Source organism: Variovorax sp. UC122_21 (assembly GCF_044056785.1).
Taxonomy (GTDB): Bacteria; Pseudomonadota; Gammaproteobacteria; order Burkholderiales; family Burkholderiaceae_C; genus Variovorax.
The window spans coordinates 5,054,180-5,508,265 of sequence record NZ_CP172004.1; the positions used below are offsets into that span (position 1 = coordinate 5,054,180).

Sequence of the window (454,086 nt, forward strand, 5' to 3'; positions counted from 1 at the left end):
GCTGGATCTCGTGCGCCTGGCGCACCAGCGTGTACCAGAGCAGGAAGCCGACCGCCGCGCTCACCACCAGCATCACGAAGGCGCCGAGCGCGCGCGTGCGGTAGTGCTCTTCGTAGTAGAGATAGAACGCGGCCGTGAGCCAGCAGAACAGCACGAACACCTCGTAGAGGTTGCTCACCGGGATGTGGCCGATGTCGGGGCCGAGCTGATGGCTTTCGTACCAGCGCACCATGGTGCCGATCAGCGCCATGGTGATGGCGGCCCAGGCCAGCCGCGAACCGATCGCCTCGAGCGCGTCGCCCTGCTTGCCGCCGAAGAAGCCAAGCCAGTAGAACAGCGTGCTCATGAAGAACAGCACGCTCATCCAGAGGATGGCCGACTGGCTCGAGAGGAAGTACTTGAGCCAGAACACGGTGTCGGCACGCGCCAGGTCGCCCTGGTAGGACGCGATGGCCAGCAGCGAGGCCGCCGCCACCACGATCGCCAGCACCCGCAGCGGGCGCCAGAACCAGCCCATGGCGATCACGCAGATCAGAGCGCCCACCAGGATCGGCTTCTCGTAGGAATCCATCGAGCCCGCATGGCGCGCGAAGGCGAACAGGCCGCCCGCGAGCACCAGCGCCGCGAACACCCAGTCGAACAGGTTGCGCCGCGAGAGCCAGCTTTCGTTGAGCGTGAGGGTGGTGGTGTTCATGGTGAGGCGGGCTCTTCTTTCTTCAGGGCGAGCAGCTTGTGCTTCAGGTGCTCGAACTCCCGATCGCTGTCGATGGTCTTGCGATTGACCGAGAACGCCATCGTCGCGGCGGTTTCGGTGGTGTTGTCTCCCGGGGCGCCGGCGGGTGTCAGCCACACCCAGAGCCGGCGCTCGCGCACGTACAGCATGGCAAAAATCCCGACGATCAGCAACAGACAGCCCAGATAGACGACGTTCTTGCCAGGGGCGCGCGCCACCTGGAACACGCTGGCCTGCACCTGGGTGAAGTCGGTCATCATCATCGCGACCGGGGCCGGGTAGAAGTGGGCGTCGCTCAGCGCGATCACCGCCTGCGTGAGGAAGGCCTGCGACTTCTCGTCGCCCGGCAGCGCCGCGAGGCCCGCGCCTTCGCGGCTGAGGTTCAGCACCTCGTACAGCACGTCGTTGAGGATGCGCACCAGCACCGCGCCCGCGCGCTCGCGCTCGGCCTCGGGCACGTTGCTCTCCATGAACTCGGCGATCGCCTGCCAGCCGCCCGCGGAGGCAGCGGCATCGGCGCGCGCGGGCTCGCTGCCCGCGAACAGCGCCAGCGCGCGCGTGGCCGACACCCGCAGCTGGTCGGCCATCTCGGGGCGCTGCGGATCGCTGGCCTTCGCGATGTAGCGCTCGATGGCGCGCGCGCGCATCGCCGGGTCCTCGAGCGTGGCGCGCATGCGCACGAAACCGTCCATCGAGCCCTGCTCGTCGGCCGGCACGCGCAGGTAGCGGAACGGCTCCTCGGGCTTCTCGCGCATGCCCAGCAGGAACACCGGCTGGCCGTCGCCGGTGTCGACCGGCACCATGTAGTTCTGGTATTCGCGCGCCTGGCCGGCCGCGTCGCGCAGCTTGTAGCCGATGCTCGGGCCGATGTTGCGCAGCACCTTGGGCTTGTTGGTCTTGTTGGCCGCGCCCAGGCGCGACTCGATGTCGTGGCGCAGGTCGACCTTGCGCACGTCGGCGCCGCTGCCCATGGCGCCGCCGTCGGCGAAGTTCTCGACGTTGATCACGCGCAGCGCGGCGAATTCCAGCGTGAGCTTCTCCTTGCCGTTGGTGATCTCGCTGCTCGGGCCGCCGATCACGCCCTCGACTTCGAAGGGTTTGGCCGCGGCCGCCATCGGCACCGCCTTGAGCTTCACCGTCGAGCCGCCGTCGTCGAAGCTCGACTGGTAGATCTCCACGCCCTTGTAGCTGGCCGGATGGTTGACCTCGATGCGCGCGGGCACCTGCGCGCCGGTCTCGCGGTCGTGCAGCACCACCTCGCTCGCGAACAGCTTGGGCATGCCGGTCGAGTAGTAGTCGACGATGAACTTCTTGAGCTCGATCGAGAACGGCAGCTCCTGCAGCAGCACGCCATCGGCCTGGTTGAGGATCGCCACGCTGCCCTGCCCGCCCTCGGGCACCAGGATGTTGCCGCGGAAGGTCGGGTTGCCGGCCGACAGCCGGTGCTGCGGCGGCACGTCGGCGATCATGCCGCCGCCGGTGAACACGCTCTTGCCGTTGAACCAGGTCTGCGCGCGCACCACCAGGTCGCCGTCGAGCAGGCCGCCGATGCACACCAGCACGATCGCGCTGTGCGCCGCGATGTAGCCGAGCTTGTGCGCGCCGCCGGCACGCGCGGCGACCATCCAGCCGGCCGGCGTCTTGCCGTCGCCCGTGGCCTCGCGCTGCTGCAGCTTGACCTTCCAGCCGCCGCTCACGAGCAGCTGGCCGATGCGGTTGGCCGCCACGTCGGGCGTTTCGCCGAGCTGCGTCTGCGCGCGCTGGCCGAAGGCCTTGAGGCTCTGGGTGCGGATGTCTTCCTTGAAGGTGCGCAGCTCGACCACGATGCGCGGCGTGTTGCGCACAATGCACAGCGTGGTGCTGATCACCAGGAACAGCAGGATCAGCAGGAACCACCAGGCGCTGTAGATCGAGTCGAGCCGGGCGGCGCGGAACACCTCGGCCCAAAACGGCCCGAACTGGTTGATGTAGTTGTTGATCGGCTCGTGCTGCTTGAGCACCGTGCCGATGATCGAGGCGATGCAGATGATCGTGAGCAGCGCGATCGCGAAGCGCATCGACGACAGCAGTTCCACCGCCGCGCGAACCGCTTGCGGGCCGCGATGGACGCGAAGGCCATGAGTGGAGACTGACATCGATTGCTGGAGAAGGGAAGAGAGGAAAAAAGCGTCCGGAAGAAGCGAAACGCAAAAGGGCGGGCCATCCTGCTGGATCGGCCCGCCCTCTTTTGGGGTTGTTGTCGGCGGTTAGTTCACGCTCGCGCGTGCGGGATCAACGCAGACCGGCGATGTAGTCGGCCACGGCCTTGATTTCGCGGTCGTTGAGCTTGGCGGCCACGCCGGTCATCACGGCGTTGTTGGCGCGCACCGTGGCACCGTCGCCGCGGAAGGCCGTGAGCTGGGCCGCCGTGTAGTCGGCATGCTGGCCGCCCAGGCGCGGGTACTGCGCGGGCATGCCGGCGCCGTTCGGGCTGTGGCAGCCGGCACAGGCCGGGACCTGACGGTCGGCGATGCCGCCGCGGTAGATCCGCTCGCCCAGGGCGATGGTGTCCTTGTCCTTCGAGAAGCCGGGCTTGACCTTCTTCGAGCCGACGAACCAGGCGATGTTGCGCATGTCCTCCTCGGACAGCGCCGAGGCCAGCGGCTTCATGATCGCGCTCTTGCGCTTGCCGGACTTGAAGTCCTCGAGCTGCTTGAGGATGTATTCGGGGTGCTGCTGCGCCAGCTTGGGGTTGGCCGGGATCGCCGAGTTGCCGTCCGCGTTGTGGCAGGAGGCGCAGCTCTGGCTGTTGGCCGGGGTTGCATTGAAGATGGTGTCGCCCTTGGCCGGGTCGGGCTTGGCCTTGACCGGTGTGGTCGGTGCGGCTGCCGTCTCCTCGGCAAAAGCACCTGTGCTGACTGCGGTACCAGCGATCCCCACGAGGGCCGCAAGCAGAAAATTGGCAAACAACTTCATATCGGGGGCTCGAATTTATTGGCGCAAAACCCCGCGATTCTACAATGGCGCCCCGTTCCGAAAGCCCATTGATGACCACGCCGTCGCGCAAGAGCACCGCATTTCCTTCCCGCGCGGCCCCCGCCCAAGACCCCGAGACCGTCGAACGCGAACGTGCCGCGCTGGGCTGGCTGCACACCGCGCACTTCCTGACCAGCGCCCCGCAGCTCGAGCACCTGCCGCCCTTCGACCTGCCCGAGATCGCCTTCGTCGGCCGCTCCAACGCCGGCAAGTCCACCGCCATCAACACGCTCACGCAGCAGACGCGGCTGGCCTTCGCCTCGAAGACGCCGGGCCGCACGCAGCACATCAACCTGTTCGGCATCGGCCGGCAGAAGGTCGACGACGCGGTGCTCGCCGACCTGCCCGGCTACGGCTACGCGGCCGTGCCGCGCGAAGCCAAGCTGCGCTGGCAGCGCGTGATGGGCAACTACCTGATGACGCGCGAGAACCTGCGCGGCGTGGTGCTGATGTGCGATCCGCGCCACGGCCTGACCGAGCTCGACGAGATCCTGCTCGAGGTGATCCGCCCGCGCGTCGAGCAGGGCCTCAAGTTCCTGGTGCTGCTGACCAAGGCCGACAAGCTCACCCGCTCCGAGGGCGCGAAGGTGCTGTCCATCGTGCGACTGCAGGCCGGCGGCGGCGAGGTCAAACTGTTCTCGGCACTGAAGAAGCAGGGCGTGGGCGAGGCGGCGGAGCTGCTGTCGCGCTGGGTCCACACGGCCGAGCCGGCCGCCGACCCCGCGCCTGAACCCGAGCCCGAGCCGCCCGAAGAGTCCTGAGGCAGACCCGGCTGCAGCGGCCGTCCCTTCTGCCTGATTCACTATTGAAACGATAGCAAAGAGGAGACAGACGCATGATCGAGACCTTCCAACGCAGCCTGCCCAACGGCATCACCCTGAGCTGCCGCGCCGCCGGCGAACCCGGCCGCCCGCTGATGGTGTTCCTGCACGGCTTTCCCGAGGCCGCGTTCATCTGGGACGAGCTGCTCGCCTACTTCGCCGACCCCGCGCATGGCGGCTACCGCTGCGTGGCGCCGAACCTGCGCGGCTTCGAGAAGTCGAGTTCGCCCACCGAGGTGGCCGAGTACAAGGCCCACCTGCTGATCCAGGACATCCAGCAGCTGGTGGCCACCGAGAGCCAGGACGGCACCATGGCCGCGCTGGTCGCGCACGACTGGGGCGGCGCCTTCGGCTGGGGCTATGCCAACGCGTTCCCGCAGCAGGTCGGCAAGCTGGTGATCATCAACTCGCCGCATCCCGGCACCTTCACGCGCGAGCTGCGCAACAGCCCGGCGCAGCAGCAGGCCAGCGCCTACATGAACTTCCTCGCGCGGCCCGATGCCGAGGCCCTGCTCGCGGCCGACGACTTCAAGCGCATGTGGCCCTTCTTCCTGCTGATGAAGGCCGGCCCCGACGGCTTCGGCTGGCTCACCGAGGAAGTGAAGCAGCAGTACCGCGAGGTCTGGAGCGCCGGCCTCACGGGTGCCTGCAACCTCTACCGCGTGACACCGATGAAGCCGCCGCTGCCGGGCCAGACCATCGACGGCATTCCGGTGCTGCCGCGCGAGCGGCTGGTGGTGAACGTGCCCACCTTCGTGTTCTGGGCGCTCGACGATGCCGCGCTGCTGCCGGGCCTGCTCGAGGGGCTCGACGAGTACGTGCCCGATCTCGTGGTCAAGAAGGTGCCGGGCGCCACCCACTGGATCGTGCACGAGCAGCCGCGGCTCGTGGCGGGCGAGATCGAGGCCTTCCTCAATAAATAGGAGGGTCGCCTTCGGGACGCGTCTTGAAGCGCCGGTGCACCCAGTAGTACTGGGCCGGCATCGGATCGATGTAGCCCTGCAGCCGCGTGTTCATCAGCGCGGTGTCGGCCTCGACGTCGTCGGTCGGGAAGTTCCGCCAGGTCTCGAGCACCTCGATCTCGTAGCCGCCGCGCGTGAGCTTCGCGACGATCGGCACCACCTTCGCCTTGCCCAGCCGCGCGAAGCGCGAGAGCGAGGGCACGGTGGCGGCCTGCACGCCGTAGAAGGGCACGAAGATGGTCTGGTCGCGGCCGAAGTCCATGTCGGGCAGCAGGTACAAGAGCCCGCCCTTGCGCAGCCCCGCGAGCACCGGCTTGATGCCGTCGACCCGGTTGAGCGCCGCCACGTCGCCGAAGCGCGTGCGGCCTTCGCGGATCCAGGCATCGACCATCGGGTCGCGCTGGGTCGTGTAGATGGTGGCCGAGGGCCGCGCCGTGTGCATCGTGAGCGCGGTGGCCGCGGCATCGAGGCCGTAGAAGTGCGGCGCGAACAGGATCATCGGCGCGCTGCCCTCGGCGATCTCGCGGATCTCCGACGCCGCGCCCACGATCTTCAGCCGGCTCGCCACCACCTTCTCGGGCGCATGCCAGAGCCAGCTGCGGTCGAGCCACGACTGCGCCACGTAGACGAAGCTCTGCTTCGCGATCGCGCGCCGCTCGGCCTCGGACTTCTCGGGGAAGCAGACCGCGAGGTTGGTGTCGACCACGCGCCGGCGCGGCAGCGCGATCGTGTGCAGCACGCGGCCCAGGAAGGCACCGAAGCCGCGCACCAGCGGCAGCGGCAGCGGCGCGATCGCGCGCATGAAGCCGATGCCCAGACGGGAACCCAGGCTCATCGCGCCGCCCCCCCGGCCTCGGCCACCACGGGCGCATCGCCGCGCGGCTCCTTGTAGCGCGCGTAGTCCCACACGTACTGGCCCGGCAGGCTGCGGATCAGCCGGCCGATGGCCTCGTTCATGGCCGCGGCCGCATCCTCGAGCGAGGCCTTCGGGTCGGTCAGCGCGGTGCCCACGATCGGCTCGAAGCGGATCACGTAGCCCGCGCCGCGCGGCAGCCGTTCGCAGACGCTGAGGAAGCAGGCCGCGCCGGTCTGCTGCGCGAGCCGCGGCAGCAGGCTCATGGTGTAGGCGGGCCGGCCCAGAAACGGCGCCCACACGCCCTGCCCCAACGGCGGCACCTGGTCGGGCAGGATGCCGGTGTAGCCGCCGCTGCGCAGCGTGCGCATCAGGCCGCGCACGCCGGTGATGCTGGTCGGCAGGGTCTGCAGGCCGGGCCGGTCGCGCGAGCCGGCGGCGATGAGCTCGGCCATCCACTTCTTGCGCGCGGGACGGAACAGCGCGGTGATCGGGCCATAGCGTTCATGGAAACGCTCGCCGATCGCCTGGCCGCACATCTCCCAGCTGCCCAGGTGGGGCGCGACCAGGATCACGCCCTTCTTCGCCTGCAGCGCGGCCTCGAAGGCCTCGACGCCCTCCCAGCGCAGCACGCGCGGCAGCACCGTCTCGCCATGGGGACGCAGCCAGAGCCAGGGCAGCTCGGAGGCCATCTTGCCGGCCGCGGCGATGGCCGGGCGATAGGCGTCGGGACCGAAGCCTGCGCTCTGCGCATCGGCCCGGAAGCGCCTTCGGTAGTCGGGCGCCAGGGCCCAGACCAGCCATCCGAGCCCCGCGCCGAACCAATGCATCACGGGCATCGGTACGCGGGCGAGCAATCGGAAGAGAGCGATCATGGACAGGTCGGGAATGGGGTCAAGGACGCGCGCGCACGGTTTGGCGCGGCTCGAATAGAATCGAAATTGTCGCCGAGTTACGGAACAACTTGCAGGGCGACAAGCACAGGCGCCGCATGGCGATTGTGCCCGCCGATGGCTCATCGGCAATCTGCTAAAGCGTTCGCCAGGGCTCCGCAGAGTTGGCAACGCGCCAAACCACTTCAAGGAGCTTTGAACAAATGGCGAACGACTTCCTCTTCACTTCCGAATCCGTCTCCGAAGGTCACCCCGACAAGGTGGCCGACCAGATCTCGGACGCCATCCTGGACGCGATCTTCGAGCAGGACCCACGCAGCCGCGTGGCCGCCGAGACGCTGACCAACACCGGCCTCGTGGTGCTCGCCGGCGAGATCACGACCAACGCGCACGTCGACTACATCCAGGTCGCGCGCGACACCATCAAGCGCATCGGCTACGACAACACCGACTACGGCATCGACTACAAGGGCTGCGCGGTCATGGTCTGCTACGACAAGCAGTCCAACGACATCGCCCAGGGCGTCGACCACGCATCGGACGACCACCTGAACACCGGCGCCGGCGACCAGGGCCTGATGTTCGGCTACGCCTGCGACGAAACGCCCGAGCTGATGCCCGCGCCGATCTACTACGCGCACCGCCTGGTCGAACGCCAGGCCCAGCTGCGCAAGGACGGCCGCCTGCCCTTCCTGCGTCCCGACGCCAAGAGCCAGGTGACGATGCGCTACGTCGACGGCAAGCCGCACAGCATCGACACCGTGGTGCTCTCGACCCAGCACAGCCCCGACCAGAGCGAGTCGCCGACCAAGATGAAGGCCTCGTTCAACGAAGCCATCATCGAGGAGATCATCAAGCCCGTGCTGCCCAAGGAATGGCTGCAGAACACGCGCTACCTGATCAACCCGACCGGCCGCTTCGTCATCGGCGGCCCGCAGGGCGACTGCGGCCTCACCGGCCGCAAGATCATCGTCGACACCTACGGCGGCGCCTGCCCGCACGGCGGCGGCGCGTTCTCGGGCAAGGACCCGTCGAAGGTCGACCGCTCGGCCGCCTATGCCGCGCGCTACGTGGCCAAGAACATCGTGGCCGCCGGCCTGGCGCGCCAGTGCCAGATCCAGGTGGCCTACGCCATCGGCGTGGCCCAGCCGATGAACATCACGGTCTACACCGAAGGCACCGGCGTGATCCCCGACGAGAAGATCGCCGAGCTCGTGCGCGAGCACTTCGACCTGCGTCCGAAGGGCATCATCCAGATGCTCGACCTGCTGCGCCCGATCTACCAGAAGACCGCCGCCTATGGCCACTTCGGCCGCGAGGAGCCCGAGTTCACCTGGGAAGCGACCACGCAGGCCGCGGCCCTGCGCGCGGCCGCCGGCCTCTGAGGCCTAACCCGTCTACCCCGCGTTCTCCGCCGGCCCCGCCGGCGGAAAACGCGCCGTGACCAGCAGCCCGCTCGCCTCGCGCGGGTTGGCTGCCAGGTCCACGTCGGCATCGAAGGCCCGCGCGATCTCGCGCACGATGGCCAGCCCCAGCCCCGTTCCCTCGCTGTCCTGCGCCACCCGGTAGAAGCGCTCGAACACGCGTTCGCGCGCCTCGGCGGGAATGCCGGGGCCGTTGTCCTCCACGCTCAGCACGACCGCGTCCGCGGTCTCGCGCACGCCGAGCGTCACCCGGCCGCCCTCCTGCGTGTAGCGCAGTGCGTTGTCGAGCAGGTTGGTGACCAGCGCATCGAGCAGCGCCGGCTGCGCCCGCACGAAGGCCGCGTCGGGCGCCTCCAATCCCAGGTCGATGCGGCGCCGATCCGCCAGCGCCGCGAGCTGCTCCACGCAGCGCAGCGCCACCGCCGCCAGGTCGACCCGCTCGAGCCGCGTGTGCGCATCGCCGTGCTCGGCCTGCGCGAGCAGCAGCAGCTTGTTGGTGACGTCGACCAGCCGCCGGTTGCTGGTCTGCATCGCAAGCCACATCGCATCCATGTCGGCGCGGCGCGTGTCCCATTCGCCGCGGTGCTGGCGCGTGTAGCGCGCGTACTCGATCTGCGAGGCCTGCATCGCCAGCGGCGTGCGCAGCTGGTGCGCCGCGTCGGCGATGAAGCGCCGCTGCGCCTCCGAGTGCGCGCGCAGCTGCGCGACGAAGCGGTTGATGGTGTCGGCCACCGGCCGCAGTTCGGAATGCAGCGCGCCGGGATCCACCACCAGGTCCAGATGCAGCGGGTCGCGCTGCGCGAGCTGCTGGCTCAGCCGCACGATGGGCCGCAGCTCCAGCGTCAGCGCCGCCACGGCGAGCGCGATGGCCAGCGCGAGCGCGATCAGCAGGTACTCCATCGACGGCCACCACAGCGTGCGCAGCATGTGGTCGCGGCTGCGCTCGGTCTTGCCGACGGCGATGGTGATGTCGCGCGCGCCGCCGATCTCGTACATCGAGCGCGTGGTGACGACCGCGCGCAGCGGCAGGCCCGCGAATTCCGTGTCGTACCACTGGGCGCGGTCGACGCCTTCGGGCTTGCGCCGCGCGGGCAGCGGGAAGTCGGCCGAGCCGGCCAGCACTTCGCCGTTGGCGCCCGTCACGCTGAGGAACACGCGGTCGTGCTCGGGCGAGACGAACAGGCTCAGCGCCGACGGCGGCACGCTGGCCTGCACGTCGTTGTCCTCCCAGATCAGGCGGTCGGACAGCACCTTGGCCGAGGACAGCAGGTCGTGGTCCTGCACGTAGTCGGCCACCTCCGCCGCGTTGCGCCAGTTGAGCCAGCCGCAGACCGCGACGAACAGCGACAGCGGCAGCAGCAGCCACAGCGCGAGACGCAGCCGCAGGCTGGAGCGCTTCTTCATTCTTCCTGGCGCGTGCGCAGCAAATAACCCACGCCGCGCAGCGTGATGATCGTCGCCTGGCTGGCCTCGAGCTTCTTGCGCAGGCGGTGGATGTAGATGTCCACCGCATCGGCGCTGGGCTCGTCGTCGAGGCCGAAGATGGCGTCGATCAGCGCCTGCTTCGACACCGTGCTGCCGGCCTTGAGCATCAGCGTCTCGAGCAGCGTGCGCTCGCGCGGCGGCAGCGCCAACTCGTCGCCGGCCAGCGCGAACTGGCGCGTGCGCAGGTCGTAGCGCAGGTCGCCGCAGGCGATGTCGTTGGCCTTGCCCGGCATCTGCCGGCGCACCAGCACCTTGATGCGCGCCACCAGCTCGCGGATCTCGAAGGGCTTCACCAGGTAGTCGTCGGCGCCGATCTCCAGGCACAGCACCTTCTGGTCGAGCGAGGCGGTGGCCGTGAGGATGATCACCGGCACCGTGTCGCCGCGCTCGCGCAGCCGGCGCAGCACGGCCTTGCCCGGCAGGCCCGGGATGTTGAGGTCGAGCAGCACCACGTCGTAGCCGGCCTGCGCCAGTTGCAGGTCGGCGGCCTCGCCGTTGGCGACGTGGTCGACCACGAAGTCCTGTTCGCGCAGCAGGCTGGAAAGCCAGTGCGCGAGTTGCGGGTTGTCTTCGATCAGCAGCAGCTTCATGCGGTCGGCGGGAGTGGCCGTGGATTCTAGGAAGGGTGGTGGCCACCGCACGGGCCTAGGGATAACCATGAGGAATCGCGCGCGGCGCCGAAAGCTGGCCGAAGGATGGCGATTCCTAGACTGGCCCGACCGAACAACCTCGACCGGAGACACCCGACCCCATGTCCGCCACCCGCCGCACCCTGCTCGCCGCCGCCCTCTGCGCCGCCTTCGCCACGCCTTTCGCCCAGGCCGCCGACGCGCCCATCACCATCATGGTGGGCGGCATCAACAAGATCATCTACCTGCCGGCCAAGCTCACCGAGGCGCTGGGCTACTTCAAGGACGAGGGCCTGAACGTCGAGCTGCAGTCGCAGCCCGCGGGCGTCGACGCCGAGAACCAGCTGATCGCCGGCGCCGTGCAGGGCGTGGTCGGCTTCTACGACCACACCATCGACCTGCAGAGCAAGGGCAAGGAGATCCAGGCGATCGCCGTCTTCTGCAAGGTGCCGGGCGAGGTCGAGCTGGTCAGCACCAAGGCCGACGCGGCCGGCTTCAAGGGCATGGCCGACGCCAAGGGCGGCAAGACCCTGGGCGTGACCGGCCTGGGCTCGTCGACCGACTTCCTCACGCGCTACCTCGCGGACCGCGCGGGCGTGGCCTCGAAGGACTACTCGCTGCTGCCCGTGGGCGCGGGCAACACCTTCATCGCCGCGATGAAGCAGGACCGCATCCAGGCCGGCATGACGACCGAGCCCACGGTGTCGCAGATGGTCAAGAGCGGCGACGCGCAGGTGCTGGTCGACCTGCGCACCGAGGCCGACACGGTGAAGGCGCTCGGCGGCCTCTATCCGGCCGCCAGCCTCTACGTGCAGAACACCTGGGCCGAGTCGCACAAGGCCGAGGCCGGCAAGCTGGCGCGTGCCTTCGCGCGCACCATGCAGTACATCCAGTCGCACAGCGCCGAGGAGATCGCCGAGAAGGTGCCGCGCGACTACTACGGCAACGACAAGGCGCTCTACGTGCAGGCGCTCAAGGCCTCGCTGCCGATGTTCACCGCCGACGCGAAGATGCCCGCGGGCGGCCCCGAGACCGTGCTCAAGGTGCTGGCCACCTACAAGCCGCTGGTCAAGAGCAAGAACATCGACCTGTCGAAGACCTACAGCAACGCCTACCTCGCGGCGGCGAAATGACCATGCGCCACGGCACTCCCTCCTCCGGCGGCGGCCACGTCGCGGCCACCTCCGCGATCGACTTCGACGACGTGTCGCTGCGCTTCATCTCGCAGGACGGCAATGCCACGGTCGCGCTGCGCAACTTCAGCATGTCGGTGGCGCGCGGCGAGTTCGTCGCCATCGTCGGGCCCACGGGCTGCGGCAAGTCGACCACGCTCAACATGATCACCGGCCTGCTCAAGCCCACCGTCGGCAACGTGCGCGTGATGGGTCAGCCGGTGACCGGCGTCGATCCGCGCATCGGCTTCGTGTTCCAGGCCGACGCGGTGTTCCCCTGGCGCAGCGTGGAGGACAACGTGGCGGCCGGCCCGATCTTCCGCGGCAAGCCGAAGAAGGAAGCGATGGAGCTGGCGCAGCAGTGGATCCACCGCGTGGGCCTGGCCAAGTTCGGCAAGCACTACCCGCACCAGCTCTCGGGCGGCATGCGCAAGCGCGTGGCGCTGGCCCAGACCTTCATCAACGACCCCGAGATCCTGCTGATGGACGAGCCCTTCTCCGCGCTCGACATGCAGACCCGCACGCTGATGCAGGACGAGCTGCTGCAGCTGTGGTCGAACAACGGCGGCAGCGTGGTCTTCGTGACGCACGACCTCGAGGAGGCGATCGCGCTGGCCGACCGCGTGTTCGTGCTGTCGGCGCGGCCCGCCACGCTCAAGCGCGTCTACGAGATCGACCTGCCGCGCCCGCGCGTGATGGCGCAGGTGCGCTACGACGCGCAGTTCATCGAACTGTCCAAACACATCTGGGACGACCTGCGCGAAGAGGTCGTCATCCAATGAACAACGCTGTCACCCCCTCCCGCACCGCCATGAGCACATCCGCCACCACGCCTGCCGCCGCGCAGCTTCCCTCGGCCCTCAGCGACGCCGCGCTCGCGCGCGAATCCGAGATCGCGCAGGCGGCCATCCGCGGCCGGCGCCGCATGATCATCGCGCTGCGGCTGGTCGTGCTGGTGGTCGCGCTCGGCGGCTGGGAGATCGCGGCGCGCCTGAAGTGGATCGACCCCTTCTTCTATTCGATGCCCACCATGATCTACGACCAGCTCGTGGAATGGATGCGCGACGGCACGGCCCAGGGGTCGCTGTGGATGCAGGTCGCGGTGACTCTCGAGGAGACGGTGATCGGCTTCCTGATCGGCTCCATCGCCGGCGTGATCTGCGGCATCGTGCTCGGGCGCAACAAGCTGCTGTCGGACGTGTTCAGCCTCTACATCCAGATCGCCAACTCGATCCCGCGCGTGGTGCTCGGCTCGATCTTCGTGATCGCGCTCGGCCTGGGCATGGCCTCGAAGGTGGCGCTCGCGGTGGTGATGGTGTTCTTCGTGGTCTTCGGCAATGCCTTCCAGGGCGTGCGCGAAGCCGACAAGTACATGATCGCGAACGCGCAGATCCTCGGCGCCTCGCCGCGCCAGCTCACGATGGCGGTGGTGATTCCCTCGGCGATGTCGTGGATCCTCGCGAGCCTGCACGTGAGCTTCGGCTTCGCGCTGGTCGGCGCGGTGGTCGGCGAGTTCCTCGGCGCCAAGGAAGGCATCGGCCTCCTGATCTCGACCGCGCAGGGCGCCTTCAATGCCAGCGGCGTGTTCGCGGCGATGATCGTGCTCGCGGTGGTCGCGCTGGCGGCCGACTTCCTGCTGAGTTCGCTCGAGAAGCGGCTGCTGAAGTGGCGGCCCGCGGCCTTCTGAAGCTTTCGGAGCTCCATCGCGACGGCGGGCAATGCCCGCCGTTTTTCATGGCGACCCGCAGGCTCAGAAGCGGTACGAACCGCTCATGCCCACCGTCCAGTTGCGCCCCGGCGCGGGCTCGAAATAGCGCGCATTGCCTTCATTGACGATGACCGAGCCGGCATAGCGGCGGTCGAACAGGTTGTCCACGCGCGCGAAGGCGTTGAACTCCCAGCGCTCCCACTTCTTGAGGTAGCCGGCATAGGCCGCCGCGACCGCGTAGCCGGGCGCGCTCGCGCTGTTGAGGTCGTTGGCCTGGATGCGGCCCAGCGCGCGCATCTCCACGCCCGCGCGCCAGCCCTCGGGCGGCACCCAGCCCAAGGAGGCGAACAGCGACTGCCGCGCGATGCCCGGGATGCGGTTGCCCGCGGCCACCGTGTTGGCGGCCGCGCACGGCGAGGGCGAGCAGAAGGCGTCGCGGTAGGTGGCATCGAGCCAGGTGTAGGCGAGCTGCGTGCGCCAGTGGTTCTCGGTTTCGTGCTGCCAGGCCAGCTCGAAGCCGTTGCGCCGCGTGCGGCCCGCGTTCTGGAAGGTGGCGCGGCCGCCGAGGTTGGTGTCGGTCACGATCTCGTCGCGCGTGCGGGTGCGAAACAGCGCCGCGGTCAGCAACCCGCCGCCGAGCCGCGCCTTGGCGCCGAGCTCGAGGCTGTCGTTGACCGAGGGCCGCAGCGCGAAGTTGAGCCCGCTCGCGCCGCCCGCGCGGTACGACAGCTCGTTGAGCGTCGGCGTCTCGAAGCCGCGGCCGATGGAGCCGTAGAGCGCGATGTCGCGCGTGGCCTGGAAGCGCAGCGAGGCCGCGGGCAGCGTCTTGGCATAGCGCGCGCTGCCGCTGTCGTCACGGTTGCTGCCGACGATGTAGCGGTCGCCCGAGTCGAAGTGCACGCTGCTGCGCCGCAGGCCGGCCTCGAGCGTCCAGCGCTCGGCGAAGCGCCAGGTGGCCTGCGCATAGGGGTCGAGGTTCCAGACCTCGTTGCGCTCGTAGCGCCGCAGCCGGCCCTGCACGCCGAGGATCTGCGCCGCGCCGCTGCCGAGGTAGTTCTCGTAGCCGCGGCGCCATTCGCGCAGGCTGTCGTAGCCCAGGCCCGCCACCAGTTCGAACGGACGGTCCGCCAGCGTGAAGGCGCCGGTCCAGCGCAGGTCGAGGCCGCCGTATTGGCGTGTGAGGTCGATCACTCCGCCCGCATGCAGCGGGTTCTGCTGCGCCGAGGGCGGGATCGACTGGTATTGCGTGGTCTTGCGCTCGCCGCCGTAGACCATCAGGCGCAGCTGCTGCGCCTGGCTCAGGCGGCGTTCGTAGAGCAGCCCGGCCTGGGTCTGCTCGACGGTCTTGCGGGTGTCGTACTGCACGGCCAGCGGCGCGAGCCGCGGCGCCAGCGCGTACTGGTCGGCCGTGAGGCCCAGCGGGTCCTGCGCATCGATGCGCACGCTGTTGACGACCAGCGTGAGCCGGTCGCCGTTGTCGAGCGCGATGCCGAGCTTGCCGTTGACGATGTCGCGCCGCGCGGCGCTGTGCTCGCGCCAGCCGTCGGTCTGGAAGCGGCTGGCGCCGAGCAGGTAGTCGACGGCGCCCTGCGAGCCGCTGGCCTGCAGCGACTGGCGCCAGGTGCCGTTGCTGCCGGCGGCGGCCGAATAGGCCAGCTTCGGCCGGCCTTCGCCCGAAGCGGTGAAGGCCTGCAGCACGCCGCCCGAGGAGTTGCCGTAGAGCGCCGAGAACGGCCCGCGCAGGATCTCGACGCGGTCGAGCGAGCCGATGTCGATGTTCGAGGTCTGGCCCTGGCCGTCGGGCAGGGTGGCGGGAATGCCGTCGACATAGAGCCGCACGCCGCGCACGCCGAAGGTCGAGCGCGCGCCGAAGCCGCGGACCGAGAGCTGCAGGTCCTGCGCATAGTTGAGGCGGTTCTGCACCTGCAGCCCGGGCACCGCGCCCAGGCTCTCTGAGAGGTTCACGCCGAGGCGGCCGTCGCGCATGGACTCGCCGTCGACGCGATCGACCGAGCCCGGCACGTTGAAGGGCGCGACCTCGCCGCGCGGCGTGGAGACGGTGATCTCGCGCAACGAAGCGCCCGCGAACGGCGACGGTGTTTCGGTCCCGGACTGCGCGCGCGAGGCCGTGGAGAGATCGAGCAGGAGACAGGCGACGGCGGCGGCGGCAACGGGTTTCATGCCGCCGATTCTGCGGTGTCGCGCGGCGGCCGGGCCTCGGGGTTTCTCACCGTGGCGCGCGGAACGCGCGCACCGGCACGAAGAGGCGAGCTACTCGCTGGCCGGACGCGGACGGCGCCAGCCGTACCACGCGCCCACCACGACCGGAATGCCGAGCGTGATCCAGGCCAGCACGTCGCCCAGGCCGCCGTCGCTGAACAGCGCCGAGATCAGGCCGAAGGTGGTGAGCAGGCCGAGGGCGATCGGCCAGCCCCAGAGGCGCCAGAAGCCGTGGTGCTGCGGATGCTTTGCTGCGGTCATGGGCTCAGGCCTTCAATGCGGGCGCGGGATCGGCCTGCGGTGCGCCGCCCTCCTCGCGCCGCGGACGTTCGGCGGCCGCCCTGGAAGCCGCCGCGGGCACGGTGTTGCCGCGCTTGAGCCACAGGTACAGGCCGCTGCCCAGCACGATGATGGTCGCGATGTCGAGCAGCGCCCAGAGGATCTGCATCGGCATGCCGCCGTAGTCGCCGAAGTGCAGCGGCTGCGACACCAGCAGCGCCGTGAGATACCAGGGCAGCTTCGGCGCCGCCGTGACCTGCGCGGTCTTCGCATCGACCAGCACCGGCTGCAGCAGCTTCGAGGTGAAGGGCTCCTTGCCCTGCAGGAAGAAGGTGGTGTGGTGCGGGCTCGAGAACGCGGTGCCCGGGAAGGCGATGAACGACAGCCGGTTGCCCGGCGCGTGCTGCATCGCCACCTCGTAGGAGCGCTGCACCGAGCCACGTTCGCTCACGGCGACCACGGGCTCGTTCTTGTAGGGGGCCAGCAGCGTGGTGAGCTGGTCGTACTGCCAGTACTTGATCACCAGGTCGGCCCAGGTGTTGATCATGCCGGTGGCGCCGACCACGAACAGCCACACCAGCGTGACGATGCCCAGCAGGTTGTGCAGGTCGAGCCACTTGAGGCGCGGCCGCTTCTCGCGGCGCACGGTGCCGAAGTCGAGCTTGCGCATGAACGGCGAATACAGCACCACGCCCGAGACGATCGCGACCAGCAGCAGGAAGCCCATGAAGCCGAGGAACAGCTTGCCCGGCAGGCCCGCGAACAGGTCGACGTGCAGCTTGAACATCACGTACATGAAGCCCTCGTCGAACTTCGGCTGCGCGAGGATGACGCCGGTGCGCGCATCGACCGCGACCGACTTGAAGTCGTCGGTGGGCGCGGGCGTGGGCGTGAGCGTGACGAACCACAGGCCGTCGTCGTCCTCGGGCTGCGAGGCGAACTGCACCACGCGGTCGGGGTGCTGCGCGCGCGCCACCTCGAGCACGCGGTCGAGGCTCACGCGCGGCGTGCCCGCGGGCATCTTCGGCGCCTCGACCTCGGTGCCCAGCAGGTGGCCGATCTCGTGGTGGAAGATCAGCGGCAATCCCGTCAGGCACAGCAGCAGCATGAAGACCGTGCACACGAGGCTGCTCCACTTGTGCACCCAGGCCCAGGTCTTGATCTTTCGGCTGTTCATCGACATGGCGGAATTGTCCCCGAGGCTCGGTGTGGCGGCGGCTCGAAAAGCCTCAGAACTTGTAGGTCGCGGTGGCGACCACGTTGCGGCGCGTGCCGTACCAGCAGTCGCCGCGGGCCAGGCAGGTGCTGAAGTAGACCTTGTCGGTCACGTTGTTGATGTTGAGCGCATAGCGCCACTTGTCCGACTCGTAGGCCAGCATCAGGTCGAGCAGCGCGACCGACGGCACGCGCGGGCCCGCGCCCGTGCTTTCGATGTCTCGGAAGCCGCTCATGTAGCGCACGCCGGCGCCGGCCGAGAAGCCCGTGATGCCGCCGACGGCGAAGCGGTACTTGCCCCAGACCGAGAACTGGTTGCGCGGCGTGTCGGTGAGCTTGGGATCGACCTCGATGTAGGTGTAGTTGGCGATCAGGTCGAGGTCGCGCGCGAGCGTGGTCTTGAGCTCGAGCTCGAGCCCCTTGTTCTTGCTCGAATCGACCTGGCGGCCGTAGTTCGGGTTGGTGCTGTCGGAGACGGTGCGGTTCTTTTCCTTGAGCGAGAAGACCGAGGCCGTGAAGCTGGTCGGCGAACCCGCGGGCTGGTACTTGACGCCGGCCTCGACCTGCTCGCCGCGCAGCGGCTTGAACAGCCGGCCATCGACGTCGGTGCCGGCCTGCGGCGTGAACGACTGGTGTAGCTCAGGTAGGGCGCCCAGCCCGAGGCCAGCGTGTACATCACGCCGAGCCGGCGCGAGGTGGCGGTGGTGGTCTCCGAGGCACTGCCTTCGGTCCCGGCCGTGCTGCGGTCGTAGCGCAGGCCCGCGACGAAGATCCAGTTGTCGAGCTTCATCTGGTCCTGCAGGTACACGCCGGCATTGCGCTGCGTGGTGCGGGGCTTCCAGCTCAGGTCGGTCACCGGCACATAGCCCAGGCCGTAGACCGGGGTGTAGGCGTCGATGGCGCTGTAGGCCGAGCCTTCGTACTTGTCCTGGCGCTGGCGCGAGTACTCGGCGCCCACCAGCAGCGTGTGGCGCAGGGCGCCGGTGTCGAAGTGGCCTTCGACATGGTTGTCGATGCCCGTCATGCGGGTCCAGGTCAGCGACTTGTCATTGATGCGGCCGATCACGCGCTGGCCGATCGGGTCCATGCCCCAGCCGCCGGGGATGCTGAAGAAATCGGCGTAGTGGTAGTGCGAGTCGTTGTAGGTGCGCGACATCCGGAAGTTCTGCCGGAACGTCCAGTTGTCGTTGAACTGGTGCTCGAACAGCCAGCCGAAGGTCTTGCGCTCGGTGTCGTAGCCGTCGCCGGGCTCGCCGATGAAGCGGCTTACGGGCAGCTTGCCGTTGGGGTTCGGCAGGATCGTGCCCTGCCACGGCAGGAACTGCGAGGTGCTGCCGGTCTTGTCCTTCTGGTAGAGCCCCTGCAGGGTCAGCGAGGTGGCGGCGCTCGGACGCCAGGTCAGCGAAGGCATGACCAGCGTGCGGTCGTCGGGCACGTAGTCGACCTGGGTGTCGGCCTTGCGCTGCAGCGCCACCAGGCGGTACGACCAGTCGCCATCGGCCGTCAGCGCACCGGTCAGGTCGGCCTGGATCTGCTTGCGGCCCCAGGAGCCGAACTGCACGCCCACTTCGCGCGCGGCCTGCGTCTGCGGGCGCTTGCTGACCATGTTGATCACGCCGCCCGCCGTGCCGGCACCGAACAGCATGCCCGACGGGCCGCGCAGCACCTCGAGGCGCTCGAGCGTGTAGGGATCGGGCCGCGCGGTCGCGGTGTACCAGCCCGCGGAGAAGAGCTGCAGCCCGTCGAGGTAGACCGAGGCATCGCTGCCGCGCACCTGGAAGTTGTCGGAGCGCGAGTCCAGACCGTAGGCATCGGAGCGCACGCCGGCCGCGTAAGTGAGCGCATCCTGCAGGTTGGTGGCGCCCTGGTCGAGGATCTGGTCGCGGGTCACGACCGTCACCGACTGCGGCGTCTCGGCCAGCGGCGTGTCGGTCTTGGTGGCGGTGGCCGCATTCCTCGCGCGGTAGCCGTTCACGGGCGTGGTCGCCGTTTCGGCCGGCGCCTCGACGCGGATTTCGGGCAGTGCCGTCGTGGCGGCCGTTTGCGCCAGCACCTGCTGGTTTGCGTAAATTGCCAGACACCCCATCAGCGCCAAGGCATTGCGCTGCGTCAACAAGACCGCCATTCCGACTCCACTCCTCATAGATATTAAGAACCATTCTCATTCTAAAACGGAGTAATTCACATTTCCGCCAAATCCGGGTGGGTTCGAGGGGTGCCGCCTGATCGTGCGCCTCGTGGTTTTGGCGCAACACAGCTAGCATCGGCGCGCGCCAGGCGCGGGATAGTCCCGTCAAGCTTCGCTTGCCGCCCCTGCAACATTCGCGCGCCCGCCGTCATGCACACCTCCCTCGCCTCCCGCTTCCCCGCCCTGCGCGGTGCCGCGGCATGGCTGTTCGCGCTGGCGGCCGCCTTCGTGCTCGCGGGCTGCGCGGGCCTGCCGCCGCGGGCCGCCGACACGCCGGTGCTCGCCATTCCGGCCTCCAATGCCACCCTGCTCGGCCGCGCCGCCGCCCATCTCGATGCGCCGCGCGACGGGCTGTCGAGCGTGCGACCGCTGATCGAGGCCGCGTTCGCGCTCGATGCGCGGCTCGAGCTGATCCGCCGGGCCCAGAGTTCGCTCGACGTCCAGACCTACCAGCTCGGCAACGACAAGACCGGCCGCCTGCTGCTGCGCGAACTGCGCGATGCCGCGCGCCGCGGCGTGCGCGTGCGGCTCCTGCTCGACGACTTCTATACGGCGGGCATGGACCCGCTGCTGCTCGGCCTGGCCGCCGAGTCGAATGTGTCGGTGCGGCTGTTCAACCCCTTCGTGAATGCGCGCGACCACTCGGCCACGCGCTGGATGGAGTTCCTCGGCGACTTCCGGCGGCTCAACCACCGCATGCACAACAAGCTGTTCGTGGCCGACGGCGCCATCGCCATCGCGGGCGGGCGCAACCTCGCCGACGAATACTTCCTGCGCAGCGAGGTCGCCAACTTCATCGACTTCGAACTGCTGATGGCCGGCCCGGTGGTGGCCGAATCGGCCGCGGTCTTCGACACCTACTGGAACAGCGACGTCGTCTACCCGATCGAGACGGTGGCCATCAACCACCGCACGCTGGCCGTGCTGAAGGCCGACTTCGAAACCGCCACCTCGCTGCGCTTCGCGCCCTGGCCCGATCCGCCGGGCGACAGCGACGTGCTCGGCGATCCGCCGCTGGGCCTGCAGCTGCTGAACATCCCCACCCTGCAATGGATGCGCGCCGACGCGCACGCCAGCGCCGACAGCCCGAACAAGGCGCTCGGCGTGATGCGGCACCCCACCGAATCGGTGGCGCAGCGCTTCCACGAACTGGCGGCCACCGCGCGCTCGAGCGTGCTCGTGATCTCGCCCTATTTCATTCCGGGCGACGAAGGCATGGCGCGCATCCGCGAAGGCCGGCGGCGCGGCGTGCAGGTCAGCGTGATCACCAACTCGCTGGCCGACAGCGACGAGCCGCTGGTCAACATCAACTACAACCGCTACCGCGTCGACATGCTCAAGCTCGGCGTCGAGCTCTACGAGGTCAGCACCCAGCAGCTCAAGCGCAGCGGCCAGTTCCGCGACCTGCTGAAGAAGGCGCGCGGCCGGCTGCACGCCAAGCTCGCGCTGATCGACCGCGAATGGGTGATGTTGGGCTCGATGAACCTCGACCCGCGCTCGGCCCTGCTCAACACCGAGTTCGGCGTGCGCGTGCGCAGCTTCGACCTGACCCAGGCCCTGCTCTATGCCTACCAGCTCGACGACATCGAGGGCGTCTACCGCGTCGTGCTCAAGCCCGATGGCGAGAACGTGCAGTGGATCGGCACGGGGGACGTCAACAACGAGGTGCTCGACAGCGAGCCCGATTCGAGCATGCTGACGCGGTTTCAGCTGCTGCTGTTCTCGTGGTTCGTACCGACGGATCAGCTGTGAGCGCGGGCGCTATTGGTAGGTGAGCGTGAAGGTCGCCATGCCGTTCGCCTGGCCCGGCGTCACCTTGTCGGCGGTCTGGATGTAGCTCGCGGAGAAAGGCACGTCGTAGATGGTGCTCACTGCGGGACCGACCTGCATGCTCTCGCCGAACTTGACGAGCTCGTTGCGCTGTTCGTTCTTGAGCCGGATGCCCACGCCGCCGGCGACCCCGACGCCCGGGGTGATCTTGAGCACGCCGTCGCCGCCGGCCGGATCCCGGGCGCCATCCATGCGCAGGCTCACCATCTTGTTCTCGCTCACGCCAGCCTCGCAATCGAGCTTGATCGTGAACTTGCGCTCCTCGGCCGTGGTCCCCCGCCCGCTGAAGCTGCTCATGGGCACCTTGCCGAAAACCACGGGGATATTCTGCGATCCGGCGTCCACGGTACAACTCGGCGTCACGACCGTGATCCCATTGGCCTCCACGTAGATATTGATGAGGGATACCTGGTCGTCCCCGAAATATCTCGAGTAGAGGCCCGGGGCGATCGGACCACTGCCCGTCCTCGGCTGGAATTTCTTGATCTGAACGCGCACCGTCATGTTGGGATCGAAAAAACCCACGATCGGACTGGTGCCACTCGGATCGCTGCCGGAGAAGGAATACGGATAAGGAACATCTCGGTAGTTCCCGCTCCCCCCGCCGTCTCTGTCCTGTCGCGAGAGCCGCATCGCGACGCCGGGGATGTTCGTCGAGTACCAGGAGTCTCCGAGCGCCGTTATTCCTGTCTTGTCGATGGTGCCCGTCAGTAGCGCCGTATATTGGCAAAGAAACGGCCGAATATTTCCCGGAATATTCATGGGAAATGTTTGATCGACATACACCTTGTTGATCGGATCGCTCGCACGCATCACGATGGTCTGGCCCACCTTCAGGTACACGTTGTTGATGGGGAAATCGGGATTCCGGCGGCAGGCAGCCTCGGCGTCTTTCGCCATCAGAAGAAAAATCGCCGCCAGAAGAAGCGGGGGGCTGCACGCCGAGCGGCGCGCAACGGTTGTGCCCGGCCTGCGCATCGGCCATCCGGAATCTGGGTGGGGTTCACATTCAATCCTTCATCATTTCCGGCGCAGGGCGAGCGAGTCGCCCTTCACCGTTGCTTCATTCACAAGTCGCCGCCGCTTCGCGAATCGGCGGCGCGCCGACCTCCTCAGGCAGGCTGTAGCCAAAGGTGCAGCGATCCTCGTCGCGCCGTCCCCAGCGCACCGTGAAGCGCCCGCTCGGTGGCGCGCCGGTCACGAAGGCCTGGCCATCGGGGCCCACGATGCCCATTTCCTGGCCCGCCTCGTTCTCGACCATGGATCCGAAGGGCAGCGGCTCGCCCTTGCGGCCCTTCAAGGTCAGCATCAGCCGATAGCCCACGGCCGTGTCGAACTTCGCCACCACCACCGCGCCGCGCGTGGGCACGACCTCGGTCACCGCGTTCTTGATCTCCACGTTGTCGCCCAGGTCCTGCGTGCGCACGGCCAGGCGGTTCTCGCGATAGGGGCTGACGTTGGCGACCACCGCATTGCCGGCCCAGTCGGTGGCCAGGCCGGGCCGCGATTCGATGCCCACGCCCGAAGCCTCGGGCACCTGCACCAGCGCGATCGTGTCGCCCAGCGGTTGCGACAGCGTCACGCCGCCGCCGTGCGCCAGCAAGCCGCCGGCCATGCCGACGCTGGTCTGCCGGTAGCCCGAGCCCTGCGAATGGCTGAAGTCGAAACGCCCCACGGGCGACATGTAGCTGGCACTGGCGCCGCCGGTGGAGCCCTGGTCCCCGGCATGGCTGGCCGACACGCTGTAGCTCAGGCGCGAATCATCGAGCGCGGTGCCGGAGATGCTGGCCTGCTGGCTGGTGCGACCGTTGCGCTCGTGCATCACCGAGTAGTGGGCGTTGGCGCCGGAGGCGCCCAACGGAATGCTCAGCGTGAACATGATCTGGTTGGTCGGCGCCCGGTTGTAGAGGTTGCTGCTGCGGTTGTAGTAGATGCCGTAGCCGAACTGCTTGTAGCTGCCCGAGTAGCCGATCTGCACCAGGCTGTCCTTGGCGCCGGTGCCCCGAGTAGCTCTGCTGGCGCGCCGACGCGGTCACCGCGCCCCAGTCGCCGAGCGACTGGGAAAGCTCCAGCCGCAGCTCGTTGCGACGGTTGTGGAGGCGTTCCCGCGGATCGAGCCCCTGCATGTCCGCGGCTTCCTGGAAGGTGCGGTAGCCGCTGGTGGAATAGCGGTAGCCGGCCACGCGCACGGTGGTCCCCGCGTCGAAGGCCTTCGAGTACAGGAAGCGCACCGACTGGCCGTTGTAGGTTCGATCGATCAGCAGCGGCTGCGACACCACGGCGCGCGCGGCCGAGAGGTCGGCGGAGATGGCGCCGAGCGCTTGCATGTTCTTGCCCACGCCGGCCATCACCGACTGGTAACGCCCCGAGGCGATGAGCCCGCCATAGACGCTGTAGTCGTTGCTCAGGCCGTGCGCCACCGTGCCCTGCACGAAGGCCGGCTCGGCCCGCGATCGCCGCGGCCAGGCCCAGGGCGCAAGGCCGCCATACCCCCAGCCGTAGGAGGACTGGATGAACTCGTCGCCGGGCGCGCGGCGGTACTTGCCGATCGTGGCCGAATAGCGCCAGGTTCCTTCGCGCAACAGCGTCGGCACGGCCGAGAACGCCTGGATGAACTTGGTTTCGCGTCCGTCGGCCTCGGTGACGATCACTTCTAGGTCGCCGCTCGCCGCCGTGGGATAGAGATCGTCGATCACGAAGGCACCAGGTGCCACGAAGGTGCTGTAGATGGCGTAGCCGTTCTGCCGCACGGTGACGCGCGCATTGGTCCGCGCAATGCCGCGGATGGTGGGCGCATAGCCCTGCTGGCTGTCGGGCAGCATCGACTCGTCGGTGGCGATCTGCACGCCACGGAACGGCACGCTGTCGAACAGGTTGCCGGGGGTGTTGCCGTCGCCGATCATCACCTGGGACTTGAGCGAGACCAGGTCGCGCTGCGCATAGGTGTTGACCGCCTGCCAGCGGCCTCGCCCATCGGAACCGCGGCTGTAGGTCGAGAAGTGGCGAAAGCGCCAGTCGCCGTGGTTGAAGCCGGCACGAATGCCCGCGAACAGGCTGTCGCGCCGGGGCTCCCGGTAGCGCTCGCCGAACGGGTTGCCGTCGAACGCGCTGCGCGGCACCGCGAAGGGGTCGGGCCCGCGGGGGGCGTTGTCGCCGCCATGGCGCGCGAAGTTGACCTGGTAGTCGAGCATCCCGGCCGTGATGCCCTTGTCCCACCTGTCGGAATCCACGGCACCGCGCGCCGAGCGCTTCATCGCCGCCTGCGGGATGCTGACCGCGAGGCGCAGCTTGTCGGGTCGTAGCTGGAGGACGCATCGGGAATGGCCGCAGCCAGATCCACGCAGGCGTCGTCCGCCAGCGCCGCCAGCGTTGGAAACACCGCCACGTTGAGACCCCACCCGTCGAGCATGCCGCGCGTGAGGCAAGGCTGGGCGTCGCTCTTGCCGTCCTTGGCATCGAAGCGGATCACGGCCTGGCCCGCGCTTCGCTTGTTGACCGACACGTCGACGGTGTACGAACCGGGCAGCACGCGATTGCCGAAGGCGAACAGCGACAGGTTGGCACTCTGCTGGTCACCGCCGACGCCGAGAAAGCCCTCGTTGAAGCTCGATGCGACGAACTGCTGCGCGACGACCGGCGCACCGAGGGCGCCGAGCACGGCGGCGCACAGGCTGAGGCGGAACGGCACGCCTGCGCGCGCCTGCGGGGGGTACGTACGTCGCATCGGCTTAACGCGGCGCGCCGCTGCGGGTGGCGGAAACGGAAGGAGCTTCGGGAATGGGTGCCGGCTCGGCCTTCAAGGCCACGGGTTCGGCACCCTCGGGCACCTTGACGAATTCCTCGGGTGTTTCGCTGCCGTAGTCGCTGACGGTCGTGAAATTGATCTGGATGGCCTGCGGGACCTTGAGGGTCTTGAACGGAAAGCTCAACTCGCCGAACGGCGGGACCATACCCGCATCGAGCTCTTCCTGGTCCTTCCCGTCCGGCCCCTGCCCCTTGTTGACCGTCAGTTTCAGCAGGGTGATGTGATAGGCGCTCGCATTGCCGACCTTGAGCACGGCGCCCTGGCCTTGCGGCCCCGCGCTCACCGACCATTTGAGCAGGGTGCGCGACTCCGATGCACTGCCCGGCAGGCCCGCGGGCCGGTAGAACAGCTTGAGCCGGTTGCGGATCGCGACCTGCAGCACATTGTCCTGGTTCGACAGCTGGGGAATCTCCTTGACGTTGAGCCAGAACACGGACTCGCGATCGGCCGGCAGGTCACCGGCGACGCGCATCACGCGCAGAAGGTTCTCCTTGCCCGGATCGAGCCGCGACAGCGGCGGCGTGACGATCAACGGGGTCTTGTTCTTGCCCTCGCCGGCATCGACCCAGGCCTGGATCACGTAGGGCGATGTGCCGTAATTCTTCATCGGCAGGGAGGTTTCACGGTCCTTCTCGCGCAGGATCACGCGCGTGCCGGAAAGCATCACGCTGGCGCTCGCCAGGCACTGGAATCCAAGCATCACCAGAATGCCGAAGACCCACCGAATTCGTTTGTTGCTGTACATATGTATTCCTCGGTGCGAACCGCATCCATGACGCGCGCACACGCGCACTCCGACGCGCCGATGGCGACGCCTCAAAGGAAAAAATCGATCAACTGGAGACGAACGCAAGAACTGCGCGGCCTTGCGCCGCCGATGCGCGCCTCAGAACGACGCGAGATCGCGAAGACCTCGCGCCGTCATGCTCAATTAGTTGTAGGCAACCGTGAATTGCGCCGAGCCGGTGGCCGAGCCGGGCGTGAGCGCAGGGCCGTTCGGAGTAGCGGGCGTCACCGGCAGGGTCGAAACGTAGCGTGCAAAGAACTTCAGGTCGTTGTCGCCTTCAGCAATGATGTAATCGCGCGAGGCTTGGCCCAGCGGAATCTTCACCTTGCCCCAGTCGCTGATTTCGATAGCGACACCCTTGGCCGTCGGGTCACCAGTGCCATTCACGCGATCGATCGCCAGCAGTTCCGCGTTGAGCGTGTCTGCCGTGCCCTGGAAGGTCACCTTGGCCTTGGTGGCGGTCGCGGGGCAGTCCCGCAGACCAAGCTCGAAGTTCTTGTAGTCGAAGCCCGAACCAACCGTCGGGAAAGCACCCTTGTTCGGCCTGCCCAGGTCCACCGTCTGATTGACACTGTTGGGGGCGATGCCGCAGATGCTGTCGGTGACTTCACCCACGAAATTGACCTTTCCATCCTGGGCCAGGGCAGCTTGCGACATGGCGCCGACGGCGGCGATCACTGCGATCTTGATAAATGCGTTCTTAAGCATTGGTTTCCTTGGTAAAAGTAATGTGAATTACAAGTCCGACATCAATCGGACCAACGCAATGGTAGTTACCAAAAACAAATAAACGCTACTCTCGATTCAATATTCAATGCAATTGTGATTAAATCTCTTTAAGGTTTCTTACGAACGCGATGTGTCTAATTGAACAATGAAAAATTCATTTTCAATAAGATAATAATAAATAAACAATTGGGGTTTGAAGAGGGCTTGAGCCTCCGATCGACCGGGCCGCCCGAAGCGGCGAGCGCCGGGGTGCGGCCGCATCACGCCGCGACTGGCCTGCTGATGCGCAAGGGTGAAGGTGGGGATGCCGTTAAGAATACGCGGCTGAAGCTGCGCTCCGGTCGACATAGCACGCGCGACGTGCATCCGTCGATGCCATGGACATGTCGCGGCTCGACATGCCCTGATTCGGGACGGTGAAATGCGCGCGACGCCTCGGTCAGCGCGCGACGGCCGCACGACCGCACCGCCCTCACGGGGGTGCGCCGGCCGTCCTGCTTACTTGTAGGAAAGCGTCAACGTGACCATGCCGTCGGCCTGACCGGGGATGATGTCCTTGGCCGTCTGGTAGTAGCGCGCCTTGAACGGCATGTCGATCGTGCCAGCCGCGGAATTGCCGATCGCGACGGGCTCGCCGAATTTGACCGGCGTGTTGGTCTTGCCGTCGAGTATCTGGATACCCACGCCGACGGCGACCTTGTCGGCATCGGAAGAAAGCTGGAGCACGCCGGGCTTGTTCGATGGATCCGCCGCTCCCTCGAGGATCAGAGACACCGCATTGCCCTGCTGCTTCTCCGACACATCGCAAGCCACGCCGATATTGAACGTCTTCTCCGCCGCCGTGCTGCTCACCCCCGAGAAGCGATTCATGCGCACTTCGCCCAGCGAGACCGTCTGGTTCTTCGTCGCCGTGGTGATCTGGCAGGTGGGCGCGAGGATTTGCACCGAGTTGATGTCCGCGGTGAACCACTGCTGGGCAGGGTTGCCCACCATGTGAAAGCGGGCGTAGGCGCCGGGCGTGATCGCGCCATTTCCCACGACGGGCGCCGTCTTGACCAGCTCGATCACCACCGCTCGCCAGTCGATATAGACGGGCGAGAAGTTATTGCCATGTTGTTCATGGCGACTGCCCAATTGATTGACCTTGCCCGGCGTGATTCGCACCCTGTAGCCGATGCCATCGATATTGGTCGAATAGGTGGTCGGTGACATCCCCTCGACCTGCGTTCCCATCAGGGGACTGAGGATGGCGTAGACGCCGGTGCCGGAAGAGGAGCCCTGACAGATCCAGAAGGGGCCGCCACCGAAACTGAGGTTGTCGCTGCTCGCAATGACACTACCGATGCCAGCCGTCCGCGGCACGATGATCGTGCTGGGCGCATTGAATATACGGGCGCCTTTGTTCATCCTCGAGCTGTATGCACACTCCGCGAACGCACTGCCCGAAGCGATGCTCGCCCCCACCAGAATTCCCGACACCAGAAAGCATCGATGCAGCGCGCTCATCGGCAGATCTCCTTCATTTCGTGGATGGGCGCCGCAACGTCCTGAGCGGGTACGCGATAGCTGACCTGGCATTGCGCGCCGGCACGGTCGCCCCAGATGACTTTCAAGGTGCCCGTTTCACCCGCGCCGGTCACATAGGCCTGGCCCTCGGGTCCGACCACCCCCACTTCCTGGCCCGCCTCGTTGTCGATGCGCGCGCCGAAGGGGAGCGGCCGTCCTTGCGGATTGGTCAGCGTCAACATCAGCCGATAGCCGACCGAGGTCTCGTACGGCGCCAGCACCACGGCGCCGCGCGTCGGCACGACCTCGCGCGCGGCATGCTTGACTTCGACCTTGTCGTCCAGGTCCTGCGTCAGCAATGCAAGGCGGTTGTTTCTGTAGGGCGTGAGGTTGGGCACGACGGCATGGCCCGTGGCGTCGGTGCTCACGCCGGACTGCGACTCGATGCCCACGCCCGAGGCCTTGGGAACGCGCACGAGCGCGATGGTTTCGCCCAGCGGCTGCGACAAGGTCACGCCTTCGCCATGCGCCACCAGGCCGCCCGCCACGCTGATGTTGGTCTGGCCATAGCCCTGGCCCTGGCTGCGGCTCAGGTTCACCTGGCCGCTGCGTCCCTTGTAGGTCAGGTTCGCGCTGCCATTCGATCCGTCCTCGTTGGAGCGGTCCACCGTCAGGCCGTAGGTCAGGCGATAGTCGTCCCATGCGCTGCCGGAGACACCGGCCTGATGGGTGACACGGCCCTGGTTGTTGCGCGAGACGGCGTAACTTGCATTGACGTTCGATCCGAGCGGAATCGACAGCGTCAGCATGACCTGGCGATTGGCCGGTCCCCGGAAGTTGGAAACCTGGCTGTAGAAGATGTTGTAGCCCACCCGCCCGTAACTGCCGGAATAGCCGACCTGCACGAGCTTGTCCTTGCGGTCGCTGCCCCAGTAGCTCTGCTGTCGGGCCGACGCGTAGAGCGAGCCCCAATCGCCCAATGGCTGCGCCAGGTCCAGTCGCACCTCGCTGCGGCGATTGAAGAAGGGCAACAGGTTCTCCGCGGCATAGCGCATCTCGACCGATTCGGAAAAGGTCCGGAAGCCGCTCGTCGAATAACGGTAGCCGGCCATGCGGAAGGTGGTGCCCGTGTCATCGATCGTCTTGGAATACAGGGCCCGCAGCGACTGGCCGCTGAGCGTCTGGTCGCCCTGCCCCTCGGTTCGGGCATGCGTGAGGTCCAGTGACACCGCGCCGAAGCCATACATGTTCTTGCCCATGCCCATCATCCCGGCCTGATAGCCGCGCGACAGCGTGGCGCCGCCATAGACGGAAAAATCCTTCGGCAAGCCTCGCGCCAGCGTGCCCTGGACGAAATAGGGACGCTCGGCGTTGCCTCTGTAGCGCTCGTCACCGCTGCGGAACTGGCCCGCGGTGGCGCTGTAGCGCCACGTGCCTTCGCGCAGCAGCGTGGGCACCGCGGCGAAGGCCTGGATGTAGCGCGTCTCGCGGCCATCGGCCTCGGTGATCGTCACTTCCAGGTCACCACCCGATGAAGTCGGGTACAGGTCGTCCAGCGCGAACGGGCCGGGCGCGACATAGGTGTTGTAGATGATGTAGCCGTTCTGTTTCACCGTGACGCGCGCATTGGTCTGCGCCACGCCCCGGATGGTGGGCGCATAGCCTTGCAGGCTGTCCGGCAGCATGGCGGTGTCCGAGGCCACCTGCACGCCCCGGAACTGGAAGCCGTCGAACAGTTCGGCCGATGTGAAGCCATCGCCGATCAGCAGTTGGCCGCCGATCGAAGGAAGATCGCGCTGCGCGTACGTCTGGACGGCCTGCCAGCGCCCTTTGGCATCGAAGCCGCGGTCGTAGTTGGAGCGGTGGCGAAAACGCCAATCGCCGACGTTGAACCCTCCCAGCACCGAGGCATAGAACGTGTTGCGCTCGACCTTCTCGCCGCCGAAGGCGCCGGTCGAGGTCGGCCCTCGATAGGAGAGGCTGTTCGATCCATGGCTGCGCGACACGCTGAGCTGATAGTCCAGCATGGCGGCACTGATGCCATGGTCCCATTTCGACGGCTCGACCGCGCCCCGGGCCGAACGCTTCAGGGCCGCCTGGGGAATGCTCAGCAGCAGCCGCTGCTGGCCTGCGTCGTAGGTGGCCGTGGCCTCCGGCACCGCGGCATTCAGGTCGACGCAGCTTTCGGGCGGCAGCGTCGACAGGCTGGAGAAAACCTCCACGTTCACGCCCGAGCTGCGCAGCAGGTCCACCGTGAGGCAAGGCACGGCATCGCGCTTTCCTTCCACCGCATCGAAGCGGACCTCCACCTTGCTCAGCGGGGCACCATTGCGGATGATTTCGACCATGTAGACGCCGGGCATCACCTGGTTGCCGAACGAGAACATCGAAAGATCGGCGTTCGCCTGGTCGCCGTTGATGGTCAGGAATTTCTCGTTGAAGATGCTTTCCTTCGGCTTCTGCGCATGGCTGGCGTGTGCCACGAGCGCGAGCGCAATGGCCGAAAGCGCGTGCTTTCGAACATTTCGAGGGTGGGCGGAGGCACTCACGACATTCATCTCCGTGACGTCATGGCCGCTTGTCGGTCGCCGCGGCTTGAGGCTGGAGTTCCACGGGCTCGTTCGACGCGGGAACGCGGACGCTTTCCTGAGGGGTCTGCCCGCCGAAGTCGTTGATCGTGGTGAACTTCACGGAAACAGCCTGTGGCTCCGTGATGCTGTTCAGCGGATAGATGCGCTCCTCCATCGGCGGCAACATGTCGGGATTGATCTCCTGCTGATTTCCATTGACATGGAGATAGGTGAAGGTGACGTGATAGGGCGTCGGGTTGACGATCTTCAATGCGGCGCCCTTGCCGTCCTGCCCCGCCACGATGGCCCACTTCAACCGGTTCCGGGCGGCCGCCGGATCGCTATCCCGCAGGGCCGTGGGCCGATAGAACAGCTTGATGCGCGTGCGCACCGCGATCTGCAGCACGTTGTCTTCCTGCGCCTTCTCGGGAATCTCCTTCACGTTGAGCCAGAACGCCGATTCGCGGTCGGCGGGAAGATCCTTGGATGTGCGCAGTACGCGCAGAATGTTTTCCACGCCGGGGTCCAGCCGCGAGAGAGGCGGCGTGACCAGGAAAGGTGTCTTGTTCTTGCCCTCGCCGGCGTCGATCCAGGCTTGCACGACGTACGGCGAACCGCTTTCGTTCTTCATCGAGATCGATGCTTCGCGGTCTTTCTCGTGGAGGATGACGCGGGTACCACCGAGCATGACGGCGGCATCGGCCGGCGCGATATGTGCACCCAGCAAGCCGACCACCATCAACGTGACACCTGCCGAGCGCAGCGCGTTTTTGAAAAGCATGGAGTTCCCCGATGCGCGGCTCAGGCGGAGCGTGACGCGCCTCATGTGCGCGGCGAGCCGGTCCGGCGCCAAGAAGAAGAAGAAAGAAGAAGAGGGAGAAAAAATGGCCCGTGAATGGACGGGCCGTATCCGTTTGAAATACCCCATCCGACTGTGGCCGGACGGGTTGCCGGATTTACTTGTAGGCGATCGTGAAGTTCGCGACGGCGTTGCCCGAACCGCTCGTGACCTTGTCCTTCTTGGTCGTCACGTAGCCGGCCTTGAAGCGCAACGAGAAGTCGCCCTTGCCCAGCTGGTAGTTGGCGGACGCCGCGTTGTTCGCGATCCGGGTGCCGGCGGAATCGAGCACTTCGATGCCGACGCCGCCTGCCGCGTTGACTTCGCCCAGGCCAACGGCCAGAAGCGCGGAGTCATCGGCATGGGGCGGTGCGCTGAACGTCACCGTGGCGCCGGTGGCCGTTTCGCCGCAGTTCATCAGCTTGATCACGAACGGCACCGGCGTGGACTTGGTGCCGTCCGCGGCGGCCATGTGGGCGCTGGAGATGGTGCCCAGTTCCACGTTCTGGTTCTGGCTCTCGCCAGCGATGGAGCAAGGCGCGTCGATGATCTTCCCGTTGAAGTTGACGTTGCCATCGATCGCGAAAGCGCTCTGGGCGGCGACACCCAACGCGGCGACAGCGACGATCTTTGCGATCGTGAATTGATTCATTTGTATTTCCTAGGAAATTAGATTAATAAATTAAGAGACCAGTGCCGAGATGGCGGAGCGAAGTCTATTCAGGAAAAACAAGTCAAAAATTGAACTTTGACAATTGTTCAATATTGCAACTAAGGTGTGACTCGCACCTCGGACTCCGATCGATCGCCACTCGATGTCACGATGCGCACCAGCCGGAACCCCTGCGCATAGACGCTTGCCAATTGCGCGCCGTTCTCGGGTTGCAGTTTCAGCTTGACGCGCAATCGATAGATGTGCGTATCGAGCGTCTTGGAATCGATGCCGAGTTCCCGACCCCATATGGCCTTTTCGAGCATGGTTCGGGTGACCAGTTTTCCGACATTGCGAAACAGGTACAGCGCCAGATCGAACTCTCGACGCGACAACTTGACCGGCTGGCCATACAGGCAGAGATGGCGGGCCGGAAGGTCGATGGCATAGACACCCACGCGCAGCACATCGCTGGGGAGTTCGAGATGCGGATAGGCACGCCGGGCCAGCGCCTGGATGCGCGCCGCGAACACGGAGCGATGCGCGGGCCTCGGCAGTACATCGTCGGCGCCGGCCGCATACAAGGTAGCGATCACGTCTTCGCGAAGTTCCGTGCTCAACAGCAGAACGGGCGGCAAGACGCCAGCTCGCGCTCGTATCCGCTCGATCAGCAGGCAGGCTTTCTCGGCGGAGAAACGGTGCAGGTCGAGGACGAACAGGCCGGCATTTCCCGTGTCGTCCTTCTCGACGGAATGAACGTCGAGCGCCATGGTGCGAATCGAATAGCCGAGGTCCACGAGCAACCTGGCGAGCACCTCGGCCTGGACTGGGTCGTCACCAGCAGCGCAATCTGCAACGGCTGCTCGGCACAGCGCTCTTCTTCGGAGTCCATCTCGATGCGGTGCGTCGAAACACTCCATTTGTCGCTCTGGGGCACTTCGGCCGTGCGCGACATCGCGCGCGCATGGCTGCCGTGAAAACCACGAGAGATGGAACCCTGCCAAAACATACTGTCTCCTGCATCTGCAATACACGAACACCGTCACCCCGAGCGCATTTCCGACGGTGGATTCAGCGCCACCAGGCGGTAACCGACGCCATAGATCGTCAACAAGCGCACCCCCTTCTCCGGGCCCCAGCGAAAGCTTTCTCCGCACGCGGGTCACGTGCACGTCGAGCACGCGGGAGCCCGGACTGGCGGGCCGGTCGAAAAGCTGCGCCTCGATCTCCGCGCGGCCAATGACCTTGCCGAGGTTCTGGAACAGGATCAGCGCCACCTCGAACTCGCGCGGCTGCAGGCGGACCTCCACGCCATCGACCAGCACCACGCGCGCCTGCCGCTTGAAATGGAAGCTGCCCCCAGATCAGGTCTTCCTCGACCGGCTGCGCGTTGGCGCCGTTCCTGCGCGAATGCAGCAGGCGCAGGCGCATGGCCAGTTCCGCGCCGTCCACCGGTGCCGTGGCGAACTCGATCCGTTCGCCGTTGATCGATTCGTCGTCGAAGGTGGACGCGAGCTCCAGCGCATCGCGCGAGACGACCACGAGGATCGGCAGCTTCACCATACTGCGCAGATTCACCCATCGTCGCGGGCTCCACGCCTTGTCGGCACAGGCGATCAGCGCGTCGTAGCGGCGGCCCGAGGACAGCGAGTCCCACAGGGTCTGCACCGAATCGAAGGCCGCCGAGGCGAAGCCCTGCGAATCGAGGGCATCGCGCAACGCGCCGCGGTTGCGGTCGTCGCCGAAGACGAGGGCCAGCGAGGAGATGGATCCCGGGTTCGAGATCCGGCATGGGTCGTCGGGCTCATGGCGCGAACCCTCCGGACGACCGCGCCGCCGATTCGAAGCCCGGGACCACTTCGGCCACGAAGCGCTGGACGCTTTCGCGGACCACGTCGAGCTCCATGTCCGGCTCACGCGCCGCGCGCAGCACCACGCCTTCGACGAAACATTGCAATGCAAACACCCGGCCGCGAATCTCCGCCTCGGGCAAGAAACGGTGGACTTCCCGCAAGTGGGCCTGCAACAGCATGACCAGCGCCTGGCGTTCCTGAACCACGGCCTGCATGCTGGCGCCGGCCACGCGCGCCCGGGCGCGCCCCCCTCCGCGACCGCTTCCAGCATGAAGGCGGCGTTCGCCGCACCCGTGGCGCGCCAGCAGCGCATCCGGTCCACACGAAGTCCGCCACCGTCTCGGGGGTGAGCGCCGTCAGGCTGCCAAGCCCCAGCCCCTGCAGGCGCTCGAGCAAGGCCAGCACGATGTCGTCCTTGGTCGCGAAGTGCCGACGAATCTCGTCAGGACTCGCTTCCGCCGCATCGCAGATGCAGACCATCGACACGGCCCGGATGCCGCGCTGCGCGAAGCATGTGGCCGCCACCGAAAGAATGCGGTTGCGCGCTGGCTCTTCATCGCGTGCGCCGACTGCTTGCTTCATCCCTGTTTCCTGTATCACTTGAATCCTTTCGACGGATGCCGAACAGACAGAATCTGTTGCATTGAAGAGAGTGAATATTCATTTTTTCTTAGGTTAACCTACTCCCTCCTTTCAGAGAACCCAGTCCACCGGATTCCTAGGGGAAAGCAACAACATTCACGCAAAAATACGGAACTAGTTCTCGATACATGGGGGCTGTTGCCACCAAGTTGTCGACAACGCCCCTCTTGGTGAAAGATCGACCAGCGCCACACAGCGAGGGCCGCGGCGCCCTTCCGCCGGCTCCCGTCATCACTCAAAACATGAATGAATGTTTATACTTTCAGGACGTTCATGAACGTCGTCACCAGCCTCCCATGCCACCCCACCCACGAGGAATTCCCGAGTGAATAGCACTACCAAGCGCTCGTCCCCCAAGAGCGAACTGCGGGCGGAGTCGCAGCGGCAACGGATCCTGAAGGCCGCGACGGAATGCTTCATCCAGGACGGGCTGCATGCGGGCACCATCGCCCGCATCAGCGAAGCGGCGCAGATGAGCCCGGGGCTGATCTATCGCTACTTCTCGAGCAAGGAAGAGATCGTTCTCGCGCTCATGCACCGGCAGATCAGCACCGGCAATGGCGCGGGACTGCTGGGACTGCCGCCGAAGGTCGTGACGACGCGCATCTGCGAATACCTGCGCCGCTGGCTGGCCGGCGACCCCGACGTGCCGAGCGCCACGCTGATCCTCGAGATGAGCGCCGAGAGCACGCGCAACGAAGCGATCTCGCGACAGATCCTGAAGGTGGACGGAGAAGCCAAGACGTCGCTGACGGCCTGGCTCGGCGATCTGCTCGCCAAGTCCGGCGCGGCCCTGAGCGAGCACGAGATCGCGATTCGCGTCCTCACGCTCGAATGCTTCGTCGAGGGCCTGTTGATTCGCGCGGTCCGCGAGCCGACCCTCGACATGGAACTCGTCGAGAAGAGCATGGACAACCTCATGGCCACCCTGGTGCCCTTGCCGGCCGGCAACGCAACTTGATGGCAGTTGAGCCGCGGACGGTGCTCCTTCACCCGGCAGTGCCTGTGATAGAGTGCCTCCAGCGCATCTGCCGCGCTCGCCTTTGGGGACGACTCCAAAACGCGATCACCGTTCGGGGACGACCCTGCGCTTCTGCTGAAGTTCAACCATGGTCACTCCCCGCAACCCGCCGCCTTCGGGCACTGCCCCCAAGCCTTCCGTTCCACCCTCGACCTGGCTGCTGCTGATCGCCGCCTGGGGCGTCGTCGGCGCGTTCACCGTCTTCGGTGCCGAATGGCTCGGCCCCTCGATGACGCCCGTCACGGCGGGTGTCGCCTTCGCGGCGCTGTTCGTCACGATCCTGGCCGCGTCCTTCGGCGTGGTGAAGGAGGCCGACCATCTCGCGCATGCGCTCGGAGAGCCCTACGGCACCCTGATCCTGACGCTGTCGATCGTGCTGATCGAGGTGGTGCTGATCGCCTCGGTGCTGCTGGGCCCGGGCGACTTCCCCACCATCGGCCGCGACTCGATCTTCGCCGTCATGATGATCATCATGAACCTCGTGATGGGCCTGTGCCTGATCGCGGGCCACAGCCGCAACGGCCATCAGGCCTACAACGCGCAAGGCACGGCTTCGTACCTGGCGATGGTGGTGCTGCTCGCCAGCATCGCACTGGTGCTGCCGAAGTACCTGAGCGGCGCGGGCGAGTTCACGACCTTCCAGGCCCTCGGCATCACGGCGGTGACGGCCGTGGTCTACGCAGTCTTCCTCGGCATGCAGATGCGAAGCCACCGCAAGCTCTACATGGAGCCCGCGCCAGCCGTCGATGCCGAGCCGCCGCCCCGCCATGCCGTCGGCCTGCTGCCCCAGCCCGCGCGGACGGACACGCGCTTCCTCCTGCTGCGCTCGGCGCTGCTGATCGCGCTGATCCTGCCGATCGTGCTGCTGGCCCACCATCTCGCGGTGGTCACCGACTACGGCATCGCGGCGGCGGGCGCGCCCACCGCCCTGGGCGGCGTCCTGATCGCCATCATCGTGTTCACGCCCGAGTCCATCACGGCCGTGAAGGCCGCGATGAACAACGAGATGCAGCGCGCCATCAATCTGTGCCTGGGCGCCTTCGTCTCCACGGTGGACTGACGGTGCCGGCCGTGCTCGTCATCGGCCTCGTGACCGGCAAGCAGGTGATCATGGGGATCTCGAACGCGGAGACGGTGCTCTACATCGCCACCGTGGCGCTGAGCATGCTCACGTTCAACGGCCAGAAGACCTCGGCGGTCCAGGGCTGGATGCACCTCGCACTGTTCGCGATCTTCGGGCTGCTCCTCTTCAGTCCCTGAGCCGAGATACCCGCTCAGTAGCTCCGGTTCGGCACGCCCGACATCGACAGCGCCCACTGCGCGATCCGGTCCTTTCGTTCGAAGGCCACGCCCGGGTGCTTGTTCGCATAGGCCAGGAACTCGCCCAGCGCCTTCACGCGCGCGGGCGTGCCGCCGATGCGGTCGTGGGTGGAGATCGACATCATCCGCCGGCGGCCGGCCGCCTCGGCATAGAGCTGGTCGAACTCGTCCTTGAGCTCCTGACCGAAGGCCGCGGCCGTGAGCGGCCCCTCCGCACCGAAGCGGGCGATGTCGTTCATGCGCAGCGTGTAGGGCACGACCGCGAAGGGCTTGCCGTTGACCTGCGTCGTCATCGGCTCGTCGGCCGAGAGGTCGTCGATGTGGTACGTGAAGCCCAGTTCCTGCAGGATGCCGAGCGTGCGCGGCGTGCCGCGCAGCCAGAACGCGTTGTAGCCCGCAGGACGGGTGCCGGTGGCCGTGACCAGCGCATCGATGTTGGCCTGGTAGGAGGCGCGCTCCTGTTCGGGTGAGATGTCCCAGTGCGGGGTCCAGGTCTGGCCATGCGCGGCGGCTTCGTGGCCGCGCTGCACGATCTCGCGCGCGAGCTGCGGGTTGCGCTCCACGGCCTGGCCAGTCATGTGCGAAGTCACCTTCACACCATGCCGGTCCCACAGGTCGAGCAGCCGTGGGATGCCTTCGCGCACCCCGTATTCGAACCAGGTACGCGCCGGCAGGTCCGGGTACTTCGCACCCATCGGCGGAAACGGCGAACCGTTGTCGTGCTCGCTCTGCGCGCCCGACTCGAACTGCATCGACACCGAGATCACGAGCCGCGCGCCGTTCGGCCAGTAGCGGCCGGTACCGGACGTGGCTGCGGCCTTCGGCCGCGCCTGGGCCCGCGCTTCGCCGGCCGCGAGGCCGGACAGCGCGGCGGCCGCCACCGTGCCCGCGCCGCCGCGCAGGATGTTGCGGCGCTCGAGGCTGCCGAGGGAGGGGTTGGCGTTCATCTGGAGGATCCCTTTCATGAATGGTGGGGGTTCGACGGCGGATTCCACTGCTGCTTCCAGTAGTTCGCCTTGGGGTGTTCGCGCAGGAACACGCAGCACTGCACCCATTGGCCGGGCGACAGTGCCTCGACCGCGCGGGACAGCACCGTGAACGCGGTGTCGGCCATCCGCTGACTCACCTCGCTCGCGCGCGGATTCGTGAGCACCAGCGTGGCGATCAGTTGCTGCGCGCCGGGCTCGTCGCCGCAGAGCTCGGCGACGATGGGTTGCACGCGCGACTTCAGATCACCGAGCGCGGCCGATCCACTGTCGGCGAGCGCGCGGTGCAGCGTGCGCAGGGTCTGCGGCCAATCGATGGCTGCGAGCAAAGAGGGCGACGCCTCGACGACGATGTGGGGCATGGCGCGCGACCTCAATCCAGCTTGATGCCGGCCTCGCGGATCAACTGCTGCCAGCGGATGCGCTCGCTGGCCATCATCCGCGCGAAGGCCTGCGGCGAGCTGTCGACCGTGATCGATCCCAGCTCCGCGAGCTTGTCGCGCGTGTTCTTCTGCGCCAGCGCGCGGCGCATGTGGTCGACCAGCCAGGCCTGCCGTTCGCTCGGCGTGGCCGCGGGTGCGACGAAGCCGTACCAGCCGCCGATCTGCGCATCGACGCCGCTCTCCTTGAGCGTCGGGACCTCGGGCAGCGCGGGGATGCGCGCGGGGCTGGTCACGGCGAGCGCCTTGAGCCGGCCCGACACGATGTGCTGCAGCACCGCCGGCGTGGCCTCGAACAGCAGTTGCACCGTGCCGCCCATGAGATCGTTGAGCGCCGGCGCCGAGCCGCGGTACGGCACGTGCAGGATCGACACCTGCGCCTCGCGCTTGAAGAGTTCGGCCGCCAGGTGCTGCGGCGTGCCGTTGCCCGCCGAGGCGTAGGAGTAGCGGCCCGGCGCCTTGCGCAGCACCTCGAGCGCCGCGCGCAGATTCGGCGCGGGGAACGAGGGATGCGCCACCATCACCAGCGGCACCGACGCGGCCCAGGCCAGCGGCGCGAAGTCCTTGGCCGGGTCGTAGTTGAGCTTGGGATAGAGCGCGGCATTGGCCGCCATCGGGCCGAGCGCCGCAAGCAGCAGCGTGTGGCCGTCGGCCTCGCCGCGCGCCACGGCTTCGGTGCCGATGTTGCCGCCCGCGCCGCCGCGGTTGTCCACCAACACCGTGGCACCGCTCTCGGTCTGCAGCGCATGCGCCATCAGGCGCGAGATCGCGTCGGTGGTGGCGCCAGCCGGGTACGGGCAGACGATGCGGGATCGGCTTGGCGGGAAAGGCCTGTGCGTGCGATGCGCCGGCCAGGCCAGGGACGGCCAGGGCCGCGCTGGCCTGAAGGAAATTTCGTCGCTTCATGAATCGGTGCTTTCGGATGTCTCTTGTCTGGCGAAGCAGTTTCGGAGCACGCGCCGGCCGCGGCAAATCGCATTTTTCGGCGTACCCCATCGGATAATCCGATCGCCATGAACGCACGCCCCAGCAGCCTCGCCGCACGCGCACGCGATCCCCTCGAACTCGTTTCGCTGCGGCAGCTGCGCTACTTCAGCGCCGCGATGCGCGCGCCCAGCTTCAACGAGGCGGCGCGCGAATGCTCGATCTCGCAGCCCGCGTTGTCGGAACAGATCGCGCTGCTCGAGCAGGTGCTGGGCGTGCCGCTCTTCGACCGCACCGGCGGCCGAGCGGTCCCCACACTGTCGGGGCACGAGCTCGAACGCCGCATCGCAGGCGGCCTGCTCGAGTTGCAGTCGGCCCTGCGCGAGGTGCCCGAGCGGGCCGACACCATCTCGGGCCTGGTGCGCGTGGGACTCGTGCAGTCCTACGGCGCCTGCTGGGTGGTGCCGGTGATGCGCGCGGCGCAGGCGCGCTGGCCCGCGCTGTCCGTGGCGCTGCGGCGGCGCACCGCGCACGCGCTTGAGGAAGGCGTGCTGCGCGGCGACTTCGAGTTCGCGGTGAGTTTCGATCCGCACCCGCACGCCGACCTCGAGATCGCGCAATGCTTCGTCGAGCGGGCCGTCGCCGTCGGCGCTCCGCAGCGGCGCGCGCGGCGGCTCACGCTGGCGCAGCTCGCGACCTGCGGGCTCGCGCTGCTGCCGAGCGAATACACGATGCGCCGCGAGCTCGACGCGGCCTTTGCCGCGCAGGGCCTCAAGCCGCGGGTGCGGCTCGAATCGGATGTATTCGAAGACCTGGTGGCCGCCGCGCGCGAGAGCGGCATGGTCGCGATCCTCAACGCCGCGGCCGCATCGAGCCTGGCGGTGCACGACGCGGTGCCCATCGATTGCGTCGAGCTGCAGCGCAAGGCCTGCCTCGTGCGTTCACGCACGCGCCATCACACGAACGCGTCGCGCCATCTCTGGGATGCGCTGATCGCGGGCGCGCCGGACCTGCCATCGGGCTGGACCGCGCCCGACAAGGCACGGCGCTAGATGCTGCGCAGGTTCACGCGCCGCGACAAGGCCTCGGCGCTCTCGCGCCGCTCGCTGTAGCGGTCGACCAGATGCCCGGCGCAATCGCGCGTCAGCAGCGTGAACTTGACCAGTTCCTCCATGACGTCGACGACGCGTTCGTAATAGGGCGAGGGCTTCATGCGCCCCGCTTCGTCGAACTCGAGATAGGCCTTGGCGACCGAGGACTGGTTCGGGATGGTGATCATGCGCATCCAGCGCCCGAGCACGCGCAGCTGGTTCACCGCATTGAAGGACTGCGAGCCGCCCGAGACCTCCATGACGGCCAGCGTCTTGCCCTGGGTCGGCCGCACGGAGCCGACCGACAGCGGGATCCAGTCGAGCTGCGCCTTCATGATGCCGGTCATCGCGCCATGGCGTTCCGGCGAGCACCAGACCATGCCTTCGGACCACTGCGCGAGCGCACGCAGCTCCTGCACCTTCGGATGGTCCTCGGGTTCGCTGTCGGGCAGCGGCAGGCCGCGCGGATCGAAGACGCGGGTCTGCGCGCCCAGCGCGCGCAGCAGCCGCTCGGCCTCTTCGGTCAGCAGGCGGCTGTACGAACGCTCGCGGACCGAGCCATAGAGCAGCAGGATGCGCGGCGCGTGCGTCGAACGCTCGACGGGCCACAGGTGCCGTGGGTCCGGCAGCCGGAAGGCCTCCGCATCCAGGTTCGGCAGGTCAGGGCTTGACGACACGCTGGCCTTTCGCATCGATGACGGGCTCGCCGTCTTCCTTCGAGAACGCGCCGCGCTGGGCTTGCGGCAGCAGGTCGAGCACGGCCTCCGACGGCCGGCACAGGCGCGTGCCCAACGGCGTGACGACGATCGGGCGGTTGATGAGGGTCGGGTGCGCGAGCATGAAGCCGATCAGCTCCGCGTCGCTCCACTTCGCATCGGCAAGCCCGAGCTCGTCGTGGGGCGTGCCCTTCTGGCGCAGCAGGTCGCGCACGCCGATGCCCATGTCGGCGACCAATTGCTCGAGCGTTGCGCGGCTCGGCGGATGCTTGAGGTACTCGATGACGGTCGGCTCCTCGCCGCTGTTGCGGATCAGCGCGAGCACGTTGCGCGAGGTGCCGCAGTCGGGGTTGTGATAGATCGTGATGTCGCTCATGGAAGGGAGGGATGTCGCTGGTGAGAAAGCAGATCAGCCGAGGCTCAGGCGCAGTGCGAGCGCGGCGAGGGTCAGGGCGAGCACGGGCACCGTCATGACGACGCCTACCTTGAAGTAGCAGCCCCAGCCGATGGTGGTGCCCTTCTTCGCGAGCACGTGCAGCCACAGCAAGGTGGCGAGGCTGCCGATCGGCGTGATCTTCGGGCCCAGGTCGCAGCCGATGACGTTGGCGTAGACCATCGCCTCCTTCACCACACCGGTGGCGCCCGAGGCATCGATGGAGAGCGCGCCGATCAGCACCATCGGCATGTTGTTCATGACGGAAGACAGCGCGGCCGCCAGGAAGCCCGTGCCCAGGGCCGCGCCCCAGATACCGCCTTGCGCGAACACGTCGAGCAGCGTCGAGATCTGCTCGGTCAGGCCGGCATTGCGCAGGCCGTAGACCACCAGGTACATGCCCAGCGAGAACACGACGATCTGCCAGGGCGCGCCGCGCAGCACCTTGCGCGTGGCGATGACCTCGCCACGCGCGGCCACGGCCAGCAGCAGCAGCGCGCTGACGGCCGCGACGGCGCTGACCGGCACGCCCAGCGGCTCGAGGCCGAAGAAGCCGACGAGCAGCAGCGCCAGCACGACCCAGCCCGCGCGGAAGGTGGCCGGGTCGCGAATGGCATCGGCCGGGCGCTTCAAGCGGCTGGCGTCGTAGCGCGCGGGGAATGTCGCGACGGAAAATAAAGCAGCAAGGCCAGCAGGCTGGCCGCCACTGCCGCGAGATTGACCGGCACCATCACCGCCGCATAGGCGTTGAAGCCGATCCCGAAGAAGTCGGCCGAGACGATGTTGACGAGGTTCGAGACGATCAGCGGCAGGCTCGCGGTGTCGGCGATGAAGCCCGCCGCCATCACGAAGGCCAAGGTGGTGGCCGGCGTGAAGCCCAGCGCCACCAGCATGGCCATCACGATCGGCGTGAGGATCAGCGCGGCGCCATCGTTGGCGAACAGCGCCGAGACGGCCGCGCCGAGCAGCACGATGAAGGCGAACAGCCGGCCGCCGCTGCCGCCACCCCAGCGCGCGACGTGCAGCGCGGCCCATTCGAAGAAGCCGGCCTCGTCGAGCAGCAGGCTGATGACGATCACGGCGATGAAGGTGGCTGTGGCGTTCCAGACGATCTGCCAGACCCGCACGACGTCGTCCAGATGCACCACGCCGAGCGCCAGGGCCACCAGCGCGCCCAATGCGGCGCTCCATCCGATGCCGAGGCCGCGCGGCTGCCAGATCACGAGCACCAGGGTCGCGAGAAAGATGAGACCAGCCGAGAGCATGAGGATGGCGCCGACCGTCAGCAATCGCAGGACGCGCCTGGCGCATCGACCGCGCAAGGCTGCCCCTGGCAGCAGTTCTCGCTCAGATAGGCCAGCAGCCCGTTCATCTGGTCGAACGAGGCGCGGTAGATCAGGTGGCGCCCCTGCCGCTCCTGCGACACCAGGCCCGCGCGGCCCAGCTCCTTGAGATGGAACGACAGGCCCGTGGCCGGAACGCCCAGCGCTTCGGTCAGCGCGCCAGGCGTCATGCCCTGCGGGCCGGCCACGACCAGCGCGCGAAACACACGCAGGCGCACGCTCTGTGCGAGGGCCATGAGGGCGCGGATGACGGCTTCTTCCTCCATACTTCAATCATCGTTGAAATATTGAATCGTGGCAACCGACTTCCCGCGCAACCCGCCCCGGCGCTTGAAACCCCGGCGATTGCCCTTATGATTAGCACTCGCTGTGGTTGAGTGCTAACAAGCCTCGCCTCCAGTCGACGGGCAACCGGTCCTGCGGGATGGGCGCCCACAAAAACCACCACCCAGTTTCTTATCCAGGAGATGCAATGAAACTTCGTCCTTTGGCCGATCGCGTGATCGTCAAGCGTGTTGACAGCGAAACCAAGACTGCCTCGGGCATCGTCATCCCCGACGCCGCCGCCGAAAAGCCCGATCAGGGTGAAGTCCTGGCCGTGGGCCCGGGCAAGCGCAACGACAAGGGCGAACTGGCCGCACTGACCGTCAAGGTCGGCGACCGCGTCCTGTTCGGCAAGTACAGCGGCCAGACCGTCAAGGTCGGCGGCGACGAACTGCTGGTCATGAAGGAAGACGACCTGTTCGCGGTCGTCGAGAAGTAATCCACCCATCCCCTATTCGGAGTAATACAACATGGCAGCAAAAGACGTCGTCTTCGGCGGAGAAGCCCGCGCACGCATGGTCGAGGGTGTGAACATCCTGGCCAACGCGGTCAAGGTCACCCTGGGCCCCAAGGGCCGCAACGTGGTGCTCGAGCGTTCGTTCGGCGCCCCCACCGTGACCAAGGACGGTGTGTCGGTCGCGAAGGAAATCGAACTCAAGGACAAGCTCCAGAACATGGGCGCCCAGCTCGTGAAGGAAGTGGCTTCCAAGACTTCGGACAACGCCGGTGACGGCACCACCACCGCGACCGTGCTGGCACAAGCCATCGTGCGCGAAGGCTTCAAGTACGTGGCCGCCGGCATCAACCCGATGGACCTGAAGCGCGGCATCGACAAGGCCGTGACGGCCCTGGTCGAAGAGCTGAAGAAGGCTTCGAAGCCCACCACCACCTCGAAGGAAATCGCGCAAGTCGGCTCGATCTCGGCCAACAGCGACGAAACCATCGGCAAGCTCATCGCCGACGCGATGGACAAGGTCGGCAAGGAAGGCGTGATCACCGTCGAAGACGGCAAGTCGCTCGAGAGCGAACTGGACGTCGTCGAAGGCATGCAATTCGACCGCGGCTACCTGTCGCCCTACTTCATCAACAACCCCGAGAAGCAATCGGCGCTGCTCGACAACCCCTTCGTGCTGCTGTTCGACAAGAAGATCAGCAACATCCGTGACCTGCTCCCCACGCTGGAACAAGTCGCCAAGGCCGGTCGTCCGCTGCTGATCATTGCCGAAGAAGTCGAAGGCGAAGCCCTGGCGACGCTGGTCGTGAACACGATCCGCGGCATCCTGAAGGTCGTGGCCGTCAAGGCGCCTGGCTTCGGCGACCGCCGCAAGGCCATGCTCGAAGACATCGCCATCCTGACGGGCGGCAAGGTCATCGCCGAAGAAGTCGGCCTGACCCTCGAGAAGGTGACGCTGGCCGACCTGGGCCAGGCCAAGCGCATCGAAGTGGGCAAGGAAAACACCATCATCATCGACGGCGCCGGCGCTGCTGCCGACATCGAAGCCCGCGTGAAGCAAGTGCGCGTGCAGATCGAGGAAGCCACGAGCGACTACGACCGTGAAAAGCTGCAAGAGCGCGTGGCCAAGCTGGCCGGCGGTGTTGCCGTGATCAAGGTCGGCGCCGCCACCGAAGTCGAAATGAAGGAAAAGAAGGCTCGCGTCGAAGACGCCCTGCACGCCACCCGCGCTGCAGTGGAAGAAGGCGTGGTTGCCGGTGGTGGCGTGGCCCTGCTGCGCGCCAAGCAAGCCGTGGGCGACCGCGTGAAGGGCGACAACGCCGACCAGGACGCCGGCGTGAAGCTGGTCCTGAAGGCCATCGAAGCTCCCCTGCGCGAAATCGTGAACAACGCCGGCGGCGAAGCCTCGGTGGTGGTCAACGCGGTTCTGGCCGGCAAGGGCAACTACGGCTTCAATGCCGCCAACGACTCGTACGGCGACATGCTCGAGCTGGGCATCCTGGACCCGACCAAGGTGACCCGCACCGCGCTGCAGAACGCCGCTTCGGTGGCCTCGCTGCTGCTGACGACCGAAGCCATGGTGGCTGACGCTCCGAAGGACGACGCTCCTGCCGGCGGCGGCATGCCCGACATGGGCGGCATGGGTGGCATGGGCGGCATGGGCATGTAATTGCCTCTCGCCCGGCGAGCGCTTCGGCGTTCGACGGGCGGGTCGTTCAGACACGAAGAAGGCCGGGGTTCGCCCCGGCCTTTTTCTTTGGGCGCGCCGCTTCAGTCAGCCGCGCGCCCTGCGCCTAGGCCCCGCCGCGGTCGACGCCATGTCGATCGGCAGCGGCGCATCGGCCTTGACCTCGCGCAGCACGATCGCCGAGCGCACGTGCGTCACGCCGGCCTGCTCGAACAGCGTGGTGTGCAGGAACTGCTCGTAGTGCTTGATGTCGGGCACCAGCACCGTGAGGATGTAGTCGGCCGGGCCGGTGGCCGAGGCGCAGCGCACCACCTGCGGACTCGCGGCCACGGCGCGCTCGAAGTCGCGCACCTTGGCCTCGCTGTGGCGGTCGAGGTTCACCTCGGTCACGGCCGCGAGGTTCAGCCCCACCTTCTCGCGGTCGACGATCACCGTGTAGCCGCGGATCACGCCGCTGGCCTCCATGTCCTTGATGCGGCGCCAGCACGGCGTGGGCGACAGCCCCACCGCGTCGGCGATCTGCTGCACCGTCTGGCGCGCGTCGCGCTGCAGTTCGTCGAGGATGCGCAGCGAATGATGGTCGAGAGGAATGAATTCGTCGTTCATGGCGATTTTCGAGATGGATATTCCTGATTCCAGGGTCACCCTGTAGTGATTCAAGAGAATATTCCTCCTGAGCGAGAACAACAATCTCGCAATGAATTCGAATGACTTATCTTCGGCCGCAGCCCCCACCCGCGCCGCCGAAACCGCCGCCACGACCACCCTCGCCCGTCCGGGCTACCAGCTCGCCGACAACCTCTGGGCGAGCGCGGGCGTGGTCTTCCTCACCGGCACGCAGGCGCTGGTGCGCCTCTTGTGCATGCAGCGCCAGCGCGATGCCGCGCGCGGCCTCGACAGCCGCGGCTTCGTCAGCGGCTACCGCGGCTCGCCGCTCGGCATGGTCGACCAGGCGATCTGGAAGGCCGGCAGCCGCTTCGAGCAGGAGGGCGTGCGCTTCGTGCCCGCCATCAACGAGGAACTGGCCGCCACCCAGGTGCTCGGCACCCAGCGCGTGGAGTCCGACCCCGAGCGCGAGGTCGATGCCGTGTTCGGCATGTGGTACGGCAAGGGCCCGGGCGTGGACCGCGCGGGCGACGCCATCAAGCACGGCAACGCCTACGGCGCCTCGCCCAACGGCGGCGTGCTGGTGGTGGCGGGCGACGACCACGGCTGCGTGTCCTCGTCGATGCCGCACCAGTCCGACCAGGCCTTCGCGGCCTGGAGCATGCCGGTGGTGCAGCCGGCCAACGTGGCCGAACTGGTGGAGTTCGGCCTCTACGGCTACGCGCTCTCGCGCTACTCGGGCACCTGGGTCGGCATGCCGGCGCTGTCGGAGGTGGTCGAGAGCTCGAGCACGGTCGACCTCGACCTGATCCTCGCGCGCAGCGCCGCCTGGCTCGATGCCGACGGCGTGCGCGAGGCCACCGGCCACCATGCGCCGGCCGACGGCCTGCACTACCGCTGGCCCGACCTGCCCTCGCTGCGCATCGAGTCGCGGCTGGCCGACAAGCACGAGGCGGTGGCCGCGTTCGCGCGCGTCAACAGCATCGACCGCGTCGCGGTCGAGAGCCCCGAGGCCCGCGTCGGCATCGTGACCTGCGGCAAGGCCCACTACGACCTGATGGAGGTGCTGCGCCGCCTCGAGATCCCGACCGAGCGCCTGGCCGCGGCCGGCGTGCGCATCTACAAGGTGGGCCTGAGCTTCCCGCTCGAGCAGACCCGCATGCGCGCCTTCACCGCGGGCCTGGCCGAGGTGCTGGTGATCGAGGAGAAAGGCGCCTTCGTCGAGAGCCAGCTGCGCGACATGTTCTACAACGCGCCGGCCGACGCACGCCCGGCGCTGGTCGGCAAGCACGACCGCGACGGTCGCCCCTTCATCTCGGCGCTCGGCGAGCTGCGGCCCTCGCGGCTGATCGAGCGCGTGGCCGAATGGCTCGAGCGCCACGTCGGCGGCGCCGACGGCATCGGCCGCCCGACCGAGCGCGTGCGCGACTTCACGCCGCCCGACCTGCTGGCCAACGCCAGCGATGCCGTGAAGCGCCTGCCCTACTTTTGCGCCGGCTGCCCGCACAACACCAGCACCAAGGTGCCCGAGGGCTCGACCGCGCGCGCCGGCATCGGCTGCCACTTCATGGCCAGCTGGATGGAGCGCGGCACCGCGGGCCTGGTGCAGATGGGCGGCGAGGGCGTGGACTGGATCTCGCATTCCAAGTTCACGCGCGTGCCGCACGTGTTCCAGAACCTCGGCGACGGCACCTACTACCACTCGGGCTACCTGGCGATCCGCCAGGCGGTGGCGGCCAAGGCCACCATGACCTACAAGATCCTGTTCAACGACGCGGTCGCGATGACCGGCGGCCAGCCGGTGGACGGCGTCATCACCGTCGACGCGATCGCGCGCCAGGTGGAGTCGGAAGGCGTGGCGCGCGTGGTGGTGGTCAGCGACGACATCCGCAAGTACGACGGCCAGAAGGACCGCTTCCCGGCCGGCACCGGCTTCCACGACCGCAGCCTGCTCGACACGGTGCAGCGCGAACTGCGCGAGGTGGCGGGCGTCACCGTGCTGATCTACGAACAGACCTGCGCCGCCGAGAAGCGCCGCCGGCGCAAGAAGGGTGAGCTCGCCGATCCGCCCAAGCGCCTGTTCATCAACCAGGCGGTGTGCGAGGGCTGCGGCGACTGCACGGTGCAGAGCAACTGCGTGGCGGTGGTGCCGCACGAGACGCCGCTGGGCCGCAAGCGCCAGATCGACCAGACCCACTGCAACAAGGACTATTCGTGCGCCCAGGGCTTCTGCCCGAGCTTCGTGGGCGTGACCGGCGCCTCGCTGCGCCGCAAGGCCGGCGCGCTGCAGCGCGAGAAGGATGCCGTGCTGGCGCGTGCCGCCGCGCTGCCGCAGCCTCCGGGCCACGACTGGGACAACGCGCCCTACGACCTGCTGGTCACCGGCGTTGGCGGCACCGGCGTGGTGACCGTGGGCGCGCTGGTCGCGATGGCCGCGCACCTCGAGGGCAAGGCCGCGAGCGTGCTCGACTTCATGGGCTTCGCGCAGAAGGGCGGCTCGGTGCTGAGCTTCGTGCGCATGGCGAGCCATCCCGAGCGCCTGAACCAGGCCCGCATCGACACCCAGCAGGCCGATGCCGTGCTAGCCTGCGACCTCGTCGTCGGCGCTTCGCCCGAGGCGCTGCAGGCGGTGCGCCACGGCCGCACGCGCATCCTCGCGAACCTGCACGAGATCCCGGTCGCCGAGTCGCTGCGCAATCCCGACGCCGAGCTGCACATCGACCTGCTGCTCGAGAAGCTGCAGTTCGCGGCCGGCGAGGAGCAGGTGAAGACCTTCGACGCGCAGGCGCTGGCCGAGGAGTTCATCGGCGACACGCTGGCCGCCAACATCCTCGCCGTGGGCTACGCGTGGCAGCTCGGCCTGGTGCCGCTGGGCTTCGAGGCGCTGATGCGCGCCATCGAGCTCAACGGCGTGGCGGTCGCCGCCAACCGCCTGGCCTTCGCGCTGGGTCGCATGGCCGCGGCCGATCCCGAAGGGCTCAAGCGCCTGGGCGACACGCTGCAGCCGGCGTCGGCGATGGACCTCGCGAACGCGGCCGACGGCAACGACCTCGAGGCCATCGTCGCGCGCGGCGTGGCCCATCTCTCGGGCTACCAGAACGCCGCCTGGGCGCGGCGCTTCGAGACCCGCATCCGCGCACTGCAGCAGCGCGAGTCGGCGCTCGGCGGCGATGCCTCGCTGCCCTTCACGCGCAACGCGGCGCGCAGCCTGCTCAAGCTCATGAGCTACAAGGACGAGTACGAGGTCGCGCGCCTGTACACCGACGGCAGCTTCCAGCGCAGCCTGATGGAGCAGTTCGAGGGCGAGAAGATCAAGCTCGAGTTCCACATGGCGCCGCCCTTCCTCGCGCCGCCGAAGAACGGCCAGGCACCGCGCAAGATCCGTTTCGGTGCCTGGATGCTGCCGGCGATGCGCGTGCTCGCGCGCGGCAAGGCGCTGCGCCACACGCCCTTCGACCCCTTCGGCCGTACGCAGGAGCGGCGGCTGGAGCGCGAGCTGATCGCCCACTTCGAGGCCCGGCTCGACGAACTGGCGCAGGACATGGCGGCCGCCGACCAGAAGCTGCTGGCCGACATCGCCGCGCTGCCGATGACGATCCGCGGCTACGGCCACGTGAAGATCGGCAACCTCGCACTGGCGCGTGCGCGCGAAGCCGAACTGCTGCACCGGCTGCGGCCTCAGCGCTATGCGGCGCCGGCCTCGACCAAGGCCGCGGGGCAGATCAAGGGCATCGCGATCGTCGCGGCGCACTGAGGCGCCGGCCCCTCTCCCCCATGGGGAGGGTCAGGCCTCGAACGACGCGCGCAGTAGCGGATAGAGCTTGCGAAAGCGCGCATGCCGCGCGCGATGTCCCGCCGCGGCCCCGGCCTTCGGATCGAAGCGCTGCCGCACCGCCGGCGCGGTGCACACCGCGGCGATCGCGCCGCCATCGGCCAGCCAGGCCAGCCGCGCGGCGCCCAGTGCGCCGCCGGCCTCGCCGCCCTCGGCCAGCGTCAGCGGCACCTCGAGGATGTCGGCCAGCAGCTGCGCCCACCAGGCGCTGCGCGCACCGCCGCCCACCAGCGCCAGCGCGCCCGCGGGCCGCGCCAGCGTGTCGAGCCCGTCGCGCAGGCCGAAGCTCACGCCCTCGACCACCGCATAGGCGATGTCGTCGGCGCCATGCGCCTGCGTGAGCCCGAACAGCACGCCCTGCGCGTTCGCGTTGTTGTGCGGTGACCGTTCGCCCGACAGGTAGGGCAGGAAGATCGGCGCGCGCGCACGCGCCGCGTCGTCGAGCCGCGCGGCCGCCGCCAGCAGCGTGGCCTCGTCGCCGAAGCCCAGGTGCCGCGAGGCCCAGCTCACGGCGCTCGCGGCCGAGAGCATCACCGACATCTGGTGCCAGCGGCCCGGCAACGCATGGCAGAAGGCATGCACCGCCTGCGCGGGATTCGGTTCGAAGCGGCTCGAGGCCACGAAGATCACGCCCGAGGTGCCGAGCGAGACGAAGCCCTGCCCCGGCTCCACGATGCCCATGCCGACCGCGCTGGCGGCGTTGTCGCCCGCGCCGCCGGCGATCTTCACGTCCGCAGCCAAGCCCCAGCGTTCGGCGAGCTGGGCTTTGAGCGTGGCCGAGACCTCGCTGCCCTCCACCAGCCGCGGCATCTGCGCACGCGTGAGGCCGGTGGCCGCGAGCAGCTCGTCGGACCAGTCGCGCGCGCCGACGTCGAGCCACAGCGTGCCGGCCGCATCGGACATCTCGCCGACCGCCTCGCCGCTGAGCATGAAGCGCAGCCAGTCCTTGGGCAGCAGCACGCGCGCCACGCGCGCGAAGAGCTCGGGCTCGTGCTCGCGCACCCACTGCAGCTTGGGCGCGGTGAAGCCCGGCATCGCGAGGTTGCCCGCGATCTCGCCCAGGCGCGGCACCGCGCGCGTCAGCGCCTCGCACTGCGCGCCGCTGCGGCCGTCGTTCCAGAGGATGGCCGGGCGCAGCACCTCGCCGGCCGCGTCGAGCAAGGTGGCGCCATGCATCTGGCCCGACAGCCCGATGGCGCGCACCTGCGCGAGCGCCGCCGGCTGGTCGGCGCGCAGCTGCGCCATCACCTGCTCGAGCGCCTGCCACCATTGCGCGGGCGATTGTTCGGACCACAGCGGATGCGGCCGGTCCACGGTCAGCGATGCGCGCGCCACGCCGACGATGCGGTGATCGTCGGCGAGCAGCAGCGCCTTGAACTCGGACGTGCCGAGGTCGAGTCCCAGATACAAGAGAAGCTCCCGGTGGGTTTGGATGAAAGGCGGCGTTCAGGCCATGCCGTTGCCGAAGCGGGTGTCGGCCTGGCGGCGGAACTCGCTGGGCGTCATGCCCTTGATCTCGAGGAAGCGCCGGTTGAAGTTCGCCACGTTGTTGAAGCCGACCTGGTAGCAGATGTCGGTCACGTAGTGGTCGGTCTGCATCAGCAGGTGGCAAGCGCTGTTGATGCGCACGCGGTTGACGAAGTCGGTGAAGCTGTTGCCGGTGGAGCGGCGGAAGAAGCGGCTGAAGCGGCTCTCGCTCATGCCGAGCTCGGCGGCCAGGTCGGCCATCGAGAGCTGCTCGGTCATGTTGTTGGTGATGCGGTTGACGATGCCGTTGATCTGGTCGACCTGCGCGTCGCCGTCGGCGCCCTGCGCGCCCTGCATCTGCACGCTCGACAGCAGCCGGTAGTCGGTGCACTGCGCGAGGTCGGCCAGGAAGCCCAGGAACAGCCCGAGCCGGCGCACGCCGCGCGCGGCCTTGATGTCGTCCCAGTGCCGCTGCGCCTGCTGCGACAGGCCGAAGAACTCGATGCCGTGGCGCGCGCGCTCGAGCAGCTGCATGACCTCGCGCAGCTCGGGGATCTGCGCCGCGGCCTGCTCGATCGGCTCGTGGCGGAACTGGATCACGCGGTCGCGCCCGGCGGCGCCGCCCTCGGGCACGTCGAGCGAGATCCAGTTGTGCGGCAGCCGCGGGCCGCACAGCACCAGGTGGCCGGGCTGGAACGGCCCGATCCAGTCGCCGATGAAGGCCTTGCCCGAGGTCTCGGTGATCAGGTGCAGCTCGTAGTCCTCGTGGAAGTGCCAGCGCACCAGTGGACTCGGGAAGCCGTGCGCCAGGCATCGCACCAGGCCGGTCTCCTCGGGCGCCTCGTAGCCCAGCGAGGGCGAGCGCGCGAAGTCGCGCTCCAGCTCGGGCTGGCGCTGGCGGGGAATCGAACGCTTGCGGGTGGTGGTGGTCATGGCTGCATGCTCGCTGGCGGGCCGCGCCCGCTGCCAGAACGACTAGCGATTGTCTCCCTGCGCCAGCGCCGCCTGCACGGCCGCCAGCACCGGTGGATCGGCACCCTCGCGGGTGCAGTTCAGGGCCGCGGCGGTGGCGGCGAAGCGCATCACCGCGCGCCAGCCATCGTCGCCGAGCGCCGCGAGCTGGTCGCGGTGCTCCACGCCCTGGTCGAGCAGCGCGACCGACAGTCCGGCCGTGAAGGTGTCGCCGGCACCGATGGTGTCGACCACCTGCACACGCGGCGCGGCCACCGACAGCGGCGCCTTGCCCGCGCGCCAGAGCGTGGCGCCCTCGCCGCCGCGCGTGACGATGACGGCGCGCGCGCCCGCGGCCAGGATCTCGGCGGCCAGCGCCTCGACCGGGCGGTCCGGCGCGAGCAGCGCCGCGTCCTCGTCGCTGAGCTTGACCAGGTCGGCCATCGCGAACCAGTTGGCGACACGCAGGCGGTAGGCCGCGAGGTCGGGGATCAGGCTGGGCCGCACATTGGGATCGAACACGATCACGCAGCGGCCCGCGTTCGCGCTCACCAGGTCGGCGATGCGCGTCGCGGCCGGCTCCTGCAGCAGCGAGATCGAGCCGAAGTGCAGGAAGCGGCAGTCGGCCGGCAGCTGCGGCAGCGGCTCGGGCGCCCAGGTCGCGTCGGCGCTGCCGTGCGTGTAGAAGGCATAGCGGTTGGTCTGCGGCGTGCGCTCGACGAAGGCCAGGGTCGAGGGCGCGCTGCTGCGCAGGATGAAGCCGGTGTCGACGCCATTGCGTTCGAGGAAGGCCATCAGCCGCTCGCCGAACAGGTCGGTGGAGAGCTGCGTGAAGAAGCCGGTGTGCTGGCCCAGCCGCGCGCAGGCCACGGCCGTGTTGAGCGGCGAACCGCCCTCGTGGCCGAGGAAGGCCAGGGCGCCGGCCTCGCTGGCGGTGAAATCGATCAGGGCTTCGCCCGTGAGTGCAATGCGCATGGTGAGGACAGGATTTTCTTCGGTCAGTTCAGGGCGCGGGCGTCGTCCAGGAAGCCGCGTTCGGCGGCCAGGGTGGCGGGATGGTCGAGCAGTTCGGCGAACAGGCGCGGCGGGATCGTGATGGCGCCGACGCCCAGCGCGAGCAGCGACAGGTAGGCCTCGCGCGAGCGGATGCTCGCCACCAAGAGCCGCGTGGCCGACGCGGGCCGTTGCGCGACCAGCGACTGCATGCGCGCGATCAGCGCGAGGCCGTCCTCGCCCGCATCCTCGAGCCGCCCGAGGGTAGGGCGCCGCGTAGGCCGCGCCGAGCTGCGCCGCGAAGTGCGCCTGCTCGGGCGCGTAGACGGCGGTCCAGGTCACGGGCACGCCCTGCGCGATCAGCCGCGCGCCGGCCACCAGGCCCTGGCGCGTGGCGGGAATCTTGATGACGAGCTGGCCGGCGTCGAACTTCGGCAGCAGCGCCTGCGCGTCCTCGAGCATGCCGTCGACCTCGCTCGAATACACCTGCGCCTGCACCTGGCGCGCGCCCAGTTCGATGCAGCGCTGCAGCAGGCCCGGCACTTCGGCACGGCCGACACCGGCGCGCTGGAGCAAGGTCGGGTTGGTCGTCACGCCATGGACGACCGGATGCGGCAGGCAGGCCCGCAGCTGCGCGAGGTCGGCGCTGTCGAGGTAGAGATGGAAGTCGTCGTGCATGAAGGGTTCGAAACAGAGGACGGCTATCTTCTCACCGGGCGGCCCGCGCTTCACCGCGCACGACGGAAGCGTTCCGATACTTTCCTGACTTCAATGCGGCGTGCATCGCCATCTCAGCTCATGACGTTGCCGCCATCGACGTTGAGCGTCTGCGCCGTGATGTAGCGCGCCTCGTCGCTGGCCAGGAACACGGCCGCACCCGCGATGTCGCCCGGCAGGCCCATGCGGCCCAGCGGCACCTCGAGCCCCACGCGCCGCTTCTTCTCGCCGAGGGCCAGCCCCTCGGCCCTGGCGAACAGGCTGTCGACCTGGTCCCACATCGGCGTGTCGACCACGCCGGGCGCGATGCCGTTGACGCGGATGCCATGCGGCGCCATCGCGAGCGCCGCGCTCTGGGTGTAGCTGATCACGGCCGCCTTGGTCGCGCAGTAGTGCGACACCAGCGCCTCGCCGCGCCGCCCCGCCTGCGAGGCCATGTTGATGACCGAGGCGCCGCGGGTGCCGGCCTCGACCATGTGGCGCAGCACGGCCTGCATGACGAAGAACATGCCCTTCACGTTGACGGCGAACAGGCGGTCGAACGAGGCCTCGTCGCTGTCGAGCAGCGGCGCGAGATCGAACACGGCGGCGTTGTTGAACAGCACGTGGATCGGCCCGAAGGCCACCTGCGCCTCGACCAGCAGGCGCGCGATGGCCTGCATGTCGGTCACGTCGGCCGCGATGTAGGCCAGGCGATCGGGATGGCGCTGCTGCAGTGCGCGCACCGCCTCGGAAGGGGCTGCAGCGCGGTCAACCACGCTGCAGCGCGCGCCCTCGGCGATGCAGGCCTCGGCGACCGCCAGGCCGATGCCGCCGCCGGCGCCGGTCAGCAGCACATGGCGATCCTGCAGCCGCGTGCTCATGCCTTCGCGCTCACGAAGTCCGCGACACGCCCGCTCGCGCGGCGCACCGCATCGACCAGCCGCGCATCGCCCGCGATCGGCCCCCACAGGCCCGCGTCCGCGCACAGCGCCGCGACCGGGTCGGCCGCGTCGCAGATGGCATGCGCCACGGCTTCGTCCATGCCCTGGTCCTGGTAGGCATAGGGCAAGGCACCGCGATGCCAGCGCCGCAGGAAGGCCAGGAACAGCGCGGGCAGCATCGCCACGCTGTCGATGGGCTGGCCCGCGGCCAGCCGCTCGCGCACGGTGGGTGCGATGAAGCCCGGGATCTTCGAGAAGCCGTCCGCGGCCACGCGCTGGTTGGTGTCGCGGATGGCGGGATTGCCGAAGCGATCGAGCACCACGTCGCGGTAGGCCGCGAGGTCGATCGGGCTCGGGGTCAGGCAGGGAATGACGTCGTCGCTCACGTAGTCGAAGGCCATCTTTCGGATGGCGGCGTCGTGCGTGCCCTCGTGGATGAAGCCGAGCCCCACCAGCGTGCCGGCCCAGGCGATGCAGCTGTGGGTGGCATTGAGGATGCGGATCTTGGCCTCCTCGTAGGGCTGCACCGAGTCCACCAGTTCGACGCCCACGCGCGCCCAGTCGGGGCGGCCGGCCGCGAAGTCGTCCTCGATGACCCACTGAATGAAGCTCTCGCCGGTGATCGCGGCCGCGTCGTCGCGGCCGGTGGCGGCCTTGACGCGCGCGCGCAGCTCGGGGCGGCGGGCGCGGCGTGATGCGGTCGACCATGGCATTGGGGCAGCGCGTGTTGGCCTGCGTCCAGGCCAGCAGCTCGGCATCGCCCGCGCGCTCGATGAACTCGAGCAGGCCGGCGCGAAAGCGCTCGCCGTTGTGGCGCAGGTTGTCGCAGTTCAGCAGCGTGAGCGGGCCCGCGTCGGCGGCCTTGCGCGCGCGCAGGATCGCGCAGACGGCGCCGTAGATGGTCACGCCCTCGCCGCCCGCCTCGCCCTTCGCGGCACGCGCGATGTCGGTGGCGAGGTCGGCGAAGGACAGGTCGAGCCGGCCCTTGGTGTCGAGGTAGTAGCCGGCCTCGGTGACGGTGAAGGAGACGATGCGCGTGGACGGCGCGGCGCCGCGCGCGATCGGGCCGGCGAGCGAGGGCTCGTAGGGCAGCACCTCGCGGATGGCCTCGATCTGCTCGTAGCGGTATTCGCCCGCGGGCGACACGGTCTCGAGCGTGTAGCTGCCGCCCTGCGCACGCAGCGCCTCGACGACCTCGGCCATGTCGGGCCGGATGTCGGCGCCCGAGATCGACCAGCGCGTGTCGCCCGCGTCGATCAGCCGCTGCAGGTAGACCGCCTGGTGCGCCCGGTGGAAGGACCCGAGGCCGAGGTGGAGCACCGTGAACTCCGAGGGAGCGGGTGGAAGGGGTGCTGCTGCGAGAGTCACGAAGAATGTCCCGGAAGAGGAAGAGTGAAACGAGGGAAGGGATTCAGGCCGCGACCGCGCGCCCGTCGCGCGTGAACAGGTGCAGCACCGAGGGATCGAGCTCGACCGCCACGTCGTCGCCGGCCTGCAGCGGCGTGCGGTCGTTCTGGCGCGCCACCAGCGGCACGCCGCCCACGTCGACGTGGATCAGCGTGTCGGCGCCCAGCGCCTCGATCAGCTCGACGCGGCCCTGCACGTCCGACACCGGCGCACCGGCCTTCGGATGCACGCGCAGGCCCTCGGGCCGCACGCCGAGGAAGCCGTCGCTCGGCAGCCGGCCGCCGGTGGCCGCCGAGAAGCTCGGGATGGCGCTGGCCGCCACCATGTTCATCGAGGGCATGCCGATGAACTGCGCGACGAACTGGTTGGCCGGGCGGTCGTAGAGCTCGAGCGGCGTGCCGACCTGCTCGATCAGTCCGTCCTTGAGCACCACCACGCGGTCGGCCAGGGTCATGGCCTCGACCTGGTCGTGCGTGACATAGATGGTGGTCGCGCCGAGTGCGCGGTGCAGCTTGTGGATCTCCACCCGCGTGTTGCCGCGCAGCGCCGCGTCGAGGTTCGACAGCGGCTCGTCGAACAGGAACACCTTGGGCGCGCGCACGATGGCGCGGCCGATGGCCACGCGCTGGCGCTGGCCGCCCGAGAGATCCTTGGGCAGTCGGTCGAGGTACTGCGTGAGGTTCAGCGTCTTCGCCGCATGCTCGACCTTGGTCTTGATCTCGGACTTGTTCGTGCCGGCGAGCTTGAGCGCGAAGGACATGTTGTCGTACACGCTCATGTGCGGATAGAGCGCGTAGCTCTGGAACACCATCGCGAGGTCGCGCTTGCCCGAGGGGGCCCAGGTGATGTCCTTGCCGTCGAGCAGCAGGTTGCCGCTGCTGATCGGTTCGAGCCCCGCGATCAATCGCAGCAGGGTCGACTTGCCGCAGCCCGAGGGACCGACGAAGACGATGAACTCGCCCTTCTGGATCTCGAGGTCGACGCCCTTGATGATGTCGACTTCGCCGAAGCTCTTCTTGATGTTCTTCAGTTGGAGGTAGGCCATGGGGTGTCTCCCTTTCTTTACTTGACGGCGCCGAAGGTCAGGCCCTGGACGAGCTGCTTCTGGCTGAACCAGCCGAACACCACGATGGGCGCGATGGCCATCAGCGAGGCCGCCGACAACTTGGCCCAGAACAGGCCCTCGGGGCTGGAGTAGGAAGCGATCAGCGTGGCCAGCGTGCCGGCCTTGGCGGAGGTGAGGTTGAGTGCCCAGAAGGCCTCGTTCCAGCTCAGCACCAGGCACAGCAGGCCGGTGGAAGCCAGGCCGCCGACCGACAGCGGCAGCACGACATGGCGGAACTCGGTCCACAGGCTCGCGCCGTCCATGCGCGCGGCCTCGAGGATCTCGTTCGGGATGTCCTTGTAGGCGCTGTAGAGCATCCACACCATGATCGGCAGGTTCGACAGCGTGAACACGATGGTCAGCGCGCTCAGCGAATCCAGCAGGCCCGCGGTCTGCGCGAGCACGTAGATCGGCACCAGCGCGCCCACGGCCGGCATCATCTTGGTCGAGAGCATCCACATCAGGATGTCGCGCGTCTTCTTCGTGCGGAAGAAGGCCATCGAGTACGCGGCCGGCGCCGCGATCAACAGGCCGAGGATGGTCGAGCCCAGGCTGGTGATCAGCGAGTTGCGCGCGTACAGCAGGTAGTCGCTGCGCCGCTGCACCTCGCCGAAGTTGTCGAGCGTGGGCTCGAAGATGAACAGCGGCGGCACGTGGATCGCCTGCAGCTCGGTCTTGAAGGCCGTGAGGAACAGCCAGCCGAGCGGGAAGAACAGCAGCAGCGCGACGGCCCAGGCACCGACGGTGCGCAGCAGTTGCGGCAGGAAATTGCTGGGAGCTTGTTGTTGCATGGTTCAGCTACTCCATCGTGCGGTGGGCAAGACACGGCCCATTCCAGGAACACCACGGAACCGGCTTTGCCGGGCCGTTGGTGTTGCCCCCTGCAAGGGGGTTGGCGAAGCGACACGAAGTGCGCGAAGACTGGGGGTGTGCAACATGACTAATCCAGGTTCTTGCCGATGATGCGGATCAGGAACACGGCCACGATGTTGGCCAGCACCACCGCGAACAGCGCGCCGGCCGAGGCCACGCCCACGTCGAAGTTCATGAGCGACTGCTTGAAGATCATGTAGGTCATGTTCGTGCTCTCGTTGCCCGGGCCGCCGTTGGTGGTGATGGCGATCTCGGCGAACACGCTGAGCAGGAAGATCATCTCGATCATGATCACCACCGCCATCGGGCGCGCGAGGTGCGGCACGGTGAGGTAGAAGAAGCGCTGGAACGCGCTCGCGCCGTCCATGCGCGCGGCCTCCATCTGCTCGCGGTCGAGCGACTGCAGCGAGGTGATGAAGATCAGGCAGGCAAACGGCAGCCATTGCCAGGCCACCATGATGATCACCGACAGCAGCGGCACGTCGGTGAGCCAGTCGATCGGCTGGGCGCCGAACATGCGCCACACGTCGGCCAGGATGCCGTAGATCGGGTTCATCATCATGTGCTTCCACAGCAGCGCGTTGACCGCGGGCATGACGAAGAAGGGCGAGATCAAGAGCACGCGCACGATGCCGCGGCCCGGGAAGGGCTCGTTGACCAGCAGCGCGAGCAGCACGCCGAGCACCACGGTGATGCCGATCACGCTGCCGATCAAGAGCAGCGTGTTCCAGGTCGCGGGCCAGAAGTCCGGGTCGGTGACGAAGTACTCGAAGTTGGCGAGGCCCGCGAAGGGATGGTCGCCGGGCTGCATGAGGTTGTAGTTCACGAACGAGAAGTACAACGTCATCGCGAGCGGCACGATCATCCAGAGGAAGAGCGTGAGCACGGCCGGCGCCATGAGTGCGCGGGGCAGGAGTCTTTTCATTGTGTGTTCCTCTCTGGCTGTGGCCCCCTCTCCCGCTTGCGGGAGAGGGTGGGGGTGAGGGCATGCGGCGCCCGCGGCGAGCACCCCCTCACCCTGCCCTCTCCCCACGGGGAGAGGGAAGACGCAGCAGGGCTTACTTGTAGTAGCCGGCCTTCTTCATCTCACGCTCGGCCGTGGTCTGCGAGGTCTTCAGCGCCTGGTCGACCGTGACCTTGCCCGCGAGCGCCGCGCTCATCTGCTGGCCCACTGCCACGCCGATGGCCTGGAACTCGGGAATGGCCGCGTACTGCACGCCGACGTAGGGCGACTTCGGCAGCGTGCTGTCGCTGAGGTTGGCGCTGTCGATGGCCTTCTTCTCCGCGGCGGCGAACTTCGCGACCTTCTGGAACTCGGCGTTCGCGTAGGTCGACTTGCGCGTGCCGGTGGGCACCGCGCCCCAGCCCTGCTCCTTGGCGACCAGGTTGATGTAGTCCTTGGAGGTGGCCCACTTCACGAAGGTCTGGGCGGCGGCGGCCTTGGTCGAGCTGGCGGGGATCGCCAGGTTCCAGGTCCACAGCCAGTTGGCGCCCTTGGGCGTGACGGCCACCGGTGCCTGCGCGAACGCCACCTTGTCGGCCACCTTCGATTGCTTGGGATCGCTGATGAACGAGGCTGCGATGGTCGCGTCGACCCACATGCCGCACTTGCCTTCATTGAAGAGCGCGAGGTTTTCGTTGAAGCTGTTGGCCGAGGCGCCTGGCGGGCCGTAGGCCTTCATCAGGTCGACGTAGAAGCCGATCGCGTCCTTCCAGGGCTTGGTGTCGATCTGCGGCTTCCACTGCATGTCGAACCACTGGCCGCCGTTGGTGTTGACCAGCGTGGTCAGGAAGGCCATGTTGTCGCCCCAGCCCGGCTTGCCGCGCAGGCACATGCCGTAGACGCCGGCCTTGGGGTCGTGGATCTTGCCGGCCAGTTCCTTCACCTGGGCCCAGGTCGGCTGCTCGGGCATCTGGAAGCCGACCTTGTCGGCCAGGTCCTTGCGGTACATGAGCATCGAGCTCTCGCCGTAGAAGGGCGCGGCGTAGAGCTTGCCCTGGTACGACAGGCCGTCGCGGATCGCGGGCAGCAGGTCGTCGGCGTCGTAGGCGGCGTCGGTGGCGATGGGCTGCAGCCAGCCCTTCTTCGACCAGATCGGCGCTTCGTACAGGCCGATGGTCATCACGTCGAACTGGCCGCCCTTGGTGGCGATGTCGGTGGTCACGCGCTGGCGCAGCGTGCCCTCTTCCAGCGTGACCCACTTGAGCTTGATGTCGGGATTGGCCTTCTCGAAGAAGGGCGTGAGCTTCTGCATCTCGATCATGTGGCCGTTGTTGACGGTCGCGATCACGAGTTCGGTGGCGGCCTGGGCGACGAGCCCGGTGCCGGCGAGTGCGAGGACGAGGCCCGCTTTCAGAAAACGCTGCATGTTGTCTCCTAGAGGGTGAGCGACGCCCCCTCGGGTCGCCGTGCCCGGATTCTGGATAAACACGCTTGCGGTTTTGGTACTTCGAATGTCAACGACAGTACTTTCATGCACCGATTGGCTAGTGAATTCCCTAGTCAACGCAATACAGCATGTGCCGCAGGCAATCCAAAGCGTTCAACCGGTGCCCAGCAGCTGCCGCCGGAACTGGGCCGCCGCGGGCGAGAGCGCCCGGTCCTCGCGCGTGACCAGGCAGATCGGCGGCACGCGCACCGGCAGCTCGATCGGCACCACCCGCAGCAGGCCCAGCCGCGCGTAGTGCCGGGCCTGCGAGGCGGGCATGACGGCCGCCATGTCGGAGCTCTCGAGCAGCGCCGTGATGGCGATCGGCGAGGCGGTCTCGAGGATGTCGAGCCGCGCCTGCACGCCGGCCTCGCGCATCGCGGCCTCGAAGCGCCCGCGCTGCGGCGAACCCGGCGGCTGCAGCACCCATTGCCAGGCCGCCAGGTCGGCCAGCGTGAGTCCCTCGCGCTCGAAGGCCGGATGGCCGCCGCGCACCACCACCACCTGAGATTCGCCCAGCAGCGGCACGCTGGCGTAGCGCGACTCGTCGTGCCCGTCGGTGAGCCGGCCCAGCACCAGGTCGACCTCGCCCTGCTCGAGCTGGGCCTGCATCACGTCGCTGGTCTCGACCACCACCGACACCGCCACCTGCGGATGGCGCCGACGGTATTCGACCAGCGCCGGCGCCAGCAACTCGGGCACCGCGCCCGGCACGCTGCCCACGCGCAGCGCGCCGCTGAGGCCGGAGCGCAGCGCCAGCATCTCCTCGCGCGCGCTGCCGAAGTCGCTGACCACGCGGTGGGCGTAGCGCACCAGGATCTCGCCGTAGGGCGTGGGCTCCATGCCGCGCGCCAGCCGCTCGAACAGCTTCTCTCCGAGCGAATCCTCGAGCTGCTGCAGCAGCTTGGTGGCCGCGGGCTGGCTGATGTTCATGGCCTCGGCCGCGCGGCCCAGGTGGCGGTGGGCGTCGAGGCGCACCAGCAGCAGCAATTGGCGCGGGCGCACCTGCAGCATCAACGAGGCATCGGGGGAAGCTTTCTGGACGGTCATCACCAAAAGTATATGGAGACCCCGCCAATTTCGATTGGATCGCGAGGAGCGAACGGCCTAACCTGCAGCCTCGCCATGCATGGAAAGCAATGGCGTCCAAGACCAACAAGCAGGAGACAACCCCGATGCGCCCCTTTTCCCCGGCCTTCCGGCAGCGCTGCGCCGGCGCCTTCGCCGCCACGCTCGTGCTGGCCTGCGGCCTCGCCGCCGCCCAGACCGCGCCCGCCTACCCCGACAAGCCGCTGCGCATCATGGTCGGCGCCTCGCCGGGCGGCGGCACCGACATCCTCGCGCGCGTGCTGGCCGACAAGCTCTCGCCCGCGCTCAAGCAGCCGGTGGTGGTCGAGAACCGGCCCGGTGCCTCCAACACCATCGCGGGCGAGCTCACGGCACGCGCGCCGGCCGACGGCGCCACGCTGCTCCTGGCCACCAACACCGCGCAGGCGGTGGCGCCCCACATCCTCAAGCTCAAGTACGACCCGCTGAAAGACCTGCAGCCGCTGGGCCTGGTGGCCGTGATGCCCAACGTGCTGGTGGTGTCGGCCAGCTCGCCCTATAGATCGGTGAAGGATCTGCTGGCCGCGATGGCGGCCAAGCCCGGCGGTTTCAAGTACGCCTCCTCGGGCATCGGCAGCACCCAGCACGTGGGCGGCGAGGCCTTCAACCTGGCCACCGGCATGAAGTCGGTGCACGTGCCCTACAAGGGCAGCTCGCAGGCGCACATCGACATCATCGCGGGCGAGGTCGAGATGATGTTCGACAGCACCTCCTCGGCCATGGGCCAGATCAAGGCCGGTAAGTTCCGCGCGCTGGCCGTGAGCGCGCCGCAGCGCTCGCCCGAGCTGCCCGACGTGCCCACGCTGGCCGAGCAGGGCGTCAAGGGCGCCGACGTCTCGACCTGGTACGGCCTCTACGTGACGGCCGGCACGCCACGCCCCGCCGTCGAGCGCCTGAGCGCCGAGCTCGCGCGCAGCCTGCAGCTGCCCGACGTGCAGGCCCGCATCAAGGCCCTGGGCGGCGAGCCCGGCAGCCTGATCGGCGAGCCCTTCGCGGCCATGAACCGGCAGGAGTTCGAGCACTACGGCCAGCTCGTGCGCGCCGCCAACATCAAGGCCGAATGAGGCCGTCCCCCCCTTTTTCTCCACCGACGATCGCCATGTCCACTCCTTCGAAGATTCCGACCGTGACCTCCGCCAAGCCCCGCATCGCCGTGCTGCTCGGCGACCCCAGCGGGGTCGGCCCCGAGATGGCGGTCAAGCTGCTCGCGCGCCAGCGCAACCTCGACGCCGCGCGCGTGCTGCTGATCGCCGACCCGGTGGTGCTGGCCGCGGGCGAGCGCATCGCCGGCGCGAAGCTCGATCCGCTCGCGGCCGAGAGCCTCGACACGCTGCGCTTCGAGGACGGCCGGCCCTCGCTGCTGGCCTGCGACTGGATGGAGGGCGCCGAGCCGGTGCTCGGCGAATCGAACGAGGCCTCGGGCCGCGCCTCCTTCGAAGCGCTCGAGCTCGCGACCGCGGCCGTGCGCCGCGGCCAGGTCGACGCGATCCTGTTCGCGCCGCTCAACAAGCATTCGCTGCGCCTGGGCGGCCTGGTGCACGAGGACGAGCTGCGCTACATGCAGGCGCGCTTCGCGGTGCCGGGCTTCGTCTGCGAGTTCAACCTCACGGGCGCGCTGTGGACCTCGCGCGTGACCTCGCACATTCCGCTGAAGGACGTGGCGAGCCACATCACCGGCGAAGGCGTGCGCGACGCGGTGAAGATCATCGCCGCGGCGCTGCGCCAGTCGGGCGTGGCGCAGCCGCGCATCGCGGTCTCGGGGCTCAACCCGCATGCCGGCGACGGCGGCTCGATCGGCATGGAGGAGATCGAGATCATCGGCCCGGCCATCGAGCAACTGCGCGCCGAGGGCTACGACGCGCGCGGCCCGTTCTCACCCGACACGGTGTTCATCGGCGCGCGGCGCGGCGACGTCGACGCGGTGGTCTCGATGTACCACGACCAGGGCCAGATCGCGATGAAGCTCATGGGCTTCGAGCAGGGCGTGACCCTGCACGGCGGCCTGCCCGTGCCCGTGGCCACCTCGGCCAGCGGCAGCGCCTTCGACATCGCGGGCAAGGGCATCGCGCAGATCGAGGGCCTGCAGCAGGCCTTCGACCTGTGCCTGCGCATGGCCAGCGGTGCGCCGGTGCGCGCGGCCGCGACGGCCGAGGCCTGAGTCGGCCGCCATAAAAAGGGCCGCATGCGCGGCCTTGTCGAATCGTTGTTCTGCGTGTCCCGGGGTCTTCAGGCACCCGGCGGCTGGCCGTAGGCGTTGGCCTCGGGCTGACTGGGCTGCACGAAGAAATAGATCAGCACGAGGTTGATCAGCGGAATGATCATCAGCAGCTGGAACCAGCCGCTCTTGCCGATGTCGTGCAGGCGGCGCGAGCCCGCGGCCAGCACGGGCAGCAGGAAGCCCAGCGCGGCGACCAGGTAGACGATCTGGTGGATGAGGCTGGCGACGATCAGCACGACCACCTCGGCCAATATGAACCACCAGAACTCGGAGCGCGAGGCGCGCCCACTGAAATCCGTGTACTTCTGAAAGCAGGTCTTGACCGCTGTTTGAAAATCCATTTTGCTCGGCTCCTCTTGAGGTCCCCGGGAAATTTCCCGGGGCCATCATATCGGCGCCTTCTGCAACGGCAATGGCAACGAATGGCGTACTTCGAACGGCCAAGCGCTCACTGCGCGAGCGGACTCAGGCGCTGCAGCAGCCCCGCGGTCGAGGCATCGAGCCCCGTGATGTCGCCCGAGGAAAGCCGCGGCTCGATGTCCCGCGCGAGCACCTTGCCGAGCTCCACGCCCCACTGGTCGAAGCTGTTGATGCCCCACAGCGCGCCGCTGGTGAACACGCGGTGTTCGTACAGCGCGATGAAGGCGCCGAGCGCCTCGGGCGTGAGCTTCTCGAACACGAAGAAGCTGCTGGGCCGGTTGCCCGGGAAGTTCTTGTGCCCGCCCGCGTCGAGCTTGCCCACCATCAGCGCCTGTGCCTGCGCGAGCGCGTTGGCCAGCAGCTTCGGGTGGTGGCCCTCGAGCTCGTGCGAGGCATCGCGCACCGCGAGGAACTCCAGCGGGATCACGTCGGTGCCCTGGTGCAGCATCTGGAAGTAGGCATGCTGGCCGTTGGTGCCCGGCTCGCCCACAGCACGGGCGAAGTGCCCAGGCCCGGCGGCAGCGCGGCACCGGTCGCGTCGACCTGCTTGCCGTTGCTCTCCATCTCGAGCTGCTGCAGGTAGGCCGGCAGCCGCTTCAGTGCGCTGTGATACGGCGCGATGCAGCGGCTCGTGAAGCGGTGGAAGTTGCGATACCAGACGTCGAGCAGGCCCAGGCGCATCGGCAGGTTCTTCGCGAGCGGCGCGGTGCGGAAGTGCTCGTCCATCGCATGCGCGCCCGCGAGCAGCCGACGGAAGCCCTCGGCGCCGATGGCCAGCGCGATCGGCAGGCCGATGGCCGACCACAGCGAATAGCGCCCGCCCACCCAGTCCCAGAAGCCGAACGTGGTCTCGATGCCGAACTTGTTGGCCGCTTCCACGTTGGTGGTGAGCGCAGCGAAGTGGCCCGCGATGTCGTTGCCGCCCGACTGCTCGTACCAGCGCTTCGCGGACTGCGCGTTGGTCATCGTCTCGGCCGTGGTGAAGGTCTTCGAGGCGATCAGGAACAGCGTGTGCTCGGGCGCGAGGCCCTCGAGCACGCCGTCGAGCTCGTGGCCGTCGACGTTCGAGACGAAGTGGAAATGCTTGCCCGGCGCCGCGAACTCCGCGAGCGCCAGCACCGCCATCTGCGGACCGAGGTCGGAGCCGCCGATGCCGATGTTGACCACGTCGGTGATGGTGTGGTCGCCGCGCACCTTCTCGGCGTAGGCGAGCATGGCGTCGAGCGTTTCGTGCACCTCGCGCAGCTGCGTAGCGGTCTTGCCGGCCTTGGCATCGGCCGGCGCGCGCAGCAGCGTGTGCAGCACCGCGCGGTCTTCGGTGTTGTTGATGTGCTCGCCCGCGAACATCGCATCGCGGTGCGCCTCGAGGCCGCACTCGCGCGCGAGCGCGAACAGCAGCTCCTCCACGCGCGTGTCGAGCAGGTTCTTCGACAGGTCGGCGAACAGGTGCGGCGCCTCCTGGCTGAAGCGCGCGAAGCGCCCGGCGTCGTCGACGAAGGCATGGCGCAGGTCGAACTGGCGGCCCGCGGTCTCGAAATAGGACTGCAGCTGCGCCCAGGCCGGCGCGCGGTCGCAGCGAAGCGGGGTCGCCATGATCAGCGGCCGCTTTCCTGCATCAGCTTCTCGAGCTTGATCGCGTCGGCCGCGAAGGCGCGGATGCCCTCGGCGAGCTTCTCGGTGGCCATCGCGTCCTCGTTGAGCGCGAAGCGGAAGCCGGCCTCGTCGTAGGCGATCTTCTCGGCCTTGCCCTGGGCGGCGGCCTTGGCGTCGAGCGCGTGCTCGAGCGGCTCGTTGCTCGCGGCCAGTTCGGCCAGCAGCTCGGGGCTGATGGTCAGCAGGTCGCAGCCGGCGAGCGCCTTGATCTGGCCCACGTTGCGGAAGCTCGCGCCCATCACCTCGGTCTTGATGCCGTTGGCCTTGTAGTACTCGAAGATCTGGCGCACCGACTTCACGCCGGGGTCGTTGGCGCCGGCATTGGCGGCCTCGTCCCACTTGGCGCCCTCCGACTTCTTGTACCAGTCGTAGATGCGGCCGACGAAGGGCGAGATCAGCTGCACGCCGGCCGCGCCGCAGGCCACGGCCTGCGCGAACGAGAACAGCAGCGTGAGGTTGGTGCGGATGCCCTTGCTCTCGAGCTGGCGCGCGGCCTCGATGCCTTCCCAGGTGGAGGCGACCTTGATCAGCAGGCGCTTCTCGGTGTCGATGCCCTCGGCCTTGTAGAGCGCCGTGATGCGCTCGCCGCGCGCCACGGTGGCGGCGGTGTCGAAGGACAGACGCGCATCGACCTCGGTGGAGACGCGACCCGGGATGATCGAGAGGATCTCGGTGCCGAAGCGCACCAGCAGCCGGTCGATGACTTCGTCGAGCGGCTTGCCCGCATGCTTCTTCACGCCCTCGTCGAGCAGCGGCCGGTACTCGGCCTTCTGCACCGCCTTGAGGATCAGCGACGGATTGGTGGTCGCGTCCTGCGGCTTGGAGGCGCTGAGCTGCTCTGAAGTCGCCGGTGTCGGCGACCACGGTGGTCCATTGACGGAGTGCATCGAGTTGGTTCATGGCAATGATTATGTTGCGGTGATGGCGACAGGGCCTGCACGCTGGTGCATGCGGGCCGATGCTTTCATGCGCACCGTAGCACGGCTTGGCACCCGGTTCCATGATGGCGCGAACAACATGCGGCCAGCAGGGTTTCGGCCCCATGCCGCCCTACAGGCGCTGTGGTCCACGGCTGACGGCGAGCACCCGCGAGCGCGCCTAGGCTGCGGAGTCCTTCCTTCGCGAATCGTAGGATTCGCCGTCCCGTCCCGACCCAGGAGCCCCCTACATGCAGCGCAGACTTCCTCCCGCAGCCTCCACCGACCTCGCCCCCCTTCGACGACCGCCGCACCAGCGCCGCCATCGGCACCCTGGCCACGGCCTTCGTGATCGGCGGCGCGGCGGCCTGGCTCGCGCTGGATGCCGCGCGCCGCTCGCGCGTGCGGCTGGCCGGCCCGGCCGACGGCGCCCCGCTGATGCGCGCGCCGCTGCAGGTGGTGGCACCCGTGGACCTGCACCGCTACGCCGGCCTGTGGCATGAACAGGCGCGGCTGCCGGAACCGCTTCCAGAAATCCTGCGCCGGCCCGGTCACGGCCCAGTACACGCCGCGACCCGACGGCACGATCGAAGTGCTCAACCGCTGCGAACGCGCCGACGGCAATTTCGAGGAATCGCTGGGCACCGCGCGCGTGGTGCCGGTGGCGGGCCAGCCCGGCGCGGGCCGGCTCGAGGTGCGCTTCGCGCCCTCGTGGCTGGCCTGGCTGCCGGTGGTGTGGGGCGACTACTGGATCCTGAAGCTGGACCGCGACTACCAGGTGGCGCTGGTCGGCACGCCGAACCGCGAGTACCTGTGGGTGCTGTCGCGCGCGCCCTGCCTGGACGACGCGACCCTGCAGGCCGAGCTCGACTACGCGGGCAGCCTGGGCTTCGACATCGACAAGGTCGAGCGCACCGGCAGGTAGCGCGAGAGCTGGGTCGCGAGCGTGGCCGGCGCGGTGCAGTGGATCGCGTGCCAGCCGAAGGCGCGCGCGGCTTCCACGTTGGGCGCCGAATCGTCGATGAACACCGTCTGCTCCGCCGCCAGCGCATGGCGCACCGCGAGCAGTTCGTAAATCTCGCGATGGGGCTTCAGGAACTTCACGTCGCCCGAGAACACGCCGCCGTCGAAACGCCGCATGAAGCCATGGCGCGCCACGATCGCGCGCGCATAGGACGCGGGCATGTTCGAGAGGTAGTAGAGCTTCAGCGGCTCGCCGGCCTCGCGGCGCTCGAACAGCTCCTCGAGCAGCGCCACCGTGACATCGATCGGCGCCAGGCGTTCGCCCAGTCCGTCGAGCATGGCCAGCAGGCGGTCGGCCGGCAGCGCGAGACGCGCCGCCATGCGCGCGACGGATTCCTCGAGCGTGCGGGTGCCGCAATCGAAGCTGGTCCAGTCGTCATGATGGAAAAGCGCGCGGCCCAGGGCCGCGGCGGCGGATTCAGTGGGCGCATGCTCCGCCAGATGGGCCTGGACCAGCCGGGTGGGCTCCCAGGTGAAGAGCACGGCGCCAAGATCGAAAACCACGTTCATGGCGCCATTGTTCCATGCGCGCGCTACACCACGCTGACGCCATGCGCCCCCAGCGAGAGCCGGGTCTGCGCACCCGCGGCCAGCGGGTTCGACAGGTCGGTCGAGACCACGAAGACCGCGCCCAGCGGCGTGTCGAAACCGTACTCGTAGAAGCTGCCGAGGTAGGCCACCTTCTTCAGCGTGGCCGGCAGGCCGGTGTCGGCCGCCGAGGCCTCGCCGATGCGCCAGGCCTCGGGCCGCACCGCGACCTTGACCGCGCCCGGCGCCACCGCATGGCGCGGCCGCAGCCGCAGCGGCCCGAGCGTGACGTCGCCGTCGGCACCGGCCACGGCCGGGAACACCATCGCCTCGCCCATGAAGCCCGCGACGAACTCGCTCTCGGGCCGGCCGTAGAGCTGCTCGGGCGTGCCGCGCTGGGCGATCACGCCGTGGTCCATCACGATGATCTGGTCGCTCACGGCCAGCGCCTCGCTCTGGTCGTGGGTGACGTAGGCCACCGTGAGCTTGAGACGCTGCTGCAGCGAGCGGATCTCCTCGCGCATCTCGCGCCGCAGCCGCGCGTCGAGGTTCGACAGCGGCTCGTCGAACAGCAGCACCGCGGGCTCGAGCACCAGCGCGCGCGCCAGCGCCACGCGCTGCTGCTGGCCGCCCGAAAGCTCGCTCGGCAGCCGCTGGTCGAAGCCCACCAGGCCCACGCCACGCAGCGCCTCGCGCGCACGCGCCATGGCCTCGTCCTTCTTCACGCCGCTCATGCGCAGGCCGTAGCCCACGTTGCCGATCACGTCCATGTGCGGGAACAGCGCATAGCTCTGGAACATCATGCTGACGTTGCGCTCGGCCGGCCCGAGCGTGGTGACGTCGCGCCCGCCCATGAAGATCGCGCCCGAGGTCGGAGACTCGAGCCCCGCGATCATGCGCAAGGTGGTGGTCTTGCCGCAGCCCGAGGGGCCGAGGATGGTGGTCAGCGTGCCCTCGGGCACCTCGAAGCTGATGCCCTTGACCGCGAGCGGCCCGTTCCTGTCGGCGCCGTAGCGCTTGGTGACGTCGCGAAACTCGATCCCAGTACTCATGCTCGTCATGCCCGTCATGCCAGCCCCTCCATCTTGTGATGCCCCTGGTGCCCGGGTGCCGTGCCGCGCCGTCCCAGCCTGCGTTCGCCCACCACCCATTGCACCAGCGCGATCGCAAGCGACATCAGGATCATCAGCACCGTGCAGTAGGCCAGCGCGATGCCGTAGTCGCCGTTGCCGACGCGGCCGATGATGTAGGTGGTGGCGAGTTCGTTCTCGGCCGTGACCAGGAAGATCACGGCGCTCACGGTCGTCATCGCGCGCACGAAGCTGTAGACCAGCGCCGCCACCAGCGCCGGCTTGAGCAGCGGCAGCACCACCTTGAACAGCGTCTGCGAGGTCGAGGCGCGCAGCATCAGCGAGGCCTCGTCGAGCGAGCGGTCGAGTTGCTTGAAGGCCGCGGTGCCCGCGCGCACGCCCACCGGCAAATTGCGGAACATGAAGCACAGCACGATGATGAGCCCGGTGCCCGTGAGCTCGAACGGCGGCACGTTGAAGGCCAGGATGTAGCTCACGCCGAGCACCGTACCCGGGATCGCGAAGGCCAGCAGCGCGCCGAACTCGAACGCGCCCTGCCCCTTGAACTCGTTGCGCGCCAGCAGCCAGGCGATCAAAAGGCCCAGCGCCGCGGTGATCGGCGCCGAGATGCCGGCCAGCTTGAGCGTGGTCAGCAGCGAGTTCCACGCGGTGCCGGCCCAAACCAGCCCGAACTGCCCCCATTCGAGCGCGAACGCGGTCTTGAAATGCTGCAGCGTGAAGCTGTAGTCGCGCCCCCAGGTCTGCACGAAGCCGCCCGCGAAGGCGAACAGGTAGACCACGGCGGTGAAGGCGATCCACGGCAGCGCGATGCAGTGGATGGTGCGGCGCACGCCGTCGGGCAACGCCATCGGGATGCCGGCGTCGCCCTTGCCGCTGACGGTGGTGTAGTTCTGCTTGCCGAGCAGGCCACGCTGCAGCGCGAACACGCCGAGCGCGAACAGGGTGAGCACCCAGGCCAGCGAGGCCGCGCGGCCCTGGTCGTACTGCGCGCCGACGATGGCGAAGAAGATGTCGGTGGACAGCACCGAGAACTGGCCGCCGACCACCACCGGATTGCCGAAGTCGGCAATGCTCTCGATGAAGCCCACCAGGAAGGCATTGGCAAGCCCGGGCTTGAGCAGCGGCAGCGTGATGGTGAAGAAGGCGCGGCGCCGGTCGGCGCGCAGCATCTGCGCGGCTTCCTCGAGGCTGGGCGCGATGCCCTGCACCACGCCGCGCATGATCATGAAGGCGATCGGCGTGAAGGCGAACAGCTGCGCCACCAGCACGCCGGGCATGCCGTAGAACCAGCGCGTGGGTTCGATGCCGAACACGCTCTCGAGCACCTGGTTGACGATGCCCGCGCGGCCGAACAGCAGGATCAGCCCGAGGCCCACCACGAACGGCGGCGTGATGATCGGCAGCAGCGCCAGCACCCGCAGCGCGCCCTGCCCGCGCCGGCTGCCGCGCTCGGCCATCAGCGCCATCAGCGTGCCCAGGAAGGTGGTGCCCGCGGCCGTGAGCAGCGCCAGCACCAGCGTGTTCCAGGCCACGCCGCAGCGCACGCCGCCCGCGAGGCAGCCCAGGCCCCAGATGCGTTCGGTGAAGACGCGCGCGAGGAAGGCGGCCATCGATACGCGGCCGTCCTCGTCGAGGAAGGCGCCCGACAGCGCGCGGCTCACGGGGTAGGCGATGAACAGCGCCATCAGCACGCCGCAGCCCAGCACCGAGGCGGCCACGAACAGGTCGCCCTTGAAGCGGCCGAGCCGCGCGATGCCGAAAGCCGCGAGCAGCACCAGCGCGCACAGCGCCACGAAACCGCCGGCGCCGATGCCGAACTGGTTGATGCCGAGCTCGCCGAAGCGCGCCTCGAGCGCCGCGAAAGCCCAGCCACGCGCGCCGATCGCGAAGCCCGCGAGCGCGAGCCCGAGGGCACCGCCCGCGCCGCCGGCCAAAAGCCAGCGGCCCTGCGCGCGGCCCGGCGGCAACCACGCGCCGACGGCGCAGACGGCGAGGCCCGCCAGCCCGACGAACAGCCAGACGCGCCCCTGCAAGGCGGCCTGCATCAGGCCATTGGCGCCCTCGGCACCGCCGAAGACCTGCGGAATGACCTCGTACCAGGTCGCGTCCTGGATCGCATACCAGGGCAGCAGCAGGTAGGCCGCGAAGCCCAGCAGCACCCAGGCGCGGATCCAGCGCTGGGTGCGCCGCGCCGCGGCCTCCGACGCCGGATTGCGCGGGGCCGCCGCACGGGGCGAGGCCCCGATGGAATGCGCTTCCACTTAGCGCGGCAGCGAGTTGACGTCCTTCTCCCAGCGCGCGATCAGGCGGCGGCGCTCGGCGCTGGCGCCGTACTTGGCGTAGTCGTAGTCGATGAACTTGATCTTCTTGAAGTCGGGAATGCGCGGGTCGAGCTTCGCGGCGGCGTTGCTCGGCAGCTGGAACTGCTTGTTGGCGGCGCCGAGCTCCTGCGCGGCGGGCGTGAGCGCCCATTCGTAGAACTTCTTCGCGGCCTCGAGATTGCGCGCGCCCTTGATGATGCTCATCGAGCCGATCTCGGCGCCGGTGCCGTCGCTCGGCGTGATGGTCTCGACCGGGAAGCCCTGCATCTTCTCGCCCGGGCCGTCGTGCACGAAGCTGATCGACACCGCGGTCTCGCCGCGCGCCACGGCCTTGATCGGGCCGGTGCCCGAGCGCGTGTACTGGCCGACGTTCCGGTGCAGCGCCTTGAGGTACTCGAAGGCCTTGTCCTCGCCCATGAGCTGCACCAGCGTCGCGATCATGGTGTAGGCCGTGCCGCTTGAGGCGGGGTTGGCCACCTGGATGTCGCCCTTGTACTCGGGCTTGAGCAGGTCGGCCCAGGTCTTGGGCACGGGCAGCTTCTTCTTGGCCAGCAGTTCGGGGTTGTAGCCGAAGCCCAGGCGGGCCCGAGTAGATGCCCACGGTCTTGTAGCCCGACTGCTTCGCCTGCTGCTGCGCCCAGGGATGCAGCTGCGGCAGCGAGGGCGACTTGTACTCGAGCGTCAGGCCCTGCTCGGCCGCCTGCAGGTGCGGGTCGCCGGTGCCGCCGAACCAGACGTCGGTCTTGGGGTTGTCCTTCTCGGCGATGAGCTGGGCCAGCGCTTCGCCCGAGCCCTTGAGCGCCATGTTGATGCGCGTGCCCGTGGTGCGCGCGTACACGGTCGAGATCACGCTGCACCACTCGGCCTGCACCGAGCAGATCACGTTGACCGTGCCCTGGGCCGATGCCATGGCCGATCCACCCAGCAGCGCCGCCGCAACAAAAAGCTTCTTCATGGAGTTCTCCGCTTTGTCCAATAAAAAAAGGCCTCCCGGCCGTGGGTGCAGCGTAGCTTTAGTACAAGTGCGTGGAATCGGTACAAGTACCATCGCGATTAGGCGGACCGGCGCATTGCCTGCTATCGCCCCTCAGACCCAAGGAAAGTGTTCCCCATGAGCTTCGATCTCGTTCTGTTCGGCGGCACCGGCGATCTCGCATGGCGCAAGCTGATGCCCGCTCTGTTCCAGGCCTTCCGGCACGGGAGTCTTCCGAAGGACGGGCGCATCGTCGGCGTGGCGCGGGACAACCTGTCGGACGACCAGTACCGCGAGCTGATCCAGTCGCGCTTCAATGCCGTCGAGGGCGCCAAGCGGCCCTCGCCCGAGGAGTTCCAGAAGTTCGCCTCGATGCTGCACTACCTGCGCATGGACCTGTCGAAGCCCGACGACTATGCGCGCCTGTCCGAGCTGCTCAAGCAGCGCGATGCCGAAACGGTCGTGATGTATGTCGCCACCGCGCCGGGCCTGTTCACGCAGGTGGTCGAGCAGATCGCGGCCGCCGGCCTCAACGGCGCGCGCACCCGCATCGTGCTCGAGAAGCCGCTGGGACACGACCTGGCCTCCAACCGCGCGATCAACGCCGCGGTGGGCAAGGTGCTCGAGGAGAAGCAGGTCTTCCGCATCGACCACTACCTCGGCAAGCCCTCGGTGCAGAACCTGTTCGCGATGCGCTTCGGCAATGCGCTGTTCGAGCCCATCTGGCGCCGCGAGCACATCGCCAACATCCAGATCACGATCGCGGAAGACCTCGGCGTGGAGAAGCGCGGCGCCTTCTACGACCAGACCGGCGCGCTGCGCGACATGGTGCAGAACCATGCGCTGCAGCTGCTGTGCGCCATCGGCATGGAGCCGCCGATCAACTCGCGTGCCGACGCGATCCGCGACGAGAAGCTCAAGGTGCTGCGCGCCCTCAAGCCCTGGACGCCCGAGACGCTGGGCCTGCACACGGTGCGCGGCCAGTACACGGCCGGCACGGCCTACGGCGAGCGCGTGCAGGGCTATCGCGACGAACCGGGCGTCGACCGCGAGAGCCGCACCGAGACCTTCGTCGCGCTGCGCACCGAGATCGCCAACTGGCGCTGGGCCGGCGTGCCCTTCTACATCCGCACCGGCAAGCGGCTGGCCTCGCGCGACGCGCGCATCGAGGTCAACTTCCGCCCCACGCCGCACGCGATCTTCCGCGCGCCGGCCGGCAGCGCGAACAAGTTCGTGATCAACCTGCAGCCCAAGGACGGGCTCGAGCTGCACATGCTCGCGCAGGCGCAGGACAACCGCCGCAGCAACGGCCGCCAGGACAGCGCGGCGCAGCTCGCGCCGGTGCAGCTCGACCTCGACTTCGACAAGCGTTTCGGTTCCGAGCGCGTGGGCGCCTACGAGCGGCTGCTGCTCGATGTGATCGACGGCCGGCTCAACCTGTTCGTGCGCAGCGACGAGCAGGAGGAGGCATGGCGCTGGGTCGAGCCGCTGATCGACAGCTGGGCCAACGACGGCGGGCCGCGCCCCTACGCGGCTGGCACCTGGGGCCCGAGCGCGTCGAGCGCGATGATCGCGCGCGACGGCTTCTCGTGGGGCGAGGAGCAGTAGCTCAGCCGAACTGCACGCAGCGCATGCCGAGCGTGCCCGACTGGAAGCCTTCGTAGACCGTCTTCGCGCGCTCGCCCGCGCCCGCGGCGCCGAGCGCGTAGAGAAACGGGAAGTAATGATCGGGCGTGGCCACCGCGGTCGACGCGCCCGCGAGCCGCTCGTAGCCGATCAGCGCGCGGTCGTCGCGCCCGGCCAGCGCGGCCTTCACCGCATCGTCGAAGGACTGGGCCCAGGGCCGGCTCGCCGCCGGGCCGTCGGGCGTGCCGCGGTCGGTGGCGCGCAGGTTGTGCACCACGTTGCCGCTGCCCATCACCAGCACGCCCTTGTCGCGCAGCGCGGGCGAGATCGCGGCCCACCGCGTAGTGGAAGGCCGCGGGCTTGTCGTAGTCGATGCTGAGCTGGAACACCGGCACATCGGCCTTCGGATAGAGATGCCTGAGCACGGTCCAGGTGCCGTGGTCCAGGCCCCGATTGCTCGGTGGCGACCACGGGCGACTGCTTCACCGCCGCGGCCGCGTCGCGCGCGAGCGCGGGATGGCCGGGCGCCGGATAGTCGATGTCGTGCAGCGCCTGCGGAAAGCCGCCGAAATCGTGGATGGTGCGGGGCCGGGCCTGCACGCCGACGCCGGTCGCGCCGCTGCTGAGCCAGTGCGCCGAAACGCTGAGGATGGCCGTGGGCCGCGGCAGTTCACGGCCCCAGGCGGCGAGCCGGCGCGTGAACGCGTTGTCGGCCAGCGCATTCATCGGCGAGCCGTGGCCGATGAAGATCACCGGCATGCGCCGCGCGGGCGCGTCGCCGGCGGCCGACGCCGCCTGCGAGACCGAGGCCAGCGCGCCCAGCACGGCGGTCGCGCCGAGCGCCGAGCCCATGAGGAAGCCACGGCGGCCGAGCGCGCTCAGCGCGCCGGCGTCGGAAGGAAGAGGGGTCATCGGAAGGGGCATGGCGCGGTGCGGAAAGGGCCGCGCCACTGTGCCGCGATGCGGCGCGCCGCGCTGTGCCTTTGCGCACATCTTTGCGCGCCGGACGCGATCCTCAGATCCGCCCCTCCTCCGCCGCATGGCAGGCCACCTGCACGCCGCGGATGCTCTGGAGCTTCGGCCGCTCGGCCGAGCAGCGCGCATTCGCGTGCGGGCAGCGCGGATGGAAGGCGCAGCCCGCGGGCGGATTGAGCGGGTTCGGCACCTCGCCCTGCACCGGCGTGCGCGCGCGCCCCGTGTGCTTCATCTGCGGGATCGCGTCGAGCAGCATGCGCGTGTACGGATGCTGCGGCGTCGCGAACAGCTTCTGCTTGTCCGCCACCTCCACCAGCCGCCCCAGGTACATCACGCCCACCTGGTCGGCCACGTGGGCGCACCACCGCGAGGTTGTGCGAGATGAACAGGTAGGTCAGGCCCTGCTCGCGCTGCAGGTCCTTCATGATGTTGAGCACCTGCGCCTGCACGCTCACGTCGAGCGCCGAGGTGGGCTCGTCGCAGACCAGGAACTCGGGCTGCGTGGCCAGCGCGCGCGCGATCGAGATGCGCTGGCGCTGGCCGCCCGAGAACTGGTGCGGGTACTTGCTCATGTCCAGCGGCGACAGGCCCACCGACTGCAGCAGCTGGCCCACGCGCTCGCGCAGCTGGGCCTTGTCGCTGAGGATGCCGTGCTCGCGCAGCGGCTCGCCGATGATGTCCTCGACGATCCAGCGCGGGTTGAGGCTCGCGTAGGGGTCCTGGAAGATCATCTGGATGCGCCGGCGCAGCTTGCGGCCCTCGGCGGTCTTGAAGGCCGCGTGCGCGTCCTGGCCGTCGAACTGCAGTCCGCCGCGCGTGGGCGCGTACAAGCCCACGAGCAGCCGCGCGACCGTGCTCTTGCCGCAGCCCGATTCGCCGACCAGCGCGAGCGTCTTGCCGCGCTCGATCGAGAAGCTCACGCCGTCGACCGCATGCAGCAGCACGCGCGGCTTGCGCTCGAGCACGCGGTTGAGCCAGGGTGGCGAGACGTCGAAGGTGCGCGCGAGGTCGTGGGCGACCACGAGCGGCTCGCCGCCGCCGGCCTTGCCGGGTTCGATCACGGCGCTCATCGCGTCACCTCCACGATCGGTTCGGCCGCCTCGGGCGTGGCGCGTTCGCCGGCCGCGAGCGCGTCGTGATGCTTCGCCGCGATCTCGGCCTGGCCGGTGTGCGGATCGGTCGCGTCGTGCAGCCAGCAGGCGGCACGCGTGGCGCCCGCGTGCATCAGCTCGGGCCGCTCCTCGAGGCAGCGCGCGAAGGTGCGCGGGCAGCGCGGGTTGTAGGCGCAGCCCTTGGGGATCGCATTGAGCCGCGGCATCGCGCCGTCGATCTGGTTCAGCCGCTCGCGGTCGCTCGCCATGTCGGGGATCGAGGCCATCAGGCCCGCGGTGTAGGGATGCGCCGCCTGGTGGATCACCTCGTGCACCGGGCCGATCTCGGCGATGCGGCCCGCATACATCACGGCCACGCGGTCGCAGGTCTCGGCGATCACGCCCATGTCGTGCGTGATCAGCATCACGGCCGCGCCGCGGTCCTTGCAGATGCGCTTGAGCAACTGGATGATCTGCGCCTGGATCGACACGTCGAGCGCGGTGGTCGGTTCGTCGGCCACGATCAGCTTGGGCTCGGCCGCGAGCGCGAGCGCGATCACCACGCGCTGGCGCATGCCGCCCGAGAACTGGTGCGGGAAGTGGTCGATGCGTTGCTCGGCGGCGGGAATGCCGGTGTCCTGCAGCAGGCCGATGGCGCGCTTGCGCGCTTCCGACTCGGTCACGGGCAGGTGGGTGCGGATGGTCTCGATGAGCTGCCGGCCCACCGTGTAGAGCGGGTTCAGCGAGGTCAGCGGGTCCTGGAAGATCGCGCCGATCTTGCGGCCGCGGATCGGCCGCATGGCGTCGAAGCCGAGGTTGTCGATGCGCTGGCCCTCGAGCAGGATCTGGCCGCCGGCCACGCGGCCCGGCGGCTCGAGCAGGCCGATGATCGAGGCACCCGTGAGCGACTTGCCCGCGCCCGATTCGCCGACCACGCCGAGGATCTCGCCCGGCGCGATGTCGAAGGAGATGTCGTCGAGCGCGCGCAGGGTGCCGCGACGGTTCGGGAATTCGACGACGAGGTTCTTGACCTGTAGCAGTGTCATGGCGTGTCTCCCGCTTCTTCAGCGCAGCCGCGGGTTGAGCGCATCGCGCAGCCAGTCGCCCAGCAGGTTCACGCTGAGCGCGATCAGCACCAGCATCGCGCCGGGGAACACGGTGATCCACCATTCGCCCGAGAACAGGTACTGGTTGCCGATGCTGATGAGCGTGCCCAGCGAGGGCGAGGTCGGCGGCACGCCGACGCCGAGGAAGGACAACGTGGCCTCGGTGATGATCGCGGTCGCGACCTGGATCGTGGCCAGCACCATCACCGGCCCGAGCACGTTGGGCAGCACGTGGCGCAGCATGATGCGGATCGGCGCGACGCCGGTGACGCGCGCGGCCTGCACGTACTCCTTGCTGCGCTCCACCAGCGTGGAGCCGCGCACGGTGCGCGCGTACTGCACCCAGCCGGTCAGCGAGATGGAGATGATGAGCACGCCGAAGGCCAGCGAATCGTTGGCATGCGGGAACAGCGCGCGGCCCACGCCGGCGATCAGCAGCGCGACCAGGATCGGCGGGAACGACAGCATCACGTCGCACAGCCGCATGAGGAAGGTGTCGAGCCAGCCGCCGAAGAAGCCGGCCAAGAGGCCCAGCACGACGCCGACGAGGACCGACAGCACCACCGACACCACGCCGACGATCAGCGAGATGCGCGCGCCGTAGATCACGGCCGAGAGGATGTCGCGGCCCTGGTCGTCGGTGCCCAGCAGGTACTTGGCCGAACCGTCGGTGGTCCAGGCCGGCGGCAGGCGCGCGTCGCCGAGTTCGAGCGACGCGAGATCGAAGGGGTTGTGCGGCGACACCCAGCCGGCGAACACCGCGCAGAACAGGCAGGTCAGCGCGATCAGCGCCGCGACGATCGCCACCGGCGAGGTGCGGAAGCTGTAGCCGACGTCGCTGTCGAACCAGCGAGCAATGGTTTTTTTCATCGTGGAAGCAAAAGGAATGGGCCCGCAAGAAGCGGGCCCATGGGGTCAGGCCGCAGGAGCAGCCAAGGGCCGCGTCAGGGCTTGACGCTCATCCACTTGAAATACATGAAGTTGTCGGCCAGCTGCACCAGCTCGACCTTCTTGCTCACGCCCCAGGCCAGCGACTGCTGATGCAGTGGCAGCGTGCCGACGTCGTCCGCATGGATCTTGAAGGCTTCCTTGATCAGCTCGTTGCGCTTGGTCTTGTCGCTCTCGGACTGGATCTTCTTCGTGATCTCGTCGAGCTTCGGATTGCAGTAGGCGCCCAGGTTGAACTGGCCCGTGCCCTTGTCGTCGGGGCAGGAGGTCAGCGAGCTCAGCGCGTTGTGCGAGTCGTAGGTGGTCGGGGTCCAGCCCAGCATGTAGAAGCTGGTGTCGCGGCGCAGGATCTTCGGGAAGTAGGTGCCCTTGGTCTCGGCCACGAGGTTGATCTTGACGCCGATCTTCGCGAGGTTGGCGGCCACGCTCTGGCAGATCTGGCCGTCGTTGACGTAGCGGTCGTTCGGGCAGTTGAGCGAGACCTCGAAGCCGTTCGGATAGCCGGCCTCGGTCAGCAGCTTCTTGGCGGCCTCGACGTCGAAGGGCAGGCGCTTGTCCTGCTCGGCGGTCCAGCCGTTGATGCCGGGGCCGACCAGCAGGCCGGTGGGCCGCGAGGCGCCGCGCATCACGGTGCGCTGGATGCCGGCGATGTCGATGGCCTGGTAGAAGGCCTGGCGAACGCGCTTGTCCTTGAACGGGTTCTTGCCCTTGATGTTCGAGTACTGCAGCTCGTCACGCTTCTGGTCCATGCCCAGGAAGATGGTGCGCAGTTCGGGGCCGGTGATGACGCGTGCGTTGGGCGCGGCGTTGATGCGCGCGATGTCCTGCACGGGCACCGGCTCCATCACGTCGACCTCGCCCGAGACCAGCGCGGCCACGCGGGTGGCGGGGTTGGCGATCGGCGTGAAGACGATCTCCTGCGCGTTGCCGTCGATCTTGCCCCAGTAGGTGCCGTTGCGCGTGAACACGGTACGCACGTTCGGCTGGCGCTCGCGCACGCGGAACGGGCCGGTGCCGTTGGCCTTGAACGAGGCCGTGTTCTCGATGCCCTTGCGGCGGTCGACCGGCTTGGTGGCCTGGTTCTCCTCGCACCATTTCTTGCTCATGATCATCGTCAGCGAGATCACGTCGGCAGGATCGGGAACGGGCCGTTGGTCTCGATCTCGACGGCGAGATCGCCGACCTTGCGCACGGCCTTGATCTCGCTGAGCGTGGCCTTCATGTCGGAACCGTCGCCCTGCGCGCGCGCGAAGCTGAACACCACGTCGTCGGCGGTGAACGGCGTGCCGTCATGGAACACCACGCCCTTGCGCAGCTCGAAGCGCCAGACGTCGGGCGAGGTCTGCTTCCAGCTGGTGGCCAACAGCGGCGCGAGGCTCAGGTCCTTGTTGCGGCCCACGAGGGTTTCGTAGACGTTCGCCGTCACGCTGAGCTGCAGCGATTCGTTGAGCGAGTGCGGATCGAGCGACAGCGCGTCGCCCTGGTTGGCGATGCGGATGGTCTGCGCGCCGGCGACCATGCTGACGGCGCCCAGGGCGCACACGACGGCGGCCGCGGCCACATTTCTTCTGAGACTCATGGGGAACACTCCTCGGGTTGGGATCAAAACAATCAAGGCGCCGCGGTGGCGGCAGCTCTCTCCGGCTGCTCGCCGCGGGTCGCGGCAAGCGGCATGCCCCGCTCGATCAGCCCCGCGTGCAGCGCGGCGCCGAGCGGCAGGATCTCGTCATTGAAGTCGTAGCGGCTGTTGTGCAGGAAGGCGCCGCGGCGCGCGTCCTGGCCCAGGCGCAGGTAGGCGCCGGCCTTCTTCTGCAGCATGAACGAGAAGTCTTCGGCGCCCATGCTGGGTTCGAGGCTGCGATCGACGTTGGAGGCACCGACCAGCGACTCGGCCACGTCGGCCGCGAACATGGCCTCGGGCGCGGTGTTGATGGTGGCCGGGTAGATGCGTTCGTACTTCAGCGTGGCGGTGGCGCCGAAGCCCGCGGCCACGGACTTGCAGAGCTCGCCGAGCCGCTGCTCGACCTGCGCCTGCACGCGCGCGCTGAAGGTGCGCACGGTGCCCACGAGCGTGGCCTCGCCCGGCACCACGCTGAAGGCACCGAGATCGCCGGCCTGCATCGCGCAGATGCTGATCACGGCCGCGTCGATGGGCCGCACGTTGCGCGAGACGATGGTCTGCACCGCGGTGATCAGGTGCGCCGCGATGGCCACGGGGTCGACCGTGAGGTAGGCGTGCGCGCCATGGCCGCCCTTGCCCTTGATCTCGATCGTGATGCGGTCGGCCGCGGCCATCATCGCGCCGCGGTTGATGCCGACCGTGCCGGCCGGCATCGCGGGCCAGTTGTGCATGGCATAGACCGACTGCACCGGGAAGCGGTCGAACAGGCCGTCCTCGATCATCACGCGCGCGCCGGCGTAGCCCTCTTCGCCGGGCTGGAAGATCAGCACCGCGGTGCCGTCGAAGTTGCGCGTTTCGGCGAGGTAGCGCGCCGCGCCCACGAGCATGGCCGTGTGGCCGTCGTGGCCGCAGCCGTGCATCAGGCCCTCGGTGCACGAGCGCCAGCCGAAGTCGTTGTCCTCGCGCATCGGCAGCGCGTCCATGTCGGCGCGCAGGCCGATCATGCGGCCGCTGGCGGTGGAACGGCCGCGGATCACGCCGACCACGCCGGTCTTGCCGATGCCGTCGTGGATCTCGTCGACGCCGCAGGCACGCAGCGCCTCGCGCACGCGGCCCGAGGTGTAGACCTCCTCGAAGCCCAGTTCGGGATGCGCGTGCAGGTCGCGCCGGAAGGCCTCGATCTCGGGGTAGAAGCCGCGATGTGGGCGAAGGCGCGGCCGTTGGCCTGCAGGCGCGGGGTGGCCGCGGTGGGGGTGGCGCTCATGTCAGTGTCCTCCCGCCTTGCCGATGCGCAGCCGTGGATCGACCACGAAATACAGCAGGTCCACGATGAGGTTGATGGTGACGAAGATCAGCGCGATCAGGCACAGGTAGGCGGCCATCACGGGAATGTCGGCGAAGGTCACGGCCTGGATGAACAGCAGGCCCATGCCCGGCCACTGGAACACCGACTCGGTAATGATCGCGAAGGCGATGAGGCCGCCGAGCTGCAGGCCGGTGATGGTCATCACGGGCACCAGCGTGTTCTTGAGCGCATGGCCGAAGTGGATGGCGCGGTTCGAGAGGCCGCGAGCGCGCGCGAACTTGATGTAGTCGGTGCGCAGCACCTCGAGCATCTCGGCACGCACCAGCCGCATGATCAGCGTGAGCTGGAAGATCGCGAGCGTGATCGCGGGAAGCACGATGTGCATCCAGCCATCGGACTTGAGCAGGCCGGTGGACCACCAGCCGATCTGCACGGTGTCGCCGCGGCCGAAGCTCGGGAACCAGCCGAGCGTGACGGCGAAGACCAGGATCAGCAGGATGCCGATCAGGAAGGTGGGCAGCGACACGCCGAGCAGCGAGACGGTCATGAAGACCTGGCTCATGAAGGTGCCGCGGCGCAGCGCGGTGTACACGCCCATCGGGATGCCGACCAGCAGCGCGAGCAGCGCGGCGACCAGGGCCAGTTCGAGCGTGGCCGGGAAGCGCTCGCCGATCAGGCGCGAGACCTTGGCGCCCTGGCGCAGGCTCAGGCCGAATTCGCCCTGCGCCGCATTCACCAGGAAATGCCAGAACTGCACGAAGAAGGGACGGTCGAGCCCCAGCGCGGAGCGCATTTCGCGGATCTGCTCAGGCCGGGCGTCCTGGCCCAGCAGGAACACGACCGGGTCGCCCACGTACTGGAAGAGAAGGAAGGCGATGAACGCGACCGCGACCATCACGATCACGGCCTGGATCAGGCGGCGCAGTACGAAGGCAATCATTCAGTTCTGAAAAAGAGCAGGCATGCTAGCAGTGCAAACTGCGTGCCCGCACGGGGGTTCCCCGGGGTGCACGCGCTTGGTGCGCGTGTGCTTTTCGAGAGCGGCGCGAGGCTGACTCGACAGGGCCCGATGCCGATCGAATGCCCATGAAAAAAAGCCGCTCGACTTGCGTCGAGCGGCTTCTTGATCTTTCGATTTGAAGCTGGCTTGCGCCAGCGTCAAATTAGAAAGCGTGACGGATACCGAAGTCGTAGCCGGTAGCGCTCTTCGGAGCGTACGTTTGGCCAGCGATCGTGCCGAAGCCAGGCGAACCACCGGTCGTCAGACCGAGGATGCTGTTGTTCTGGCCGTTCTTGATGCTGATGCGCGACAGCGTAGCGTACAGAGCCGTACGCTTCGACAGGTTGTGCACGTAGCCAACAGCGAACTGGCTGGCGCGAGCGCTGCCGTCGTTGTAGAAGTTGAACGGAACCAGAGCGCTGTCAGGCTTGAACTTGACTTGCGAGTACGAAGCGCGGATCAGGCCAGGACCGACGGGGACCGTAGCACCGATGAGGGCGCCGTTGTACTTGTCCGACAGACCTTGGGTGTAGATGAACGGCAGGCCGAGCAGCGTGACCGATTGGTTACGGTCGTACGAGTCCTTGACTTGCGACAGTTCACCGAACAGCTTGACCGGACCGAAGTCGTACGAAGCGCCCAGGTTGAAGGTCTTCAGCTCGTCCTTCGAGAAGCCAGCAGCGTTGCCCGGCAGGGGAGCGCCGTCCTTGGTGTCGATGCCGTAGGCGACAGCGACGTCCAGGGGGCCGTTGGCGTAGCCGAAGCGGCCGCCGACGTAACGACCGCGCTTGCTCGGGCTGTTCAGGACTTCGTCCGACTTGACGTTCTCATGCAGAGCGTACTGGAACTGGCCGTAGAAACCGCCGAGGTTCGGGGGCAGGAAGTAAGCGATGGCGTTGCTGGTACGAACATAGCTGTCCGAAGCCGCCACGCCAGCCGGCTGACCGCCGTGGGCCGAAGCCAGGTTCACGCTGGTGCGGAAGATCGCGCTGGAGCCGACGCCGTTGGTGCCGAAGGGGTCGAACACGGTGTCGTTCCAGAACGTGGCGGTGTAGTCACGACCCAGACGAATTTCACCGAAACCACCCGACAGGCTCACGGTCGAGCGGCGAGCGAAGTTGGAGATACCACCCTTGCCGTCGTCGTTCGTGATCGGGGCTTCGAGCCAGAAGCTGGCTGCCAGGCCACCACCGAGGTCTTCCGTACCACGGAAGCCGATGCGGCTGGAGTTGTAGCCCGAGTTCGACAGAGCGGTCTGGCTGCGCTTCAGCGAGCCGGGAACGCCGAACGGGGGGATCGCGAACGGGTTGGCGACGATCAGATTGCTCTTGGTCGAATAGCCGCTGACTGCAGCGTCAACCACGCCGAACAGCGTCACGGACGATTGAGCCGAGGCAACACCGGCAACAGCCAGGGCAGCCAGAGCAACTAGAGATTTTTTCATTGCAAGTTTCTCCAAGGTTAAACATAGGGCTCCGGTGCGAAGGGCTCACCGTGACTGGCACTTCTGTGCTCCCACCGGACCCCGGGCCAACCTCCTTTTGGGAAGTTGTCGCTATTGCACCAGAGCCGATGCGGCAGGGCAAAACAATTCGGCCGAAATCTCCTACCCCTGCCGCGTTTCGTTGCAGTGATGCAACAAAGGACTTAGGGCCTTTTGATCTCACGATGCGAAAAAACTTGCCGGGATCGGTGCTTTGGCAAGTTGCGTTCCAATCCTTCCATGACGACTTCGCTCGACCCCCTGCTGACCGCCGCCGATTCCGCGCTCCGGACGCTGTTCGCCCGGCCGCATGCCACCCGCGCCACCCCGGTCCCGTCCCGGCCGCCGGGCGAACTGAGCGATACGGAACGGCGCGAAGCCGGCGCGCTGATGCGCGTCAACCACGTCGGGGAAGTCTGTGCGCAGGCGCTCTACACGGCGCAGGCGGCCGTGGCACGCGATTCCGTGCTGCGCGCGCAGCTGCTCGAGGCGGCGCACGAGGAAACGGACCACCTGGCCTGGACGCGCGAGCGGCTGGACGCGCTCGGCGCCCGTCCCTCGATGCTCAATCCGCTCTGGTACGCGGGCGCATTCGGCCTCGGACTGGTCGCCGGACGGCTCGGCGACCCGCTGAGCCTGGGCTTCGTGGCCGAAACCGAACGCCAGGTCGAGGCGCATCTGGACAGTCACCTGAATCGGCTGCCCCTGGCGGACAGCGCCTCGCGCGCCGTGGTCGAACAGATGAAGGCCGACGAGGCCCGGCATGCCGAAAATGCCGTGGCGGCGGGCGCCGCGGAGCTGCCGCCGCCCGCCAAGGCCCTGATGCGGGTCGCCTCGCGGGTCATGACGACCCTGGCGCACCGGATCTGACCCCGGGAAGGATCAGCTTTCGATCAGGTCGAAGCTGGTCGTGATCTCGGCGGTCTTGGCCAGCATGATGCTGGCGGAGCAGTAGGTCTCGTGGCTGAGAGCGATCGCTCGCTCCACCGCCGAGGCCGGAATTCCCTTGCCGGCCACCGTGAAGTGCATGTGGATCTTGGTGAACACCTTGGGATCCTTCTCGGCCCGCTCGCTGGTCAGCTTGACGCTGCAGCGCTCGACCTGGTGGCGGCCGCGCTTGAGGATCAGCACCACGTCATAGGCCGTGCAGCCGCCGGTGCCGGCCAGCACCGTCTCCATGGGGCGCGCCGCCAGGTTCTGGCCGCCGTTCTCGGGCTTTGCCGCGTCGGGCGCCCCGTCCATCATCAGGACGTGGCCACTGCCCGTCTCGGCCACGAATCCCATGGACGAGCGCGCACCCGCATTGCCGGTCCAACTTACAGTGCATTCCATCTTTTTCTGAACTCCGGTTCCGGATGTCTGGCAAAAATCACGCCCAGCATCGTTATCTGTGTGGGAAAAGCGTCACTCGCTTGTTGCATCGCAACAAACAACCGATATACTTTATTTCATTGCGCACCCCGGTGCGTGCAAGTTGTCTCCTCCACCCTTCCAATTGGTGGATTTAGCCCCGAGCTGCAAGGCTCGGGGCTTTTTCTTGGGCGCCTCGCCAACTCTAGCCAGCCGAAGCCGGCCACTCTAGCCAGCTAGCCCAAAGGGCAGCTGCTCTGGCTGCCCTGGCTGTTGCCGGTGTTGCCTCGGCCCAGTCTTCCGTGACGCTGTTCGGTGTGGTCGATGCCGCAGTCAGCAACTATTCGACGAAGAGCACCTACTACAGCGCGCTCGCCAATCCCTTCCTGGTGGCCCCGATTGGGGTGAAGCAGAGCCAGACCGCGCTGACGAACTCGGGCTACAACACCAGCCGCATCGGCTTTCGCGGCACCGAGGACCTCGGCGGCGGCCTGGCCGCCAGCTTCTGGCTCGAGGCTCCCATCAGCAACGACGATGGCGCCAAGGGTATCGCCGACTTCAGCCGCCGTTCGACCGTGAGCCTGTCGGGTGGCTTCGGTGAAGTCCGCCTCGGCCGCGACTACACCCCCACGTTCTGGAACGACACCGTGTTCGATCCGTTCGGCACCAATGGCGTCGGCACCAACCTCTTCGCCACGATCAACAGCAACCTGTCGACGGCCGTCGGCCCCGGTTCTCCGGTGAGCAAGACCGACAACTACTACCGCGCCAGCAACAGCATCGGGTACTTCCTGCCTCCGAACCTGGGCGGCTTCTACGGCCAGATCCAGTACGCGCTGCACGAGAACACGAAGTCGAGCGGCCTGCCCGAAAGCCCGTCGACCAAGGGTCGATACATCGGCGGCCGCTTCGGCTACGCCAACGGTCCGATCGATGTGGCAGCCGCCTACGGTCAAAGCACCGCGGCCGACAGCGTGACCTTCGACAAGTTCTCGCTCATCACCGGTTCGCAGGATCGCAAGATCAGCACCTTCAACCTCGGCGCTTCGTACGACTTCGGTCCGGTCAAGCTCTTCGGCGAGGTGTCCCGCGTGAAGGACAAGAACGAAACGGGCGCGAGCTCGAGCTTCGTGAACCCCCTCACGCTGCAATCGGTCCCCTACTTCGCCACCACCTCGCAGAGCGACAAGTACAACGGCTACCTGCTGGGCGTGACGGTGCCGGTCGGCCCGGGCCTGATCCGCGCTTCGTACTCGACCGTGAAGTTCAAGAACGGCGCACCGCTCAGCGTCGAAGACGCGCTCCTCGGCGGCAATCGCGATGCCTCGGCGAACAAGCTCGCCATCGGCTATGTGCACAACCTGTCGAAGCGCACGGCGCTGTATGCCACGGTGGCTCGCATCCGCATCAAGGACGGCCAGAACAACCCCGGCGTGATGGGCGCAACCACGGGCGGCTCCCCGGGCTACCTGGATGCCGCCAAGAACCTCGGCTGGGCTCCGCGCACGGCCACCGGCTACGACATCGGCATCCGCCACGCGTTCTAAGCAAGCCTGAAAGAAGCCGATTCCGATGCTGGCTCTCGCCAGATCGAATCCTTCCGATCCAAAGCCGCCCGGTTCACGCCGGGCGGCTTTTTGGTCGTCTGTGCCGAGCGCTCTCTCGGCGCTCTCTCCGAATCCACCTTTGCAGCATCCGCAGCGGCGCCCTCAGGCGTTCGAGGTCGGCGGCGCTACACCAGTGCCCGTCGCCAAACGGGCTCTCCGCGTTTGCTCAGACTGTCCGCCCACGCCTGCTTTGCAGCAGCCCCACATTCATCTCCCCATTGAGCACCGACGCATAGAAGCGCTCGACCATGTTGACGCTCGTACGCGCATTGCGCGCCAAGGTCAGCATGTCGATGCCCTGCCCGTAGAGCAAACGCAACGTGATGGCGGTATGGCGCAGGCAGTAAAGCGTGCGGTCCTGTCCCAGCGGCCCCTTCTCGATGCCCTCGACCTCGAGCACCCAGTGAAAGAGGAAGTTGAGCACCGCGAGCGCGTGCTCGCGGTTCTTGAGCTGCGGCAGGAAGATGTAGTCGTCCGCGCCATCGAAGCCGTGCCGCGCACGATGGGCAACCAGCCGTTCGTAGACGCGCACCGCGGGCTGCAGGCTCACGATCGGCTGACTGTGCCGCTTCGTCTCGGGCAGGTTCATGCGCAGGTAGACATGCTTCGCGCGCACCACCTCGATGTGCTTGTGCTTCATGAGCTTGATGTCGCTCGGCCGCACGAAGGTGTTGACCATCCAGCGGATCAGCCACGGCATCTCCTCGGGCATCACCAGCAGTTCGCGCGCGATCCAGAAGCGGTCGCCTGGCGCGAGTGCATCGAGCACGGATGCGATCGTCCGCGCAGCCTGCGCGCCGCGGCGATCAGCGCGCGGTACTCGGCCACGCTGAAGCTGCCGCGCGGCCGGCTGCGCACCTTCACCTTTGGGAACACCGGCGCCTCGCGCAACACGCCGATGTGCACGCCATGCATCACGACCTTGCGCAGCAGCACGAGGTACTGCGCGATCGTCGTGCTCGTGAAGCCCTCGTCGCCGAGCCGATCGATGAGCCGTTGTGCATCGCGCGTGGTGAAGGCCTGCGCGGGCAAGTCCCCGAGCAATGGAAGGACATGCGCACGCAATCTGTTGCCCATCACCTGCCAGGTGGGACGTCCGATCTCCCCGCGTTGAACGCGCGCCGCCTCGGCGCGCATGAACTTTTCCGAAAGATCACTGACAGAAATTGATAACAGATTCTGTCCGTCTTTGAACTTTTCGGCGGCCGGTGGGACTGCGGGATAGGTGCGTCCAAAAAAACCGGAATCATTCGCGGCAGGCGCGTTGGGAAAGAGAGTTATGACATTTGTGTCCATGTCGTCTCCCGTATGCAATCCCGATGCCTCTTATCATTCGTTGTTAACAAAATTCTCCCCAGGAACAATCGTGCGCCATGCACCTCCGTCGGCACTGACACCTGCTGACTATCTCCGAAAAATTCTCAACGCCCGCGTGTACGACGTGGCGGTCGAATCGGCGCTCGAAAAAGCGCGCGCGCTGAGCGAGCGAATCGGCAACACCGTGCTGCTCAAGCGCGAGGATCAACAGCCGGTCTTCAGCTTCAAATTGCGCGGGGCCTACAACAAGATGGCGCACCTGAGCGCCGAGCAACTCGCGAACGGCGTGATCTGCGCATCGGCCGGCAACCACGCGCAAGGCGTGGCGCTCGGCGCGCGCAAACTCGGCGCGCGCGCGGTGGTGGTGATGCCGGTGACCACGCCCAAGCTCAAGATCGATGCGGTGCGCGGCTTCGGCGGCGAGGTCGTGCTGCATGGCGACAGCTATTCCGATGCCTACACGCGCGCGCTCGAGCTGCAGGCCGAACAGAACCTGACCTTTGTCCATCCCTTCGACGACCCCGAGGTGATCGCGGGCCAGGGCACGATCGCGATGGAGATCCTGCGGCAGCACCAGGGCCGGCTCGACGCGGTCTTCGTCGCGATCGGCGGCGGTGGCCTGATCTCGGGCGTGGCCAACTACATCAAGGCAGTGCGTCCCGAGATCAAGGTGATCGGCGTGCAGATGAACGACTCCGACGCGATGATGCGATCGGTCGCCGCGCGCCAGCGCGTGACGCTCACCGACGTGGGCCTGTTCGCCGACGGCACCGCGGTCAAGCTGGTGGGCGAGGAAACCTTCCGCGTCGCGAGCGACCTCGTCGACGACTACGTCTCGGTCGACACCGACGCGGTCTGCGCCGCGATCAAGGACGTGTTCGTCGACACGCGCAGCATCGTCGAGCCCTCGGGCGCGCTGGCGGTGGCGGCGATCAAGCAGTACGCCGCGCAGCATGGCCGCCATGGCGAGACCTACGCGGCGATCCTCAGCGGCGCGAACATGAACTTCGACCGCCTGCGCTTCGTGGCCGAACGCGCGGAAGTCGGCGAGGAGCGCGAAGCGCTGTTCGCGGTCACGATCCCCGAGGAGCGCGGCAGCTTCCGCCGGCTGTGCGAGCTGGTCGGCCAGATGCCGATCGGCGACGCCGACACGAACGCGGCTTCGCCGGGCGGTGGCTTGCGCAACGTGACCGAGTTCAACTACCGCATCAGCGACGCGGCCCAGGCCCACGTCTTCGTCGGCCTCACGACCTCGACGCGCGGCGAGTCGGCGGTCATCGCCAAGGCCTTCGGCGAGCACGGCTTCGACGCCCTCGACCTCACGCACGACGAGCTCGCCAAGGAGCACCTGCGCCACCTGGTCGGCGGCCGCACCGGCCTCGCGCACGACGAGCGCCTGCTGCGCTTCATCTTCCCCGAGCGCCCCGGTGCGCTGCTCAAGTTCCTGAGCCTGATGCGGCCGAACTGGAACATCAGCCTGTTCCACTATCGCAACCAGGGTGCGGATTACGGCCGCATCCTGGTCGGGCTGCAGGTGCCGGCCGGCGACGGCGAGGCCTTCGATGCCTTCCTCGAGACGCTGGGCTATCCCTACGTGGAAGAAACCGCGAACCCCGCGTACCGCCTGTTCCTCCAGGCCTGATCCGAAGGCCCGAAGGCGCCGACGGCAGCGCCTCCCCCCAAAAAGAAAACCGGCGCGATGCCGGTTTTTTTCTTCCTGCCGAACGCGCGACGTCGCGAAGGCTACTGCGCGGTCGCCCCGCCCTGCCCGGGCTGCGGCATCGGCGCCCCGCCATCCGGCTGCAACGCGCTGGCGGCCGGCGCCATCGCGGGCATGGTCGCGGGCAGGCCGCCCACGTTCACCGGCGCCTGCATCGCGGGCGCCATGCCGATCGGCGGCGGCACGCTCACGTTGATGGGCGCCTTCACCGGCAGCTGCAGGGTGAACGCGGCCGGCGCATCCATCCGCGCGCCCAGGGTCGCCGAGCGCAGGCCGACCGACTGCAGCACGTAGCCGTCGCCGACGCGCGAACCCACGCGGAAGGGCCGCGGCGGCTTGCCGTCGATCGCGATCAGCGCCGCGCCCTGGCTCGAGGGATCGGCCACCACGCCCGCGAGCGCGAAAGCGGCTGGCCGCCTCGGGCGCCACTGGCGCATTGCTCGAGGCCGGCAGCACGCCGAAGATCCGCGCCACCGCATCGGTGTCGGCCGCCGCGGCGGGCCGTCCGGCGGCAGCGGCCGCGGCGACGGTCTGCACCGGCGATGCCAGCCGCAGGCCCCAGAACACGGCCGCACCGGCCGCGAGCGCCCACAGGCCCGTGGTTGCGAGGGGCGCATGCCAGCGCGCGGCGGTATAGGGACTTGTCATGGGCGCGGATTATCATGCAGCGCGCTTTCCGAACCATGTCACCGAAATCCATGACCAAACTCCTTCGCGCCGCCACCCGTTCCGCCCAGCGCGGCTTCACGCTGATCGAGCTGATGGTGGTGCTCGTCATCATCGGCGTGCTGGCCGCGCTGATCGTGCCGAACGTGATCGAGCGGGCCGATGACGCCCGTGTGACAGCCGCCAAGACCGACATCAACAACCTGATGCAGGCCCTCAAGCTCTACCGCCTCGACAACCAGCGCTACCCCACGGGCGAGCAAGGCCTGCAGGCGCTGCTGGTGCGCCCGACCACCGGCCCGGCGGCGCCGAACTGGAAGCCCTACGTCGAGAAGCTCCCGAACGACCCCTGGGGTCATCCCTACCAGTACATGAACCCGGGCATCAAGGGCGAAATCGACGTGCTCTCGCTCGGCGCCGATGGACAGGCCGGCGGCGAGGGCAAGAATGCCGACATCGGCAGCTGGCAATAGACGCCGCGCCGGTCGCCGGGCCGCGGGCTTCACGCTGATCGAACTGATCGTGGTGATCGCGATCATCGCGATCGCCACGGCCGGCGTGAGCTTCGCGATGCGCGACAGCGGCCAGGCCCGCCTCGACCGCGAAGCCGACCGCCTCGCCGCGCTGCTCGAATCGGCCCGCGCCCAGTCGCGCGCCAGCGGCATCGCGGTGCGTTGGCGCCTGGTCGAAGGCGGCAGCTTCGTGTTCGACGGCCTGCCGCCCGGTACCTTGCCCAACGGCTGGGCCTCGCAGGGCATGACCGCACAGGCCTTCTTCGCCAACGGCATTCCGGTCGCGGCCCTGCTGCTCGGCCCCGATCCGATCATCGCGCCCCAGCAGGTGCTGCTGTCCTCCGACGGCCCGCCCGCGCGCACCCTGCGCATCGCGACCGACGGCCTGCGTCCCTTCTCGGTCAGCAATCCATGAGGCAGCGCGCCCCCCGCGCCGCGGCCGCCGCGCGGCGCCGTCGCGGCTTCACGCTGATCGAGGTGCTGATCGCGCTCGGCATCGTCGCGCTGGCGCTGGCCGCCGGTTCCGAGGCGACGATGGCGCTCACGCGCAACGCGCAGCGCCAGTCCGACCTGCTGCTGGCCGACCTGTGCGCCGAGAACGAGCTGGCCAAGGCCCGGCTCGCGCGCCAGATGCCGGGCGTGGGCATCTCGGGCTCCATCTGCGCCCAGGCCGGCGCGAGCTTCAACGTGACGACCACCGTCTCCGCCACGCTGAACCCCAACTTCAACCGCGTCGACGTGCAGGTGCGCGACGCGGTCGACGCGCCGATCCTGCGCGTCTCGACGGTGGTGGGGCGCTACTGATGGACCGCACGCCCTCCCGCGCCCGGCCCGCGCGCGGCTTCACGCTGATCGAGCTGCTGGTCGCGCTCGCCGTGATGGCGCTGCTCGCGCTGGTCAGCTGGCGCGGGCTCGACGGCATGTCGCGCGCCACCACGCAGAACCAGCTGCGCGCCGACGCGGTGCTCACGCTGCAGACCACGCTGGCGCAATGGAGCGCCGACCTCGACGCGGTGGTCGCGCTCGCGCAGACTCGCCCGATCGACTGGGACGGCCGCGTGCTGCGCCTCACGCGCAGTGGCGGCGACGCCGCCAACCCGAGCGTGCTGGTGGTGGCCTGGACGCTGCGCGCCGGCCCCGACGGCGTGCGCTGGCGCCGCTGGCAGTCGCCGCCCTTCAGCACGCGCGGCGCCTGGCAGCAGGCCTGGACCCAGGCCGCCTCGTGGGCGCAGGAGAACGGTGCAGCGCAGGGCAGCTACGGCGGCCCCAACGGCTTCAGCGACACGGTGCTGATCCCGGTGCAGAACTGGCAGCTTTATTACTTCCGCAACGACGTCTGGGTGCCCGCGGGCGAGCTGCAGGCCACGCCGGCCAATCCGCAGGCCCCGATCGGCTCGATCGTCAGCATGCCCGACGGCGTGCGGCTGGTGCTCACCCTGCCGCCGGGCGACGGCCTCTCGGGCACGCTCACGCGCGACTGGGTGCGGCCCACCGTGGGATCGCAACGCTCATGACGCCACGCCACCGCCAACGCCACCGGCAGGCCGGCGCCGCGCTGCTGGCCGCGATGCTCACCGTGACCCTGGTCGCCACCTTCGCCGCCGCCGCGCTGTGGCAGCAGTGGCGCGCGTCCGAGATCGAATCGGCCGAGCGCGCGCGCGTGCAGGCGGCCTGGGTGCTGGTCGGCGCGCTCGACTGGTCGCGCCTGATCCTGCGCGAGGACGGCCGCGCCGGCGGCCCCGACCACCTGGCCGAGCCCTGGGCCGTGCCGCTCGAGGAAGCGCGGCTCACCAGCTTCCTGGCGGCCGACAAGAACGTCTCGAGCGACCAGCTCGAGGGCCTGCCCGATGCCTTCCTGTCGGGCCGCATCGTCGATGCGCAGTCCAAGCTCAACGTGCTGACGCTGGTGAATGCCGGCAAGCCGGTGCCGGCGGCGCTCGCGGCCTTCACCAAGCTGTTCGGGCTGCTGAACCTGCCGGGCGCGGAGCTCAATGCGATGACCGCCTCGCTGGCGCGCACGCTGGCCACCACCACCGATGCCTCGGCCGGCGCGCCGGCCGACGACGGCGCCAGCGCGCCGCTGATGCCGCAGGAGGTGTCCCAGCTCGTGTGGCTCGGCCTCTCGCCCTCGACCGCGGCCGCGCTCGAACCCTATGTCACCGTGCTGCCGATCCGCACGCCGATCAACGTCAACACCGCCAGCGCCGAAGTCCTCGCCGCCAGCCTGCCGCGGCTGACCATCGCCGACGCCCGCCAGCTCGTGGAGCGCCGCACGCGCTCGTATTTCAAGGACATCGCGGCCGCCAACGCCGGCCTGCCCGACGGCATCCTGTTCAACGCCGAGCAGCACAGCGTCGGCACGCAATTCTTCGAGGTCTACGGCCGCCTGCGCATCGACCGCACCTGGGTCGACGAGCGCTCGCTGCTGCAGCGCGACGGCGTCACCGTCAAGACCCTTTGGCGTACCCGTGGCACCGGCGCCACCTACACCTCGGTCAAACCCTGAGGCCCGTTACATTTTTACGAGCATAAAAGCCTTCCAACGCCCGTCATATCTGTCAGGTACGCTATGAAAAACGTAGTGCGCCTTTGTAAGACGCCCACCTACAATCACCGGCTTTTCCCCACACCCCCATGACCCCGCTGCTGCTCATCGCTCCCCAGCCTCCGGCCGACGCCGCGGGCGAGTACGACTGGGCCCAGGCCGGCGACGACGGCATCGTGCTGCGCGACCATGGCCGCGCGCTGCTCGCGCTGCTGCCCTCGGGCAGCGAGGTCACGCTGGCCGTGCCCTCGACCGCGCTCTCGTGGCACCGCGTCACCCTGCCCAAGGGCAGCATGGGCAGCGCCTCCAAGCTGCGCGCCGTGCTCGACGGCCTGCTCGAGGAACACCTGCTCGACGACCCCGAGGCGCTGCACTTCGCGCTCGAGCCCGAGGCGCGTGCCGGCGAGCCCGTGTGGGTCGCGGCCTGCAACCGCATCTGGCTGCGCTCGGTGGTGCAGGCGCTCGAGGCCAGCGGCCGGCGCGTCACCCGCATCGTTCCCGAGTTCGCGCCGCAGCCGGCCGACGGCCCGCCGCAGCTGCTGATCACCGGCGAGCCCGACGCGCCGCAGCTCACGGTCTGCGACGCCGACGGCGTGGTCTCGCTGCCGCTCGCGGGCGCCGGCCTCGCGCTCTCGGCCAGCCTGCCGGCCGACACCGCCGTGATCTCGGCCGAACCGGCCGTGGCCGCGGCGGCCGAGCGGCTGCTCGAGCAGCGCGTGCCGATCGTGCAGGCGCCGCAGCGCTGGCTGCAGGCCGCGCGCTCGCGCTGGGAGCTCGCGCAGTTCGACCTCGCGGTCACCGGCCGCGCGCGCGCCGGCAAGAAATTCGCATCGGTGCTGCAGACCCTGCGCTACGCGCCCGAATCGGCGCGCCGCGCGCTGGGGCGCGGTGGTGCTGGTGCTGGTGCAGCTCGTCGGCCTCAACGCCTGGGCCTGGAAGGAGCGCAGCGCGCTCGAGGCCAAGCGCGAAGCCGTCAAGGGCGTGCTCACGCAGACCTTCCCCAGCGTCAAGCTGGTGGTCGACGCGCCGGTGCAGATGCAGCGCGAAGTTGCCGCGCTGCAGCTCGCCGTGGGCGACGTGGCCAGCGGCGACTTCGAACCCATGCTCGGCGCGCTCGCCGGCAACCTGCCGCCGGGCCGCGTGCCGAGCGCCATCGACTACGTGGCCGGCCAGTTGCGGCTGCGCGGCCTCGGGCTGCAGCCTTCCGAGGTCTCGCAGCTCACGTCCGCGATGGCGCCGCGCGGCTACGGCGTGCGCACCGAAGGCGATCTGCTGCTGGTACAGGCCGAGGCCACCCGATGAAATTCACCGAAGAACTCAAGGCCCGCTGGGCCGTCCTCGCGATGCGCGAGCGCCGCATGGTGATCGCCGCCGTCTCGCTGGTGGCGCTGGCCCTGCTGTGGTGGATCGCGCTCGCGCCCGCGCTGCGCACCCTCTGGGCCGCGCCGGCCGAGCACGCGAAGCTCGACGCGCAGCTGCAGCAGATGGCGACCCTGCAGAACCGCGCCAAGGCGCTGCAGTCGCAACCGCGGCTGGCGCGCGACGACGCGTTGCGCGCCCTCGAAACCTCGGTGCGCCAGGGCATCGGCGCCAGCGGCCAGCTGATGACCGGCGGTGGCGGCTCCGGCGACGTCGCCACCGTCACGCTGCGCCCCACCGCCGCCGATGCGCTCGCGCAGTGGCTCGCGCAGGCGCGCGGCAATGCCCATGCGGTGCCGCGCGAGGCGCACCTCACGCGCGCCGTCGCCTCTGCGCCGACTCCGCCCACCGGCGCGGCGCAGGCCGCCGCGCGCGACAAGGCCCCCGAGACACCGCAGATCCGCTGGGAGGGCACCCTCGTCATGACGCTGCCGGCCGCGCGATGAGCCGCCCCCTCCACCGGTGCGCCCGGCCATGGTGACGCGCGCCCCGCTGTCTTCTCCCAAGCCGCGCCGCGGCTGGCGCTGGGCCGTGCTCGGCATCGTCGTCGGCGCGCTGGTCGCGCTGGTGCTGTTCGCGCCCGCGCGCTGGCTCGCGGCCGGTCTCTCGAGCTGGAGCGAGGGCCGCCTGCTGCTGGTCAATCCGCGCGGCACGGTCTGGAACGGCGCCGCGGCCGTGGTGTTCGCGAGCGGCGCGGGCGGCGGCGAAGCCGTCTCGCTGCCCGGCACGCTCAACTGGCGCCTGCGGCCGAGCTGGGGCGGCGTGTCGGCCTCGCTCGACCTGCCCTGCTGCGCCGCCCAGCCGCTCGAACTGCGCGCCGGCCCGCGCGCCGGCGGCGTGCAGATCGACTGGAGCGACGGCCGCTCGCGCTGGCCCGCCACCATGCTCAGCGGCCTCGGCGCGCCGTGGAACACGCTCAAGCTCGAAGGCACGCTCGACCTCTCGACGCGCGCCTTCTCGCTGCGCACCGACGGCCCGGTGCTGCGCATCGCGGGCCAGGCCACGCTCGATGCCACCGACGTTTCCTCCAGCCTCTCGACCCTGCGACCGATGGGCAGCTACCGCCTCGCGCTCGAGGGCGGCAACCGCCCCCTCGCTGCTGCTGAGCACGCGCCAGGGCAGCCTCGTGCTCAACGGCAGCGGCAGCTGGAACGGCACCGCATTCCGCTTCAACGGCGAGGCCAGTGCGGCGCCGGGCAGCGAAGACGCTCTCTCCAACTTGTTGAACATCATCGGGCGGCGCGACAACGCGCGCTCGATCATCACCCTGGGTTGACCTGACCATGACGACGCCCCTGTCCTCCTTCCCCCGCGCCTCCCGTGGCCTGGTCGCGCATGCGGTCCGGCTGCTGATCGCCGCCACCTTCCTGCAGGCCGCGCCGCTCGCGCTGATGCCGGCCTTCGCGCAGGGCGAGGCGCCACGCCGCGGCGAGCCGATCACGCTGAACTTCGCCAACGCCGACATCGAGGCCGTGGCGCGCACCATGGCGGTGGTCACGGGGCGCGACGTGGTGGTCGACCCGCGCGTGAAGGGCACGATGAATCTCGTGACCGACCGCGCGATCCCGCCCTCGGCCGCCTTCAACCAGTTCGCCTCGGCACTGCGGCTGCAGGGCTTCGCGGTGGTCGAGGCCGACGGCCTCTACAAGATCGTGCCCGAGGCCGACGCGAAGCTGCAGACCAGCACCGTCACCACCACCACGGGCGGCACCGCCGCGGTGGCGGGCAACCAGATCATCACGCAGATCTTCCGCCTCAACTACGAGTCGCCGAACAACCTGCTGCCGGTGCTGCGGCCGCTGATCCCGCCGAACAACACCATCAACGTGAACCCGGGTAACAACTCGCTCGTGATCACCGACTACGCCGAGAACATGCGCCGCCTCGCGCGCATCATCGCGGCGCTCGACGTGCCCAACGCCTCCGACATCGACGTGATCCCGCTCAAGCACTCGATCGCCACCGACATGGTGCCGCTGATCCAGCGCCTGGTCGATGGCGGCGGCGCCACCGGCCAGCCCGGCGCGGCCGCGGCCGGCGGCGGCACCGACGCCTCGTTCCGCACCACGCTGATGGCCGATCCGCGCAGCAACGCGCTGATCCTGCGCGCGGCCAATCCGGCGCGCGCGGCGCTGGTGCGCACGCTGGTCGACAAGCTCGATCGCCCCGCGCTCGAGAGCAGCAATGGCGCGGCCGGCAACATCTACGTGGTCTACCTCAAGAACGCCGACGCGGTGCGCCTCGCGGCCACGCTGCGCGCGGCGATGGCGGCGGCGCAGACCAACAACCAGGGCCAGCCCGGCGCCGCCGGTGGTGGTGCCGGCGCGGCCGCGGCGCAGTCGCAACCCAACCTGTCGGCCGCGATGCCGGTCAACTTCGGCAACAGCAACTCGCAGGGCGGCAGTTCCCCGCAGGCGAGCGCGCCGCTGAACAACGCCAACCAGCCTTCCACCGGTGGCCAGATCCAGGCCGATCCGTCGACCAACTCGCTGATCATCACCGCGCCCGAGCCGCAGTACCGCCAGATGCGCGCCGTGATCGACAAGCTCGACGGCCGCCGTGCCCAGGTCATGATCGAAGCGCTGGTGGTCGAAGTGAATGCGACCAAGGCCGCGCAGTTCGGCGTGCAATGGCAGAGCGCGCTCGGCAACAACGCGGTGCTCGGCACCAACTCGAGCCTGACCGGCACCAACCTGCTGGCGCTCACGACGGCGATCGCCACGCGCAACCCGCAGGGCATCTCGCTGCCGCAGGGCTTCAACATCGGCATCGGCGGCAAGATCGGCGGCCACTACGTGCTGGGCGCCATCGCCAACTTCTTCGCCAGCGACAACGACACCAACGTGCTGTCCACGCCGAACCTGCTGACGCTGGACAACGAGGAAGCCAAGATCGTGATCGGCCAGAACGTGCCCTTCCCGACCGGCTCCTACTCGAACCCCACCACGGGCGGCCTCAACCCCTTCACCACCGTCGAACGCAAGGACGTCGGCCTCACGCTGCGCGTGCGCCCGACCATCAACGAGAACGGCACGGTGAAGATGAGCATCTTCCAGGAGATCTCGACCGTGCTGCCCGGCAGCCAGACCGACCCGAACGGCCCCACCACCAACAAGCGCTCGCTCGAATCGAGCGTGCTGGTGGAAGACGGCGGCCTCGTCATGCTGGGTGGCCTCTTGTCCGACAACTACGGCAACAAGATCGAGAAGGTGCCGCTGGCCGGCGACATCCCGGTCGTGGGCAACCTGTTCAAGAACGAGACCCGCTCGCGCGAGAAGAACAACCTGATGATGTTCCTGCGCCCGGTCGTGATGCGCGACGCCGCCTCCACCGAGGCCTTCGCCTTCGATCGCTACGACCAGATCCGCGCCCTTCAGGTCCAGGCCCAGCCCGACACCGGCAACCCGATGCTCAACAAGGTCGATGCCGCGCCGATCCTGCCCGACACGCCGCTGACGCGCGCGCCGCGCGCTCCCTCGGGCAGCCTGCGCGAGGAAGGCACGCAGCTGATCCCGCCGCCGATCCCCGCGCCCGACAACCGCAAGCTGCCGGCCAGCCCGCTGCGCGGCGCCCTGCCCCCCACCGCCGACCCGGCCACCCAGCGCGAAATGCCCTGACCCTCCGGCCCTCCCGCAACGCACCGACACGCCCCGCCGACCCGCCCATGCGCTATCCCCTGCCCTACGCCTTCGCCCGCAGCCAGCAACTGCTGCTCGAGGAAGCCGACGACGGCCGCTACACGCTGTGGATGTCGAGCCACCCCGCGCGCAGCGCCGTCGGCGAGGTCACGCGCAAGTACGGCGTGCAGGCCTTCGAGGTGCTGGCCGACGGCCCGCTCGCGCAGCGCATCAGCGCCGCCTACGCGCAGGGCGAATCGAGCGCCGCCGCGGTGGTCAGCGAAGTGCAGAGCGACGCCGACCTCTCGCGCATGATGCAGGAGCTGCCGGCGGTCGAGGACCTGCTGGAGAGCGCGGGCGACGCGCCCATCATCCGCATGCTCAACGCGCTGCTCACGCAGGCCGCGCGCGACGGCGCCAGCGACATCCACATCGAGCCCTACGAGCGCACGTCGTCGGTGCGCTTTCGCATCGACGGCACGCTGCGCGAGGTGGTGCAGCCCAACCGCGCGCTGCATGCCGCGCTGATCTCGCGCCTGAAGATCATGGCCGACCTCGACATCTCCGAGAAGCGGCTGCCGCAGGACGGGCGCATCTCGCTGCGCATCGGCACGCGCGCGGTAGACGTGCGGGTGTCGACCCTGCCGAGCGCGCACGGCGAACGCGCCGTGCTGCGGCTGCTCGACAAGAGCGAGTCGAAGCTCACGCTCGAATCGGTGGGCATGCTGGGCGACACGCTGGAACGCTTCGAGAAGCTGATCACGCAGCCGCACGGCATCATCCTCGTGACCGGCCCCACCGGCTCTGGCAAGACCACCACGCTGTATGCCGCGCTGGCCCGGCTCGATGCGAGCCGCAGCAACATCATGACGGTGGAAGACCCGATCGAGTACGAGCTGCCGGGCGTGGGCCAGACCCAGATCAACGCCAAGATCGAGCTCACCTTCGCCAAGGCCCTGCGCGCCATCCTGCGGCAGGACCCGGACGTGATCATGATCGGCGAAATCCGCGACTTCGAGACCGCGCAGATCGCGATCCAGGCCTCGCTCACCGGCCACCTGGTGCTGGCCACGCTGCACACCAACGACTCGGTCAGCGCCGTCACGCGTCTCACCGACATGGGCGTCGAGCCCTTCCTGCTGAGCTCCTCGCTGCTGGGCGTGCTCGCGCAGCGGCTGGTGCGCAAGGTCTGCACCAGCTGCGGCGGCGCCGGCTGCGAGGCCTGCGGCCAGACCGGCTACCAGGGCCGCACCGGCATCTTCGAGCTGCTGGTGGCCGACGAGACCATCCAGGGCCTGATCCACAGCAAGGCCGCCGAGAGCGAGCTGCTCAAGGCCGGCGCGCGCGGCGGCCTGCGCCTGATGCGCGAGGACGGCGAACGGCTGGTGCAGGCCGGCATCACCTCGCGCGCCGAGCTCCTGCGCGTCACGCGCGACTAGCGCGCGAGTTCCGCCATGCCCGCCTATTCCTTCGAAGCCATCGATGCCGCCGGCCAGTCGCGCGAAGGCGTGCTGGAGGCCGACACCGCGCGCAGCGCGCGCAGCATGCTGCGCGCCCAGGCGCTGATCCCGCTGTCGGTCAAGCCGGTCGGCAGCGACCACGTCAACGGCACCGGCCAGCGCAGCGGCCTCTCGCGCTGGCTCGGCGGCGGCAAGCGGGTCTTCAATTCCACCGGCCTCGCGGTCTGGACGCGCCAGCTCGCGGGCCTGGTGTCCTCGGGCCTGCCGCTCGAGCGCGCCCTCACCGCGCTCACCGACGAGGCCGAATCCGAACAGCAACGCAACCTCGTGGCCTCGCTGCGCGCCGAGGTCAACGCGGGCTCGCCGTTCGCGCGCGCGCGCTGTCGGCGCACTCGCGCGAGTTCTCGCCGATCTACACCGCCGTGATCGGCGCCGGCGAGCAGAGCGGCAACCTCGGCCTGGTGCTCGACCGCCTGGCCGACGACCTCGAGGAACGCCAGGCGCTGCAGCAGAAGCTGGTCGGCGCCGCGCTCTACCCGGCCATCGTCACCCTGGTGGCGATCGTGATCGTGATCTTCCTCGTGAGCTACGTGGTGCCGCAGGTGGCCCAGGTGTTCGCGGGCACCAAGCGCTCGCTGCCCTTCCTCACCACCGTGATGCTCGGCCTGAGCGCCGCGGTGCGCAACTACGGCTGGTGGATGCTCGGCGCCGTGCTGCTGGCCGCCATCGGCGCGCGGCTGGCGCTGGCGCAGGAAGCCTTTCGCCTCAAGTTCGATGCCGCCTGGCTCAAGCTGCCGCTGGTGGGCAAGCTCGCGCGCGGCTACAACGCGGCGCGCTTCGCGAGCACGCTCGCCATGCTGGCCACCGCCGGCGTGCCGATCCTGCGCGCGCTGCAGGCCGCCGCCGAGACCCTGAGCAACCGCGCCATGCGCGCCGACGCGCTCGACGCGCTGGTGCTGGTGCGCGAGGGCGCGCCGCTGGCCTCGGCGCTGGCGCAGAAGAAGCGCTTCCCGGGGCTGGTGTCGATGTTCGCGCGGCTCGGCGAGCAGACCGGCACGCTGCCGCTGATGCTGCAGCGCGCCTCCAACCAGCTCGGCGCCGAAGTGCAGCGCCGCGCCATGCACCTGGCGACCATCCTCGAGCCGCTGCTGATCGTGGCGATGGGTGGCGTGGTGATGCTGATCGTGCTGGCCGTGATGCTGCCGATCATCCAGCTCAACCAGTTCGTGAAGTAGCGCCCGCGGTTCGGCCGCGGGCAAGGAACACACCGATGGCCAATCGAAGCTACCTCTATGCCAGCACCGCCCTGCCCGATGCGCAGGCCGGCACGCCCGCGCTGCGCGGCATCTCCGAATACGGCTACGACGTGCCGCTGGTGTTCCGCCTGCTGGTGTCGTGCGAGACCCGGCCCTGCCACTCGGCGATGTGGAACGATCCCCGGCCGCTCGCGCTGGCCGGGCGCTGCGGCCCGGGCAGCGCGCGCCTGGCCGCCTTCCTCGCGCGCATCGAGCACCCCGCAATCTCGCCGCTGCGCGAGGACGCGCTGCGCTTCCTGGCCGAACGCACGCGGCCCGACGAATGGTTCGTGCTCGAGCCGGCCGAGGTGCTGGGCATGGGCGACGCGCCCGTGGCCGACGAGGTCGAGAAGCTGCGCCTGGGCCTGGGCGAGCTCGACGCCGAGATCGAACGCACGCTCGCCACGCTCGCGCCGCGCCCGAAAAGTTTCTGGCAGCGCCTGCTGCCGCCCGCGCAGCAGGTGGTCGAGACGCCGATCCGCGAGCTCGGCCTGGGCCACTGGTCGGATACGCTCTACTTCTCGTTCGATGCGGCCGACGATGGCCGCGACGACTCCTGACCGCACAACCGCACGCCATGCCCGTCACCCTCGAAGACAAGCTCGTGGTCGCGATCTCCTCGCGCGCCCTGTTCAACCTCGAAGAAGAGAACAAGATCTTCGAAGCGGGCGACGACGCGGGCTACATGAAGCTGCAGCTCGAGCGGCTCGACGTGCCGGCCGCGCCCGGCATCGCCTATTCGCTGATCCGCAAGCTGCTGCGCTTCAACGACGACGGCGTGCAGCGCGTCGAGGTCGTGATCCTCTCGCGCAACGACCCGGTCTCGGGCATGCGCATCTTCCGCTCCAGCGCCGCGGCCGACATCAAGCTGCAGCGCGGCGTGTTCACCCAGGGCCGCCCGCCCTTCGGCTATTTGCGCGCACTGCGCGCGCACCTGTTCCTCTCGGTCAATGCGCAGGACGTGCGCGAGGCGCTGGGTGCCGGCTTTCCGGCCGCGCGCGTGCTGGTCGAGTCGGTGAAGGCCGGCGATGCCTGGCCCAACGAGGTGCGCATCGCCTTCGACGGCGACGCCGTGCTGTTCAGCGACGAGGCCGAGCGCGTGTTCCAGGCCCAGGGCCTCGATGCCTTCCAGGCGCACGAGGCGAGCAAGGTCGACCTGCCGCTGCCCGGCGGCCCGTTCAAGCCGCTGCTGGCCGCGCTGCACCGGCTGCAGATGGCGGGCAATGCGCAGATGCGCATCCGCACCGCGCTCGTCACGGCGCGCAGCGCGCCCGCGCACGAGCGCGCCATCCGCACGCTGATGAACTGGAACATCCGCGTCGACGAGGCCATGTTCCTCGGCGGCCTGCCCAAGGGCGAGTTCCTGCGCGAGTTCGAGCCCGACTTCTTCTTCGACGACCAGACCGGGCATGTGGATGCGGCGGCACGGCATGTGCCGTCGGGGCATGTGTCGAGCGGGATCAGCAACGAGGTTTCGATGCCCGCTGTCGAGGCCGAGAAGACGGCCGGAAAGAAGGCCGTGACGGCGCCTTCGAAGCAACGCGCACCCAAGGCCGCGGCCAAGCCCGCGAAACGCGCGCGATAGGCACGGGCGCCGCTTCGACGCGCGGCGTCAGGCCGAGCGCTTCGGCCACCTCCAACTTCATTCTTTCGCAGTAACTGGCGGTGCGCTGTCACGCGCATGCCTTCGCTTTGTCATGCGCGATTCACTGCTGCGTCACGGGTTCTCCCTAATCTTCGCGGCGTCCGCACACGTGCCCTCCGGGCACTTTTTTTTGCCTCGGGCCGACTGTCACCGGCACTCCGTCCCATCTCCTTCCAGGACTACACGATGCGTCCGAAACTTCACGCACTTCCCGCATTCCGAACACGCGCCGCAACCCGCTGGATGCTGCCGCTGACCGCGGCCATGGCGCTCGCCGCATGTGGCGGCGGTGGCAGCAGCGGCGGCGTGGTCTTCCCACCGGCCGCCCCACCCGCCGACGGTGGCAGCGGCGGCGGCAACACGCCCACCACCAACCAGGGCAAGAGCGGCCCCAAGGCCCTGGTGGTCCAGGTCGACGGCCTCACCCATGCCGCGCTGCGCGATGCGATGGCGCAGAACAAGGTGCCCGCGCTGCAGGGCCTGAAGCTCGCGCCGGCCTGGACCGGCGGCGCCAATGGCGCGCTCACCGAGCAGCGCACCACCGCGAGCCCCGGCTGGGCCACGCTCGTGACGGGCACCTGGGCGCAGCGCCACTCGGTGCAATGGGACACGGCAGACCAGCGCATCGACGCCAAGCTCGCGCCCTCGGTGTTCGCGCTCGCGAAGCAGAAGAAGGACGCCGGCTACCTCACAGGCTCGGTGACGGCCGGCGCCAACTACCGCTCGCTGCTCGCGAACGAGAGCGGCACGCTCGATGCCGCCGTCGACTGCGCGGGCGCGGACGCCTGCGTGACCGAGCGCACCGCGCAGCTCATCGACCAGGGCTACGACCTGCTGGTGGCGCAGTACGGCGCGCCCGCCGCAGCGGCGCCCTCCGGCCTGCGCGGCGAGGCCTACCAGCGCGCCGTGTCCGACACCGCCGCCGCGGTCGGCCAGCTGCTCGCGCGCATCGCGCGGCGCAGCGCCAACGATGCGAAGGAGGACTGGCTCGTGGTGCTCACCACGCCCAACGGCCTCGATGCCTTCGGCAATGCGACCGGCACGCAGAGCGCGCAGACCAAGACGGTCTTCGTCGCGAGCAACAAGACGCTGGCCGCGCTGCCCGCCACCGGCGAAGCCGCGCCCACCGACGTCGCCGCGCTGACGAAGCTGGCCGCCGCGACCGACATCGCACCCACCGTGCTGCGCCACCTCGGCGCGCTGCCCGCGGCCGAGGCCTATCGCTTCAACGGCCAGCCGCTGCAGGCCGCCACCGCATTGCGCGGCCTGCTGGCGAAGACCGGCGCCGACAAGGCCAGCGTCGATCTCTCGTGGACGCTCGCGGGCAACGCGAACGTGCCGGAGAAGGTGCTGCGCGACGGCAAGCTGGTCGCCACGCTCGCGGCCGGCGCCACCGCCTACAACGATCCCGTGGAGGCGGCCAGCGACGGCATCCTGGCCTTCGACTACACCGTGGTCGCGGGGGATGCGAGCCTCGCGCTGCCGGCGCGCGTGACCTACGTGAAGCCCGCCACGCTCGCGCCCACACTGCGCAACGGCCTGGTCAACTACTACCCGCTCGACGCGCTGCCGCCCACCGACCGCAGGAGCGCCTCCACGCTCGCGCCCTGGGCCGCCGGCGCCGATGGCGGCAGCCTGACGGACGACGGCTTCAAGGCCCCGTACAAGGCCAAGGCCCTGCGCGTGGACAGCAGCCTGAAGACCGCCGACGGCACCGCCGGCTATCGCCTGCTGCAGACCGCCGACGTCGCGACCGCGCCCTCGGTCACGGCCTACACCATCGGCTTCTGGCTGCGCACCGACGCGACCTGCAGCGTCGGCGCGGGCGACGGCGCCTCGGTGATCGCCAACAAGAACTACGACAGCGGCAGCAACGCCGGCCTCGCGATCGGCTTGTTCGATGGCTGCGAGTTGCGCTTCAACGTCGGCAAGGGCGGCGGCCGCGCCGACAGCAACGGCTATCGCCTGAGCGCCGGCCAGTGGGCCTACGTGGCGGTCGTGATCGACAAGGCCAACCTCAAGATGACCGGCTTCCTGTTCGACGCGGCGCGCGCGCTGCAGACCGGCAGCGCCGACATGACCGCCGACATCGTGGCCCAGCTCGGCGGTTTGAAGAACGGCCTGAGCCTCAACGAGGACGGCACCGGCCAGTACTACAAGCGCTGGACCAGCTCGCCGCGCGGCCCGCTCGACTTCAACGAGTTCGCGATCTGGAACCGCGCGCTCACGGCCGACGAGCTCGCGAGCATCTTCAAGTCGGGCCAGCCGCTGTCCACGCTCGAACCCTGAGCCTCATCGCATCCCGTTCCCCCGACACACAACGACCCCGAGAGAGAGGATCACCATGCAAGTCCCACGTCCCCTTCACCTGCTTCGCTTCGCGCCCGCCCTGCTGCTGGCCTGCCTGCTGTCCGCCTGCGGCGGCGGCGATGGCGGCGGCGGCTTCCTCGGCGGACTGCCCGGCGCGGGCAACCCTGGCGGCGGCACCCCGAATCCGCCGGCCGCCACCGAGCCCGTGAAGCGCTGCGCACCGTGAGCGTTCGCGCTTTCCAGAACCGGAAGAACGCCAAGGACGACCCCGCGATGACAGACAACGCACGCCGCAAATTCCTCACCGGCACCGCCACCACCGGTGCCGCCGCGCTCGCGCTCTCGGCCTTTCCGCCGAGCATCCGCCGCGCCCTCGCCATTCCCGCCAACAACAAGACCGGCACCATCCAGGACGTCGAGCACATCGTCATCCTGATGCAGGAGAACCGCTCGTTCGACCATTACTTCGGCACGCTGATGGGCGTGCGCGGCTTCGGCGACCGCTTCACGATTCCGCTGCCCAAGGGCATGAACGTCTGGCAGCAGAGCGATGCCAGCGGCAAGGCCATCCTGCCCTATCACCTCGACAGCACCAAGGGCAACGCCCAGCGCGTGAGCGGCACGCCGCACTCGTGGAGCGACGGCCAGAACGCCTGGGACGGTGGGCGCACCTACCAGTGGGCGCGCTACAAGACCAACGCGGCGATGGGCTACTTCAAGGAAGCCGAGGTGCCCTACCAGTTCGCGCTCGCCAACGCCTTCACGCTGTGCGACGAGTACCACTGCAGCATGCACACCGGCACCAACTCGAACCGCATGTTCCACTGGACCGGCACCAACGGCCCGACCGGCGCGGGCGTGGCCACGGTCAACAACGAGTGGGACTCCATCGACGGCTCGGCCAAGGGCTACGAGTGGAAGACCTATCCCGAGCGCCTGCAGGAGGCCAAGGTCAGCTGGATCGTCTACCAGAACATGCCGGAAAACTTCGGCGACAACCCCCTGGCAGGCTTCAAGCAGTACCGCCTGGCCAACGAGGCCTCGGGCAAACCGGTCAGCAACGACGGCCCCTCGCCGGTCTACGATCCGGCGAGCGACGACGCGCGCAACCCGCTCTACAAGGGCATCGCCAACACCATGGGCGACGGCGGCTTCCTCGAGCAGTTCCGCCAGGACATCAAGAACGGCAAGCTGCCGCAGGTGTCGTGGATCGTCGCGCCGGCCACCTACTCCGAGCATCCCGGACCGTCGAGCCCGGTGCAGGGCGGCTGGTACATCCAGGAGACGCTCGATGCGCTGACCGCCGTGCCCGAGGTGTGGAGCAAGACCGTGCTGCTCATCAACTTCGACGAGAACGACGGCTACTTCGACCACTACCCCTCGCCCGCCGCGCCCTCGATCAACCCCGACGGCACGCCCGCGGGCAAGACCACGCTGCCGCTCGATGCGCTCAAGCCCGAGTACTTCAACCATCCGAAGCCGCCGGGCACCACCGGCCAGCCCGCGCCCGACGGCCGCGTCTACGGCCCCGGCGTGCGCGTGCCGATGTACGTGGTGTCGCCGTGGAGCCGCGGCGGCTGGGTCAACTCGCAGGCCTTCGACCACACCTCGGTGCTGCGCTTCATCGAGGCGCGCTTCGGCGTGAAGGAGACCAACATCAGCGCCTTCCGGCGCGCGGTGTGCGGCGACCTCACGAGCGCCTTCAACTTCGCGAACCCGAACAACGAGACGCTGCCCACGCTCGCGGGTCGCACCACGCGCGGCGCGGCCGACCAGCTGCGCAGCGACCAGGAGAAGCTGGCCCAGGTGCCGCTGCCGCTCGACCCGCAGCTGCCGCGCCAGGCCACCGGCACGCGGCCCTCGCGCGCGCTGCCCTACGAGCTGCACACCAGCGCGCGCGCCGATGCCACCGGCGGCAGCGTGCGGCTGATCTTCGCCAACACCGGCAAGGCCGCCGCCGTGTTCCACGTCTACGACCGGCTGCACCTCGACCGCCTGCCGCGCCGCTTCATGGTGGAGCCGGGCAAGACGCTCGACGACGCCTGGAACGCGGTCAGCGACGACAGCGGCTTCTACGACCTCTGGGTGCTTGGGCCGAACGGCTATCACCGCCACTTCAAGGGCGACCTGAGCCGGCTGCGCGCCGGTGGCACCGCCGTGCCCGAGGTGCGCGTGTGCTACGACATCGCCAACGGCAACGTCTACCTCGAGATGCTCAACGCCGGACAGGCCCCCGCGAAGTTCACGGTGCGCGCCAAGGCCTACCGCGACGACGGTCCGTGGAGCGCGAGCGTCGCGGGCGGCGCCAAGGCCGAGCTGCACTGGGATCTCGCGTCGAGCGGCGCCTGGTACGACTTCGTCGTGAGCTGCGATGCCGATGCGAACTGGCAGCGCCGCTTCGCGGGCCGCGTGGAGACCGGCAAGCATTCGGTCAGCGATCCGGCCATGGGCCTGGGCGATCTGTGAAGGAGGCACGCACCATGACCGACAACGCACGCCGCAAGTTCCTCACCGGCAGCGCCACCACCGGCGCCGCCGCGCTCGCGCTCTCGGCCTTTCCGCCGAGCATCCGCCGCGCCCTCGCCATTCCCGCCAACAACAAGACCGGCACCATCCAGGACGTCGAGCACGTCGTCATCCTGATGCAGGAGAACCGTTCGTTCGACCACTACTTCGGCACGCTCGCGGGCGTGCGCGGCTTCGGCGACCGCTTCACGATTCCGCTGCCCAGGGGCATGAATGTCTGGCAGCAGAGCGATGCCAGCGGCAAGGCCATCCTGCCCTACCACCTCGACAGCTCGAAGGGCAATGCGCAGCGCGACGGCGGCACGCCGCACGACTGGGCCGACAGCCAGAACGCCTGGGACGGCGGGCGCATGTACCAGTGGGCGCGCTACAAGACCAGCAAGGCCATGGGCTATCACAAGGAAACGGAGATCCCGTTCCAGTTCGCGCTGGCCAACGCCTTCACGATCTGCGATGCCTACCACTGCGCGATGCACACCGGCACCGACGCCAACCGCTCCTTCCACCTGACCGGCACCAACGGTCCGACCGCGACCAACACCGCCTTCGTGCGCAACGAATGGGACTGGATCGACGGCAAGCCCGGCTCGCTGAACGTGGGCTACACCTGGAAGACCTACGCGGAGCGCCTGGAAGACGCGGGCGTGCGCTGGATCAGCTACCAGAACATGCCCGACGAATGGGGCGACAACATGCTTGGCGCGTTCCGCCAGTTCCGCAAGGCCAACATCGACTCGGGCTATCCGGTCTCCAGCGGCGGCGAGCCCAACAAGCCCTATGCCGACACCGGCCAGGCGCTGCCCTACAAGGCCTACGACCGCGCCACCGACGATGCGAAGAGCCCGCTCTACAAGGGCGTGGCCAACACGCTGCCCGGCACGAAGCCCGAGGACTACCTCGACGCGTTCAAGCGCGACATCCGCGAGGGCAAGCTGCCGCAGGTCTGCTGGATGAACGCACCGTCGATCTACTGCGAGCATCCCGGTCCCTCGAGCCCGATCCAGGGCGCCTGGTTCCTGCAGGAGGTGCTGGACGCGCTCACCGCCGTGCCCGAGGTGTGGAGCAAGACCGTGCTGCTGATCAACTTCGACGAGAACGACGGCTACTTCGACCACCTGCCCTCGCCCTCGGCGCCTTCGCCCAACGGCGACGGCAGCTATGCGGGCAAGACCACGCTGTCGGACTCGGCGATGGGTCCCGAGTACTTCACGCACGCCGCGCCGCTGGGCAGCGGCGGCCAGCCCAAGGCCGACGGCCGCGTCTACGGCCCGGGCCCGCGCGTGCCGCTGTACGTGATCTCGCCATGGAGCCGCGGCGGCTGGGTCAGCTCGCAGGCCTTCGACCACACCTCGGTGCTGCGCTTCCTCGAAACCCGCTTCGGCGTGCAGGAACCCAACATCAGCGCCTTCCGGCGCGCGGTGTGCGGCGACCTCACGAGCGCCTTCAACTTCGCCAACCCCAACGGCGAAGCGCTGCCCACGCTGACCGGCCGCGCCACCCGCGCCGAGGTCGACCAGATCCGGCGCAACCAGGAGGCGCTGTCGCAGGTGCCGCTGCCGCTCGACCCGCAACTGCCGCGCCAGACCACCGGCACGCGGCCCTCGCGCGCCCTGCCCTACGAGCTGCACACCAGCGCGCGCACGGCACCGCTCGACGGCACGGTGCAGCTGCTGTTCGCGAACACCGGCAAGGCGGCCGCGGTGTTCCACGTCTACGACAAGCTCAACCTCGCGCGCCTGCCGCGCCGCTACATGGTCGAGGCCGGCAAGACGCTCGACGACACCTGGATGGCGGGACGCGACAACAGCGGCTTCTACGACCTGTGGGTGCTCGGTCCGAACGGCTACCACCGCCACTTCAAGGGCGATCTCGGCAGCCTGCGCGCGAGCGACGCGCCCGCCCCCGAAGTCCGCGTGTGCTACGACATCGCCAACGGCAACGTCTACCTCGAGCTGCTCAACGGCGGCAAGAAGGCCGCGAAGTTCACGGTGCGCGCCAAGGCCTACCGCGGCGACGGCCCGTGGACCGCGACCGTGCAGCCCGGCGCCAAGGCCGAGCTGCATTGGGATCTTGCGTCGAGCGGCGCCTGGTACGACTTCGTCGTGAGCTGCGATGCCGATCCGACCTTCGCGCGCCGCTTCGCGGGCCGCGTGGAGACCGGCAAGCACACGGTCAGCGATCCCGCGATGGGCATGGCCGACCTCTGAAGCGCATGCATCGCTGAAGGCTTTCGAAGCCTTCCCAACAGGCCGGACACGGTACGCGCGAGCCCTTCGCGCGCGGCCTGTCCGGCTTTGGTATTCATCGCGCGCGCAGGCGCAACGCGCGCTTACACCTCGGCCTCGTTCTTCACTCGACTGTCATTGCCGCTTCCTACCGTGGCAGGGGCGGCGCGCTCCTCGTCGCCTCTTCAAAAGAAAACACACCTGCGAGGATTCCTCATGCATCTCTTCTTCTCGCGCGCACGGCTGCTGCCGGCGCTGATCCTGGCCTGCACCCTCGCCGCCTGCGGTGGCGGCAGCGGCGGCGGCTTCGGCGGATTGCCGGGCACGGGCACCCCCGGCGGCGGCGACGGCGGCACGCAGAACCCGCCCGCCACCACGCAGCCCGTGATGCGCTGCGCGCCTTGATACAACGACCTTCACGAGAAAAAACCAGCACAACAACACCATGACCTCACGCCGCAAATTCCTCACCGGCACCGCCACCACCGGCGCCGCCGCGCTCGCGCTCTCGGCCTTCCCGCCGGCCATCCGCCGCGCGCTCGCGATCCCCGCCAACAACAAGACCGGCACCATCCAGGACGTCGAGCACATCGTGATCCTGATGCAGGAGAACCGTTCGTTCGACCACTACTCGGCACGCTGCAGGGCGTGCGCGGCTTCGGCGACCGCTTCCCGATCCCGCTGCCCAACGGCCTCAACGTGTGGCAGCAGCTCGACGAGAACGGCAAGGTGGTGCTGCCCTACCACCTCGACGGCAGCAAAGGCAACGCGCAGCGCGTGAGCAGCACGCCGCACACCTGGGTCGACTCGCACAACGCCTGGGACGGCGGCCGCCTCTACCAGTGGCCGCGCTACAAGAAGGTCAGCAGCACCGCGCCCTACGTGCAGTCGATGGGCTACCTCGCCGAGGCCGAGCTGCCGTTCCAGTTCGCGCTGGCCAACGCCTTCACGATCTGCGACGACTACCACTGCGCGATGCACACCGGCACGCACGCCAACCGCTCGTTCCACTGGACCGGCACCAACGGCCCCACGGGCGGCAACGTGGCCTACGTCAACAACGTCAATGCCTGGAGCTCGACCGGTCCCTCGACCGAGGGCTACGAATGGAAGACCTATGCCGAGCGGCTGCAGGACGCGGGCGTGAGCTGGATGGTCTACCAGAACATCCCGAACAACTACGGCTGCAATCCGCTGCTGGGCTTCAAGAACTTCCGCAAGGCCAACGAGGCCTCGGCCAAGCCGGTCAGCACCTCGCTGCCGCAGGGTGCATCGCCCGCCTACGCGCCCGGCGACGACGCCGGCAACCCGCTCTACAAGGGCACGGCCAACACGCTGCCGGTGGCCGACCAGGCGGCCTTCGACGCGGGGGCGATCATGGATGCCTTCCGCGCCGACGTGAAGGCCGGCCGGCTGCCGGCGGTGTCGTGGGTGATCCCGCCCGACGTCTACTCCGAGCACCCCGGCCCCTCGAGCCCGGTGCAGGGCGCGTGGTACATCCAGCAGGTGCTGGAGGCGCTCACCGCCGTGCCCGAGGTCTGGAGCAAGACCGTGCTGTTCGTGAACTTCGACGAGAACGACGGCTACTTCGACCACGTGCCCTCGGCCTCGGCACCCTCGCCCATCGCATCGGCGGATCCCTCGGTGAAGGCCTTCGCGGGCAAGACCACGATGTCCGACGCGGACCTGAGCTTCGAGTACTTCAACCATCCCAAGCCGCCGGGCATGACGCAGGCGCAGCCCACACCCGACGGCAACGTCTACGGCCCCGGCATGCGCGTGCCGATGTACGTGATCTCGCCCTGGAGCCGCGGCGGCTGGGTCAACTCGCAGACCTTCGACCACACCTCGGTGCTGCGCTTCGTCGAGGCCCGCTTCGGCGTGAAGGAAAGCAACATCGGCCCGTTCCGCCGCGCGGTCAACGGCGACCTCACGAGCGCCTTCAACTTCGCCAATCCCAACGGCGAGGCGCTGCCCACGCTCGCGGGCCGCCGCACCAAGGCCGAGGCCGACCAGCTGCGCGCCGCGCAGCAGGCGCTGCCGCAGGTCACGCCGCCGGCCAACGGCCTGCTGCCGCGCCAGGCCACGGGCACGCGGCCCTCGCGCGCGCTGCCCTACGAGCTGCACACCAGCGCCCGCGCCGACGCGGCCGGCGGCACGCTGCAACTGCTGTTCGCCAACACCGGCAGCGCGGCCGCCGTGTTCCATGTCTACGACCGGCTCAACCTCGACCGCCTGCCGCGCCGCTACATGGTCGAAGCCGGCAAGTCGCTCGACGACCGCTGGAACGCGACCGCCGACAACGCCGGCCGCTACGACCTCTGGGTGCTCGGCCCCAACGGCTACCACCGCCATTTCCAGGGCGACCTCAACGCATTGCGCGCCGGCGGCGCGGCCGTGCCCGAAGTGCGCGTGTGCTACGACATCGCCAACGGCAACGTCTACCTCGAGATGATGAACGGCGGCCAGGCCGCGGCGAAGTTCAGCGTGCGCGCCAAGGCCTACCGCGACGACGGCCCGTGGACCGCCACGGTGCAGGGCGGCGCCAAGGGCGAGCAGCATTGGGAGCTCGCGGCCAGCGGCCAGTGGTACGACTTCGCCGTCACCTGCGATGCCGATCCGGCCTACTACCGCCGCTTCGCCGGCCGCGTCGAGACCGGCAAGCATTCGGTCAGCGATCCCGCGCTGGGCTTGCCCGACCTCTGACCCCGCATGCATGATCCCCCCCGCGCCCACGGTGGCGCGGGAGATGTCATGCACGCCAAGGTGGTCCGGTACTTCGTCGAGGTGGTTCGCGCGGGTTCGATCCGCAAGGCGGCCGCGCAGCTGCACGTGGTGCCGACGGCGATCAACCGGCAGATCCTCAACCTCGAGGAGGAACTGGGCGCGCCGCTGTTCGAGCGCATCCACAACACGCTCAAGCTCACGCCGGTGGGCGAGCTGGTGCTCGCGCATGCGCGCGGCACGCTGCGCGAGTTCGACGGCGTGCGCCAGCGCATCGAGGCCATGCGCGGGCTGCGCCAGGGCGAGGTCACGCTGGCCACCACCGCCGGCCTCGCCGACGCCTTCCTGCCGGGCGTGGTGCGGCGCTTTCGCGCGGCGCATCCCGGCATCCAGCTCAAGCTGCTGGGCCTGCCGATCGCGGCCGTGCTGCACGGCGTGCGCGAAGGCGATGCCGACCTCGCGCTGGCCTACGACGTGCCGGCCACGGCGGGCTTTCGCACGCTGTTCGCGAGCGAATGGCCGATCGGCGCGGTGGTGCCGCCCGGGCATGCGCTCACTGCCCATGCGAGCACCGTGCTGGCCGAATGCGTGGGCCATCCGCTGCTGCTGCCCGCGCCCTCGCTGTCGATCCGGCCGATCATCGACGCCGCCTTCGAACGCTCGGGCCTGCGCGCCTCGCCCGTGATCGAGACCACCTCCACCGCGCTGATGCGCCGCCTGGTGCGCGAGGGCGAGGGCATCACGCTGCTCAATCGGCTCGACGTGGCCGAGGAGATGCACGACGGCTCGCTGGTCTTCGTGCCGCTGCGCGACGCGACCCTGCCGGCCCAGACGCTCACGCTCGAGACCCGCGCCGCGCAGGCACCGAGCCCCGCGGCCGAGCTGTTCGCGAACCATGTGACGGCCTGCCTCGACGAGCTGCTCGCGCCCTGAACACGGCGCCGGGGGCCGTCCACTTTTTGTGCACGGGGCGCGCCATTTATTGACTTTGCGCGTTCGAAGGCATGGCTCCTAGACTGCCGCGCCGGTCATCGGCCGGAAGGAACAGTCCCATGCTTTCGAACGAAAGAAAAAGACCCCCGCAGGAGACGGCGAAGGGGTCGACCAGAAGCTTCCCCTGGTGCGCTGCGGCGCGCTGAGCCTGCAGCACGTGCTCGTGATGTACGCGGGCACGGTGGCGGTGCCGCTGATCGTGGGCGGCGCGCTCGGCCTCTCGAAGGCCGACATCGCCTTCCTCATCAATGCCGATTTGCTCGCCGCGGGCATCGCCACGCTGGTGCAGGCGCTAGGGTTCTGGCGCTTCGGCATCCGCATGCCCGTGATGATGGGCGTGACCTTCGCGGCCGTGGGCCCGATGATCGCCATCGGCATCGATCCCTCGCTGGGCCTGCCCGCGATCTACGGCGCCACCATCGTGGCGGGGCTGTTCGGCATCGTGCTCGCGCCGCTGATGGGACGCGTGCTCGGCGTGTTCCCGCCGCTGGTGACGGGCACGGTCATCACGCTGATCGGCGTCTCGCTGATGGTGGTGGCGATCCACTGGGCCGCGGGCGGGCAGCCCACCTCGACGCGCAGCATCGAGGGCGTGGCGCATGCGGTGGCCAACCCGGCCTACGGCGAGCCGGTGAACCTCGCCATCGCCGCGGCCGTGCTGGCGGCGATCATCGGGATCACGCGCTTCGGCAAGGGCCTCGTCGCCAACATCGCGGTGCTGCTGGGCATCGTCTTCGGCGTGGGGCTGTCGCTGGCGCTCGGCCGCATGCAGTTCGACGGCCTCGAGGAAGCGAGCTGGATGGCCCTGACCACGCCCTTCCACTTCGGCCTTCCGCGCTTCGAGCTCACGGCCATCGCCTCGATGTGCATCGTGATGCTGATCACCCTGGTCGAATCGACCGGCATGTTCCTCGCGCTCGGCGAGATCACGGGCCGCAAGGTCGACACCGACGCGCTGTCGCGCGGCCTGCGCGCCGACGGCCTGGGCACGGTGATCGGCGGCGTGTTCAACACCTTCCCCTACACCTCGTTCTCGCAGAACGTGGGGCTGGTCACGGTCACGGGCGTGCGCTCGCGCTACGTGGCGGCCGGCGGCGGCGTGCTGCTGATCGCGCTCGCGCTGTTCCCCAAGGTCGCGCACGTGGTGGCCTCGGTGCCCTCCTTCGTGCTCGGCGGCGCGGGCATCGTGATGTTCGGCATGGTCGCCGCGACCGGCATCCGCATCCTCGGCAGCATCGACTACGCGCGCGAGCGCCATGCGCTCTACGTGATCGCGATCTCGGTCGGCCTCGGCCTGATCCCCACGCTGTCGCCGAACTTCTTCCAGCACTTCCCGGCCTGGACCCATCCGCTGACGCACAGCGGCATCGTGCTGGGCACGGTCGCCGCGGTGCTGCTCAATCTCTTCTACAACGGCGTGCAGTCGAGGGAGCGTTCCTTCACACTGGCGGCACGCACCTCGCACGGAACCGAATGACATGACTTCCTCCACCGCTTCCTCGCCCCGGCCGCTGCGCGTGCTGCGCCACGCCGACGTGCTCGTCACCATGGACGCCGAGCGGCGCGAGATCGCCGATGGCGCGCTGGTGATCGACGGGCCGGCCATCGCCTGGGTCGGTGCCACGGCCGAGCTGCCGCCGGTCTACCTCGAGGCGCTGCGCAGCGGCGCCGCCGAGGCCATCGACCTGCACGGCCACGTGCTGATGCCGGGCCTGGTGAACACGCACCACCACATGTACCAGAGCCTCACGCGCGCGGTGCCCGAGGCGCAGGACGCCGAGCTGTTCGGCTGGCTCACCAACCTCTACCTGCTGTGGGCGCGGCTCACGCCCGAGATGATCCGCGTGTCGACCCAGACCGCGATGGCCGAGCTGATGCTCTCGGGCTGCACCACCACCAGCGACCATCTCTACCTGTTCCCCAACGGCGCGCGGCTCGACGATTCGATCGAAGCCGCCACCGCGATGGGCATGCGCTTCCATGCCGCGCGCGGCAGCATGAGCGTGGGCCGCAGCGCCGGCGGCCTGCCGCCCGACGAGGTGGTGGAGAGCGAGGCCGCGATCCTGCGCGACAGCGAGCGGCTGATCGACCGCTGGCACGACGCCTCGCGCCACTCGATGCGGCGCATCGTGCTCGCGCCCTGCTCGCCGTTCTCGGTCTCGCGCGAGCTCATGCGCGACTCGGCGCTGCTCGCGCGCGAGCGCGGCGTGTCGCTGCACACGCACCTGGCCGAGAACGACAACGACGTCGCCTACTCGCGCGAGAAGTTCGGCATGACGCCGGCCGAGTACGCCGAGGACCTGGGCTGGGTCGGCCGCGACGTCTGGCATGCGCACTGCGTGAAGCTCGACCCCGCGGGCATCGCCCTGTTTGGCCGCACCGGCACCGGCGTGGCCCATTGCCCGTGCTCGAACATGCGGCTGGCCTCGGGCATCGCGCCCATCGGCGCCATGCGCCGCGCCGGCGTGCCGGTGGGCCTGGGCGTGGACGGCAGCGCCTCGAACGACGGCGCCCACCTGCTCGGCGAGGCGCGCCAGGCCATGCTGCTGCAGCGCGTGGGCCATGGCCCGGCCGCGATGACGGCGCGCGAGGCGCTCGAGATCGCGACCCTGGGCGGCGCGCGCGTGCTGGGCCGCGACGACATCGGTGCGCTCGCGCCGGGCATGTCGGCCGACGTGGTGGGCTTCGACCTGCGCGGCGTGTCGCACGCGGGCGCATGGCACGACCCGGTGGCGGCGCTGGTGTTCTGCACGCCGGCCTCGGCCGCGCTCAGCATCATCGATGGGCAGGTGCGCATCCGCGAGGGCCGCTTCGTCGATCTCGAACTGCCGCCGCTGCTCGCGCGGCACCGCGAACTCGCGCGCACGCTGTACGAGCGCGCGCGCCATCCGCACACAGCCTGAGATGGCTGCTGAAAGCGGGTTTCCGGACGCAGAGGGCGCGAAGGTTGCGCGAAGGACGCGAAAGAAAACATCAAGAAGTTTCTTTTGACTCTTTCGCGCTCTTCGCGAAACCTTCGCGTCCTCTGCGTACGGCTGTCCGCTCCCGCGTTCAATACTGCGCCACCACCCCGCCAGCACCGCCATCCGCCAAGGTCGCCGGATCCTCCAGCACCGCCGCCACGTCGCCCAGGTACTGCCCCACCACCGGCTCGTGCGTGAGGTTCAGCATGTGGTGGATGCCGTCGGGGTTCTTCACGTAGCCCACGGTCCAGCCGCGCGCGCCGAGGCCGCGGCCGATGGCGCCCATGTCGCGCGCGGGCGAGCCGAAGGCGAAGATCGACAGCTCGGGCCGGCCCAGCGTGGGCAGGCCCAGCGCATCGAGGCCCTGCTGCATCGCGCGCCGCGTCGCGAGCACGCGCTCGGTCACGCGCAGATAGCCCGCATGGCCCAGGTAGTTCATCACCGCCCAGGCCGCGGCGATGGCGCCGCCCGCGCGCGTGCCCACCAGCGTGTGGGTGAAGTACTGGCCGCGCGGCCAGTCGTCGAAGTAGTAGCCCATCAGCGCGAAGACCTCGGGATCGGCGAAGAACAGGGTCGAGGCGCCCTTGGCGGTGTAGCCGTACTTGTGCAGGTCGGCCGAGATCGAGGTCACGCCCTCGACCGCGAAATCGAAATCGGGGATGTCGGCGCCGAGCTCGCGCGCGAACGGCGCGAAGTAGCCGCCCACGCAGGCATCGACATGCATCCAGCAGCCCTGCTCGCGCGCCAGCGCCGCGATCTCGGGAATGGGGTCGACCACGCCATGCGGAAAGGCCGGCGCCGAGCCCACCACCATCGCGGTGTCGGGCGTGAAGGCGGCGCGCATCGCCGCCGGGTCGGCGCGGAAGTCGGCCGCCAGCGGCGTGCGCACCGGCACCAGGCCGAGGAAGTGCGCGGCCTTGTCGAAGGCCGGATGCGCGCTCTGCGGCATCAGGATCTCGGGCTTGGCCATGCCGGGGCGGCGCGCCAGCGCGCGGTCGCGCGCGCACTTGACCGCGAGGAAGATGCTCTCGGTGCCGCCGGTGGTCATGGCACCGCGCGACTCGGCACCGCCATGCAGCAGCGCGAGGCCCATCTCCACCACCTCGCGCTCGAAGGTCGCGAGGCTCGCGAAGGCGCGCGGGCCCAGGCCGTTCTCGGAGAAGTACATCAGGTAGGCCTGTTTGGCCACCTCGAGCACGTCCTCGCCCGCGTAGTGGATGAACATCGGCACGCGGCCGTTGCGCCAGTCGGCGTCGCCGCGGCCGGCCTCCTCGAGCCGCCGCTGCAGCTCGGGCCAGGACGCGCCTTGCTCGGGGAGTGTCAGTGCCATGGTCGCTTCATCCTTCCTTGCCGCCCCAGTGGACGACCTTGTTTTCGAGCGCCCGCGCCAGCAGGTCGAGCAGGTAGCCGAGGATCGCCATGATCAGCGCGCCGACGATCACGACGTTGGTGAGCAGGAAGTCGGAGGCCGACATCGCCATGTAGGCGATGCCCGCGTTGGTGGCGATCATCTCGGCGCCCACCAGCATGGTCACGCCCAGGCCGATGCTGACGCGGACGCCGGTGAAGATGCCCGGCAGGCTGGCCGGGAAGATCACGCGCCGGAAGATCATGGTGCGCGAGGCGCCGAGCGCCATCGCGGCCTGCACCTTGCGCCGGCCCACCGCGCGCACCGCCTGCATGGCGCTGATCGAGAGGATCGGGAACAGCGCGAGCACGATGATCACGATCTTCGAGACCTCGCCGATGCCGAACCAGATGATGAGCAGCGGCAGCAGCGCGAGCTTGGGCATCGGCCGCGTGATCTCGATCGGCGGATCGAGCAGCGCCTTCACGGTCTCGTTCATGCCCATCCACAGCCCCAGCGGCACCGCCACCAGCACCGTGAGCCCGAAGGCCACGCCGAAGCGGAACAGGCTGATGCCCAGGTGGTGCGCGAGCGTCTTGCCCTGGTAGCCGTTCTGCATGAGCTGCAAAAAGGTGTTCCACACCGACATCGGCGAAGGCAGGAACAGCGGCGCGACCAGCGGCTGGTCGCCCACGATCGGCACGGTGATCAGCAGCCACAGCACGAACAGCGCGGCGAAGGAGCCGAGGTTGATCCAGCGCGCGCGGCCGCGCGCGCCGTTCGGCCGATTGGATGCGGCGCTCATCGCTGGGCCTCCTGGTGCTGCGCGGCCAGCGCCTCCTCGCGCAGCAGGCCGAAGATCTCGGCCTTCATGCGCGCGAACTCGGCGCTCGCGACCACGGCCGGGTCGTCGCTCTGCGCGAAGCCCGGGTGGAACTTCGCCTTGATGCGTCCGGGCCGCGCCGACATCACGACGATCTCGGTGGCGAGGAACAGCGCCTCGTCGATGCTGTGGGTGATCCACAGCACGGTCTTGCGCGTCTCGTGCCAGATGCGCTTGATCTCCTCCTGCAGCAGCTCGCGCGTCTGCGCGTCGAGCGCGGCGAAGGGCTCGTCCATCAGCAGGATCTCGGGCGAATTGGCGAGCGCGCGCGCGATGCCCACGCGCTGCTGCATGCCGCCCGAGAGCTCGTAGGGATAGCGCTTCGCAAAGCTCGTGAGGCCGACCATCTCGAGGTACTGCGAGGCGATGCGCATGGCCTCGGCGGACGACTTGCCCGTGGCCAGCGGCCCGAAGGCCACGTTGTCGATCACGCGCATCCAGGTGAACAGCGCGCCCTGCTGGAACACCACGCCACGGCGCGGATCGGGGCCGCGCACCGGCTGGCCGTCCATCAGCACGCGGCCGGCCGTGGGCTGCTCGAAGCCCGCGAGGATGTTCAGCAACGTGCTCTTGCCGCAGCCCGAGGGGCCGAGCAGGCAGGTGAAGGCGCCCTCGGCGATGTCGAGCGTGATCGGCTCCAGCGCTTGTACCGCGTCGGGGCCGTCGCCGAAGCGCTTGGAGACTTCCTCGAAACGGACCTTGGGCGTGCCCGCCTGCTGCGGTGGCAGTCCCATGGCCTCAGGCGGCCATCTTGGCGACGAAGCTCGAATCGACGAGCCCGCTCAGGTCCTTCGGCATGGCCGAGATCTGCGCCGACTCCAGCAGGAACTGCGCCTGCGTCTGCAGGGTCTTGAGCACGCCCGTGTCCTTCTCGCCGGGCTTGCCCATCCAGTGGCTCTGCAGCTGCTCGCGCGCGGGCACCGGGTAGAAGGTGTTGAGCGAGCGCATCACCGCGGCCTCGTCGACGTTGAGGAACTTCGTCATGGTCTCGACCACTTCCTTCGGCTCCTGCTTGAAGGTGCGCGCGATCTGCTCGTAGTCCTTGAGGAAGGCCAGCACCAGGTCGGGCGACTTCTGCTTGAACTCGTCGCGCACCAGCAGGCCGTCGAAGATCAGCAGGTTGTTCTTGTTGAGGTCGCCGGTCTTGAAGATGATCTTGCCGCCGTCGTCGGTCAGGCGCGGCAGCACCGGCACCCAGATGTAGCTGGCATCGATCTCGCGGCGCTGCCAGGCCGAGGCGATCTGGTCGGCGCGCATGTTGATGAGCTGCACGTCCGCCAGCCCGATGCCCGCGGTCTTGAGCGCCGCCACCGCCGCGAAGTGCACCGAGGTGTTGAACGGCAGGCCGATCTTCTTGCCCTTGAGCCCCGCCACCGTGGTGATGCCCGAGTTGCCCTGCACCACCAGGCATTCGCTGTCGACGATGTTCTTGTAGACGTAGACCATCGAGGCCTTCAGCCCGTTGGCGTAGCCGACCATCATCGGGCTGGAGCCGATGTTGCACATGTCGAGGCTGCCGCCGGCCATGGCAGCGATCACCTCGGAGCCCGCGCGCACGGTCACGAAGTCGGCGCTGGTGCCGGCGCCGAAGGTCTTGGCCGCCATGTTCTTCGCGCGGATGTAGTTCTGCGCATCGATGGCGCCGAAGGTGCCGAGCTTGACCGAGCGCGACTGCGCGGCGGCCGGGCCCGAGGCCCCGAGCAGCAGCGAGCCGGCGGAAGAGGCCAGCAGCATGTGGGCGCTGGCCAGGTGGAACTCGCGGCGGGAGAGATTCAGCTTCATGCGACGGCCTTTCTTCGAACAGACGAAGGAACTGGAGCCCCGGCAACGAGGCCTTGGGCCGCACTTTAGGCGATCAGAATATATTCTGTCTACGCAAAAACCCGCGCCGCCCGCTTTTTCAGGGCTTGAGCAGCCGGATCAGGTAGCGCGAGCCGTGCGTGAGGTCGTCGCGCATCGCCTGTCCGAGCGCGTCGCCATCGCGCCGGCGCAGGGCGTCCATGGCCGTCAGATGCGTCTCGTGCCCTGTGAGGCTGCCGCAGTACTGCGGGAACAGCAGGTTCAGCGTGGGGCCGACGCGCAGCCACAGGCTCTCGATGATGCGGATCAGGATGGCCTGGCCCGAGGCTCGATATATCGAGAGATGAAATTCGGTGTTCTCGAGCAGGGTGCGATGCGCGTCGCCGGCCTGGATGGCCGACAGGTGCGCCTGCACCACGCCGTCGAGGCGCTCGATCTCGTCGTTCGAGATGCGCGGCGCGGCCTCCTTGGCGGCCAGGCATTCGAGCTCCATGCGGATCTTGAGGATCTCGCGGTAGGTCTCGACGTCGAGGCGCGGCACGCGGATGGTGCGGCCGTTGACCACCTCGAGCCCGTGCTCCACCACCAGCCGCTGCACCGCCTCGCGCACCGGCGTCAGGCTCACGCCCTGGCTCTCGGCCACGCCGCGCACGGTCAGCACCTGCTCGGGCAGCAGCGCGCCGGTCATCAGCGACTGGCGCAGCCGCTGGTAGACCTGGTCGGTCAGCGTGTCGGCGCGCGCGCCCGGCGCCTCGTCCTTCAGCGCCGGTTCCGCATGGGCGGCACGGCGCGCGCGCGGGCGAACGTCGGGGCGGCGGGCGGTGGGCTTGGAGGCGGGCATCGGGGGTCGGCTCGGTGGGATTGTGGCTTGAATATACTCTGCCGCCTCCAGCCGCCCGGCCGGTGGCTCAGGCCGGCGCGACGCGGCGCCCGCGCCCCATGACGCGGTAGAGCAGGAAGGCCGCGATCGAGACGTTGACCAGGTTCCAGCCGATGCCGTTGAGGAAGGCCGCGTGGTAGCTGCCCGTGAGGTCGAACACCTTGCCCGACATCCAGCCGCCGAGCGCCATGCCGAACAGCGTGAACATCAGCACCGTGCCCACGCGCGCGCCCGCCTCGGAGGCCGGGAAGTGCTCGCGCACGATGATCGCGTACGAGGGCACGATGCCGCCCTGGAACAGGCCGAACAGCGCCGACACCACGTACAGCGGCACCAGCCCGTCGAAGGGCAGGAACAGCAGCAGCGCCACGCACTGCAGCGCGCCGCCGAGCAGCAGCGTGCGCAGCCCGCCGATGCGGTCGCAGATGGCGCCCGACACCAGCCGGCTCACCACGCCGAAGGCCAGCATCAGCGAGAGCATCTGCGCGCCGCGCGCGGCGCCGAAGCCGAGGTCGCTGCAGTAGGCCACGATGTGCACCTGCGGCATCGCCATCGCCACGCAGCAGGCCACGCCCGCCACGCACAGCAGGCCCTGCGCTGCGCCGGTGCTGAAGCCGAAGGGCCGCGCGAGGTTGCGCACCGCGGCGCCGCCGGGGCCGGCCACGGGCGGTGCGGCGACGGCCGCCGGCGGACGCGCGCGGAAGCAGAAGGCCAGCGCCACCATCGTGACGCTGCAGAACAGGCCCATGCCGATGTAGGTCTGGCGCCAGCCCACGGTCTCGATGAAGTGCTGCACGATCGGCGGCCACACCGCGCCGGCCACGTAGTTGCCGCTGGCGCAGATCGCCACCGCGATGCCGCGCCGCTTGACGAACCACAGCGACGTGTCGGCCACCAGCGGCGCGAAGGCCACCGAGCTGCCGAGCAGGCCGACCAGCAGGGTCTGGGCGATGGTGAAGGAGACGATGCCGCCCGCGAGGCCCGAGGCGACGTAGCCGAGCCCGAGGCAGACGGCGCCGCCGAGCAGCGGCCACATGATGCCGAAGCGGTCGGCCAGCTTGCCCATGAGCACGCCGCCGATGCCGAAGCCCAGCATCAGCAGCGTGTAGGGCAGCGAGGCCTGCGCGCGGTCGATGCCGAACTCGGCCTGCACCGAGGGCAGCATCACCGACACCACGTACATGCCGCTGCTGCCGACCGTCATGATCAGCAGCGTGAGGCCGAGCCGCACCATGGCGTAGCGCGAATCGGGCTGGTGGGAGGGGTGGCGTGCGGCGAGCGTCTCCGTCATCGTTCTCTTTCTTGTCCTGCATGCGGCCGTCGGGAAGACGGCGAGGTCGAGCATACAAGGCAAGACGCGATGGCGCACGAGCGCACCGCGCCCGGGCGGCGCGGCAATGCCCGGGGCTTGTCAGCCCACCGACGGCGCGACCAGCGGCTGCGCGGCCGAGGCCTTGGGCATCGGACCGCCCGGCCTGGGCTTGTCGTCGCAGCCGGCGGCCATCAGGCCGAGGCAGCAGCAGAGTGCGAGGAAGAGGTTTCGCATGCGAGGCATGCTAGGACCGCTCGGGGTGCGGTCAAGTCGGACGCTGCGCCGATTGGGATGTCGTCTTGCTCCTTCCCCCTCTGGGGGAAGGTGGGGATGGGGGCAGGCGGCGCATCGTGCGGAGGCTGCGTGCCCCCACCCCGGCCCTCCCCCAGCGGGGGAGGGAGAAAGAGAGAGAGTCAGCGAACCGCGGGACGCTCGCCGGCGGCGAGGCGGCGCTCGATGTCGTCGAACACCGGCATGAGCTCGGCCACGCTGTCGATCACGTAGTGCGCGCCGGCCGCCTTCAGCTGCTCGGTGGCCTGCTCGCGGCGCGCCTGCTGCTCGTCGGCGCCGAGCGCCTGCCATTCGGCCAGGGTCAGCCCCATCACGTTGCCGCTGACCGCGAGGCCCACGGCCCAGGTGCCGGCGTTCAGGCCTTCCTCGAGGCCCACGCCGGTGTCGTCGACCTTCACCACGGTATGGGCCGGCCACACGCCGAGGTCGGCGAAGCAGCGGTACATCATCAGCGGCGAAGGCCGGCCGGCCGCCAGGTCGCCCGCGCACACGATGTTGTCGGGCACGTAGCCGCCCTGCGCGGCGATGGCCGCGACCACTTCCATGATCGGGCGGTTGTAGCCGGTGGTCGAACCGATCTTCAGGCCGCGCGCACGCGCCGCGGCCACGGCGTCGAGCGCGCCCGGGATGAAGTCGGCATGGTCGCGCGCGCTCGCGGCATTCATCGGCGTGAACACCTCGTAGAGCCGGTCGACGTCGGCATCATTGAAGGCATGGCCATGCTTCGCCTCCCACTGCGCGGCGATGCGCGGCTGCGAGCCCAGCGCCTTGATGTGGTCCCACTTGGCCATGCCCATCGGGCCGCGCGCCTCGGCGATGGTGATCTCGATGCCGAACTGCTCGAACAGCTTCACGAACGCGCCCATGGGCGCGCAGGAGCCGAAGTCGAGGATGGTGCCGGCCCAGTCGAAGACGACGGCCTGGAGTTTCGAGGAATGCAGATCGGACATGGCGAAGTTTGGTTCAGGAGAATGGGATGTCACCAGCCGGCGAACACGTCGTGCGCGATGCCGAAGCCGGTGCTGGCGCCGGTGCCGCTGGTGACCAGCACCACGCGGGTCGCGTCGTCGGGCGCGTCGATCACGCAGGGCGTGGTCTTCGAGGAGGGATAGACGCCGTTCCAGCGCTCGACGATCTGCGCGCTCTCGAGGTCGAGCGTGCTGCGCAGGTGGCGCAGGATCAGGCGGTCGACCTCCTCCAGCGCGAAGGGCTCGGGCGCGGCGGCGTAGTGGTGCGAATCGCCGACCACCAGCGAGCCGTCGGCGCTCTGCACCACGATCAGGTGGATGCCGTGCGCGAGCGAAGCCGCTTCTTCCTGCTGCAGGCGCTCGCGCAGCGCGGCCGCCTCGGGCAGCGTGCTGTAGCCCTCGTAGCGCACCAGGCTCAGGTCCATCATCACCGCGCCCGGCAGCCGGAAGCCGGCCTCGGGCTGCACGCGCAGCATCTGCAGCCGGCACAGGGTGAGGTCGTGGGCCGCGATGCGATCGGCGAACAGGCCGTGCAGTTCGCTGTTGGTGCAGACCACCACGCGCTCGGCATGCAGCTCGCCGCGCGAGGTGCGCACGCGCGGCGTCTGCACCTCGAGCACGGCCTCGCCGAAGCGGAAGGTCACGCCATGCGCGCGCGCCAGCCAGGTGGCGAGCCGGGCGATCGCGGTGCGCGATTCCACGCGCAGCTCGTGCGGGCTGAACAGCACCGAGCGCGCCTCGGCCAGGTGCAGCGCGGGCGCCTTGGCCTGGGCCTCGGCGGCATCGATGAGTTGGCAGGCCTCGCCCATGGGCGTGCGCATGAAGGCCTCGAGCACCGCATGCGCCTCGGGCCGGTAGGCCGCGAGCCACAGGTGGCGGTGCACGATGTCGATGTCGGCCTGCGGCGCGATCTCCTGCCACACGTCGCGCGAATGCATAGCGCGGCGCCAGCTGTCGCCCGGCGCCTGGCCGGTCACGGTGATGAAGCCGAAGTTGCGGATCGAGGCGCCGATGCAGGCGGCGTCGCGTTCGACCACGCAGACCCGCAGGCCGCGCTTGGCGGCGGCGTAGGCATGCGCGAGGCCGACGATGCCGGCGCCGACGACGATGACGTCGAACGAGGAGGAGTTGGGAGCGGCGGTCAACGGTGTCTCCAGGCTTGGGTGCGCACGAGCGCCCAGCGGCCGGCCAGCGCGAACAGGCCGCGGCCGGCGGCGGCCGTGAGCATGATCAGCGAGGCCATGGCCGCGGCGGGCGCCACGTCGCCGGCATCGTCCATGTTGAGCACGGCGATGGCGGCCAGCGTGGTCTGCGGCGAATAGAGGAACACGACGGCCGAGACGGTGGTCATCGCATTGACGAAGAAGTAGCCGCCGACGTTGAGCACCGTGGGCAGCGCGACCGGCAGGTGCACGCGCCACAGGGTGCGCCAGAACGGGATGCCCATCGATTCGGAAACCAGCTCGTACTCGCGGTCGAGCTGGCGCAACGCGGTCAACGAGGTGAGATGCGCGACCGAGAAGAAGTGGGCCACGGTGCAGACCACGAGGATGGTCATGCTGCCGTAGATGGCGCGCAGCGGGTTCGAGGGCGAGATGAAGAAGAAGATGTAGCCCACGCCGAGTACCAGGCCCGGCACGGCGAGCGGCAGGTTGGCCAGCAGGTTCAGCAGCTCGCGCAACAGGCCGAAGTGGCGCGGCTTCTCGACCAGGTAGGCCGAGACGAAGGTGAGGAGCGCGCCCGCCACGGCGGCGCAGACCGCGAGCCGCAGCGAGTTGAAGTAGCTGCCCCAGCCGCCGCCGTCCATGTTGCTGAAGTCGTAGTTCTTGAACGAGGGCGCGAGCTGGTAGGGCCAGTAGGTGGCGAGCGAGGCGAACACGGCCATGCCGATCATCAAGAGGATGGCGCAGGCCGTGAGCGCGCAGAACACGAGCAGCGCGCGGTCGCGCGTACGCACGGGCTCGGGCTGGTAGGGCGTGGCACGCGCCGACAGCGCGGCGGCCTGCTTGCGCCGCACATGGCGTTCGACCAGGAAGGACAGCACGGCCGGGATCAGCAGCACGAAGCCCACCACCGCGCCCATCTGGAAGTTCTGCTGTCCGACCACCTGCTTGTAGATGTCGGTCGCGAGCACGCCGGTCTGGCCGCCCACCACCTTGGGCACGCCGAAGTCGGTGATCACCAGCACGAACACCACCATCGCGGCCACGATCAGCCCGTAGCGCGTGGACGGCAAGGTGACGGTGCGGAACATGCGCCAGCGCGAGGCACCGAGGGTCTGCGCGGCCTCGTAGAGGCGACCGTCGGAGGTCGCCATCGCGGTGGTGAGGATCAGCAGCGCATGCGGCAGGGTCCAGAACACCGAGCCCAGCACGATGCCCAGCGGACCGTAGATGGACGCGCCACCGAGCAGGCCCTTGAACAGGCCCTGGTTGCCGAACAGGTAGACCAGGCTGATGGCGGGCAGCAACGAGGGCGCGAGCAGCGGTATCAACGCGACGGCGCGCAGCACGCCCTTGGCCGGCATGCACGAGAGCGTGAGGCCGTAGGCATAGACATAGGCGATGGCGGTGCAGATCACGGCGCTGATCGCGGCCAGCCAGAGGCTGTTGAAGGCGGACTGGACCAGGGCGGGGTTGTCGAGGTAGCGCGCGAAATTGGCGAGGCCCACGAAGCCGCCTTCGCGGTCGAAGAAGCTCTGGCCTACGAGGGCGCTGACGGGGAAGGCGACGATGCCCAGCAGCAGTGCGACGACGAGCAGTACGGCGGCGCCGGTGAGCCAGCGTTCGCGGTCTATGGCGTTGGCGCGTATCTGCGCTACGGGGATTGCTGCAATGGCTTCTTGGGTGCTGCTCATTTTGATTGTCCGGGGCGCGTGCACAGGACAGCGGGTACTTCCCTCCGCGAATGTCCCCCGCCTTCGGCTCCTCCTTTATTTCGCTGCGGGAAGCACCCACTGCCCTGTGCACGTGGGCGCTGCGGTGGTGCCAGCCGGTTCAACCGACCTGCTCCAGACTCACGTCGATGGGGTACTCCCCGCAGCGAAATAAAGGAGGAGGCCGCAGGCCGGGGGACATTCGCGGAGGGGAGTACCCCGTCGGCGTGAGTCCGCCCCGAACCTTGCATCGCCAGACAACACGTCATTCAGTGCGCCAGCACCGACAACGCATGCAAGGGCAACTGGATATGCACCATGCTGCTCGGCACCAGCGGCTCGCCGCCGTTGCCTTGCGCATCGGCCGGCAGCTCGGCCTCGATCTCGATGCCCAGCGGCTCGCAGGCCAGGCGCGCGGCGGTGCGGTTGCCGAAGAACTCGGTGTCGAGCAGACGGGCCGCGAAGCTGTTGGCGCCGAGTTCGGCACCGAAGCGCTTCACCACCACGTGTTCGGGACGGATGCCCACGGTGGCCTGCGAGCCCACGCTGAGGTTGCCGGGGGCGCAGAACAGTTCGGCGTCGCGCACGCGCACCTTGCCGTCGGCCAGCACCGTGGCCGGCAGCATGTTCATGCGGCCGACGAAGCCCGCGACGAAACGCGTGCGCGGCTGGCGGTAGAGCTCGTCGGGCGTGCCAGCCTGTTCGATGCGACCGTCGTGCATCAGCACCACGCGGTCGGCCATCGAGAGTGCCTCTTCCTGGTCGTGCGTGACCATGATGGTGACGATGCCCAGGCGCTTCTGCAGCGCGCGGATCTCGGTGCGCAGGCTCGCGCGCACCTGCGCATCGAGCGCCGACAGCGGCTCGTCGAGCAGCAGCAGCCGCGGATTGGGCGCGAGCGCGCGGGCCAGTGCCACGCGCTGCTGCTGGCCGCCCGAGAGTTGCACCGGGTACTTGTCGGCATGCGCCGCCAGGCCCACCAGGTCGAGCATCTCGCGCGAACGCTTGGCCATCTCGCGCGCCAGCGCACCCGTGGGATGCAGGCCGTAGGCGATGTTCTGCGCCGCCGTCAGGTTGGGGAACAGCGCATACGACTGGAACACCACGCCGAAGCCGCGCGCCGCCGGCGGCAGGCCCGCGATGTCCTGGCCGCCTAGCAGGATCTGCCCGCGGTCCGCGCGCTCGATGCCGCAGACGATGCGCAGCAAGGTCGTCTTGCCGCAGCCCGAGGGGCCGAGCAGGCAGACGAACTCGCCGGGTTCGATGGTGAGATCGATGCCGTCGAGCACGCGCGTCGCGCCGAAGGATTTTTCGATGCCGCGGAGGGACAGGAAGCTGGTCATGTCAATGGTCAAGCTGAAGCAAATACGGGATCGGACTTCCGTACGCGAAGGGCGCGAAGATTTCGCAAAGAACGCGAAAGGAATCCATGAAAGGATTTCTCCTGCATTTTTTGCGTCCTTCGCGAAACCTTCGCGTCCTCTGCGTCCGGCTGCCCGTATTCAGATCACATCGGCTTCTTTTCCGACTTCGATTCGTAGCGCTTGGACCACTCGGCCAGGATGCGGTCGCGGTTCGCGGCGGCCCAGGTGAAGTCGTTCTTGGCCAGCAGCTTCTCCACGTCGCCCGGCACGAATTCCAGCTTTTCCTGGATCCCCGGCAGCGCGAGCACCGCGAAGTTCTTCGCATAGAGCTCGTTGGCCTGCTTCGTCACGGCCCAGTCGGCCAGTGCCTTGGCGGCGTCCTGCTTCTTGCTGGTCTTGATGATGCCGGTGGCTTCCATGTCCCAGCCCAGGCCTTCCTTCGGCAGCACGATGTCGATCGGCGCGCCGTCGCGCTTGGTCTTGTTGGCGCGGTACTCGAAGGACATGCCGAGCGCGAACTCGCCGGCGCCGGCCTGGCGGCAGGGCTTGCTGCCCGACTGGCTGTAGATGCCGATGTTCTGGTGCAGCGCATCCATGTACTTCCAGGCCTTGTGCTCGCCCATCATCTGGATCCAGCCCGAGACCATCAGGTAGCCGGTGCCCGAAGCGGCCGGGTTGGGCATCGTGATCTGGCCCTTGTAGACCGGGTTCGTCAGGTCGGCCCAGCTCGTGGGCTTGGGCAGGTTCTTCTTCGTCGCTTCGGCGGTGTTGAAGCAGATGGCCGAGGACCACACGTCCATGCCGACCCACTTGGGCGGGTTGGCCGGATCGCGCATGGTGGGCTTCACCGCGTCGAGGCCCTTGGGCGCGTAGGGCTGCAGCATGCCTTCCTTGTCGAGCAGCATCAGCGAGGTGGCGGCCAGGCCCCACACCACGTCGGCCTGCGGGTTGGCCTTCTCGGCCAGCAGCTTGGCGGTGACGATGCCGGTGGAGTCGCGCACGAACTTCAGCTCGATGCTCGGGTTCTCCTTCTCGAACGCGGCCTTGTAGGCCTGCACCTGGTCGGCTTCGAGCGCGGTGTAGACCAGCAGCTCGGTGCGGCCCTGGGCGGTGGCGGCGAAGGCCAGCGAAAGCAGGGCGGGCACGGCGGCCCAGCGAAGACAACGACGCAGCATGTGAGATCCCTCGGGAAAGATTGGAGCGAGAAACGGGAGAAAAAACGAAAACGCAACACGGTGGCGTGGGCCTGCCGTGGACGCGGCGATGCTCGCAGCGGCATGTGACAGGCATTTGTCAAACGCATGCGTTGGGGCATGCCAAAACCCTTCCCGCGACCGGGCTCGCGCGGGCAGTCATGGCCTTGTCATCGAGATACGCGAACTTCGGTGTGCTGTCGCATGCGCTCCGTTTCAGAACAATGACACTCGACCTCGCCGAGATCGCCCGCCTTTTTGCCGAACGCGGCGGCGTGGCCTATGCGGGCGAGCCGGTGTCGCAGGCCGAGCACGCGCTGCAATGCGCCTGGCTGGCCGAACAGGCCGAGGCCGGCGATGCGCTGGTCACGGCCGCGCTGCTGCACGACCTGGGCCACCTGCTGATCGCCGAGCACCAGACCCTCGAGCGCTCGCCGACCGAGCTCGGCATCGACGACCGCCACCAGTACATCGCGCTGCCGCTGCTGCGCGGCGCCTTCGGCCTCGAGGTGCGCGAGCCGATCCGGCTGCACGTGGATGCCAAGCGCTACCTCTGCGCGACCCGGCCCGACTACTTCTCGCGACTGTCGCCCGATTCGGTGCGCAGCCTGCAGCTGCAGGGCGGCCCGATGAACGACGCGGCCGCGCGGCGCTTCGCCGACCACCCGTGGTCGGGCGATGCGATCCGGCTGCGGCTGTGGGACGAGGAGGCGAAGGTCGAGGGCCTGAGGACGCCGCCGCTCTCGCACTTCCTGGCGACCGCGGCGCGGGCGATGCTGGACACGTACTAAAGGGCGCGGGACGCGGGTCGCATGCCGTGCCGGCATGTTTCAGCCCGGTTTAAGAAACATTTGTCTACCATGGCCTCCTCACGATGACCGGCGCGCCCGCGCCAGCGAGGAAAGCCAGCATGTCCCCCACCGTCAACGAACGCGCCCAGACCTTCCTGCAGGTGCTGCGCCGCGTCTTCAAGCTCGCGGCGCCCTACTTCCGGTCCGACGAGAAATGGAAGGCGCGGCTCATGTTCGCGACCATCGTCGCGCTCAACCTGGGCTACGTGTACGTGGCGGTGCTCGGCAACCAGTGGTATGGGCGCTTCTACGATGCGCTGCAGAACAAGGATGCGGCGAGCTTCTGGCGCGAGGTCGGCGTGTTCGGCTGGATCGCCTTCTTCAACATCGCGGTGCAGGTGCTCAAGTTCTACGTGACGCAGCTGCTGCAGCTGCGCTGGCGCACCTGGATGACGCGCGAATACATGTCGCGCTGGATGGCCGACCGGACCTTCTACCACCTCGAGCTCGCGCGCTACGCGGGCAAGGAAGGCCAGGCGCCCGACAACCCCGACCAGCGGATCCAGGAAGACGTGCAGATGTTCACCAGCGCCACCATGTCGCTGTCGATGGGCCTGCTGAACGCGGTCGTGACGCTGATGAGCTTCATCGGCCTGCTCTGGGGCCTGTCGGGCAACTTCTCGTTCACCTTCAGCGGCACCACCTACCAGGTGGTGGGCGCGATGGTCTGGATCGCGCTCGCCTATTCCATCGTGGGCACCGCGATCACCCACTTCATCGGCCGCCCGCTGATCGGGATCAACTTCCGCCAGCAGCGCTACGAGGCCGACTTCCGGCACCACCTGATGCGCGTGCGCGAATACAGCGAAGCGGTGGCGCTGGACCACGGCGAGAAGGTCGAGCGCGCCCAGCTCGACACGCGCTTCGGCAACGTGCTGCGCAACTACCTGCTGCTGATCAAGCAGCAGAAGAACCTCGTCACCTTCACCTCCTTCTTCGGCCAGGCGGCCGTGATCTTCCCGTTCCTCGTCGCGGGGCAGCAGTACTTCGGCGGCGCCTTCCAGCTCGGCCACCTGATGCAGATCGGCTCGGCCTTCGGCAAGGTGCAGGAGTCGCTGAGCTGGTTCGTCGACAACTACGACAGCCTGGCCGTCTGGCGCGCCACCGCGGACCGTCTCTCGAGCTTCGACGAGGGCATGACCGCGCACGCCGCGCGCCCGGAAACGCTGGAGCGCGCGCCGGCCGCGGCGCTGAGCACGCAGGACCTGTCGGTCGCGCTGCCCAACGGCACGCCGCTGCTCAGCGGCGCCGCCCTGTCGGTGCAGCCCGGCGACAGCGTGCTGGTGCAGGGCCCCTCGGGCAGTGGCAAGTCCACGCTGTTCCGCGCCTTCGCGGGCATCTGGCCGTTCTCCAAGGGCCGGCTCGAGGTGCCCGAGGACGTGGCCTTCATGCCCCAGCGTCCCTACGTGCCCGACGGCAAGCTGCGCGATGCGCTGACCTATCCCAACCCGTCGACGGATTTCAGCGACGACCAGTTGCGCCAGGCCCTGGCCGATGCGCTGCTGCCCGACCTCGTGGCGCGCCTCGACGACAGCGACGCCTGGGGCCAGAAGCTCTCGGGCGGCGAGCAGCAGCGGCTCGCGATCGCGCGCGTGCTGCTCAAGAAGCCGCGCTGGATCTTCGCCGACGAGATCAGCAGCGCGCTCGACGCGCCGGCCGAGCGCACGCTCTACCAGCGGCTGGCCGGGATGGTGCGCGAGAAAGGCGGCGCGATGGTCTCGATCGCGCACCGCGCCGCGGTCGGCGAGTTCCACACCCAGCGCTGGACGCTGGTGCCCGAGGCCGAGGGCGCGCCCGCGCGCTATCGCGTGGAGGTGGTGCCGGGCACGGCCGGCTCGGCATAGCGCGCCCAGCCCTTGGCGCGCAGCTCGCACGCCGGGCACTCCCCGCACCCATAGCCCCAGGCCTGCCGGTGCGTGCGGTCGCCCAGGTAGCAGGTGTGGGTCTCCTCCACGATCAGGTCCACCAGCGGCTGGCCGCCGAGGCGGTGCGCGAGCTGCCAGGTCTCGGCCTTGTCGATCCACATCAGCGGCGTGTCGATCACCAGCCGGCGCTCCAGCCCCAGCGACAGCGCGAGCTGCATCGCCTTCATGGTGTCGTCGCGGCAGTCGGGGTAGCCCGAGAAGTCGGTCTCGCAGACGCCGGTGACGATCACCTGCAGCCCGCGCCGGTAGGCCAGCGCGCCGGCCAGCGTGAGGAACAGCAGGTTGCGTCCCGGCACGAAGGTGTTGGGCAGGCCGTCGGCCTGCATCTCGAACGCGACCTCCTCGGTCAGCGAGGAACCGCCGAGCTGCGCCAGCGCCGCGAGCGTGAGCACGTGGTCCTGGCCCAGGCGCGGCGCCCAGTCGGGAAAGCGCGCGCGCAGCGAGGCCAGGATGCCGGCGCGCACGTCGAGCTCGACGCGGTGGCGCTGGCCGTAGTCGAAGCCCAGGGTCTCGACGCGCTGGTATTTGGAGAGAGCGTCGGCCAGGCAGGTGGTGGAGTCCTGCCCGCCGGAGAACAGGACGAGGGCGGTGGTGTGCAGGGGCATGGTGGGCTCGGGCAATGGATGGCAGGGCGCGTCGGTGCGCGGGAACGGCGGACCGTGTAGTCCGAACGCGCGATTTTCGCAGCCCGCGCCGCAGCCGCTACCGGCGGCGCGCGGGCCTCGCTACGATGGCCGCGACACCCCACCCACCCATCCGCACCGCCACCATGACCACCAAACACCTCGCCGCCTGGGCCGCCACCTTCCTCGTGATGGCGCTGATCGATTCGCTCTGGCTCGGCGTGATCGCCAAGAGCCTCTACCAGCAGGGGCTGGGCCACCTGATGGCCTCCGAGCCGAAGCTGGGCTTCGCGGCGCTGTTCTACCTGCTGTACCCGGTGGGGCTGGTGTTCTTCGCGGTGCTGCCCGGCGCCGAGGCCGCGAGCCTCGCGCGCACCGCGCTGCTCGGCGCCCTGCTCGGCCTGTTCGCCTATGCCACCTACGACCTCACCAACCTCTCGATCATGAAGGGCTGGCCGCTGGGCCTGTCGCTGCTCGACATGGCCTGGGGCACCTTCGCGAGCGGCGTGGCCGCGACCGCGGGCGGGGCGGCGCTGCGCTGGATGGGCTCTCGCTGACCTAGAGAAAGCGCTCGAGCAGCTTGCGCGACGCCCGGTCGAGCGCCTTCACGTCGGCGATGCGGAACTGCACCCCGTGCGCGCTCGCGATCAGCAGCGCGCCGTGCTCGAGCCGGCGGATGTCCTCCTCGGCCTTGAGCACGAAGCGGGTGTCGCCGCGGTCGGTGCTCACGGTCCAGGTGCTGGGCACGCCGAAGCTCGACACGGCATGCAGCTTGAGCAGCGTGGGCGCGAAGTCGCGCACCGCGAGTTCTTCCTCGAGCAGCACGCGCGCCGCGGGCGGCAGTTGATCGACGCGGTCGATCCACACCAGCTCGCGGCCCTCGCCGCCGACCAGCGAGACGCCCTCGTCCGGCGCGCTGAGCGGAAAGGCCCGCACCGCCGAGATGCCCACGTGGCGCTGGCCCTGCGCATCGGTCAGCACCAACCGGCCGAAGGCATCGCGCTCGAGCGCGAAGTCGGCGGGGGTGGTGGTCGTCGTGGTTTCCATCATGCCTCTCCCGCCGGATGCGCCGCATGGCTCACCGGGATGCCCTGCGCGCCCACGCGCTCGTTGGCCGCGCCTTCGCTGGCGTCGTCGTCGCCCTGGCGCAGCTGCGCCTGGTAGAGGCGCCAGTAGGCGCCCTGCTTGTCCATCAGCGCGTCGTGCGGGCCGACCTCGACGATCTCGCCGCGGTCCATCACCACCAGGCGGTCGGCCTTGCGCAGGGTCGAGAGCCGGTGCGCGATCGCGATCGTGGTGCGGCCCTGCACGAGGTTGTCGAGCGCCTTCTGGATCTCCTTCTCGGTCTCGGTGTCGACCGCCGAGGTGGCCTCGTCGAGGATCAGGATGCGCGGGTCGATCAAGAGCGCGCGCGCGATGCTGATGCGCTGGCGCTCGCCGCCCGACAGGCCCTGGCCGCGCTCGCCCACCAGCGAGTCGTAGCCATGCGGCAGCCGCAGGATGAAGTCGTGCGCATGGGCGGCGCGCGCCGCGGCCACGATCTCCTCGCGCGTGGCGTCGGGCTTGCCGTAGGCGATGTTCTGCGCGATGGTGCCGAAGAACAGGAAGGGCTCCTGCAGCACCAGCCCGACGTGGCGCCGGTAGTCGGCCACGGCGAAGCGGCGGATGTCGGTGCCGTCGACCTCGATCGCGCCCTCGGTGGCGTCGTAGAAGCGGCAGATCAGGTTGACCAGCGTGCTCTTGCCCGAGCCGCTGTGGCCCACCAGGCCGATCATCTCGCCGGGCTCGATGCGCAGGTCGAGGTCGTGGATGACGGCGCGCGAGCCGTAGCGAAAGCCCAGCGCCTTCATCTCGATGGCGCCCTGCACGCGCTCCACCTTCACCGGGTTGACCGGCTCGGGCACGTTGCTCACGTGGTCGAGGATGTCGAAGATGCGCTTGGCGCCGGCCGCGGCCTTCTGCGTCACCGAGACGATGCGGCTCATCGAGTCCATGCGCGTGTAGAAGCGGCCGATGTAGGCGATGAAGGCGGTCAGCACGCCCACCGTGATGCTGCCGCGCGCCACCTGCCAGATGCCGAAGGCCCAGACCACCAGCAGGCCGATCTCGGTCAGCAGCGACACCGTGGGCGTGAACACCGACCAGGTGCGGTTGAGCTTGTCGTTGACCTGCAGGTTGTAGGCGTTGGCGGCGCGGAAACGCTCGGCCTCGCGGCGCTCCTGCGCGAAGGCCTTGACCACGCGGATGCCGGGGATGGTGTCAGCCAGCACGTTGGTGACCTCGGACCAGACGCGGTCGATCTTCTCGAAGCCGGTGCGCAGCCGGTCGCGCACCACGTGGATCATCCAGGCGATGAAGGGCAGCGGCACCAGCGTGACCACGGCCAGCAGCGGATTGATCGAGATCAGGATCGCCGCCGTCATGACGATCATCAGCACGTCGTTGGCGAAATCGAGCGCATGCAGCGACAGGAAGACGTTGATGCGGTCGGTTTCGGAGCCGATGCGCGCCATCAGGTCCCCGGTGCGCTTGCCGCCGAAGTAGTCGAGCGGCAGGGTCAGCAGGTGCTCGTAGGTGGTGGTGCGCAGGTCGGCGCCGATGCGCTCGGACACCAGCGCCAGCAGGTAGGTGCGCGCCCAGCCCAGGCCCCAGCCGACCAGCGCCGCGCCGAGCAGCCCGCTCAGGTAAAGGCCGACGCGCATCGGATCGATCTTCTGCCCGTTCTGGAACGGGATCAGGATGTCGTCCATCAGCGGGATCGTGAGGTACGGAGGCACCAGGGTGGCGGCCGTGGACAGCACGGTGAGGAAGAAGCCGGCGATCAGCTGCTTGCGGTAGGGCCGCGCGAAGCGGCCCAGCCGCAGCAGCACCCAGGTCGAGGGCGGGGTCTGGAGCTCGGTGTCGACCTCGTCGCCATCGGCCTCGGGTGTCGCGCGCGCGACACCCGCCGCGTTGGCACGCTGGCCGAACAGCCGCAACAGACGCAGCGCGGCGACCTGCTGGGCCAGCGTGTAGCGCCAGCGCACCAGCCGGCCACGCCCGTCCACGAGGTCGAGCAGGCCGACCCCGGACTGGTCGCTCAGCTGCAGTTCGAGCGCCGGGTCGGCGAGCGACCACTCACGCCACACGCCTTTGCCACCGGGCTCCAGCGCCAGCAGCCGGCGGTCGGTGAGCGCCACCAGCCCAAAACCGAAACGAAGTTCTTCATCGAGGTCAACCGACAGTGTTGCCAGAACGTTTTCCGCGACTGCGAGCCGGCTTTTCAGAGCCTCTGAAACCGCTTCGTTTTCGCCCTCCTGGGTGCCGACTGGATCGTGATGTTGCATTGTGTTTCTTTGACTCTTGCCCGTCGCGGCCCGTTGGGACCGCGCCATGACGCCCTTCGCGGGGCGCCGATTCTGACCGATCGCCATGGGCGCGCTTGAAGGCGCCGCGGTGCTCGGCCAAAGCACATCGAACGTTTGCATGACCCGTTTCGACGACATTCGCCTGCTGCGCATCAACTATTTGCGCGGCCCGAGCATCTGGACCTACCGCCCGGTGCTCGAAGTCTGGCTGGACCTCGGCCGGCTCGAGGAATTCCCCTCCAACAAGATCGAAGGCTTCGGCGACCGGCTGACGACCCTGCTGCCGGCGCTGATCGAGCACCACTGCGGCGTCGGCGAGCGCGGCGGCTTCATCCAGCGGCTGCGCGAAGGCACCTGGTCGGGCCACGTGCTCGAGCACGTGGTGATCGAGCTCTTGAACCTGGCCGGCATGGCCACCGGTTTCGGCCAGACCCGCGAGACCTCGGTCTCGGGCACCTACCGCATGGTGTTCCGCTCGCGTGACGAGCAGGTGGCGCGGGTGGCGCTGGCCGAGGGCCACCGCATCATGATGGCCGCGATCAACGACGATCCCATCGGCCCGGCCGACGTGCAGGCCGCGATCGAGGCGATCAAGTCGAAGGTCGACGACTGCTACCTCGGCCCGAGCACCGAGGCGATCGTGAATGCCGCGATCGACCGCGACATCCCCTACATGCGCCTGAACAGCGGCAACCTGGTCCAGATGGGCTACGGCGCCAACCAGCAGCGCATCTGGACCGCCGAGACCGACTACACCAGCGCCATCGGCGAATCGATCGCCAGCGACAAGGTGCTGACCAAGTCGCTGCTCGCGGGCTGCGGCATCCCGGTGCCCGGCGGCCAGGCCGTCGCCAGCCCGGCCGAGGCCTGGGAAGTGGCCGAGGAGATGGGCGTGCCGGTGGTGGTCAAGCCCTCCGACGGCAACCACGGCCGCGGCGTGATCCTCGACCTGACGAAGCGCGAGGACATCGAGGCCGCCTTCTCGGTGGCCGAGCGCCACGGCAGCGAAGTGCTGGTCGAGCGCTACATCCGCGGCGAGGAGCACCGCGTGCTGGTGGTCGGCGGCCGCATGGTGGCGGCCGCGCGCGGCGAGACCGTCTGGGTCACGGGCGACGGCAAGTCGAACTGCAGCGAACTCATCGACCTGCAGATCAACAGCGACCCGCGCCGCGGCGACACCGAGGACTTCCCGCTGTCGTTCCTCGGCGCGCGCGACGGCGCGATCCTGTCGGACCTGCGCCGCCAGGGCCTGGCGCCCGAGTCGGTGCCCGAGGCCGGCCGCCGCGTGCTGATCCAGCGCAACGGCAACGTCGCGATCGACTGCACCGACAGCGTCCATCCCGAGGTCGCGCACATGGTCGAGCTGGCCGCGCGCGTGGTCGGCCTGGACATCGCCGGCATCGACCTGGTCTGCGAGGACATCTCGAAGCCGCTCGGCCCGCAGGGCGGCGCCATCGTCGAAGTGAATGCCGGCCCCGGCCTGCTGATGCACCTGAAGCCGGCCGTCGGCTCGCCGCGCCCGGTGGGCCGCGCGATCTGCGACCACCTGTTCCCCGACGACTCGCAAGGCCGCATCCCCGTGGTGGGCGTGGCCGGTTCGCGCGACAACGCGGTGATCGCCCGCCTGGTGGCGTGGCTGGTCGGCCTCGGCGGCCGCCACACCGGCCTGGCCTGCCGCGACGGCCTGTTCCTCGAGCGCCGCCGCGTCGACGCGCGCGACAGCGCCAACTGGGAAGCCGGCCACCGCCTGCTGATGAACCGCCAGGTGCAGGCCGTGGTGATCGAGAACGGCGCGCGCACCATCCTGCAGGACGGCCTGCCCTACGACCGCTGCGAGGTCGGCATCGTGACCGACCTCGGCGGCTTCGAGCAGCTGGGCGACTTCGACATCCGCGAGAGCGACCACATGGTCAAGGTGCTGCGCACCCAGGTCGACGTGGTGCTGCCCGAGGGCACCGCGGTGCTCAACGCCGACGACGAGCGCGTGGCCGGCCTGGCGCCGCTGTGCGACGGCGCCGTGATCCTCTACAGCGTGGACGCGCAGGCCGCGTCGCTGACGGCCCACCAGGCCGCCGGCGGCAAGGCGGTGCTGATCCGCCAGGACCGCGTGGTGCTGGCCAACGGCACCAGCGAATCGTTCCTGCCGGGCCTGGGCCGCCTCACCGTGTGGCGCGCCACCCATGCCGGCGTCAGCCTCGAGAGCCTGCTGGCCGCCGTGGCCGCGGCCTGGGCGCTGGGCATTCCGCTCAACCTCATCGGCGCGGGCATCGAAGCCTTCGAGGCCGACCTGCAGGCGGCACTGGCCTCGTTGCAGCTCTCGCAGAGCCAGCCCTTGCCCCAGCTCCAGCTTGCCTGATCCAGCTCGCCTGATCCATCCGGTCCCCCCGCCTCGGCGCGGGGGCACCCGCCGATACCCCTGAAGAACCGCGCCGCCCCATGAAAGTCACCCGCACCCGCGCCCTTCGCGGCCCCAACCTCTGGAGCCGCCACACCGCCATCGAGGCGGTCGTTGCCTGCGACGGCGACGAGAACGCCATCGGCCGGCTGGCCGGCTTCGAGGACCGCCTGCGCGCGGCCTTCCCAACCATCGGCGAGCTGCACCCGATGGTGCTGGGCCAGCCGCTGGCGCTGGCCCACGTGCTGGAGAACGCGGCCGTGGCGCTGCAGGCCCAGGCCGGCTGCGCGGTCAACTTCGGCCACACCTCGCCGACGCTGGAAGAAGGCGTCTACCAGGTGGTCGTGCAATACACCGAGGAGGCCGTCGGCCGCCGCGCGCTCGAGCTGGCCGAGGCGCTGATCGCCGCGGCGCAGAACGGCACCGCCTTCGACGCCACCGCCGCCATCACCGAGCTGCGCGACCTCGACGAGTCGGAACGCCTGGGCCCGAGCACCGGCTCCATCGTCGACGCCGCCGTCGCGCGCGGCATCCCCTACCGCCGCCTCACCAGCGGCAGCCTGGTGCAGTTCGGCTGGGGCTCGAAGCAGCGCCGCATCCAGGCCGCCGAGGTCGACAGCACCAGCGGCGTGGCCGAGTCGATCGCGCAGGACAAGGAGCTCACCAAGCAGCTGCTCAACGCCGCCGGCGTGCCGGTGCCGCTGGGCCGCCCGGTGTCCGACATGGACGACGCCTGGGCGGCCGCGCAGGAGATCGGCCTGCCGGTGGTGGTGAAGCCGCAGGACGGCAACCAGGGCAAGGGCGTGACCGTCAACATCACCACGCGCGAACAGCTCGATGCGGCCTACGCGGCCGCCGATGCCCACGGCGAGGTGATGGTCGAGAAATTCCTGCCGGGCTTCGACTTCCGCCTGCTGGTGGTGGGCGACCGCCTGGTGGCCGCCTCGCGGCGCGATCCGCCGCACGTGATCGGCGACGGCAGCGCCACCGTGCGCCAGCTGGTCGACACGGTCAACCTCGATCCGCGCCGCGGCGAGGGCCATGCCACCTCGCTGACCAAGATCCGCCTCGACGACATCGCCGTCGGCCGGCTCGAAGCCCAGGGCCTCACGCCCGACAGCGTGCCCGCGCTGGGCCAGCGCGTGGTGCTGCGCAACAACGCCAACCTCTCGACCGGCGGCACCGCCACCGACGTGACCGACACCGTGCATCCCGAGGTGGCGGCGCGCGCGGTCGACGCGGCGCAGATGGTCGGCCTGCACATCTGCGGCGTCGACGTGGTCTGCGAGAGCGTGCTGCGCCCGCTGGAAGAACAGCACGGCGGCATCGTCGAGGTCAATGCCGCGCCCGGCCTGCGCATGCACATCTCGCCCTCGTTCGGCCGCGGCCGCGCGGTCGGCGAGGCGGTGGTCGACGCGCTGTTCGCCCATGGCGACGACGGCCGCATCCCGGTGATCGCGGTCACCGGCACCAACGGCAAGACCACCACCACGCGGCTGATCAACCACATCGTCGCCTCCAGCGGCCTGCGCACCGGCATGACCAACACCGACGGCGTGTACGTCGACGGCCGCCAGACCGACAGCGGCGACTGCAGCGGCCCGAAGAGCGCGCGCAACGTGCTGCTGCATCCCGACGTGGACGCGGCCGTGTTCGAGGTCGCGCGCGGCGGCGTGCTGCGCGAGGGCCTGGGCTTCGACCGCTGCTCGGTGGCCGTGGTCACCAACATCGGCAGCGGCGACCACCTGGGCCTGAACTACATCACCACCGTCGAGGACCTCGCGGTGCTCAAGCGCGTGGTGGTGCGCAACGTGGCGCCCGGCGGCTATGCCGTGCTCAACGCGGCCGACCCCCAACGTCGCCGCGATGGCCACCAACTGCCCGGGCGAGGTGATCTTCTTTGCGGCCGACCGCCAGCATCCGGTGATGGCCACGCACCGCGCGCAGGGCAAGCGCACCGTCTACGTCGACCAAGACACGGTGGTGGCGGCCGAAGGCTCGTGGCGCGAACGCATCTCGCTGCGCGACGTGCCGATCACGCGCGGCGGCAGCATCGGCTTCCAGGTCGACAACGTGATGGCCGCCGTGGCCGCGGCCTGGGCCGTGGGCCTGGACTGGGACACCATCCGCAGCGGCCTCGCGAGCTTCCTCAACGACGCCGCCGGCGTGCCCGGCCGCTTCAACGTGATGGACTACCGCGGTGCCACGGTGATCGCCGACTACGGCCACAACACCGACGCCATGCGCGCGCTGGTCTCGGCCGTGGACACCATGCCCGCGAAGAAGCGCTCGGTGGTCATCAGCGGCGCGGGCGACCGGCGCGATTCCGACATCCGCGACCAGACCGCGATCCTGGGCCAGGCCTTCGACGACGTGATCCTCTATCAGGACGCGGCCCAGCGCGGCCGCGCCGACGGCGAGGTGATGGGCCTGCTGCGCCAGGGCCTGCAGGGCGCGACCCGCACGCGCCAGATCGACGAGATCCGCGGCGAGTTCATCGCCATCGACGCCGCGCTGGCCCGGCTGCAGCCCGGCGACCTCTCGCTGATCCTGGTCGATCAGGTCGAGGAAGCGCTCGCTCACCTCGCCAAGCGCATCGCCGAGGGCTGAGCGCGCGGGCCGGGTCCCGCGGCCTGCGGCCTGCGGGATTCGTCCCACACGCGAGGGCGCGTCCCGCCGGGTCCGCAATCTGTGCCGTCCCACAGGCCGCGCGCGCCGCGCGGCCGGACACTGGGCCTCCAGTCGCGCACTGCCTCGCTCTCGAGGAAGTCGCGTCCTTTCCAGGAGGCACGATGACCCCAACGATCCACGCGGGAACGATCCCGACCCGCCGCGCGACGCGGCCGCTGCGTTCCCTTCGCATCCTCGCGCTCGCGGCCGGCCTGGTCGCGCTCGGCGCGCAGGCCCAGGCGCCCGGCTCCGAGGCCCGCATGCAGAAGGAACGCGCCACCTGCGACGGCGTGCAGCAGGACCGCGCGGCCTGCCTGCGCGAAGCCGGCGCGGCACGGCAGGAAGCCGGCCGCAACGGCCTCACGAACGCCGGCCCCGGCGGCTACGACGCCAATGCGCTCGCGCGCTGCCGCGAACAGCCGGCCGCCGATCGCGCCGACTGCGAAGCACGCATCCGCGGCAGCGCCGGCGCCGGTCGCACCACCACCGAAGGCAGCGTGATGGGCGGCGGCGTGATCCGCGAGACCGTGACGCCGCTGCCCGCGCAGCCGGCACCGGCGCGCTGATCCCCCGTCCTCTTCATCGGCTGATCTCAAGGAGCCCACCATGAACCAGCGTCTTCTCCTCACCCGCGGCGCCGTCGCCGCCCTCGTGGCACTCGGCGCCCTGGCCAGCGCCGGCAGCGCCAGCGCGCAATCGCGCCGCGGCGACGCCACCTACGAACGCGAACTGGCCGTCTGCGGCCACAACCAGCAGGACCGTGCGGCCTGCATCCGCGAAGCCGGCGCGGCGCGCCAGGAAGCGGCACGCGGCGGCCTCACCGCCGCACCCGACTACCGCCGCAATGCGCTGCAACGCTGCGCCTTGCAACCGCCGGGCGACCGCGCCGACTGCGAGGCCCGCGTGCTCGGCGGCGAGGGCAACACCCGCGCCGCGGTCGACGGCAGCGTGATGGGCGGGGGCGTGATCCGCGAGTCGGTCACCACGGTCGTTATGCCGGCGCCCGCACCGTACCCGGTGGCCCCGCCCGCCCCGGTGATGCGCGCGCCCGAGCCCGTGATGGTGCCGCCGGCCGCCTATCCGGCCGCGCCGATGCCCTACCCGGCACCGCAGCCGATTCGCTGATCGCCATCGGCGTCCGGCAGCAAGGCGTCCCGCGGGGCGCCTTTTTCATGCGCCGAATAGCCTGCAGGCCCCGAAATCCGAGTGTTTTCCCTCTTGGCGAGAGCTTGCAAGGCTGCGAATCGATGCCCCGCAATGTCACAGAATTGTCATAAAAGCCCTGGGGGCTGCTAGCTATAGTTCTCGGCTCCTGCCTTACCGAGAAACTTTTCACCCATGAATGCCATCAAGGTCGCTCGCCGATTCATCGAAACGGACCCGGCCAACGAATCGGCCAAGATCCTCGCCCAGCTCGTGCTGGCCCTCGAATCCGAACGCAGCTTCGAACTCGTCACGCTCTACAGCCTCGACTACAAGAGCTTCCAGCTGGCGATGGACATCCTCAAGGAATGGCGCCTCGATCGCTACTACGCCAGCAAGTCCAAGCTGTTCGATCTGTCGCTGCAAGTCAGCGAGCTCGACAAGAGCAGCACCAGCAACTGAGATTCGACGGTTCCGCGCCTTTTCGTTTTCCGCTTTCCTCCCTCCCGCTTCCCGCTTCCCGCTTCCCGCCTCTCCTCTCTCTTCTCCCCGTTCCCCTCGCGTTCGACGCGACCCGCTGCACCGTCGCAGCCGGCTGATCCGCATCCCTTCCGTTTCCTGAACCTGCGCCACGCGACGCGCCTGCCTTTGCGCGGGCGCGCGGCGGGAGCGCGCTCGCGTGGCGCTGGCACGCGCGCGTGTCGCGACCGTGTCTCAGGGTCGCCGATTCGGCCTCCAGCCTTCTAATTTTTGGAAGGCCAAGCGCTGCAACGCACCCGCCCCACTGCCGGCTTCCCTGGAAACACCCGCCGCCGACCCTTCCAATATTGGCAAGCCGGCGTACGTGCCATTCCCGATCCCGGCCCGCCGATCCAGTCCTAGACTTCGACGCGGCAGGCGCACGCCCCGCACGACGGGCGCCCCGCGCCGTCCCTCATCAACCGGGTACTGGATCAAATGCAAGCAAAACACAGGATCGCCGTCATTCCCGGCGACGGCATCGGCGTCGAGGTGATGCCCGAGGGCCTTCGCGTGCTGGACGCCGTGGGCCGCCGCTTCGGCATCGATTTCTCGTTCGACCACTTCGACTGGGGCTCGGACCACTACGTGCGCACCGGCCTGATGATGCCGGCCGACTGGGACGACAAGATCCACGGCCACGACGCGATCTACTTCGGCGCGGTGGGCGCGCCCGACAAGGTGCCCGACCACATCGCGGTGTGGGGCCTCCTGATCAAGATCCGCCGCGAGTTCGACCAGTACGTGAACCTGCGCCCCGGTGCGCCTGATGCCCGGCGTGCCCGGCCCGCTGGCGCACCGCCAGCCCGGCGACATCGACTTCCTGGTGGTGCGTGAGAACACCGAGGGCGAATACACCTCGGTCGGCGGTCGCCTGTTCGAGGGCACGCCGCGCGAGATGGCGATCCAGGAAGCGGTGTTCACGCGCACGGGCGTGGACCGGATCATCGACTACGCGTTCCAGCTGGCGAGCCGCCGCAAGCGCAAGAACCTGGTGGCCGCGACCAAGTCGAACGGGATCTCGATCACGATGCCCTACTGGGACGAGCGCCTGGCCGAGATCGCGAAGCGCTACCCCGACGTGGCGACGAGCAAGTACCACATCGACATCCTGTGCGCGCACTTCGTGCAGCACCCGGACTGGTTCGACGTGGTGGTGGCCTCCAACCTGTTCGGCGACATCCTGTCGGACCTGGGCCCGGCCTGCACCGGCACCATCGGCATCGCGCCTTCGGGCAACCTCAACCCCGAGCGCAAGTTCCCCTCGCTGTTCGAACCCGTGCACGGCTCGGCCCCCGACATCGCGGGCAAGGGCATCGCCAACCCCATCGGCCAGATCTGGTCGGCCGCGCTGATGCTCGACCACCTCGGCGGCGACAACCCGGTCTACGCCGAAGCCTCGGCCGCCGTGCTCTCGGCCATCGAGACCGTGCTCAGCGAAGGTCCGCGCACCCGCGACATGGGTGGCACCGCCAACACCGTCGACGTGGGGCGTGCGATCGCCGAGTGCATCTCGGCATGAGTTCTCGCGCCTGCCGTACGGTTCGTCGCGCCTTGGATGAGGTGCGTGGGTCGGGGCGGGCGCGCGCCGACGGGGTACTCCCCTCCGCGAATGTCCCCCGCCTTCGGCTCCTCCTTTATTTCGCTGCGGGGAGTACCCCATCGACGCGCGCCTGGACGCAGCCGTTGTTGAACCGCCCGCACCACCGCAGCGCCTCCCGTGCACAGGGCAGTGGGTGCTTCCCGCAGCGAAATAAAGGAGGAGGCCGAAGGCCGGGGGACATTCGCGGAGGGAAGTACCCGCTGTCCTGTGCACGCGCCCCGGACAAAAACCACCACGCAAAGCGATGAACACCCAGAGATGAGCCTCTTCCTAATCAAGCGCCTTGCCACGCTGATCGGCACGCTGATCGGCGCCTCCATCATCGTCTTCCTCGTCCTGGAGATCCTGCCCGGCAACGCCGCGCAGATGCTCATGGGCCCGGATGCCGCCCCCGAAGCCGTCGCAGCCCTGGCCACCAAGCTCGGCCTCGACCAACCCGCCTGGACCCGCTACTGGCACTGGATCGCGGGCCTGCTCACCGGCGACCTCGGCGACTCCTACGCCTACAGCTCCCCCGTGCTCGACCTCATCCTCGAGCGCCTCGCCCTCACCGTCCCCCTGGCCCTGCTGGCCATGGCCTTCACCACCGTGCTCGCCCTGCTCGTGGGCGTCACCGCCGCCGCTCGCCACAACAAGCTCGGCGACGTCGGCCTGATGGGCCTCACCCAGGTCGGCATCGCCATCCCCAACTTCTGGTTCGCCATCCTGCTGATCCTCGTCTTCTCCGTGCAGCTGCAGTGGTTCTCCGCCGGCGGCTTCGACGGCTGGGGCGAAGGTGTCTTCGCCGGCTTGAAGTCCCTGCTGCTGCCCGCCCTGTCCCTGGCCGTCGTGCAGGCGGCCATCCTCGCGCGCATCACCCGCTCGGCCGTGCTGGAGGTCATGCGCGAGGACTTCGTGCGCACCGCGCGCGCCAAGGGCGTGACCCAGCGCGCCGTGCTGTGGACCGACGTGCTGCGCAACGCCCTGATCCCCGTCATCACCGTCATGGGCATGCAGTTCTCCGAACTGCTGGCCGGCACCATCGTGGTGGAGAACGTGTTCTACCTGCCGGGCCTGGGCCGCCTGATCTTCCAGGCCATCAGCAACCGCGACCTCATCGTCGTGCGCAACTGCGTCATGCTGCTCGCAGCCATGGTCGTCATCGTCAACTTCGTGGTCGACGTGCTCTATGCCGTCATCGACCCGCGCATCAAGGCGAGCGACATATGAGCGCCATTGCATCCATTCCTCCGAGCGGCGCCGCCCTCAAGCTGCCCGGCTTCTGGCAGCGCGCGCGCCATCACCGCAGCTTCGTCATCGGCGGCGTGCTCGCCGCCCTGCTGCTGCTCGCGGCCCTGGTCTCCTACCTCTGGACGCCCTACTCGCCCTACGCCATGGACATGGCCAACAAGATGCAGGCGCCCTCGGCCAGCCACTGGCTCGGTACCGACGCCTTCGGGCGCGACGTGGCCTCGCTGCTGCTGGTGGGCGCCCGTGCGTCCATCCTGGTGGGCGTCATCGCGGTCGGCATCGGCTTGGTCGTGGGCACCGCCCTGGGCCTGCTGGCCGCGGCGCGCCGGGGCTGGGTCGAAGAAGCGATCATGCGTTTCTCCGACTTCTCGCTGGCCTTCCCCGCCATCCTCTCGGCGATCATGATGACGGCCGTCTTCGGCGCGGGCATCGTCAACGCCATCATCGCCATCGGCATCTACAACATCCCCACCTTCGCGCGCATCACGCGCGCATCGGCCAACGCCATCTGGTCGCGCGAGTACGTGGCAGCGGCGCGTGCCTGCGGCAAGGGATCGTTCGCCATCACCATGCAGCACGTGCTGCCCAACATCTCGGCGGTGCTGATCGTGCAGATCACCATCCGCTTCGCCATCGCGATCCTGGCCGAGGCCGCCCTGTCCTATCTCGGCCTGGGCACGCAGCCGCCCCAGCCCTCCTGGGGCCGCATGCTCAGCGAGGCGCAGACCCTGATGTTCCAGCAGCCGCTGCTGGCCGTCTTCCCGGGCATGGCCATCGCGCTGGCGGTGCTGGGCCTGAACCTGCTGGGCGACGGCCTGCGCGATCTGCTCGATCCGCGCCTGGCGCGGGCTCGGTGAATGGGGTGGGTGATGACTGAATTCGGACAGCCGGACGCAGAGGACGCGAAGGTTACGCGAAGGACGCGAAAGGAATACCAAATGAAGTGGGCTGTTGCCGGGCGAACGCCGCGCCACCTTCGCTCACGCCTTCTCGCCACGGGGCAGGGCTTGCGCACGCGCGCACCCCACCCCTTTCAGGCTGTTCTTTCGCGTCCTTCGCGAATCCTTCGCGTCCTCTGCGTCCGGCTGCCCGCTCCCGCCTTCTGACATGCCCCTCCTCGAAGTCGACAACCTCCACATCGGCCTGCAGACCCAGCGCGGCCCCGCCCAGGCCGTGCGCGGCGTCTCCTTCTCGCTCGAGCGCGGCCAGACCCTCGGCATCGTGGGCGAGTCGGGCTGCGGCAAGTCCATCACGGTCATGTCCCTCATGGGCCTGCTGCCCGCCACCGCCAAGGTCACCGGCAGCATCCGCCTGGACGGCCAGGAGCTCATCGGGCAGCCCGAGTCGGCCATGTGCCAGATCCGCGGCAACCGCATCGGCATGATCTTCCAGGAGCCGATGACGGCCCTGAACCCGGTCCACACCATCGCGCGCCAGGTCGGCGAGCCGCTGCGGCTGCACCGTGGGCTCACCGCCAAGCAGGCCCGCGCCGAGGCGCTGAACCTGCTGCAGCGCGTGGGCATCCCCGACGCGGCCTCGCGCCTGGATGCCTATCCGCACCAGTTCTCGGGCGGCCAGAGGCAGCGCATCGGCATCGCCATGGCGCTGGCCTGCGGGCCCGACCTCTTGATCGCCGACGAACCCACCACGGCCCTGGACGTGACCATCCAGAAGCAGGTGCTCGACCTGATCCAGAACCTGGTGGCCGAGATGGGCATGGCGCTGATCCTGATCTCGCACGACCTGGGCGTGATCGCCAACAGCGTGCAGCGCATGCTGGTGATGTATGGCGGCAGCGTGGTGGAGAGCGGGCCCACGCGGGCGCTCTTCGCGAACCGCGCGCATCCGTACACCAAGGGGCTGTTCGCGGCGCGGCCGGTGATCGGGGCGCCCAAAGGCCAGCGGCTGGCGACCATCCGGGGCAGCGTGCCCGAGCTCGTGGACCTGCCCGCGGGTTGTCCGTTCGCGGGGCGCTGCAGCTACACGGTCGATGCGTGCCAGTCGACGCGGCCGCCGGCGGTGATGCTGCCTGACGACCATGCGGTGCGATGCATCCGGCTTGGAGAGATTGCAGAGATCGAAGCGGAGGCCGTGGCATGAGCACGACCACCACCAACAACACACCGCTGCTGCAAGTCACCGACCTGGTCCGCCACTACGCCCTGCCGCGCGAGAAGCTGCTGGGCCCGCCGCCTACCGTCAAGGCGCTCAACGGCGTGAGCTTCGAGGTGCAGGCCGGGCGCAGTGTGGGGATCGTGGGCGAGTCCGGTTCGGGCAAGTCGACCATCGCACGCCTCGTGATGGCCCTGGACAAGCCCACCTCGGGCAGCGTGAAGCTCGAAGGGCATGAGTTGCACTCCTTGAGCAAAGACGAACTTCGCACCGCCCGGCGCGACTTCCAGATGGTCTTCCAGGACCCCTACGGCTCCCTCGACCCGCGCCAGACCGTCGCGCGCATCGTGGCCGAACCTCTGGAAGCACTGGCCCAGGTCTCGAAGAAGGAGCAGCGCGAGCGCGCCGCCGAATCCCTGGCGGCCGTGGGCCTGCGTCCCACCGACCTCGACAAGTACCCGCACGAGTTCTCGGGCGGCCAGCGCCAGCGCATCGCGATCGCGCGGGCGCTGATCACCCGCCCCAAGCTCATCGTCGCCGACGAGCCGGTGAGCGCCCTGGACGTCTCCGTGCAGGCCCAGGTGCTCAACCTCATGCAGGACCTGCAGCAGCAGTTCGGCATCAGCTACCTGCTCATCAGCCATGACCTCGCCGTCGTCAACCACCTGTGCGACGAAGTGTGCGTGGTCTTCAAGGGGCAGATCGTCGAGCGCGGAACGCCGCAGGCGCTGTTCGCCAACGCGCAGCATCCGTACACGCGAACGCTGCTCGGCGCGGTGCTGCAGGCGCCGGCCCACTGATTTTTTTCTGTTGTCTTTTCCAGGAGCTATCGAAGTATGTTGAAGCGTCGCACCCTCATGACGTCCGCCATGGCCGCGGCCATCCCGGGGCGTCTTCCTGCCGCAGGCGCGCGCGCAGGCCGGCAAGAACACGCTGACCATCGGCATGCCGCTCGAACCGCCGGGCCTGGACCCGACCACGGGCGCGGCCTCGGCCATCGCCGAGATCACGCAGTACAACATCTTCGAAACGCTGACCAAGGTCAACGCCGACGGCTCGGTCACGCCGATGCTGGCCGAGAGCTGGACCTCCTCGCCCGACATGAAGACCTTCGTCTTCAAGCTCAAGCGCGGCGTCAAGTTCCAGAACGGCGAGCCCTTCAACGCGGCGGTCGTGAAGTTCTCCTTCGACCGCGCGGGCAACGCCAAGAGCACCAACAAGGACAAGCGCTTCTTCAGCGAGATCGGCACCGTGGTGCTCGACGAGCACACGGTGGGCGTGAACAGCACGCTGCCCAATCCCGACCTGCCCTTCATGCTGGGCCAGTCCACCGCCTGCCTGGTCGAGCCCAAGAGCGCCGACACCAACGCCACGCAGCCCGTGGGCACCGGCCCCTACAAGCTCGGCGGCTGGCAGCGCGGCGCCTCGTGCACGCTGGTCAAGTCCACCACTTATCGCGATCCCGCGCAGGCCAAGATCGAGCGCTTCGTGTTCCGCTTCATGTCGGACACCGCGGCCCAGACCGCCGCGCTGCTGTCGGGCGACATCGACATCTTCCCGCGCGCGGGCACGCGCTCGGTGAGCCAGTTCAAGGGCAACAACCGCTTCCAGGTGATCGAGGTCGGCACGCGCGGCAAGGTGATCCTCACCATCAACAACCGCAAGAAGCCGCTCGACGACGTGCGCGTGCGCCGCGCGATCCTGGCGGCGATCGACCGCAACGCGATCGTGCAGGGCGCGGCCGACGGCTTCGGCAAGCCCATCGGCAGCCACTACGCGCTGGGCGCGCCGGGCTTCGTCGACACCACCGCGATGAATCCCTTCGACGTCGAGAAGGCGAAGAAGCTGCTGGCCGAGGCCGGCGTGAAGACGCCGCTCGAGCTGCGCCTGCAGCTGCCGCCGCCGTCGTATGCGCGCCAGGGCGGCGAAGTGATCGCCGCGCAGCTCGCGCAGATCGGCATCAACGTGAAGATCCAGAACGTGGAATGGGCCCAGTGGCTCAGCGGCACCTTCGGCGGCGCGCACGACTTCGACCTCACGATGGTCGCGCACGTCGAGCCCTTCGACCTCGTGAAGTACACGGAGACCGACTACTACTGGGGCTACGACTCGAAGAAGTTCCGCGACCTCTACGTCGCGATCCAGAACGAGGAGAACAAGAAGCGCCGCGCCGACCTCCTGGGCGACGCGCAGAAGATGCTCGCGACCGACGCGGTCAACGGCTTCCTCTACCAGGCCGTGTTCCCGACCATCGCGCGCAAGGAAGTCAAGGGCCTGTGGCCCAGCATGCCGATCGTGGTGAACGACCTCGCGGCCATCTCGTGGAGCTGATGCGATGACGACGACGAAGAACCTGTACGACCTCGGCGCGGCCGAGCTCGGCGCCGCCTACGCGCGCCGCGAACTCTCGCCCGTCGAGGTGGCGCGTTCGGTCAATGCGCGCATCGAGGCGCTCGAGCCCAGGCTCTGCGCCACCTGGCTGTTCCGCCCCGAGCTCGCGCTCGAGCAGGCGCGCGCCTCCGAGGCGCGCTGGCTCGCCGGCACGCAGCGCGGCGCGCTCGACGGCGTGCCCGTGACCATCAAGGACAACCTCGCGACCGCGGGCGACCCGATGCCGCTGGGCACCGCCGCCTATCCGCTGGTGCCGATGGCGCAGGACTCGCCGCCCGCCGCGCGCCTCAAGGAGGACGGCACGGTGCTCGTGGCCAAGACCACCATGCCCGACGTGGGCATGCTGTCCTCGGGCCTGTCGACCTTCCACCATCTGTCGCGCAATCCCTGGGACCTGTCGCGCACGCCGGGCGGCTCGAGCGCCGGCGCCGGCTCGGCCGCCGCGGCCGGCTACGGCCCGCTGCACGTGGGCACCGACATCGGCGGCTCGCTGCGCCTGCCCGCGAGCTGGTGCGGCATCTATTCGCTCAAGCCCAGCTTCGGCCGCATCCCGCTGAGCACGCCCTACATGGGCCGCTGCGCCGGCCCGATGACGCGCACCGTGGAGGACTCGGCGCTGATGATGGCCTCGATGGCCCAGCCCGATGCGCGCGACTACTCCGAGCTGCCGCCCGGCGCGATCGACTGGGCCGCGTTCGCGGTCGAGCCCGATTTCATCAAGGGCAAGCGCGTGGGCCTGCTGATGGACGCGGGCTGCGGCCTGCCGCTCGATCCGCAGATCGCCGAGGCGGTGCGCCGCGCCGCGAAGCGCATCGAGGACGCCGGCGCGCACGTCGAGCCGATGCAGCCCTTCATGACGCCGAAGATGCTGCAGGGCATGGACCACTTCTGGCGCATGCGCTCGCTGAGCGACCTGCGCACGATGAGCGCCGAGCAGCGCGCGAAGATGCTGCCCTACATCCTGACCTGGGCCGAGAGCGCGGCCGGGTTCTCGGGCGAGCACATCTACGAGGCCTACAGCCAGTTCATCGCCACGCGCGCCGCGGCGGTGGCGGCCACGGTCGGCTTCGACTTCGTGATCTCGCCGGTGTCGCCCAACATGCCCGCGCCCGCGGAACATGCCTCGCCCACCAACGACCCGCTGCGCTCGCTCGAGCACATCGGCTTCACCGTGCCCTACAACATGTCGGAGCAGCCGGCAGCCTCGATCAACTGCGGCTACTCCGCCGAGGGCCTGCCGATCGGGCTGCAGATCATCGGCCGGCGCTTCGACGACCTCGGCGTGCTGCAGTTCAGCCGCGCCTTCGAGCAGATCCGCGAGCCGCAGAAGCCCTGGCCCGAACTCGGCTGAAGCGCTTGTCCGACACTGGGCGGCGCGCGAGCCTCTCGCGCACCGCCCCCGTTTTTCCCGCGCCGCCCCGCCGGCGCCGCCCGCAAGGAGACACCCCCATGAACCCCACCCACTTCATCGACGGCCGTCGCGTGCCCTCGGAAGGCAACGCCACCATCGACGTGATCGACCCCAGCGACGGCGAGCGCTTCGGCCAGCTCGCGCGCGGCACCGCGGGCGACATCGATGCCGCCGTGAAGGCCGCGCGCCGCGCGGTCGGCGACAACTTCGACGGCCCCTGGGGCGCGCTGAGCGCGCTCGAGCGCGGCCGGCTGATGGCCAAGCTCGGCGCGGCCGTGATCGCCCACCACGAGGAACTGGCCCAGCTCGAGGCGCGCGACACCGGCAAGGCGCTGCGCGTGGCGCGCAACGACGCCACCGCGCTCGCGCGCTACATGGAGTACTACGCCGGCGCCTGCGACAAGCTGCATGGCGACACCCTGCCCTACGAACGCGGCTACACCGTGCTCACCGTGCGCGTGCCGCACGGCGTGACCGGCCACATCATTCCCTGGAACTACCCGATGCAGATCGCGGGCCGCAGCGTGGGCGCCGCGCTGGCCGCGGGCAACGCCTGCGTGGTCAAGCCGGCCGAGGACGCGAGCCTCTCGCTGCTGCGCCTGGCCGAGCTGGCGGCCGAGGTCGGCTTTCCGGCCGGCACGCTCAACGTGGTCACGGGCTACGGCAAGGAAGCCGGCGCGGCGCTGTGCGCGCACCCGGGCATCGACCACATCTCCTTCACCGGCTCCACCGTCACCGGCCGCAGCGTGGGCCTGGCGGCCGCCGAGCGCCACTGCCCCGTGACGCTGGAACTGGGCGGCAAGTCGCCGCAGATCGTGTTCGCCGACGCCGACCTCGACGCGGCCGAGCCGGTGCTGGTCAACGCCATCATCCAGAACGCCGGCCAGACCTGCTCGGCGGGCAGCCGGGTGCTGGTCGAGCAGTCGATCTACGAGGAGGTGGTGCAGCGGCTCGCGAAGCGCTTCTCGGCCGTGCGCGCCGGCCCGCCGGCCGACGACCTCGACATGGGCCCGCTGATCAACGAGAAGCAGTTCCGCCAGGTGCGCGACATGGTCGCCACCGCCGAGGCCCAGGGCCTGAAGGTGGCCGCGCGCGGCAGCGTGGCGCCCAGTGCATCGGCCCAGGGCTTCTACCAGGAGGCCGTGCTGTTCCGCGACGTGCCCGGCGACAGCGACATCGCGCAGCGCGAGATCTTCGGCCCGGTGCTGGCGCTCACGCCCTTCGCCGACGAGGCCGAGGCCGTGCGCCTGGCCAACGGCACCGACTTCGGCCTGGTGGCCGGCATCTGGACGCGCGACGGCGCCCGCCAGTTGCGCATGGCGCACAAGATGCACTGCGGCCAGGTCTTCATCAACAATTACGGCGCGGCCGGCGGCGTGGAACTGCCCTTCGGCGGCGTGAAGTCCTCGGGCTTCGGCCGCGAGAAGGGCTTCGAGGCCCTGCTCGGCTTCACCACCCTCAAGACCATCGCGATCAAGCACGGATAAGCAAGGCGGAACCAAACCATGGCATTGAACGAACAAGAGAAGGCGGCCGCTCCCAAGCGCCGCGTGGGCCTCGTGGGCGTGGGCCTGATGGGCAGCGGCATCGCGCAGAACATCGTGGGCCACGGCCATGCGCTCACGGTGCTCGAGCATCCGGGCAACCAGCCGATCGACGCCCTGCTCGCGGCCGGCGCGAGCTCGACGCCCGACGTGGCGAAGCTCGCGGCCGAGGTCGACGTGCTGATCCTCTGCGTGACCGGCACGCCGCAGGTCGAGGCCGTGATGCTCGGCGAGAAGGGCGCGCTCTCCGCGCTGCGTCCCGGCACCGTGGTGGTCGACTGCTCGACCGCCGTGCCCGAATCCACCTCGCGCGTGGCACGCGCCGTCGAGACCAGGGGCGGCCATTTCCTCGACGCCCCGATGACCCGCACCGCGAAGGAAGCGGCCGAGGGCCGGCTCAACCTGCTGGTGGGCGGCGACGCCGAGGTGCTGGCCTCCTGCCTGCCGCTGCTGCGCGCCTTCGCCGAGAACGTCACGCACGTGGGCGGCATCGGCGCCGGCCATGCGATGAAGCTGCTGCACAACTTCGTCTCGCTGGGCACCGTGGCGCTGCTGTGCGAGGCCGCGGCCTGCGCCGAGCGCGCGGGCGTCAAGCCCGATGTCTTCGTCGACGTGCTCGCCAAGGGCGGCGGCAACGGCGTCGCGCTCGAGCGCGTCAAGCCCAAGCTCCTGACCGGCAGCACCGATTCGCTCAAGTTCTCGATGGCCAACGCGAAGAAGGACCTGGGCTACTACAACGACATGGCCGAGCAGTCCGCGTCCGCGCACGGCATCGCCCAGGCGGTCGACGCGCTGCTCACGCGCGGCGTCGACACCTTCGGCGGCGACCGCATGGTGCTGGACCTGGTCGAGGCGCTCAAGCGCTGAGCACCCGCCCAGGAAACGCCCCCGCGCGGGCGTTTCCTGCGCAGATCCGCGCGACGCCCGCATGACCGCCGGGCCCCGCGCAAACCCATACCCGTTTTTCGAAGTCGCTGAAGCGACAAGGCAAGTTCGGGCAAACCTCAGTCGACGCGGCCACACCGCGCTTCCACGATCCCCGCTGGACCCCGGCGATACCGACCTTCAGAGCCGGTGCGCGGGTGAATGCCTTGACGGCAACTGCGAGGATCGACGTGGAACTGTTCTTTCAGCAACTGCTCAACGGCCTGACCGTGGGCGGTGTCTACAGCCTGGTGGCCCTGGGCCTCACGCTGGTCTACGGCATCCTGCACGTGCCGAACTTCGCGCACGGCGCCTTCTACATGGCCGGGGCCTTCGCGGGCTACTACCTGATGGCGCGGCTGGGCCTCAACTACTGGCTCGCGATGGCCGGCGCGGCGGTGGTGGTCGCGGTGATCGCGATGCTGGCCGAGCGGCTGGTGTTCCATCCGCTGCGCAACGCGCCCGAGCTGCACGACATGATCGCCGCCATCGGCATCCTGCTGTTCATCGAGGCCGGCGCGCAGGCCATCTTCGGCGCCGACTTCCACCGCATGCCCACGCCCTACGGCCAGATCGTCGAGGTGTTCGGGCTCACGGCGCCGCTGCAGCGCCTCCTGATCATCGCGGGCGCCTTCGGGCTGATGGTGCTGCTGCACCTGTTCCTCAACCACACGGTGCTGGGCTCGACCATCATCGCGATGGCGCAGAACCGCGACGGCGCGCGGCGCTGGTGGGCATCGACGCCACGCGCGTCACGCTCTTGGTGTTCGCGATCTCGGGCGCGCTTGCGGCGGTGGCGGCGGTGCTCTACGCGCCGATCAACCTGGTCTACCCGAGCATGGGCAACCTGGTGATCACCAAGGCCTTCGTGATCATCATCCTCGGCGGCATGGGCAGCTTCCCGGGCGCCATCGTCGGGGGCCTGATCATCGGCATGGCCGAGAGCTTCGGCGGCTTCTACTTCTCGACCGACTACAAGGACATCATCGCCTTCGTGCTGCTGGTGGTGATCCTTTCGCTGCGCCCGCAGGGCCTGTTCACGCCGAAGGGAGCGCGCTGATGGGATCGCTGCTGCAAGGCAAGGCCGGCTGGGCCGTGCTCGCGCTGATCGCGCTGGCCTTTCCGCTGTTCGCGCCCAACAACTACCTGATCTCGGTGGCGACGCAGGCCTTCATCATGGCCATCGCCGCGCTGGGCCTGAACCTGATCACCGGCTACACGGCCAGTTCAACCTCGCGCATGGCGCCTTCATGGCGGTGGGCGCCTACACGGTGGGCATCCTCACGGTCGACCACCAGGTGCCGTTCTGGATCGCCTTCGCGCTCGCGGGCGTGGTCACGGGCGTGCTGGGCTTCTTCATCGGCATCCTGTCGCTGCGGCTGAAGGGCCACTACTTCTCGATCTTCACGCTGTGCGTGAGCTACATCATGTTCCTCTTGATCGAGAAGTGGGAGAGCCTCACGCACGGTCCGGTGGGCATCATGGGCATCCCCTCGCCCACGGGCATCGGGCCGCTGCAGTTCGGCACGCCACTGTCGCAGTACTACCTGGTGCTGGCCTTCCTCGCGCTGGGCATCTGGGTCATGGCGCGCATCGTGCGCTCGCTGCTGGGCCGCAGCTTCATGGCGGTGCGCAACAGCGACGAGCTGGCCGAGGCGCTGGGCACCGACCTGATGCGCACCAAGACGCTGTCGTTCGTGCTGTCGGTGATCTACGCCGGCTTCGCCGGCGCGCTCTACGCGGGCCAGGTGCGCTTCCTCGGCCCCGACCTCGCGAGCGAGGCCGTGACCTTCGACCTCGTGATGTTCGTGCTGGTGGGCGGCATCGGCACCCTGCTCGGCCCGCTGGTCGGCACCTTCCTCGTCACCGGCCTCACGCAGAGCCTGCAGTTCCTGCAGGACTACCGCATGGTGGTGTTCGGCCCGGTGCTGATCGCGCTGATCATCTTCCTGCCCGACGGCATCGTCGGCACCTGGCTCAAGCGCCGCGCGCGCCGCGCCGATGCGCGGCGGGCCGCGGCCTCCGGCGCCACCGTGCAGGAGGTGCAGCGCCATGCTTGAGATCGAGGGCCTCACCAAGCAGTTCTTCGGCCTGACCGCGGTCGACAGCGTGAGCACGCGCTTCGAGCGCGGCCAGATCAGCGCCATCATCGGCCCCAACGGCGCCGGCAAGACCACCTTCTTCAACCTGGTGGCGGGCACGCACAAGCCGAGCGCGGGCCGCATCGCCTTCGAGGGCCGCGAGGTCACCGGCATGCGCCCCGACCACGTGGCGCGGCTGGGCATCGCACGCACCTTCCAGACCACGCACCTGTTCGACAACGCCACCGTGCTCGACAACCTGATCGTGGGCCACCGGCTGCGCACCCACTCGGGCCTGTGGGACGTGCTGATCGGCAGCCGTCGCCTGCGCGAGGAAGAGAAGCTGTGCCGCGACAAGGCGCAGGAGGCGCTGGATTTCGTGGGCCTCTCGCACATCGCCAACCGCATCGCGGCCGACATCACGCAGGAGGAGCGCAAGCGCGTGGCCTTCGCGCTCGCGCTGGCGACCGACCCGCAGCTGCTCCTGCTCGACGAACCCGCGGGCGGCGTGAACCCCGAGGAGACCGTGGGCCTGGCGGCGCTGATCCGCAAGCTGGTGGCGCACGGCAAGACCGTGTGCCTGATCGAGCACAAGATGGACATGATCATGCAGCTGGCCGACAAGATCGTCGTGCTCAACAACGGCGCCAAGATCGCCGAGGGAACGCCCGCCGAGATCCGCCGCGATCCGCAGGTGATCGAGGCCTACCTGGGGACCGACCATGCTGCGGTTTGAGGGCGTCGACCTCCACTACGGGAGCTTTCGCGCGCTCAGCGGCGTGAGCCTGCATGCCGACCCGGGCGAGCTGGTGGTGCTGCTGGGCGCCAACGGCGCGGGCAAGACCTCGATCTTCATGGCCGCCAGCGGCATCCGCCGCCCGAGCGCGGGCCGCATCCGCCTGGGCGACGGCGACATCACGGGCCAGCGCCCCGCGCAGATCGTGGCCTCGGGCCTGGTGCACTGCCCCGAGGGCCGCAAGCTGTTCCCGATGATGACGGTGCGCAAGAACCTCACGCTGGGCGCCTACGTGCACCGCGGCGACAAGGCCGGCATCCAGCGCTCGCTCGACGAGGTGTTCTCGCTGTTCCCGATCCTCGCGGCCAAGCAGAACGATCCCGCGGGGTCGCTGTCGGGCGGCCAGCAGCAGATGGTGGCGATCGGCCGCGCGATGCTCGGGCGGCCCAGGGTGCTGCTGCTCGACGAGCCCTCGCTGGGCCTGGCGCCGCTGATCGTGAAGCAGGTGTTCGAGGTGATCCAGCGCATCAACCAGCAGGGCACCACGGTGCTGCTGGCCGAGCAGAACGCCTACTCGGCGCTGGCCATCGCGCACCGCGCCTACGTCATCGAGCGCGGCCGCATCGCGCTCGAGGGCGACCGCGAGTCGCTGCTGCACAACGAGGCGGTGCGCGCCGCCTACATCGGCGCCTGAGCCGCGCGCCGGCCGCCCGCTTTTTTTCTCGCCCCCTAACTACAGGAGACAACGCCATGACATCCACCACGCCCCTTCGCACCCGCCGCCGTTTTGCCGCGCTGCCCGTGGCCGCCGCGCTGGCCGCCGCCTTCGGTGCCGGTGCCGCCTTCGCGCAGGACACGGTGAAGATCGGCTTCACCGGCCCGCTGAGCGGCGGTGCCGCGCTCTACGGCAAGAACGTGGTCAACGGCATGGAGATGGCGATCAAGGAAGTGAATGCCGCGGGCCTCGAGGTCGGCGGCAAGAAGTACAAGTTCGAGCTGGTCGCGCTCGACGACAAGTACTCGCCGGCCGATGCCGCCATCAACGCGCGCCGGCTGGTGCAGCAGCACCAGTCGCCGGCGGTGTTCGTGCCGCACTCGGGCGGCATCTACGCGCTGCAGGCCTTCAACGAGCAGGAGAAGTTCATCGTGATGGCGTACTCGAGCACGCCGAAGATCACCGAGACCGGCAACAAGCTCACGATCCGCATCCCGCCGACCTTCAACTCCTACATCGAGCCCTTCACGCGCTACGAGATGAAGAAGTTCGGCAAGCGCGTCGGCATGCTGCCGGGCGACCACGAGTACGCGAAGAACTGGAGCCAGCTGTTCGGCCCGGCCTGGGAGAAGGCCGGCGGCACCATCGCCTCGAACAACCCCATGTCGTACAACCGCTCGGCCGACTTCTACAGCGGCGTGAGCCGCGTGCTGGCCGAGAAGCCCGACGTGCTGTTCGTCGGCGGCCCCTCGGAGCCCACCGCGCTGGTGGCCAAGCAGGCGCGCGAGCTCGGCTTCAAGGGCGGCTTCCTGGTGATGGACCAGGCCAAGTTCGACGAGATGGCCAAGGTCACGGGCGGCCTCGGCGCGCTCGAGGGCTCGATCGGCGTGCTGCCGGTGTCCTACGACGAGCGCGTGGGCCCGAAGAGCTTCGCCGAGGCCTACCGCAAGGCCTACGGCGCCGACAAGGACGCGACCACCGAGTCTTCCTACAACTACACGCTGGTGCACGCGCTGGCCGCCGCGATGAAGCTCGCGGGCACCACCAGCGACGCGACGGCGATCCGCGCCAAGCTCGGCGACGCGCTCAAGGCGCTGCCCGAGAAGATCAATGCCGGCAGCTTCAAGGGCGTGGACGGCGTGGGCGGCACCATCGTCGACCCGCTGGTGGCGACGGTGGAAGGCGGCAAGATCAAGCCGGTGAACCTGAGCGACCTGATGAAGTAAGAGCTCGACGGTCCATCCTCATCCCCGTTCGGGCTGAGCTTGGCCTGTCCTGAGGCGCTCGAAGGGCGAAGCCTCGCGCGGCGCTTCGACAGGCTCAGCGTGAACGGTTCTGGGGTGTCGCGTGGCTCAGGGCACGCTGCGCGCCAGCAGGTGGTCCACCAGCCGGCGCTGCGGAAAGCCCAGCGTCTCCTGCCGCGTGCAGATGTACATGCGGCGCGAGGCCCAGGCGTCGGTGAGGTTCAGGAAGCGCAGCCCCATCTCCTTGCGGTAGGTGGCGGCCGCGCCCTCGGGCAGGATGCCCACGCCCATGCCGGCCTCGATCATCCGGCACACGGCCTCGAAGCTCTTGACCTGCACGCGCAGCCGCAGCACCTTGCGCGCCAGCGCGGCGGCGTCCTCGATGGTGCGCGCGATCGCGGAGTCGCTCTCGAGGCCGACGAAGTCGAAATCGAGCAGCTGCTCGAACGAGACCTCGCGGCCGCGGTGCGGATGCCGCCGGTGCACCACGGCCACCAGCCGATCCATGCGGTAGGGGATGAAGTTGAGGCTGGCGTCCGAGGTCTCGCCGGTGATCACGCCGACGTCGGCCTGGCGCTCGCGGATCGCCTGCACGATCCACACGCTGCGATGCTCCTCCACGTCGACGCGGATCTCGGGATAGCCGCGCCGGAAGCTCGCCACGTCGTCGGGCAGGAACTGCCCCATCGCCGAGGCATTGGCCTGCAGCCGCACGCGGCCGGTGGCGCCCTGCGCGTAGTCGGAGAGGTCGGCGCGCATGCGGTCGACGTCGCGCAGGATCAGCCGCGCATGCACCGCGAGCGATTCGCCGGCGCCGGTCACGGTCACGCCGCGCGAGCTGCGCTGGAACAGGGTCACGCCGAACTGGCTCTCGAGCATCGCGATGCGGCGGCTCGCGGCCGACAGCACCATGTGGCTCTCGGCGGCGGCCTTCGAGAGGCTGCCGCATTCGACGGCGCGCAGGAACAGCGCAAGGGAATCCAGGTCGGGTCTCATGGGGGCGGGGGTCGGTCGGCCACTATCATTGCACGCCGCCGCGCGCCCACTGCCGCGGCCGGACCCTTCGACCGACAATCCTCGCCATGACCGACGCCACCGAACGCCCGCCCCTGCCCGACCGCCTCTCGACCGACGCACGCAGCCCCTTCCACCTGCCCACGGCCTTCGAGCACGAGATCGGCATCCGCTTCAACGGCAAGGAACGCCTCGACGTCGAGGAGTACTGCATCAGCGAAGGCTGGATCAAGGTGCCGGCCGGCAAGACGGTGGACCGCAAGGGCCATCCGCTGCTGCTCAAGCTCAAGGGCGCGGTCGAGGTCTACTACCGCTGACCCTCGCTGAGGCGGCAGTAGTTCTTCAGCGCCCCCAGCGCAGCACCAGCGGATCGAGCCGCCGCGCGGTCTCGATCAGTCCCGCGCGCGTCTCGGGATGCAGCGCCGGCAGCGGATGCCGCGGCGCCTCGCAGGCGATGACGCCGCCCTCCTTCATCAGCGCCTTGCAGGCCAAAAGGCCGGCCTGGCGGTTCTCGTAGTTGATCAGCGGCAGCCACTGCTGGTAGCGCGCGAAGGCCTCCTCGCGCCGGCCCTCGCGGTGCGCCACCAGGATCGGGCGCAGGCCGTCGGGATAGCCGCCGCCGGTCATCGAGCCGGTGGCGCCGGCATCGAGATCGGGCATCAGCGTGATCGCCTCCTCGCCGTCCCACGGGCCCTCGACCGCGTCGCCGCCCAGGCGGATCAGCTCGCGCAGCTTGGCGGCCGCGCCCGCGGTCTCGATCTTGAAATAGGCCAGGTGCTCGATCTCGCGCGCCATGCGCGCGAGGAACGGCGCCGACAGCACGGTGCCGCTGGCCGGCGCGTCCTGCACCATGATCGGAATGCCCACGGCGTCCGACAGCCGCGCATAGAACGCGAAGATCTGTTCCTCGGGCACGCGGAAGGTGGCGCCGTGGTACGGCGGCATCACCATCAGCATCGCGGCGCCCATGTCCTGCGCGCGCCGGCTGCGTTCGGCGCACACCCGGGTGCTGTAGTGGGTGGTGGTCACGATCACCGGCACGCGGCCCTTCACGTGCTCGAGCACGGTGCGCGTGAGCACCTCGCGCTCCTCGTCCGACAGCACGAACTGCTCGGAGAAGTTGGCCAGGATGCACAGGCCGTCGGAGCCGGCGTCGATCATGAAGTCGACGCAGCGCTTCTGGCTCTCGAGGTCGAGCGCGCCCTGTTCGTCGAAGGTGGTGGGCACCACCGGGAAGATGCCGCGGTATCGGGGGGTCATGGAATGGCTCGGGCTTTCAATGGGAATGACGCGGCACGGCCGCGCCGCGGCAGCCGACCAGGAAATCGAAGTCGCAGCCCTCGTCGGCCTGCAGCACGTGGTTCACGTAGAGCTTCTGGTAGCCGCCGCCACGCGTGCTCATGGGCTGCGCGTCGGAGGGCCCGAGCGCGGCCAGCCGGGCGGCGAGTTCCTCGTCGCCGATGTCCAGGTGCAGCCGGCCGGCATCGCAGTCGAGCTCGATCCAGTCGCCGTCGCGCACCGCCGCCAGCGGGCCGCCGTCGGCCGCCTCGGGCGCGACGTGCAGCACCACGGTGCCGTAGGCGGTGCCGCTCATGCGCGCGTCGGAGATGCGCACCATGTCCTTGATGCCCTGGCGCAGCAGCTTGGGCGGCAGGCCCATGTTGCCGACCTCGGCCATGCCGGGATAGCCCTTGGGGCCGCAGTTCTTCAGCACGAGGACGGAGCTGGCGTCGACCTCGAGCGACTCGTCGACGATGCGCTCCTTGTAGTGCTCGAGGTTCTCGAACACCACGGCGCGGCCGCGGTGCTTGAGCAGCTCGGGCGTGGCCGCCGAGGGCTTGAGCACGGCGCCGCGCGGCGAGAGGTTGCCGCGCAGGATGCGGATGCCGCCGTCGGCGATCAGCGGCTTGTCGAGCGGGCGGATCACCTCGTCGTCGAGGCTCGGCGCGTCGCGCACGTTGTCCCACAGCGAGCGACCGTTGACGGTGAGCGCGCCCGGGTGCGGCAGCAGGCCGTTCTCGCCGAGCCGGCGCAGCACCGCGGGCAGGCCGCCCGCGTGATAAACTCCTCCATCAGGAAGCGACCCGAGGGCATCAGGTCGACGATGGTCGGCGTGTGGCTGCCGATGCGGGTCCAGTCCTCGAGCTCGAGTTCGACGCCGATGCGCCCCGCGATCGCCTTCAGGTGGATCACGGCATTGGTCGAGCCGCCGATGGCGGCATTGACGCGGATGGCGTTCTCGAAGGCCTCGCGCGTGAGCACCTTCGAGAGCGTCAGGCCCTCCTTCGCCATCTCGACCGCGCGCATGCCCGACATCTGCGCCAGCACGTAGCGCCGCGCGTCGACCGCGGGAATGGCCGCGTTGTGCGGCAGCGAGGTGCCGAGCGCCTCGGCCATGCAGGCCATGGTGGAGGCCGTGCCCATGGTGTTGCAGGTGCCGGCCGAGCGCGACATGCCGCCTTCGGCCGAGAGGAACTGGTGCAGGTCGATCTCGCCGGCCTTGAGCGATTCGTGCAGCTGCCACACGGCCGTGCCCGAGCCGATGTTGCGGCCGTCGAGCTTGCCGTTGAGCATCGGCCCGCCCGTGACCACGATGGCCGGGATGTCGCAGCTCGCGGCGCCCATCAGCAGCGCGGGCGTGGTCTTGTCGCAGCCGGTCAGCAGCACCACGGCATCGACCGGGTTGCCGCGGATGGCTTCCTCGACGTCCATGCTCGCGAGGTTGCGCGTGAGCATGGCGGTGGGCCGCAGGTTCGATTCGCCGTTGGAGAACACCGGGAACTCGACCGGGAAGCCGCCGGCCTCCGAGATGCCGCGCTTGACGTGCTCGGCGATCTTGCGAAAGTGGGCGTTGCAGGGCGTGAGCTCCGACCAGGTGTTGCAGATGCCGACGATCGGCCGACCATCGAACTCGTGGTCGGGGATGCCCTGGTTCTTCATCCAGCTGCGGTACATGAAGCCGTTCTTGTCGGCCGTGCCGAACCATTCGGCGGAGCGCAATTTCTTGGGGGTCATGGGGCGGTCGATCAGCGGCGCGGGGCACGCGAGGTGAAGAAGCGTTGCAGCAGGCAGAACACGAACAGCAGCGCACCGACGACGATGCGCGTCCACCACGAGCTCAGCGTGCCGTCGAAGGAGATCAGGGTCTGGATGATCCCGAGCATCAGCACGCCGAACAGCGTGCCGGCCACATAGCCCACGCCGCCCGTGAGCAGGGTGCCGCCGATGACCACCGCCGCGATGGCGTCGAGCTCGAGGCCCACGGCGTGCAGGCCGTAGCCCGAGAGCATGTAGAAGGTGAAGATGACGCCGGCCAGCGCCGAGCAGAAGCCCGAGAGGGTGTAGACGCCGATCAGCGTGCGGCGCACCGGCAGGCCCATCAGCATGGCCGAATGCTCGCTGCCGCCGATGGCGTAGACGGCGCGGCCGAAGGGCGTGCAGTGGGCGACGAAGACCGCGGCCAGCAGCACGCCGAAGGCGATCGCCGCGCTCAGCGAGATCGAGGCCTCGCCCCAGATCGGAATGCGGATCTGCGAGACCTCGGTGTAGAACTCGTTGGTGATGCTGATCGAATCGATGCTGATCAGGTAGCACAGGCCGCGCGCGAGGAACATGCCGGCCAGCGTGACGATGAAGGGCTGCAGCCGGTAGCGTTCGATCAGGAGGCCCATGAAGGCGCCGAAGGCGGTGCCCATGGCGAGCACGAGCGGAATCACCACCGCCGGGCTCCAGCCGTGCTTCTCGACCAGCGCGGCCGACACCATGGTGGTGAGCGCGATCACCGAGCCCACCGAGAGATCGATGCCGCCCGAGAGGATCACGAAGGTCATGCCGACGGCGACGACGATCAGGAAGGCGTTGTCGATCAGCAGGTTGAGGAAGACCTGGGCCGAGAAGAAGCCGTCGTAGAACACCGAGCCCAGCGTGGCGACGAGCACGAACAGCGAGATGGTCGCGGCCAGCGGCAGGTACTTGGGATCGAGCCGCTTGCCCCCTTTCCCGCCTGCGGGAGAGGGCCGGGCTGAGGGTGCGGTTTCGATCACGGTGCTCATGCCTTGGCTCCGTCATGCGCCGGCCGCTGCACCAGCGCCCGGAGCTCCGCCCTGAACTCGGGCGACTGCAGCAGCATCACCGCGAACACCACGCCGGCCTTCACCACGAGGTTGATCTCGGGCGGCACGCCGAGCGAATAGATCGCATAGGTCAGGGTCTGGATGATCAGCGCGCCGATCACGCTGCCCACGAGGCTGAAGCGCCCGCCGGTCAGCGCGGTGCCGCCGAGGGTCACGGCGAGGATCGCGTCGAGTTCGATCAGCTGGCCGGCGTTGTTGCCGTCCGCGCTCTTGACGTTGGAGCTGATCAAAAGGCCCGCCACGCCCGCGCAGGCACCGCAGAAGGCATAGGCCCCGACGATCAACCGCCGCGCCTGCACGCCCGCCACGCGCGCGGCCGTCGGGTTGATTCCCACGGCCTGGATGAACAGGCCCAGCGCGGTGCGCGTGATGGCGAGATACAGCAGCACGAACACGGTGGCCACGATGAACAGCGAGAACGGCAGGCCCAGCAGGTAGCCGCTGCCGAGGAAGAAGAAGGGCTTGTAGTAGATGGTGATGATCTGGCCGTCGGCGATGAGCTGCGCGATGCCGCGCCCGGCCACCATGAGGATCAGCGTGGCGATGATCGGCTGCATGCCAACCTTGGCGACCAGCAGGCCGTTCCACAGGCCGCACAGCAGCGCGATGCCGATGGCCGCCACGATGGCCAGGCTCATGGGGAAGCGACTCACGTCGCTGGCCACTGAGCCGCCGATCATCCAGGCCGCGAGCGCCGCCGCGATGGCCACGACGGCACCGACCGAGATGTCGATGCCGCGCGTGGCGATGACCAGGGTCATGCCCAGCGACACCAGCACCAGGGGGGCGGCGCGGTTGAGGATGTCGATGAGGCTGCCGTAGAGATGGCCCTCTCTCCATTCGAGGTGGAGGAAGCTGGGGTTGAAGGCTGTGTTGATGGCCAGCAGGAGGAACAGCGTGACCAGGGGCCAGGTCAGGCGGTGGTGCATGGCTTTGTGCGCTCGGCTTTTTGTTGTTGTCATCGGGGGGTTCTCTGCTTGAGGGCTGAGGCGCGTGCACAGGACAGCGGGTACTTCCCTCCGCTAATGTCCCCCGGCCTTCGGCCTCCTCCTTGATTTCGCTGCGGAAGCACCCACTGCCCTGTGCACGGGGGGCGCTGCGGTGGTGCCGGCGGTTCAACAACGGCTGCGTCCAGGCGCGCGTCGATGGGGTACTCCCCGCAGCGAAATAAAGGAGGAGCCGAAGGCGGGGGACATTCGCGGAGGGGAGTACCCCATCGGCGCGCGCCCGCCCCGAACGAACAAAGCAAGACAAGCGCTTCATGCCGCAGCAATCATGTCGTACACCTCGTCCTCCGTAGCCCCGCCCGGCAACTCCCCCCACCTTCTTGCGGTCACGCAGAACAACGATGCGATGCGCAACCCGCACCACCTCGCTCATCTCGGAAGAAATGAAGATCACCGCCATCCCCGCACGCGCGAGCCGCAGGATCTCTTCCATGATCTCCTGCTTGGCCGCAACGTCGATGCCGCGCGTGGGTTCGTCGAGGATCAGGATGCGTGGCTCGGTCGCGAGCCAGCGCGCGATCATCGCCTTTTGCTGGTTGCCGCCCGAGAGCAGGCCGATGGGGGTTTCGACACTCGCCGTTTTGATGCCCAGCGAGGCCACGAAGCGCTCGGCCATCGCCGTCTGTTCGGCATGCGAGAGGAACTTGCGCGTGCCCAGGCGTGCCTGCAGCGCGAGCGCGATGTTCTCGCGCACCGACAGCTCGGCCACGATGCCGTCGGTCTTGCGTTCCTCGGGGCACAGCGCCAGGCCCTCGCGGATCGCATCGGCCGGGTTCGAGAAGCTCAGCGTGCGGCCCTCGATCTTCAGCACGCCGCGGTCGGGCATCTCGAGCCCGAACAGCAGCCGCGCCAGTTCCGTGCGGCCCGCGCCCAGCAGGCCCGCAATGCCGACCACTTCGCCGGCACGCACGCGCAGGTCGGTCGGTTGCAGCTGGCCGGCCTGTGCCAATCCCTCGATCTGCAGCAGCGCGGGGGCCGCCTCATCGAAGGCCGGCAATGCCGCGGGCGTACCGACTGCGCCGCCAGCTCGCGCCCGAGCATCGCCGCGATCAGCGCCTGCGGTCCCAGGTCCGCCGCCTTCCCATTCGCCCACCCAGTGGCCGTTGCGCAGCACCGTGATGCGATCGGACACCGCATACATCTGGTTGAGGAAGTGCGTCACGAAGACGATCGCCATGCCCTCCGCGCGCAGCCGCCGCAGCACCTCGAACAGCTTCTCGACCTCGTCGTCGTCCAGGCTCGAGGTCGGCTCGTCGAGGATCAGCACCTTCGACGACACCCCGAGCGCGCGCGCGATCGCCACCATCTGCTGCACCGCCACCGAATAGCTCGACAGCAGCCGCGTCACGTCGATCTCGAGCCCGATGCGCGCGAGCAATTCTTCCGCGCGGCGGTTCACCGCGCGCCAGTCGATGCGAAAGCCCTGCAGCGCGCCGCGGCGCGGATAGCGGCCCGCGAACACGTTCTCGGCCACCGACAGGTTCGGGCACAGGTTCACTTCCTGGTAGACCGTGCTGATCCCGAGCTTCTGCGCATCGAGCGGCGAGGCCGGATGGATCGCCTGTCCGTCGAGGAACATCTCGCCACCGCTCGACGGCAGCACGCCCGTCAGCACCTTGATCAGCGTCGACTTGCCCGCGCCGTTCTGCCCCATCAGCGCATGCACCTCGCCCGGGTACAGCTCCAGCTGCACGTCGTCGAGCACGGCGATGCCGCCGAACTGCTTGCGGATGCCGCGCAGCGCGAGCACGGGCAGGGGCGCGGAGGTTGCCGAGTCGGTCATGGAGGACTACTTGTTCTCGTTGTAGACGTCGATGAACACCGCCGCCAGCAGCACCAGCCCCTTGATCACCTGCTGGTAATCGATGCCGATGCCGAGGATCGACATGCCGTTGTTCATCACGCCCATGATGAAGGCGCCGATCACCGCGCCCATCACCTTGCCCACGCCGCCCGAGGCCGAGGCACCGCCGATGAAGCAGGCCGCGATCACGTCGAGCTCGAAGCCCAGGCCGGCCTTGGGCGTGGCGGTGTTGAGCCGGGCCGCGAACACCAGGCCCGCGAGCGCGGCCAGCGCGCCCATGTTCACGAAGGTCAGGAAGGCCAGGCGCTGCGTCTTCACGCCCGACAGCCGCGCCGCCTTCTCGTTGCCGCCCAGCGCATAGATGCGCCGGCCGATGGTGGTGCGGTTGGTGACGAAGTCGTAGGCCACGATCAGCACCGCCATCACGATCAGCACGTTGGGCAGGCCCTTGTAGGTGGCCAGCAGGTAGCTGAAGAACAGGATGATGGCCGCGAAGAACAGGTTCTTCACGAGGAAGAAGGCATAGGGCTCCTGCGCCATGCCGTGCGCGGCGAGCTTGGCGCGGCCGCGCAGCTTGAAGAACACCAGCGCCGCGGCCGCCAGCGCGCCCACGACCAGCGAGGTGGTGCGCAGCGCCGCGCCGCCGATCGGGTCGGGGATGAAGCCCGAGCTCAGGCGCTGGAAGGCCTCGGGAAACGGCCCCACCGACTGGCCGGCGAGCAGCGCCAGCGTGAGCCCCTTGAACACCAGCATGCCCGCGAGCGTGACGATGAACGAGGGGATCTTGCGGAAGGCCACGAACCAGCCCTGCGCCGCGCCGATGAGCGCGCCCGCGAGGATGCTCACGATGGCGGTCGGCACGAAATGCCATTCGTACTCCACCATCAGCACCGCCGCCAGCGCGCCGATGAAGCCGCAGACCGAACCCACCGACAGGTCGATGTGGCCGGCCACGATCACCAGCAGCATGCCCAGCGCCATGATCACCACGTAGCTGTTCTGCAGCAGCAGGTTCGTGAGGTTCAGCGGCCGCAGCAGGGTGCCGTCGGTCAGCACCTGGAACAGCACCATGATCGCGACCAGCGAGATCAGCATGCCGTATTCGCGCAGGTTGTTCTTGAGGAAGCCCGCGTGCAGGCCCCCGGGCTCGGCGGCCACGGCGGCGGTCACCGCCTGCGCTTCAGGCTGCGACATGGACCGTGCTCCCCGCGCGCACGATGGCGTGCATGATGCGTTCCTGCGTGGCCTCGGCGGCCGTGAATTCGGCGACGAAGCGCCCCTCGTTCATCACGTAAATGCGGTCGCACATGCCGAGCAGCTCCGGCAGTTCGGAAGAGATCATGAGAATGCCTTTGCCCTCGCGCGCGAGCCGGTCGATGATGGTGTAGATCTCGTACTTGGCGCCCACGTCGATGCCGCGCGTGGGCTCGTCGAGGATCAAGAGCTCGGGCTGCGTGAAGAGCCACTTGCTCAGCACCACCTTCTGCTGGTTGCCGCCCGAGAGGTTGACCACGGGCTGCTCGATGCCCGCGCAGCGGATGTTGAGCGCCTTGCGGTACTCGTTCGCCACCTGGAACTCGCGGCCCGGATCGATCACCAGGCCGTCGGCCACCGCGTCGAGGTTCGCGAGGCTCACGTTCTTGCGGATCTCCTCCTCGAGCACCAGGCCCAGGCCCTTGCGGTCCTCGGTCACGTAGGCGATGCCGTGGTCGATGGCCTTGCGCACCGTGCTCACGTCGACCGCCTTGCCGTGCATCAGCACCTCGCCGCTGATGCGCTGGCCATAGGAGCGGCCGAACACGCTCATCGCGAGCTCGGTGCGGCCCGCGCCCATCAGGCCCGCGATGCCGACGATCTCGCCCTGGCGCACGCGCAGGCTCACGCCGTGGATCTGCTCGCGGTCGGCATGCTGCGCATGGTGCACACGCCAGTCACGCAGCTCGAACACCGTCTCGCCGATCTTCGGCTCGCGCGGCGGATAGCGGTGCGCCATGTCGCGCCCCACCATGCCGCGCACGATGCGGTCCTCGCTAATCGGCTGGGCGCGGCAGTCCATGGTCTCGACCGTGGCGCCGTCGCGCAGCACCGTGATCGCATCGGCCACCTTGGCGATCTCGTTGAGCTTGTGCGAGATCAGGATCGAGGCGATGCCCTGGCGCTTGAGCTCGAGCAGCAGCCGCAGCAGCGCGTCGCTGTCGGTCTCGTTGAGGCTCGCGGTGGGCTCGTCGAGGATCAGCAGGCGCACCTCCTTCGCGAGCGCCTTGGCGATCTCCACCAGCTGCTGCTTGCCCACGCCGAGGTCGGTCACCAGCGTGGTCGGCGCTTCCTTCAGGCCGACCTTGGCGAGCAGCTCGCGCGTCCTCGCATAGGCCGCGAACCAGTCGACCACGCCGCCGCGCGCGATCTCGTTGCCGAGGAAGATGTTCTCGGCGATCGACAGCAGCGGCACCAGCGCCGAGCTCCTGGTGGATGATGATGATGCCGAGCTTCTCGCTGTCGGCGATGCCCCGGAAGCGGCGCGGCTCGCCCTCGAACAGGATCTCGCCGTCGTACGAGTCGCGGGGTAGACGCCGCTGAGCACCTTCATCAGCGTGGACTTGCCGGCGCCGTTCTCGCCCACCACCGCATGGATCTCGCCCGCGCGCACCGCGAGGTTGACGTTGCTCAGCGCCTTCACGCCCGGGAAGGTCTTGGTGATCCCGCGCATCTCGAGGATCGTGCCGCCGCCGAGGGCGTCGCGCTCGTTCACTTGACCTGGCTTTCCTTGTAGTAGCCGCTGTCGACCAGCACCTGCTTCCAGTTGCTGCCGTCGACGCTGACCGGCTTGAGCAGGTACGAAGGCACGACCTTGACGCCGTTGTTGTAGGTCTTGGTGTCGTTGACCTCGGGCGTCTTGCCCGAGAGCATGGCGTCGACCATCGCCACCGTGACCTTGGCGAGCTCGCGCGTGTCCTTGAACACGGTCGAGCTCTGTTCCTTGCGCAGGATCGATTTCACCGAGGGGATCTCGGCGTCCTGCCCCGACACCACCGGCATCGGCTGCGAGCCCGAGCCGTAGCCCACGCCCTTGAGCGAGGACAGGATGCCGATCGACAGGCCGTCGTAGGGCGAGAGCACCGCGTCGACGCGCTCCTTGGTATAGAAGGCCGACAGCAGGTTGTCCATGCGCGCCTGTGCCACCGCGCCGTCCCAGCGCAGGGTGCCGACCTTGTCCATCCCCATCTGCTTGCTGCGCACCACCAGCTTGCCGCTCTTGATGTAGGGCTCGAGCACCGACATCGCGCCGTTGTAGAAGAAGAAGGCGTTGTTGTCGTCGGGCGAGCCGCCGAACAGCTCGATGTTGAACGGCCCCTTGCCGGCCTTGAGGTCGAGCGCCTTCTCGATCGACTGCGCCTGCAGCACGCCGACCTGGAAGTTGTCGAAGGTGGCGTAGTAGTCGACGTTCTTCGAGCCCTTGATGAGCCGGTCGTAGGCGATCACCTTCACGCCCTTGTCGGCAGCCTTCTGCAGCACGTCGGACAGCGTGGTGCCGTCGATGGCCGCGATCACCAGCACCTTCGAGCCCTTCGTCACCATGTTCTCGACCTGCGCGAGCTGGTTCGGAATGTCGTCGTCGGCGTACTGCAGGTCGGTCTTGTACCCCTTCTCCTTGAAGTACTTGACCATGTTGGCGCCGTCGGCGATCCAGCGTGCCGAGGACTTGGTGGGCATCGAGATCGCGATCAGGCCCTTGTCCTGCGCCCGGGCCAGCGGCGCGATGCCGGCGGCGGCGAGCGCGAGGCCCGCGACGGCGGCCTTGAGGAAGTTGCTGCGCTTCATGGGCCGTCCTCAGTACTTGCGGCTCGGGAATTCCTGGCGGCCACTTCCATCGGGAAGATGCCCTCCTCGGTCACGATGCGCTTGGGCAGCGTCTTGCCGGCCTTGATGTCCTTCACCGCCTGCATCAGCTGCGGGCCCAGCAGCGGGCTGCATTCGACCGAGACGTTGAGCTTGCCGGCGATCATGGCCTCGAAGGCGCCCTTCACGCCGTCGATGGAGATGATCACGATGTCCTTCGCGGGCTTGAGTCCGGCCTCCTCGATGGCCTGGATGGCGCCGATCGCCATGTCGTCGTTGTGCGCGTAGAGCACGTTGATCTTCTTGCCCTCGGCCTTGAGGAAGGCTTCCATCACCTCCTTGCCCTTGGCGCGCGTGAAGTCGCCGGTCTGCGAGCGCACGATCTTGAACTTCGGGTCGGCCTTGATGATTTCCTCGAAGCCCTTCTTGCGGTCGATGGCGGGCGCCGAGCCCACCGTGCCCTGCAGCTCGACGATGTTGACCTCGCCCTTCTGGTCCTTCATCTTCTCGACCAGCCAGCGGCCGGCCTTGCGGCCCTCCTCAACGAAGTCCGAGCCCATGAAGGTCACGTAGAGCGTGTCGTCCTTGCTGTTGACGGAGCGGTCGGTCAGCACCACCGGGATCTTCGCGGCCTTCGCCTCGCGCAGCACCGTGTCCCAGCCCGACTCGACCACGGGCGAGAAGGCGATCACGTCGACCTTCTGCGCGATGTACGAGCGGATCGCCTTGATCTGGTTCTCCTGCTTCTGCTGCGCGTCGGAGAACTTGAGTTCGATGCCGGCCTCCTTGGCCGAGGCCTTGATCGACTCGGTGTTGGCGGTGCGCCATTCGCTTTCGGCGCCGACCTGCGCGAAGCCCAGCACGAGCTTCTTCTGCGCGAGGACGGAAGCCGGCAGCAGACCGCCGAGGGCGGCGGCGGCGAGCGCGGCGTTGAGGGTGCGGCGGTTCATGGTCATGGGTCGTCTCCTGTTGTGGATGGGGGCTGCTTGTCGGAAACCGGGGGACCTGGGTGCGGGTCAGGCCAGCATGTAGCCGGTCTTGACCTGCGTGTAGAACTCGGCGGCATGGCGTCCCTGCTCGCGCGGGCCGTAGCCCGAGCCCTTGCGGCCGCCGAAGGGCACGTGGAAGTCCACGCCCGCGGTCGGCAGGTTGACCATGGTCATGCCTACCTCGGCATGGCGCCTGAAATGCATCGCGTGCTTCAGCGAGTTGGTGCAGATGCCGGCGCACAGGCCGAAGGGCGTGTCGTTGCACAGTGCGAGCGCATGCTCGTAGTCGGTGGCGCGCAGCACGCAGGCGAGCGGGCCGAAGATCTCCTCGCGCGCGATGCGGTGGCCGGGCTCGGCCAGGAACAGCGCCGGGCTCATGTAGTGGCCGGTGGTGGCGCGCTCGAGCGCTTCGCCGCCCCACACATGTTCGGCGCCCTCGGCACGCGCGATCTCGACCCAGGCGAGGTGGCCCGCGAGCCGCTCGGCGTCGGCCACCGGGCCGATCTCCACGCCGCGCTCGAGCGCATGGCCCACGCGCAGCGCCTTGAGCCGCTCGCGCAGCCGCGCCACGAAGGCGTCGTGCACCGCGGCCTCGACGATCAGCCGGCTCGAGGCGGTGCAGCGCTGGCCGGCCGAGAAGTAGGCGCCCTGCACCGCGCAGTCGACCGCGCGCTCGAGATCGGCATCGGCCAGCACCACCAGCGCGTTCTTGCCGCCCATCTCGAGCTGCACCCGGGCCCGGCGCGCGGTGGCGCCGCGCAGCACGCGCTCGCCGACGGCGGCCGAGCCGGTGAAGCTCAGCGCGTCGACGTGCGGGCTGTCGACCAGCGCCTGGCCGACCTCGCGGCCGCTGCCCATCACGAGGTTGAACACGCCCGCGGGCAGCGCGGCGCGGCTGATGATCTCGGCCAGCGCCCAGCCGCAGGCCGGCACCCGCTCGGCCGGCTTGAACACCACGCTGTTGCCGTGCGCGAGCGCGGGCGCGATCTTCCAGGCCGGCACCGCGAAGGGCGCGTTCCACGGCGCGATCAGGCCGACCACGCCGAGCGGCTCGCGCGTGACGTCGACCTGCACGCCCGCGCGCGCCGAGGCGAGGCTCTCGCCACCGCCGGCGCCCGCGCCGCCGCGGAAGGCCTCGCCCGCGAAGAACTTGAACACCTGGCCCGCGCGCGCCACTTCGGCCACGGCCTCGGGCAGCACCTTGCCCTCCTCGCGCGCCAGCAGCAGGCCCAGCTCGTCCTTGCGCGCCAGCAGCTCGGCGCCGATGCGGTCGAGCACGTCGGCGCGGCGCTGCGGCGTGCTGTGGCTCCAGTGGGGGAAGGCGTCGGAGGCGGCGCGGATCGCCGCGTCGGTCTGGCGGCGGTCGGCCCGTGCGTACTCGGCCACCACTTCGCTGGTGTCGGAGGGATTGGTGCTCACACCGGTGGTCGCGCTGGTTTCCCAGCGGCCGTTGATGTACTGCCGCACGTTCTGATGGATCTCGCCGTGGAACACCGTGGCGCCGACCTTGTCTCTGTTGTTGTAGGGGTGGGCGGCAGTCTAGGAATGAAACGGATATCGATCCAATCATTTTTTCGACAAAATGAATATCGATCGAGACATTCTGGAAAACCCGGCGAACCGAGGTTCTCAACCTTCATGACGAACTACACCCATTGGTTTATCCGCGCGCGGCTCAAGACGCGCCAGCTGCTGCTTTTGGTGGCGCTGGCCGAGGAAGGCAACATCCACCGCGCCGCGCAGGTGCTCAACATGACGCAGCCGGCGGCCTCCAAGCTGCTCAAGGACCTGGAGGACGTGCTCGAGGTGCCGCTGTTCGAACGGCTGCCGCGCGGCATGCGGCCCACCTGGTACGGCGAGACCATGATCCGCCACGCGCGGGTCGCCCTCGCGAGCCTGAACCAGGCGCACGACGAGCTCACCGCGCTCAAGGCCGGCCGCTTCGGCCAGGTGAACGTGGGCGCGATCACCGCGCCCGGCCTCACGCTGCTGCCGCCCGCGGTGGCGATGGTCAAGCGCGAGCAGCCCCAGCTGCGGGTCTCGCTCGAGATCGAGACCAGCCCGGTGCTGATCGAGCGGCTCGAGCAGGGCAAGCTCGACATCCTGGTGGCGCGGCTGTTCGCCGAGCACGACAAGTCGCAGCTGCGCTACGAGGCGCTGACCGAGGAGCCGGTGTGCGCGCTGGTGCGCCCTGGCCATCCGCTGCTGGGCGTGAGCGGCCTCACGCTGCGCGACGTGGTCGGCGAGGGCTGGATCGTGCCGCCGGCCGGCAGCGTGCTGCGGCACCGCTTCGAGCTGATGTTCCAGGAGGAGGGACTGCAGCCGCCGATCAACACCATCGAGAGCTCGGCGCTGCTGTTCATCACGCGCATGCTGCAGCAGAGCGACATGGTGGCGGTGCTGGCGACCGACGTGGCGCGCTACTACGCATCGCACGGCATCGTGTCGCTGCTGCCGCTGGACATGCCCTGCCACATGGACGCCTTCGGCATCATCACGCGCACCGACCGGCTGCTGTCGCCGGCGGCCAAGGTGATGATGAAGGCGCTGAAGACGGCGAGCCTGAGCGTCTACGGGCGCAAGCTGGAGATCGACTGAATTCGGGAGCGGGCAGCCGGACGCGAAGAACGCGAAGGTTTCGCGAAGTACGCAAAAGAGACCTCAAAAAATTTGGTATTCCTTTCGCGCCCTTCGCGAAACCTTCGCGTCCTCTGCGTCCGGCTGTTCGGCTGTCTCTCAGGTCCACCCAGCATCCACGGTGAACTCCTGCGCCGTGCACATCCGCGCATCGTCCGAGGCCAGGAACAGCACCATGCGCGCGATGTCCTCGGGCATGAGCTTGTCGGGCAGGCACTGGTTGCGCTTGAGGGCCTGCTCGCCCTCGGCGTCGAGCCACAGCGCGACCTGGCGCTCGGTCATCACCCAGCCGGGCGAGACGGTGTTGATGCGGATGCGGTCGCGGCCCAGCTCCACCGCGAGGCCGCGCGTGAGGCCGTTGACCGAGGACTTGGCGATCGCGTAGCAGGGATAGCCCGAGCCCTTGGTCTGCCAGCCGGTGGAGCCGAGATTGACGATCGAGCCCGCGCCCAGGCGCTTCATGCCCGGCACCACCGACTGGATCGCGAACAGCGCGGGGCGCTCGTTGATCGCCATGCGGTTGTCGTAGTAGTCGGGCGTGACCGACTCGAGCGTGTGGCGGTCGTCGCTCGCGACGTTGTTGACCAGCACCGCGAAGTCGCCGAGCTCGGTGGCCGCGTCGGCGATGGCGGCCTGCAGCGCGCCGATGTCGCGCACGTCGCAGGCGCGCCACCAGGGCGCCGTGTGGCCGGCCTGCGCGATGCGCTGCGCGAGCTCGGCGCTGGCGGCTTCGGCGATGTCGACGAAGGCCACCCGGGCCCCCTGCGCGGCGAAGGCCGACACGATGGCCGCGCCGATGCCGCTGCCGCCGCCCGTGACGAACACGGTGCGGCCCGAGAGGCTGGGGTGGATGGCGAGGGAGGAGGAAGCGGTCAAGGAGGTCTCCGGACGGGGTGGTCTTGATGCATTGCAAATTGCATATCAATGCATGCACATATTTTTAATTTCCGTTATCAATATGCCTTGATACGATCCGCGGCGTCAAGAAGACCCGCCACGAGGCACACAAGAAAGAAGGCACGCGCCATGACCGCCGCAGAGACAAGCCCCCTCCCCGCGCCGACGATCCTCGGCACGCCCGAATGCATCTGGGATGCCGGCGCCAACCTCGGCGAAGGCACGCTGTGGTCGCCGCGCGAGCAGGCGCTCTACTGGATCGACATCCTCACGCCGCGGCTGTTCCGCTTCGACCCCGCGAGCGGCGAGCGCCGGACCTGGCGCTTCGCCGAGGAGATCACCGCGATCGCCGAGCGCGCCGCCGCCCCGGGCCTGGTGATCACGCTGCGCCGCGGCTTCGCCTTCTTCGATCCCGCGACGGCACCCGAGAGCGAGACCGCCGCGCCCGCCTACCTGCACCAGCCCGAGCCCGAGCGCGCGGGCAACCGCTTCAACGACGGCAAGTGCGATGCGCGCGGCCGCTTCTGGGGCGGCAGCATGGACTTCGACTGCCGGGCGCCCACCGGCGCGCTCTACCGCTTCGACGGCGACGGCCGCTGCAGCCGGCACGACGACGGCTTCGAGGTCACGAACGGGCCGACCTGGTCGGCCGACGGACGCACCCTGTACTTCAACAACACGGTGCTCAACCACCTCTACGCCTACGACTTCGACATGGACGCCGGCACGGTGGCGAACCGTCGCCTCTGGCACCGCTTCCCCGCGACCGACGGCCTGCCCGACGGCATGACCACCGACGCGGCCGGCCGGCTGTGGATCGCGCACTGGGACGGCGCCTGCGTGAGCTGCCACGACCCGGTGAGCGCGCGGGAACTCGCGCGCATCGCGCTGCCCGCGGGCAACGTCACCGACTGCGCCTTCGGCGGGCCCGACCTGCGCACGCTCTACATCTCGACCGCGCGCAACGGCCGCTCCGAAGCGCAGCTCGCCGCCGAACCGCTGGCCGGCGGCCTGTTCGCGGTGCGCATCGACGGCCCCGGTGCACCGGCGGGCCTGTACGCAGGCTGACCCGACCCCGCGCGCTCCGGGGGCACCGGAAATCGCCACGCCGGCGACGCGAAGCCGCCGGACAATCCGCCGCATCGCTCCGACGGCCATGCTGCACTTCACGACCGACGACCTCCGCCCGCAGGACCGCTTCGACCATTGGTGCGAGGTGCGCGGCAAGCATCTGTTCGGCGTCACCATCGAGGTGCCGCGCGAGCGGCGCACGGCCTTCGAAGGGCATTTCCTCTCCACGCCGGTCGGCGATGCCGGCATCGCCGCCAGCGTCTCCGAGCTGCGCGCCTCCTCCTACCGCGTGAGCCGCACGCGCGCCGACATCGCGCGCGTCGCGGGCCAGAGCCTGTGCATCGGCCTGCAGGTGCGCGGTCCCGGCTGGGTCAGCAGCGGCCGCGACGAAGGCCGGCCGGTGCGCGAGGGCGACCTCGTGGTCCACCATGCCGACCTGCCCTTCGATGCCACGCCGATGCGCGGCGACGGCTTCGACTTCCGCTCGCTGCGCATACCGCTGGTGCCCGGCATGCTGCTCGGCGCGCGCGCCGACGACCTGTTCGCGGCGCCGCTGGCGCGCACGGCCGCCTTCGCGCGGCCGCTGCTGGCGCTGTTCCGCGCGCTCACGACGAGGCCGGGCGAACTCGCGAACGCCGGGGCCGAGGTGGTGAATGCCGTGCGGCTGACGCTGCTGGCGCGTGGCCGCCTGGCGCCGGGCCTGCCCGAGAGCCGCGCCGCGCTGCGCTCGGGCCTGCTGCACGCGGCGCGCGAGATCCTGCAGCGCGACCTGCGCCGGCCCGAGCTCTCGCCCTCGAACGTCGCGCGCGAACTGGGCATCTCGCTGCGCCAGGTGCACGTGCTGTTCGAGCCCACCGGCCACAGCTTCGCGCGCACGCTCACCGCGCTGCGGCTCGCCGATGCCTCGCGGCAGCTGGCCGTGGCGCCGGAGCGCTCGGTCACCGACATCGCCTACCGCAGCGGCTTCGACAGCCTCGCGACCTTCTACCGCGCCTTCCGCGCCGCCTATGCGATGACGCCGGGCGACGCGCGGGCGCTGGCCGGCCCCTCCTGAGCATTTCGCCGCCGGCCGCCTGCGCGCAATGAGAAGACGCCGCCGTCGCACTCGCCAATCATCGCGCCCATGTACCTGCATCCCCTCACGGCCGGCCTTCCGATGACGGAACGGGAATGGCTGACCCGGCACAGCGAGCTGCGCTACTTCCGGCGCAACGAGACCGTGCTCGAGGCCCACGAAGAGACCGACCGCGTCTACTGCGTGGCGACCGGGCTGCTGCGCGTGGTGGCGCGCGGCCGCACGCCGGCCGCCGACTTCACGAGCGAGTTCATCCGCGCCGACGACTTCTTCTTCGACCTCGGGCTGCAGCAGGATCGCTACCGCTCGACGCAGGCGCTGGTCGCCGCGCTGCCCGCGTCGGTGCACCTGGTGTCGGTGGCCGCGCTGCGCGAGCTGTGCGAGCGCCGGCCCGAGATCGCGCTGCGCCTGCTGGGCCTGGTGGCGAAGCGGCAGGCCCTGCTGCGCGGACGGCTGCGGCGCGTCTCCACGCTGTCGTCGGGTGCGCTGGTGGGCCACGTGCTGCACCAGCTCACGCAGCTGGCGCCGGTGCATGCGGGCGGCTTCGACAAGCGCATCTCGCAGTCGATGATCGCCTCGTACTCGGGGCTGTCGCGCGAGGTGGTCAACAAGACCATGCGCGCCATGGAGCAGCGCGGCCTGCTGCGGCGCGATGCGCAGGCCGTGCACGTGCCCGAGGATTTCGCGCAGACGGACTTCGGCACGCTGCCCGACGACCGGCTGTCGACGGCCTGACAAGGTATGAATAAACCTGCTGCGCGCCCCGATCTCGCACCTGCGGTCCTCACCGTACAGAGTACGGCTGCGGTCCTCGGCGCGACCTCGGGGCGCTCGCTACGGTTTCTTCACACCTTGTGAGCCCGGCGCCGGGCTTCGTCAGGCGATGCCGAAGCGGTGCTCGGTCACGCCGCGGAACACCTCGCCGGGCCGCAGCACCGTGGAGGGGAATTCCGGCCGGTTCGGCGAATCGGGAAAGTGCTGCGTCTCCAGGCACAGGCCGTCGCCCTGGCGGATCGCCGCGCCGCCGCTGCCCAGCAGGCTGCCGTCGAGGAAGTTGCCCGAATAGAACTGCACTCCGGGCTCGGTGGTGTGCACTTCCATCGTGCGGCCCGAGGCCTCGTGCGCCAGCCGCGCGGCCAGCGCGAGGCCGTCGCGTTCCTGCGCGCGGTCGAGCACCCAGTTGTGGTCGTAGCCGCGTGCGATCAGCATCTGCGCATGGCCGTCGCGGATGCGCTCGCCGATGGCCATCGGCTGCCGGAAGTCGAAGGGCGTGCCCGCCACCTCGGCCAGCCCGGTCGGGATCAGCGTGGCATCGACCGGGCAGTAGCGGCTGGCCGGCAGCGTGAGCCGGTGCCCCATCACGCTGCCTTCTCCCGCGAGGTTGAAGTAGTCGTGGTGGCTCAGGTTCAGCACCGTCGGCCGGTCGGTTTCGGCGCGGTAGACGATGCGCCAGGTGTTGGCCGCGGTGCTCAGTTCGTAGCGCACCGCGAGCCGCAGCTCGCCCGGATAGCCCTCGTCGCCATGCGCGCTGACATGGCGCAGCTCGATGCCGATGCGCCCGGGCTCGTTCGGCAGCGCGTAGATGCTCCAGAAGCGCTTGCCGAAGCCCTGCGGACCGCCGTGCAGCGCGTTCGGCCCGTCGTTGAGCGCGAGCTGGTGCGCCTGGCCGTCGAGCTCGAAGCGCCCGGCGGCGATGCGGTTGGCGAAGCGGCCGACGATGGTGCCCAGGTGCGGATGCGGCCCGAGGTAGGCCGCGAGGTCGGGCAGGCCCAGCACCACGTTGGCGGCGCGGCCCTGGCGGTCGGGCACCAGCAGCGCGGTGACGATGCCGCCGAGGTTGATCGCCTGCAGCCGCAGGCCGAGGCCATTGTCGAGCGTGTACTCGATGACGGGCCGGCCGTCGGGCATGCGGCCGTAGCTGCGCTGGGAGATCCTCGGTTCGCTCATGGAATGACGTCGGGTGTGGATGGAACGGGCCCGGCCCTCAGCGCTCGGTACCGCGCGGCCCCGGGTACATGGCTTCGCGCGCGCAGGCCGCGGCGGCATTCGGCCCCGCGCGGTCCTTGAGGTCGTGGAAGTCGGGCGGCTCGGCGGCCGCGGTGCGGATCTCGACGCGATGGCCGGCGCGCTGCAGCGCCTCGGCGAAGCGCTCCTGCAGCGCGAAGGGCGTGTTCTCGTCCTCGCGATTGCCGATCAGCACGATGCGGCGCGCCGGATCGGGCACCACGCCGTCGACATGGTCGAGCGGGTCGTAGAAGCGCGTGCTGCCGGTGGTGTCGGTGCGGCCGTCGCGCGAACGCCCGAGCAGGCGCGCGCGCTCGAGCAGGCCATAGGCGCCCGAGGTCAGCACCGCGCAGGCCACGCGCGTGCGGCCCATGGTGAGCAGCGCCGCGCCCGCGGTGGCGCCGCCGCTGTGGCCGAGGATGACCAGGCGCTGGATGCGGTGGCGCTGCATCAGCGCGTCGAGTGCGGCATCGAGCGCATGGAACTCCACCGGCTGGCGCCGCTGGCGGTGGTTGCCCGAGGAACCGTAGGTGCCGGGCCGCGCGACGAAGATCCAGGGCACGCCGGCGCGGTCGCGGTTGCGCTGCGCGTCGGTGGTGCGCAGCGCCTCGGTGTTGCCCGAGATGCGCGTGGGCGGCTGGTCCATCACGGCGTCGCGGTCGCCCGAGAACTGCACGATGGCGACGCGCGCGCCCTCGATGTCGCTGCTCGCGAAATAGCGGATGCAGGCCGGCCCCTCGACCGGCTGCACCCAGAGGAAGCCGAAGCGGTCCTCGGGGCAGTTCTCGCGCACCGCGGGTTGGTTCCAGTGCAGCACCTCGTCGCCGATGACGCGGATCGCGGGCGGACGGATCTCGGCGCGCTGCGCGCAGGCCGCCTGCACCAGCGCCACGGCGAGCGCGCACAGCAGCACGGAGGTCGAGCGCAGGTTCATAGCTTGCGCAGCAGTTCGGGAATCTCGCCGAAGTCCGAGCGGTCGCGGTCGCCCTTCACCAGCAGCAGGTCGCCGTCGCGCAGGAAGGCGCCGAGGTAGCCGGCGGCGTCGGCCGCGTTCTCGAAGTGCGGGCCCAGCATCGAGGTCGGCATCTCCTCGCGCAGCCAGCGCATCTCCTGGCCGTGCGTCACGACGTGCTCGATGCCCGAGTCCAGCAGCGGCGCCGCGAGGCTGCGGTGCATCGCCTCGGCCGCATGGTCGAGGTTGACGATGCGGCCCAGCATGGCGATGCGGCGCGCGACCGGCGCGGCGCCATTGCCGCCAACGCCCGCACGGCCGTAGTCGCGCACGAAAGCCATCGCATTGCGCATCGACATCACCTCGGCGTTCCAGCTGTCGTCGACCAGCGTGGCCTGCACGCCGCCTTCGGTGCGCAGCGCCTGCACGTGCATCACCGAGGCCGGCAGCCGCACGCCGGGCATGCGCGCGCAGGCGGCCTCGGGGTCGAAGCCCATCGCGACCAGCGCCGCGAACGAGAGCGTGGAGTTGCGCACCAGCCCCTCGCTCGCGACCGGGAACAGGTAGGAATGGGTGCGCCCGCGCAACGCGATGCGCACGCGGCAGCCATGGCCCTCGGGCTCGGTGCCGAGCACGCGCACGTCGGCCTGCGGTCCGCGGCCCACCACCCAGACCGCGCCCGCGGTGCGCGCGGCGGCCTGCACCGTCTGCAGCAGGCAGGGGATGTGGTCGGGCACGATGGCCACGCCGCCGGGCTCCAGGCCGAGGAAAATGCGCGACTTGTACTCGGCCGTCTGCTCCACGCTCACGGCCTGCCGGGTCTGCGACAGGCCGATCTCGGTGACGATCGCCACGTGCGGGCGCGCCATCAGCGAGATCGGGCCGCGGTCCATCCACAGCGAGCTCTGCGCCATCTCGAGGATGCAGACGTCGACGTCGGGCCCGAGGCTGGCCAGCATCGCCGGCACGCCGACGCGCGAGTTGTAGTTGTCGATGGTGGTGTGCACGCGCGCCTGCGCGGGCAGCAGGTCGCGCAGGATCGAGATGGTGGAGGACTTGCCCACGGTGCCGGTCACGCCGACCAGCAGGCCGCGGTAGCGCTCACGCGCGGCGGCGCCCAGCCGCAGCATGGCGCGGATCGGGTCCTCGACGCGCAGCAGCGGGAAGTCGCTCGCGAGGCCCTCGACCGGGTGCTGCACGATCGCGCCCGCGAGCTGGTCCTGCAGGCCGGGCAGCAGCAGGTGGCGGTCCCAGTTGACCGTGCTGCGCGGCCGGCTGTAGCGCTCGTGCGCGGCCAGGGTCTGGTAGTCGGAGGCGATGAACAGCGCCGGCGCCGGCAGCAGCGCCATGTGCTTCGGCCCGCGCACCACCGAGCGCGCGAGCCAGCCGGGCGGCGGCTCGACCAGCCATTCGCCGCGCGTGATGCGCTGCAGCGCCTCGGCGGTCCACACCGGCTCCGGCGTGGCCGAGGCGCCGGGGCGCAGCGCGAACAGCACGGGCGCGGGCCGCTCGGGGCAGCGGCAGCGCCACCTGCGAGGCGCGCAGCCCGCACCACACGGGCAGGCGCTGCGCCGGCCATTCGGGCGCGGGCACGGTCTCCTCGGTCTCCTCGCCCAGGCGCGCGGGCCGGGCGCTGCCGACCACCCGCACCTCGATCTGCAGCACGTCGCTGCGCAGCAGGCTGCTCGCGGGCGGCCGCAGTCCGTAGCGGTCGCGGTGGATGCGCCCGGGCTGCCAGCGGCTGGTGGGCCACATCCAGTCGCAGGGATCGTGGTCCATGCTCTCGCCCCAGGGCGGCATCTGCGTGCTGCGCATCGGCATGGCGCGGAACTGCACGCGCAGGTCGTCGGTCACGGGTTCGACCGCGCGCCAGAACGACTCGATCCACAGCATGCGGCGGCCCGAGATCTGCGTCGGCGCGCAGCGGATGCCCAGCAGCTCGAGCGGGCCGAAGCGGATGGGTGCGAAGTGGCGCGTATCGGGCGGCAGCACGTCGACCAGCCATTCGGGCCGCGGCGCGAGCAGCGGCGCGACGCGCGCGAACGCCGGCTCGGGCAGCGCCGGCGCATCGGCGGCCAGGCGCGAGGCGCGCTCGGGTGGCGCCAGCGCCAGCGTGCAGCGGCCCTCGGGCAGCACCGCCATGCGGGTGCCCAGCGCCTCGCACTGGCGCGCGAAGCGCGCGGCCGCGCCGCGCGCGCGCTCGTTCGCGTACTGGCGCGAGCGGCCGAAGCCCACGCCGATCGGCGTGAAGCTCAGCTGCTCGACGCCGCGCGGGCTCAGCGCGAGCGTGAACACGCCCGCGTCGACGAAGTCGCTGCGCACCGCCTCGAACAGCAGGTCGCCCGCGTCGTGCACGATCGGCCGGCCGCGGTAGACCTCGACGCCCTGCAGCACGTGCGCCGAGGTGCCGAGCACCGCATCGGCGCCGGCATCGACGATCGCATGGCCAACCGCGACCTCGGCCTCGGAGGGTTCGGTCTCGAGGTTGTCGCCCCAGTGCACCGCCACCAGCACCACGTCGGCCGACTCGCGCGCCTTCTCGATGCGCGGCGCGAGCAGCGCGGTCCAGGCCGCGGGCTCGTCGAGCGGCAGGTAGGCGGCGCCGGGCTTGTCGGTGCCGGCCGCGAACTGGGGCTGGGTGGCGTCGAGCGAGAACAGCGCGACGCGCACGCCGCCGGCCAGCGCGAAGGCCGGGCGCAGCGCGGCCTCGAGGTCGCGGCCGGTGCCGGCCCAGGCGATGCCCGCGGCCTGCAGGTGCCACTGCTGTTCCATCAGCGCGCCCGGGCCGTAGTCGCCGCTGTGGTTGTTGGCGGTGGCGACGATGCCGATGCGCGCGGTGGTCAGCACGTCGAGCATCTCGGGCCGCGCGCGGAAGTAGTAGGAGCCTGCCTCGCCCTTGTCCACGCCCTGCTCGCCGGTGGTGGCGACCACGCACTCGAGGTTGACGATGCGCAGGTCGGCCTCGCGCAGCGCGGGGATGCCGCTGAGCATGCGGCGCGCGCCGCCGAGCTCGAGGCGTCGGTAGTGCAGGCGGCGGCCGAGGTTCACGTCGCCGCCGAAGGCGACGGTGCCGGTGCGCGTCGCGGGCGCCTCGGCCGGCGCCTGCGCCTCGGCCTGCGGCGCGGACGGCGCGGCGGTCTCGCCGCCCTCGCGCGCCTTCAGCAACCGGTGGTAGGCGACATAGCCCGACAGGTAGTGCTCCACGTCGTCGATGCGCACGCGGAAGCTGTGGTGCTTGATGAAGAACGAGCCCGCGATGCGGTCGGGATGGCGGAAGAACATCGCGAGCTCGGGCCAGAAGTGGCCGTTCGCGAGGTAGCGCGCGCGGTGCTCGAGCGCGCGCTCGAACTTGTCGCGGTCCAGGCCCTCGAGCAGGTGGCGCAGCTCGGGATCGGCCTCGATGCGCAGCACCATCTCGCGCGCGGCCATCATGAGCTCGAGCAGGGTCGGAAAGGTGGTGATGCGCTCGAGCACGAAGTCGAGGTAGTCGGCCACGTTGCGCAGCCCGAACTCGTAGTAGCGCAGCGCGGGCCGGTGGCGCGTGAGCTCGTTGACGCAGTAGCTGAGCCAGTGGTCGTGCGCGCGCCAGTGCTCGGCGGCGATGAAGTGGTCGAAGGCCTTCTCGACCATCGCGAGCCAGCGCGGATCGCGCGTGAGGCCGTAGAGCCGCATCAGCCCGAACGCGGCCTCGCCGTCGTAATAGATGACGCGGAAGGCGTCCTTCACCGCGAGGCTGGGCCGGTGCAGCACGTGCACGAAGCGGCCGGTCTCGGGGTCCTGCATGTGGCGGATGCCGAGCGCGAGCTGCTCGAGCAGCGGCAGGAAGCGGCGGTCGCCGGTCAGTTCGGTGTACTTGACGAAGGCCAGCAGGCAGACCGCGTTGCCGCCGAGCTTGACCTCGTGCGCCACGTCGACCAGGAAGGCCGCGCTGCCGCCGTCGGGCAGCACCGCGGGCCGGATCAGCGAGCCCGCGAGAAAGGCCAGCGAGCGGTCGATGGCCTCCTTCTGCGCCGTGTCGCGCGTGAGCTCCCAGGCCTCGAGCAGCGCATAGGTCGAACTCGCGTGGCGCAGCGTGTTGTAGGTCGGGATGGCGCGGTCGAAGCAGGGGAACCAGCCGTAGTGGAACTCGCCCGTGGGCTTGACCTGCGCGGCCAGGTAGCGGCTCGCGTCCTCGACCATGCGGCGCACCGGCGCGGCGCCCCAGTCGTCGAGGCGGCGCAGCTGCGCCTCCTGGCCCTCGGGAACGATCGGCCAGGCGCCCTCGGCATCGACGTAGACGGCGCGCGTGGTGAAGCACCACACGGGCGCGGCGTCGTCGTCGGGAAAGTCGAGCTCCTTGCCGAAGCGGCGCCGGGTGTGCAGCCGCAGGTTGCCGGGATTGGGCTGGCAGTGGTCCACGCTGCCGTCGTAGAAGACCGCGCTGCCGTTGGCCTCGGGCGCGAGCAGCGCGAACTCGAAGCGGCTGTCGAAGGACACGCCCTGCTGGAAGTAGTTGCGCCGCGTCTTCGCGAGCAGTTCCTTGAACTCGCCCCAGTGCATCGGCAGCACGTGCTCGACCAGTTCCGCGCGCAGCCGCTGCGGCGGCCGTTCGCCGCGCTGCGCGGCATCGGCCAGCGCCTCGGCCGCTTCCTCCCAGGCCTGCGCGGCATCGGCGCCGCGGCCCGAGACCACGCGGGCGCGGCTGCCGCCTTCGCCGATCGCGAGGAACACCACGCTGCCGGTGACCGGCGTGGCCGGTGGCAGCGCGGGCAGCACGCCCTCGGGACCGGCCAGTGCCTGCCTGGCGCGGTTCAGGAGTTCGGCGAGAGAGAGGGTCGGGTCGGGCATGCAAGAAAGGAGGAAGACCCCGCCAGCGGCAGGCCGCGCGCATCGTACCCGCGCGCCGGCGTTTCGCGCTGACCGGAGGCTGACAGGTACAGGCGACAGTGCCTCGACGATTGATGCGGGCCGCATCACGAACCGTTCGGGCTGAGCTGGTCGAAGCCTTGCGCACGGCTTCGACGAGCTCAGCCCGAACGGAGGGGGGCGAGCACCCGTTTTCTCAGACGCCCCAGGCCTCGAACACCGCCTGCCGCACCACCTCGACCGCCGGCGCCCGCGCGAGCGCGGCCGGTTCGATCCAGCACAGCCAGGTGTGGGCGCGCCAGCCGGGCCAGATCGCGAGCTCGCCGTTGCGCTCGCCCTGCTCGGCCTGGTCGAGCCGCATCAGCCCCGCGCCCATGCCGCTCGCGACCATGCTGCGCACCGCGCTCTCGCTGTCGGCGGTGCGGCCCTGGCGGTACTCGCGGCCGGCGCCGGCGAACAGGCGGTCGAGGTGCGCGCGCAGCACGCAGGTGGGCGGCGTGCCGACCCCAGGGCTGCTCGGTCAGCGCCTCGAGCGACAGGCCCGGATGGGCGTCCGCCATCGGCAGCGGCAGCACGACCACCAGGTCGACCGGGGCCAGCCGGTGCAGCGCCAGGCCTTCGCGCGAAGCCACGTCGCTCAGCGTGTAGGCGCAGTCGAGCTCGCCGCGCTCCACCGCCGAGGCGGTCTCGTACGACAGCCCCTGGCGCAGTTGCAGCGTGACCTGCGGATGGCGCTCGGCCAGCTTCACGAGCACGTCGCCGAGCCGCAGCGAGACCGGATCGACCACGGTGCCGAAGCGCACCACGCCCTGCGCGGCGCCGCGCAGCTGCTCGGCGGCCGAACGCATGCGCAGCGCCGAGGCCAGCGTGCGCTCGGCCTCCTCGAGCAGGCTCAGGCCCGCGGGCGTGGGCGTCATGCCGCGCGGCGTGCGCTCGAACAGGCGCACGCCGAGCTCGTCCTCGAGCGCCTTGAGCTGCGCGCTCACCGCGGGCGCGCTGGTGAACACGCGCTCGGCGGCGCGCGTGAGGCTGCCCTCGCGGGCGATGGCGACGAAGGTCTTCAGCTGGTAGAGCTCCATGGCGGCCGATTGTGAGCGCGCGGCGACGCGCGGTCCCTTCGTTTTTTCGGAGGGCCCGCTCCAAAGAAGCGAATGGCATTCGCGCGGCCCCGCCCCGATCCTCGGAATCGATTCCTTCATCGTCCGAAAGCCCGCCATGTCCCGATCCCAACGCCTGTACGGCATCGCCGCATTGCTCTTCGCCACCTCCGGCTGGGGCTCCCTGTTCCTCGTCAGCAAGGGCGTGCTCCACCACGTCGAACCCGTGTGGTTCACGCTGATCCGCTACAGCCTGTCGGCGCTGCTGTTCGCGCTGCTGGTGCTGCCGCGCGGCGCCGCGCCCTGGCACAGGCTGCGCCGCCATGCGGGCGCGCTGGCGCTGCGCGGCGCGGCCGGCTTCGGCCTCTTCAGCGTGCTGCTGCTGATCGGCCTCGCGCACTCGGTGCCCTCGCACGGCGCGGTGATCATCGCCACCACGCCGATGACCACGCAGCTCGTGCGCTGGCTGCTCGACGGCGTGCGCCCCACGCGCGCCGCGCTGCTCGCCACCGCGCTGGCGCTCACGGGCGTGGCGATCGTCTCGGGTCTCATCGGTGGTCACGGCGGCCACGGCGGCGCGGGCAACGCCACGCTGTTCGGCGATGCCATCGCCTTCGTCGGCACCTTGGGCTGGGTCTGGTACACGCGCGGTGCGGCGCGCTTTCCCGAGCTCGACGCACTCGAGTACAGCGCGCTCACGGTGCTGGCCGCGTGGCCGGTGCTGCTGGCGGCCGCGGTCGGCACCGCGCTGCTCGGCTGGTCGGCGGCACCCAGCCTCGAAGGGCTGCGGCTCTCGTGGCAGGCGCTGCTGTTCGTCGGCGTGGTGCCCTCGGCCGCCTCGGTGCTGGCCTTCAACTTCGGGGTGCGCACGCTCGGCGCGGTCACCGGCACCGCCTTCCTCAACTTCGTGCCGGTGTCGGCGCTGCTGATGAGCGCGGCGCTCGGCACCCTGCCCACGGCGAACGAGCTGCTGGGCATGGCGATGGTGGTGGCGGCGCTCCTGATCCATACCGTCCTGAACCGCAAGGCCAACGCCCTGCCCGCGGCAAGGATCGCGCCGCCCCCGCAGAATCCCTGCACCTACCGCACCCCTGGAGCCACGACACCGTGAGCAGCGACATCCCCCGCCTCTTCGAGCCGATGCGGCTCGGCCCGCTTTCGCTCGACAACCGCATCCTGATCGCGCCGATGTGCCAGTACTCGGCGAGCGAGGGCACGCCGGGCGACTGGCACCTGATCCATCTCGGCCATCTCGCGCTGTCGGGCGCGGGGCTGCTGATCCTCGAGGCCACCGCGGTCGAGGCCGAGGGTCGCATCACGCCGGGCGACCTCGGCCTCTATTCGGACGCCAACGAGGAAGGCCTGGCGCGCGTGCTCACCGCCGTGCGCGCCCATTCGTCGATGCCCATCGCGATGCAGCTCGGCCACGCGGGACGCAAGGCTTCGAGCCGCGCGCCCTGGGAAGGCGGCGCGCAGATCCGCCCCGGCGAGCCCGGCGGCTGGAAGGCCTCCGCGCCCTCGGCCGTGCCGCACGCACCCGGCGAGGACACGCCGCTCGCGCTCGACGCCGAGGGCCTGGCGCGCGTGCGCGAGGCCTTCGTGGCTGCCGCCCGCCGCGCCGCGCGGCTCGGCATCGAGGGCATCGAGATCCATGCCGCGCATGGCTACCTGCTGCACCAGTTCCTGTCGCCGCTGGCCAACCACCGCGACGACGCCTACGGCGGCAGCCTCGAGAACCGGCTGCGCTTTCCGCTCGAGGTGTTCGACGCGGTGCGCGCCGTCTTCCCGGCCGAGCGGCCCGTGTGGGTGCGCGTGTCGGCGGTCGACTGGGTGGAAGGCGGCTGGGACCTCGAAGGCACCGTCGCCTTCGCCAAAGCACTCGAGGCGCGCGGCTGCGCGGCCATCCATGTCTCGAGCGGCGGCGTGTCGCCGAAGCAGGCGATCGCGCTGGGCGCGGGCTACCAGGTGCCGTTCGCCGAACGCGTGAAGGCCGAGGTCGGCATCCCGGTGATCGCGGTCGGCCTGATCACCGAAGCGCGGCAGGCCGAGGCCATCCTCGCCGAGGGCAAGGCCGATGCCATCTCGCTGGCACGCGCGATCCTCTACGACCCGCGCTGGCCCTGGCACGCGGCCGCCGAACTCGGCGCGCGGGTGAAGGCGCCGGTGCAGTACTGGCGCTCGCAGCCGCGCGAGTTCAAGGACCTGTTCGAGAACGCGAAGTTCGGGGCGCGCTGAACGCCTTCAGCGCAGCGCCTCGAGCCAGAACAAGGTCTGCCGCACCTCGATCGCATCGCCCGCCTGCTGCCGGCGATGCAACTGCGCGAGCGCATCGCGCGTGCCCTCGATCGTGAAGTCGGGGCAGACATAGGGCACGTTCTTCAGGTACCAGGCGAAGGCGCCCACGTCGGCGAAGCGCAGCAACTCGGCGCCCGCCTCGGCGCGCAGGATCTCGAAGCCCGCGCGCTCGAGCTGGCGCCGCGCGATGTCGAGTCGCCACTCGGGCGGCGGCTCGGCCGGTGCCAGGCCCGCGAGCCGGTAGTGGTCGGCATTGAAGTCCGAGGCCACCTGCTGCGTGAGGAAGTGGCCGCCGCGCGCGAGCACGCGCGCCACCTCGGCCGGCACGAAGGACTCGTGACGGTTGACCACCAGGTGGAACTCGCCGTCGGCGAAGGGCAGCGGTGCGTCGTCGTGCGCATCGCCATCGTGCTGCGCGCCGTTGTCGAGCGCGCCCTCCACCGCCACCACCTCGATGCCCAGCGGCGCGAGCCGCTCGCGCGCCACCGCGACATTGGGCGCCCAGCCCTCGGTGGCGACGGTGCGCGCGGGCCGCAGCGGCAGCCGGCTGAGCCACTCGCCGCCGCCCGTGCCCATGTCGAGCAGGTCGGGCGACTGGCGCGCGCGGTGGACCACCGCCCGTTCGAAATCCCAGGGCACGGCGGTGGTCGCGATGCGGCCATCGCAGGACAGGTCCCAGCCGACCAGCGGCTTGTGCGCGGCCTCGGCCAGCAGTCGATCGAATTCGGTCATCGCGCCAGTCTGCGGCATGTCGGCCTCAGGGCGCGAGCGTGCGATAGAAGTAGGTGGTGTCGCAGAAGCCGCCGCGCGGCAGCAGCGCATAGCCGGGGATGGTGCCGCTGCGCCGCCAGCCCGAGCGTTCGTAGAGCCGCTCGGCCTCGGGGCTCGAGGTGTCGAGCACCAGCAGCGTCTTGCCGCTGTCGCGCGCGGCCTGCTCGGCCGCCTGCATCAGCAGCGCGCCGAGCCCCTGGCGCCGAGCGCGCCGGTGCACCAGCATCTTCGCGAGGTCGGCGCGGTGCGGCTGGTTGTCGGGCTGGTCGAGCACGAGCTGCACCGTGCCGACGATGCCCTGCGCGTCCTCCGCCACCATCAGCGCGCGTTCCCCGCGCGCCACGCCGTCGGCCACCTTGCGCCAGAAGGCCAGCGCCTGCTCGAGCGACAGCGGATGCATGAAGCTCACCGAGGCATCGCCGTCGACGCAGTCGATCAGCAGCTCGGCCAGCGATTGCAGTTGCGCCGCGTCCACCGCCCGCAGGCGGCGCACCGGGTGGAGGCTCGTGGGGTTCATGGCGTTCGTTCTCACTTCCAGACATCGGGATGCGGACTCACGATCGCGACCGCGTAGCGGGCGGTCTCGCGCGTGGGATTGAAGTAGGCGACGGGCCGGTCGAGCACCATCGCGAGGCAGTCGCCGGCCTCGAGCCGGTGGCGCTCGTCGCCCATCGTGATCTCGATGGTTCCCTCGAGCATCCAGACCTGCTGGTGCACCTGCGCTTCGCGCGCACCCGATTCGTAGGCCACGCGCGCCTTGGGCGGGAACAGCACCTCGACGATCTGCAGCGGCGAGGCGATGCCGCCGGGCGACACGTTGCGCCGCAGATAGCCCGACGAGGGATCGCGCCATTGCGGCTGATCGGCGCGGCGCGCCACCGGATCGGCACGCGGGCGCGGCTCGTCGAACAGCGCGGCCAGCATGGTGCCAAGGCCGGCCGCGAGCTTCTCGAGCACCACCGCCGTGGGACTGCTCTCGCCGCGCTCGATCAGCGAGATCATCGAGCGGCTGACCCCGCTCTGCGCCGCCAGCGCCTCGAGCGAGAGGCCGCGCGCGGCGCGCAGTTCGCGCACGCGGCGGGCGATGCGGTCGTTGAGGGGGGCGGGAGCTTCTTCTTTCATGCTGGATTTATTTTCCAACATGATGGAATACCGGTCAAGCCGGCGATGCAGCCTCGCGCAGAGTCTTGTAGGCGGCCACGAGGTCGTCGAGCGAGAACGCGCGATTGAGTCCGCTGGGATCGGGCAGGATCCAGGTCTCGATGCCGGCGAAGGGCTCGGGCTGACGGCCCCATTCGATCTGCGGGCGCCCCGTCATGCCCGCATAGGCGGCCTTGCCGAGGAACGCGAGGCGGCGCGGGCCGCAGGCGGCGATCTTGCGGGTGAAGGCCTTGGTGGCGGCCGCGAATTCATGCGCCGCCAACTGGCTCGCGCGCGCCGTCGGCCGGTCGACGGCCGTGGTCAGGCCGTAGCCGCGTTGCAGCAGCAGCGGCGCCTCGGCGGGTTGCATCAGCTTCGGCGTGAAGCCGGCCAGGTGCAGCACGCGCCAGAAGCGATTGCCCCGGCCTTCGAAGTGCAGGCCCGAGGCGGCCGCGCGCTGGCCCGGGTTGATGCCGCAGAAGACGATGGCGAGGCCGGGGGCGAGGAGGTCGGGCAGCGCTTGGGAAGCCATGCGGGTCGATTGTGTCGTCTCGCGACGGGAGGCGCCCGCGCGCCTGCGAACCCGGCTTCAGCCGATCTTCACCCAGTCCGAAGAGCGCACCCCTTGCTGATAGGGACTGGCCTTTCTCTTGGCAACGAGGCTTTCGAGCTTCAGGGGATGCACCGCCTTTTCGAAACCGCGCTTCACCTGGGCGGGCGTACGGTGCCCGACGTACAGGACGCTGGAAGGCGACTTCCTGAGCAGCGCCGCGAGCGCGGCCTTGCGCTTCGCCAGCGGTTGCTCGGTGATGTCCACGTTTCGGTCCACCAACAGATCGAAAGCGCAGAAGACGACGGGATCCGCGCCTGCGTAGAGTCGCCGCTGCTCGGCCCGGCCCTGCAGCCGGCCGAAGTCGCTGTTGCCCTGCGCATCCAGCACGCAGACTTCCCCGTCGAGGATGTAATGCCTGCCCCGCAGCCCGCCCAGGCCGGCAACGATCTCCGGAAACCACTTCGTCGCATCGATCCCATGGCGGGTGCGCAGACGGACCTGGCCGTCGATCTCCACGAGCAGCCGGTAGCCGTCGAACCGGGTCTCGTACCACCATCCCGGGACACTCAGATCGAATGGCTGCTCTGCCAGCAGCATCGGCGTCAGGGAGTCGAAGGTGATCATGGGCCAGACTGGGCCGCACCGCGGGACTCGCCTGTCGGCCGACACGCCAGTTTTCCCCGGCGAAGCGCCGACGGCGCAGGCTGCCGATGGCTGCGCGCGCGGGCCTGCTAGGCTTTCGACGCCCCCGCTGGCGCGCCGGGCCCGGCCTGGTCGGCAGGCACAGGGCCTTCGGGTGGCTGCCCGCGAACGGCAGGCAGGGTGCCATGCCGCAGCCATGCATCGAGCTCACCCTGCGAGATGCCCATCCAGCCGGCCGTCGATGCACCCAGGCCGTCGACCGCCTGCTGGTAGGCGAGCTTGAAGGCACCCTGCGCCTCGGCCTCGCTGCCGAAATGCCCGTCCCTGTGCCAGAGCCCGACAGGAACGACCTGACCGGGTTTCGCTCCCGCCTCGACGAGCCGGCGGTGATCCCTCTGCGTGAAGCCCTTCGACCGGCGACTTGCCGGAAGATCCTTGGGGGTGCTCAAAGCCATGGCGCTCTCTGGTGGGGGGTTGAACCTGCCCCACGGCCAGGCAGCCCGCACCGCAGGAGTTGGTCTTCGACCAACGCCATCTACGCAGTGGAAACGGCTTCGGATTCAGCCTGGCGATGGCGCGTCCTTGCGCTGTCGCCCGCTCATCGACCGTTCATGCCAGGCGGGCCGGAACGCCCCCTCCCCCTCACTCCACCGTCACGCTCTTCGCCAGGTTGCGCGGCTTGTCCACGTCCGTGCCGCGCGCGCAGGCCGTGTGATAGGCCAGCAGCTGCAGCGGCACCACGTGCAGCAGCGGCGACAGCGCGCCGTAGTGCTCGGGCATGTGGATCACGTGCAGGCCTTCGCTGCTCTTGATCTTCGAGTCGCCGTCGGCCAGCACGTAGAGCACGCCGCCGCGCGCGCGCACTTCCTGCAGGTTGCTCTTGAGCTTCTCGAGCAGGGCGTCGTTGGGCGCCACGGCGACCACCGGCATCTCGCTGGTCACCAGCGCGAGCGGGCCGTGCTTGAGCTCGCCGGCGGCATAGGCCTCGGCGTGGATGTAGGTGATCTCCTTGAGCTTGAGCGCGCCCTCGAGCGCGATCGGGTAGTGCAGGCCGCGGCCCAGGAACAGCGCGTTGTCCTTGCGCGCGAAGTCCTCGGCCCAGTTGATGATCTGCGGCTCGAGCGCGAGCACCGACTGCAGCGCGACCGGCAGGTGGCGCATCTCCTTGAGGTAGCGCGCCTCGTCTTCCGCGCTCAGCAGGCCCTTGGACTGCGCGATCGCCAGCGTGAGCAGGAACAGGCCCGCGAGCTGGGTGGTGAAGGCCTTGGTCGAGGCCACGCCGATCTCGACGCCGGCGCGCGTGATGTAGGCCAGCTTGCACTCGCGCACCATGGCGCTGGTGGCGACGTTGCAGATGGTCAGGGTCTGCTCCATGCCGAGCGAGCGCGCATGCTTGAGCGCGGCCAGGGTGTCGGCGGTCTCGCCCGACTGGCTGATGGTGACGACCAGGGTGCGCGGGTCGGGCACCGAGTCGCGGTAGCGGTACTCGCTCGCGATCTCGACCTGGGTCGAGATCTTGGCGATGCCCTCGAGCCAGTACTTGGCGGTGCAGCCGCTGTAGTAGCTGGTACCGCAGGCCAGGATCAGGATGCGGTCGATCTCCTTGAACACGCGGTGCGCGCTGGCGCCGCTCTGCTTGCCGTCCTGGCCGATGCCGTCGAACAGCTCGGGCACGATGCCTTCCACGCCCTCGAGCGTGTCGCCGATGGCGCGCGGCTGCTCGAAGATCTCCTTCTGCATGTAGTGGCGGTAGGGGCCGAGCTCGGCCGCGCCGCTGTGGGCCTGCACGGTGCGCACCGGGCGCTGCACCGGCTTGTGGGCGCGGTCGACGATCCAGTACTTGCCGGGCTGCAGGTCGACCACGTCGCCTTCCTCGAGGTACACGATCTGGTCGGTGACGCCGGCCAGCGCCATCGCGTCGCTGGCCAGGAAGTTCTCGGCGCCGTCCTTGCCCGCGCCCAGGATCAGCGGCGAACCGGCGCGCGCGCCGATCACCCGCTGCGGCTCGTCGCGGCAGATCACGGCGATGGCATAGGCGCCCGTGAGCTGGCGCACGGCGCCCTTCACGGCTTCGAACAGGTCGCCGTCGTAGAGGCTGTCGACCAGGTGGGCGATGACCTCGGTGTCGGTCTGGCTCTCGAACACGTAGCCCTTGGCTTCGAGGCTGGCACGCAGCGGCTCGTGGTTCTCGATGATGCCGTTGTGCACCAGCGCGATGCGGCCGGGCCGCGCTTCCTGCGCGCCGGCGCCCGGGCCGTGGCTGAAGTGCGGATGCGCGTTGTGCACCGCGGGCGCGCCGTGCGTGGCCCAGCGGGTGTGGGCGATGCCGGTCAGGCCCTCGAGCCTGTCCTCGGCCACCTGGGTCTGGAGGTCGGCCACGCGCGAGGTGGTGCGCGCGCGCGTCAGGCCGCCCGCGTGCACGGCCACGCCGCAGGAGTCATAGCCGCGGTACTCGAGCCGCTGCAGGCCCTGGACCAGGACCGGGACGATGTTTCGATGGGAAGCCGCGCCGACGATGCCGCACATGGTTGTCTTGCCTTTGGAAAGGAATGAGGGAGAACGAAAAAGAATTGCTGCGAATGGTAGGCAGGGTTAAAAGAAATTTGCCGTCTAAATTTCCATGAATTTGGACTTTTCTTTCACCTATTCAGATGGATGAATTTTTATTCCATAATTTCACGAATCATGGAATCCATTGCACTCGACGCCATCGACCTGAAGCTGCTCGACGCCCTGCAGCGCGACGCCTCGGCCACCAACCAGAAGCTGGCCGCGGGCGTGGGCATCTCTCCGCCGACCTGCCTGCGGCGGGTGCAGCGGCTGTGGCAGGAGGGATTGATCGAGCGCCAGGTGGCGCTGCTGTCGCCCGACCGGCTGGCCGCGGTGCTGGGCCACGGGCTGCAGGCGGTGGTGGAGATCTCGCTCGACCGGCAGGACGCCGAGTCGCTCGACGCTTTCGAGGCGCGCGTGATCGCGGACGACGCGGTGCAGCAGTGCTGGCGCGTGTCGCCGGGACCGGATTTCGTGCTGGTGGTGGCCGCGCGCGACATGCCCGGCTACGGCGCGCTGGTGCAGCGGCTGTTCACCGCCGACGCCAACGTGCGCAACGTCAAGGCCTTCTTCAGCCTCAAGCGCGCGAAGTTCGAGCCGCGGGTGCCGCTGACACCGCTGGCGCCCGCGGGCTGAGGCGCGTCAGGCCTTCGGCTTCTTCTGTGGCCGCTGCCAGTTCGGCAGGCTGATCTGCTTGCCGCGCGCCACGGTCAGCGCGCCGGCCGGCGTGGTCTTGGTGACGGTGGAGCCGCCGCCCACGGTGCCGCCCGCGCCGATGGTGACCGGCGCCACCAGCACGCAGTTGCTGCCGATGTGCACGTCGTCCTCGAGCACGGTGCGGTGCTTGTTGGCGCCGTCGTAGTTGGCCGTGATGCTGCCCGCGCCGTAGTTGACGCGCGCGCCCACGGTGGCGTCGCCCAGGTAGGCCAGGTGGTTGGCCTTGGCACCGGCGGCCAGGGTGGAGTTCTTGACCTCGACGAAGTTGCCGATGTGCACCTCGGTGCCGAGCTGGGCGCCGGGGCGCAGCCGCGCGAAGGGGCCGATCAGCGCGCGCTCGCCGACCGTCACGCCGGCCTTCTCGCCGTCGATGTGGGTGAAGGGATGGATCACGGCGCCGGCCTCGATGCGGGCATTGGCGATCACGCAGTTCGCGCCGATGCGCACGCCCTCGCCGAGCGAGACCTGGCCCTCGAACACGCAGTTGACGTCGATCTCGACGTCGCCGCCGCATTCGAGCGTGCCGCGCAGGTCGAAGCGCGCCGGGTCGGCCAGCCGCACGCCCTGGGTCATCAGGGCCTCGGCCTGGCGGCGCTGGAAGGCGCGCTCGAGTTCGGCCAGCTGCACCGGGCTGTTGATGCCGGCCACCTGCAGGCCATCGGTCGTGATGTGGGCCACCACCGGCACGCCGTCGGCCGCGGCATGCTTGACGATGTCGGTCAGGTAGTACTCGGCCTGGGCGTTGCGGTTGTCCAGCCGCTCGAGCCAGCCCTTGAGCAGCTTCGCGGGCGCGGCCATCACGCCGCTGTTGATCTCGCGCACCGCGCGCTGCGCCTCGCTGGCGTCCTTGTGCTCGACGATGGCGGTCACCTCGCCGCCCGCGGCGTTGCGGATGATGCGGCCGTAGCCGGTGGGATCGTCCAGCTCGATGGTCAGCAGCGCCAGCCGCTCGCCGCCGCTGGCGGCGATCAGGGTGCGCAAGGTGTCCTCGGCGATCAGCGGCACGTCGCCCGAGAGGATCACCACCGTGCCGTCGTCGGGCAAGAGCGGCGTGGCCTGCTGCACCGCGTGGCCGGTGCCCAGTTGCGGCTCCTGGCGCGCGAAGCGCAGCGAGGCGGCCTCGGGCGAGGCGGCCATTGCGGCCTCGACCTGCTCGGCGCCGTGGCCGGTGACGATCACCACATGCCGGGCGCCGATGCGCGCGGCGGTGCCGGTCACATGCGACAACAGTGCGCGGCCGGCCAAACGATGCAACACTTTGGGCAGCCTGCTCTTCATGCGCGTGCCCTTGCCGGCCGCCATGATCACGACGTCGACCGGTCCCTGGTTGCCCTGCTTCGGAATCTGATTCATGCCTTTTTCTACCCGGATGCGTTGGTTCAAGCTGGCGCGGATTATCGGCGTGATGGCGCTGCTGGCCGTCCTCGGGGCTTGCAGCGCGATCCGGCTGGCCTACAACAACCTGCCCGAGCTCAGCTACTGGTGGCTCGACGGCTACCTCGATTTCGACGGTTCGCAGACGCCCAAGGTGCGCGACGAGCTGGCCCAGCTGCTCGACTGGCACCGGCGCAACGAGCTGCCGAAGATCGCGGCGCTGCTGCAGGAGGCCGAGGCGCTGGCGCCCGGCGAGATCACGCCGGCCCAGGCCTGCGCCATGACCGACCGCATCCGCGACCGGCTGCTGGCGGTCAGCGAGCGCGCCGAACCCGCGGGCACCGAGCTGCTGCTGAGCCTGAGCGACGCCCAGCTGCAGCAGCTCGAGCGCAAGTACGCGAAGAACAACGCCGACTACCGCAAGGACTGGCTCGACCGCTCGCCGGCCCGGGTGCAGGAGAAGCGCTACGACCAGTTCCTCGACCGCTTCGAGGATTTCTACGGCCGGCTTTCGCCCGAGCAGCGCGAGCTGCTGCGCCAGCAGGTGGCGCAGTCGGTGTTCGACCCGAAGCTGCAGGACGTGGAGCGCCGCAAGCGCCAGCAGGAGGCGCTGGTGCTGCTGCGCGGCTTCGTCGCCAACCGCACGCCGCCCACCGAGGCGCGCGCCGCGCTGCACGGCTACCTGCAGCGCATCGCCGATCCGCCCCCGGGGCCCTGGCGCGAGCAGCAGCAGGCGCTGCTGCAGGAAGGCTGCCGCAACCTGGCCGCGCTGCACAACGGCACCAGCGCGGCGCAGCGCGCGCAGGCGGTGAAGCGGCTGCAGGCCTACCGCGAGGATCTGCGGCAGCTCGCGGGCGCGGCCGGCTGAGCCGGCCCCGGCCTCAGATCAGCGGCGTGGGCCGCAGCGGCCGCTCGAAGTAGTCGCCCAGCGCCTCGAGCGCGCGCGGCTCGAGGATGCGCAGCCAGCGGTCGTCGAGCTTGTAGAGCCCCATCTGCGACAGCCGCCGCAAGGTCTTGTTGGTGTGGACCAGCGACAGCCCGAGCGCATCGGCGATGTGCTGCTGGTTCAGCGGGAACTCGACCCAGCCGTCGCGCACCATGCCCACGCGCTCGGCGCGGCGGTACAGGTGCATCAGCAGCATCGCCACGCGCTCGACGGCGCTGCGCCGGCCGGTGGTCACGAGGTTGTCGTCGATCATCTTTTCCTCGCGCGCGGCCAGCCAGGTGATGTCGTAGCCGAGCTTGGGCTCCGCATGGAACAGCTCCCAGAGTCGGTCGCGCGCGAACACGCACAGCGAGACCTCGGTCAGGGCCTCGACGCCGTGGGTCTGGCCGTCGGCGAACTCGTCCTGCAGCCCGACGAAGTCGCCGGGCAGCAGCACGTTGAGGATCTGCCGTCGGCCGTCGCTCAGGGTCTTGTAGCGGAAGGCCCAGCCCGAATAGAGCGTGAACAGCTGCGGGCTGCGCCGGTGTTCCTCGACGATCGAGCCGCCGGCCTCGACGCGGCGCGCGCCGACGCGGAACGATTCGATGGTGCGCAACTGGTCGGCGGACACCGGCAGGAAGGCCGGCAGCTGACGCAGCGCGCAACGGCTGCAGGGATGGGGCCCGTTCTCCGGGGCGGCGGGTGTGGGGTACTGGTCGAGCACCACCGACTATAGGCATCGAGGGGGGTGGTGCCGGTATGTCTTTTTACATTTCGTGATGTCGGACGGCTGCCTACACTGCGCTCGCTTCCCCCATCCCGGCCCATGATTCCCGACGAACAGACGCAAGCTCCCGCGCCCGCCCCGGCGCTCTCCGAGATCCTCTACTGCAGCGAGCTTGCGCCGGACCTGCCGCCCGACACGGTGGCCAGCATCGTCGCGCGCGCCCGCGTGCGCAACGGCGAACTCGGCATCACCGGGCTGCTGGTCTTCGACGGCCAGCGCTTCTGCCAGCACATCGAGGGACCGCCCGGCGCCCTGCAAACGCTGATGGACCGCATCGCGCGCGATGCGCGCCACTTCGACGTGCGCGTGGCCTGGCAGGGCGAACTGGCCGCGCGCCGCTACAGCGGCTTCCGGCTCGGGCTGGCCGAGAGCGAGGGGCCCGACCTGATGGCCGGCGTGCACGCGCTCGACGGCGAGGTCGCGCTCAAGCATTTCCTGGCGCTGCGCCGAAGTTTCGACATCAACGGCTGACAAGGCCTCCCCAAAAAGAACAGGGGCCGGACCGCGCTCGACGCGCCGTCCGGCCCCTTGGTATGACGGGCGCGGCCTTCGCCGCCGCCCGGTGGCCCAGGATCGATCAGGAAACCCGCGGGATCAAGCGGCGTCCCACGTGTACGTGGCGCCGTAGCCGTCCCAGGCTTCCATCACGATGCGCTGGCCGGCCGCCACGGTGAGCGATTCACCGGGGGCGAGCACCAGGTCCTCGCTCGGGCTCTCGAGCGTGGCATCGGGCGTGATCCAGACCCGGCCCTGGCGTACGCGCAGCACGCTCTCGCCACGCGCCTTCAGGCTCATCGCCTCGCCGGGCGCGATTTGCCAGGCACCGCGGCGCACGGCCGGCGGAATCGCGGCGGCGGTGTTGCGGTTGGGCAGCGACAGGGTGGACAGCGTAGAGGTGGTGCAGACGGCAGTGGACATGATGGGCTCCTAGGTGTTGCCGAATCGCGAATCAATGGGTGCTTGCGAAAGGAGGCAGCAATGGCGCGGTTCGGGAATGAATGATCGTTTCCCGGCCGTTGGCAGTCCAATGAAAAGGAGGTAGCCTACTGATTCCGGTTTCGCATCAATCCCGAGGCAGGCGCCGGCCCCCGATCCATGCAGCATTCGCAAACCCACCTGCGCTCCCGCCCGATCTCCGCCGGCCACCTGCGCGCCTTCGAGGCGGTCGCGCGGCACCTGAACTTCCGCGCCGCGGCCGAGGAAATGGCCCTGACCCAGTCGGCCGTGAGCCGCCAGATCCAGTCGCTCGAGGAGGAAGTGGGCGTGCCGCTGTTCCTGCGCCACACGCGCGCGGTCGAGCTGACCAGCGCGGGCGCCCAGCTGCTTTTGGCGGTGCAGCAGGCGCTGCCGCGCGTCGACACGGCGGTGCGCCAGATCCGCCAGAGCGCCGGGCGCAAGAGCGTGTCGCTGACCACCTTCGCCTCGTTCGCCTCGATGTGGCTGATCCCGCGCCTGGAGGCCTTCCAGCGCGACAACCCCGAGATCGACATCCGGATCGACGCCAGCGACCTCGCGGTCGACCTCGAGGTGGCCGACGTCGACATCGCGCTGCGCTACGGCCCGCGCGAGGCCATGCCCCCGCAGGCCGTGCGGTTGTTCGGCGAAAACCTCACGCCGGTGGCGAGCCCCTGGCTCATCAAGAGCAGCCCGCCCATCAAGAAACCCGAGGACATCGCGCGCTTCACGCTGATCGAGGCCGGCGACGCCCACCGCACCCACCTCGAGTGGCTGACCTGGCGGCGCTGGTTCGAGCTGCACGGCCTGGAACGCGCCCAGCCCAAGCGCTGGCTCTATTTCAACTACGCCTACCAGATGGTGCAGGCCGCGCTCACCGGCCAGGGCGTGGTGCTGGCGCGCAGTTCGTTGATCGCCGAGAGCCTGGCCAACGGCGACCTGATCGAGGTGCTGCCGCAGCACCGCATGGATTCGCCGATGTCCTACTGGCTGATCGCCGGCCCGCGCAGCGCGCTGCGGCCCGAGATCAAGGCCTTCTGGGACTGGCTGCTGGCGCAGGCCGGCACCACGCGAGAGACCATCGGCGAGGTGCCGGACCCGGACACCGTCGACAACATGGACTGACAAGAAACACGGGCAACCGGACGCAGAGGACGCAAAGGATTCGCAAAAGGCGCGAAAGAGAAATTCAAAATTTTTCCTGCATTCCTTTTGCGTTCTTCGCGAATCCTTCGCGTCCTCTGCGTCCGGAAGTCCGCTCCCGCCTTCGAACGCATCCGCGATTTCGTGCCTTGCAGGGAGCAGCCGCTCAGCCGATCGGCCAGACCACCCCGTTGTCGTTGAGGATCGCGTCGAGCGGCAGGTCGTGCGCCTCGGGCTCGAAGTCCTCGAGGAAGCCGTTCGCGAAGCCCAGGCCGACCGTGAAGGGCCGCGGCTCGAGGGCGGCCAGCGTGCGGTCGTAGAAGCCGCCGCCGTAGCCGAGCCGGTAGCCGCCCGCGCTGTAGCCCACGCAGGGCACGAACAGCAGGGTCGGCACGATCAGTTCGGTGTCCTTGGGCTTGGGGATGCCGTAGGCGTCCTCTTCCATCTGGCAGCCCGGATACCAGGCGTGGAAGGTCAGGGTCTTGTGGACCTTGTCGATCACGGGCAGGCCGATGCGGCGGCGCTGCGGCTCGTCGATCAGCTCGCCGTCCTCCTTCCAACGATGCAGCGCGGGCAGCGGATCGAACTCGCCCTTGATCGGCCAGTAGGCGCCGATCACGGTGTCGGGCCGGCCGACCAGCCAGATGCGCATCACGCGCTGCAGCAGGTCCGCGCGTGTCAGCCGGTCCGGCATGCCCAGACGTTGTTCGATCAATGCCTTGCGCAGCTGATCCTTGAGAAAACTCGCCGTCGCCGACGTGGCGGCATCCTTTGACTTGTCCATAATCTCCCGATGCAGTTTCCAAGCATTTTGGCATCCATGTGCCGCCGCCCGCGCAGTGTCGCGCCGGCACTGGTTCTTTCGGCCCTGGCGGCCTGCGCGCTGACCCTCCTCGCGCCCGCGTCCGCATCGGCCCAAGGCAACACCAACGACGAGGTGCTGCTGCAGATGAAGCAGGCCTTCCAGCGCGGCGACAAGGCCCGGCTGGCGGCGCTGCTGCCGCAGGCCCGCGGCCATGTGCTCGAACCCTGGGCCGCCTACTGGGAACTCAAGGCCCGGCTGCAGGAAGCCGGCGCGAACGAGGTGCAGGACTTCTTCGCGCGCTACCCCGGCACCTACCAGGAAGACCGGCTGCGCAACGACTGGCTGCTGCTCACGGGCCAGCGCCGCGACTGGGACAACTTCTCGGCCGCCATCGCGGGCTTCCGCATGGGCGACGACGCCCAGGTGCGCTGCTACGCGATCCTGGTCGACGCGCTGCGCAGCGGCAGCGCCACCCAGGCCCAGGCCGACGAGATCCGGCGCAACTGGTTCGCCCAGCGCGACAACGACGACGGTTGCCTCACGGCCGCCGACCGCATGATCGCCGCGCGCCTGCTGTCGCCCAACGACGCCTGGAAGAAGGCGCGCCTGGCCATCGAGGCCAACCGGCCGCAGGCCGCGCGCGGCGCCGTCACGCTGGCCTCGCCCGATGCGCTGCCGCTGTTCGAGGAGGTCAACGCGAGCGCGGCCAAATTCCTCGTCACGCGCGGGCCGGTGGCCGCCAAGTCGCGCCGCGAGCTGGTGACGCTGGCACTGATCAAGATCGCGATGGCCGATCCCGAGCAGGCCGCCTCGCAGCTCGACGCCAAGTGGAGCGCGATGCTCTCGGTCGAGGAGCGCAACTGGATCTGGGGCACCATCGGCCGCCAGTCGGCGATCAAGCTCTGGCCGCAGGCCGTGAGCTACTTCGGCAACGTCACCAAGAACGCCGACCTGTCGGACGACATGCTCGGCTGGCGCGTGCGCGCCGCGCTGCGCGCCGGCCAGTGGAAGGACGTGGCGCCCGCCATCAACGCCATGAGCGAGGCCAGCCAGCAGGACCCGACCTGGACCTACTGGAAGGCGCGCGCGCTGGTCAATGCCGGCGGCGACGAGCGCCGCGGCCAGGCGCGCGAGCTCTACCAGGGCATCGCGGGTACGCGCGGCTTCTACGAGATGCTGGCGCTCGAGGAGCTGGGCCAGCGCGTGATGGCCGCCACCCGGCCCGCGCCGCTCACGCCCGAGGAACGCAATGCCGCGCGCATGAACCCCTCGCTCAACCGCGGCCTCTACGCCATCGCGATCGGCCTGCGCCCCGAGGGCACGCGCGAATGGAACTACGCCACCAACCTGCACGACCGCGGCGGCATGGACGACCGCGCGCTGCTGGCCGCGGCCGACTTCGCCTGCCAGCGCGAGGTCTGGGACCGCTGCATCAACACCAGCGAGCGCACCAAGGGCGTGATCGACGTCGAGCAGCGCTTCCCGATGCCCTTCCACGACACCGTGCTGCGCAAGAGCCAGGACATCGGCCTCGACCCGGCCTACGTCTACGGCCTGATCCGCCAGGAGAGCCGCTTCATCATGGACGCGCGCTCGGGCGTCGGCGCCTCGGGCCTGATGCAGGTGATGCCCGCCACCGCGCGCTGGACCGCGCGCAAGATCGGCATGACCGACTTCACGCCGGGCCAGATCAACGACCGCGAGACCAACATCACCATCGGCACCAACTACCTGAAGCTCGCGCTCGACGACTTCGACGACTCGATGGCGCTGGCCGCCGCGGCCTACAACGCCGGCCCGGGCCGCCCGCGCAGCTGGCGCAACGGCCCGGTGCTCGATGCCGCGATCTGGGCCGAGAACGTGCCGTTCAACGAAACCCGCGACTACGTGAAGAAGGTGCTGGCCAACACCACCAACTACGCCGCGATCATCACCGGCCGGCCGCAGTCGCTGAAGGAACGCCTGGGCCGGGTCGGCCCGCGCGACGCCGCGATGCCCGAGCCCAACAAGGACCTGCCCTGAGATGAGCTGGAGCGACGAGGTCCTCGACACCATCGCCGCCGAGTTCTCGGACGTGGGCGACCTCGCCCAGCTCACGCGCATCCTGGTGCGGCTGCTGCTCGCGTCGCTCTTGGGCTTCGTGCTCGGCTTCGAGCGCGAGCAGCAGGGCAAGGCCGCCGGCGTGCGCACCCACATGCTGGTGGCCATCGGCTCGGCCATGTTCGTGCTGGTGCCGCAGCAGACCGGCATCGTGCCGGCCGACATGAGCCGCGTGATCCAGGGCCTGGTGGCCGGCGTGGGCTTCCTCTGCGCGGGCACCATCCTCAAGCAGGGCAAGGACGAGCACCACGTGCAGGGCCTCACCACCGCCGCGGGGCTGTGGATGACGGCCGCGATCGGCATGGCCTGCGGCCTGGGCCGCGAGGCGACGGCGGTGATCAGCGCGCTGCTGGCGCTGGTGGTGCTGCAATTCGTGCCGCGGCTCGTGAGCCTGATCGAGCGCGCGATCGGGCCGTCGAAGGGCGAGGAGGCAACAGGCCGCGCCGCGCCGCGCGTCATCGCCTCGAGCAGCGAGCCCGAACTGCGCACCGACGACAGCGACCGGCGATAGCCGCCGGCGCGCGGGCCACGCCCGTCATCAATGCGCGCCGCAAACGGTATCAATCGCGCGGCGCCGGCGCCCTAGCATCGAAGGCTTTGCCACGAAACCCACCGGAGGAAATCCATGCTCAAGCTCTACATCGGCAACAAGAACTACTCGTCGTGGTCCATGCGTCCCTGGGTGCTGCTCAAGCAGGCCGGCATTCCCTTCGAGGAAGTGATGGTGCGCTTCGACGCCTTCGAGGCCGGCTCCAACTTCAAGGCCGTGGTCGGCGCGGTCAACCCCACGGCACGCGTGCCGGTGCTGATCGACGGCGACATCACGGTCTGGGATTTCGCTCGCCATCGCCGAGTACCTGGCCGAGCAGTTCCCCGACAAGGCGCTGTGGCCGCGCGACAAGGCCGCGCGTGCCCGCGCGCGCAGCGTCAGCGCCGAGATGCACTCGGGCTTCGGCAACCTGCGCAACCACTTCCCGATGAACATCGAGGCCTCGCTGCCCGAGGTCGGCGCACGCGTGCTGAAGGAACAGCCGGGCGTGGTCGAGGACCTGGAACGCATCGCGGCCATGTGGAGCGAGCTGCTCGACACCCATGGCGGCCCGATGCTGTTCGGCGAGTTCGGCATCGCCGATGCCTTCTATGCGCCGGTGTGCATGCGCATCCGCAGCTACGGGCTGCCGGTGCCGCCCGCGGCGCAGGCCTACATCGATCGGGTGGCGGCCCTGCCGGGCGTCGCCGCGTGGATCGAGCAGGCGCTCGCGGAGCAGGATTTCGTGGCCTTCGACGAGCCCTACCGGACCTCGCGCTGATCGTGGTTCGCGATCGGCGCGAGCCGGCCAGGCCGCGTCGCGCCGGTCAGAAGCGGTAGGTCGCCGACACGTAGGTCACGATCGGATTGAGCTTCAGGCGCGCTTCGCTGGTCGCGATCGGCAGGCCCGAGATCGAGGTCGTCGTGAGCTTGGCCTTGGTCTTCAGCGGGATGTAGGAGACCGAGAAGGAAATGCCCCAGTGCTTGTCGAACTGGTAGGCCAGGCCGGCGTTGAGCACGGGCGCGAAGGAGCTGTCGAGCTTGGCGGTGGTCGCCGTCGACAGCGGCCGCTGGTGCAGCTGGCTGCCGAGCGCTTCCTGCAGGTTCGAGGTCAGGTTGATGTCGCTGTACCAGACGTAGGTGGCGCCCAGGCCCACGAAGGGGCGGAAAGCCGAGTTGGCCTCGTTGAAGTAGTACTTGCCGAGGATGGTCGGGCTCCACTGCCGCGCTTCTCCGAGCTGGCCCACGCGCGCCAGCGTGCCGGTGCCGTTGAGCTTGAACTTCGGCGGGATGCCCAGCACGCCTTCCACGGCCCAGTGGTCGTCGACGAAGTACATGGCGCTCAGGCCCAGCGTGTCGGAATCGCTCACGCTCGCGCCCGAACCGACGAGCACGCTCTGCACCGGCGCCGTCAGCGTCAGCGGCTTGCTCTTGTCCTGCGGCGACAGATGGAACCAGCCCGCGCCGACGACCCAGTCGCCGGCCTTCTGTGCAAAGGCGCTGCCGGACGTCAGTGCCCCGAGGGCTGCCAACGCCAACATGGTCTTTTTCATGATGTGAATACTCCTTTGGTTGAAATTCCCCCTCCAAACGCGGTCCCGGTCTGCGGCCGGTGAGGCGTTCGAGCATCTCGAACGAGCGAACGATCGTTCGATTTGCTGGGCAATTATCGAACGACCGTTCTTTTTAGGCCCTGCGGGGTATCCCTACACTGAGCGCATGAAAACCTATCTCGTCGGCGGCGCGGTGCGCGACCGCCTGCTCGGACGCCCGGTGTCGGACCACGATTGGCTCGTGGTCGGCGCCACGCCCGAGGCCATGGTGGCACAGGGCTTCCTGCCGGTGGGGCGCGATTTCCCGGTATTCCTGCATCCATCGACGCGCGAGGAATACGCGCTCGCGCGCACCGAGCGCAAGAGCGCGCCCGGCTACCGCGGCTTCGTGATCCATGCGGCGCCCGACGTGAGCCTCGAGCAGGACCTCGCGCGGCGCGACCTGACCATCAACGCGATCGCGCTGCCGGCCGAACGCGTGGCCGCCGACGGCAGCTTCGACCCCGCCCCCGCCGACCTCGTCGACCCCTTCCACGGCCAGCGCGACCTGCGCGAGAAGCGGCTGCGCCACGTCACCGACGCCTTCCGCGAGGACCCGGTGCGCATCCTGCGCGTGGCGCGCTTCGCCGCGCGCTTCGACGACTTCGAGGTCGCGCCCGACACCCTGGAGTTGATGCGCGAGATGGTCGCGGCCGGCGAGGTCGACGCGCTGGTGCCCGAGCGCGTGTGGCAGGAGCTCTCGCGCGGGCTGATGGAGACCCGGCCCTCGCGCATGTTCGAGGTGCTGCGCGCCTGCGGCGCGCTCGCGGTGCTGCTGCCCGAGGTCGACCGGCTCTGGGGCGTGCCGCAGCCCGCGCAGCACCATCCCGAGATCGACACCGGCGTGCATTTGATGATGGTGCTCGACACCAGCGCACGCCTGTCGGCGTCGCTGGGCGTGCGCTTCGCCTGCCTGATGCACGACCTCGGCAAGGGCACCACAGAGCCGGAGATCCTGCCGCGCCACATCGGCCACGAGAAGCGCAGCGCCGAGCTGCTGCAGGCGGTGTGCGAGCGCTGGCGCGTGCCGGTCGACCTCCGCGAGCTGGCCGAGGTGGTGGCGCGCGAACACGGCAACATCCACCGCAGCGGCGAGCTCGATGCCGCCGCGCTGGTGCGGCTGCTCGAGCGCTGCGATGCCTTCCGCAAGCCCGCGCGCTTCGCCGAGGCGCTCTTGGCCTGCGAATGCGACGCGCGCGGCCGGCTCGGCTTCGCGCAGCGCGACTATCCACAGCGCGAGCGCCTGCTCGCGGTGCTGGCCGTGGCCGCGGCCGTGGCCACCGACGCGGTCGCGCGCCAGGCGCAGCAGGCCGGCGCCACCGGCCCGAAGATCGGCGAGGCGATCCACCGCGCGCGCATCGACGCGGTGAAGGCCGCGGCCGGCTGAGCCTCCAGCCAACCGGCCGGCGCGCCATACCACGCACGCCGCGGCATGTCTTCATGCCTATGGCGGAGGTTGCATGACTTAGGGCACTTCCCGGGCCGGACGCCATGGCTAGCATGGGTCGGGTGATCGCCGCCCCGCCTCCCACCTCCTCGCCGGACCCGGCCGCCGCGCCGGCCACGCAGGCCGCGCCGCGGGTCGCCGCCGCGCTGCCGCCGGACCTGGCGCTGCGCGTGCTGCGCGAGCACCTGGCCTCGGTCTACGGCGCCTACGACGCCTCGATCGTGGTGCACTTCAGCCTCGGCGCCGCGCTCGGGGCCGCGATGTACATCGCCTCGCCGCGCGGCTGGATCCTGGCCTGGATGGCGGCCCACCTGCTGCTCGGCCTCGCGCTGTACCTGATGCCGCGCTGGCACGCCGGCCTGCCGCTCGATCAGACCCCGCTGTGGGCGCGCCGGCATGCGCGCACCGTCACGCTGGTGAGCCTGGCGACCGCCACCGCGCCCTGGCTGTTCATCTCGCGCGGCGACCTGCCCGCGACCTCGGTGCTGACGGTGGTCATCATCGGCAGCTGCGCGCGCGCCATGCAGCTGCTGTGGCCGCTCAAGCCCGCGCTCCACGGCTACACGCTGCCGATGATGCTGAGCCTGATCGGTGCGCTGGCCTGGCAGGGCGACGGCATGCACCTGTTCCTGTCGATCTTCAGCCTGGCCTACCTGCTGTTCACGCTGCGCGTCGGCCAGCAGCAGCACCGGCTGCTCACCGACTCGCTGGTGCTGCGCTTCGAGAACGAGGCGCTGGCCGAGCGGCTGGGCGAGCAGATCGCCGCGGCCGAGCGTGCGAGCATCGAGAAGACCCGCTTCCTGGCCACCGCCAGCCACGACCTGCGCCAGCCGCTGCATGCCATCGCGCTGTTCGGCGCCGCGCTCGAGAACGAGCATCCCCAAAGCCGCAACGCGCAGCGCCTGATGCGCGCGGTGAACGCGCTCGGCAGCTCGCTCGACACCATGCTCGACGTCTCGCGCCTCGACGCCGGCGTGGTCGAACCGGTGCTCGAGCCGGTCTCGCTCGATGCCCTGCTCCGCGCGCTCAACCCCATGTTCTCGGCGCAGGCCGAGCAGCGCCAGCTGCAGCTGCGGCTGCGCGCGAGCGGCCTGTGGGTGCGCAGCGATCCGCGGCTGCTGCACCGCATGCTGTCGAACCTGCTCGACAACGCGCTCAAGTACACGGCGCGCGGCGGCGTGGCGGTGCGCGCGCGTGTGCGGCCCGGCGGCCACGGACAGGGCGATACGGTGTGGATCGAGGTGGTCGACTCGGGCATCGGCATCGCGCCGGCCCAGCTCGAGCGCGTGTTCGAGGAGTTCTATCAGGTCGACAACCCCGGGCGCGAGCGCTCGCACGGCCTGGGCATCGGCCTGGCCATCGTGCGCCGGCTCTCGCGGCTGCTCGGCCATCCGGTGCAGCTGCGCTCGCGCGTGGGACGCGGCACGCGCTTTCGGCTCGTGCTGCCGCGCTGCGACGCGCCCGTCGCCGCCGGGCCGTGGGCCGTGCGCGCCGAGGCGCTGACCGCCGCGCCAGCGCCGGTGCCCGGCCGCATCCTGCTGATCGACGACGACGCCGAGATCCGCGCGGCGATGACCGCGCTGCTGCGGGCCCACGGCATCGACCTGCAGGCGGTGGCCGGCGAGGCCGAGGCGGCCGCGCTGCTGGCCTCGGGCCCGGCGCCCTTTCGCGCGCTGCTGTGCGACTACCGGCTCGCCAACGGCGACAACGGCCTCGACGTCGGCCAGCGCCTGCGCGCGCGTTTCGCGCTCGAAGCGCCGCTGCTGCTGGTGACCGGCGAGACCGCGCCCGAGCGGCTGCAGCGCGTGCGCGCTTCGGGCGTGCCGGTGCTGTTCAAGCCGGTGGAGGCCGCGGCGCTGCTGCGCGCGCTGGCCGATCTCGCGCCCGCCACGGCACGCTGAGCCGCCTCGCGGGTCGCGGCCCCGGCCCCCGGGCACGTCCGGTTTTGGCCGACACGGCACGCGCGGGGGCCGTGCTAAGGTCTTTCACGATGTCCAATCCCATCCACGGCAGCGATCCGCTGCCTCCTCCCCTGGGCCCGGACGCGGCCCTCTTCCTCGATTTCGACGGCACCCTGGTGGGCCTCGCGGCCACGCCCGAGGCGATCGAAGTTCCCCCTGCCCTGGTCGCGCTGCTCGGCGATCTCAAGGACCAGCTCGGCGGCGCCCTCGCCGTGGTGTCGGGCCGCCAGATCGACGTGCTCGACCGCTTCCTCGCGCCGCTGCGCCTGCCGGCCGCCGGCGAGCACGGCGTGCAGCGCCGCGATGCCAAGGGCGCGATGCAGGAGCAGCATCCGCCCGACCTGGTGCCCGTGCTCGAGATCGCCAACGAACTCGCGCGCGTGCACGAAGGCCTGCTGGTCGAGCGCAAGCACGCGGCCATCGCGCTGCACTACCGGCTCGCGCCGCAGCTCGAGGCGGTGTGCGGCGACGCCATGTCGCGCGCCATCGCCGACCAGCCGCAGCTCGAGCTGCTGCACGGCAAGTTCGTGTTCGAGGTCAAGCCCGCCGGCGTGAACAAGGGCATCGCCATCGACGCCTTCATGCACGAGCCGCCGTTCGCGGGCCGCGTGCCGGTGTTCGCGGGCGACGACACCACCGACGAGAGCGGCTTCGCCGTGGTGCAGCCGCGCGGCGGCATCGGCATCAAGGTCGGCTCGGGACCGAGCCTCGCGCTGCACCGGCTCGAGTCGCCGCGCGCCGTCTACGAATGGCTGGTGCAGGCGCGCGACCGGCTCGCGAACGCGCCGCGGCCCGCACCCGAAGAAGCTTCGCCAAGGAATCCCGGATGAGCGACACCCAGCAGGAAGAACAACGACCATCGACGGCCGCCGACGCGGCACCCACCAGCCGGCACGAGGACCCGCAGGCGCGGCAACTGACCAAGGCCCCCGAGGACCGCGGCGGCGAGTCGGTGGCCGGCGCGGCCGGCCCCGACGACGAGGCGCCGGTCGACGAAGGCACGGCCACCGCGCCCAAGCCGCGCGAATTTTCGCGCCCGGCCGACTGTTCGCTCAACCTCGGCGTGATCGGCAACTGCGCCTTCAGCGCGCTGATCGACGGGCGCGCGCGCGTGGTGTGGTGCTGCCTGCCGCGCTTCGACGGCGACCCGGTGTTCAACGCCCTGCTGCATCCGGGCGAGGGCGCGGCCGCCTGGGGCTTCGAGATCGAGGATTTCGCGCATGCCAAGCAGTGGTACGAGCCGAACACCGCCGTTCTGCGCACCCAGCTGTTCGACAGCGCGGGCCAGGGCATCGAGATCACCGACTTCGCACCGCGCTTCTACAGCCGCGCGCGCTACTTCCGCCCGCTGATGCTGGTGCGCCGCGTGCGCCCGATCGCCGGCGCGCCGCGCATGCGCGTGGCGCTCGACCCGCGCTTCCAGTGGGGCACGCAGGAGCCCGTGGAGGTCACGCGCGGCAGCAACCACATCCGCTACGTCGGCCCCGACGTGACGCTGCGGCTCAACACCGACGCCTCGATCTCGCACATCCTCTCGCGCCAGCCCTTCGTGGTCTCGCGCGAATACAACTTCATGTTCGGCGTCGACGAGACCCTGCTCGACGGCATCGCCGACACCGCGCGGCGCTTCGAGCAGGAGACCATCGCCTACTGGCGCGTCTGGTCGAAGCGGCTCGCGATCCCCTTCGAGTACCAGGACGCGGTGATCCGCGCGGCCATCACGCTGAAGATGTCGCTGTACGAGGACACCGGCGCCATCGTCGCCGCGATGACCACCAGCATCCCCGAGGCGCCCGACAGCCAGCGCAACTGGGACTACCGCTACTGCTGGCTGCGCGATGCCTTCTTCGTGGTGCGCGCGCTCAACTCGCTGAGCGAGGTCGGCACCATGGAGGACTACCTGCGCTGGCTCGGCAACGTGGTGATCGGCTCGCATGGCGAGCACATCCAGCCGCTGTACGGCATCGGGCTCGAACGCGAGCTGCCCGAGTCCTTCGTCGAGACCCTGCCCGGCTACCGCGGCATGGGCCCGGTGCGCGTGGGCAACCAGGCGCAGGAGCATTTCCAGCACGACGTCTACGGCAACATCGTGCTGGGCGCCGCGCAGGCCTTCCACGACCACCGGCTGCTGCAGCGCGCGGGCGAGGCGGAGTTCCCGCACCTCGAGGCCGTGGGCGAGCGCGCGATCGCGGTCTACGGCACGCCCGACGCCGGCATGTGGGAGCTGCGCACGCGTGCGCGCGTGCACACCAGCTCGGCGCTCATGAGCTGGGCCGCCTGCGACCGGCTCGCGAAGATCGCGCGCGCGCTCGAGAAGAACGCGCACGCCGAGGCCGCGTCGGCCGGCAAGCCCGTGGACACCCGCATCGACTTCGCCGAGCGCGCCGCCTACTGGCACGGCCATGCCTCGCGCATGCGCGAGGAGATCCTCTCGAAGTCGTGGAGCGAGGAGCGCCAGGCCTTCGCCGAGAGCTTCGGCGGCGGCGAGCTCGACGCCAGCATCCTGCTGATGGCCGAGGTGGGCCTGATCGACGCGCGCGATCCGCGCTTCGTCTCCACCGTCGACGCGATGGAGAAGACGCTGTGCGACGGCCCCTACATGCGTCGCTACGAGGCAGCCGACGACTTCGGCAAGCCCGAGACCGCGTTCAACATCTGCACCTTCTGGCGCATCGACGCGCTCGCGAAGATCGGCCGCGAGGCCGAGGCGCGCCAGATCTTCGAGACCATGCTGGCCGCGCGCAATCCGCTCGGCCTGCTGTCCGAGGACACGCATCCGGTCACGGGCGAGATGTGGGGCAACTTTCCGCAGACCTATTCCATGGTCGGCATCATCAACGCGGCGATGCGCTTGTCCGCTCCCTGGGATTCAGCCATATGACAGCCCCCCGGCTTTTCACTCGCTCCGCTCGTGTAACTCCACCCCCCGAGGGGGAGGCGCGGCCCGCCTTGGGGCGGCCCGGCGGCGGCCGCGGCATGCGCGAGGTACGCGCATGAGCCGCCTCGTCGTCATCTCCAACCGCGTGGCCGACCCGCGCAAGCCCGCCGCCGGCGGCCTGGCCGTGGCGCTCGGCGAGAGCCTGCAGCAGTCGGGCGGCATGTGGTTCGGCTGGAGCGGCCAGATCGTCGAGGACGGGCCGACCGGCGAAGGCGAGCTGCGGCGCCAGCAGGCCGGCAAGGTCACGCTGGCCACCATCGACCTGAGCCGCGAGGACCACGACAGCTACTACCTCGGCTACAGCAACGACGTGCTGTGGCCGGTGTTCCACGACCGGCTCGACCTGGCCCATTTCGACGCCAACTTCATCGGCGGCTACCGGCGCGTGAACCAGCTGTTCGCGCGCAAGCTGATGCCGCTGCTGAAGGAGGACGACGTCATCTGGGTGCACGACTACCACCTGATCCCGCTGGCGGCCGAGCTGCGCGCCATGGGCTGCAGGCAGCGCATCGGCTTCTTCCTGCACATCCCGCTGCCGCCGCAGATCATCCTGGCGGCGATCCCGCAGCACGAGTGGCTGATGCGCTCGCTGTTCGCCTACGACCTGATCGGCTTCCAGGCCCAGCAGGACGTGCAGCACTTCGAGCACTACGTGCACAACGAAGCCAAGGGCGAGAGCCTGGGCGGCGAGATGTACCGCGCCTACGGCAACACGGTGCGCGCGGCGGCGTTCCCGATCGGCATCGACGTCGACGAGTTCGCGGCGCTCACCCATGCCAAGGAAGCGCGCGACATGTACGAGACCATGAAGCGCGAGTACTCGCAGCGCCGGCTGCTGCTGGGCATCGACCGGCTCGACTACTCCAAGGGCATCCCGAACCGGGTGCGCGCCTTCCGCGAACTGCTGGCCCACTACCCCGAGAACCGGCGCAGCGCCACCTTGATCCAGATCGCCTCGCCCACGCGCGAGACGGTCGATGCCTATGCCGACATCCGGCGCGAGCTCGAGTCGCTGTGCGGCGCCATCAACGGCGACTACGGCGAGCTCGACTGGATGCCGGTGCGCTACATCCACCGCATGGTCGCGCGCAAGCGCGTGCCGGGGCTGTGCCGCGCCGCGGCCGTGGGCCTGGTGACGCCGCTGCGCGACGGCATGAACCTGGTTGCCAAGGAGTACGTGGCGGCGCAGGACCCGGCCGACCCCGGCGTGCTGGTGCTGTCGCGCTTCGCGGGCGCGGCCGAGCAGATGCAGGAAGCGCTGCTGGTCAATCCCTACGACACCCACGGCACCGCCGAGACGGTGCAACAGGCGCTGCAGATGCCGCTGGAGGAACGCCGCGAACGGCACCAGGCGCTGCTCTCGCGCATCCGCGCGCAGGACATCCACTGGTGGCGGCGCAGCTTCCTCGAGACGCTGCGCGAGGCCGCCAGCGTGCGCTGACGCGGCCGCTCACCAGCCGGTGAGCAGCTGCATCAGCCGCATCACCGGCCGCCGCGGCACGGCCCAGGCGGCCGACACCGGCTCGGCCGGCGGCTCGGCCCGCGCGGGCAACCGCCGTGCGACGGCGATCGGCGCATGGATGCGCAACTGCACCGGCGCGAGCGCCGTCAGCTCGATCCAGCCGCCGTGCTCCACGCCATGCGTCTCGCCCTCGCCAAGCACCGTGTGCGCGGTCCACACGGCCTCGCCGATCCAGCGCGGCGGCGCCGACACCCGCACGCGGCCCTCGGCCACCTGCAGCCAGGTGCCGGCGTCCACCGCCGTGCGGAAGGAGTCGCCGGCTTCGAGGAAGACGGCATCGGGGGCTTGCGAGAGGGTGGTGATCATGGCGGTACCTCGGGGGTTCGGAAGTCGGTGAAGGAAGGGCTGGGCGCGCTTCGATCGTAGAAATTCCCCGGCCCGTGAAACAGGCACACGCCAACGCGATTCGCACCGGAACAGCCCAGGCCGCCGGCCATCTGTTATGGTCGTTTTCCCTCGCAACTGCATCTGTTTTCCAATGAACGATCGCGCGAGCATCGAGGCCATGGACTCGCTACCGCTCTACCGGCAACTGGCGGCGCGCTACGTGGACGCGATCCACACCGGCTCGCTCAAGCAGGGCGACCGCCTGCCCTCCCTGCGCAGCCTGATGCGGCTGCACACCATCAGCCTGTCGACCGCACTGCAACTGTGTCGCGCCATGGAGAGCGACGGCTGGGTCGAGGCGCGCGACCGCTCGGGCTACTTCGTGCGCCGGCCGCGCCGGCTCGCGATCGCGCCGATGGAGGAGCCGCTGACCGTGCTGCCGCCCGATCCGGCGCAGTACGTGGGCATCCATGCGCGCGTGTCCGACTTCGTGGTGCGCGGCCGCACGGCCGGCGACACGCTCAATTTCGCGATCGCGCGCGGCGCGCCGCAGCTCTATCCGGCCGAGGCGCTGCGCAACGCGATGACGCGCGCGCTGCGCCACAAGCCCGAACTGCTGACCTCGGCCACGCCGCAGAAGGGCAATGCGCAGTTCCGCGCCGTGCTGGCCCAGCGCAGCCTGCGCATCGGCATGACGATCCCGCCCGACGAGGTGCTGGTCACCAACGGCTGCATCGAGGCGCTGAACCTCGCGCTGCGCGCGGTCACGCAGCCCGGCGACACGGTGGCCGTGGAGTCGCCCACCTTCTACGGCCTGCTGCAGGTGCTCGAGAGCCTGGGCCTGCGCGCGCTCGAGATCCCGACCAGCCCGCAGACCGGCATCTCGATCGAGGCGCTCGAGCTCGCGTTGCAGGCCTACGACAACGTGAAGGCCGTGGCCGTGGTGCCGCACCTGCAGAACCCGCTGGGCAGCGTGATGCCCGACGCGCACAAGCAGCGGCTCGCGCAGCTGTGCGAGCGCCACGGCATCCCGGTGATCGAGGACGACTCCTACAGCGAACTGGTCGACAGCGAGACCCCGCTGCGCGCGCTCAAGTCCTGGGACCGCACGGGCAACGTCATCTACTGCGCCTCGCTGCACAAGATCCTCGCGCCCGGCCTGCGCCTGGGCTGGATCACCGCCGGGCGCTGGCATGCGCGCGTGGAGATGCTCAAGTACGCCCAGACGCGCAACAACGAGGACCTGGCCCAGCTCGCGGCCGGCGAATTCATGGGCACGGGCAGCTACGACCGCCACCTGCGCCGGCTGCGCGAGCACCTGGGCCGCCAGCGCGAGCAGACGGCCGAGGCGATCGCGAACTACTTTCCCGCCGGCACCCGGCTCAACCTGCCGCGCGGCGGGCTGCAGCTGTGGCTGGAACTGCCCGAGCGCATCGGCGCCAACGCCCTGTTCGAGGCGGCACTGGCCGAGCGCATCCAGATCGCGCCCGGCGCCATGTTCTCGAACTCGGGGCGCTTCGACCACTACCTGCGCATCAACTGCGGCTGGCCCTACTCGCCGGCCATCGATGCGGGGTTGAAGCGGCTCGGCGAGCTCGCGGCGCAATGCTGCGCCGCGGTGCGTCGGGCGGCCTGAACCTCGGCTCGCTCAGGGCACGATCGGCGTCAGTTCCGTGGCGCCCTTCGCGGCATAGGCCGCGAACAGCGCGTTCGAGGCCGCGAGGTTCAGCCGCAGCTGCTGCTTGCCGACCGCCTTCGACTTGTAGCCGGACGACACCTCGCCGCCGCGCTCGACGAAGACGCGCTCGTAGTCGATGAACTGCGCGAAGTCGCCCACCGGGCTGAAGCTCAGCACGCGCGCATCTCCCAGGGTCTCGATCCTGTAGGTGCCCGTACCGACCGCGATGCAGTTGCGCGGCGAGCCGTTGATCACGCGCTGCTGGCATTGCAGGAAGGTCACGGCGTTGCTGCTGCCGCCCGCGAAGCTCGCGCGCATCAGGTAGTTGCCGGTGTAGTAGCCGGTGATGGTGGCCGCGGTGCCCAGCGGCGCGCCGCCGACCGTGCCCAGCTCGATCGAGGTGGCACCCCACCACTCGTTCTTCGGTCCGCTCTGGAAGCTGCCGTTGTCGCCGTCGATGGTGCCCGCACCGAAGACGCAGGGCACGCCGGGGCTGCGCTGGATCAGCGTCTCGAGGGTCGCGATGCGCGCGGTGGCTGGCAGCGGGGTCGCCGCGCAGGCCACGGTGCCCCGGGTGCTGTCGCCGCCTTGCGCGATGTCCGCCGGATAGAGCTGGACCTTCGCGTTGTCGCGCACGTCGTAGGCAATGGCGGTGGCGAGGTCCATGCTGCCTTGCAGGCGCAACCGGGAGCCGGCCGGGAAGGTGGCGCTGCCGAGGTCGGCGCTGATCGCCGCCGCGCTGGCCTGCGGGCCCCAGTTCGCATAGCGCGATCCATAGGGGCCGTTGCTGGTGTAGGGGTACGACTTGATGCGGTTCACCACGTCGGCCAGCTTCTGGCCCGAGATGTCGATATCGATGCGGCGCGAGCGGCTCACGCTCAGGCCGTCGCAGTAGTCCGAGATGTTGCGCCCGGCGGCGTCGCGCACGGTGGTCGTGTTCTTCGAGTCCGCGCAAGCGAGCCAGCTGCGGCCGTTCCAGTGCAGGTCGCCGGCCCGCGCCGGATCGCCGCCCGAGGCCCAGCGCGTGACCGTGCCGGCCACGTTGCGCTCGCGCCGGTCGCGAAAGTGCGTCAGTCCGTCCACCGGCGTGTTCTCCGCGACGGTCGAGACCAGCAGGCGGCGGCTCCAGTTGTTGCTGTCGGAGATGGTGAACCAGTCGAGGATGCCGGTCGCCGCGATGGCCTCGCCGGCGCCCACGGACGGTCCGGCGGCCAGCTTGGTGAGGCCCACGGCCACGCCGATGTTGGCCGGGCGCAGCTGGTTCTCCTGGGGGCTGGTCGCGTAGTAGGTCGACTGGCCCGCCATCAGGTCCTGGCACGGCTTGGTGCCGACACCGCCCGCGCAGCTGGCGCGCGAGAACTCCTGGTTCACGAGGTTGCGCACCGAGGTCAGCTTGTCGAGCAGCATGCGCTGCGTCTCGAGCGAGATGTCGCCCGCCGAGATGGTGCCGCCGCTGATGTCGGCGGCGCCGATGCTGTCGGCCAGCGTGCGGGAGATCGCCTGCGAGAACGCGACCAGCGTCGCGGCCGTGGTGGCCGAGAGCAGGTCGCCGTTGGCGGTGTAGTCGTCGAACAGGCTGCCGCCCAGGCCGAGCTGCGCGCGCAGGTTGGCTTCGGCTTCGGCGGAGGTGGCGCCCGCGCCGGTGCCCAGGTAGTGCACGAGCGTGGTCAGCGGGCTCACGAGGCCCGGCTTGTCGGCCGGTGCCTTGAGCACGTAGGCGGTCTTCACCGGCCCGAGCTCGGCATCGACGGCGTCGGTGCCCACGAGCGCGACGACCGGGTACTTGCCGGCGTCCGCGGCATCGATCTCGAGCGTGACCTTGCCCGCCGTGTCGGTCCTGCCGCTGGGCTCGCCGCTGTCGAGCAGGCCGTTGTTGTTCTTGTCGAGGAAGACGTTGGCATTGCGCAGCACGCCGTCGACCACCTTGACCTCGAGCTTCTGCGCGGCCGGCGGTGCGGGCGCGGGTGGCGGCGGCGCGACGCCGACGAAGGGAAAGCCACCACCGCCACCGCCGCCTCCCCCCCCGCATGCCGCCAGCGCCAGCAACGCCGCGACGCTCGCCAGCGACATGCCCGAACGCGAGAACACCCTCTTGGAACCAGTCATGGGAACACTCCTTTTTTTGCGTCAACGAAGGTTCTCCATGAACCCCCTCGGCTCGAGTGTTCTGGCCCGCGCGCGGGCGCGCATCATCGAAATGAATGAGAAGCGGGGTGATGGCGCGAATTGATCGCGCGGGGCCGGTGCGGTCCGGCCCTGTGCCGGCGGCGTTCAGTCGAGCAGCGCGAGCGCCGCGTAGTCGCCGATCTTGTCGCCGAGGCCCGCGCGCACCAGCTCGACGCCGCGCGTGAGCGGCAGCAGCCGACCGTCGATCTGCGCCTGCAGCCGCGGCAGCAGGAAGTCGCTGTGGTGCAGGAACACGCTGCCGCCGAGGCTGATGCGCTGCAGGTCGAGCGTGGCGACCAGGTTGTAGAGCAGGCGGCCCATGACGCGGCACAGCGCGTCGACCACCTCGAGCGCATGCCGCTCGCCGGCCGAGGCGGCGGCGAACAGGTCGGGCGCGGGCCGGCCGAAGCGGCGGTCGATGGAGTTGCCGGCCACCAGCGCCTCGACGTCGCCGATGTTGCCGCAGCCGCACAGCGCGCCGCTGCCGTCGTCGGCCACGAAGCTGTGGCCCGCATGGCCCGCGTTGCCGTTCTTGCCGCGCAGCGCGCGGCCGTCCACGCACAGGCCCACGCCCACGCCGGTGCTCCAGGTGACGTAGGCGCAGTGGTCCAGGCCCTGCAGCGCGCCCCAGTGGCGTTCGGCCTCGAGCGCGGCCACGGCGTCGTTCTCGACCCGCACCCAGCCGTAGCGCTGCGCGAGCGGCGCCTCGACCACCGCCGTCATCCAGTCGTTGGGCAGGCCGCGCGCCGGGCCGGCGATGCCGCCGCAGATGTTGGGCGTGGCGAGTTCGACCTTGCCGTCGCGCAGTTCGAAGGGGCCGGTCGAGGACACGCCCACGCGCTCGATGCTCGCGGGGTCGACGTTCTGCTCGGCGCAGACGGCATCGATCATGCGCAGGATCTGCTGCGCCACCGCGTCGTTGTCGCCGGTCTTCGCGGTGGGTTCGCTGCGCCGGCCGATCAGCGGCGCATCGCTCGAAGCGGAAAGGCTCACGGCCACCTTGGTGCCACCGATGTCGACGCAGGCTCTCATTGCGGTTGTCTTCTCTTTCAGGTGCGAAACGGCTACAGCAGCCGGGCCACCAGCGCGGCCAGCATGCTGAGCACCACCGTGCTCGCGATCGGCAGCTGCCATTCGCGGCCGAAGGCGCGGAACTCGAAATCGCCGGGCAGTCGTCCGAAGCCGAAGCGGCGCAGCCAGGCGGTCAGGCCGCTCATGAGCACCAGCGCGAGGACGACGACGATCAGCCAGCGAAGCATGAAACCAGTCTAGCCCTGGAGCACGGCCAGCGCTTGTCGGTGAAGTTCGGGTGTGGCCGCCGCGATCACGCGGCCGTCGGACTTCAGCCCCAGCGGCCGGCCTTCCCAGTCGGTGATCACGCCGCCCGCGGCCTCGATCAGCCCGGCCGGGCCGAGGTAGTCGTAGGGCTGCAGGCCGGTCTCGACCACCAGGTCGATGGTGCCGCCCGCGAGCTGGGCATAGCCGTAGCAGTCGCCGCCGAAGCGGCGCATCGCGCACTGGCGGCTCAGCCGGTCGAAGGCCTGCCAGTCGGCGGGCGCGAAGATATCGGGCGAGGTGGTGACGATGCGCGCCTTGGCGACCTCCGTGCAGGCGCTCGCATGCACCGGCTGGCCGTCGCGCGTGGCGCCCACGCCGGCCTGGCCGACCCAGCGTTCCTCGAGCACCGGCATGTCGACCATGCCGAACACCACGCGCCCGCCCTGCAGCACGCCGATCAGCGTGCCCCACAGCGGCGAGCCGGTGATGAAGCTGCGGGTGCCGTCGATCGGGTCGAGCACCCAGACGCGCTCGGCCTCGAGGCGCTCGGCGCCGTGTTCCTCGCCGTAGATGCCGTCGGCCGGCGCACGCTGCGCCAGCAGCTCGCGCATGGCGGTCTCGGCCGCGCGGTCGGCCAGCGTGACCGGGCTCTCGTCGGCCTTGGTGATGATGTCCAGCGGGGTGCGGAAATGACGCATCGACTGGGCGGCGGCGGCGTCGGCCAGTGCCTGCGCGAGGCTCGGGAGATCGGCGTTGGAAATGCTCATGGCGAAGGACTGCGGGCAAGGCGGCAGGGTTGCCGCGGACCCCGGATTAGACCCGACCTTGCGCCGGGGTCCAGGCCGAACTTGGATCGGCGCGGGGTTTGACCGACGCCGCAGCGCGTCCTAGCATGGCCCGGAAATTGCCAAGCGGAGACGACATGACCAGCTTCCAGCCCCTGCGCCGCGCCCTGCTCGCGGCCCTGCTCGGCACCGCCGCCGCCTTCGCCCACGCCACGCCATCCGAATCGGAGCACCGGCTGATCGACTCGCTGATCCAGCGCGTGGCGAGGATGGGCTCGATGACCTTCCTGCGCAATGGCAGCGAGTACAACGCCGCCGATGCCGCCAAGCACATGCAGGCCAAGTACGAGCACTTCCGCAAGGAGATCGTGACCGCCGAGGACTTCATCGAGCGCTGCGCCACGCGCTCGGAGATGACCGGCCAGGCCTACCGCGTGAAGCTCGGCGGCGGCGCGATCAAGGAATCGGGCGAGTTCCTGCGCGCCGAGCTGCGCAGCCTGCGCGAGGAGGCGAAGAAGGGCGGCAAGGCCGGCTGAGCGCGGCCGGTCAGCGCTGCTGGCCCCACTTGCGCACCGTCAGGCGCTCGAGCGTCTTGAAGCCCAGGCTTTCCACCAGCAACCCGATCAGCACCACCATGACCAGGCCCGCGAACACGCGGTCGGTGTAGAGCTCGTTGCGGTTCTGGAAGATGTACCAGCCGAGCCCGCCCTTGCCCGAGGAGGCGCCGAACACCAGCTCGGCCGCGATCAGCGTGCGCCAGGCGAAGGCCCAGCCGATCTTGAGCCCCGAGAGGATCGAAGGCAGCGCCGCCGGCACCAGGATCTGCAGCACGTAGCGCAGGCCCGTGAGCCCGTAGTTGCGCCCGGCCATGCGCAGGGTCTCGGGCACGCCCTGGAAGCCCGCGTAGGTGTTGAGCGCCAGCGGCCACAGCACCGAGTGGATCAGCACGAACACCAGGCTGCCGCGGCCCAGGCCGAACCACAGCAGCGCCAGCGGCAGCAGCGCGATCGCGGGCAGCGGGTTGAACATCGAGGTCAGCGTGTCCAGCAGGTCGCGGCCGATGCGCGTGGAGACCGCGAGCGTGGTCAGCGCGAAGGCCAGCGCCACGCCCGCGAGGTAGCCCTGCACCAGCACCGCGAGCGAGATGCGCACCTTCTCGAGCAGCTCGCCGCTGGCCAGGCCCTCGACCAGCGCGCGCGCGCGGTGGCGCTGAAGGTGGGCAGCAGCAGGTCGTTGTCCTGCCAGCGTGCCGCCAGTTCCCACAGCAGCGCGATCGCGACCAGGATCAGCCCCTTGCGCAGCCAGGCCTGCGAGGCCAGGCGCGCGCCCAGCGGCAGCCGGCGCTCGACCGGCAGCTCGGTGAAGGGTTCGAGCGTGCGCTCGTACTCGGGGCGCACGGGGGGAAGGATCGCGCTCATCGGCCGGCCTCGGTGTCGTGTTCTTCGTCGAACAGCATGTCGTGGATGCGTTTCGCGGTCTGCTGGAATTCGGTGCCGCCGAGGCTGTCGAGCGTGAAGCCGTGGCTGTTGATCTCGGCGCGCATGCGCCCCGGGTGCGGCGACAGCAGCGCGATGCGGTTGCCCACCACCAGCGCCTCCTCGATCGAATGGGTGACGAACAGCAGCGTGAAGCGCACCTCGTCCCACAGCGCCAGCAGCTCCTGCTGCATGCGCCGGCGCGTGAGCGCATCGAGCGCGGCGAAGGGCTCGTCCATCAGCAGCACGCGCGGCTGCATCGCGAGCGCGCGCGCGATCGCCACGCGCTGCTTCATGCCGCCCGAAAGCTGGTGCGGATGCACGTCGGCGAATTTCGCGAGGCCCACCTTGTCGAGGTAGTGCAGCGCGCGCTCGGCCGCCTCCTTGCGGCCCAGCGTGCGCGAGGCCAGCAGCGGGAACATGACGTTCTGCTTGACGGTCTTCCACGGCGGCAGCTGGTCGAACTCCTGGAAGACCACGATGCGGTCGGGCCCGGGCCGCAGCACGCGCTCGCCGGCCAGCCGGATCTCGCCCTCGACCGGAGAGATGAAGCCCGCGACCGATTTCAGCAGGGTCGATTTGCCGCAGCCCGACGGGCCGAGCAGCACGAAGCGGTCGGCCTGGTGCACGTCGAAACTCACGCGGTGGGTGGCGCGCACCACGCGCTCGGGCGTGCGGTACTCGAGGCTGACGCCGTCGACCTGCAGCAGCGGCGCCGCGGCCTCGGGCGCGCGCGACTCGTCGCGCGCCAGCTCCGGGAACGAGGACCCGGCCGCGGGCGCCACCCGCTGCCGGTGGACCAGGGCATCGGCCCGCGAATCCAGCACCGCCGCCGTGCTCATCATCAGTTGCCCGAGGCGTTGTGGGCGTCGTCGAAGAAGTAGTCCTTCACCGAGGCCGGCTTGTTCTTGATCGCGCCCACGCGGTGCATGAAGTCGGCCAGCGTGTAGGTGTTCTGCGGCGTGGTCTTGAACTGCACCTCGGGGTTCTTGATGATCTTCAGCAGCAGCTCGCGGTCGAGCTTGGCGTTGCTGACCTTGAGGTAGATGTCGGCCGCCTTCTCGGGGTTGGCGCTGACGAACTTCGCGGCCTCGTCGAGCGCGTCGATGAAGGCCTTGTAGGTCTTCGGGTTCTCGTTGCGGAATTTCTCGGTGGCGTAGAGCACCGTGGCCGACGAGGGGCCGCCCAGCACCTGGTAGGAGTTCAGCACGATGTGCGCCGCGGGGTTGCCCGCGAGTTCCTGTTCCTGGAACGGCGGGTTGCCGAAGTGGGCCGTGATCTCGGTGCCGCCCTTGATGATGGCCGCGGCCGCGTCGGGATGCGGCACCGCCACGCTGATCTTGTCGAGCTTGTTGAATTCCTTGTCGCCCCAGAGCTTGGCCGAGGCGAACTGCAGCACGCGCGACTGCACCGACACGCCGACCGCGGGCAGCGCGATGCGGTCCTTGTCCGTGAAGTCGGCGATGGTCTTCACGTTCGGGTTGTTGCTCACCAGGTAGTAGGGGAAGTTGCCCAGCGAGGCCACGCCCTTCACGTTCTGCTTGCCCTTGGTGCGGTCCCACAGCGTGAGCAGCGGGCCGACGCCCGCGCCCGCGATCTCGATGTTGCCCGACAGCAGCGCGTCGTTGACCGCCGAGCCGCCCGAGAGCTTGACCCATTCGACCTTGGCATCGACGCCCGCGGCCTTCGCGTGCTTCTCGATCAGCTTCTGGTCCTGCGCAACGTTGAGCAGCAGGTAGACGATGCCGAACTGCTCGGCGATGCGGATCTGGCCTTCGGCGTGCGCGGCGAGGCTGCCGGCCAGCAGGCCGAGGCCGGCGACGAGGGATGCGGCCTTGCGGGTGAAGCGGTTCATGGCGGGAAGGACTCCAAGGGAAGAAATTCGGGGTGCAGCGCTCCGCGCGGACCCGGCATTCGCCGGTCCGTCGGGGAGGTTCGTCTGCGGAGGTGGTCGGTCTCGGTCTATCGGGGCTCGTCGCCCACGATGGTGGTGCGGTTGAGCCGGCGGCGCAGGTGGTCGGGCGTGCCCGCCGCCAGGTGCATCAGCGAGCGGTTGTCCCAGAACACGAGGTCGTGGGGCGCCCATTGGTGGCGGTAGACGAATTCGGGCTTCACGCTGTGCGCGAACAGCTCGGACAGGAGTTCATCGCTTTCTTCCTTCGGCAGGCCGACGATGCGGGTGGTGAAGTGCTCGCTGACGAACAGCGCCTTGCGCCCGGTCTCGGGATGCGTGCGCACCACCGGCTGCACCGCGGGCGCGACCTGGTCGATCTGCGCCTGCGAGAGCTTGGGCCGCCACGGGTTCTTGGCGCGCAGTTCCTCGTACTTGGCGAGGTAGCTGTGCTCGGCCTTGAGCGGCAGGATGCGCTGCTGCAGTTCGCTCGGCAGTGCTTCCCAGGCCAGGTGCTGGTCGGCGAACAGCGTGTCGCCGCCTTCGCTGGGCAGTTCCTGTGCGTGCAGCAGCGATCCGAGGCTGGGCTTGGGCTTGTAGGAGATGTCGGAATGCCAGTAGACGCCCGCGTCGCCGAGGCCGATGGGCTCGCCGTTCTCCTTGATGTTGGAGACGATGAGGATCTCGGGATGGTTCTTGAGCTGGAACTGGTGCAGGACGTGGATCTCGAGCGGGCCGAAGCGGCGGCTGAAGTCGATGTGCTGCTGGGGGGTGATCTGCTGGTTGCGGAAGACCAGGACGTGGTGGTCGAGGTGGGCGCGGTGGATGCGGGCGAAGTCTTCTTCCGGGATGGGGCGCGCGATGTCGAGGCCGATGACTTCGGCGCCTACGGGGGCGGGGAAGGGGCGGATCTCGAAGGATTGGGTGCGCTCGGGGACGAGGACTTGGCTCATGTGCCGCAATGTAGGCGGGGATGGGGGGTTGGGCAACGAACTCTTCGTTGAATGCTTATGACTGCTCTGGTGCTTTTTTGGGTTTTCTCTCTCTGCTTAGGCTGTTGGCCGGGTCTCGCCCCGGCGGGCGACTTACTTTTCTTGTCTCGCCAAGAAAAGTAAGCAAAAGAAGGCGACCCCACTGTCTGCGTCCCTCCGCTTCGCTGCGGGCAACCTGCGGTGCTCGCGTTTCGCGGGGTCTCGCAGAACTCGCTTCGCTCAAACAGCTGCGAGCCCTGATCCGCGAAACGCTGCGCTCCTCGGCGCAGCCAGAGGGGGGTGACTCGGGCCTTTGCTTCGCTCGGCCGCAGATGCCCTTCGGGCCTTCGCTTCGCTCGGCCTTGTGTTTGTCTTGTCCCCTCTCCCTCTGGGAGAGGGTTAGGGTGAGGGCACCGGGCCTCACCAATGTTGCGACGGTATCCACCGCCCAGTGCCCTCACCCCAGCCCTCTCCCAGAGGGAGAGGGAGCAATACCGCCGAGCGCAGCGATGGCCCGTTGGGTATGCCAGGCCGAGCGAAGCAAAGGCCCGAGCGCCCCCCTCTGGCTGTGCCGAGGAGCGCAGGCGTAGGCGGGATAAGGGGCCGCAGCTGTCTGAGCGGAACGAAGTGCAGCGAGTTCTGCGGACCCCCGCCGTAGCCGAGCACCGCAGGTTGCCCGTAGCGAAGCGGAGGGACACAGACAGCGGGGTCGCCTTTTCTTTGGTTGGCGGTTTCAAAGACCAAGTGCAACGGTCGGGACAAGGCCTGCTTTGTCCATATAAACGTTGTCGAAGAACACCTCGGCAGGACTGCGCCAGCCGAGTGTCTTGCGAGGCCTCATGTTGAGTTCCCAAGCCATGCCGTCGAGCTCCCGCTGGGAGTACACGCTCAAGTCGGTGCCCTTGGGCAGGTATTGCCGCAGCAAACCGTTGGTGTGTTCGTTGATGCCTCGCTGCCATGGACTGTGCGGGTCGCAGAAGTAGATCTTCAAGCCCGTGTTTTCGGCGAGCTTCTTGTGCAGCGCCATTTCCTTGCCTTGGTCGTAGGTCAGCGTCTGGCGTATTTCCGGGGGCAATGCCGAGAAGGCCAGCGTGAAGCCATTGAGCGCGTCCAGTGCGGTGCTGCCATCGAGTTTGACCAGCATGGCGAACAACGATCTGCGGCATACCAGCGTGCCCACGGCCGAGGCATTTGCCTTGCCCTTGATGAGGTCGCCTTCCCAATGCCCCGGCAGAAGGCGGTCGTTGGCTTCGGGCGGGCGCACGTGGATGCTCACAATGTCCTGCAACGATCCGCGCCTGTCCTCGCCCCGGGTTCTCGGTTTGCGGGCCCCTCGTCCCTGGCGCAGCAATACCACCAGTTCGCGACGCAGGTCGCCTTTGGGCATTGCATAGATGGCGGTGTAGATGGTCTCGTGAGAGGCTTGCAATTCTGGCTGTCCGGGATGGCGTTGCCTGAGTTTGGCAGCGATCTGCTCGGGCGAAAGCTTGAGCTCCAGCAGGGTCCTGACTTCGGACCACAAGACACCATCTCGGTGCAGCTTGCGTACTGGCCAGGCCGCACGACGCACCCGCCGCGCTCGCTGGCCAGCTCGGCTCGCGTCGTAGCCTCCAGCGACTCGCGGCCGGCCCATCACACACTGCTCGGACTCGTTCTGGTAACCATTGCGGCGCAGCTCTCGAGTGATGGTGCTCGGCGACCTGCCCAGCACTGCGGCAATAGATCGAGCGCTGTAGCCCTGCACTTTCATGGCCATCACCACTCCACGCTCTTCCGCACTCAACTGCTGATAGGTATTCGCCATGCAACTCCTCTGAATTTGAAGTGTTGCACTTGGTCTTTGAAACCGCCGTTACTTTCTTTTGGCGAAGCAAAAGAAAGTGACTGGCCCGCCGGGGCGAGACCCGGCCAACAGCCTAAACAAAAAGCGCGCCTTCAAAAAAATCAGAGCGTATGACTCCGATCCCCCTCACTAAACCCAACAGCCTCCCAAGCATCACCCACAGCAAACCCCACCACCTTGAACAACTCCCCCATCTCATGCTCATGCACCAACCGAGCCCCCATAGCCCTCTCCCCCACGGAAGCCGTCTCCATCAAAGAAACCAACCCACAGTTCAACAAAAACCGCGCCTGACTCGCATACCCCAGCACAGCAAGCCCCGCCTCCTGCCCAGCCAACGCCACCCCCGTGAAGTCGACGTGCGCAGTGATGTCCTTCAACCCCACGTCCGACAGCGGATCCCCCATCCGCCAGATGCGCCCGATGGCACATCACCGTCCCCATGTGCCGCTGCGGGTGGTAGTACTCGCTCTCGGGAAAGCCGTAGTCGATCAAAAAGGCAGCCCCGCGCTCGAGCCGGTCCGCCAGCGTCGCGACGAAGGCCTTGGCCTGCGGATGGATCTCCGTCAGGTAGTCGTGCTCGCCCGGCACCTCGACCGGCGGCCGCAGCTCGGTCTCGCGGTCGGCCCAGGCCCAGCCGTCGCCGGCCGCATTGCGCACCACGCCGCGCTCGAACCAGCGCCCGCCGTGGCGCGCGAGCAGTTGCACCGGCATCGCGTCGAGCACCTCGTTGCCGACCACCACGCCCTGCATCGCCTCGGGCAGTTCGAGCCGCCATTCGACGCGGTCGCCGAAGCGCGCCAAGGCCTGCTGCTGGCGCGCGCGCAGGGTGCCCGAGAGGTCGACGATGCGGTAGTTCACGTCGCCGCGGCCCAGTGCATCGAGCGCGTCGAGCAACTGGGCGGCGAGCGCGCCCGAGCCGGCGCCGAATTCCCACACCGTGGCGGTGCCGGTCTTCTCGAGCGCCTCGGCCAGCTGCGCGGCCAGCGCGCGGCCGAACAGCGGGGTGAGCTCGGGCGCGGTCACGAAGTCGCTGCCCGATTCGGGCATCTGGCCGAACTTGGCGAGGCTGTTGGCGTAGTAGCCGAGCCCCGGCGCATAGAGCGCAAGCGCCATGAAGCGGTCGAAGCCGATCCAGCCGCCGGCGCGCTCGACGGCACGGGCGATCAGGGTGTCGAGGGCGATGGGTAAACTGCTGTGGGTCTGTGTCGTCACGGGCACCGATTCTCCTCGCATCCTCCAGCCCCCACCTTCCGCATGAGCGCCGCGCCCTCCTCCACCGCCACGCCACCCGAGCGCCGCACCGTCCTCGTCACGGGCGCTGGCAAGCGGCTGGGGCGCGAGATCGCGCTGGCGCTGGCCGCGGGCGGCTGGCGCGTGGCGGTGCATTTCCGCCAGTCGCGCGCCGAGGCCGAGCAGACGGTGGCCGACTGCGCCGCGCTCGCGGGCGAGGCCCATGCCTTCGGCGCCGACCTGCTCGACGAGGCCGCCACGCGCGCGCTGCTGCCGCAGGTGGCGGCGCACTTCGGCCGGGTCGACGCGGTGGTTCACAGCGCCGCGCTGTTCGAGCACGACGACGCGGCCAGCTTCAGCTACGCGCTGATGGACCGCCATGCGCGCGGCAACACGGGGGCCGCGATCGTGCTGGCGCAGGCGCTGCACGCGCACCTCGCGCAACGCGATCCAGAAGGCACGCTCACCGGCGCGGTGGTCCACATGCTCGACCAGAAGCTGTGGAACACCAACCCCGATTTCCTCAGCTACACGCTGTCCAAGGCCGCGCTCGAGGCCGCCACGCCGATGCTGGCGCTGGCGCTCGCGCCGCGCGTGCGCGTGGTGGGCGTGGCGCCCGGCCTCACGCTGCCGAGCCACATGCACGACGACGACAAGTTCGCGCAGCTGCACAGGCTGTCGCCGCTGGGGCGCTCGTCCACGTCGGCCGACGTGGCCGCCACCGTGCGCTTCGCGCTCGAGAACGGCTCGATCACCGGCACCACGCTGCTGGTGGACGGCGGCCAGCACCTGATGAAGTTCGAGCGCGATTTCTCGCACATGTGAATCCAGGCCCGCCGCCCGAGGCCCCCTTTTTCGAGCCCCACCCGATGTCACCCACCACCCCCCTCGGGCGCCAGACGCTCACCCTCCACGGCCTGCGCTTCGACGCCAACCTCGGCATCCTCGAGCAGGAGAAGGTCGCGCCGCAGCCGATCCAGGTCGATGCCGAGCTCAACCTCGGCCCGCAGCCGCTGCTGCCCAAGGACGATGACATCTTCCACGTGCTCGACTACCGCAAGGTGCGTCGGATCATCATCGACGAATGCACCGCCGAGCACGTGAACCTGCTCGAAAGCCTCATCGGCAAGCTCGCGCAGCGCCTGCTGCAGCTGCCCGGCGTGCTGGGCGTGCGCGTGAAGATCGCCAAGCTCGAGATCTTCGAGGACTGCGAGGTCGCGATCCGCATCGAAGCCGGGGAATGGTGATCCGGGGCAAAATCGCCCCCTTCCCCCGCTTTTTGCTGCCCCGGGCAGCCCTTTTGCCATGAACGCCGTCTGGATCGACGAGGCGCCCGTCGCCGACGCCTCCGCCTCGCCCCTCCCCGCCAACTCGATGAAGATCGAGCGCGAAACGCACAAGCTCGAGAAACGCCTGTGCCGCGAGGTGGGCCGCGCCATCGTCGACTACAACATGATCGAGGAAGGCGACAAGGTCATGGTCTGCGTGTCGGGCGGCAAGGACAGCTACGGCCTGCTCGACATCCTGCTCAAGCTCAAGGCCCGCGCGCCGATCCACTTCGACATCGTCGCGGTCAACCTCGACCAGAAGCAGCCCGGCTTCCCCGAGGAAGTGCTGCCGAAGTACCTGAGCGATCTCGGCGTGGCCTTCCACATCGAGAACCAGGACACCTACAGCATCGTCAAGCGCGTGATCCCCGAGGGCAAGACCACCTGCGGCCTGTGCAGCCGGCTGCGCCGCGGCATCCTCTACCGCGTGGCCGACGAGCTGGGCGCCACCAAGGTCGCGCTGGGCCACCATCGCGACGACATGCTGCAGACCTTCTTCCTCAACATGTTCTTCGCGGCCAAGCTCAAGAGCATGCCGCCGAAGCTGGTGAGCGACGACGGCCGCCACGTGGTGATCCGGCCGCTGGCCTACGTGGCCGAGAAGGACCTGGTGCGCTGGGCCCAGCACCGCGAATTCCCGATCATTCCGTGCACGCTGTGCGGCAGCCAGGAGAACCTGCAGCGCAAGCAGGTCGGCGAGATGCTGCGCGAATGGGAGCGCAAGTACCCGGGGCGCATCGAGAACATGTTCAGCGCGATGCAGAACGTGGTGCCTTCGCACCTGCTCGACGGAACGCTGCACGACTTCAAGGGTCTGAAGCCGACGGGCGTGGCCGACGAGAACGGCGACAAGGCCTTCGACACGCCCTCCTTCGACCCGCTCTCCCAGGCACCCGCCGCCCTGCGCATCGTCCAGGGCTGATCCGGCTACCCAGGGGAATTTGGGGCCCCACCGGCCGGAGACCCTCATGAAACGCGCCTTCTCTGCTCTTCCCGCTCTCCTTTTGGTAGCAACCCTGTCCGGCTGCGCCACCTCCTGGGTGGTCGACAGCGACGTGAAGAGCTTCTCCGCCATCGACACCGTTCCCGCCGGCGCCACCTACCGCTTCGAGCGCCTGCCCTCGCAGCAGGCCAACAGCGAGCGCCAGGCCTCGCTCGAGGCCATGGCGGCCGCCGCGCTCGAGCAGGTCGGCCTGCGCCGCGACGACGCCAACCCGCGCTACACGGCGCAGATCAGCGCCCGCGTGACCACCACGCTGTCGCCCTGGGCCGATCCCTGGCTCTGGGACGGCCCCTTCGGCTATGGCTATGGCTACGGCCCCTACGGCTACGGCCGGCGCTGGTACGGCGGCGGCTGGTATGGCGCGCCGATCGTTCCGCAGGCCTCCAACCCCTGGTACGAGCGCGAGGTCGGCGTGGTGCTGCGCGAGCTCGGCAGCAACCGCGTCGTCTACGAGACCCGCGCGCGCAACGACGGCCCCTACACCGCGAGCGCGGCGGTGCTGCCGGTGATGTTCCAGGCTGCGCTGCAGGGCTTCCCGAAACCGCCCGAGGGCGTGCGGCGCGTCAACATCGAGCTGCCCACGGCGAAGAAGCAACAGTAAGGGCCCGCCTCGGGCCTGGAGCGGCGGCACGATCCGAAATGCCGCCCTCCTAGAATTTCGACCATGGAAGACCTCACCCGCCTGATCGCCGTTCGCCATGGCGAAACCGCCTGGAACGTCGACACGCGCATCCAGGGCCAGCTCGACATCGGACTCAATGCCACCGGCGTCTGGCAAGCCCAGCGCGTGGGACAGGCGCTGGCCGACGAACCGCTGGCCGTCATCTACGCCAGCGACCTCTCGCGCGCCTGGCAGACCGCGCTCGAGATCGCCAAACCGCACGGCCTCGAGGTCCGGCCCGAACCCGGCCTGCGCGAGCGCGCCTTCGGCCGCTTCGAGGGCATGAGCTTCGCCGAGATCGAGGCCGAGCTGCCCGAGCAGGCCAGGCGCTGGCGCGAGCGCGATCCCGAGTTCGAGCCCGAGGGCGGCGAGAGCCTGCTGGTGTTCCGCGAGCGCATCACGCGCGTGGCCGCCGACCTGGCCTCGCGCCACACGGGCGAGCTGGTGGCGCTGGTCGCGCACGGCGGCGTGATGGACGTGCTCTACCGCGCCGCCACGCGCCAGGAGCTGCAGGCGCCGCGCACCTGGCAGCTCGGCAACGCGGCCATCAACCGCATGCTGTGGAGCAGCGAGGGCTTCAGCCTCGTGGGCTGGAGCGACATCTCGCACCTCGCGGCCGAGGGCGGGCCGCGCGACGAGTTCGCCAACTAGCTCGGTGCGTCAGTGCGAGCCGGGCGCCACCATGCGGTGGCGCAACTGATCGGCCACCACCGCCACGATCAGCAGCGCGCCCAGCACCACCATCTGCAGGTACGACCCCACGCTCCGCGAGGTTCATGCCGTTCTGCACCAGGCCGATGAAGATCGCGCCCATCACCACGTTCGGCACCCGGCCCATGCCGCCGCGCAGGCTCACGCCGGCGATCACGCAGGCCGCGATCGACTCCAGCGCCACGGTGCCGCCGAGGTTGGCTTCGCCGGTCTCGACGCGCGCGGTCAGCAGCAGGCCGCTGACGGCCGCGAGGCCCGCGCACAGCAGGTAGGCCACGAGCAGCACGCGCCGGGTGTCGATGCCCGACAGCGCCGCGGCCTTGGCATTGCCGCCCACGGCCAGCAGGTGGGTGCCGGTCGGCATGCGGCCCATCACCACGCCCATGGCCGCCACGCAGACCGCCGTGACCCAGATCGGCACCGGCACGCCCAGCAGCGTGCCGAAGCCGAACAGCTCGCTGAAGCCCGCGGGCAGGCCCGACACCGGCACGCCGCCCGTGAGGTAGAGCGCCAGGCCGAAGCCGATCGACTGCACGCCCAGCGTGACGATGAAGGGCGAGACGCCGATGAAGGCCACGCCGATGCCGTTGACCAGCCCCACCGCGAGCCCGGCCAGCATGCCGCAGGCGCAGCCCAGGGCAATGGCCAGCCAGGCGGCGTCGGGCAGCGCGGCGCCGAAGAACTGCATGGCCAGCGCCGCCACCACCGAGGTGATCGCCATCACGGTGCCGACCGAGAGGTCGAAGCCGCCGGTCACCAGCGCCAGCATCTGGCCCATGGCCACCAGGATCAGGTAGACCGACTGGCGCAGCAGGTTGACCAGGTTCTGCACCGTGAGGAACTGGTCCGACAGGGTGCCGAACACCACGAAGGCGATCGCCAGCATGAAGGGCAGCACGCCCAGGCGCAGGAACAGGGCGCGCAGCAGGGCCAGCGCGCGGCCGGCGGGCCCCGGTGCCGAAGGCACGGCGGTGGCGACGGAGGAAGACGAAGTCATGGCTTGTTGTTCTCGCTGGAACCGAAGAAGAGATTGAGCACGGCGGTCTCGCCGATGGCGTCGCCCTGCAGTTCGCCGGCGATCTCGCCGCGGCACATCACGTAGACGCGGTGGCTCAGGTGCAGCACCTCGGGCAGGTCGGAGGAGATCACGACCACCGCCGCGCCGCCTTCGCAGAGCTTGCGAATCACCTGGTAGAGCGCGCTGCGGGTGCCGATGTCGACGCCCACCGTGGGCTCGTCGAACACGTAGAGCGCGGCGTCGCGCGTCATGCCCTTGCCGAACAGCACCTTCTGCTGGTTGCCGCCCGACAAGAGCGCCACCGGCCGCTCGAGGTTGCGCGGCGCGAGCTCCACGCGCTCGGCCGCGGCCGTCGACAGCCGGCGCCCGAGCCGCTTGCGCAGCCAGCCGCCATGGCCGCGCAGCGGACCGTGCACCAGCGGCAGCGTGATGTTGGCGCGCGCGCTGAAGCCCAGCACCAGCCCCTCGCCCTTGCGGTCGGGCGGCAGGTAGAACAGGCCCTCGTCGAGCAGCCGGCGCACCCTGGCGCCGGTGCGCGGCTGGCCCTTGAACAGCACGCGGCCCGCGCTCACCGGGTCGAGCCCGCAGACCGCGCGAAACAGCTCCGACTTGCCGCAGCCCACGAGGCCGGCCAGCCCGACCACCTCGCCGCGCCGCACCGTGAGGCTGGCGCAGCGCACGCCGTTGGGCGAATGCAGGCCCTCGACCTCGAGCACCGTCTCGCCCGGCGCGAAGGCGATGCGCGGATAGACCTGCTCGATGGCACGCCCGCTCATCAGCTCGATCAGGCGGTCGGCATCGGTCTCGCGCGCCTCGACCGTCGTCACCTCGCGGCCGTCGCGCAGCACCGTGATGCGGTCGGCGATCCGCGCGATCTCCTGCATGCGGTGCGAGATGTAGACGATGCCCACGCCGCGCGCCTGCAGCCGCGCCACCAGCTCGAACAGGCGCTGCGTCTCGGCCTCGGTCAGCGAAGCCGTGGGCTCGTCGAGGATCAGCACCGAGACCTCGCCGCGCAGGCCCTTGGCGATCTCCACCATCTGCTGCTGCGCGCGCGTGAGGCCGGCCACGGCGCATCGACGTCGATCGCGAAGCCCAGGTCGGCCAGCATCGCGCGGGCGCGTTCGCGCAGCGCGCCGCGGTCGAGCAGGCCGCCGCGGCGCGGCTCCTCGCCGAGGCTCAGGTTCTGCGCCACCGACAGCGTGGGGATCAGCGAGAACTCCTGGAACACCGCGCTGATGCCGTGGCGCCGCGCGTCGTGCACGTTCGCGAAGCGCACCGGCTCGCCGCGCAGCAGGATCTCGCCGGCGCTCGGCACATTGGCGCCGGCCAGGAGCGAGATCAGCGTCGACTTGCCGGCGCCGTTCTCGCCGAACAGCACGTGCACCTCGCCCGCGCGCAGCTCGAAGTCCACGCCGTCGAGCGCCAGCACGCCCGGATAGCGCTTGCCGAGCCCGCGGGTCTGCAGCAGGGGTGGCATCGCGGGCCTTACTTGACCTCGAACACCGGCTTGAAGCCGGTCGGCGGCAGGATGTCGGCCTGCTTCACGCTCTGGATGTTGCTGCTGTCGACCACGAAGATCTTCGGGCCCACGTGCTTCGCGACCTCCTTGCCCTCGAGCAGGCGCACCGCCTGGTCGACCGCGATGCGGCCCTGGATCACCATCGAGTCGGCCGGCGCCGCCACGATGCGGCCGCGCTGGATGCCCTCGTAGACGCCCGGCGTCATGTAGAAGGACAGCACCTGCACCTTCTTGTCGAGGTTGCGCGAGCGCAGGATGCCGGTGGCGGCCTCGGCCGTGACGGCCGTGCCGGCCACGTAGGCCAGGTCGGGGTTGGCCTGCAGCACGTCCTCGATCAGCTTGCTCTGCGCTTCCTTGCCGGTGTCGCCGTACTTCGGATCGAGCACCACCACCGCGCTGCCCTTGACCGCCTCCATGAAGCCCTTGTGCGCGGCCTCGACCCAGCCCGCGCCGGCCGGGCCCGGGAACCAGCCGACCTTGACCGGCGGCGAGCCGGCCGGATGCTTCTTCGCGAGGTAGGCACCGGTCGACTGGCCCATGGTGTGGAAGGACACCAGCGACTTGGCCGAGAGGTCGGGCGAATTGATGCCGTTGACCAGGTCGATCACCGGCACCTTCTTCGCGGCCGTGGCCTTGATGACGTTGTTCAGGCCGTCGCCCGAGATCGCGCCGATGATCACCGCGTTGGCGCCGCGCGCCACGCAGTCCTCGATCTGCGAGACCTGCTTGCCGAGATTGGTGTAACCGCCCGCGTCGACCACCTGCAGCTTCACGCCCTGGCGCCGGGCCTCCTCGATCACGCCGTAGTCCACGCCGAGCCAGTAGGCGTCCTTCATGTGCGGGAACGACACGCAGAGGTCCCACTTCTTCGAGGCTTTGGGCAGCGGCACGTAGTCGATGGGCTTCTTCGTGCCCTCGGCCGAGAAGGCGGGCTCGGTGGCCTCGGCCTTGTAGGGAAACCAGTCGGCGGCCGAGGCACCGCCGTGCCACAGCACGGTGGCGGCGAAGGCGGCGGCGGTCAATGAAACGCGCAGGGGCAAGCTGTTCATGAAGAACTCCTAGGTGGCAACGGGGAAGAAAAAGGAAGGGGGGTGGGCGGCCTTGCCGCCCGGGCGCTCAGTCGGCGAGCGCGGCGCGCAGGCGCTCGATGCGCCGTCGTCGCTCGGCGCGCGCGGCCAGCGCCTGCGCCATGTCGACCGCGACGAAGCGCGCTTTGTGGTTGGGCTGCATCTGGGCGATCAGGTCCATGTCGGCGCTGATCACCGTGCCGACCATCGCGTAGCCGCCGCCCCGAGACCGCGTCGCGGTGCAGGATGATCGGCTCGCGCCCGCCCGGCACCTGGATCGAGCCATAGGGATAGCCGGCATCGACGATGTTCGACGGATCGGCGCCCGCGCCGAAGGGCGGCGTGCGCTCGATGAACTTCAGCGGCGTGCCGTTCTTGTAGCGGTAGCCGATGCGGTCGGCCTCCGAGCCGACGCTCCAGGTGTCGGCGAAGAAGCTGCGTACCGAGTCCTGCTGCAGCCGGTGGAAGTAGATGCCGGGCAGCACGCGCAGCGTCACCTCCTTCGCGAGCACCGGCAGCAGATCCGCCGCCACGCCACGCCCGGGCCGTGCGCGCGCCGAGGGCGTGCCCACGGGCAGCCGGTCGCCGGCGAGCAGCTTGCGGCCCTCGAAGCCACCGAAGGCGCCGAGGCCGTAGGTCGAGCGGCTGCCGAGCACCAGCGGCACGTCGATGCCGCCGGCCACCGCGATGCACATGCGCGCGCCCAGCAGCATGAAGTCGAAGCCGAGCACGTCGCCGGCCCGCACCGCGAAGGCTTCGTTGCGCGGCCTCTCGGCGCCGTTGAGCTTGACCTTGGCCTGCGCGCCCGTCACCGCCACCACGGCGGGTGCGTCGAAGCGCAGCTCGGGCCCGAGCAGGGTGCTCTCGATCACGGCCGCGCCCTCGTCGTTGCCCACCAGCAGGTTGGCCAGCACCAGGCCCTGCTGGTCGAGCGCGCCCGACAGCGGAATGCCCAGGTGGTAGTAGCCGGGACGGCCCGCGTCCTGCACGCTGGTCGCGAGGCCGGGCTTGAGCACTTCAATCGCCATGGAGCACCTTCAGCAGCTGTTGGTTGTAGCCGTCGGGATCGGCCAGGAATTCCGTGAGCGAGAACGACACCGGCGCGATGCGCAAGGTGTAGTCGCCGGCCTCCACCTGCGCCACCTGGCGGTCGGTACCGGGCGCGGTCGATCGGCTTCCACTCGACGATGTCGCCGGGGCGGAAGAACACCATCAGCTCCTTGAGGTACGGCAGGCGCTGGGCCGGATCGAAGATCGGCGCCGGCGTGACGCCGAACATCTGGTAGCCGCCGGCGCCGCGCACCGAGTAGATGCAGCTGAAGCAGCCGCCGTGGCCCAAGGTGAGCCGCGGCGTGTCGGTGCGCGGGCTCAGGTACTTGGGCACCTCGAGCTGGCGCTCGCGCTCGACCATCTGGAACAGGAAGGGCAGCCCGGCCACGAAGCCCACCATGGAGACGAACCACGGCGCGCCCGAATGCGCGGCGATGAAGGCCTCGACGGAATCGAGGCCGTTGATGCGCGCGGCGTATTCGATGTCGGTGCTGGCCGGGTCCTGGTGGCGCTCGCGGAAGCGCATCAGGGTCTGCGTGCGTCCACGGGTCGTTGTAGAGCACGGGGATCTCGACGATGCGGGTCTGAAGCCGCAGGTCGGCCTCGCCGATGCCGGCCTCGATCCCTTCGAGCACGGACTGCAGCGCGTCGGGCGCGATCAGGTCGGGATCGAAGCGCACCAGGTAGGCCGCGTTGGCCGGCAGATCTCGGTGACGCCCGCGATCTCGCCGGCCTGCACGCGGCGGCGCAGCTCGTTGCAGATCGCCATGCCCTTGAAGAAAGCCGGCAGCGACATCGCTTCGCTGATCTCGACGAACAGGTGCTCGTCGCCGCCGAAGCTGTAGCGGGCCTGGGCCGGGAGGATGGCGGCGGTCATGCGGGCACCTTCTCGAGAGTCGGGACGGAAGCGGCGGGCTCCGCCAGCGGGTTCGCCGCGAGCCACTGCTCGAGGAAGCCGGTGTGGAAGGCCGCGGCCGCGACCTCGGCGTCCTCGCACAGCGCGCGGTGCAGCGGGATGGTGGTGTGGATGCCCTCCACGCGCAGCTCGCCGAGCGCGCGGCGCATGCGCGCGAGCGCGGCGGCGCGGTCGCTGTCGTGCACGATCAGCTTGCCGAGCAGCGAGTCGTAGTAGGCCGGCACGTTGCAACCCCCGAACATCAGGGTGTCGAAGCGCACGCCGGGCCCGCCCGGCACCGCGAGCCGCGTCACCAGGCCCGGGCTCGGCATGAAGTTCTTCGCGGCGTTCTCGGCGTTGATGCGCACCTCGATGGCGGCGCCGGCGAGCCGGATGTCCTCCTGCTTCAGGCGCAGCGGCTGGCCCAGCGCGATGCGCAGCATCTCCTTCACGAGGTCGATGCCGGTGACCATCTCGGTGATCGGATGCTCGACCTGGATGCGGGTGTTCATCTCGATGAAGAAGAACTCGCGCGTGTCGTCGTCGTAGAGGTATTCGAGCGTGCCCGCGCCGCGGTAGGCCACGGCGCTCGCGAGGCGCAGCGCCCGATTCGCACAGCGCGGCGCGCGTGGCGGCATCGATGGCGGCCGAGGGCGCTTCTTCCACACCTTCTGGCGCCGGCGCTGCAGCGAGCATTCGCGCTCGAAGCAGTGCACCACGCGCTGGCCGTCGCCGAGGATCTGCACCTCGATGTGGCGTGCCTTGCGGATGAAGCGTTCGAGGTAGACCTCGCCGTTGCCGAAGGCGGCCTGCGCCTCGGCGGTGGCGGTGGCGAACTGCTGGCGCAGCTCGGCCTCGTCGTGCGCCACGCGGATGCCGCGCCCGCCACCGCCGGCCGAGGCCTTGATCATGATCGGGTAGCCGATGCCGCGCGCGAGCTCGACCGCCACGCCGGCATCGCTCACCACGCCGGCGCTGCCGGGCACGGTGGGCACGCCGGCCCTCATGGCGGCGGCGCGCGCGGTCGCCTTGTCGCCCATGGTGCGGATCGCATGCGGCGTCGGGCCCACGAACACCAGGCCCGCGGCCTCGACGCGCGCCGCGAAGTCGGCGTTCTCCGAGAGGAAGCCGTAGCCCGGATGCACGGCGCCCGCGCCGCTGTGGGCCGCGGCCTGCAGGATGGCGTCGGCGCTCAGGTAGCTCTTGCTGGCATGGGCCGGGCCGATGCGCACGGCCTCGTCGGCCATCTGCACGGCCAGGCTCTGGGCGTCGGCGTCGCTGTAGACGGCGACGGTCTTCAGGCCCAGCTCCTGCGCGGCGCGGATCACGCGCACCGCGATCTCCCCGCGGTTGGCGATCAGCAGCTTGTCGAATGCAGCGGTCATCGCGTCGTCTTCCTCAGGCGGTCTCGATCACGGCCAGCGGCTGGCCCGGATCGACCGGCTCGGCGTTCTCGACCGCGAAGCGCAGCAGGCGGCCGGCCGCGTCGGCCGTCACTTCGCTGAACTGCTTCATCACCTCGACCAGGCCCAGCACGTCGCCCACGGCCACCGTGTCGCCCTCGGACTTGAATGGCGGCGCGTCGGGCGCCGAGCGGCGGTAGAAGGTGCCCGGCAGCGGGCTCAGGACTTCATGGGTAGCGGACATCGGATGCACTCCTGGGGACGGAACGGAAAACGGGGAAGGGAAGAGGGGGATCAGCCCTGCGCGGCGAGCCCCGCGACCTCGATGCCATGCGCGGCCAGCGCGCGCCGCGTGGCCTGCACCAGCGCGAGCGCACCGGGCGTGTCGCTGTGGATGCAGACCGAGTCGAAGCCGATGGCCAGGTCCTCGCCCTCGACCGTGCGCACCGTGCCCTCGGTGCAGGCGCGCAGCACCTTGGCCGCGACCGCCTCGGGGTCGAGCGCGCCGACGCGGCGCGTGAAGACGATGGAGCCGCTCAGGTCATAGTCGCGGTCGGCGTAGAACTCGCGCACCACGGGCTGGCCCAGCTCGCGCGCCACGCGGCAGGTGACCGAGGACTCCATGCAGAACAGGCGCAGGCCGGGCTCGATGCGCTGCAGTGCCTCGACCAGCGTGCGCGACAGCGCCTCGTCGCGCGCCGCGTGCATGTAGAGCGCGCCATGCGGCTTGATGTGCTGCAGCGCCAGCCCCTCGAGCCGCGCGAACTCGCGCAGCGCGCCGAGCTGGTAGACCATGTCGTTGACCAGTTCCTCGGCCGGCGCCTGGATGTGGCGCCGGCCGAAGCCCACGAGGTCGCGAAAGCCCGGGTGCGCGCCGATGCCCACGCCATGCTCGCGCGCCAGCGCGACCATGCGCCGCATGATGTTCGGATCGCCGGCATGGAAGCCGGTGGCGATGTTGGCCGAACTGATCAGCGGCATCAGTTCCGCGTCGACGCCATCGCCGATGGTCCAGGGGCCGAAGCCCTCGCCCATGTCGGAGTTCAGATCGATCCGCTTCTTGTTCACGTGTGACAGCCTTTGTTCGATGGACGGGCCGAAGATTAGTGAGCGGTCCAAAGGCTGAAAAGCATTGTTTTCCGCGCGCTCGGTATCTGAAAAACAGATGCTGCGCGGCGGCGCATGCCTTGCTACGCTGGCGTCACCCGCACGCGCGGTATCGGGTTTTCACCAACCCATGCACCGGCTGCCCCGCGTTGCCGATACCGATCCACTCCCCGAACCCCGCCATGTCCCTGACCCTTCGCCAGCTCAAGTACTTCTCGGCGGTGGCCGAGGCGGGCCGCATCTCGCACGCGGCGCTGCAGCTCAACATCTCGCAGTCGGCCGTGACCACCGCGATCCGCGAGCTCGAGGAGATGCTGGGCCAGCAGCTGTTCGAGCGCCATCCGCACGGCGTGGAACTGACCAAGGGCGGGCGCCGCTTCCTGAGCCATGCCTACGCGGTGCTGGCCGCGGCCGACGAGGCGCAGCGCATGCCGCACGAGGACGCCGCCGTTCAGGGCGAGCTGACCATCGCCGCGAGCTACACCGTGCTGGGCTACTTCCTGCCGCACCACCTGCAGCGCTTCGAGCAGCTGCATCCGCAGGTCACGCTGAAGGTGCACGAGGTGGCGCGCGAGGCGATCGAGGAAGGGCTGATCACGCGGCGCTACGACCTCGGCGTGGTGCTGACCTCGAACGTGGTGCTGCGCGAGCTCTCGCTCGAGACCTTCTTCGGCTCGCAGCGCCGGCTGTGGGTGCCGGCCAAGCATCCGCTGCTCGACAAGGCCGAGGTCACGCTGGCCGACGTGGCGGCCGAGCCCTACATCATGCTCACGGTCGACGAAGCCGCGGCCACCGCGCTCAAGTACTGGGGCCGCACGCCGCACCAGCCCAAGGTGCGGCTGCGCACCAGCTCGGTGGAGGCGGTGCGCAGCACGGTCGCCAACGGCGGCGGCGTGACGGTGCTGTCGGACATGGTCTACCGCCCGTCGTCTCTGGAGGGCAAGCGCATCGAGACCATCAACCTGCGCGACCCGATCCCGACCATGAACATCGGGCTGGGCTGGAAGCAGGGCGTGGAGTTCTCGCCCGCGATGACGGCGCTGCGCGACTACTTCCGCCAGCTGTTCCTCGATCCCGCGTCGGCGCGGCAGGGGCGCGGGCGCGCCTGAGCCCGCCGCGCTCGCTCAGGCGTGCGAGACCTCGGCCTGCGCCTCCTTCGGCAGGTCGACCATCGGCCCGCTGCCGCTGTAGCGGTCGAGCGCGAGGTAGATCGCGGGCGTGATGTAGAGCGTGATCACCTGCGAAGATCAGCCCACCCACCACCGCCACGCCCAGCGGCTGGCGCAGCTCGGCGCCGGCGCCCAGGCCCAGCGCGAGCGGCAGCGCGCCCATCAGCGCGGCCAGCGTGGTCATCAGGATCGGGCGGAAGCGCAGCCGGCAGGCCTCGCGGATCGCCTCCACCGGCTGCAGGCCCTCGGTGCGCTGCGCGTCGAGCGCGAAGTCGATCATCATGATCGCGTTCTTCTTCACGATGCCGATCAGAAGCAGGATGCCGATGGTCGCGATCAGCGTGAGGTCGAAGCCGAAGATCTTCAGCGAGATCAACGCACCCACCGCCGCCGAGGGCAGGCCCGCGAGGATGGTGATCGGATGGATGTAGCTCTCGTAGAGCACGCCCAGCAGCACGTAGATGACCAGCACCGCGAGCACCAGCAGCACGGCCTGGCTGGACTGCGAGCTCTGGAACACCGCGGCATCGCCCCCGTAGGTGGTGATGATCGACTGCGGCATCTGAGCTCTTCCTTGAAGCGGTCGATCTTGGCGGTGGCGTTGCCCAGCGGCACGTCGGGCCCGAGATTGAACGACACCGTCACCGCCTGCAGCTGGCCCTGGTGGTTGACCGAGGTCGGGCCCACGGTGCGCTCGATGCTCGAAAAGGCCGACAGCGGCACCAGCCGGCCGGTGGTGCTGCGCACCGACAGGCGCGAGACATCGTCCTCGAACTGCCGGTCGTTGTCGGCCGCCGAGAGGATCACCTGGTAGGTGTTGCTGGCCGCGTAGATGCTGCCGATCTGGCGGTCGCCGTAGGCGTTGTAGAGCGCGGTGCGCAGGTCGCCCACGGCCACGCCGAGCACGCCGGCCTTGTCGCGGTCGATCTTCAGCGTGGCCTGCAGGCCGCGGTTCTGCGAGTCGCTGGTGACGTCGCGGGAGTCGGGGTCGGCGCGCATGCGTTCCATGAGCCGCGTGGCCCAGGGCACCATCTCGCCGGCGTTCACGCTCTGCAGCGTGTACTGGAAGCGCGCCTTGCTCTGGCGCCCGCCCAGGCGCAGGTTCTGCACCGGCTGCATGTAGACGGCGATGCCGGGAATCTCGCGAAAGCGCTGGCGCAGCGACTCGAGCACCTTGGGCATCTTCGGCCGCTCGCCGCGCGCCTTGAGCACCGCGAACAGCCGGCCCGAGTTCTGCGTGGCCGTGGGGCCGCCCACGCCGACGAAGGAGCTCACGTAGTCGACGCTGGGATCGGCCATCAGCGCGTCGGACACGCGGTCCTGCAGCGCCTTCATGGCGGTGAAGGAGATGTCCTCGGCGGCCTCGGTCGTGATCTGGATCTGGCCGATGTCCTCCTCGGGGAAGAAGCCCTTGGGGATCGTGATGAACAGCCAGGCCGTGACAACGAAGGTGGCGCCGGCCATCAGCAGCATCAGCCCGCGGTGCGCCAGGGTCCAGTCGAGCGTGCGCATGTAGCTGCCGTGCACCCAGCGGTAGCCGCGCTCGAAGGCGCGGCCGATCGCGGTGCCGGGCTCGGGGTGCTCCTCCTCATGGTCGTGGCGCGCGCCGCCCTCGGGCCGCGGCACCTGCTTGAGCAGCCGGCTCGCGAGCATCGGCACCAGGGTCAGCGAGACGATCGCCGACACCAGCACCGCCAGCGCCACCACGACCGCGAACTCGTGGAACAAGAGGCCGATCACGCCCGGCATGAAGAAGATCGGGATGAACACCGCCACCAGCGAGATCGAGATCGAGACGATGGTGAAGCCCACCTCGCGCGCGCCGCGCAGCGAGGCCGCCAGCGGGTCCATGCCCTTCTCGACGTAGCGCATGATGTTCTCGAGCACCACGATCGCGTCGTCCACCACCAGGCCCACGGCCAGCGTGATGCCCAGCAGCGAGACGTTGTCGAGGCTGTAGCCGAAGGCATAGAGCAGCGCCACCGCGCCGATCAGCGAGATCGGGATGGTGGCCGCCGGGATCAGCGTGGCGACCAGCCGGTGCAGGAACAGGAAGATCACCAGCACCACCAGCGCGATGGTGCCCAGCAGCGTGAGCTGCACGTCGTGCACCGCCTCGCGGATCGACAGCGAGCGGTCGTTGACCATCTGGATCTCGACCGACTGCGGCAGCTCGGCCTTGAAGCGCGGGATCAGCGCGCGCACCGCGTCGACCACCTGCACCGTGTTGGCATTGGGCTGGCGCTGCACGGCCAGCGAGATCGAGCTCTGGCCGTTGAAGCTGCTGGCGGTCTTGACCGACTCGAAGCTGTCCTCGATGGTCGCGACCTCGTCGAGCCGCACCGGCGCGCCGTTGCGCTGGCCGACGATCAGCTTGGCGAAGTCGGCCGCGCGCGTGAGCTGCTGGTTGGCCTGGATGGTGAGCGTCTGACGCGGGCCGTCGAGCACGCCGACCGGCGTGTTGGCGTTGGCCGAGTTGACCGCGCGCGCGAGCTCGTCGAGCGTGATGTTGCGCGCGTTGAGCAGGTCGGCATTGGCCTTGATGCGCACCGCGAAGGCCTTGCGGCCGTACACGCCCACCTGCGCCACGCCGTCGATGGTCGAGAGCGTGGGCGAGATCAGGTTCTCGGCGTAGTCGTTGAGCTCCGAGGGGTTCATCGACGGCGAGATCAGCGCGATGAACAGCACCGGCGCATCGGCCGGGTTGACCTTGCGGTACGAGGGCAGCTGCGTGAGCTCCTGCGGCAGCTGGCGCTGCGCGCGCAGCAACGCGGCCTGCACGTCGACCGCGGCGGCGTCGATGTCGCGGCTGCTGACGAACTCGAGCGTGAGCGAGGTCACGCCCTGGGTGTTGACCGAGCTGATGGTCTGCAGGCCCGGGATGGTCGAGAACTGCTTCTCGAGCGGCAGCGCGACCGAACTCGCCATGGTGTCGGGACTGGCGCCCGGCAGCTGCGCATTGACGTTGATGACGGGCGTGTTGTAGCTGGGCAGCGCCGCGACCGGGATGCTGAAGTAGGCGAAGATGCCCACCACCACGACGGCCGCGGACAGCAGCACCGTCATCGCGGGACGGCGGATGCACAGCTCGGAGATGTTCATGGCCTAGACCTTCGCGCTGCGCGCTTCGGTATTCGCCTTGGGAGCGGCCCGGCGGCTCATGCGCGTTCCCGCTGCGTCGAGCGGATGTCGACGCCCTCGGACGACGCCGCGCTGCCGGGCGTCACGCCCGTGGTGCCGCCGGGCGCGGCCGGGGTCGCGGGCGTGTCGCCGCGCGGCTTGTCGTCGATGCGCACCTTGCCGTTGGGCCGCACGTTCTGGCTGCCCTCGATCACGACCTGCTCGCCGGGCTCCACGCCGCTGACCGCGACCCTGGTGCCGAAGGTGTGCAGCGTCTTCACCTTGCGGCGGCTCGCGTTGCGTTCCTTGTCGACCACGTAGAGCGAGGTGCCCTCGGGCAGCATCATCAGCGCCGCCGCCGGCACCACCGTGACGCCCTCGAGCGTGCGCACCGTGATGCGGGTGCCGACGAACTGGCCGGGCCACAGCCTCTGGTCGGCGTTGTCGAACACGGCCTTGGCGCGCACGGTGCCGATCTGCGGATCGACCGTGTTGTCGACGAAGTTGAGCGTGCCCTGCAGCGTGTCCTTGCGACCCGTGACCACGGCCTCGACGCGCGAGCGGGTGCGCGCGGCGGCCAGCAGGTCCTGCAGGTTGGCCTCGGGCACGGGGAAGCTCACGGCGATCGGGTCGAGCTGCGTGACCGTGACCAGCGACAGCGTGGGCTGCACCAGCGTGCCCGGGTAGATGTTGACGGCGCCGATGCGGCCCGCGATCGGCGCGCGCAGCTTGGTGTAGCTCAGCGCCACCTGGGCCGACTGCACCGCGGCGCGGTCGGCCGCGACCGCCGCGCGCTGCGCCTCGAGCTGCGACAGCGTGGCGTCGGTCGCGCTCTTGGAGATGAAGTTCTGCGCCAGCAATTCCTGGCTGCGCTTGTACTGGCGCTCGAGGTCGGCCAGCGTGGCCTCGTCGCGCTTCTGCTGGGCCTGGGCGCGCGCCAGGTTGGCCTGGTCGTTGCGGTCGTCGAGCGTGAAGAGCAGCTGCCCCTGCTTCACGAACTGGCCTTCCTTCACGTGCACCACGTCGACCGTGTTGGTCACCTGCGGTCGCAGGTCCACGCTGTTGAGCGAGACCACGCTGCCGTTGACCTGCACCGTGACCGGCACGTCCTGGCGCACGGCGGTGGCGAGCGTGACCAGCGCGGTGGGCGCGGCGGCCGGCCCCTTGGCGCTCTTCGCCGCGGCGCGCTCGCCCGAGCCGCTCCACCACCATCCCGCGGCGGCGACGATCGACACGCCCACGAGGGCGATGACTGCGTTCTTCTTCATGGGTTTTTGTGCACTTTGGGCTGACAGCGGCAATTGGATCGCGGGGGGTTCCGAGTGTCCATCCGCGCCGTAAAGAAAAGTAAAGGCCGGGGCGCCGCGCCCGGTAAAAACGGTCGGGATAAGCACCGATGGACAGGCACCCCGCTCGCTAGAATCCCCGCTCCACAGCCTCTGGATGAACCCCATGAACCGCTGCAAGACACCCACGAACGCTCTTCATTTCATAGCAGCCTGCGCAACGCTGGCAGCCACTTCCAGCGTCTTCCCGCTCGAGGCGAGCGCGCAGGACGCGGTGCCTCGGCCGCAGACCCAGAACGAATCGGCGGTCGGCGGGCGCAATTTCCCGGTCGGCACCCTGCGCGGCAAGTTCCGCGTGATCGACGGCAACGACGTGATGCTCGACGGCCGCCCCGACCGGCTCGCGCCCGGCGCGCGCATCCGCAGCGGCCAGAACATGCTGGTGATGAGCGGCGCGATCACGGGCCAGAACCTGCTGGTCAACTACACGCGCGATGCCGCGGGCATGCTGCGCGAGGTCTGGATCCTCACGCCCGACGAAGCCACCGCCAGCCGCGAATCGCTGAACAAGCCCTTCCTCAACATCTGGCCCTTCGTGCAGAACGACACGGTCAACACGCAGTAGGCCGCTCGGCATCTCGCCAGCGGCCGTCGGCCGCACCGGCATCCCTTTCGCGGACACGCCCGCCGCTTTCGCCACGAAAGCCTCGTGTCCGCCCGGCCCTCCGCAAGACGAGGGCCTCTTACATATAGAAGAGCTCCCCATGACCGCCAAGAAAGTCTTCATCAAAACCTTCGGCTGCCAGATGAACGAGTACGACTCGGACAAGATGGCCGACGTGCTCCATGCCGCGCAGGGCTACGAGCCGACGCAGAACGTCGACGAGGCCGACCTGATCCTGTTCAACACCTGCTCGGTGCGCGAGAAGGCGCAGGAAAAAGTGTTCTCCGACCTGGGCCGCGTCAAGCACCTGAAGGCGCGCGGCGTGAAGATCGGCGTCGGCGGCTGCGTGGCCAGCCAGGAGGGCAACGCCATCATCGCGCGCGCGCCCTACGTCGACATCGTGTTCGGCCCGCAGACCCTGCACCGGCTGCCCGAGATGCTGGCCGAGCGCGAGCGGCTCGACCGCCCGCAGGTCGACATCAGCTTTCCCGAGATCGAGAAGTTCGACCACCTGCCGCCCGCGCGCGTGGAAGGCGCCACCGCCTTCGTGTCGATCATGGAAGGCTGCTCCAAGTACTGCAGCTACTGCGTGGTGCCCTACACGCGCGGCGAGGAGGTGAACCGGCCGCTCGACGACGTGCTGGTCGAGATCGCCGGCCTGGCCGACCAGGGCGTGCGCGAGGTCACGCTGCTGGGCCAGAACGTCAATGCCTACCGCGGCCGCATGGGCGACACGGCCGAGATCGCCGACTTCGCGCTGCTGATCGAGTACGTGGCCGAGATCCCCGGCATCGAGCGCATCCGCTACACCACCAGCCACCCGAACGAGTTCACGCCGCGGCTGATCGAGGCCTATGCCAGGGTGCCGCAGCTCGTGAGCCACCTGCACCTGCCGGTGCAGCACGGCAGCGACCGCATCCTGATGGCGATGAAGCGCGGCTACACCGCCATGGAATACAAGAGCACGGTGCGCAAGCTGCGCGCGATCCGGCCCGAGCTCGCGCTGTCGAGCGACTTCATCGTCGGCTTCCCCGGCGAGACCGAGGCCGACTTCGACAAGATGATGAAGCTGATCGACGAATGCCAGTTCGATGCCAGCTTCAGCTTCATCTTCAGCCCGCGCCCCGGCACGCCGGCCGCCGCGCTGCACGACGACACGCCGCACGAGGTCAAGCTGGCGCGGCTGCAGAAGCTGCAGGCCGTGATCGACGGCAACGTGAAGCGCTTCGGCGAGGCGCTGGTGGGCAGCACCCAGCGCGTGCTGGTGGAAGGCGCCTCGCGCCGCGACGCGAGCGAACTCATGGGCCGCACGGCCTGCAACCGGGTCGTCAACTTCGAGGGCGACGCGCGGCTCGTGGGCCACATGACCGACATCCGCATCACGCGCTCGCTGGCCTACACGCTGCGCGGCGAAGTGCCCACGCGCGAGAGCGCGCCCGCCGCCGGGGCGCTCGCCTGATGGCGAAGCGATCGATACGGGGCTCGTTCCAGCAGCTCCTGCTGTTCGCCTTCCTGCTGATCACCGCGCTGCTGGTGGGCGTGGCGCTGCGCTCGGTGCTGCAGTACGACACATTGATGACGCAAAGCCGCGACGCCGCGGCGCGCGCGCTGCGGCTGTCGGGCGCGGCCCAGTCGCTGGCCGAGCGCAGCGCGGCGATGGAGCGCGCCGGGCGCCAGTCGCTGGTGCTCAACGACTCGGTGCTGCGGCGCCGCTTCGACGACGCCGCGCGCGAGGCCCATGGCGTGCTCGAGCGGCTCGAGAAGAACGGCCTGGCGCCCGCCAGCACCGAGGCCTGGCGCACCCAGCTCGGCGTGATCGAGGGCCTGATGAGCGGCAACGCCGACAGCGCGCTGCAGCGCGAAAGCACGATGGCGATGCAGTTCCGCGAGCTCGACGCGCTCAACACCAACATCGCGCAGCAGGCCCAGTTCCTGATCGAGATGCAGAACGACGCGCTGTCCAAGCGCATCGAGAACGCGCGCCGCCGGCTGATGCGCGAGGTGGTCGCGGCCAGCGTGCTCGCGGTGTCGCTGGCGCTGGCCTTCGGCATCTGGCTGGCGCGGCCCTTCAAGCGGCTCGAGCACGCCATCGTCGGCCTGGGCCAGAACCGGCTCGACGAGCCGATCGACATCCGCGGCCCGGCCGACGTGCGGCGCGTGTCGCAGCAGCTCGAATGGCTGCGGCTTAGGCTGACCGAGCTCGACGCCGACAAGGCGCGCTTCCTGCGCCATGTCTCGCACGAGCTCAAGACGCCGCTGGCGGCGCTGCGCGAGGGCGTGTCGCTGCTGGAGGACGGCGTGACCGGCGCGCTGAACCCGGCGCAGCTCGAGGTGGCGCAGATCCTGAACCAGAACACGGTGGCGCTGCAGGGCCAGATCGAGGCGCTGCTGCGCTTCAACGCGGCCGCCTTCGAGGCGCGCGAGCTGCGCCGCGAGCGCACCGACCTGCTGCCGCTGATCGAGGAGCAGATCGAGGCGCAGCGGCTGCAGTGGCAGGCCCACGGCCTGACGGTGCGCGCCGAGGGCGAACGCATCGCGCTCACGGTCGACCGCACCAAGCTCGGCACCGCGATCGCCAACCTGCTGTCGAACGCGATCCGCTTCTCGGCGCGCGGCGGCACCATCACGCTCGTGGTCTCGGGCACGCCCGAGGCGGTGCGCATCGACGTCAACGACGCCGGCCCGGGCATCGCCGAGGGCGACCGCGACCGCATCTTCGAGCCCTTCTACCGCGGCGAACGCCAACCGGAGCATGCGGTCAAGGGCACGGGCATCGGACTTTCCATCGTGCAGGAGTACATTGCAGCCCATGGGGGCCGCATCGCCCTGCTGCCCGAGGGGCCCGGCGCGCGTTTCCGCATCGAGCTGCCGCGCACGGGCTGAGCTTCCCGGCGCCCCCACATCCCCGTAGCCATCGCCAACGCCCCGCGTCGTCCTTCCTCGTCCATGTCTTTTCCGTCCGTACGCCCCTCCACCGCCACCCGCGCACTGGCTGCGCTGGCCGCGCCGTGGCTCCTGCTGCTGGCCGCCTGCAGCGCACCGCCCAAGCCGCCCGCGGAAGCCGAGGCGCTGCCGCCGCCGGTGGTGCTGCCGCGCGTGATGCCGGTCGAGGCCGAGCCGAAGGCGCCGGCCACCCAGCCGGCCTCGCTGTTCACCTTGATGACCCAGGGCCCGGTGGCCGCCGTGCTGGCCTACGCCGACAAGATGCGCCCGCTCAGCGGTGCCGAACTGAGCGCCGAGATCCAGCGCCTGGGCGACCCCGGCGACGCGCCCACGGCGCAGATGCACCTCGCGATCCTGCTGTCGCAGACCCGCGTGCCGGCCGACCTGGCGCGCGCGCTGGGCCTGCTGCAGCGCGTGATCGCCGATCCCTCGCCCGAGGCCCAGCCGCTGCAGCCGCTGGCGCGCGCGCTGGCCGCGCGCTACATCGAGCAGCGCCGCGTCGAGGACGACCGCGACAAGCAGGTGCAGCAGCTGCGCGACAGCCAGCGCCGCATCGACCAGCTCAACGACCGCATCGAAGCCCTGCGCGCCATCGAGCGCAGCTTTGCGCGGCCCAACACGCCCGCGGCTCCGGCCTCGGCACCCAACGGAAGCAGGTCCACGCCATGAGTACTTCGGGCGCCCGCCTGCTGGTCGTCGACGACGATCCGGACATGCTGCGGCTGCTGTCGATGCGGCTGAGCTCGGCGGGCTACCAGGTCACGGCCGTGACCTCGGCCGAGACGGCGCTCACGCAGCTCGAGATCGAGCATCCGCAACTGGTGCTCAGCGACGTGCGCCTGCCGGGCCGCGACGGCCTGGCGCTGTTCGACGAGATCCGCAAGCGCCATCCCTCGCTGCCGGTGATCCTGCTGACCGCGCACGGCACCATCCCCGACGCGGTGGAAGCCACCGCGCGCGGCGTCTTCACCTACCTGACCAAGCCCTACGACGGGCGCGAACTGCTCGACAAGATCGCCCAGGCGCTCGCGCTGGGCGCGCCGGCCACGGTGCCGAGCAAGACCGGCGACGACAGCTGGCGCGTCGACATCGTGAGCCGCAGCAACCGCATGGCCGAGCTGCTGGCCGAGGCGCGCATGGTCGCCAAGTCCGACGCCTCGGTGCTGCTGCGCGGCGACTCGGGCGCCGGCAAGGAGATGCTGGCACGCGCCATCCACAAGGCCAGCGCGCGCGCCGACAAGCCCTTCGTGGCGGTCAACTGCGGCGCCATTCCCGAGGCGCTGCTCAGTCCGAGCTGTTCGGCCACATGAAGGGCGCCTTCACCGACGCCCATGCCAACCACAAGGGCCTGTTCCAGCAGGCCGACGGCGGCACCCTGCTGCTCGACGAGATCGGCGACATGCCGCCCGCGCTGCAGGTCAAGCTGCTGCGCGTGCTGCAGGAGCGCGCTGTGCGTCCGCTGGGCGCCAGCCAGTCGATCGAGGTCGACGTGCGCATCATCTCGGCCACCCACCGCGACCTCGACGCCGCGATGGAGGCCGGCCAGTTCCGCGAGGACCTCTATTACCGGCTCAACGTGGTGACGCTCACGCTGCCGCCGCTGTCGGCGCGCCGCGAGGACATCCCGCTCCTGGCCAACCACTTCCTGCAGAAGCTCTCGACCAAGTACGGCAAGCGGCTGTCGGGCTTCGCGCCCGAGGCCCTGAAGGCGCTGACCACCGCGGCCTGGCCCGGCAACGTGCGCCAGCTCTACAACGTGGTCGAGCAGGTCTGCGCGCTGTCGAGCTCGCCGCTGATACCGCTGGCGCTGGTGCAGCGGGCGCTGCGCGTGCCGAGCGTGGAGGTCCAACCTATGCCGAGGCCAAGCAGCGCTTCGAGCGCGAATACCTGGTCGGCCTGCTGAAACTGACCGACGGCAACGTTGCCGACGCGGCCCGCCTGGCCGACCGCAACCGCACCGAGTTCTACCGCCTGCTGCAGAAGCACGAGCTCACGCCGGGCCACTTCAAGGCCGACGCTGTCGCTCCGGGTGGCGAGGGTGTCGCTGACGAGCGACGCCCCTAAGTCGTTGATTCATATGGGTGTTTTTCGGCAGGCCGGTGAGCTTGTCGGGATCGGCGACAAAAACGGGGGTTTTGAGGCCCTTTTCGCCCTCCGGCCCCCTGAAATTCCGGCCGATGCGGCCCAAGTGCTTGATTCCAAAGCACTTTTCCATGCTGGCACAGGGTTTGCCCCTGTAGTGGCATGACAGCATTCAACAGCCCATCTTTCGCACTGCGTCCGCAGCGCGACGGCCTGCGTCAAAAGCAGTTTTCCGCCTCGCGGCCCCGTGCCGCGGGCCATTCGCCAGCCGCGCTCGCCAGCGCCGGCGGCGTCGCGACGGATTGCGTCTTCAAGCGCTTTCCGGCCATTGGCGACACCTCCTCCTCCCTCGACAAGCAACGTTGGTAAACACCATGAAGCCGAACGACTTCTCCCAACTCAATGTCCTGGCCGATGCCGACTTCTCGCGCCGCAGCCCGGTGCGTGAGGAACGCCATCCCAACGCCGTCACCGCGCCTCCGGTCAACCGCGGCTCGATGACGCCCCGCCCCTGGCGCGGCTTCTGGAACAGCCTCGGCACCGCCCTGCTGGTCCGCCTGGGTGCCGGCGGCAAGCGCGAAAGCGCCCCGGCCGAAGCCAGGCAGCCGTGGCAGCGCGCCGCCTCGCAGCGCCGCCTGGCCTTCATGCTGCTGACCGTGCTGAGCACCGTGGTCGCTTCCACGCTGTTCGCGGGCGTGCAGCCCGACTACGACAACGTCTGGCTCGAATACGGCCAGATCGGCCTCTACGGCCTGCTCTCGGGCTGGGTCGTGACCGGTTTCGTGACCGCCCTCATGGGCTTCTACGTCTCGGTGCGCGGCGACAAGCACGCGCTCTCGGTCAAGCAGGTGGCCAACCACCCGATGAACCCCGAGGCCCGCACCGCGATCATCATGCCGATCTGCAACGAGGACGTGGCCACCGTGTTCGCCGGCCTGCGCGCCACCTGCGAATCGGTCGCGGCCACCGGCCACGCCAAGCAGTTCGACGTGTTCGTGCTGTCCGACAGCTACAACCCCGAGACTGCCGCCGCCGAGCGCGCCGCCTGGGAAGACCTGCGCGCCGCGCTGGCCGACAGCCCGAACCAGCCGCAGGTCGAGGTCTACTACCGCCTGCGCACCCGCCGCACGCACCGCAAGGCCGGCAACGTGGCCGACTTCTGCCGCCGCTGGGGCAAGGACTACCGCTACATGGTCGTGCTCGACGCCGACTCCGTGATGAGCGGCGACTGCCTGACCTCGATGGTCAAGCTGATGGAAGCCAACCCGAGCGCCGGCATCATCCAGACCGCCACCCAGGCCATCGGCCACGTGACGCTGCATGCCCGCGCCCAACAATTCGCTTCCCGCGTGACGGGCCGCCTGTTCACGCTGGGCATGCAGTTCTGGCAACTGGGCGAATCGCACTACTGGGGCCACAACGCGATCATCCGCGTCGAACCCTTCATGAAGCACTGCGCGCTGGCCCCGATCAAGGGCACCGGCGGCATGTCGGGCGGCATCATGTCGCACGACTTCGTCGAAGCCGCGCTGATGCGCCGTGCCGGCTACAACGTGTGGCTGGTGTCCGACCTGGTCGGCAGCTACGAACAGCAACCGCCGGACCTGCTGGCCGAGCTGCAGCGCGACCGCCGCTGGTGCCAGGGCAACCTGCAGAACGCCCGCCTGATGGCCGAGCCCGGCATCCACTCGGTGCACCGCGCGATGTTCGTGACCGGCACCATGGCCTACGTTTCCGCGCCGCTGTGGCTGGCGTTCCTGACGCTGGGCACCGCGCTGTGGCTCAGCGGTTCGAGCCTGATCTCGAGCTGGAGCGTGCTGCCGGCCGAACTCGCCGGCCTCTGGATCTGGACCCTGTGCCTGCTGTTCCTGCCCCGCGTGCTCGGCATCGTTGCCGTGCTGATGCGCGGCGAGCAACGCCAGTTCGGCGGCCTGTGGGGCCTGGTCAAGAGCTCGGTGATGGAAAGCGGCCTCGCGATCGTGCAAGCCCCTGTCCGCATGCTGGCCCACTCGCTGTTCGTGCTGGTCGCCCTCACCGGCATCAAGCTCGACTGGAAGTCGCCCCCGCGTGAAGCCGCCGCCGTGCCGTGGAAGGTCGCTGCCTCGCAGCTGGCCCCCATGACGCTGGTGATCGCACTGCTGGCCGTCGGCGTCGCGATGATCGACCCGAGCGCCCTGATGTGGCTCATGCCGGTCGGCCTGCCGCTGCTGCTGGCGATCCCGCTGACCGTGCTGACCAGCCAGATCGCGCTGGGCACCACGCTGCGCGACCGTGGCTTCCTGCTGATCCCCGAGGAATCGCGTTCGCCGGCCGTGCTGCGCCGCGCCTGGATGCATGCGCTGCGCCTCTCGCGCCCCGCGGCGCTGGCCACTGCCTGACGCGCGCGCGCCACACGCCTCGCACGAAGCCGGCCCCGAGGGGCCGGCTTTTTTCATGGCGCGCCTAGAATCGCGCCTTCGTTTTTTCAACCCACGGATCCTCTCGATCCCCTGGAGCGCCAAGTGCCCCGATTCGCCGTCACCCCCCTCTGACGCCGACAACACCACTTCACTGGTCATGTCGGGCGCCAAGCTGCGCATCCGCTGACCGGACACGGCCCTTCGCTGGAAACAGCGGCCGTCGAAGTCGCTCCCGATCCCTCTCAGCTTCGCTCCCGCACGTTGTCGGTTCTTCCTGGTTTCCATCCGGAGAACAAACGTGTTTCCCCTTTCTTCTTCCCTCTCGTCGCTGCCGCTGCTGAAGTACCCGCGGACCGCGCACCTCGAAGGCTCGCGGCTGCAGCCCGGCGACAGCGACGACGGCCAGACGCCGTTGGCAGCGCTGCACGGACTGCACGTGGTCATCGAGGAAAAGCTCGATGGCGCGAACGCCGCCGTGTCGTTCGGCGCGGCCGGCGAGCTGCTGCTGCAGTCGCGCGGCCACTACCTCGCGGGCGGTGCCGGCGAGCGCCAGTTCAACCTGTTCAAGCACTGGGCCGCCACGCACGAGGCGGCGCTGCTCGAACGGCTCGAGGACCGCTACGTGATGTACGGCGAATGGTGCTTCGCCAAGCACAGCTGCTGGTACGACCGGCTGCCGGCCTTCTTCCTGGAGTTCGACCTCTACGACCGCCAGGCGCAGCGTTTTCTCTCGACGCCGGCGCGGCAGGCGCTGCTCGCGAGCGGCCCCGTGCTGTCGGTGCCCGTGCTCTACGAGGGCGCGATGCCGCGCCAGCCGAAGGCCCTGCGTTCGCTCGTGCGGCCCTCGCTCGCGCGCAGCACCGACTGGCGCTCGGCCTTCGAACGGGCCGTGGCCGACGAGGGCCAGCCGCTCGCGCTGGCGCGGCAGCAGACCGACCTCTCGGACCTGGCCGAGGGCCTGTACCTCAAGACCGAATCGAACGGCCAGGTGACGGGCCGCTACAAGTGGGTGCGCCCGGACTTCGTCCAGACCATCCTCGACTCGGGCTCGCACCACAGCCGCCGGCCGCTGCTGCCGAACCGGCTGGCACCGGGCGCGGACCTGCATGCGCCGGTGCCGCCGCTCAGCTGGCACGACCTGGGACTGCGCACGCTGCGCGACCCCGCCGAACTCACGACCACCGGGAGGCCGCGATGACTTTCGACGAACTTCGCACGCTGGTGCCCGCGCCCCGGAGCTGGCGCCGACTGGGCGCGCTGCTGCGAACTGCTGCCGGACCTGCTGCGCCTCGAGGAGACGCCGCAGGACCCGTACTACCACGCCGAGGGCAACGTCGGCCTCCACACGCGCATGGTGCTCGATGCGCTGGCGCAGGACGCGCACTACCGACGCGCCGATGCCGACGGCCGCTTCGTGCTGTTCATGGCCTGCCTGCTGCACGACATCGCCAAGCCCGACACCACGGTGATCGACGAGGCCAGCGGCCGCATCGGCCAGCCCGGCCACTCGCGCCGCGGCGCGGTCGACGTGCGCGTGCTGATGTGGAAGGCGCGCGTGCCCTTCGCGCTGCGCGAGGCCGTGTGCCGGATCGTCGCGGTGCACCAGTTGCCGTTCCATGCCTTCGCCTCGCGCAAGGGCGAGCGGCCCGAGCGGCTGGTGCATCGGCTGTCGTGGGAGCTGAGCCTGCCCGACCTGTGCTGCGTCGCGCGCTGCGACATGCTGGGACGGCACTACGAGAAGCGCTCCGACAGCCTGGCCGACATCGCGCTGTTCGAGCAGCTCGCGCAGGAGGAAGGCTGCTGGGACGGCCCGCGACGGATGGTCGACGCCCACACGCGCCTGGCCTACTTCCGCGGCGCCGACACCAGCCCCGACTACCCGCTGTTCCAGAACCCGGGCTCGCGCGTGACGGTGATGTGCGGCCTGCCCGCGAGCGGCAAGAACCACTGGGTGGCGCAGCAGCGCAAGGGTTGGCCGGTGGTGTCCTTCGACGATGCGCGCGCCGAGCTGGGCCTGAAGCACGGCGAGAACGACGGGCTCGCCGCGCACCATGCGGTCGACCAGGCGAAGGCGCTGCTGCGCAGGCAGGAACACTTCGTCTGGAATGCCACCCACCTGAGCCAGCAGATGCGCACCAAGACGCTGGACCTGCTGTGGGCCTACCACGCCCGGATCGAGCTGGTGTACCTCGAGGTGCCGCATGCCGAGCTGATGCGCCGCAACCGCGAGCGCGACACGACGCTGTCGAACGCGGGCATCGAGCGCATGCTGCACCGCTGGGAGCTGCCGACGCCGATCGAGGCGCACGCGACGGTCTACGAGGTGCAGACCTGAAAACGACGAAGCCCGCTGGGCCATCCCCGGCGGGCTTCATCCATCTCTCTATATATGTACGCGGCTCAGAACGGCAGCTTCGGCCCGCCGGGACCACCCATCCCGCCCATGCCCTTCATGCCGCCCATCTTCTTCATCATCTTCATGAGGCCGCCGCCCTTCATCTTCTTCATCATTCCCTGCATCTGCTCGAACTCGTTGAGCAGGCGGTTCACTTCCTGAACCTGCACGCCCGCGCCGGCAGCGATGCGGCGCTTGCGCGTGGCCTTGAGCAGCTCGGGCTTGCGGCGCTCCAGCGGCGTCATGCTCTGGATGATCCCTTCCTTGCGGCGGATGTCGCGCTCGGCGCGCGTCATGTCGGCCTCGCTGGCCTTGGCGGCCATCTGCGTGGGCAGCTTGTCCATCAGGCTCGAGAGGCCGCCCATCTGCTTCATCTGCTGCAGCTGGCCGAGGAAGTCGTTGAGGTCGAAGCCCGCGCCGCTCTTGACCTTGGCCGCGAGCTTCTGCGCCGCCGCCACGTCGACGCCGGCCGTGACCTGCTCGACCAGCGCGACGATGTCACCCATGCCCAGGATGCGGCCCGCATGGCGCTCGGCGTCGAACACCTCGAGGCCGTCGATCTTCTCGCTCACGCCCGCGAACTTGATCGGCACGCCCGTGACCTGGCGCACCGACAGCGCCGCGCCGCCGCGCGAGTCGCCGTCGGTCTTGGTCAGGATGATGCCGGTGAGCGGCAGCGCCTCCTTGAAGGCGCGCGCCGTGTTGATCGCGTCCTGGCCCTGCATGGCGTCGACCACGAACAGGGTCTCGACCGGGTTCAGCGCGCCGTGCAGCTGCTGGATCTCGGCCATCAGCACCTCGTCGATCGCGAGCCGGCCGGCCGTGTCGACCAGCAGCACGTCGAAGAAGTGGCGCTTGGCGTGGTCGAGCGCGGCGCGCGCGATGTCCAGCGGCTTCTGGTCGGGCGTGCTCGGGAACCATTCGGCGCCGGCCTGCTTCGTGACGGTCTTGAGCTGCTCGATGGCGGCGGGCCGGTAGATGTCGCCCGAGACCGTGAGCACCTTCTTCTTGCGCTTCTCGATCAGGTGCTTGGCGAGCTTGGCGGTGGTGGTGGTCTTGCCGGCGCCCTGCAGGCCGGCCATGAGGATCACCGCCGGCGGCTGGGCCGCGAGGTTGATGTCCGAGACGCCCTCGCCCATGGTGGCGGCGAGCTCGCGGTTGACGATGCCCACCAGCGCCTGGCCCGGCTTGAGCGAACCCAGCACTTCCTGGCCGAGCGCCTTTTCCTTCACGCGGGCGACGAAGTCGCGCACCACGGGCAGCGCCACGTCGGCTTCGAGCAGCGCCATGCGCACTTCGCGCAGCATGTCCTGCACGTTGCTTTCGGTGATGCGCGCCTGGCCGCTCATCGTCTTGACGAGGCGGGAGAATTTTTCGGTGAGAGCGCTGGCCATGGAGGGGATGCCTTGCTTGCTGCCCCGCTGCGGCGGGACGGATGGGAGAAGTCGCGGGAGACGGGTAGGAGGGAAGCTGGCGCGCGGCACCCGGAAATGCAAGGGTGAGCGGCTAAACTCCGATCGATGATTTTAGCGATCCCCCTCCCCCACTCGGCGTGGCGCTGGGCATCGCCGCCGCGGCCGCCTACGGTTTTGCCGCTGCCGCAGGCGCCCGGCTGAGCCGCCAGGCCACCCAGTGGGCGCTCGGCCTGGCCTGGCTGCTGCATGCCGCGGTGCTCGGCCATGGCCTGGTCGGCCACGAACCGCGCTTCGGCTTCGCGCCCGCCCTGTCGGTCACGGCCTGGCTGGTGCTCACCGTCTACGCGGTCGAAAGCCGCATGTACCCGCAGCTGCAGGTGCGCCGCGCGCTGGCCTGGCTCGGCGCGGCGGCGGTGCTGCTCGCGATCCTCTTTCCCGGCACGCCGCTGCACGTGTCGGCCTCGCCCTGGCTGCCGCTGCACCTGGCGCTGGGCATCGCCTCGTATGGCCTGTTCGCCGCCGCGGTGGTGCACGCCTGGCTCACGACCCGCGCCGAGAAGCAGATCCGCCTGGCCACCGAGCCGCAGGGCGGCGTGCCGCTGCTGACGCTCGAACGCCTCACCTTCCGCTTCGTGACGGCCGGCTTCGTGCTGCTGTCGGCCACGCTGCTGGCCGGGCTGCTGTTCAGCGAACAGCTCTACGGCGCCGCGGGCCGGGCCTGGAAATGGGACCACAAGTCGGCCTTCTCGGTGCTGGCCTGGATCAGCTTCGCGGTGCTGCTGATCGGCCGCGCGCGCTTCGGCTGGCGCGGGCGCACCGCGCGGCGCGTGCTCTACGCGGGCTCGGCGCTGCTGCTGCTGGCCTACGTGGGCTCGCGCTTCGTGCTCGAAGTGGTGCTGGCGCGTCCGCCGGCCTGAAGACACCTCATGAAATACCTTCTCGTCCTCGCGGTGGTCTGGGTCGCGATCTGGCTCTGGCGCAAGAACCGCCGCGAAGAAATGCAGGAGCGCGCCGCCCGCACGCCGCGTCCGGCCGCGCCGCCCGCGGTGGGCGCGCCGCAGGCGATGGTTCGCTGCGCCCATTGCGGCCTGCACCTGCCCGCGAGCGACGCGGTGCGCGGCGCCGACGGGCACCCCCTTCTGCAGCGCCGCGCACCGGCAGGTCGCCGAGCGCGCCTGAACGGCGCCGAGCCGGCTTCGTCGCAGCGATGGGCAGCAGCTCCTCCCTCTGGGCCAGCGGCGAACCGGTCACCGACTGGGACGTGCTGGAGCCCGGCGCGCGCGAGAGCGCCGCGCTGCTGCGGCTGTGGCGCGGCTTCATGGGCGCGCGCTGCTTCGTCGCGCTGGTGCTGGTGCTGCTGCAGGGCGTGAGCTTCGCGCTCGGCCAGACCATGCAGCCGATGGCGGTGGCGCTGTCGGCAAGCTACCTCGCGGCGGCCGCGCTGGGCGCGCGCTACGTGCATTTCGAGCCGCCGATGCGCCGGCTTCGGCGCCACCTGGATGATGAGCACCGGCGTCGACCTCGCGGTCTTCGCGGCGCTGCAGGTGACGCAGGGCGGCAACATCAACTACACGCCGCTGTTCGCGCTGCCGGTGCTCATGAGCGCGGTGCTCGGCACGGTGATGGTGAGCATGGGCACCACCGCCACCGTCACGCTGCTGCTGCTGGCCGATGCCGCCTGGCACTGGGTGCAGCAGCCCGGCGACTCGCCCGCGCGCTTCGTGCAGGCGGCGCTCACGGGCACCGGGCTGTTCGTGGTGGCGCTGCTGGCGCACGAGCTCGCGCGGCGACTGGCGCGCGAGGAGGCGGTGTCGCAGCACAACCGCAGCAGCGCGCAGATGCAGGCGCAGGTCAACGACCTGGTGATCGAGACGCTGAGCGAAGGCGTGCTGGTGATCGACGCCGAGGGCCTGGTGCATGCGGCCAACCCGGCGGCCGACGCGATCCTGGGCCAGGGTCTGGGCCAGTTGCGGCTGCCCTTCCCGCTGCATGCCCAGCCGGCCTGGCATGCGCTGGCCGCGCTGGCGCGCCAGACCTATGCGCGCCGCGAGCCGCAGACCGAGGAGATCCCGGTCGCGCAGGCGCGCGGCGCGGCGCGCGAGGTGCGCGTGCGCACCCGCCTCACGCCCTCGAGCGACCGGCGCATGGGCAGCCTGTGCGTGATGTTCCTGCAGGACCTGCGCGAACTCGAGGCCCGCATCCGCACCGAGAAGCTGGCCGCCATGGGCCGCATGTCGGCCGCGGTCGCGCACGAGATCCGCAACCCGCTGGCCGCCATCACGCAGGCCAGCGCGCTGCTCAACGAGGACCTGACCGATCCCGCGCACCGCCAGCTCACGCACATGGTGCAGCACAACGCGCAGCGCCTGGCGCGCATCGTCGACGACGTGCTCGACGTCTCACGCGCGCGCCAGCAGCGCGTGCTGTCGCTCGGCGAGCAGGTGGTGCTCGATCCCACGGTGCAGGCGCTGACCGAGGAATGGATGCGCCAGACCCAGCGCAAGGGCGTGACCGTGGCGCTCGACGCGCCGGGCGCCGAGGTGCGCTTCGACGTCGAGCACCTGCGCCGCCTGCTGGTGAACCTGCTCGACAACGCGGCGCGCTACGCGAGCCTGCGCGAGGGCGCGATCCAGGTCGTGACCACGCTGCAGCGCGCGGGCAGCCCGGGCCGGCCGACCCTGCAGGTCTGGAGCGACGGCGCGCCGCTCGAGCCGGCCGTGCAGCGCCACCTGTTCGAACCCTTCTTCTCGTCGGAGAGCCGCTCGAGCGGGCTCGGCCTGTTCCTGTGCCGCGAGCTGTGCCGACGCCACGGCGCGGCCATCGGTTACGAGCGGCGCGCGCTGGCGGCCGACGGGCCCGAGGGCAACGAATTCTTCGTCGGCTTCGCCGCGAGCGAAAACCGGCTGACACAATAGCGGCGTGAGCAGCTCCCATCCGCCCTCCCAGCGTCCCGCGCAGATCCTCGTCATCGACGACGAACCCGACCTTCGCACGCTCTACGAACTCACGCTGCTGCGCGAAGGCTACCGGGTCGAGGCCGCGGGCAGCGTCTCCGAAGCCTGGCAGCACCTCGAGGCCACGCGCTTCGACGCCGTGATCACCGACATGCGGCTGCCCGACGGCCAGGGCATGGAGATCATCCAGCGCATCCAGAGAACCAGCGCAGCGAGCGCTGCGTGGTGATGACCGCCTACGGCTCGGCCGAGAACGCGGTCGAGGCGCTGAAGGCCGGCGCCTTCGACTACCTCACCAAGCCGGTCGACCTGAAGCAGTTCCGCGCGGTCGTCGCCTCCGCGGTGCAGGCGCAGCAGCAGCCGCCGGTCGCGCAGGCCGCCGTGCGCCCGGCCAAGGCCGCCGATGCGAACGACGGCACATCGGCGCTGGCCGCCGCGGGCAGCGCGGGCGCGTCCGCGCTCGATCGGCTGGTCGGCGATTCGGGAGCCGATGCGGCTCGTGAAGTCGCGCATCGCCAAGGTGGCGCGCGGCATGGCACCGGTGCTGGTGCGCGGCGAGTCGGGCACCGGCAAGGAGCTGGTCGCGCGCGCGGTCCATGCGTGCAGCCAGCGCAGCGACGGCCCCTTCGTCGCGGTGAACTGCGGCGCGATTCCCGAGAACCTGCTCGAGGCCGAATTCTTCGGCGCGCGCAAGGGCTCGTACACCGGCTCGGCGCAGGACCGCGACGGCTACTTCCAGGCCGCGCGCGGCGGCACGCTGTTCCTCGACGAGATCGGCGACCTGCCGCTGGCGATGCAGTCCAAGCTGCTGCGCGCGATCCAGGAACGCAGCGTGCGGCCGATCGGCTCCACGCAGGAGGACGCGGTCGACGTGCGCATCGTGAGCGCGACCCACAAGGATCTGCACGCCGAGGTGCAGGCCGGCCGTTTCCGGCAGGACCTGTTCTACCGGCTCAACGTGATCGAGATCGCGGTGCCCGCGCTGCGCGAGCGCCGCGAGGACCTGCCCGCGCTGTGCGTCGCGCTGCTCGCGCGCATCGCGCAGGACGGCGGGCTGCCCGCGCCGCGCCTGTCGGATGCGCTGCTGCGGCAGCTCGCGCAGCATCCGCTGCACGGCAACGTGCGCGAACTCGAGAACCTGCTGCACCGCGCGGTCGCGCTGTACGACGGCGACGAACTGCAGCTCGACCTGATGGATGGCGCGCTCGGCGGCGGCTGGATGGCGGCCGCGCCGGGACCCGCCGCGCCGCACGCCGCGACGACCGCGGCACCCGTCACGCCCCCCGAGGTGTTCGAAGCGAAGCCCGTCGTGGCCGCGCCGCCGCCCGCGCCGCGGCCCGTGGTGCCCACGCCGCTGCCCTCCGACCTGCAGGCTTACCTCGACCAGCAGGAGCGCGAGATCCTCGTGCGCGCGCTGCACGAGAGCGGCTTCAACCGCACGGCCGCGGCCGCGCGCCTGGGCATGAGCCTGCGCCAGATCCGCTACCGCATCGCCCGCCTGGGCATCAGCACGCCCAACGGCGACGATGGCGCGAGCAGCCATGTCGACGACTGAAGACGGCGCGCGCGCCACCGGCGGCGATGCGCTCTGGCGCGACGGCTGGTACCGCTTCGCGAAGGCGCTGCCCTCGCCCAACTTCGGACCGCGCCCCGCGGCCGCGCGCGAGCGCATCGACCTCGTCGTGCTGCACTCGATCAGCCTGCCGCCCGGCGAGTACGGCGGCGACGCGGTGCAGCAGCTCTTCACCAACCGGCTCGACTGGGACGCGCATCCTTACTTCCAAAGCATTCGTGGCCTCGAGGTGTCCTCGCATTTCTACGTGCGCCGCAACGGCGAGCTCTGGCAGTTCGTGAGCGGCGACGACCGCGCATGGCATGCGGGCGTGTCGTCGTGGCGCGGCCGGGACAACTGCAACGACGACTCGATCGGCATCGAGCTCGAGGGCCTCGAGGGCGGGCCGTTCGAGGACGCGCAGTACCAGACGCTCGCGAGCCTCGCCGCGGCGATCGCGCAGCACTATCCGATCGCGCACATCGCGGGCCACGAGCACATCGCGCCGGGCCGCAAGCAGGATCCGGGGTGCCGGCTTCGACTGGCATCGGCTGCGCGATCACCTCGGCTGGAGTCCACACGTGTTTCCCTCGCAGGTGGTGGACCGCTAATTTTTTCAATCGCTGCGCGCCACGCGATGCCCCGGGCTCGTCGTGCAGCGATCGCTCCATTCGCAAGCGCGATGCGTCGCGACCATGCGCCCTGCAGGCCCAAATCGCCTCGAAAGCCGCATGGAACGTGGGTTGCGAGGATGATCCACTGTTCATGCGGCATGGATGGCCGCGCAGCGCGAAAACAGGTTTCTGCTCCCTCTTGAAGCCTGATGGAAAACGCTACATCTAGTGGGTTGTACCCCCGGCACCCTAAGATATAGTGTGTCCCGTCCGGCCTCAGAGCCGACGCAGCGGCCCCAGCAGCGCCGCTCATCCAACGAATTGCCAACCGAGAGGAAGCGAATGCAAACAGCACTGAATACTCCACCGCCGCGCGTGCCATCCCCTCCACGCCGCCCCCAGTCCCCCCGCGATACCGCCGGTTCGCCCACCGGACAGAACCTCGCGCACTACCAGATCATCCGCCGCAACGGCGCCGTGGTCCCGTTCGAGCCCAACAAGATCGCGATCGCGATGATGAAGGCCTTCCTGGCCGTGCACGGCACCCAGGGCGCGGCCTCGGCCAGCGTGCGCGAGACCGTCGACGCGCTGACGCAGGCCGTCGTGAAGGCGCTGGTGCGCTCGCGTCCGGGCGGCGGCACCTTCCACATCGAGGACGTGCAGGACCAGGTCGAACTGGGCCTGATGCGCGGCGGCCACCAGGAAGTGGCGCGTGCCTATGTGCTTTACCGCGAGCGCCGCACCCAGGAACGCGCGAAGCAGGGCGAGCAGGATGTGCAGGTCGCGGCTCCCGCGCTGCACGTGCTCGACCGCGGCGAACGCGTCGCGCTCGACGTCAGCGAACTCAAGGGCCTGATCGAATCGGCCTGCCAGGGCCTGGGCGACAGCATCACGGCCGCGCCGATCGTGGCCGAGACGATGCGCAACCTGTACGACGGCGTGCCGCTCGACGAGGTCTACAAGGCCTCGATCCTCGCGGCCCGCACGCTGATCGAGAAGGATCCCGACTACACCTTCGCCACCGCGCGCCTGCTGCTGCACACGATCTTCAAGGAGATCATCGGCCGCGAAGTCATGCCCGTCGACCGCGCCACCGCCTACGCCGACTACTTCCCCGCCTTCATCAAGAAGGGTGTCGAGAACGAGCTGCTCGACGAGAAGCTGCTGCAGTACGACCTGCCCCGCCTGGGCGCGGCGCTGAAGGCCGAACGCGACAACCAGTTCGACTACCTCGGCCTGCAGACCCTGTACGACCGCTACTTCCTGCACGTGCGCAGACCGCATCGAGCTGCCGCAGGCCTTCTTCATGCGCGTCTCGATGGGCCTGGCGCTCAACGAGATCGACCGCGAAGCCCGCGCCATCGAGTTCTACGAAGTGCTGTCGTCCTTCGACTTCATGTCGAGCACGCCGACGCTGTTCAACAGCGGCACGCTGCGCTCGCAGCTGTCGAGCTGCTACCTGACCACCGTGCCCGACGACCTCGACGGCATCTACGAGTCGATCAAGGAAAACGCGCTGCTCTCGAAGTTCGCGGGCGGCCTGGGCAACGACTGGACCCGCGTGCGCGCGCTCGGCAGCCACATCAAGGGCACGAACGGCGAATCGCAGGGCGTGGTGCCCTTCCTCAAGGTGGTGAACGACACCGCCGTGGCCGTGAACCAGGGCGGCAAGCGCAAGGGCGCCGTCTGCACGTACCTCGAAACCTGGCACCTCGACATCGAGGAGTTCCTGGAGCTGCGCAAGAACACCGGCGACGACCGCCGCCGCACGCACGACATGAACACCGCCAACTGGATCCCCGACCTGTTCATGCGCCGCGTGATGGAGAAGGGTTCCTGGACGCTGTTCTCGCCTTCGAACGTGCCCGACCTGCACGACCTGTTCGGCGCCGACTTCGAGAAGGCCTACGTCGCCTACGAAGAGAAGGCCGCGCGCGGCGAGATCAAGCCCAGCCGCACCGTCCAGGCCACCGACCTGTCGGCGCAAGATGCTCACGATGCTGTTCGAGACCGGCCATCCCTGGATCACGTTCAAGGACGCCTGCAACGTGCGCTCGCCGCAGCAGCACGCCGGCGTGGTGCACTCGTCGAACCTCTGCACCGAGATCACGCTGAACACCAGCGACACCGAAACCGCGGTCTGCAACCTCGGCTCGGTCAACCTGCTGCAGCATCTGAAGGACGGCAAGGTCGACCAGGAGAAGCTCAAGAAGACGATCTCGACCGCGATGCGCATGCTCGACAACGTGATCGACATCAACTACTACGCCGTGAAGAAGGCGCGCGACTCGAACCTGCGCCACCGTCCGGTCGGCCTGGGCCTGATGGGCTTCCAGGACGCGCTGTACGACCTGCGTATTCCCTACGCCTCGCAGGAAGCCGTGCAGTTCGCCGACGAATCGATGGAAGCGATCTGCTACCACGCCTACTGGGCCTCGACCGAGCTGGCGCGCGAGCGCGGCAACGCTCGAGCTACAAGGGCTCGCTGTGGGACAAGGGCATCCTGCCGATCGACTCGCTCGACCTGCTCGAGAAGGCACGCGGCGGCTACGTCGAGGTCGACCGCTCGTCGACCCTCGACTGGGACGCGCTGCGCGCCAAGATCAAGGCCGACGGCATGCGCAATTCGAACTGCGTGGCCATCGCCCCGACCGCGACCATCTCGAACATCATCGGCGTCGACGCCTCGATCGAACCCTGCTTCGGCAACCTCTCGGTCAAGTCGAACCTGTCGGGCGAATTCACCGTGATCAACCACTACCTGGTGCGCGACCTCAAGCGCCTGGGCCTGTGGGACGACGTGATGGTGATGGACCTGAAGCACTTCGACGGTTCGCTGCGTCCCATCGACCGCGTGCCGCAGGACGTGAAGGCGCTCTACGCCACCGCGTTCGAAGTCGAGACGACGTGGCTGGTGGAAGCCGCCGCGCGTCGCCAGAAGTGGATCGACCAGGCGCAGTCGCTGAACATCTACATGGCCGGCGCCTCGGGCAAGAAGCTCGACGACACCTACAAGCTCGCATGGCTGCGCGGTCTGAAGACCACCTACTACCTGCGCACGCAGAAGCGCGACGCACGCCGAGAAGTCGACGGTGCAGTCGGGGCCGCCTCAACGCGGTGTCCTCGGGCAACGACGCACCCTCGGGCATGAGCGCACTCGAGGCAGCGGCCGCCGCGGCGAAGGCACAGATGAGCGCGATCCCCGCGACCGACATCGCCTTCTGCGGCGTCGACGATCCGACCTGCGAAGCCTGCCAGTGATGCACGCAGCGCACCGCGAACACAGCGCGGTGCGCTGCGCTACGAAGAGTGAGGCGCATGCGATGTCGTGCGATGACGGAGGCCAGTTGAAGGCATTGACCGACATCGCGCGATGCATGCGAGCAACATAACAACCACATAAATGGAGTGCGATGTAAACAGGCACTTTGCAACTCACATCGTTGCTCGGATAATTTGAGCATTGGATTTTTCTATGTTGACCTGGGACGAAGAAGTCAAGCCCTCCTTGCCAAAGGACATGCAACAAGGTTTGCATCACCACCCCTCGACCGGCGTCGCCGCCGGCCGTGCGGTGGATGTGTCGGCTTCATCGATGGCACAACCTTCGCTGCAACCCGTGCAGCAGCCTGCCCGCCAGGCCGCGCCCGCATCGAGCGGCGCGAGCGCTCCGGCTGAAACGCGCCGCGTCAGGGCCGCCGACAAGCGCATCATCAACGGCGAGACCGACGTCAATCAGCTGGTGCCGTTCAAGTACAAGTGGGCGTGGGAAAAGTACCTCGCCACCTGCGCCAACCACTGGATGCCGCAGGAAGTGAACATGACGCGCGACATCGCGCTGTGGAAAGACCCGAACGGTCTGACCGAAGACGAGCGCCGCATCGTCAAGCGCAACCTCGGCTTCTTCGTCACCGCCGACTCGCTGGCCGCCAACAACATCGTGCTGGGCACCTACCGCCACATCACGGCGCCCGAATGCCGCCAGTTCCTGCTGCGCCAGGCCTTCGAGGAAGCGATCCACACGCACGCCTACCAGTACATCGTCGAGTCGCTCGGCCTGGACGAGCGAGATCTTCAACGCCTACAACGAGGTGCCGTCGATCCGCGAGAAGGACCAGTTCCTGATTCCGTTCATCGACGCGATCAGCGACCCGAACTTCAAGACCGGCACGCACGAGACCGACCAGACGCTGCTCAAGTCGCTGATCGTGTTCGCCTGCCTGATGGAAGGCCTCTTCTTCTACGTCGGCTTCACGCAGATCCTCGCGCTGGGCCGCCAGAACAAGATGACCGGCGCCGCCGAGCAGTACCAGTACATCCTTCGCGACGAATCGATGCACTGCAACTTCGGCATCGACCTGATCAACCAGCTCGAAGCTCGAAAACCCCGGCCTCTGGACGGCCGAGTTCAAGGCCGAGATCAAGGCGCTGTTCATGCGCGCCGTCGAGCTCGAATACAAGTACGCCGAAGACACCATGCCGCGTGGCGTGCTCGGGCGTGAACGCTTCCATGTTCAAGGGCTATCTGCGCTACATCGCCAATCGGCGCGCGCAGCAGATCGGCCTCGAAACGCTCTTCCCGAACGAGGAAAATCCGTTCCCCTGGATGAGCGAGATGATTGACCTGAAGAAAGAGCGCAATTTCTTCGAGACCCGCGTGATCGAATACCAATCGGGTGGTGCGCTCTCCTGGGATTGAATATTTCGATAACAATAAATGAATTCAAGAATTGCCCTTGCCACCGACTGCGCCGAAGAGCGCGGCATGGACGAGGGCTCAGGTGTTCATGGTGCTGGAGCACGGAATCCAACGCCATGAATCACTCCAGCGCTACCAACATGCGCGGAGTGCTTCAATAGGTTGATTTTTTCAACTTGATCAAGGAGAAAACAGAAATGGCAACTGCAAAGAAAGCACCGGCTAAGAAAGCCGCAGCGAAGAAGGCTCCGGCCAAGAAGGTCGTAGCGAAGAAGGCTCCGGCCAAGAAGGTCGCCGCCAAGAAGGCTCCGGCAGCCAAGAAGGTCGCTGCCAAGAAGGCTCCGGCCAAGAAGGTCGCTGCCAAGAAGGTAGCCGCGAAGAAGGTCGTCGCCAAGAAGGCGCCGGCGAAGAAGGCAGCTCCGGCCAAGAAGGCCGCTGCGAAGAAGGCGCCGGCGAAGAAGGCCGCTGCCAAGAAGGCGCCTGCGAAGAAGGCTGCCGCCAAGAAGGCTCCTGCCAAGAAGGCTGCGGCCAAGAAAGCCGCGAAAAAGCCCGCTGCCAAGCCTGCCGCTGCTGCCAAGAAGCCTGCTGCGAAGAAGGCTGCCAAGGCACCCGCCAAGGCCGCTGCCGCTGCGCCCGCCCCTGCTGCGCAGACGACGCTGAATCCCAGGCAGCCTGGCCGTTTCCCACGGCCAGCAAGCCCTGAGTTTTCTCGGCAGCCCTGAAAAGGCATCAAGCCCGGCACCGCAAGGTGCCGGGCTTTTTCATTGGGCAAAGATAAACGCGAAGCGGAAAGGCGGTGGCATCCACCGCCATGCCATCGCTCGTCAAGCCAGGCCGAGTGCCTGGCGATCGATCTGGTAGTTCTGCGGGCCGCGCTGCGCGATCTTGAGCGCGCCGACCTGGTTGCCGAGCGCCGCGCACTGCGCGAGCGGCCAGCCCTTCTCCAGCCCGAACAGCAGCGCGCCGCGCCATGCATCGCCGCAGCCCGTGGGCTCGATCACCGCGGTCGGCACCACGCCCGGCACATGCTCGCGCTCGCCGTTCGTCCACACCTCGCAGCCCTCGGCCGCGAGCGTGACCACGAGGCCGCGCACGCGCTGCGAGATCTCCGCCAGGCTCCAGCCCGTGCGCTGCGAGAGCATCTTGCCTTCGTAGTCGTTGACCACGACCCAGCTCGCGAGCTCGACGAAATGCTTGAGCGCCTCGCCGTCGAACATCGGCAGGCCCTGGCCCGGATCGAACACGAAGGGAATGCCGGCGGCCGCGAACTGCTCGGCGTGCTGCAGCATCGCCTCGCGGCCATCGGGCGCGACGATGCCGAGACGGATGTCCTCGCGCGCCGCGATCTTCGTGATGTGCGCCTGCTGCATCGCGCCCGGATGGAAGGCGGTGATCTGGTTGTTGTCGGCGTCGTTCATGATCATCGCCTGCGCGGTGAACGTGTCGTCGAGCTGGCGCACGAACTCCGTGCTGATGCCCAGCGAACGCATGCGCTCGATGTAGTCGGCGCCATCGCTGCCCAGCGTGGCCATCGGCAGCGCCGTGCCGCCGAGCGCGTTGAGGCTGTAGGCGATGTTGCCGGCGCAGCCGCCGAAATCGCGGCGCAGGCTCGGCACCAGGAAGGACACGTTGAGGATGTGCAACTGGTCCGGGAGGATCTGGTCGGCGAACCGGCCCTCGAAGGTCATGATGGTGTCGAAGGCGAGGGAACCGCAAATCACTGCTGCCATGGGCTGATCCGTTGAGGTGAAGAAAAAGGAAGGAAGGCGCGGACGCGCAACCGGCGGCTCGCCGCGGGCCTAGGGATAGAAGGCCTCGACGCGATAGCCCGCGATTGGCGGCAGGGCCGCGGCCTCGGTCGCCGTCAGCGTCATCGGCAGCGAGGCCGCGCGTTCGCCGCGCGCCGCGAGCACCGTTGGTGCGCCATAGTCCGCCGGCGAGAGCACGCGCCGCACCACGGCACGCTCCTGCGTGTCGAGCAGCACCAGCTCGATCGACGGCATCGCGAGCGGCACCGCGGCGTTGCTGCGCAGGTTGAAGCTGAAGCGGTAGTCGTTGCCGCCGCTCTTCTCGCGCGCGAAGGCGGCGCCTTCGATGACGATGTCGCCGATGCGGCGCAGCGGCGCGAGCTCGCAGCCCGTCGCCTGGCACAGCGCGGCGAGCGCGGGACGCAGCGAGGGCTGGCGCGCGACGATGCCGTCGCGCTCGTGACGCAGGATCTGCACGACCAGCAGCAGGCCCGCGAGCACCGCGAGCGCGATCAGCGCGCGGCGCTTGCCGATGCGCTGCCAGAGGGATGTCGGCCGATCGTCGCGCTCGTCGTCCTCGGCATCGTCGACGAAGCGGTGCGCCGCGCGATCCTCGGTCTCGTCCGCCGCGTCGAGCACGGTGGCGAAGGGGGGCGGCGCGGGGTCCTCGCTCCGCGCGCGCGCCTCCTGGTCGTCGCGCTCCTCGCGCGCCTTGGCGCTGGCGGCGATCTTGGCCGACTTGGCGCGCGCCCGGCGCAGCGCCTTCTGCATCTGCAATCGGTCCCGATCGTCGCCCGTCTCGGGTGCGTCGGCGTCGTCGCGCTCGAGCTCGGTGTCCTCGTCGCTGTCTTCGTCGGAACCGGAACGGCGCAGCGTCGCGAAGCCCGCCGGCCTTTCATTCGACGGCGCCGCGCTCGCGCTGGAGCGACGCGTCCACACCGCGGGCAGCGGCGGCACCGGCGCGGGCGGCGGCGATGGTGGCGCGGCGAGGTTGAGGTCGATGTCGGGAAACGGCGGCAGCGAACTCGGCGGCGGCCGCCATTGCGGCTCGCGCACCTCGAGGTCGGACCAGGGCTCGTCGGCGACGATGCCGTGCGCGGGCAAGGCGAAGTCCGCGCCGTCGCGAGCCACCGGGGACTGCGGCTGCGCGGAAGGCGGTGGCGGCTCGGACCGTGCCGGCGACAGGTCTTCGTTGACCTCGTCGTCGAGGAAGTCGGACTCCTCGACCTGCGGCGGGGCCGGCGCGAAGGAAGGTGGTGCCGACAACTGGTCGAGTTCGCCGACAGGCTCGTGCGATGGCGGTGCGGCCGCGCCGGCGGGCGCATCGAATCCGAAGCCGCTGTCGACGGAAGGACTGACAGGTGCCGACGGCGTCGAAGCCTCGGGCGCCGCGCTCGGCACGACCGCGGGCGCCGATGGCACCTGCACCTGCGGCGACGCGACACCACTGCCCGACCCAACGACCCCATCCGGCGTCTCATGAAGATCGAGCGTCGCATCGAACACATGGCTGCAGCGACCGCAACGCACCCACCCGTCCGAAATCCGGAGCTGGTCGCGAACCACCTTGAAGGTGGTGGCGCAGGCGGGGCAACGCGTGACGAGGCTCATGAGGGGGGCGATTGTAGGGTTGGGCCCTCGGCGCGACGCGATGCCGGCGGCGCCGTTTGCGCCGGGGAGAGCCCCCGGCGCGAGCGCGTTCAGCGGCGTGCCGTCATAGGATCCAGCCGTCCTCGCTGTCGCTGACTTCGAGCGCCACGTAGGGCGCGTACGCTTCCTTCAGCTCGTCGGCCTGGCGCTCGAGGATGCCGGCGAGCACCAGCGAGCCACCGTTCGCCACGCGCTCGCACAGCAGCGGCGCGAGCACCTTGAGCGGGGTCGCGAGGATGTTCGCGAGCACCGTGCCGTACTGGCCCTGCGCCGCCTCGGGCAGGCCCGCGTTGAGCGTCACGCCGTTGGCCTCGGCATTGAGGCGCGTCGAGCTCACGGCAGCGTCGTCGATGTCGACCGCATCGATCTCGCTCGCGCCGTACTTCGCGGCACCGATGGCCAGGATGCCGGAGCCGCAGCCGTAGTCGAGCACGCGCTGGCCCGCGAGCGCGCCGCGGGTGGCGATCCAGCGCAGGCACATGCGCGTGGTGGGATGGGTGCCGGTGCCGAAGGCCAGGCCCGGATCGAGCCGGATCACCTGCGTGGCCTGCGCCGGCGCCTCGTGCCAGCTCGGCACGATCCAGAACTCGGGCGTGATCTCGACCGGCGCGAACTGCGACTGCGTGAGCCGCACCCAGTCCTGGTCCTGCAGCTCGGCGATGCCCAGCAAGGTGCAGCCTTCGAAGAAGTCCTGCAGCGCGAGCACCGAGCCCGCGTCGCGCGCCAGTTCCTCGGTGGCGAACAGCGCGATCACGCGCGAGCGCTGCCAGCCCTCCTTGGGCGGCGGCATGCCGGGCTCGCCGAACAGCGCCTGCTCGGCGTCGGTCTGCGCGTCGGCATCCTCGACCGAGATGCTCAGTGCGTCGAGCGCATCGAGCGCATCGCCGAGGGACTCGATGCGTTCCTCGGGGGCCAGCAGGCGAAGTTCGAACATGGCGGGCGGGACGGCTCAGCGCTTGTGCGCGGCCAGCCACTCTTCGAGGTAGTGGATGTTGGTGCCGCCGGCCATGAACTTGGCGTCGACCATCAGCTCGCGGTGCAGCGGAATGTTGGTCTGGATGCCTTCGATCACGGTCTCGTTGAGCGCGGTGCGCATGCGCGCCATGGCCTGCTCGCGGGTGTCGCCGAAGACGATGATCTTGCCGATCATCGAGTCGTAGTTCGGCGGCACGAAGTAGTTGGTGTACGCATGCGAATCCACGCGCACGCCCGGACCGCCCGGCGGATGCCACATCGTGATGCGGCCCGGCGACGGCGTGAACTTCCACGCGTCCTCGGCGTTGATGCGGCACTCGATCGCGTGGCCGTGCATCTGGATCTGGCGCTGCGTGAACGGCAGCTTCTCGCCGGCCGCCACCATGATCTGCGTCTTGACGATGTCGATGCCGGTCGTGAGTTCGGTCACCGGATGCTCCACCTGCACGCGGGTGTTCATCTCGATGAAGTAGAACTCGCCGTTCTCGTAGAGGAACTCGAAGGTGCCGGCGCCGCGGTAGCCGATCTTCTTGCAGGCGGCCGCGCAGCGTTCGCCGATCTTCTCGATCAGCTTGCGCGGAATGCCCGGCGCGGGCGATTCCTCGATCACCTTCTGGTGACGGCGCTGCATCGAGCAGTCGCGCTCGCCGAGGTAGACCGCGTTGCGGTGCTTGTCGGCCAGCACCTGGATCTCGACGTGGCGCGGGTTCTGGAGGAACTTCTCCATGTAGACCGAGGGATTGTTGAAGGCCGCCGCGGCCTCCGCCTTGGTCATCTGGATCGCGTTGATCAGCGCGGCCTCGGTGTGGACCACGCGCATGCCGCGGCCACCGCCGCCGCCCGCGGCCTTGATGATCACCGGATAGCCGATGGCGCGCGCGATGCGCTTGTTGGCCGTGGCGTCGTCGGAGAGCTCGCCGTCGGAGCCGGGCACGCAGGGCACGCCGGCCTTGATCATGGACTGCTTGGCCGAGACCTTGTCGCCCATGGTGCGGATGTTCTCGGGCGTCGGCCCGATGAACTGGAAGCCGCTCTGCTCGACGCGTTCGGCGAAGTTGGCGTTCTCGCTCAGGAAGCCGTAGCCGGGGTGGATCGCCTCGGCATCGGTCACTTCGGCCGCCGAGATGATGGCCGGCATGTCTGAGGTAGCTCAGCGACGAGGGGGCCGGGCCGATGGAGACGGCTTCCTCGGCCAGCTTGACGTACTTGGCCTCGCGGTCGGCCTCGGAATAGACCATCACGGCCTTGATGCCGAGCTCGCTGCACGCGCGCTGGATGCGCAAAGCGATCTCGCCGCGGTTGGCGACCAGGATCTTCTTGAACATGGTCACTCGATGATGAACAGCGGCTGGCCGTATTCGACCGCCTGACCGTTTTCTCCGAGGATCTGGGTGACGGTGCGGCCTTGTCGGCCTCGATTTCGTTGAGGATCTTCATCGCCTCGATGATGCAGAGCGTGTCGCCCTCGTTGACCTTGCTGCCGACCTCCACGAAGGACGGGGCGCCCGGGCTCGCGGCGCGATAAGAAGGTGCCGACCATCGGCGACTTCACGGCATGGCCGGCGGGAGCGGCCTCGGCCACGGGAGCAGCAGCGGGAGCCGCCGTTCCGGCGGGGGCTGCGGCCGGCGCCGCGGCGGGTGCCGCCAGGGTCTGCACGTACTGAACGGGAGCGGCACCGCCACCCTTGACGATGCGGACCTTGCCTTCGGTTTCAGTGATTTCCAGCTCGGAAATATTCGATTCGGACACCAGATCGATCAGTGTCTTGAGTTTGCGCAGATCCATGGGACTCCAGTGCCGGGTTTTCCGGTTATTAGGATACAACTAGGCCGAACATCGTTGATTGTCGGCTTTCGGCGGTTAACGCCGACCTGTGTATCTAATTCTAACTGTGAACGAGTTCACGTCGCCAACCCTCCAGGTCGGCCTCTTCGAGCTTGCCCATTTTACGGGCCGCCACCGAACCGTCGGCGTTCAGCACCAGCGTGAACGGCAGGCCGCCGCCGGTGTTGCCGAGATTTTGACCAGTTCTGTGCCCTGCAACCCAGCCAATCCGGTCGGATAGGTGACCGGCGTGCGCTGCAGGAACTTGCGCACCGCGCTCGGCTGATCGATCGCCAAGCCGACGACTTGCCAGCCGTTGGCACCATGATCGCGAAAGAAGCGATCGATCATCGGCATTTCTTCCACGCACGGCGGGCACCAGGTGGCCCAGAAGTTGAGCAGCACCGGCTTGCCGCGCAGGCTGGTCATGGCGAGCTCGCCGCCCTCGGGCCGCTCGAAGCGCTGGGCCCAGAAGTCGGCGCCGAGCATCTCTCCGGCCGTGCCGCTGCCGCGATGGCGCCACCAGGCACCACCGAGGCCGGCCGCGGCGGCCACCACCGCCACGCCGCCGTACAGCAGGCCGCGTCGTGTGGTCGAAGAAGTCATCCGTTGTCCTTTTCTCTTTCAATCAGCCGCCGCAGCGCCGCCAGATCGCCACGCGGCGTGCGGCCCTGGGCATCGGGCTTGAGCGCGCCGCGCAGGTCGTCGAGGTCGTAGACCAGCAGATGCACGCCGATCTCCTCGCCGAGGGCCCGGCTCGGCGCGTGCACGCTCAAGGCCTCGACCTGCTCGCCGTGGAAGCCGGTCACCATGCGCGGCTCGTAATCCACGTGATGGTCGATCAGCGCGATCTCGGCCGACTTCGAATCATCGCAGAACAACTGAATATAAATGTCTGACAGCCGGGTGGCCGTGCCGTGCCAGACGGCGCCGCCCACATGGGGCCGGAACACGGCCATGCGCTCCATCCATTCGAGCGCCAGCAGGCGCAGCGCCTGGAGTTCCCTGGGCTGGGTGTCGGCGCAGAACAGCGCGATGTAGTCGCGCACCTCGGCCTCCACCTCGTCGTTGTTCGGCAGCGCGGTGCGCGCCGACAGCCCCAGGTCGCGCAGCGCGCGGCGCTTGGCGGGGCCGTATTCGAGTCCCTCCTCGACCACGAGACGGGCGGCGGTGGCGGCGATTTCGCGCTTGGACGTGTCCATCGGGCCATTTTGCCCGCAGAGCGTGGTCCATACGATGAACATCAGTACCGCGGCCAAGGCCGTGGCCCCGGGGCCCGGACGATCGGCCTCCCTGAGAATCGCCCCCCATGCATATTCATGTTCTGGGCATCTGCGGCACGTTCATGGGCGGTCTGGCCGCCCTGGCGCGCGAGGCAGGCCACCGGGTCACCGGCTGCGACGCCGGCGTGTACCCGCCGATGAGCGACCAGCTGCGCGCGCTCGGCATCGACCTGATCGAGGGATTCGGCGCCGACCAGCTCGCGCTGGCGCCCGACGTGTTCGTGGTCGGCAACGTGGTGTCGCGTGCCCGGCTGGCCGACGGCACGCCGAAGTTTCCGCTGATGGAAGCCATCCTCGACGCCGGCAAGCCCTACACCAGCGGCCCGCAGTGGCTGGCCGAGCATGTGCTGCTGGGCCGCCACGTGATGGCGGTGGCCGGCACGCACGGCAAGACCACCACCACCTCGATGCTGGCCTGGGTGCTCGAGCGCGCGGGCAAGGCGCCGGGCTTCCTGGTCGGCGGCGTGCCGCTCGATTTCGGCGTCTCGGCCCGGCTCGGCGACGGACCGCCCTTCGTGATCGAGGCCGACGAGTACGACACCGCCTTCTTCGACAAGCGCAGCAAGTTCGTGCACTACCGACCGCGCACGGCGATCCTCAACAACCTCGAGTTCGACCACGCCGACATCTTCGACGACCTCGCGGTCATCGAGCGGCAGTTCCATCACCTGGTGCGCACGGTGCCGTCCACCGGCCGGCTGGTGGTGAATGCCACCGAGCCCAGCCTCGAGCGCGTGCTGGCCCAAGGCTGCTGGAGCGAACTCGCGCGCTTCGGCGGCGAAGGCCCGGGTGCGCAGTGGCAGGCGCGCGGCACGCACGACGCCTTCGACGTGCTGCACGAGGGCGAGCCGGTCGGCCGCGTCGAATGGGCGCTGTCGGGCCTGCACAACCAGATGAACGCGCTGGCCGCGATCGCTGCCGCCGAGCACGTGGGCGTGTCGCCGGCCGACGCGGCGCGCGCGCTCGGCAGCTTCCGCAACGTGCGCCGGCGCATGGAACTGCGCGGCACGGTGGAGCGCACGGGCGGTGCGATCACGGTCTACGACGACTTCGCCCACCATCCGACCGCGATCCGCACCACGCTCGACGGCCTGCGCCAGAAGCTCGACGCCACGGGCCACCAGGGCGAGCGCATCCTCGCGGCCTTCGAGCCGCGCAGCAACACGATGAAGCTCGGCGTGATGGCCGCGCAGCTGCCCTGGAGCCTCGAGTCGGCCGACCAGTCGTTCTGCCACACGGCCGGGCTCGACTGGGACGCGGCCGCCGCGCTGGCCCCGATGGGCGAACGCGCCCGGGTGGCAGGCGACATCAGCACGCTGGTGGGCCAACTGGTCACCGCGGCGCGGCCCGGCGACCACATCGTCTGCATGAGCAACGGCGGCTTCGGCGGCGTGCACGACAAGCTGCTGCAGGCCCTGCGCGACGGCATCGCCTGAGCGGGATCGCGCATGGCGGCCGCGGCACCCGACGACACGCTGCTCGGCCTGCTGCGCCGCGTCTACGACAACGGCAACAGCTATGTCGACGCCGATGGCAACCATTGCCACCGCATCCCCGACACCTTCAGCGAGGCCGAGCGGCAAGCGCTGGCCGACGCCGGCCTCGAGCCCAACCGCTTCGTCGCGATCCCGCATGACGAGGCGGTGAACCGCCTGCGGCAGGCCGCGGCCGGCGTGGACCTGCGCCGCGCGGCCGATGCCTTCGTCGCCTCAATGAGCTCGAGCGACCTGGCCTGGCTCACGGTGCTGCCCGCCACCGCCCTCGGCCTCGCGATGCCGGCGCATCCGATGGAGGCCATGGGCGGCGGCAGCTGCCGTGTCTGCTTCCACCGCGACGAGCGCGCGGACCCGACGCTGCGCGCCTACTTCCGCCATCTGCAGGGCGCGGGCTGGGGCACCGGCGGACCGGTCGAGGGCCTGCTGGCGCTGGAAGCCACGGGCCCGGCCGATGGCTGGCCGCGGCCGACACCGCGCGACATCTGGGTCTTCCATCGCCTGCTCGACCTGCTGCGCGCGCTGCCGGCCGATGCGCGCTACGGCAAGGCGCGCACCGCGCTCAAGGATGCGAAGCTGCTGCGCGTGAACAATCCCTACCGCTGCGAGACGGTGCTCGAGGCGCTGGCCACGCTCGGCGTCATGCAGACGCCCGAGCATCCGGGCCTGCTTCACGCGCTGGACCACCGCCATCGAGCGCGATCAGCGCCCTTCCACCAGGGTCGAGGGCACCGGCCCCGCTGGGCTGGTGGCGCGCGGCCGACGGCCTCGACGAGACGCTGGTGGAGCGGCTGTTCGGCCATCTGAAACGCCCCAGGCAGGAACCGCCCGCCGAGGCCGCCGAACCGGTTCGACGCAAACCTGCCGCCGGTGCGCGCGCCAAGTCGATCCCCGGCGCGCCGGCCGCGGGCGACGTGCATGCCGTGCGCCTGCGCGAGGACCTGTGGACCGCCGCCTACTGCCACGAAGTGAAGGCCGACCATCGCGGCATCGTGCGCGGCCGCGTGGAATACCTGGACCTGCTCTCGCCCACGCCGCCCACCGCCGAGCAGATCGCCGGCATCGGCTTTCGCGACCGCCGCAACGGCGAGCGCTGGCAGAGCTGGGTCGCCGGGCTCGGCAAGACCACCGGCGTGACGCGGATCGCGGTCGGCGTGCCGGCACCCTCGCATGCCCAGCCCCTGCCGGAGCGCATTCCCGGCGGCCAGGCCAGCGACCTGAAGCACCTGGCCGGCTGGCACTTTCCGGCCACACCCTGAACGAGGACCCACCATGACACAGCGCGCCACCCAACTCATCGACACGCTGGGGCTGCAGCCGCATCCCGAGGGCGGCTGGTACCGCGAGGTGTTCCGCTCGGCGATGCAGGTGACTCCCGCCGACGAGCGCGCGGCCCGCAGCGCGCTCACCAGCATCTACTTCCTGCTCGAGGCCGGCCAGCATTCGCGCTGGCACCGGGTGTTGTCCGACGAGGTGTGGGTGCATCTCGAAGGCGTGCCGCTGGCGCTGTGGACCTGCGATGCCGCGCTGCGCACCGCGCCGGCCCATGTGCGGCTCGGGCCGGTCGACGTGCACGGCACGCGGCCGCAGCACGTGGTGCCCGCGGGCCAGTGGCAGGCCGCGCGGCCGATCGAAAGCCATGCGGCGGGCGACTTCACGCTGGTCGCCTGCATGGTCGGGCCGGGCTTCGACTTCGCCGACTTCTCGCTGATGGCGCCCGACGGCGACGAGGCCGCCGCGGTGCGCCATCACTGGCCCGAACTCGCCGCGCTGATCTGAGCGATCAGCCGCGGCGCTGCTTGACCGCCTGCGACAGCGTCTCGAGCACCTGGGTCGAGTCGTCCCAGCCCAGGCAGGCGTCGGTGATGCTCTTCCCGTATTCGAGGCCCGCGATCTTGTCCTTGCCGGGCGTGAACTTCTCGGGCGCCGGCCTGCAGGTGGCTCTCGACCATCACGCCGAACACGCGGCGCGAACCGCCGGCGATCTGGTCGGCGATGTCCTTCGCGACGTCGATCTGTTTCTGGTGCTGCTTCGAGCTGTTGGCATGGCTGCAGTCGACCATCAGCGTGGGCGGCAGCTTGGCCGCCTCGAGGGTCCTTGCAGGCCGCCTCGACGCTGGCCGCGTCGTAGTTGGGCGCCTTTCCGCCGCGCAGTATCACGTGGCAGTCGCGGTTGCCGTTGGTCTGCACGATCGCGACCTGGCCGTTCTTGTGCACCGAGAGGAAATGGTGGCCGCGGGCCGCGGCCTGGATGGCGTCGGTGGCGATGCGGATGTTGCCGTCGGTGCCGTTCTTGAAGCCGATCGGTGCCGACAGCCCCGAGGCCAGTTCGCGGTGCACCTGGCTCTCGGTGGTGCGCGCGCCGATCGCGCCCCAGGCGATCAGGTCGCCGATGTATTGCGGCGAGATCACGTCGAGGAACTCGCTGCCCGCCGGCAGGCCCAGGCGGTTGATGTCGATCAGCAGCTGGCGCGCGATGCGCAGGCCTTCGTCGATGCGGTAGCTCTCGTCGAGGTAGGGGGTCGTTGATCAGGCCCTTCCAGCCGACCGTGGTGCGCGGCTTCTCGGAAGTACACGCGCATCACGATCTCCAGCGTGTCGGCGTACTTCTCGCGCTCGACCTTGAGGCGGCGCGCGTAGTCGAGCGCGGCGGCCGGGTCGTGGATCGAGCAGGGTCCCATCACCACCAGCAGCCGGTCGTCCTTGCCGTCCATGATGTTGTGGATGCTGCGGCGCGTGCCCGTAATCAGCGTTTCGACCGGCGTGCCGCGAATCGGGAAGAAGCGGATCAGATGTTCGGGAGGGGGGAGCACGTTGATGTCCTTGATGCGTTCGTCGTCGGTCTTGCTGGTTTTTTCGACGCTCGCATACCAGCTCTCGCTGGCCGGGGCAGTGTTCGTGCTCATGAGGGTTCCTTGTTGGATTGAATATCGTCAGGGCATAAAAAAACCGCCGGGGCTGCTTGCGCCGGCGGTTTTGGGAGGGGTGCCTGTCTGCTTTACGCGCTCGCCTCTCGTCCGCCGGAAACCGGGAACCAAAAGTAGGCAAAGAAATAGGCGCGGAGAGCGGCGGACATGGGCGCGAATGTAGCACGGAAAAACAAAACCCGGCCTGGAGGCCGGGCGTTCGTTGTTTTGGCGCCGACGGGGCCGGCGCCCGGGAACGGGCTCAGCGGTAGCCCGATTCGTTGGCGTTGTGGATGATCCAGATCAGGTTGCCGCTCGAGTAGTCGCCCATGCCGCCGCCCGCGAAGATCAGGCGGCCCTGGCCCTTGTAGGTCATTTCGAAGCGATGGCGGTCGCTGCCGAAATAGAACGGGATGAAGGCCTTGCCGGTCACGTAGGCGCCCTGGTCGGTGGGCTGGCCCGCGAGGTCGGTGACCTGCTTGGCGCTCATGCCGATCTGCAGGCGAGTGAACTTGCTGTTGCGCGCCGGGTTGCCGGTGATCTCGCCCTCGTAGCCGTTGAGGCCCTTGACGGTGCGGCCGCTGCCGGCCTCGACCTTCGACGAATCGACGACATTGCCCTGCGCGTCCATGCCGGCCCTGGAGCCGCTGCGCGCGGGAGCCGCCGGGGCGGCCGCCGCGGGTGCGGCCTCGCTCTGGCTGCCCGAGCCGCCGCGCGATGCACAGCCGGCGCTGGCCAGCGCGACCAGGGCGGTCATGGCCCAGAGGGCGGCGGGCGAGTGGATCCTGTTCCCCATTGAAATGCTCCTTGAATGCGTCGTTCGCAAAAGGGCGCAGCTTAGCAACGGGAGGAAACGCTTCGCAAGTGACGAAAGTCTTAAGCCGTTCCGCCTACAGTGAGCCCGTCGATGCGCAAGGTGGGCTGGCCGACACCCACCGGCACGCTCTGGCCTTCCTTGCCGCAGGTGCCCACGCCCGAGTCGAGCGCCATGTCGTCGCCGATCATCTTCACGCGGGTCAGCGCGTCGGGGCCGTTGCCCACGATGGTCGCGCCCTTGACCGGGTACTGGATCTTGCCGTTCTCGACCCAGTAGGCCTCGCTGGCCGAGAACACGAACTTGCCGCTCGTGATGTCGACCTGGCCGCCGCCGAAGTTGACGGCGTACAGGCCCTTCTTGATGCTCGCCACGATCTCCTCGGGCGCCTTGTCGCCGCCGAGCATGTAGGTGTTGGTCATGCGCGGCATCGGCACGTGGGCATAGCTCTCGCGGCGGCCGTTGCCGGTCGGCTTGACCTTCATCAGGCGCGCATTGAGCGCGTCCTGGATGTAGCCCTTGAGGATGCCGTCCTCGATCAGCACGTTGCGCTGGCTGGCGTTGCCCTCGTCGTCGACATTGAGCGAGCCGCGGCGGTCGGCGATGGTGCCGTCGTCGAGCACGGTCACGCCCTTGGCGGCCACGCGCTGGCCGATGCGGCCCGAGAAGGCGCTCGAGCCCTTGCGGTTGAAGTCGCCCTCGAGGCCGTGGCCGATGGCTTCGTGCAGCAGGATGCCGGGCCAGCCCGGGCCGAGCACCACGGTCATCTCGCCCGCGGGCGCGGGGCGCGACTCGAGGTTGGTCAGCGCCGACTTGACGGCATGGTCGACGTACTCGGCGATCTGCTCGTCGTCGAAGTAGGCCAGGCCGAAGCGCCCGCCGCCGCCGCCCGAACCCACCTCGCGGCGGCCGTTCTGCTCGGCGATGACGGTGACCGACAGCCGCACCAGCGGCCGCACGTCGGCCGCCAGCGTGCCGTCGGCGCGCGCCACCAGCACCACGTCGTACTCGCTTGCGAGGCCGGCCATGACCTGCGACACGCGCGGGTCGCGCGAGCGGGCCAGCTGCTCGACCTTCTCGAGCAGCTTCACCTTGGCGGTGCTGTCGAGCGTGGCGATGGGATCGAGGCCGGCATAGAGCGAGCGGCTCGAGGCGATCTTGCGCGGCACGGTCTTCACGCGGCCGGTGCGGCCCGCGGAGGAGATCGAGCGCACGGTGCGCGCCGCGTCGAGCAGCGAGGCCTCGGAGATGTCGTCGGAATAGGCGAAGGCCGTCTTCTCGCCGCTGACCGCGCGCACGCCGACGCCCTGGTCGATGCTGAAGCTGCCGGTCTTGACGATGCCTTCCTCGAGGCTCCAGCCCTCGCTGCGGGTGTACTGGAAGTACAGGTCGGCGTCGTCCACGCGGTGCGCGGTGATCTCGGCCAGGGCCTTGCTCAGGTGCGATTCGTCGAGGCCGAACGGCGTGAGCAGCAGTTGTTGCGCCGTGGCGAGGCGCTCGATGGTGGGTTCGCGGGAGATCATGAAGGATTATTGCTCGCCCCCAGGCTCCGCGCACTGCGTGCGCTCCTCCAACCCCCTACCGGGGGCAACACCAGCGGCCCGGCAAAGCCGGTTCCGGCGGTGTTTCCCGCTACGACTGCGCCAGTTTTCGAGCTCGCGCGATCGACATCAGGATCCCCAGCCCCAGCCCCAGCGTGACCATGGCCGTGCCGCCATAGCTGATGAAGGGCAGCGGCACCCCCCACCACCGGCAGGATGCCGCTGACCATGCCCATGTTCACGAAGGCGTAGGTGAAGAAGATCATGGTGACCGCGCCCGCCAGCAGGCGCGAGAACAGCGTGGTGGCGTTGAGCGCGATCGCCAGCCCGCGGAAGATCAGCAGGATGAAGGCCGAGATCAGCGCCAGGTTGCCCACCAGGCCGAACTCCTCGGAATAGGCGGCGAAGATGAAGTCGGTGGTGCGCTCGGGAATGAACTCCAGGTGCGTCTGCGTGCCCTGCATGAAGCCCTTGCCGCCGACGCCGCCCGAGCCGATGGCGATCATCCCCTGGATGATGTGGAAGCCCTTGCCCAGCGGGTCCTTGCTCGGGTCGAGCAAGGTGCACACGCGCTGCTTCTGGTAGTCGTGCAGCACGCGCCAGTCGACGCCGTCGGTGCACAGCCGCGATTCGAAGCTCACGATCAGCGTGATCGCCACGGCGCCCAGCAGCACCGGCGGCACGATCAGCTTCCATGGCAGGCCGGCGAAGAAGATCACCGCCAGGCCGGCCGCCAGCACCAGCAGCGAGGTGCCGAGGTCGGGCTGCTTCATGATCAGGCCGACCGGCACCGCGAGCAGCACGGTCGCCACCACGAAGTCGAGCGGCCGCAGCTGCCCCTCGCGGCGCTGGAACCACCAGGCCAGCATCAGCGGCATGGCGATCTTCAGGATCTCGCTGGGCTGGATCACCATGCCCACGTTGATCCAGCGCGTGGCGCCCTTCTTGGTGATGCCGAACAGCGCCACCGCGACCAGCAGCGCCACCCCCGCCGCGTAGAGCGGCACGGCCGCCAGCATCAGCCGCTGCGGCGGCACCTGCGCCACCACGAACATGATGAAGCCGGCCAGCAGCATGTTGCGACCGTGGTCGAAGAAGCGGGTGCCGTGGTCGTAGCCCGAGGAGTACATCGTCAGCAGGCCCGCGAAGGCCAGCAGCAGCACGGCGAAGGCCAGAAAGCCGTCGAAGCCCTGGAAGATGGGCGCGACCCGGCGCGCCAGGGAGGGCTGATTGAACACGGCGGACATGGGCGCGGATTATCCGCGCCCGCTGCGCCCGCTCAATCGAAGACCAGTTGAACGACCGTGCGGCCCGGTCGGCTTTCGAGCGCCAGCCGCGCCCCGATCGCGCCCGCGCGCTCGGCCAGCGAGCGCGGCGGCCGGCTGGCGTCGAAGCCGCGCCCGTCGTCGATCACGCGCAGCGCCACCGCCGTGCCCTCCATGCAGGCCTCCAGCCGCAGCACCCGCGCCCGGGCGTGCTGCAGCACGTTCGAGATCGCCTCGAACAGCAGGAACTGCAACTGCCGCATGCCGTGCGCGTCGAGGTGCGCCACCGGCGTCACCTCGTCCACGGCCCAGTCGAGCGCGATCTCGGCCGTGGCCAGCCGCGGCTCGAGCCGGTAGCGGAACGCCGCCAGCAGCGCGCCGACGTCGCCCGGCGGCAGGTGGATCGAGTCGATCGACAGCTTGAGCTGGTCCATCGAGTCGCGCAGCGTGCGCAGCAGTTCCTCGGAACTGGTCTGGCCCGACTGCAGCTGGCGGATGGCCGAGCTGATGTGCGAGCCCACGCCGTCGTGCATGTCGCGCAGGATGCGCTCGCGCTCGTGGGTGCGCGCCTGGTCGCGCGCCGCCCGCTCGAGCTCGGCATAGGTCGAGGCCAGCTCGCGCTCGCGCTGCGCCACCCGCTCGGCCAGGGTGCGGACCGCGCCGCGCGCCGCCACGCTGGCCGCGCGGAAGCGCCGCAGCACGATCAGAAGCAGCGCGATGCCGAAGAACACCGACGAGTAGCGCACCCAGGTGGTCTCGCCGTAGGCGTCGCTCAGGCGGATCACCAGCCAGTCGCGCACGCCGAAGGCCAGCGTGAGCAGGGCCGCGGCGGCCACCAGCAGCCGCTCGGCGCTGGGCCGCCGCGCCGTGGACCCGACGAAGGCGCCGACGAAGACCGCGATCACCACGATCTCGATCGCGAGCCAGCCGGTGAGCCAGATCGGCTCCTCGCGCTGCAGCGCGAGCGTGGTCGAGACCACGGTGCCCAGCACCACGGCCAGCAGCGGCCAGCGCAGCCAGCGCGTGCGCGCCGTGCGGCCCCAGTCGGCCAGGTGGTAGCAGAACATCATGGCCGAGGCGGCCCAGCCGGCATAGCAGGCCGCCATCAGCACGCCCCAGGGCACCCACGGCAGCGGCGGCTCGGTGATCACCCCGTCGGCCACCCGGATCGCCCAGCAGCACTCGGCCAGCGCCGCCCACAGGTAGATGCCGTCGCGGCGCGGCTGTCCGGCCGTGGTCGCGTCGACCTGCGTGAGCCACAGCGCCAGCGCGATGGCGCCGACGACCAGGCTGAAGGCGGTCAGCAGCACCGAGGCGGTGAAGCGCCAGGCGTAGGCCGGCTCGAACAGCCCGTTGCGCACCGGGTCGGCCGGACCGATGAACACCCGCGACAGCCCCGCGCGGCGCGCGCTGTCGGCATGGATGCGGATCAGCAGGTGGTTCTCGCCGGCCCGGAGCAACTCGCCGGGCACCGGCACGTAGATCGGCGCCTTGGCGTAGTCGGCGCCGTTGCCCTTCGAGAGGTCGCCGTAGACCTGCAGCAGCGCGCCGTTGAGCTCCACCTCGAACACGTTGCCGGTGCGCGGGATGAAGATGCCCAGGGCGTGTTCGGCGCGACCGCCAGCTTGAAAGGCAGGTCGAAGCTCGCGAAGCCGGAACGGCCGCGGTGCTGCCGGTCCCAGTGGTACGACAACTCCACCGGCTCGCTGCGCAGCACGCCGTCGACCGCGGTGGTGACGGTGCCGCTGCGCAGCTCGATCGGCGCGTCGGCCGCATGCGCCCCCCCGGCCCATCCACTGCACAGCGCCAGGACGAGCAGCAGCAGCCACGACGCGATCGGCATCGCGGGCAGCCGCCCGCGCAGGATCCGGAGCACGGACGTCCCGTCTCAGCCAGAGCGCGACAGCAGCCCCAGTCGCGTGGCTTCGAACACGGCTTCGCTCTTGGAATGCACCGCGAGCTTGCCGTAGAGGTTCTTGATGTGGGTCTGCACCGTGTGCACGCTCAGGCCCTTGAGGCGAGCGATCTCGGCGTACGAGAAGCCGCGCGCGATCAAGGTCAGCACCTCGTGCTCGCGCGCCGACAGCAGCGCGCGCTCGCCCGCGTCGGGCGCGGCCTCGGGTTCGGCCGTGCCCGGCACGCTGGCCGACTGCAGGCTGCGGTACTTGGCGAGCACGCGGCGCGCGATCATGGGCGAGATCGGCGAGGCACCGGCCTTCATCTCGACGATGGTCTGGGCGATGTCCTCGGGCGCGGCGTCCTTGTGGATGTAGCCGACGGCGCCGGCCTCGATGCTCGCGAGCACGTTCTCCTCGTCGCCGAACACCGACACCACCAGCGGCTCGCAGCCCGGGAAGCGCGCGACCGCGTCGCGGATCACGTCCAGGCCGGTGCCGTCGGGCATGCCGAGGTCGACCAGCAGCACGTCGGGAATGGTGGCGGTGCGGCGCGAGCCAGCCCAGGGCCTCGCTCACCGTGCCGGCGCTGCCGAGCCAGAACAACTGCGGGCTGCGCTGCACGCTGGTCTCGAAGAAGGCGCGCGCGCGGCTGTCGTCCTCGACCACGAGCACGCCCAGCGGCGGGGCGTAGCGTCATGGGGGTCCTCGGTAGTCATGGGGCCGAAGCATAAGCCGGCGCACGCTTTCGCAGGTCCGCGAATCCTCACCCTTTCATGGGATGTGCATCGGGCGGCTTGCACACACACTCGAATCGTCTTCGAACTTTGCACGACGGGAGGAACACGCGATGAATACTTTCGCGTTGTGCCACCGCCGCACCACGCTGGCATCGAGGACCTCCTCCGGTTCCGGGAAGCCCCCACCGCGGGGTTTTTCTCGCCTCGACGCCATCTGATGGGCACGGACCTCATGCAAAATTACCTGGACTTCGCAAGCAGCGCGCCATCGACGCGCTTTCCGTCGCCCCCCCGCATGGAACCACAAACCACCCATCTGCTGTACCTGCACGGCTTCCGTTCCTCGCCCCGCTCGACCAAGGCACGCGCGGTCGCGGACCGGGTGGCGCAACGGCACCCGAACCTGCACTGGTGGTGCCCGCAACTGCCGCCCTCGCCCAAGGATGCGATCGACATGGTGATGAAGGGCATCGCCGACTGGCCGCGCAAGTCGATGGCGGTGGTGGGCTCCTCGCTCGGCGGCTTCTACGCCACCTACGTCGCGGGCATGACGCGCTGCCGCGCCGTGCTGCTGAACCCCGCCGTGCATCCCGCGCGCGACCTCACGCTCTACATCGGCGACCAGAGCGCCTGGCACGACCCGGCCGAGCATTTCTATTTCCGCCCCGAGTACATCCACGAGCTGCGCGCCATGGAGGTCGGCTCGCTGACCCGCCCCGAGCGCGTGTTCGCGGTCATCGCCAAGGGCGACGAGGTGCTCGACTGGCACGAGATGTCGGCGCGCTACGCGGACAGCCGCGTCAAGCTGATCGAGGGCGGCGACCATGCCCTTTCGGACTTCAAGAAGAGCCATCTGGATGACGTGATGGCCTTCATCAATCCCGTGCAATAAAGCCCCCCGGCTTTTCACTCCCTTCGGTCGTGTAACTCCACCCCCCAAGGGGAGGCTCGGCCGCCTTGGGGCGGCCCGGCGGCGGCCGATATTCCCGCTTCGCTTTCCACGCGCGCCGCGGCCTGCGGCTCCCGCGCCACAGGCCCGCCCCGCCTGCATGGGAGAATCCGCCCATGTTTGTATTGTTTGAAGAAGCCGGCAAATACCTCGGCGGGCGCGTGCTGTCGGAGGCGGAAGCCTCGGCGCAGGTCGAGCTCGAGACCGGCAAGCGCGTCAAGGTCAAGGGCGCCAACATCGTGCTGCGGTTCGAGAAGCCCTCGCCCGCCGAATTGATCGCCGAGGCGCGTTCGCTCGCGGCCGCCATGGACCTCGACCTGGCCTGGGAGTTCGCGGCCGAGGGCGAATTCGGCTTCGCCGACCTGGCGGCCGACTATTTCAGCGACAAGCCCTCGCTGGCGCAGCAGGCCGCGGCGCTGTTCGCGCTGTTCGAGGCGCCGCACTACTTCCGCCGCGCGGGCAAGGGGCGCTTCAAGAAGGCGCCGGCCGAGATCGTGCAGCAGGCGCTGGCCGCGATCGAGAAGAAGAAGGCGGTCCAGGCGCAGATCGTGGAATGGGCCGGGCAGCTCGCCGAGGGCGTGTGCCCGCCGCCGGTGCGCGAGCAGCTCTACCGCATCCTGTTCAAGCCCGACAAGAACGCGCCCGAATACAAGGCGGTGGTGGAAGCCTCGCGCGCCTCGCAGCGCGCACCGCTCGAGCTGCTCGAGCGCGCGGGCGCGATCGACTCGCCCTACCAGTTCCACTGGCGCCGCTTCCTGTTCGAGAACTTCCCCAAGGGCACGGGCTTCCCCGCGCTCACGGCACCGGCCATCGCCGACGAGCTGCCGCTGGCCGAGGGCGTCGAGGCCTTCTCCATCGACGACTCGCAGACCACCGAGATCGACGACGCGCTCTCGGTGCAGGGCCTGGGCAGCGGCACGGTCACGGTCGGCATCCACATCGCCGCGCCGGGCCTCGCGCTCGCGCCCGGCAGCGCCATCGACCAGGTGGCGCGCGCGCGCATGTCCACGGTCTACATGCCGGGCTACAAGATCACGATGCTGCCCGACGCGGTGGTCGACACCTACACCCTGCTCGAGGGCGCCGACCGCCCGGCCGTGTCGCTCTATGCGCGCTTCGACGAAGCCACGCTCGAGCTGCAGTCCACCGAGACGAAGCTCGAGCGCGTGCCGATCGCCGCCAACCTGCGCCATGACCAGCTCGACACGGCGGTGACGCAGGCCTGGCTCGAGGACGCGAGCGTCGCGCCCGAGGACACGCCGGCCGTGGCCACGCGCTTCCGCCCGCAGCTCTCGTTCCTGCACCGCCTCGCGCGCCACCTGAAGGCGCAGCGCGAGGTCGTGCGCGGCAAGCCCGAGAACTTCAACCGGCCCGACTACAACTTCCGCCTCGTCGGCAACGACGGCGCCGAACCCACGGGCGCCGAGCAGGTGCAGATCACGACGCGCCAGCGCGGCGCGCCGCTCGACCTGATCGTGTCCGAGGCCATGATCCTGGCCAACAGCAGCTGGGGCGGCTGGCTCGGCGAGCTCGGCGTGCCCGCGCTCTACCGCAGCCAGGCCAGTCTCGCGCCCGGCATCAAGGTGCGCATGGGCACGCGCGCGCTGCCGCACGCGGGCCTGGGCGTGAAGAGCTATGCCTGGAGCACCTCGCCGCTGCGTCGCTACACCGACCTGGTGAACCAGTGGCAGATCATCGCGGCCGCGCGCCACGGCAAGACCGCCGCGCTGGCCGCGCCGTTCAAGCCCAAGGACGCCGACCTGTTCTCGATCCTCTCGGGCTTCGACGCGGCCTATGCGGCCTACAACGGCTACCAGGGCGGCATGGAACGCTTCTGGACGCTGAAGTACCTCGAGCAGCAGGGCATCACCGAGCTCGAGGCCACCGTCATCAAGGACCTGCCCAACGGCGCGCTGGTGCGCGCCGACGCGCTGCCGCTGGTGTTCCCGGTGGCCGGCCAGCAGGAACGCGGCGCGCGTCTGCGCGTGAAGCTCGGCGAGATCGACGAGATCGCGCTCGACGTCAGCGGCACCGTGCTCGAGCGCCTCGATGCGCCCGCGGCCGGCGCGGTGGACGACGCCGAGGACGAGGAAGAGGTGGTCGCCGGCCCGATCGCGATCGCGGTCGACCTGGCCGATGGCGATGCCGCCCCCGACACGGGAGCGGCCGTGGAGAACGCGCCCGCATGAACCTCAAGGATCTGAGCACCCTGCAGATTGCGCTGGGTGTGTCCGTCATCGCGCATGCCGCGCTGCTGGCGGTGCGTTTCGTCGACCCCGAGGCCTTCAACCGCGCGTTCACCGAAACGCCGCTCGAAGTGATCCTCGTCAACTCGAAGACCAACGAAGCGCCGGATCCCAAAGCCCGTGTGATGGCCCAGACCTCGCTCGCCGGCGGCGGCGACCTCGAGCGCGGCCGCGCCACCAGTCCGCTGCCACCCTCCTCCTTCAGCGCGGTCGGCGATTCCGCCGAGGAGGCGCAGCGCCAAGTCGACCTGATGCAGCAGCAGCAGATGCATCTGCTGACCCAGCTCAAGCGCGACCTCGCGGCCATGCCGCCGCCCGATCCGCGCGTGAGCGGCGATCCCAAGGAAGCCACCGCGCGCGAGGAGAAGCGCCGCCAGATGGTCGAGCTGCTGGCCGAGATCGAGCGCCGCGTGAACGAGGAGAACGCGCGTCCCAAGAAGCGCTACCTGAGCCCGTCGACGCGCGAGGCCGCCTATGCGCTGTACGTCGATTCGCTGCGCCGGCGCATCGAGGTGCGCGGCACCGAGAACTTCCCGACCGCGGCCGGCAAGAAGCTCTACGGCGAACTCAAGATGACGATCACCATCAACCACGACGGCAGCCTGCTCGACACCGCGATCGACGAGAGCTCGGGCAACACCACGCTCGACCGCCGTGCCCAGGCCATCGTGCGCAGCATCGGCAGCTTCGGCAAGTTCACCGACGCGATGCGCCGCCAGACCGACCAGATCGTGATCCAGTCGCGCTTCCGCTTCACGCGCGACGAGACCATCGAGCTGTCGTCGCAGTAGCCGCGCGGCCCGACGAAGAAAAAGAAGCCAGGAGACCCGCGCCATGGATCTGTACTGCGTGATGGGCAACCCGGTCGAGCACAGCCGCTCGCCGTGGATCCATGCCCGCTTCGCCGAGCTCTGCCACCAGCCGATCGCCTACGAGCGCCGGCTGATCGCGCTCGGCGCCTTCGCCGAGGGCATCGCCGCCTTCCGCCGCGAGGCCGCCGAACGCGGCGACCGCGCGCTCGGCTGCAACGTCACCGTGCCCTTCAAGTTCGATGCCGCCAGCATCGCGCAGCACACCAGCGAGCGAGCCACGCTGGCGGGCGCGGTCAACACCTTGCGCTTCGCGGCCGATGGCGAGATCCATGCCGACAACACCGACGGCATCGGCCTGGTCAACGACATCGAGCGCAATGCGCGCGTGCCGCTGGCCGGCAGGTCGCTGCTGCTGATCGGCGCCGGCGGCGCCGCGGCCGGCGTGCTCGGGCCGCTGCTCGACGCGGGCGCGGCACGCGTGGTGGTGGCCAACCGCACGGTCGACAAGGCCGTGTCGCTGGTGCGCCGGCATGCGGCGCTCGCGCTGGCCCACGGCGCCTCGCTCGAGGCCTGGGCGCTCGACGCGGTGCCGGGCGACTTCGACGTCGTGGTCAACGCCACCGCCTCCAGCCTCGCGGGCGATGCGGTGCCGGTTGGCGCGCGGGTGCTGCGTCCCGGCGCGCTGGCGGTCGACATGATGTACGGCCCCGCGGCCGCGGGTTTCATGCAATGGGCGCAGGCCCACGGCGCCGTGGCGCGCGACGGCCTCGGCATGCTGGTCGAACAGGCCGCCGAATCCTTCGAGATCTGGCGCGGCGTGCGCCCGCCTTCGGCCCAGGTGCTCGACGAACTGCGCGCGCGGCTCGCCGCGGCCTGAAGCACGATGAAGGCCGCGCTGCGCTGGATCGCCTGCCTGCTGCTGGCCGGCCTCGCGCTCGAACTGTTCTTCGTCGTGCGCATCGCGGCCATGGCGGCGATCGATCCGCAGAGCACCGCCTTCCAGCGTTCCGAGGCCTGGCAGATCGCCACCGACAAGGGCAGCGAGGGCGCGTGGCGCCAGCAGTGGGTGCCCTACGGGCAGATCAACGACAGCCTCAAGCGCGCGGTGATCGCGAGCGAGGACGCCAGCTTCATCGATCACGACGGCGTGGAGTGGGAAGCCATCGAACGCGCGCGCCAGCGCAATGCGCGCGCCGAGGAACTGGCCGCCAAGCGCATGGCACGCGCGGCCGCGCGCGGCAAGTCGGTGCAGCCGGCGCCGCTGCGCGGCGGCTCCACCATCACGCAGCAGCTCGCGAAGAACCTGCTGCTGTCGGGCGAGCGCACCATGCTGCGCAAGGGCCAGGAACTGGTGCTCGCCGTGCTGCTCGAGACGCTGCTCGACAAGCGGCGCATCCTCGAGATCTACCTCAACAGCGTCGAATGGGGCGAAGGCGTGTTCGGCGCCGAGGCGGCCGCGCAGTACTACTTCAAGAAGCCGGCCGCGCGCCTGAGCGCGTACGAGGCGGCGCGCCTCGCGGTGATGCTGCCGAGCCCGAAGTTCTACGAGCGCCGGCCCAACTCGCCCTACCTCAACGGACGGGCGTCGACGATTGTGGCGCGGATGCCGTCGGCCGAGCTGCCCTGAACAGGGCCTCGCCCGCCAGCACCGCGGCGAAGCCGATCGCATAGGCCAGCACGTCCCACCAGTCGGCCGTGCTGCCGAGCACGATGCGCAACGCACGGTTGGGAATGTGCAGTTGCCAGGTGGCCGCCAGGTACTGGCCGAGTTCCACCAGCAGCCCCACGCCGAAGGCCGCGAGCGCCAGCGGCAGCACGCGCGCCTCGACGAAGGCCTTGAACACCAGGTAGACCCAGACCACGGCCAGCACGTCGCCGAGGAAGCTGCGCACCCAGCCCCAGCGCGCGCCCACGGTCGCGAGCAGTGCCAGCAGCACGAACAGGGCCAAAGCCCCGGCCAGGGAGAGAGGAGCTAGACGCCATCGCATGGCCCGTATCATCGCCTCCATGTTGGCGAAGCTCGTGGGATGGTTGCTGTTGGGCGTGGTGCGATTGCTCACCGGTGCCCAGGCACGCTGGTACGGCTGCCCGCCGAAGGCCGAGCAGCGCATCTATTTCGCCAACCACCAGAGCCATGCCGACCTCGTGATGATCTGGGCCGCGCTGCCCGAGGAGCTGCGCAGCATCACGCGCCCGATCGCGGCGCGCGACTACTGGGCCAACACGCCGGTCAAGCGCTGGATCACGACCGAGGTGTTCAACGCGGTGTACGTGGAACGACAGGCGCCCGCGCCCGACCCGTCCGCCGCGGTGCCGACGAGGCCCGCGCCGTCGACCCGCTCGCGCCGCTGGTCGAGGCGCTGCGCAGCGGCGACTCGATCATCATCTTTCCCGAAGGCACGCGCGGCCACACCGGCGAGCCGCAGAAATTCAAGTCGGGCCTCTATGCGCTCGCCACCCAGTTCCCCGAGGTGGTGCTGGTGCCGGCCTGGATCGACAACGTGCAGCGCGTGATGCCCAAGGGCGAGATCGTGCCGGTGCCGATCCTCTGCTCCGTCACCTTCGGCGCGCCGATCCGCGTCGAGGCCGGCGAGGAGCGGCGCCCTTTCCTCGACCGCGCGCGTGCCGCAGTGATCGCCCTGCGCGACGTTTGAAGAGAAATGAACCAGTTCCTGCGCAGCCTCAGCCCCACGCAGCAGGTCGCGGCGCTGTTCCTGATCGTCTTCGGCGTGCTCGTGATCGTGAGCACAGCGGCCTTCTTCCTGAGCTTCAGGGAGCGGCGCAACCCGGTGCACGACGCCACCTGGCAGGCCGAGCTCGCGCACTTCCGCAAGCTGCTGGGCACCACCTGGTTCATGGCCGTGATCTTCTGGATCGGCTGGGCGCTCGGCGAGACTGTGGCGACGGTGCTGTTCGCGCTGATCGCCTTCTTCGCGCTGCGCGAGTTCATCACCCTCTCGCCCACGCGGCGCGGCGACCACCGCAGCCTGATCCTCGCCTTCTTCGTGGTGCTGCCGGTGCAGTTCTGGCTCGTGGCCACCGCGCGCTTCGACCTGTTCACCGTGTTCATCCCGGTCTACGTCTTCCTCGCGATCCCGGTGGCCAGCGCGCTGGCCGACGACCCGAGCCACTTCCTCGAGCGCAACGCCAAGCTGCAGTGGGGCATCATGGTCTGCGTCTACGGCATGAGCCACGTGCCGGCGCTGCTGTTGCTGAGCTTTCCGGGCTACGAGGGCAAGAGCGCCTTCCTCGTGTTCTTCCTGGTGTTCGTGGTCCAGACCTCGGTGCTGGTGCAGCACCTGATCTCGCGCCGCAGCCAGCGCGCGCCCTTCGCGCCGAACGTGAGCCGCAGCTTCAACTGGACCAGCTGGGGCATCGGCATCGCGGTCGCCAGCCTGGTGGGCGCGCTGTTCTCCTTCATCACGCCCTTCAGGTTCGGCCAGGCGCTCGCGGTCTCGGTCATCGCCTGCATCGCGGGCTCGATGGGCCACCTGGTGATGAAGGCGCTCAAGCGCGACCGCGGCATTCCCAACTGGGGCCAGAAGGGCGTGGGCGTGACCGGCGCCAACGGCCTGCTCGACCGCGTCGACGCGCTGTGCTTCGCGGCGCCGATCTTCTTCCACTCGGTCCGTTGGTACTTCGGAGCCTAGACACACGATGCGTATCCTGGGCATCGACCCCGGCCTCAACACCACCGGCTTCGGCATCGTCGATGTCGACGGCCATGCGCTGCGCTACGTGGCCAGCGGCACCATCAGCACGCGCAGCGTCACCAGCGGCAGCCTGCCGCAGCGCCTCAAGGTGCTGTTCGACGGCATCGCCGAGATCACCGAGCGCTACCGGCCCGACAGCTCGGCGGTCGAGATCGTGTTCGTCAACGTCAATCCGCAGTCCACCTTGCTGCTGGGCCAGGCGCGCGGCGCCTGCGTGACCGCGCTGGTCAACAACGACCTGCCGGTGGCCGAGTACACCGCGCTGCAGATGAAGAAGGCGGTGGCGGGCCACGGCCAGGCGGCCAAGGCACAGGTGCAGGAGATGGTGAAGCGCCTGCTCGAGCTGCCGGGCCTGCCCGGCAGCGACGCGGCCGACGCGCTGGGCATCGCGATCACGCATGCGCAGGTCGGACGTTCGCTGGCGCGGCTGGCCGAAGCCACCACGCTGTCGAGCTCGTCGACCGGGCGCTACCGGCAGGGCCGCTCGCGCTGAAGCGGCGGCGCGCTCAGGAAGCGATGACGCGCATGCCGCGGCGGTTGCGATGGCCGCCTTCGCCGCGCGCATGCTGCGGCGGACGCCGGACCAGCAGCGGCACCTCCACCAGCCGGTAGGACAGCTCCGCCAGCGCGGCGGTGCCCAGGCCCGCCAGCAGCAGGCCCTCGCGCGGCTGCAGCGTGCCGTCGAGCACCAGCCGGCGCGCGAACTCCATCACCGACAGGTGGACGATGTACATGCCGTAGGAGCGCTGGCTGGTCCAGCGCACCGCCGCATCCAGGCACCAGCCCGGCTGCCGCAGCCGCACGACGGCCGGAAAGCACAGCGCGAAGCCCGTCGAGGCCAGGATGAAGAAGCCCGCGCGCCATGTCGCGCTGCGGTAGGAGGCCGGATCGAGGCTGCTCAGCAGCGAGGCCGCGACCAGTGCCAGCCCCAGCGCCAGCATCGGCAGCGCGAGCGCATCGCAGGCCCGGCGCCGGCTGCGCATCAGCCAGGCCATGGCCACGCCATAGGCGATGGCGTCGAGGTGCAGCAGCACGACCTTGCGGATCTGGGCGTCCCAGTCGGCCACGAGCGGGTCGTCGGCGAGCCAGCGCGCCAGCAAGGGCAGCACGATGAAGAGCGCGCAGGCGATGCCGAGGGCCCGCGAGGCGCGCATGACGCCGGCCAGCGCGAACAGGAGGCTGGCGAACAGCAGGTAGAACCACTCCTCGACCATCAGCGACCAGGAGACGTCGTACCACACGCTGGTCATGGGCCAGGCCAGGTTCTGCGTGAAGCTCATGAAGAACCAGGGCCATCGCGTGGCGCCGGCCCAGGTCCCGCACAGCAGCAGCACGCCGAGCCACAGGTAGTACAGCGGGATGGTGCGCATCCAGCGCCGCACGAGAAAGGTCCACAGGGCGCGCGGGCCGGCGCCCTGCTCGAGGATGTCGAGCAGCAGGCCGCCGATGAGGAAACCGCTGAGCACGAAGAAGAGCTCGACGCCCAGGGTGCCCAGGACGCCGGCCAGCGCCGAGCGGCCGCCCCAGAACACCAGTTGCAGATGACTGACGAGCACGCCGCCGATGGCCAGTGCCCGCAGAAGATCCAGCCCGAAGATCCGTCCCGCTGCCTGTTCTTTCTGTTCTTCCTGCGCCTCGGCCACGCCGCAGACGCCACCCTGTTGCGATGGAGTCATCCACCCACTCCCCGATCAAAATTTCGGGGCGGATACTACAAAAGGAATTCTTAATGAAATCTCCTCCGGACGGAGGAGTGTGAGCCGCGATCCACGCGGCGCCGGCCATCCGGCGTCGCCGGCGTGGATCAGGCCACGCGCTCGGCGATCAGCACCGCGAAGAAACCGCAGGCCGCGAGCAAGGTCCACTTCAGCACGATCCAGCCGAAGCGGCGGTACTTGGGCTGGCCGGTGCCGGCATAGAACGCGAACGAGACGCCGGCCATCAGCAGGAGGAACAGCAGGGCCCAGCGAAAGAGGAGCATGCGTGAGCGGCCGCGGCCTGGCCTACCAGGCGCGCGCGACTTCGTTGAAGCCGCGCGGCGCGCGCTTCTCGTCCGCGAAGGTCACGATCTCGTAGGCGTCGTCGTGCGCGAGCAGTTCGCGCAGCAGCTTGTTGTTGAGCGCGTGGCCCAGCGGAAGGCGGTGTAGGCCGCGAGCAGCGGCTTGCCGACGATGTAGAGGTCGCCCATCGCGTCGAGGATCTTGTGCTTCACGAACTCGTCGTCGTAGCGCAGGCCACCGGCATTGAGCACCTTGGTGTCGTCCATCACCACGGCGTTGTCGAGGCCGCCGCCGAGCGCGAGGCCCCGGGTGCGCATGTACTCGACGTCCTTCGTGAAGCCGAAGGTGCGCGCGCGCGCGATGTCGCGGCTGTACGCAGCTGCTGCCGATATCGAACTCGACGCGCTGGCCCGTGGAATTGACGACGCGGTGGTCGAAGTCGATCTCGAAGCTGAGCTTGTAGCCGTGGTACGGCTCGAGGCTCGCCCACTTCTCGTTGGCGCCGTCGCCCTCGCGCACCTCGACCTTGCGCAGCACGCGGATGAAGCGCCGCGGCGCCTTCTGGAATTCGATGCCCGCGCTCTGCAGCAGGAACACGAAGGACGAGGCCGAGCCGTCGAGGATCGGTACCTCGTCGGCCGTGATGTCGATGTAGAGGTTGTCGATGCCCAGGCCGGCGCAGGCCGACATCAGGTGTTCGACGGTCTGGACCTTTGCGCCCCCGGTGGAGACGGTCGAGGCCAGCCGGGTGTCGGTGACCGCCTCGGCGGTCATGCGGATCTCGGCGGGTTCGGGCAGGTCGACGCGGCGGAACACGATCGCCCGTGTCGGCCGGGGCGGGACGCAGCGTGAGTTCCACGCGCTGCCCGCTGTGAAGCCCCACGCCCACGGCGCGGCTGATCGACTTGAGGGTTCGTTGTTGCAGCACGCCTGCGATTTTAGGCGCGCGGCGCGCGTGGCGCGCCAATCCCCTGGCTATTACACCCATAGACATCGTTCGTATGGCGTAGCCCCGAAATGGACGCAAAGGGATGAAGAAAACGCGCCTGATACAGGCGGGAAGGCTTTATCTGGGCCTCCTCCTGCGCCTCTTGCGTGTTCTTCAAACCCTCTGCGTCCGGTCGGGCGCGCGCCGCGCGGCATCTCTTTCGGGATACCCGCGGCGGGCCCTGGTCCGGTGGGGTCTCAGTCGGCCTGGCGGCGCAGGAAGGCCGGGATCTCGAAGTCGTCCATGCCACCCGAGGACAGCGCGTCGACCTTGGCCGCGGCCATCGTGCGGTTGGTGCGCCACACGCTGGGCACGGCCATGCCTTCGTAGTTGGGCTGGCTGCCGCCCAGGCTGTGGCCGGTGCCCATCGAGGGCACGTTGAACGGGATGTTGTCGGTGCCGGTGCGGATCACCTCGAGCGTCGGTGCCTGGCGGCGCGCGTCGGCGCGCGACAGGCCGGTGGCGACCACGGTCACGCGCATCTCGTCGCCGAGGGCATCGTCGTAGGCCGCGCCGTAGATCACGTGCGCATCGGGCGAAGCGTAGGCGCGGATGGTGTTCATCGCGAGCTTCGACTCGTTGAGCTTCAGCGAATTCTTCGATGCGGTCACCAGCACCAGCACGCCCTTGGCGCCCGAGAGGTCGATGCCTTCGAGCAGCGGGCAGGCCACGGCCTGCTCGGCCGCGATGCGCGCGCGGTCGGGACCCGAGGACACGGCCGTGCCCATCATCGCCTTGCCCGGCTCGCCCATCACGGTGCGCACGTCCTCGAAGTCGACGTTCACGCCGCCGTACTCGTTGATGATTTCCGAGATGCCGCCCACGGCGTTCTTCAGCACGTCGTTGGCCTGCGCGAAGGCTTCTTCCTGGGTGATGTCCTCGCCCAGCACGTCGAGCAGCTTCTCGTTGAGCACCACGATCAGCGAGTCGACGTCGGCCTCGAGCTCGGCCAGGCCGGCTTCGGCGTTGGTCATGCGACGGCCGCCTTCCCAGTCGAAGGGCTTGGTCACCACGCCCACGGTGAGGATGCCCATTTCCTTGGCCACGCGCGCGATCACCGGCGCGGCGCCGGTGCCGGTGCCGCCACCCATGCCGGCCGTGATGAACAGCATGTGCGCGCCGTCGATGGCCGCGCGGATCTCGTCCACGGCGGCTTCGGCGGCCTCACGGCCCTTCTCGGGCTTGCTGCCGGCACCCAGGCCGCTCAGGCCGAGCTGGATGTTGCGCTGCGCGCTGCTGCGCTGCAGGGCCTGCGCGTCGGTGTTCGCGCAGACGAACTGCACGCCCTGCACGCCGCGTTCCATCATGTGCGCGACCGCGTTGCCGCCGCCACCGCCAACACCGATCACCTTGATCTGCGTGCCTTGGTTGAATTCTTCAACTTCGATCATTTCGATGGTCATCTTCTACTCCTTGAATCTTGCAGTTGCCGTTGTCTATCAATGAATCTTTTTTGGGGGTACCCGACGAGAACGAATTCATCGTCGCGATGGTGGACCTGTTCGTCGCCATCGCTCGTTGAAATGCAAGGGAGGGCTGCCGCGCGCGAGCCAGAGTGGGGAGTGGTTCATGGTCAGAAGTTCCCCACGATGAAGTCCTTGAAACGTCCGAACGCGGTTTTTACCGAACCGTTCTTCTGCGCCACCTTGAAGCCGCGCATGCGTGCGAAGCGAGCCTCCTCGAGCAGGCCCATCACGGTGGCCGCGCGCGGCTGCGCGACCATGTCCGAGAGCGCGCTCGAATACTTCGGGATGCCGCGGCGCACGGGCTTGAGGAAGATGTCCTCGCCGAGCTCGACCATGCCGGGCATCACGGCGCTGCCGCCGGTGAGCACCACGCCGGACGACAGCACTTCCTCGTAGCCCGACTCGCGCACCACCTGCTGCACCAGCGAGAAGATCTCCTCGATGCGCGGCTCGATCACACCGGCCAGCGCCTGCTTGCTCAGCATGCGCGGACCGCGGTCGCCGAGGCCGGGCACCTCGACCTGCGTGTCGGGATCGGCCAGCAGCTGCTTGGCGAAGCCGTTCTCGACCTTGATGTCTTCCGCGTCCTTGGTCGGCGTGCGCAGCGCCATCGCGATGTCGCTGGTGATCAGGTCGCCCGCGATCGGGATCACGGCCGTGTGGCGGATCGCACCGTTGGTGAAGATCGCGACGTCGGTGGTGCCGGCGCCGATGTCCACCAGCACCACGCCGAGCTCGCGCTCGTCCTCGGTCAGCACCGCCTGGCTCGAGGCCAGCGGGTTCAGCATCAGCTGGTCGACCTCGAGGCCGCAACGGCGCACGCACTTGATGATGTTCTCGGCCGCGCTCTGCGCGCCGGTCACGATGTGCACCTTGGCCTCCAGCCGCATGCCGCTCATGCCGATCGGCTCCTTCACGTCCTGGCCGTCGATCACGAACTCCTGCGGCTCCACCAGCAAGAGGCGCTGGTCGCTCGAGATGTTGATGGCGCGCGCGGTCTCGACCACGCGCGCCACGTCGGCCGGCGTCACTTCCTTGTCCTTCACCGCCACCATGCCGCTGGAGTTGATGCCGCGGATGTGGCTGCCGGTGATGCCGGTGTAGACGCGACCGATCTTGCAGTCGGCCATCAGCTCCGCTTCCTTGAGCGCCTGCTGGATGCTCTGCACGGTGGCGTCGATGTTCACCACCACGCCGCGCTTCAAGCCATTGCTGGGCGCGATGCCCAGGCCCGCGAGCTTGAGCTCGCCGCCTTGCAGCACCTCGGCCACGACCACCATCACCTTCGCGGTGCCGATGTCGAGGCCGACGACCAGGTCCTTGTATTCTTTGGGCATTGATATGTCCTCGGTATTCGTCTATTTCTTCTTGGGCGTCTGGGGTCGGTCACCACGGTGGTGACGCCGCGCAAGCGCAACGCATAGGCGTCGTTGTGGCGCAGGTCGGCGCCCTCGACGTCGTCCATGGTCCGGCGGTACTGCCCCGCGACCTGAGTCACGGTCTTCAGGAAGCGCTGCAGTCGCGCCGCCACCTCCTCGCTCTGGCCTCGGCCCAATTCGATCGTCGCGCCGCTGTCGAGCTGCGCCCGCCAGCTGCCCCGGCTCGACAGCGTGAGCGCGTCGAGGCCGAGGTCGTAGGGCTCGAACATCGGCTGCAGCACGCGGTACATGCCCAGCACCTGTCCGGCCTGCTCGATCGGGCCGTCGAGTCGCGGCAGCTTGTCGTCGACCTCCGCCACGTTGGCCTCGAACACATCGCCGAAGCCGTTGATCAGCCTGGAGCTCGACTCGTCGCCCCAGTTGGCCACCGGCACCTGCTCGGTCAGCGTCACGCGCAGCCTGTTCGGGAACTCGCGCCGCACCACCGCGCTGCGCACCCACGGCACCGACTCGAAGGCGGTGCGCGCGCGCGCGAGGTCGACGGTGAAGAAGTTGCCCTTGAGCTGCGGCGCCACGTTGGCGCGCAGGGTGACGGCGTTGTTGTGCGTCACCTCGCCGTCGACCTTGATGCCCGCGATCGGGAAGAAGGGCTGGCGCAGCACCCACCAGGCGCCCGCGGCGAGCAGCATCAGGCCCACCGCCACGAATGCAAGGTTCGCGACGATGTTCATGAGCTTGACGTCGAAGGGCGTGGGGATGCTGTCGGCCATCTTCAGTGCGCGCCTCCCGTGGCGTCGAGCGTGGCCGTGGCCAGCACGCGCAGGCAGAGTTCCTCGTAGGCGATGCCCGCCGCGCGCGCCGACATCGGCACCAGCGAATGGCTGGTCATGCCCGGCGAGGTGTTCATCTCGAGCAGGAACGGCTTGCGGTCGCTGGCGCGGATCATCACGTCGGCGCGGCCCCAGCCGCGGCAGCCGAGCGTGCGATAGGCCGCCAGCGCGATGCGCTGGATCTCGCGCTCCTCCGCTTCGGGCAGGCCGCTCGGGCAGTGGTACTTCACGTCGTCGGTGAAGTACTTGTTCTGGTAGTCGTAGGCGCCCTCGGGCGCGGCGATGCGCACCACCGGCAGCGCATGCGCGTCGAGGCCGCTGCCGAGCACGGCGCAGGTGACTTCCTCGCCCTCGATGAACTCCTCGCAGAGCACGTCGGCGTCGTACTTGACCGACAGCGTCACCGCGTCCTGCATCTGCGAGTAGCCCTCGACCTTGGTCACGCCGATCGAGGAACCCTCGCGCGGCGGCTTCACGATCAGCGGCAGGCCCAGCACGTCGGGCACCGCCATCACCTGTTCGCGGCTCTGCTGGTCGAAGGCCAGGCGCACGTACTTGGGCGTGGGCAGGCCGTCGGCCTGCCAGATGCGCTTGGTCATGACCTTGTCCATCGCCACGCTCGAGGCCATCACGCCCGAGCCGGTGTAGGGAATGCCGAGCATCTCGAGCGCGCCCTGCACCGTGCCGTCCTCGCCGTGGCGGCCATGCAGCGCCACGAAGCAGCGCGCGAAGCCCTCGCGCCGGAGCTCGGACAGGTCGCGCTGCGACGGGTCGAAGGCATGGGCATCGACGCCGCGCGAGCGCAGTGCCTCGAGCACGCCGGTGCCCGACATCAGCGAGACCTCGCGCTCGGCCGAACTGCCGCCGAACAGCACGGCGACCTTGCCGAAGAGTGTGGGATCCTGAAGGCTCACGACGCCTCCCCCTTTTGCGCAGCGTGCTGCGATGTCGTGGATGAAGAAGATGCGGCCACCGCCCGGCGCCGCGCCGAGCTCGACCACCTTGCCCGGCACCGCGCCGATGGAGCCCGCGCCCATGCACAGCACCACGTCGCCGGCGCGCGCGTTGTCGAGGATGGCCCGCGGCATCGCGGCGATGTCGTCGACGAACACCGGCTCGACCTTGCCGGCCACGCGCAGCGCGCGCGCCAGCGTGCGGCCGTCGGCCGCCACGATGGGCTGCTCGCCGGCCGCGTAGACCTCGCCCAGCAGCACCGCGTCGGCGGTGCCGATGACCTTGACGAAGTCCTCGAAGCAGTCGCGCGTGCGGGTGTAGCGGTGCGGCTGGAAGGCCAGCACCAGGCGCCGGCCCGGGAAGGCGCCGCGCGCGGCCGCGAGCGTGGCAGCCATCTCCACCGGGTGGTGGCCGTAGTCGTCGATCACGGTGAAGCTGCCGTCGCCGGCCTTGGCCGCGACCTCGCCGTAGCTCTGGAAGCGCCGGCCCACGCCCTTGAAGCCGGCCAGCCCGCGCTGCACCGCCTCGTCGGCGATGCCGAGCTCGACCGCCACCGCGATCACCGACAGCGCGTTGCGCACGTTGTGTTCGCCGGGCAGGTTCAGCACCACCGGCAGGTCCGGCAGGGTCACGCCGTTGCGGCGCTGCGCGGTGAAGTGCATCTGGCCGCCGACGGCGCGCACATCGACCGCGCGCACCTGGGCGTCCTCGCCGAAGCCGTAGCTGGTGACCGGGCAGGTCACGTCGGCCACGATCTCGCGCACCGCCGGATCGTCGGTGCACAGGATCGCGGTGCCGTAGAAGGGCATGCGGTGCAGGAAGTCGACGAAGGCCTTCTTCAGCTTGCCGAAGTCGTGGCCGTAGGTCTCCATGTGGTCGGCGTCGATGTTCGTGACCACCGCCATCACCGGCAGCAGGTTCAGGAACGAGGCATCGGACTCGTCGGCCTCGACCACGATGTAGTCGCCGCTGCCCAGGCGCGCATTGGCGCCGGCGCTGTTGAGCCGGCCACCGATCACGAAGGTGGGATCGAGCCCCGCGGCCGCGAGCACGCTCGCCACCAGGCTGGTGGTGGTGGTCTTGCCGTGCGTGCCGGCGATCGCGATGCCCTGCTTCAGGCGCATCAGCTCGGCCAGCATGACGGCGCGCGGCACGATCGGAATGCGCTTCTCGCGCGCGGTCAGCACCTCGGGGTTGTCGGCCTGCACCGCGGTCGAGGTCACGACCGCGTCGGCGCCCTCCACGTTCGCGGCCGCATGGCCCACGAAGGTGCCGATGCCCAGGTCGGCGAGCCGGCGCAGGGTGGCGCTGTCGGACAGGTCGGAGCCGGTGATGCGGTAGCCGAGGTTCAGCAGCACTTCGGCGATGCCGCTCATGCCGGAGCCGCCCACGCCGACGAAATGGATGTGGTGGATCGCGTGCTTCATCGTGCCAGCTCCTCGCAAGCGCGCACCATCGCCTCGACGGCCTCGGTCTTGCGCATCGTCTTGGCGCGTTCCGCGCGTTCGATCAGTTCGGTTCGTTGTGTCTTCTGTAGCAAATCGGCCAGCAATTCAGGGGTGAGATCGGTCTGTTGCACCAGCCAGCCGCCGCCGGCATCGACGAGGAAGCGCGCGTTGGTGGTCTGGTGGTCGTCGACCGCGGAAGGAAAAGGCACGAACAGCGCCGCGGCGCCGACGGCCGCGATTTCGGTCACGGTGCTGGCACCGGCGCGCGCGACGATGAGGTCGGCCTCGGCATAGGCCAGGGCCGTGTCCTCGATGAAGGGCGTGAGCTCGCCTTCGACGCCGGCGGCCGCGTAGTTGGCGCGCAGCTCGTCGATCTGCTTGGCGCCGCTCTGGTGCAGCACCTGCGGGCGCGTGCCCGGTTCGATGCGCGCGAGCGCCTGCGGCACCACCGCGTTGAGCGCCTTGGCGCCAAGGCTGCCGCCGACCACCAGCAGCTTGAGCGGACCGCCGCGGCCCGCGAAGCGCTCGGCCGGCGCCGGCTGCGAGGTGAAGGCCGCGCGCAGCGGGTTGCCGATCCACTGCGCCTTCTTGAGCACGTTGGGGAAGGCAGTGAAGACGCGGTCGGCCACGCCCGCCAGCACCTTGTTGGCGAGGCCCGCGACCGAGTTCTGCTCGTGCAGCACCAGCGGCTTGTTGAGCAGCACGCCCATCATCCCGCCCGGGAAGGTGATGTAGCCGCCCAGGCCCACGAGCACGTCGGGCTTCACGCGGCGCACCACGCGCAGGCTCTGCCAGAAGGCGCGCAGCAGGCGCAGCGGCAACAGGAACAGCGTGAGCGGGCCCTTGCCGCGCACGCCGCCGAACTGCACCGGTTCGAAGGCGAAGCCGCGCGGCGGCACCAGCTTCTCTTCCATGCCGCCGGGCGCGCCCAGCCAGTGCACGCGCCAGCCGCGCTCGCGCAGCGCCTCGGCCACGGCGAGGCCGGGGAAGATGTGGCCGCCGGTGCCGCCGGCCATCACGAGCGCGGTGCGGCCGGTCATACGCGGCCTCCCCGCATCAACACTCGATTCTCGTAGTCGATGCGCAGCACGATCGCCAGCGCCACCATGTTCATCAGGATCGCCGAGCCGCCGAAGCTCATCAGCGGCAGCGTGAGGCCCTTGGTCGGCAGCGCGCCGAGGTTCACGCCCATGTTGATGAAGGCCTGGAAGCCGATCCACACGCCCACGCCCTGGGCCACGAGGCCCGAGAACACGCGGTCGAGCGCGATGGCCTGGCGGCCGATGTGCATCACGCGGCGCGTGAGCCAGAGGAACAGGCCGATGATCAGCAGCACGCCGACCAGGCCGAACTCCTCGCCGATCACGGCCAGCAGGAAGTCGGTGTGGGCCTCGGGCAGCCAGTGCAGCTTCTCGACGCTGCCGCCGAGGCCGACGCCGAAGATCTCGCCGCGGCCGATGGCGATCAGCGAGTGCGAGAGCTGGTAGCCCTTGCCGAGCGCGTGCTCCTCGCTCCACGGATCGAGGTAGGCGAAGATCCGCTCGCGCCGCCACGGGCTGGTGGCGACGATGGTGCCGAAGGCCACCACCACCAGCGCGGCGATCACGAAGAACATGCGCGCGTTCACGCCGCCCAGGAACAGGATGCCCATCGCGATCACCGCGATCACCATGAAGGCGCCCATGTCGGGCTCGGCCATCACCAGCATGCCGACCACCACCACCGCGATGCCCATCGGCAGCACGGCGCGGAAGAAGCGCTCCTTGATCTCCATCTTGCGCACCATGTAGCTGGCGGCATAGAGCACCATCGCGACCTTCGCGAGCTCGGAGGGCTGGAAGCGCATGAAGCCCATCGGCAGCCAGCGCCGCGCGCCGTTCACGCTGATGCCGATGTGCGGGATCAGCACCGCCACCAGCAGCAGCAGCGAGGCCACGAACAGCCAGGGCGCGGCGCGCTCCCAGGTCTTCATCGGGATCTGGAAGGCCAGCAGCGCAGCGACGAAGGCGAACACCACCGAGGCCGCGTGCCGCGTGAGGAAGTACGAGGCGTTGTAGCCGGCACGCGCGAAGCGCGGGTTGTCGGGCAGCGCGATCGAGGCCGAATAGACCATGATCAGGCCCCAGGTCAGCAGCGCGACCGTGACCCACACGAGCGCCTGGTCGAAGCCCAGCACGCGGATCGGCGTGGCCTTGGTCTGCGTGAAGCCGGCGCCACCGAGGCGCACCGGCAGATGCACCGGCAGCGCGTCGATGCCGCTGCGCGCGCGCCGGAACCAGCCGCTGAAGCGGCCGGGTCGGGTGTTGGGCGTGGCGCCCGCGGCGGCGGAGTTCACGATGCCGGTCCTTCCGTCGAATCGGTTTCCCCGAAGTCGCGCGGCTCGTCCTCGAGCGCCTGCACGGCCTCGCGGAACACCGCCGCGCGGTGCGGGTAGTTCTTGAACATGTCGAAGCTCGCACAGGCCGGTGACAGCAGCACGGCATCGCCGGGGTGGGCGCGGCGCGCGGCCAGCTGCACGGCCTCGTGCATCGAGCCCGCATGCATCAGCGTGACGCCGGTGGCAGCCAGCGCGGCCTCGATCAGCGGCGCGTCGCGGCCGATCAGCACCACGGCGCGCGCGTACTGGCGCACCGGCAGCGCGAGCGGCTCGAAGTCCTGGCCCTTGCCCTCGCCGCCGAGGATCACGACCACGCGGCGGTCCTCGCCGAGGCCGCCGAGCGCCGCCACGGTGGCACCCACGTTGGTGCCCTTGCTGTCGTCGAAGTACTCCACATCGTCGATCAGCGCCACCGGCTCGACGCGGTGCGGCTCGCCGCGGTACTCGCGCAGGCCGTAGAGCATCGGGCCGAGCGGACAGTCGGCCGCGTTCGCGAGCGCCAGCGCGGCAAGTGCGTTCATCGCGTTGTGGCGGCCGCGGATGCGCAGCGCGTCGGCCGGCATCAGGCGCTGCACGAAGATCTCTTCCTCGACCACCTGGCCGCGCTTGCGCTTCTGCGTCTCGTCGGCCTCGTGCGCGCGCACCAGCCAGCTCATGCCGTTGACGCGCTCGATGCCGTAGTCGCCGGGGCGCTGCGGCATGTTCGCGCCGAAGGTGACGTGCGGGCGCACCTGCACGCGCTGCGCCTTGGGCTTGGCCGGCGCACGCCGCGCGCCGCGGGCGTTCACCACTTCCTCGGCGGGCTTCACCGGCTCCTGCCCCGCGGTGGCGAGCATCGCCATCACGGTCGGATCGTCGCGGTTGAGCACCATCAGCGCGGTCTTGCCGAAGATGCGCGACTTGGCCTGCGCATAGGCCGGCATGTCGCCGTGCCAGTCCAGGTGGTCCTGCGTGATGTTGAGCACCGTCGCGGCCGCGGGCTCGAAGCCCTGCACGCCGTCGAGCTGGAAGCTCGAGAGCTCGATCACCCAGGCCTCGGGCAGCGTGCCGGCATCGAGGTGCGCGCTCAGCGTGTCGAGCAGGGTCGGGCCGATGTTGCCGGCCACCGCCACGCTCTTGCCGCCGCGCTCGATGAGCTGGCCGGTCAGCGCCGTGACCGTGGTCTTGCCGTTGGTGCCGGTGATCGCAAGCACGACCGGCGTGTAGCCCTTGGCGGGTTCGGGCGCGGGGGCCGGCTCGGGCTGGGCCTCGGGCTGCGGCGCGGGTTCTTCCTCGGCCACGGCCGAGGCAGGATTGGTGGCGGCGAACTCGGCGATCTTCGCGACGAAGTCGGCCGCTTCCTTCGCGGCCGTGGGGACGTAGGGCTTGCCGACGGTGAAGGCGGGCAGGTTCGATGCGGCCTTGGGGGCCGGTGCGGCGGCGGGCGTGGCGGCGGCTTCGGACTCGGCGGACTCGGGTGGCGTGTCTTCGGCGGTGTCCGGCGTGTCGATCGCGGCGGGTTCGGCGCCCTGCTCCCGCGCTGCTTCGACGCCTTCCTGCACCACGGGCGCATCGGCGGCCGGCGCCTCGGGTTCGGGCGGCTGCAGCACCGGGGACGCTCAGCGAGGGATCGCGCGGCATCGATTCGGGCAAGGCGGCCGGAGCGCGCGGTGCCTCGGGGGTTTCTTCGCCGAGTGCAGGCTCGGGCTCGGCGGGCGATGCCTCGCTCGCGGGCGTCACGGCGTCGATGGCCTCGGCCACAGCGGGCGCCTCGGGCGCGGCTGGCTCGACCTCGGCCACGACCTCTTCCGCCACCGGCACTTGAACTTCGGGCGCCACGACAGGCGCCTCCACCTCGGACACCGGCTCGCTCTCGACCGGCACCGTCGCCTCCAGCGCCAGTTCGCCTTGCGCCGCGCTTTCTTCTTCAACCTCGACCACCGCCGGCGCCTCGACGATCGCGAGATCCGCCAGCGCACGCGCGAACAGGTCGAGCTCGCCACCGACCGGCAGGCCGACCGCGCGCGCCGCATCGGCCACCGGCGCGATGGTCTCGGGGCTCAGGCCCGGCGAGCGGTAGACGGCGCGGATGGGCGCGCCCTCGATCAGCGCGGCCGTGAACGGCCCGCCGACGAACACCGCCTCGGGCCACTCGGCGCGCAGCGTGTCGAGCAGGGCCGGCGCCTCGCGCGTATCGGCCACCGTCACCTGCGCGCCGTGGCGCGCGCACCAGCGCGCCATCGCCAGCCCGGACGCGCCGAGGCCGAGAATGAGGACGGGGAGGTCTTTCAGGTGCCGCATGCGTCGTCTCTCAGCGCAGCTTCAGCGTCGACAGGCCCACGAGGCACAGCAGCATCGTGATGATCCAGAAGCGCACCACGACCTGCGTCTCGCGCCAGCCGCTCTTCTCGAAGTGGTGGTGCAGCGGCGCCATCTTGAGCACGCGGCGGCCCTCGCCGAAGCGCTTCTTCGTGTACTTGAAGTAGGTGACCTGGGCCATCACCGAGATCGCCTCGACCACGAAGATGCCGCCCATGATGAAGAACACGATCTCCTGGCGCACGATGACCGCGATGGTGCCCAGCGCGCCGCCGAGCGCGAGCGCGCCGACGTCGCCCATGAAGACCTGCGCCGGATGGGTGTTGAACCAGAGGAAGGCCAGGCCCGCGCCGGCCATCGCCGAGCAGAACACCAGCAGCTCGCCCGAGCCCGGGATGTTCGGGAACAGCAGGTACTTCGAATAGACCGCGCTGCCGGTCACGTAGGCGAACACGCCCAGCGCCGAGCCCACCATCACCACCGGCATGATCGCCAGGCCGTCGAGACCGTCGGTGAGGTTCACCGCGTTGCTCGCGCCCACGATCACCAGGTAGGTGAGGATCACGAAGCCGATGCCGCCCAGCGGATAGCTGACTTCCTTGAAGAAGGGCACCAGCAGGTTGATCTTGGGCGGGAAGTCGAGGTCGAAGCCCGACTGCACCCAGGCGAAGAACAACTGCAGCACGCGCCAGTTCGAGCTCTCGGAGATGCTGAACAGCAGGTAGAAGGCCGCGAGCAGCCCCACCACCGATTGCCAGAAGTACTTCTCGCGCGAGCGCATGCCCTCGGGATCCTTGTGCACCACCTTGCGCCAGTCGTCGACCCAGCCGATCGCGCCGAAGCCCAGCGTGACCCACAGCACGATCCAGACGAAGCGGTTCGAGAGGTCGAACCACAGGATGGTGGCGAAGGCGATCGCGAACAGCACCAGCACGCCGCCCATGGTGGGCGTGCCGCTCTTGCTCAGGTGGGTCTCCATCGCGTAGCCGCGCACCGGCTGACCGATCTTCAGCGCGGTCAGGCGCCGGATCACGTACGGACCGGCCACGAGGCCGACCACGAGCGCGGTCAGCGCCGCCATCAGCGCGCGGAAGGTCAGGTACTGGAACACCCGCAGGAACCCGAGTTCCGGCGAGAGGGTCTGCAGCCATTGGGCCAGGCTCATGAACATGAAATTGCGCACCGCCCCCGCATCAGGGACGGCCTCCTTCTTGTTGTGGTTGTGTCTGCGGGGTCGCACCCTGCGCGGCGATGGCCTGGACCACGCGTTCCATCTTCATGGAGCGCGAGCCCTTGACCAGCACGCTGCCGACCAGCGGCAGCCGCGCGAGCACCGCGGCGTTCAGGGTGTCGATGTCCTCGAAATGGCGTCCGCCGCCGACCGTGGCCGCATCGCCGCGCTGGAAGGCGGCGATGCTGTGCTCGGAAGCGCTGCCGAGCGTGTAGACGGTCTCGATGCCGCGCTGGCGCGCCCAGTCGCCGACCTCGGCATGGAATTCGTCCGAGCGCTCGCCGACCTCGGCCATGTCGCCCAGCACCAGCAGGCGCGGGCCCGGCAGCGCGGCGAGCACGTCGATCGCGGCGCGCACCGAGTCGGGGTTGGCGTTGTAGCTGTCGTCGACCAGCGTGATGGCGCGGCCGCCGGCCAGCGCGAGCGCGCTGGCCTTGGAGCGGCCCTTGACCGGCTCGAAGGCATCGAGGCCGGCGGCGATGGTGTCGATCGACACGCCCGCGGCCAGCGCGCAGGCGGTGGCCGCGAGCGCATTGATCACGTTGTGGCGGCCCGCGATGTGCAGCCGCGTGGCGAAACCGCCGAGCGGCGTGCGCACGCGCACCTGCCAGGCGCCCTGGGTCCACTCGGCGTGCTCGAGGCCGATGTCGGCATCGTCGTGCTCGCCGAAGCTCAGGCAGCGGCGCGCGGCGCCGTCGCGCGCCATGTCGCTCCACAGCGTGGTGAACTCGTCGCCGTGCGGGAACACGGCCGTGCCGTCGTCGGGCAGCACCGCGAACACGGCGGCGTTCTCGACCGCCACGGCCTCGACGCTGACCATGAATTCCTGGTGCTCGCGCTGGGCGTTGTTCACCAGCGCGATGGTCGGGCGCGAGATGGCGGCCAGCCGCGCGATCTCGCCCGGGTGGTTCATGCCGAGCTCGACCACCGCGCGCTGGTGCTGCGCGCGCAGGCGCAGCAGGGTCAGCGGCACGCCGATCTCGTTGTTGAAGTTGCCGGCGGTCGCGAGCGCGCGCTCGGGCTTCGAGGCCATCAGGATGGCCGCGATCATCTGGGTGACGGTGGTCTTGCCGTTGCTGCCGGTCACGGCGATCAGCGGCAGCGAGTACTGGGCGCGCCAGTGTGCGCCGATGGCGCCGAGCGCCACCAGGGTGTCGGGCACCTCGAGGCCGGCCAGGCCCGCGGCCTCGAGGCCACCGTGCGCAACCGCCGCCGCCGCACCGCTGGCGCGGGCCTGCGGCAGGAAGTCGTTGGCATCGAAGTTCTCGCCCTTGAGCGCGACGAACAGGTCGCCCGCGGCCAGGGTGCGGGTGTCGGTGTGCACACGCGCGATCACGGTCGCGGGATCGCCCACGAGGCGCGCGCCCGAAATCCACCGCTGCAGCTGCGCCAGCGTCAGCGCGAGGGAGCTCATCTCGCTCATGCCGCCCTCCGCTTCGCGAGCGCGTCGTGCGCATGGCTGCGGTCGGAGAACGGCAGGCGCTGGCCCGCGATCTCCTGCCAGGCCTCGTGGCCCTTGCCCGCGATCAGCACCACGTCCTCGGGCGCGGCCTGCGCGATCGTGTCGGCGATGGCGGCCGCGCGGTCGGCCTGCACGCGCGCATGCTCGGGCCGCGCGAAGCCGCGCAGCACCTGCGCGATGATCGCGTCGGGCTTCTCGCTGCGCGGGTTGTCGCTGGTCACCACGACGTGGTCGGCCTGGCGCTCGGCCACGGCGGCCATCATCGGACGCTTGATCGGATCGCGGTCGCCGCCGCAGCCGAACACGCACCACAGCTTGCCGCCGCGCTGCTGCGCGAGCGGGCGCAGGCCGGCCAGTGCCTTGTCGATGGCATCGGGCGTGTGGGCGTAGTCGACCACCGCGAGCGGAGCGCCGGCTTCGGCGTCCACGCGCTCCATGCGCCCCGGCACGCTGCTCAGGTTCGTGCACGCCGCCACGGCCTGCGCGAGCGTCAGGCCCAGCGCGCGCAGCGTGCCGAGCACGCCGAGCAGGTTGGCCACGTTGTACTGGCCGATCAGGCCGGTGGTCACGCGCTCGACGGCCGCGGTGCCGTGCTCGGCGACCGAGAACTGCAGGCCCTGGGCGCCGTAGCCGATGTCGCGCGCCACCAGGCGCGCCGGCTTGCCCTCGGCCGACACGGTCCAGACGTCGAGCGCGCCGACGCCGGCATCGATCAGGTTGGCGCACAGGCTGGCGCCGTGGGTGTCGTCGATGTTGATCACCGCGGCGCGCAGGCCGGGCCAGCGGAACAGCTCGGCCTTGGCCTGCCAGTAGGCATCCATGCTGCCGTGGTAGTCGAGGTGGTCCTGCGTGAAGTTGGTGAACACCGCCACCGCGATCTGCGCGCCGTCGAGCCGGCGCTCGGCGATGCCGATCGACGAGGCCTCGATGGCGCAGGCGCCGAAGCCGCGCTCGACCAGCGCGCGCAGCTCGCGCTGCATCATCACGGGGTCGGGCGTGGTGAGACCGGTGTAGGTGAGCTCGGGCGGCACGCCGATGCCCAGCGTGCCCATCACGGCGCACGGCGAGGGCGCGTCGCGCTGCACCGTGCCGTCGGGCCGCATCGGGCGCACGCCGCCGGCCGGCCGCAGGGTCGACAGCGCCTCGGCCAGCCACCAGGCGGTGGAAGTCTTGCCGTTGGTGCCGGTCACGGCCAGCAGGTCGAGCCGGGCCGAGGGATGGTCGTAGAAGGCCGCGGCGATCGGGCCGGTGGCGGCCTTGAGGCCGGGGTAGCTGACGATGCGCTCGCTGTATTCGCCCAGATCGAAGCCGAAGGCCTCGACGCCCTCGTGCTCGACCAGGCAAGCCGCCGCGCCCCGAGCCAGCGCCGCCGCCACGTGCTTGCGGCCGTCGGTCGCGGCACCGGGCCAGGCGACGAACACGTCGCCCGCGCCGACTGCGCGGCTGTCGGCATGCAGCGCGCCCTGCGGCACCCGCTCCTTGAGCCAGGCCGCGGCCAGTGGGGGGGGAAGTGAAGGTCAGCATGCTCAGAAGCTCTCGTCCACGCCCTGGGTCATCACCAGGGGCTTGACCGCCAGGTCGGGCGGCACGTTCATCATGCGCAGCGTCTGCTGCACGACCTCGCTGAACACGGGCGCCGCGGCCAGGCCGCCGAAGTACTGGCCGTCGCTGGGCTCGTCGATCATCACCGCGACGATGATGCGCGGCTTCTCGATCGGCGCCATGCCGGTGAACCAGGCGCGGTACTTGTTGCTCGCGTAGCCCTTGCCGACCTGCTTGTGGGCCGTGCCCGACTTGCCGCCGACCGAGTAGCCGACCGTCTGCGCGCGCGTGCCGGTGCCGCCCGGGCCCGCGGCCATCTGCAGCATCTTGCGCACCGCGAGCGCGTTCGACGGCGAGAAGACGCGCACGCCGGCCGGCGGCTCGGTGTTCTTGAGGATCGTCGCCGGAATGATCGCGCCATCGTGCGCGAACGCGGTGTACGAATGTGCCATTTGAAACAGCGAGGCCGACAGGCCGTAGCCGTAGGCCATGGTGGCCTGCTCCACCGGCTTCCAGGTCTTCCAGGGCCGCAGCCGTCCGGTGACCGCGCCGGGGAACTGGATCTGCGGCTTCTGGCCATAGCCGAGCGCGGTGTAGGTGTCCCACATCTCGTGCGGGGTCATCTTCTGCGCGATCTTGAGCGCGCCGACGTTGCTCGACTTCTGGATCACGCCCTCGACCGTCAGCGTGCCGTAGTTGTGGGTGTCGCTGATGGTGAAGCCGCCGAGCTGGTAGCGCCCGGGCGAGGTCTCGATCAGCGACGAGGGCTTGACCCGGCCGGCCTCCAGCGCCATCGCCACGGTGATCGGCTTCATGGTCGAGCCGGGCTCGAAGGTGTCGGTCATCGCGCGGTTGCGCAGCTGCTCGCCCGTGAGGTTCTGGCGCTTGTCGGGCACGTAGCTCGGGTAGTTGGCCAGCGCCAGCACCTCGCCGGTGACGGCGTCGAGCACCACCACGCTGCCGGCCTTGGCACGGCGCGCGGTCACGGCGTCGCGCAGCTTCTGGTAGGCGAAGAACTGCACCTTGCTGTCGACGCTGAGCTGGATGTCCTTGCCGTCGAGCGGCGGCACCTGCTCGCCCACGCCCTCGACCACGCGGCCCAGGCGGTCCTTGATGACGCGGCGCGAGCCGGCCTTGCCGGCCAGGTCCTTGTCGAACGCGAGCTCGATGCCTTCCTGGCCGCTGTCCTCGACGTTGGTGAAGCCCACCACGTGCGCGGCGGCCTCGCCCTCGGGGTACTGGCGCTTGTATTCCTTGCGCTGGTAGATGCCCTTGAGGTTCATCGCGGCGATCTGCTTGGCGATCGGCTCGTCGACCTGGCGCTTGATCCAGACGAAGGTCTTGTCCTCGTCCTCGAGCTTCTTGTCGAAGTCCTTCTGCGGCATCTCGAGCAGCTTGGCAACCTGCTTGAGCTTGGCGCGCACCTCGGGATCGTCGCGCTCCACGTCCTCTGGAATGGCCCAGATGCTGGGCGCCACCACGCTCGACGCGAGGATCAGGCCGTTGCGGTCGAGGATGCGGCCGCGGTTGGCCGGCAGCTCGAGCGTGCGCGCGAAGCGCACCTCGCCCTGGCGCTGGAAGAAGCTGTTGCCGAACACCTGCACGTAGGCCGCGCGGCCCGCGAGCACGACGAAGCCCAGCGCGATGCCGCCGACGATGAACTTGCTGCGCCACACCGGCGTCTTGCTCGCCAGCAGGGGGCTGGTGGTGTAGCGCACGCTGCGGCGGCTCATCGCTGCCCCCTTGCGGCACCGGCGGCAGCCGGCTTGTTGACGGGCGGCGCGGGCGGCGGTGCGACCACGGCCGGGATCACGCTGCCGTCGGGACGCACGTACTGCGTGATGGCCGGCGAGGTGGTGCGCATCTGCAGCTGTTCCTTCGCGAGCTTCTCCACGCGCAGCGGCGTGGCCTGCGCGCGCTTCTCGACCTGCAGCCGGTCGTGGTCGAGCTCGAGGCGGCGCGTCTCCTGCATCGTGCGGTCGAGCTCGGTGTAGAGCTGGCGCGACAGGTATTGCGTGTGCACGAGGTAGAGCGCCGTGGCGATCACGGACAGCAGCAGCAGCAGGTTCAGGCGTGCCATCTCAGCGGCCTCCCCGTTCGCCGCGCGCGGCGGGTGCAGAAGACACGAAGCCGCCCGGGGTGCGGCGGCTGGAAATCGGACGGGCGAGACCGTGGACGCGGGACCGGCTCATGGCGTCTCCGTTCGTTCGGCCACGCGCAGGATCGCGCTGCGCGAGCGCGGGTTGCCGCTGACCTCGGCCTCGGAGGGCTTGATGCGCTCGAGCGCGCGCAGCCGCATCGCCTTGGGCGCCGCGAACGGCGCGCGGCGGTCGTAGACCTCCTTCGAGTGCTTCGCGATGAACTGCTTCACGATCCGGTCTTCGAGCGAATGGAAACTGATCACCGCGAGCCGGCCGCCGGGTTGCAGCACCGACAGGCTCGCCTCTAGCGCCTGTTGCAGCTCTTCAAGCTCGGCGTTGATGAAAATCCGAAGAGCCTGAAATGTGCGCGTTGCAGGGTTCTGGCCCGGCTCGCGGGTTTTGACCGTGCCAGCCACGAGCTCGGCCAGTTCGGTGGTGGTTGAAATTGCGCCCCGTTCTTGTCTGCGAGCAACAATCGCCTTTGCAATCTGAACAGCAAACCGTTCTTCGCCATAGTCACGGATCACCTCTGCAATTTGTTGGAGTTCTGCCGTTGCCAGCCACTCGGCCACGCTCTCGCCGCGCGTGGTGTCCATGCGCATGTCGAGCGGGCCGTCGAAACGAAAACTGAAACCGCGCGCCGGGTTGTCGATCTGCGGCGAGCTCACGCCCAGGTCGAGCAGCACACCCGCCACGCTCGCGCCGGGCAGCTCGCCCAGCGAACGGAATCCCTGGTGCCGGATGGAAAAACGCGCATCCGAGATGCGCGCTGCTTCGGTCACCGCTTCCGCATCCTTGTCGAAGGCAATCAACCTGCCTTCCGGCGCCAGCCGCGCGAGGATCGCGCGCGAATGCCCGCCCGGCCGAAGGTCGCGTCCACGAAGGTACCGGGCGCGGCCGTCTGGCCTGCGAGAAGGGCTTCGACCGCTTCGTCCAGAAGAACGGTCGTGTGGGTCCATGCGGTATTCACGATGCCCCTCAGAACGCGAAGTCCTGAAACACATCCGGCATTTCGCCCTGGGTGGCCTCGGCCTCCTTGGCCTCGTAGGTGGCCTTGTCCCAGAGTTCGAAATGGTTGCCCATGCCCAGCAGCAGGGTGTCGCGCGTGATGCCCGTGGCCGCGCGCAGTTCGGGCGACACGAGGATGCGGCCGGTGCCGTCCATCTCGACGTCCATCGCGTTGCCGAGGAACACCCGCTTCCACCACTGCGCCGACATCGGCAGCGCGGCGATCCGCTCGCGGAACTTCTCCCATTCCGGACGCGGGAACACCATCAGGCAGCCATGGGGGTGCTTCGTGATCGTGAGCTGGCCGCCCGCCGTGGCGCTCAGGACGTCGCGATGCCGGGGTCGGCACCGAAAGCCGCCCCTTGGCATCCAGACTGAGCGATGACGCGCCTTGAAACACGACCGAGAAACCCCTGTGGTGGGAAGGCCGCAGCGCCCGAAGGGCACACTACTCGCACTTTTTCCCACTTAACTGCACTTTTTTGCACTGTAGCAGGAAACACTTCCTGCGCAACCAGGCGTGCGGGGTATTTTTTGTAATGGAATCAACGACTTAGCGCCGATTCCAAGATTCTGGAATCGGCGAATTTCGTTGAGAAAGAAGGACTTAGCTCACGCAGTGAATGTGATGCGTGAAGCATTGCCCCTGTAACAGGGGCAAGGGCGGCGACTTCAGAGGATGAAGCGCGACAGGTCTTCGTCGTGACTTAGTGCCGCCAGGCGTTGGTCCACGTAGGCGGCATCGATGCGGATCGTCTGGCCCTCGAGACGGGCCGCGTCGAAGCTTACTTCATCGAGAAGACGCTCCATCACCGTCGACAGCCGGCGTGCGCCGATGTTCTCGGTGCGCTCGTTGACCTCGAAGGCGATGCTCGCGAGACGCGTCACGCCCTCGGGCGTGAAGTCGAGCGTGACGCCCTCGGTGGCCAGCAGCGCCTGGTATTGCTTCACGAGCGAGGCGCGGGTCTGCGTGAGGATGCTCTCGAAGTCCGCCACCGACAGCGACTGCAGCTCGACGCGGATCGGGAAGCGCCCCTGCAGCTCGGGGATCAGGTCGCTGGGCTTGCTCAGGTGGAAGGCGCCGCTCGCGATGAACAGCATGTGGTCGGTGCGCACCACGCCGTACTTGGTGCTCACGGCCGTGCCCTCGACCAGCGGCAGCAGGTCGCGCTGCACGCCCTGGCGCGAGACGTCGGTGCCCTGCGCCTCGCTGCGGGTGGCGACCTTGTCGATCTCGTCGATGAACACGATGCCGTTCTGCTCGGCATTGGCGATCGCCTGGGTGCGGATCTCGTCCTCGTTCACCAGCTTGGCCGCTTCCTCGTCGATCAGGAAGCGCATCGCCTCGGCGATCTTGAGCTTGCGCGTCTTGCGCTTGCCCTGGCCCATCTGGCCGAACATGCCCTTGAGCTGCTCGGCCATCTCCTCCATGCCGGCGGGGCCCATGATCTCGAGCGGCGCGCGCGTCTCGACCAGGTCGATCTCGATCTCCTTGTCGTCGAGCTGGTGCTCGCGCAGCTTCTTGCGGAAGGCCTGGCGCGTGGCGTTGCCGCTGTCGGGCGCGGTGCCGTCGGCCAGCCGCGCGGGCGGCAGCAGCACGTCGAGGATGCGCTCCTCGGCCGCGTCCTCGGCACGCGCGCGCACCTTGGCGCTCTCGGCCTCGCGGGTCTGCTTGACGGCGATCTCGGCCAGGTCGCGGATGATCGAGTCGACGTCCTTGCCCACGTAGCCCACCTCGGTGAACTTGGTGGCCTCGACCTTGATGAAGGGCGCGTCGGCCAGCCGCGCGAGGCGGCGTGCGATCTCGGTCTTGCCCACGCCCGTGGGGCCGATCATGAGGATGTTCTTGGGCGTGATCTCGGCGCGCAGTTTGTCGTCGACCTGCTGGCGGCGCCAGCGGTTGCGCAGGGCGATGGCCACGGCGCGCTTGGCCTGCGGCTGGCCGACGATGTGGTTGTCGAGTTCGGAGACGATTTCCTGGGGGGTCATGGACATGGTGGCGGGCCTCAGAGCGTCTCGACGGTGTGGTTCATGTTCGTGTAAATGCAGAGTTCGCCCGCTATCTCCAGCGATTTCTTCACGATCTGCTCGGCCGTGAGTTCGGTGTTGTCGAGCAGCGCCTTGGCCGCCGACTGCGCGTAGGCACCGCCCGAACCGATGGCGATCACACCGTTCTCGGGCTCCAGCACGTCGCCGTTGCCGGTGATGATCAGCGAGGTGGTGGCATCGGCCACGGCCAGCATGGCCTCGAGGCGGCGCAGCACGCGGTCGGTGCGCCAGTCCTTGGTCAGTTCGACCGCGGCGCGCGAGAGATGGCCCTGGTGCTTCTCGAGCTTGGCCTCGAAGCGTTCGAACAGGGTGAAGGCGTCGGCCGTGGCGCCGGCGAAGCCGGCCAGCACCTTGCCGTGGTAGAGCCGCCGCACCTTGCGCGCCGTGCCCTTGATGACGATGTTTCCGAGTGTGACCTGCCCGTCCCCGCCGATGGCGACCTGGTCGCCCTGGGGGGTCTTGCGGCGCACGCTCACGATGGTGGTGCCGTGAAATTGTTCCATCGCAGCCATCTGGGGCCTGGACGGGGCAATGCAAGTCCGCGCCGGGCGGCTTGCAAGCCTGGTTCTTGCCTAGTTCTTGCGCACCGCGACCGTCGCGTGGTCGGCGATGCCCACCAGCCCGAACAGGGTCGCGATCAGCCGGTGCGCATCGACGAACTGCACCCGCTCGCCCTTGGCGTCGCGCTCGCGCACCCAGCCCAGCAGCGAGCCGGCCGCGGCCAGGTCCATGCGCAGCAGCGCGGCGCAGGAGATCACGGGCGCGGTGCCGCCGCGCAGGTCGGCATCGAGCCGCTGAAGGTTCGACGGCGACTCGCCGCGCAGGTCGCCCGCGAGCGCCGCGAAGCCGCTGCCGGCCGAGGGGAAGCTCTCGGACTCGCCCACCGACAGCAGCGACCAGACCGAGCCCATGCGCGACGGCGTGGACACCGGCGCGGCCACGGCGCTGTATTCGCCGCGCGGGTCCTGCCAGGACGGCGGCGACACCTCGTAGGTGATGCAGTAGTTGAGCGCCACCAGCTCGAAGTCGTCGGGCAGGTGCATCAGCCGCAGCGCGGCCATGTGCAGCTGCCACCAGACGTCGTCGATGCCGCGCTCGTTGTTGGGCGCGGCCTCGGCCAGTACCGCCAGCAGCTGCGCCGCGCCGATGAAGCGCAGCTTGACCGGCGAATCGGCCCAGTGCGCGAACAGCACGCGCAGCGGCGCCGCGGCGTCGGCGCCGATCCCGCCCAGCGCGCGCCAGTCGAGCGTCCAGACCGAGCCGGCCTGCGACAGTGCCCGCGTGAGCGCCACCAGGCCGTCGCGCGCCAGCTTCGCCGGCGCGGCCCAGTCGGCCGCGCCTTCGGCGGGCGCGCTGTCGCCCTCCTCGCTGGCGGCCACCGCCTTCACGCTGCGCGCCAGTTCATCGAGCGCCACCCAGTCGGGGCCCATGCGCCGCATGCGCTGGGCATAGCGCATGCGCGCGGCCGCGAACTTGGCGGCGTCGCCGGTGGCGCGGTAAAGGTCGAACAGCGCGCGCCAGCGGGCGTCGTCGCGCTCGGCCGTGGCGGCATGGGTTTCGTCGGTGCCGCTGGCGCCCTCGGAGGCCAGCGCCTGCAGCAGGATCGCCTCGGCGCCGACGTCATCGCCGTGCGCGAAGCGGATCACCGCCTCCTCGAGCGCGCCGTCCTGCGCGAGCCGGCTCGCCATGTGGGTGCCGCTGGGCGAGGCCGTGGCCACGGCCGCGGGCGCCACCGGCGCGGGCACCGGCCGGGAGGGCGGCTCGAGCAGCGCGTCGGTGTCGGCCGGCGCAAGCGTCTCGGCGCCCGCGTCGGGCGGCGACTTGACCAGCGTCTCGCCGTTCGGTCCGCGCCCCTTCCACCACTGCTGCGACATCTGCTCCTCGATCTCGTCGATCTTCTTGAGCGTGAGCGCGCGGCCCTCGGATTTCTCCGAGGTGCTGTTGATGTTGAACGACGACGGCGTGGCCGTCGCATCGAAGGCGTGGGCGGCGGCCTCGCGCTGGCGCAGCTTGCGCAGCATGTCGAACTCGCGCCGGCGCACGAAATCGTTGCGCTGGCGCCGTTCGATCATCTCCTTGAGCATTTCCCGGCTGTAGGCCGGGTCGGGCAGCGAGGAGTCGGAGGCGTTCGAATTCGAGGGGGTGGTGTCCAGCTCCGACCAATCCTTGAGCGGATTGCGGACGAACTTCGCCACCTTGGAGAGCAGGCGGCCCGTTTCTTCCTTTGGCATTCGCGAGCGATGGACGACGGTCGGAGCCGGGCCGGAGAACCGGCGCTCAGTCCCCCGAACATCTTCTGCTTGAGCTCGCGGCGCTGCTGCGCTTCGAGCGACAGCGTGGCGGTCGGGCGGGCCAGCAGGCGGCCGACGCCGATCGGCTCGCCGGTTTCGTCGCAGTAGCCGTAGTCGCCAGCGTCGATGCGCTGGATCGACTGCTCGATCTTCTTCAGCAGCTTGCGCTCGCGGTCGCGGGTGCGCAGTTCGAGGGCATGTTCTTCCTCGATGGTGGCGCGGTCGGCCGGATCGGGCACGACCACCGTGTCTTCACGCAGGTGCTCGGTGGTTTCGCCGGCATTCTCGAGAATGCCGCGCTTGAGTTCGACGAGCTTCAGGCGGAAGAACGCCATCTGCTTTTCGTTCATGTACTCGGAATCGGGCATCGCGATGACTTCGGCATCGCTGAGTTCTTCGACGGACTTGGTCTTCCAGTTGTTGGCCAACTTCGGATCTTTCTTCACATTCACGGGGGGAGGCGGAACCAGCGCCTGCGAGGCGGACTGGATAAAGCTGGACTTGGCGGCGGTCGATGCCACCGATTGCGGCATCGAGGGCACCGTCAGTTGCGACAGGCGGGACACGCGGCCGCCACGGGCGGGCGCGGGCGCGGCGGTGGCCGTGGCGACTTCGGGCTCGGGGGTCGAAGGTGTCGCCGGGGCGGAGGAAGAGGCGGCAGCCGTTTTTTTCATGGGGATCGAGGAAACAGGTGAAACGGCACGCGGGCCGACGGGTTTGGTGGACGATGGACCCGCTTTGGCTGTCTTGCTCGCGCTCTTGGCCGGGACGGTTGCCGCCGGCTCGCTGGCAGGCTTGGTGGCGGGATGAACTGCTTTCTTCGCCGATGCGCTCGCGGCCTTGGCCGTGGGCGTTGCGGTCTTCTCTGTCTTGACGCTCTTCGCTGCGGCGCCTTCCTTCTTCGCCACGGTCGCCGTCGCGGAAGATGCTTTCTTGGCCGCCGGTACAGCCGGCTTCGCGGCCGTCGCCTTGGTGGCGTCGGTCCTGGATGCTGGCGTGGCCTTGGCGGCGGGCTTCTTCACGGTGACTGGCTCCTTGGACGAACTGGAACGCGCTTTCACTGGTGTCTCCTCCCATGGGAGCCACTGCGGACCTGGTGGGCCGTGCGGGCTCCGCGTTGTCGAGGGCATCCGCCGGTCGGCGAACCCCGGGGTTATACCCCCGAAAGCCCGCCGCAAACATGCGGCGCCCTCCTGTCTTCGACCCCCGCCGCCCCCTTGCGGGGGGACCTGGCGTTTTCAACAGGCGCGCGATTGTATAGAGAACTCGAATGCGCGGGCGATGCGTTTGGGACCCACGGCGCTCCGGTAGCATCGCGCCGCGCCGGCGGAGGGCCGGCGCCAGGGGCCGAATCGCCCTGGATACCCCTACAAGAAAGCCGAACTTGAGCAAGAAGAAGACAGTCCTGGGCGTCCTGGCCGCCGCGATCGCGCTGGCCTATGCCGGCAGCACCTGGTGGGCCGGCAACAAGGTGAAATCGGTCTACGACAGCGCCTTCGCGCAGCTGCCGCAGCAGAGCGCGCTGGTGCGCGTGACCGAACGCAGCTACGAGCGCGGCTTCCTCGGCGCGGTCAGCACCGTGACGCTGGAGCTCGGTTGCCCGGCCGACGCCGCCGTGGCCGGCGCGCCGCCCGCGGACACGGAGGAAGAGGATGGCGAGGACGCCGCGCCGACCCCGTCCAGGCCGCTGCGCCTGAGTTTCCGCGACACCATCCGCCACGGCCCGCTGGCCGGCGGCAGCCTCGCCGCGGCCACCATCGACAGCGAACTGCTGCTCGACATCAAGGGCCAGGCCGAGGCCAGGAAGGTGTTCGGCGACGCCCGGCCCTTCGGCGCCCACACCCGGGTCGGCTTCGACGGCGGCTACGCGAGCGAGATCACGCTCGCGCCCGGCCAGTTCGCCGACGAGGGCAAGACCCGCGTCTCCTGGCAGGGCGCACAGCTGCGCGTGCGGGTCGACGGCGCGCGCACCGAGGCGCACTACGAACTCGCCCTGCCCGGCTTCGAGGCCGCGGACCTGCGCAACGGCGTCAACCTCAAGATGGGCAAGCTCGGCGCCCGGGCCGACCTGGACATCCGCCACGGCTGGATGCTGGCCACCGGCAAGAGCGCGGGCCGGCTCGACGCGCTGGAATTCACGGTGACCGGCAAGAAGGCCGATGCCGACGCCGCCCTCGCCAAGCCCTTCCCCGCCATCGTGCTGCAGGGCCTCGACGCCGCCAGCGACGCCACCATCGAGAACGGCCTCTACACCGGCACCGCCACCTTCAAGGGCACGGGCTCGGTCGGCGCGACCCGCATCGACGGCTTCGAGATGGCCAGCAGCACGCGCCGCATCGACGTCGCCGGCTACCGCAAGCTGGCCGAGGCCTGGACCCGCTCGGCCGCCGCCAACGGCTGCGTCCGCGGCAAGGCCTCGCAGGCCGCGCTGCGCGCGCTGGCCGACCAGCTCGCGCCCGATCTCAAGGCCATGGCCAAGCCCGGCCCCGAAGTCGGCCTCGACCGGCTGCTGGTCGAGATCGACGGCCAGCGCGCCGAGTTCAGCTACTCGGTCGCCATGGCCGGCGTGACCGACGAGGACCTGCAGCTGCCCGGCAATGCGCTGCTGCTCAAGCGCGGCGTGCTCAAGGCCAACGGGCGGCTGCCGGTGAAGTGGATCGAGAAGATCGCCGAGTCCGCCAGCGGCAGCCAGGCGCCGTCGCCCGAAGTGGCCGCGCTGATGATCGAACAGTTCGAGCAGCAGGGCTACCTGAAGCGCGCTGGCGACGACGTGACCAGCCAGGTCGAGTTCAGCGGCGGCCAGCTCAAGCTGATCGGCAAGCCCGTCGAGCTGCCCGCCAAATAAAAAGGCGCCAGGCCTCGCGGCCGGCGCCTTTTCTTCATTCGGAAGCCTCACAAGGTGTGAAGAAACCGTAGCGAGCGCCCCGAGGTCGCGCCGAGGACCGGAGCCGTACCTTGTACGGTGAGGACCGCAGGTGCGAGATCGGGGCGCGCAGTAGGTTTATTCATACCTTGTCATACCAGGCACTGCTCGAGCCCCTGCTCGAGGATCTCGCGCGGCAGCTCGATGCCGATGAACACCATGCGGCTCTGGCGCTGCTCGTCCTTGCCCCATTCGGGACCGAGGTCGCTGCCCATCAGCTGGTGCACGCCCTGGAAGATCACCTTGCGCTCGGTGCCCTTCATGTTGAGCACGCCCTTGTAGCGCAGCATGCGCGGGCCGTAGATGTTGACGATCGCGCCCAGGAAGTCTTCCAGCTTGGCCGGGTCGAAGGCGCGGTCGGCCTTGTAGACGAAGCTCTTGACGTCGTCGTCCGTGTGGTGATGGTGGCCATGGCCCTCGTGCTTGTGCGAGGGATGGTCGCAATGCTCGCCATGCGCGTGGTCATGGTCGTGATGGTCGTGGTCGTCTTCCTTCAGGAAGTCGGGTCGATGTCGAGCTTGGCGTTCAGGTTGAAGCCGCGCAGGTCGAAGATGTCCTTGAGCGGCACGTCGCCGAAGTGCGCCTTCTGCTGCGGCGCGCGCGGGTTCATGTGCTTGAGGCGATGGATCAGCGCCTCGGTCTCCTCGGCCGACACCAGCTCGCTCTTGCTGATGAAGATCTGGTCGGCGAAGCCCACTTGGCGGCGCGCCTCCTGGCGGTCGTTGAGCTGCTGCGGCGCGTGCTTGGCGTCGACCAGGGTCAGGATCGAGTCGAGCAGGTAGCTCTCGGCGATCTCGTCGTCCATGAAGAAGGTCTGCGCCACCGGGCCGGGATCGGCCAGGCCCGTGGTCTCGATCACCACGCGGTCGAACTCCAGCAGGCCCTGGCGCTTCTTGGCGGCCAGCAGCTGCAGCGCCTCGCGCAGGTCTTCGCGGATGGTGCAGCAGACGCAGCCGTTGCTCATCTGCACGATCTGCTCCTTCGATTCGGTCACGAGAATGTCGCTGTCGATGTTCTCCTCGCCGAACTCGTTCTCGATGACCGCGATCTTCTGGCCGTGGGCCTCGGTCAGGATGCGCTTGAGCAAGGTCGTCTTGCCCGAGCCGAGGAAGCCGGTGAGGATGGTGGCGGGAATCAGGGCCATGGGGTGCTCCGGAAGCGGAAAACGGATGGAATGGATCGGAAAGCGGGAAACTGGCGGGCAGTGTAGCCAGTGCCACTGAGTTGCGTTGCCGCGGGGGCCAAGCCCCCTTCGGCCGGCACGGTCAAGCGGGTTTTCGCACCACCGCCAGCCCCTTGAGGTACTCGCCCTCGGGGAATTCGATGGTCATCGGATGGTCGGGCGCCGCGCCCAGGCGCTCGGCGATGTAGCCGTCCACGCCGGCATCGAGCCCGGCCGAGGCCACGATCTTGTGGAACAGGTCGGCGCCCACGCCGCCCGAGCACGAGAAGGTCAAGAGCACCCCGCCCGGCTCGAGCAGCTTGAGCGCGAGCCGGTTGATGTCCTTGTAGGCGCGCGCGGCGCGCTCGGCATGCGCCACCGTGGGCGCGAACTTCGGCGGATCGAGCACGATGGCGTCGAAGCTGCGCCCCTGGTCGAGGAACTCGCGCAGCACGGTGTTGACGTTGGCGTCGAGGAACTCGGCCTCGAAGCCGTCGGCCGCCGCGTCGAAGCCGTTGAGCGCCAGGTGGCCGCGCGCGCGCTCGAGCGCCGGCAGCGAGGAATCGACCGACACCAGCGAGGCGCCCTTCACCGCGTCCGCCGCCTTCAGGCCCGCGAGCGCCGCCACCGTGAAGCCGCCCGTGTAGCAGAAGCAGTTGAGCACGCGTCGGAAACGCCGGTGCCGCGCCATCTCGGCGAAGCGCCGGCGGCTGTCGCGCTGGTCGAGGTAGAAGCCGGTCTTGTGGCCGGTGGCGATGTCCAGCGACAGCTTCCAGTCGTGCTCGCGGATCACGATCTCGGTCGCCTCGTCCTGTCCGCGCAGCCAGCCCGTCACGGGCTTGAGCCCCTCGCGCTCGCGGCCGCTGGCGTCCGAGCGCTCGTAGAGCTTCGAAAGGCCGGTCGCCTTAAGCAGCGCATCGGCCAGCACGGCTTTCCAGCGCTCCACGCCGGCCGACAGGAACTGCGCCACCAGCGTGTCGCCGTAGCGGTCCACGATCAGGCCCGGCAGGCCGTCGGCCTCGCCATGCACCAGCCGCACGCCGTCGCTCTGGAGCTCGAACAGGCCGCGTGCCGCGACCGCGCGCGCCACCACCGACGCGAGGAAGGCCGCGTCGATGCGCTGCGTCTCGACGAAGCTCCAGGCGCGCGCGCGGATTTTGGAATCGGGGCTGAACGCCGCCCAGGCGAGGAAGGCACCGTCGTGCGATTCGATGCGCACGGTCTCGCCGGCATCGGCGCCGCCGCGCGCGATGGCGGATTCGAACACCCAGGGATGGCGGCGCTGCAGCGAGCGCTCCTTGCCGGGCTTGAGTCGGAGGGATTTCATGTTTTCTTGTCGGGAGTTTTCTTGACGCCACGGCTGCTGCCACTGCCGCCATCGTCGTCGCGAGCCCGCGCGCGCGGATGCGCCGCATCGTAGGCGCGCGCCAGGTGCTGGAAATCGAGCCGCGTGTAGACCTGCGTGGTCGCGATGTTCGCGTGCCCCAGCAGGTCCTGCACCGCGCGCAGGTCGCTGCTCGACTGCAGCAGGTGGCTCGCGAAGGAATGGCGCAGCATGTGCGGATGCACCGGCGTCGCGAGGCCGGCCTTGAGGCTGCGCCCGCGCAGCAGCTTCCAGACCGCCTGCGACGACATCCGCACGCCCTTGGCGCTGATGAAGAGCGCCGCCGCCTCGGCCGGTTCGCGCAGGGCGGCGGCCGTGAGCGCCGCGCAGTCGCCGCGCACCGCGAGCCAGGCCGTCAGCGCCTCGATGGCCTTCGAGCCCACCGGCACCATGCGCCGCTTGCTGCCCTTGCCGAGCACGCTGGCCTCGTGGGCGTCCATGTCGATCCAGCCGCGCGCGGTCTGGCTCGCGCGCGCGTCGAGCCCCGTGAGCTCGCTCACGCGCAGGCCGCAACCGTAGAGCACCTCGACGATCGCGCGGTCGCGGGTCTCGGTCCAGGGGTCGGCCTCGGCGTCGTGCAGCTCGGCCAGCCGCACCGCGTCGTCCACGCCCAGGGCCTTGGGCAGCGGGCGGTCGGCCTTGGGGGCGTGCACGTCCTGCACCGGGTTGAAGCCGATCAGCTTCTCGTGCCCGAGCCAGCGGTAGAAGCTGCGCCAGCACGACAGCACCAGCGCGATGCCGCGCGGCTCGCGGCCCGAGCCATGCAGCTGCGCCATCCAGCGGCGCACGTGCGCGGTCTGCACGCGGTCCAGCGGCAGCTTCGCCTCGGCCGCGTTCGCCGCCAGTTCCTTCAGGTGGTAGCTGTAGAGCTCGAGCGTGCGCGCCGACAGCCGGCGCTCCACGCGCACGTACTCCAGGTATTTCTCGATCCAGCCCGAGTCGGCGGGCGGGGCCTCGGCCCCGGCCGCGCTAGAAGAGGTAGCCATGCGCGGCATTGTTCACGACCGCGAGCGGCTCGCGCAATGCGCCCTTGAAGACCATGCCCCAGCGTCGCCAGCAGCTCGAGGGCGCGGCCGCGTACTGCACGTCGAAGGCGCGATCGAAGCCGCTATTGCGCGCCAGCCGCTTCACGCGCCACAGGTGGTAGGGCTCCGACACCACGATCACGCTGCGCACGCCGGCCGCCTGCAGCATCGGCGTCGAGAGTGCAAGGTTCAGCCGCGTCGAGCTCGACACCCGCTCCTGCCGCATCGGCCCGCCGTGGCCCACGGCGCGCGCATGCTGCTCCATCACCTCGGCCTCGATGCGGCCGTCCTCGCTGTCGACGCCGCCCGAGAACAGCAGCTCGCGCGCCAGCCCGGCGCGCGCCAGGGCCACGCCCTCGTCGACGCGCCCGGTCAGGCAGGGATTGGGCTTGCCGCGCAGGTAGGCGCGGTTGCCGAGCACCAGCGCGGCATCGGCCGCGCGCTGCGGCGGGTTGGCGAGCGCCTCGCGCGCGCCCTGCCACACCACCGTCCAGGCTGCCGCATAGACGACCACGCCGAAGCCGAACACCGCCCAGGCCGCGACCCGCAGCACGCGCGGCACCCGGCGCCACAGGCGCCCCAGCGCCGCGACGGGACGGATCAAGGCCGCAGCCGCGACAGCGCGCCCGAGGCCAGTTCGGCGATGCGCTCGAGGAAGTCGGTGCCCATCTCGGCGTTGAAGCGCTGCGCGTCGGGCGAGGCCAGCACCAGCAGGCCGAAGGCCGGGCCGTTGGGCTCGGCGCGCAGCGGGATCAGCGAGATCGAGGCCGCGGCATTTCGGCTCGGGCAGCCAGTTGGCCGCCTCGAAGCCCGCGTTGAGGCCGCAGTACGGCGCGGTCAGCGAGGTCGCGAGCGCCTTCACGTCGTCGCTGACCCACTGCGCATAGGCCTCGTTGAGGTATTCGGTGCCGCAGTCCCACACCTTGATGGCCGTCTGCGGCACCAGGAACAGCGACTGCAGGTCGACCGCGATGCGGTAGGGCAGGCTGCGCGGGTCGCGCGTGGTCAGGAGGCCCGCGGTCCAGCGCTGCAGCCGGTCGGCGATCACCACGTTCTCGGTGCCGTGGCGCACCATGTCCATCACCCGGTGCTCGAGCGCCTTGATCTTCTCGCGCAGCATCTCGGCCTGGCGCTCCTGCAGGCTCACGGCGCGGTTGCCGTGCGGGCTGGTGAGCTGCACCTGCGCCAGCAGCTGGGCATGGCGCTCGAAGAAGTCGGGCGTGTTCGCCAGGTAGTTCGCGATGTCGTCTTCGGTGATCGGGTTCATGGCGTTCGCGTCTTGGTGGTTCGTGGGAAGGGTCATGGCAGCTCCGGCACCTCGATGTCGCCCTCGAACACCGTGGTGGCCGGGCCCGTCATCAGCACCGGCCGGCCCTCGCCCTGCCATTCGATGGTGAGCATGCCGCCGTGCGTCTGCACGTCGACCCGGCGGTCCAGCAGTCCGAGGCGGATGCCCGCCACCACCGCCGCGCAGGCGCCGGTGCCGCAGGCCAGGGTTTCGCCCGCGCCGCGCTCGAACACACGCAGCTTCACCTGCGTGCGGCTCACGACCTGCATGAAACCGGCGTTCACGCGCTGCGGAAAGCGCGGATGGTGCTCGACCTGCGGACCCTGCTCGGCCACGGGCGCGGTCTCGACGTCGTCGACGATCTGCACCGCGTGCGGATTGCCCATCGACAGCACCGCTACCGAAACGATAGCGCTGCCGGCCTGCGTGCCCAGCGCCAGGTGCCAGGTGTGCCAGCCGCCCTCGGGCTGCGGATCGAGCCCGGCCGTGTCGAAGGGCACGCGCTCGGGTTCGAAGATCGGCGCGCCCATGTCGACCGTCACACGGCCGTCGTCGCCCATGCGCGGCTCGATCACGCCGGCGAGCGTTTCGACGCGCACCGAGTCCTTGTCGGTCAGGCCGTGCTCGCGCACGAAGCGCATGAAGCAGCGCGCGCCATTGCCGCACTGCTCGACCTCGCCGCCGTCGGCGTTGTGGATCACGTACTGGAAGTCGGTGCCCGCGGCGCGCGCGGGCCGCACCGTGAGGATCTGGTCGGCGCCGACGCCGAAGTGGCGGTCGGCCAGGAAGCGGTACTGCGCGGCCGTGAGGCCCAGCGTGCCGCGCGTTTCGTCGAGCACGACGAAATCGTTGCCGGCCCCCTGCATCTTGGTAAAGCGGATTCGCATCGACGGATTATCGCCAGCGGCACCGGCCCTGGCGCCAGCGGGCCCAAAGGAAAAGCGGCCGGGCGCCGCCGCCGCGCCCGCTCGCCCCCCGCTCAGCCCTGCACGAAGCCCAGCAGGTCCGCGTTCACGCGGTCGCGGTGCGTGGTGCAGGTCGCATGCGGCGCACCCGCGTACACCTCGAGCCGGCTGCCCGCGATCAGCTCGTGCGCCAGCTTGCCCGTGGCCTCGAAGGGCACGACCTGGTCGTCGTCGCCATGGATCACCAGCGTGGGCACGTCGATCTTCGCCATGTCGGGGCGGAAGTCGGTCTCGGAGAACGCGGTCACGCAATCGATCGTCGCCTTCAGCGAGGCCTGCAGCGCGATCTGCAGCGTCTGCTTGAACACGCCCTGCGACACCGCCGCGCCCGGCCGGTTGGTGCCGTAGAAGATGGTGCTGAAGTCGTCGAGGAACTGCGCCCGGTCGGCCGCGAGGCCGGCGCGGATGCCGTCGAACACGGACTTGTCGGGGCCCACCGGGTGGTCGGCCGTCTTCATGAACAGCGGCGTCACCGCGCTGATCAGCGCCAGCTTCGCCACCCGCGCCGAGCCGTGGCGCGCGATGTAGCGCGTGACGTCGCCGCCGCCCATCGAGAAGCCCGCGAGCACCACGTTCTTCAGGTCGAGCTTCTCGATCAGTTCGGCGATGTCGTCGGCGAAGGTGTCGTAGTCGAAGCCGGTCCAGGGCTGGCTCGAGCGGCCGAAGCCGCGGCGGTCGAAGGCGATGGCGCGGTAGCCGCGTTCGGCGAAGAACTGCATCTGGCTGTCCCACATGTCGGCGCTCAGGGGCCAGCCGTGGCTGAACAGGATCGGCTGGCCGCTGCCCCAGTCCTTGTAGTAGAGCTCGGTGCCGTCGCGAAGGGTCAGTGTGGTCATGGTTTTTCCTTGGTGAGGGGTTGAAAGAAACGGAAGGGGAAAGAAGGAAGGCTCAGAGCGACAGGAAGTGATGCACCTCCGGCTTGCCCGGCCCCGCATGGAAGCGCAGTGCCTCGCCCTGCAGGTCCGCATCGGCCTGCGACACGCGGTGGTGCTGGCGCAGGTGCTCGGCCCACGACTCGACGAGGAACCATTCCATGATCCGTTCCGGGTCGGCCGTGTGCTCGTGCAGGCCCCAGGCATAGGCGCCATCGCGGCGGCGTTCGAGCGACAGGCGCTTCATCGCGGCCATGAAGGCGGGCCGGTCGTCCTTGCGGATGCGGTACTCGACCTGGATCATCACGGGCCCGCGGTCGTGCGCCACGGGCTCGGCCACCAGCGGTTCGGGCCAGTGGTTCGAGGCCTGCAGGTCGGCTTCGCCCGCGGGCAGCTTCACGCGGTGGAAGATCAACCCCGCCACCACCAGCCCCACCGCGCCCGCCACCAGCGTGAACGGCACGCCGATCTGCTGCGCCACCAGGCCCCAGCCCAGGCTGCCCGCGGCCATCGCGCCGTTGAACACCGTGAGGTAGACCGCCAGGCCGCGTCCGCGCACCCAGTTCGGCAGGATCGACTGCGCCACGCCGTTGAGCGTGGTCAGCGCCACGATCCAGCCCAGGCCCAGCACCAGCAGCAGTGCCACGGCCAGCCACTGGGGCGGCGCCAGCACCAGCGCGCCCATCACCGCCGCCGTCAGCACCGAGGCCAGCAGCAGCATGCCGTCGGCATCGAGCCGCTCGCGCATCCGCGGCATCAGCAGCGCGCCGCCGATGGCGCCAGCGCCCACCGCGCCCAGCAGCACGCCGTAGAAGCCGGCGCTGCCGCCGAGCATCTGGCGCGCCACCAGCGGCAGCAGCGCCCACACCGAACTCGCGAACAGGAAGAACACCGCCGCGCGCAGCAGCACCACGTGCAGTTCCTTGCTGGAGCGCGTGTAGCGCAGGCCGGCGCGGAAGGCACCGAGGAAGTTCTCCGACAGCCCGCTGTCGACGGCCGCCGGCCGCTTCCACCACAAGAGCGCCGCGATCACGAACACGTAGCTCAGCACGTCCACGCCGTAGGTGACGGCCGCGCCGAAGCTCGCGAGGATCAGCCCGCCCGCGGCCGGGCCGATCGAGCGCGCGATGTTGATGCCCAGCGAGTTCAGCGCCACCGCGCCCTTGAGGTCCGAACGCGGCACCAGCTCGGGCACGATCGATTGCCAGGTCGGTCCCATCAGCGCCGCGCCGATGCCGCCCACGAAGGTCAGCGCGATCAGGTACTCGACCGTCAGCGCGCCGGTGTGCGAGAGCACCAGCAGGCTGCCGCTGACCGCCGCCAGCACCAGCTGCACGAAGATCAGGAAGCGGCGCCGGTCGAGGATGTCCGACAGCACGCCGGCCGGGATCGCCAGCAGGAACACCGGCAAGGTGGCCGCGGTCTGGATCAGCGCCACCGCGGTCGGGCTGGCCGAGAGGTCGGTCACCAGCCACGAGCTCGCCACGTCGCGCATGAAGCTGCCGATGTTGCCGAGCACCGTGGCGGCCCACAGCACCGCGAACACCGGCTGGCGCAGCGGGGCGAAGGCGCCGGGCTTGGCGGTCTTGAGGGCTTCAGTCATCGCGGCGTTCCTTGAGGTCGAGCCAGGCCACGAGCACGAAGCCGCCGACCAGTCCCAGGTGTTCGAAGAAGGAGTTGGCGGCCATGAAGCGCTCATGCCCCAGCGGCATCTCCCAGAAACGCAGCGCGACGAAGGTCGCCATCAGCGTGAAGCCCGCCAGCGCGAGCGCGCCGAGCCAGCGCCAGAAGCCCGCGAGGATCAGCGCCGCAGCGCCGAGCTCGAGCACGATCACCGCCGCGGCCAGCGGGCCGGCCGGCGACAGGCCGAAGTGGTTCATCTCGGCGATCGCCGCGTCGAAGTCCATCGCCTTGTTGAGCCCGCCCTGCAGGTAGGCCGCGCACAACAGCAGCAAGGCGATCCAGCGCACGGCCGAAGAGGTGGTCCAGCGCATCGCCATCACACCGCCCCAGCAGGCGCAGCCCAGCGCGCCCCAGAAGCTCTTGAGGTAGGCGATCGGCAGCTTGCTGCTCCAGGCCGTCGCGTGGCTGTGGCCATGCACGTTGCAGTCGTTGGCGCAGCCGCAGGATGCAGCCGCGTTGCGCATGACCTTCTGCATCGGCGCGCCTTCGGCACCGTGCACGCCCTTCGTGTCGGCCCAACCGGCATAACCGCCGAAGGTGCGCGCCGGCGACCAGTCGGGCATCGCGGGCGGCGGCGCGCCCTCGTCGAGCGACGCGAAGCGGCCCGCGCCATAGACCACCTTGCCGCCCACCATCGTCAGCAGCGCCGTGATGTCGGCGATCTCCGATTCGGCGCAGCCGAAGTAGTCGCGGTCGGGCACCACCAGGTCGGCGAGCTGGCCGGCCTGGATGCGGCCCTTCTTGCCCTCCTCGTTCGAGAACCAGGTGACGTTCTCGGTCCACATGCGCAGCGCGCCCTCGCGGTCGAGGCAGTTGCGCTGCGGATAGAGCTGCATGCCACCCACCGTCTTGCCCGTGACCAGCCAACACAGCGACACCCACGGGTTGTAGGAAGCCACGCGCGTCGCGTCGGTGCCGGCCGAGACCTTGAGGCCGCGCTCCAGCATCTTCTTGACCGGCGGCGTGGCCTCGGCCGCGCCCGCGCCGTAGCGCTCGACGAAGTACTCGCCCTGGTAGGCCATGCGGTGCTGCACCGCCACGCCACCGCCGAGCGCCGCGATGCGGTCCATCGATTCCTCGGAGATCGTCTCGGCATGGTCGAAGAACCAGTTCAGGCCGGCCAGCGGCGTGTCCTTGTTGACCTTCTCGAACACGTCGAGCGAGCGGCTGATGGTCTCGTCGTAGGTCGCGTGCATGCGCCAGGGCCAGCGGTTCTGCGCCAGGATGCGCACCACCTCCTCGAGCTCGCCCTCCATCTCGGGGCCCATCTCGGGCCGCGGCTCGCGGAAGTCCTCGAAGTCGGCGGCCGAGAACACCAGCATCTCGCCCGCGCCGTTGTGGCGGAAGTAGTCGTCGCCCTGCTTGTATCGGGAGGTCTTGGTCCAGTTCAGGAAGTCGGCCTTCTCCTCCTTGGCCTTCTGCGTGAACAGGTTGTAGGCCAGGCGGATCGTGAGCTGCCCGTCGTCGGCCAGCTTCCGGATCACCGCGTAGTCGTCGGGATAGTTCTGGAAGCCGCCGCCCGCGTCGAGCGCGCCGGTCACGCCCAGGCGATTGAGCTCGCGCATGAAGTGGCGCGTCGAATTGAGCTGGTAGTCGAAGGGCAGCTTCGGGCCCTTGGCCAGCGTGGCGTAGAGGATCGCGGCATTGGGCTTGGCCAGCAGCAGGCCGGTCGGGTTGCCGGCGGCATCGCGCACGATCTCGCCGCCGTGCGGCGCCGGCGTGTCCCTGGTGTAGCCCACGGCGCGCAGCGCGGCGCCGTTGAGCAGCGCGCGGTCGTACAGGTGCAGGATGAACACCGGCGTGTCGGGCGCCACGGCGTTGAGTTCGGCGATGGTCGGCAGCCGCTTCTCCACGAACTGGTGCTCGGTGAAGCCGCCCACCACGCGCACCCATTGCGGCGCCGGCGTGATCGCCACCTGGCGCTTGAGCATGCCCATCGCGTCGGCCAGGCTCCTCACGCCGTCCCAGCGCAGCTCCATGTTGTAGTTGAGGCCGCCGCGGATGATGTGCAGGTGGTTGTCGATCAGCCCCGGCAGCACGCGCTGGCCTTGCAGGTCGATCACGCGGGTGTTCGGGCCGGCCAGCGGCAGCACGTCTTCGGCGCGGCCCACGCGGGTGTAGCGGCCGTCCTTGATGGCCACGGCGTCGGCCGTGGGGTTGGCGCGGTCCAGCGTGGTGAAGCGGCCGTTGCGCAGGATGAGGTCGGGGGTCTGGTTGTTGGCCATGGTCGGGGTGGATGCGAGGGAGGTGGCGGCGAAGGCGCCGAGGGCGCCCAGGAGCTGGCGGCGTTGCGGGTCGGGGGTGCTCATGCGTCGTTCCTGTCGGACGAGTGGGCGGCGGCGGTCTTCGTCGCTTCGGGCTGCACGCACTTCGGCAGTTCGCCGAACACGTGCGGCTTGACCTGGTGATGCAGCCACGAGGTGGCCGCGGGGCGCTCGAACACCTGCCGCACCAGCGGCGGCAGTTGCTCCCCGAGCAGGATGCCGAGCAGGCCGACCAGCGCGATCACCGGCGGCGCCGGCGAGCGCACCTGGAACAGCGCGTAGATCACGCCGACCAGCAGGCCCAGCGCAAGGGAGACGACATAGGGCTTCATGGCCGGCGCTCTCTGTTCGTTGTTGCGTTCGTTGCCGGGACTCAGCCTTCGTGGGCGCCGAACATGCTCTTGGCGTAGTTGATGCCGATGCCGTAGGCGCCGCCCACCTTCTTCGCGATGCCGGTCGTGAGCTCGTAGGTGTCGCCGCGCGCCCAGTCGCGCTGCAGCTCGAGCAGGTACTGCAGCGAGGTCATCGGCCGCGCGCCGGCCTGCACCATGCGCTGCATCGCGCGCTCGTGCGCCTCGGCCGACACGTCGCCGCAGGCATCGGCGATCACATAGACCTCGAAGCCCTGGTCCAGCGCCGACAGCGCCGGGCCCACGATGCACACGCTGGTCCACAGGCCCGCGAGCACGATGCGCGGCTTGCCGATCTCATTCACGCGCTCGATCACGGCCGCGTCCTCCCAGGTGTTCATCGAGGTGCGGTCCAGCATCTTCTGCCCGGGGAAGGCGGCCGTGATCTCGTCGAACATCGGGCCCGAGAAGCTCTTCTCTGCCACCGTCGTGAGGATGGTCGACACGCCGAAGCCTGCCGCCGCCTGCGCCACCAGCGCGGCGTTGTTGCGCAGGTTCACCGCGTCGATCGAGTGCGTGGCGAAGGCCATCTGCGACTGGAAGTCGATCATCACCAGCATGTGGTCGGTGGGGGTCAGCAGGGTGGCGCCGGCGGTGGGGGTGGCTTTGATGGACATGGGAAGACTCCTGAAAAAACGAGGTTGGGAAAAGAAAGAGGGAGAGAAAGGAAATCAGAGCGCCGGCAGCTCGTTCGGCCGCAGGTCGAACACCAGCACCTCGGCGTCGTCGCCGTTGGCGAAGCTCAGTTGCTGCGCGAGGCGGATGCGGGCACCGTCGCCCTCGGCCATGCGCTGGCCGTTCACGTCCACGCTGCCGCGGGCCACGTGCACATAGGCATAGCGGTCGGCGGCCAGTTGCAGCGAGGCGGTCTCGGCGCCGTCGAACAGGCCGGCGTAGACGCGGGCGTCCTGGTGCACCGCGAGCGAGCCCTGGTCGCCGTCGGGCGAAATGATCAGCCGCAGCCGGCCGCGCTTTTGCTCGGCGTCGAAGTGCACCTGCTGGTAGCGCGGCGCCACGCCGCGCGCACCGGGCACGATCCAGATCTGCAGGAAATGCACCGGGTCCACGGCCGAGGCGTTGAACTCGCTGTGCCGCACGCCCGTGCCGGCGCTCATCATCTGCACGTCGCCCGGATGGATCACCGAGCCCGTGCCCATCGAGTCCTTGTGTTCGAGCGCGCCTTCGAGCACGTACGAAAAGATCTCCATGTCGCGGTGCGGATGGGTGCCGAAGCCGCGGCCCGGCGTCACGCGGTCGTCGTTGATCACCAGCAGGTCGGAGAAGCCCTGCTGCTGCGCGTCGTGGTAGTGGCCGAAGGAGAAGGTGTGGCGCGACTGGAGCCAGCCGAAATTGGCGGTTCCACGGTCGGTGGCGGCGCGAAGTTCCAACATGGTTGATGACCTTTCGATGACGTTTTTGATCGATGTGATTCACAATCGCCGTCGGGGCTCATCCCCTAGGCATGGATCAATCATCGCGGGCCGAAACCCGGTCATCGGCGAAACTTTTCAGCCTCTATGATCGAAGTTTTCGATCATCGATTTCGATCGTTCAACCTTCGTACTCATCGACAGGAATACGCCCCGTGCTCAAGCTCAGCCTGGAAGCCATCGAGGTCGTCGACGCCATCGCGCGCCACGGCTCCTTCGCGGCCGCCGCCACGCGCCTGAACAAGGTGCCCTCGACCATCTCGTACGCCGTGGGCAAGCTCGAGGAGCAGCTCGGCATGCTGCTGTTCGAGCGCAACGGCCCGCGCGTCACCCTCACCGCCGCGGGCGAGGAAATGCTCAAGGAAGGCCGCTGGCTGCTGAGCGCCGCGAGCGACCTCGAATCGCGCATGCGCCAGATCGCCACCGGCTTCGAGTCCGAGCTGCGGCTGGTGCACGACTCGCTGATTCCCACCCAGGCGCTGATCGGCGACGTGCGCGCCTTCGAGGACCTGCGCTGCGGCACCCGGCTGCGCATCGGCTGCGAGGCCCTCACCGGCACCTGGGAGGCGCTGCGCGAGGGCCGCGCCGACATCGTCATCGCCGCCGGCGAGGGCCCGGCCGGCGGCGGCTACCAGGCCACGCAGGTCGGCAGCCTCGAGTTCGCCTTCTGCGTCGCGCCCACCCATCCGCTCACGCGCATCGGCCGCCCGCTGCAGCGCGGCGACCTGCTCGAGCACAACGCCATCGTGGTGGGCGACAGCGCGCGCACGCTATCGGACCGCACCGTCGGCCTGCTGGCCGGGCAGCCGCGCATCACCGTGCCTTCGATGGTCGCGAAGATCGCCTGCCAGCTCGAGGGCCTGGGCCACGGCTACCTGCCGCGCGCCTGCATCGCGCTCGAGCTCGCGCGCGGCACCCTGGTCGAACTGCCCACCGAGGAGCCGCGCCCGCCCGAGGCCTTCTGGCTCGCGTGGAAGACCGGCGCGAAGGGCCAGGCGCTGCGCTGGTGGCGCGAGCGGCTCAACCGGGCGCTGGTGCCGGCGCTGCTGCCGCGCTCGATGTGGGTGCAGTGAGGGGCGTTGAGATCGGGCAGGGCTTCGACAAGCTCAGCCTGAACGGGTGGGGGGTGTTCGAACGAGAACCGCTTGGATTGAAAAAGCCGTTCGGGCTGAGAAAACCGTTCAGGCTGAGCTTGTCGAAGCCCCGCCCAACACCCTCAACCGTTCAGGCTGAGCTTGTCGAAGCCCACCTCACGGCCCGATCACCCCACCGCGCGCAGCTTGTCGAGCGCCCGGTCGAGAAAGCCCAGCCGGTCCTGCCCCCAGAAGCGCTCGTCGCCGAGGATGAAGGTCGGCGCCCCGAACACCCCGAGCTCCACTGCCTCCGCGCTGTTGGCGCGGTACACGGCCAGCACCTCGGCCGACTGCTCCATCGCCTGCAGGGTCGCGCCGTCGTAGCCGTTCTCGTCGGCCACGGCGATGCGCACCGCCGCCTCGGCCGTGTTGCGCTCCTCGGCCCACAGCGCGCGCGCAGCAGCGCATGCGAGAGCGGCAGCGCATCGAGCCCCTGCAGCTGCGCCGCGATCACCATCCAGCCCGGATACTTGTTCCAGTTGGGGTCGCTCGGCGCGCCCTTCGGGTAGTGCGCCGGCTCCAGGTTCAGCGGCATGCCGAGGTAGTCGCGCCAGCGCGCCAGCTCGAGCGCGTGGTACGTGCGGCGCGGCTCGGGCCGCGTCTTCAGCGGAATGCCGCCGGTCTGCGGCACCACCGCCTGGAAGTCGTAGGGCTTGAGCGCCAGCCGCACGTGGTGGCGGCGCACGATGTCCTGCAACTGCGGGCCACCGAGGTAGGCCCAGGGCGAGGAAAGGCTGTAGAAGCAGTCGAGGGCAAGGGTCGTCATGGGGCCGGATTATCTGCAGCGCCTTGGCCCGCCGCGTCAGCGCAAGCCGACAAAAACCGGCATCGCGCGGCGCCGCGTTCCACATCGCGCAGCCAACCTCGCCGTACATCGGCGAACACCGTCATACACACCACTACGCGCTGTCTTCCCAACGCGGCGAAACTATCGCCTTCCCGCCCGCATCACACATGCCGGCCTTTTTCTCGGGAGCCCCTTTGCCCTCATACAACACCAACGCAAGAATCGCCCGCTTCGCCCTGTCGACCTCGGCCGCCGTCATCGGCAGCCTCGCCGCCTACTGGACCCTGCTGGCCACGCGCCAGGGCCACATCCTCTTCAATGCCCGCAAGCGGCCCGTGGTGCATCTGTCGGAAGACTTCTCCACCTACTCGCACCCGTGCCCGGCGGCATGGTGCGCGGCTACGTCTACCACCCGCAGGGCGAGGCCGCCGTGCAGGATCTCATCATCTACCTGGCCGGCCGCGGCGAGGACGTGCGCGTGACCGCCCAGGCCCTGCACTGGCTGCCCGAGGGCTTCGGCATGGCCGCCATCAACTACCGCGGCGTGGCCGATTCGCAGGGCAGCCCGTCGGAGGTCGCCTCCGTGGCCGACGCCGAGCAGTTCGCGCGCCACCTGCGCCGTGCCTTCCCGCAGGCGCGCCTGCACGTCGTCGGCCGCAGCCTCGGCACCGGCGTCGCCATCCAGCTGTCGGCGCGCCAGCCCTTCGAGAGCCTGCAGCTCGTGACGCCCTACGACTCCATGCTCGAAGTCGCGAAGAAGCGCTTTCCGCTCGTGCCGCTGTCGCTGCTGCTGCGCCATCGCTTCAACTCGATCGAGCACAGCAAGGAGGTCGCCGCCAAGACCCAGGTGCTGCTGGCCGAGCGCGACGACGTCGTGCTGCACGAGCGCTCGCAGAAGCTCATCGACGCCTGGCCCACGCCCGTGAGCGTGAAGACCGTGGCGAACTCCGACCACCACAACATCATGGGGGCTGGAGGAAACCTGGCTGCGGTTGATCGACTTCGCGTTGACTTCCGTGTTGCCGGAGCCGATGGCGGCTTGATGCACTGCCCGGCCCTGCGCATCAGAGCAAACCGAAATACAGACGGCATCGAAAACCAAGCCAGTTATCGCTAATCCTCAACTACACCAAAATGACGATGATCAGTGATCAAGAGCATTGCGCATCAGCTAGCACCTCCTCGATGACAGAGAAGAATGCCGAAAAACTCTTAGAACGACTTCTCGCAGGAATAGTGTACGCACCAAATTTTCGTGCCGCCTCTATTTTAGCCAATCCAGCCCTGTAATAACCGTGGTTTTGCATGACTCTTCTCAAATGCCTCCCATGTCCCGCCAGAAATTAGATCTGGATCTCGAAATCCCTGCCGTTGAGCTATAGTTGCAGGCACACGTGGAAAGCTACTTCGAATAGCCTCCCAGTCACCAAAATACCACGCCTCCAACTCCTCGATTACGATTCGATTGGCTACTTGCCAAGGTTGATTTTTACCTTGACTTCGAGAAATCAGCCCAGCCTCCAAAGAAATCTCTTCGAGAGTATTTTTTAGTTCTTTACAATCGTCATCGTCGCGATCAACCATTACCAATAATCGCCATTCAGGCGGCAGCCAATTTGCATACGCTTTCAGTCGCGCACCAATTTTCCCCAGCAGATCATTTTTTCCTTGAAAAGGATGCACCTCAAACGTAATGCTTTTCGGCAAAATTCGAGGCATTAAGGTTTGCAAAAAAGCCTCCATCGACGGCTCTTCTGCCAAAAAAATAAGATGGCTCACCGGCATTTTTATCGACCGGCGATCAGTGGCCTTGTAGGAGCACCTTGATTGACGAGGGGATCCCCAACCCCTAATTGCCCCTCCATCCAAAGGTGTCCCAATAATGCACCCTGAGCGACAAAATCGTTGATCCCAGGAAGATCTGCTGCACGCGCTATCTGCGTATAACCTTGCTGATCACGCCACAGGACCCTTACCTCTTGAGCCCTCAGCGCATTAAGAAAAAACGGGCGAATGCGTGGTCACTACAAGCTGGGTCGATGCTGCTGCTTTACGGCACTCCTCAGCTAATTCTGGCAATAGTCTAGGATGAAGAAAATTTTCCGGCTCTTCAATACCAATAAACGGAGGGGATCCGGATCATGCAAAAGAACCAAATAGGCCAACATCTTAAGCGTCCCATCGGAAGCAAAACGAGCTAGAACAGGATGACTAAAAGGCGCGTCCTTGATTTGCAAAAGAAGCCGGCCATCAGGCATGGTCTCAGCTAGTACACGCTCAATTCTAGGCACTCGACTTCTAAGTACATCGAAAATATATTCCAGCTTGTCCGCATGCTGCTCAGCAAGATACTGAATAACGTTGGCTAAATTTTCACCCGTTTTTGTTAGGCGATCCTGCGGGCCGGCTTCAGGTTGCCCGCGAGCGCTGTCCGCAGAAAGATAGGATACATGCCAGCCCGTTATGAAATCTCGCAAAGCGGCCACGCGAGGGTGTTCGGCAAACTGTCCAAGCGCATTGACTGCCAATAAATCAGACGACTTAAGTGGAGTCTCAATCCGCCTGTCTTGCTCATCAGGCAATTCCCCGCTCACAGCCCTACCTTGACCTAAGCGGTAGTCGAGGAATCGAAAGGGTTTTCCATGCTGTTTGCGGCGCCACTGCAGCCATTCCTCAACAACAACAGGATTTCCATTTACCTCATCCACTGCCAAATGATAGGTAATAAGCGGATAGCCAGGCTCTTTGTATTTAATTTCAATAGTGACAGGCCCGTCCCCACCGCGAGTTTTAAGCTCTTTAGCACGACCTCTTTTATCCCATGCACGACGAAGTCCAAGCTCAAAACATTCTGCCAAAAACGCAAAAACGTCGAACACCGTCGATTTGCCACTTCCATTTGGACCTAGAAGGACGGTTAAAGGATAAGGTCCTTAAGCTCAATTTCTCGAAGAGCTCGAAAATTTTGAACCTTTAGATATTCGATGCGCGCTGGCCGAGGAGGCTTTAAGCGACTTATGTTTTTTGAGGCATGGGTAGACATATCAGCAACAGGATATCAGCAGGAGTTCATCACCTCTATAGATTGTCCAGCAACACCGACGAATGGACGTCAACAATCAACGCGAAGCTCCCCTATCTCTCAATGGACTCTGGCCCAGAACAACATGGACCCAATCCTACTCTTGCCTTAAAAGCAAATATCTTATCCAAATATTCATCTTTTTCTGCAAGGATGCCCAAGAGACACTCCTCCATCCAAGAAGGAGTGCCCCATGCCCATCGCCCTACTAGCGCTAACCCTCAGCGCCTTCGCCATCGGAACGACAGAGTTCGTCATCGTTGGCCTCATCCCCACGGTCGCCGCCGATCTAGGCATCGGCCTTCCCTCCGCCGGCCTGCTGGTCAGCCTCTATGCACTGGGCGTGGCCATCGGCGCGCCGGTGCTCACCGCGCTCACGGGCAAGCTGCCGCGCAAGGCGCTGCTGCTGGGCCTGATGGCGCTGTTCACGGTCGGCAACCTGCTGGCCTGGAAGGCGCCCAGCTACGAAACGCTGGTGGCCGCGCGCATCCTCACGGGGCTGGCGCACGGGGTGTTCTTCTCGATCGGCTCGACCATCGCCACCGGCCTGGTGCCCAAGGAAAAGGCGGCCAGCGCGATCGCGATCATGTTCACGGGCCTCACGGTGGCGCTGGTCACGGGCGTGCCGCTGGGCACCTTCATCGGGCAGCACTTCGGCTGGCGTGAAACCTTCCTCGCGGTGTCGGCGCTCGGCGTGATCGCCTTCGTGGGCAGCTGGATCTTCGTGCCCAGCGACATCCGCCACACGGCGCCGGCCTCGCTGGCGCAGCAGGCCAAGGTGCTGGCCGAGCCGCGCCTGCTGCTCGTGTATGCCAAGACGGCCATCGGCTACGGCGGCTCGTTCATTCCCTTCACCTTTCTCGCGCCGATCCTCACCGACGTGGCCGGCTTCAGCGCGGGCGCGGTGGGCTGGGTGATGCTGGTCTACGGCGTGTCGGTGGCGGTGGGCAACATCTGGGGCGGCAAGCTGGCCGACCGGCTGGGCCCGATCCCGGCGCTGAAGATCATCTTCGCGCTGCTGGCCGCGGTGCTGCTGCTGTTCAACTTCGCGGCGCCGCACAAGTGGTTTGCCGTGGTGGCCGTGCTGCTGTGGGGCGCGGTGGCCTTCGGCAACGTGCCGGGCCTGCAGGTCTACGTGGTGAAGCAAGCCGAACGCTTCACGCCGCAGGCGGTCGACGTGGCCTCGGGCCTGAACATCGCGGCCTTCAACCTCGGCATTGCCGGCGCGGCCTGGGCCGGCGGCCTGATCGTCACGCACCTCGGCCTGATGCACACGCCCTGGATCGGCGCGCTGGTGGTGCTGGTGTCGCTGGCGCTCACGCAGTGGAGCGGCGTGCTCGACCGCCGCAGCGGCATCCCGGTGCGTGCCTCGGGGCCGGTGCCGGTCGGACACTGAGGCGCGTCGCGCGCCTGCGCCGCGCGACGAGGGCGCGGCGTGTTCTCCCTTCTTTCGCCTTCATCCATCCATTCATTCCTCGGTCGATCGATTCGACCCCCGTACTTCTCAACCAAGGACCCCACCATGAGCAACGACAACACCCCCTCCCCCATCCCCGCCTTCGGCCTCGGCACCTTCCGCCTCAAGGGCCAGGTGGTCATCGACTCGGTGAAGACCGGCCTCGAGCTGGCTACCGCACCATCGACACGGCCCAGATCTACGGCAACGAAGCCGAGGTGGGCCAGGCCATCGCCGAAAGCGGCGTGGCGCGCGGCGAGCTGTTGCGTCACCACCAAGATCTGGACCGACAACTACGCCAAGGACAAGCTGGTGCCCAGCCTCAAGGAGAGCCTCGCGAAGCTGCGCACCGATCACGTCGACCTGACGCTGATCCACTGGCCCTCGCCCGGCAACGCGGTGCCGGTGGCCGAGTTCATGGGCGCGCTGGCCGAAGCCAAGGCGCAGGGGCTCACCAGGCGCATCGGCGTGTCGAACTTCAACATCGCGCTGATGAAGGAAGCCATCGCGGCCGTGGGCGCGGCGCAGATCGCCACCAACCAGGTCGAGCTGCACCCCTATCTGCAGAACCGAAAGGTGGCGGAGTTCGCGCAGAGCCAGGGCATCCACATCACCTCGTACATGACGCTGGCCTACGGCAAGGTCATCAACGACCCCGCGATCGAGGCGATTGCCAAGGCGCATGGCGCGACCACGGCGCAGGTGGTGCTGGCCTGGGCGATGCAGCTGGGCTATGCGGTGATTCCGTCGTCGACCAAGCGCGCGAACCTCGAGGGCAATCTGAAGGCGCGGCAGCTTCGGCTCAGCGACGCGGAGATGGCGCAGATCGCGGCGCTCGACCGTGGCGAGCGGCTGACGGATCCGGCCGGGCTGTCGCCGGCGTGGGATTGAGGGAACAAGAAGAAAGAGAAAGCGCGGCGGGCCGCACCATGAAGGCCGGCCCGCACGCTGGAGCTGCTGCGCCCGAGGCGCGGCATGCTGCCGCATCAAGAACCTTCGCTGACGCCACGCGCGGCCGTCGCACGCGCTTCGGCTCGCACGGCCTGGCGGTCGACGTTGCCGGCCACGACGCGGGCCACGCCATCGCCGCTCACGTCGCCATAGAGGTTGCCGGCGCGCGCGGCGGCCACGGCCTGCGAGCGGGCGTCCGAACGGGCGACCTGGCTCTGGAACACCGGCGGCACGCCGGCCTGGGCGGCTTCGCTGTACGGGTCTTCGCTGTGGGCGGCGACCACGGCCTGGGCACGCACCTCTGCGCGGCTCGCGGTCGACTGGAACTGCCGAGCACGCCCTGGTATTGCTCGGCGCTGGCGCCGAGCAGAACACGGAAGCGAGGACGGCGACGGAGAGGAGGACGGAAGACTTCATGATGGACTTTCTGGAAGGTTGAAGAAGAAGGAGACGGACAGTCGTCAGTGGCTGGAGGAGAGGGTTGTTGCTGCTGACGGAAGTGATTGTTTTCGGGGCATGGCCCTTGCGAACGCGGTTGCGTATGCCTGTGTATCCGTGGGGGCGAACGCTCACAGTAAATTCCGTCGCCGGACCAAGGCGCCGCGCGCCCCGCCACCTGGCTTGGGCAGAATCCGGCACGCGCCGGCGCCCCATGCGCCCCGGGCCAGAACCACTACAACACCATGCACCCTGAGGGAGTCCCCAGCCGCCAGCGCGGCGCAATGGCGTCGGCCCTGCTGTTGGCCGCCGGCCTGCTCGCCGGTTGCGCGGCGCCCCCAGGGCCCCACGTTGGCCCGCCGGCACCCGCCCCGTGCCCACCCATGCCGGCGGCAGCGCCATGGGGCACGCAGACAGCCGCCATGCTGTGTCCCTGATCCAGTTTTCCGCCGGGGAGCACGATGCCCACCCGCTCGGCCGACTTCACCGTCACGCTCTCCCGCAGGGCACCGCGCTCGATGTGTCCATGTTCGCTTCCAGCGGCAGCCAGGACTGGGATCGCGCGGCCGCGGTGGCGCTGCGATTGCTGCAGCCCTACCCCGAGCTCGACGGCCGGGTTCCTGCCCAGGCGCTGGTGTTCGTGTCGCCGTGGCGGATCAACGCGATAGCAACCCCCAGGAACTCGCACGGCGAGCGGCAGCGCGACCGGCAAGACTTCGCCAGCCGGCTGCGCGCAACCATCGCGGCCCGGCTGGCCGATGTGGACGTGCGCGCCATTCCCGGCAACCCCGCGGCCGAGTTCGAACTGACCCTTGCCGCCGACGGCTCCGTCACCGCGGTGCAGTTGGCCAGGAGCAGCGGCATCCGCGCCTGGGACGACATCGCCCTGGGCGCGCTTCAGCGCATCGACAAGCTGCCGCTGGATGGCAACGAGAAGACATTGCCGAAATTGACGGTCACGCTGCGACCCAGATAGATACAGCGACGAGAGATCGGCCCACGCCCCCCTTGCCGCTTCGACCCTTTCCCCCACGCCCCTCCATGACGGAACGACAACTCATCATCCCCGCCTCGATGCAACGCCTCGCCGAACGCGCGGGCTACGCGCCCGCCGTCAAGGTCGGCGCCACGGTCTACTGCGCGGGCCAGGTCGGCCGCACGCCCGAGCTCGAGGTCATCGCCGACCCCGAGGCTCAGTTCGTCGCGGCCTGGGACAACCTGCGCACGGTGCTGGCCGAAGCCGGCTGCGGCTTCGAGGACGTGGTCGAGATGACCACCTACCACGTCGACATGGCCACGCACATGCCGGTGTTCCGCGCGGTGAAGGACCGCACCTTTCCGCGCGGCCAGTGCGCCTGGACCTGCATAGGCGTGCACTCGCTCGCGCACGCGGGGCTGCTGGTGGAGATCAAGTGCGTCGCGGTGGCGCGCGACGCGGCTGCGGGCTGAATAACGCGCACCGGCCGTGCCGGTTCCTCAGTCCTTCGGCGCGGCATCGCCCACGGGCTTCACCGCCGCATCGGCCTCGAGGCAAGCCGCCTTCAAGGCCTCGGCCACCGCATCGGGCGCATCGCGCAGCTCGACGATGTCGCGCTCGCCCACGCAATGTCCTTCGAGCCGGATGTAGATGCGCTTGAAGTCGCCGCCCAGCGCCTTGGCCACGTCGCGCAGGCAGTCGGGCAGCGTGGCGAAAACCGCTGTCGCGGTAGGAGCTCGGCGGGATCACGCCCTTGGAGCGCGGCGCGCGCACCGAGTAGCCGTAGGCGGCGCCCTGCTCCTTCAGCTCGACCACGGGCTGAAGGGTGCGCTCGACTTCCAGGGCTCGCTTCATCGCCCCAGTGTAAGAGCGATGCGCCGCGGGAATCCAGCTCAGGCGGCGGGGTGCAGCCTCCGCGCGACGATGTCGGTGACGAGCGCCAGCACGATCGCCACGCCACCCACGGCAAACAGCAGCGCGTAGCCGCCGCCCGCGTGCGCGAGCAGCCACGACATTCCGTAGGCACCGCTGGCCTGCAGCACCGCGAAGCCGGTGGTGGCGCGACTCCACGCGGGCTTCTGCATCGCGGGGTGATGCGCGAGCAGCTCCTGCACGCGGCCCAGCACCAGCGGCACGATGCCCGGCGTGAAGGCGCCGACCACGGCGCTCGAGACGATCAGCCCGCCATGGCCGATGAGGCCGAACGCGGGCAAGGCGAGCGCCGCGGCCTGCAGCACGAAGGCGATGCGCAACGCGGTGGCGAAACCGACGCGGTCGGCGAGCCAGCCGCCGAGCACCGGCCCCACGAGCGCGCCGAGGCCGAACACCACCCAGTACTGCGCGCCGACCGCGAGGCCTTGCCCGAGGCCGCGCGCGACGAAGTCGACCAGAAAGATCATGTGCGGCACGAGGCCCACGGCATTGAGCGAATAGGAGAGCGTGAGCGCGCGCAGCGCGCCGGTGGCCGGCTTGCGCGCGGCGGCGGCGTGCGGGGCGGCCGCGGGTGCCGGTGCGGCGGCGGGCCAGCCGTTCCATGCGAGCGCGGTGAGCAGCAGGGCCAGCAGCGCGAGGCCGAGCCAGGTCGCGCCCAGCCCCTGGCGCAGCAGCAGCGGCACCAGCGTGCCCGAGGCCGCGATGCCCAGGCCGATGCCCGCGAACACCAGGCCGCTCGCGATGCCGCGCTGGCGCGGCGGGATGTGCGCGAGCACGGTGGGCGCGGCCAGCACCATGAGCGCGCCGCCCGAGATGCCCGAGACGATGCGCCAGCCGAAGAACCAGGCGAAGTCGAGCGGCCAGGCGCAGGCCGCGAGCGAGGCGACGGTGGCGAGCATCATCGCGCGCAGCACGCCGCGCACCGGCCAGCGCGCCGACATCGGGCCGCCGAGCAGCGCGCCCGCGAGGTAGCCCACGAGGTTGGCGGCACCTAGGTAGGTGGCGGCCGAGGCGTCGAACCAGTGGGCGTCGATGATGGCCGGCAGCAGCGGCGTGTAGGCGAAGCGCGCGAGGCCCAGGCCCACGAGCGTGGCGCAGAAGCCCGCGAGGATGGCGGGCCAGTTGGAGGCGGTGCGCGGTTGCGATGCGGTGGCAGTGCGCGCGGCTGCACTGCGAGGGGTGGCCATGATGTGCTCCGGCGAATCGATGGATTCGATGCTACGGATTGCCGGTGCGCGAATGAATCCCTATCCTCGGGCATTCAGTATTTCGCGAAGAGGAAGAATCATGGACCGCATCGACGCCATGAAGGTGTTCGTGGCGGCGCTGGCCGAAGGCAGCCTCGCCGGTGCCGGCCGCAAGCTCGGAAAGTCGCCGGCCGCCGTGAGCCGCGCGATCGCCTTCCTCGAGGCTCACGTGGGCGCCGAGCTGCTGCACCGCACGACGCGCTCGATCCGGCTCAGCGATGCGGGCGAGCGCTATGCGGTGGCCTGCCGGCGCATCCTCACCGACCTCGAGGAAGCGGACATCGCGGCGGCCGGCGAACGCTCGGCGCCGCGCGGCCGGCTCACGGTGACGGCCGCGGTCGCGGTGGGCGAGGCGCTGCTGCGGCCGATCCTCGATGCCTTCATGAACGCGCACCCCACGGTGTCGGTGCGGCTGCACCTGCTGGACCGCCCGGCCAACCTGATCGACGAGGGCATCGACGTGGCGCTGCGCATCGCGCACCTGGCCGACTCGACGCTGGTGGCGCTACCGGTGGGCGAGGTGCGCCGCGTCACGACGGCCTCGCCGCGCTATCTCGCGAAGCATCCGCGCATCGCGGTGCCGGCCGACCTCGCCGAGCACCAGGTGGTGGCGATGACGCACTTCGGCATCGACTCGTGGAGCTTCCCGCCCGCGGATGGCGCCAGCGGTCCCGGCACGATGCCGCGCACGGTGCAGTTCGCGCCGCGCTTCGTGGTCAACAGCCTGCGCGCGGCGGTGGCCTCGGCGGCCGAAGGGCGCGGCGTGCTGCGCTCCTTCTCGTACCACGTGGCCGACGAGGTGGCCGACGGCCGGCTGCGCATCATCCTCGCGCAGGACGAGCCGCCGCCGCTGCCGGTGCACCTGGTGGTGCCGCACGGGCGGCTGTCGGTGCCGAAGGTGCGGGCCTTCGTCGACTTCGCGCTGCCCAAGCTGCGCGCGGGTTTCGCGGACTGGTGCAAGGCCTGCGAGCCCAAGGCCGAGGCCAGGCGCGCAAAGCGTCGCAGCGGCTGATTCGCTCGAGCGGCGGAAGAGTGATTGCCGAATCACGGCCATTCTCTCTTCGATCGAGCGACTCCACACTTCCTTCCACGACGCCACCGCATCTCGTGGGGCGCAAACACCGGAAGGACATTCACCATGAGCACCCCTGATTCCCAAGGCGGCAAGAACCGCACCGCCGTCGTCACCGGCGCCAGCAGCGGCATCGGTTTCGCGATCGCGCGCCGCCTGCTGGCCGAAGGCTGGAACGTGGTCGGCAATGCGCGCAGCGACGCGCGGCTGATCGAGGCCGCGCGCCAGTTCGGCGCCGGCGACCGCTTCGCCGGCGTGGCCGGCGACATCGCCGATCCGCGCATCGCCGCCGCGCTGGTCGAGCATGCGGTCACGCGCTTCGGCGGCGTCGACGCGCTGGTCAACAACGCGGGCATCTTCCTGGCCAAGCCCTTCGTGGACTTCACGCCCGAGGAGGTCGAACAGCAGATCGCCACCAACGTGAAGGGCACGATCTACGCCTCGCAGGCCGCGGCGCGCCACATGATCGGCCGCGGCGCGGGCGCGATCGTCAACATCACGGCCTCGGTGGCGCTGCAGCCGCGCAGCAACGTGCCGGCCTTCATGGCGGTACTGCTCAAGGGTGGGTTGAACGCGGCCACGCGCGCACTGGCGCTCGAGCTCGCGCCGCATGGCGTGCGCGTGAACGCCGTGGCGCCCGGGATCATCGACAGCCCGATGCATGCGCCCGAGACGCACGGCTTCCTCAAGACCCTGCAGCCGACCGGCCGCCTGGGCACGGTCGACGAGATCGCCGATGCGGTGCTCTACCTGGTGAACGCGGGCTTCACGAGCGGCGCGGTGCTGCCGGTCGATGGCGCGGGCAGCGCGGGCAACTACATCGGTTGAAGGAGAACGCCATGCCCTACGTCAACGTACGCATCACGCGCGACGGCGTCACGCGCGCACAGAAGGCCACCGTGATCGCGGAGATCACCGACACGCTGCAGCGCGTGCTCGGCAAGGACCCGCACCTGACCCATATCGTGATCGACGAGATCGACACCGACGACTGGGGGTATGCGGGCGAGACGACGACGGTCGTGCGCGCGCGGGAGGCGGCACAGGCGAAGGAAGCTGCGGGGCAGGTGCGTCAGGTCTGAGCCGGGCGCGCTTGAAAAAACAACCGTTCACGCTGAGCTTGTCGAAGCGCCGCGCGAGGCGTCGACAGGCTCAGCCCGAACGGTTGTGTTCCGGCTGACCTGTCCGGCGATCAACCCGCGTTCTTCAGCGACTGCTTGGCCTTGTCGGCCGAGGCCTTCGAGCGATTCTTGTGATAGCCCGACTTCACGTTGTTCACGGCCTTGCCGACCGGACCGCTCTTCTTGGCCTTGCTGTCGGCCTGCTTCTCGTCGATCTTGTGCTGGGCCGCATCGGTCGCCTCGGAGGCGGCCTTGCCGATCTGCGCGTTGGCGGTGCCGGCGGCCAGCAGGGTCAGCGAAGTGGCGAGTGCGAGCAGGGTCTTGTTGATCATGGGACGGATCCTCCAAAGGTTGTCGATAAGCCGATGGTGATGCTTTCGGCATGCGCGGCCTGTCGGCGGCGACCGCGCATCGCTGGGCGGGCTGCCCTACAGCCTCGCCCCCTTCCCGGACCGAGCGCGCGCACGACGGCGGCATGGATGGCGTGTTGCCTGGAACGGCGCGCGAAGCCCACCGGCTCGATCCACGCCTGTGCAATGCATCCCTCCCGAAGTGATACTCGTCGAGGAATCAATCGCCACCTTGTTGCGTTGGAGCTTCGCACTTCGGGGTCCGAGCGCAGCGGCCGGAAAGTACCGACTGGCTTGAATTCCCATGCGAATGCGGCGCGATGGTGCGTCGTTCGCGGGCACGGATTTTGCGCAACCTGATTGCAGTTTCTGCACACATCAACATCAGGGAGCTTTTTCACATGACCCACGAAAGCGAAGCCGATTCGGATCAAACGCATGTACGGGGAACGCGCCGCCGTTCCCTCCTGAAGGCCGGCCTGGCCCTTCCCCTCGGCACCAGCGCGCTGCTGGCCGCATGCGGCGGCGGAGGCAGCAGCAGCGGCGGCTTTTCGCCGACGCCGGCGCCGGTGGCCGTGGCACCACCACCCTCGCCCGCGGTGGTGCCGACGCCGCCCGTCGATCCGCCACCGCCGAGGCCGGTCGAAAAAGCGGTGAAGAACGTGCGCGTTCTCAACCTGCAGACGCCCTCCACATCGCCACTCCCCGACCAGCGACTGAAGGACGAAGCCATCGAGACCTACACGCGGCGCGCGCTGCAGGCCAAGTTCGACCTGCTGCGCGATGCGCTGGCACAGGGCCTCCCAAAGAAGAGCGCGCCCACCGACCTCTGCTTCTTTGTGGTGCCCGAGTTTTTCTGGAATGTGAACTGGGATGCGGTGAGGAACGAGGAGGAGATCAAGGCGTTCTCGGCCACCTGCGTGATCGAGGTTCAGAAGCACGTGCGCGCGCTGATCGCCTTGTTCCCGCAGGACCAGTACGGCAAGCTGGCGCTGCTGCCCGGCACTTCGCAGGTTCTGATGAAGCAACTGGTCGAGCCTCCCGCGGCGCCGGCCCCGCAAGGCGGTCCGGTGAAAGACGAGGACCTCCCGCCCTACGAAGCGCTCAACTACGTGCTGGTGATCGACAACTTCAGCAAGGCCAACCCCGACGGCAGCCGGCCGATCGCGATGTGGCCCAAGCGCAATGTGTCATGGATCGACTTCGACACGGACGGGGGCACGCAACTCCTGAAGGACGGCCGGGCCTACTGGAAGGTGCGGCTGGGCCACCTCGACATCCTGGTGCTGATGGAGTCGACCACCACCGCCGCCTACTACGCGGACGGCAAGCAGTACAAGGGCTTCGACAACGACCCGCTAGGCGGCGTGCCCTTCGGCGTGGACGTGTGCCTCGACTACATGGCGTCGTACACCGAGAAGCAATACCTGCGGATGTCGCAGATCGAGGACACCAACTACATCATCGACTTCCTGCTCGCCGCCGGCATGACGGCCGATCCCGACAGTCACAAGTACCTGCCTTCGGTGCAGTACATCGTGCGAAACGACGGCCACTACCTGGGTGCCTGCGAGATCTTCCAGCTCTCGGCGCCGGAAAGCACCGAAGGCATCGCCAAACGGCCGGGCAACGCGCTCGTCGCGCAGACCGCGGTGGCGAATCTGGCGCCGAACACCATCCTCTTCGACGCCTACTTCGATGTCCATCCGCTGGGGCAGTATCCCGAGATACCCGCCGTTCCGGACATCCCGGACCTTCCCACCGAACCGCTGCCCTCGCCGTTCGTGCCGACGGCTTCGGCCTAAGCCGCGCGCCGCGTGGCCGCCCACTCGGCCAGGATCCGCACCGCCTCGCCGTCCATCCTCTGCTCGGCCGGCAGGCTGCGCTGCGCGAGCGTCGCGCCCGACTCGATGCGCAGCGCCTCCACGTCGATCGGATGGCGCGCGGCCACGGTCACGCCCTCGAAGGCCTCGCCCGACTGCGCGAGCGAGGCCGCGTAGTAGAGCTGCGCGATGCCAGCGATGTGCATCGCCGCCACGCACATGGCACAGGGCTCGCACGAGGTGTAGAGCTCGCAGCCCGAGAGGTCGACGCTGCCGAGCTTGCGGCAGGCGTCGCGGATGGCCTCGACCTCGCCGTGCGAGGTGGGGTCGTGGTGCGCGACCGAGTGGTTGAAGCCCTCGCCGACGATGGCGCCGTCCTTCACGACCACGGCGCCGAAGGGCTCGGTGCCGGGTTCGTGCAGCGCCTGCGCGGACAGCGCGAGCGCGCGTTGCATGAAGCGTTCCTGGTACATGGTGTTCAGACCTTTCGAGTGGCTGCGCCCTCGGGCGCGAGGGAGGAGGATGGCACGGCGCGCGGCGCGAACAGCTCCGCGGTGGCCGCGCCGTAGCGGCGCGGATCGAAGCGCAGCAGCAGCGGCAGCAGCACGAGCACCACGGCGCCGAGGTAGGCCCAGGCGAGCGCGAAGCCGCCGGTGTGCTCGCGCACCCAGCCGGTGACGAAGGGCGCGAGCGCCGCGATCATGAAGCCCAGGCCCTGCATGAAGCCCGCGAGCGCGCCGGCCTGCGCGGGATCGGCCAGGTGGTCGAGCGCGAGCACCATGCACAGCGAGAACGCGCCGCCGAGGCCGAAGCCCAGCACGAGCGCGATGGCCGGGGCCGGCACGGGCGCATGCAGCGCGAGCGCGCAGAAGCCCGCGAGCTGCGCGGCCAGCGTGAGCGCGAGCCAGGGCCGCAGGTCGCGCCCGCGGCTGCGCGCGATGGCGGGCATGGCGAGCGCGCCCACCACCTGCGCCAGCGTCATCAGCGCGAGCACCGAGCCGCCCTCCTGCGCGCTCCAGCCCTGCTGGGCATAGAAGTGCGGCAGCCAGGCCACGAGGCTGGTGTAGCCGCCGTTGATGAGGCCGAAGCAGATCGCCAGCAGCCACGCACGCGGGCTCGCGAAGCAGCGCAGCCACGAAAGGCCGCGGCGCGGCGCATCGGCCGTGAATTCCATGCGCCGCATGTTGAGCCAGTACGGCAGCGCGAAGACCGCGGGCAGCGCCCAGATCGCGAGGCCCGCATGCCAGTCGGGATGCGCGCCGCCGAGCGCCTGCGCGACCCAGGGGCTGGCGATCGCACCGAAGCCGCCGCCGCCCATGATCGCGGCCCGAATAGAGCCCGGTCATCACGCCGATGCGCGCCGGATAGGCCTGCTTGACCACGCCCGGCATCAGCGCCTGCACCAGCCCGACACCCGCGCCCGCGAGCGCCGCGCTGGCGAGCAGCGGCGCCGCGCCGTTCGCTCCGTAGCGGCTCGCGCAGGCCAGCGCGATGGCCGCGAGGCCCAGCGCGACACCGGCGCGCGCGCCGATGCGCTGCCCCACGGCCGCGCCGCACAGCGAGGTGGCGCCCATCGCGAACATCGGCAGCACCGTGAGCAGCGCCACGGCATGGAAGCCGATGCCGGTGTCGAGGCGAATGGCGCCGAGCAGCGGGCTGCTCGAGGTGAGGAAGGCGCGCAGGTTCAGCGCCACCAGCACGATCACGGCCGCGAAGGCGGTGCCTGCATCGCGGCGGACCTCGGGCTTCACAAGGCGGCCACGTCGTCCTGCAGCACGCCGTCGCGCGCGACGATGCGGCCGCCGGCCACCACGAGCCGGCGCACGGGGCGCTCCACCACGGCATGCGCCACGGTCTGCGCGTCGACCAGCACCAGGTCGGCGCGGTCGCCGACACCCAGGCCATAGGCCTCGAAGCCGCAGCCGCGCGCACCCGAATGCGTGACGGTGTCGAGCGCGATCTCGATCTCGTCGTCGCGGCGCAGGTTGTAGCGCAGGCCGATGATCATCGCGCGCTCGAGCATGTCGGGCCGGCCATAGGGCGACCAGGTGTCGCGGATGCCGTCGTTGCCGCCGAGCACGGTCACGCCGGCCTGGCGGCAGGCCAGCAGCGGCGGCACGTTGCGCGAGGGCGGCGCGCTGGTGATCAGCACCACGCCGAGCTTCGCCATGCGCGCGAGCAGGGCATCGCGTTCGCGCTCGCTCACGTCGCCGAGGCAGAAGCCATGGCTGATCGCCACCCGGCCCTGCATGCCCAGCGCCTCGGTGCGCTGCAGGATCAGGTCGAGCGAGAAGGCGCCCATGGCGCCGGGCTCGTGCAGGTGGATGTCGATAGCGCGCTGGTGCCGGTGGGCGATGTCGAACAGCACGTCGAGCGACTTCACGGGATCGCCGTCGATGGCGCAGGGGTCGAGCCCGCCGAGCACGTCGGCGCCCGCGGCCAGCGAACGGTCGAGCAGCTCGGCCGTGCCGGGCCGCGCGAGCAGGCCCGACTGCGGGAAGGCGACGACCTGGATCTGCTGCAGATCGCGCAGGGTCTCGCGCGTGCGCAGCGTGCCTTCGAGGTGGCGCAGGCCGGCCTGCGTGTCGACGTCGACATGCGTGCGCAGCCGCGTGGTGCCGAGCGCGAGGAAGGCCTTGGCCAGCACCAGCGACTGCGCGGCCGCGTCGTGGCCGCTGGCATGGCGGAAGGCGCGCTCGTTCTCGATCTTGTCGATCAGGTTCGCTCCGACCTCGTTGCGGTACCAGTCCAGGCCCCACATCGTCTTGTCGAGGTGGGTGTGGCCCTCGACGAGGCCGGGCAGCAGCAGCGCGCCGCGGCCGTCCTCGACGACGGCACCGGCCGGCGCGGCGAGCGCGGCGCCAAGCTCGGCGATGCGGCCTTCCTGCACCCGCACGTCGACCGGCGCGGCACCCAGCGGGCGAACGTTGCGGATCAGGAGCGATGGCATGGGGATTCCTTTGTTCTTTGTCGCATGAAGCATCAGGCGGGCTGCGCCGCGGCCGCGCGTGGCGCCGGGCCCGGCGTGACCAGCGCCACGATCACGAACACCAGCGCGTTGGTCGCGAGCGCCACCAGCCCGGTGTTGAGCGACTTGAAGGCCAGCGGCGCCGTGGGAAACAGCGTAGCGAGGTTCGCGCCGGTGGTCATCAGGAAGCCGAGCACCGCGCCGCCCGCGACGATGCCCGCGAAGGCCGCGTGCTTGTTGCCGAAGGGCTTCTTCATGAGGCTGAACAGCAGCGAGGGCAGCAGCTGCGTGAGCAGGCTGGAGGCGAAGATCGCCACCGCCACGATGGTGGTGCCGCCGCGCAGCACGAAGTACACCGCCACCAGCGCGAACAGCGGCAGCACGCCGCGCGCCACGCGCGACACCTGGCGGTCGGTGGCATGCGGCGCGAAGCCTTCCTTGTAGACGTTCTTGCCGATCACGGTGGAGGCCGTGAGCAGGATCATCGAGCCCGGCACCAGCGCCGTGAGCACGCCGGTGCCGCCGATCACGCCGACGAACCAGGGGTCGAAGGTGTGCTTGACGAGGCCGAACAGGGCCAGGTCGACGTCGGAGCCCTTGAGCCCCGGCACCTGCAGGATGGCCGCGAAGCCGACCAGGAACAGGAAGGCGATCACGACCTGGTACAGCGGCATCAGGATGGTGTTGCGGCGCACCGCGCTCGCGCTGCGCGCGGCGTACACCGAGGTGAGGTTGAACGGGTAGAGGTAGTAGCCCAGCGCCGTCAGCAGAATGGTCGAGTTGTACCAGGTGAGATTCAGCCCTTCCTTCGGGAATTCGAAGAAGCCCGGGTTGGCCGCGTGGATGGCGGTGAACATCGGCGCCACGCCGCCGTAGTAGCGCCACGGCAGGTAGAGGCCGAGAAACACGGCGAGCGCGAGGATGAGCACGTCCTTCACGATGGCGATGCTGGCAGAGCCGTGAATGCCCGAGAACAGGATGTAGCTGACCATCACCAGCGTGCCGATCCAGATCGCCACCGGCGGCGCGATGGAGCCGTACGAGGCCTCCGAGACGATGATGCCGAGCCCGCGCAGCTGGATGGTCAGCAGCGCGACCATGCCGCCGAGCGCGACCACCGACACCAGCACGCCGAGCGGTCGGCTGTCGTACTTGTGGGCGAAGAAGTCGGAGAACGACACCAGCTTGTGCGCGCTGGCGTAGCGCCACACGGCAGGCAGCATCCAGAAGGCCATGAGGTAGGCCAGCCCGCCATAGGCCAGGATGTAGAAGGCCGGCGAGCCCTTGCTGTACGACCAGCCGCTGGCGCCCAGGAAGGTGAAGGTGGAGAACGATTCGCCCGCCATCAGCAGGAACACCATGATCGCGCCGAGCCCGCGCCCGCCGAGCGCCCATTGCTCCAGGCTCATGGTGCGGCCGCGCCGCGCCAGCACCGCGAGGGCCAGCGCGCCGACCACGAACAGTGCGATCACGCCGAGCGCGGCGTTCATCGCGCGTCTCCCTGCGTTGCCGGTGCGTCGAGGTCGCCCTCGGCGCGGTCGATGACCACCATGATCAGCGAGGTCAGCACCAGCCAGAGCACGTTCCACACCATCAGGAAGGGCATGCCGAGCACGAAGGTGGGCGCGACGGAGGACAGCCAGCCCCCGCTGAAGAAGGCGGCGACCGGCAGCGCGGCCAGCCATTTGGCGGATTTCATGTGTGTCTCCGTTGTCGTGTGTGGTTGTGGATATCCGGATTTTTGGTCAACCATATCATTTTATTTTGGTTAACCAAATTTCCGCGAATGGTACGAAGCGGGCCGGGCCGCGTCGATCCGGGGGCTTTCCCGGGTGACGCGACGCAGGCAAAATCCGCCTGCCTATGCCCGCCACCCGCAAGCCTTCCGCGCCCGCACCCTCCCCCGAGCCCACCGACGCCGATGGCGCCAACGTGGACGAACGCGTCTATGCCGCCGTCTCCAAGGCGCTGCTCAGCGGCAAGCTGCGGCCCGGCACGCCGCTGCGCGAGCGCGCGCTGGCCGAGGCGCTGGGCTGCACGCGCGGCGCGGTGCGCAAGGTGCTCGCGCGGCTGGGTTCCGAGAAGCGGCTGGTGCTCGAGCACAACCGCGGCGCCTTCGTGCCCAACCCGTCGATCGAGGACATGCGCGGCACCTACCGCGCGCGCCGCATCGTCGAGGCCGGGCTCGTGACCACGCTGTTCGGCCAGCTCTCGCGCGAGCAGGTGGCCACCTTGCGCAAGCACGTGCAGGCCGAGCAGAAGGCCTTCAAGGAAGGCCGGCGCGAGGATGCGGTGCGCCTGGCCGGCGACTTCCACCTGCTGCTGGCGCAGATGGCGGGCAGCGAGGAACTGCTCTCCTACATCGGCCGGCTGATCGCGAACACCGAGCTCTACAAGGCGCTCTACGACTCGGCCGAGGCCGCGAGCTGCGCGCCGCGCGAACACGAACAGATCATCGATGCGCTGACCGCCGGCAAGTCGCTCGACAAGGCGCTGGCCGTGGCGCTCGAGCACCTCGACGAGCTCGAGCGGCGCGTGATCGCGGGCGCGGCGGCCGAGCAGGAGACCGACCTCGCGACGCTGCTCAACGTCGGCGGCGCCGACCCGCACCACGGGCACGGCCACTGAGGCGGACACGTTTCGGCCGCGGCCGAAGTGTCCGCGCGCGGCCTTCGCGATGATCGGCGCGCCATGCCGACCACCACCACCCTCGCCACTTCAGCCAACCCCCGGCCCCCCGCCCTCGAATGGGCGCTGCTCGTGCTGCTCGCCACCTGCTGGGGCGCTTCCTACACCTTCATCAAGATCGGCGTCGCGACCCTTCCGCCGGTCACGCTGATCGCGGCGCGCACGCTGGTCGCGGGCCTGCTGCTGCTGGCCGTGCTACGGCTGCGCGGCCTGCGGCTGCCGCGCGACGCGGCCAGCTGGCGCCGCTTCGCGCTGCAGGCCGGCCTCAACAGCGTGCTGCCCTTCACCCTGATCGCCTGGGCCGAGCGCAGCGTCGACGCCGGCCTTGCCACCATCCTCAACTCGACCTCGCCGATCTTCATCTTCCTGCTGAGCCTGGGCCTGGCCGGTGCCGAGCGGCCCACGCTGCGGCGGCTGTTCGGCGTGACGGCCGGGCTGGCCGGCATCTGCCTGATCATCGGCGTCGAGGCGCTCGGCGGCCTCGGCCACTCGCTGCGGTCCCAGCTCGCGCTGGTCGCGGCCGCGGTCTGCTACGGCTGCGCGGCGATGTTCGGCCGCGTGTTCAAGGGCCTCGACCCGATGCTGCCGGCCGCGGGCTCGCTCGTGAGCGGCGCCGCGCTGCTGCTGCCCGCGAGCCTGCTGATCGACCGCCCCTGGACCCTCGCGCCCTCGGCCGCGTCGCTGGCCGCCGTGCTCGCGCTCGCCGTGGTCTCGACCGCGCTGGCCTTCACCATCTACTTCCGGCTGATCCGCACCCTGGGCCCGATGTCGACCGCCGCCCAGGCCTACCTGCGCGTGCCGATCGGCGTCGCCATCGGCGTGCTGTTCCTCGGCGAGCGGCTCGCGCCCACCGCGTGGGCCGGACTTGCGTGCATCATGGCCGGCGTGATCGCGATGACGCTGCCCGCGCGCGGCGGCATCCCCCTGCCCTTTCTCCCGGAGATGAACCCATGCTCGAACTCAGGCCCAACTGCGAATACTGCGACAAGGACCTGCCGCCGAACGCGACCGATGCGCGCATCTGCAGCTACGAATGCACCTACTGCGCCGACTGCGCGCAGCACGTGCTGCACGATGTCTGCCCCAACTGCGGTGGCGGCTTCGCGCCGCGGCCGATCCGGCCGGCGACCGAAAGGCGGCCCGGGGTGTTCCTGGGCAAGCAGCCGGCGTCGGTGCAGCGCAAGCATCTGAAGTGGGAGCGCGGGGCGGAACTGGAAGCCTTCATCGAGAAGGTGCGGCAGGTGCCTCCGGTGGAGCGCTGAGCCGTCGCCTCCGGCCGGACCGTCCACCATGTTTCGCATCGCTTTTCTCGAACAGCGCGGCAACGGCCTCGAGGTGGAAGAGCGGCTGGTTCGCGAGGTGTTCGAATCGCGCGGCATACCCGTCGAGCTCTACACGCGCAAGCGGATCGAGCGCCGCAACCTGCCCCTGGACGCACACGCCTTCATCATGGGAACGACGCCTTCGATGCACGGCGCGATGAAGCAGCTCGGCATCGAGATACCCGCACCCAACGACTATCCGCAAGCCCTGCGCCATCTGCTGCACCGCCGCGTCTGGTCCGCCACGTTGGGAGACATCGAAAGGGCGCTGTACGAAGGGCGTCAGGGGCCCGTCTTCGTCAAGCCGGCGGACCGGCTCAAGACCTTCACCGGACGCGTCTTCGAGAGTCCGGCGGACCTGTACTTCCTTGGCCGTGCCTCGAGGCAACAGCAGGTCTGGTGCTCCGAAGTCGTCCAGTGGCGCTCCGAGTTCCGTGCCTACGTGGCCGGCGAGAAGGTGCTCGCCCTCGATCACTATCAAGGGGATCCGGAAGCACGCCCTCGCATGCAGGTCATCGAGGAGGCCGTCGCCGCGTACCGGCGCAGCGGCGAGGCGCCTTCGGCCTATGGCATCGACTTCGGTGTGCTCCCCAGCGGGGAGACAGCCCTGGTCGAAGCCAATGACGGCTATTCCCTGGGGGCCTACCAGGTCGCCGCGCCGCTCTATGCCGAGGTGCTGTTGACACGCTGGGCCGAGTTGCTGGCCAAGCACAAGGCCTCGCGAGACCTTGGCGCCTGAGTCTGCATGCGGCGCACGAAGCGCTCGACCTCGCAAGCAATCGCGACAGGCTCACCCTCGCTGATGAAGCGCTCGCACCGCAACGCCATGAAGACCGGGTGCCGTTCCCGGATGCGCCGCGTTTCGCTGATCCGGTCGCCGTTGAGGTAAGGCCTGCCCAGCTGGCGCTCGACCACGCGTTCGACGCAGCGCTCGAGCTCGAAGGACGGCAACAGCAGCGCGGTGAGCGGATCGCCTTCGATCGCATCCCGCAAGGCCGGGGTAGCGCTCGCTCACGCCGGCCGGATAGGTCATGAACCCCGAGGACATCGCAATCACGGTTGGCGCAGTCGCCGCGGCGTGAAGCTGTTCGTAGATCTCGACGTTGCGCGCCGCATAGCCCGCGTACCCATGGCACGCCATGAAGGCCGCGACATCGCCCTGTTGCGCGATGAAGACCTGGTCGAGGTCGACGAAGCGCCAGGCCAGCCGCTGCGCGAGCAGCGGGCCGACGGTGGTCTTGCCGGCGCCACCGGGGCCGATGAGATGAACGAAGGGGATCAATGCGAGGGAACGAGGAGCGTGACAGGCGCCGCGGCATTCTGAAGCACCGCGGCGGCCACGCTACTCGGCCCTGATGTTCCCCTTCGCGACGATCGCACCGAACTTCGCGTCCTCGCCCTTCAGGAAGGCCGCGAACTCCTTCGGCCCCGCGCCCAGTGGCGTGACGCCGCCCTCCTCGAAATTCCTGCGCACGCCCGGGTTCGCGAGCACCTGTGCCAGCGCGGCATGCAGCTGCGCGACGATCTGCGGCGGCGTTCCCTTGGGCGCGAAGATGCCCTGCCAGACGGACACGTCGGCACCGCGCCATGCGGGCACGCTGGCCAGCGGCGGCGCTTCGGGCATGGCGGCCGAGGCGCTCTCCGCCATCACGCCGTACACGCGCAGCTTGCCCGCGCGCGCCTGCTGGATGACCATCGACAGCGGCAGCACGGCGAGGTCGAGCTGGTTGCCGCTGAGGTCGCTCACGATCTGCACGCCGGTGCGGTACGGCACATGGACCATGTCGACGCCGCCGCGCTGCTTGAGCAGCTCGCCGCCCAGGTGCAGCGAGGTGCCCACACCCGAACTCGCATAGCTGTACTTGCCGGGCGCGGCCTTGAGGTCGGCATACAGCGCCTCGCTGGTCTTCGGCTGCAGCGCGGGCTTGCCGACCAGCGCCAGCGGCTGCGCACCGAGCAGCGTGACGGGCACGAGGTCGGCGAGGCCGTCGTAGCGCACGGTGGAGGGCGTCACCATCTTCGCGATGACGACGGTGCTCTCGACCGACAGCAGCAGGGTGTAGCCGTCGGGCCTGGCGCGCACGGCCTTCTCGGTGCCGATGACGCCGCCGGCGCCCGACACGTTCTCGATCACCACCGGTTGCCCGAGCCGCGTGGCGAGCTCGGGCGCGATCCAGCGCGCCATGACGTCGACGTTGCCGCCGGCACCGTAGGGCACGATCAGGGTGATCGGGCGCGCGGGCCAGGCGGGCTCGGCGAGGGCGGCGGTGGCGCAGGCAGCGAAGGCCAGGGCGGCGAGCAGTGCGCGGCGGCGTGCGGTGTCGAGGTGCATGGCGGGTCCTTCAGTCGCGGTTCGTTTCCAGGGGAGCAGCCTGCTCGCGCTCGAGCGCGGCGATCTCGCGTTCGAAATCGGCGCGCAGGTTGCGCTTCGCGTCGTCGTCGAGCCAGCAGGCGTCGACGCCCGCGAGGCTGAAGGCGCGCGCCTGCGCCCAGCCCCAGCCGTTGCCCTCGAGCACGGTGGCGTAGGTGTGGCTGAGGTCGGTGTGGAACATCGCGGGGTCGTCGGTGTTGAGGCTGACCGGCAGGCCCGCGTCGACCATGCGCTTCACGCTGTCGAGCCGCCGCCGCTGGTTGCGCACCACGCTCGTGATGCCGCAGACGCAGAAGTGCACGCCGCGGTCACGCGCGCGCCGCAGGCCGTCGTCGCTGGCCAGCAGGTTGTAGCCATGGTCGAGCCGGTCGCAGCCCAGCAGGTGGATGCAGTCGTCGACGTTGGAAGGCGGCGCCTCCTCGAGCGTCTGGTTGTCCTCGCAGACATGGGCGGTGCGCTGGAGGCCGGCGCGGCCCGCGCGCTCGAACAGGGCCGCGAAGCTGGCGGGCGGGCCCGCGCGCTCGGGGCCGTCGAGGCCCACGCCGACGACGAGGTCGGAGCGCAGGCCGAGGATGTCGTCCATCGCGCGCTCGGCGCTGTCGAGCGGCAGGCCGCGGTCGAAGGAGGCGATCAGCAGGCCCGAGCAGCCGAAGTCCTGTCGCGCGGCGCGCAGGCCGGCCACCAGCCCCTCGACCTGCACGCGGTAGGGCACGCCCGTGGGCATGAAGTACTGCGGGTTGAAGGACAGCTCGACATGGCGCGCGTTGCTGCTGCGCGCGGCGTCCTCCACGGCCTCGTAGGCCACGCGCTCGAAATCGGCGCTGCTGCGCACCGCCTGCGCCGCGATGCGCAGCACGTCGATGAAGTCGTAGAAGTCGCGGTAGCTGTAGAGCGTGTCGACCGGGCGCGGCAGCGGCAGTTCGTATCGGCGCGCGAGCGCGACCAGCGTGGCCGGGCGCAGGGTGCCGGCCATGTGGAAGTGCAGGTCGGTCTTGGGCAGCCGGGCGAGCAGGTCCGGGCGGACCGGCACGGGGGAGGAAGGGGTGGACATGGACGGCGACGATAGCCACGCCCACCGCCCGCGCCCAGCACAGCGCTGTGCAGCAGGTTATGACAGCGCCGTCATGACCTGGGCCGGTGCGCCAGCTCGCGCGCGGCCGCCGTCAGCTCGCCGCGCAGCCAGCGCATGGCCTGGTTCTTGTGCGTGCGCTCGTGCCACACGAGGCGGTAGCGGTGCGGCTTGATCTTCGCGGGAAAGGGCACGATCGCGAGCGGGTACTGGCGCGCGAAGTCCTCGGCCAGCAGGCGGCCGGTGGTGAAGACGAGGTCGGTGCGCGCGAGGATGGCCGGCGCCATGCCGAGGAACTGGGTGTGCATCGCCGTGTGGACCGACACGCCGAGCTCGGCCAGTTGCGCATCGATGATGGTGCCCTGCCCCGGCACGTGCTCGAGCGAAGAAAGGTGCCGGGCGCGCCGGTAGTCGTCGAGCGTCATCGGCGCCCTGGCCAGCGGATGGCCCTCGCGCACCAGGCAGACCATGGGCTCGGTCAGCAGGCTGGCGGCGCGCAGGTGCCCGGGCAGCTCGGGCCAGATGGTGATGACCATGTCGACCTCGCCGTCGGCGAGCTGGCGGTAGTGCTCGAAGCGCGAGCCCAGGCCACGGATCACCACGTCGCATTCGGGCGCCTGGCGCGCCACGCGCTCGGCGATGTCGGCGAAGAACTGGCGCGGCAGGAAGTCGTAGGTCGCGATGCGGAAGCTCTGGCGCAGCTCACGCGGCTCGACCGGGCCGGCCTCGGCGGTCAGCAGCGACATGTCGGCGAGGATGCGCCGCGTGGGCGCGGCCAGCGCCTGCGCGCGCTCGGTCAGCACCATGCGGTTGCCCACGCGCACCAGCAGCTCGTCGCCGGTGAGCTGGCGCAGCACCTTGAGGTGGCGGCTCAGCGCGGACTGCGCCACGCCGAGCCTGGCCGCGGCCTGCGACACGCTGGCCTCGCTCAGCAGCACGTGGAGCGAGCGCAGCAGCGATTCGTCCAGTCGGCGGTCGTGCTCGCCGGTGTCGGGCAGGGACATGGTGGGATGGTGCGTCGGTCGGGGGTGGGCGTGCCTGGGCGGGGGCGCGCGACGCGAACGCTCGGCGGGGCACGGCGCCGCGCCGCCTCCCGCATCAATCGATGCTGATGTTCGCCGTCTTCGCGACCTCCGCCCACTTCACGCGATTGTCGTGCACCGTCTTCCTGAACTGCGCGGGCGTCTCGATGCGGATGGTGTTGCCCTGGCTCTCGAACTTCTCGCGAATCTCGGGCTGCTCGAGCACGGTCTTCACGGCGGCGTTGAGCTTCTCGACGATGCGCGCGTCGGTTCCCTTGGGCGCGAAGATGCCGAACCAGATCGAGCTGTCGAAGCCCTCGGGTGCCGGGCAGGCCGCTCGAGGCGATGGTGGGCACTTCCTTCACCGCGGCCACCGGCGTGGCGGTGGTCACGCCGAGCAGCCGCACCTTGCCGGCCTTGTAGTGCGGCAGGATGGTCTGGACCTGGTTCATGATGCAGCAGGTCTCGCCGCGCACCACCGAGGTGATGGCCTCGGGGCCGCCCTTGTAGGGCACGTGGACCATGTCGAGCCCCAGCCGCGCGTTGAACTCGGCGAAGGCCATGTGGGTGCCGGCGCCGTTGCCGGTGGAGGCGTAGTTGTACTTGCCGGGGTTGGCCTTGACCAGCGCGACGAACTCCTTGAGCGTCTTCACGTTGATGACGTCGGGATTGATGGTGAGCACGTTCGACACATCGAGCACCGGCGCCACCGGCACGAAGTCGGTCTCGACGTCGAAGGGCAGCTTCTTGTAGAGCGCGGCATTGCTGCCGTGGGTGGCGGCGGTGCCGAACGCGAGCGTGTAGCCGTCGGGCTTCGCATGGGCCACGTACTCGCTCGCGATGTTGCCGGCCGCGCCCGAGCGGTAGTCGATGATCACGGGCTTGCCGAGCTGGCGCGTCAGCGGGTCCTGGATGGTGCGGGCTACCACGTCGACGCCGGAGCCGGCGGGAAAGCCCATGATCAGCGTTACGGGCTGTTGCGGCCAATCGGCCTGCGCATGCGCCACGGGCGCGATCGACGCGCACAATGCAGCGGCCGTCAGCAGCGCGCGCAGGCGCCGGCTCGGGAAGTGGAAAGGGGTCATGGCTGTGGTCCTCGGTTCGAGCGGTGCAGGCCCCGGATTCTGGCGCGATGCTCATACCTGCTTCGGCATGTGCTTATGCGCGACACACGGCCGGCGCGCCGGCTCTCCATAATCGCCCCATGGTTCGTCCCACACAACTCATTCATCCCCAGCGCGAACCGGTGGCGGTGCGCGCCGCGGCCACCGTGCTGCTTCTGCGCGATACCGCGGCCGGCATCGAGGTGCTGATGACGCGCCGCTCGGCCACCGCCAGCTTCGCGCCCGGCGCCTACGTCTTCCCCGGCGGCCACATCGACGCGGCCGACGAGGTCGCCGCGCGCACGGCCGCGCGCCGCCCCACGCAGAGCGCGCTGCAGGCCACCCAGGCGGTGGCCGCGATCCGCGAATGCTTCGAGGAGCTCGGCGTGCTGCTCGCGCACCATGCCGACGGCCGCCCGGCCGGTGCCGCGGACATCGCCGCGATGGACCGCGACGGCCACGCGGCCGTGCCCTTCGCCGAGCAGTGCGCGGCGCGCGGGCTGGTGCTCGAAGCCGACCGCGTGTTCACCTTCGCGCACTGGATCACCGACCGCGACCTGCCCAAGCGCTTCGACGTGCCCTTCCTGGTGGCGCGCATGCCCGAGGACCAGGAGCCCTCGGCCGACGAGAGCGAGCAGTTCGAGCCGAGCTGGGTGCGCCCGGCCGATGCGCTGGCGCGCCACGCGGCCGGCAGCTTCTTCATGATCTTTCCGACCGTGCGCACGCTGCAGCGCATGGCCTCGTATGCGAGCGTCGACGCGGTGCTCGCGGCCTGCGCGAGCGAGAAGCCGCTGTGGACCAGCTGCCCGCGCGGCGGCTTCGTCAACGGCCGCGACGAGCGCTACATGGAGAACGACCCGCCCTTCGGCGAACTCGCGCTGGTCTGCCCCGACGGCCAGATGCTGCATTCGCTCGACTGGAAGAGCGATGCGCCGGTGGCGCTGCTGAAGAACGTGCAGCGCCTGACCGCGCCCAACCCGAGCGCGATGACCGGCCCGGGCACCAACAGCTACATCGTGGGCGACACCGCCACCGGCCACATCGTGATCGACCCGGGCCCGAACGATCCCGCCCACATCGAGCGGCTGTGGCAGGCCGCCAAAGGCGACATCCGCATGATCGTCTGCACGCATTCGCATGCCGACCACTCGCCGGGCGCGGCGCCGCTGCAGGCGCTGGCCGGCGCCGCGAAGCCGCCGATCCTGGGGCTGTCGTCGGCACCCACGGCGCGCGCGAGCGCGCGCTTCTCGGCCGAGCGCGAGCTGGCCGACGGCGAACGCCTGGTGCTCTCGGGCACCGGTGCCGATGGCCAGCCGCTCGCGCACACGCTGCGCGTGATCCACACGCCGGGCCACGCGGCCAACCACCTGTGCCTGGTGCTCGAGGAGGACGGGCTGCTGTTCTCGGGCGACCACATCCTCAACGGCAGCACCACGGTGGTCGATCCGCCCGACGGCGACATGACGGCCTACCTCGATTCGCTCGACAAGCTCGACGCGAACTGCGAGGCCGGCGACGTCGAATTCATCCTGCCCGCGCACGGCCACGTGATCGGCTTCGCGCGCACGGCCATCGCCTACCTGAAGGCGCACCGCCTCAAGCGCGAAGCGAAGATCGCGGCCGCGATGCAGAAGCTGCCCGAAGGCACGCCCGAGCAATGGCTGCCGCTGGCCTACGACGACGTGCCCGAGCGGCTGTGGCCGGTGGCCGCGCGTTCGCTGGCGGCGCACGTGGCGCGCATCCGGCAGCAGGCGGCCGTCGCTTCATGAGCGCGCCGCAAAGGCACGACGCCGAAGGCATCCGCCTCGCCAAGCGCGTGGCCGCGCTCGCGGGCTGTTCGCGGCGCGAGGCCGAGCTGCTGATCGAGAACGGCGCGGTGCGCGTCGACGGCCAGCCGGCGCTGCTGCCGCAATCGCGCGTGCAGCCACACCAGCAGGTGGAGATCGAGGCGGGCGCGCGGCCCGAGCCGGTGCTGCCGGTGACGCTGCTGCTGCACAAGCCGGCCGGCCTGCGCATCGAGCAGGCGCACACGCTGCTGGCGGCCGCCAACCTCGCCCCCGCGCACGGCACGCCGCGCTTCCTGCCCGCGCATGCGCGCGGCCAGCAATGCATGACGCCGCTGGAGACCGGCGCCAGCGGCCTGGTGGCGTTCACGCAGGAATTCCGCATCGAGCGCAAGCTGCACGAGGACGCGGCCGTGATCGAGCACGAGATCATGGTCGACGTGGCCGGTGCCGTCTCGCCCGAGCAGCTCGCGCGCTTCGAGCGCACGCCCGCGCGCGTGAGCATCGGCCGCCAGACCCCCGAGCAGACCGGGCTGCGCTTCGCGCTCAAGGGCGCGCAGCCGGGCCAGGTCGCGCACCTGTGCGACCGCATGGAGCTGCGCATCCTCGCGATGCGCCGCATCCGCATCGGACGCGTGCCGCTGGCCGGCCTCGCGCCCGGCCAGTGGCGCTACCTCGCGCCGCAGGAACGCTTTTGACGCCCCCGAAGAAGAAGAAAGAAGAACGGGAAGCCGGCGCGCTTCCACCCTCGCACCGCATGTTCGCGGCCTGCTTTTTCAGCCAGCGGCCCCGTGCCGCCGACAGGAGACCCCAAGCCATGAAGTCCGGATCGATTCCCGCCACCGAGGCCGCGCCCTTCCCGCGCCGCCTGCCCGCCACGGTGGCGGCCCTCGCCCTCGCCTCGCTCGGCGGCTGCTCGGTGTTCGAGCCGCTGATGCCAGCGCCCCCGCCGCCGCCGGCTCCCGCGCCGCCGCCCATCGTCTCGAGGGACGGCCTGGCGCCGATCACCGAGGACCAGGTCGAGCGCATCCGCGAGCAGATCGCCGCCAAGCCGCCGACCCCGGCCGTGGGCCGCGTGGTGCGCAGCGCCTCGCCGACCATCGAATCGTTCCTGCGCACCGAGGGCTGCATCACCGCGCGCAACGGCGCGGTGCTCAATCCCTTCGCGGCGCCGGGCCGGCTGTTCGACGCCCAGGGCTTCCAGGGCGGGCCGATGGCGCAGATGCAGTACCACGACAAGACGGCCTGCGTGACCGTCAAGCGGATCCAGAACTGGAAGATGGTGTCGCCGAAGCTGCTGCGCTTCGAGGTGGTGTACGTGGGCGACGACGGCGAGGAGCGCGCGGTCAAGCACCACAAGTTGATGCGGCAGCCGAAGGGCGGGTGGTTGTTCGCGAAGTGAGCCCGTCACCGTTCGGGCTGAGCTTGGCCTGTCCTGAGGCTCACGAAGGAGGAAGCCTTGCGCGAGGCTTCGACAGGCTCAGCCCGAACGGGTGGGGATGGCTCAGCCCGAATGAGCTGAAACGGGCGCCACCTTGCGCTGCGACCGCAGCGCCACCGCGAACGACAGCTGCGCCACGATCCCCGCCACCGCGAGCACCAGCGCCGAGGCCAGCGCGGGATTGCGGTGCCCCATGCCCGCGAGCGCGGTGCACAGGGCGCCCACCGCCATCTGCGTGAAGCCGTAGAGGCCCGAGGCCGAGCCGATGATCTGTGGATTGACACCGATCGCCTGCGTGAGCGCGGCCGGCGAGGCCATGCCGACGCCGACGGTGAACAGGAACATGCTCGCGACGATCAGCGGCACCGACAGGCGGTCGGTGAGCGCGGCGCCGAGCAGCACGAAGGCCGCGAGCACGCTGAGCGCGTTGGAGCGGATCATCAGCCGGTCGACGCGCACGCGCGCGATCAGGTGGCTGGTGAGGAAGCTGCCGAGCCACACGCCCGAGACCAGGATGGCGAGGTAGATGCCGGCCTCGTGCGCGGGCCGGTGCAGCTGGTCGACGAAGATGAACGGCGCCGAGGCGACGAAGGCATACATCGAGGTGGTGGCGCAGCCGCCGCCGATGGAGAAGCCGAGGAAGGCCGGCGAGCGCAGCAGCCGCGCGTAGTTGCGCGCGAGCGCGGGCGCGCTCACGGGCGCGCCGGGCCGGCCGGTCTCGGGCAACAGGCGCCAGGTGAACAGCAGGCCGACGATGCCGAGCGCGAACAGGCCGTAGAAGATCGAGCGCCAGCCCAGGGCGGTGGCGAGCGCGCCGCCCACCAGCGGCGCGATGCTCGGGCCCACGGTCACCATCAGGTTCATGAGCGCGAGGCGGCGCGTGGCTTCCTGTGCCTCGGCGGTGTCGCGCACGATGCTGCGCCCGAGCACCAGGCCCGCGCAGCCGCCCATGGCCTGGAACAGCCGCGCGGTGATCAGCGAATGCACCTCGGGCGCGAGCGCGGCGGCCAGCCCGGCGGCGGTGTAGAGGGCGAGGCCCGCGAGCAGCACCGGCCGGCGGCCGAAGCGGTCGGCCAGCGGGCCGTACACCAGCTGCCCGACGGCCAGGCCGAAGATGTAGAGGCTCACCGTCATCTGCATCTCGCCGATGCCGGCGCCGAGGCTGCGCGCCGCGATCGGCAGCGCGGGCACGAAGATGTGCATGGCCAGCGTGCCGCTGAAGGTGACGAGCGCGAGCAGCCACAGCGGCGCGTGCGCGGCGCGTGACGCGGGAACGGCGTTCGAATTCACTGCTTGCGCACCTCGCTGCCGCCGGCCGCGAGGCGGTCGCCGTCGTCGGTCTCCCAGCCGCCGCCGAGCGCCATGAACAGCACGATCTGGTCGTCCGACAGCTGCGCCTCGCTGGCCGCCAGCGCGGCATCGCTCGCGGCCAGCGCGCGCTCGGCGTCGAGCGTGTCGAGGTAGGCGGTGCGGCCGTTGCGGTAGAGCTGGCGCGCCTGCGCGGCGACGGTGGCGCTCTCGTCGCGCGCGGCCTGCAGCGCGGCGCGGCGGTCGAGTTCGCGCGCGTAGTTGCCGAGCGCCGATTCGGTCTCGCGCAGCGCGGTGAGCACGGTGCCGTCGAACTTCGCGAGCGCCGCGCGCGTGCCGGCCTCGGCCTGCGCGATGCGGGCCTGCGCGATGCCGGTGTTGGGCACGGTCCACGAGATCAGCGGGCCGAGGCTCCAGCCGAAGGTGCCCTTGCGGCCGAAGTCGTCGGCCGGCCCGGCCGACGAGGCCGACAGGCCCAGCGTGATCTTCGGATAGAGGTCGGCCGTGGCGACGCCGATGCGCGCGGTGGCCTGGGCCAGGCCGCGCTCGGCCTGTCGGATGTCGGGCCGGCGGCGCAGCAGCGCGGCGCCGTCGCCCACCGGCACGGTGCCGGCCACGCGCGGCGGCACGGCGCAGTCGGCGAGCTCGCGCGGAAAGTCCTGCGGCAGCTCGCCCGTGAGCGTGGCGAGGCGGTAGAGCGCGTTCTGGCGCTCGGCCACGAGCGGCGGCAGCGCGGCCGTGAGCTGCTGCAGCTGCGCGCGGGCACGGCCGGTGTCGAGCGCGCCGGCGCGGCCGGCCTCGTGCAGCTTCGTGGTGACGTCGACCGCCTCCTGCTGCAGCCGCACCGACTTCTGCGCGATCGACAGCCGCAGGCCGGTGGAGCAGGCCTCGGCATAGGCGCGCGCGGTGCCGGCCGCGACGTTCACGCGCACCAGGTCGAGCGCGGCGGCGGCCGACTCGGTGCCGGCCTCGGCCGCCTCGGCGGCGCGGCGGATCTGGCCGAACAGGTCGACCTGGTAGGACAGCGACAGGCCGCTGCTGTAGTTGAAGCGGTCCGGCGGCTCGTAGTCCTTCTGCAGCAACTGCAGGCCCGAGACATGGCCGAACGAGGGCCCGCCGTTCACGCCGATGACGGGGCGCTTGCCGCCGGCCACCTCCGCCTCGATGGCGCGCTCGCGCTCGAGGTTGGCGACCGCCTGGCGCAGGTCGGTGTTGTGCGCGAGCGCCTGCTCCACCAGCCGGTCGAGCCGCGGGTCGCGGTACAGCCGCCACCAGTGCGGCGGCAGCGGCACGGCCTGCAGGCCGGCGGCGGGATCGGCTTCGGCGAAGGGGCGGCCGGCCGCGGGCTGGCTCGCGATGGCCTCGTCGGGCTGGCGGTAGTCGGGGCCGACGCTGCCGCAGGCCGCGAGCGCCGCGGCGGCGGCCAGCGCGGCGATGCGCAGCACGGTGCGAGGTGCGGTGGTCATCATCCTTCCTTCCTGGCGGCGCTCTTGGCCTCGGCATCGGCGGCGGTCTTCTCGCGCTGCGCCTGGGCCTGCTCGAGCACCTGCACCGTCACCGTCTGGCCCGCCACCAGCCGCGCGCCCGCGGGCAGCGGATCGAGCTTCACGCGCACCGGGATGCGCTGCGCGAGCCGCACCCAGTTGAAGGTGGGATTCACGCTCGGCAGCAGGTTGGCGCTGGTCGAGCGGTCGCGATCGGCGATGCCGGCGGCCACGCTCTCGACGGTGCCGCCGAGCACCGCGCCGCCGCCCATCGGCATGACGTGCACGCGGTCGCCGAGGTGGATGCGCGGCAGCTTGGTTTCCTCGAAGTAGCCCTCGACGTAGAAGGAGCGCGCATCGACCAGCGCGAGCACCGGCCGGCCCGCGGCCGCGTAGCTGCCCTGGCGCAGGTCGAGGTTGGTGACCAGGCCGTCGGCCGGCGCGCGCACCTCGGCGCGCTGCAGGTTCAGCCGTGCCGAGTCGAGCGCGACCTCGGCCTGCGCGACGGCGGCGCGCGCCTGCTCGACACGTGCGCGGGTCTGTTCGCGCGCCTCCTGCGAGACCAGCGCCTCGAGCCCCGCGTTGCGCGCGTTCTCGCGCTGGGCCTGCGCGCTCATGGCGCGCTGCGCGGCGAGCGCGGCCTGGGCCTGGCGCACCGCCAGGTCGTAGCGCGCGCGGTCGACCTCGAACAGCAGGGTGCCGGCGGCCACCGACTGGTTGTCCTGCACCGGCACGGCCGTGACCAGGCCCGAGACGTCGGGCGCGATCTGGACCACGTTGGCGCGCACGCGGCCGTCGCGCGTCCAGGGCGCGAGCTCGTAGTGGTCCCACAGGCGCAGGCCGGCCCAGACGGCGGCGGCCACCACGGCCGCGGTGACGAGGATGCGCAGCGCGCCGGCGGGCCAGGTGCGGGCGCCGGCCTTGTTGTTGTCGTTGGATGTGTTGGCGGTCATGGTGTGGTCATTGCAAGGAGGACGTGGCGCGGCTCAGCGCATAGAGCAGCAGCAGGTAGAGCGCCATGTCGAACAGGGCCGGGTGCCAGACCCAGCGGTAGAGGCCGGTGGCGGCCAGCAGCCGGCGCACGCCCCACAGGGCCAGCAGCGCGGCACCGGCCAGCAGCATCAGCCAGGGCACGTAGAGGCCGTAGAAACTCGCTTCGCCGATCATCGGGACACTCCTTGGGCGGCAACGGGAACAGGAACGGGGACAGCGGAAGCCGCGCGCATCGGCGGCGCCTCCGGAAAGAGATTGCGGCGCAGCCCCACCAGCGCGGTGACGGCCGAGCGCGCGTCGGCGCTCAACGTGCTCGCAGCGCCGAGCATCGCGGCCAGCGCCTCGTCGATGCGCGCCAGGAGGCTCGCGGGCCGCGCGGCCACGCGGCCGCCGGCGCGCTGGCGGAAGAAGCGCGCGATGTCGCCGAGCAGCGCGCTCGCCGAGGCCAGCGGCAGCTGCGCGCGCACGCGCTGCAGCGCATCGATGTCGGCGCCCATGCGCAGGTCGCGCAGCGCGTCGTCGGCGGCCACGCCCTCGATGCGGCCGCCGGCCTGCGCGATGCGCGGCGCCAGCAGGCCGATGCGGTCGAGCATGCGCACCGCATAGGCGTCGCCGGGCACGGCGCGGCGCTGGGCCGACGGCGACAGGGTCACGGGCGTGGCCGCGGCCGCGCCGGCCATCTCGCCGAGCTCGCGCCAGGTGGCGCGCTGGATGCGGCGCGCGCTCCAGTCGGCGCCCACCGAGCGCACCAGCCGCGTGACGAAGGCCGCGGCCACCACGCCGAAGACCTGGCCCAGCATGCTGTTGATGAAGCTCACGATGTCGGCGGTGGCCGTGTCGTGCATCGCCAGCGTGCCCGCGACGCCGAACAGCAGCGCCATGGCGGGCATGAAGTAGGCCGGCCGCGCCATGTACAGGCCCAGCAGCATGAACACCGGCGCGCAGACCGCGACCAGCATGCCGAAGTCGTGCACCAGCGGCAGCAGCACCAGCACGTAGAGCGCGGAGATCGGGATCGACCACAGCGTCCACTTGAGGAAGCCCTGGATCGCGGGCACCGGGTCGTCCATGGTGGCGAAGAAGCAGCAGAAGACCGCGGCCATCATGGTGGCGGCCGAGCCCATCGACCAGCCGGTGAGGATCCAGAACGCGCCGCACAGGCAGATGGCGAGCACGGCCGCGAGCGCCGACAGCAGCGCCATGCCGCGGTCGAGGTGCAGCACGCGGTTGCCGAGCGCGGCGACGCGGCGCGGCGGCACCGCGCCCTTCAGGCCGTCGTCGATGTCGGCACGCAGCCGCGCGCAGGCGCGCCAGCCTTCGACCAGCTCCTCGAGCCGGCCCGCGAGCGCGATGCGCAGCGCGCGGCCCGGGGGAGATGGCGGCATCGGGCCGCGTGGCGGCGAGCGCGGCGAGGGTTGCGCGCAGGGCCTGCAGGCGCGCATCGTCGGAGGTGCCGGCGCCCTCCTCGCGCAGCCACTGCCCGGTCTGCGCGAGCAGCGCGGCCACGTCGGGCGCGATGGCGCCCTCGGCCTGTTCGAGCGCGAGCAGCCGGTCTTCGACCGCCGACAGCGCGGGCGTGAGCGCGGCCACGCGGTCTTGCATCGCGCGGATCGCGCCGGCGGTCCAGCGCAGGTGCGTGGTGTCGAAGGGCACGTGGGTCGACAGGATGCGCAGCTGCGTGATGTCGCCCGCGAGGCGACGCCGGTCGTCGGCCAGGCGCTTCGGGTCGGCATCGGCGCGACGCGCGGGCGTGCCGGTGGCGCTCGCGGGCGGCTGCAGCAGGTCGCCGAGCCATTTGCGCGCGTCCTGCAGCGTGCGGTCGAGCAGGCCCAGCACCGTGGGCCCCATGCCGGCCGGCAGCACCAGGCTGTGCAGCAGCGTGGCGCAGAAGATGCCCAGGCCGATCTCCTCGACGCGCGCGACGGCGGTGTCGAACAGCGCCTCGGGCGCCTGCACCGAGGGGAAGCCGATCAGCGCGGCGGTGTAGCCCGCGAGCATGAAGACGTAGGAGCGCGGCGTGCGGTCGAACAGCGAGATGCACAGGCACAGGCCGACCCACAGCGCGAGCACCAGCGTCAGCAGCTCGGGCGCGTTCGACAGCGCGGGCACCAGCAGCACGGTGGCGGTGCTGCCGATCAGCGTGCCGCAGAAGCGGTAGACCGCCTTCGAGCGCACCGCGCCGGCCAGCGGATGGGCGACGACGTAGGTGGTCATCAGGGCCCAGAACGGACGCGGCAGGCCGGCGCGGCTGGCGAGGTACATCGCGAGCATCGCGGCGGCGAAGCTCTTGGTGGAGAAGACGATCTCGGCGCGGCTGAAGCGCGGCAGGCTGAACGAGGGCATCTAGCGTCGCCCCTCGGCCGGCGCGCCACGGCCCAGCCGCTCCTCGAGCACCGCGAACACGCGCAGGCAGGCCGCGAGGTCTTCGTCGGACACGCCCTCGAACAGCGCGGCGCGCATCAGGCTCAGCGCGGCCTCGATGGGTTCGCAGGCGGCCTCGCCCGCGGGCGTGAGATGCAGCGTCTTGGCGCGGCGGTCGGCCGGGTCCTCGCGGCGCTCGACATAGCCGGCCTCCACGAGCTGGTCGAGCGAGCGCACCAGCGAGGGCCCCTCGATGCCCAGTGCCTCGGCCAGCACGCCCTGGCGCACGCCCTGCTCCATGCGGCCGATCATCACCACCGGCCAAGCCAGGGTCTGCGAGAGGCCCACGTGCGCGACCGCCTTGTCGGCCGCGGCGCGGTAGCCGCGCTGCAAGGTCGAGAACTGCATGCCGAGCTTCATCAGCGCGGCTTCGCGCGCTTCCTTTTTCTTCTTACGGCCGACGGGCGGCGTGACCGATTCGGCCATGGCAAGGCTCCCCAATTAGTTAGCTTGCTATCGATTATACGGGTTTACCCCAGATCGTGCCGGCCATGCCGACGGGCGGGTCATGCACCGCCTGGCATGACCCGACGAGAACGTTGGGGAAGAAGAAAGAAAAAGTGTGAAGCGCGCCGATAAGCCGGATTCTGTGCACCGGACATCTCTTGCGAAACGCCCGGCGTGACCGCCATTACTCTGGGCCGTCTGTCGCCAGACGGCTCGATGCCACCTACCCGCCAGCTCAGCGGAACCACCTCGATACTGGCCTACTTGGTGTTGCTGCGCGCAGAGATTGCCCGTTTCACCCGAACTGAATCGGCTCGTCTCTGTTGCTCTGATCCTCACCTCACGGTGGAGAGCCGTTAGCTCCTGCGCTGTCCTGTGCAGTCCGGACGTTCCTCCAGTGCGGCCTTTCGGCACTTGCACCAGCGGCGGTCTGGCACGCTTCACGGTGCCGATTATCGCTGCACGAAGCGACCAAAGTCGAAAGCGGGATCGGACAACCGGACGCAGAGGACGCGAAGGTTTCGCGAAGAACGCAAAAGAACCCCCGAAAAATCCTCATGAAAGTCCTTTCGCGACCTTCGCGGAATCTTCGCGTCCTCTGCGTCCGGCTGTTTGCCTTCAAGCGATGCCGCAGAACTCCCGCCGGTACTGCTCCGGCGTCGTGCCCGCCTCGCGCTGGAACATCGCGATGAAGGCCGAGGCCGTGCTGTAGCCGAGGTCGAAGGCGATCTCCTGCACCGTGCGGCCGGCCTCCAGCGCATCGATGGCGCGCAGGAAGCGCAGCCGCTGGCGCCAGTCGCCGAAGGACATGCCGAGTTCGCGCTGGCACTGGCGCGCGAGCGTGCGCTCGGTCATGTGCACGCTCGCGGCCCACTCGGCCAGCGAGCGGTGGTCGCCGGGCTCGGCCTGCAGCGCCTCGAGCACGCCGACCAGCGCGGGCGAGGCCGCGGCCGGCAGGTAGCAGCGCAGCACCTCGGCGCGCGCGAGCTGGTCGACCACCACCTGCGCGAGCCGCAGGTCGGCCGGCGTGACGGGCTCGTTCACATCGCGCGCGGCGAAGTCGGCCAGCACGCTGCGGATGATCGGGCTGATGCGCACGGTGCAGGGCTGCGCGGGCAGCTCGGCGCACAGCGCGGGCACGATGTAGACGGTGCGGTAGACGACCGCATGGCGCAGCGTGCAGCTGTGCACCACCCGTGGCGGGATCCACACCGCGTACTGCGGCGGCGAGAGGAAGCGCAGGCCCTCGGCCTCCATCTGCATGGTGCCGTGCGCGGTGTAGTTGAGATGGCCCCAGCTGTGGCTGTGCGGCGCGGCCAGGGTGTCGGCGCCGAATTCGTCCCAGTTGAAATAGAACGGGCCGGCCTTGTGCTCCACGTCCTGGATCGACAAGTAGCGCGCGCGATCGGCCATGGCGGGGCGGTTCCTCGAAAGAGCGTCCGGAATTCCGGACCGGTTGTCCTGATCGAGCTATATGCCGCAGGACGGACGCGGCGATGATAGCCCCGCCTCCTCCTGAAAGTCCTGTTCCCATGTGGCCCTGCGCCTTCCCCCTGCTCGCCGTCGTCATCTGGTCGGGCAACACCGTCGTCAGCAAGATGGCGGCCGGCACCATCGCGCCGGCCGAGATCAGCTTCTACCGCTGGCTGCTCGCAGCCCTGCTGTTCACGCCGCTGGCGCTGCGCCCGGTGCTGCGCAACTGGCGCGCGATCCGCCCGCAGCTGGGCCGCATCGCGGTGCTCGGCCTGCTGGGCATGGTGGTCTACCAGAGCCTCGCCTACTACGCGGCCTACATGACCACGGCCACGCACATGGGGATCATCGGCTCGCTCACGCCGATGATGGTGCTGGCGCTGTCGATCCTGCTGCTGGGCCAGCGGCTCACGGCCGGCGCGGTGGCGGGCTCGCTGGTGTCGATCGCGGGCGTGGCGGTGGTGGTGTCCTCGGGCGACCTCGGCACGCTGCTCAAGAGCGGCGCCAACATGGGCGACGGCCTGATGCTGCTGGCGATGCTGGCCTATGCGGTCTACGTGATCCTGCTCAAGCGCTGGGGCATGAAGGAAGTGCCCGCGCTGCAGCTGCTCTACCTGCAGATCGTGTGCGCGGTGATCGTGCTGCTGCCGCTGTACCTGCTGACGCCGCGCATGGGCCTGTCGGCCGCCAACCTGCCGCTGATCGGCTTCGCGGGCCTCGGCGCCTCGATGCTCGCGCCGCTGGTGTGGATGCACACGGTGGCCCACATCGGCCCGAGCCGCGCGAGCATGTTCTTCAACCTGATCCCGCTGTTCACCGCGCTGATCGCGGCGGCGGTGATCGGCGAATCGCTCGCGGCCTATCACGCGGTCGGCGGCGTGCTGACGGTGGCCGGCGTGCTGCTGGCCGAGCTGTGGAAGGCGCCGCTGCGGCGCCCGGTGCTGGCCGGGTCCTGAGGCGGTTCAGCCGGTCGTAGTCGCGGCGGCGCGCCGGAAGCGCCCCGGCGTGAGGCCCGCGTGGCGCGTGAAGGCGCGGTTGAACGCGGCCTCGGAGCGGTCAGCCGACGGCCTCGCCGACCGAGGCCGTGTCCTGCCCGCCATGCGCGAGCAGGCGCGACGCGAGCTCCATGCGCAGGCTGGTCAGCAGCTCGAGCGGGCCGGTGCCCGTGCGGCGCGCGAACTCGCGCGCGAAGGTGGCGCGCGCAGAGGTGGCAGCGCTCGGCCAGCGAGGCCACGGTCCAGTCGTGCTGCGGCGCGTCGAGCATGGCCTTGAGCGCGCCCGCCAGCCGCGGGCTGGCCATCAGGCCCAGCACGCCCGAGAGCTCGGGCCGGGTGTCGAGGCAGGCGCGCACCGCCAGCGTGAACAGCGTGCCCGAGAGCTGCGCCACGATGGCCTGCGCGCCGGCGTTCTGCTGCTCGATCTCGTGCGCCATCAGCCGCACCAGGCCCTGCAGCCAGCCGTACTGGGCCGCTGGCCGAAGGGGATCACCAGCGGATCGGGCAGCGCCTCGAGCAGCGTGCTGCGGCGCCGGCCCGGGAACTCGAACTCGCCGCAGAGGATGTCGGTGTCGGCCTTCGCGGGGCGCGGCAGGTTGGTCTTGAGGTCGACCAGTTCGCCCTTGCGCAGGCGGATCGGGCGCATGTCCTCTCCCGGCTCTCGCGGCTCCGGCCCGAGCCCCGCGGTGCGCAGCACGTGCGCCTGGCCGTGCGGCAGGATCACGAGGCTGCCCTCCTCCAGCGGCAGCAGCGTGCCGCTGGCCGGCAGCCACAGCTCGCAGCGCCCGCCCATCAGGATGTGGAAGGGCGCGCGCCACGGGCCGATGGCCTCGTGCGGCGCGGCCCAGTCCTGGCCGAACAGGCAGCGCAGGTCCATGCGGCCGCGCGGGGCCAGCCAGTCGACGAGTTCGCTCAGGGCATCCATGGCGTGAGACGTTGGAGCAATTTTTTCAGCCGGATCGGCATTCAAAATCCTAGCACGCAGGCCTACAGTTGATTCACCGACTTCCACGAGGTGAACAGAATGACTTCCGATCTCGCCCCCACCGCCGCGCCGGCCGCCGCATCGGCCCGCGGCCCGATTCCCGTCTCCTTCTTCAGCATCGCCGTCGGCCTGCTCGCGCTGGCCGCGGCCTGGCGCGTGGCGACGCCGCTGTGGCAGCTGCCGCCCGAGGCCGCGCAGGCCCTGACCTGGGCCGGCATCGCCGTCTGGCTGGTGCTGCTGCGCGCTGTACGCCGCCAAGTGGCTGCGCCATCCCGACGAGGCGCGCGCGCCGAGCTCGAGCACCCGGTGCAGTCGTCGTTCGCGGCGCTGGGCCCGGTGGCCAGCATGCTCGCGGCCGTCGCGCTGCTGCCCTACGCACGCCCGGTGGCGCTGGCCGTGTTCGCGCTCGCGGTCACGGCGCAGCTCGCGCTCGGCCTGCGGCTCTATGGCCGCACCTGGCAGGGCGGCCGCGCGCCGGCCTCGGTCACGCCCGCGATCTACCTGCCGGCCGTGGCGCAGAACTTCGTCGCCGGCACCGCGGCCGCGGCCTTCGGCTGGCCGCAGCTGGGCGTGCTGTTCTTCGGCGCGGGGCTGTTCTCGTGGCTCGCGCTCGAATCGCTGATCCTGCACCGCGCCGCCACGCAGGAGCCGCTGCCCGAGGCGCAGCGCCCGCTGCTGGGCATCCAGCTCGCGCCGGCCGTGGTCGGCGGCGGCACCTGGCTCGCGGTGAATGGCGGCGTGCCCGACCTGTTCGCCCAGATCCTGCTGGGCTACGGCCTCTACCAGGCCCTGCTGCTGCTGCGCCTGCTGCCGTGGATCTCGCGCCAGTCGTTCACGCCCGGCTACTGGGCCTTCAGCTTCGGCGTGGGCGCGCTGCCGACGCTCGCGATGCGGCTGGTGGCGGCCGGCGCCACGGGGCCGGTGCGCTGGCTCGCGCCGCTCTTGTTCGTGGCCGCCAACGCGATCGTCGGGCTGCTCGTGGCGCGCACCGTGGCGCTGCTGGTGCGCGGCCGGTTGCTGCCGGTTGCAACACCTTCGCGCTGAAAGGTCCGCGGGCTGGTCTCACAATGCGCGCTGTCGTCGCGACAACCATCGAACCGAACGCATCCAAGGAGATCCATCCATGAAGGCCCAGAACATCCTCCAGACCATCGGCAACACGCCGCACGTGCGCATCCAGCGCCTGTTCGGCAACGCGAAGCAGCAGGTCTGGATCAAGGCCGAGCGCGCCAACCCTGGCGGCTCGATCAAGGACCGCATCGCGCTCGCGATGGTGGAGGACGCCGAGAAGAGCGGCGCGCTCAAGCCCGGCGGCACCATCGTCGAGCCCACCTCGGGCAACACCGGCATCGGCCTGGCGATGGTCGCGGCCGTCAAGGGCTACAAGCTGATCCTGGTGATGCCCGACAGCATGTCGGTGGAGCGCCGCCGGCTGATGCTGGCCTACGGCGCCACCTTCGACCTGACGCCGCGCGCGGGCGGCATGAAGGCCTCGATCGCGCGCGCCGAGGAGATCGTGGCGGGCACGCCCGGCGCCTGGATGCCGCAGCAGTTCAACAACCCGGCCAACGTCGAGGTGCACGTGCGCACCACGGCCGAGGAGATCGCGGCCGACTTCCCCGAGGGCATCGACGTGCTGATCACCGGCGTGGGCACCGGCGGCCACATCACCGGCGTGGCGCGCGTGCTCAAGAAGAAGTGGCCGAAGCTGCAGGTGTTCGCGGTCGAGCCCGTGGCCTCGCCCGTGATCTCGGGCGGCCAGCCCGCGCCGCACCCGATCCAGGGCATCGGCGCCGGCTTCATCCCGAAGAACCTCGACACCGCGCTGCTCGACGGCGTGCTGCAGGTCGATGCAGAACCCGCGCGCGAGATGGCGCGCCGCTGCGCCACCGAGGAAGGCATGCTGGTGGGCATCTCCTCGGGCGCCACGCTGGCGGCCATCGCGCAGAAGCTGCCCTCGCTGCCCGAGAACGCGGTGGTGCTGGGCTTCAACTACGACACGGGCGAGCGCTACCTGTCGGTCGAGGGCTTCCTGCCCGCCTGATCCCCTCGCTCCCCTGCGTTGCGGCCAGCTATCCCTTTGATAGCGGCCCAACGCGTAAAATCGTCGGCCTGCTTGATAAACACAAGCCCCACGACATGCTGAGAATCTCCGAACTCAAACTTCCGCTCGACCATGCGCCCGAGGCGCTGGCCGCGCTGATCGCCCGCACCCTCGAGGTGCCGCCCGAGGCGATCGCCTCCCACACCGTCTACAAGCGCAGCTTCGATGCGCGCAAGGCCGAGCTGCTGACGGTCTACATCTGCGACGTGGCGCTCGCCGACGCGAAGCGCGAGGCCGCGCTGCTCGCGCAGCACGCCGGCCATCCGCACATCCAGAGCGCGCCCGACATGCGCCACACGCTGCCGGCGGACGTGCCCGCGGGCGCGAGCCGCCCGGTGGTGATCGGCTTCGGCCCCTGCGGCATCTTCGCGGCGCTGCTGCTCGCGCAGATGGGCCTGCGCCCGATCGTGCTGGAACGCGGCAAGACCGTGCGCCAGCGCACCAAGGACACCTGGGGCCTGTGGCGCAAGAGCGTGCTCGACCCCGAGTCGAACGTGCAGTTCGGCGAGGGCGGCGCCGGCACCTTCTCCGACGGCAAGCTCTACAGCCAGATCAAGGACCCGCGCTTCCTCGGCCGCAAGGTGATGGAGGAGTTCGTGAAGGCCGGCGCGCCGCCCCGAGATCCTCTACGTCGCGCATCCGCACATCGGCACCTTCAAGCTGGTGAAGGTGGTGGAGAACATCCGCGAGCAGATCGTGGCGCTCGGCGGCGAGATCCGCTTCGAGCAGCGCGTGACCGACGTGCGCATCGAGGATGGGCACGACGGCAAACACCTTCGCGGCCTCACCGTGCTCGACCAGGCCACGGGCCAGAGCCACGAGCTGCGCGCCGACCACGTCGTGATGGCGCTCGGCCACAGCTCGCGCGACACCTTCGCGATGCTGCACGAGCGCGGCGTCCACATCGAGGCCAAGCCCTTCTCGATCGGCTTTCGCGTCGAGCATCCGCAGGGCCTGATCGACCGCGCGCGCTGGGGCCGCCATGCGGGCCACCCGATGCTGGGCGCGGCCGACTACAAGCTGGTGCACCACGCGAGCAACGGCCGCTCGGTCTACAGCTTCTGCATGTGCCCGGGCGGCACCGTGGTCGCGGCCACCAGCGAGCCGGGCCGCGTGGTCACCAACGGCATGAGCCAGTACTCGCGCGCCGAGCGCAACGCCAACGCGGGCATCGTGGTGGGCATCGACCCGCGCGACTACCCCGAGGGCCCGCTGGCCGGCATCGCGCTGCAGCGCGCGCTCGAATCCAACGCCTTCGTGCTCGGCGGCGGCGACTACCGCGCGCCGGGCCAGCTGGTGGGCGACTTCATCGCCGGCAAGCCCTCCACCCAGCTCGGCGAGGTGATGCCCTCGTACAAGCCGGGCGTGACGCCGACCGACCTGCACCGCGCGCTGCCCGACTTCGCGATCGAGGCGATGCGCGAGGCCTTCCCGGCCTTCGGCCGCAAGATCAAGGGCTTCGACCTGCACGACGCGGTGCTCACCGGCGTCGAGACGCGCACCTCCTCGCCGATCCGGATCACGCGCGGCGAGGACTTCCAGAGCCTCAACGTGCGCGGCCTGTACCCGGCCGGCGAGGGCGCGAGCTACGCCGGCGGCATCCTGTCGGCCGGCGTGGACGGCATCAAGGTCGCGGAAGCCGTGGCGCGCGGCCTGCGGGCCGAGGCCGAACGGCAGCGCACCGCCGCCGTCTGAGAACGCCATGACGACGACGCACGACCGCGCTCCCCTCGCCTTCGCTCGACCGGGCACCGGCGCCTTCGCGCTCGCCATCGGCGCGATGGCGCTGGTGGTGCTCGCCTCCAACATCCTGGTGCAGTTCGCCATCAACGACTGGCTGACCTGGGGCGCCTTCACCTACCCGGTCGCCTACCTCGTGAGCGACCTCGTCAACCGGCGCTTCGGCCCCGGCATGGCGCGCCGCGTGGCCTGGATCGGCTTCGCGGTGGCGGTGGCGGTGTCGCTGCTGCTCGCGCCGGCGCGCATCGCGCTGGCCTCGGGCAGCGCCTTCATCGCCTCGCAGCTGCTCGACATCCGCGTCTTCGACCGCCTGCGCCGCGGCCTCTGGTGGCGCGCGCCGCTGGTGGCCACCGTGGTCGCGGCGGTGCTCGACAGCATCGTGTTCTGGGGCATCGCCTTCGCGGGCACCGACGGCCCCTGGCTCACCTGGGCGCTCGGCGACCTCGGCGTGAAGCTGGCGGTCGGCGTGTTCATGCTGCTGCCCTTCCGTCTGCTGATCGGCCGCCAGGCGATGCGCCCTGCCCTGCGCTGACCGAACAACCCGGGACCCATTCCATGCAGGACGACGACCGCTTCCATTTCTACGAACCCGCGCGGGGCCACGGCCTGCCGCACGATCCGTTCAACGCGATCGTCGGCCCGCGGCCCATCGGCTGGATCTCCTCGCACGATGCGCAGGGCGTGCTCAACCTCGCGCCCTACAGCTTCTTCAACGGCTTCAACTACACGCCGCCGATCGTCGGCTTCGCGAGCATCACGGCCAAGGACAGCCTGCGCAACATCCGCGAGACCGGCGAGTTCGGCTGGAACCTCGCCACCCGCCCGCTGGCCGAGCCGATGAACCAGAGCTGCGCCGCGGTGCCGCCCGAGGTCGACGAGTTCACGCTCGCCGGACTCACGCCCGCGCCCTCGCGCCGCATCGCGGTGCCGCGCGTGGCCGAGAGCCCGGTGTCCTTCGAATGCCGGCTGACGCAGATCGTGCAGCTGCAGGCCGCCGACGGCCGCGCCATCGAGACCTGGCTGGTGCTCGGCGAAGTGGTGGGCGTGCACATCGCGCGCCATCTGCTGCGCGAAGGCATCTACGACACCGCCGCGGCGCAGCCGATCCTGCGCGGCGGCGGCCCGGCGGACTATTTCGAGATCCGGCACGACAATCTGTTCAAGATGTTCCGGCCCCGCTGACGCGCACCGCGCGCCGCCCCACCGACTTCCAACCCCCCTAATTCCGACTTCGCGCCCCGCGCCGAATCCCGAGCAATGACCGACGCCCCCACCACCGCCCCGAAGACGAATTCGCGCAACAAGCCGCGCGGCCCCCGCCCGGACCTGGCTTCCCAGCTGCAGCAACTGCGCGGCGGTGCCGACGCCGCGCAGGAGCCCGGCGCCGAAGCCGCGCCCGCGGCCGGTGCCCGCCCCGAGGGCCAGGCGCAGCGCGACAACAACCCGCGCCGCAAGCCCCAGCGGCCGCAGCGCGGCCAGGGCCAGCGCGGCCCGCAGGGCGCCGCGCCGCAACGCCAGCCGCAGGCCCAGGCGCAGCAGCAGCAACCGGCGCGCCCGCCGCGCAAGGCCAGCCCGGTGCTCGAGCGCCTGTTCGAGCTCTACCCGCAGCTGTTCGGCGCGCGCTTCGTGCCGCTGAAGCTCGGCGTCTACGAGGACCTGCTCGCGCGCCATCCCGAGGACTTCAAGACCGAGGACCTCAAGGTCGCGATGGGCCAGCATGCGCGCTCCACGCGCTACCTCGAGAGCGTGGCCGCCGGCCATCCGCGCCACGACCTCGACGGCAACGCGCTCGACCCGGTCGCGCCCGAGCACGTGCACCACGCCATCCTCGAGCTGCACCGCCGCCGCTCGCAGCGCACCGAGGAGGACCTGCGCCCGCAACTGGTCACGCGCATCGCGCGCGCGATCGAGAACTCGGGCCTGGACCGCGAGGCCTATGCCGTGCTCGTGCGCTCGCGCGACGAGAAGGCCAATGCCGTGGTCGACGAGGCGCTCGCCGAACTGGCGGCGCAGGCCGCCAAGCGCGAAGCCCTGCTGCGCGCCTTCGAGGCCAGCGGCCGCGGCGAGCAGGAGTTCGCCGACATGTACGGCATGAAGCCCGGCGAGGTGACGCGCACGCTGCAGCGCGCGCGCAAGGAGCGCGAGGCGCCCGTGGCGGCGCCGGCACCGGCGGTCGCGGCGGAAGCCGAACCCGCGGCGGCATCGGAAGCCACACCCGACGCGGCGGCACCCGCTTCCGAAGCGGCGCCGTCGGCGGACTGAGCGCCCGGCTTCGGGTGCATGGGCGTGGAAGTCCCGCGCCCCAAAAAAAGCCGCCACCCGAAGGTGGCGGCTCGCTGTCCCGATGCGCGTGCTCAGCGCGCGTTCTGCAGCGCGGCGATGCGCTCCTCGATCGGCGGGTGGGTGGCGAACAGCTTGCCCATGGCGCCGGTGATGCCCATCGCCTCGACCGCCTTCGGCAGTTCGCCGGCCGGCAGGCCGCCCAGGCGCGCGAGCGCGTTGACCATCGGCTGGCGGTTGCCCATCAGCGCGGCGGCGCCGGCATCGGCGCGGAACTCGCGCTGGCGCGAGAACCAGGCCACCACGATCGCGGCGGCGAAGCCCAGCACGATGTCGAGCACGATGGTGCTCACGTAATAGCCGATGCCGGGGCCCGAGGAACGGTCGTCGCCGCGGCGCAGGAAGCTGTCAACCGCGTAGCCGATCACGCGCGAGAGGAACACGACGAAGGTGTTCATCACGCCCTGGATCAGCGTCATCGTGACCATGTCGCCGTTGGCGATGTGGGCCACCTCGTGGCCGATCACGGCCTCGACCTCCTCGCGCGTCATGTTCTGCAGCAGGCCGGTGGACACCGCCACCAGCGAGGAGTTCTTGAACGCGCCGGTTGCGAAGGCATTGGGCTCGCCCTCGAAGATGCCGACCTCGGGCATGCCGATGCCGGCCTTGTCGGCGAACTTGCGCACCGTGCCGACGATCCAGGCCTCGTCGGGCGACTGGGGGTTGTCGATCATGCGCAGGCCGGCGGTCCACTTGGCCATGGGCTTGCTGATGAGCAGCGAGATGATCGCGCCGCCGAAGCCCATGATCAGCGCGAAGCCGAGCAGGGCCGTGAGGTTCAGCCCGTTGGCCGTGAGGAAGCGATTGACGCCGAGCAGGCTGGCGACCACGCCGAGCACCGCGACGACCATCACATTGGTCAAAACGAACAGAAGGATACGTTTCAAGTTGAATTCTCCGTGGGGGAACGCTGCCGACCAGATGAGGGCCTTGCGGCCCGCTTCAAGCCGTTGCCGCCGCGTCCGCCTCCCTGCCTGGGTTGTTGTTGGTTCTGGAAGAAGGCGTCGCGCGCGGCCGTGCGGCGGCAGGCGGGTAGACAGATGATAGGAGCAAAAGTTCTAGCCACCCGCTATCCGGGCCCCGCCGCGGGGGATTCGGCGGCGCTCCGCGCGGGGCGGAAGACCTGGGCGTCGGCATAGAAATCGGGCGCCTCGTTGCCGGCCCACCAGCCCGGCACGCCGAGCACCGGCAGCGGCACGAAGGGCTTGGTGGCGAGCCAGGCGGGGTCGAGGCGACGCGCGAGCGCCTCGTCGTCCAGTCCGCCGGAGCCTTCGCCTTCGGTCAGCAGCACGTGCGCCGTGGCGGCCTTGCGCGGCGCCACCAGCTTCTCGAGCAGCGCATGGCCGAACACGCGCAGCCGCGCCTGCGCCCACAGCCCGCGCCGCGCGACGAACAGCGCCGGCCAGTCACGTGCGACCAGCGCGCGCCACAGCGCGGGCGGCGCCTCGAGCAGCGCGCCGTTCTCGTCGAACAGCGTGAGCGCGTCGCGCAGCGGCCCGCGCGTGGCGCCGACGCCGGCGCGTTCGATCTCGGTCGCCTGCAGTTCGTTGAGGCGGCGCTTGGCCCGCGGAAAGGCGCGCCACACGAGGCCGTTGAAGAAGTCGTGCAGGTTGTCGCGCGTGGGCACGGTGCCGGTCTCGAAGACGTGGGCCTCGTAGGCCCGGCCCGCGGGCAGCGCGTGCTGCGGCACGAAGGTCGGCGGCCCCGCGCCCTGCAGCGCCTGCGCCACCGGCAGGCCTTGCGCGATGGCGCCGGCCGCCGCCTCGCCCTGCGCGCGGTAGGGCGCGAGCCAGGGACGGGTCCAGTCGATCGCGGCCGTGCCCGCCATCGCCGGCAGGATCAGGCGGCGTCCGCGCCCGTCCAGCGGATGCGGTCGGGATGCTGCGTGAACTTGAACTCGGCCGTGAGCTTGTCGAACAGCTTGAGCGAGCTGCCGTTCTTGCCGAGCAGGCCCGCCGCGCGCAGCGCCTTCGCCACCTCGTTGAGCGGCACGTCGGTGCCGGCGCGCAGCGCGGGCGCGGCCCGCAGCACGAATTCGGCGGCCTCGGAGATCTCGGGCGCGCGCTTCGGTGCGGGCGCGGGCGGCGGGGGCGCCACCGGCACGGCCGCCGCGACCGCGGGCGCCGCGGCCTTCGCCACCTTCTTGGCCGCGGTCTTCCTCGCGGTCTTGGCCGCGGCCTTCTTCGCCGGCGCCTTCTTGGCCGGCGCCGTCTTCGCGGCGGCCTTCTTCGCCGCCGTCTTCTTCGCGGGCACGGTGCGCGCGGCCGGCGCCACGCCGTGGTGCGCGAGGTCCATGAAGCTGTCGTAGATGCCGACCGTCTCCTCGCCCGTCTTGCCCTGCTGGCCGATGCCGCAGACGCGGCAGCCCTTCTCGCGCAGCCGGATCACCAGCGGCGCGAAGTCGGAATCGGAGGACACCAGCACCACCACGTCGGGCCGCTCGGCGATCGCGAGGTCGATCGCATCGACCGACAGCGCGATGTCGGTGCTGTTCTTGCCGGCCGAGAGATTGACCATCGGCCGCACCGACAGCCGCTTGAACAGCGCCTGCCGGTTCACGGCCATCTCGGCGTTGCAGTAGGCGCGGCGCACATGGATGGCGCCGTACTCGTCCATCGTGCGCTGCACGGCCTGCTCGATCACATCGGCCGAAACGTTGTCGGCATCGATCAGCAGCATCACGCGAAGATTGGGAGTCATGAGAGGTTTGAATGGTTGGATCTAGGGCCGGGGCAATCGCCCCATGGCGGCCGGGCAACACTCAGCCGCGGTATCTGACCGTGTTCGGCTGGTGCTCTGGCTTCAATTCGAACTGCGCAGGATGGCGCCGGAACAGCAGGATGGGTCTTGCCTTGGGCGCAAGCACGCCACCGTCGCGCAGCCTCTGGGCGATCTGGCTCAGGTGCAGGGGCTTCTTGTCCTTGAGCTCGGGCAGGATCGACAGGATCTTCTTGATCGAAGGTCCGGACACCGGCGTCGCGGCGACCTTCGGAGGGTTCGCCGCCTTGGCCGCCGGCATCGGGCTCGCAACGGAGGGCTCGGGCATCTGCACCACCGACTCTCGCACAATCGGTGGTTGCGGAGGCTGCGGTAGCGGTGCCGCCGAGGTGGCGTCGCCCTGCGCCTCCACCACGTCCAGCAGCACGACGTCGTCGTAGAAGCTGTCCGGGTTCGCGAATATCTTGTTGGCCAGGCTGTAGCAGAGAACCTTGCAGCCCTTTTCCCGCAACCAGATGGCGAGCGGCACGAAATCCGCGTCGCCCGAGCAGATGGCGACGATATCGATGTCGTTGGCGCACACCGCCTCCACCGCGTCGATCACCAGCGCGCTGTCCGTCGTGGTCTTGTCGACGATGAGGTTCGCCACCGGCCGCACACCATGCCTCCAGAGAACGGCATGGATGCTCTTGAGGCTCTCGGGCCGCCCATAGGCGCGCCTGTAGGTGATGCGATCGGCCAGCGACCGCAACGCCAGCAGGACGTGATCGAGCGCGGTGGGATCGTTCAGATTGTCGGCATCGATGAACACGGCCAGGTTCTTGGCCGCGGTGTTCGTCGGCGTGCCGACAACGGCCACTACACGAGCTTCCAGCCCACCGTCTCGCCGCCGCGCAGCGGCTTGAGCGTGGCATCGCCGTAAGGCACGGTCTCGGGCACGGTCCAGCTCTCGCGCTTGAGCGTGACGGTGTCGGCATGGCGCGGCAGGCCGTAGAAGTCGGGGCCGTGGAAGCTCGCGAAGCCCTCGAGCTTGTCGAGGGCGCCGGCGTTATCGAAGGCCTCGGCATAGAGCTCGATGGCGGTCAGCGCGGTGTAGCAGCCGGCGCAGCCCAGCGCGTGTTCCTTCAGGTGCGCGGGATGCGGCGCGCTGTCGGTGCCGAGGAAGAAGCGGTCGCTGCCGCTGGTGGCGGCCTCGACCAGCGCCACGCGATGCGTTTCGCGCTTGAGCACCGGCAGGCAGTAGTAGTGCGGGCGGATGCCGCCGGTGAAGATGGCGTTGCGGTTGTACAGCAGGTGGTGCGCGGTGATGGTGGCGGCCGTGAAGCGGTCGGCGTCGCGCACGTAGTCGGCGCCCTCCTTCGTGGTCAGGTGCTCGAACACCACCTTGAGCTCGGGGAAGTCGCGGCGCAGCGGGATCATCACGCGGTCGACGAACACGGCCTCGCGGTCGAACAGGTCGATCGCGGGATCGGTGACTTCGCCGTGCACCAGCAGCAGGAGGCCGTGCTTCTGCATGGCCTCGAGCGTCTTGTAGGTCTTGCGGATGTCGGTCACGCCGGCATCGCTGTTGGTGGTGGCGCCGGCCGGGTAGAGCTTGAGCGCGCGCACGCCGGCCTCGGCCGCCAGCGCGATCTCCTCGGGCGGCAGCTTGTCGGTCAGGTAGAGCGACATCACGGGCTCGAAGGCGCTGCCCGCGGGTACGGCGGCGCGGATGCGGTCGCGGTAGGCCACGGCCTGGGCGGCGGTGGTCACGGGGGGACGCAGGTTCGGCATGATCAGCGCGCGGCCGAACTGGCGCGCGCTGTGGGGCACGACGGCTTCGAGGGCGGCGCCATCGCGCACGTGCAGGTGCCAGTCGTCGGGGCGGGTGATCGTGAGGGTGTCAGTCATGGCGCGGCGATTGTCGCACCCGCCCTCGCGGCGGCGACGCGGCCGCCGCCGGGCATGACTTTGGGCACTTACGGCGACGCGGGGCTGCCGCCTAGGATGCGGCGACGAACCGCCCGGTGCGCGAAACCGGGACGGGGAACCACCTCGCGGGGAGACACAGGCCGATGAACGACACCACGCCGGGGCCGCTGGCGCAGGACGGCACGCTCGCGCTGCGCGTGCTGCGCGAGCACCTGGCCTCGGTCTACGCCGGCCACACGACGGCGATCGCGGCGCATGGCGTCTTCGCGCTCGCGATCGGCGTGTTCGGCTATTTCAACGTGGCGCCCGAGCACCGCGCGCTGGTGCTGGGCATCGTCGCGACCATCGTGCTGATGGACCTGTACGTGCTGCTGTCGAAGCGCTGGACGCCCGCGGTGCCGCTGGCCGACAGCCCGCGCTGGGCCCGCCGCTACACCGTCCACGTCACGCTGGTCAGCGCGATGACCGCGCCGTGCAGCCTGTTCCTGGTGGCGCTGCAGAGCCCCGCGATGACCACCTTCGTGACGGTCGTGATCATGGGCAGCTGGACCCGCGCGGTGCAGGCGCGCTGGCCACTCAAGGGCGCGATGTTCGGCTACGGCATCCCGATGATGAGCGGGCTGATCGCCGCGCTGGTCTGGTATGGCCACATGCTCAACTGGTTCCTGGCCGGCTTCGCGCTGCTCAACCTGGTGCTCACGCTGCGCGAGGGCGTGAAGCAGAACGAGCGCCTGACGGCCTCGCTGATGCTGCGCTTCGAGAACGAGGCGCTGGCCGCCCAGCTGCGCGAGCAGGTCGCGGCCACCGAGCGCGCGAGCGCCGAGAAGACCCGCTTCCTGGCCGCCGCCAGCCACGACCTGCGCCAGCCCATGCATGCGATCGCGCTGTTCGGCGCGGCGCTGGGCAGCACGCTGCGCCGGCGGCCCGAGATCCAGAACGTCGAGCGGCTGATGCGCGCGGTCGATGCGCTGGGCGCCTCGCTCGACACCATGCTCGACATCTCGCGCCTCGACGCGGGCGTGGTCCAGGCGGCGCCGCGCGCGCTGTCGCTCGATGCCCTGCTGATCCCGCTGCACCACACCTTCTCGGCGCAGGCCGAGCGCAAGCGGCTGCAGCTGCGCGTGCGCGCCAGCGGCCTGTGGATCCACAGCGATCCGCAGCTGCTCTACCGCATGCTGTCGAACCTGGTCGACAACGCGCTCAAGTACACGACGCAGGGCGGCGTCACGGTGATCGCGCGCCCGCGCGGCGGCCAGGCCTGGATCGAGGTGCGCGACACCGGCATCGGCATCGCGCCCGAGCAGCGCGACCGCATCTTCGAGGAGTTCTACCAGGTCGACAACCTCGGGCGCGACCGCTCGCGCGGCCTGGGCATCGGCCTGTCGATCGTGCAGCGGCTCTCGCGCCTGCTCGGCCACCGCATCGAGCTGCGCTCCCACATCGGGCGCGGCACGCGCTTCCGGGTCGTGCTGCCGCTGGCCGAAGCCTCGGAAGCCTCGGCGGGCGCCTTCAGTCCGCTCGACCTCGAGCTGCCGGTGCGCCAGCGCTTCGAGGTGCCGGCGCTGCGCGGCCGCGTGCTGCTGATCGACGACGAGGAGGAGATCCGCAAGGCCATGACCGAGCTCATGAGCGCCTACGGCATCGAGGTCGCGGCGGTGGCCGACGAGGCCCAGGCGGTGGCGCTGCTGACCGGGCCCGGCGCGCAGGCCCCGCCGGTCGCGCTGCTGCTGTGCGACTACCGGCTGTCGAGCGGCGTCGACGGACTCGAGCTCGGCCTGCGCCTGCGCGAGCGCTTCCGGCTCGACGCGCCGATGCTGCTGATCACCGGCGAGACCGCGCCCGAGCGGCTGCAGCGCGTGCGCGCCTCGGGCGTGCCGGTGCTGTTCAAGCCGGTGACCGCGGCCATGCTGATGCAGGCCATGGCCGAGCTGGTGCCGGCCGAACGCCGCGCGGAAGGTCCCGGCACCTGAGCCTGTTCAGGCCACGGGCGCCGTGTCGCGCGCGCGGGCCAGGTCCTCGCGCCAGCGCGCATGGGCCGCCTCGCGCTCCTCGTCGGGCAGCCGCAGCAACGCCGACGGATGCAGCGTGACGAACACCGGCCGGCCGTCCGCGCGCTCGTGCAGCCAGGCGCCGCGCTCGGCCTGCACCGCCACCGGCCGGCCCAGCAGCGCGCGCGCCGCCGTGGCGCCGAGCGCGACCAGCGATTGCGGCCGCACCAGCGCGATCTCGGCATCGAGCCAATGGGCGCAGGCCTCGGCCTCGCGCTGCCCCGGCGTCTTGTGGATGCGCCGCTTGCCGCGCAGCTCGTACTTGAAGTGCTTCACCGCATTGGCGAGGTAGACGCCCTCGCGCGCCCAGCCGAGCTGCGCCATCGCGCGCTCGAGCAGCTGGCCGGCCGGGCCGACGAAGGGCCGGCCCGCGAGGTCCTCCTGGTCGCCGGGCTGCTCGCCGACCAGCATGTGGCGCGGCGCGAGCGGCCCCTCGCCGCACACGGCCTGGGTGGCCTGCGCGCCGATCGGGCAGGCGCGGCAGGCATGGGCGGCCGCGCGCAGTTCGCCGAGGTCGGCCGGCATCGCGCCCTCGGCCGGCCGCGCGTGCAGCGCCATCGGCGCGCGGATGCGCCGCGCGGGCGTGGCCGGCGCCTCGATCATCGACTGGCTGCGCGCGTCGGCCGCGTCGGCCAGCGGCTGGATCAGCGCGGCCTCGGGCAGGTTGTGCCAGTAGCGGCGCGGCATCTCGCGCTGCATGGTCGCGAACTTGAGCCGCGCGGGATTGAAGATGTGGGCGTAGTAGGTGAGCCAGAGCTGCTCGCCGGCATCGGGCGGCGGCTTCTCGCGGCGGTCGGCGCCCGCGCGGAACGACAGCGCATGGCCGTCCCATTCGACGCAGCGCTCGGGCGTGAGGATGGCCCAGCGCATCTGCGCGAAGCGGCGCGCGAAGAAGTCGGCATTGGCCTCTACGATGCGGTGCTCGGGCTCGAACCATGCGACATGGCGCTCGAGCCCGTCCTCGTCCGTGACCTGCGTGAAGCGCACGAAGGCGCGCATCTTGTGGATGTCGCGATGCACCGCCTTGGCCATGCGCTGCGCCCGCATCATGTCGGCGTCGAGCGGATCGTGGCGCAGCGCGGGTTCGTGCGCGAGGCGCCACAGCAGGCGGTAGAGCAGCGCGAAGCGCTGGGGATCGCAGTGCAGGATCACGTCGGCGCACAGCGCGACGAAAGCCGCGGGCACGGGCTGCAGCGCCGCGGTCGACGGTGCGATCGCCTGCTCGGGTGCATCGCCGAACAGGCCTTCCCCGCCCTCGGCCTGTGCCACGCCCCACTCGACCCGCTCGGGCGGCACGCCATCGGCCAGCAGCTGCCGCGCGCGGCGCCGGAAACCGTCGAGGTCGACCGCGTCGTCGAGCCGCACCTGCATGGCGATGGCTCAGAACAGCGAAGCCTGCCGCGCCGGCTCGACGCGCGCCGAAGCCGCCATCGCCCCGGCCGCGGGCCGGTGCCCGTCGGCCACCACGAAGGGCAGCACCTTGCGCGCGGGCACATGCAGCCGCCGCAGGTCGTCGGCGCGCACGCGGCGCACGCGCCGCGCCTGCAGCAGCCGATCGACCGCCTTCACGCCCAGGCCCGGCACGCGCAGCAGCAGCTCGCGCGGCGCATGGTTGAGGTCGACCGGGAAGCGCTCCGCATGCGCGAGCGCCCAGGCCATCTTGGGATCGACGTCGAGCCGCAGCAGGCCGTCGCTCTCGGCCACGATCTCGCCGTGCTCGAAGCCGTAGAAGCGCATCAGCCAGTCGGCCTGGTAGAGCCGGTGCTCGCGCATCAGCGGCGGCGCGGCCAGCGGCAGCGCGCGCGCCGCGTCGGGGATCGGGCTGAAGGCCGAGTAGTAGACGCGGCGCAGCCGGTAGGCGCCGTAGAGCGTGGCGCTGGTCGCGAGGATGGCGCGGTCGTCGGTGGCGTCGGCGCCCACGATCATCTGCGTGCTCTGGCCCGCGGGCGCGAACGGCGGCGGCTTCGCGGCCACGGGCGCCGCGCCCGGCAGCGCGCGGATCGGCACCACGCGGCGCGCCTCCTCGCGCGTGTCGTCGATCTGCAGGCGCAGCCGCGCCATCGAGCGGCGGATCGCGCTCTCGTCCTTCTCGGGCGCCAGGGCCTGCAAGCCCTCGGTGGTCGGCATCTCGACGTTGATGCTGAGCCGGTCGGCATAGCGGCCGGCGCGCGCGATCAGCTCGTCGCTGGCATCGGGAATGGTCTTGAGGTGGATGTAGCCGCGGAAGTCGTGGTCCTCGCGCAGAGAGCGCGCGACCTCGACCACCTGCTCCATCGTGTGGTCGGGCGACTTGATGATGCCGCTCGAGAGGAACAGCCCCTCGATGCAGTTGCGGCGGTAGAAGTCGAGCGTGAGCTGCACCACCTCGTCGGCGCGGAAACGCGCGCGCGGCACGTTGCTCGAGGCGCGGTTCACGCAGTAGAGGCAGTCGTACTGGCAGTGGTTGGTCAGCAGCACCTTGAGCAGCGAGATGCAGCGGCCGTCGGGCGCATAGCTGTGGCAGATGCCCATGCCCTCGGTCGAGCCGATGCCGCGCCCGCCCACCGAGTCGCGCGGCTGCGAGCCGCTCGACGCGCACGAGGCGTCGTACTTGGCGGCATCGGCCAGGATGGCGAGCTTGTGCTGGAGGTCCATGGGGGCGTGGGCGGCGAATACTGTACGTTCATACAGATGTTAACCGTCGCGACACCCCACCGGCCCTCCGGCCATGCTCGCGGGTCGGGCATTGCCGCCCCGCCCTTTCAGTCGATGTAGCGCAGCCCCGCCGCCGCCAGCGCCGGCCGCATGTCGTACATGTCGAGTCCGAGCACGCCGCTCGCGAGCTTCTCGCGCTTGGCGCTTTCCAGCGCCTCGCGCTGGCGTGCCTTCTCGAGCGTGGCCGCGGTCATCGCGCGCGGCACGCAGACCACGCCGTCGTCGTCGGCCACGATCGCGTCGCCGGGCTGCACCGACATGCCGGCGCAGACCACGGGGATGTTGACCGAGCCCAGCGTGGCCTTCACGCAGCCCTTGCTGCTGATGGCCTTGCTCCAGACCGGAAAGCCCATCTGCTGCAGCGTGCGCACGTCGCGCACGCCGCCGTCGATCACCAGCGCGCGCGCACCGCGGGCCTGGAAGCTGGTGGCCAGCAGGTCGCCGAAGAAGCCGTCGCTGCTAGGCGCGGTGACGGCCGCCACCACGATGTCGCCGGGGCGGATCTGCTCGGCCGCGACGTGCAGCATCCAGTTGTCGCCCGGATGCAGCAGCACGGTGACGGCGCTGCCGCTGACCTGCGCGCCCGGGTAGATCGGCCGCATGTACGGCGCGAGCAGGCCGACCCGGCCCATGGCCTCGTGCACCGTGGCCGAGCCCAGGGCCGCGAGGGCGTCGACGACCTGCGCGTCGGCGCGTTCGATGTGGCGATGGACGACACCGAGTTCATGCATGACGGGCTCCTTGCGTGGAATGAGATTGGGGATCGAACAGCCGACCGCGCGCATTCAGCTGCGCATCGAGCCGCGGAAAGACGCGGCGCGCATTGCCTTCGTAGACCTGCGCGCGCTCGTCGGCGCTCAGCGCGGCGGCTTCGATGTAGCGCCGCGTGTCGTCGTAGAAGTGGCCGGTCTCGGGATCGATGCCGCGCACGGCGCCGATCATCTCGGAGGCGAACAAAATGTTCTCGGCCGGGATCACGCGCGCGAGCAGGTCGATGCCCGGCTGGTGGTAGACGCAGGTGTCGAAGAACAGGTTCTTCAGCAGGTGCTGCGCGAGCGGCGGCTTCTTCATCTCCTGCGCCAGGCCGCGAAAGCGACCCCAGTGGTAGGGCGCGGCGCCGCCGCCGTGCGGGATCACGAAGCGCAGGGTGGGGAAATCCGCGAACAGGTCGCCCTGGATGCACTGCATCACGGCCGTGGTGTCGGCATTGAGGTAGTGCGCGCCCGTGGTGTGGAAGCAGGCGTTGCAGCTGGTGCTCACGTGGATCATGGCCGGCACGTCGAGCTCGACCATCTTCTCGTAGAGCGGATACCAGTGGCGGTCGGTCAGCGGCGGGCTGTTCCAGAAGCCGCCCGAGGGATCGGGGTTGAGGTTGACGCCGACGAAGCCGTAGTCGCGCACGCAGCGCTCGAGCTCGGCGATGCACGAGGCGACCGGCACGCCCGGCGACTGCGGCAGCATGGCCGCACCCGCGAAGCGCTCGGGAAACATCGCGCTCACGCGGTGGCACAGCTCGTTGCAGATCGCGGCCCAGGTCGAGGACACGGCGAAGTCGCCGACGTGGTGCGCCATGAAGCTCGCGCGCGGGCTGAAGACGGTGAGGTCGATGCCGCGCTCGTCCATCAGCCGCAGCTGGTTGCCTTCGATGGACTCGCGCAGCTCGTCGTCGCCGATGCGCAGCTCGGACGCGGCCGGCGCGGGCCGCCCCGTGCCGAAGGCCTCGACCTGGCGCCGGCGCCAGGCCTCGAGCGCGGCCGGCGCGGTGGTGTAGTGACCGTGGCAGTCGATGATCATGAGGTCGACGCCGTGCTCAGTCGGCCTTGATGTCGGCCGCGCGGATCACCTGCTCCCACTTGGCCGATTCGCTCTTGAGAAACGCCGCGGCCTCCTGCGGGCTCGAGGGCGTGATGACGGCGCCGAGCGCGCCAGCTTCTCGCGCGTGCCGGCATCGGCCAGCGCCTTGCGCGTCTCGGCATTGAGCTTCGCGACCACCTCGGGCGCGGTGCCGGCCGGGGCGAGCAGCGTCCACCAGACGCTGGCGTCGAAATTCGGCAGGCCGGCCTCGGCCATGGTGGGCACGTTCGGCAGCATCGGCGCGCGCTGGGCGCCACTGACCGCCAGCGCGCGCAGCCGGCCCGACTGGATGTGCGGCAGCACCTCGAGCGGGTTCAACAGCATGAACGAGGTGCGTCCCGCGATCAGGTCGACCAGCGCGGGCGAGCCGCCCTTGTAGGCCACGTGCAGCGCATCGAACTTGCCGACCGAGGCCAGCAGCGCGCCGGCCAGGTGGCCCGAGCTGCCGTTGCCGGCCGAGCCGTAGCTCATGTCGCCGGGCTTGGCGCGCGCGGCCGCGAGCAGCTCGGGCACGGTCTTGTAGGGCGCGCTGGCCGGCACCACCAGCACCAGCGGCGCATAGCCCAGGCGCGCCACCGCGACGAAGTCGCGCAGGCCGTTGAACGACAGCTTGGGATAGAGCGTGTTGTTGGTCACCACGCCGTTGGCCGCCACCAGCAGCGAGTAGCCATCGGGCGCCGAGCGCGCGACGTTCTCGGTGCCGATGTTGGCGTTGGCGCCGGGCCGGTTGTCGACGATCACCGGCTGGCCCATCTGCGTCGACAGCCGCTCGCCGACCACGCGGCCCACGGTGTCGACCGCGCCGCCGGCCGCGAAGGGCACGACCAGGCGGATCGGCTTGCTCGGATACGGCGCCTGCGCGAGCGCCAGCGAGGGCGCGGCGAGGCAGGCCAGGAAGAGCGCGCCAAGGCGGCGGCGCAGCGGGGCGGTGGATGTCATGAGCGAGTCTCCTGCGGATGTTCGAGCGATGGGGCCCAGTGCCCCGGGAAAGCCGCGAGCCTAGGATTCGCAACGCGGCCGCACAATGCCGTTCCACTCCGCAAAACGATGGCCTCCTCCGCACGCGCTCCCACCCGCACCGCTCCCCGCGCCGGCAAGCCCCAGCCGCGTGCCGAGGGCGTGACCGCGGTGGCGCGTTCGCTCGCCATCCTCGATGCCTTCGGCACCGCCGACGCGCAGCTCGCGCTGGCCGAGATCGCGCGCCGCACCGCGCTCGCCAAGCCCACCGCGCTGCGGCTCGCGCGCACGCTGGCCACGGCCGGCTACCTGGTGGCGCTCGAGGGCGGTGCCTGGCGCCTGGGCCCGGCGGCCGCGCGGCTGGGCGCGCGCTACCAGCGCGCCTTCGACCTGCGCAACGTGATCGAGCCGGCCCTGCAGCAACTGGCCGAACGGACCGGCCACAGCGCCTCCTTCTTCGCGCTCGAGGAAGGCCAGCGCGTGCGCCTCTTGCGCGTGCGCGGCGCCGACGGCTTCGTGAGCCCGAGCCGCGTCGGCGAGCCGCTGCCGCTCGAGCGCGGCGCGGCCGGCCAGGTGATCCTCGCGTTCTCGGGCGCGCCGGGCGCCGCGCTCGACGCGATCCGCCAGCGCGGCCATCACCTGACCGTGGGCGAGGCCGACGCGGCCGCCGCGAGCGTGGCCGCGCCGGTGTTCGCCGCGCGCGGCACGGTGCTGGGCGCGCTCAGCGTGGCGGTGCCGGCCGATGCGGCCGCGGCCGGCGAACTCGCGCGCCATGCGGCCACGCTGATGGAAGCCGCGCGAAGGCTGTCGGATGCGCTCGCGGCCACGCGCTACGAACCGCTCGAAGGCCGCGCGCGCAGCCAGTGGCATCCTTAGCTAGTCTGCCTTCACGCCCGCGGCCTTCACCACCGGCGCCCACTTCACGATCTCGCTGCGGATCGTCGCCTCGAACTCGGCCGCGCTCGAACCCACGGGCTCGACGCTGAGCTCGGCCAGGCGCTGGCGCACCTCCGGCAGCTGGATCACCTTGACGATGTCGCCCGACAGCTTGGCCGCGATCGGCGCGGGCAGGCCGCGCGGCGCGACGAAGCCGAACAGGCTCTCGAGCGAATAGCCGGGAATGGTCTCGCCAACGGTCGGATAGTCGGGATAGATGCGGCTGCGCTTCGCATTGGTCACGGCCAGCACCTTGAGCTTGCCGGCCTTCACGTGCGGCAGCGCCGAGTCGAGCAGCACGAAGCCCACCTGCACGCGGCCGCTCAGCAGGTCGTTGTACGCGGGCGCGCTGCCGTTGTAGGGGATGTGGACCATGCCGGTCTCGGCGCGCACGTTCATCATCTCGCCCGCCAGGTGGGTGGCGGTGCCGATGCCCAGCGAGGCATAGCTGACCGAGCCCGGCTTGGCGCGCGCCTTCGCGATCAGCCCGGCCACGTCGTTGGCGGGGAACGAGGGAATGGCGACCAGCGCGATCACCGGGAAGCCCAGCAGGCTCAGCGGCGTGAAGTCCTTGGTGGCGTCGTACGGCAGGTCGTTGCGCAGCGAGGGATTGATGGTGAAGGCGCTGATGACGATGCCGAAGGTGTAGCCGTCGGCCGGCGCCCGCGCGATGGCCTGGGTGCCGACGATGGTGCCGGCGCCGGGCTTGTTGTCGACGATCACGCTCTGGCGCCAGAGCTCGCCAAGCTTCTGCCCGAGCAGGCGGCCGATGACGTCGGTGGCGCCGCCCGGCGGCAGCGGGATCACCATCTTCACGGGATGCGAGGGAAAGGCGGAAGCGGGCTCCTGCGCCAGCGCGCGCAGCGGCAAAGCGCCGCTCGCGGCGAGGGCGGCGCCGGCGCGCAGCAGGCCGCGGCGGGTGGCGGCTGCCGGTGGCAGGCGCGGGGGTTGTTCGGGGGTCACGGTGTCTCCTTGTCGGTATCGGGGGCGGGGTCGGTGGCGAGGCTCGGGCGCCGCGCGCCGTCGAGGTGCAGCCAGGGATGCAGCGCCTTATCGCGGCGCTGGAAGGCATCGATCTCGGCGCCGCGCGCGAGCGTGAGCTCGAGGTCGTCGAGGCCGCGCAGCAGCCCCTCGCGGCGCCGCGGCGGCAGGGCGAAGGGCAGCGTCGGCAGGCCCGCGCGCCGCACGGTGCAGGCCTGCAGGTCGACCGTGAGCACGGCATCGGCGCCCTCGGCCACGGCGCGCGCGAGCCCCTCCACCTGCGCGCGCGGCAGGCGCACCGGCAGCAGGCCGTTCTGGAAGCAGTTGCCCTGGAAGATGTCGCCGAAGCTCGGCGCGACGATGCAGCGGATGCCCAGCGCCATCAGCGCCCACACCGCGCCTTCGCGCGAGCTGCCGCAGCCGAAGTTGTCGCCCGCCAGCAGGATGCCCGCGCCACGGTAGCGCGGCTGGTTCAGCACGCAGGCCGGGTCCTCGCTGCCGTCGGCGCGAAAGCGCAGCGCGGCCAGCGCATGGGGGACCGAGCTCCTCGCGCGGCACGCCGCCGAACAGCGGCTCGACGCGCACGATCAGGTCGGTGTCGATGTTGTCGCGCCAGAGCGGCGCGGCGGTGGCGGTGAGCACGCCGAACGGGGTCATGGCCGGGCCTCCATTTCGCGCGGGTCGACCAGGCAGCCCGCGATGGCCGAGGCGGCCGCGAGCTGCGGGCTCGCGAGATGGGTGCGCGCGCCCGGGCCCTGGCGGCCGACGAAGTTGCGGTTCGAGGTCGACACCACGCGCAGGCCCGGCGGCACGGCCTCGCCGTTGGCCGCCACGCACAGCGAGCAGCCCGACTCGCGCCATTCGAAGCCGGCGTCGAGGAACACCTGCGCCAGCCCCTCGGCCTCGGCCTCGCGCTTGACCAGCTCCGAGCCCGGCACGATCCAGGCGCGCACGCCGCTCGCCACGCGCCGGCCGCGCACGGTCTCGGCCGCGAGCCGCAGGTCGGAGATGCGCGCGTTGGTGCACGAGCCGATGAACACCCAGTCCACCGGCGTGCCCGCGATCGCGTCGCCGGCGCGCAGGCCCATGTAGTCGAGCGCGGCCTGCCATGCGGCGCGCTGCGCCGGGTCGCTGGCGGCGGCCGGATCGGGGATGCGCGCATCGATGCCGATGGTGTCCTGCGGGCTCGTGCCCCAGGTGACCTGCGGCACGACCTGCGACACGTCGATGCGCACCTCGCGGTCGAACACCGCGTCGTCGTCGCTGCGCAAGGTGGCCCATTGCGCCGCGGCCAGGTCCCACTGCGCGCCGCTGGGCGCGAACGGCCGGCCGCGCACGTAGGCCAGCGTGCGCGCGTCGGGCGCGACGATGCCGAAGCGCCCGCCCATCTCCACCGACAGGTTGCACACCGTCATGCGCGCCTCGATGTCGAGCGCGTCGATGGCCGCCCCCGCGTACTCGACCGCGCAGCCCGAGGCGCCGGTGGCGCCGAGCCGGCCGATGGCATGCAGGATCAGGTCCTTCGCGCTGGTGCCCGCGGGCAGCGTGCCCTCGAAGCGGATGCGCATCTGGCGCGGGCGCTGCAGCACGATGGTCTGGGTCGCGGCCACGTGCTGGAACTCGGTGGCGCCGATGCCGAAGGCCAGCGCACCGAGCGCGCCGTGGGTGCAGGTGTGGCTGTCGCTGCAGACCACCGAGGCGCCCGGCAGCGTGAGCCCGAGTTCGGGCCCGACCACGTGCACGATGCCCTGCCCCGGCTGGCCGACGTCGAACAGGCGGATGCCCTGCAGCCGCGTCTCGTGGCGCAGGTCGGCCAGGTAGCGGATGGCGTTGGGCGTGTGGCCCTCGCGGCCCGGCGCGGTCGACACCGTGTGGTCGGGCATCGCGAAGGTCAGCTCGGGATGGCGCACCGGCAGCCCGCGCCGGCGCAGCGCCGCGAGCGCCTTGCTGCCGGGATCGCTGACCAGGTGGCGGTCGACGTGCAGCAGCGAGAAGCCGCCGCCCAGGTCGGACACCACGTGGGCGTCCCATATCTTCTCGAAGAGCGTGCGGCCGGGCATGCGAGGTCTGTCGGCGTGAGCCGTCGTGGAGCGTTGTTGGTCTTATTGTATTGACATCAATACTTTTAGCCAACGCCCCGCTCCGCCCCGTCATCGACCGCTAAGATTTGCCCATGGACCTCAACAGGCAGCCCGGCGTGGCACTGCATCACCAGATCTCGACCCTGATCGAGGACATGGTCGCCAGCGGGCGGCTGCGCGACGGCGACCAGCTTCCCACCGAGGAGGAGCTGCGCGAGAAGTACGGCGTCTCGCGCGTCACGGTGCGACGCGCGCTGCAGTCGCTGGAGGAACGCGGCCTGCTCAAGCGCCAGCGCGGCCGCGGCACCTACGTGTCGGCGCCGTTGCGCTCGGCGCCGCTGCCGATGCCGATGGAGTCCTTCCTCGCCACCATGGCCGAGCGCCGCTCGCGCAGCAAGCCATCGGTCAAGGAGTTCGGCTTCGTGCCCGCGCCCGCCGACGTGGCCACCGCGCTGCGGCTCGAGGAAGGCACGCCGGTGCTCCAGGTGGTGCGGCTGCGCAGCACCGGGCGGCTGCCGATCCTGCACAGCATCGTCCACCTCATCGAGGACGTGGGCCGGCGCTTCGTGCGGGCCGATTTCTCGCGGCTGTCGTTGACCGAGCTGCTGCAGGGCCAGGGCATCCGCTACGGCCGCATCGAGATGCTCACGCGCGCCACGCTGGCCGACGCGCCGCTGGCCGCGCTGCTCGGCGTGCCGATGGCCTCGGCGCTGGTCGACGTGCTGCGCATCGGCCACGACGAGGCCGACCGGCCCTTCGAGTTCCAGCGCCTGCGCGGTCCGTCGGACCGCTTCCACTCGCACGTCACGATCCGGGGCTGACCTCGCGCACGCGCTCCAGCGTGTAGTCGATGAAGGTGCGGATCGCGCGCGTGTGCTGGCGGTTCGGCATGTAGAGCATGAACATCTGGGTGCCGAAGATCGACAGCCGCCAGTCGTCGAGCGTGGTCAGCACCTCGCCGCGGCGCACGTCCTCGGCCACCACGTAGTCGGGCACCAGCCCGATGCCCAGGCCCGCGAGGATGGCCTGGCGCAGGAACAGGAAGTTCTCCGAGATCAGGGTCGGCTCGAGCACCACCTCGCGCCGGATCTCGCCCTGGTAGGCCGACACCCGCAGTTGCCGCCCGATGACCGCCGCCGTGACCACCGGCGCGCCATGCAGCCCGTCGAGCTGCTCGGGCAGCGGATGCCGCGCCGCGTAGTCGCGCGAGGCGCAGGCCACGTAGCGCACCGGGCCCATCGCGCGCGCCACCAGGTTCTGCGGCGGCTCGGGGATCACGCGGATCGCGATATCGACCTCGTCGCGCAGCAGGTCCTCGATGCGGTTCTCGAACACCACGTCGAGCACGATGCCCGGGTAGCGCCGCTTGAAGTCGATCAGCCAGTCGGCCATGACCAGCTGGCCGTAGCCGCTGGGCACGCTCAGCCGCACCTGGCCCTGCAGCCCCTCGCCCAGCGTGGTGACCGATTCGCGCGCCGCGCGCAGCTCGCCCTGGATCGCGACGCCGTGCTGGTACAGGCGCAGGCCGATCTCGGTCGGCTCGGCGCGCCGGGTGGTGCGCCGCACCAGCTGCGCGCCGACCGAGCGCTCGAGCTGGTTCAGGTGGTAGCTGACGTTGGCCCGGGTCATCTTGAGCCGGCGCGCGGCCGCGCTCAGGTTGCCGGCATCGATGATTTCGACCAGCAGGGTCAGCGATTGGAGGTCCATGGCCGGGATTTTGTCAAAAATCCTTTGACAGTCTGTCAACCGGCTATGCAATTGTCAAAACCGGCAGCGCTGCAAAGAATGCGGGGTTCACCCCCCCAGAGCCTCGCGCCGCTCCGGCGCGTCACCGAGACAAGCGACACGCACATGGCCACCCCGACCTCCAGCCCCTTCACGTCCTCCGGTCCCGTCGCCTTCGAGCGCCAGGGCGACGTCTTCGTCGTGACCATCGACAACCCGCCCGTCAACGCCCTGGGCGTGGACGTGCGCCGCGGCCTGGTGGCCGCCATCGACGCGGCCGAGGCCGACACCGCGGCCAAGGCGGTGCTGATCGTCGGCGCGGGCCGCAACTTCATCGCCGGCGCCGACATCCGCGAGTTCGGCCAGGCGCCGCAGCCGCCCTCGCTGCCCGAGGCCTGCCTGAAGATCGAGAACTGCAGCAAGCCCGTGATCGCCGCCATCCATGGCGCCGCGCTCGGCGGCGGCCTCGAGGTGGCGCTGTCGGCCCACTACCGCCTGGCCTCGCCCACGGCAAAGCTGGGCCTGCCCGAAGTCGCGCTGGGCCTGTTGCCCGGCTCGGGCGGCACGCAGCGCGCGCCGCGCCTGATCGGCGTGAAGCCCGCCATCGAGCTGATGCTCAGCGGCCGCCACGCGCTCGCGAAGGAAGCGCTGTCACTGGGCCTGGTCGACCGCCTCGGCAGCGACGCCGACGCGCGCGCCGAAGGCCTGGCCTATGCCAACGAACTGATCGCCGCCAACGCCCCGGTGCGCCGCACGCGCGAGGCCGGCGCGCTGGCCGACAAGGAAGCCAGCCGTGCCGCCCTCGAGGCCGCGCGCGCCGACACCGCGAAGAAGAGCCGCGGCCTGTTCTCGCCGATGAAGATCGTCGAGGCCGTCGAGGGCGCGCTCACGCTGCCCTTCGACGAAGGCATGGCGCTCGAGCGCAAGCTGTTCCTGCAGTGCATCGACAGCCCGCAGCGCGCGGGCCTGATCCACGCCTTCTTCGCCGAGCGCGAAGTGCTGAAGGCGCCCGAGACCCGCTCCGCCAGCCCGCGGCCGCTGGAATCGGCCGGCATCGTCGGCGGCGGCACCATGGGCGCGGGCATCGCGGTGGCGATGCTCGACGCCGGCCTGCCCGTGACCATGATCGAGCGCGACGACACCCAGCTCGCGCGCGGCCGCGCCAACGTCGAGAAGGTCTACGACGGCCTGATCGCCAAGGGCCGCATCACGCCCGAGGCCAAGGCCGCCGTGCTGGCGCGCTTCTCGGGCTCGACCTCGTACGACGCGCTCGCCAATGTCGACATCGTGGTCGAGGCCGTGTTCGAGGACATGGGCGTGAAGAAGGCCGTGTTCGCCGAGCTCGACCGCGTCTGCAAGCAGGGCGCGGTGCTGGCCACCAATACCTCGTACCTCGACATCGACGAGATCGCCGCCAGCATCTCGCGGCCGCAGGACGTGGTGGGCCTGCACTTCTTCTCGCCGGCCAACATCATGAAGCTGCTCGAGATCGTGGTGCCCGCCAAGGTGCGCGCCGACGTGGTCGCCACCGGCTTCGAGCTCGCGAAGAAGCTCAAGAAGGTGCCGGTGCGCGCGGGCGTGTGCGACGGCTTCATCGGCAACCGCATCCTGGCCGTGTACCGCCAGGCCGCCGACCACATGATGGAGGACGGCGCCTCGCCCTACGAGATCGACGCCGCCGTGCGCAACTTCGGCTACCCGATGGGCCCGTTCCAGGTCTCGGACCTCGCGGGCGGCGACATCGGCTGGGCCACGCGCAAGCGCAAGGCCGCCACGCGCGACCCGCAGGCGCGCTACGTGCAGGTGGCCGACCGCATCTGCGAGCGCGGCTGGTTCGGCCAGAAGACGCAGCGCGGCTACTACCTCTATCCCGAAGGCGCGCGCACCGGCCAGCCCGACCCCGAGGTGCTGGCGATCATCGACGCCGAGCGCGAACGCGCGGGCGTCACGCCGCGCGCCTTCACCGAGGAGGAAATCATGCGCCGCTACATGGCCGCGATGATCAACGAGGGCGCCAACGTCGTGCTGCAGCGCATCGCGCTGCGCCCGCTCGACGTCGACGTGACCTTCCTCTACGGCTACGGCTTCCCGCGCCACCGCGGCGGCCCGATGAAGTACGCCGACATGGTGGGCCTGCCGAAGGTGCTGGCCGACATCCAGGAGTTCGCGAAGGAAGACCCGATCTTCTGGAAGCCGTCGCCGCTGCTGGTGCAGCTGGTCGAGCGCGGCGCCGACTTCGCGAGCCTCAATCAATCCGAGTAATCACAGAGCCAGCCTCCAGGAGACATCCCCATGCGTGAAGCCGTCATCGTTTCCACCGCCCGCACCCCGCTCACCAAGGCGCACCGCGGCGAATTCAACATCACCCCCGGCCCCACGCTGGCGGCCTTCGCGGTCAAGGCCGCGGTCGAGCGCTCGGGCCTCGACCCGGCGCTGATCGAGGACGCCATCCTCGGTTGCGGCTATCCCGAGGGCACCACCGGCCGCAACATCGCGCGCCAGGCCATCGTGCGCGCGGGCCTGCCGATCTCGATCGCCGGCACCACCGTCAACCGCTTCTGCGCCTCGGGCTTGCAGGCGATCGCGATGGCCGCGGGCCGCATCGTGGTGGACGGCGCGCCGGCCATGATCGCGGGCGGCGTCGAGAGCATCTCGCAGATCCGCAGCCGCAGCGCGACCGACAGCGGCCGAAATGACAATGAAAGCGGCATGGACCCGTGGATCGTCGAGCACAAGCCCGCGCTCTACATGGCGATGATCGAGACCGCCGACATCGTGGCCCAGCGCTACAACATCAGCCGCGAGGCGCAGGACCGCTTCTCGGCCGAGAGCCAGCGCCGCACCGAGGAGGCGCAGCTCGCCGGCCGCTACAAGGACGAGATCGTCGCCTGCACCACCACCATGGCGGTGACCGACAAGGAGACCAGGGAGGTCACGCACCGCGAGGTCACGGCCACCGAGGACAACTGCAACCGCCGCGGCACTACCTACGAGGCGCTGGCCAAGCTCAAGCCCGTGATGGGCGACGACAAGTTCGTCACCGCGGGCAATGCCTCGCAGCTGTCGGACGGCGCCTCGGCCTGCGTGCTGATGGAAGCCAAGGACGCCGAGCGCGCCAACATCAAACCCCTGGGCGCCTTCCGCGGCCTCGCGGTCGCGGGCTGCGAGCCCGACGAGATGGGCATCGGCCCGGTGTTCGCCGTGCCCAAGCTGCTCGCGCGCCACGGCCTCAAGGTCGAGGACATCGGCCTGTGGGAACTCAACGAAGCCTTCGCCTCGCAGTCGATCTACTGCCAGGACCGGCTGGGCATTCCCTCGGAACGCCTCAACGTCAACGGCGGCGCGATCTCGATCGGCCACCCCTTCGGCATGACCGGCGCGCGCCTCGCGGGCCATGTGCTGATCGAAGGCAAGCGCCGCGGCGCCAAGTACGCCGTGGTCACGATGTGCATCGCCGGTGGCATGGGCGCGGCCGGCCTGTTCGAAATCTATTGAGGAGCGCGCGATGGACCTGAACTTCACCCCCGAAGAAGAAGCCTTCCGCGGCGAGGTGCGTGCCTTCCTGGCCGACAAGCTGCCCGCGCGGCTGTCGGACAAGGTGCGCGGCGGCAAGATCCTCGAGAAGGCCGACATGGAGGAATGGCATGCCATCCTCGATGCGCGCGGCTGGCTCGCCAACCACTGGCCCGAGCAGTACGGCGGCCCGGGCTGGACGGCGGTGGAGAAGTTCATCTTCGAGAACGAATGCGCGCTGGCCTTCGCGCCGCGCATCGTGCCCTTCGGCGTGAACATGCTCGGGCCGGTGCTCATCAAGTACGGCAACGAGGCGCAGAAGCGCCACTGGCTGCCGCGCATCCTCAACGGCGCCGACTGGTGGTGCCAGGGCTATTCGGAACCCGGCGCGGGCTCCGACCTCGCGGCCGTCAAGACCTCGGCCGTGCGCGGCATCGATGCCCAGGGCGACCACTACATCGTGAACGGCCAGAAGACCTGGACCACGCTGGGCCAGCACGCCAACATGATCTTCTGCCTGGTGCGCACCAACCGCGAGGCGAAGAAGCAGGAAGGCATCAGCTTCCTGCTGATCGACATGACATCGCCGGGCGTCGAAGTGCGCCCGATCATCACGCTCGACGGCGAGCATGAGGTCAACGAGGTGTTCTTCTCCGACGTGCGCGTGCCGGCCGAGAACCTCGTGGGCGAGGAGAACAAGGGCTGGACCTGCGCCAAGTACCTGCTGACCTACGAGCGCACCAACATCGCGGGCGTGGGCTTCTCGGTGGCCGCGCTCGAGCAGCTCAAGGGCATCGCCGCCACGCAGACGAAGAACGGCAAGCCGCTGTCGGAAGACCCGGCCTTCGCGGCGCGCCTGGCGCGCGTGGAGATCGACCTCGAGAACATGAAGACCACCAACCTGCGCGTGATCGCGGCGGTGGCCGGCGGCGGCGTGCCGGGCGCCGAGAGCTCCATGCTCAAGATCCGCGGCACCGAGATCCGCCAGGAGATCTCGTCGCTGGCGCGCCGCGCGATGGGCGTGCATGGCCGCCCCTTCATCGCCGAGGCGCTGAAGGACGGCTTCACCGGCGAGACCTTCGGCCCGGCCTACGCCTCGGCCGCCGCCTCGCGCTACTTCAACAACCGCAAGCTGTCGATCTTCGGCGGCTCGAACGAGATCCAGAAGAACATCATCAGCAAGATGATCCTGGGCCTGTAAAGGAGAGATGCAATGAACTTCGAACACAGCGAAGACCGGCGCATGCTCGCCGACAGCCTCAACCGCTTCATCAGCGAGCAGTACGCCTTCGATGCGCGCGACCGCATCGCGAAGTCGGCGCACGGCTTCAGCAAGGAGATCTTCCAGCAGTTCGCCGAACTCGGCGTGATCGGCGCGCTGTTCAGCGAGGCCGATGGCGGCTTCGGCGGCGGCGGCTTCGACATCGCCGTGGTCTTCGAGGCCCTGGGCCGCGGCCTCGTGGTCGAGCCGCTGCTGGGGCGCGGTGATGGTCGGCGAGGCGCTCGGCGCGGCCGGCACGGATGCGCAGAAGGAGAAGCTGGTCGACATCATCAACGGCGTGACCGTCGCGGCCTTCGCGCACGACGAGGCCGACACGCATTACGAACGCACGCGTGTGCAGACCAAGGCCGAGCGCAGCGGCGACGGCTGGGTGCTGAACGGCGCCAAGGCCGTGGTGCCGCAGGGCGAGCAGGCCGACCTGTTCCTGGTCTCCGCCCGCACCTCGGGCAACGTGGACGACGAAGCCGGCATCTCGCTGTTCCTCGTGCCCGCGAAGACCGCCGGCCTCACCGTGCGCGGCTGCCCTTCGATCGACGGCGGCCGTGTCGCCGAACTCTCGTTCGACGGCCTGAAGCTGCCCGCCGATGCATTGCTGGGCACCGAGGGCCAGGGCGCCGCGACGCTCGAGCGCGCCATCGGCCGCGGCGTGCTCGCGCTGTGCGCCGAGGCCGTGGGCGCGATGGAGGCGGCCAAGACCGCGACGCTCGACTACCTGCGCACGCGCAAGCAGTTCGGCACGCTGATCGGCAGCTTCCAGGCGCTGCAGCACCGCATGGCCGACCTGCTGCTCGAGATCGAGCAGGCGCGCTCGGCGGTCATCAATGCCGCGGCCGCCATCGACGGCGGCGACCGCCTCGCGCGCGAGCGCGCGCTGTCGGCCGCCAAGTTCAGCATCGGCCGCATCGGCGCGCTGGTGGCGGAAGAAAGCATCCAGATGCACGGCGGCATCGGCATGACCTGGGAACTGCCGCTGCCCCACTACGCCAAGCGCCTCGTGATGATCGACCACCAGCTCGGCGACGAGGACCATCACCTGCAGCGCTATATCGCACTAGGCAAGGAGGTGGCGGCATGAGCAACGACAAGACCGTGCTGATCTCGCAGGAGGGTGCCGTGCGCATCCTCACCAACAGCAACCCGGGCGCGCGCAACGCGATCACGCCCACGCTGTATGCCGAACTCGCGGCCGCGCTGGCCGATGCACAGGACGACCCCGAGGTCGGTGCCATCGTCTTCACCGGCGCCGGCGATTTCTTCTGCTCGGGCGGCGACCTCAACCTGCTGGCCAAGCGCCGCGAGCTGCCCGCGTCGGAACGCCGCGAGAAGCTCGAGGGCCTGCACAACCTGATCCGCGCGCTGCGCGACAGCGGCAAGCCCGTGATCGCGGCCGTCGAGGGCGGCGCCGCGGGCGCGGGCCTGTCGATGGCGCTGGCCTGCGACATGCTCGTGTCGGCGCGCGATGCCTTCTACACCGTGGCCTACGTCAAGGTCGGCCTCACGCCCGATGGCGGCGCCACCGCCTTCCTGGCCGAGTTCGTCTCGCGCCAGCTGCTGACCGAGCTGTGCCTGACCGGCGACCGCCTGCCGGCCGAGCGCCTGCATGCGCTGGGCGCGGTCAACCGCCTGACCGACAAGGGCGCGGCACTGGCCGAGGCGATCGCGCTCGCGGCCAAGGTCGCGAACGGCCCGCAGCGCGCGAGCGCGCGCATCAAGTCGCTGTGCCGGCAGGCGCACCGCGCCACGCTCGAGGAACAACTCGAGGCGGAGGCCGTCTACATGGTGGAGTCGCAGGCCGATGCCGAGGCCGCCGAAGGCATCGGTGCCTTCCTCGGCAAGCGCAAGGCCGACTTCGCCGCGCTGCGGCGGCAGGACAAGTCCTGAAGGATCGAAGCCTCGCGCGGCGCTTCGACAAGCTCAGCGTGAACGGCTCCGGGTCTCACCGCGTAACCGAGTCAAACCCCAAACCGTTCGGGCTGAGCCTGTCGAAGCCTTGCACAGCGCTTCGACAAGCTCAGCGTGAACGGATCTGGATCTACCTGAATCTGTCTAGGTCCCCTTCCCCGGAACCCATCCGGTGCCACGTCCTCCTGGAGCCACCATGCCCTCGCTGAATTCCTCGCTGCCGCTCGCCGGCGTGCGCGTCCTCGACCTCTCCCGCATCCTCGCGGGCCCCTGGTGCGGCATGGTGCTGGCCGACATGGGTGCCGAGGTCATCAAGGTCGAGCACCCGGGCCGCGGCGACGACACGCGCGACTGGGGCCTGCGCGTCGGCCAGACCGAGACCGCCTACTTCAACAGCGTCAACCGCAACAAGCGCTCGGTCACGCTCGACCTGCAGACGCCCGAGGGCCAGCAGCTCGCGCGCGATCTCGCGAAGCAGTGCGACGTGCTGATCCAGAACTTCAAGTTCGGCGGCATCGACAAGCTGGGCCTGGGCTACGAGCAGCTGAGCCAGGAGCATCCCGGCCTCATCTACTGCTCGATCTCGGGCTACGACCGCACCGGCCCCGAGGCCGCGCGCCCCGGCTACGACCTCGTCGTTCAAGGCGAAGCCGGCCTGATGGCGCTCAACGGCGAGGCCAACCAGCCGCCGCTGAAGTTCGGCGTGGCCGCCGTCGACCTGTTCACCGGCATGTACTCGGCGCAGGCCATCCTCGCCGCGCTCTACCAGCGCGAGAAGACCGGCCGCGGCCGGCACGTGGAGATGGCGCTGTTCGACTGCGGCCTGATGATCACCGCTTACTACGGCCTCGAGGCGCTGCTGCTGGGCGAGGACCCGCCGCGCTACGGCAACTCGCATCCCTCGATCGTGCCCTACGGCGTGTTCGATGCGGCCGACGGCCCGCTGGTCATCACCGTGGGCAACAACGCGCAGTTCGCGCGCTTCTGCACCGAGGTGATCGAGCGGCCCGACCTCGCGGCCGACGAGCGCTTCAAGACCAACATCCTGCGTTCGGCCAACCGCGCGGTGCTGCTGCCGCAACTGCATGCCGAACTCGCGAAGCGCCCGCGCGCCGCGCTGCTCGACAAACTGAGCGCCGCCGGCATCCCCTGCGGCGAGGTGCTGGGCCTGCTCGAGGCGCTGCAATCGAAGCGCGCCACCGACGCCGGCCTGGTCACGCGCCAGCCGCATCCGGTCGCGGGCACGGTCGACGTGCTCGCGCCCCCTTACCGTTTCGATGGCGAGCGCCTGCCGGTGCGCAGCGCGCCGCCCACCCTGGGCGAAGGCACGCACGACGTGCTCCAGTCCTTGCTCGGCCTGTCGGATGAAAAGCTGGCAGCGCTGAAAAGCAGCGGCGTCGTCTGACGGCGCCACCTTGTTCCCCTGAAGCAGAAGTCATGGCCTCCCTCTCTCTCCGTACCCTCCGCAGTCCTCTTCGCCGTGCACTCCTCGCGCTCGCCCTTCCCCTCGCCGCCGGTGCCGCCTTCGCGCAGGCCTGGCCGGCCAAGCCGATCACGCTGATCGTGCCCTTCCCGCCCGGCGGTCCCACCGACGTGGCCTCGCGCATCGTGGCGCAGAAGATGTCGGCCGCGCTCGGCCAGAACATCGTGATCGACAACCGCAGCGGCGCCTCGGGCACCGTGGGCGCGGCCGCCGCGGCGCGCGCGCCGGCCGACGGCTACACCTTCGTGATGCTGGCCACGCCCACGCTGCTGGCCTCGCACCTCTACGGCCCGACCGGCTACGACATCTTCAAGAACTTCACGCCCGTGGGCAGCGTCTACGACCTGCCGATCGTGCTGGTGGTCAATCCCAAGGCGCTGCCCGAGGTGACCGGCCTGCAGGGCCTGATCGCCAAGGCCAAGGCCGAGAACGGCAAGCTCAACTACACGACCGCGGGCGCCGGCAGCTTCGGCCACCTGACGACCGAGCAGCTCAAGAACATCGGCAAGTTCGAGATGCAGCACGTGCCCTACCGCGGCAGCGCGCCGGCCGTGACCGACCTGATCGGCGGCCAGGTGCCCGCGATGTTCTCGGACCTGGTGGCCGTGATCCCGCACATCCGCGCGGGCAAGCTGCGCGCCATCGCGGTCGGCTCGGGCCAGCGCGTGAGCCTCTTGCCCGACGTGAAGACGGTGGCCGAGCAGGGCTTCCCGGGCTTCGACGCCACCTCATGGGGCGGCCTGCTGGCACCCGCCGGCACGCCCAAGGACGTGGTCGAGCGCATGAGCACCGAACTCAAGAAGGCGCTGGCCGACAAGGAAGTGCAGGAGAAGCTGCAGGGCGTGGGCTCGTTCGCGGCCTACCGCACCGCCGACCAGACCGCCGAGCGCATGCGCCAGGACTTCGAGCGCTGGGGCAAGGTCATCCGCGACAACCACATCACGAACCAGTAAAAACAGCCGGGCCGACACGGCGACGATTCAAGGGAACAAGGAGACAGGCCATGACCGACAGGAACGACCGGCACGACAACGACTACGCGACGCCCGTGGGCGCGCCGTTCCGGCCCGCGCGCCCCGTGCGCAGCCTCGCCGACATCCACGCGCTCGAGCAGACCCCGCTCGCGCAGGCGCTCACGGTGCGCAGCACCTACGAGATCTTTCGCAACGCAGGCCATGCCTTCGGCGACAAGACCGCGCTGACCTTCCTGCGCACCGGCAACCCGGACGATGCGCCGATCCGCTGGTCGTATGCCGAGCTGCTCGCGCGCATCCACCAGACCGCGAACCTGCTGCATGGCCTGGGCGTGGGCCCGAACGACGCGGTGGCGGTGCTGCTGCCGGGCTGCCTCGAATACCACCTCGCGCTCTGGGGCGGCGAGGCGGCCGGCATCGTGCAGCCGCTCAATCCGCTGCTCACCGACGAGAAGCTGGTCGCACTGATGACCGCGGCCCGCGCCAAGGTGCTGATCGCCTACGGCTCGGATGCCGAGTCGGGCATGTGGTCGAAGGCGCTGCGGCTGCGCGGCCAGGTGCCGGGCCTGACCACCCTGCTGCGCGTGGCGCCGCACGGCGAGGCACCGGGCGCGGCGGGCGCGCTGCCCGAGGGCGTGGCCGACTTCGAAGCGCTGCGCACCGCGCAACCCGATGACCGCCTCGTGAGCGGCCGCGACATCGCCTCGAGCGACATCGCCGCCTACTTCCACACCGGCGGCACCACCGGCGCGCCCAAGCTCGCGCGCCACAGCCACGGCGCGCAGGTGTTCACCGCCTGGGCCAGCGTGCAGGTCGCGGGCATGAACGAGCACGGCATCTCGATCAACGGCTATCCGCTGTTCCACGTCGCGGGCGTGCTGCCGGCCTCGCTGGCCTCGCTCTCGGCCGGCGTGGAGGTGGTGATCCCCACGCCCTCGCTGCTGCGCAACAAGCAGGTGCTGGCCAACTACTGGAAGCTGGTCGCCAAGTACCGCCCGACCTCGCTGTCGGCCGTGCCCACGGTGCTGGCCGCGCTGGCCAACGTGCCGCTCGACGGCGCCGACATCTCCTCGATCACCTACTGCCGCACCGGCGCGGCCGTGCTCTCGCCCGAACTCGCCGCGCGCTTCGAGCGCCTGTTCGGCCTGCACGTGCACGAGAGCCTGGGCATGACCGAGATGGCCGGCATCTCGACCATCACGCCGCCCGGCGTCGACGGCCCCGCGGGCTGCGTCGGCTTTCGGCTGCCCTACATGCAGATGCGCGTGGTGGCGCTCGACGAGCACGGCAACGCGAGCGACCGCGAAGTGGCGCGCGGCGAGACCGGCATGGTGCTGTTCAAGTCGCCCAACGTGTTCTCGGGTTTCGTCGATCCGGCCGACAACGCCAAGGCCTTCACGGCCGATGGCTGGCTCGCGACCGGCGACCTCGGCTGGATCGACAGCGAGGAGCGCCTCAACCTCACGGGCCGCTCGAAGGACCTGATCATCCGCAGCGGCCACAACATCGATCCCAAGGTGATCGAGGACGCACTCAGCGCCCATCCCGCGGTGCAGGTCTGCGCCGCGGTCGGCGCGCCCGATGCCTACGCGGGCGAACTGCCCGTGGTGTTCGCGACGCTGGTGCCCGGCGGCGCCGCCACCGAGGACGAGCTGCTGGCCTTCACCGCCGCGCGCGTCGACGAGGCACCGGCCAAGCCCAAGTGGGTGGCGCTGGTCGATGCGCTGCCGATGACCAACGTCGGCAAGATCTACAAGCCCGAGCTGCGCGCCATGGCCGCGACCCGCGTGGTGGCCGCGACCGTGGCCGAGCTCTGCACCGAACTCGGCCTGCCCGAGGCCGCGCGCCCGAGCGTGACGCACGAGGGCGAGAGCCTGGTGCGCGTGACGATCGACCCCGCCGGCGCCGGCGCGCAGTCCGCGGCGCTCGCCGAGCGGCTGCGCCAGGCGCTCGAGCCACTGCCTTTCAAGACCCGCGTGGCGACGGCCTGAAGCCGCCGCACGGCGGGCCGCAGCGCACGGCCCGCCGCCTTTCGTTTCTCCGACCCCAAGAACCATCAGGGACACCATGACCATCACCCGACACCCGACCCGTCGCGCGCTGCTGCGCGCCACCACCGCCACCGCCGCCGCGCTGCTCGCGCTGGCCCATGCGCCGGCCCAGGCCCAGGCGCCCTATCCGAACAAGCCGATCCGCATGGTCGTGCCCTTCCAGGCCGGCGGCGCCACCGACGTGCTCGCGCGCGTGCTGGGCCAGAAGATGGCGGCCGGCCTCGGCCAGCCCGTGGTGATCGACAACAAGCCCGGCGCGGCCGGCATCATCGGCACCGACATGGTCGCCAAGGCAGCGCCCGACGGCTACACCATCGTCTTCTCGCTGAGCAATTCGCTGCTGACCAACGAGTTCCTCTACGAGAAGCTGCCCTACGACACGCAGCGCGACCTCACGCTGGTCTACCAGGTGGCGATGGGGCCGCTGGTGCTGGTGGTGCATCCGAGCGTGCCGGCCAAGACCGCGCCCGAACTGCTGAAGTACGTGGCCGCGAACAAGGGCAAGGTCGCCTATGGCTCCTACGGCGTGGGCGCCTACCCGCACCTGGCGGGCGCGCACATGAGCCTCACGCAGCAGGCCGACATGAACCACGTCGCCTACAAGGGCGAGGCGCCGATGATGCAGGACCTGATCGGCGGCCAGATCCAGATGGCCTATGCGAGCGCGCTGGTCGCCAAGCCGCACATCGACGCGGGCAAGGTGCGGGCCATCGGCGTGAGCGGCGAGCGCCGCATGGCCGCGCTGCCCACCGTGCCGACGATGGCCGAGCAGGGCCTGAAGGACGAGGCCTACCGCGTGACCGGCTGGCTTGCCTTCGCCGTGCCCGCCAAGACGCCCAAGCCCATCGTGGACCGCATCGCCGAGGAAGTGCGCAAGGCCTCGCAGCAGCCCGACGTGCGCGAGCGCATCGCGGCCATGGGCTTCGAGCTCAAGGACAGCTCGCCCGAACTCTTTGCCGCCGCCTGGAAGACCGAGCGGCCGATCTGGGAGCGCCTCATCAAGCAATCGGGCGCGAAGCTCGAGTGAACCCCCTCCGTTTTTCATTGAAGGACCAGCCATGAAGATTCTCGTGCCCGTCAAACGGGTCGTCGACTACAACGTGAAGGTGCGCGTCAAGAGCGACGGCACGGGCGTGGACATCGCCAACGTCAAGATGAGCATGAACCCCTTCGACGAGATCGCCGTCGAAGAGGCCGTGCGCCTGAAGGAGAAGGGCGTGGTGACCGAGGTCATCGCCGTCTCGTGCGGTGACGCCAAGTCGCAGGAAACCCTGCGCACCGCGATGGCCATCGGCGCCGACCGCGGCATCCTGGTCGAGACCTCGGAAGAGCTGCAGCCGCTGGCCGTGGCCAAGCTGCTCAAGGCGCTGGTCGACAAGGAACAGCCGCAGCTCATCATCCTCGGCAAGCAGGCCATCGACGACGATGCCAACCAGACCGGCCAGATGCTGGCTGCGCTGGCCGACCTGCCGCAAGCCACCTTCGCTTCGAAGGTCGAAGTCGCCGGCGACAAGGCCAACGTCACGCGCGAAGTCGACGGCGGCCTCGAGACCGTCTCGCTCACGCTGCCGGCCGTCATCCCGACCGACCTGCGCCTCAACGAGCCGCGCTACGTCACGCTGCCCAACATCATGAAGGCCAAGAAGAAGCAGCTCGACACCTTCAAGCCCGAGGACCTCGGCGTGGACGTCAAGCCGCGGCTGAAGACGCTGAAGGTCTCGGAACCGCCGAAGCGCGGCGCCGGCATCAAGGTGCCCGACGTGGCGACCCTGGTGGACAAGCTGAAGAACGAAGCCAAAGTGATCTGAGGAAGACAACGAACATGACCGCACTCGTCATTGCCGAACACGACCACGCCAGCATCAAGCCGGCCACCCTCAACACCGTGACCGCCGCGCTCGCCTGTGGTGGCGACGTCCACGTGCTCGTGGCCGGTGCCAACGCGGCAGAAGCCGCCAAGGCCGCTGCCCAGATCGCTGGCGTCACCAAGGTCATCGCCGCCGACAGCGCTAGCCTCGCCGAGAACCTGGCGGAGAACGTCGCGGCCCAAGTCCTCGCGATCGCTTCCAACTACAGCCACATCCTGTTCCCCTCGACCGCCAACGGCAAGAACGTCGCGCCGCGCGTGGCCGCCAAGCTCGACGTCGCGCAGATCAGCGACATCACCAAGGTCGACAGCCCCGACACCTTCGAGCGTCCGATCTACGCCGGCAACGCCATCGCCACCGTGCAGAGCAGCGATGCCACCAAGGTGATCACCGTTCGCACCACCGGCTTCGATGCAGCCGCCGCCACCGGTGGCAGCGCAACTGTCGAGACCGCCGAAGGCGTGGCCGACAGCGGCAAGAGCAGCTTCGTGGGCCGCGAGGTCACGAAGAGCGAACGCCCCGAACTGACGGCCGCCAAGATCATCGTCTCCGGTGGCCGTGCCCTGGGCAGCGCCGAGAAGTTCACCGAAGTGATGGCCCCGCTGGCCGACAAGCTCAACGCGGGCCTCGGCGCCAGCCGCGCCGCCGTCGACGCGGGCTATGCGCCCAACGACTGGCAAGTGGGCCAGACCGGCAAGATCGTCGCGCCGCAGCTGTACATCGCCGCGGGTATCTCGGGCGCGATCCAGCATCTGGCCGGCATGAAGGACTCCAAGGTGATCGTGGCGATCAACAAGGACGAAGAGGCGCCGATCTTCTCGGTGGCCGACTACGGCCTCGTGGCCGACCTGTTCACGGCCGTGCCCGAGCTGGTGAAGACGCTGTAAGAGGAAGTGCCCGCATGAAGACCCGCATCACCGAGCTGCTCGGCATCCGCTACCCGATCGTGCAGGGCGGCATGCAGTGGGTGGGCCGCGCCGAACTGGCCGCGGCCGTCTCCAACGCCGGCGGCCTGGGCATCGTGACCGCGCTCACGCAGCCCACGCCCGACGATCTGCGCCGCGAGGTCGAGCGCACCCGCGCGCTCACCGACAAGCCCTTCGGCGTGAACCTCACCATCCTGCCGGCCGTGAAGCCGCCGCCCTATGCCGAGTACGTGCAGGCGATCATCGACAGCGGCGTGAAGATCGTGGAGACCGCGGGCAACAGCCCGAAGGACTTCATCGAGGCACTCAAGCGCCACGACGTGAAGATCGTCCACAAGTGCACCTCGGTGCGCCACGCGCTGTCGGCCGAGCGCAATGGCGTCGACGCCGTGTCGGTCGACGGCTTCGAGTGCGCGGGCCATCCGGGCGAGGACGACGTGCCGGGCCTGATCCTGCTGCCGATCGCGGCGCGCAAGCTGCGCATTCCCATCATCGCCTCGGGCGGCATCGCCGACGGCCGCGGCATGGCGGCCGCGCTCGCGCTCGGCGCCGAGGGCGTGAACATGGGCACGCGCTTCTGCGTGACCCGGGAAGCGCCGATCCACGACAACATCAAGCAAGCGCTGGTGGATGCGAGCGAGCGCGACACCAAGCTGATGTTCCGCACCATGCGCAACACCGCGCGCGTGTTCCGCAACGCGATCTCCGAAGAAGTGGTGGCCACGGAGAACCGTCCGGGCGGCTGCGAGTTCGAGGAGATCCGCCCGCTGGTGGCAGGCGCGCGCGGCCGCGCCGCGCTGGAGTCGGGCGCGGTGCAGGACGGCGTGGTCTCCGCCGGCCAATGCATCGGGCTGATCGACGACATCCCGACTTGCGCGGAACTGCTGGAGCGCATGGTGCGCGAGTGCCGCGAGCATCTGGACCGGGCGCGGTCCTGGATGGACTGAGTCTTTTCCTGCCCGCATCCCGGCGGCGATCACGCCGACCGGGACCTGCACGCCACGGCCTCTTCGAGGCCTGTGCGCCGTGCATTGCGGAAGCTGCATTTATTGGCGGTTGCCGCGACTTCGTGCCGAGCGGCACGGCAACCCGCCCACTTCTTCCCTAGAGTTGATGCCCCTGTCACTCGCTACCCCAACCGTGGGAGCAAAAAGGCGCAACACACCAATCCACTAACGAGATGTTCGAAGGCTGCTTGCCTCGCGGCAGGTCGTCGGTGCGAAAGCAGCGATGCGGATGCGAGGTATCAAAAGGCGACGGCCGAGGTGTAACGAGCACCCCGGCCGTCTAACCAAGTTCGTGCAACACCTCTAAAGGACCGCACAAAAATGGCTACCAAGACTATAGCCCGGCGTCGCACGCCGGTAGCTTCCGGAGACAACGCCCAAGGCCCGGCGGATCTCCTCGAAAACACCCTCTCCCAACTCGAAGCGCTTCTGTGGGTCTGCCACGGGAAAGACATCGATTGGTGCAGCGGTGATGGGCCTCGACAACTGGACAACCTGATCTGGCTCGCGGCTGGACTTGCGCGTGAGGCGGGGGAGTTGTTTCAGATGAGCGAGAAGGCGCGGCATGGGGCGCTTGAGGCTGGCGGGTAAGGGCTGGTCTGCGGGCTGCGGAGTCGCGGCCCGCTCTGTGAGGACGGGTCCCTTGGAGCGCGATGGCTGAGGCCTTCGTGATGGAAAAGATTCGGTTTGGTAGAGGCTTGAAGGGTTGGTCTCGGTGGCAGCTCCATGCTCCATGCCGATCGTCGACAAACAATGCGAGCAGCCTCCTTGGAAAGATTGCCAACATCCTTTGGCCCTGCGCGAGTAGGTATTCGCGACCAGAGCCAGACATTGCGAGCAGAAGGCAAAATCCGACCATCGAAGCTGACACTGGGGAAGTGATGGAGCTGGCAGCGAATGCGAAGGTCTTGCGATGGTTCCGGGAGTACCGCGCATATTGCAGTATTGGACTGTTGGTCATTGCTGGCTTGATGTTGATGCACCGAGCAGAAATGAGGGCTCCTGCCGAGAAGACCCTTACGGTGCGTGACGCAATGCTGAAGTACGTCGGCCCGATAGAGAAAGCAATCAGCAGGTCTGGCATCAACCATGGAACGACGAAGTTCGACGCCGGTCTGGGCATTGGCGTCGCAAACTACATTGACCACGACGAACTCATGCTGAGACTGCGGCCCGTTCTCTATCTTCCCTTTGCATCGATTCTCAGCGTCACACAAGAGCAAGCGGGCGCCGTTGAAGCCGCCGGCCCCAGATTGCGGATAGGGATTCACTTGGGAGAGGTCGTCACGTTGGAGGGTACTGCTGGACCCGTTCTGTCATATCAGGCATATGTCGGGAAAATCGAGCAACGTCGCGACTTCTGGTTGATGGGGGCCATCGTGGCAGCAGCAGTCGCCCTGGCCATCTATGTTGGGACGTCGCGTGTACGCATGCGCGAGTAGCGACGCAGTCGGCCAGAACCGGTCCTTCGAGCCCTGCATGATGTCGAACTACAGCCACTTATGGGACGGTACCGAGCCAGGCTGGGTACTTTTGCAGGTCCATCGACAGACATCGACCCTCGCGGTGCTGTTTGATGAGCCCGGAGCGACCCTTCAAGAAATCCAGGTACTACGCCGCGTGGTGCCCGAATTCACTGCACTGCCTGCCCAGCAGGCCGTCCTGCAGCTTCGCGGACGTTGGCGCATCGACCTCGGGGAAATGGAGTCTCGGGAAGCCCGAAGGCTGATTAAGAGGCTTCGGGATTGCGGCCTACGCGTGGAAGCGCAAACGCTGGACCGCAGTGGTTACCTGCCGTTCAACGAAGTTTCGAAGATGGCACTGCTCATTGAAGATGAGGTTGAAAGTAGAGCCGTGGCAGCCGAAGCTTTGAGGCAAGGAATCCCGGTTCGACAGGTCGAGAGCTAAGTCACTTCAGAAGGCTTGGCTACTCAAACGACCGGGACGAATGGCTGCTCTGGAGCAAGCCCGAGTTCCGCTTCGGGCCCATTGCAGACCTTTCCGCCAGCGAATACCAGTCATTCAGTTTGATGCAAACCTGTCTTTGAACTGCGTGAAATCTGCTCGGTAGACATAGACGATGTTCGTGCCCACAAACTCGTAGGCGCCTTCCATGTGATGATCGAATGCGATTACCTGACCCGGCTGCTTCCAATTGATGCCCCACAGTTCGTCGCTAGTAGAGCTGCCGAAGAAGATAAATGGCTTGAGGTCAAACTCTGGCCTGAAACCTTCCCATTCCGCCCAGAGCGTCTTCGTAAGGCTGACCATCGAATCTTCGACAGATAGTGGCAGCAAGTAGGAGGCACTCCCATGGTTCTCTCTCACCCCGTCCGCCTCGAGGTAGAGCGCTCGAAGTTCATCGGGAAAGCGAACCCCAAGTTTCGCTTCGGCGTCGGCAATCATGTCTGCGGAAGCCGGGGGGCCGTACCGCCAATCGGGGTAGTGTTCTTTCAGCATGCTTCTAGAGTACCCAAGTTGAGGCGTGAGCCCGCCAAGTGCCTACTTCGGAGCGAAATGAAGCCCGCCATCGAGTGACGGCTTCTGGCCGTGTACGGCTGTCGCGAGTCACCGCTTATTTTGGGGGAAGAACAGGAGCCAACCCGTTCAGCCAAGGCATTTCGTACCAGGTCACGTTGCGTTCAAAAGCGGCGCACTCCTCTGGCGTCAACCACACGCCATGGGCCTCGACGCCGAAGGAGGAGCCGTCTGTCAATTTCACTGCCTTGGCAATTCCGAAGAGGTCGCCTTTCACTAGCAACTCCCGAGGTACGACGGCTGTGACGAACATTTGCTCCTCGACGCCCTCGCATTGACCGACTTCACACAGCACGCATGTGCGAGTACCGTCGCGTCGTTGGACCAACACCAGCTGATAGTCCTGACCTTCAGCGACATCGCTACGCTTCCACATAGTCGCTTCTCCGTGAAAATTCTGAGCCGTCATCGAACGGCCGGTTCTGGCCGTATGCCGCCTCGTTCAGCGAATTTCGATACGGCCATCTGCACAACGTACTACCTCAGCACGCCATTCGGGCTTGTCCATTCCATCGTTGCTCTGGATACCAAAGGTCTCGACTTCGCCAGTTTCCGAAAGTGGGTCGCAGGTCCACCAAGCCGACTCATAGGGCATGTCGCCACGTTCGTGCTCGTATGCGATCGCGACCGGTTCGGAAACTGCGACGGCAATTTGTCGAAGCCATGTAAGGAAATCCAGATTCCACTTTCCGAGGTAGCCCTCCTTTTCGCCATCGCGGAGGTCGGCTTCGTGCAATACAGGACGAGCGTTCTCCGTACGCCAAAGTAGTTCATCAGAATCCGGTGGTGTATGTGTATGCCCGTAGACGTCTTCGAGCAACAAGGCGGACTTCGCGTCGATGAGCAGAAGTTTCTCACTCACCTTCGCAACGCTCAAGGCGTCGTGAAGCGATGCGCAAAGCAAGAGATGCTGCGCAGTCTTTCCGCCGGCGGGAACCGAGAGCAGAACGTCAATTGGCATGAGGTAGATGCATGGGAGGAACGACCGCCTTGGAGCAAATTTTTGAGGGCCCGAATGACTGGTCCTGGCCGGATTCTGCCGTAGCAGGCTCCGGCCGCCCTCAGCGGAGAGCCATCTCACTCCAGAAATCATTCCGGCCAGGCAGACGACACGGTCGCGAGGCCCCACAGAAGGAAACTGGACGATCGCAGTGAGCATTGGGCAATGGACCAAACTCTGCGCTCTAGCCGTCACCGCCCGGTCGACTAGTCGACCGGGCGATTTTCACGCAGGTGCTTTTGCAAGTCCCGCTCGGCCAGAAACGACAGCAGGTCCTCCATCTCCACCCTGGAACTCTGTCGTCGGATGATGTTCAAGCGTCGAATGGCAATGTTTTCGCGCTGGTAGGCATGGAGCTTGTGATGACCATCAACAATGAACTCAGCCCATGCCTTGCAATGCGATATGGTGACAACGACTGGTCGCTCTCCACATTGAATTGCTTGTGCGTGGCGATCTATCGTGGGCCGAGACAAGGCTGCTCGGGGATGAGTGGCAATCATGGCCCCGAAGCCGGGATAGAACTGAGTGACGTCCAATGCCATCTCCGGCCGCACTTCTTGCTCCACAACGTACGAATCGACTGGCACGTCTTCCAGTACGAAGACGTACTGCCCAGGCACCAAGATGGCAGCAACCTCTTGGAAATGCTTCCTCAATGGCTGGTCGTCCGGAACGGGAGTATCCACGGAGCGCCTTAGTCGCGTAAGTGCGTGATTCTGTTGGGACGCGACGGCACGCACGAGATGCTGACCCACGCTTCCTTCGCAATCCGCCCAGTAGGCTGCGACGATCTCATGTGAGATCCGCAACACCGCCTCAAAATCATCTACCCGAACGTCGAGTACTCCACCTGGCGACACCGCCACGACTTCTTCCTCTCGGAGGACTTTGTGGCTCTGCGGATGGAAGATTCCGCTCACACTCTTGCTCATAGGCGGGGTGGCATCTAGATGTAGTTAGGAGGGTCCGGCGCGGATACCGGACTCGATATCGTTTGCTTGGAGTTCTACGCGGCTCAAACTGCCGCCACGACAGGAGGCCTGCCATTGGCCGAGCTGCGGTTCAAGGAGCTTCGCGGCCGAAACAGACGCTTGCCAGGAGTGAAATGCACTGACTTTGCGCGCCTAGCCAACATACCACTGATCGATTCGATATGAGGTCTGCTCGGCGATGTCGACCGTGATGACACCCCACACATGGAGTCGGACCTCAGGCATTGCTGCGACTGGGCTATTCCAGAGCAGCCATTCACATGTCTCGCCTCCAGACTCTGACAATGCTCATCGACTCATCCAACTCGACCCAGAGAAGCGTATTTGGCATGCGGAGGTCCACCGGAAGTTGGACCGCAGGCACATCACGCGGAGCACCGCCGTCGGCAAGTCCATTGCCAGGATGCAACAAGACCCGTATCTGCCCCCTCGCAAGCGAGCCGAAGACAACGGCAGGGACTTTTTTCAGCCAATCGGCTGGGTACTTCTCTTTTTCGATCAATTGGTCCTCCTCGTCCGATGCCAACACTTCGATTTGCACCGTGGCTGCGAAGGTCTGCTTCTGGCCGCATTCTGCGACGGAGCCGAGCCGACTGCCAGCAACCCGTCCGACGCGAACGTTGAGCGCAGTCATACCAAAGTCGACCGCGGTCGAACCACCCACCTCCCCCCGCACTCACCATGCACAGGGCACCGGGTGCTTCCCGCAGCGAAATAAAGGAGGAGGCCGAAGGCCGGGGGACATTCGCGGAGGGAAGCACCCGGTGTCCTGTGCACGCCCCCGGACGCCCCGGGCCCCCGCCCATAGCCGCCAAAAAGCAGAAAACCGCCCCTTCCAGCGCCCCTAAAGCACAAACAACAGCTAAAGGAAACCCCCGATATATCAGTGGACATTGACGCCCCAGAATCGACGCCAGCTCCCCTGTCGAGGTGTACGGATCGCGTCCCGGCGACCGCCCGGTGACATGGCGCCTGCCCCAGCTGCCCGTTTTCTCCGATGACCACTCCTCCTGAGTCCGGCCCCACGCTGGACGCCGCCAGCCCCCTCCCCCCCGACATCGAAGCCGCCGACGAGCCCACCAAGGTGCCCCTGGGCATCGAGGACTGGCTCACCGTGCTCATCATGGGCGCGCTCGCGCTCATCACCTTCGCCAACGTCCTGGTGCGCTACTTCACCGACTCCTCCTTCGCCTGGACCGAGGAGTTCTCCGTGTTCCTGATGATCATGCTGGCGCTGGTCGCCGGCTCGGCCGCGGTCGCGCGCGACCGCCACATCCGCATCGAGTACTTCGCCGAAAGCGGCTCGATGGCCCGGCGCCGCCGGCTGGCGCAGTTCGGCGCGCTGATGATCGCCGCGCTGTTCGGCCTGATCGCCGCGCTCAGCGTGCGCATGGTCTGGGACGACTACCGCTTCGAGGAGACCTCGCCCGGCATCGGCGTGCCGGCCTGGTGGTATTCGATCTGGCTGCCGATCGTGTCGCTGGCCATCGCGCTGCGCGCCATCGGGCTGTTCGTGCGGCGCGGCCGCAAGCACAAGAACAACGACCAGCAGGACGCCGCCGAATGATCGCCACGCTCCTGTTCGTCGCCTTCCTGCTGATGATGCTGGTGGGCGTGCCCATCGGCGCCGCGCTCGGCCTGGCCGGCGCGGCCTGCATCGCGCTCGCCAACACCGACGCCCAATGGTTCGGCCTGCTCGCGGTGCCGCAGAACTTCTATGCCGGCCTCGGCAAGTACCCGCTGCTCGCCATTCCGATGTTCGTGCTGGTCGGCTCGATCTTCGACCGCTCGGGCGTCGCGCTGCGCCTCGTGAACTTCGCCATCGCCATCGTGGGCCGCGGCTCCGGCATGCTGCCGCTGGTGGCGATCGCGGTCGCGATGTTCCTCGGCGGCATCTCGGGCTCGGGCCCGGCCAATGCCGCCGCGGTGGGCGCGGTGATGATCGCCGCGATGTCGCGCGCCGGCTATCCGGCCGCCTACTCGGCCAGCGTGGTCGGCGCCGCCGCGGCCACCGACATCCTGATCCCGCCCTCGGTGGCCTTCATCGTCTACTCGGTGCTGGTGCCCGGCGCCTCGGTGCCGGCGCTGTTCGCCGCCGGCATGGTGCCCGGCGTGCTGGCCGGCCTGGCGCTGATGATTCCGGCCGTGTGGCTGGCGCGCAAGCACAAGATGGGCGCGCTCGAATCCACCCTGCCGCGCCCGCCGTTCTGGAAGAGCTTCCGCGAAGCCACCTGGGGCCTGGCGGCGCCGGTGCTGATCCTCGGCGGCATGCGCGCGGGCTGGTTCACGCCCACCGAGGCGGCCGTGGTCGCCGTGTTCTACGGCCTCTTCGTCGGCATGTGCATCCATCGCACCATCAAGGTCCGCGACCTGTTCGTCATCCTGCGCGAATCGGGCGAGCTCTCGGCGGTGATCCTGCTGGTGGTCTCGCTCGCGGGCATCTTCGCCTACTCGCTGTCCACGCTCGGCGTGATCGATCCGGTGACGCGCGCCATCGTCAACTCGGGCCTGGGCGAATACGGCGTGCTCGCGCTGCTGATCCTGCTGCTCATCACGGTCGGCATGTTCCTCGACGGTGTCTCGATCTTCCTGATCTTCGTGCCGCTCTTGCTGCCGATCGTTCAGTACTACAAGTGGGACCCGGTCTGGTTCGGCGTGATCCTCACGCTCAAGGTCGCGCTCGGCCAGTTCACGCCGCCGCTGGCCGTCAACCTGATGGTGTCGTGCCGCATCGCCAAGGTGCGCATGGAGGAGACCGTGCGCTGGGTCGGCTGGATGCTGTTCTCGATGTTCGTGGTGATGGTGCTGGTGATCGCCTTCCCCGAACTCGCGCTGTGGCTGCCCAGGAAGCTGGGGTATTGAACGCGGACAGCCGAACGCAGAGGACGCGAAGGTTTCGCGAAGGACGCAAAAAAGAAAAAGGATGTTCCTTTCGCGTCCTTCGCGAAACCTTCGCGTTCTTCGCGTCCGGCTGCCCGATTTTTTCAACGAGGAGATAGATCAGATGAAATTCCGCCGCACTCTGCTGGGCCTCGCGATGGCCGCCACCGCTCTAGCATTCACGACCGGCGCCATGGCGCAGGCCGCCTACAAGGCCGAGTACAAGATGTCGCTGGTGCTGGGCCCGCCCACGCCCTGGGGCCAGGCCGGGAAGATCTGGGCCGACCTCGTGAAGGAGCGCACCCAGGGCCGCATCAACATCAAGCTGTACCCGGGCGTGTCGCTGATTCAGGGCGACCAGACGCGCGAGTTCAGCGCGCTGCGCCAGGGCGTGATCGACATGGCCGTGGGCTCGACCATCAACTGGTCGCCGCAGGTCAAGCAGCTCAACCTGTTCTCGATGCCCTTCCTGATGCCCGACTACGCGGCCATCGACGCCCTCACGCAGGGCGAGGTCGGCCAGGAGATCTTCAAGACCCTCGACAAGGCCGGCGTGGTGCCGCTGGCCTGGGGCGAGAACGGCTTCCGCGAGATCACCAACTCGAAGCGCCCGATCAAGTCGCCGGCCGACGTCAAGGGCATGAAGATCCGCGTCGTCGGTTCGCCGATCTACTCCGACATGCTGACCGCGCTGGGCGCCAACCCCACGCAGATGAGCTGGGCCGACGCACAGCCCGCGCTCGCCAGCGGCGCCGTCGACGGCCAGGAGAACCCGCTGTTCCTGTTCACCGTGCTCAAGATGCACACCGTGGGCCAGAAGTTCGTGACCACCTGGGGCTATGTGGCCGACCCGCTGGTGTTCGTGGTCAACAAGGAGATCTGGGCCTCGTGGACGCCGGCCGACCAGGCCATCGTGCGCCAGGCCGCGATCGACGCCGGCAAGGAAGAAATCGTCATCGCACGCAAGGGCCTGGTGGAAGCCGACAAGCCCGTGCTCAAGGACATCGCGGCCATGGGCGTGACGGTCACCAGCCTCACGCCTGCTGAACGCGATGCCTTCGTGAAGGCCACGCGTCCGGTGTACGAGAAGTGGAAGCCGACGGTGGGCGCCGACCTCGTCGCGCGCGCCGAGAAGGCGATCGCGGCGCGCAAGAAGTAAGAGCAAACGCCGCGCGGGTTGGCGCGCCTCAGTTGCGATAGCGGCTGGGGTTCGCGCCCGCCACCTTCTTCATCAGGCGCCGCAGCGCAGTGGCGTCCTGATACCCGACGGCGCCGGCCACCTGGTCGACCGTCATGCGGCTGGATTCGAGCAGCGCCCGCGCGCGCCGCAGCCGCACGCCCTGCAGCAGCGCCTGCGTGCTCTTGCCCGTGGCCTTCATCACGTGGCGCGCGAGCGTGCGCTCCGACATGCAGAACTCGCGCGCCAGCTCGCTCACCGAGGGCGGCGCGGGCAGCGCCGCTTCCACGCGTGCCGCCAGGCGCGCCACCAGGTCGTTGCCGTTGGCCAGCAGCTCGGGAACGATGAACGGCGCCTGCGCCTGGCGCCCGTCGATCAGCAGCAGCCGCGACACCAGATCGGTGAGCGCGCTGCCGCAGCGTTCGCGCAGCAGGTGCAGCATCAGGTCGGTCTGCGCGAAGGCCGCGCCGGCCGTGACCACCGGACCGTCGGCGCAGACCATGCGGTCGACGTCGACCGTGCAATCGGGTGCCATGCGCTTGAGCAGCGCGGCGTACCACCACGAGGTGGTCGCGCGGCGGCCCTGCAGCAGGCCCGCCGCATTGAGCAGGAACACCGCCGAGCACGAGGCCGCGACCTGGCCGCCGGCGCGCGCATGTCGCGCGAGCCCGTCGATGGCGCGCGCGGCGTCCTCGCTCTCGAGGCAGCGGCGGATCTGCTCGGGCGTGTCGAGGCCGAGCCCCGGCACCACCCAGGTCGAGCGGTCGTCGCGCGCGCGGGTCGGCAGGCGCACGGTGTCGATGTGCATGCCCGAGCGCAGCGCAACCATGCCGCCGGCCGGCGAGCACAGCCGCCAGCGCGGCGGCGCCACGCCGGCGCGCGCGGCCACCGAGCGCGCGGCGCCGAGGATGTCGGCCGTGGCGGCCACGCTGGAGGCGAAGGCGCCGGGCAGCACCAGGATCGTGAAGTCGTGCATAGGGGAGCTTTGTCCGATTTAGCCCTGAAACAGTCAAACAGGACACTGCCATTCTGAACGGCCGGTGGGCCCAATACAAGCTTCATCCACCCCGCTCCCCAAGCCACTGCCCACGCCATGACCCACGCACCCGCCACCCGAGCGCTCGACCGCGACGACCCGCTCGACGACTTCTCCTCGCGCGAGATCGAACTCGACGGCGTCGCCAAGAAGGTCTACCTGATGGGCAGTGGCCCCGCCGTGATCGTGATGACCGAGATGCCCGGCATCAGCCCCCAGGTGGCACGCTTCGCGCGCTGGGTGCGCGACGCGGGCTTCACCGTCTACATGCCCTCGCTGTTCGGCCGCGACGGGGCCGTGCCGCAGGCCGAGGAAGGCGCGGCGGTGTTCAAGCGCGCCTGCGTGAGCGCCGAGTTCCGCGCCTTCGCGTCGAACGCCTCGAGCCCCGTCACGCAATGGCTGCGCGCGCTCGCGCGGCTCGCGCACGCCGAATGCGGCGGCGCCGGCGTGGGCGCGATCGGCATGTGCTTCACCGGCAACTTCGCGCTGTCGATGATGCTCGAGCGCGCCGTGCTCGCGCCCGTGGTGTGCCAGCCCTCGCTGCCGCTCGACGACCCGGCCGGCACCAACGTGGCGGCCGACGAGTTGGCCGCCGTGCGCGAGCGGCTGGAACGCGAGGACCTGACGGTGATGGCCTATCGCTTCGACGGCGACAGGTTCTGCAAGGCCGAGCGCTTCGCCGCCTTCTCGCAGGCGCTCGGCGACCGCTTCGTGGCGCGCGTGCTGCCCGACAGCGCGGCCAATCCCGACACGCCGCCCTTCTTCGCCCAAATGGTCGCGAGCCCGCACAGCGTGGTCACCGCGCACCTGATCGACGAGGCCGGGCAGCCGACCATCGCGGCGCGCGACGAGATCCTGGCCTTCTTCGCCAGGCGGCTCCTGGGCTGAAGCTCTGGCAGACTGGCTGCCCGCAGGCGCGCGCTCCGTCGTGCCTGCATGGAGCCCGCATGCCGACGAACACGCCCCCGCTTTCCGACGACACCACCGTCCACACGCTGATCATCGACACCGACCCCGGTGCCGACGACGTGATCGCGCTGCTGCTCGCCATGGCCTCGCCCGAGCGCCTGAAGATCCGGGCGCTGACGACAGTGGCCGGCAACGTGCCGCTCGCCAAGACCTCGCGCAACGCGCGGCTGGCGCGCGAGTGGGGGCAGCGGCCCGACGTTCCTATCTACGGCGGCGCGCAGCGACCGCTGCTGCGCGCACCGATCTACGCGGCCGACATCCACGGCAGCGAGGGCATCACCGGCGTGCAGGTGCACGAGCCCGCGCAGCCGCTGGCCGAAGGGCATGCGGTCGACTACCTGATCGACACCCTGCGCGCCGCGCCCGCGCAAAGCGTGACGCTCGCGATGCTCGGCCCGCAGACCAACCTCGCGCTGGCGCTCGCGCAGGCGCCCGACATCGTGCGCGGCCTGCGCGAGCTGGTGCTCATGGCCGGCGCGCATTTCAACGGCGGCAACATCACGCCGACGGCCGAGTTCAACGTCTTCGCCGATCCGCATGCGGCCGAGATCGTGCTCGAAAGCGGCGTGCCGATCACCATGCTGCCGCTGGACCTCACGCACAAGGTGCTGGCCACCCCCGAGCGCATCGCGCGCCTGCGCGACCTCGGCAACGAGGCGGGCCGGATCGTGGCCGACATCCTCGATGCCTACGTGCGGCACGACATGCAGTACTACGGCCTGCCCGGCGGGCCGGTGCACGACGCGACCGTGATCGGCTACCTGCTGCAGCCTTCGCTGTTCAGCGGCAGACAGGTCAACCTGGCAATCGACAGCCGCGAGGGGCTGGGCTTCGGGCAGACGGTGGTGGACTGGTATGGGGGATTGAAGAAGCCGGCGAACGTGCGCTGGATCGCGGACGGGGATGCGCTGGGGTTCTTCGATTTGCTGACGCAGGGGATCTCGCGCCTGCCTTGAGTGGGCCGGGTCAGCGCTCGAACGCGCGGCTCAGACCGCGGCCCTGGCCTTCAGCCACAGGCCGAATTCCATCATCACGCTGACGACAGGCTTCAGGCGCTCGCCGTCCGGCGTGAGCTGGTACACGACCTTGACCGGCACCGTGGCATGAACGGTTCGCTGCACGAGCCCGGCCTCTTCGAGCGCGCGCAGGTCCAGGGTCAGCGAGCGCTGGGAAATGCCGGGCACGTCGCGGCGCAATTCGTTGAATCGCTTGGGTCCGTCGACGAGATAGGACACCAGCAGCAGTCGCCAGCGGCCGCCCAGGAGGCGCATGGCTTCCTCGACGGAACAACCCGAGACGTTCGATTTCATAGCACGCGATGGAGAAGAAGGCCGCAGGTATATTTTTTTAACCTAGAGGCAGTTTATGTGCCTTCTTCCAAATCCACGCCCGGTTCCTAACATGGCCCGAGGTGCTCCCCAGCGCCGTACCTGCCGCCCATCGAAGAACCCATGAAGCTCTACTACATCCCCGGCGCCTGCTCGCTCTCGCCCCACATCGTGCTGAACGAACTCGGCCTCGACTTCGACCTCGTCAAGGTCGACCACAAGACCCACAGGACGCAGGACGGCCGCGACTTCCGCGAACTCAGCCCCTTCGGCTATGTCCCGCTGCTCGAGCTCGACGACGGCACGTTGCTGCGCGAAGGCCCCGCCATCGTTCAGTACCTGGCCGACCTGAAGCCGGCGTCGCGCCTCGCGCCGGAGAACGGCAGCCTCGAGCGCTATCGCCTGCAGGAGTGGTTGAGCTTCCTGACCTCGGAAATCCACAAGGGCTTCATTCCCCTGCTTTATGCCGTGCTCGCCGGAAAGTACGGCGTCGAGACCGCGAAGCCCAAGCTCGAGCAGCGCTATGCCTGGATCGACGCGCAGCTTGCCGGCCGCGACTACCTGATGGGCGATGGCTTCACGGCCGCCGACGCCTACCTCTATGCGCTGACCCAATGGGGCCAGGCCGCGTGGCTCGCGTCCGTCTACAGGGCCGACATCCATTTCGATGGGCTGGACAACCTGCGGGACTGGTATCGACGCGTGCGGGCGCGGCCCGCGGTTCGCAAGGCGCTCGATGTCGAAGGGCTCAGGTAGGACGGCGCCATCGTGGCGTCGTCACGCACCGGTCAACGCCGCTTGGCACACACGTTCTCGAACACGATCCCGCTCACCGTCGTCGGCCCGCCCACCGCCTTCCATTCGCTGCGCCGGCTCAGGTCGATGTCGTGCGCTTCGAGCGGCCCGTTGTGGCTCACGACGCGGCGCATCCTCTCGCGCGCGCCCTTGCAGTCGTAGTCGTAGAGGTAGCGCGAGGTGCGGAACGGTGTCTTGCCGACATCGGTCTGCAGTTCGTCGTAGCGGTAGAGCGTCCAGGCCTCGACGGCATCGCCGTGCGGCCGGATCGAATCGCGTTGCAGCAGCACCTTCTTGCGCGGGGTGGACGCGATCTCGGTCCAGTTCTCGGCGGCTTGCGCCGGCATCAGCGTCATCAAAGCAGCCGCCGTGCAGAGCGCCGCGGCGCGGTATCTGGATGGATGGACGCCCATTCTTTTCACCTCCGTGCGAATACGGCAACAGCGAGAGATGGTCGCATGAAAGCCCCGACGGCAAGGAGTTCGGCGCCATGAAAAAAGGGCCACGCCGTCGCCGGCATGGCCCTCGTCATTCGTCGCAAGGCGCAGCGCTCAGTGCTGCAGGATCTTGTTGAGGAAGTCCTTGGTGCGCGGCTGGCGGTTCTCGGGCTGGCCGAAGAACTCGTCCTTGGTGCAGTCCTCGAGGATGCGGCCGCCGACGTCGATGAAGATCACGCGGCTCGCGACCTTGCGGGCGAAGCCCATTTCGTGCGTGACCACCATCATGGTCATGCCTTCCTTGGCCAGGCTCACCATCACGTCGAGCACTTCGCCGACCATCTCGGGGTCGAGCGCCGAGGTGGGTTCGTCGAACAGCATCACGATCGGGTCCATGCTCAGCGCGCGGGCGATCGCCACGCGCTGCTGCTGGCCGCCCGAGAGCTGGCCCGGGAACTTGTCCTTGTGCGCCATCAGGCCCACGCGGTCGAGCATCTTGAGGCCGCGGGTCTTGGCCTCGTCGGGCGTGCGGCCCAGCACCTTGATCTGCGCGATCGTGAGGTTCTCGGTCACCGACAGGTGCGGGAACAGCTCGAAGTGCTGGAACACCATGCCGACCTTGGAACGCAGCTTCGGCAGGTTGGTCTTGGGGTCGTGCAGCGGGATGCCGTTGACGGTGATCTCGCCCTTCTGGAAGGGTTCGAGCGCGTTCACGGTCTTGATGAGCGTGGACTTGCCCGAGCCCGAAGGGCCGCAGACCACGACCACGTCGCCCTTGGCGATGCTGACCGAGCAGTCGTTGAGCACCTGCACGGGGCCGTACCACTTGGAGACGTTCTTGATTTCGATCATTTTTTCGGACATTTCTTTCTCTCCGGTTCAGTGCTCTGTCAGCGGATGATGGCGATTTTCTTGTGCAGGCGCTTCACCAGGTACGACAGCGCATAGCACATCACGAAGTACACGACCGCGGCGAGCAGGTAGGCCTCGATCGGGCGGCCGAAGTTCTTGCCCGCGGTCTCGAAGCCCTTGAGCATGTCGTAGGCGCCGATGGCGTAGACCAGCGAGGTGTCCTGGAACAGGATGATGGTCTGCGTGAGCAGCACCGGCAGCATGTTGCGGAAGGCCTGCGGCAGCACCACGAGGCGCATGTTCTGGCCGTAGGTCATGCCCACCGCCTGGCCCGCGTTCACCTGGCCGCGCGGGATCGACTGGATGCCCGCGCGCATGATCTCGCTGAAGTAGGCGGCCTCGAACGCGACGAAGGTGATCACGGCCGAGATCTCGGAACGGTAGTTGGAACCCACCGAGCCGAACAGCGAATAGAACGACGCCGGCACCAGCAGGAAGAACCACAGGATCACCATCACCAGCGGGATGCTGCGCATGCCGTTGACGTAGAGCGCCGCGGGCGCATCGAGCCACTTCTTGCCCGACAGGCGCATGAGCGCGAGGATCGTGCCGAAGATCACGCCGCCGATCGTGGCCACCACCGTCAGCATGATGCTGAAGTAGAAGCCCTTGACGACGAAGTTGCTGATGACGTCCCAGTTGTAGAAGGACAGGTCGAGATTCATCATGTCAGTGTCCTCCGCCGCCGCTGGCCGAGACGATGAAGCCCGGCACGCGGGTCTTCTTCTCGATGAAGGCCATGAGCCGGTTGATCGCCAGGGCCGACACCACGTAGCACGCCGTCACCGCGAGGTAGACCTCGATGCCGCGCGAGGTTTCTTCCTGCGCCTGCATGGCGAACATGGTGAGTTCGGTGACCGACACGGCGAACGCGACCGACGAGTTCTTGAAGATGTTCATCGTCTCGCTCGTGAGCGGCGGGATGATGATGCGATAGGCCATGGGCAGGATCACGTAGCGGTAGTACTGCGTCGTGGTGAAGCCCACCGCCATGCCCGCGTAGCGCTGGCCCTTGGGCAGCGCCTGGATGCCCGAGCGCACCTGCTCGGCGATACGCGCCGAGGTGAAGAAGCCCAGCGCCAGCACCACCAGGATGAAGCTAGGCACGCCCTTCATGACCGGCACCAGCGCCGGAATGACGTGGTACCAGAGGAAGATCTGCACCAGCAGCGGGATGTTGCGGAACAGCTCGACCCAGGCATTGCCCAGGCGCACCAGCCACGGGTTGTCGGGCAGGGTGCGGACGATGCCGACCAGCGAACCCAATACCAACGCGACGATCAACGCCAACAGTGCCACGGACACCGTCCAGCCCCAGGCCGACAGCATCCATTGCAGATAGGTCGGATATTCCCCCCCGGGGTCCTGCAGGAAGACCTGCCAATCCCAGTTGCCCATTTTTCTTACTCCTTCGCCTTCTTCCGAAAATCAGTCCCTGAAAAGAAACGCCCACCGCGAAAGGTGGGCGTCATTCACGCAGCGACGCGACGCTTATTCCTTGGTCACGTACTCTTCAGCGGGCTTGTCGTTCGGGTTGGCCCATGCGTTCTTCGTGGCTTCGCCCAGCGGCAGGTTGATGGTGACGTTTGCCGGGGGGATCGGCTTCAGGAACCACTTGTCGTAGAGCTTGGCGAGTTCGCCCGACTTGGCCTGGGCCTTGATGCTGTCGTCCACGGCCTTCTTGAAGGCGGGGTCGTCCTTGCGGATCATGATGGCGATGGGCTCGACGGCGAGCACGTCGTTCAGGATCTTGTAGTCCTTCGGCGACTTCGACTTGGCGGCCAGCGCGGCCAGGATCGAGCCGTCCATCACGAAGGCGTCGGCACGGCCGGTCTCGAGCAGCAGGAAGCTGTCGGAGTGGTCCTTGCCGTAGACCTCCTTGAAGGTCAGGTTCTCGGCGCGCTTTTGCTTGCGCACGGTCTGCAGCGGCGTGGTGCCGGTGGTGGTGGCGACGGTCTTGTCCTTCAGGTCGGCCAGCGAGTTGATGCCCGAGTTCGCCTTCACGACGATCTTGGTTTCCTCGACGTAGGTGGTCACGCCGAAGGCCACGTCCTTCTGGCGCGTGGCGTTGTTGGTGGTGGAGCCGCACTCGATGTCGACGGTGCCGTTCTGCACCAGCGGGATGCGGTTTTGCGAGGTCACGGGCTGGTACTTGACTTCGAGCTTCTTGCCGGCGGCCTTCTCGAGGTCCTTGATGATGTTGGCGCAGACGTCGTAGTGGAAGCCGGTGTATTGGCCGTTGCCCAGCGTGTACGACAGACCCGAGGATTCACGCACACCTTCGGTGATGACGCCCGATGCCTTGATCTTGGCCAGCGTGTCATTGGCCTGCGCCATCGCGCCGCCGGCGGTCAGCGCCGCGATTGCCAATGCCAGTACTTGCTTTTTCATACGGAAAACTCCTGAGGGTGACGGAAATGAGAGATACAACGAAATTCTAGACAGGATGTCTCGGGGGAATACCCGGACCAACCCGGTGCATTTTCCCCGAGCCGCGCACCGGGCGGGCGCATAAGGCGCCTGGCTGGTGCGGACACTGGAATTGGCATTGTCCGGCTTTCACAAAGCAGCCTTTGTGCCCGACGGTTCCGCGGCCAGCGGCACCGGCACGGACAGCCGCACGGGCTGGGTCAGGTTCTCGGGAACCAGCAGCGCGTCCATCTCGTCGCGCGTCATGATGCCCAGCGATTCGGCGACCAGGTCGATCGGTCCGCCCGTGGCCAGCGCGGTCTTGGCGATCAGCGCGGCCTTCTCGTAGCCGATCAGCGGATTGAGCGCGGTGACCAGCGTGACCGACTCGCGCACCCGCTTGGCGAGGAACTCGCGGTTGGCCTCGATGCCGTCGACGCAGTTCAGCTGCAGCGTGTTGCAGGCGTTGCCCAGGTGCTTGATGCTCTTGAACAGGCTCCAGCCCATGATCGGCTCGAAGGCGTTGAGCTGCAGCTGGCCGGCTTCGGACGCCATGGTCACGGTGATGTCGTTGCCGATCACCTCGAAGGCCACCTGGTTCATCACCTCCGGGATCACCGGGTTGACCTTGCCCGGCATGATCGACGAGCCGGCCTGCCGCGCGGGCAGCCGGATCTCGCCGAAGCCCGCCTGCGGGCCGCTCGAGAGCAGGCGCAGGTCGTTGCAGGTCTTGCTGAGCTTGGTGGCCACGCGCTTGAGCACGCCCGACAGCTGCACGAAGGCGCCGGTGTCCTGCGTGGCCTCGATCAGGTTGGCGGCCTGCTTGAGCGGCACGCCGGTCTGCTCGGCCAGGTACTGGCAGGCGAGGTTGGCATAGCCGTGCGGCGCGTTGATGCCGGTGCCGATGGCGGTGGCGCCGAGGTTGATCTCCTCGATCAGCGCGCGCGCCTCGCCGAGGCGGGCCTCGTCCTCGCCGATCATGATGGCGTAGGTCAGGAACTCCTGGCCCAGGGTCATCGGCACCGCGTCCTGCAGCTGGGTGCGGCCGATCTTGAGCACGTCCTTGAACTCGAGCGCCTTGGCCTCGAAGCTGCGGCGCAGCGCCGCCATGGCCTCGAGCAGCTTGCCGATCGCGAACCACAGCGCCAGCCGAACAGCGGTCGGATAGACGTCGTTGGTGCTCTGCGAGGCGTTGACGTGGTCGTTGGGATGCAGCACGTCGTAGCGGCCCTTCTCGTGGCCGAGCTTCTCGAGCGCGAGGTTGCAGATGACCTCGTTGGCGTTCATGTTGGTCGAGGTGCCGGCGCCGCCCTGGATCACGTCGACCACGAACTCGTCGAGCAGCTTGCCCTCGATCAGGTCGTCGCAGGCCAGGATGATCGCGGCCGCGCGGTCGCGGTCGATCGCGCCGAGGTCGGCATTGGCGCGCGTGGCCGCCTTCTTCACGAAGGCCAGCGCACGCACCAGGTCGGGCATGGCCGACACGCGGGTGCCGGAGATCGCGAAGTTCTCGACCGCCCGGGCCGTGTGCACGCCCCAGTAGGCCACGGCGGGAATCTGCTTCTCGCCGAGGAAGTCGTGTTCGGTTCTGAAGTTGGAGCCCATACCCACCTCTCGGCTGAAAAAAAGCACGCGAGAACGCGTGCCATGGATTTGCGGTCGCTCGACCCGCGGCCGAAAAACTGCCCGGACTGTAGGGGCGTCATGGCACGGACGCCAATGCTGTTTACGGGAACACTTATGCCTGACTTTTATAGATTGTGCAGTGCACAAACCCGTCGCCAAAGGCTATACCCAAACGCCCGGCCCGACCAGCGGCGCGCCCCCTACGAGGCCCCGGAATCAGCGCGGCGGCTGGGTGCCGACGAGGTACGACCACAGCGCGTCGGCCGAGCTCTTGGGCTGCAGCGACTCGAGCCCGGCGGCCTTGGCCGCGGCCCGGCCGCCCGCGCGCGGCTGCAGCGGCGCCTGCGGGCGCTCGCGGTAGGCGCGGATCTCCATCGTGGCCTCGAGCCGGTCGATCTCGGGCGGCAGCGCGCTCACCAGCTTGCGCATGCGCACCTCCTTGCGCACCGCGCTCTGTGGCAGGAAGGCGATGCCATGGCCCTCGAGCGCCATCACCTTCAGGCCCTCGGCCATGTCGGTCTCGTACACCCGGTCGAGGTGGATCGCGGTGCCCGATTCCTTGAGCAGCTGGTCGACCACGCGCCCCAGGTAGGCGCCCGGCGCATAGCCCAGGTAGGGCAGCGGCTGGCCGGCGCGGCCCGGCAGCCGGTAGCGCGGCGCGCCCTCGGCGTCGGCCTTGACCCAGGGCGCCACGGTCTCCTCGCCCAGGCTCACCATCTCGTACTTGTTGGCGTCGAGCTGCAACGGCTGCGAGGGATGGTGGTAGGCGATCAGCAGGTCGCAGCTGCCCTCGACCAGCCGCAGCACGGCGTCGTGCACGTTGAGCGCGATCAGCCGGCTCTTGATCGGGCCGAAGTGCTCGCGCAGGCTGGTGACCCACGAGGGGAAGAAGGTGAAGGCCAGCGTGTGCGGGATCGCGAACTCGATCACGTCCTGCCCGGCGGCCGAATGGCCGCGCAGCATGGCGCGCGTGCTCTGCAGCGCCTGCAGCATCTCGATGGCCTGGCTGTAGAGCGTCTGGCCCGCGGGCGTGAGCCGCGTGGGATAGGAGCTGCGATCGACGAGGTCGGTGCCGGCCCAGCCCTCCAGCGCCTGGATGCGGCGCGAGAACGCCGGCTGGGTCACGTGCCGCAACTGGGCGGAGCGGCTGAAGCTGCGCGTCTCGGCCAGGCTGATGAAGTCTTCGAGCCACTTGGTTTCCATGGCGGGCGATTATGTGCCGCCGCGCGCGAAGCCGCGGCCGGCGGCGCTCGGGGACAACCCGCGCCCGGCTGCCACATACTGGCGGCTCGCCCTTCCCTCCCTCCATGCCATGCCCACCGACGACTTCCTCGACCTCAGCGCCACCGAGCTTTCCCGTCGTATCGCCGATCGCGGCCTCTCGTGCCGCGAGCTCATGCGAGCCACGCTCGCGCGCATCGACGCCCTGAACCCGCGCTTCAACGCCATCGTCTCGCTGCGGGACCCCGCGGCGCTGCTGGCCGAGGCCGACCAGCGCGACGCCGAGCTGGCGCGCGGCGAGCGCCGCGGCTGGATGCACGGCTTTCCGCTCGCGGTGAAGGACCTGAGCCACGCGGCCGGCCTGCCGACCTCGAAGGGCTCGCCCTTGCCGCCGCGCACGCCCGCGCGCACCGACAGCCTGCACGTGGCCCGCATGCGCGCGGCCGGCGCGATCGTCATCGGCAAGACCAACACGCCCGAGTTCGGCCTCGGCTCGCACACCTACAACACGGTGTTCGGCACCACGCGCAACGCCTACGCGCCCGAGCGCAGCGCGGGCGGCAGCAGCGGCGGCGCGGCCGTGGCCCTGGCGCTCGGCATGCTGCCGGTGGCCGACGGCAGCGACATGATGGGTTCGCTGCGCAACCCGGCGGCCTTCAACAACGTGATCGGCATGCGGCCCTCGCGCGGGCGCGTGCCCGGCGACCCCGACGAGGAGCTGTTCTTCCAGCAGCTCGGTTGCGAAGGCCCGATGGCGCGCACGGTGGAGGACACCGCGCGGCTGCTCTCGGTGCAGGCCGGCTTCGACGGCCGGGTGCCGCTGTCGTCGCCGCATGCCCTGCCCGCGCCCGACGACTTGCGGATCGAGGGCGAGGTGCGCGGCCTGCGCATCGGCTGGCTCGGCAGCATCTGGAACGACCTGCCGCTGGAGCCCGGCGTGCTCGCGCTCGGCGAGAGCGCGCTCGCCACCTTCCGCGCGCTGGGCTGCGAGGTCGAGCCCTGCACCCTCGACGTGCCGCGCGCCCACAACTGGAGCGCCTGGCTGCGCCTGCGCCAGCTGCTGGTGGGCGGCAAGCTCGGTGCCTACATGAACACGCCCGCGCTGGTCGAGCAGCTCAAGCCCGAGGCGCGCTGGGAGATCGAGCAGAGCCGGCACCTCGACGCCGCCTCGCTGTTCCAGGCCTCGGTGTGGCGCTCGAACGTCTACCGCGCGTTCCTGTCGCTGTTCGAGCGCTTCGACTTCGTGCTGGCGCCGACCGCGCAGGTCTTCCCCTTCGACGCCGAGCTGCACTGGCCCGCGCAGGTGGCCGGCGTGCCGAGCGACACCTACCACCGCTGGATGGAGATCGTCACGCCATTCACGCTGGCGGGCCTGCCCACGCTCAACGTGCGCGCGGGCTTCGGCGAGGCGGGCCTGCCGATGGGGCTGCAGCTCGCGGGGCCGATCCATGCGGACCTCGAGGTGCTGCGGCTCGGGCATGCGTACGACGAGGCCTGCGGGTGGGGCGACCGCAAGCCGCCCGTGCTGGCCTGACTCCCTCCCCCGCTGGGGGAGGGCTGGGGTGGGGGCACGCGGCGCATCCAGCGCTGCTGACGGATCGATCGCCCGGTGCCCCCATCCCGGCCTTCCCCCAGAGGGGGAAGGAGGAACAGCCGCTCAGACCGGCGTGAGCACGCCGCGTCCCGCGAAGTGCCCCTCGGCATTCGCGATGAAATGGTCCACCGACTTCTGCGTCGCCTCGGGCGACCAGCCCGCCAGGTGCGGCGTCAGCAGCACGTTGTCGAGGCCGATCAGCTGTTGCGGCGGCTTCGGTTCGCTCTCGTAGACGTCGAGCGCCGCGCCCGCGATGCGGTTCTCACGCAGCGCTGCGGCCAGCGCCTCGGTGTCGACCACGCTGCCACGGCCGATGTTCACCAGGTAACCCCGGGGGCCGATCGCGTCGAGCACCTCGGCATTCACCAGGTGGCGCGTGGCGGCGCCGCCGGGCGCGGCCAGCATCAGCACGTCGGCCCAGCTCGCCAGCGACTTGAGGCCGCCGAAGTAGCGGTGCGGCGAACCCTCGCGCGGCGAACGGTTGTGATAGCCGATCTCCATGTCGAAGCCCGCCGCGCGCTTGGCGATCTTCTGGCCGATGGTGCCCAGGCCGAGGATGCCGAGCTTCTTGCCCGACACGTTCGGCGGTTGCGGGATCGACTCGCGCCACACGCCTTCGCGGCACTGGCGGTCGAGGGTGCGGAAGCCGCGCACGATGGCGATCAGCAGGCCGAAGGCATGGTCGGCCACGCAGTCGTCGTTGGTGCCGGCGCCGTTGGCGGTGACGATGCCGCGCGCGCGGGTCACCTCCAGCGGCACGCCCTCGAAGCCCGCGCCCAGGCAGCAGATCAGCTCGACCTTGGGCATGGCCTCGATCTCCGCGGGCGTGATGCCGATCACGCCGATCGTCAGCACCGCGCGGAATTCATGGCCGCGCGCGGCGATCGCGGCCGCGCGGGCTTCGTCGCCCGGCGCATAAGCCACGTCGTAGACCTCGGCAATCTGGGCCTGGTGGGCGCTCGAGAGGCTGTTGAGCACCAGCAGGGGAATCTTGGTCGACACGTCTGAACTCCTGGAGTCTTCGGAAAAAACAAAAAAGCAATGATCGGGCTAGAGCAGCGGCGCCGCCTCGCTCTTCTGCAAAGCCCACATCTGCGCATAGCGGCCCTGCTTCGCGAGCAGCTCGCCATGGGTGCCGCGCTCGACGATCACGCCGGCCTCGAGCACCAGGATCTCGTGCGCGTCGACCACGGTCGACAGGCGGTGCGCGATCACCAGCGTGGTCTTGTCCTGCGCCGCGCTCTTGAGCTCGGACTGGATCGCGCGTTCGTTGGCCGAGTCGAGCGCCGACGTGGCCTCGTCGAAGATCACGATCGGCGGGTTCTTCAGCAGCGTGCGCGCGATCGCCACGCGCTGCTTCTCGCCGCCCGACAGCTTCAGGCCGCGCTCGCCCACCGTGGTCGCGTAGCCCTGCGGCGTGGCGGCGATGAAGTCGTGGATGCGCGCCGCGCGGGCCGCTTCCTCGACCTCCGCGCGCGTGGCGCCCGGACGGCCGTAGGCGATGTTGTATTCGACCGTGTCGTTGAACAGCACCGTGTCCTGCGGCACGATGCCGATCGCGCGGCGCACGCTGGCCTGCTGCACCGCACGGATGTCCTCGCCGCCGATGGTGATGCGGCCCTGCTGCACGTCGTAGAAGCGGTAGAGCAGCCGCGCGAGCGTCGACTTGCCCGAGCCCGAGGGCCCGACCACCGCCACCGTCTTGCCCGCGGGGATCTCGAAGCTCACGTGCCTGAGGATCGGCCGCGCGGCCTCGTAGGCGAAGCTCACGTCCTCGAAGCGCACCGTGGCGTCGGCACCGGCCAGCGGCTGGGCATCGGGCGCGTCGCGCACCTCGCGCTCCTTCTCCATCAGCACGAACATCTTGTCGAGGTCGGTCAGGCTCTGCTTGATCTCGCGGTAGATCACGCCCAGGAAGTTGAGCGGGATGTAGAGCTGGATCATGAAGGCGTTGACCATCACCAGGTCGCCCAGGGTCATGCGGCCCTCGACCACGCCCGAGGTGGCGCGCCACAGCATCAGCACCAGGCTGACCGCGATCAGCGCCTGCTGGCCCGCGTTGAGCATGCTCAGCGTGCGCTGGCTGGTGATCGCGGCCTTGCGGTAGCGGTCGAGGCTGGCGTCGTAGCGCTTCGCCTCGAAGGCCTCGTTGTTGAAGTACTTGACGGTCTCGTAGTTCAGCAGCGAATCGACCGCGCGGCTCTGCGCCAGCGAGTCGAGCTCGTTCATGGTCTTGCGGAACTGGGTGCGCCACTCGGTCACGGTGACCGTGAAGCCGATGTAGAGCACCAGCGCCGCCAGCGTGATCCAGACGAACAGCGCATCGAACTTCACGCCCAGGATGGCGAGCACCAGCACTAGTTCGATGATGGTCGGCACGATGCTGTAGAGCGACATCGAGATCAGCGAATGCACGCCGCGCGTGCCGCGCTCGATGTCGCGCGTCATGCCGCCGGTCTGGCGCTCGAGATGGAAGCGCAGGCTCAGCGAATGCAGGTGGCCGAACACCTCGAGCGCGATGCGGCGCGCCGCGCCCTCGGTGGCCTTGGCGAAGATCAGCTCGCGCAGCTCGTTGAACAGCGAGGTGCTGAAGCGCAGCAGCCCGTAGGCCACCAGCAGCGCGATCGGCACCACGAGCAGCGCCTGCGCCATATCGGGCTTGGGCGTCATGGTGTCGACCAGGTTCTTCAGCAGCAGCGGCACGCCGACGTTGGCCACCTTGGCCGCCACCATGAAGCCCAGCGCGAACAGCACGCGCCACTTGTAGTCCCACAGGTAGGGAAAGAGACGCCGCAGCGTGGCCCAGTCGGAGCGGTCGGCGCGCGCGAGCGCGTGGCCGCCGGCGTGCGGTGGGGAGGAGGTGGGGGTGGGGAAGGCTTCGCCGGCGCGGCGCATGAGGGACAATCGTGGTCGTTTTTCTGCCCTGATTGTTGCCCATGTCCGATTCCCCCAGTGCCGACGCCGCCGCCACCCTGAAGAGCCTGCCCACCGACATGGAGCTGGTGCTCAAGGTGATCCCGATGCCGGCGGACTGCAATGCCAACGGCGACATCTTCGGCGGCTGGGTCATGGCCCAGTGCGACCTGGCCGGCTCGGTGATCCCGGCGCGCTACGCCAAGGGGCGCCAGGCCACGGTGGCGGTCAACGAATTCATCTTCAAGCAGCCGGTGCGCATCGGCGACATCCTGTCCTTCTATTCGAAGCTGGTGCGCATCGGCCGCACCTCGATCACCGTGACCGTGGAGGTCTTCGCCGAGCGCTTCCGGGCCCAGGGCGAGTACATCAAGGTGACGCAGGCCACCTTCACCTACGTAGCGATCGACGACAGCGGGCGGCCGCGGGCGATCGAGCAGCCGGCGGCTTGATTCGAATCAGCGGTTCGCACAGGGAAAACCGTTCACGCTGAGCCTGTCGAAGCGCCGCGCGAGGCTTCGATCCTTCGACAAGCTCAGGACGGGCCAAGCTCAGCCCGAACGGTCGTGGTTTTTCACAGCGCCGGATCGCGCACCTTCTCGAAGCGCTCGAACTCCCGGTTGATCCAGCGCCCGTCGCGGCGCTCGGTGCGACGGATGTAGACCGTCTGCACGATGTCGCGCGTGTAGGCGTCGATCTCGATCGGGCCGCGCGGGCTCTCGAGCCTGAGGCCGCGGAAGGCATCGATCAGCTTCTCGGGACTGCCGCCGCCGCGCATCAGCGGCGAGGCCATCGCGAGGTCGAGCGCCGCGAAGGCATCGTGCCGCGGCCACCGCGAAATAGCCGGGCCGCAGGTGCGAGCCGTACTCGGCCTCGAAGGCCGCGACGAAGCGGCGGTTCTCGGGCGACTCGTGCGCGTACGAGTAGTGGTGGCTGGTGACCAGCCCCTCGGCCAGCTCGCCGATGTTCTGCAGGTAGTGGTCGTCGGTGGCGTCGCCGGTCGACAGCAGCCGGATGCCGGTGTCGGCCATGCCGCGGTCGCGCCAGGCGCGCAGGAAGCCGGCCGGCATCTGGCCCGAGGGCAGGAAGAAGAACACCGCCTGCGGCTTGAGCTCGCGCAGCCGCAGCATGTAGGCCGTGTAGTCCTGCGTGGCCAGCGGCACGCGCAGCATCGCGCCGACGTTGCCGCCGCCGGCCGTGATGCCCGAGACGAAGGCGGTCTCGGCATCGACGCCCGAGGCGTAGTCGGCGGTCACGGTGCAGACCTCGCGCAGCCCCTCCTTGAGCGCCCAGCGCGCCAGCGGCAGCGTGACCTGCGCGATGGTGAAGGACACGCGCACCGTGTAGGGCGAGCGCGCGGTGATGCCCGAGGAGGCGGCGTTCATGACCACCGTCGGCACCTTGGCCTGCGTGGCGATGGCCGCCACCGCGTAGGCGTTGGAGCTGAAGTGCAGGCCGGTCAGCAGGTCGACGCGCTCGTTCTCCACCAGGTCGAGCGCGAGACGGCGCGCCATGTCGGGCGCGCTGACGGGCACGTCGCGCCGCAGCAGCTCGACCGGGCGGCCCGCGATCTGCTGGTTGTGCGCGGCCAGCCAGACCGCCATGCCGGCATCGAACTGACGCCCGCCGCCCACGTAGGCGCCCGACCAGGGACCGATGACGCCGATGCGCAGCGGCCGCACGCGCGCGAGCACCACCGAGGGCGCCGCGAGGGTGGCGCCGAGCAGGCCCAGCGCCTGCCTGCGCGTCGTGGGGAATGCTACCTTTTTAGTAGCATCGAACGACCGCTGGCTGCGGGCTGCTGGCGTGTGTGACGAGAGGACTGGCACGCGGACCAGTGTACGCGCGCGCCCCCGGCTGGAGGGCCCCGGCGGCCTGTGGAAAGCCCGTAGAACGCAGGTTGTAGGTAAGGACCCGCGCCGTGCTCAGAGCTTCGAGAAATCCGGCTTGCGCTTCTCCATGAACGCACCGAAGGCCTCGCGCGCCGCGGGCTCGCGCAGCATGCGGCCGAAGCTCGCGCCCTCCTCGTCCATGCGCTCGATGACCGCGGGCAGCTGCGCCTTCTTGAGCAGCCGCTTGGTCTCGACCAGCGCGCTCAGCGGCTTGGCCGCGAGCTTGCGCGCCTGGGTCTGGGCGATGGCATTGGCCTCGGTCGGCGGCACCACGCGGTTGACCAGGCCGACCTCGAGCGCGGCCTCGGCCATGAAGGGTTCGCCCAGCAGCAGCGCCTCGGCCGCACGGTGATAGCCGAGCATCTGCGGCACCAGCAGGCTCGAGGCCGCCTCGGGGCACAGGCCGAGGTTGACGAAGGGCATCGAGAAGGCCGCGTTGTCGCCCGCGTAGACCAGGTCGCAATGGAACAGCATCGTGGTGCCGATGCCCACGGCCGGGCCGCAGACGGCCGCGACGATCGGCTTCGGGAAGGTCGCGATGCCGCGCAGGAAGCGGAACACCGGCGAGTCCTTGCCCGCGGGCGGCGCATTGAGGAAGTCGCCGATGTCGTTGCCGGCGCTGAAGATGGTCGGGTCGCCCTGGATCAGCACGCAGCGCACGGCCGCGTCGCCCTCGGCCTTGGCCAGTGCATCGGCCAGCTCGGCGTACATGGCGCTGGTGATCGAGTTCTTCTTGTCGACGCGGTTGAAGGTGATGGTCATCACGCCGGCTTCGGCGTGGACGAGGATGTCGCTCATGGCTGGTGTCCTGTGGAAAGAAGAAAGAGGGAAGGGATCAGGCGGCCAGTGCTTCGCGCACGAAGTCGAGCCGGTCCTGGCCCCAGAACATGTCGCTGCCCACGAACATGGTGGGCGCGCCGAACACGCCGCGCGCCACGGCCTCCTGCGTGACGGCCTTCAGGCGGTCCTTGACCTCCTGCTGGCCCGCGGCCGCGAGCAGCGCCGCGGGATCGAAGCCCGCCGCCTGCAGCACCGCACCCACCTCGGCCGGATCGTTGAGGTTGCGCGGCTCGACCCACATCGCGTGGTAGATCGCATCGACGTAGGCATCGAAGCGCGCCGGCTGCTGCAGCTGGATGGCGGTGGCACCGCGCATCAGCAGCAGCGTGTTGATCGGGAAGTGCGGGTTGTGCACGAAGGGCACGCCGTAGCGCTTCGCGAAGCGCTGCAGGTCGGTCGTCATGTACGGGCCCTTGGGCGCGATCTCGGCCGGCGAGTGGTTGCCCGTGGCCTGGAACACGCCGCCCAGCAGCATCGGTTTCCAGACCAGCTCGGCGCCGGTGTCGGCGCACACGTGGGGCAGCTGGGTCGCGGCGAGGTAGGCGGCGGGGCTGCCGAAATCGAAATAGAACTCGACGGTCTTCGTCATGCGGCGTTGTCTCCTGGGTGGGCTGGATTCTCTCCGGGCGGCCGCGGGCCTTGCGAAACCGGAGGCTATTCCTTGTAGTAGACGATCTGGTTCGAGGTCGCGAGCAGCACGCCGGCCTTGCTCCACAACTGTGCGGTCTGGTCGAAGAAGCCGTTGAAGAACTGCTGCCCCGTCGCCTGCCCGAGCAGGAAGCCGGTGCCGACCTCGGCCAGCTGCGCCGCGTCGGCGTGGAAGTAGGTGGTGATCGACACGGTGCCGGCCGGCACGTGCTTCGCGCGGCGCAGCCAGATGCGCGGATAGAACACATCGCTCATCGCCGCGAGCGAAGGCAGGTCGAGCGGCCGCGGCTGCGCGTCGCGCACCCAGATGCGGGTCTCGCTGCGCTGCAGGCTGCCGTCCCACTGCGGGGGGATGCCGCCGCTGAACGGGCGCATCTCGTACTGCTGCACCCAGGCCACGCCGGCCGGGCCGATGCGGATCGGCTCGACCGCCTCGGGCTTCGGCACCTCTGGCATGGCGAGGTCGCTCCGGCCCCAGGTCTCGCGGCGCGCGGCCGTCACCACGGTGGCGGTGGTCGTCATGTTCGGCGCGCCGCTCGCGCCGGGCTGCGTGATCTGCACGGTCCAGTGCTGGGTCGAGCGGTTGGTGCGCACCGCGGTCGCCTGCACGTCGAAGGCACCGGCCTCGAGCGCGGCCGCGTAGTTCACGGTCAGCGCGATCGGCGTGCCCAGCAGGTCCGGATGCCGCAGCACCGCCTGCAGCGCGACCGCCGCGGTGGTGCCGCCGAAGGGACCGACCATGTTCCAGTAGTCGGGGCTGGTGGTGCCGGTGAAACGGCCCGCGCGCAGGTCGCTGTGCTCCAGCGCGATGGCCTTGTCGAAGGGATGGGAGGTGCTCGTGCTCATGGCCGCAGTGTGCTCCGGCGCGCGGCCTCAGGCAGTCGTGTGCGGGACGCCCGCGGCCGGCGCTGTCAACGCGCCCAGCCGATGCAGCTTGTCGACCGTGGCGGGCCACAGGCTCTGGCTGAACTGCTCGCGGAAGAAGCCGAAGTGGCCGATGCGCCGCGCCTGCACGTCGGCCGGCGCGATGCGTTCGATGGCGCGCGGCGCCTGGTCGTAGAAGCTCACCAGGCTGTGCGTGCCGGCCAGCGTCATCAGCTCGTCGTCGGTCATCGACAGCGCGAGCACCGGGAAGCGCACGCGGCTGTAGCTCTTCTGCGCCAGCTCGCCCTCCGCGCCCACGCTGTAGCGCGGGTTCAGGCACCAGCGCCGCCATTGCAGGATCACGCCGCGCGGCAGGTCGCCCACCTTTCGGAGCCTGCGGCCCGGGAAGTAGCCGCACAGCCGCGTGACCAGCGGCACCAGCACGAACCAGAAGTAGAGGATGCTGCGCTTGAGCCGCGGTGCGTTCTCGCGCCAGTAGCCGCTGCCGGCCGCGATGCTCACCAGGCCGTCGACCTGCTCGGGCCGTTGCAGGAAGCCCGGCAGCTGCGCGCCGAGGCTGTGGCCCAGCAGGTAGAGCGGCTGCGCGGGCAGCGCGGCCTTGGCGGCGTCGATGACGGCCTCGTAGTCGCGCGCCCAGTCGAACAGGTCGGCCTCGAAGCCGCGCAGCGAGGCGGCGCCGCGCGAGTCGCCAGAGCCGCGGTAGTCGAAGGTCCAGACGCGCAGCCCCTGGCCCGCGAGCCAGCGTGCGAAGGCTTCGTAGAAGGACTGGCGCACGCCCATGGCGCCGCCGATCACGATGCTGGCGCGCGGCGCGCCCGCGGGTTCGTAGCGGCGCACCGCCAGTTGCTGCGCGCCACCGTCGACCGGAAGCTGCTGCTGCGTCTGTTCCATCACTGTCCTGTCTCCTGGTTGCACCGGCACTCGTCGCGTTGCCTGGCGCGTGATCGATCAGACGCGCTCGAAGATGCCGGCGGCGCCCTGCCCCATGCCCACGCACATCGTGACCATGCCGTACTTGAGCTTCTCGCGCTGCAGCGCATGCACCACCGTGGCCGAGCGGATCGCGCCGGTCGCGCCCAACGGATGGCCCAGCGCGATCGCGCCGCCCATCGGGTTGACCTTCGACGGGTCGAGCCCCAGCGTGTCGATGACCGCGAGCGACTGGGCCGCGAAGGCTTCGTTGAGCTCGATCCAGTCGATGTCCTGCTGGCTCAGGCCGGCATAGCGCAGCGCCGCGGGAATCGCCTCGATCGGACCGATGCCCATGATGTGCGGCGGCACGCCCTTGCTCGCGAAGCTCACGAAGCGCGCCAGCGGCGTCAGGCCGAACTGCTTGACCGCCTTCTCGCTCGCCAGGATCAGCGCACCCGCGCCGTCGGAGGTCTGCGAGCTGTTGCCGGCCGTGACCGTGCCGCGCGCGGCGAACACGGTGCGCAGCTTGGCGAGGCCTTCGATCGAGGTGTCGGGGCGCGCGCCTTCGTCGAGGTTCACGGTGCGCGTGGTCGCGATCGCTTCGCCGCTCTCGAGGTCGGGCGCGCGGTCGGTCACCTCGATCGGCGTGATTTCGTCCGCGAACTTGCCGGCCTTCTGCGCGGCCAGCGCCTTCTGGTGCGAGGCCAGCGCGAATTCGTCCTGGGCCTGGCGGCTCACCTTCCACTGCTGCGCGACCTTCTCGGCCGTCAGGCCCATGCCGTAGGCGATGCCCACGTCGCCATCGCGCTCGAAGATGGACGGCGACAGCGAGGGCGAGTTGCCGATCATCGGCACCATGCTCATGCTCTCGACGCCGGCCGCGATCATCACGTCGGCCTCGCCGACACGGATGCGGTCGGCCGCCATCTGCACCGCCGACAGGCCCGAGGCGCAGAAGCGGTTGACCGTGATGCCGCCGACGCTGGTCGGCAGGCCCGCGAGCACCGCGCCGATGCGCGCGACGTTCAGGCCCTGCTGCGCCTCGGGGATCGCGCAGCCGCAGATGATGTCCTCGATGGCCTTCGGATCGAGGCCGGGCACTGCCGCCAGCGCGGCCTTCAGCGTGGTCGCGAGCAGGTCGTCGGGGCGGTGGTTGCGGAAGTAGCCGCGGTGGGACTTGCCGATGGGGGTGCGGGTGGCGGCGACGATGTAGGCGTCTTGGACTTGTTTCATGGAAGGCTCCTGGATTGGACTCCTTCCCCCTCTGGGGGAAGGTCGGGATGGGGGCACGCGGCCGTCAACTCGGCAAGTCGGTCGACGATCGCCTGCAGCACCCCTTCAAGATTGACGAATGGATCGTTCGATCCGAAACGCAGCACATCGAATCCCTGGGCACGCAGGAAGGCGTCGCGCCGAGCGTCGTAGTCTGCTTGCGCCTGATGCTGCGATCCGTCGAGTTCGACGATCAACTTCGGATCGAGGCATGCGAAGTCGGCGATGTAGCTGCCGAGCGGATGCTGCCGGCGGAACTTCACGCCCAATTGCTCGCTGCGCAGGCCGCTCCAGAGCTTGCGCTCCGAGTCGGTCATCTCGCGCCTCAGGGCGCGGGCGTTCCGCTGTGCATTGGGAGAGGATTGGTTCTGCATGGGCTGCTTGCCCCCATCCCGGCCTTCCCCCAGAGGGGGAAGGAGGAAGAGGGGTCCGCATCAATTCCGCACCGGCTTCCCCGTGCTCAGCATCCCCATGATCCGCTCCTGCGTCTTGGGATGCACGATCAGCGAGCAGAACGCCTTGCGTTCCAGCGCCATCAGGTATTCCTCGGTCACGAGCGAGCCCGCGTCCACGTCGCCGCCGGTGACCACGTTCGCGATCAGGCTCGCGATGTGGAAGTCGTGCGCGCTGATGAAGCCGCCGTCGCGCATGTTCACGAGCTGGCCCTTGATCGTCGCGGCGCCGCTGCGGCCCGCCACGCGGAAGCTGCGGCGCAGCGGCGGACGATAGCCGGCGTCGGCCATGGCCTTGGCCTGCTGCAGCGCCACGTAGAGCAGCTCGTCCTTGTTCGGCACGATCACGTCGCTGTCGAGCAGGTAGCCGAGCTTCCTCGAATCGAGCGCGCCGGTGCCCACCTTGGCCATCGCGGCGGCCGTGAAGCCCTCGGTGAGGAAGGGCAGCAGGTCGGTGCCGGTCGAGGCCGAGGCGTTCTCGGCCGCGCGGCGCGCGATGTAGGTCAGGCCGCCGGCGCCGGGGATCAGGCCCACGCCGACCTCGACCAGGCCGATGTAGCTTTCCATCGCCGCCACGCGCTTCGACGAGTACACGGCGAGTTCGCAGCCACCGCCCAGCGCCAGGCCGCGCACGGCCGAGACCACCGGCATGTTGGCATAGCGGATCTTGAGCATCACGTTCTGCAGCTCTTCCTCCGCACCCTCGACCGCGCCGATGCCCGCGACCACGAAGGCCGGCAGCATCGCCTGCAGGTCGGCGCCGACCGAGAACATCTCGTCGGGCGACCAGATCACCAGGCCCTTGTATTCGGCCTCGGCCAGGTCGACCGCGGCGCCGAGCGCCTCGGCCACGTCGGGGCTGATGGCGTGCATCTTCGAATGGATGCTCGCGATCAGCACCTCGCCGTCGAGCGTCCACACGCGCACGTCGCCTTCGTCGCTGATCGTGGTGCCGGCCGTGTTGGCATCGGCCGCGTTCGCGCCGAGCACGCTCTCGGGGAACAGCTGGCGGTCGTGCACCGGCAGCTTGCGCTGCGGCACGAACTTGTTCTGCGAGGCGCTCCACGAGCCTTCGGGCGTGTGCACGGCGCCGGCCTCGGCCACCGGGCCCTCGAACACCCACTTGGGCAGCGGCGCGCTGCTCAGCGCCTTGCCGGCGTCGATGTCTTCCTGCACCCACTTCGCGACCTGCGCCCAGCCAGCCTCCTGCCAGAGCTCGAACGGGCCCTGCTTCATGCCGAAGCCCCAGCGCATCGCGAAGTCGATGTCGCGCGCGCTCTCGGCGATGTCGCCCAGATGCACGGCCGCGTAGTGGAAGCCGTCGCGCAGGATCGCCCAGAGGAACTGGCCCTGCGGCCCTTCGCTCTCGCGCAGCAGCTTCAGGCGTTCGCCCGCGGGCTTCTTGAGCATGCGGCCGTAGACCTCGTCGGCCTTGGCGCCGGCGGGCACGTAGTCGCCGCTCTGGAGGTCGAAGCGCAGGATGTCGCGGCCCACCTTCTTGAAGAAGCCGGCCTTGGTCTTCTGGCCCAGGTTCTTCAGTTCCAGCAGCTTGGCGAGCACCGGCGGCGTCGCGAAGTTGGCGTAGAAGGGATCGGTCTCGGCGTTCAGGTTGTCCTGCAGCGTCTTCACCACGTGGGCCATGGTGTCCAGGCCCACCACGTCGGCGGTGCGGAAGGTGCCCGAGCTCGCGCGGCCCAGCTTCTTGCCCGTGAGGTCGTCCACCACGTCGGGCGTGAGGCCGAATTTCTCGACTTCCTTGAGCGTCGCCAGCATGCCGGCGATGCCCACGCGGTTGGCGATGAAGTTGGGCGTGTCGTGCGCGCGCACCACGCCCTTGCCGAGCGTGCTGGTGACGAAGGCCTCGAGGTCGTCGAGCACCTGCGGCTGCGTGGTGGGCGTGTTGATCAGTTCCACCAGGAACATGTAGCGCGGCGGATTGAAGAAGTGGATGCCGCAGAAGCGCGGCTTCAGTGCTTCGGGGAGCGCTTCACTGAGCTTGGTGATCGACAGGCCCGAGGTGTTCGAGGCCAGGATCGCGTGCTTGGCGACGTGCGGCGCGATCTTCTTGTAGAGATCGAGCTTCCAGTCCATGCGCTCGGCGATCGCCTCGATCACCAGGTCGCACTCGCCGAGCAGGTCGAGGTTGTCGTCGTAGTTGGCCTGTTCGATCAGACCCGCATCGGCCACGTCGCCCAGCGGCGCGGGCTTGAGCTTCTTGAGGTTGTCGATGGCGCGCGTGACGATGCCGTTCTTCGGGCCTTCCTTGGCCGCCAGGTCGAACAGCACCACCGGCACGCGCACGTTGACGAGGTGGGCTGCGATCTGCGCGCCCATCACGCCGGCGCCGAGCACGGCGACCTTCTTCACTTGAAATCGGGACATGTTTGGTATTTCTTGGATAGGTTGCGCGCAGGCTTACTGCACACGGTTCCAGGTTTGGGTGCGCCAGAAGGGGCCCAGGTAGCCGCGCACTTCCAGCTTCTTGCCGCCGTCGATCGGCGTGAAGCTGGCGCGGTATTCCTTGCCGTTTTCGGGGTCGAGGATCTTCCCGCCCTCCCAGACGTCCTTGCCGTCGGCCTTCTTGCCGCCGCGGATGATCTCCAGGCCGGCGATCGGCTTGCCCTTGCGGTCGTCGCTGCATTCGTCGCAGACCGCGTCGGGCTTGCCGTCCTTCTTCAACGACTTCTCGATGCGGCCGACCAGCGCGCCGCCGGCCTCGCCGATGCGGATCTCGGCCTTGGCCTCGCCGGTCTTGTCGTCGACGTTGCGCCACAGGCCCACCGGGGTGGTCTGGGCCAGGGCCGTGGCCGAGAGTGCGGCGAGAACGAGGGCTGCAAGCGTTGCTTTCATGGTCGGCTCCGGGAAGTGGTCGAAGAGGGGAAGCGCGGACTCAAGCCAGCGCGGCGTCGGTGTCCATCAGCACCTTGCTGCCGGCACGGGCCGTGCGCATCAGCGTCGCGGTCTCGGGGAACAGCTTGGCGAAATAGAAGCGCGCGGTCTGCAGCTTGGCGACGTAGAACGGGTCGGTGTTGCCGGCCGCGATCTCGCGCAGCGCGACCTGCGCCATGCGGGCGAACAGGTAGCCGAACACGAAGTGACCGGCCACGCGCAGGTAGTCCACCGCGGCGGCGCCGACTTCGTCGGGGTTCTGGAAGCCCTTGAAGCCGATCTCGGTCGTGAACTTGGTGAGCTGGTCGCCCAGGCCCGCGATCGGATTGATGAACTCGGCCATCTTCTCGTTCACGCCTTCTTCTTCGACCAGCTTCGCGACCAGCTTGCCGAACTTCTTGAGCGAGGCGCCGTTGTTGCCCAGCACCTTGCGGCCCAGCAGGTCGAGCGACTGCACGGTGTTCGTGCCTTCGTAGATCATGTTGATGCGGTTGTCGCGCACGTACTGCTCCATGCCCCATTCCTTGATGAAGCCATGGCCGCCGAAGACCTGCATGCAGGCGTTGGTCGCGATGTGGCCGTTGTCGGTGATGAAGGCCTTCACGATCGGCGTGAGCAGCGCGACCAGCTCGCCGCTGTCCTTGCGCACCTTCTCGTCGGGATGGTGGTGCTCCTTGTCGAGCAGCAGGGTGCAGAACACCTGCAGCGCGCGGCCGCCTTCGGCATAGGCCTTGGCGGTCAGCAGCATCTTGCGCACGTCGGGGTGCACGATGATCGGATCGGCTTCCTTGTCCTTGGCCTTCACGCCCGACAGCGAACGCATCTGGATGCGGTCCTTGGCATAGGCCAGCGCGTTCTGGAACGCCACCTCGGTCAGGCCCAGCGACTGGTTGCCCACGCCCAGGCGCGCGGCATTCATCATCACGAACATCGCGGCCAGGCCCTTGTTGGGCTCGCCCACCAGCGAACCGGTGGCGCCCTCGATCACGATCTGCGCGGTGGCGTTGCCGTGGATGCCCATCTTGTGCTCGAGGCCGGAGCAGAAGATCGGGTTGCGCTCGCCGAGCGAACCGTCGGCCTTGACCTTGAACTTCGGCACCACGAACAGGCTGATGCCCTTGCTGCCCTTGGGCGCGTCGGGCAGGCGGGCCAGCACCAGGTGGATGATGTTGCCGGCCATGTCGTGCTCGCCGGCCGAGATGAAGATCTTGTTGCCGGTGATGCGGTAGCTGCCGTCGGCCTGCGGTTCGGCCTTGGTGCGCAGCAGGCCGAGGTCGGTGCCGCAATGGGGTTCGGTCAGGCACATGGTGCCGGTCCATTCGCCGCTCACCAGCTTGGGCAGGTAGGTCTTCTTCTGCTCGTCGGTGCCGTGCGCCACCAGCGCCTCGTAGGCGCCGTGCGAGAGGCCCGGGTACATGGTCCAGGCCTGGTTCGCGCTGTTGAGCATCTCGAACAGGCACTGGTTGACCACGAAGGGCAGGCCCTGGCCGCCGAAGGCCGGGTCGCACGACAGCGCGGGCCAGCCGCCCTCGACGTACTTGGCGTAGGCCTCCTTGAAGCCCTTGGGCGTCTTCACTTCGTGCGTGGCCTTGTCGAGCACGCAGCCTTCCTCGTCGCCGCTGATGTTGAGCGGGAAGGTGACTTCGGCCGCGAACTTGCCGGCCTCCTCGATCACCGCGTTGATGGTGTCGGCGTCGGTCTCGGCATGCGCGGGCAGTGCCTTGAGTTCCTCGGCGACGTTGAGCACTTCGTGCAGCACGAACTGCATGTCGCGCACGGGTGGGTTGTAGCTGGGCATCCGGAACTCTCCTGGTCGAACTGAAAGATGAAAGGGAAAAGAAAAAGGAAAACGGTGCCGCGCGTTCAGCGCACGGTCTTGAGGCGGCGCACGCGCGAGGGCGCGGCGGGTGCCGCCGGGGCAGGCGTGCCGGCCGCCGCATAGCGGCCGAGGATGTTGTCGAAGCCGGTGTTGGCGCGGGCGATGGAACCGGGCACGCGCAGGAAGCGGGCCTCGTAGTGCAGCGCGAGGATCAGGCCGTGGATCTCGAACGCGACCTGGCGCTCGTCGGCGTCGGCGTCGAGGTGGCCCTCCTCCTTCGACTGCACGATCGCGCGCAGCACGGCGGCCTGCCAGATCGAGACCGACTCCACCAGCGCGTCGCGCACCGGGCCCGGGCGGTCGTCGAATTCGGAGGCGCCGCTGATGTAGATGCAGCCCGAATCGATCTCGGTCGAGGTGCGCTTCATCCAGTTGGCGAACATTGCGCGCAGCCGCGGCAGGCCGCGATCGGCCTCGATCGCGGGGAAGAACACTTCCTGCTCGAAGCGCGCGTGGTACTCGCGCACCACCGAGATCTGCAGCTCCTCGCGCGAGCCGAAATGGGCGAACACGCCCGACTTGCTCATCTTGGTGATCTCGGCCACGGCGCCGATCGACAGGCCCTCGAGCCCGATCTGCGCGGCGAGCGCCAATGCGGCGTCGACGATCACGGCCTTGGTCTGCTGGCCCTTCTGGGCGGCGCGGGCCGGCTTGGCGGAAACGGCATTGACGGACATCGTGGGGTTCCAGACAAAAACGAACGGTCGTTCTATTTTGCAGGGGCTTTCGATTCTTCGCCGGCAAAGACCTTGATTTAACAAAGGTTATACCGCTCGCGTGCCAGTGGCGTGGCACTCCTCGCAAGCGAAACGCCCCGTGCGCACGAGGCGCACGGGGCGTTGCAGGGAAGCGGAGAAGCCGGGCCCGTCGATCAGAAGTCCTGCGCCACCGGCCGCAGCACGACTTCATTGATGTCCACGTTCGCCGGCTGCTCCACCGCGTACACCACCGCGCGCGCCACCGAGTCCGAGGGGATCTGGCTGGCCTCGTAGAAGGCCTGCACGCCGGCGGCGGTCTCGGCATCGGTGGTGCCGAACTTCAGTTCGGACTCGACCGCGCCGGGCGAGACGATGGTCACGCGAATGCCGGTGTTGCCGACCTCCACGCGCAGGCCTTCCGAGATGGCGCGCACCGCGTACTTGGTGGCGCTGTAGACGGTGCCGATCGGCGTGAACACCTTGATGCCGGCGATCGAGGCCACGTTGACGATGTGGCCGCTGCCCTGTGCCTGCATGCGCGGCAGCACGGCGGCGATGCCGTAGAGCACGCCCTTGATGTTGACGTCGATGGTGCGGTCCCATTCGTCGACCTTTAGCTTCTCGATCGGCGACAGCGGCATCACGCCCGCGTTGTTGACCAGCACGTCGATGCGGCCGAAGGCCTCGACGGTGGCGGCGGCGAGCCGCTCGAGGTCCTCGCGCTTCGCCACGTCGGTGGCGACCGCGATGGCCTCGCCGCCGGCTTCGCGGATCTCGGCGACCACCTTCTCGAGGCGGTCGGTGCGGCGCGCGGCCAGCACCACCTTCGCGCCGCGGGCGGCCAGGTGGCGGGCGGTGGATTCGCCGAGGCCGCTGCTGGCGCCGGTGACGATGGCAACCTTGCCGCGGATGTTGTCTTGAACGGAAGTCATGGTGTTTTCCTTGGGTTGGGCGTTGAAGAACTTGAAGAAGTGCATGCAGTGTGGAAAATCCGGGCGTTCCCGTAAATGAAACTCTCACGACTTCAGAATTCCTGATTCAGGAACACTCAACTCGCCCATCACCCACCCGTCAACCCACCCATGTCGAACCGGCTCGAAGCCCTGCGCGTGTTCTGCGCCGCCGCCGATGCGGCCAACTTCCGCGATGCCGCGGTGCGCCTGGCGGTCTCGCCGCAGGTGGTCACGCGCGCCGTGCGCGAGCTCGAGGAGGAACTGGGCGAGCCGCTGTTCCACCGCAGCACGCGCGGCGTGCAGCTCACCGACTTCGGACGCCAGCTCGCGCAGCGCGCGCGCACCGCGGTCGGCGGGGTCGATGCGCTGTTCCACCGCACCGACCGGCGCGCGCTGTCGCAGCACGCGGGCACGGTGCGCGTCACCGCGCCCAACGTCTACGGCCGGCGCCTGATTCCCGAGGCGCTGGCGCCGATGCTGGCCGCGCACCCGGGGCTGGTGCTCGACCTGCGGCTGTCGGAGGAACATGCCGACGTGGTCGACGAGCAGATCGACATCGGCGTGCGCGCCGGCCCGATCCGCGATGCGCGCTTCGTCGCGCGCACGGTCGGGCGCATGCAGCTGCGCGTGGTGGCGGCGCCGGCGCTGATCGCGCGCACCGGCATCCCCGAGACCATCGAGGCGCTGCCGGGCTTTCCGCTCACGGCGCTGCTCGACCGCAGCGTGGGCCGGCCCTGGTCCTGGTTCTTCAGCAAGGGGCGGCAGATGCCGGTCGCGGCGCCGGCCTTCATCAGCGACGACGTGGAGGCCGAGTGCACGGCCGTGCGCGCGGGCTTGGGCTTCGGCCAGCTCGCGGGGCCGCTGGCCGAGCCGCTGATCGCCTCGGGCGAGCTGGTCGAGGTGCTCGAGGCCGAGGCGCCCGAGTCCTGGCCGATCCATGTCTACCGCTCGCAGCGCGCGCCGGTGCCGGCGCGCGTGCGGCTGGTCTACGACGAGCTCGTGCGCGCGCTGCGCTGAAGCCTATTCGTACTTCCGTCCTTCGAGCATCAGCTCGGGCGTGCCGATCACCGCGTTGAGCGCATCGAAGTCCAGCATCTGCGGCCGCCACGGCTGCGTGGTGCGGTGCCGGTGCAGGCTCGCGTAGTAGCCCTGCAGCGTGTGCGTCACGGCGCGCGCCGTGCCGCCCGGGAAGATCGCGATGCGAAAGCCGTGGCGCTGCAGCGCGTCGGCATCCTCGATCGGGGTCTTGCCGCCTTCGACCATGTTGGCCAGCAGCGGCACACGGTCGCCGAAACGCCGGCAGGCCACGTCCATCTGCTCGGGCGAGCGCAGCGCCTCGATGAAGAGCGCGTCCACGCCGCAGGCGAGGTAGGCCTCGGCGCGGTCGAGCGCGGCCTCCATGCCCTCGACCGCCACCGCGTCGGTGCGCGCGAGGATCAAGGTCTCGCTCGAGTTGCGCGCGTCGAGCGCGGCCTTGAGCTTGCCGACCATCTCGCGCTCGGACACCACGGCCTTGCCGTCGAGATGGCCGCAGCGCTTGGGAAAGGTCTGGTCCTCGATCTGCACCATGGCCGCGCCCGCGCGCTCGAAGCCGCGCACGGTGCGCTGGGTGTTGAGCGCGTTGCCGAAGCCGGTGTCGGCATCGACGATCACCGGCACGCGCACGCGCTCGGTGATGCGCGCCAGCGTGTCGGCCACCTCGGTGAAGGTGGTGAGGCCGACGTCGGAGCGGCCGAGCCGCGTGTAGGCGATGGAGGCGCCCGAGAGGTACAGCGCCTCGAAGCCGGCCTGCTCGGCCACCAGCGCGCTGAGCGCGTCGTACACGCCGGGCGCGAGCACGATGTCGTTGCGCGCGAGCCGGGTCTTGAAGGAGGGATTCGTCATGCGGAGTTCGTCCTGGTTGGGTTGCGTGCGGCGAGCGTGCGCGCCGCGATGTAGCCGCCGGCCACGGCGCTCAAGAGGCCGTTGCCGGAGAGATAGCCCCAGACCGCGTCGCCCGACACGCCGCCCGCCGCGCCGCCCGCGGCCAGCAGGTTGTGAAAGGGCGTGCCGTCGTGGCGCAGCACGCGCATGTCGGGCGCGGTGTCGAGGCCGCCCTGGGTGTGGAACAGCGCGCCCGTGACCTTGACCGCGAAATACGGTGCGTCGAGGCCGCGCGCGAACGCGCGGCCATCGGGCGCGGGTTCGCCGGCGCGCATCGCGTCGAGCGTGGCCTGCAGCACCGCGGCCTCGCAGCCGATGCAGTCGGCCAGCGCCGCCACCGACTCGCAGCGCCGCACGGCACCCGCTGCCTCGGCCTCGCAAAAGTCGGGAAAGCCGCGCGCCAGCGCGAGCAGCGGCGCGTCGAACACGTTCCAGGCGATGCCGCCCGGCTGCGCGAGCACATGCACCGCGGCTTCCGAGTAGCCCTGGGTCTCGTCATGGAAGCGCCGGCCCTCGCAGTTGAGCTGCACGCCGCCTTCCATCATCACGGCCCAGGACATCAGCGCGCCCTGCGGCGTGACCCAGGAGCCATGGCCCTGGTAGCCGCCGAGGTCGCGCAGCCGCGCGCCCAGCGCCTCGCCCCAGAGGATTGCGCTGCCGTCGTTGCCCACATGGCCGCCGAACGCGGCCTCGGCCATCTCGGGCAGCAGCGCGCGCACCATCCGCGCATTGCCGCCGAAGCCATTGCAGGCCAGCAGCAGCGCATCGCAGCCCAGCGTCTCGCGGCTGCCGTCGGGGCGCGCGTACTCGACGCCGACCACGCGGTCGCCGTCATCGAGCACCAGCGTGTCGACCAGCGCCTGCGTCAGCACCGGAATGCCGGCCGCCTCGGCGGCCGACTGCAGCGCCGCCATCAGCGCGGCGCCGGTCTTCTGTTCGAGCGCATGCATGCGGTGCACGCCATGGCCCGGGTAGAGGAAGCCATCGAGCAGCAGCCACCGCAGCCCGTGCCGCGCCTGCAGCGCATCGAGCGCCGGGCCGATGGCGCCCGCATAGGCCGCGACCAGCGCGGGCGCCGCGCGGCCATGGGCCTTGGCCTGGATGTCGGCGGCGAAGCGCTCGGCGCTGTCGTCGAGCACGCCGTGCGCGCGCTGCGCGAGCGTGCCGGGCGCGGGGATGAAGCCCGAGGACAGCGCGGTCGATCCGCTGGGCAGCGCATCGCGCTCGAGCACCACGCAGTCCACGCCCGCGTCGGCCAGCATCAGCGCGGCCGTGAGCCCGCAGGCGCCGCCGCCGACGATCGCCACCGGCACGCGTACCTCGGCCTCGACCGAGGCCGCGCGACGGATCCTGCGTGAAAGCATGGGGGTCATTTCAGCCATGAGGGGGTGGATTCGTCGGAAGGCGGGAACGGACTTCCGGACGCAGAGGACGCGAAGGTTCCGCGAAGGACGCCAAAGGAAGACAGCAAAAAATTTTGAATTTCTTTTTCGCGCTCTTTGCGAAACCTTCGCGTCCTCTGCGTCCGGCTGTTGTACTTCATCGCAGCGACGCGGCGAAGGCCGCGCAGTCCGTCACCTCGGCCACGTTGCGCATGTCGGCCAGCGAG

The 454,086-nt window shown here is 69.4% G+C and carries 364 protein-coding genes, 1 other RNA gene and 63 pseudogenes (2 of these 428 only partly in view); 174 read left to right on the forward strand and 254 right to left on the reverse strand.

The genetic code is table 11. The features are described from left to right. The 3 genes from ccsB to ACHMXE_RS36555 form a co-directional block, all read right to left on the reverse strand. Positions 1-694: the 5' portion of a c-type cytochrome biogenesis protein CcsB gene (gene ccsB, locus ACHMXE_RS36545; protein WP_057596014.1), read on the reverse strand. 623 nt of this gene lie to the left of the window's left edge; 694 of the gene's 1,317 nt are visible here — the first part of the coding sequence; the start codon lies at positions 692-694; its stop codon lies beyond the left edge, outside the window. Continuing rightward, complete coding sequence (locus tag ACHMXE_RS36550) at positions 691-2,868, reverse strand: cytochrome c biogenesis protein ResB (RefSeq protein WP_395348709.1); 2,178 nt, start codon at positions 2,866-2,868, stop codon at positions 691-693. The genes ccsB and ACHMXE_RS36550 overlap by 4 nt, the downstream gene beginning before the upstream one ends. Positions 2,869-3,004: 136 nt before the next feature. Next, complete coding sequence (locus tag ACHMXE_RS36555; protein WP_057596012.1) at positions 3,005-3,688, reverse strand: cytochrome c; 684 nt, start codon at positions 3,686-3,688, stop codon at positions 3,005-3,007. 71 nt (positions 3,689-3,759) lie between these two features. Here ACHMXE_RS36555 and yihA point away from each other — a divergent pair, with 71 nt between their 5' ends. Together yihA and ACHMXE_RS36565 are read left to right on the forward strand one after the other, a co-directional pair. Beyond that, complete coding sequence (gene yihA / locus ACHMXE_RS36560) at positions 3,760-4,509, forward strand: ribosome biogenesis GTP-binding protein YihA/YsxC (RefSeq protein ID WP_203204602.1); 750 nt, start codon at positions 3,760-3,762, stop codon at positions 4,507-4,509. Positions 4,510-4,583: 74 nt separating this feature from the next. Further along, positions 4,584-5,492: an alpha/beta fold hydrolase gene (locus ACHMXE_RS36565; RefSeq protein WP_209544707.1), complete on the forward strand. Its 909-nt coding sequence runs from the start codon at positions 4,584-4,586 to the stop codon at positions 5,490-5,492. On the opposite strand, the gene ACHMXE_RS36570 is transcribed toward ACHMXE_RS36565, so the two are convergent. After that, positions 5,482-6,366 (reverse strand): lipid A biosynthesis acyltransferase, encoded by an 885-nt coding sequence (locus tag ACHMXE_RS36570; protein WP_057596009.1) that lies wholly within the window; start codon positions 6,364-6,366, stop codon positions 5,482-5,484. The two genes, ACHMXE_RS36565 and ACHMXE_RS36570, sit on opposite strands and share 11 nt — an antisense overlap. Continuing rightward, positions 6,363-7,259, reverse strand: a complete 897-nt coding sequence (locus tag ACHMXE_RS36575; RefSeq protein ID WP_395348710.1) for a lysophospholipid acyltransferase family protein — start codon at positions 7,257-7,259, stop codon at positions 6,363-6,365. Before ACHMXE_RS36575 ends, ACHMXE_RS36570 begins: the two co-directional genes overlap by 4 nt. Positions 7,260-7,480: 221 nt before the next feature. Between ACHMXE_RS36575 and metK the strand changes: the two genes are divergently transcribed. Next, a complete protein-coding gene (gene metK, locus ACHMXE_RS36580; RefSeq protein ID WP_203204598.1) occupies positions 7,481-8,662 on the forward strand; it encodes a methionine adenosyltransferase in 1,182 nt (393 codons plus the stop codon). Between the two features lie 12 nt (positions 8,663-8,674). Here metK and ACHMXE_RS36585 read toward each other — a convergent pair whose 3' ends face one another. After that, complete coding sequence (locus ACHMXE_RS36585; protein WP_395348711.1) at positions 8,675-10,105, reverse strand: sensor histidine kinase; 1,431 nt, start codon at positions 10,103-10,105, stop codon at positions 8,675-8,677. Then, on the reverse strand, positions 10,102-10,776 hold the full coding sequence (locus ACHMXE_RS36590) for a response regulator transcription factor (RefSeq protein WP_203204596.1): 675 nt from the start codon (positions 10,774-10,776) through the stop codon (positions 10,102-10,104). Before ACHMXE_RS36590 ends, ACHMXE_RS36585 begins: the two co-directional genes overlap by 4 nt. A 161-nt stretch (positions 10,777-10,937) precedes the next feature. Between ACHMXE_RS36590 and ACHMXE_RS36595 the strand changes: the two genes are divergently transcribed. The 3 genes from ACHMXE_RS36595 to ACHMXE_RS36605 are packed head-to-tail and all read left to right on the forward strand — an operon-like array spanning position 10,938 to position 13,674. Further along, complete coding sequence (locus ACHMXE_RS36595; protein ID WP_395348712.1) at positions 10,938-11,948, forward strand: ABC transporter substrate-binding protein; 1,011 nt, start codon at positions 10,938-10,940, stop codon at positions 11,946-11,948. A 2-nt stretch (positions 11,949-11,950) separates the two neighbouring features. Further along, positions 11,951-12,769: an ABC transporter ATP-binding protein gene (locus tag ACHMXE_RS36600; RefSeq protein WP_395348713.1), complete on the forward strand. Its 819-nt coding sequence runs from the start codon at positions 11,951-11,953 to the stop codon at positions 12,767-12,769. Between the two features lie 29 nt (positions 12,770-12,798). Then, complete coding sequence (locus ACHMXE_RS36605; protein ID WP_057596003.1) at positions 12,799-13,674, forward strand: ABC transporter permease; 876 nt, start codon at positions 12,799-12,801, stop codon at positions 13,672-13,674. 63 nt (positions 13,675-13,737) lie between these two features. Here ACHMXE_RS36605 and ACHMXE_RS36610 read toward each other — a convergent pair whose 3' ends face one another. The 4 genes and pseudogenes from ACHMXE_RS36610 to ACHMXE_RS36625 all read right to left on the reverse strand — a co-directional run bounded on the left by ACHMXE_RS36610 (position 13,738) and on the right by ACHMXE_RS36625 (position 19,534). Further along, entirely contained in the window at positions 13,738-15,876 is a 2,139-nt protein-coding gene (locus ACHMXE_RS36610) for a TonB-dependent receptor domain-containing protein (protein WP_395348714.1), read from the reverse strand. A gap of 90 nt (positions 15,877-15,966) precedes the next feature. After that, the gene (locus ACHMXE_RS36615; RefSeq protein ID WP_203204591.1) at positions 15,967-16,176 is read right to left on the reverse strand and encodes a hypothetical protein; all 210 of its coding nucleotides are present in this window, start codon (positions 16,174-16,176) and stop codon (positions 15,967-15,969) included. A 4-nt stretch (positions 16,177-16,180) separates the two neighbouring features. Continuing rightward, a complete protein-coding gene (locus ACHMXE_RS36620; protein ID WP_395352963.1) occupies positions 16,181-17,371 on the reverse strand; it encodes a PepSY-associated TM helix domain-containing protein in 1,191 nt (396 codons plus the stop codon). 52 nt (positions 17,372-17,423) lie between these two features. Next, positions 17,424-19,534 (reverse strand): annotated as a pseudogene (locus ACHMXE_RS36625) (TonB-dependent siderophore receptor). Positions 19,535-19,747: 213 nt separating this feature from the next. Here ACHMXE_RS36625 and ACHMXE_RS36630 point away from each other — a divergent pair. Then, positions 19,748-21,349, forward strand: a complete 1,602-nt coding sequence (locus ACHMXE_RS36630; protein WP_395348715.1) for a phosphatidylserine/phosphatidylglycerophosphate/cardiolipin synthase family protein — start codon at positions 19,748-19,750, stop codon at positions 21,347-21,349. Positions 21,350-21,358: 9 nt separating this feature from the next. Here the strand turns inward: ACHMXE_RS36630 and ACHMXE_RS36635 are convergent, their stop codons facing one another. The 10 genes and pseudogenes from ACHMXE_RS36635 to ACHMXE_RS36680 all read right to left on the reverse strand — a co-directional run bounded on the left by ACHMXE_RS36635 (position 21,359) and on the right by ACHMXE_RS36680 (position 33,642). Further along, positions 21,359-22,405 (reverse strand): fimbrial protein, encoded by a 1,047-nt coding sequence (locus ACHMXE_RS36635; protein WP_395348716.1) that lies wholly within the window; start codon positions 22,403-22,405, stop codon positions 21,359-21,361. Between the two features lie 85 nt (positions 22,406-22,490). Then, on the reverse strand, positions 22,491-23,405 hold the full coding sequence (locus ACHMXE_RS36640; RefSeq protein ID WP_395348718.1) for a fimbria/pilus outer membrane usher protein: 915 nt from the start codon (positions 23,403-23,405) through the stop codon (positions 22,491-22,493). A gap of 73 nt (positions 23,406-23,478) precedes the next feature. Further along, positions 23,479-25,151, reverse strand: a pseudogene (locus tag ACHMXE_RS36645) (fimbria/pilus outer membrane usher protein); the annotation flags it as partial. Between the two features lie 4 nt (positions 25,152-25,155). Beyond that, entirely contained in the window at positions 25,156-25,977 is an 822-nt protein-coding gene (locus ACHMXE_RS36650; protein ID WP_203204586.1) for a molecular chaperone, read from the reverse strand. A 186-nt stretch (positions 25,978-26,163) separates the two neighbouring features. Further along, complete coding sequence (locus ACHMXE_RS36655) at positions 26,164-26,727, reverse strand: fimbrial protein (RefSeq protein ID WP_203204585.1); 564 nt, start codon at positions 26,725-26,727, stop codon at positions 26,164-26,166. Between the two features lie 519 nt (positions 26,728-27,246). Beyond that, positions 27,247-28,254, reverse strand: coding sequence for a fimbrial protein (locus ACHMXE_RS36660; protein WP_395348719.1), 1,008 nt, complete (start codon positions 28,252-28,254; stop codon positions 27,247-27,249). Further along, complete coding sequence (locus ACHMXE_RS36665) at positions 28,251-30,812, reverse strand: fimbria/pilus outer membrane usher protein (RefSeq protein WP_395348720.1); 2,562 nt, start codon at positions 30,810-30,812, stop codon at positions 28,251-28,253. The genes ACHMXE_RS36660 and ACHMXE_RS36665 overlap by 4 nt, the downstream gene beginning before the upstream one ends. Before the next feature lie 10 nt (positions 30,813-30,822). Continuing rightward, positions 30,823-31,605, reverse strand: a complete 783-nt coding sequence (locus tag ACHMXE_RS36670) for a molecular chaperone (protein ID WP_395348721.1) — start codon at positions 31,603-31,605, stop codon at positions 30,823-30,825. Between the two features lie 175 nt (positions 31,606-31,780). Beyond that, entirely contained in the window at positions 31,781-32,314 is a 534-nt protein-coding gene (locus ACHMXE_RS36675) for a fimbrial protein (RefSeq protein WP_203204581.1), read from the reverse strand. Between the two features lie 119 nt (positions 32,315-32,433). Beyond that, entirely contained in the window at positions 32,434-33,642 is a 1,209-nt protein-coding gene (locus tag ACHMXE_RS36680) for a winged helix-turn-helix domain-containing protein (protein ID WP_395348722.1), read from the reverse strand. 101 nt (positions 33,643-33,743) lie between these two features. On the opposite strand from ACHMXE_RS36680, the gene ACHMXE_RS36685 reads away from it, so the two are divergent. Beyond that, positions 33,744-33,944, forward strand: coding sequence for a hypothetical protein (locus tag ACHMXE_RS36685; protein ID WP_395348723.1), 201 nt, complete (start codon positions 33,744-33,746; stop codon positions 33,942-33,944). 174 nt (positions 33,945-34,118) lie between these two features. Here the strand turns inward: ACHMXE_RS36685 and ACHMXE_RS36690 are convergent, their stop codons facing one another. Together ACHMXE_RS36690 and ACHMXE_RS36695 are read right to left on the reverse strand one after the other, a co-directional pair. Then, entirely contained in the window at positions 34,119-34,382 is a 264-nt protein-coding gene (locus ACHMXE_RS36690) for a hypothetical protein (RefSeq protein ID WP_395353096.1), read from the reverse strand. A 190-nt stretch (positions 34,383-34,572) separates the two neighbouring features. Further along, positions 34,573-34,749: pseudogene (locus tag ACHMXE_RS36695) on the reverse strand (TetR/AcrR family transcriptional regulator); the annotation flags it as partial. Positions 34,750-35,134: 385 nt separating this feature from the next. Here ACHMXE_RS36695 and ACHMXE_RS36700 point away from each other — a divergent pair. Then, the gene (locus ACHMXE_RS36700) at positions 35,135-35,770 is read left to right on the forward strand and encodes a TetR/AcrR family transcriptional regulator (protein WP_209544747.1); all 636 of its coding nucleotides are present in this window, start codon (positions 35,135-35,137) and stop codon (positions 35,768-35,770) included. Positions 35,771-35,918: 148 nt separating this feature from the next. Beyond that, positions 35,919-37,090, forward strand: a pseudogene (locus tag ACHMXE_RS36705) (calcium:proton antiporter). Positions 37,091-37,104: 14 nt separating this feature from the next. Here ACHMXE_RS36705 and ACHMXE_RS36710 read toward each other — a convergent pair. Genes ACHMXE_RS36710 through ACHMXE_RS36720 form a run of 3 tightly spaced genes read right to left on the reverse strand, consistent with a single transcriptional unit; the run spans position 37,105 to position 39,331 of the window. Next, on the reverse strand, positions 37,105-38,097 hold the full coding sequence (locus tag ACHMXE_RS36710; RefSeq protein ID WP_395348724.1) for a polysaccharide deacetylase family protein: 993 nt from the start codon (positions 38,095-38,097) through the stop codon (positions 37,105-37,107). Between the two features lie 14 nt (positions 38,098-38,111). Continuing rightward, positions 38,112-38,498, reverse strand: coding sequence for a 5-carboxymethyl-2-hydroxymuconate Delta-isomerase (locus ACHMXE_RS36715; RefSeq protein ID WP_395348725.1), 387 nt, complete (start codon positions 38,496-38,498; stop codon positions 38,112-38,114). An 11-nt stretch (positions 38,499-38,509) separates the two neighbouring features. After that, positions 38,510-39,331 carry a Bug family tripartite tricarboxylate transporter substrate binding protein gene (locus ACHMXE_RS36720; RefSeq protein ID WP_395348726.1) on the reverse strand — a complete coding sequence of 274 codons (822 nt, stop codon included), beginning with the start codon at positions 39,329-39,331 and terminating at the stop codon, positions 38,510-38,512. 258 nt (positions 39,332-39,589) lie between these two features. On the opposite strand from ACHMXE_RS36720, the gene ACHMXE_RS36725 reads away from it, so the two are divergent. Then, positions 39,590-40,552, forward strand: a complete 963-nt coding sequence (locus tag ACHMXE_RS36725; protein WP_395348727.1) for a LysR family transcriptional regulator — start codon at positions 39,590-39,592, stop codon at positions 40,550-40,552. Here the strand turns inward: ACHMXE_RS36725 and arsH are convergent. The 4 genes and pseudogenes from arsH to ACHMXE_RS36745 form a co-directional block, all read right to left on the reverse strand. After that, positions 40,549-41,283 (reverse strand): arsenical resistance protein ArsH, encoded by a 735-nt coding sequence (gene arsH / locus ACHMXE_RS36730; RefSeq protein ID WP_209544749.1) that lies wholly within the window; start codon positions 41,281-41,283, stop codon positions 40,549-40,551. The two genes, ACHMXE_RS36725 and arsH, sit on opposite strands and share 4 nt — an antisense overlap. Further along, positions 41,252-41,683 (reverse strand): arsenate reductase (glutaredoxin), encoded by a 432-nt coding sequence (gene arsC / locus ACHMXE_RS36735; RefSeq protein ID WP_395348728.1) that lies wholly within the window; start codon positions 41,681-41,683, stop codon positions 41,252-41,254. Before arsC ends, arsH begins: the two co-directional genes overlap by 32 nt. A gap of 33 nt (positions 41,684-41,716) precedes the next feature. Further along, positions 41,717-43,005: pseudogene (locus ACHMXE_RS36740) on the reverse strand (arsenic transporter). 17 nt (positions 43,006-43,022) lie between these two features. Then, a complete protein-coding gene (locus tag ACHMXE_RS36745) occupies positions 43,023-43,349 on the reverse strand; it encodes an ArsR/SmtB family transcription factor (protein ID WP_395348729.1) in 327 nt (108 codons plus the stop codon). A 206-nt stretch (positions 43,350-43,555) separates the two neighbouring features. Here ACHMXE_RS36745 and ACHMXE_RS36750 point away from each other — a divergent pair, with 206 nt between their 5' ends. Both ACHMXE_RS36750 and groL read left to right on the forward strand, forming a co-directional pair. After that, positions 43,556-43,846: a co-chaperone GroES gene (locus ACHMXE_RS36750; protein WP_007835162.1), complete on the forward strand. Its 291-nt coding sequence runs from the start codon at positions 43,556-43,558 to the stop codon at positions 43,844-43,846. A gap of 31 nt (positions 43,847-43,877) precedes the next feature. Next, on the forward strand, positions 43,878-45,530 hold the full coding sequence (gene groL / locus ACHMXE_RS36755) for a chaperonin GroEL (protein WP_395348730.1): 1,653 nt from the start codon (positions 43,878-43,880) through the stop codon (positions 45,528-45,530). 105 nt (positions 45,531-45,635) lie between these two features. Here groL and ACHMXE_RS36760 read toward each other — a convergent pair whose 3' ends face one another. Continuing rightward, positions 45,636-46,154, reverse strand: a complete 519-nt coding sequence (locus tag ACHMXE_RS36760) for an Lrp/AsnC family transcriptional regulator (RefSeq protein WP_057597712.1) — start codon at positions 46,152-46,154, stop codon at positions 45,636-45,638. Between the two features lie 91 nt (positions 46,155-46,245). On the opposite strand from ACHMXE_RS36760, the gene ACHMXE_RS36765 reads away from it, so the two are divergent. Continuing rightward, the gene (locus ACHMXE_RS36765; protein WP_395348731.1) at positions 46,246-49,908 is read left to right on the forward strand and encodes an indolepyruvate ferredoxin oxidoreductase family protein; all 3,663 of its coding nucleotides are present in this window, start codon (positions 46,246-46,248) and stop codon (positions 49,906-49,908) included. Between the two features lie 30 nt (positions 49,909-49,938). On the opposite strand, the gene xylB is transcribed toward ACHMXE_RS36765, so the two are convergent. The 11 genes and pseudogenes from xylB to ACHMXE_RS36820 form a co-directional block, all read right to left on the reverse strand. Then, complete coding sequence (xylB, locus tag ACHMXE_RS36770) at positions 49,939-51,396, reverse strand: xylulokinase (protein WP_395348732.1); 1,458 nt, start codon at positions 51,394-51,396, stop codon at positions 49,939-49,941. 36 nt (positions 51,397-51,432) lie between these two features. Next, positions 51,433-52,386 carry an AraC family transcriptional regulator gene (locus ACHMXE_RS36775; RefSeq protein WP_261209677.1) on the reverse strand — a complete coding sequence of 318 codons (954 nt, stop codon included), beginning with the start codon at positions 52,384-52,386 and terminating at the stop codon, positions 51,433-51,435. A gap of 42 nt (positions 52,387-52,428) precedes the next feature. Then, complete coding sequence (locus ACHMXE_RS36780; protein WP_395348733.1) at positions 52,429-53,379, reverse strand: carbohydrate kinase; 951 nt, start codon at positions 53,377-53,379, stop codon at positions 52,429-52,431. 23 nt (positions 53,380-53,402) lie between these two features. Then, positions 53,403-54,075, reverse strand: a pseudogene (locus ACHMXE_RS36785) (transaldolase family protein). A 113-nt stretch (positions 54,076-54,188) separates the two neighbouring features. Further along, positions 54,189-54,977: an L-iditol 2-dehydrogenase gene (locus ACHMXE_RS36790; RefSeq protein WP_057594075.1), complete on the reverse strand. Its 789-nt coding sequence runs from the start codon at positions 54,975-54,977 to the stop codon at positions 54,189-54,191. After that, positions 54,974-56,357 (reverse strand): annotated as a pseudogene (gene dalD / locus ACHMXE_RS36795) (D-arabinitol 4-dehydrogenase). The gene ACHMXE_RS36790 and the pseudogene dalD overlap by 4 nt, the downstream one beginning before the upstream one ends. Positions 56,358-56,448: 91 nt before the next feature. Continuing rightward, positions 56,449-57,489, reverse strand: coding sequence for an ABC transporter ATP-binding protein (locus ACHMXE_RS36800; RefSeq protein ID WP_395348734.1), 1,041 nt, complete (start codon positions 57,487-57,489; stop codon positions 56,449-56,451). A 17-nt stretch (positions 57,490-57,506) separates the two neighbouring features. Continuing rightward, positions 57,507-58,340: a carbohydrate ABC transporter permease gene (locus ACHMXE_RS36805; RefSeq protein WP_093352143.1), complete on the reverse strand. Its 834-nt coding sequence runs from the start codon at positions 58,338-58,340 to the stop codon at positions 57,507-57,509. Between the two features lie 149 nt (positions 58,341-58,489). Then, positions 58,490-59,347 carry a carbohydrate ABC transporter permease gene (locus ACHMXE_RS36810; RefSeq protein ID WP_057594079.1) on the reverse strand — a complete coding sequence of 286 codons (858 nt, stop codon included), beginning with the start codon at positions 59,345-59,347 and terminating at the stop codon, positions 58,490-58,492. A 133-nt stretch (positions 59,348-59,480) separates the two neighbouring features. After that, positions 59,481-60,791 (reverse strand): ABC transporter substrate-binding protein, encoded by a 1,311-nt coding sequence (locus ACHMXE_RS36815; RefSeq protein ID WP_395348735.1) that lies wholly within the window; start codon positions 60,789-60,791, stop codon positions 59,481-59,483. Positions 60,792-60,965: 174 nt separating this feature from the next. Further along, positions 60,966-61,901 carry a LysR family transcriptional regulator gene (locus ACHMXE_RS36820; RefSeq protein ID WP_395348736.1) on the reverse strand — a complete coding sequence of 312 codons (936 nt, stop codon included), beginning with the start codon at positions 61,899-61,901 and terminating at the stop codon, positions 60,966-60,968. 125 nt (positions 61,902-62,026) lie between these two features. On the opposite strand from ACHMXE_RS36820, the gene ACHMXE_RS36825 reads away from it, so the two are divergent. Together ACHMXE_RS36825 and ACHMXE_RS36830 are read left to right on the forward strand one after the other, a co-directional pair. Next, positions 62,027-63,022, forward strand: coding sequence for a Bug family tripartite tricarboxylate transporter substrate binding protein (locus tag ACHMXE_RS36825; protein ID WP_395348737.1), 996 nt, complete (start codon positions 62,027-62,029; stop codon positions 63,020-63,022). Between the two features lie 35 nt (positions 63,023-63,057). Further along, complete coding sequence (locus ACHMXE_RS36830) at positions 63,058-64,116, forward strand: 4-hydroxythreonine-4-phosphate dehydrogenase PdxA (protein WP_395348738.1); 1,059 nt, start codon at positions 63,058-63,060, stop codon at positions 64,114-64,116. Positions 64,117-64,184: 68 nt separating this feature from the next. Here ACHMXE_RS36830 and ACHMXE_RS36835 read toward each other — a convergent pair whose 3' ends face one another. From ACHMXE_RS36835 to tal, 3 genes and pseudogenes are all read right to left on the reverse strand, one after another. Beyond that, the gene (locus tag ACHMXE_RS36835; RefSeq protein WP_203204557.1) at positions 64,185-64,517 is read right to left on the reverse strand and encodes a DUF805 domain-containing protein; all 333 of its coding nucleotides are present in this window, start codon (positions 64,515-64,517) and stop codon (positions 64,185-64,187) included. A gap of 107 nt (positions 64,518-64,624) precedes the next feature. Continuing rightward, positions 64,625-66,189 (reverse strand): annotated as a pseudogene (gene pgi / locus ACHMXE_RS36840) (glucose-6-phosphate isomerase). A 2-nt stretch (positions 66,190-66,191) separates the two neighbouring features. Next, positions 66,192-67,149: pseudogene (tal, locus tag ACHMXE_RS36845) on the reverse strand (transaldolase). Between the two features lie 516 nt (positions 67,150-67,665). Here tal and ACHMXE_RS36850 point away from each other — a divergent pair. Beyond that, positions 67,666-68,091, forward strand: a complete 426-nt coding sequence (locus tag ACHMXE_RS36850) for a lipocalin family protein (protein WP_395348739.1) — start codon at positions 67,666-67,668, stop codon at positions 68,089-68,091. Here the strand turns inward: ACHMXE_RS36850 and ACHMXE_RS36855 are convergent. From ACHMXE_RS36855 to ACHMXE_RS36870, 4 genes and pseudogenes are all read right to left on the reverse strand, one after another. After that, a complete protein-coding gene (locus ACHMXE_RS36855; RefSeq protein ID WP_395348740.1) occupies positions 68,037-68,699 on the reverse strand; it encodes an HAD family hydrolase in 663 nt (220 codons plus the stop codon). The genes ACHMXE_RS36850 and ACHMXE_RS36855 overlap by 55 nt on opposite strands. A gap of 23 nt (positions 68,700-68,722) precedes the next feature. Further along, positions 68,723-69,787, reverse strand: a complete 1,065-nt coding sequence (locus ACHMXE_RS36860; RefSeq protein ID WP_395348741.1) for an ABC transporter ATP-binding protein — start codon at positions 69,785-69,787, stop codon at positions 68,723-68,725. After that, positions 69,784-72,069 (reverse strand): ABC transporter permease, encoded by a 2,286-nt coding sequence (locus ACHMXE_RS36865; RefSeq protein WP_395348742.1) that lies wholly within the window; start codon positions 72,067-72,069, stop codon positions 69,784-69,786. Before ACHMXE_RS36865 ends, ACHMXE_RS36860 begins: the two co-directional genes overlap by 4 nt. After that, positions 72,070-73,039 (reverse strand): annotated as a pseudogene (locus tag ACHMXE_RS36870) (ABC transporter substrate-binding protein). Between ACHMXE_RS36870 and ACHMXE_RS36875 the strand changes: the two are divergent. Both ACHMXE_RS36875 and zwf read left to right on the forward strand, forming a co-directional pair. Continuing rightward, a complete protein-coding gene (locus tag ACHMXE_RS36875) occupies positions 72,924-73,244 on the forward strand; it encodes a hypothetical protein (RefSeq protein ID WP_395353098.1) in 321 nt (106 codons plus the stop codon). The pseudogene ACHMXE_RS36870 and the gene ACHMXE_RS36875 sit on opposite strands and share 116 nt — an antisense overlap. After that, positions 73,241-74,710, forward strand: a complete 1,470-nt coding sequence (gene zwf / locus ACHMXE_RS36880) for a glucose-6-phosphate dehydrogenase (protein WP_395348743.1) — start codon at positions 73,241-73,243, stop codon at positions 74,708-74,710. The genes ACHMXE_RS36875 and zwf overlap by 4 nt, the downstream gene beginning before the upstream one ends. Before the next feature lies 1 nt (position 74,711). Here the strand turns inward: zwf and ACHMXE_RS36885 are convergent, their stop codons facing one another. From ACHMXE_RS36885 to ACHMXE_RS36925, 9 genes and pseudogenes are all read right to left on the reverse strand, one after another. Beyond that, positions 74,712-75,029 carry a dioxygenase gene (locus ACHMXE_RS36885; RefSeq protein ID WP_395348744.1) on the reverse strand — a complete coding sequence of 106 codons (318 nt, stop codon included), beginning with the start codon at positions 75,027-75,029 and terminating at the stop codon, positions 74,712-74,714. Then, complete coding sequence (locus ACHMXE_RS36890; protein WP_395348745.1) at positions 75,020-75,640, reverse strand: dioxygenase; 621 nt, start codon at positions 75,638-75,640, stop codon at positions 75,020-75,022. The genes ACHMXE_RS36885 and ACHMXE_RS36890 overlap by 10 nt, the downstream gene beginning before the upstream one ends. Positions 75,641-75,743: 103 nt before the next feature. Then, positions 75,744-76,773, reverse strand: a pseudogene (locus tag ACHMXE_RS36895) (ABC transporter ATP-binding protein). Next, entirely contained in the window at positions 76,770-77,840 is a 1,071-nt protein-coding gene (locus ACHMXE_RS36900; RefSeq protein WP_093355490.1) for an ABC transporter ATP-binding protein, read from the reverse strand. The pseudogene ACHMXE_RS36895 and the gene ACHMXE_RS36900 overlap by 4 nt, the downstream one beginning before the upstream one ends. A gap of 18 nt (positions 77,841-77,858) precedes the next feature. Further along, positions 77,859-78,770: an ABC transporter permease gene (locus ACHMXE_RS36905; protein WP_395348746.1), complete on the reverse strand. Its 912-nt coding sequence runs from the start codon at positions 78,768-78,770 to the stop codon at positions 77,859-77,861. A 74-nt stretch (positions 78,771-78,844) separates the two neighbouring features. Next, a pseudogene (locus ACHMXE_RS36910) lies at positions 78,845-80,427 on the reverse strand (ABC transporter substrate-binding protein). A 32-nt stretch (positions 80,428-80,459) separates the two neighbouring features. Continuing rightward, a pseudogene (locus tag ACHMXE_RS36915) lies at positions 80,460-81,733 on the reverse strand (M20 aminoacylase family protein). A 1-nt stretch (position 81,734) separates the two neighbouring features. Further along, a complete protein-coding gene (locus ACHMXE_RS36920) occupies positions 81,735-82,715 on the reverse strand; it encodes an ABC transporter permease (protein ID WP_395348747.1) in 981 nt (326 codons plus the stop codon). Positions 82,716-82,938: 223 nt separating this feature from the next. Then, a complete protein-coding gene (locus tag ACHMXE_RS36925) occupies positions 82,939-84,219 on the reverse strand; it encodes a porin (RefSeq protein WP_209546468.1) in 1,281 nt (426 codons plus the stop codon). A gap of 279 nt (positions 84,220-84,498) precedes the next feature. Between ACHMXE_RS36925 and coq7 the strand changes: the two genes are divergently transcribed. Continuing rightward, positions 84,499-85,128, forward strand: a complete 630-nt coding sequence (coq7, locus tag ACHMXE_RS36930; protein ID WP_395348748.1) for a 2-polyprenyl-3-methyl-6-methoxy-1,4-benzoquinone monooxygenase — start codon at positions 84,499-84,501, stop codon at positions 85,126-85,128. A 12-nt stretch (positions 85,129-85,140) separates the two neighbouring features. On the opposite strand, the gene ACHMXE_RS36935 is transcribed toward coq7, so the two are convergent. After that, positions 85,141-85,590, reverse strand: coding sequence for an OsmC family protein (locus ACHMXE_RS36935; protein WP_203204544.1), 450 nt, complete (start codon positions 85,588-85,590; stop codon positions 85,141-85,143). Between the two features lie 275 nt (positions 85,591-85,865). On the opposite strand from ACHMXE_RS36935, the gene ACHMXE_RS36940 reads away from it, so the two are divergent. After that, positions 85,866-87,155, forward strand: a complete 1,290-nt coding sequence (locus tag ACHMXE_RS36940) for a porin (protein ID WP_203206099.1) — start codon at positions 85,866-85,868, stop codon at positions 87,153-87,155. A 226-nt stretch (positions 87,156-87,381) separates the two neighbouring features. On the opposite strand, the gene ACHMXE_RS36945 is transcribed toward ACHMXE_RS36940, so the two are convergent. Further along, on the reverse strand, positions 87,382-87,984 hold the full coding sequence (locus tag ACHMXE_RS36945) for a hypothetical protein (RefSeq protein ID WP_395348749.1): 603 nt from the start codon (positions 87,982-87,984) through the stop codon (positions 87,382-87,384). After that, positions 87,927-88,511, reverse strand: a complete 585-nt coding sequence (locus tag ACHMXE_RS36950) for a hypothetical protein (RefSeq protein ID WP_395348750.1) — start codon at positions 88,509-88,511, stop codon at positions 87,927-87,929. The genes ACHMXE_RS36945 and ACHMXE_RS36950 overlap by 58 nt, the downstream gene beginning before the upstream one ends. Between ACHMXE_RS36950 and ilvA the strand changes: the two genes are divergently transcribed. Then, a complete protein-coding gene (gene ilvA / locus ACHMXE_RS36955; RefSeq protein ID WP_395348751.1) occupies positions 88,510-90,174 on the forward strand; it encodes a threonine ammonia-lyase, biosynthetic in 1,665 nt (554 codons plus the stop codon). The two genes, ACHMXE_RS36950 and ilvA, sit on opposite strands and share 2 nt — an antisense overlap. Positions 90,175-90,275: 101 nt before the next feature. Here ilvA and ACHMXE_RS36960 read toward each other — a convergent pair whose 3' ends face one another. Next, positions 90,276-90,689 carry a hypothetical protein gene (locus ACHMXE_RS36960; protein ID WP_395348752.1) on the reverse strand — a complete coding sequence of 138 codons (414 nt, stop codon included), beginning with the start codon at positions 90,687-90,689 and terminating at the stop codon, positions 90,276-90,278. Positions 90,690-90,950: 261 nt separating this feature from the next. Here ACHMXE_RS36960 and gspG point away from each other — a divergent pair, with 261 nt between their 5' ends. The 22 genes and pseudogenes from gspG to ACHMXE_RS37070 all read left to right on the forward strand — a co-directional run bounded on the left by gspG (position 90,951) and on the right by ACHMXE_RS37070 (position 117,092). Further along, a complete protein-coding gene (gene gspG, locus ACHMXE_RS36965; protein WP_093355462.1) occupies positions 90,951-91,391 on the forward strand; it encodes a type II secretion system major pseudopilin GspG in 441 nt (146 codons plus the stop codon). Then, a complete protein-coding gene (locus ACHMXE_RS36970; RefSeq protein ID WP_203204540.1) occupies positions 91,366-91,845 on the forward strand; it encodes a prepilin-type N-terminal cleavage/methylation domain-containing protein in 480 nt (159 codons plus the stop codon). Before gspG ends, ACHMXE_RS36970 begins: the two co-directional genes overlap by 26 nt. Then, positions 91,842-92,234 (forward strand): type II secretion system minor pseudopilin GspI, encoded by a 393-nt coding sequence (gene gspI / locus ACHMXE_RS36975; protein WP_203204539.1) that lies wholly within the window; start codon positions 91,842-91,844, stop codon positions 92,232-92,234. Before ACHMXE_RS36970 ends, gspI begins: the two co-directional genes overlap by 4 nt. Beyond that, on the forward strand, positions 92,234-92,944 hold the full coding sequence (locus ACHMXE_RS36980; protein WP_395348753.1) for a type II secretion system protein J: 711 nt from the start codon (positions 92,234-92,236) through the stop codon (positions 92,942-92,944). Before gspI ends, ACHMXE_RS36980 begins: the two co-directional genes overlap by 1 nt. After that, positions 92,941-93,936, forward strand: a complete 996-nt coding sequence (gspK, locus tag ACHMXE_RS36985) for a type II secretion system minor pseudopilin GspK (protein WP_395348754.1) — start codon at positions 92,941-92,943, stop codon at positions 93,934-93,936. The genes ACHMXE_RS36980 and gspK overlap by 4 nt, the downstream gene beginning before the upstream one ends. Positions 93,937-94,064: 128 nt before the next feature. After that, a pseudogene (gene gspL / locus ACHMXE_RS36990) lies at positions 94,065-95,277 on the forward strand (type II secretion system protein GspL). Further along, on the forward strand, positions 95,274-95,840 hold the full coding sequence (gspM, locus tag ACHMXE_RS36995) for a type II secretion system protein GspM (RefSeq protein WP_203204535.1): 567 nt from the start codon (positions 95,274-95,276) through the stop codon (positions 95,838-95,840). The pseudogene gspL and the gene gspM overlap by 4 nt, the downstream one beginning before the upstream one ends. 28 nt (positions 95,841-95,868) lie before the next feature. Further along, positions 95,869-96,670 (forward strand): annotated as a pseudogene (gene gspN / locus ACHMXE_RS37000) (type II secretion system protein N). A gap of 7 nt (positions 96,671-96,677) precedes the next feature. Beyond that, the gene (gene gspD, locus ACHMXE_RS37005; protein ID WP_395348755.1) at positions 96,678-99,011 is read left to right on the forward strand and encodes a type II secretion system secretin GspD; all 2,334 of its coding nucleotides are present in this window, start codon (positions 96,678-96,680) and stop codon (positions 99,009-99,011) included. Between the two features lie 47 nt (positions 99,012-99,058). Further along, complete coding sequence (locus tag ACHMXE_RS37010) at positions 99,059-100,450, forward strand: GspE/PulE family protein (protein WP_203204532.1); 1,392 nt, start codon at positions 99,059-99,061, stop codon at positions 100,448-100,450. Between the two features lie 15 nt (positions 100,451-100,465). Next, a pseudogene (gene gspF, locus ACHMXE_RS37015) lies at positions 100,466-101,706 on the forward strand (type II secretion system inner membrane protein GspF). Between the two features lie 35 nt (positions 101,707-101,741). Further along, positions 101,742-102,326 (forward strand): hypothetical protein, encoded by a 585-nt coding sequence (locus ACHMXE_RS37020; protein ID WP_395348756.1) that lies wholly within the window; start codon positions 101,742-101,744, stop codon positions 102,324-102,326. 17 nt (positions 102,327-102,343) lie between these two features. Continuing rightward, on the forward strand, positions 102,344-103,351 hold the full coding sequence (locus ACHMXE_RS37025) for a 5'-nucleotidase (protein ID WP_395348757.1): 1,008 nt from the start codon (positions 102,344-102,346) through the stop codon (positions 103,349-103,351). 303 nt (positions 103,352-103,654) lie between these two features. Continuing rightward, on the forward strand, positions 103,655-105,700 hold the full coding sequence (locus ACHMXE_RS37030) for a LamG-like jellyroll fold domain-containing protein (protein WP_395348758.1): 2,046 nt from the start codon (positions 103,655-103,657) through the stop codon (positions 105,698-105,700). Between the two features lie 55 nt (positions 105,701-105,755). Then, entirely contained in the window at positions 105,756-105,947 is a 192-nt protein-coding gene (locus ACHMXE_RS37035; RefSeq protein WP_203204528.1) for a hypothetical protein, read from the forward strand. A gap of 47 nt (positions 105,948-105,994) precedes the next feature. After that, positions 105,995-108,187 (forward strand): phosphocholine-specific phospholipase C, encoded by a 2,193-nt coding sequence (locus ACHMXE_RS37040; RefSeq protein ID WP_395348759.1) that lies wholly within the window; start codon positions 105,995-105,997, stop codon positions 108,185-108,187. Between the two features lie 14 nt (positions 108,188-108,201). Beyond that, entirely contained in the window at positions 108,202-110,454 is a 2,253-nt protein-coding gene (locus ACHMXE_RS37045; protein WP_395348760.1) for a phosphocholine-specific phospholipase C, read from the forward strand. A gap of 234 nt (positions 110,455-110,688) precedes the next feature. Continuing rightward, a complete protein-coding gene (locus ACHMXE_RS37050; protein ID WP_209546447.1) occupies positions 110,689-110,877 on the forward strand; it encodes a hypothetical protein in 189 nt (62 codons plus the stop codon). 40 nt (positions 110,878-110,917) lie between these two features. Then, a pseudogene (locus ACHMXE_RS37055) lies at positions 110,918-113,178 on the forward strand (phosphocholine-specific phospholipase C). A gap of 48 nt (positions 113,179-113,226) precedes the next feature. Next, the gene (locus tag ACHMXE_RS37060) at positions 113,227-114,129 is read left to right on the forward strand and encodes a LysR substrate-binding domain-containing protein (RefSeq protein WP_057593776.1); all 903 of its coding nucleotides are present in this window, start codon (positions 113,227-113,229) and stop codon (positions 114,127-114,129) included. 184 nt (positions 114,130-114,313) lie between these two features. Continuing rightward, the gene (locus ACHMXE_RS37065) at positions 114,314-115,666 is read left to right on the forward strand and encodes a nucleobase:cation symporter-2 family protein (protein WP_395352966.1); all 1,353 of its coding nucleotides are present in this window, start codon (positions 114,314-114,316) and stop codon (positions 115,664-115,666) included. Between the two features lies 1 nt (position 115,667). Beyond that, a complete protein-coding gene (locus ACHMXE_RS37070) occupies positions 115,668-117,092 on the forward strand; it encodes an 8-oxoguanine deaminase (protein WP_395348761.1) in 1,425 nt (474 codons plus the stop codon). A 148-nt stretch (positions 117,093-117,240) separates the two neighbouring features. On the opposite strand, the gene ACHMXE_RS37075 is transcribed toward ACHMXE_RS37070, so the two are convergent. The 12 genes from ACHMXE_RS37075 to ACHMXE_RS37130 all read right to left on the reverse strand — a co-directional run bounded on the left by ACHMXE_RS37075 (position 117,241) and on the right by ACHMXE_RS37130 (position 130,048). Continuing rightward, positions 117,241-118,482 carry a pyridoxal phosphate-dependent decarboxylase family protein gene (locus ACHMXE_RS37075; RefSeq protein WP_395348762.1) on the reverse strand — a complete coding sequence of 414 codons (1,242 nt, stop codon included), beginning with the start codon at positions 118,480-118,482 and terminating at the stop codon, positions 117,241-117,243. A 7-nt stretch (positions 118,483-118,489) separates the two neighbouring features. After that, the gene (locus ACHMXE_RS37080; protein ID WP_395348763.1) at positions 118,490-119,305 is read right to left on the reverse strand and encodes an ABC transporter permease; all 816 of its coding nucleotides are present in this window, start codon (positions 119,303-119,305) and stop codon (positions 118,490-118,492) included. Beyond that, positions 119,302-120,117: an ABC transporter ATP-binding protein gene (locus tag ACHMXE_RS37085; RefSeq protein WP_395348764.1), complete on the reverse strand. Its 816-nt coding sequence runs from the start codon at positions 120,115-120,117 to the stop codon at positions 119,302-119,304. The genes ACHMXE_RS37080 and ACHMXE_RS37085 overlap by 4 nt, the downstream gene beginning before the upstream one ends. A 4-nt stretch (positions 120,118-120,121) precedes the next feature. Further along, positions 120,122-121,165, reverse strand: coding sequence for an ABC transporter substrate-binding protein (locus ACHMXE_RS37090; protein WP_209546431.1), 1,044 nt, complete (start codon positions 121,163-121,165; stop codon positions 120,122-120,124). A gap of 118 nt (positions 121,166-121,283) precedes the next feature. Then, positions 121,284-122,024 carry a GntR family transcriptional regulator gene (locus ACHMXE_RS37095; protein ID WP_395348765.1) on the reverse strand — a complete coding sequence of 247 codons (741 nt, stop codon included), beginning with the start codon at positions 122,022-122,024 and terminating at the stop codon, positions 121,284-121,286. A 67-nt stretch (positions 122,025-122,091) separates the two neighbouring features. Continuing rightward, positions 122,092-123,354, reverse strand: coding sequence for an MFS transporter (locus tag ACHMXE_RS37100; protein ID WP_395348766.1), 1,263 nt, complete (start codon positions 123,352-123,354; stop codon positions 122,092-122,094). A gap of 120 nt (positions 123,355-123,474) precedes the next feature. Next, the gene (locus tag ACHMXE_RS37105) at positions 123,475-123,609 is read right to left on the reverse strand and encodes a hypothetical protein (RefSeq protein ID WP_395348767.1); all 135 of its coding nucleotides are present in this window, start codon (positions 123,607-123,609) and stop codon (positions 123,475-123,477) included. A gap of 179 nt (positions 123,610-123,788) precedes the next feature. Beyond that, positions 123,789-124,616: a phosphonoacetaldehyde hydrolase gene (gene phnX, locus ACHMXE_RS37110; RefSeq protein ID WP_395348768.1), complete on the reverse strand. Its 828-nt coding sequence runs from the start codon at positions 124,614-124,616 to the stop codon at positions 123,789-123,791. 29 nt (positions 124,617-124,645) lie between these two features. Further along, positions 124,646-125,779: a TIGR03364 family FAD-dependent oxidoreductase gene (locus tag ACHMXE_RS37115; protein ID WP_395348769.1), complete on the reverse strand. Its 1,134-nt coding sequence runs from the start codon at positions 125,777-125,779 to the stop codon at positions 124,646-124,648. Further along, positions 125,776-127,491: a putative 2-aminoethylphosphonate ABC transporter permease subunit gene (locus ACHMXE_RS37120; protein WP_395348770.1), complete on the reverse strand. Its 1,716-nt coding sequence runs from the start codon at positions 127,489-127,491 to the stop codon at positions 125,776-125,778. The genes ACHMXE_RS37115 and ACHMXE_RS37120 overlap by 4 nt, the downstream gene beginning before the upstream one ends. Before the next feature lie 287 nt (positions 127,492-127,778). Beyond that, positions 127,779-128,852, reverse strand: coding sequence for an ABC transporter ATP-binding protein (locus ACHMXE_RS37125; protein WP_395348771.1), 1,074 nt, complete (start codon positions 128,850-128,852; stop codon positions 127,779-127,781). Between the two features lie 164 nt (positions 128,853-129,016). Next, the gene (locus ACHMXE_RS37130; RefSeq protein ID WP_395348772.1) at positions 129,017-130,048 is read right to left on the reverse strand and encodes a putative 2-aminoethylphosphonate ABC transporter substrate-binding protein; all 1,032 of its coding nucleotides are present in this window, start codon (positions 130,046-130,048) and stop codon (positions 129,017-129,019) included. Between the two features lie 242 nt (positions 130,049-130,290). Here ACHMXE_RS37130 and ACHMXE_RS37135 point away from each other — a divergent pair, with 242 nt between their 5' ends. Both ACHMXE_RS37135 and ACHMXE_RS37140 read left to right on the forward strand, forming a co-directional pair. After that, positions 130,291-130,857, forward strand: a complete 567-nt coding sequence (locus tag ACHMXE_RS37135) for a phosphonate degradation HD-domain oxygenase (protein ID WP_395348773.1) — start codon at positions 130,291-130,293, stop codon at positions 130,855-130,857. A gap of 119 nt (positions 130,858-130,976) precedes the next feature. Then, on the forward strand, positions 130,977-132,761 hold the full coding sequence (locus ACHMXE_RS37140; protein WP_395348774.1) for an ABC transporter ATP-binding protein/permease: 1,785 nt from the start codon (positions 130,977-130,979) through the stop codon (positions 132,759-132,761). Here the strand turns inward: ACHMXE_RS37140 and queC are convergent. Beyond that, positions 132,719-133,447, reverse strand: coding sequence for a 7-cyano-7-deazaguanine synthase QueC (gene queC / locus ACHMXE_RS37145; RefSeq protein WP_203204509.1), 729 nt, complete (start codon positions 133,445-133,447; stop codon positions 132,719-132,721). The genes ACHMXE_RS37140 and queC overlap by 43 nt on opposite strands. A 164-nt stretch (positions 133,448-133,611) precedes the next feature. Between queC and ACHMXE_RS37150 the strand changes: the two genes are divergently transcribed. Continuing rightward, on the forward strand, positions 133,612-134,022 hold the full coding sequence (locus ACHMXE_RS37150) for a DUF2177 family protein (RefSeq protein WP_395348775.1): 411 nt from the start codon (positions 133,612-133,614) through the stop codon (positions 134,020-134,022). Position 134,023: 1 nt separating this feature from the next. On the opposite strand, the gene ACHMXE_RS37155 is transcribed toward ACHMXE_RS37150, so the two are convergent. Then, entirely contained in the window at positions 134,024-134,515 is a 492-nt protein-coding gene (locus ACHMXE_RS37155; RefSeq protein ID WP_209546406.1) for a DUF1854 domain-containing protein, read from the reverse strand. Continuing rightward, complete coding sequence (locus ACHMXE_RS37160) at positions 134,512-136,791, reverse strand: ABC transporter ATP-binding protein (protein WP_209546403.1); 2,280 nt, start codon at positions 136,789-136,791, stop codon at positions 134,512-134,514. The genes ACHMXE_RS37155 and ACHMXE_RS37160 overlap by 4 nt, the downstream gene beginning before the upstream one ends. 139 nt (positions 136,792-136,930) lie before the next feature. Between ACHMXE_RS37160 and cphA (ACHMXE_RS37165) the strand changes: the two genes are divergently transcribed. The 19 genes and pseudogenes from cphA (ACHMXE_RS37165) (at position 136,931) to ACHMXE_RS37255 (ending at position 159,512) form a co-directional block, all read left to right on the forward strand. After that, positions 136,931-139,168: a cyanophycin synthetase gene (gene cphA / locus ACHMXE_RS37165; protein WP_395348776.1), complete on the forward strand. Its 2,238-nt coding sequence runs from the start codon at positions 136,931-136,933 to the stop codon at positions 139,166-139,168. 80 nt (positions 139,169-139,248) lie between these two features. Beyond that, positions 139,249-141,817: pseudogene (cphA, locus tag ACHMXE_RS37170) on the forward strand (cyanophycin synthetase). A 182-nt stretch (positions 141,818-141,999) separates the two neighbouring features. Beyond that, the gene (locus ACHMXE_RS37175) at positions 142,000-142,443 is read left to right on the forward strand and encodes a hypothetical protein (protein ID WP_395348777.1); all 444 of its coding nucleotides are present in this window, start codon (positions 142,000-142,002) and stop codon (positions 142,441-142,443) included. A 40-nt stretch (positions 142,444-142,483) separates the two neighbouring features. Further along, the gene (locus ACHMXE_RS37180; protein WP_395348778.1) at positions 142,484-143,002 is read left to right on the forward strand and encodes a hypothetical protein; all 519 of its coding nucleotides are present in this window, start codon (positions 142,484-142,486) and stop codon (positions 143,000-143,002) included. A gap of 213 nt (positions 143,003-143,215) precedes the next feature. After that, positions 143,216-143,482 (forward strand): hypothetical protein, encoded by a 267-nt coding sequence (locus tag ACHMXE_RS37185; protein WP_209546394.1) that lies wholly within the window; start codon positions 143,216-143,218, stop codon positions 143,480-143,482. A gap of 495 nt (positions 143,483-143,977) precedes the next feature. Continuing rightward, positions 143,978-145,061 (forward strand): annotated as a pseudogene (locus ACHMXE_RS37190) (tartrate dehydrogenase). A 339-nt stretch (positions 145,062-145,400) separates the two neighbouring features. Continuing rightward, positions 145,401-146,351: an ABC transporter permease gene (locus ACHMXE_RS37195; protein ID WP_395348779.1), complete on the forward strand. Its 951-nt coding sequence runs from the start codon at positions 145,401-145,403 to the stop codon at positions 146,349-146,351. Beyond that, entirely contained in the window at positions 146,348-147,229 is an 882-nt protein-coding gene (locus ACHMXE_RS37200) for an ABC transporter permease (RefSeq protein WP_395348780.1), read from the forward strand. The genes ACHMXE_RS37195 and ACHMXE_RS37200 overlap by 4 nt, the downstream gene beginning before the upstream one ends. A gap of 250 nt (positions 147,230-147,479) precedes the next feature. Then, entirely contained in the window at positions 147,480-148,472 is a 993-nt protein-coding gene (locus ACHMXE_RS37205; RefSeq protein ID WP_203202736.1) for an ABC transporter ATP-binding protein, read from the forward strand. Beyond that, positions 148,469-149,284 (forward strand): ATP-binding cassette domain-containing protein, encoded by an 816-nt coding sequence (locus ACHMXE_RS37210; RefSeq protein ID WP_395348781.1) that lies wholly within the window; start codon positions 148,469-148,471, stop codon positions 149,282-149,284. The genes ACHMXE_RS37205 and ACHMXE_RS37210 overlap by 4 nt, the downstream gene beginning before the upstream one ends. A gap of 145 nt (positions 149,285-149,429) precedes the next feature. Further along, on the forward strand, positions 149,430-150,815 hold the full coding sequence (locus tag ACHMXE_RS37215) for an ABC transporter substrate-binding protein (protein WP_395348782.1): 1,386 nt from the start codon (positions 149,430-149,432) through the stop codon (positions 150,813-150,815). Positions 150,816-150,819: 4 nt separating this feature from the next. Continuing rightward, positions 150,820-152,226: an amidase gene (locus ACHMXE_RS37220; RefSeq protein WP_395348783.1), complete on the forward strand. Its 1,407-nt coding sequence runs from the start codon at positions 150,820-150,822 to the stop codon at positions 152,224-152,226. A 98-nt stretch (positions 152,227-152,324) separates the two neighbouring features. After that, complete coding sequence (locus ACHMXE_RS37225; RefSeq protein WP_395348784.1) at positions 152,325-153,773, forward strand: aldehyde dehydrogenase family protein; 1,449 nt, start codon at positions 152,325-152,327, stop codon at positions 153,771-153,773. 18 nt (positions 153,774-153,791) lie between these two features. Next, positions 153,792-154,697 (forward strand): NAD(P)-dependent oxidoreductase, encoded by a 906-nt coding sequence (locus ACHMXE_RS37230; protein ID WP_395348785.1) that lies wholly within the window; start codon positions 153,792-153,794, stop codon positions 154,695-154,697. A 248-nt stretch (positions 154,698-154,945) separates the two neighbouring features. Further along, positions 154,946-155,814, forward strand: a pseudogene (locus tag ACHMXE_RS37235) (branched-chain amino acid ABC transporter permease). Next, positions 155,814-156,814 (forward strand): annotated as a pseudogene (locus ACHMXE_RS37240) (branched-chain amino acid ABC transporter permease). Before ACHMXE_RS37235 ends, ACHMXE_RS37240 begins: the two co-directional pseudogenes overlap by 1 nt. Then, positions 156,807-157,571, forward strand: coding sequence for an ABC transporter ATP-binding protein (locus ACHMXE_RS37245; protein WP_296791202.1), 765 nt, complete (start codon positions 156,807-156,809; stop codon positions 157,569-157,571). The pseudogene ACHMXE_RS37240 and the gene ACHMXE_RS37245 overlap by 8 nt, the downstream one beginning before the upstream one ends. After that, positions 157,558-158,265 carry an ABC transporter ATP-binding protein gene (locus tag ACHMXE_RS37250; protein WP_057594604.1) on the forward strand — a complete coding sequence of 236 codons (708 nt, stop codon included), beginning with the start codon at positions 157,558-157,560 and terminating at the stop codon, positions 158,263-158,265. The genes ACHMXE_RS37245 and ACHMXE_RS37250 overlap by 14 nt, the downstream gene beginning before the upstream one ends. 56 nt (positions 158,266-158,321) lie before the next feature. Further along, on the forward strand, positions 158,322-159,512 hold the full coding sequence (locus ACHMXE_RS37255) for an ABC transporter substrate-binding protein (RefSeq protein ID WP_395348786.1): 1,191 nt from the start codon (positions 158,322-158,324) through the stop codon (positions 159,510-159,512). 126 nt (positions 159,513-159,638) lie between these two features. On the opposite strand, the gene ACHMXE_RS37260 is transcribed toward ACHMXE_RS37255, so the two are convergent. Beyond that, positions 159,639-160,526 (reverse strand): LysR family transcriptional regulator, encoded by an 888-nt coding sequence (locus ACHMXE_RS37260; RefSeq protein WP_395348787.1) that lies wholly within the window; start codon positions 160,524-160,526, stop codon positions 159,639-159,641. 86 nt (positions 160,527-160,612) lie between these two features. On the opposite strand from ACHMXE_RS37260, the gene ACHMXE_RS37265 reads away from it, so the two are divergent. Then, a complete protein-coding gene (locus ACHMXE_RS37265) occupies positions 160,613-160,861 on the forward strand; it encodes a DUF3297 family protein (RefSeq protein WP_093353653.1) in 249 nt (82 codons plus the stop codon). 25 nt (positions 160,862-160,886) lie between these two features. Here the strand turns inward: ACHMXE_RS37265 and ACHMXE_RS37270 are convergent, their stop codons facing one another. The 10 genes and pseudogenes from ACHMXE_RS37270 to ACHMXE_RS37315 all read right to left on the reverse strand — a co-directional run bounded on the left by ACHMXE_RS37270 (position 160,887) and on the right by ACHMXE_RS37315 (position 173,808). Then, on the reverse strand, positions 160,887-161,804 hold the full coding sequence (locus tag ACHMXE_RS37270) for a dihydrodipicolinate synthase family protein (RefSeq protein WP_395348788.1): 918 nt from the start codon (positions 161,802-161,804) through the stop codon (positions 160,887-160,889). A 16-nt stretch (positions 161,805-161,820) separates the two neighbouring features. Continuing rightward, positions 161,821-163,559: pseudogene (locus ACHMXE_RS37275) on the reverse strand (IlvD/Edd family dehydratase). 11 nt (positions 163,560-163,570) lie between these two features. Further along, complete coding sequence (gene yjfF, locus ACHMXE_RS37280) at positions 163,571-164,596, reverse strand: galactofuranose ABC transporter, permease protein YjfF (RefSeq protein WP_395348789.1); 1,026 nt, start codon at positions 164,594-164,596, stop codon at positions 163,571-163,573. Beyond that, complete coding sequence (locus ACHMXE_RS37285; protein WP_395348790.1) at positions 164,593-165,606, reverse strand: ABC transporter permease; 1,014 nt, start codon at positions 165,604-165,606, stop codon at positions 164,593-164,595. Before ACHMXE_RS37285 ends, yjfF begins: the two co-directional genes overlap by 4 nt. Before the next feature lie 330 nt (positions 165,607-165,936). After that, positions 165,937-167,467 (reverse strand): annotated as a pseudogene (locus tag ACHMXE_RS37290) (sugar ABC transporter ATP-binding protein). Between the two features lie 6 nt (positions 167,468-167,473). Beyond that, the gene (gene mmsB / locus ACHMXE_RS37295) at positions 167,474-168,682 is read right to left on the reverse strand and encodes a multiple monosaccharide ABC transporter permease (protein WP_395348791.1); all 1,209 of its coding nucleotides are present in this window, start codon (positions 168,680-168,682) and stop codon (positions 167,474-167,476) included. Next, a complete protein-coding gene (locus ACHMXE_RS37300; protein ID WP_395348792.1) occupies positions 168,669-170,237 on the reverse strand; it encodes an ATP-binding cassette domain-containing protein in 1,569 nt (522 codons plus the stop codon). Before ACHMXE_RS37300 ends, mmsB begins: the two co-directional genes overlap by 14 nt. Then, positions 170,234-171,307: a multiple monosaccharide ABC transporter substrate-binding protein gene (chvE, locus tag ACHMXE_RS37305; protein ID WP_395348793.1), complete on the reverse strand. Its 1,074-nt coding sequence runs from the start codon at positions 171,305-171,307 to the stop codon at positions 170,234-170,236. The genes ACHMXE_RS37300 and chvE overlap by 4 nt, the downstream gene beginning before the upstream one ends. A 9-nt stretch (positions 171,308-171,316) precedes the next feature. Then, positions 171,317-172,281: pseudogene (locus ACHMXE_RS37310) on the reverse strand (ABC transporter substrate-binding protein). 60 nt (positions 172,282-172,341) lie between these two features. Further along, the gene (locus ACHMXE_RS37315) at positions 172,342-173,808 is read right to left on the reverse strand and encodes an aldehyde dehydrogenase family protein (protein ID WP_395348794.1); all 1,467 of its coding nucleotides are present in this window, start codon (positions 173,806-173,808) and stop codon (positions 172,342-172,344) included. 144 nt (positions 173,809-173,952) lie between these two features. Here ACHMXE_RS37315 and ACHMXE_RS37320 point away from each other — a divergent pair, with 144 nt between their 5' ends. After that, positions 173,953-174,912, forward strand: coding sequence for a LysR family transcriptional regulator (locus ACHMXE_RS37320; RefSeq protein WP_203204484.1), 960 nt, complete (start codon positions 173,953-173,955; stop codon positions 174,910-174,912). Between the two features lie 138 nt (positions 174,913-175,050). Here the strand turns inward: ACHMXE_RS37320 and ACHMXE_RS37325 are convergent, their stop codons facing one another. Beyond that, entirely contained in the window at positions 175,051-175,827 is a 777-nt protein-coding gene (locus tag ACHMXE_RS37325; RefSeq protein WP_395348795.1) for an SDR family NAD(P)-dependent oxidoreductase, read from the reverse strand. 150 nt (positions 175,828-175,977) lie between these two features. On the opposite strand from ACHMXE_RS37325, the gene ACHMXE_RS37330 reads away from it, so the two are divergent. From ACHMXE_RS37330 to ACHMXE_RS37340, 3 genes are all read left to right on the forward strand, one after another. Beyond that, on the forward strand, positions 175,978-176,916 hold the full coding sequence (locus ACHMXE_RS37330) for an SMP-30/gluconolactonase/LRE family protein (protein WP_395348796.1): 939 nt from the start codon (positions 175,978-175,980) through the stop codon (positions 176,914-176,916). 88 nt (positions 176,917-177,004) lie between these two features. Next, positions 177,005-177,973: a helix-turn-helix transcriptional regulator gene (locus tag ACHMXE_RS37335; protein ID WP_395348797.1), complete on the forward strand. Its 969-nt coding sequence runs from the start codon at positions 177,005-177,007 to the stop codon at positions 177,971-177,973. Positions 177,974-178,042: 69 nt separating this feature from the next. Then, a complete protein-coding gene (locus tag ACHMXE_RS37340; RefSeq protein ID WP_395348798.1) occupies positions 178,043-178,729 on the forward strand; it encodes a Crp/Fnr family transcriptional regulator in 687 nt (228 codons plus the stop codon). Positions 178,730-178,870: 141 nt separating this feature from the next. Here the strand turns inward: ACHMXE_RS37340 and ACHMXE_RS37345 are convergent, their stop codons facing one another. The 6 genes and pseudogenes from ACHMXE_RS37345 to ACHMXE_RS37370 form a co-directional block, all read right to left on the reverse strand. Beyond that, positions 178,871-179,941 carry an aldose epimerase family protein gene (locus ACHMXE_RS37345; RefSeq protein WP_395348799.1) on the reverse strand — a complete coding sequence of 357 codons (1,071 nt, stop codon included), beginning with the start codon at positions 179,939-179,941 and terminating at the stop codon, positions 178,871-178,873. A gap of 37 nt (positions 179,942-179,978) precedes the next feature. Next, on the reverse strand, positions 179,979-180,932 hold the full coding sequence (locus tag ACHMXE_RS37350) for a prolyl oligopeptidase family serine peptidase (RefSeq protein ID WP_209546319.1): 954 nt from the start codon (positions 180,930-180,932) through the stop codon (positions 179,979-179,981). After that, the gene (locus tag ACHMXE_RS37355; RefSeq protein WP_395352968.1) at positions 180,929-182,080 is read right to left on the reverse strand and encodes a Mur ligase family protein; all 1,152 of its coding nucleotides are present in this window, start codon (positions 182,078-182,080) and stop codon (positions 180,929-180,931) included. The genes ACHMXE_RS37350 and ACHMXE_RS37355 overlap by 4 nt, the downstream gene beginning before the upstream one ends. Then, positions 182,052-185,777 carry a CapA family protein gene (locus tag ACHMXE_RS37360; protein ID WP_395348801.1) on the reverse strand — a complete coding sequence of 1,242 codons (3,726 nt, stop codon included), beginning with the start codon at positions 185,775-185,777 and terminating at the stop codon, positions 182,052-182,054. Before ACHMXE_RS37360 ends, ACHMXE_RS37355 begins: the two co-directional genes overlap by 29 nt. Positions 185,778-185,991: 214 nt before the next feature. Next, on the reverse strand, positions 185,992-186,279 hold the full coding sequence (locus ACHMXE_RS37365; RefSeq protein ID WP_395352970.1) for a LysR substrate-binding domain-containing protein: 288 nt from the start codon (positions 186,277-186,279) through the stop codon (positions 185,992-185,994). Positions 186,280-186,358: 79 nt separating this feature from the next. Beyond that, positions 186,359-187,039: pseudogene (locus ACHMXE_RS37370) on the reverse strand (LysR family transcriptional regulator); the annotation flags it as partial. On the opposite strand from ACHMXE_RS37370, the gene ACHMXE_RS37375 reads away from it, so the two are divergent. Together ACHMXE_RS37375 and ACHMXE_RS37380 are read left to right on the forward strand one after the other, a co-directional pair. Continuing rightward, positions 187,011-188,003, forward strand: a complete 993-nt coding sequence (locus ACHMXE_RS37375) for a DMT family transporter (protein WP_395348803.1) — start codon at positions 187,011-187,013, stop codon at positions 188,001-188,003. The pseudogene ACHMXE_RS37370 and the gene ACHMXE_RS37375 overlap by 29 nt on opposite strands. A gap of 8 nt (positions 188,004-188,011) precedes the next feature. Then, on the forward strand, positions 188,012-189,127 hold the full coding sequence (locus ACHMXE_RS37380) for an NADH:flavin oxidoreductase/NADH oxidase (RefSeq protein WP_395352972.1): 1,116 nt from the start codon (positions 188,012-188,014) through the stop codon (positions 189,125-189,127). Between the two features lie 6 nt (positions 189,128-189,133). Here the strand turns inward: ACHMXE_RS37380 and ACHMXE_RS37385 are convergent, their stop codons facing one another. From ACHMXE_RS37385 to glmS, 7 genes are all read right to left on the reverse strand, one after another. Continuing rightward, positions 189,134-189,919: a class I SAM-dependent methyltransferase gene (locus ACHMXE_RS37385; protein WP_395348804.1), complete on the reverse strand. Its 786-nt coding sequence runs from the start codon at positions 189,917-189,919 to the stop codon at positions 189,134-189,136. 25 nt (positions 189,920-189,944) lie between these two features. Beyond that, complete coding sequence (locus ACHMXE_RS37390; RefSeq protein ID WP_395348805.1) at positions 189,945-190,475, reverse strand: GNAT family N-acetyltransferase; 531 nt, start codon at positions 190,473-190,475, stop codon at positions 189,945-189,947. 11 nt (positions 190,476-190,486) lie between these two features. After that, the gene (locus ACHMXE_RS37395; RefSeq protein ID WP_395348807.1) at positions 190,487-191,080 is read right to left on the reverse strand and encodes a helix-turn-helix domain-containing protein; all 594 of its coding nucleotides are present in this window, start codon (positions 191,078-191,080) and stop codon (positions 190,487-190,489) included. 34 nt (positions 191,081-191,114) lie between these two features. After that, positions 191,115-191,630: a G/U mismatch-specific DNA glycosylase gene (gene mug / locus ACHMXE_RS37400; RefSeq protein ID WP_395348808.1), complete on the reverse strand. Its 516-nt coding sequence runs from the start codon at positions 191,628-191,630 to the stop codon at positions 191,115-191,117. Positions 191,631-191,687: 57 nt separating this feature from the next. Continuing rightward, on the reverse strand, positions 191,688-192,275 hold the full coding sequence (locus ACHMXE_RS37405) for a hypothetical protein (protein ID WP_395348809.1): 588 nt from the start codon (positions 192,273-192,275) through the stop codon (positions 191,688-191,690). A gap of 107 nt (positions 192,276-192,382) precedes the next feature. Further along, positions 192,383-192,748, reverse strand: a complete 366-nt coding sequence (locus tag ACHMXE_RS37410) for a hypothetical protein (protein ID WP_395348810.1) — start codon at positions 192,746-192,748, stop codon at positions 192,383-192,385. A 187-nt stretch (positions 192,749-192,935) separates the two neighbouring features. Continuing rightward, complete coding sequence (gene glmS / locus ACHMXE_RS37415) at positions 192,936-194,819, reverse strand: glutamine--fructose-6-phosphate transaminase (isomerizing) (protein WP_395348811.1); 1,884 nt, start codon at positions 194,817-194,819, stop codon at positions 192,936-192,938. A gap of 159 nt (positions 194,820-194,978) precedes the next feature. On the opposite strand from glmS, the gene ACHMXE_RS37420 reads away from it, so the two are divergent. Beyond that, complete coding sequence (locus ACHMXE_RS37420; RefSeq protein ID WP_395348812.1) at positions 194,979-195,479, forward strand: Lrp/AsnC family transcriptional regulator; 501 nt, start codon at positions 194,979-194,981, stop codon at positions 195,477-195,479. A 6-nt stretch (positions 195,480-195,485) separates the two neighbouring features. On the opposite strand, the gene glmU is transcribed toward ACHMXE_RS37420, so the two are convergent. Continuing rightward, positions 195,486-196,913: a bifunctional UDP-N-acetylglucosamine diphosphorylase/glucosamine-1-phosphate N-acetyltransferase GlmU gene (gene glmU, locus ACHMXE_RS37425; RefSeq protein ID WP_209546299.1), complete on the reverse strand. Its 1,428-nt coding sequence runs from the start codon at positions 196,911-196,913 to the stop codon at positions 195,486-195,488. Between glmU and ACHMXE_RS37430 the strand changes: the two genes are divergently transcribed. Continuing rightward, positions 196,912-197,802 carry a DUF6279 family lipoprotein gene (locus ACHMXE_RS37430; RefSeq protein ID WP_395348813.1) on the forward strand — a complete coding sequence of 297 codons (891 nt, stop codon included), beginning with the start codon at positions 196,912-196,914 and terminating at the stop codon, positions 197,800-197,802. The two genes, glmU and ACHMXE_RS37430, sit on opposite strands and share 2 nt — an antisense overlap. 13 nt (positions 197,803-197,815) lie before the next feature. Here the strand turns inward: ACHMXE_RS37430 and ACHMXE_RS37435 are convergent, their stop codons facing one another. Further along, positions 197,816-198,586, reverse strand: coding sequence for a Crp/Fnr family transcriptional regulator (locus ACHMXE_RS37435; RefSeq protein ID WP_203204467.1), 771 nt, complete (start codon positions 198,584-198,586; stop codon positions 197,816-197,818). Between the two features lie 99 nt (positions 198,587-198,685). On the opposite strand from ACHMXE_RS37435, the gene ACHMXE_RS37440 reads away from it, so the two are divergent. Beyond that, positions 198,686-199,117 carry a BLUF domain-containing protein gene (locus tag ACHMXE_RS37440; RefSeq protein ID WP_203204466.1) on the forward strand — a complete coding sequence of 144 codons (432 nt, stop codon included), beginning with the start codon at positions 198,686-198,688 and terminating at the stop codon, positions 199,115-199,117. Between the two features lie 123 nt (positions 199,118-199,240). On the opposite strand, the gene ACHMXE_RS37445 is transcribed toward ACHMXE_RS37440, so the two are convergent. Beyond that, on the reverse strand, positions 199,241-199,564 hold the full coding sequence (locus tag ACHMXE_RS37445; protein ID WP_057596549.1) for a DUF2917 domain-containing protein: 324 nt from the start codon (positions 199,562-199,564) through the stop codon (positions 199,241-199,243). A 177-nt stretch (positions 199,565-199,741) separates the two neighbouring features. Between ACHMXE_RS37445 and ACHMXE_RS37450 the strand changes: the two genes are divergently transcribed. Beyond that, positions 199,742-200,725 (forward strand): LysR substrate-binding domain-containing protein, encoded by a 984-nt coding sequence (locus tag ACHMXE_RS37450; protein ID WP_209546293.1) that lies wholly within the window; start codon positions 199,742-199,744, stop codon positions 200,723-200,725. Positions 200,726-200,909: 184 nt separating this feature from the next. Here ACHMXE_RS37450 and ACHMXE_RS37455 read toward each other — a convergent pair whose 3' ends face one another. Then, positions 200,910-201,527 (reverse strand): 5-formyltetrahydrofolate cyclo-ligase, encoded by a 618-nt coding sequence (locus tag ACHMXE_RS37455; protein ID WP_057596551.1) that lies wholly within the window; start codon positions 201,525-201,527, stop codon positions 200,910-200,912. Positions 201,528-201,563: 36 nt separating this feature from the next. On the opposite strand from ACHMXE_RS37455, the gene ACHMXE_RS37460 reads away from it, so the two are divergent. The 3 genes and pseudogenes from ACHMXE_RS37460 (at position 201,564) to ACHMXE_RS37470 (ending at position 204,958) form a co-directional block, all read left to right on the forward strand. Continuing rightward, entirely contained in the window at positions 201,564-203,570 is a 2,007-nt protein-coding gene (locus tag ACHMXE_RS37460; RefSeq protein WP_395348814.1) for a transglycosylase SLT domain-containing protein, read from the forward strand. Position 203,571: 1 nt separating this feature from the next. Next, complete coding sequence (locus ACHMXE_RS37465) at positions 203,572-204,159, forward strand: MgtC/SapB family protein (RefSeq protein ID WP_209546290.1); 588 nt, start codon at positions 203,572-203,574, stop codon at positions 204,157-204,159. Positions 204,160-204,273: 114 nt separating this feature from the next. Further along, positions 204,274-204,958, forward strand: a pseudogene (locus ACHMXE_RS37470) (glutathione S-transferase family protein). Between the two features lie 46 nt (positions 204,959-205,004). On the opposite strand, the gene ACHMXE_RS37475 reads toward ACHMXE_RS37470, so the two are convergent. Beyond that, positions 205,005-205,730 (reverse strand): OmpW family protein, encoded by a 726-nt coding sequence (locus tag ACHMXE_RS37475; protein ID WP_203204461.1) that lies wholly within the window; start codon positions 205,728-205,730, stop codon positions 205,005-205,007. Between the two features lie 166 nt (positions 205,731-205,896). Here ACHMXE_RS37475 and ACHMXE_RS37480 point away from each other — a divergent pair, with 166 nt between their 5' ends. The 5 genes from ACHMXE_RS37480 to otsA all read left to right on the forward strand — a co-directional run bounded on the left by ACHMXE_RS37480 (position 205,897) and on the right by otsA (position 213,556). Continuing rightward, positions 205,897-207,156 (forward strand): multifunctional CCA addition/repair protein, encoded by a 1,260-nt coding sequence (locus ACHMXE_RS37480; protein WP_395348815.1) that lies wholly within the window; start codon positions 205,897-205,899, stop codon positions 207,154-207,156. A gap of 113 nt (positions 207,157-207,269) precedes the next feature. Then, the gene (locus tag ACHMXE_RS37485; protein WP_395352974.1) at positions 207,270-209,117 is read left to right on the forward strand and encodes an ATP-binding protein; all 1,848 of its coding nucleotides are present in this window, start codon (positions 207,270-207,272) and stop codon (positions 209,115-209,117) included. A gap of 89 nt (positions 209,118-209,206) precedes the next feature. Beyond that, complete coding sequence (gene otsB, locus ACHMXE_RS37490) at positions 209,207-210,007, forward strand: trehalose-phosphatase (protein ID WP_203204459.1); 801 nt, start codon at positions 209,207-209,209, stop codon at positions 210,005-210,007. After that, positions 210,004-212,058 carry a glycoside hydrolase family 15 protein gene (locus ACHMXE_RS37495; protein WP_395348816.1) on the forward strand — a complete coding sequence of 685 codons (2,055 nt, stop codon included), beginning with the start codon at positions 210,004-210,006 and terminating at the stop codon, positions 212,056-212,058. Before otsB ends, ACHMXE_RS37495 begins: the two co-directional genes overlap by 4 nt. 112 nt (positions 212,059-212,170) lie before the next feature. Beyond that, positions 212,171-213,556, forward strand: coding sequence for an alpha,alpha-trehalose-phosphate synthase (UDP-forming) (otsA, locus tag ACHMXE_RS37500; RefSeq protein ID WP_203204458.1), 1,386 nt, complete (start codon positions 212,171-212,173; stop codon positions 213,554-213,556). Between the two features lie 9 nt (positions 213,557-213,565). On the opposite strand, the gene ACHMXE_RS37505 is transcribed toward otsA, so the two are convergent. Next, entirely contained in the window at positions 213,566-213,943 is a 378-nt protein-coding gene (locus ACHMXE_RS37505) for a hypothetical protein (protein ID WP_395348817.1), read from the reverse strand. A gap of 199 nt (positions 213,944-214,142) precedes the next feature. On the opposite strand from ACHMXE_RS37505, the gene ACHMXE_RS37510 reads away from it, so the two are divergent. Beyond that, positions 214,143-215,600 (forward strand): PLP-dependent aminotransferase family protein, encoded by a 1,458-nt coding sequence (locus ACHMXE_RS37510; protein ID WP_203206091.1) that lies wholly within the window; start codon positions 214,143-214,145, stop codon positions 215,598-215,600. A gap of 12 nt (positions 215,601-215,612) precedes the next feature. Here ACHMXE_RS37510 and ACHMXE_RS37515 read toward each other — a convergent pair whose 3' ends face one another. From ACHMXE_RS37515 to hisN, 4 genes are all read right to left on the reverse strand, one after another. Then, a complete protein-coding gene (locus ACHMXE_RS37515; protein ID WP_395348818.1) occupies positions 215,613-217,748 on the reverse strand; it encodes a hypothetical protein in 2,136 nt (711 codons plus the stop codon). A 165-nt stretch (positions 217,749-217,913) separates the two neighbouring features. Beyond that, positions 217,914-218,840 (reverse strand): ROK family protein, encoded by a 927-nt coding sequence (locus ACHMXE_RS37520; RefSeq protein WP_209546280.1) that lies wholly within the window; start codon positions 218,838-218,840, stop codon positions 217,914-217,916. A gap of 32 nt (positions 218,841-218,872) precedes the next feature. Further along, positions 218,873-219,067 carry a DUF2905 domain-containing protein gene (locus tag ACHMXE_RS37525; RefSeq protein WP_057596561.1) on the reverse strand — a complete coding sequence of 65 codons (195 nt, stop codon included), beginning with the start codon at positions 219,065-219,067 and terminating at the stop codon, positions 218,873-218,875. 9 nt (positions 219,068-219,076) lie between these two features. Beyond that, positions 219,077-219,853: a histidinol-phosphatase gene (hisN, locus tag ACHMXE_RS37530; RefSeq protein ID WP_395348819.1), complete on the reverse strand. Its 777-nt coding sequence runs from the start codon at positions 219,851-219,853 to the stop codon at positions 219,077-219,079. A 155-nt stretch (positions 219,854-220,008) separates the two neighbouring features. Here hisN and ACHMXE_RS37535 point away from each other — a divergent pair, with 155 nt between their 5' ends. Next, positions 220,009-220,407: a DUF5329 family protein gene (locus ACHMXE_RS37535; RefSeq protein WP_395348820.1), complete on the forward strand. Its 399-nt coding sequence runs from the start codon at positions 220,009-220,011 to the stop codon at positions 220,405-220,407. Between the two features lie 10 nt (positions 220,408-220,417). Here the strand turns inward: ACHMXE_RS37535 and ACHMXE_RS37540 are convergent. From ACHMXE_RS37540 to ACHMXE_RS37565, 6 genes and pseudogenes are all read right to left on the reverse strand, one after another. After that, a pseudogene (locus ACHMXE_RS37540) lies at positions 220,418-221,289 on the reverse strand (ABC transporter permease). After that, on the reverse strand, positions 221,286-222,188 hold the full coding sequence (locus ACHMXE_RS37545) for an ABC transporter ATP-binding protein (protein WP_395348821.1): 903 nt from the start codon (positions 222,186-222,188) through the stop codon (positions 221,286-221,288). The pseudogene ACHMXE_RS37540 and the gene ACHMXE_RS37545 overlap by 4 nt, the downstream one beginning before the upstream one ends. A gap of 2 nt (positions 222,189-222,190) precedes the next feature. Next, entirely contained in the window at positions 222,191-223,201 is a 1,011-nt protein-coding gene (locus ACHMXE_RS37550; RefSeq protein WP_395348822.1) for an ABC transporter substrate-binding protein, read from the reverse strand. Positions 223,202-223,308: 107 nt separating this feature from the next. Continuing rightward, a complete protein-coding gene (locus ACHMXE_RS37555) occupies positions 223,309-224,190 on the reverse strand; it encodes a TauD/TfdA family dioxygenase (RefSeq protein WP_209546274.1) in 882 nt (293 codons plus the stop codon). A 751-nt stretch (positions 224,191-224,941) separates the two neighbouring features. Continuing rightward, positions 224,942-226,012, reverse strand: a complete 1,071-nt coding sequence (locus ACHMXE_RS37560; RefSeq protein WP_395348823.1) for an IS30 family transposase — start codon at positions 226,010-226,012, stop codon at positions 224,942-224,944. Between the two features lie 140 nt (positions 226,013-226,152). Continuing rightward, a pseudogene (locus ACHMXE_RS37565) lies at positions 226,153-227,287 on the reverse strand (class I SAM-dependent methyltransferase). Between the two features lie 21 nt (positions 227,288-227,308). Here ACHMXE_RS37565 and ACHMXE_RS37570 point away from each other — a divergent pair. The 5 genes from ACHMXE_RS37570 (at position 227,309) to ACHMXE_RS37590 (ending at position 230,927) form a co-directional block, all read left to right on the forward strand. Continuing rightward, positions 227,309-228,109, forward strand: coding sequence for an SDR family oxidoreductase (locus ACHMXE_RS37570; RefSeq protein WP_395348824.1), 801 nt, complete (start codon positions 227,309-227,311; stop codon positions 228,107-228,109). A 44-nt stretch (positions 228,110-228,153) separates the two neighbouring features. Continuing rightward, a complete protein-coding gene (locus ACHMXE_RS37575) occupies positions 228,154-228,531 on the forward strand; it encodes a dihydroneopterin aldolase (RefSeq protein ID WP_203204449.1) in 378 nt (125 codons plus the stop codon). 58 nt (positions 228,532-228,589) lie between these two features. Next, a complete protein-coding gene (gene ttcA / locus ACHMXE_RS37580; protein ID WP_209547461.1) occupies positions 228,590-229,534 on the forward strand; it encodes a tRNA 2-thiocytidine(32) synthetase TtcA in 945 nt (314 codons plus the stop codon). Between the two features lie 46 nt (positions 229,535-229,580). Then, positions 229,581-230,216, forward strand: a complete 636-nt coding sequence (locus tag ACHMXE_RS37585; protein WP_395348825.1) for a DUF4136 domain-containing protein — start codon at positions 229,581-229,583, stop codon at positions 230,214-230,216. 63 nt (positions 230,217-230,279) lie between these two features. Continuing rightward, positions 230,280-230,927 carry a histidine phosphatase family protein gene (locus ACHMXE_RS37590; RefSeq protein WP_208510537.1) on the forward strand — a complete coding sequence of 216 codons (648 nt, stop codon included), beginning with the start codon at positions 230,280-230,282 and terminating at the stop codon, positions 230,925-230,927. Here the strand turns inward: ACHMXE_RS37590 and ACHMXE_RS37595 are convergent. From ACHMXE_RS37595 to ACHMXE_RS37635, 9 genes and pseudogenes are all read right to left on the reverse strand, one after another. Continuing rightward, a complete protein-coding gene (locus ACHMXE_RS37595) occupies positions 230,854-231,984 on the reverse strand; it encodes an ABC transporter permease (RefSeq protein ID WP_395348826.1) in 1,131 nt (376 codons plus the stop codon). The two genes, ACHMXE_RS37590 and ACHMXE_RS37595, sit on opposite strands and share 74 nt — an antisense overlap. Beyond that, on the reverse strand, positions 231,981-233,075 hold the full coding sequence (locus ACHMXE_RS37600; protein WP_395348827.1) for a sugar ABC transporter ATP-binding protein: 1,095 nt from the start codon (positions 233,073-233,075) through the stop codon (positions 231,981-231,983). The genes ACHMXE_RS37595 and ACHMXE_RS37600 overlap by 4 nt, the downstream gene beginning before the upstream one ends. Further along, positions 233,000-233,485 carry an ATP-binding cassette domain-containing protein gene (locus ACHMXE_RS37605; RefSeq protein WP_395348828.1) on the reverse strand — a complete coding sequence of 162 codons (486 nt, stop codon included), beginning with the start codon at positions 233,483-233,485 and terminating at the stop codon, positions 233,000-233,002. The genes ACHMXE_RS37600 and ACHMXE_RS37605 overlap by 76 nt, the downstream gene beginning before the upstream one ends. Positions 233,486-233,493: 8 nt before the next feature. Then, positions 233,494-234,576 carry a TMAO reductase system periplasmic protein TorT gene (torT, locus tag ACHMXE_RS37610; RefSeq protein ID WP_203204444.1) on the reverse strand — a complete coding sequence of 361 codons (1,083 nt, stop codon included), beginning with the start codon at positions 234,574-234,576 and terminating at the stop codon, positions 233,494-233,496. Between the two features lie 67 nt (positions 234,577-234,643). Continuing rightward, positions 234,644-235,622: pseudogene (locus tag ACHMXE_RS37615) on the reverse strand (biotin-dependent carboxyltransferase family protein). Next, a pseudogene (locus tag ACHMXE_RS37620) lies at positions 235,612-236,521 on the reverse strand (allophanate hydrolase subunit 1). Before ACHMXE_RS37620 ends, ACHMXE_RS37615 begins: the two co-directional pseudogenes overlap by 11 nt. After that, the gene (locus ACHMXE_RS37625) at positions 236,518-237,924 is read right to left on the reverse strand and encodes an acetyl-CoA carboxylase biotin carboxylase subunit (protein WP_395348829.1); all 1,407 of its coding nucleotides are present in this window, start codon (positions 237,922-237,924) and stop codon (positions 236,518-236,520) included. Before ACHMXE_RS37625 ends, ACHMXE_RS37620 begins: the two are co-directional and overlap by 4 nt. Positions 237,925-237,937: 13 nt before the next feature. Beyond that, positions 237,938-238,186, reverse strand: a complete 249-nt coding sequence (locus ACHMXE_RS37630; protein WP_057591117.1) for an acetyl-CoA carboxylase — start codon at positions 238,184-238,186, stop codon at positions 237,938-237,940. A 50-nt stretch (positions 238,187-238,236) separates the two neighbouring features. Next, on the reverse strand, positions 238,237-239,010 hold the full coding sequence (locus ACHMXE_RS37635) for a 5-oxoprolinase subunit PxpA (protein ID WP_203204440.1): 774 nt from the start codon (positions 239,008-239,010) through the stop codon (positions 238,237-238,239). Between the two features lie 221 nt (positions 239,011-239,231). On the opposite strand from ACHMXE_RS37635, the gene ACHMXE_RS37640 reads away from it, so the two are divergent. Beyond that, positions 239,232-240,158 (forward strand): LysR family transcriptional regulator, encoded by a 927-nt coding sequence (locus tag ACHMXE_RS37640; RefSeq protein ID WP_395348830.1) that lies wholly within the window; start codon positions 239,232-239,234, stop codon positions 240,156-240,158. 15 nt (positions 240,159-240,173) lie between these two features. On the opposite strand, the pseudogene ACHMXE_RS37645 reads toward ACHMXE_RS37640, so the two are convergent. Further along, a pseudogene (locus tag ACHMXE_RS37645) lies at positions 240,174-243,320 on the reverse strand (efflux RND transporter permease subunit). Between the two features lie 56 nt (positions 243,321-243,376). Further along, entirely contained in the window at positions 243,377-244,606 is a 1,230-nt protein-coding gene (locus ACHMXE_RS37650; protein WP_395348832.1) for an efflux RND transporter periplasmic adaptor subunit, read from the reverse strand. Between the two features lie 184 nt (positions 244,607-244,790). On the opposite strand from ACHMXE_RS37650, the gene ACHMXE_RS37655 reads away from it, so the two are divergent. The 9 genes and pseudogenes from ACHMXE_RS37655 (at position 244,791) to ACHMXE_RS37695 (ending at position 255,047) form a co-directional block, all read left to right on the forward strand. Next, positions 244,791-245,249 carry a hypothetical protein gene (locus tag ACHMXE_RS37655; protein WP_395348833.1) on the forward strand — a complete coding sequence of 153 codons (459 nt, stop codon included), beginning with the start codon at positions 244,791-244,793 and terminating at the stop codon, positions 245,247-245,249. A gap of 139 nt (positions 245,250-245,388) precedes the next feature. Next, positions 245,389-246,747, forward strand: coding sequence for a tRNA (N6-isopentenyl adenosine(37)-C2)-methylthiotransferase MiaB (gene miaB / locus ACHMXE_RS37660; RefSeq protein WP_395348834.1), 1,359 nt, complete (start codon positions 245,389-245,391; stop codon positions 246,745-246,747). Beyond that, a complete protein-coding gene (locus ACHMXE_RS37665; RefSeq protein WP_203204436.1) occupies positions 246,747-248,171 on the forward strand; it encodes a sensor histidine kinase KdpD in 1,425 nt (474 codons plus the stop codon). The genes miaB and ACHMXE_RS37665 overlap by 1 nt, the downstream gene beginning before the upstream one ends. Before the next feature lie 63 nt (positions 248,172-248,234). Then, on the forward strand, positions 248,235-248,900 hold the full coding sequence (locus tag ACHMXE_RS37670) for a hypothetical protein (RefSeq protein ID WP_395348835.1): 666 nt from the start codon (positions 248,235-248,237) through the stop codon (positions 248,898-248,900). Next, positions 248,897-250,295, forward strand: a pseudogene (locus ACHMXE_RS37675) (sigma 54-interacting transcriptional regulator). The gene ACHMXE_RS37670 and the pseudogene ACHMXE_RS37675 overlap by 4 nt, the downstream one beginning before the upstream one ends. 180 nt (positions 250,296-250,475) lie before the next feature. Beyond that, positions 250,476-250,682 carry a hypothetical protein gene (locus tag ACHMXE_RS37680; protein WP_057591126.1) on the forward strand — a complete coding sequence of 69 codons (207 nt, stop codon included), beginning with the start codon at positions 250,476-250,478 and terminating at the stop codon, positions 250,680-250,682. 5 nt (positions 250,683-250,687) lie between these two features. Beyond that, positions 250,688-252,691 (forward strand): glucans biosynthesis glucosyltransferase MdoH, encoded by a 2,004-nt coding sequence (gene mdoH / locus ACHMXE_RS37685; protein WP_203204434.1) that lies wholly within the window; start codon positions 250,688-250,690, stop codon positions 252,689-252,691. Between the two features lie 319 nt (positions 252,692-253,010). After that, positions 253,011-253,910 (forward strand): RNA ligase family protein, encoded by a 900-nt coding sequence (locus ACHMXE_RS37690; RefSeq protein WP_395348837.1) that lies wholly within the window; start codon positions 253,011-253,013, stop codon positions 253,908-253,910. Next, a pseudogene (locus ACHMXE_RS37695) lies at positions 253,907-255,047 on the forward strand (AAA family ATPase). The gene ACHMXE_RS37690 and the pseudogene ACHMXE_RS37695 overlap by 4 nt, the downstream one beginning before the upstream one ends. Positions 255,048-255,112: 65 nt before the next feature. Here ACHMXE_RS37695 and ffh read toward each other — a convergent pair. After that, the gene (ffh, locus tag ACHMXE_RS37700; RefSeq protein WP_395348838.1) at positions 255,113-256,501 is read right to left on the reverse strand and encodes a signal recognition particle protein; all 1,389 of its coding nucleotides are present in this window, start codon (positions 256,499-256,501) and stop codon (positions 255,113-255,115) included. A 158-nt stretch (positions 256,502-256,659) separates the two neighbouring features. Between ffh and ACHMXE_RS37705 the strand changes: the two genes are divergently transcribed. The 8 genes and pseudogenes from ACHMXE_RS37705 (at position 256,660) to ACHMXE_RS37740 (ending at position 267,063) form a co-directional block, all read left to right on the forward strand. After that, a complete protein-coding gene (locus ACHMXE_RS37705) occupies positions 256,660-257,439 on the forward strand; it encodes an inner membrane protein YpjD (RefSeq protein ID WP_395348839.1) in 780 nt (259 codons plus the stop codon). A 9-nt stretch (positions 257,440-257,448) separates the two neighbouring features. Then, positions 257,449-257,701 (forward strand): annotated as a pseudogene (locus ACHMXE_RS37710) (PP0621 family protein). Positions 257,702-257,729: 28 nt separating this feature from the next. Further along, positions 257,730-259,437: pseudogene (locus ACHMXE_RS37715) on the forward strand (nitrogen regulation protein NR(II)). A gap of 4 nt (positions 259,438-259,441) precedes the next feature. Further along, positions 259,442-261,031 (forward strand): annotated as a pseudogene (locus tag ACHMXE_RS37720) (sigma-54-dependent transcriptional regulator). Further along, positions 261,018-261,639 (forward strand): annotated as a pseudogene (gene ampD / locus ACHMXE_RS37725) (1,6-anhydro-N-acetylmuramyl-L-alanine amidase AmpD). The pseudogenes ACHMXE_RS37720 and ampD overlap by 14 nt, the downstream one beginning before the upstream one ends. 345 nt (positions 261,640-261,984) lie before the next feature. Next, positions 261,985-264,903 (forward strand): annotated as a pseudogene (locus ACHMXE_RS37730) (ribonucleoside-diphosphate reductase subunit alpha). Between the two features lie 214 nt (positions 264,904-265,117). After that, positions 265,118-266,341, forward strand: a pseudogene (locus ACHMXE_RS37735) (ribonucleotide-diphosphate reductase subunit beta). A gap of 176 nt (positions 266,342-266,517) precedes the next feature. Continuing rightward, entirely contained in the window at positions 266,518-267,063 is a 546-nt protein-coding gene (locus ACHMXE_RS37740; RefSeq protein ID WP_395348840.1) for a histone H1-like DNA-binding protein, read from the forward strand. Positions 267,064-267,165: 102 nt separating this feature from the next. Here the strand turns inward: ACHMXE_RS37740 and ACHMXE_RS37745 are convergent, their stop codons facing one another. The 7 genes and pseudogenes from ACHMXE_RS37745 to ACHMXE_RS37775 all read right to left on the reverse strand — a co-directional run bounded on the left by ACHMXE_RS37745 (position 267,166) and on the right by ACHMXE_RS37775 (position 273,741). Further along, a complete protein-coding gene (locus tag ACHMXE_RS37745; protein ID WP_203204423.1) occupies positions 267,166-268,071 on the reverse strand; it encodes a carbohydrate kinase family protein in 906 nt (301 codons plus the stop codon). Between the two features lie 69 nt (positions 268,072-268,140). After that, entirely contained in the window at positions 268,141-269,700 is a 1,560-nt protein-coding gene (locus tag ACHMXE_RS37750; protein ID WP_395348841.1) for a zinc-ribbon and DUF3426 domain-containing protein, read from the reverse strand. Positions 269,701-269,803: 103 nt separating this feature from the next. After that, entirely contained in the window at positions 269,804-270,673 is an 870-nt protein-coding gene (gene prmA / locus ACHMXE_RS37755) for a 50S ribosomal protein L11 methyltransferase (RefSeq protein ID WP_395348842.1), read from the reverse strand. A 15-nt stretch (positions 270,674-270,688) separates the two neighbouring features. Beyond that, positions 270,689-272,039 (reverse strand): annotated as a pseudogene (accC, locus tag ACHMXE_RS37760) (acetyl-CoA carboxylase biotin carboxylase subunit). 2 nt (positions 272,040-272,041) lie between these two features. Beyond that, positions 272,042-272,500 (reverse strand): annotated as a pseudogene (gene accB, locus ACHMXE_RS37765) (acetyl-CoA carboxylase biotin carboxyl carrier protein). A gap of 100 nt (positions 272,501-272,600) precedes the next feature. Then, positions 272,601-273,145 (reverse strand): annotated as a pseudogene (locus ACHMXE_RS37770) (TlpA family protein disulfide reductase). After that, positions 273,142-273,741, reverse strand: a complete 600-nt coding sequence (locus tag ACHMXE_RS37775; RefSeq protein WP_203204417.1) for a hypothetical protein — start codon at positions 273,739-273,741, stop codon at positions 273,142-273,144. The pseudogene ACHMXE_RS37770 and the gene ACHMXE_RS37775 overlap by 4 nt, the downstream one beginning before the upstream one ends. A gap of 107 nt (positions 273,742-273,848) precedes the next feature. On the opposite strand from ACHMXE_RS37775, the gene mpl reads away from it, so the two are divergent. The 4 genes from mpl to ACHMXE_RS37795 are packed head-to-tail and all read left to right on the forward strand — an operon-like array spanning position 273,849 to position 277,094. Further along, positions 273,849-275,258, forward strand: a complete 1,410-nt coding sequence (mpl, locus tag ACHMXE_RS37780) for a UDP-N-acetylmuramate:L-alanyl-gamma-D-glutamyl-meso-diaminopimelate ligase (RefSeq protein WP_395348843.1) — start codon at positions 273,849-273,851, stop codon at positions 275,256-275,258. A 12-nt stretch (positions 275,259-275,270) separates the two neighbouring features. Next, positions 275,271-276,122, forward strand: coding sequence for a hypothetical protein (locus ACHMXE_RS37785; RefSeq protein WP_395348844.1), 852 nt, complete (start codon positions 275,271-275,273; stop codon positions 276,120-276,122). Beyond that, the gene (locus ACHMXE_RS37790; protein ID WP_395348845.1) at positions 276,098-276,574 is read left to right on the forward strand and encodes a hypothetical protein; all 477 of its coding nucleotides are present in this window, start codon (positions 276,098-276,100) and stop codon (positions 276,572-276,574) included. Before ACHMXE_RS37785 ends, ACHMXE_RS37790 begins: the two co-directional genes overlap by 25 nt. A 13-nt stretch (positions 276,575-276,587) precedes the next feature. Continuing rightward, positions 276,588-277,094, forward strand: coding sequence for a cupin domain-containing protein (locus ACHMXE_RS37795; RefSeq protein WP_395348846.1), 507 nt, complete (start codon positions 276,588-276,590; stop codon positions 277,092-277,094). A gap of 4 nt (positions 277,095-277,098) precedes the next feature. Here the strand turns inward: ACHMXE_RS37795 and ACHMXE_RS37800 are convergent. The 6 genes and pseudogenes from ACHMXE_RS37800 to ACHMXE_RS37825 form a co-directional block, all read right to left on the reverse strand. Next, positions 277,099-278,221, reverse strand: a pseudogene (locus ACHMXE_RS37800) (3-deoxy-7-phosphoheptulonate synthase). A 262-nt stretch (positions 278,222-278,483) separates the two neighbouring features. Beyond that, a complete protein-coding gene (locus ACHMXE_RS37805) occupies positions 278,484-279,017 on the reverse strand; it encodes a hypothetical protein (RefSeq protein ID WP_203204412.1) in 534 nt (177 codons plus the stop codon). Between the two features lie 80 nt (positions 279,018-279,097). Next, on the reverse strand, positions 279,098-280,558 hold the full coding sequence (gene tldD, locus ACHMXE_RS37810; protein WP_203204411.1) for a metalloprotease TldD: 1,461 nt from the start codon (positions 280,556-280,558) through the stop codon (positions 279,098-279,100). A 109-nt stretch (positions 280,559-280,667) separates the two neighbouring features. Further along, positions 280,668-281,823, reverse strand: a pseudogene (gene rodA, locus ACHMXE_RS37815) (rod shape-determining protein RodA). A gap of 32 nt (positions 281,824-281,855) precedes the next feature. Beyond that, a complete protein-coding gene (locus ACHMXE_RS37820) occupies positions 281,856-283,412 on the reverse strand; it encodes a histidine kinase (RefSeq protein ID WP_395348848.1) in 1,557 nt (518 codons plus the stop codon). A 317-nt stretch (positions 283,413-283,729) separates the two neighbouring features. After that, positions 283,730-284,266 carry a LuxR C-terminal-related transcriptional regulator gene (locus ACHMXE_RS37825; RefSeq protein WP_395348849.1) on the reverse strand — a complete coding sequence of 179 codons (537 nt, stop codon included), beginning with the start codon at positions 284,264-284,266 and terminating at the stop codon, positions 283,730-283,732. Positions 284,267-284,771: 505 nt separating this feature from the next. Here ACHMXE_RS37825 and ACHMXE_RS37830 point away from each other — a divergent pair. From ACHMXE_RS37830 to mtgA, 5 genes are all read left to right on the forward strand, one after another. Beyond that, on the forward strand, positions 284,772-285,368 hold the full coding sequence (locus ACHMXE_RS37830) for a YqiA/YcfP family alpha/beta fold hydrolase (RefSeq protein ID WP_261211314.1): 597 nt from the start codon (positions 284,772-284,774) through the stop codon (positions 285,366-285,368). Positions 285,369-285,541: 173 nt separating this feature from the next. Next, positions 285,542-287,614: a ribonuclease catalytic domain-containing protein gene (locus ACHMXE_RS37835; RefSeq protein WP_395348850.1), complete on the forward strand. Its 2,073-nt coding sequence runs from the start codon at positions 285,542-285,544 to the stop codon at positions 287,612-287,614. Then, entirely contained in the window at positions 287,611-288,462 is an 852-nt protein-coding gene (locus ACHMXE_RS37840) for an energy transducer TonB (protein WP_395348851.1), read from the forward strand. Before ACHMXE_RS37835 ends, ACHMXE_RS37840 begins: the two co-directional genes overlap by 4 nt. Positions 288,463-288,505: 43 nt before the next feature. After that, positions 288,506-289,360 (forward strand): shikimate dehydrogenase, encoded by an 855-nt coding sequence (aroE, locus tag ACHMXE_RS37845; RefSeq protein WP_395348852.1) that lies wholly within the window; start codon positions 288,506-288,508, stop codon positions 289,358-289,360. A 6-nt stretch (positions 289,361-289,366) separates the two neighbouring features. Next, positions 289,367-290,110 (forward strand): monofunctional biosynthetic peptidoglycan transglycosylase, encoded by a 744-nt coding sequence (gene mtgA, locus ACHMXE_RS37850; RefSeq protein WP_395348853.1) that lies wholly within the window; start codon positions 289,367-289,369, stop codon positions 290,108-290,110. Here the strand turns inward: mtgA and ACHMXE_RS37855 are convergent. Further along, positions 290,055-290,483 carry a DUF2809 domain-containing protein gene (locus tag ACHMXE_RS37855; RefSeq protein ID WP_395352977.1) on the reverse strand — a complete coding sequence of 143 codons (429 nt, stop codon included), beginning with the start codon at positions 290,481-290,483 and terminating at the stop codon, positions 290,055-290,057. The genes mtgA and ACHMXE_RS37855 overlap by 56 nt on opposite strands. Positions 290,484-290,490: 7 nt before the next feature. On the opposite strand from ACHMXE_RS37855, the pseudogene ACHMXE_RS37860 reads away from it, so the two are divergent. The 3 genes and pseudogenes from ACHMXE_RS37860 to ruvC all read left to right on the forward strand — a co-directional run bounded on the left by ACHMXE_RS37860 (position 290,491) and on the right by ruvC (position 292,689). Next, a pseudogene (locus tag ACHMXE_RS37860) lies at positions 290,491-291,137 on the forward strand (lysophospholipid acyltransferase family protein). 6 nt (positions 291,138-291,143) lie between these two features. Further along, the gene (locus ACHMXE_RS37865) at positions 291,144-292,133 is read left to right on the forward strand and encodes a phosphatidate cytidylyltransferase (protein ID WP_395348854.1); all 990 of its coding nucleotides are present in this window, start codon (positions 291,144-291,146) and stop codon (positions 292,131-292,133) included. 7 nt (positions 292,134-292,140) lie between these two features. Beyond that, positions 292,141-292,689 carry a crossover junction endodeoxyribonuclease RuvC gene (gene ruvC / locus ACHMXE_RS37870; protein WP_395348855.1) on the forward strand — a complete coding sequence of 183 codons (549 nt, stop codon included), beginning with the start codon at positions 292,141-292,143 and terminating at the stop codon, positions 292,687-292,689. A gap of 13 nt (positions 292,690-292,702) precedes the next feature. Here the strand turns inward: ruvC and ACHMXE_RS37875 are convergent, their stop codons facing one another. From ACHMXE_RS37875 to dksA, 23 genes and pseudogenes are all read right to left on the reverse strand, one after another. Continuing rightward, entirely contained in the window at positions 292,703-293,872 is a 1,170-nt protein-coding gene (locus ACHMXE_RS37875; RefSeq protein ID WP_395348856.1) for an acyltransferase family protein, read from the reverse strand. A 128-nt stretch (positions 293,873-294,000) separates the two neighbouring features. Continuing rightward, positions 294,001-294,177 (reverse strand): hypothetical protein, encoded by a 177-nt coding sequence (locus ACHMXE_RS37880; RefSeq protein ID WP_172705536.1) that lies wholly within the window; start codon positions 294,175-294,177, stop codon positions 294,001-294,003. Between the two features lie 22 nt (positions 294,178-294,199). Continuing rightward, a pseudogene (gene lpxC, locus ACHMXE_RS37885) lies at positions 294,200-295,124 on the reverse strand (UDP-3-O-acyl-N-acetylglucosamine deacetylase). Between the two features lie 257 nt (positions 295,125-295,381). Beyond that, entirely contained in the window at positions 295,382-296,587 is a 1,206-nt protein-coding gene (gene ftsZ / locus ACHMXE_RS37890) for a cell division protein FtsZ (RefSeq protein ID WP_395348857.1), read from the reverse strand. A 170-nt stretch (positions 296,588-296,757) separates the two neighbouring features. After that, positions 296,758-297,987, reverse strand: coding sequence for a cell division protein FtsA (gene ftsA, locus ACHMXE_RS37895; RefSeq protein WP_057591181.1), 1,230 nt, complete (start codon positions 297,985-297,987; stop codon positions 296,758-296,760). After that, positions 297,930-298,799 carry a cell division protein FtsQ/DivIB gene (locus ACHMXE_RS37900; RefSeq protein ID WP_395348858.1) on the reverse strand — a complete coding sequence of 290 codons (870 nt, stop codon included), beginning with the start codon at positions 298,797-298,799 and terminating at the stop codon, positions 297,930-297,932. Before ACHMXE_RS37900 ends, ftsA begins: the two co-directional genes overlap by 58 nt. A 2-nt stretch (positions 298,800-298,801) precedes the next feature. After that, positions 298,802-299,773 (reverse strand): D-alanine--D-alanine ligase, encoded by a 972-nt coding sequence (locus tag ACHMXE_RS37905; RefSeq protein WP_057591183.1) that lies wholly within the window; start codon positions 299,771-299,773, stop codon positions 298,802-298,804. After that, positions 299,770-301,240, reverse strand: a pseudogene (murC, locus tag ACHMXE_RS37910) (UDP-N-acetylmuramate--L-alanine ligase). Before murC ends, ACHMXE_RS37905 begins: the two are co-directional and overlap by 4 nt. Continuing rightward, positions 301,237-302,301 carry an undecaprenyldiphospho-muramoylpentapeptide beta-N-acetylglucosaminyltransferase gene (murG, locus tag ACHMXE_RS37915; protein WP_203204395.1) on the reverse strand — a complete coding sequence of 355 codons (1,065 nt, stop codon included), beginning with the start codon at positions 302,299-302,301 and terminating at the stop codon, positions 301,237-301,239. The pseudogene murC and the gene murG overlap by 4 nt, the downstream one beginning before the upstream one ends. Continuing rightward, on the reverse strand, positions 302,298-303,596 hold the full coding sequence (gene ftsW, locus ACHMXE_RS37920) for a putative lipid II flippase FtsW (RefSeq protein ID WP_203204394.1): 1,299 nt from the start codon (positions 303,594-303,596) through the stop codon (positions 302,298-302,300). Before ftsW ends, murG begins: the two co-directional genes overlap by 4 nt. Next, positions 303,593-305,224 (reverse strand): Mur ligase family protein, encoded by a 1,632-nt coding sequence (gene murD, locus ACHMXE_RS37925; RefSeq protein WP_395352979.1) that lies wholly within the window; start codon positions 305,222-305,224, stop codon positions 303,593-303,595. The genes ftsW and murD overlap by 4 nt, the downstream gene beginning before the upstream one ends. Before the next feature lie 466 nt (positions 305,225-305,690). Then, positions 305,691-305,918, reverse strand: a pseudogene (locus ACHMXE_RS37930) (UDP-N-acetylmuramoyl-L-alanine--D-glutamate ligase); the annotation flags it as partial. A gap of 10 nt (positions 305,919-305,928) precedes the next feature. Then, on the reverse strand, positions 305,929-307,107 hold the full coding sequence (mraY, locus tag ACHMXE_RS37935) for a phospho-N-acetylmuramoyl-pentapeptide-transferase (protein WP_057597027.1): 1,179 nt from the start codon (positions 307,105-307,107) through the stop codon (positions 305,929-305,931). Positions 307,108-307,129: 22 nt separating this feature from the next. Beyond that, positions 307,130-308,590, reverse strand: coding sequence for a UDP-N-acetylmuramoyl-tripeptide--D-alanyl-D-alanine ligase (gene murF / locus ACHMXE_RS37940; protein ID WP_395348859.1), 1,461 nt, complete (start codon positions 308,588-308,590; stop codon positions 307,130-307,132). Beyond that, positions 308,587-310,101, reverse strand: a complete 1,515-nt coding sequence (locus ACHMXE_RS37945; RefSeq protein ID WP_395348860.1) for a Mur ligase family protein — start codon at positions 310,099-310,101, stop codon at positions 308,587-308,589. The genes murF and ACHMXE_RS37945 overlap by 4 nt, the downstream gene beginning before the upstream one ends. Before the next feature lie 54 nt (positions 310,102-310,155). Next, positions 310,156-311,904 carry a penicillin-binding protein 2 gene (locus ACHMXE_RS37950; protein WP_209542597.1) on the reverse strand — a complete coding sequence of 583 codons (1,749 nt, stop codon included), beginning with the start codon at positions 311,902-311,904 and terminating at the stop codon, positions 310,156-310,158. Continuing rightward, positions 311,901-312,251: a cell division protein FtsL gene (gene ftsL, locus ACHMXE_RS37955; RefSeq protein ID WP_209542596.1), complete on the reverse strand. Its 351-nt coding sequence runs from the start codon at positions 312,249-312,251 to the stop codon at positions 311,901-311,903. The genes ACHMXE_RS37950 and ftsL overlap by 4 nt, the downstream gene beginning before the upstream one ends. A 108-nt stretch (positions 312,252-312,359) precedes the next feature. Next, a pseudogene (gene rsmH / locus ACHMXE_RS37960) lies at positions 312,360-313,282 on the reverse strand (16S rRNA (cytosine(1402)-N(4))-methyltransferase RsmH). 8 nt (positions 313,283-313,290) lie between these two features. Then, positions 313,291-313,720, reverse strand: a pseudogene (mraZ, locus tag ACHMXE_RS37965) (division/cell wall cluster transcriptional repressor MraZ). A gap of 272 nt (positions 313,721-313,992) precedes the next feature. Continuing rightward, positions 313,993-315,315 carry an ATP-dependent protease ATPase subunit HslU gene (hslU, locus tag ACHMXE_RS37970; RefSeq protein ID WP_209542595.1) on the reverse strand — a complete coding sequence of 441 codons (1,323 nt, stop codon included), beginning with the start codon at positions 315,313-315,315 and terminating at the stop codon, positions 313,993-313,995. Between the two features lie 11 nt (positions 315,316-315,326). Continuing rightward, positions 315,327-315,872 carry an ATP-dependent protease subunit HslV gene (gene hslV / locus ACHMXE_RS37975; protein ID WP_057597019.1) on the reverse strand — a complete coding sequence of 182 codons (546 nt, stop codon included), beginning with the start codon at positions 315,870-315,872 and terminating at the stop codon, positions 315,327-315,329. A gap of 69 nt (positions 315,873-315,941) precedes the next feature. Further along, positions 315,942-317,564, reverse strand: coding sequence for an STAS domain-containing protein (locus ACHMXE_RS37980; protein ID WP_395348861.1), 1,623 nt, complete (start codon positions 317,562-317,564; stop codon positions 315,942-315,944). A gap of 89 nt (positions 317,565-317,653) precedes the next feature. After that, positions 317,654-318,334, reverse strand: a pseudogene (gene dksA, locus ACHMXE_RS37985) (RNA polymerase-binding protein DksA); the annotation flags it as partial. Positions 318,335-319,044: 710 nt separating this feature from the next. On the opposite strand from dksA, the gene ACHMXE_RS37990 reads away from it, so the two are divergent. Beyond that, positions 319,045-320,505: a YdgA family protein gene (locus tag ACHMXE_RS37990; protein ID WP_395348863.1), complete on the forward strand. Its 1,461-nt coding sequence runs from the start codon at positions 319,045-319,047 to the stop codon at positions 320,503-320,505. 170 nt (positions 320,506-320,675) lie between these two features. On the opposite strand, the pseudogene ACHMXE_RS37995 reads toward ACHMXE_RS37990, so the two are convergent. From ACHMXE_RS37995 to ACHMXE_RS38055, 13 genes and pseudogenes are all read right to left on the reverse strand, one after another. Further along, a pseudogene (locus tag ACHMXE_RS37995) lies at positions 320,676-321,727 on the reverse strand (CobW family GTP-binding protein). A 121-nt stretch (positions 321,728-321,848) separates the two neighbouring features. Further along, entirely contained in the window at positions 321,849-323,072 is a 1,224-nt protein-coding gene (locus ACHMXE_RS38000; RefSeq protein ID WP_395348864.1) for a class I SAM-dependent rRNA methyltransferase, read from the reverse strand. Continuing rightward, positions 323,069-324,115 carry a tyrosine recombinase XerC gene (locus tag ACHMXE_RS38005; RefSeq protein WP_395348865.1) on the reverse strand — a complete coding sequence of 349 codons (1,047 nt, stop codon included), beginning with the start codon at positions 324,113-324,115 and terminating at the stop codon, positions 323,069-323,071. The genes ACHMXE_RS38000 and ACHMXE_RS38005 overlap by 4 nt, the downstream gene beginning before the upstream one ends. Further along, on the reverse strand, positions 324,099-324,716 hold the full coding sequence (locus tag ACHMXE_RS38010) for a YdcF family protein (RefSeq protein WP_395352982.1): 618 nt from the start codon (positions 324,714-324,716) through the stop codon (positions 324,099-324,101). Before ACHMXE_RS38010 ends, ACHMXE_RS38005 begins: the two co-directional genes overlap by 17 nt. Before the next feature lie 38 nt (positions 324,717-324,754). Continuing rightward, positions 324,755-325,457 (reverse strand): annotated as a pseudogene (locus tag ACHMXE_RS38015) (DUF484 family protein). Then, entirely contained in the window at positions 325,454-326,329 is an 876-nt protein-coding gene (gene dapF, locus ACHMXE_RS38020; protein WP_395348867.1) for a diaminopimelate epimerase, read from the reverse strand. Before dapF ends, ACHMXE_RS38015 begins: the two are co-directional and overlap by 4 nt. 92 nt (positions 326,330-326,421) lie before the next feature. Beyond that, positions 326,422-327,243, reverse strand: a complete 822-nt coding sequence (locus tag ACHMXE_RS38025; RefSeq protein WP_209542587.1) for an alpha/beta fold hydrolase — start codon at positions 327,241-327,243, stop codon at positions 326,422-326,424. A 52-nt stretch (positions 327,244-327,295) separates the two neighbouring features. Beyond that, complete coding sequence (locus ACHMXE_RS38030) at positions 327,296-328,882, reverse strand: MFS transporter (protein WP_395348869.1); 1,587 nt, start codon at positions 328,880-328,882, stop codon at positions 327,296-327,298. Further along, positions 328,875-329,279, reverse strand: coding sequence for a DoxX family protein (locus ACHMXE_RS38035; protein ID WP_395352984.1), 405 nt, complete (start codon positions 329,277-329,279; stop codon positions 328,875-328,877). The genes ACHMXE_RS38030 and ACHMXE_RS38035 overlap by 8 nt, the downstream gene beginning before the upstream one ends. 9 nt (positions 329,280-329,288) lie before the next feature. After that, positions 329,289-331,187 (reverse strand): annotated as a pseudogene (locus ACHMXE_RS38040) (amidohydrolase); the annotation flags it as partial. Between the two features lie 80 nt (positions 331,188-331,267). Beyond that, a complete protein-coding gene (locus tag ACHMXE_RS38045; protein WP_395348870.1) occupies positions 331,268-331,558 on the reverse strand; it encodes a DUF1427 family protein in 291 nt (96 codons plus the stop codon). A gap of 41 nt (positions 331,559-331,599) precedes the next feature. After that, a complete protein-coding gene (locus ACHMXE_RS38050; protein WP_395348871.1) occupies positions 331,600-332,253 on the reverse strand; it encodes a hydrolase in 654 nt (217 codons plus the stop codon). A gap of 54 nt (positions 332,254-332,307) precedes the next feature. Beyond that, the gene (locus tag ACHMXE_RS38055; RefSeq protein WP_395348872.1) at positions 332,308-333,027 is read right to left on the reverse strand and encodes a pirin family protein; all 720 of its coding nucleotides are present in this window, start codon (positions 333,025-333,027) and stop codon (positions 332,308-332,310) included. 194 nt (positions 333,028-333,221) lie between these two features. Here ACHMXE_RS38055 and ACHMXE_RS38060 point away from each other — a divergent pair, with 194 nt between their 5' ends. Next, positions 333,222-334,139 carry a LysR family transcriptional regulator gene (locus tag ACHMXE_RS38060; RefSeq protein WP_203204376.1) on the forward strand — a complete coding sequence of 306 codons (918 nt, stop codon included), beginning with the start codon at positions 333,222-333,224 and terminating at the stop codon, positions 334,137-334,139. A gap of 188 nt (positions 334,140-334,327) precedes the next feature. On the opposite strand, the gene ACHMXE_RS38065 is transcribed toward ACHMXE_RS38060, so the two are convergent. After that, complete coding sequence (locus ACHMXE_RS38065) at positions 334,328-334,753, reverse strand: DsbA family protein (protein ID WP_395352986.1); 426 nt, start codon at positions 334,751-334,753, stop codon at positions 334,328-334,330. Positions 334,754-334,767: 14 nt separating this feature from the next. Further along, positions 334,768-334,965, reverse strand: a pseudogene (locus ACHMXE_RS38070) (DsbA family protein); the annotation flags it as partial. A 397-nt stretch (positions 334,966-335,362) separates the two neighbouring features. Here ACHMXE_RS38070 and ACHMXE_RS38075 point away from each other — a divergent pair. Next, positions 335,363-336,103, forward strand: a complete 741-nt coding sequence (locus tag ACHMXE_RS38075; protein WP_395348873.1) for an alpha/beta hydrolase — start codon at positions 335,363-335,365, stop codon at positions 336,101-336,103. 152 nt (positions 336,104-336,255) lie between these two features. On the opposite strand, the gene ACHMXE_RS38080 is transcribed toward ACHMXE_RS38075, so the two are convergent. Further along, on the reverse strand, positions 336,256-336,765 hold the full coding sequence (locus ACHMXE_RS38080; protein WP_395348874.1) for a DUF4276 family protein: 510 nt from the start codon (positions 336,763-336,765) through the stop codon (positions 336,256-336,258). A 216-nt stretch (positions 336,766-336,981) separates the two neighbouring features. After that, positions 336,982-337,865, reverse strand: a pseudogene (locus ACHMXE_RS38085) (AAA family ATPase). A 396-nt stretch (positions 337,866-338,261) separates the two neighbouring features. On the opposite strand from ACHMXE_RS38085, the gene ACHMXE_RS38090 reads away from it, so the two are divergent. Together ACHMXE_RS38090 and dkgB are read left to right on the forward strand one after the other, a co-directional pair. Further along, positions 338,262-339,464: an MFS transporter gene (locus ACHMXE_RS38090; RefSeq protein WP_203204371.1), complete on the forward strand. Its 1,203-nt coding sequence runs from the start codon at positions 338,262-338,264 to the stop codon at positions 339,462-339,464. Positions 339,465-339,590: 126 nt separating this feature from the next. After that, positions 339,591-340,415 (forward strand): 2,5-didehydrogluconate reductase DkgB, encoded by an 825-nt coding sequence (gene dkgB / locus ACHMXE_RS38095; RefSeq protein WP_395348875.1) that lies wholly within the window; start codon positions 339,591-339,593, stop codon positions 340,413-340,415. A gap of 95 nt (positions 340,416-340,510) precedes the next feature. On the opposite strand, the gene ACHMXE_RS38100 is transcribed toward dkgB, so the two are convergent. Further along, the gene (locus ACHMXE_RS38100; RefSeq protein ID WP_395348876.1) at positions 340,511-340,774 is read right to left on the reverse strand and encodes a hypothetical protein; all 264 of its coding nucleotides are present in this window, start codon (positions 340,772-340,774) and stop codon (positions 340,511-340,513) included. A 512-nt stretch (positions 340,775-341,286) separates the two neighbouring features. On the opposite strand from ACHMXE_RS38100, the gene ACHMXE_RS38105 reads away from it, so the two are divergent. Beyond that, positions 341,287-341,889: an energy transducer TonB gene (locus ACHMXE_RS38105; RefSeq protein ID WP_395348877.1), complete on the forward strand. Its 603-nt coding sequence runs from the start codon at positions 341,287-341,289 to the stop codon at positions 341,887-341,889. A gap of 65 nt (positions 341,890-341,954) precedes the next feature. After that, positions 341,955-342,362: a RidA family protein gene (locus tag ACHMXE_RS38110; protein ID WP_395348878.1), complete on the forward strand. Its 408-nt coding sequence runs from the start codon at positions 341,955-341,957 to the stop codon at positions 342,360-342,362. Positions 342,363-342,389: 27 nt separating this feature from the next. Here ACHMXE_RS38110 and ACHMXE_RS38115 read toward each other — a convergent pair whose 3' ends face one another. Beyond that, positions 342,390-342,575: a hypothetical protein gene (locus ACHMXE_RS38115; protein WP_395348879.1), complete on the reverse strand. Its 186-nt coding sequence runs from the start codon at positions 342,573-342,575 to the stop codon at positions 342,390-342,392. 207 nt (positions 342,576-342,782) lie between these two features. After that, positions 342,783-344,009 (reverse strand): YbfB/YjiJ family MFS transporter, encoded by a 1,227-nt coding sequence (locus ACHMXE_RS38120; protein WP_395348880.1) that lies wholly within the window; start codon positions 344,007-344,009, stop codon positions 342,783-342,785. Positions 344,010-344,109: 100 nt separating this feature from the next. Between ACHMXE_RS38120 and ACHMXE_RS38125 the strand changes: the two genes are divergently transcribed. From ACHMXE_RS38125 to ACHMXE_RS38135, 3 genes are all read left to right on the forward strand, one after another. Then, positions 344,110-345,081: a LysR family transcriptional regulator gene (locus ACHMXE_RS38125; RefSeq protein ID WP_395348881.1), complete on the forward strand. Its 972-nt coding sequence runs from the start codon at positions 344,110-344,112 to the stop codon at positions 345,079-345,081. A gap of 126 nt (positions 345,082-345,207) precedes the next feature. Further along, complete coding sequence (locus ACHMXE_RS38130) at positions 345,208-345,969, forward strand: SDR family NAD(P)-dependent oxidoreductase (RefSeq protein WP_395348882.1); 762 nt, start codon at positions 345,208-345,210, stop codon at positions 345,967-345,969. Between the two features lie 11 nt (positions 345,970-345,980). Continuing rightward, positions 345,981-346,223, forward strand: coding sequence for a 4-oxalocrotonate tautomerase family protein (locus tag ACHMXE_RS38135; RefSeq protein ID WP_395348883.1), 243 nt, complete (start codon positions 345,981-345,983; stop codon positions 346,221-346,223). A 110-nt stretch (positions 346,224-346,333) separates the two neighbouring features. Here ACHMXE_RS38135 and ACHMXE_RS38140 read toward each other — a convergent pair whose 3' ends face one another. Next, positions 346,334-346,591 (reverse strand): hypothetical protein, encoded by a 258-nt coding sequence (locus ACHMXE_RS38140; RefSeq protein ID WP_395352988.1) that lies wholly within the window; start codon positions 346,589-346,591, stop codon positions 346,334-346,336. A 341-nt stretch (positions 346,592-346,932) separates the two neighbouring features. Between ACHMXE_RS38140 and ACHMXE_RS38145 the strand changes: the two genes are divergently transcribed. Further along, positions 346,933-348,417, forward strand: a complete 1,485-nt coding sequence (locus ACHMXE_RS38145; protein WP_395348884.1) for a hypothetical protein — start codon at positions 346,933-346,935, stop codon at positions 348,415-348,417. Here the strand turns inward: ACHMXE_RS38145 and ACHMXE_RS38150 are convergent. The 5 genes from ACHMXE_RS38150 to ACHMXE_RS38170 all read right to left on the reverse strand — a co-directional run bounded on the left by ACHMXE_RS38150 (position 348,414) and on the right by ACHMXE_RS38170 (position 353,102). Then, entirely contained in the window at positions 348,414-348,908 is a 495-nt protein-coding gene (locus tag ACHMXE_RS38150) for a nucleoside deaminase (RefSeq protein ID WP_395348885.1), read from the reverse strand. The genes ACHMXE_RS38145 and ACHMXE_RS38150 overlap by 4 nt on opposite strands. A gap of 5 nt (positions 348,909-348,913) precedes the next feature. After that, on the reverse strand, positions 348,914-349,753 hold the full coding sequence (locus ACHMXE_RS38155) for an MFS transporter (protein ID WP_395348886.1): 840 nt from the start codon (positions 349,751-349,753) through the stop codon (positions 348,914-348,916). 429 nt (positions 349,754-350,182) lie between these two features. After that, on the reverse strand, positions 350,183-351,385 hold the full coding sequence (locus ACHMXE_RS38160; protein ID WP_395348887.1) for an amidohydrolase family protein: 1,203 nt from the start codon (positions 351,383-351,385) through the stop codon (positions 350,183-350,185). A 32-nt stretch (positions 351,386-351,417) separates the two neighbouring features. After that, positions 351,418-352,893 carry a sodium:solute symporter gene (locus ACHMXE_RS38165; RefSeq protein ID WP_395348888.1) on the reverse strand — a complete coding sequence of 492 codons (1,476 nt, stop codon included), beginning with the start codon at positions 352,891-352,893 and terminating at the stop codon, positions 351,418-351,420. Continuing rightward, the gene (locus tag ACHMXE_RS38170; RefSeq protein WP_057593917.1) at positions 352,890-353,102 is read right to left on the reverse strand and encodes a DUF3311 domain-containing protein; all 213 of its coding nucleotides are present in this window, start codon (positions 353,100-353,102) and stop codon (positions 352,890-352,892) included. The genes ACHMXE_RS38165 and ACHMXE_RS38170 overlap by 4 nt, the downstream gene beginning before the upstream one ends. A gap of 164 nt (positions 353,103-353,266) precedes the next feature. Here ACHMXE_RS38170 and ACHMXE_RS38175 point away from each other — a divergent pair, with 164 nt between their 5' ends. The 4 genes and pseudogenes from ACHMXE_RS38175 to ACHMXE_RS38190 all read left to right on the forward strand — a co-directional run bounded on the left by ACHMXE_RS38175 (position 353,267) and on the right by ACHMXE_RS38190 (position 356,152). Further along, the gene (locus ACHMXE_RS38175) at positions 353,267-354,031 is read left to right on the forward strand and encodes a GntR family transcriptional regulator (protein WP_395348889.1); all 765 of its coding nucleotides are present in this window, start codon (positions 353,267-353,269) and stop codon (positions 354,029-354,031) included. A 63-nt stretch (positions 354,032-354,094) separates the two neighbouring features. Next, a pseudogene (locus tag ACHMXE_RS38180) lies at positions 354,095-355,003 on the forward strand (DMT family transporter); the annotation flags it as partial. A 38-nt stretch (positions 355,004-355,041) separates the two neighbouring features. Beyond that, positions 355,042-355,353, forward strand: coding sequence for a DUF1272 domain-containing protein (locus ACHMXE_RS38185; protein ID WP_395348890.1), 312 nt, complete (start codon positions 355,042-355,044; stop codon positions 355,351-355,353). A 28-nt stretch (positions 355,354-355,381) separates the two neighbouring features. Then, positions 355,382-356,152: an ATP-grasp domain-containing protein gene (locus tag ACHMXE_RS38190; protein WP_395348891.1), complete on the forward strand. Its 771-nt coding sequence runs from the start codon at positions 355,382-355,384 to the stop codon at positions 356,150-356,152. Here the strand turns inward: ACHMXE_RS38190 and ACHMXE_RS38195 are convergent. The 6 genes and pseudogenes from ACHMXE_RS38195 to ACHMXE_RS38220 all read right to left on the reverse strand — a co-directional run bounded on the left by ACHMXE_RS38195 (position 356,077) and on the right by ACHMXE_RS38220 (position 360,960). Further along, positions 356,077-356,406, reverse strand: coding sequence for a hypothetical protein (locus tag ACHMXE_RS38195; RefSeq protein WP_395353100.1), 330 nt, complete (start codon positions 356,404-356,406; stop codon positions 356,077-356,079). The two genes, ACHMXE_RS38190 and ACHMXE_RS38195, sit on opposite strands and share 76 nt — an antisense overlap. Positions 356,407-356,503: 97 nt before the next feature. Beyond that, positions 356,504-356,695 (reverse strand): annotated as a pseudogene (locus ACHMXE_RS38200) (shikimate kinase); the annotation flags it as partial. A 60-nt stretch (positions 356,696-356,755) separates the two neighbouring features. Further along, a complete protein-coding gene (locus ACHMXE_RS38205) occupies positions 356,756-357,745 on the reverse strand; it encodes a Bug family tripartite tricarboxylate transporter substrate binding protein (RefSeq protein WP_395348892.1) in 990 nt (329 codons plus the stop codon). Positions 357,746-357,755: 10 nt separating this feature from the next. Continuing rightward, positions 357,756-358,835 carry an adenosine deaminase gene (gene add / locus ACHMXE_RS38210; protein WP_395348893.1) on the reverse strand — a complete coding sequence of 360 codons (1,080 nt, stop codon included), beginning with the start codon at positions 358,833-358,835 and terminating at the stop codon, positions 357,756-357,758. A 71-nt stretch (positions 358,836-358,906) separates the two neighbouring features. Further along, entirely contained in the window at positions 358,907-359,857 is a 951-nt protein-coding gene (locus ACHMXE_RS38215) for a LysR substrate-binding domain-containing protein (RefSeq protein ID WP_209542558.1), read from the reverse strand. A 94-nt stretch (positions 359,858-359,951) separates the two neighbouring features. Beyond that, positions 359,952-360,960, reverse strand: a pseudogene (locus ACHMXE_RS38220) (Bug family tripartite tricarboxylate transporter substrate binding protein). Between the two features lie 119 nt (positions 360,961-361,079). On the opposite strand from ACHMXE_RS38220, the gene ACHMXE_RS38225 reads away from it, so the two are divergent. The 3 genes from ACHMXE_RS38225 to ACHMXE_RS38235 all read left to right on the forward strand — a co-directional run bounded on the left by ACHMXE_RS38225 (position 361,080) and on the right by ACHMXE_RS38235 (position 364,164). Next, on the forward strand, positions 361,080-362,747 hold the full coding sequence (locus tag ACHMXE_RS38225) for an MBL fold metallo-hydrolase (protein WP_395348894.1): 1,668 nt from the start codon (positions 361,080-361,082) through the stop codon (positions 362,745-362,747). Next, entirely contained in the window at positions 362,744-363,460 is a 717-nt protein-coding gene (locus ACHMXE_RS38230; RefSeq protein ID WP_395348895.1) for an RNA pseudouridine synthase, read from the forward strand. The genes ACHMXE_RS38225 and ACHMXE_RS38230 overlap by 4 nt, the downstream gene beginning before the upstream one ends. A gap of 119 nt (positions 363,461-363,579) precedes the next feature. Beyond that, positions 363,580-364,164, forward strand: a complete 585-nt coding sequence (locus tag ACHMXE_RS38235; protein ID WP_395348896.1) for a hypothetical protein — start codon at positions 363,580-363,582, stop codon at positions 364,162-364,164. 102 nt (positions 364,165-364,266) lie between these two features. Here ACHMXE_RS38235 and ACHMXE_RS38240 read toward each other — a convergent pair whose 3' ends face one another. The 8 genes and pseudogenes from ACHMXE_RS38240 to ACHMXE_RS38275 form a co-directional block, all read right to left on the reverse strand. After that, positions 364,267-365,493 (reverse strand): multidrug effflux MFS transporter, encoded by a 1,227-nt coding sequence (locus tag ACHMXE_RS38240; protein WP_395348897.1) that lies wholly within the window; start codon positions 365,491-365,493, stop codon positions 364,267-364,269. Beyond that, positions 365,490-366,977: an efflux transporter outer membrane subunit gene (locus ACHMXE_RS38245; protein ID WP_395348898.1), complete on the reverse strand. Its 1,488-nt coding sequence runs from the start codon at positions 366,975-366,977 to the stop codon at positions 365,490-365,492. The genes ACHMXE_RS38240 and ACHMXE_RS38245 overlap by 4 nt, the downstream gene beginning before the upstream one ends. After that, positions 366,977-367,948, reverse strand: coding sequence for an efflux RND transporter periplasmic adaptor subunit (locus ACHMXE_RS38250; RefSeq protein WP_395348899.1), 972 nt, complete (start codon positions 367,946-367,948; stop codon positions 366,977-366,979). Before ACHMXE_RS38250 ends, ACHMXE_RS38245 begins: the two co-directional genes overlap by 1 nt. Before the next feature lie 7 nt (positions 367,949-367,955). Continuing rightward, a complete protein-coding gene (locus tag ACHMXE_RS38255) occupies positions 367,956-368,162 on the reverse strand; it encodes a DUF1656 domain-containing protein (protein ID WP_209542553.1) in 207 nt (68 codons plus the stop codon). After that, positions 368,159-370,331: pseudogene (locus ACHMXE_RS38260) on the reverse strand (FUSC family protein). Before ACHMXE_RS38260 ends, ACHMXE_RS38255 begins: the two are co-directional and overlap by 4 nt. After that, a complete protein-coding gene (locus tag ACHMXE_RS38265) occupies positions 370,332-370,835 on the reverse strand; it encodes a MarR family winged helix-turn-helix transcriptional regulator (RefSeq protein ID WP_395348900.1) in 504 nt (167 codons plus the stop codon). It abuts the pseudogene before it with no gap. 134 nt (positions 370,836-370,969) lie between these two features. Continuing rightward, positions 370,970-371,298: RNase P RNA component class A (gene rnpB / locus ACHMXE_RS38270), an RNA gene on the reverse strand. Positions 371,299-371,474: 176 nt separating this feature from the next. Then, complete coding sequence (locus ACHMXE_RS38275) at positions 371,475-372,269, reverse strand: helix-turn-helix transcriptional regulator (protein WP_209542551.1); 795 nt, start codon at positions 372,267-372,269, stop codon at positions 371,475-371,477. A 119-nt stretch (positions 372,270-372,388) separates the two neighbouring features. Here ACHMXE_RS38275 and ACHMXE_RS38280 point away from each other — a divergent pair, with 119 nt between their 5' ends. Further along, positions 372,389-373,285: a DMT family transporter gene (locus tag ACHMXE_RS38280; protein ID WP_395348901.1), complete on the forward strand. Its 897-nt coding sequence runs from the start codon at positions 372,389-372,391 to the stop codon at positions 373,283-373,285. Here the strand turns inward: ACHMXE_RS38280 and ACHMXE_RS38285 are convergent. Together ACHMXE_RS38285 and ACHMXE_RS38290 are read right to left on the reverse strand one after the other, a co-directional pair. After that, positions 373,192-373,761 carry a hypothetical protein gene (locus ACHMXE_RS38285; RefSeq protein WP_395348902.1) on the reverse strand — a complete coding sequence of 190 codons (570 nt, stop codon included), beginning with the start codon at positions 373,759-373,761 and terminating at the stop codon, positions 373,192-373,194. The genes ACHMXE_RS38280 and ACHMXE_RS38285 overlap by 94 nt on opposite strands. Beyond that, positions 373,761-374,249: a cupin domain-containing protein gene (locus tag ACHMXE_RS38290; protein WP_395348903.1), complete on the reverse strand. Its 489-nt coding sequence runs from the start codon at positions 374,247-374,249 to the stop codon at positions 373,761-373,763. The genes ACHMXE_RS38285 and ACHMXE_RS38290 overlap by 1 nt, the downstream gene beginning before the upstream one ends. A 99-nt stretch (positions 374,250-374,348) precedes the next feature. Between ACHMXE_RS38290 and tehA the strand changes: the two genes are divergently transcribed. From tehA to ACHMXE_RS38320, 6 genes and pseudogenes are all read left to right on the forward strand, one after another. Beyond that, positions 374,349-375,353 carry a dicarboxylate transporter/tellurite-resistance protein TehA gene (tehA, locus tag ACHMXE_RS38295; RefSeq protein ID WP_395348904.1) on the forward strand — a complete coding sequence of 335 codons (1,005 nt, stop codon included), beginning with the start codon at positions 374,349-374,351 and terminating at the stop codon, positions 375,351-375,353. Positions 375,354-375,432: 79 nt separating this feature from the next. Beyond that, the gene (cysK, locus tag ACHMXE_RS38300) at positions 375,433-376,353 is read left to right on the forward strand and encodes a cysteine synthase A (RefSeq protein WP_208508927.1); all 921 of its coding nucleotides are present in this window, start codon (positions 375,433-375,435) and stop codon (positions 376,351-376,353) included. 95 nt (positions 376,354-376,448) lie between these two features. Continuing rightward, positions 376,449-378,108, forward strand: a pseudogene (locus ACHMXE_RS38305) (NAD(P)/FAD-dependent oxidoreductase). Positions 378,109-378,115: 7 nt separating this feature from the next. Next, entirely contained in the window at positions 378,116-378,685 is a 570-nt protein-coding gene (locus tag ACHMXE_RS38310; RefSeq protein ID WP_208508929.1) for a VUT family protein, read from the forward strand. 23 nt (positions 378,686-378,708) lie between these two features. Beyond that, complete coding sequence (locus ACHMXE_RS38315) at positions 378,709-379,335, forward strand: flavin reductase family protein (protein ID WP_395348905.1); 627 nt, start codon at positions 378,709-378,711, stop codon at positions 379,333-379,335. Positions 379,336-379,410: 75 nt separating this feature from the next. Further along, positions 379,411-380,415, forward strand: coding sequence for a ProQ/FINO family protein (locus ACHMXE_RS38320; protein WP_395348906.1), 1,005 nt, complete (start codon positions 379,411-379,413; stop codon positions 380,413-380,415). A 92-nt stretch (positions 380,416-380,507) separates the two neighbouring features. Here the strand turns inward: ACHMXE_RS38320 and htpX are convergent, their stop codons facing one another. From htpX to pyrC, 5 genes are all read right to left on the reverse strand, one after another. Next, positions 380,508-381,380: a protease HtpX gene (gene htpX / locus ACHMXE_RS38325; RefSeq protein ID WP_093355574.1), complete on the reverse strand. Its 873-nt coding sequence runs from the start codon at positions 381,378-381,380 to the stop codon at positions 380,508-380,510. Between the two features lie 182 nt (positions 381,381-381,562). Continuing rightward, the gene (locus ACHMXE_RS38330) at positions 381,563-382,321 is read right to left on the reverse strand and encodes a DUF3025 domain-containing protein (protein ID WP_395348907.1); all 759 of its coding nucleotides are present in this window, start codon (positions 382,319-382,321) and stop codon (positions 381,563-381,565) included. An 11-nt stretch (positions 382,322-382,332) separates the two neighbouring features. Further along, complete coding sequence (locus ACHMXE_RS38335; protein WP_395348908.1) at positions 382,333-383,193, reverse strand: NYN domain-containing protein; 861 nt, start codon at positions 383,191-383,193, stop codon at positions 382,333-382,335. A gap of 61 nt (positions 383,194-383,254) precedes the next feature. After that, positions 383,255-384,070: an NYN domain-containing protein gene (locus ACHMXE_RS38340; protein WP_395348909.1), complete on the reverse strand. Its 816-nt coding sequence runs from the start codon at positions 384,068-384,070 to the stop codon at positions 383,255-383,257. Beyond that, positions 384,070-385,101, reverse strand: coding sequence for a dihydroorotase (gene pyrC / locus ACHMXE_RS38345; RefSeq protein WP_395348910.1), 1,032 nt, complete (start codon positions 385,099-385,101; stop codon positions 384,070-384,072). The genes ACHMXE_RS38340 and pyrC overlap by 1 nt, the downstream gene beginning before the upstream one ends. Before the next feature lie 164 nt (positions 385,102-385,265). Between pyrC and ACHMXE_RS38350 the strand changes: the two genes are divergently transcribed. Continuing rightward, positions 385,266-387,092 carry a hybrid sensor histidine kinase/response regulator gene (locus ACHMXE_RS38350; protein ID WP_395348911.1) on the forward strand — a complete coding sequence of 609 codons (1,827 nt, stop codon included), beginning with the start codon at positions 385,266-385,268 and terminating at the stop codon, positions 387,090-387,092. Positions 387,093-387,098: 6 nt separating this feature from the next. On the opposite strand, the gene ACHMXE_RS38355 is transcribed toward ACHMXE_RS38350, so the two are convergent. The 5 genes from ACHMXE_RS38355 to ACHMXE_RS38375 form a co-directional block, all read right to left on the reverse strand. Then, on the reverse strand, positions 387,099-388,541 hold the full coding sequence (locus ACHMXE_RS38355) for a UdgX family uracil-DNA binding protein (RefSeq protein WP_395348912.1): 1,443 nt from the start codon (positions 388,539-388,541) through the stop codon (positions 387,099-387,101). A gap of 9 nt (positions 388,542-388,550) precedes the next feature. Continuing rightward, on the reverse strand, positions 388,551-389,804 hold the full coding sequence (locus ACHMXE_RS38360; protein ID WP_395348913.1) for a putative DNA modification/repair radical SAM protein: 1,254 nt from the start codon (positions 389,802-389,804) through the stop codon (positions 388,551-388,553). Between the two features lie 107 nt (positions 389,805-389,911). Beyond that, positions 389,912-390,595 carry a 4-carboxy-4-hydroxy-2-oxoadipate aldolase/oxaloacetate decarboxylase gene (ligK, locus tag ACHMXE_RS38365; RefSeq protein ID WP_395348914.1) on the reverse strand — a complete coding sequence of 228 codons (684 nt, stop codon included), beginning with the start codon at positions 390,593-390,595 and terminating at the stop codon, positions 389,912-389,914. After that, positions 390,588-391,658, reverse strand: a complete 1,071-nt coding sequence (locus tag ACHMXE_RS38370) for an amidohydrolase family protein (protein ID WP_395348915.1) — start codon at positions 391,656-391,658, stop codon at positions 390,588-390,590. Before ACHMXE_RS38370 ends, ligK begins: the two co-directional genes overlap by 8 nt. Positions 391,659-391,703: 45 nt before the next feature. Then, positions 391,704-392,657, reverse strand: a complete 954-nt coding sequence (locus ACHMXE_RS38375; RefSeq protein WP_395348916.1) for a Bug family tripartite tricarboxylate transporter substrate binding protein — start codon at positions 392,655-392,657, stop codon at positions 391,704-391,706. Positions 392,658-392,765: 108 nt separating this feature from the next. Between ACHMXE_RS38375 and ACHMXE_RS38380 the strand changes: the two genes are divergently transcribed. Then, entirely contained in the window at positions 392,766-393,551 is a 786-nt protein-coding gene (locus tag ACHMXE_RS38380) for an IclR family transcriptional regulator (protein WP_395348917.1), read from the forward strand. On the opposite strand, the gene ACHMXE_RS38385 is transcribed toward ACHMXE_RS38380, so the two are convergent. The 3 genes from ACHMXE_RS38385 to leuC all read right to left on the reverse strand — a co-directional run bounded on the left by ACHMXE_RS38385 (position 393,552) and on the right by leuC (position 396,652). Beyond that, entirely contained in the window at positions 393,552-394,574 is a 1,023-nt protein-coding gene (locus ACHMXE_RS38385; RefSeq protein WP_395348918.1) for a tripartite tricarboxylate transporter substrate binding protein, read from the reverse strand. Then, positions 394,571-395,071: a 3-isopropylmalate dehydratase small subunit gene (gene leuD / locus ACHMXE_RS38390; protein WP_395348919.1), complete on the reverse strand. Its 501-nt coding sequence runs from the start codon at positions 395,069-395,071 to the stop codon at positions 394,571-394,573. Before leuD ends, ACHMXE_RS38385 begins: the two co-directional genes overlap by 4 nt. 174 nt (positions 395,072-395,245) lie before the next feature. After that, positions 395,246-396,652 (reverse strand): 3-isopropylmalate dehydratase large subunit, encoded by a 1,407-nt coding sequence (gene leuC, locus ACHMXE_RS38395; RefSeq protein ID WP_395348920.1) that lies wholly within the window; start codon positions 396,650-396,652, stop codon positions 395,246-395,248. Between the two features lie 113 nt (positions 396,653-396,765). On the opposite strand from leuC, the gene ACHMXE_RS38400 reads away from it, so the two are divergent. Further along, positions 396,766-397,494 (forward strand): GntR family transcriptional regulator, encoded by a 729-nt coding sequence (locus ACHMXE_RS38400; protein WP_203204324.1) that lies wholly within the window; start codon positions 396,766-396,768, stop codon positions 397,492-397,494. Here the strand turns inward: ACHMXE_RS38400 and ACHMXE_RS38405 are convergent. Beyond that, complete coding sequence (locus ACHMXE_RS38405) at positions 397,478-398,380, reverse strand: LysR family transcriptional regulator (protein WP_203204323.1); 903 nt, start codon at positions 398,378-398,380, stop codon at positions 397,478-397,480. The genes ACHMXE_RS38400 and ACHMXE_RS38405 overlap by 17 nt on opposite strands. A gap of 144 nt (positions 398,381-398,524) precedes the next feature. On the opposite strand from ACHMXE_RS38405, the gene ACHMXE_RS38410 reads away from it, so the two are divergent. The 15 genes and pseudogenes from ACHMXE_RS38410 (at position 398,525) to ACHMXE_RS38480 (ending at position 415,312) form a co-directional block, all read left to right on the forward strand. Next, positions 398,525-400,660 carry a 3-hydroxyacyl-CoA dehydrogenase NAD-binding domain-containing protein gene (locus ACHMXE_RS38410; protein WP_395348921.1) on the forward strand — a complete coding sequence of 712 codons (2,136 nt, stop codon included), beginning with the start codon at positions 398,525-398,527 and terminating at the stop codon, positions 400,658-400,660. A gap of 30 nt (positions 400,661-400,690) precedes the next feature. Next, positions 400,691-401,893 carry an acetyl-CoA C-acyltransferase gene (locus ACHMXE_RS38415; RefSeq protein ID WP_395348922.1) on the forward strand — a complete coding sequence of 401 codons (1,203 nt, stop codon included), beginning with the start codon at positions 400,691-400,693 and terminating at the stop codon, positions 401,891-401,893. A 10-nt stretch (positions 401,894-401,903) separates the two neighbouring features. Beyond that, the gene (locus tag ACHMXE_RS38420; RefSeq protein ID WP_395348923.1) at positions 401,904-403,112 is read left to right on the forward strand and encodes an acyl-CoA dehydrogenase family protein; all 1,209 of its coding nucleotides are present in this window, start codon (positions 401,904-401,906) and stop codon (positions 403,110-403,112) included. Between the two features lie 12 nt (positions 403,113-403,124). Continuing rightward, positions 403,125-404,268: pseudogene (locus tag ACHMXE_RS38425) on the forward strand (acyl-CoA dehydrogenase family protein). After that, on the forward strand, positions 404,265-405,074 hold the full coding sequence (locus tag ACHMXE_RS38430; protein WP_395348924.1) for an oxepin-CoA hydrolase, alternative type: 810 nt from the start codon (positions 404,265-404,267) through the stop codon (positions 405,072-405,074). Before ACHMXE_RS38425 ends, ACHMXE_RS38430 begins: the two are co-directional and overlap by 4 nt. Before the next feature lie 217 nt (positions 405,075-405,291). After that, positions 405,292-406,500: a CaiB/BaiF CoA transferase family protein gene (locus ACHMXE_RS38435; RefSeq protein WP_395348925.1), complete on the forward strand. Its 1,209-nt coding sequence runs from the start codon at positions 405,292-405,294 to the stop codon at positions 406,498-406,500. A gap of 32 nt (positions 406,501-406,532) precedes the next feature. Further along, complete coding sequence (locus ACHMXE_RS38440) at positions 406,533-407,531, forward strand: Bug family tripartite tricarboxylate transporter substrate binding protein (RefSeq protein ID WP_395348926.1); 999 nt, start codon at positions 406,533-406,535, stop codon at positions 407,529-407,531. Positions 407,532-407,581: 50 nt separating this feature from the next. Beyond that, positions 407,582-409,543: an acyl-CoA synthetase gene (locus ACHMXE_RS38445; protein WP_395348927.1), complete on the forward strand. Its 1,962-nt coding sequence runs from the start codon at positions 407,582-407,584 to the stop codon at positions 409,541-409,543. Positions 409,544-409,619: 76 nt separating this feature from the next. After that, complete coding sequence (locus tag ACHMXE_RS38450) at positions 409,620-410,630, forward strand: Bug family tripartite tricarboxylate transporter substrate binding protein (RefSeq protein ID WP_395348928.1); 1,011 nt, start codon at positions 409,620-409,622, stop codon at positions 410,628-410,630. A 31-nt stretch (positions 410,631-410,661) separates the two neighbouring features. Then, positions 410,662-411,411: an electron transfer flavoprotein subunit beta/FixA family protein gene (locus ACHMXE_RS38455; RefSeq protein ID WP_395348929.1), complete on the forward strand. Its 750-nt coding sequence runs from the start codon at positions 410,662-410,664 to the stop codon at positions 411,409-411,411. Between the two features lie 14 nt (positions 411,412-411,425). Then, on the forward strand, positions 411,426-412,358 hold the full coding sequence (locus ACHMXE_RS38460) for an electron transfer flavoprotein subunit alpha/FixB family protein (protein ID WP_395348930.1): 933 nt from the start codon (positions 411,426-411,428) through the stop codon (positions 412,356-412,358). A 14-nt stretch (positions 412,359-412,372) separates the two neighbouring features. Further along, positions 412,373-413,344 carry an NAD(P)H-dependent flavin oxidoreductase gene (locus ACHMXE_RS38465; RefSeq protein ID WP_395348931.1) on the forward strand — a complete coding sequence of 324 codons (972 nt, stop codon included), beginning with the start codon at positions 412,373-412,375 and terminating at the stop codon, positions 413,342-413,344. A gap of 381 nt (positions 413,345-413,725) precedes the next feature. Beyond that, positions 413,726-413,995, forward strand: coding sequence for a hypothetical protein (locus tag ACHMXE_RS38470; protein WP_395348932.1), 270 nt, complete (start codon positions 413,726-413,728; stop codon positions 413,993-413,995). 290 nt (positions 413,996-414,285) lie between these two features. Continuing rightward, positions 414,286-414,846 (forward strand): hypothetical protein, encoded by a 561-nt coding sequence (locus ACHMXE_RS38475; protein ID WP_395348933.1) that lies wholly within the window; start codon positions 414,286-414,288, stop codon positions 414,844-414,846. A gap of 37 nt (positions 414,847-414,883) precedes the next feature. Continuing rightward, the gene (locus ACHMXE_RS38480) at positions 414,884-415,312 is read left to right on the forward strand and encodes a hypothetical protein (protein WP_395348934.1); all 429 of its coding nucleotides are present in this window, start codon (positions 414,884-414,886) and stop codon (positions 415,310-415,312) included. A gap of 114 nt (positions 415,313-415,426) precedes the next feature. On the opposite strand, the gene ACHMXE_RS38485 is transcribed toward ACHMXE_RS38480, so the two are convergent. From ACHMXE_RS38485 to ACHMXE_RS38505, 5 genes are all read right to left on the reverse strand, one after another. Further along, on the reverse strand, positions 415,427-415,864 hold the full coding sequence (locus tag ACHMXE_RS38485; RefSeq protein WP_395348935.1) for an SMI1/KNR4 family protein: 438 nt from the start codon (positions 415,862-415,864) through the stop codon (positions 415,427-415,429). 115 nt (positions 415,865-415,979) lie between these two features. After that, positions 415,980-416,351, reverse strand: a complete 372-nt coding sequence (locus ACHMXE_RS38490) for a hypothetical protein (protein ID WP_395348936.1) — start codon at positions 416,349-416,351, stop codon at positions 415,980-415,982. Between the two features lie 33 nt (positions 416,352-416,384). Further along, the gene (locus ACHMXE_RS38495) at positions 416,385-416,903 is read right to left on the reverse strand and encodes a hypothetical protein (RefSeq protein WP_395348937.1); all 519 of its coding nucleotides are present in this window, start codon (positions 416,901-416,903) and stop codon (positions 416,385-416,387) included. Positions 416,904-417,148: 245 nt separating this feature from the next. Continuing rightward, complete coding sequence (locus ACHMXE_RS38500) at positions 417,149-417,865, reverse strand: hypothetical protein (protein WP_395348938.1); 717 nt, start codon at positions 417,863-417,865, stop codon at positions 417,149-417,151. Between the two features lie 328 nt (positions 417,866-418,193). Continuing rightward, positions 418,194-418,571 carry a hypothetical protein gene (locus ACHMXE_RS38505; RefSeq protein ID WP_395348939.1) on the reverse strand — a complete coding sequence of 126 codons (378 nt, stop codon included), beginning with the start codon at positions 418,569-418,571 and terminating at the stop codon, positions 418,194-418,196. Between the two features lie 363 nt (positions 418,572-418,934). Here ACHMXE_RS38505 and ACHMXE_RS38510 point away from each other — a divergent pair, with 363 nt between their 5' ends. From ACHMXE_RS38510 to ACHMXE_RS38520, 3 genes are all read left to right on the forward strand, one after another. Next, on the forward strand, positions 418,935-419,504 hold the full coding sequence (locus ACHMXE_RS38510; protein WP_057598344.1) for a TRAP transporter small permease: 570 nt from the start codon (positions 418,935-418,937) through the stop codon (positions 419,502-419,504). After that, positions 419,501-420,799: a TRAP transporter large permease gene (locus tag ACHMXE_RS38515; RefSeq protein WP_057590991.1), complete on the forward strand. Its 1,299-nt coding sequence runs from the start codon at positions 419,501-419,503 to the stop codon at positions 420,797-420,799. Before ACHMXE_RS38510 ends, ACHMXE_RS38515 begins: the two co-directional genes overlap by 4 nt. A 142-nt stretch (positions 420,800-420,941) precedes the next feature. Then, a complete protein-coding gene (locus tag ACHMXE_RS38520; protein ID WP_395348940.1) occupies positions 420,942-421,976 on the forward strand; it encodes a DctP family TRAP transporter solute-binding subunit in 1,035 nt (344 codons plus the stop codon). A 28-nt stretch (positions 421,977-422,004) separates the two neighbouring features. On the opposite strand, the gene ACHMXE_RS38525 is transcribed toward ACHMXE_RS38520, so the two are convergent. Next, positions 422,005-422,970, reverse strand: a complete 966-nt coding sequence (locus ACHMXE_RS38525; protein ID WP_395348941.1) for a GlxA family transcriptional regulator — start codon at positions 422,968-422,970, stop codon at positions 422,005-422,007. A gap of 117 nt (positions 422,971-423,087) precedes the next feature. Here ACHMXE_RS38525 and ACHMXE_RS38530 point away from each other — a divergent pair, with 117 nt between their 5' ends. After that, positions 423,088-423,918: a dienelactone hydrolase family protein gene (locus tag ACHMXE_RS38530; protein WP_395348942.1), complete on the forward strand. Its 831-nt coding sequence runs from the start codon at positions 423,088-423,090 to the stop codon at positions 423,916-423,918. A 59-nt stretch (positions 423,919-423,977) separates the two neighbouring features. Further along, entirely contained in the window at positions 423,978-424,955 is a 978-nt protein-coding gene (locus ACHMXE_RS38535) for a nucleoside hydrolase (protein ID WP_395348943.1), read from the forward strand. Between the two features lie 30 nt (positions 424,956-424,985). Here ACHMXE_RS38535 and ACHMXE_RS38540 read toward each other — a convergent pair whose 3' ends face one another. Next, complete coding sequence (locus ACHMXE_RS38540) at positions 424,986-425,309, reverse strand: helix-turn-helix domain-containing protein (protein ID WP_057590986.1); 324 nt, start codon at positions 425,307-425,309, stop codon at positions 424,986-424,988. Positions 425,310-425,450: 141 nt separating this feature from the next. Here ACHMXE_RS38540 and gstA point away from each other — a divergent pair, with 141 nt between their 5' ends. Then, positions 425,451-426,083 (forward strand): glutathione transferase GstA, encoded by a 633-nt coding sequence (gene gstA, locus ACHMXE_RS38545; protein WP_395348944.1) that lies wholly within the window; start codon positions 425,451-425,453, stop codon positions 426,081-426,083. A gap of 32 nt (positions 426,084-426,115) precedes the next feature. Here the strand turns inward: gstA and ACHMXE_RS38550 are convergent, their stop codons facing one another. The 7 genes from ACHMXE_RS38550 to ACHMXE_RS38580 form a co-directional block, all read right to left on the reverse strand. Further along, complete coding sequence (locus ACHMXE_RS38550; RefSeq protein WP_395348945.1) at positions 426,116-426,478, reverse strand: surface-adhesin E family protein; 363 nt, start codon at positions 426,476-426,478, stop codon at positions 426,116-426,118. Between the two features lie 195 nt (positions 426,479-426,673). Then, on the reverse strand, positions 426,674-427,411 hold the full coding sequence (locus ACHMXE_RS38555; RefSeq protein WP_057590997.1) for an amino acid ABC transporter ATP-binding protein: 738 nt from the start codon (positions 427,409-427,411) through the stop codon (positions 426,674-426,676). Positions 427,412-427,449: 38 nt separating this feature from the next. Next, positions 427,450-428,139, reverse strand: coding sequence for an amino acid ABC transporter permease (locus ACHMXE_RS38560; RefSeq protein WP_203204302.1), 690 nt, complete (start codon positions 428,137-428,139; stop codon positions 427,450-427,452). A gap of 1 nt (position 428,140) precedes the next feature. Next, a complete protein-coding gene (locus ACHMXE_RS38565) occupies positions 428,141-428,869 on the reverse strand; it encodes an amino acid ABC transporter permease (RefSeq protein WP_209542507.1) in 729 nt (242 codons plus the stop codon). Positions 428,870-428,962: 93 nt separating this feature from the next. Then, positions 428,963-429,862 (reverse strand): amino acid ABC transporter substrate-binding protein, encoded by a 900-nt coding sequence (locus ACHMXE_RS38570; RefSeq protein WP_203204300.1) that lies wholly within the window; start codon positions 429,860-429,862, stop codon positions 428,963-428,965. Positions 429,863-430,030: 168 nt separating this feature from the next. Beyond that, positions 430,031-431,485, reverse strand: coding sequence for an aspartate ammonia-lyase (locus tag ACHMXE_RS38575; protein ID WP_395348946.1), 1,455 nt, complete (start codon positions 431,483-431,485; stop codon positions 430,031-430,033). 237 nt (positions 431,486-431,722) lie between these two features. Continuing rightward, positions 431,723-432,709 (reverse strand): LysR substrate-binding domain-containing protein, encoded by a 987-nt coding sequence (locus tag ACHMXE_RS38580; RefSeq protein ID WP_203204298.1) that lies wholly within the window; start codon positions 432,707-432,709, stop codon positions 431,723-431,725. Between the two features lie 109 nt (positions 432,710-432,818). Between ACHMXE_RS38580 and ACHMXE_RS38585 the strand changes: the two genes are divergently transcribed. Continuing rightward, the gene (locus ACHMXE_RS38585) at positions 432,819-434,261 is read left to right on the forward strand and encodes an amidase (protein WP_395348947.1); all 1,443 of its coding nucleotides are present in this window, start codon (positions 432,819-432,821) and stop codon (positions 434,259-434,261) included. Positions 434,262-434,384: 123 nt separating this feature from the next. Here ACHMXE_RS38585 and ACHMXE_RS38590 read toward each other — a convergent pair whose 3' ends face one another. Both ACHMXE_RS38590 and ACHMXE_RS38595 read right to left on the reverse strand, forming a co-directional pair. After that, positions 434,385-435,323, reverse strand: coding sequence for a 2-hydroxyacid dehydrogenase (locus ACHMXE_RS38590; RefSeq protein ID WP_395348948.1), 939 nt, complete (start codon positions 435,321-435,323; stop codon positions 434,385-434,387). 48 nt (positions 435,324-435,371) lie between these two features. Further along, complete coding sequence (locus ACHMXE_RS38595) at positions 435,372-437,216, reverse strand: ABCB family ABC transporter ATP-binding protein/permease (protein WP_395348949.1); 1,845 nt, start codon at positions 437,214-437,216, stop codon at positions 435,372-435,374. 41 nt (positions 437,217-437,257) lie between these two features. Between ACHMXE_RS38595 and ACHMXE_RS38600 the strand changes: the two genes are divergently transcribed. Next, on the forward strand, positions 437,258-437,686 hold the full coding sequence (locus ACHMXE_RS38600; RefSeq protein ID WP_057590974.1) for an acyl-CoA thioesterase: 429 nt from the start codon (positions 437,258-437,260) through the stop codon (positions 437,684-437,686). Positions 437,687-437,808: 122 nt separating this feature from the next. On the opposite strand, the pseudogene ACHMXE_RS38605 reads toward ACHMXE_RS38600, so the two are convergent. The 12 genes and pseudogenes from ACHMXE_RS38605 to ACHMXE_RS38660 form a co-directional block, all read right to left on the reverse strand. Further along, positions 437,809-438,916, reverse strand: a pseudogene (locus ACHMXE_RS38605) (ABC transporter substrate-binding protein). Between the two features lie 243 nt (positions 438,917-439,159). Further along, positions 439,160-439,924 carry an enoyl-CoA hydratase gene (locus tag ACHMXE_RS38610; protein ID WP_208509310.1) on the reverse strand — a complete coding sequence of 255 codons (765 nt, stop codon included), beginning with the start codon at positions 439,922-439,924 and terminating at the stop codon, positions 439,160-439,162. A gap of 37 nt (positions 439,925-439,961) precedes the next feature. Continuing rightward, positions 439,962-440,555: a 2-hydroxychromene-2-carboxylate isomerase gene (locus ACHMXE_RS38615; protein WP_395348950.1), complete on the reverse strand. Its 594-nt coding sequence runs from the start codon at positions 440,553-440,555 to the stop codon at positions 439,962-439,964. A 65-nt stretch (positions 440,556-440,620) separates the two neighbouring features. Further along, the gene (locus tag ACHMXE_RS38620; RefSeq protein WP_395348951.1) at positions 440,621-441,460 is read right to left on the reverse strand and encodes an acyl-CoA thioesterase; all 840 of its coding nucleotides are present in this window, start codon (positions 441,458-441,460) and stop codon (positions 440,621-440,623) included. 27 nt (positions 441,461-441,487) lie between these two features. Beyond that, positions 441,488-442,390: an alpha/beta fold hydrolase gene (locus tag ACHMXE_RS38625; RefSeq protein WP_395348952.1), complete on the reverse strand. Its 903-nt coding sequence runs from the start codon at positions 442,388-442,390 to the stop codon at positions 441,488-441,490. A 57-nt stretch (positions 442,391-442,447) separates the two neighbouring features. Then, a complete protein-coding gene (locus ACHMXE_RS38630; protein WP_395348953.1) occupies positions 442,448-443,644 on the reverse strand; it encodes an acetyl-CoA C-acyltransferase in 1,197 nt (398 codons plus the stop codon). Next, positions 443,641-444,057 carry an endonuclease domain-containing protein gene (locus ACHMXE_RS38635; protein WP_395348954.1) on the reverse strand — a complete coding sequence of 139 codons (417 nt, stop codon included), beginning with the start codon at positions 444,055-444,057 and terminating at the stop codon, positions 443,641-443,643. The genes ACHMXE_RS38630 and ACHMXE_RS38635 overlap by 4 nt, the downstream gene beginning before the upstream one ends. Before the next feature lie 60 nt (positions 444,058-444,117). Further along, a complete protein-coding gene (locus tag ACHMXE_RS38640; protein ID WP_395348955.1) occupies positions 444,118-446,517 on the reverse strand; it encodes a 3-hydroxyacyl-CoA dehydrogenase/enoyl-CoA hydratase family protein in 2,400 nt (799 codons plus the stop codon). Positions 446,518-446,550: 33 nt separating this feature from the next. Then, positions 446,551-446,985 (reverse strand): DUF2147 domain-containing protein, encoded by a 435-nt coding sequence (locus ACHMXE_RS38645; protein WP_395348956.1) that lies wholly within the window; start codon positions 446,983-446,985, stop codon positions 446,551-446,553. A 40-nt stretch (positions 446,986-447,025) separates the two neighbouring features. Then, a complete protein-coding gene (locus ACHMXE_RS38650; RefSeq protein ID WP_395348957.1) occupies positions 447,026-448,822 on the reverse strand; it encodes an acyl-CoA dehydrogenase C-terminal domain-containing protein in 1,797 nt (598 codons plus the stop codon). Between the two features lie 65 nt (positions 448,823-448,887). Then, the gene (locus ACHMXE_RS38655; RefSeq protein WP_203204285.1) at positions 448,888-449,580 is read right to left on the reverse strand and encodes a TetR/AcrR family transcriptional regulator; all 693 of its coding nucleotides are present in this window, start codon (positions 449,578-449,580) and stop codon (positions 448,888-448,890) included. Between the two features lie 194 nt (positions 449,581-449,774). After that, complete coding sequence (locus tag ACHMXE_RS38660; protein ID WP_057590961.1) at positions 449,775-450,533, reverse strand: SDR family oxidoreductase; 759 nt, start codon at positions 450,531-450,533, stop codon at positions 449,775-449,777. Between the two features lie 150 nt (positions 450,534-450,683). Here ACHMXE_RS38660 and ACHMXE_RS38665 point away from each other — a divergent pair, with 150 nt between their 5' ends. Beyond that, on the forward strand, positions 450,684-451,571 hold the full coding sequence (locus tag ACHMXE_RS38665; protein ID WP_395348958.1) for a LysR substrate-binding domain-containing protein: 888 nt from the start codon (positions 450,684-450,686) through the stop codon (positions 451,569-451,571). A 3-nt stretch (positions 451,572-451,574) separates the two neighbouring features. On the opposite strand, the gene ACHMXE_RS38670 is transcribed toward ACHMXE_RS38665, so the two are convergent. From ACHMXE_RS38670 to ACHMXE_RS38680, 3 genes are all read right to left on the reverse strand, one after another. Continuing rightward, positions 451,575-452,438, reverse strand: coding sequence for an oxaloacetate decarboxylase (locus ACHMXE_RS38670; RefSeq protein ID WP_395348959.1), 864 nt, complete (start codon positions 452,436-452,438; stop codon positions 451,575-451,577). After that, entirely contained in the window at positions 452,435-453,850 is a 1,416-nt protein-coding gene (locus tag ACHMXE_RS38675; RefSeq protein WP_395348960.1) for an FAD-dependent oxidoreductase, read from the reverse strand. The genes ACHMXE_RS38670 and ACHMXE_RS38675 overlap by 4 nt, the downstream gene beginning before the upstream one ends. 166 nt (positions 453,851-454,016) lie before the next feature. After that, positions 454,017-454,086, reverse strand: the end of a protein-coding gene (locus tag ACHMXE_RS38680) for a cysteine hydrolase family protein (RefSeq protein ID WP_395348961.1). 545 nt of this gene lie beyond the right edge of the window; only the last 70 of its 615 coding nucleotides appear in the window; the start codon falls outside the window, past its right edge; the stop codon is at positions 454,017-454,019.

What these genes read in the sequence shown, in the direction of transcription:
- ACHMXE_RS38570 (WP_203204300.1), bottom strand. Translation starts at nt 429,862, where the DNA reads ATGAAAAAGCAAGTACTGGCATTGGCAATCGCGGCGCTGACCGCCGGC.
- ACHMXE_RS37625 (WP_395348829.1), bottom strand. Translation starts at nt 237,924, where the DNA reads ATGACCGCTGCATTCGACAAGCTGCTGATCGCCAACCGCGGGGAGATC.
- ACHMXE_RS38360 (WP_395348913.1), bottom strand. Translation starts at nt 389,804, where the DNA reads ATGGACCTCCAGCACAAGCTCGCCATCCTGGCCGATGCCGCCAAGTAC.
- ACHMXE_RS37360 (WP_395348801.1), bottom strand. Translation starts at nt 185,777, where the DNA reads ATGCCCGACCCGACCCTCTCTCTCGCCGAACTCCTGAACCGCGCCAGG.
- ACHMXE_RS38550 (WP_395348945.1), bottom strand. Translation starts at nt 426,478, where the DNA reads ATGACGCTGATGCCGGCGCAAGCCGCCGAGAACTGGACCGAGATCGCG.
- ACHMXE_RS36615 (WP_203204591.1), bottom strand. Translation starts at nt 16,176, where the DNA reads ATGACCGCAGCAAAGCATCCGCAGCACCACGGCTTCTGGCGCCTCTGG.
- torT (WP_203204444.1), bottom strand. Translation starts at nt 234,576, where the DNA reads ATGAACAGCTTGCCCCTGCGCGTTTCATTGACCGCCGCCGCCTTCGCC.
- ACHMXE_RS37130 (WP_395348772.1), bottom strand. Translation starts at nt 130,048, where the DNA reads ATGCTGCGTCGTTGTCTTCGCTGGGCCGCCGTGCCCGCCCTGCTTTCG.
- ACHMXE_RS38640 (WP_395348955.1), bottom strand. Translation starts at nt 446,517, where the DNA reads ATGTCCCGATTTCAAGTGAAGAAGGTCGCCGTGCTCGGCGCCGGCGTG.
- arsC (WP_395348728.1), bottom strand. Translation starts at nt 41,683, where the DNA reads ATGAGCGACATCACGATCTATCACAACCCCGACTGCGGCACCTCGCGC.
- ACHMXE_RS37855 (WP_395352977.1), bottom strand. Translation starts at nt 290,483, where the DNA reads ATGATACGGGCCATGCGATGGCGTCTAGCTCCTCTCTCCCTGGCCGGG.
- ACHMXE_RS37260 (WP_395348787.1), bottom strand. Translation starts at nt 160,526, where the DNA reads ATGAGACCCGACCTGGATTCCCTTGCGCTGTTCCTGCGCGCCGTCGAA.
- ACHMXE_RS37045 (WP_395348760.1), top strand. Translation starts at nt 108,202, where the DNA reads ATGACCGACAACGCACGCCGCAAGTTCCTCACCGGCAGCGCCACCACC.
- ACHMXE_RS36665 (WP_395348720.1), bottom strand. Translation starts at nt 30,812, where the DNA reads ATGAATGTCGTGAGTGCCTCCGCCCACCCTCGAAATGTTCGAAAGCAC.
- ACHMXE_RS38355 (WP_395348912.1), bottom strand. Translation starts at nt 388,541, where the DNA reads ATGCAGGTGCGGCTCGACGACGCGGTCGACCTCGACGGTTTCCGGCGC.
- ACHMXE_RS37465 (WP_209546290.1), top strand. Translation starts at nt 203,572, where the DNA reads ATGAGCTGGAGCGACGAGGTCCTCGACACCATCGCCGCCGAGTTCTCG.
- ACHMXE_RS36835 (WP_203204557.1), bottom strand. Translation starts at nt 64,517, where the DNA reads ATGGATTTTCAAACAGCGGTCAAGACCTGCTTTCAGAAGTACACGGAT.
- mdoH (WP_203204434.1), top strand. Translation starts at nt 250,688, where the DNA reads ATGAAGCCGAACGACTTCTCCCAACTCAATGTCCTGGCCGATGCCGAC.
- ACHMXE_RS36750 (WP_007835162.1), top strand. Translation starts at nt 43,556, where the DNA reads ATGAAACTTCGTCCTTTGGCCGATCGCGTGATCGTCAAGCGTGTTGAC.
- ACHMXE_RS38165 (WP_395348888.1), bottom strand. Translation starts at nt 352,893, where the DNA reads ATGAACGCCGCGCTCGGCGTGATCGCACTGTTCGTGGTCGGCGCGCTG.
- ilvA (WP_395348751.1), top strand. Translation starts at nt 88,510, where the DNA reads ATGTCGTCTCCCGTATGCAATCCCGATGCCTCTTATCATTCGTTGTTA.
- ACHMXE_RS38495 (WP_395348937.1), bottom strand. Translation starts at nt 416,903, where the DNA reads ATGCCAATTGACGTTCTGCTCTCGGTTCCCGCCGGCGGAAAGACTGCG.
- ACHMXE_RS37265 (WP_093353653.1), top strand. Translation starts at nt 160,613, where the DNA reads ATGACCGACGCCACCGAACGCCCGCCCCTGCCCGACCGCCTCTCGACC.
- ACHMXE_RS37285 (WP_395348790.1), bottom strand. Translation starts at nt 165,606, where the DNA reads ATGCACCACCGCCTGACCTGGCCCCTGGTCACGCTGTTCCTCCTGCTG.
- ACHMXE_RS37060 (WP_057593776.1), top strand. Translation starts at nt 113,227, where the DNA reads ATGCACGCCAAGGTGGTCCGGTACTTCGTCGAGGTGGTTCGCGCGGGT.
- ACHMXE_RS38470 (WP_395348932.1), top strand. Translation starts at nt 413,726, where the DNA reads ATGGCTACCAAGACTATAGCCCGGCGTCGCACGCCGGTAGCTTCCGGA.
- hisN (WP_395348819.1), bottom strand. Translation starts at nt 219,853, where the DNA reads ATGAGCATTTCCAACGCCGATCTCCCGAGCCTCGCGCAGGCACTGGCC.
- ACHMXE_RS37505 (WP_395348817.1), bottom strand. Translation starts at nt 213,943, where the DNA reads ATGATCACCACCCTCTCGCAAGCCCCCGATGCCGTCTTCCTCGAAGCC.
- ACHMXE_RS37195 (WP_395348779.1), top strand. Translation starts at nt 145,401, where the DNA reads ATGAGCCTCTTCCTAATCAAGCGCCTTGCCACGCTGATCGGCACGCTG.
- ACHMXE_RS37155 (WP_209546406.1), bottom strand. Translation starts at nt 134,515, where the DNA reads ATGATGGAAACCACGACGACCACCACCCCCGCCGACTTCGCGCTCGAG.
- ACHMXE_RS38215 (WP_209542558.1), bottom strand. Translation starts at nt 359,857, where the DNA reads ATGTCCCTGCCCGACACCGGCGAGCACGACCGCCGACTGGACGAATCG.
- ACHMXE_RS38445 (WP_395348927.1), top strand. Translation starts at nt 407,582, where the DNA reads ATGACCGACAGGAACGACCGGCACGACAACGACTACGCGACGCCCGTG.
- ACHMXE_RS37020 (WP_395348756.1), top strand. Translation starts at nt 101,742, where the DNA reads ATGGCCAATCGAAGCTACCTCTATGCCAGCACCGCCCTGCCCGATGCG.
- ACHMXE_RS37050 (WP_209546447.1), top strand. Translation starts at nt 110,689, where the DNA reads ATGCATCTCTTCTTCTCGCGCGCACGGCTGCTGCCGGCGCTGATCCTG.
- ACHMXE_RS36660 (WP_395348719.1), bottom strand. Translation starts at nt 28,254, where the DNA reads ATGAGCGCGCTGCATCGATGCTTTCTGGTGTCGGGAATTCTGGTGGGG.
- coq7 (WP_395348748.1), top strand. Translation starts at nt 84,499, where the DNA reads ATGACGACTTCGCTCGACCCCCTGCTGACCGCCGCCGATTCCGCGCTC.
- ACHMXE_RS38250 (WP_395348899.1), bottom strand. Translation starts at nt 367,948, where the DNA reads ATGACCGCCAACACATCCAACGACAACAACAAGGCCGGCGCCCGCACC.
- glmS (WP_395348811.1), bottom strand. Translation starts at nt 194,819, where the DNA reads ATGTGCGGCATCGTCGGCGCGGCTTCCCATCGAAACATCGTCCCGGTC.
- ACHMXE_RS38645 (WP_395348956.1), bottom strand. Translation starts at nt 446,985, where the DNA reads ATGAAAGCAACGCTTGCAGCCCTCGTTCTCGCCGCACTCTCGGCCACG.
- ACHMXE_RS38430 (WP_395348924.1), top strand. Translation starts at nt 404,265, where the DNA reads ATGAGCAACGACAAGACCGTGCTGATCTCGCAGGAGGGTGCCGTGCGC.
- ACHMXE_RS38505 (WP_395348939.1), bottom strand. Translation starts at nt 418,571, where the DNA reads ATGACTGCGCTCAACGTTCGCGTCGGACGGGTTGCTGGCAGTCGGCTC.
- ACHMXE_RS38630 (WP_395348953.1), bottom strand. Translation starts at nt 443,644, where the DNA reads ATGAAACAAGTCCAAGACGCCTACATCGTCGCCGCCACCCGCACCCCC.
- ACHMXE_RS37410 (WP_395348810.1), bottom strand. Translation starts at nt 192,748, where the DNA reads ATGGCTTTGAGCACCCCCAAGGATCTTCCGGCAAGTCGCCGGTCGAAG.
- ACHMXE_RS38585 (WP_395348947.1), top strand. Translation starts at nt 432,819, where the DNA reads ATGCCCACCGACGACTTCCTCGACCTCAGCGCCACCGAGCTTTCCCGT.
- ACHMXE_RS38130 (WP_395348882.1), top strand. Translation starts at nt 345,208, where the DNA reads ATGAGCACCCCTGATTCCCAAGGCGGCAAGAACCGCACCGCCGTCGTC.
- ACHMXE_RS37230 (WP_395348785.1), top strand. Translation starts at nt 153,792, where the DNA reads ATGGCATTGAACGAACAAGAGAAGGCGGCCGCTCCCAAGCGCCGCGTG.
- ACHMXE_RS37670 (WP_395348835.1), top strand. Translation starts at nt 248,235, where the DNA reads ATGTCTTTTCCGTCCGTACGCCCCTCCACCGCCACCCGCGCACTGGCT.
- ACHMXE_RS36550 (WP_395348709.1), bottom strand. Translation starts at nt 2,868, where the DNA reads ATGTCAGTCTCCACTCATGGCCTTCGCGTCCATCGCGGCCCGCAAGCG.
- ACHMXE_RS37075 (WP_395348762.1), bottom strand. Translation starts at nt 118,482, where the DNA reads ATGGCACTGACACTCCCCGAGCAAGGCGCGTCCTGGCCCGAGCTGCAG.
- mtgA (WP_395348853.1), top strand. Translation starts at nt 289,367, where the DNA reads ATGAAGGCCGCGCTGCGCTGGATCGCCTGCCTGCTGCTGGCCGGCCTC.
- ACHMXE_RS37390 (WP_395348805.1), bottom strand. Translation starts at nt 190,475, where the DNA reads ATGAACCCCACGAGCCTCCACCCGGTGCGCCGCCTGCGGGCGGTGGAC.
- glmU (WP_209546299.1), bottom strand. Translation starts at nt 196,913, where the DNA reads ATGAATCAGATTCCGAAGCAGGGCAACCAGGGACCGGTCGACGTCGTG.
- ACHMXE_RS36950 (WP_395348750.1), bottom strand. Translation starts at nt 88,511, where the DNA reads ATGGACACAAATGTCATAACTCTCTTTCCCAACGCGCCTGCCGCGAAT.
- ACHMXE_RS37200 (WP_395348780.1), top strand. Translation starts at nt 146,348, where the DNA reads ATGAGCGCCATTGCATCCATTCCTCCGAGCGGCGCCGCCCTCAAGCTG.
- ACHMXE_RS37550 (WP_395348822.1), bottom strand. Translation starts at nt 223,201, where the DNA reads ATGAACCGCTTCACCCGCAAGGCCGCATCCCTCGTCGCCGGCCTCGGC.
- ACHMXE_RS37830 (WP_261211314.1), top strand. Translation starts at nt 284,772, where the DNA reads ATGGAACCACAAACCACCCATCTGCTGTACCTGCACGGCTTCCGTTCC.
- ACHMXE_RS36555 (WP_057596012.1), bottom strand. Translation starts at nt 3,688, where the DNA reads ATGAAGTTGTTTGCCAATTTTCTGCTTGCGGCCCTCGTGGGGATCGCT.
- ACHMXE_RS37585 (WP_395348825.1), top strand. Translation starts at nt 229,581, where the DNA reads ATGAAACGCGCCTTCTCTGCTCTTCCCGCTCTCCTTTTGGTAGCAACC.
- hslV (WP_057597019.1), bottom strand. Translation starts at nt 315,872, where the DNA reads ATGGAACAATTTCACGGCACCACCATCGTGAGCGTGCGCCGCAAGACC.
- ACHMXE_RS37095 (WP_395348765.1), bottom strand. Translation starts at nt 122,024, where the DNA reads ATGCCCGCCTCCAAGCCCACCGCCCGCCGCCCCGACGTTCGCCCGCGC.
- ACHMXE_RS36775 (WP_261209677.1), bottom strand. Translation starts at nt 52,386, where the DNA reads ATGACCACCACCACCCGCAAGCGTTCGATTCCCCGCCAGCGCCAGCCC.
- gspI (WP_203204539.1), top strand. Translation starts at nt 91,842, where the DNA reads ATGAGGCAGCGCGCCCCCCGCGCCGCGGCCGCCGCGCGGCGCCGTCGC.
- ACHMXE_RS38475 (WP_395348933.1), top strand. Translation starts at nt 414,286, where the DNA reads ATGGAGCTGGCAGCGAATGCGAAGGTCTTGCGATGGTTCCGGGAGTAC.
- ACHMXE_RS37395 (WP_395348807.1), bottom strand. Translation starts at nt 191,080, where the DNA reads ATGAAAGAAGAAGCTCCCGCCCCCCTCAACGACCGCATCGCCCGCCGC.
- ACHMXE_RS37135 (WP_395348773.1), top strand. Translation starts at nt 130,291, where the DNA reads ATGACACTCGACCTCGCCGAGATCGCCCGCCTTTTTGCCGAACGCGGC.
- ACHMXE_RS36935 (WP_203204544.1), bottom strand. Translation starts at nt 85,590, where the DNA reads ATGGAATGCACTGTAAGTTGGACCGGCAATGCGGGTGCGCGCTCGTCC.
- ACHMXE_RS38405 (WP_203204323.1), bottom strand. Translation starts at nt 398,380, where the DNA reads ATGGACCTCCAATCGCTGACCCTGCTGGTCGAAATCATCGATGCCGGC.
- ACHMXE_RS38655 (WP_203204285.1), bottom strand. Translation starts at nt 449,580, where the DNA reads ATGTCCGTCAATGCCGTTTCCGCCAAGCCGGCCCGCGCCGCCCAGAAG.
- ACHMXE_RS38515 (WP_057590991.1), top strand. Translation starts at nt 419,501, where the DNA reads ATGATCGCCACGCTCCTGTTCGTCGCCTTCCTGCTGATGATGCTGGTG.
- ACHMXE_RS36590 (WP_203204596.1), bottom strand. Translation starts at nt 10,776, where the DNA reads ATGAAGCTGCTGCTGATCGAAGACAACCCGCAACTCGCGCACTGGCTT.
- ACHMXE_RS37450 (WP_209546293.1), top strand. Translation starts at nt 199,742, where the DNA reads ATGCAGCATTCGCAAACCCACCTGCGCTCCCGCCCGATCTCCGCCGGC.
- ACHMXE_RS36765 (WP_395348731.1), top strand. Translation starts at nt 46,246, where the DNA reads ATGAATTCGAATGACTTATCTTCGGCCGCAGCCCCCACCCGCGCCGCC.
- ligK (WP_395348914.1), bottom strand. Translation starts at nt 390,595, where the DNA reads ATGCATGAACTCGGTGTCGTCCATCGCCACATCGAACGCGCCGACGCG.
- ACHMXE_RS37085 (WP_395348764.1), bottom strand. Translation starts at nt 120,117, where the DNA reads ATGGGACTGCCACCGCAGCAGGCGGGCACGCCCAAGGTCCGTTTCGAG.
- ACHMXE_RS37030 (WP_395348758.1), top strand. Translation starts at nt 103,655, where the DNA reads ATGCTGCCGCTGACCGCGGCCATGGCGCTCGCCGCATGTGGCGGCGGT.
- ACHMXE_RS37215 (WP_395348782.1), top strand. Translation starts at nt 149,430, where the DNA reads ATGCCGCTCGAACCGCCGGGCCTGGACCCGACCACGGGCGCGGCCTCG.
- ACHMXE_RS37795 (WP_395348846.1), top strand. Translation starts at nt 276,588, where the DNA reads ATGACACAGCGCGCCACCCAACTCATCGACACGCTGGGGCTGCAGCCG.
- ACHMXE_RS36920 (WP_395348747.1), bottom strand. Translation starts at nt 82,715, where the DNA reads ATGATTGCCTTCGTACTGCGCCGCCTGATCCAGGCCGTGATCGTGATG.
- ACHMXE_RS38035 (WP_395352984.1), bottom strand. Translation starts at nt 329,279, where the DNA reads ATGGCGATGCGCTGGACCACCTCTTCGGCCGTGCGCTGGATCGCCTTG.
- ACHMXE_RS36685 (WP_395348723.1), top strand. Translation starts at nt 33,744, where the DNA reads ATGGCCAGTTCCGCGCCGTCCACCGGTGCCGTGGCGAACTCGATCCGT.
- ACHMXE_RS38150 (WP_395348885.1), bottom strand. Translation starts at nt 348,908, where the DNA reads ATGTACCAGGAACGCTTCATGCAACGCGCGCTCGCGCTGTCCGCGCAG.
- ACHMXE_RS38290 (WP_395348903.1), bottom strand. Translation starts at nt 374,249, where the DNA reads ATGGATGCCCTGAGCGAACTCGTCGACTGGCTGGCCCCGCGCGGCCGC.
- ACHMXE_RS37445 (WP_057596549.1), bottom strand. Translation starts at nt 199,564, where the DNA reads ATGTCCACTGCCGTCTGCACCACCTCTACGCTGTCCACCCTGTCGCTG.
- ACHMXE_RS37745 (WP_203204423.1), bottom strand. Translation starts at nt 268,071, where the DNA reads ATGGCAGCAGTGATTTGCGGTTCCCTCGCCTTCGACACCATCATGACC.
- ACHMXE_RS37485 (WP_395352974.1), top strand. Translation starts at nt 207,270, where the DNA reads ATGGGTCGGGTGATCGCCGCCCCGCCTCCCACCTCCTCGCCGGACCCG.
- mraY (WP_057597027.1), bottom strand. Translation starts at nt 307,107, where the DNA reads ATGTTCATGAGCCTGGCCCAATGGCTGCAGACCCTCTCGCCGGAACTC.
- ACHMXE_RS37555 (WP_209546274.1), bottom strand. Translation starts at nt 224,190, where the DNA reads ATGAGCCAAGTCCTCGTCCCCGAGCGCACCCAATCCTTCGAGATCCGC.
- queC (WP_203204509.1), bottom strand. Translation starts at nt 133,447, where the DNA reads ATGCCCCTGCACACCACCGCCCTCGTCCTGTTCTCCGGCGGGCAGGAC.
- ACHMXE_RS38225 (WP_395348894.1), top strand. Translation starts at nt 361,080, where the DNA reads ATGGTTCGTCCCACACAACTCATTCATCCCCAGCGCGAACCGGTGGCG.
- ACHMXE_RS37070 (WP_395348761.1), top strand. Translation starts at nt 115,668, where the DNA reads ATGACTTCCTCCACCGCTTCCTCGCCCCGGCCGCTGCGCGTGCTGCGC.
- tehA (WP_395348904.1), top strand. Translation starts at nt 374,349, where the DNA reads ATGACTTCCGATCTCGCCCCCACCGCCGCGCCGGCCGCCGCATCGGCC.
- ACHMXE_RS38420 (WP_395348923.1), top strand. Translation starts at nt 401,904, where the DNA reads ATGGACCTGAACTTCACCCCCGAAGAAGAAGCCTTCCGCGGCGAGGTG.
- ACHMXE_RS37105 (WP_395348767.1), bottom strand. Translation starts at nt 123,609, where the DNA reads ATGCGAAACCTCTTCCTCGCACTCTGCTGCTGCCTCGGCCTGATGGCC.
- ACHMXE_RS38175 (WP_395348889.1), top strand. Translation starts at nt 353,267, where the DNA reads ATGCCCGCCACCCGCAAGCCTTCCGCGCCCGCACCCTCCCCCGAGCCC.
- ACHMXE_RS37785 (WP_395348844.1), top strand. Translation starts at nt 275,271, where the DNA reads ATGGCGGCCGCGGCACCCGACGACACGCTGCTCGGCCTGCTGCGCCGC.
- gspD (WP_395348755.1), top strand. Translation starts at nt 96,678, where the DNA reads ATGACGACGCCCCTGTCCTCCTTCCCCCGCGCCTCCCGTGGCCTGGTC.
- ACHMXE_RS37805 (WP_203204412.1), bottom strand. Translation starts at nt 279,017, where the DNA reads ATGGGGAACAGGATCCACTCGCCCGCCGCCCTCTGGGCCATGACCGCC.
- ACHMXE_RS38600 (WP_057590974.1), top strand. Translation starts at nt 437,258, where the DNA reads ATGTCCGATTCCCCCAGTGCCGACGCCGCCGCCACCCTGAAGAGCCTG.
- ACHMXE_RS38055 (WP_395348872.1), bottom strand. Translation starts at nt 333,027, where the DNA reads ATGTTGGAACTTCGCGCCGCCACCGACCGTGGAACCGCCAATTTCGGC.
- ACHMXE_RS37405 (WP_395348809.1), bottom strand. Translation starts at nt 192,275, where the DNA reads ATGATCACCTTCGACTCCCTGACGCCGATGCTGCTGGCAGAGCAGCCA.
- tldD (WP_203204411.1), bottom strand. Translation starts at nt 280,558, where the DNA reads ATGATCTCCCGCGAACCCACCATCGAGCGCCTCGCCACGGCGCAACAA.
- ACHMXE_RS36635 (WP_395348716.1), bottom strand. Translation starts at nt 22,405, where the DNA reads ATGCGCAGGCCGGGCACAACCGTTGCGCGCCGCTCGGCGTGCAGCCCC.
- otsA (WP_203204458.1), top strand. Translation starts at nt 212,171, where the DNA reads ATGAGCCGCCTCGTCGTCATCTCCAACCGCGTGGCCGACCCGCGCAAG.
- metK (WP_203204598.1), top strand. Translation starts at nt 7,481, where the DNA reads ATGGCGAACGACTTCCTCTTCACTTCCGAATCCGTCTCCGAAGGTCAC.
- yihA (WP_203204602.1), top strand. Translation starts at nt 3,760, where the DNA reads ATGACCACGCCGTCGCGCAAGAGCACCGCATTTCCTTCCCGCGCGGCC.
- ACHMXE_RS37835 (WP_395348850.1), top strand. Translation starts at nt 285,542, where the DNA reads ATGTTTGTATTGTTTGAAGAAGCCGGCAAATACCTCGGCGGGCGCGTG.
- ACHMXE_RS38525 (WP_395348941.1), bottom strand. Translation starts at nt 422,970, where the DNA reads ATGCACGACTTCACGATCCTGGTGCTGCCCGGCGCCTTCGCCTCCAGC.
- ACHMXE_RS37270 (WP_395348788.1), bottom strand. Translation starts at nt 161,804, where the DNA reads ATGACCCCCCGATACCGCGGCATCTTCCCGGTGGTGCCCACCACCTTC.
- ACHMXE_RS38450 (WP_395348928.1), top strand. Translation starts at nt 409,620, where the DNA reads ATGACCATCACCCGACACCCGACCCGTCGCGCGCTGCTGCGCGCCACC.
- ACHMXE_RS37375 (WP_395348803.1), top strand. Translation starts at nt 187,011, where the DNA reads ATGTCCCGATCCCAACGCCTGTACGGCATCGCCGCATTGCTCTTCGCC.
- ACHMXE_RS37385 (WP_395348804.1), bottom strand. Translation starts at nt 189,919, where the DNA reads ATGACCGAATTCGATCGACTGCTGGCCGAGGCCGCGCACAAGCCGCTG.
- ACHMXE_RS38510 (WP_057598344.1), top strand. Translation starts at nt 418,935, where the DNA reads ATGACCACTCCTCCTGAGTCCGGCCCCACGCTGGACGCCGCCAGCCCC.
- ACHMXE_RS38170 (WP_057593917.1), bottom strand. Translation starts at nt 353,102, where the DNA reads ATGAAATCCGCCAAATGGCTGGCCGCGCTGCCGGTCGCCGCCTTCTTC.
- ACHMXE_RS37630 (WP_057591117.1), bottom strand. Translation starts at nt 238,186, where the DNA reads ATGTCCGCTACCCATGAAGTCCTGAGCCCGCTGCCGGGCACCTTCTAC.
- ACHMXE_RS38110 (WP_395348878.1), top strand. Translation starts at nt 341,955, where the DNA reads ATGACGGAACGACAACTCATCATCCCCGCCTCGATGCAACGCCTCGCC.
- ffh (WP_395348838.1), bottom strand. Translation starts at nt 256,501, where the DNA reads ATGGCCAGCGCTCTCACCGAAAAATTCTCCCGCCTCGTCAAGACGATG.
- gstA (WP_395348944.1), top strand. Translation starts at nt 425,451, where the DNA reads ATGAAGCTCTACTACATCCCCGGCGCCTGCTCGCTCTCGCCCCACATC.
- ACHMXE_RS38245 (WP_395348898.1), bottom strand. Translation starts at nt 366,977, where the DNA reads ATGACCACCGCACCTCGCACCGTGCTGCGCATCGCCGCGCTGGCCGCC.
- ACHMXE_RS37460 (WP_395348814.1), top strand. Translation starts at nt 201,564, where the DNA reads ATGTGCCGCCGCCCGCGCAGTGTCGCGCCGGCACTGGTTCTTTCGGCC.
- ACHMXE_RS36630 (WP_395348715.1), top strand. Translation starts at nt 19,748, where the DNA reads ATGCACACCTCCCTCGCCTCCCGCTTCCCCGCCCTGCGCGGTGCCGCG.
- ACHMXE_RS37245 (WP_296791202.1), top strand. Translation starts at nt 156,807, where the DNA reads ATGCTTGAGATCGAGGGCCTCACCAAGCAGTTCTTCGGCCTGACCGCG.
- ACHMXE_RS37250 (WP_057594604.1), top strand. Translation starts at nt 157,558, where the DNA reads ATGCTGCGGTTTGAGGGCGTCGACCTCCACTACGGGAGCTTTCGCGCG.
- ACHMXE_RS36905 (WP_395348746.1), bottom strand. Translation starts at nt 78,770, where the DNA reads ATGAAAAAAACCATTGCTCGCTGGTTCGACAGCGACGTCGGCTACAGC.
- ACHMXE_RS38185 (WP_395348890.1), top strand. Translation starts at nt 355,042, where the DNA reads ATGCTCGAACTCAGGCCCAACTGCGAATACTGCGACAAGGACCTGCCG.
- ACHMXE_RS37575 (WP_203204449.1), top strand. Translation starts at nt 228,154, where the DNA reads ATGTCACCCACCACCCCCCTCGGGCGCCAGACGCTCACCCTCCACGGC.
- ACHMXE_RS38230 (WP_395348895.1), top strand. Translation starts at nt 362,744, where the DNA reads ATGAGCGCGCCGCAAAGGCACGACGCCGAAGGCATCCGCCTCGCCAAG.
- ACHMXE_RS36715 (WP_395348725.1), bottom strand. Translation starts at nt 38,498, where the DNA reads ATGCCCCACATCGTCGTCGAGGCGTCGCCCTCTTTGCTCGCAGCCATC.
- ACHMXE_RS37255 (WP_395348786.1), top strand. Translation starts at nt 158,322, where the DNA reads ATGACATCCACCACGCCCCTTCGCACCCGCCGCCGTTTTGCCGCGCTG.
- ACHMXE_RS36850 (WP_395348739.1), top strand. Translation starts at nt 67,666, where the DNA reads ATGAACAGGCGCGGCTGCCGGAACCGCTTCCAGAAATCCTGCGCCGGC.
- ACHMXE_RS36815 (WP_395348735.1), bottom strand. Translation starts at nt 60,791, where the DNA reads ATGCAGCGTTTTCTGAAAGCGGGCCTCGTCCTCGCACTCGCCGGCACC.
- ACHMXE_RS36675 (WP_203204581.1), bottom strand. Translation starts at nt 32,314, where the DNA reads ATGAATCAATTCACGATCGCAAAGATCGTCGCTGTCGCCGCGTTGGGT.
- ACHMXE_RS38125 (WP_395348881.1), top strand. Translation starts at nt 344,110, where the DNA reads ATGGACCGCATCGACGCCATGAAGGTGTTCGTGGCGGCGCTGGCCGAA.
- ACHMXE_RS38160 (WP_395348887.1), bottom strand. Translation starts at nt 351,385, where the DNA reads ATGCCATCGCTCCTGATCCGCAACGTTCGCCCGCTGGGTGCCGCGCCG.
- gspK (WP_395348754.1), top strand. Translation starts at nt 92,941, where the DNA reads ATGACGCCACGCCACCGCCAACGCCACCGGCAGGCCGGCGCCGCGCTG.
- ACHMXE_RS37120 (WP_395348770.1), bottom strand. Translation starts at nt 127,491, where the DNA reads ATGAGCAGCACCCAAGAAGCCATTGCAGCAATCCCCGTAGCGCAGATA.
- ACHMXE_RS36825 (WP_395348737.1), top strand. Translation starts at nt 62,027, where the DNA reads ATGCGCCCCTTTTCCCCGGCCTTCCGGCAGCGCTGCGCCGGCGCCTTC.
- ACHMXE_RS36595 (WP_395348712.1), top strand. Translation starts at nt 10,938, where the DNA reads ATGTCCGCCACCCGCCGCACCCTGCTCGCCGCCGCCCTCTGCGCCGCC.
- ACHMXE_RS38205 (WP_395348892.1), bottom strand. Translation starts at nt 357,745, where the DNA reads ATGCACCTCGACACCGCACGCCGCCGCGCACTGCTCGCCGCCCTGGCC.
- ttcA (WP_209547461.1), top strand. Translation starts at nt 228,590, where the DNA reads ATGAACGCCGTCTGGATCGACGAGGCGCCCGTCGCCGACGCCTCCGCC.
- ACHMXE_RS37525 (WP_057596561.1), bottom strand. Translation starts at nt 219,067, where the DNA reads ATGCTTCGCTGGCTGATCGTCGTCGTCCTCGCGCTGGTGCTCATGAGC.
- ACHMXE_RS36570 (WP_057596009.1), bottom strand. Translation starts at nt 6,366, where the DNA reads ATGAGCCTGGGTTCCCGTCTGGGCATCGGCTTCATGCGCGCGATCGCG.
- ACHMXE_RS37180 (WP_395348778.1), top strand. Translation starts at nt 142,484, where the DNA reads ATGAACCAGCGTCTTCTCCTCACCCGCGGCGCCGTCGCCGCCCTCGTG.
- ACHMXE_RS36720 (WP_395348726.1), bottom strand. Translation starts at nt 39,331, where the DNA reads ATGGCGCATGCGCTGCAGACCGAGAGCGGTGCCACGGTGTTGGTGGAC.
- ACHMXE_RS37340 (WP_395348798.1), top strand. Translation starts at nt 178,043, where the DNA reads ATGTACCTGCATCCCCTCACGGCCGGCCTTCCGATGACGGAACGGGAA.
- ACHMXE_RS37430 (WP_395348813.1), top strand. Translation starts at nt 196,912, where the DNA reads ATGCCTTTTTCTACCCGGATGCGTTGGTTCAAGCTGGCGCGGATTATC.
- ACHMXE_RS38375 (WP_395348916.1), bottom strand. Translation starts at nt 392,657, where the DNA reads ATGACATCCACCGCCCCGCTGCGCCGCCGCCTTGGCGCGCTCTTCCTG.
- zwf (WP_395348743.1), top strand. Translation starts at nt 73,241, where the DNA reads ATGAGCTTCGATCTCGTTCTGTTCGGCGGCACCGGCGATCTCGCATGG.
- ACHMXE_RS38275 (WP_209542551.1), bottom strand. Translation starts at nt 372,269, where the DNA reads ATGGCCGATCGCGCGCGCTACTTGTCGATCCAGGACGTGGAGCACAAG.
- ACHMXE_RS37510 (WP_203206091.1), top strand. Translation starts at nt 214,143, where the DNA reads ATGGACTCGCTACCGCTCTACCGGCAACTGGCGGCGCGCTACGTGGAC.
- ACHMXE_RS36650 (WP_203204586.1), bottom strand. Translation starts at nt 25,977, where the DNA reads ATGTACAGCAACAAACGAATTCGGTGGGTCTTCGGCATTCTGGTGATG.
- ACHMXE_RS38625 (WP_395348952.1), bottom strand. Translation starts at nt 442,390, where the DNA reads ATGGAACAGACGCAGCAGCAGCTTCCGGTCGACGGTGGCGCGCAGCAA.
- murG (WP_203204395.1), bottom strand. Translation starts at nt 302,301, where the DNA reads ATGACCGGCCGCACCGCGCTCGTGATGGCCGGCGGCACCGGCGGCCAC.
- ACHMXE_RS38535 (WP_395348943.1), top strand. Translation starts at nt 423,978, where the DNA reads ATGCCGACGAACACGCCCCCGCTTTCCGACGACACCACCGTCCACACG.
- ACHMXE_RS38400 (WP_203204324.1), top strand. Translation starts at nt 396,766, where the DNA reads ATGGACCTCAACAGGCAGCCCGGCGTGGCACTGCATCACCAGATCTCG.
- ACHMXE_RS37040 (WP_395348759.1), top strand. Translation starts at nt 105,995, where the DNA reads ATGACAGACAACGCACGCCGCAAATTCCTCACCGGCACCGCCACCACC.
- ACHMXE_RS36620 (WP_395352963.1), bottom strand. Translation starts at nt 17,371, where the DNA reads ATGAACAGCCGAAAGATCAAGACCTGGGCCTGGGTGCACAAGTGGAGC.
- ACHMXE_RS37420 (WP_395348812.1), top strand. Translation starts at nt 194,979, where the DNA reads ATGGAATCCATTGCACTCGACGCCATCGACCTGAAGCTGCTCGACGCC.
- ACHMXE_RS37225 (WP_395348784.1), top strand. Translation starts at nt 152,325, where the DNA reads ATGAACCCCACCCACTTCATCGACGGCCGTCGCGTGCCCTCGGAAGGC.
- ACHMXE_RS36805 (WP_093352143.1), bottom strand. Translation starts at nt 58,340, where the DNA reads ATGCAACAACAAGCTCCCAGCAATTTCCTGCCGCAACTGCTGCGCACC.
- prmA (WP_395348842.1), bottom strand. Translation starts at nt 270,673, where the DNA reads ATGTTCGAACTTCGCCTGCTGGCCCCCGAGGAACGCATCGAGTCCCTC.
- mmsB (WP_395348791.1), bottom strand. Translation starts at nt 168,682, where the DNA reads ATGTCGCAGCCTGAAGCGCAGGCGGTGACCGCCGCCGTGGCCGCCGAG.
- ACHMXE_RS37840 (WP_395348851.1), top strand. Translation starts at nt 287,611, where the DNA reads ATGAACCTCAAGGATCTGAGCACCCTGCAGATTGCGCTGGGTGTGTCC.
- ACHMXE_RS36725 (WP_395348727.1), top strand. Translation starts at nt 39,590, where the DNA reads ATGAACGCACGCCCCAGCAGCCTCGCCGCACGCGCACGCGATCCCCTC.
- ACHMXE_RS38575 (WP_395348946.1), bottom strand. Translation starts at nt 431,485, where the DNA reads ATGGGCTCCAACTTCAGAACCGAACACGACTTCCTCGGCGAGAAGCAG.
- cysK (WP_208508927.1), top strand. Translation starts at nt 375,433, where the DNA reads ATGAAGGCCCAGAACATCCTCCAGACCATCGGCAACACGCCGCACGTG.
- ACHMXE_RS38235 (WP_395348896.1), top strand. Translation starts at nt 363,580, where the DNA reads ATGAAGTCCGGATCGATTCCCGCCACCGAGGCCGCGCCCTTCCCGCGC.
- ACHMXE_RS37100 (WP_395348766.1), bottom strand. Translation starts at nt 123,354, where the DNA reads ATGACGGAGACGCTCGCCGCACGCCACCCCTCCCACCAGCCCGATTCG.
- cphA (WP_395348776.1), top strand. Translation starts at nt 136,931, where the DNA reads ATGACCCGTTTCGACGACATTCGCCTGCTGCGCATCAACTATTTGCGC.
- ACHMXE_RS37590 (WP_208510537.1), top strand. Translation starts at nt 230,280, where the DNA reads ATGGAAGACCTCACCCGCCTGATCGCCGTTCGCCATGGCGAAACCGCC.
- ACHMXE_RS38670 (WP_395348959.1), bottom strand. Translation starts at nt 452,438, where the DNA reads ATGACGAATCCCTCCTTCAAGACCCGGCTCGCGCGCAACGACATCGTG.
- ACHMXE_RS36980 (WP_395348753.1), top strand. Translation starts at nt 92,234, where the DNA reads ATGGACCGCACGCCCTCCCGCGCCCGGCCCGCGCGCGGCTTCACGCTG.
- ACHMXE_RS37520 (WP_209546280.1), bottom strand. Translation starts at nt 218,840, where the DNA reads ATGAGAGCCTGCGTCGACATCGGTGGCACCAAGGTGGCCGTGAGCCTT.
- ACHMXE_RS36925 (WP_209546468.1), bottom strand. Translation starts at nt 84,219, where the DNA reads ATGAAAAAATCTCTAGTTGCTCTGGCTGCCCTGGCTGTTGCCGGTGTT.
- ACHMXE_RS37355 (WP_395352968.1), bottom strand. Translation starts at nt 182,080, where the DNA reads ATGCTGCGGCTGGGCGCCGCCGCGCGTGAGCGCTACCGCGGCCTGCTG.
- ACHMXE_RS36655 (WP_203204585.1), bottom strand. Translation starts at nt 26,727, where the DNA reads ATGCTTAAGAACGCATTTATCAAGATCGCAGTGATCGCCGCCGTCGGC.
- ACHMXE_RS38415 (WP_395348922.1), top strand. Translation starts at nt 400,691, where the DNA reads ATGCGTGAAGCCGTCATCGTTTCCACCGCCCGCACCCCGCTCACCAAG.
- ACHMXE_RS37320 (WP_203204484.1), top strand. Translation starts at nt 173,953, where the DNA reads ATGACGAACTACACCCATTGGTTTATCCGCGCGCGGCTCAAGACGCGC.
- ACHMXE_RS38660 (WP_057590961.1), bottom strand. Translation starts at nt 450,533, where the DNA reads ATGACTTCCGTTCAAGACAACATCCGCGGCAAGGTTGCCATCGTCACC.
- ACHMXE_RS38465 (WP_395348931.1), top strand. Translation starts at nt 412,373, where the DNA reads ATGAAGACCCGCATCACCGAGCTGCTCGGCATCCGCTACCCGATCGTG.
- ACHMXE_RS37080 (WP_395348763.1), bottom strand. Translation starts at nt 119,305, where the DNA reads ATGAGCGCCGCATCCAATCGGCCGAACGGCGCGCGCGGCCGCGCGCGC.
- ACHMXE_RS36970 (WP_203204540.1), top strand. Translation starts at nt 91,366, where the DNA reads ATGCCGACATCGGCAGCTGGCAATAGACGCCGCGCCGGTCGCCGGGCC.
- ACHMXE_RS38490 (WP_395348936.1), bottom strand. Translation starts at nt 416,351, where the DNA reads ATGACGGCTCAGAATTTTCACGGAGAAGCGACTATGTGGAAGCGTAGC.
- ACHMXE_RS38090 (WP_203204371.1), top strand. Translation starts at nt 338,262, where the DNA reads ATGCCCATCGCCCTACTAGCGCTAACCCTCAGCGCCTTCGCCATCGGA.
- ACHMXE_RS37480 (WP_395348815.1), top strand. Translation starts at nt 205,897, where the DNA reads ATGAAAACCTATCTCGTCGGCGGCGCGGTGCGCGACCGCCTGCTCGGA.
- ACHMXE_RS36860 (WP_395348741.1), bottom strand. Translation starts at nt 69,787, where the DNA reads ATGACGGGCATGACGAGCATGAGTACTGGGATCGAGTTTCGCGACGTC.
- ACHMXE_RS38380 (WP_395348917.1), top strand. Translation starts at nt 392,766, where the DNA reads ATGGCCTCCTCCGCACGCGCTCCCACCCGCACCGCTCCCCGCGCCGGC.
- ACHMXE_RS37345 (WP_395348799.1), bottom strand. Translation starts at nt 179,941, where the DNA reads ATGAGCGAACCGAGGATCTCCCAGCGCAGCTACGGCCGCATGCCCGAC.
- ACHMXE_RS36780 (WP_395348733.1), bottom strand. Translation starts at nt 53,379, where the DNA reads ATGCGCATTGCACTCACGGGCGAAGCCCTGATCGATTTCACCGCCAGC.
- ACHMXE_RS38120 (WP_395348880.1), bottom strand. Translation starts at nt 344,009, where the DNA reads ATGGCCACCCCTCGCAGTGCAGCCGCGCGCACTGCCACCGCATCGCAA.
- ACHMXE_RS38635 (WP_395348954.1), bottom strand. Translation starts at nt 444,057, where the DNA reads ATGCAGAACCAATCCTCTCCCAATGCACAGCGGAACGCCCGCGCCCTG.
- ACHMXE_RS38565 (WP_209542507.1), bottom strand. Translation starts at nt 428,869, where the DNA reads ATGGGCAACTGGGATTGGCAGGTCTTCCTGCAGGACCCCGGGGGGGAA.
- ACHMXE_RS36690 (WP_395353096.1), bottom strand. Translation starts at nt 34,382, where the DNA reads ATGCAGGCCGTGGTTCAGGAACGCCAGGCGCTGGTCATGCTGTTGCAG.
- ACHMXE_RS37775 (WP_203204417.1), bottom strand. Translation starts at nt 273,741, where the DNA reads ATGGACACGTCCAAGCGCGAAATCGCCGCCACCGCCGCCCGTCTCGTG.
- ACHMXE_RS37185 (WP_209546394.1), top strand. Translation starts at nt 143,216, where the DNA reads ATGAATGCCATCAAGGTCGCTCGCCGATTCATCGAAACGGACCCGGCC.
- mug (WP_395348808.1), bottom strand. Translation starts at nt 191,630, where the DNA reads ATGGCTTCCCAAGCGCTGCCCGACCTCCTCGCCCCCGGCCTCGCCATC.
- ACHMXE_RS38330 (WP_395348907.1), bottom strand. Translation starts at nt 382,321, where the DNA reads ATGGCGGGCACGGCCGCGATCGACTGGACCCGTCCCTGGCTCGCGCCC.
- ACHMXE_RS38455 (WP_395348929.1), top strand. Translation starts at nt 410,662, where the DNA reads ATGAAGATTCTCGTGCCCGTCAAACGGGTCGTCGACTACAACGTGAAG.
- miaB (WP_395348834.1), top strand. Translation starts at nt 245,389, where the DNA reads ATGACCGCCAAGAAAGTCTTCATCAAAACCTTCGGCTGCCAGATGAAC.
- ACHMXE_RS38370 (WP_395348915.1), bottom strand. Translation starts at nt 391,658, where the DNA reads ATGATCATCGACTGCCACGGTCACTACACCACCGCGCCGGCCGCGCTC.
- ACHMXE_RS38145 (WP_395348884.1), top strand. Translation starts at nt 346,933, where the DNA reads ATGGTGCGTCGTTCGCGGGCACGGATTTTGCGCAACCTGATTGCAGTT.
- ACHMXE_RS37150 (WP_395348775.1), top strand. Translation starts at nt 133,612, where the DNA reads ATGACCACCAAACACCTCGCCGCCTGGGCCGCCACCTTCCTCGTGATG.
- ACHMXE_RS37160 (WP_209546403.1), bottom strand. Translation starts at nt 136,791, where the DNA reads ATGCAACATCACGATCCAGTCGGCACCCAGGAGGGCGAAAACGAAGCG.
- ACHMXE_RS36830 (WP_395348738.1), top strand. Translation starts at nt 63,058, where the DNA reads ATGTCCACTCCTTCGAAGATTCCGACCGTGACCTCCGCCAAGCCCCGC.
- ACHMXE_RS38050 (WP_395348871.1), bottom strand. Translation starts at nt 332,253, where the DNA reads ATGTCCATCAAAGCCACCCCCACCGCCGGCGCCACCCTGCTGACCCCC.
- ACHMXE_RS38280 (WP_395348901.1), top strand. Translation starts at nt 372,389, where the DNA reads ATGTGGCCCTGCGCCTTCCCCCTGCTCGCCGTCGTCATCTGGTCGGGC.
- ACHMXE_RS37455 (WP_057596551.1), bottom strand. Translation starts at nt 201,527, where the DNA reads ATGGACAAGTCAAAGGATGCCGCCACGTCGGCGACGGCGAGTTTTCTC.
- gspG (WP_093355462.1), top strand. Translation starts at nt 90,951, where the DNA reads ATGACCAAACTCCTTCGCGCCGCCACCCGTTCCGCCCAGCGCGGCTTC.
- chvE (WP_395348793.1), bottom strand. Translation starts at nt 171,307, where the DNA reads ATGAAGCGCAGCAACTTCCTCAAGGCCGCCGTCGCGGGCCTCGCGCTC.
- ACHMXE_RS37865 (WP_395348854.1), top strand. Translation starts at nt 291,144, where the DNA reads ATGAACCAGTTCCTGCGCAGCCTCAGCCCCACGCAGCAGGTCGCGGCG.
- ACHMXE_RS37140 (WP_395348774.1), top strand. Translation starts at nt 130,977, where the DNA reads ATGTCCCCCACCGTCAACGAACGCGCCCAGACCTTCCTGCAGGTGCTG.
- ACHMXE_RS36790 (WP_057594075.1), bottom strand. Translation starts at nt 54,977, where the DNA reads ATGAGCACGCGGCTGCAGGATCGCCATGTGCTGCTGACCGGCGCCGGC.
- otsB (WP_203204459.1), top strand. Translation starts at nt 209,207, where the DNA reads ATGTCCAATCCCATCCACGGCAGCGATCCGCTGCCTCCTCCCCTGGGC.
- ACHMXE_RS37440 (WP_203204466.1), top strand. Translation starts at nt 198,686, where the DNA reads ATGATTCCCGACGAACAGACGCAAGCTCCCGCGCCCGCCCCGGCGCTC.
- ACHMXE_RS37880 (WP_172705536.1), bottom strand. Translation starts at nt 294,177, where the DNA reads ATGCTCCTCTTTCGCTGGGCCCTGCTGTTCCTCCTGCTGATGGCCGGC.
- ACHMXE_RS37330 (WP_395348796.1), top strand. Translation starts at nt 175,978, where the DNA reads ATGACCGCCGCAGAGACAAGCCCCCTCCCCGCGCCGACGATCCTCGGC.
- ACHMXE_RS38665 (WP_395348958.1), top strand. Translation starts at nt 450,684, where the DNA reads ATGTCGAACCGGCTCGAAGCCCTGCGCGTGTTCTGCGCCGCCGCCGAT.
- ACHMXE_RS37605 (WP_395348828.1), bottom strand. Translation starts at nt 233,485, where the DNA reads ATGCCACCCCTGCTGCAGACCCGCGGGCTCGGCAAGCGCTATCCGGGC.
- ACHMXE_RS38310 (WP_208508929.1), top strand. Translation starts at nt 378,116, where the DNA reads ATGACGACGACGCACGACCGCGCTCCCCTCGCCTTCGCTCGACCGGGC.
- ACHMXE_RS38435 (WP_395348925.1), top strand. Translation starts at nt 405,292, where the DNA reads ATGCCCTCGCTGAATTCCTCGCTGCCGCTCGCCGGCGTGCGCGTCCTC.
- ACHMXE_RS36575 (WP_395348710.1), bottom strand. Translation starts at nt 7,259, where the DNA reads ATGATCGCTCTCTTCCGATTGCTCGCCCGCGTACCGATGCCCGTGATG.
- leuC (WP_395348920.1), bottom strand. Translation starts at nt 396,652, where the DNA reads ATGCCCGGCCGCACGCTCTTCGAGAAGATATGGGACGCCCACGTGGTG.
- ACHMXE_RS37475 (WP_203204461.1), bottom strand. Translation starts at nt 205,730, where the DNA reads ATGAAAAAGACCATGTTGGCGTTGGCAGCCCTCGGGGCACTGACGTCC.
- ACHMXE_RS38265 (WP_395348900.1), bottom strand. Translation starts at nt 370,835, where the DNA reads ATGGCCGAATCGGTCACGCCGCCCGTCGGCCGTAAGAAGAAAAAGGAA.
- ACHMXE_RS38530 (WP_395348942.1), top strand. Translation starts at nt 423,088, where the DNA reads ATGACCCACGCACCCGCCACCCGAGCGCTCGACCGCGACGACCCGCTC.
- ACHMXE_RS38595 (WP_395348949.1), bottom strand. Translation starts at nt 437,216, where the DNA reads ATGCGCCGCGCCGGCGAAGCCTTCCCCACCCCCACCTCCTCCCCACCG.
- ACHMXE_RS36745 (WP_395348729.1), bottom strand. Translation starts at nt 43,349, where the DNA reads ATGGAGGAAGAAGCCGTCATCCGCGCCCTCATGGCCCTCGCACAGAGC.
- ACHMXE_RS36760 (WP_057597712.1), bottom strand. Translation starts at nt 46,154, where the DNA reads ATGAACGACGAATTCATTCCTCTCGACCATCATTCGCTGCGCATCCTC.
- ACHMXE_RS37025 (WP_395348757.1), top strand. Translation starts at nt 102,344, where the DNA reads ATGCCCGTCACCCTCGAAGACAAGCTCGTGGTCGCGATCTCCTCGCGC.
- ACHMXE_RS37655 (WP_395348833.1), top strand. Translation starts at nt 244,791, where the DNA reads ATGAACCGCTGCAAGACACCCACGAACGCTCTTCATTTCATAGCAGCC.
- ACHMXE_RS38135 (WP_395348883.1), top strand. Translation starts at nt 345,981, where the DNA reads ATGCCCTACGTCAACGTACGCATCACGCGCGACGGCGTCACGCGCGCA.
- ACHMXE_RS38610 (WP_208509310.1), bottom strand. Translation starts at nt 439,924, where the DNA reads ATGAGCGACATCCTCGTCCACGCCGAAGCCGGCGTGATGACCATCACC.
- ACHMXE_RS37950 (WP_209542597.1), bottom strand. Translation starts at nt 311,904, where the DNA reads ATGAGCCGCCGCAGCGTGCGCTACACCACCAGCCCCCTGCTGGCGAGC.
- ACHMXE_RS36670 (WP_395348721.1), bottom strand. Translation starts at nt 31,605, where the DNA reads ATGCTTTTCAAAAACGCGCTGCGCTCGGCAGGTGTCACGTTGATGGTG.
- ACHMXE_RS38555 (WP_057590997.1), bottom strand. Translation starts at nt 427,411, where the DNA reads ATGATCGAAATCAAGAACGTCTCCAAGTGGTACGGCCCCGTGCAGGTG.
- ACHMXE_RS38480 (WP_395348934.1), top strand. Translation starts at nt 414,884, where the DNA reads ATGATGTCGAACTACAGCCACTTATGGGACGGTACCGAGCCAGGCTGG.
- ACHMXE_RS38615 (WP_395348950.1), bottom strand. Translation starts at nt 440,555, where the DNA reads ATGACGAAGACCGTCGAGTTCTATTTCGATTTCGGCAGCCCCGCCGCC.
- ACHMXE_RS38440 (WP_395348926.1), top strand. Translation starts at nt 406,533, where the DNA reads ATGGCCTCCCTCTCTCTCCGTACCCTCCGCAGTCCTCTTCGCCGTGCA.
- ACHMXE_RS37210 (WP_395348781.1), top strand. Translation starts at nt 148,469, where the DNA reads ATGAGCACGACCACCACCAACAACACACCGCTGCTGCAAGTCACCGAC.
- ACHMXE_RS36890 (WP_395348745.1), bottom strand. Translation starts at nt 75,640, where the DNA reads ATGACCCCTCTTCCTTCCGACGCCGGCGCGCTGAGCGCGCTCGGCCGC.
- ACHMXE_RS37640 (WP_395348830.1), top strand. Translation starts at nt 239,232, where the DNA reads ATGTCCCTGACCCTTCGCCAGCTCAAGTACTTCTCGGCGGTGGCCGAG.
- ACHMXE_RS38520 (WP_395348940.1), top strand. Translation starts at nt 420,942, where the DNA reads ATGAAATTCCGCCGCACTCTGCTGGGCCTCGCGATGGCCGCCACCGCT.
- ftsL (WP_209542596.1), bottom strand. Translation starts at nt 312,251, where the DNA reads ATGGCACGCCTGAACCTGCTGCTGCTGCTGTCCGTGATCGCCACGGCG.
- ACHMXE_RS38580 (WP_203204298.1), bottom strand. Translation starts at nt 432,709, where the DNA reads ATGGAAACCAAGTGGCTCGAAGACTTCATCAGCCTGGCCGAGACGCGC.
- ACHMXE_RS37680 (WP_057591126.1), top strand. Translation starts at nt 250,476, where the DNA reads ATGACAGCATTCAACAGCCCATCTTTCGCACTGCGTCCGCAGCGCGAC.
- ACHMXE_RS38045 (WP_395348870.1), bottom strand. Translation starts at nt 331,558, where the DNA reads ATGAAGCCCTATGTCGTCTCCCTTGCGCTGGGCCTGCTGGTCGGCGTG.
- ACHMXE_RS38315 (WP_395348905.1), top strand. Translation starts at nt 378,709, where the DNA reads ATGCAGGACGACGACCGCTTCCATTTCTACGAACCCGCGCGGGGCCAC.
- ACHMXE_RS37220 (WP_395348783.1), top strand. Translation starts at nt 150,820, where the DNA reads ATGACGACGACGAAGAACCTGTACGACCTCGGCGCGGCCGAGCTCGGC.
- hslU (WP_209542595.1), bottom strand. Translation starts at nt 315,315, where the DNA reads ATGTCCATGACCCCCCAGGAAATCGTCTCCGAACTCGACAACCACATC.
- ACHMXE_RS38255 (WP_209542553.1), bottom strand. Translation starts at nt 368,162, where the DNA reads ATGATCGGCGAAGCGAGTTTCTACGGCCTCTACGTGCCCTGGCTGATG.
- murF (WP_395348859.1), bottom strand. Translation starts at nt 308,590, where the DNA reads ATGAGCGAGATGAGCTCCCTCGCGCTGACGCTGGCGCAGCTGCAGCGG.
- ACHMXE_RS38410 (WP_395348921.1), top strand. Translation starts at nt 398,525, where the DNA reads ATGGCCACCCCGACCTCCAGCCCCTTCACGTCCTCCGGTCCCGTCGCC.
- ACHMXE_RS37665 (WP_203204436.1), top strand. Translation starts at nt 246,747, where the DNA reads ATGGCGAAGCGATCGATACGGGGCTCGTTCCAGCAGCTCCTGCTGTTC.
- ftsZ (WP_395348857.1), bottom strand. Translation starts at nt 296,587, where the DNA reads ATGACCATCGAAATGATCGAAGTTGAAGAATTCAACCAAGGCACGCAG.
- dkgB (WP_395348875.1), top strand. Translation starts at nt 339,591, where the DNA reads ATGAGCAACGACAACACCCCCTCCCCCATCCCCGCCTTCGGCCTCGGC.
- mpl (WP_395348843.1), top strand. Translation starts at nt 273,849, where the DNA reads ATGCATATTCATGTTCTGGGCATCTGCGGCACGTTCATGGGCGGTCTG.
- ACHMXE_RS36810 (WP_057594079.1), bottom strand. Translation starts at nt 59,347, where the DNA reads ATGAAAAGACTCCTGCCCCGCGCACTCATGGCGCCGGCCGTGCTCACG.
- ACHMXE_RS36855 (WP_395348740.1), bottom strand. Translation starts at nt 68,699, where the DNA reads ATGAACGTGGTTTTCGATCTTGGCGCCGTGCTCTTCACCTGGGAGCCC.
- ACHMXE_RS38540 (WP_057590986.1), bottom strand. Translation starts at nt 425,309, where the DNA reads ATGAAATCGAACGTCTCGGGTTGTTCCGTCGAGGAAGCCATGCGCCTC.
- ACHMXE_RS37900 (WP_395348858.1), bottom strand. Translation starts at nt 298,799, where the DNA reads ATGGCCGACAGCATCCCCACGCCCTTCGACGTCAAGCTCATGAACATC.
- ACHMXE_RS36565 (WP_209544707.1), top strand. Translation starts at nt 4,584, where the DNA reads ATGATCGAGACCTTCCAACGCAGCCTGCCCAACGGCATCACCCTGAGC.
- ACHMXE_RS37750 (WP_395348841.1), bottom strand. Translation starts at nt 269,700, where the DNA reads ATGAGCCTCGTCACGCGTTGCCCCGCCTGCGCCACCACCTTCAAGGTG.
- ACHMXE_RS36900 (WP_093355490.1), bottom strand. Translation starts at nt 77,840, where the DNA reads ATGACACTGCTACAGGTCAAGAACCTCGTCGTCGAATTCCCGAACCGT.
- ACHMXE_RS38000 (WP_395348864.1), bottom strand. Translation starts at nt 323,072, where the DNA reads ATGAAATCCCTCCGACTCAAGCCCGGCAAGGAGCGCTCGCTGCAGCGC.
- ACHMXE_RS38005 (WP_395348865.1), bottom strand. Translation starts at nt 324,115, where the DNA reads ATGGCTACCTCTTCTAGCGCGGCCGGGGCCGAGGCCCCGCCCGCCGAC.
- ACHMXE_RS37010 (WP_203204532.1), top strand. Translation starts at nt 99,059, where the DNA reads ATGCGCTATCCCCTGCCCTACGCCTTCGCCCGCAGCCAGCAACTGCTG.
- ACHMXE_RS38350 (WP_395348911.1), top strand. Translation starts at nt 385,266, where the DNA reads ATGAACGACACCACGCCGGGGCCGCTGGCGCAGGACGGCACGCTCGCG.
- gspM (WP_203204535.1), top strand. Translation starts at nt 95,274, where the DNA reads ATGAAATTCACCGAAGAACTCAAGGCCCGCTGGGCCGTCCTCGCGATG.
- ACHMXE_RS38460 (WP_395348930.1), top strand. Translation starts at nt 411,426, where the DNA reads ATGACCGCACTCGTCATTGCCGAACACGACCACGCCAGCATCAAGCCG.
- ACHMXE_RS37535 (WP_395348820.1), top strand. Translation starts at nt 220,009, where the DNA reads ATGACCAGCTTCCAGCCCCTGCGCCGCGCCCTGCTCGCGGCCCTGCTC.
- ACHMXE_RS38560 (WP_203204302.1), bottom strand. Translation starts at nt 428,139, where the DNA reads ATGATGAATCTCGACCTGTCCTTCTACAACTGGGACGTCATCAGCAAC.
- ACHMXE_RS37875 (WP_395348856.1), bottom strand. Translation starts at nt 293,872, where the DNA reads ATGACTCCATCGCAACAGGGTGGCGTCTGCGGCGTGGCCGAGGCGCAG.
- ACHMXE_RS38650 (WP_395348957.1), bottom strand. Translation starts at nt 448,822, where the DNA reads ATGCCCAGCTACAACCCACCCGTGCGCGACATGCAGTTCGTGCTGCAC.
- ACHMXE_RS37570 (WP_395348824.1), top strand. Translation starts at nt 227,309, where the DNA reads ATGAGCGCCGCGCCCTCCTCCACCGCCACGCCACCCGAGCGCCGCACC.
- ACHMXE_RS37035 (WP_203204528.1), top strand. Translation starts at nt 105,756, where the DNA reads ATGCAAGTCCCACGTCCCCTTCACCTGCTTCGCTTCGCGCCCGCCCTG.
- ACHMXE_RS38155 (WP_395348886.1), bottom strand. Translation starts at nt 349,753, where the DNA reads ATGGGCGGCGGCGGCTTCGGTGCGATCGCCAGCCCCTGGGTCGCGCAG.
- ACHMXE_RS37125 (WP_395348771.1), bottom strand. Translation starts at nt 128,852, where the DNA reads ATGACCAGCTTCCTGTCCCTCCGCGGCATCGAAAAATCCTTCGGCGCG.
- aroE (WP_395348852.1), top strand. Translation starts at nt 288,506, where the DNA reads ATGGATCTGTACTGCGTGATGGGCAACCCGGTCGAGCACAGCCGCTCG.
- ACHMXE_RS38320 (WP_395348906.1), top strand. Translation starts at nt 379,411, where the DNA reads ATGACCGACGCCCCCACCACCGCCCCGAAGACGAATTCGCGCAACAAG.
- pyrC (WP_395348910.1), bottom strand. Translation starts at nt 385,101, where the DNA reads ATGACTGACACCCTCACGATCACCCGCCCCGACGACTGGCACCTGCAC.
- ACHMXE_RS37175 (WP_395348777.1), top strand. Translation starts at nt 142,000, where the DNA reads ATGACCCCAACGATCCACGCGGGAACGATCCCGACCCGCCGCGCGACG.
- ACHMXE_RS36710 (WP_395348724.1), bottom strand. Translation starts at nt 38,097, where the DNA reads ATGAACGCCAACCCCTCCCTCGGCAGCCTCGAGCGCCGCAACATCCTG.
- ACHMXE_RS36605 (WP_057596003.1), top strand. Translation starts at nt 12,799, where the DNA reads ATGAGCACATCCGCCACCACGCCTGCCGCCGCGCAGCTTCCCTCGGCC.
- ACHMXE_RS37515 (WP_395348818.1), bottom strand. Translation starts at nt 217,748, where the DNA reads ATGACTGGTTCCAAGAGGGTGTTCTCGCGTTCGGGCATGTCGCTGGCG.
- ACHMXE_RS38620 (WP_395348951.1), bottom strand. Translation starts at nt 441,460, where the DNA reads ATGAGCACGAGCACCTCCCATCCCTTCGACAAGGCCATCGCGCTGGAG.
- ACHMXE_RS37560 (WP_395348823.1), bottom strand. Translation starts at nt 226,012, where the DNA reads ATGGCGAATACCTATCAGCAGTTGAGTGCGGAAGAGCGTGGAGTGGTG.
- ACHMXE_RS38335 (WP_395348908.1), bottom strand. Translation starts at nt 383,193, where the DNA reads ATGACTCCCAATCTTCGCGTGATGCTGCTGATCGATGCCGACAACGTT.
- ACHMXE_RS37545 (WP_395348821.1), bottom strand. Translation starts at nt 222,188, where the DNA reads ATGAGCACGGCGGCGGTGCTGGATTCGCGGGCCGATGCCCTGGTCCAC.
- ACHMXE_RS36960 (WP_395348752.1), bottom strand. Translation starts at nt 90,689, where the DNA reads ATGCGCCAGTGGCGCCCGAGGCGGCCAGCCGCTTTCGCGCTCGCGGGC.
- ACHMXE_RS36585 (WP_395348711.1), bottom strand. Translation starts at nt 10,105, where the DNA reads ATGAAGAAGCGCTCCAGCCTGCGGCTGCGTCTCGCGCTGTGGCTGCTG.
- add (WP_395348893.1), bottom strand. Translation starts at nt 358,835, where the DNA reads ATGTCCACCCCTTCCTCCCCCGTGCCGGTCCGCCCGGACCTGCTCGCC.
- ACHMXE_RS37090 (WP_209546431.1), bottom strand. Translation starts at nt 121,165, where the DNA reads ATGAAGCTGAATCTCTCCCGCCGCGAGTTCCACCTGGCCAGCGCCCAC.
- ACHMXE_RS37335 (WP_395348797.1), top strand. Translation starts at nt 177,005, where the DNA reads ATGCTGCACTTCACGACCGACGACCTCCGCCCGCAGGACCGCTTCGAC.
- ACHMXE_RS37495 (WP_395348816.1), top strand. Translation starts at nt 210,004, where the DNA reads ATGAGCGACACCCAGCAGGAAGAACAACGACCATCGACGGCCGCCGAC.
- ACHMXE_RS37350 (WP_209546319.1), bottom strand. Translation starts at nt 180,932, where the DNA reads ATGAACCTGCGCTCGACCTCCGTGCTGCTGTGCGCGCTCGCCGTGGCG.
- ACHMXE_RS38190 (WP_395348891.1), top strand. Translation starts at nt 355,382, where the DNA reads ATGTTTCGCATCGCTTTTCTCGAACAGCGCGGCAACGGCCTCGAGGTG.
- dapF (WP_395348867.1), bottom strand. Translation starts at nt 326,329, where the DNA reads ATGCGAATCCGCTTTACCAAGATGCAGGGGGCCGGCAACGATTTCGTC.
- arsH (WP_209544749.1), bottom strand. Translation starts at nt 41,283, where the DNA reads ATGCGAAAGGCCAGCGTGTCGTCAAGCCCTGACCTGCCGAACCTGGAT.
- ACHMXE_RS38285 (WP_395348902.1), bottom strand. Translation starts at nt 373,761, where the DNA reads ATGGCGCACGAGATCGAGCAGCAGAACGCCGGCGCGCAGGCCATCGTG.
- groL (WP_395348730.1), top strand. Translation starts at nt 43,878, where the DNA reads ATGGCAGCAAAAGACGTCGTCTTCGGCGGAGAAGCCCGCGCACGCATG.
- ftsA (WP_057591181.1), bottom strand. Translation starts at nt 297,987, where the DNA reads ATGCCCAAAGAATACAAGGACCTGGTCGTCGGCCTCGACATCGGCACC.
- phnX (WP_395348768.1), bottom strand. Translation starts at nt 124,616, where the DNA reads ATGTCCGATCTGCATTCCTCGAAACTCCAGGCCGTCGTCTTCGACTGG.
- ACHMXE_RS38485 (WP_395348935.1), bottom strand. Translation starts at nt 415,864, where the DNA reads ATGCTGAAAGAACACTACCCCGATTGGCGGTACGGCCCCCCGGCTTCC.
- ACHMXE_RS36600 (WP_395348713.1), top strand. Translation starts at nt 11,951, where the DNA reads ATGCGCCACGGCACTCCCTCCTCCGGCGGCGGCCACGTCGCGGCCACC.
- ACHMXE_RS37650 (WP_395348832.1), bottom strand. Translation starts at nt 244,606, where the DNA reads ATGAAGAAGAACGCAGTCATCGCCCTCGTGGGCGTGTCGATCGTCGCC.
- ACHMXE_RS36800 (WP_395348734.1), bottom strand. Translation starts at nt 57,489, where the DNA reads ATGGCCTACCTCCAACTGAAGAACATCAAGAAGAGCTTCGGCGAAGTC.
- ACHMXE_RS38030 (WP_395348869.1), bottom strand. Translation starts at nt 328,882, where the DNA reads ATGACTGAAGCCCTCAAGACCGCCAAGCCCGGCGCCTTCGCCCCGCTG.
- ACHMXE_RS36820 (WP_395348736.1), bottom strand. Translation starts at nt 61,901, where the DNA reads ATGACCGTCCAGAAAGCTTCCCCCGATGCCTCGTTGATGCTGCAGGTG.
- ACHMXE_RS36610 (WP_395348714.1), bottom strand. Translation starts at nt 15,876, where the DNA reads ATGAAACCCGTTGCCGCCGCCGCCGTCGCCTGTCTCCTGCTCGATCTC.
- ACHMXE_RS37205 (WP_203202736.1), top strand. Translation starts at nt 147,480, where the DNA reads ATGCCCCTCCTCGAAGTCGACAACCTCCACATCGGCCTGCAGACCCAG.
- ACHMXE_RS37595 (WP_395348826.1), bottom strand. Translation starts at nt 231,984, where the DNA reads ATGACTTCGTCTTCCTCCGTCGCCACCGCCGTGCCTTCGGCACCGGGG.
- ACHMXE_RS38675 (WP_395348960.1), bottom strand. Translation starts at nt 453,850, where the DNA reads ATGACCCCCATGCTTTCACGCAGGATCCGTCGCGCGGCCTCGGTCGAG.
- ruvC (WP_395348855.1), top strand. Translation starts at nt 292,141, where the DNA reads ATGCGTATCCTGGGCATCGACCCCGGCCTCAACACCACCGGCTTCGGC.
- ACHMXE_RS38025 (WP_209542587.1), bottom strand. Translation starts at nt 327,243, where the DNA reads ATGACCACACTGACCCTTCGCGACGGCACCGAGCTCTACTACAAGGAC.
- yjfF (WP_395348789.1), bottom strand. Translation starts at nt 164,596, where the DNA reads ATGAGCACCGTGATCGAAACCGCACCCTCAGCCCGGCCCTCTCCCGCA.